The sequence below is a fragment of the Pantoea folii genome, assembly GCF_056678875.1.
On the sequence record NZ_JBWXON010000002.1, the window covers coordinates 1 to 357,623 of the forward strand.

Genomic DNA, 357,623 nt, shown 5'->3' on the forward strand with positions numbered 1-357,623 from the left:
GAGAAGGATTCGAACCTTCGAAGTCGATGACGGCAGATTTACAGTCTGCTCCCTTTGGCCGCTCGGGAATCCCGCCACTGGCCTGAATAATGTGCCTGAAAGCGGGGCGCATGATACCAAATGCGTTCTGACTGTAAAGCGCTGAAAACAAAAATATGAATCGTTTGCCCACTTTTCATCCGTGGCGCTGAAGAGTTGCACAATTCAGCGCCAGGACGCTTACAGAATGATGGTGCGGTTACCGTAAACGAACACGCGCTGACCCAGCACTTTATACAGCGCGCGGCTCAGGACATTCTTCTCGACATCACGACCGGCACGCATCATCTCTTCTGCGGTGTAGCTGTGATCGACGTTGATCACGTCCTGCATGATGATCGGACCTTCATCGAGGTTGTCATTCACGTAGTGCGCGGTAGCACCGATAATTTTTACGCCACGCTCGTAAGCTTGATGGTAAGGGCGCGCGCCGATGAAAGCAGGCAGGAACGAGTGGTGAATATTGATGATCTGATTCGGGTAACGCTGCACAAAAGCCGGCGTCAGCACGCGCATATATTTGGCCAGCACCACGTAATCCGGCTGGTAGCGATCAATTTCATCGCCCATGCGGTTGTCATGCTCTTCACGCGTCAGGCCTTCATGGCTGACCAGCACAAACGGAATATCGAAACGTTCAACCAGCGAGCGCAGCGTTTCATGGTTACCAATGACGGCGGCAATCTCCATATCGAGACCACCAAACGCGCATTTCATTAGCAGATCGCCCAGGCAATGCGCCTCTTTGGTCACCAGAATCACCACACGACGACGACCAGCGCTCTGCAATTCCCGCACCGAACCTACCGGTAACGCGCTGTCGAGATCCGCCAGCAGGGTATTGTCGTTGAAAATCCCTTCCAGCTCTGTGCGCATGAAAAAGCGCCCGGTACGGTGATCGACAAACTCGTTGTTTTGCACAATGTTGAGTTCATGCTTGTAGCAAATGTTGGTGATCTTGGCGATCAGACCTTTCGCATCTGGGCAAATGGTCCGTAAAACTTTTCGTTGCATGTTTTGCGCTTGCATCTCGATCAGAGTCCTGTCAAAGCGATGAATGGTAAAGCCGTTGTGCATCTGTCCAGATTAACCACAACATTTTTTGTATTTTTTATCGGAGCCACAAGGACAGCGATCGTTGCGCCCCAGCTCGGGCACCGTTCCGTCGATATAGTACCAGCGTTGATCCTCACGAAGAAAGCGTGAACATTCATAGATGGCCGAAGTGCGCTCTTTTTCGCGGTAACGCGCAAAAAAGGTCACAAAGGCTTCATTCTCGTGGCTTCCATGATTACAACGGGTTACATTCAAGCCCAGCCACTCAGTGCCGGAAAAACTTTCAGATAATAACGTCTCAAGGTCGGCCACGCGCTTACTGGAGTGCCAGGTCGCAGCCAGATAACCCGCGTTCTTTTCAACATAGGCGGTGTAGCGTGAACGCATTAATTGTTCAGCGCTGGCAGGGAATGCCTGACCGCTCAGAAAGGGCTGGCAACATAAGCTATACTGCTTTCCGCTGCAGCAGGGGCACTTTTCAGACACGTCATCTCCTGTGAGTGATTAAAGTTAATTAAAGTGTGCGCTATGGTAGCCGACTGCTGAGCGGGATGCTACGTACCAGACTAATCACGAGGTGCGATGAGAAAGGTGAGGATCGGGCTGGCCCTGGGTTCAGGCGCCGCCAAAGGTTGGGCGCACATTGGTGTGATTAATGCGCTGGAGCGTGCCGGCATTGAAATTGATGTGGTTGCAGGCTGCTCTGTCGGCGCGCTGGTGGGATCGGCATACGTCAATGGGCGGCTGGGCGTAATGGAAAAGTGGGTGAGCGCATTTCGCTATTGGGACGTGATCCGGCTCATGGATCTGTCGTGGCAGCGTGGTGGTTTGCTGCGCGGTGACCGCGTGTTCAGCCACATCCGTCAGTTGATCCCCAATGAATTGATTGAGGGATGCAATAAACCCTTTGGCGTGGTGGCCTCGAATTTAAGTACCGGCCGTGAGTTGTGGTTAACCGAAGGCGATTTGCATCAGGCAGTACGTGCGTCCTGTAGTATGCCAGGCTTATTACCACCTGTTGGCTACAATGGTTACTGGCTGGTGGATGGTGCCGTGGTCAATCCGGTGCCGATATCTCTGACACGAGCCCTTGGCGCCGACATTGTCATCGCGGTGGACTTACAGCATGACGCGCATTTAATGCAGCAGGATTTATTATCGGTGACACCACAGAGCGGTGAAGAAGAGGCCGCGGCTGAGGCATTAAGCTGGGGCAAAAAATTGCGCCAGCGCATACTGGGTCTGACGCACCGCCGGGCCAATCAAACGCCGGGTGCCATGGAGATCATGTCCACATCCATCCAGATTCTGGAAAACCGCCTTAAACGTAATCGTATGGCGGGCGATCCACCGGATGTGCTGATTCAACCGTTTTGTCCGCAGATATCCACACTGGATTTTCATCGTGCAGAAGAAGCCATTGCGGCAGGTAAAGCCGCCGTCGAGAAAAAAATGGATGAACTATTACCGCTGGTCCGTGGCAGATAATCAGGTTGTTCATTCACAGTCAGTGCGACTTCGGTCAATTCTGAAAGGCGCAACTGCGTTTTATGAACCACTATTGAAATATCTGGTACGCAGGGGGAGAGAATGGAAAAACCACTAATCGGCAAAAAGATACTCATTGTCGAAGATGAGGTCGTTTTCCGTTCGATGTTAGACACTATGTTGGTGGGGCTGGGAGCCAGCACGCTGGAAGCGGGAGATGGCCTCGATGGCTTAACCTTGCTGTCGGCTCAAGCCGTGGATCTGGTGATTTGCGATCTGGAGATGCCGCGCATGGGGGGGCTTCAGTTCGTCGAACGTATTCGCAGCCGCGGTAATAGCGTGCCAATCCTGATCATCTCTGCCACGCAGAACATGGCTGATATTGCGCATGTCCTGCGCCTTGGGGTTCAGGATGTTCTGCTTAAGCCGCTCAGAAACCTCGAACGTTTTCGTGAAGCTGTTTATGAGTGCCTTTATCCTTCGATGTTCACTTCCAAAGTTGAGGAAGATGAACAGCTGTTTCAGGATTGGGATGCACTGGTCCGCGATCCTTTAGCTGCGTCTAAGTTACTGAAGCAGTTGCAACCTCCGGTTCAGCAAACCATCGCCAATTGCCGCATTAACTATCGCCAACTGACCATGGCTGAACAGCCAGGGTTAGTGCTGGATATTGCCGCGTTGTCCGACAAGGATCTGGCCTTCTACTGTCTTGATGTGACCCGAGCAGGCGATAATGGCGTGTTGGCCGCCTTACTGTTGCGCGCGCTGTTTAATGGTCTGTTACAGGAACAACTTTCCGGACAGAAACAGCGCTTGCCGGAGTTAAACGGCCTGCTGCGCCAGGTCAATATGCTGTTACGCCAGGCCAATCTCAGTGGCCAGTTCCCCTTGTTGGTGGGGTACTACCATCGTCAGTTGAAAAACCTGATTCTGGTCTCCGCTGGCCTCAACGCCACATTGCACATTAACACCCATCAGATTCAACTCAGTAATGGCGTACCGCTTGGTACTATGGGCAGTACGCACCTCAATCAGATCAGTCAACGCGCTGATGCCTGGCAGTGCCATGTGTGGGGCGCGGGTGGCAGGCTACGGCTGATGTTATCGGCTGAAGAATAAGCGATTGGATTTATATTTTTTGCGGGCTGGAGACAGGGCCAGGGGTAAGCTTTACACTTGGGTAATAGTCTTAAATTCCGCGGATTAGCTCCATCCAGGATAAATCCGTCTGATAGTAACTGATATACTCATTTCGTTTTTAAACCGACATATCAAGTATTAACTTGAACGGCCTATTAAGAGAGGTATTTAGATGTCTGCCTATAAGTCTAAAGTAAAAAAAGCGGTAATCCCGGTTGCAGGTCTGGGTACGCGTATGCTGCCTGCTACTAAAGCTATTCCAAAAGAGATGTTACCGCTGGTCGATAAGCCGCTGATCCAATATGTCGTGAATGAGTGTATCGCTGCGGGCATTAACGAAATCGTGTTGGTTACGCACTCTTCTAAAAACGCCATCGAAAACCATTTTGATACCAGTTTTGAGCTGGAATCCATGCTGGAAAAACGCGTTAAGCGTCAGTTGTTGGACGAAATCCAGTCTATCTGTCCTCCACACGTGACCATCATGCAGGTGCGTCAGGGTATTGCGAAAGGCCTTGGCCACGCAGTGATGTGTGCACATCCGCTGGTCGGTGATGAGCCGGTTGCCGTGATTCTGCCAGATGTGATCATCGATGAGTACGAATCTGACCCAACCAAAGACAACCTGGCAGAAATGCTGGCGCGTTACGAAGAAAGCGGCCGCAGCCAGATCATGGTAGAGCCGGTTGCTGATGTGACCGCTTACGGTGTCGTTGACTGCAAAGGTGCTGACCTGGCACCAGGCCAGAGCGCGCCAATGGTGGGTGTGGTTGAAAAGCCTAAAGCTTCTGAAGCGCCTTCCAACCTCGCAGTTGTGGGTCGTTACGTGCTGTCTGCTGACATCTGGCCACTGCTGGCGAAAACCCCTCCAGGTGCTGGCGGCGAAGTTCAGCTGACTGACTCCATCGCCATGCTGATGGAAAAAGAGACCGTTGAAGCCTATCACCTGACCGGTGTAAGCCATGACTGCGGTAACAAACTGGGTTATATGCAGGCTTTCGTTGAGTATGGCGTTCGTCATCCAGTACTGGGTAAAGACTTTACTCAATGGCTGGAAGGCGCTGTAGGCAACAAAAAGTAATTCATTAAACACAGGATAATTCAATGAAAGTCACTGTATTTGGTATCGGCTATGTCGGTCTGGTTCAGGCTGCGGTGTTAGCCGAAGTCGGACATGACGTTCTCTGTATTGATGTCGATGAAAAGAAAGTCGAAAACCTGAAAAAAGGCCATATTCCGATTTTCGAACCGGGTTTGACGCCGCTGGTGATGTCTAACTATGAAGCGGGTCGCCTGAAGTTCAGCACCAATGCAGAAGAGGGTGTTAACCACGGTGTCATGCAATTTATTGCTGTGGGTACGCCGCCGGATGAAGACGGTTCTGCCGATCTGAAATATGTGACTGCGGTTGCGCGGACAATTGCAGCGCACATGAACGATCATAAAGTGGTGATCGATAAATCTACCGTCCCTGTCGGAACGGCTGATCGTGTGCGTGCAGTAATGGCCGAGACGCTGCAAAAACGTGATGTGAACATCCCGTTTGATGTGGTTTCTAACCCTGAATTCCTCAAGGAAGGGGCTGCAGTAAACGACTGCATGCGTCCTGAGCGCATCGTGGTGGGCACTGATAACGACGACGTGGTTGAGTTGTTGCGTGAGCTTTATGAGCCATTCAACCGCAATCACGATCGCATGATTCTGATGGATATCCGCAGTGCAGAGCTGACCAAGTACGCAGCGAACTGCATGCTGGCGACCAAAATCAGCTTCATGAACGAAATCTCTAACCTGGCAGAACGTCTGGGAGCCGACGTTGAGAAAGTCCGCCAGGGGATTGGTTCAGATTCTCGCATTGGTTATCACTTCATCTACCCTGGCTGTGGCTACGGTGGTTCGTGCTTCCCGAAAGACGTGCAGGCGCTGATTCGTACTGCTGAGTCGATTGGTTACACACCGCGTCTGTTGCAGGCGGTAGAAGATGTGAATGATTCACAGAAGAACAAATTGCCGAGCTTCATCAAGCGTCATTTTGGTGACGATCTGCGTGGCAAAACCTTTGCTCTCTGGGGCCTTGCGTTCAAACCTAACACCGACGATATGCGTGAAGCCTCCAGCCGTGTGCTGATGGAAACGCTATGGGAAGCGGGTGCGACCATTCAGGCATTTGACCCGGAAGCAATGGAAGAAGCGCAGCGTATTTATGGCCACCGCGACGACCTGAAGCTGACCGGTACCAAAGAAGCGGCGTTGCAAGGTGCTGATGGCCTGGTGATTTGTACTGAATGGCAGAACTTCCGTGCGCCAGATTTCGACGTTATCAAAACCGCGTTAAAACAACCCGTGATTTTTGATGGTCGTAACCTGTATGATCCGGAGCGTATCAGCAAACGCGGCTTTACGTATTACGCTATCGGCCGCGGAGCATCAATTCAAATTGTGTAATAAATGAGGGATGTATGAAGTTTTTGGTTACCGGTGCGGCAGGTTTTATTGGATTTCACGTGAGTCAGCGTTTGCTGGCCGCCGGTCACCAGGTCGTCGGTATCGATAACCTGAATGACTATTACGATGTCAGCCTGAAACAAGCGCGCTTAGACCAGATCCTCCAGCATCCCGAGTTTATCTTCCTGAAAATGGACCTGGCAGATCGCCAGGCCATTTCTTCATTATTCGAACATCATGCATTTGATCGCGTGATCCATCTGGGTGCGCAAGCGGGCGTTCGTTATTCAATTGATAACCCACACGCTTATGCCGATGCCAATCTCATTGGCCACCTCAATATTCTCGAAGGGTGCCGCCATCATAAAGTTGGCCACCTGCTGTATGCGTCATCCAGCTCAGTATATGGGCTTAACCGCAAAATGCCTTTCTCAACGGATGACTCTGTTGATCATCCTATTTCTCTGTATGCGGCCACGAAAAAAGCCAACGAATTGATGTCGCATACTTATTCCCATTTGTACCGGTTGCCCACCACCGGTCTGCGCTTCTTTACTGTTTACGGTCCGTGGGGACGTCCGGATATGGCGTTATTCAAATTCACCCGCGCAATGCTGGCCGGTGAGCAAATCGACGTCTATAACCGTGGGCAAATGACCCGAGATTTTACTTACATTGATGATATTGCTGAAGCTATCGCGCGTATGCAGGATGTGATTCCGCAGGCTGATGAAAACTGGACCGTGGAAGCGGGATCGCCGGCCACCAGCTCTGCGCCATACCGGGTTTACAATATCGGCAACAGCCAGCCGACCAGCCTGATGACCTATATCGAGTCACTGGAAAAAGCGTTGGGCATTGAAGCGAAGAAAAATATGCTGCCGATGCAGCCGGGAGATGTGCTCAATACCAGTGCGGATACCCAGCCATTATATGATGCGATTCAGTTCCGTCCGCAAACCAGGGTTGAGCAGGGCGTGCAGAACTTTGTTGATTGGTATCGTCGCTTTTATCAGCAATAAAGACGCATTAAAAAAGGAAGCCAGCGGCTTCCTTTTTCTTACCCGGTGTAAAGTGAACTCACGTTAGCGCTATTCACAATTCGAAGCACTGGAAAATTACAGCAGGAAATCGTCCAGTTGTTTACCTTGTTCTTCAATCGCTTTTTTAATCACGGCTGGTGTACGACCCTGACCTGTCCAGGTACGGTTTTCACCATTTTCATCAACGTAAGAATACTTGGCAGGACGTGCAGCACGCTTGGTTTTTCCCGGTGCTTTGGTCTCAGAAAGTGCCTGTAACAATTCGTTTGGATCGATACCATCTGCAATCAGCATCTCACGGTATTGTTCAAGTTTGCGGTTACGTTCAGCATTTTCAGCCTGCGCGTGAGTTTCTTCTTCACGACGCTCATTGACGACAACCTCGAGTTTTTCCAGCATCTCTTCCAGTGTTTCCAGAGTGCATTCCCGAGCTTGCGCGCGCAATGTACGGATATTATTAAGAATTTTAAGTGCTTCGCTCATTGTCCTAATCTCAAAATATAATAAATGGGAGTTGTTCTGCCGACTCATAATAGTGGGGCTAAAAAATAACTGCAATAGTCAGATTAAAAAGTAAAACGTTAAGTAAAAACCAGAAATCACATTGTATTACGGTTTACAAATATATTTACCGTTAGCGCTTAGATCTGTAGCCTTGATTATCCGCGTTTGCCACAGTGACGTTGTGCTAATCCTTACACTTTGGCAGTAATAATGCTGAATAAATTCTCAGCATAGATTGTTCTTTGCCAAAAAGTGCTGTTTTAACGTCGATGATGAATCACGTACCTGCCATTGTCGTTAATTTGAGCAAATGATAAAAATAATGCATCGCTACAGGTTTACTTGTTTATGGTAGACTGCGCGCCATCAGATTTGTGCTGCGATGAGATTCTGCATATGGCCCAACTTTATTTTTATTACTCCGCGATGAACGCGGGTAAATCCACTGCTTTGCTTCAGTCCTCCTATAACTATCAGGAGCGCGGCATGCGCACTCTGGTGTATACCGCCGAGATTGATGACCGCTTTGGTGCGGGCAAGGTAAGCTCGCGGATTGGTCTTTCGTCTCCTGCTTTTTTATATAACGCTGCGACACAATTAAATCAGGAAATAGCCAGGGAGCATGCGAAGCAACCGGTTCATTGTGTGCTGGTGGATGAGAGTCAGTTCCTGACACGTGAGCAAGTCAGGGCGTTATCGGATGTGGTCGACAATATGGATATTCCCGTATTGTGTTATGGATTACGCACTGATTTTCGCGGCGAGCTCTTTACCGGTAGTCAATATTTACTGGCATGGGCAGATAAACTGGTTGAGCTTAAAACTATCTGCCATTGCGGTCGTAAAGCCAGCATGGTATTGCGCCTTGATGTCAACGGTAAACCGTTCAGCGAAGGAGAGCAGGTGGTGATTGGCGGCAATGAGCGATATATTTCTGTCTGCCGTAAACACTATAAACAGGCGATTGATGAAGGATCGTTAAAAGCTATCTATGGTGCGCAATCTCCGCACGCTTGATTATTTAGCGATAAAAAAAACCCGCCGCAGCGGGTTTTTTGTTTTTAGCCGGTTAGGCTTTTTTGGTTTTTTTCTCGATTTTCACCGTTTTATCATCGGCGGCTTCAGCCACTGGGCCTTCAGCTTCAGAGAATTCGCGGCCATAGAAGGTATCCAGCATGATTTGCTTCAATTCGGCAATCAGCGGATAACGCGGATTCGCACCGGTACACTGGTCATCAAACGCGTCGTCTGCCAGCTTATCGACTTTCGCCAGGAAATCGGCTTCCTGCACGCCAGCTTCTCGGATTGAGGTTGGGATACCGAGTTGAGTTTTCATCTCTTCCAGCCATGCCAGCAGTTTTTCAATTTTCTGGGCAGTGCGGTCACCCTGTGCACTCAATCCAAGATGGTCGGCAATTTCAGCGTAGCGACGACGTGCCTGTGGGCGATCGTACTGACTGAAAGCTGTCTGCTTGGTTGGGTTGTCATTCGCGTTGTAACGGATGACGTTGCAAATCAGCAGGGCGTTGGCCAAACCGTGCGGAATGTGGAACTCCGAGCCCAGCTTATGCGCCATGGAGTGACACACACCGAGGAAGGCGTTGGCGAACGCGATACCGGCGATTGTGGCCGCATTATGCACACGTTCACGCGCTACTGGATTCTTCGCCCCCTCACGATAGCTGGCCGGCAGGTTCTCTTTCAGCAGTTTCAGCGCCTGCAGCGCCTGGCCATCAGAGTACTCATTTGCAAGTACAGAGACATAGGCTTCCAGCGAGTGAGTTACCGCATCCAGACCACCAAACGCACAGAGTGAGCGCGGCATATCCATCACCAGGTTGGCATCCACAATCGCCATATCAGGCGTCAACGCATAGTCCGCTAACGGATATTTCTGGCCTGTCGCATCGTCAGTGACCACAGCAAACGGTGTAACTTCAGAACCGGTACCGGAAGTGGTGGTGATGGCCACCATGCGCGCTTTCACGCCCATTTTCGGGAACTTGTAGATACGTTTACGGATATCCATGAAACGCAGCGCCAGTTCTTCGAAGTGGGTTTCAGGATGTTCGTACATCACCCACATGATTTTCGCGGCATCCATCGGGGAACCGCCGCCCAGGGCGATAATCACATCGGGTTTGAAGCTGTTCATCTGCTCAGCACCTTTACGTACGATGCTGAGTGTTGGGTCCGCTTCTACCTCAAAGAACACTTCAGTTTCGATGCCGTGCGCTTTTAACACGCGAGTGACTTGATCGGCATAGCCATTGTTAAACAGGAAGCGGTCAGTGACGATAAAGGCGCGCTTAGCACCGTCGGTCGCGACTTCTTCCAGGGCAATCGGCAGTGAACCACGACGGAAGTAGATAGACTTCGGAAGTTTATGCCACAACATATTTTCAGCTCGCTTGGCCACGGTTTTCTTGTTGATCAGGTGTTTAGGTCCGACGTTCTCAGAAATTGAGTTACCGCCCCAGGAACCACAGCCCAGCGTCAACGATGGCGCAAGTTTGAAGTTATAGAGGTCGCCAATACCGCCTTGCGAAGCTGGTGTGTTAATCAGAATACGGGCGGTCTTCATTTTGTCGCCAAAGAAGTGCACGCGCTCGTGTTGGTTATCCTGGTCAGTGTACAGGCAAGAGGTATGGCCGATACCGCCCATAGCCACCAGTTTTTCTGCTTTATCTACCGCGTCGTAATAATCTTTTGCGCGATACATCGCCAGGGTTGGCGACAATTTTTCGTGGGCAAACGGTTCAGACTCATCCACCAGCTTCACTTCACCAATGAGGATTTTAGTGGTCGCAGGGACGCTGATGCCGGCCAGTTCAGCAATTTTTGCCGCAGGTTGGCCGACGATAGCGGCATTCAGTGCACCATTTTTCAGAATGATATCCTGAATGGCTTTCAACTCTTTGCCCTGCAGCAGATAACCGCCATGGCTGGCGAAACGCTCGCGAACCGCATCGTAGACCGAGTCCACCACGATGACAGACTGCTCTGACGCACAAATGACGCCGTTATCGAAGGTTTTCGACATCAGGATAGAAGCGACTGCGCGTTTGATATCGGCGGTTTCATCAATAACGACAGGCGTATTACCGGCACCGACACCAATCGCCGGTTTACCGGAACTGTATGCGGCTTTTACCATACCTGGGCCACCGGTGGCCAGAATCAGGTTGATATCAGGGTGATGCATTAATTGGTTAGACAGTTCTACTGACGGGACATCGATCCAGCCAATAATGTCTTTCGGTGCACCGGCCGCAATGGCGGCTTGCAACACAATGTCGGCTGCTTTGTTGGTGGCATCTTTGGCGCGTGGATGTGGTGAGAAGATGATACCGTTACGGGTTTTAAGGCTGATCAAGGCTTTAAAGATGGCGGTTGAGGTCGGGTTAGTGGTCGGTACGATACCGCAAATCAGGCCAATTGGCTCAGCGATGGTGATAGTACCGAAGGTGTCATCTGTATCCAGCACACCACAGGTTTTCTCATCTTTATAGGCGTTGTAGATATATTCAGAAGCGAAGTGGTTTTTGATCACTTTATCTTCAACGATACCCATGCCCGATTCGGCGACGGCCATTTTGGCGAGGGGGATACGGGCATCAGCAGCGGCGAGTGCAGCAGCGCGGAAAATGGTATCAACTTGTTCCTGACTAAAGTTGGCGTATTCACGCTGTGCCTTTTTAACACGCTCTACCAGTGCATTAAGTTCGGCAACATTTGTAACGGCCATAGTGCTCTCCTGAAGGAAGTTAAACTCTTTTAGTAAGCAAGCCTGAGTCGGAAAGTATAGTCGCGCTATGCTTATACGTTGTTCAGAGTGGCGAGTAGATTGCCGTTGCTTACTAAAAGGGTTTCCAGGATAAAATGCTGACGCCTGTATCAATAGTTTCGATGGGTTAAGATTACCCCTGATGAGGTAGGCAAATTTTGATGTGGATCAATCTGGCGCCAAGCTGACACCTTTCAGCATCGACTTTAGCAACTAAAGTAACTCATTAAGCGGTTTTAGTTGATGGAGATGACATGAGGTGGGCGACGAGCCATTGTTCGCAGAGGAATAAACTGGAAGTAAGGGGAAATAGCAGCATATATTTCCGCTTAACCCACTGGTTTTCCCTCCGGCTTATGCACTACATTAAGCGCGATTTGAAACACTACCTTCGTGGAGCTCACCGTGAACCCCGTGCTACTTGATTTTTCCGGCTACGTTAAGTTTTTTGTCGGCTTATTTGCCCTGGTCAATCCCGTGGGGATCATCCCCGTGTTTATCAGCATGACCAGCTATCAGGCGGTCGCTGAGCGGAATAAAACCAACTTTACGGCAAATCTTGCTGTGGCGATCATACTCTGGACCTCATTGTTCCTGGGGGATGCCATTCTCCATTTGTTTGGTATCTCAATTGATTCATTCCGTATCGCCGGGGGGATTCTGGTGGTAACCATCGCGATGTCGATGATCAGCGGCAAGTTGGGCGAGGATAAGCAAAACAAGCAGGAAAAGTCAGAGACCGCGATTCGTGAAAGTATTGGTGTGGTGCCTCTGGCCTTGCCCTTGATGGCCGGCCCGGGTGCGATCAGTTCGACTATCGTCTGGAGCACGCGTTACCACAGCTGGATAAACCTGCTCGGTTTCACTATCACCATTGCGATTTTCGCGCTCTGCTGTTGGTTATTGTTTAGAGCTGCCCCTTTAATGGTGCGCGTTTTAGGACAAACAGGCATTAACGTGATTACCCGAATCATGGGATTGCTTTTAATGGCACTGGGGATTGAGTTTGTTGTCACCGGGATGAAGGCGATATTTCCGGGTTTGCTGAATTAATTTGTCGGGGTTTTTAGTTAAAAAATAACTTTCGTGATCCATATTGGTGCAATGGGCCATTATTTTGCACCAATAGGGTGAGGTTATTCGCCTGGCTTAATATGATCTGGCTATCATCACTTTTGCTACTACTTTTCCTTCCTGCGCCAGTTCATCAACAAATATATGTGATAATTATCACAGTATATTTCACTGCCATATTCATTTTAATCAGTAACTATTCGGAGGTTTTATCACCTCAAATAACGTTTCATATTGTTAGCTGAGAGTTTGGCAGCGTTAACAGTAAAATAGCGGATTGCAAGGGTTTATTGGCGATAAAATCAGCGGAATATTGACTTATTGCTTATAAAACATCTGGTTGAATAATATTTCAGGATGAAAATTAACACTTCTCCTGTCGCGGTCTACATGATAAAAGAGAATTAGCTAACATTTTTGCTGTTTAGCTTTGGCGTGCGGGCATCGGTTCTGATAATTTTCGGCTCATCACAAATTTTTTCCCTGTTCGCGACAAATGTGTACGCTTCTTGCTTACTCGCTATCAGGTTTTTATTTAAGGTTGATATTTGTTGATGAAGAGCATGGTAGCGAAAAAAGTTGCGCGCACGTCTCTGGTACTTTGTCTGGCAGGTTTTATCTCTCATAGTCAGGCGGCTGACATCCCGGCAGGGACGCAATTATCTGCAACACAGCGCATTGTCATCAATAACGGTAGTGAAGTGTCCTCGCTCGATCCGCAAAAAACGGAAGGGGTTCCCGAATCTAATGTCATCCGCAATTTGTTAGAGGGGCTGGTAGAGACCGATAACAATGGTCAGATTGTGCCTGGCGTTGCAAAGCAGTGGAGCAACCAGCAGGGGCGTATCTGGACCTTCACCCTGCGAGAAGATGCGCGCTGGAGCAACGGTGAACCCGTCACCGCGCAAGATTTCGTTTACAGCTGGCAGCGTCTGGCCGATCCGAAAACAGCTTCACCCTATGCCAGTTATCTGCAAGCTGCCCATATCGCCAACATCGACGCCATTTTGGCGGGCAAAGCCTCGCCGGATTCACTGGGCGTGAAAGCGATTGATGCGCATCACCTCGAAGTGACACTCACTGAGCCTGTTCCCTATTTTGTCGACATGCTGGCCCATACCGCGATGAAGCCGGTGTATCGCGCGGCGATTGAAAAATTCGGCGAGCAGTGGACCCAACCGCAGAACTATGTGGGAAATGGTGCCTACACGCTGGCTGACTGGGTGGTGAATGAAAAGATTGTCCTGAAGCGTAACCCGCAATATTGGGATAACGCGCACAGTGTGATTGATGAGGGCGTTTTTCTGCCGCTCTCTTCCGAGAACAGTGACATCAATCGCTATCGCAGTGGTGGTACGGATATGACCAACAGCGTGGTGCCACCCGATTTGTTCAAAAAGTTGCAGCAGGATTTGGGCGATCAAGTCAAAGTCAGTCCTGTGCTCTGCACTTTCTACTATGAAATGAATAACAAGAAAGCACCGTTTGATGATGCAAGAGTTCGTACAGCGCTGAAGCTGACGCTCGATCGTGACATCATCGCCGACAAGATCATGGGGCAAGGTCAGATCCCCGCCTATGCGCTGACGCCGCCGTTTACGCATGGCATCTCGCCTGAAGCCCCTGCCTGGTCGAAGCAAACTCAGGCCGAACGTAACGCCAGTGCCAAACAACTGCTGGCCGATGCCGGTTTTAATGCTCAGCATCCGCTGCGTTTCACGTTGTTGTATAACACCTCTGAGCAGAATAAACGGCAGGCTATCGCCGCCGCCTCGATGTGGCAAAAGAACCTCGGTGCCGAGGTGACGCTACAAAATCAGGAGTGGAAAACGCTGCTTGAGACGCGTCATCAGGCACAATACGATGTGGTGCGCGCTACCTGGTGCTCGGACTATAACGAGCCCTCAACTTTCCTCAATATGCTGCTGAGTGGTGCCTCGATCAACACCGCGTTCTATCACAGCGATGCCTTCGATAAATTGATGGCGCAAACCCTGACGGTTGCCGATAACACTCAGCGTGCCGCATTGTATCAGCAGGCCGAAGCGCAGCTGGATACGGACTCGCCCATCGTGCCGGTTTACTATCGCGTCAGCGTGCGTCTGGTGAAACCCTGGGTAGGCGGTTTTACCGGCAAAGATCCGCAAGATATGCTGGCATTGAAATACTATTACATAAAGAAACATTGAGTAATGTGTGGAACCGGCGCTACAGTCGGACGGCACATTAACGTGGTAAACCCTGAAGGGTGGTAGTGGTCTCTGTTCAGACAGGCAGAGATCTCCCGGAAACGGGGTACGCCGGGCAGTTCACTGAACCGGTGACGATAATAAAACTGGAGCTAAGTAATGAACAACATCACGAAAAAAAGCCTGATTGCCGCAGGCGTTCTTGCAGCAATCGGCGCACTGGCAGGGAATGCTGCTTTGGCCGCAGTGCCAGCAGGCGTTGAATTGGCAGCAAAACAGGAGCTGGTACGTGGTAATGGCGATGAAGTGCAATCGCTTGACCCGCATAAAATTGAAGGCGTGCCGGAAGACAACATCGCACGCGATCTGTACGAAGGTCTGATCATCAGCGACAGCGATGGCAAACCGATTCCGGGCGTGGCAGAAAGCTGGGAAAACAAAGATTTTAAAGTCTGGACTTTCCATCTGCGTAAAAACGCTAAATGGTCCAATGGCGAGCCAGTCACGGCACAAGATTTCGTCTATAGCTGGGAGCGTTTAGTCGATCCTAAAACCGCTTCTCCTTACGCCAGCTATCCGCAATACGGCCACATCCTGAATGTCGATGACATCATAGCCGGTAAAAAACCGATCACCGATCTGGGTGTGAAAGCCATTGATGACCATACGCTGGAAGTGACCCTCAGCGAGCCGGTTCCTTATTTCTACAAGCTGCTGATCAACTCCGTGATGTCACCTGTGTATAAGCCTGCTATCGATAAGTTTGGCGACCAGTGGACTCAGCCACAAAACTGGGTGGGCAACGGTGCGTTTAAACTGGAATCACACGTCATCAACGAACGTGTCACCATCGTACGTAACCCGGAATATTGGGATAACGCGCACACCGTACTGAACAAAGTGACCTTCCTGCCGATCAACTCAGAAGTCAGTGACGTGAACCGTTACTTCTCTGAGAACGGCAGTGACATCACTTATAACAACATGCCGATCGAGCTGTTCAAAAAACTGCAGCGTGATAACGGCAAAGAGTTGATGGTGAAGCCGTATCTCTGCACCTACTACTATGAAATCAACAACCAGAAAGCGCCATTCACCGATCCGCGCGTGCGTACTGCGCTGAAACTGGGTCTGGATCGCGACATCATGGTGAATAAGGTGCTGGCGCAGGGGCAGTTACCGGCGTACAGCTTTACCCCGCCAGCCACCGACGGCATGGAATTGCTGCCGCCAGACTGGTTCAAATGGGATCAGAACAAGCGTAACGAAGAAGCGAAAAAACTGCTGGCTGAAGCGGGTTACACGGCTGACAAGCCACTGACCTTCAACCTGCTGTACAACACCTCGGATCTGCATAAGAAACTGGCTATCGCCGCGTCTTCGATCTGGAAAAAGAACATTGGCGTGAACATCAAACTGGAGAACCAGGAGTGGAAAACCTTCCTGGATACCCGTCATCAGGGCAACTTTGATGTTTCTCGTGCGGCCTGGTGTGCAGACTATAACGAGCCAACCTCGTTCCTGAACATCATGCTGTCTGACAGCAGCAGTAACACCTCGCACTATAAGAGCGCAGACTTCGATAAAGTGATCCACGATGCGGTGAAAGCGGTAGACGATAAAGCCCGTGTCGCGGATTACCAGAAAGCTGAGCAGATTCTGGATAAAGACAGCACCATTGTCCCGGTTTACTACTACGTCAACGCGCGTCTGGTGAAACCGTACGTGGGTGGTTACACCGGTAATGATCCGCTGGATAAAACTCTCGATAAAAACCTGTATATCATTAAACATTAATAGCACTCAGGCTATCGATAGTGGCGGCGCTGTAGCGCCGCCTTTTTGACTTTGTGAAGCAACAGCCTGGTAGGTACGGCAATGTTAAAATTCATCCTGCGTCGGCTTCTGGAAGCGATCCCGACGCTCTTCATCCTGATCACCATCTCCTTCTTTATGATGCGACTGGCACCCGGCAGTCCGTTTACCGGCGAGCGCACGCTCTCGCCTGAGGTGATGGCGAACATCGAAGCCAAATATCATTTGAACGATCCGATCGGCAAACAGTACGTCAGTTACTTAGTGCAGCTGGCGCACGGCGATTTTGGTCCATCGTTCAAGTACAAAGATTATTCCGTTAACTATCTGGTCGGCCATGCCTTCCCGGTTTCGGCCAAACTCGGCCTCGCCGCCTTCTTCCTTGCAGTGATCCTTGGCGTGACGGCAGGAGTCATTGCCGCGCTCAAACAGAACAGTTTGTGGGATTACGCGGTAATGGGGGTCGCCATGACGGGCGTCGTGATACCCAGCTTTGTCGTCGCACCGCTGCTGGTGCTGATTTTTGCGATTACCTTGCGCTGGCTGCCGGGCGGTGGCTGGAACGGTGGGCAGTGGAATTACATGCTGCTGCCGATGGTGGCGCTGTCTCTGGCCTATATCGCCAGCATCGCGCGTATTACGCGTGGTTCGATGATTGAAGTGATGCACTCCAACTTTATTCGCACCGCGCGCGCCAAAGGGTTGCCGCTGCGCCGTATCGTACTGCGCCATGCATTGAAACCTGCCATGTTACCCGTGCTCTCGTATATGGGGCCGGCATTCGTCGGCATCATCACCGGTTCAATGGTGATCGAATCGATTTACGGTCTGCCGGGTATTGGCCAGCTGTTTGTTAACGGTGCCCTGAACCGTGACTATTCTTTGGTGATGAGTCTGACCATTTTGGTCGGCGTGCTGACCATTCTGTTCAATGCGATCGTGGATGTGCTGTATGCCGTCATCGATCCAAAAATCCGTTACTGATGGTGGAGTTCGCCCATGATGTTAAGTAAGAAAAACAGCGAAGCTCTGGATGCCTTCAGTGAAAAACTGGAAGTCGAAGGGCGCAGCCTGTGGCAGGATGCGCGTCGCCGCTTCATCCATAACCGCGCTGCGCTGATCAGTTTGCTGGTGCTGTTAGCGATTACCCTGTTCGTGATATTAGCGCCGGTGTTGTCGCAGTTTAAATATGATGATACCGACTGGGCCATGATGTCAGCCGCTCCGGATACGGTTTCTGGCCACTGGTTTGGTACCGACTCATCCGGACGTGACCTACTGGTGCGTGTGGCGATTGGCGGTCGTATCTCGTTGATGGTCGGCATTGCCTCCGCGTTGATCGCGGTGCTGGTGGGTACGCTGTATGGTTCACTGGCGGGCTATCTCGGCGGTAAAATCGACTCCGTGATGATGCGTATTCTGGAAATCCTCAACTCCTTCCCGTTCATGTTCTTCGTGATCCTGCTGGTGACCTTCTTTGGTCGTAACATCCTGCTGATCTTTGTGGCGATCGGCATGGTGTCGTGGCTGGATATGGCGCGTATTGTGCGCGGTCAGACGCTGGGCCTGAAGCGCAAAGAGTTTATTGAAGCGGCGCAAGTGGGTGGTGTGTCGACCTTCAATATCGTGCTACGTCACATCGTACCGAACGTGCTGGGTGTGGTGGTGGTCTATGCCTCATTGCTGGTGCCCAGCATGATTCTGTTTGAATCCTTCCTCAGTTTCCTCGGGTTGGGTACGCAAGAGCCACTGAGCAGTTGGGGCGCACTCCTGAGTGACGGCGCCAACTCCATGGAAGTCTCGCCCTGGTTGTTGATGTTCCCGGCGGGTTTCCTCGTGGTCACGCTGTTCTGTTTCAACTTTATCGGCGATGGCCTGCGTGATGCCCTCGACCCGAAAGATCGTTAAGGAGTTTCCCGATGACCATACATGAATTTCAGCCAGCAATGGCTGCACGTGCGGGAAACAGTAGCCTGCTGCTGGACGTTAAAGACCTGCGCGTCACCTTTGGCACCCACGATGGTGATGTCACAGCAGTCAACGATCTTAACTTTTCACTTCGTGCCGGCGAAACCCTGGGTATCGTCGGCGAATCGGGATCGGGCAAGTCGCAAACCGCTTTCGCCCTGATGGGCCTGCTGGCAAAAAACGGTCGCATTGGCGGTTCGGCAAAATTCAACGGTGAAGAGATCCTTAACCTGCCGGAGAACAAACTGAACAAGCTGCGCGCAGAGCAGATTGCGATGATTTTCCAGGACCCGATGACCTCGCTCAATCCGTACATGCGCGTCGGCGAGCAGCTGATGGAAGTGCTGAAGCTGCACAAAGGGATGAGCAGCGCGCAGGCGTTTGAAGAATCCGTGCGTATGCTGGATGCGGTGAAAATGCCGGAAGCGCGCAAGCGCATGAAGATGTTCCCGCATGAATTCTCTGGCGGCATGCGTCAGCGTGTGATGATCGCCATGGCGCTGCTATGTCGTCCTAAATTGCTGATTGCTGATGAACCGACCACGGCACTGGATGTGACGGTGCAGGCGCAGATCATGACGCTGCTGAACGAGCTGAAACGCGAGTTCAATACCGCGATCATCATGATCACCCACGATCTCGGCGTGGTTGCCGGTATCTGCGACAAGGTGCTGGTGATGTACGCCGGTCGTACCATGGAATATGGCCGTGCACGCGATGTGTTTTATCAGCCTGCGCATCCTTACTCCATTGGCCTGCTGAGTGCGGTGCCGCGTCTGGATGCGGAAGAGGGTGAGTCACTCACCACCATTCCTGGCAACCCGCCTAACCTGTTGCGCTTGCCACAGGGCTGTCCGTTCCAGCCACGTTGCGCCTTTGCGATGGACGTTTGTGCCAAGTCACCGCCGCTGGAGCCTTTCGCGGAAGGGCGTCTGCGTGCCTGCTTCAAACCGGTGGAGGAATTAGCATGAGCACCGTCATCGAAGAGAAGAAAGTCTTACTGGAAATCGCCGATCTTAAGGTGCATTTCGATATTAAAGACGGCAAACAGTGGTTCTGGCAGCCGCCAAAAACACTGAAAGCAGTGGATGGCGTCAGCCTGCGCTTGTATGAGGGGGAAACCCTCGGCGTAGTGGGCGAATCGGGCTGTGGTAAATCAACCCTGGCACGCGCCATCATCGGCCTGGTGAAAGCCACCGACGGTCGTGTGGCCTGGCTGGGACGTGATTTATTGGGGCAGAGTCAGGATGAGTGGCGCCAGGCGCGCAGCGATATCCAGATGATTTTCCAGGATCCGCTGGCCTCGCTGAACCCGCGCATGACCATTGGCGACATCATTGCCGAGCCGCTGCGCACCTATTACCCGAAGATGCCAAAGCAGGAAGTGAAGGATAAGGTAAAAAACATGATGATGAAGGTTGGGTTGCTGCCAAACCTCATCAACCGTTATCCACACGAGTTTTCCGGTGGTCAGTGTCAGCGTATTGGCATTGCGCGTGCGCTTATCCTTGAACCCAAGCTGATTATCTGCGATGAGCCCGTTTCGGCGCTGGATGTGTCGATTCAGGCGCAGGTAGTGAATTTGCTACAGCAGCTGCAACGTGAAATGGGATTATCGCTCATTTTCATTGCGCATGACCTTGCGGTGGTGAAGCACATCTCTGATCGTGTACTGGTGATGTATCTCGGTCATGCGGTTGAGTTGGGCACTTATGACTCGGTGTACAACAATCCACAGCATCCTTACACCCGTGCACTGATGTCTGCAGTACCCATTCCGGATCCGGATCTGGAAAAAAACAAACAGATCCAGCTACTGGAGGGTGAACTGCCTTCACCGATCAATCCGCCTTCGGGCTGCGTATTCCGCACTCGCTGTCCGATTGCCGGACCTGAGTGTGCAAAAACGCGTCCGTTGCTGGAGGGCAGTTTCCGCCACGCAGTATCCTGTCTGAAGGTCGACCCCTTATAAGGTCGAAAAGAAAACGCCGGGCAATTGCCCGGCGTTGTTTTATGCGTCAGCGATTATTCACGCCAGAGAATGTGGCACAGCTTGTGGTCTTTCTCGCGGCACAGCAGCACGCGGGCAAACACATCGGTAATCGGCTCGCCGTCCGCTTCACCCAAACCAATCACCACTTCCGCAAAGAAGTCCGGGTTGAGATCGAAATCGACGTGCTCCTGCCAGTCTTCCGACGGGTCAAACAACTCCGCACCGCCGCGCTCTTCAAACTGCAGATTGAACAGAATGATGTCAGCCGGATCGAGGTTATCACCGGCCAGTTCTAGAAAAATGTCGTAGGCCTGTTCCAGCGTTTCATCTTCGGTAAGGCGATTATTTAAATCCATGGTCATTCCTGCTTACTCTGAGGCGGTAATCTTGTCGCTCGTTTTACAGTAAAGGGCTAAAGAAGTAAAACAGTCGTTCAACGATGCGTTGCCACCACGCACGTTTAGCCCAGCGCGCACCATCCAGTAAGCGTGAGCGGGCGATATAGTCATCCTGCACCGTGGCCAAATCGCTGCCAAATCCATCATCATCCACCACCAGCGTGATTTCAAAATTAAGCCACAAGCTGCGCATATCAAGGTTTACGGTACCGACCAGACTCAGCTGTCCATCCACCAGCACGCTTTTGGTATGCAGCAAACCGTCTTCAAATTGATAAATTTTTACGCCTGCTTCCAGCAACTCGGTAAAGAACGCGCGGCTGGCCCAGCCCACCAACAGCGAATCATTGTGGCGTGGCACCACAATGCTGACTTCCACACCGCGTTGCGCAGCGGTGCAGATGGCGTGCAGCAGGTCATCACTGGGGACGAAGTAGGGTGTGGTCATGATCAGTTGTTCGCGTGCGGAATAGACCGCCGTCAACAACGCCTGATGAATCATATCTTCCGGGAAGCCCGGCCCCGAAGCGATCACCTGGATGATATGACCGCTTTCCTGCTCAAAGGGCATGATGTTGGCATCCGGCGCGGGCGGCAGAATGCGTTTACCGGTTTCGATCTCCCAGTCGCAGGCATAAACGATGCCCATGGTGGTCGCGACCGGTCCTTCCATACGCGCCATCAGATCGATCCATTGGCCCACGCCAGCATCCTGCTTGAAGTAGCGGGGATCGACCAGATTCATGCTGCCAGTGTAGGCAATATAGTTATCGATGAGCACCACTTTGCGATGCTGTCGCAAATCCATACGGCGCAGGAACACACGCAGCAGGCTAACCTGTAGCGCCTCGACCACGTCGATGCCGGCATTGCGCATCATATTCGCCCATGGGCTGCGGAAAAATGCCACGCTGCCCGCAGAGTCCAGCATCAGGCGGCAATGTACACCCCGGCGTGAAGCCGCCATCAGTGACTCCGCGACCTCATCCGCCAGGCCGCCCGGATGCCAGATGTAAAACACCATCTCGATGTTGTGACGAGCCAGTTGGATATCACGAATCAACGCGTGCATCACATCATCAGAGTTAGTGAGCAGCTGTAGCTGATTACCTTTGACACCCGCAATGCCCTGACGATGGTGACAGAGTTCAAATAATGGACGTGCCACGTCACTGTGTTCGGTGGCAAAGATATGGCGGCACTGTTTGAGGTCGTTAAGCCACTTGGCGGTGGAGGGCCACATGGTGCGTGCGCGCTCAGCCCGGTGTTTGCCCAGATGAAGTTCACCAAACGACAGATACGCGATAATACCCACCAGTGGCAGAATATAGATGATCAGCAACCAGGCCATGGCGGACGTCACTGCGCGGCGTTTCATCAGGATACGCAGCGTGACACCCGCAATCAGCAACCAGTAGCCAAACAGCAGCAACCAACTGATTAGGGTATAAAATGTAGTCATTAAGTGGACATCCTGTTCGCGCTTTGATGAGGAAAGTTTACGTGCTGAATAGCACTAGTGAAACCTTTAATCGTGAATGACAGTTCAATGAAGCTTTCGATTTGGCATTTTCAATCAGATCTTTATAATGCCTGGCGAGTTTAGCCTGTCTGATGAGGATGTGATGAGACGAAGCAGAAATGAAGTGGCACGCTGGAGAATGTTACGTCAGGTACACCGCCGTCGTGCACGTTGGCTGGAAGGGCAGTCACGTCGCTATAAACGTATCCATGCCATTCGTCATCAGGTCGCGCAGCAGCATCGCCGATCTATCCTGTTCATCACGCAAAATATGTAAGTGGCTTACGCGGCCGTTAAGCGCCGCGTAACACCAGAGAGATATTGACGATCTGTAATGCGGCCGCCAGCACAACGAACATCACGATGTGCTGCCGGGCCTGGCGCCAGCCTTGCTGACGCCAAATCCAGAGTGCTCTGCCAATCAGCGTTAACACCGCTACCAGCAGTAAAACAGACTGCCACATCGATTAAAATACGCGCTTGAACGGTTTGACCGCCACTTTCTCATACACGCCAGCGGCAATGTACGGGTCGTCATTAGCCCAGGATTGTGCGGTTTCCAGCGAGGAAAACTCGGCAATGATCACTGAACCGGTATAGCCTGCCGGACCCGGATCGTTGCTATCGACAGCAGGCATTGGGCCAGCGGCGATCAGTCGACCTTCATCCTGCAGTAACTGCAAGCGCGCGAGATGCGCAGGGCGTACGGAATTGCGTTTTTCCAGTGAATCTGCGGTATCTTCCGCATAAATGACGTAAAGCACGATGGGGTACTCCCGTTAGACTTGCCGAAATTGCGAGACACGTTAAGTGATCGTTAATCAGAGTGCAAATGAAAGATAAATCCACCGTCATATAGCGCAATCTCCGCTAAAAAACGCCTTTCTGCGAGTGGCTTACACATCGCTTATTGAAACTGATTGCTATTTGCATTTAAAATCTGCGCTTCACTCAATGAATATGACTGATATGACGACGTTGACTACGCCTCTTCCTACACGTACCCCCGTAGCTATGATCTTGTCCGTGGTACTCCACGGCTCGCTGATTGCGGGCATTCTCTATGCATCGTTTCATCAGACCATTGAGGTTCCGAAAGCATCCCAGCCAATCAGTGTGACCATGGTGGCACCTGAAGTGCAGCCAGAACCGGCCCCCGCGGTGGTGACGCCGCCGCCAGAGCCCGAACCTGAGCCGGAAGTTGCACCCGAGCCGCCTAAAGTCGAGCCGGTGCCGATTCCGAAACCTGAACCGAAGCCCAAGCCAAAACCTAAGCCAAAGGTAGAGAAAAAGGTCGAGCCGAAGCCGCGTAAGGAAGTGAAGCCGCAGGAGAATCCGGTCAAGCAGGATATCCCGACCACTCAGACGCGTCCGACCACGGCACCGAAGAGTAACCCAGCGCCAACGCAAAACGTCTCTGACGGGCCTAAGGCGATGAACGTGAGCAAACCTGCCTATCCGGCGCGTGCATTTGCGTTACGCGTGGAAGGGCGTGTACGCGTGCAGTTCGATGTGGATAGCGACGGTCGTGTCGATAATGTGGAAGTTCTGTCAGCCGAACCGCGCAACATGTTCGAGCGTGAAGTGAAGCAGGCGATGAAAAAGTGGCGTTATCAGCCGGGTCGTCCTGGCAAAGGCTTGACCATGAACATTGTGTTCCGCATTAACGGCGGTGCTAACATCGAGTAAGCCTGGGTTGAAGGCAAAGAAAAAGCGGTCATTGACCGCTTTTTTTATCGCTGTTAAACGGCAAGATTGGCTTTGCCAGGTGGCAGCGGACGGGATTTCCCGCTGTTATCCACGGCAACGTAAACAAATACCGCTTCAGTGGCGCAATACGTTTGACCGATTGGCTCAGACGAAACCTTCTTGATCCACACTTCTACATTGATGGTCATCGAACTGTTGCCGGTACGTATGCAACGCGCATAGCAGCTCACGACATCGCCCACGGCTACCGGTTTCAGGAACGACATGCCATCAACACGCACGGTGACCACACGACCTTCGGCGATCTCCTTGGCCATGATGGCACCGCCCATATCCATCTGTGACATCAACCAGCCGCCAAAAATATCACCATTGGCGTTGGTATCTGCTGGCATCGCCAGGGTGCGCGACACCATCTCGCCTTGCGGTAATTTATGTTTTTCGTCCATTGCTCAGTTCTTCTGCAGGTGAAGAGAAGCCCGACTGTGCCGGGCGGCGTTGCTTATTTTTGTTCTTGTTGCGGCATCTGTCGCCAGATATACACGCCGCTTAACAGAGTAAACAGTAGGGTCAGGCCGGTCAGACCAAACACTTTAAAGTTAACCCAAAACTCTTGTGATAACCAAAACGCAACATAGATATTTACCAGGCCGCAGACGAAGAAGAAGATGGCCCAGGCAATATTCAATCGACGCCACACAACACCGGGCAACTGCAGCTCTTTACCGAGCATGCGTTGAATCAGCGGCTGTTCCATAAAGAACTGGCTGTAGAGCAGAGCCAACGCGAACAGAGAATAGATCACGGTGACTTTCCATTTGATGAATTCATCGTTATGGAACACCAGCGTCAACGTGCCGAATACCGTCACCAGTGCGAAGGTGAAAAGCGTCATCTTTTCCAGTTTGCGATACAGCACCCAGCTGACCACCAGCGCCAGACCCGTGGCGACAATCAGGGCACCAGAAGCGACAAAGATGTCGTACAGCTTGTAGAAGATGAAGAAAACTACCAGGGGAAGAAAATCGAGTAACTGCTTCATAGCGTTTCCAGTTAGGGCAGGAGCGTTCAATAAAGGCGCTCCGCAGAGCGCCATCGCTGTTAACGTAACAGCATATACAGTCGGTACAAATAGATAATCAGAATCGCTGAGACCAGATTACCCAGCGCGTTCATCACCACCGACGCGATGTTCACCGGTAGCACTGTGAGTGATGAGATGAGGAACATCAGCACAATCTTCGCCAGCAACCACAGCACAATGGCAGGGGCGATAACTTTCATGTTCTTCCATGCCAGTTTCATACTGGCGCGCATCGCGCCAATCACACCCATTTTCTCGCTGACCAGTATCACCGGTGCCAGTGACAGCAGAATCGCCAGAATCACGCCAGGCACCATCAATACCATAAAGCCAATTTGCACCAGCAAGGTAATCAGGAAGGTCTGCAGCAGCAGTTTCGGCAGCAGTGGCGCGGAGGCACCGATTGCTCGCAGGGCACTCACGCGTTGGCCATTGGAGACCAGCGGGATCAGGCACAGCATACCGCCCAGCAGCAGCGTGTTGCCGATCAGCGCGGCAAAGGTGCCGGCTGCGGAAGCGCGCAGCAGGATGCGCTGCTGATCCGGTGACATATTCTGTACCAGCTCAAACAGTGAGGTTGCGCTGTCGTCAGCCTGGCTAAGCAGGGATAACTGGTCTTCGCCTGGGGTTAATGCATGACCGACAATCACCGTAATGAACGACGTCAACAACGCCATCAGCACAATAGTAACCAGCTGATGACGCAGAAAATTTCCTGTGTCACGGTATAACGAGCTTGCCGTGATAGACATGTACTCTCCTTGATGGAACCGGGTTAATTAACCCGGCGATTGTACATGTTCTGTGGGCTGGCGGGCACCCGCAAGACCATAACTTTGTGTCATCTCTGGTAAAGAATGGGGAATTAAAGTTCGTACCCGGTTCATAAAAGCAGCAAAGCCTCTTCATCTGCCCTCAAAACCCCCTCAGCGTTTTTTCTTTCAGGCGCGCAATGCCGAAAATTGATCTGAATCAATTCATTGTTTTTTAAGTGATTAATTTGAATTGATGCAGATGATCTTTTACCAAAAAAGGGTTAGATCTTGTGCCGCAATCCCGATTAAGACCCTACTTTTCTGCAAAGGAGTGATTATGAAACTGGCAAAATGCGCATTGCTACTGGCTCTGGCTATCCCGCAACTGGCACTGGCTCATCAGGCGGGGGATTTTTTCATGCGTGCCGGTAGCGCGACTGTTCGTCCAACCGAAGGCTCTGACAATGTGCTGGGTATGGGCGGCTTTAACGTGAGTAACGACACCCAACTAGGCTTGACCTTCACCTACATGGCGACAGACAACATCGGTGTGGAGCTGCTGGCGGCGACACCGTTCCGTCACAAGGTTGGCCTTGGTGCCACCGGAAATCTGGCTACCGTGCGCCAGCTGCCGCCGACGCTGATGGCACAGTATTATTTCTTCGATAGCCGCAGCCCGGTGCGCCCATATGTTGGCGTAGGTATCAACTACACCACGTTCTACGATGCCAAATTTAATCAAACCGGCCAGGACGCGGGCTTAAGTGATTTAAGCGTCAAAGATTCCTGGGGTGTGGCGGGTCAGGTGGGGATGGATTATCAAATCAACCGCGACTGGATGCTGAACGCATCGCTGTGGTACATGGACATCGATACTGAAGTGAAATTTAAAGCCAACGGTGAACAACAGAATATCAACACGCGCATCGATCCGTGGGTGTTCTTCTTTGGTGTGGGTTACCGTTTCTGAGGCACCCGCTGAAACACAACGGGCGACCCAAAGGCCGCCCGCTGCAGTATCGATACGCTATTACTTAATCTGCATATTGTTAACTACAGATTTGACCCCTGCCACGCTGCGGGTCACCGTCACTGCACGGTTCGCCATCTGCGGTGAGCTGACAAAGCCGCTTAACTGCACTTTTCCTTTAAAGGTTTCGACGTTGATTTCGGTGGATTTCAGCGAGTCGTCATTCAACAACTGTGCCTTAACCTTGGTGGTGATCACCGTATCATCGATATAGCCCCCGGTTCCTTCCTTTGTTGCTGTTGGTGCACAGGCGCTAAGTGTGATCGCCATGACCGCAGCCATTAATAATCCTGCAACGACTTTGAAAAAATTCATTGGTTATCTCCCTGTCTTAGATGGTGTTTCACCGCGACGAGACGGTGCGATTAATTGTGGTATGCGCTTTGCAAATCGGCAAATCGCCTGGGGTGAAAAAGATGGAAATACGCGATTTTTACCACTTATTGATCCAATGACGGCAGCAAGGCAAACGGTAAGCTAAAAAAGCAGGGCAAAACGAATAATAAAACAACAAGACGATAAGCCGACAGGTGCAAATTTAAGCATCAGGCAGGGAAAACAATAATGAAAAAGCGTGCCATTCTGGCGATAGCGACGATTAGCTATCTGTCCTACCTCCAGCTATTTGCTTCACAAATTTTGCCAGTGCCCAGCGCGCAGGCAGAACCGTTGATCAATCCACACCTGGGGACCCTGTGCAAAGCGGCTACCGCGCTGAGCTTTGGTCGCAGCTTCAAAATCATGCAGCTGGATAAGGTGGATGAGCAGGGCGTGGCGTGGGTGCACTATATCCGGCCCTCCGATCAATCACGCTGGGCCGTGCGCTGCCGGGTCCAGGGCGAGAGCGTTATCTTGATGTCAGATAATCCGGATAGCAGTGGTCGCTGGCGCGATGGACCCGAAGACGAGAAGCTGACATGGCAAATCAGAAACGACAAGCTGACGATGAAGCTGACTTATCCTGATGACTCAGGCGATGAGCAAACGTTCAGGCTGGAATAATCAAGAGAAGACCCTATCCGCCATCGCGAACAGGGTCCTGAGGATTTAACGCGTGCCAGCTTTCAGATCGCTGACAAACGCTTTCAATTCCGCTAGCAGCGTGTCGGGATCGTTCTGGTTACGTTCGATGATCTTCACAATAGCTGATCCCGAAATCGCACCCGCCGCGCCTGCCGCGATGGCTTCTCTCACCTGGCTTACTTCTGAGATACCAAATCCCTGCAACGGTGGTGCAGCGTGATATTCGCTCAGCTTCTCAATCAAATGATTCAGCGGCTGGCTGGCGCGATTTTCTGCACCCGTCACGCCCGCGCGCGACAGCAGATAGGTATAACCGCGACCGTGTGAGGCAATCTCCCGCAGCAAATTATCATCCGCATTCGGCGGGCAGATGAAGATGGGTGCAACGTTATGTCGCATCGCAGCCTGACGGAACGGTGCAGACTCTTCAACCGGTACATCCGCCACCAGAACGGAATCAACGCCGACGGCTTCACATTGTGCGTAGAAGTTGTCGATACCTTTGCTGAACACCAGATTAGCGTACATCAACAGCCCAATCGGCAGTTCAGGATACTTCTGGCGCACGGCGGCAAGGATCTCGAAACACTGCGCGACAGTGGTACCCGCCGCGAAGGCACGTAGGGTTGCCCCCTGAATCGTTGGGCCATCCGCCAGCGGATCGGAGAACGGAATGCCCAGCTCTAACGCATCGGCTCCGCCTGCTACCAATGTATCGATGATCTTCAGTGACAGTTCAGGGGTCGGGTCGCCAAGGGTCACGAAAGGAACAAATGCGCCTTCTTTTTTCGCCGACAGACGTTGAAACAGCTGAATATAACGTTCCATCAGATCTCTCCCTTAGCTTTCAAAATATCGTGAACGGTGAAGATGTCTTTGTCGCCGCGACCGGACAGGTTAACCACCAGCAATTGCTCTTTCTCTGGGTTCTCACGGATCATTTTCAGGGCGTGCGCCAGAGCATGAGAGGATTCCAGAGCCGGAATAATGCCTTCTGCACGACACAACTCTTTGAATGCTGACAGCGCTTCATCATCGGTAATCGACACATACTCGGCGCGACCAATGCTGTTGAGATGGGCGTGCTGTGGGCCAACAGAAGGGAAATCGAGGCCGGCTGAGATCGAATAGGATTCTTCGATCTGGCCTTCCTCCGTCTGCATCATTGGCGCTTTCATGCCGAAGTAGATACCGACGCGACCGTGCTTGAGTGGCGCGCCGTGTTCGCCGGTTTCGATGCCGTGACCCGCAGGTTCAACGCCGATCAGACCGACGCTGGTGTCATCAATAAATTCAGCGAACATGCCGATGGCATTTGAACCGCCACCCACACAAGCCAGCACTGCATCCGGCAGACGACCTTCACGCTCCAGAATCTGCGCTTTGGTTTCTTCACCAATCATGCGCTGGAACTCACGCACAATAGTCGGGAAGGGATGCGGACCCGCCGCCGTACCGAGCATATAGTGCGCGGTTTCGTAGCTGCCAGACCAGTCACGCAGCGCCTCGTTACAGGCATCTTTCAGCGTGGCCGAACCACTGTGCACCGGAATCACTTCCGCGCCCATCAAACGCATACGGAACACGTTAGGTGACTGACGTTCGACGTCTTTTGCGCCCATATAAATGCGACACTTCATGCCCAGCAGCGCGCACGCCAGCGCTGAAGCCACGCCATGCTGCCCGGCTCCGGTCTCAGCGATAATTTCATTTTTGCCCATGCGCTTGGCGAGCAGCGCCTGGCCCAACACCTGGTTGGTTTTATGTGCACCGCCGTGCAGCAAATCTTCACGCTTCAGATACAGGCGGGTTTTTGTGCCTTTGGTCAGATTGCTGCAAAGCGTTAATGCGGTGGGACGGCCAGCATAGTTTTTCAACAGATCGGTAAATTCAGCCTGAAATTCAGGATCGCGCTGCGCTTCGACAAAGGCGCTTTCCAACTGGCGCAGAGCGGGCATTAAAATCTGTGGGACATATTGACCGCCAAACTCGCCAAAGTAGGGATTCAATAACGTAGTCATCTTTCATCTTCCTTATGCGGCCCGCACATCGGCGGGCGAGCGAAATTAATAGGCGCGCAGCGTGCGGAATACCGCCGCGACTTTACTGGCATCTTTGATGCCGGGCGCGGATTCAACGCCAGAGTTAAAGTCCAGTCCGGCGCAGCCCAGTTGTGCAGCCTCCACGCAGTTGTCGGCGCTTAATCCGCCGGCCAGCAGCACGTTGCTCAGGTCTTCACCCTGTAGCAGTGACCAGTCAAATCGCTGTCCGCTGCCGCCCTGGCCGTTATCGAACACGTAACGATCTACATGCGGCCAATCGCGGGCTGGAAGGCTGCCGCTGATACTCAGCGCCTTCCAAATTTTCACCTCTTCTGGCAGGGCGCTGCGCAATTCTGCGACGAACGCCTGATCTTCATCGCCATGCAATTGCACAGCAGAAAGTTTGAGTGACGAAGCAATCGTGACAACGTCACTTATGCTGTTATTGCGGAATACGCCCACATACTTCAGTGGTGCAGCCGCTATCACACTTTGAGCTTGTTCAGCGCTGACTTTACGCGGTGAACCTTCGGCGAAAATCACACCGCCATAAATCGCGCCTGCTTCGTGCGCAATGCGCGCATCTTCAGGGCGGGTCAGGCCGCAGACTTTGTTGTCGCCAAGTAAGACGCGACGCACGCCGGCATTGAGATCGGCTTCTTCCATCAGTGCGGAGCCAATCAGGAAACCGTTGGCGAAGTGGCTCAATTCACGCACCTGAGCATAGTTATGAATGCCCGATTCGCTGATGACCGACACACCGTGGCTTAAACGTGGCGCCAACTGGCGGGTACGATTCAGATCAATCGACAGGTCACGCAGGTCGCGGTTATTGATGCCGACCACTTTTGCTTCCAGCGCAATCGCACGCTCCAGCTCTTCTTCATTACTGACTTCGGTCAGTACGCCCATTTTCAGGCTGTGTGCCACCACGGCGAGTTGACGATATTGCTCATCATCCAGCACCGACAGCATCAGCAGAATGGCATCGGCCTGATAGTGGCGCGCCAGGTAGATTTGGTAGGGATCGATAATAAAGTCTTTGCACAGTACCGGTTGAGTAATCGCGGCACTGACGATCGGCAGAAACTCAAAATCACCCTGGAAATACTTCTCGTCAGTTAAGACGGAAACGGCCGAGGCGTGATGACGATAAACGCCAGCGATGGTCGCAGGATCGAAATCTTCGCGGATCAAACCCTTCGACGGTGACGCTTTTTTGCATTCCAGGATGAACACGGTGCGCGTGCCGCGCAGCGCATCGTAAAAGTGGCGTCCTGCAGGCTGCAAGCTGTTCTGGAAGGTCGCCAGCGGCTGCTGTACCTTGCGCGCTTCAACCCAGACGGCTTTATCCTGAACAATTTTCTCTAAAACGGTGCCCTTGATACTCATCTCATCCTCTCGCTGCCAGAGCAACAACGCGCTCGTAAGCCTGACCACTGCGAATTGCGGTGATGGCGCGCTGAGCGTTGTCGCGCAAATCTTCATTTCCGAATACTTTCAGCAACATTGCGACGTTCACCGCAACTGCCTGCTCATGGGCTGGCTGGCCTTTACCCTGGAGCAAACGCGCCAGAATGTCACGGTTTTCTTCCGGCGTGCCGCCCGCCAGGGCTTCTTTATTATGGAAGCCGAAACCGAAGTCTTCAGGCGTCAGCTGATAACTGGTGATTTCACCGTCACGCAACTCAGCGACCTGAGTCGCACTATGAAGCGCCACTTCATCCATACCGCCGCCATGCACCACTGCCGCACGCTGATAGCCAAGCACCTTCAGGGTTTGGGCAATCGGCAGCACCAGTTCCGGACTGTACACGCCGATAACCGCCAGTGGGGGCCGCGCCGGATTGATTAAAGGGCCCAGCACGTTAAACAAGGTGCGGGTTTTTAACTGTTGACGCACTGGCATCGCGTGACGGAATCCGCTGTGATATTGCGGCGCAAACAGGAAGCAGACGTTAAGATCGTCCAGTGCCTTACGCGCTTTTTCAGCGGGCATATCCAGATCGATACCAAAAGCCGCCAGCAGATCGGACGAGCCGGATTTACTCGAGACGCTACGATTGCCGTGCTTGGCCACTTTCAACCCGCAGGTTGCGGCGACAAAGGCGCTGGCGGTGGAGATATTAATGCTGTTGCTGCCGTCACCGCCGGTGCCAACGATATCGGCGAAAGTGTAATCCGGACGCGGGAACGGTTTCGCATCTTCCAGCAGTGCCGTAGCGGCACCCGCGATCTCTTCCGGGCGCTCGCCACGGACTTTCATCGCAATCAGCGCGGCGGCTAGTTGGGTCGGCTCGAGCTGACCTTTAATAATGGCGCTAAACAGCTGATGGCTTTCCGCCTGGCTCAGGGTTTGTGCCTGGTAAAGTTTTTCCAGAATAGTTTGCATCATAATCTCCCTATTATTTCGCCAGCGCCCAGGCCAGCGTTTGCTCTAACAAACGTGCGCCCTGGGTGGTGAGAATGGATTCGGGGTGGAACTGGAAGCCACACACTCGGTCAGCATCGTGTCGGACAGCCATCACCATGCCGTTGTAGCTGGCGTTAACGGTCAATTCGGCAGGCGTATTGCTGCCCACCAGCGAGTGATAACGGGCCACCGGCAGCGGATTGCTCAGGCCGCTAAACATCGCTTGACCGTCGTGATTAATCGAAGAGGCTTTGCCGTGCAGAATCTCACCGGCCTGGCCTACATGACCACCATAAGCCTCAACAATCGCCTGATGACCGAGGCAGATGCCGATAATCGGCAGATGACCACGCAGTGCTTGCAGTAACGCAGGCATGCAGCCGGCATCTTTCGGTGCGCCGGGACCGGGGGACAGCATCAGCACCGGATTTTCCATTTGCTGCAGTCGTTCAATGAGTACGTCAGCCGGCACGTTATTGCGGTAAATCACCACGTTATGGCCAAAGGTACGCAGCTGATCAACGAGGTTGTAGGTAAAGGAGTCGATATTATCGAGCAACAGGATATCGGCCATCAGAAAATCTCCTTGCAATGATGGGCTGTGGCGATGGCACGTAATACCGCGCGCGCTTTATTGCGGCTTTCATCCGCTTCAGCCTGAGGCTGGGAATCCAGTACCACACCGGCACCGGCTTGCACTGTGGCAACGCCATCTTCCACCCAAGCGGAGCGAATCACGATGCAGGTATCCAAATCGCCGTGTGCGGTGAAATAACCTACCGCACCGCCATAGCTGCCGCGACGCGTACCTTCTTTTTCAGCGATTAACTGCATAGCACGCACTTTTGGTGCGCCGCTTAAGGTGCCCATGTTCATGCAGGCGCGATAGGCGTGCAGGACATCAAGATCGTTACGCAGCGTGCCAACCACGCGAGAGACCAGATGCATCACGAAAGAGTAACGGTCGACTTTGGTCAGGTCTGCCACATAGCGGCTACCAGGCACGCAGATGCGAGCCAGATCGTTACGCGCCAGATCCACCAGCATCAGGTGTTCCGCCAGCTCTTTGTGGTCGGTGCGCATTTCCAGTTCGATACGGCTGTCGAGATCGCGGTCCAGTGAACCATCGGCATGTCGGCCACGTGGACGCGTACCGGCAATCGGGTAGATCTCAATCTGACGTGAAGTGGCGTCATACTTGAGTGAGCTTTCTGGTGAAGCGCCAAACAGCGCAAAGTCCTGATCCTGCATAAAGAACATATATGGGCTGGGATTGCTGTGCTTCAGCGTGTCATAAGCGGCCAGCGGAGAAGGGCACGGCAGCGAGAAGCGGCGTGATGGCACCACCTGGAAGATTTCGCCGATGCGAATCGCTTCCTGCATTTCACGCACCACATTGCAATACTCTTCATCGCTCTGGTTGGTGCTCAACGCCATTTGCTCAACGCGCTGAACCGGCAAAGCCGGGGCAGGCTGCGTCATTTGACCACGCAGCTGCTCAACACGGCCCTGCAAGCGCTGGAATTCGCTGGTGGAGGGGCTGAACAGACTGGCCTGCAGGCGAGCGCTGCGCGTCTGGTGATCAATCACCAGCAGGGTTTCTGCCAGGTAGAAGCAGTAATCCGGGCAGCTTTGCTCATTACGCAGCTCGGGTAAATCTTCAAATCCGGCCACCAGGTCATAAGCAAACAGGCCGCCGAGGAACATCGCTTCACGCTCTTCCTCTGGGCTGTTCACCAACTGCGGAATCAGGCGCAGCGCGTCGAAAACAGACAATGCTTTCAGACGTGAATCTTCATCGTGCAACCCCTGAGGCAGCGGGAAATGCAGCACGCGGCCATCCGGGCGCGCTTCAATACTCACATCCTGCGGCAACGCTTCATCCAGCAGCGGCAGAATGGTGCGACCGTTTTCTGACAGCGCCTGTAATGTCACCACGTTGCCCAGTGCGCTGATGCGCAGGGCGCTATCCACAATCAGTAAGCTTTTCAGATTCTTTTTGCTGTCGATGTCGGCAGATTCAAGCAGCAGCGTTGCCGGACGTGCGCCGCAAATTTGATGGAACACTGCGGCCGGATCTTCGCGGTAGGGCGCGGTACCGGTAATCAACTTCAATGTAGGTTTCGCATTAGCCATTATTGTCATCTCTGAATTTCGCTCAAAAAAAAGCCCGCTCGGTGGCGGGCTCAGGTATCTGCACAATGGTTACGCATGTTGTGCACGACGACGTCGCCCGTTTAAAGGATTATCGCGCCACCAACCTTTTGCATGCGTACCAAAATTAGCCATGATGAGATACCCGTTACGTGTGAACTTGTGTACTAGTTAACTGGTTCAGATGAAAAAAGTCAATACCCTTTTTCAGTCAGGGTCAAAATCGTTATGATGCCAGCCGAGTTAAGTTGCTGCTGGAGTTACCTTGTCGGATATTGCCCGTTTTCCCCTTTACGATTTACACAGCCATACCCAGGCGTCTGACGGTTTGCTGACCCCTACCGAGTTGGTGCAACGTGCCGTCGAAATGAAAGTAGGGGTACTGGCGATTACCGATCACGACACCGTTGCTGGCGTGGCAGAAGCGCAATCCGCTGTGCAGCAACAGAATCTACCGATTCGTATTCTGGCCGGATTAGAGGCCTCTACATTGTGGGAAAACCACGAAATTCATATCGTAGGTTTAAATGTGGATTGCCAGCATCCGGCACTGACCTCGTTTCTTGAGCAACAGCATCAATGCCGCGTTGAACGGGCTCAGCTGATTGCAGAGCGTCTCGAACGTGCCCGCATTCCTGATGCGTTGGCTGGGGCGCAACGCCTGGCGCAGGGCGGTGTCATCACCCGCGGTCATTTCGCCCGTTATCTGGTCGAGATGGGTAAAGCCGATAACATGGCGCAAGTGTTCAAGAACTATCTTGCCCGTGGGAAAACCGGCTATGTGCCGCCGCAATGGTGTACAATTAAACAAGCTATTGATGCCATTCATCATTCTGGCGGCGTTGCGGTACTCGCACATCCGGGTCGCTATGGACTGTCTGCAAAGTGGCTTAAGCGATTGATTGCCCATTTCGCCGAGGTCGGTGGTGATGCAATGGAAGTGGCGCAGTGTCAGCAGGCACCCAACGAGCGCACGCAGCTCGCGACTTATGCGCGCGACAATAAGCTGGCGGGATCGCAGGGATCAGATTTTCACCAACCCTGTCCATGGATAGAACTGGGGCGCAAATTATGGTTGCCAGGCGGCGTTGAACCCATCTGGGAGCGTTTTCCTGAGCTAGCGCCCGCCGTAACTCTTGCAGACAGGTGACATGAGGTTTTTATGAGTCAATTTTTTCACATTCATCCAGATAATCCGCAACCGCGTCTGGTCAATCAGGCAGTCGATTATCTCAATAAAGGTGGCATAATCGTCTATCCCACCGATTCGGGTTACGCGCTGGGCTGCAGGTTGGAAGAGAAGAACGCGATGGAGCGTATCTGCCGTATCCGGCAGTTAGATGGCAACCACAATTTTACGTTGATGTGTCGCGATCTGTCTGAGCTTTCGACGTATTCGCAGGTGGACAATACTGCATTTCGTATTCTAAAAAATAATACGCCGGGCAGTTATACCTTCATTCTCAAAGCGACCAAAGAGGTGCCGCGTCGTTTGATGAATGACAAGCGTAAAACTATTGGTTTGCGCGTACCTTCCAATCCGGTGGCGCTGGCGTTACTGGAAAGATTGAATGAGCCGATGATGTCTACTTCGCTGATGTTGCCCGGTAATGACTTCACGGAATCGGATCCGGAAGAGATTCAGCACAGCATCGGTAAGCTGGTGGATCTGATCATTGATGGCGGCACGTTAGGGCAGCAGCCGACGACGGTGATCGATCTCACCAGCGATGTACCGGTTGTGGTTCGTGAAGGGGTCGGCGACACGCGCCCGTTCCTCTAATCACGCGTGGTCAGGCGGCGTTAACGTCGTCTGGCCAATATTCTTTTCCAGCCAATGTTTAAAATCACCGTACGGAATATACAGCGAAACATCTTTCAGAATGACTTGTTTGCTGCGCACATTGGAAATTTCATGGCTGTAGCCCACAATCACTCCGCCAATTGTCTGGTCAGCATTATATACCGCGCCCCCCGACATTCCCTGTACAACGCCAGCATTTGATGCCATTGCCATGCACGGTTTTTTATTCCATTTATTGGTAATAGCGGTGCGCGCTAAATTAACACCACTTGATTCCACGGGCATGGCTGAAATAAAGCTGTAGCCGTACATCTTAATGGGTTCACCGACTTTGCTGGTGCGGAATTTTGCCAGCGTTTCCGGGCTATTCTTATGATAGATAATGGCGACGTCGCAATAAGGATGATAAGCCTTCACACGCTGTACGGCAGTGGTGGCGACGTGCGCAGCTGTCAGGCTGTACTCTGGTGTTAAAGGGATGGTTGTACCGAGGATACCCAGACCCAATACCGTCGGGATGCCTGTCACGCTCATATCCACGTGTTCAAGCGCCGCTCGACTATACTCAGTATGGCCCACGGAACAGCCGCTCAGTGCCAGCGCCGCGAGGGCAGGCCAAAGCAGAGAGGTTTTCATGATAGTCATCTTCTTTTAAGCATGTCAGGAAAATCCCTGGTGAAGACTTTCGACATGCAAATTAAATTCATTCCGTGAATGAATAAACGCGTCAATTCCTGCGTGCGCCGGTTTATATTATCAACAATGCCACAGTGATTTTGTTAGTGGCTTGTTAGAGAAACGAGTGTAAATAGTAAAGGTTACGCTTTTATAAATACGGCACACTCTGTTTCAGGCTTAAATTTTACACAATTTTTTTATCAGAACAATTCATCAAATTTAATCTGAATCAAATAATGCGAAAATACAGACTTAATCCAACCTGCAGTTCCAATTAACTGGTAATTTAAAATTACTGGACTAATGAGCCTTATTTATCCCGGTTAATTAGTTTTTTATCCTGTTTTGCAGTTTGGGTTTAGATTTTATGTTTGGGATTATCCTTAAGCGTGGTGCGCAATCCTAGCAGACCAGTCTTGAAAAGCGCTAATGTATCACGGGTCTAAAGTGGGGGTAATAACCAGGCATATAGAGCCAAGAGTAAATGATAAAAATTCAGTCACTTGGCGCATAAAGAAGAGAAGTGTGGTTGGTGTATCTATAAGCAGCGTAAATGTTTAGGCATATGGCACTAAACGGGTGACGCAGCCTTTGGCCTTTATTATCGGCAGCAAAGGAAAAGGTGTTAACGAAACTTGTGTTAGTGTAAAATCGCGGGCCGCCTGAGATGGCATGCGCTATGCTCAGCGGTAACAGATTCTGATATGGGAACTGGTAATCCCCGTATCGTACCTCTTCTTACCACGACGCCTGGGAAGGCGACAACGAGGCATCTCCATGAGTGAGAAACTACAAAAAGTATTAGCGCGTGCTGGTCACGGTTCACGCCGCGAAATCGAAACGATGATTTCAGCCGGACGCGTCAGCGTCGATGGCAAACTGGCGACGCTGGGCGATCGCATTGAAAATGATAAATCCCTGAAAATTCGTATTGATGGCCATCTGGTTTCGATTGCTGAATCCGCCACTGAAGTCTGCCGCGTGCTGGCGTATTACAAACCAGAAGGCGAACTCTGTACCCGTAACGATCCTGAAGGGCGTCCAACGGTATTCGACCGTCTGCCGCGTCTGCGCGGTTCACGCTGGATCGCTGTGGGTCGTCTGGACGTTAACACCTGTGGTCTGATGTTGTTCACCACCGATGGTGAACTGGCGAACCGTCTGATGCACCCAAGCCGTGAAGTTGAGCGTGAATATGCGGTGCGTGTATTCGGCGAAGTGGATGACGATAAAATTCGTCAGCTCAGTAAAGGTGTGCAGTTAGAAGATGGCCCGGCATCGTTCAAAACCATTAAGTTTGCTGGCGGTGAAGGCATCAACCAGTGGTATAACGTCACCCTGACCGAAGGACGTAACCGTGAAGTCCGCCGTTTGTGGGAAGCCGTAGGTGTGCAGGTTAGCCGCCTGATGCGCGTCCGTTATGGCGATATTCAGTTGCCAAAAGGGTTACCTCGCGGTGGCTGGATGGAGATGGAATTACCGGCGGTTAACTACCTGCGTACGCTGGTGGATATGCCGGAAGAGACGGTGACGAAAGTCGCGGTTGAAAAAGACCGTCGTCGTACTAAAGCCAATCAGATTCGTCGCGCGGTAAAACGTCATAGTAATGTAAGCGGCAGCCCACGTCGCGGCGGCAGCAGTAGCAGCCGCAACAGCAGCACGCGGACCAGTGGAACTAACAAGCGCGGTTCCTGATATGCCCGTGACGCCGCATGCAGCGGCGTCACTGTTTTACCAATCTATTCCCTGCTGAGCCTGAATGCCTGCATCAAATGCATGCTTAACCGGGCGCATCTCGGTCACGGTATCCGCCATCTCGAGCAAGGTTCGATGGCAGCCTCGACCGGTGATAATCACACTTTGTTGAACCGGACGTTGTCCCAGCACGCGCACCAGCTCATCCAGATCCAGATAATCCATACTAACCATGTAGGTGATTTCATCGAGGATCACTAAATCCACATGCTCATCGGCAAGCATACGCTTTGCCGCCTGCCAAACCTGTTGGCAGGCGGCAGTATCGGTCTCCCGATTTTGAGTATCCCAGGTAAAGCCGGTGGCCATCACCTGAAATTCCACGCCATGCTGTTCCAGCAAATTGCGCTCACCATTTGGCCATTCACCTTTAATAAACTGCACGGCGGCAACGTTTTTACCGTGCCCGCAAGCGCGTAAAGCCGTACCAAAGGCGGCGGTGGTTTTGCCTTTGCCGTTGCCGGTGAACACCATCAAAATGCCGCGCGCTTCTGTCGCGGCAGCAATCCGCGCATCAACCTGTTCTTTTAAACGCTGCTGTCGTTGCTGATGACGATCACTCATGCGCTGGCTGGCCCCGGTTTACGTCCCGGCTGGGCATCAAAACTGATCCCGGTTTTGCGACGGCTGTCATCACCCATCAAATAAAGGTAAAGCGGCATCAAATCAGCAGGCGTTTTCAGTAAACTGGCATTTTCTTCCGGGAAAGCACTGGCGCGCATTTTAGTGCGAGTGCCACCAGGATTGATGCAATTTACCCGCAGATGACGATTTTTATACTCATCCGCCAGTACCTGCATCATGCCTTCGGTGGCGAATTTCGACACCGCATAGGCCCCCCAGCCTGCACGGCCGGTACGGCCGACGCTCGACGTGGTAAACACCAGTGAACCGGCGTCTGATTTCAGCAGCAGCGGCAGCAAGGCCTGAGTTAAATAAAAGGTGGCGTCAAGATTGATCTGCATCACCTTGCGCCAGACGGCAGGATCGAGTTCCGCCAGTGGGACGATCTCACCCAGAATCCCGGCATTGTGCAGTACACCATCGAGCCGTGGCACCAGGGAGGCGATCTGATCGGCCACCTCAGCGCAGCTTTCTGGCGTGGCATGCGACAAGTCCAGCAGCAAATGGGATGCGGGCTTCTTATTCAGCTGATTGATGGCGTGTTCAGTCTGCTGCAGCGTTTCGGCGTTGCGGCCCATCAAAATGACGCGTGCGCCATAGCGCGCATAGGTCAGCGCCGCTTCGCGGCCAATGCCGTCAGAAGCGCCGGTGACGAGGATAATGCGATTTTCCAGCAGATCGCTTTTCGGTTGATAATGCACAGCGATGTCCTTTGGCAAGTCAGAGGGTTTTGGGCTTTATGCCTCAATTTGTCGCCAGGTGCAATCACCGCGCCTCGCATTCTGTGCCGCCTGCGGGCATTTCAGGCGACGAAAGTCGTTAAAGCGGGTAAACTCAGCCATTGTTTGTAATTCACTGTTTAATAAGGCGGCAGAATGGATTTACTCTCCAGTTATGGATTATTTCTGGCCAAGGCCGTCACCGTGGTGGTGGCGTTCGCAGCTATTGTTCTGATTGTGCTCAATGCCGCGATGCGTAAACGCCACAGCGGTGGTCAACTGCGCTTTACTCATCTCGACGATGATTATCGTGAAATGAAGGAAGACCTGCAGTTGGCGAAGATGAAGCCACAGGCGCAAAAAGTGTGGCTGAAGCAGCATAAAAAAGAAGAGAAGCAAAAAGCCAAAACCGAGAAGCGCAATGCCAAAGCTGGTGTGAGCGAAGCCGCTAAACCGACACTCTATGTGATGGAGTTTAAAGGCAGTATGGATGCGGGCGAAGTCAGTTCTTTGCGTGAGGAGATCTCCGCGGTGCTGGCGGTGGCTGTGCCGGGTGATGAAGTCTTGCTGCGTCTGGAAAGCCCGGGTGGCGTGGTGCACGGTTATGGCCTGGCCGCTTCTCAGCTGCAGCGTCTGCGTGATGCGGGCCTGCAGTTAACTGCCGTCGTCGATAAAGTGGCGGCGAGCGGGGGTTATATGATGGCTTGTGTCGCGGATCGCATCGTCGCGGCGCCATTCTCTATCATTGGATCAATTGGTGTGGTCGCGCAGATCCCCAACTTCAACCGTCTGCTGAAACGCAATGATATCGACGTTGAACTGCACACCGCGGGTCAATATAAGCGCACGCTGACCTTGTTTGGTGAGAACACCGATGAGGGACGTGAAAAATTCCAGGAAGATCTCAACGAAACCCATCTGCTGTTCAAAGAGTTTGTCCAGCAGATGCGTCCGACACTGGATTTGGAAAAAGTGGCCACCGGTGAACACTGGTATGGACGCCAGGCGCTGGATTTGGGGCTGATTGATGAGATCGGCACCAGCGATGCGCTGATTATCAAGCAGATGGATCGGTTCAATGTGCTGGGCGTGCACTATGCGCGGAAAAAGAAAATGATGGATCGCTTCACCAACAGCGCCAGTCTGGCGGCCGAGCGGTTAATTCTGAAAATATGGCAGCGTGGTGATAAGCCACTGTTGTGAGCAAGCCCGGCAAATGCCGGGCTTTTTTATGCCAGGTGATAGCGTGAGGAGAGCTCAACGGCAAGGGATTTAAACACGTTAAACACAGCGGTGGTTTTCGCGCTCGGCAGGCCTTCTTCATCTAAGAAGTAAGGCCCACGAAACACCAATACCTCGCCCTGCTGAATCACGTCATTCGCTTCCATCCCGGCTAAATAATCGTCGTGCTGTTTGATCATTTGATTGGCTATTTCCAGTAACGCCTGGCGTGAAATGGATTCCGTTTCTACTGACATTGTTGACCTCTTTTTTGACAGCAATCGTTCTCCTTCTATATTACTAGCGAGTTGCGCTGTTCATCAAATCAACGTCCTTCAGCAAAACTGGCGCAAAATTAATCAGAATGCTAATTAAGTTGCGTAACGGATTTTATCAGGTAGAGTGTGGGCGATTCAGCTTTCAGGGAGATCACACCCGGATGTGTGATGCTGTCAGATGGAAAACCCGCTTCTAATCATAAAGTTGCATAAGTCGATGCAATCTGACCTGAGATTATCCCCGCTGCCTTGAAAAGTGAAAAGCTGGCAGCAATATTGAACCCGTTGGGTTTTGGGGCACCGAATCCTCTCCCGTTTATCAGGACGTTTCAATTAGGTAAAGGTACATATGGGTAAAGCACTCGTAATCGTTGAGTCCCCGGCAAAGGCCAAAACAATCAATAAATACCTCGGTAATGACTACGTGGTGAAATCCAGCGTCGGTCATATCCGTGATTTGCCGACCAGCGGTTCAACTGCCCGTAAAACTACCGACGGGGAAAAGGCGAAAACAGGAAAAAAGGTTAAGAAGGATGAGAAGGCCGCATTGGTCAGCCGCATGGGGGTCGATCCCTGGCATGGCTGGGAAGCGGACTATCAGATTCTGCCGGGTAAAGAAAAAGTCGTAGCCGAACTGAAAAGCCTTGCCGCCGATGCTGACCACATCTACCTCGCAACGGACCTTGACCGCGAAGGGGAGGCCATTGCCTGGCACCTGCGGGAAGTGATCGGTGGCGATGACAAGCGGTTTAGCCGCGTGGTGTTCAACGAAATCACCAAAAATGCGATTCGTCAGGCGTTTGAAAAACCGGGCGAACTGAATATTGAACGTGTTAATGCGCAGCAGGCGCGTCGCTTTATGGACCGCGTGGTGGGTTACATGGTTTCCCCGCTGCTGTGGAAGAAGATTGCCCGTGGCTTGTCGGCGGGTCGTGTTCAGTCTGTAGCTGTACGTCTGGTGGTCGAACGCGAGCACGAAATCAAAGCGTTCGTGCCGGAAGAGTACTGGGAAATCGACGCAGATTTCTCTACGCCGAAAGGCGACACGCTGGCGATGCAGGTCACGCATCAGGGCGACAAAGCCTTCCGTCCGGTTAATCGCGAGCAAACTCATGCTGCGGTATCCGTGCTGGAGAAAGCGCGTTACGAAGTGCTGGATCGTGAAGACAAACCGACCAGCAGCAAACCTTCTGCACCTTTTATTACCTCGACGCTGCAGCAAGCGGCGAGTACTCGTCTCGGTTTTGGCGTGAAGAAAACCATGATGATGGCGCAGCGTCTCTACGAAGCGGGTCACATCACCTATATGCGTACTGACTCCACCAACCTGAGTCAGGATGCGGTGGCGATGGCACGCGGCTTTGTGGAGAAGAGTTTTGGTAAGAAGTATCTGCCAGAATCGCCAATCACTTACGCCAGTAAAGAGAACTCGCAGGAAGCTCACGAAGCGATTCGACCTTCGGATGTCAACATCCAGGCAGAACAGCTGAAAGACATGGAAGCTGATGCGCAGAAACTGTACCAGCTGATCTGGCGTCAGTTTGTGGCCTGCCAGATGGTGCCGGCGCAGTATGACTCCACCACCCTGACGGTGGGTGCAGCAGACTTTAAACTGAAAGCGAAAGGCCGCACTTTGCGTTTCGATGGCTGGACAAAAGTGATGCCAGCCCTGCGTAAAAACGATGAAGATTTGACGCTGCCACCGGTCAATGTCGGCGACATGCTTGACCTGAAGGAGCTGATGCCAAGCCAGCACTTCACCAAGCCGCCAGCCCGCTTCAGCGAAGCTTCCTTAGTCCGTGAGTTGGAAAAACGGGGTATTGGCCGTCCATCGACCTATGCCTCAATTATTTCCACCATTCAGGATCGCGGTTACGTGCGGGTAGAAAACCGCCGCTTCTATGCTGAGAAGATGGGTGAAATTGTCACCGATCGCCTGGAACAGAATTTCCGTGAACTGATGAACTATGACTTCACCGCGCGCATGGAAGACAGCCTTGACCAGGTTGCTAATAATGAAGCGCAGTGGAAAGCGGTGCTGGATTCCTTCTTCAGCGATTTCAGTCAGCAGTTAGGTCAGGCCGAGAAAGAGCCAGAAGAGGGCGGCATGCAGCCGAACCAGATGGTGCTAACCTCGATCGACTGCCCGACCTGTAGCCGCCAAATGGGTATCCGTACCGCGAGTACCGGCGTATTCCTCGGCTGCTCGGGTTATGCATTGCCGCCGAAAGAACGCTGCAAACAGACCATCAATCTGATTCCGGAAAATGAAGTGCTCAACATTTTGGAAGGCGATGATGCTGAAACCAATGCGTTGCGCGCCCGTCGTCGTTGTCAGAAGTGTGGCACTGCGATGGACAGCTACCTGATCGACAATCAGCGCAAATTACATGTCTGCGGTAATAACCCGGAATGTGACGGCTACGAAATCGAACAGGGCGAATTCCGCATCAAAGGTTATGACGGCCCGATCGTAGAGTGTGAAAAGTGTGGTTCCGAAATGCACCTGAAAATGGGGCGCTTCGGCAAATACATGGCCTGCACCAACGACGAGTGTAAAAATACGCGTAAGATTCTGCGCAATGGTGAAGTTGCACCACCGAAGGAAGACCCGGTACCGTTGCCTGAGCTGGCGTGTGAAAAATCAGATGCCTACTTTGTATTGCGTGACGGTGCGGCAGGGGTATTCCTGGCGGCCAACACCTTCCCGAAATCGCGTGAAACGCGTGCGCCGCTGGTGGAAGAGCTGCAACGTTTTGCTGACCGTCTGCCGGAGAAGCTGAAATACCTGGCGGAAGCGCCAGCGGCGGATCCGGAAGGCAATAAAACGTTAGTGCGTTTTAGCCGTAAAACTAAGCAGCAGTATGTTTCCTCCGAGAAGGAGGGTAAAGCGACTGGCTGGTCGATGTTCTATATCGACGGTAACTGGCAGGAAGCGAAGAAGTAATTCCCTCAAGGCCAGCATCTGCTGGCCTTTTCATCATCCTTATAGCTAATCGTTCTACATTCTTTCTTTAACTGATATAGTGGTTATAGCTTTTTTCGTTTCGCTGACACGCTTTCCCTCCTCAACCCTTAATCAAGGCGGAAACACGCCTGCAGGGAATGCCCCTCTGTCGCTACCGGGAAGATATAACTATGAAATTGCAGCAGTTGCGTTACATCGTTGAAGTGGTTAATCACAACCTCAACGTCTCCTCTACCGCCGAAGGTCTTTATACCTCGCAACCGGGTATTAGTAAGCAAGTGCGTATGCTGGAAGATGAACTCGGCGTGCAGATTTTTGCGCGTAGCGGGAAACATCTCACTCAGGTCACGCCAGCAGGTGAAGAGATCATCCGGATAGCACGTGAAGTGTTATCGAAGGTCGATGCGATTAAATCTGTCGCGGGTGAGCATACCTGGCCCGACAAAGGCTCGCTGTATGTGGCGACCACGCATACTCAGGCGCGTTATGCCTTGCCTGGCGTGATTAAAGGCTTCATCGAGCGTTACCCACGCGTATCGCTGCATATGCATCAGGGATCGCCAACGCAAATTGCTGAGGCCGTGTCGAAGGGCAATGCTGACTTTGCGATCGCGACCGAAGCGCTGCATCTGTACGACGACCTGATTATGTTGCCGTGCTATCACTGGAACCGCGCCATTGTCGTGACGCCAGACCATCCGTTAGCAGGCAAATCGAATGTGACGATTGAAGAGCTGGCTGATTTCCCGCTCGTGACCTACACCTTTGGCTTCACCGGCCGCTCAGAGTTGGATACCGCCTTCAACCGTGCAGGATTAACGCCACGTATTGTCTTTACGGCCACCGACGCTGATGTCATCAAAACATATGTGCGTTTGGGCTTAGGGGTGGGTGTGATTGCCAGTATGGCGGTGGACCCGGTTTCCGATCCGGACTTAGTGCGTATTGAAGCATCAGAAATTTTTACCAATAGTACAACCAAAATTGGCTTTAGACGCAGCACGTTCCTGCGAAGCTATATGTATGACTTTATTCAACGTTTCGCACCGCATTTGACGCGTGATGTAGTGGATGCTGCGGTCGCATTACGTTCAAATGAAGATATCGAAGCGATGTTCCGCGATATCAAGTTACCTTTCAAATAATCCCCTAACTCATTATTTTCACAAGGTGTCCAGTGGGCATCTTGTGAAACCCTCTCTGGTTAGCGCCACAAGAATCTCAAAAAATTTCATTATTTTTTTGTAAATGAAACATCGATCACATGTTTTTTCATTGTTATATCTTAAATGAGAAACAGTACACAAAATTTACGCTGCTGCTTTGCGGACCGCCAGGAATATTCCCATACTCCAGTTATCAACTGATGACAAAGGCCTTTTAGTCAGGCTCTTTAAATTAAACTCAAATTTAGAATGGTACTAAATTTGTTTTAACCCAAATTTACAATGTTTGTATTAGATAAATAGTTTGATCAGTAATTAAATTTATCTCATCAATTGTTTGGGTTTTGATAAACAGCGTTAATCGTTGTACTCAATAAAAATAACTGGATTTTCGGACTTAACAAGTTTAGGATTCGTCCTAAATCTTAATCGTTATCAACAATCGTTTTATTGAGAGTGATTATCAAAAACTATGAACACTAGACTGACTGTACAACAAGATTTTCGTACTAAAACCGCCAAGGTTGAGCGCTCTGGTAATGTGCGTCGCAAGGCTTGGTTGACCGTCTTCGCTGCTTCAGCACTGTTCTGGGTAGTGGTGGCATTGATGATTTGGCGTATGTGGGGTTAAGCCATGTGGGCAAATACACTCAGCCGTAAGTCTCCGGTTTCTGCGCGTCAGCCGAACACGTCAGCGTGCAAAGCGAAAGAAGTAAAGAGCGTTGAACAGCCTGTGGCGATTCCTGCGTCGTGGGAACTGAGTGAAAACCAGCGTAACTTTATCGAATCGTTCATGGATCCGAAGTCGAAATAACGCAGTCTGCGTTTTGTTCTATATATAGACATCTATACCTCTCTTTACCGGATTATCCGGTGGGCATTTTAAAAGCCCGTCCTTTAACACTCAGCACTAAAAAAACGGTGTCATCAGTACAACGCTGAAGACGGTGGACTTTTTTTGCCCGGAATCCGGGAGGGTGTGACTCGATGAATACAACGACTTTTTCATGGTTCGGCGTTTATGCCTTTTCCTTTGCATTTTGGGCCGCGGCCGTGTGGGCAATGATCTAATCCAATAACTCAAATTGTACTGATTTCTATTAATGCCCTGACAAACGTCGGGGCATTTTTCTTTGTGCCTTTATGTGTCATTTCGTGTTGTTATCAAATCGTTAACGAAATTGTGGTCTATCTTTAAGCTAAACCTTGTGGTTATTGAGGTTTAAAAGAGAGGCCCATATAAGGAGGAGCTATGTCGTTAACGTTACGGGAGCACAGTCAGGATACGCTGGACGTTCGGGCAAAAAAATATCATTACTACAGCCTGCCAAAAGCTGCCCAGCAATTGGGTAATATCGATCGCTTACCTAAATCAATGAAGGTGTTGCTGGAAAACCTCCTGCGCTGGCAGGATGAGGATTCCGTGACAGCTGAAGATATACAGGCGCTGGTTGGCTGGCAGAAAGATGCGCATGCTGACCGGGAAATTGCCTATCGCCCAGCGCGCGTGTTGATGCAGGACTTCACCGGCGTGCCAGCGGTGGTGGATTTAGCGGCGATGCGTGAAGCGGTAAAACGCCTCGGCGGCGATGTGGCCAAAGTTAATCCTTTATCGCCGGTCGATTTGGTTATTGACCACTCGGTGACCGTTGATCATTTTGGGGATGAAGACGCCTTCGAAGAAAACGTGCGTCTGGAGATGGAGCGCAATCACGAACGCTACGTTTTCCTGCGCTGGGGGCAAAAAGCGTTTAATCGTTTCCGCGTAGTGCCGCCCGGCACCGGTATCTGCCATCAGGTTAACCTGGAATATCTGGGGAAATCCGTCTGGCATGAAACGCTAGAAGGCAAAGAGGTCGCTTATCCTGATACCTTAGTCGGCACAGATTCCCATACCACGATGATCAACGCGCTGGGCGTATTGGGCTGGGGTGTTGGCGGTATTGAAGCCGAAGCCGCCATGTTAGGGCAACCCGTGTCTATGTTAATCCCCGACGTTGTCGGTTTCAAACTCACCGGCAAACTGCGTCCTGGCATCACCGCGACCGACTTAGTTTTAACCGTGACGCAAATGCTGCGCAAGCATGGTGTGGTGGGTAAATTCGTTGAATTCTACGGTGATGGCCTTGCCGATTTGCCGCTTGCCGATCGCGCAACTATCGCTAATATGGCACCGGAATATGGTGCCACCTGCGGTTTCTTTCCCATTGATGAAATCACCCTGAGCTACATGACCCTGACCGGGCGTGATGCCGAACAAGTCGATTTAGTCGAAGCTTATGCTAAGCAGCAAGGGATGTGGCGAAATCCGGGCGACGAACCACGGTTTACCAGCTCACTGGCGCTGGATATGGCAGATGTTGAATCCAGTCTTGCCGGTCCGAAACGACCGCAGGATCGCGTCTCTTTAGGTGATGTACCCGCCGCCTTTGATGCCAGCAACGAACTTGAAGTTAATCATGCGCAGAAAGCGCACAAGACCGTCACGTATCGCGACAGCGAGACCGGCGATAGCTATCAGCTGGAAGATGGCGCGGTGGTCATTTCTGCTATTACCTCCTGTACTAATACTTCCAACCCTAGCGTCTTGATGGCCGCGGGCCTGCTGGCGAAAAATGCGGTTGAGCGTGGGTTGATGCGCAAACCCTGGGTGAAAGCCTCGCTGGCACCGGGATCAAAAGTGGTGTCGGATTATCTCGCGGTGGCTCAACTGACACCTTATCTGGATGAATTAGGTTTCAATTTGGTGGGATATGGTTGTACCACCTGCATCGGTAACTCGGGCCCATTGCCAGATGAAATTGAAAGCGCGATTAAAGAGGGCGATCTGACCGTCGGTGCTGTGCTGTCGGGTAACCGAAACTTCGAAGGGCGCATCCATCCGCTGGTGAAAACTAACTGGCTGGCGTCGCCACCGCTGGTGGTGGCTTATGCACTTGCCGGTAACATGAAACTCAACCTGCAGAACGATCCCATCGGGCAGGACCGGCAGGGCAAGGATGTCTTTCTGCAGGATATCTGGCCATCACCAGAAGAGATCGCCGCCGCAGTGCAGAAAGTGACCAGTGATATGTTCCATAAGGAATACGCCGAGGTCTTCGACGGTACGCCTGAGTGGCAGCAAATCAAAGTCAGTGAAGCCGCGACTTATGACTGGGATGAGGGATCGACATACATCCGCCTGTCGCCGTTCTTTGACGATATGGGCAAAACACCGGAGCCTGTCCAGGATATTAAAGGCGCGCGCATTCTGGCAATGCTGGGTGACTCTGTCACCACCGACCATATTTCGCCAGCGGGCAGCATCAAAGCGGAAAGTCCTGCTGGACGCTATTTGCTGTCGCATGGTGTTGAGCGGACCGATTTCAACTCCTACGGTTCGCGTCGTGGTAACCACGAAGTGATGATGCGCGGGACTTTTGCCAACATTCGTATTCGTAATGAAATGGTGCCGGGCGTGGAAGGGGGATACACCAAACACTTCCCCAGCAATGAACAGCTGGCGATCTACGATGCTGCCATGAAGTATCAGTCCGAAGGTGTGCCACTGGCAGTGGTCGCCGGGAAGGAGTATGGCTCAGGTTCCAGCCGCGACTGGGCTGCGAAAGGCCCACGTTTACAAGGTGTGCGCGTGGTTATTTCTGAGTCGTTCGAGCGTATCCATCGCTCTAACCTGATCGGCATGGGGATCCTGCCGCTGGAATTCCCTGCTGGCGTCACGCGCAAAACACTGGGATTAACCGGGGAGGAGTTTATTGATGTCGAAAACCTTTCCCAGTTGAAACCGGGTTGTACTGTGAATGTCACCCTGACGCGCGTCGATGGTAAAAAAGAGACGCTGGAAACCCGGTGTCGTATCGATACCGGCAATGAGCTGACCTATTACCAGAACGACGGCATATTGCATTATGTGATACGTAATATGCTGAACTAAAGAAAAAGCCGGGAGATTTCCCGGCTTTTTGCTTTCTGCGTTACGCTTTTGGCAGCAGATGACCCATTTTTTCTGCCTTGGTATCAAGGTAGTGAGCATTTTTGGGGTTGCGCCCAACCACTAACGGCACGCGCTCGACAATATTAATTCCCGCTTCGCTCAGGATCTCGACTTTGCGTGGATTGTTCGTCAGCAGGCGGACTTCATTGACGCCCAACAGTTTGAACATATCTGCACACAGGGTGAAATCGCGCTCGTCGGCGGCAAAGCCCAACTGATGATTCGCTTCCACGGTGTCGTAACCTTTGTCTTGCAAAGCATAGGCGCGGATCTTGTTCAACAGACCGATATTACGGCCTTCCTGGCGGTGATATAACAGCACGCCGCGTCCTTCTTCAGCGATAGCGGTGAGCGCCGCTTCCAGCTGAAAACCACAGTCGCAGCGCAGGCTGAACAGCGCATCACCGGTTAGACACTCAGAGTGAACGCGCGCCAGCACTGGATTGTGGTCGCTAACATCACCGTAAACCAGCGCGACATGATCCTGGCCGGTTGCCAGTTCTTCAAAACCAACCATCAGGAAATCTCCCCATGGCGTGGGCAGTTTGGCTTCTGCTACCCGTTTAAGCTGCATGTGACTCTCCAGAACCTTCAGAGGATGCGCTATCATCATGATAACGCACGGGCCCGATTGGCCCGACAAAACTGACAATATTGTGCCACAACCTGTATCCGGGCCGTTAATCAGTCAGAGTTATTGTAGTGATAAAGCACAATTATCTAAGCTGCAACGGGTATGTTATTCTTTTTTCAGCTAAAGTTATGCCAGCCACGCGAATATCAGCGGATCTAAAAGGAAACGGATGTTAAAAATTGCGCAGCGCACCACCCTGGGAATGCTTTTGTTATTAATCATGCCTGTTGCTGTCTGGCTCTCTGGCTGGCAATGGCAGCCAGGTGAGAGTAGCGCGTTTTTACGGGTACTCTTTTGGATGACCGAAACCGTCACTAGCCCATGGGGCATTTTGACAAGCCTTCTCCTCAGTGCCTGGGTTTTATGGTGTTTACGCTTCCGACTTAAGCCCGCCATTTTACTGATCCTCTTCATGAACGGCGCAATTCTTGCTGGCCAGTACACCAAATCTTTCATTAAAGAGCAGGTGCAGGAACCCCGTCCCTATGTGGTTTGGCTGGAGAAGAGTTACGGTATTGATGAAGGGGCGTTTTATCAGCAAAACCGTCAGGGGCGCAGTCAGTTGGTGTCGACTTTAGTGGCGAACGACACTCAGCTGCCGCAATGGCTGAAAAACCACTGGGCGTTTGAAACCGGCTTTGCCTTTCCTTCCGGACATACCATGTTTGCCGCCAGTTGGGCGCTGCTGGTGATTGGCCTACTCTGGCCACGGCGCCACATCGTGACCGTGGTCGTGCTGTTTGCCTGGGCTACCATGGTGATGGGCAGCCGTTTGCTGCTGGGCATGCATTGGCCGCGCGATTTAGTGGTGGCCACCCTGATTTCCTGGCTGTTGGTTACGGTTGCCACCTGGCTGGCGCAGCGTTTTTGTGGCCCGCTTACGGTGCCGCGCGAAGAGCAACAGGAGATTGAGCAGCGTGATGATGGATTGTAATTTCTGCGCGCGCCCCCATATGATTGATTGCGCTTGCGGAAAATGCGCTAAGTGATGTGCTGATAAGCAGCATCGACGGCACTTTTTTGGCATACTTCTACTGGATAACCTCACGACAGGACGCATTGTGAAATATTTGCTGATTTTTCTCGTGGTTTTGGTCATTTTTATCATCTCCGTCACGCTTGGAGCGCATAACGACCAAATCGTCACTTTTAACTATCTGCTGGCGCAGGGTGAATTCCGCATCTCCACATTGCTGGCGAGCCTGTTTGGTGCCGGATTCCTGCTTGGATGGGCAATTTGCGGTCTTTTCTGGTTGCGGATACGTGTTTCTCTCGCTCACGCGCAGCGCAAGCTGAAACGCATGCAGGCGCAGAACGAACAATCAACGGCTGTGACAAATTCTTCTACTGCTGGTCGTCGGGATTAAGTTTCGATGCTTGAATTGCTGTTTTTGCTTCTCCCTGTTGCTGCGGCGTATGGCTGGTATATGGGCCGTCGCAGTGCACATCAGGATAAGCAACAGGAAGCCAATCGCCTGTCACGTGAATATGTTGCCGGCGTAAACTTCCTGCTTTCCAATCAACAGGACAAAGCTGTTGATCTCTTTCTGGATATGCTGAAGGAGGACAGCGGCACAGTTGAAGCTCACCTGACGCTCGGCAATCTGTTCCGTTCACGCGGCGAAGTTGATCGCGCCATTCGCATCCACCAATCCCTGATGGAAAGCGCTTCTCTGAGCTATGAACAGCGCCTGTTGGCTATCCAGCAACTGGGTCGCGATTACATGGCCGCCGGGTTTTACGACCGCGCCGAGGACATGTTTAGTCAGCTTATTGATGAAACCGACTTCCGTATCGGTGCGCTGCAACAGCTGATACAGATTCATCAGGCAACCAGTGACTGGCAGAAAGCCATTGAAGTGGCGGAAAGATTGGTCAAGCTCGGCAAAGAGAAGCACAAGGGCGAAATTGCCCATTTCTACTGCGAGCTTGCGCTTCAGGCGCTGAGCAGTGACGATCTTGATCGCGCCATGAGCTTGTTGAAGAAGGGTGAATCGGCCGATCACCAGAGCGCGCGCGTTTCCATTATGATGGGCCGCATCTTTATGGAGCAGGGCGAATACGCTAAAGCAACGGCTCGCCTGCAGCGCGTGCTGGATCAAGATAAAGAGCTGGTGAGCGAAACCTTATCGATGCTCGAAACCTGCTATCAGCGACTGAATCAGCCCGAAGATTGGGCGCAGTTTTTACAGCGCTGCGTTGAAGAGAATACCGGCGCGGCCGCTGAACTTTACCTCTCTGATATCCTCGAACAGCAGCAGGGGCCTGAAGCGGCGCAGTTATACATTAATCGCCAGTTACAGCGCCATCCGACCATGCGCGTGTTCCATCGCTTGATGGATTTCCACCTGCATGAAGCAGAAGACGGTCGTGCCAAAGAGAGCCTGATGGTGCTGCGCGATATGGTGGGCGAACAGATTCGCACCAAACCACGCTATCGCTGCCAAAAGTGCGGATTTACCGCGCATGCGCTTTATTGGCATTGCCCATCCTGCCGCGCATGGTCTTCTGTGAAACCAATCCGCGGACTTGACGGCCAGTAACGGCCGTTTTTTTATTATAACCGCACTATAGTTACAACATACTATAATCTTGAATTCTCAAAGAGAGTTGTGGCACTGTGCAGCCTTCGGTCGATCATCGGTTTAAAGCGCGCTGTGAGATTGTCGGGAAGGGCATGCGCGGGTAGAATGCTTGCCGTTTGTCCATTGCGCCCGCGGGTGCCTGCCTTTGAGGAAACGTTATGCCTGTAACCACTTCACCGATTCTGGTGGCGCTCGACTATCATAATCTCGACAGCGCACTGCAGTTTGTGGACCGCATTGACCCGAGCCAGTGTCGCCTGAAAGTCGGCAAAGAGATGTTTACGCTATTTGGCCCGTCACTGGTGAAAACACTGCAGTCGCGTGGTTTTGACGTTTTTCTCGATCTGAAGTTTCATGATATTCCGAATACCACCGCGCACGCGGTAGCCGCGGCTGCCGATCTCGGTGTGTGGATGGTTAATGTTCACGCCAGTGGCGGGGCGCGGATGATGAATGCGGCTCGTGAAGCGCTGCTGCCTTTTGGCAAAGATGCGCCATTGTTGATTGCGGTAACCGTATTAACCAGCATGGATGAAGACGATCTCAAAGGCCTCGGCATTACGCTTTCACCCGCTCAGCAGGCGGAACGTCTGGCTCGCCTGACGCGCGATTGTGGTCTGGACGGTGTGGTGTGTTCAGCGCAGGAAGCTGCTCACTTTAAGCAGGTAATCGGTCAGGATTTCGCCCTGGTGACACCGGGTATTCGTCCGGCTGGCAGTGATGCCGGCGATCAGCGCCGCATCATGACACCACAACAAGCAAAATTGGCTGGCGTGGATTACATGGTGATTGGGCGTCCGATCACCCAATCCAATGATCCGGCTGAAACACTACGCACCATCCTGCAAAGCTTACAGGAGGTCTAATGGCTCAGGACAACCGACTGGTTTACTCCACTGAAACGGGTCGCATCGCTCAGGAAGAAGAAAAAGCGCCGCGCCCGAAAGGGGACGGTATTGTGCGCATCCAGCGCCAAACCAGCGGCCGAAAAGGCAAGGGCGTATGCCTGATTATCGGTATCGATTTGGATGACGATGCGCTCAACAAGCTGGCAGCAGAACTGAAGAAAAAATGTGGTTGTGGTGGGTCACTCAAAGATGGCGTGATCGAGATTCAGGGCGATAAACGCGATTTATTAAAGACGCTGCTTGAAGCCAAAGGCATGAAGGTGAAATTAGCCGGCGGTTAATAAAAACGGGCCGCACACTGTGCGGCCCGTGATGCTGTAGATGCGCTGCGTAGCCTGAATCTTTATCGTTATTTAGAAACCTGATGGCCGATAATACCGCCAACGGCTGCACCACCCACTGTACCCAGTGCACTTCCGTTAGTCAGGACAGAACCACCGATTGCACCCGCACCCGCCCCGATGGCGGTATTACGGTCGCGTTTTGACCAGTTCGAACAACCACTCAAGGCAACAACCAGGGTGGCAGCTAATACCGCAACGGTCATACGTTTCATTGTTGTCGTCATCTCTTTCTCCTTGATTGTATGTACAGAGGCAACCTTGTAAGTATAGATGTTGCGCAACGAAGTACGTCATCCCTGCGTGTCATTCAATGCTCTCCATTGTGACCATTTGCGGCGGTTAATCCTGTGCAAACCGTACCGTTCCTGACTATAGCCCGATGAACCTCAACTAAATTAGATGAAGATAGAATATTCTTAATTCACGCCACACTTCTTCGGTCTCAGCGACTTTCCGCTGCTTTTACAGCGATTCGCTCCATAACGTTTTCTCCGCCCGTTCAGCACAATTCAGCTATCACAGTTCGCAGGAGGAATAATCATGCTGGAATCGCTCAAGCAGCAGGTGCTGGAAGCCAATCTGGATTTACCGCGCTATAACCTGGTCACCTTTACCTGGGGTAACGTCAGCGCCATCGATCGCGATCGTGGCCTGCTGGTGATCAAGCCATCGGGCGTGAAATACGAGAAAATGCAGCGTGACGATATGGTGGTGGTGGAGTTAGCGAGTGGCAAGGTGGTGGAGGGGACGCTTCGCCCATCATCCGATACGGCCACCCATCGCGCGCTGTATCTCGCCTGGCCGGAGATTGGTGGCATCGTACATACCCATTCACGCCACGCCACAATCTGGGCGCAGGCCGGACGAGACATTTTGGCTCTGGGTACAACACATGCGGATGATTTCTACGGCACCATTCCCTGTACGCGTGCGATGAAGCGTGAAGAGATACAGCAAGAGTATGAATGGAACACCGGACAGGTGATTATCGAAAGCTTTGCGCAACGCCGCATTAAACCCGCCGACATTCCTGCTGCGCTGGTCAACTCGCACGGCCCCTTTGCCTGGGGTAAAGACGCGGATGCAGCTGTGCACAGTGCGGTGGTGCTGGAAGAAGTGGCTTACATGGCACTTCACACGGAACAACTGCGCAGCGAATTGCCTCCGATTTCGCAGAATTTACTCGATCTGCATTATCTGCGTAAGCATGGCAAGAATGCATGGTACGGGCAGAATTGAACATTGAAACTTCATTGAGGCGCCTGAGGGCGCCTTAATTTTTTGCTATTTAGCGCTGGTATGGCGATGCATATCATAAAAAAGAAATGCCAAATCTACAAAAATAAAACACCGTTTCATTAATATCGATTCGATCACTTTTTTCCTGACTGCCAGTGGTTATCTTGCCTGCCATGCCATCCGGCGAACGATAACGCACCTCCTTCTGGCTCAGTAAAGGTGACACAACTATGCATATCAAACGTGCAATCGATAAGATTCCAGGCGGTATGATGTTAATCCCGCTGTTTTTGGGCGCGCTTTGCCACACGTTTTCACCCGGCGCAGGAAAATACTTTGGCTCTTTTACTAACGGCCTGATGACGGGCACTGTGCCGATTCTGGCGGTATGGTTCTTCTGTATGGGGGCATCGATCAAACTCAGCGCAACCGGAACCGTGCTGCGTAAATCCGGCACCCTGGTATTAACCAAAATCGCCGTTGCCTGGGTCGTGGCTGCCGTGGCATCCCGCATGATGCCGGAAAATGGCGTAGAAGTCGGTATGTTTGCCGGTTTATCCACGCTAGCATTGGTTGCTGCGATGGACATGACCAATGGCGGCCTTTATGCCTCCATCATGCAGCAATACGGTTCAAAAGAAGAAGCAGGCGCGTTTGTGCTGATGTCGCTGGAATCGGGTCCGCTGATGACCATGGTGATCCTGGGGACCGCAGGCATTGCTTCGTTTGAGCCACACGTGTTTGTTGGCGCGGTGTTGCCCTTTATTGTCGGCTTCGCGCTTGGCAATCTTGACCCGGAATTGCGCGAGTTCTTCGGCAAAGCCGTACATACTTTGATTCCGTTCTTTGCCTTCGCTTTGGGTAACACCATCGATTTGGCCGTGATCGCACAAACCGGTTTATTGGGCGTATTGCTCGGTGTTGCCGTCATCATCATCACCGGTATCCCACTCATTATTGCCGACCGATTAATTGGTGGTGGTGATGGCACGGCTGGGATCGCAGCATCCAGCACCGCAGGCGCGGCAGTGGCGACGCCGGTGCTGATTGCCGAGATGCTGCCACAGTTTAAACCGGTCGCTCCCGCAGCCACCGCACTGGTGGCAACATCCGTTATTGTGACTTCTGTATTAGTACCCATTATCACCGCCCTCTATTCAAAACGCGTTAAGCGTTCTCATGTGGCGGTAGGACAGCGCGCTGCCATCAAGTAAGCCTGCTTATCTTTCCCCGACCCCATGGTCGGGGATATCTCTGGATTTTACTTTATAAATCAATCTCTCATTTGGTCTGGCCTCACTCTGGATTACGCTGATGTTGCGTTTAACGCATCACATAACTAGAGGATGAGACTATGACAGTAATTAACCAACCAACTTGCAGATTGTTTACCGAAGTCGGACAAACCACCCAGCTGGCGGCCTACTATGAAGAGGGTCGACACACCATGTGGATGCTGCTGCGTGCCCAGCCGCGTCCTAGTTTCAACCACGAATTAATTGAGGAGATCATGAATCTGAGCTATGCCGCTCAGCGTTCGGGTTTGCCGATTGATTTTTGGGTGACGGGTTCGCTGGTACCACAGATGTTCAACGCCGGAGGCGATTTGCGTTTCTTTGTGGAGTGCATTCGTAACAACCGTCGTGAAGCGCTGCGGGCCTATGCGCGTGCCTGCGTGGATTGCATCCATTCGGCAGCGCGGGGTTTTGATACCGGAGCGGTGACGCTGGCGATGATTGAAGGGAGTGCATTGGGTGGTGGCTTTGAAGCCGCGCTGGCCCATCACTTCATTCTGGCGCAGAACTCTGCACGGATGGGGTTCCCGGAGATCGCGTTCAATCTGTTCCCTGGCATGGGCGGCTATTCACTGGTGGCACGGCGTTCCGGCATGAAGCTGGCCGAAGAGCTGATCTGTGAAGGGGAATCGCATAGCGCAGAGTGGTATGAGACGCGCGGTCTGGTAGATAAAGTCTTCCAGCCAGGCGATGCTTATCGTACCACGCGTACCTTTATCGATACTCTACGTCCGAAGCTGAATGGTGTGCGTGCCATGTTGAAAGCGCGCCAGCGCGTACTGCAACTCTCGCGAGCCGAGCTGATGGATATTACGGAAGATTGGGTGGATTACGCCTTTACACTGGAGCCTAAAGACATTGCTTACATGGAACGACTGGTGCAACTACAGAACCGTCATAGCGCATCCCTGCGCAAAGCCGGATAATCGAGAGCAGCGTTAAACGCGGGCAGGATGCTTAGCCAGCCAATGCCCGAGCTGTTCTGCGGGCATTGGTTTTGCATAAAGATAACCCTGACGCCCATCGACACCGTTGGTCATCACAAACTTCTCCTCAGCTTTGGTTTCAATCCCTTCCGCAATGACTTGCAGATCGAGGGTTTTGGCCACGGCGACAATGGCACGGACCAAAGATTGCGCCACCGGTTGTTTGTTGATGTTACGTACGAAACTTTGATCCAGTTTGATTGCATCAATGGGCACGCGAGCCAACTGGGAAAGCGAGGAATAACCTGTACCAAAGTCATCAAGATGAACCTGAGCGCCCAGTTCCTGGAACTGCTTCATCAGCGTGAGTGCACCGGCTTCGTTCTCAATCAGGCAGCTTTCGGTGAGCTCGATATCAATGGGACAATCCGTGAGGCCGGCTTCGCTCAGCGCCTGCTTTAAATCGGTATAAATACTTTGGTCAATCAATTGTTTAGCTGAAACATTAACGGCAACGCGCAGGTAAATTCCCTCGCTGCGCCACTGAATAATTTGTTGCAGAACGTTCAGCATCACCCAGCGGCCGAGCGGCACGATGAGGCCCGATTCTTCAGCATACGAGATAAAGTCGCCAGGCGGCACCAGACCGCGCTCGACGGAATTCCAGCGCACCAATGCTTCTGCGCTGCGCACTTCGCCGTCACGATCTAATTTGGGCTGGTAGTACACCACCAGATGCTCCAGTTCCAGTGCTTTACGCAGGTTAGTATCAAGCCAGAGATATTCGAAAACACGCTGATTCATCTCGTTAGCGAACACGCAGAATTTACCGCGCCCATTCTCTTTGGCGTGATACATCGCGGTATCGGCGTTGCGGATCAGACTTTCCCGATCCTCGCCGTGCAGCGGGGCCAGGGCGATACCAATCGAGCAGCCGCTGTAGACTTCGATCAAACCGACGCGGAACGGTTGACGCAGGCGCTCAAGAATACGTGATGCCATGGCTTCCAGCGCAGCCTGGCTGGTATGTTCTGCCAGTACCACGAACTCATCACCACCAAGACGGGCCAGCGTCTGATCTTTGCCCAGACAGCTGAGAATGGCGAGGGAGACCGCTTGCAGCAGTTGGTCGCCAAACATATGGCCGTAGGCGTCGTTCACCTTCTTAAAATTGTCCAGATCGAGATAAACCACGCCAGTTTGACTGCCATTGGCTAATTCCAGTGCCAGACTAATCTGTTGATGGATGGCATTGCGGTTGGGTAAACCGGTCACCGTATCGGTGTTAGCGAGAACACGTAAGCGTTCCTGAGCGCGTCGCTCTTCTGTGATGTCGGTTCCAGAACAGATGAGGAAAATTTCATTTTTCCCACTACCGCTGTGCACAAACTTATTACGAAACAGAAACAGTCGCTGGCCTTTTTTGGTTTTGATCCAGCGCTCTACTTCATAAGAGTTGCCATCGCGAAAGAAGCCCGAAATGTTGCGTCGCGAAGCCTGCGCTTCCTGCTTAGTCATGAACAGTTGAAACACGTTGCGGCCGATCACTTCCTGCTCTTTGAGCCCGGTGTACTCTTCGCTTAAGCGATTGAATCGCTGAATATTCCCGCGTTGGTCGAGGATCACAATCACCGAGTTTGCTTCGGAAACCACTTGTTCAGCAAAAGACAATCCGAGTGTTAAATCACGCGCCACGGAGGAGGTATCACCCCAGGCGGAAGAGGTACCAGCCCATGTCGATTGGTTGACCTTGCGGCCGACAAAGTGCATAGGCACCGGCGCACCGCGCAGGGAGAGGGTCAGGTTGATACTGGAGGTGATCACCGTCATCGCACGCAGCAAACTGGCCTGCGCGGGGGTTAATGGAACCGCCAAATTGGTATTGGCATTCTCATCTTCGGCAAAATGCAAAGCATCGCTATCTGAAGTTAAACGCCAATGAGGGCTGGTTGTGCCAAACAGGGTGTATAGCAACGTTTGCCCTTGTTCATCGGTCATGGAAACTTCCTCCGGGGAAATGCTGAGCAGGCGGTATCTCATTATTTTAGCAACAGTATTCAACCTCCTGCGTTAGCACAAGATGCAAACCAAATATATTTTTGTTTTCACTAAAGAATGGCACGAAAAAGCCCCGAAAATCGGGGCTTAAAAATGTCAGCAAGGACACTTGCCGAGCTTGCCTGCCTGGCTGGGAAAACGGGCCTCTAGGCAGTAGCGATGAAAGGCTCGCTCATCCATCGGCGTTTGCCCGGGATGGTGCTCACGCATATGCTTCAGATAAGTTTGATAGTCGTGAACGCCAACCATTAAGCGAAAACTTTGCTTCAATCCCTGCCATATTTGTTGCCAGCGATTAAGAGTTTGCCCGGTGGCCTGGGGTGCGATCGGTAAGCAATGCTGAATGTGCCAGACACCAATCGGTTTTTTCCAGCGATGAATGGACTCAGACATTCCGCACCTCCTTACGCAGGGAGATTTCGGATTCATGGGTGGTAGGTACCTGACTGCCCAGGGCACGGCGAATAACAAAGAACGCTGCAATCAACATGGTGACGGCCACCAGCATAAAGAAGCCACACAGGGCCGCGTTAATTTGATTGCTAAATACGATAGTTTGCATGTCCGCCACGGTTTTCGCCGGAGCGATAATCACCCCCTCATCAATTCCTTTACGGAACTTGTTGGCTTGCGCAAGGAAGCCAATGGAGGGCTTCTCGTGGAAAATCTTCTGCCAACCGGCGGTCATGGAGGTCACAAACAGCCAGGCGGTCGGTAAAATCGTCACCCACGCGTAACGCTGTTTCTTCATTTTGAACAGCACCACGGTGCCGAGAATCAACGCCATTGAGGCCAGCATCTGGTTGCCAATGCCAAACAGCGGCCAAAGGGTATTGATGCCGCCCAGCGGATCGACGACACCCTGGTAGACAAAGAAGCCCCATCCGGCTACGGCCACCGTGGTGCCCGCCATATTGCCCAGCCAGGAACGGTTGTTGGCCATGGAAGGCACCACGGTGCCAACCAAATCCTGCACCATAAAGCGACAGGCGCGGGTACCGGCATCGACCGCAGTCAGAATAAACAAGGCTTCAAACAGAATGGCGAAGTGATACCAGAACGCCATCATCACCCGGCTGTTAAATACCTCGGTGATGATGTGCGCCATCCCCACGGCAAAGGTCGGTGCGCCTCCGGCTCGGGAAAGCACGGTACTTTCACCCACATCGCGCGCAATGCCGCTCAACATTTCTGGCGTCACGACAAAGCCCCAGCCGTTAATCACCTGCGAAGCGCTCTCAACGGTGGTACCGATTAGTGCTGCGGGTGAGTTCATCGCAAAATAGACGCCCGGATCGAGCACCGAGGCACAGATCAGCGCCATGATCGCCACGAAGGATTCCATCAGCATCGCACCATAGCCGATGAATCGGATATGACTTTCACGTTCCACCAGTTTTGGCGTGGTGCCACTGGAGACCAGCGCATGGAAACCGGAGATGGCGCCACAGGCGATAGTGATAAACAGGAACGGGAACAGCGCACCCGAGAACACCGGACCGCTACCGTCTATAAATTTGGTCACTGCCGGCATCTTTAGTTCCGGCATTGCAAACACAATGCCAATTGCCAGACCAATGATGACGCCGATCTTCAGGAAAGTTGACAGGTAATCACGCGGAGCCAGCAACAGCCACACCGGCAGCGATGAAGCGACAAAGCCATAGATCACCAGCACCCAGGTCAGTTCGGTGCCTTTCAGTGTGAACAGCGGTCCCCAATAAGGATCGGCAGCCACATCGCCACCGTAAATGATCGCCGCCATCATCAGCACAAAGCCGATAATCGACACTTCAGCGATCTTGCCGGGGCGCAGATAGCGCATATACACGCCCATAAACAGCGCGATTGGAATGGTTGCGGCGATGGTAAACAGTCCCCACGGACTGTTGGCTAACGCTTTCACCACCACCAGCGCCAGCGCTGACAGGATGATGATCATCACGCCAAGCGCACCGAGCATGGTGACCACGCCCGCAAACGAACCCAGCTCCTGACGTGCCATTTCACCCAACGAGCGACCATCACGACGGGTAGAGATGAACAGGATCAAGAAATCCTGCACCGCACCAGCCAGCATCACGCCAACCAAAATCCAGATGGTGCCAGGCAGAAAGCCCATTTGCGCCGCGAGGATTGGGCCAACCAGCGGACCGGCACCAGCAATCGCCGCAAAGTGGTGGCCGAACAGTACCCATTTATTGGTCGGCACATAATCGAGACCATCATTCAGCCGCTCGGCAGGCGTGCGGCGACGGTCATCCAGTTCGAAAATACGTTCAGCGATAAACAGACTGTAGAAGCGATACGCAATGCTATAGCAGGCAACGGACGCAATAACCAGCCAGACGGCGTTGACGTGTTCGCCACGGCTGAGCGCCAGCATGGCAAACGCACCCGCACCAATTAACGCCACCACTAACCAGATCAATCCGGTTTTGACGTTGTTCATGAGTTAACTCCTTGTAGAGACCGGGAAAATAGGCGATCGGATACAACAAGTTAAAAGTAATGTAATGAATTGTTAACGACAGGGAATCGAATCAGAAGTGTGAAGCGGAAGGCAAATTTAACATCAGATAAAACTTAGGGGGAAAAATGCGGGATAACGGCTGTTATCCCGCAGATATTCATGCTCAGGCAGCCGGGCGCGCCACCACGCTACGGGTTTCCATACGCACTTCGGCGATGGTCACGTCGATAATGTCGGTCACGCGATAAGCGACTTCGCCTTTGATCTGCACGGTGCCGCTCTCTTGTGAGCAGACCAGCTCATCACGCACCGCGTGGATGAACGGGGCAGGGATAAAGGCAACGGCGCCGTTCTCCAGCAGACGTACGCGCATACCACCACGAGACACATCGATGATCTCGGCGCTGAATTTGCGATCGGTCCCGGCAGAGGGCGCGAGGAAGCGCGCATACAGCCAGTCACCCACATCACGTTCGGCCATGCGGTTCAGGCGACGACGCTCACTCATAATGGTGGTGAACTCGTCTTTTGGACGCGCAATGCTGTCGCCGCGCACAATCGCTTTCAACAGGCGATGGTTGATCATATCGCCAAATTTACGAATCGGCGATGTCCAGGTTGCATAGGCTTCGAGACCCAGACCAAAGTGCGGACCCGGTTCGGTGCCGACTTCAGCGAAGCTCTGGAAGCGACGAATGCGGCTGTCGAGGTACTGCGTTGGCTGGGCATCCAGTTGACGACGCAGCTGGCGGAAACCTTCCAGCGTGGTGATCGCCTGAGGATCCACGGTAATACCGTGACCGGCCAGCACACCAGCAGCTTGCTCTGCGTTTGCCAGATCGAAGCCGGTGTGCAGGTTATAGATACCGAAGCCCAGCTTCTCCTGCAGCACTTTGGCCGCGCAGACGTTAGCCAGAATCATCGACTCTTCAACGATGCGGTTGGCGATGCGGCGCGGCTCAGAAATGATATCCAGCACTTCACCTTTTTCACCTAGCACAAAGCGGTAATCAGGGCGATCTTTGAACACCAGCGCGTGAGTTTGACGCCACTCGCTGCGCGCCAGACACACACGATGCAACAAGCGAATCTGCCCGGCGATCGCCTCATTCTCTGGCTGCCAGCTACCGGCGTTTTCCAGCCAGTCTGACACTTCGTCATAGACCAGCTTGGCTTTAGATTCGATCCAGGCCGCAAAGAAATGCACTTCACCCGTTACGCTGCCGTCTGCCGTGAGCGTCACGCGACAGGCCAGCGCTGGACGACGCACATTTGGGCGCAGCGAACAGATGTCATCAGACAGTTCGCGCGGCAGCATAGGGATGTTGAAGCCAGGCAAATAGTTGGTGAAGGCGCGCTTTGAAGCCAGCTTATCCAGATCGCTGCCTTCCGCTACGTAAGCGGTCGGATCGGCAATCGCGATGGTTAGCTGCAGATTGCCGTCAGCCTGCTCTTCAACATACAGCGCATCATCCATATCTTCGGTGCTGGCGCTGTCGATGGTGACGAAGTTGAGCGCGGTAAGGTCTTCGCGCTGCAAGTGCTCATCCAGCATTTCGCCGAAGCCAACGTTCGGGGCTTCGCGCTCCAGATTATGGCGCGACAGGGTGACCCACCACGGCGCAAGATGATCGTCCGCAGTGACAATGAATTCGGTCAGTTCAGCATAGAATCCGCGATCGCCTTTCAGCGGATGGCGGCGCATTTCAGCCACGGCCCAGTCGCCATTCTGAAAATCATGGGTGACGTCGCGGGCAGCGCGGCACTGGATCGCCTCTTTCAGCAGTGGATGGTCAGGTACAATCGACAAACGATCGTCCTTCTTCTGCACGCGGCCCACAAAGCGGGTCAGGAACGGCTCAATCAGGGTTTCCGGCTCGGCGCTCTCGCGATCTTTATCAGTGTGGATCACCGCAGAAATACGGTCACCGTGCATCACTTTTTTCATCTGCGGAGGGGGAATGAAGTAGCTTTTTTGGGCATCGACTTCGAGGAAGCCAAAGCCTTTTTCCGTGCCTTTCACAACACCTTCGGCGCGCGGAGTTTGCGCGTGAAGCTTCTCTTTCAGCTGCGCGAGCAGCGGGTTATCCTGGAACATAATGTATTTAGTTTCGTGGCCTAAGAGCGGTGGACAGTTTTACGCGAATCAGGGGCGCGCGGCAAGGCCAAAACAGGCTAAAAAGCCGCATTACGCGGCTTTTTACCTTCTGATAACGCTGACGACTCAGGCGATACGTTGGGTCGGTACAGCGGCGGTTAACGCCAGTTTTACCGGCACCGATTTCGAGGTCGGCGTCCCGCTGCCGTCACCATAGCTGGAGAGCGGCACCAGCGGGTTGGTTTCCGGATAATAGGCCGCGAGATTACCGCGCGGAATGTTATACGGCACCAGCTTAAAGCCACTCACACGGCGCGTCAGGCCATCATTCCACAGCGTTTCGATATCCACCAGCTGGCCTTCGCTGAAGCCGAGTGATGCCATGTCATCCGGGTGGATAAACACCACTTCACGCTGACCATACACGCCACGATAACGGTCATCGAGGCCGTAAATGGTGGTGTTGTACTGGTCATGCGAACGCAGGGTTTGCAACGTGAACGGCACCTCCACTTCGCTGCCCAGCTGTGGGAACAGCGAGGTTGGCAAGGCTGCCGCGCTGAACTCCGCCCGTTTGCTTGGCGTATTGAAACGCAACTCCGCCGCGGCGCTACCCAGGTAGAATCCGCCCGGAATATCACACTTGTTATTAAAGTCGGCAAAGCCAGGAATAGTGGCACCAATGTGATCGCGGATCACGTTGTAATCATCGGCCATGCCCAGCCAGTCAATCTTGTCACTGCCCAGCGTGGCGTGTGCAATACCGGCCACAATCGCGGTTTCGGAGCGCTGGGTATCTGCCAGTGGAATGCCCACACCTTCTGAGGCGTGTACCATGCTGAAAGAGTCTTCAACGGTGATGAACTGGTTACCGCTGGCCTGACGATCGCGCTCAGTACGGCCGAGCGTCGGCAGAATCAAACCTTCGTGGCCCGGCACCAGATGGCTGCGATTGAGTTTGGTGCTGATGTGCACGGTCAGACCGCAATGCTGAAGCGCTTCCTCTGTCACCGGGGAATCGGGTGCGGCAGCCGCAAGGTTGCCGCCCAGGGCGATCAGCACTTTCACTTCATCACGCAGCATCGCGCCAAGCGCTTCAACGGTGTTATGACCGTGTTCACGCGGCGGTTCGAAGCCGAAATGCGCGCCCAAGGCATCAAGGAACGGCTTATTGGGTTTCTCATCGATCCCCATGGTGCGGTTCCCCTGCACGTTACTGTGGCCGCGCACCGGACAAAGGCCAGCGCCTTTTTTACCCAGCTGTCCAAACAGCAGTTGCAGGTTGGTTATCTCACGCACCGTATCAACGGAGTGTTTATGCTGAGTCACGCCCATTGCCCAGGTAATGATGACACGCTCAGCGCTCTGGTAGATCGCGGCCGCTTCCCGAATCTGCGCTTCGCTCAGGCCGGATTGACGCACGATATCGTCCCAGCGAGTGTTATCCACGGCAGCCAGATAGCTCTCAATGCCATGGGTGTTGGCGTCGATAAATTCTTGATCAAAGATGCCTGGTTCACCCGCAGCTAAACGCTCGCGTTGCACTTGCAGCAGAGTTTTCACCATGCCGCGAATCGCTGCCATATCGCCGCCGAGATTGGGCTGATAATAGGCAGAACTAATGGTTCCCGCCATGGAGGTGACGACTTCCAGTGGTTTCTGCGGGTCGGCAAAACGTTCTAACCCACGCTCGCGCAGTGTGTTGAACGTCACAATTTTCGCACCGTGATCGGCTGCGTGGCGCAGGCTGTGCAGCATACGTGGATGGTTAGTGCCCGGATTTTGACCAATAACAAAAATCGCATTGGCGTGGTCAAAATCATCGAGACGAATGGTGCCTTTCCCGACGCCGATGCTGCGCTTCAAGCCGGTGCCGCTGGCTTCGTGGCACATATTGGAACAGTCAGGGAAGTTATTGGTGCCCATCACGCGGCCGAAAAGCTGATAGAGCCATGAGGCTTCGTTACTGGCGCGACCGGAAGTGTAAAGCTCCATCTGGTCGGGATGATCCATCGCCTTAAGATGACGGGCGATCATCGCCAACGCATCGTCCCAGCTGATCGGTTCATAGTGATCGGTGGCGCTGTTATAGCGCATCGGATGCGTCAGGCGTCCCTGATACTCCAGGAAATAGTCGCTCTGTTGATACAGGGTGCTCACGCTGTGTTGAGCGAAAAACTCGGGCTCCACCACACGGCGGGTCGCTTCCCAGGTCACGGCTTTCGCGCCGTTCTCACAGAAGCTGAAGGTGCTCTTGTTGTCATCACCCCATGCACAACCCGGGCAGTCAAAGCCACGTGCTTTGTTCATGCGCATCAAATTGCGCATGTTTTTCAGCGCAGCTTTACTATCAAGGACGAAACGGGTGGTAGCTTCCAAAGAGCCCCAGCCGCCAGCAGCGGCACGATAAGGCTGAATTTTACGTTTAAATTTCATAGTCGTTGCAGGCTTATTGTTTATGAATTGTTATCAGAATATGACTTCTGTTGTGAGGAAGTGTGCGACTGACAGCAAAAGTTGTCTAATTGATTGGTTTAATGGTGCGATAGGCGGCGTTTATCGCGATCAAACAGTCAGAAGCGTGATGTGGTTCAAACTTTACCTGCTGGCAGGACAGCGTCGCGACGTGACAATCCAATAACTGGCTAATAATTGCTCTTTCAATTGATGAAAGGGCGCGCACCATGAAGAATCTTGCCAGCCAAATTCACGCCTTCGGTAAAGCCTTAATGATGCCGATCTCCGTTATTGCCGCCGCCGGGATTTTTCTCGGGCTGGCTGCGGCGATGCAGAACCCCGCCGTCACCGGTGATGCCTTTGCCAATATGCAGGTGCCACAACTGATTATTGGTTTTATCCGCAAAGTGGCGGCGGCCTTATTTGCCAATCTGCCCGTGTTCTTCGCCGTAGCCAGCGCCATTGGTCTGGCGAAAGCGGAGAAGCCTACTGCGGCTTTTGCGGCAGTCATTGGCTATGTCGTGATGAATGTGGGCATCAGTGCTACGCTGGCGGCCAAAGGGCTGACGGCGGCCACCACGACCCCAGAAGCCTTACAGCAAGCAGGCCTGGATCAAACCACGGCGATGATGACTTCGGCAGAGTACATCGAGATGCTGGGCATCTTTACTTACAACATGAGTGTGCTTGGCGGCGTGATTGCCGGGCTAGTCACCGTGGCACTGCATAATCGCTTTTACACGCAACCATTGCCGACGGCGATTAGCTTTTTCGGCGGGCGGCGCTTTGTCCCCATCGTCACCGTTATCGTCTTGCCGCTGATTGGCGTGCTGCTGGCCTTGATCTGGCCCACGATCGGCGAAGGCATTGCCTGGGTCGGCAAGATGATTGGGAAAAGCGGCCAGTACGGCGCGTTTCTGCTGGGAACCGGCGAACGTCTGCTTATCCCGACTGGCTTGCACCATATCCTCAATGAAACAGTGCGTTTCACCCCTATCGGTGGCATGGCGACGGTGGACGGGCAAACCATTGTTGGTGCACTGAATATCTTCAACACTTCGCTCACCAATCCAGGCGCTATACCTGATGAGACGGTGCGCAGTGCCACCCAATTCCTGGCTCAGGGTAAAATCCCGGTGATGATGTTCGGCTTGCCTGCTGCTGCACTGGCGATCTACCACACCGCGCGTCCGGAGCATAAACAGCGGGTTAAAGCGCTGGTGATGGCAGGTGCGTTGACCTCCTTCACCACCGGCATCACTGAACCGCTGGAGTTCTGTTTTATCTTCGTATCACCGGTGCTCTACATCCTGCATGCGGTATTGACCGGACTGTCATTTATGCTGATGTCGATGCTGCATTTAATGATCGGCAACGTGCAGGGCGGCGCCATCGATCTGGTGGTGTTCGGTATTCTCGGCGGCAGTAAAACCCAATGGTGGTGGACGGTAGCGCTGGGGGTGATTTATGCGCCGATCTACTATTACGGCTTCCGTTTTGTCATAACGCGCATGCAAGTGGAAACGCCGGGGCGTGAATCAGATGAGGAGCCGCAAACCGCGCAGGTGACAGCGGATGAACGCACTCAGGTGATCATCAGCGGGTTGGGCGGCGAGGCCAATATAGAGGACGTCGATTGCTGTTTCACACGCCTGCGGGTACGCGTGAAAGAGATGAAAGAGGTGGTGAATCAAACGCTGCTGACTACCGGAGCTAACGGGATTAACCGTGTCAGCGATCACGATGTGCAGGTGATTTACGGTCCGCAGGTGGAGAAAATTGCTAACGAAGTAAAAAGTGCATTAGGCGTGGCGTAACACACTTAGTTATCATGCTAATAATAAAATGAGCAATCAATGTTAAATGCAGTTTGCCCTAATTTGCGAAGATGCATTTGCCCCTTCAAGAGCTAAGCCATTAAGAGTGCCGGAGATAAGCGCCGGGTGGGGCATCAACTTTCCACCGAAGGCTGCCGTTGGGCGGCCTTCGTGCTTTTTGTGCCGTGAACAGGATAAAGCGGTGCGGGTTTGCTACCATAGCGCGATCGTGACTTTAAGGTGGATGCCAAAATCGACATCAAGCAATTGATATATCTCTGTAATTTAGAGCGTGAGCGCCATTTTGGCCGCGCGGCAGAGGCCAGTTTTGTCAGTCAGCCGACCTTATCGATGCGGTTAAAAAACCTTGAGCGCGAACTGGGTTTATCGCTGATTAATCGCAGCAACAACTTCGATGGCTTTACGCCGGAAGGGGAACGGGTGCTGACCTGGGCGCGTGAGATCGTGTCGGTTTACTCGGGACTGAAGCTGGAAGTCGAGTCGCTGAAGCATGGCGTCAACGGCACGCTGCGACTCGGTGTGATGCCACAGTGTAGTGTCGCCTTGCCGGCGTTATTAAAAGCGGTTGAAACACGTTATCCGCAGCTGGATTATCGCGTCTCCGCCATGAGTGCGGACCAACTGCTGGAGGCACTCAATAGCCATACGGTGGACGGCGGGATTGGCTTCTTCGAGCTCACCGCTCTGCGAGAACTACACTTTCAGACCGCGCTGTTAAAAGATCCCGGCGTGGAGGCGATTTTTAATCCTCAGCACTTCCCAGATTTACTTCAACACGACACGGTTTCACTTGCGCAACTGGCGCAGCTTCCGCTGTGCCTTGCGGAACCCACGCGCTATTTCCGTCGTTACGTGGATAGCCAACTGCGCGAAACCGGTTTGCTACCACGAGTGATTGTGGAAAGTGCCTCGATTATGCAGCTATTACAGAGCGCGCAGGTGGGATTAGGCGTGATGGTGTCGCCGCGCGGACATTTACTGCCGGAAATGCTGCAAAATGTGGCGCGGAGGCCGATTGCGATGGCACCCATGGGACGCCAGGCCGCGTTGGTGGTTGCTGAGCCGGGCAGGGCATCGCCGCTGGCTCAACATTTCTTTGACGAAGCGCGGCGCCATCTGCCGGATTAACGCGTTTCACCCAGCGCCATCCCTAACCGATCCTGCCAGCTGGCAAACGCCACTGCTTGCAACAGTGTGAAAATGCGCTCGGTTCCCCATCCCGCATTCAGCAATGGCTGCAGGTGTGCTGCGCTAAACCGCTCTGGTATGCGAACCAGCTGAGCGGTAACGCCAATTAACGGCTGCGCTTCGCCCGCTTTATCCACATCTGCAAGCAAAACTTCGCGCTGACTGCCGGCATGACGTGCGAACTGGCGCTGACAGCCCAGGATGCGCGCACTGGTTGCCAGCGCCAATGCGGTTTCCTCGTCATGATTTTCGCTGATGCGCTGTTGCAGGGTTGCCCAGCCATACAACGCCTGCGCATCATGCACCAGCAACCAAATCGCATCGTCTAAACCTTCTATACCCTGACAAAAGGTCATCGCCGCCAGTTGATCGGCGCTGGCATAGCGCAATTCAACCGGCTTAAGTGCGTGCTGCCATGCAACGTCACGGGCAAAGAACGTGACATCAGCATCCGCTGGCGGTGTTACGCCGGGTATCCAGCGCACCGGCAAGCCCATCAGAGCCTGCAGTGCCGCGACCACTCGCGCCTGATAGCTGACAAATCCCACCAGTTGATTGAGGGTGACAATATCCGGCTCAGTGAGCCCGACGGCATCCAGTGCGCTAATGCTCCCGGCGTTAATCAGTGCCGGTTGCATTGCCAGCTGACGCGCGTACTGGGTGATTTGTGTCAGGCGATTGTTGCTCTCACGCGATGAATCCGGCCCCGGCAGCGGATTGAGTCGTGCAGAGTAGTGATTACACAGACGCTGCACCCCCGCAACCTGCGCCACCGTCAACGCGGTACTGAGACGATCGTAGAGCGTTAAGGTATGGGTTAATGAGTTGCTGAGACTATCCGGCAGCAAAATCTGGCTGAGATCGCGCGCTGCCAGCAACGCCGGCTGGAAGCGAGTGAACAGCGGCTGCAGTGCAGTGGCTTCCTGCTGCAGACCCAATAAAAAACGATCTTCGATGTAAGCGGCTTCGGGCACTAATGGCGCAGTGGCCTGGGTGTGCGGGCGAGTCTGGCTTTCATAAAACCAGTGGTCATGGCCGGGAGAACGGCGTTGTTCCATGGTCATTCCTTGCGCAAAAAACGGTCTGGGTACGCGACGGGCAAATCTGAAAAGCGCATCGCCACCAAAAGGCTAGCTTATCGTCGCTGAAGCACTGGCTGTGGCAAAAGAATGAAGGGGAATAATTAAGATCGAATGAATCTATACGCCTGAAAATTCAAGCGGTAGCTAGCAGGGAGAGGTGAGTTTGCGGGAGAAATCAGTCGAAAGTGAACAGGGCGAAAATCGGCGAAGACAGCCGAGACTTCGCTAAGAAAAAAGGCGAGCACCCGGCTCGCCTTCAGAACTTATTTCAGTTCCAGCTCGTTCATCGCGGCAATGCTGAAGCCGCCATCAACGTGTACCACTTCACCAGTGATACCACCCGCCAGGTCAGAGCACAGGAAGGCCGCAGAGTTACCCACGTCTTCGATGGTGACAGTACGGCGAATTGGAGTAACAGCTTCACAGTGAGCCAGCATCTTACGGAAATCTTTGATGCCTGATGCTGCCAGAGTACGGATTGGACCCGCGGATACGGCGTTAACACGCGTACCTTCAGGACCCATCGCGTTCGCCATATAACGTACGTTGGCTTCCAGAGACGCTTTAGCCAGACCCATCACGTTGTAGTTCGGGATCGCGCGCTCTGCACCCAGGTAAGACAGGGTCAGCAGGGCTGAGTTCGGGTTCAGCATCGCACGGCACTCTTTTGCCATCGCCACGAAGCTGTAGGCAGAGATGTCGTGAGCGATTTTGAAGCCTTCACGGGTCACGGCGTTCACGTAGTCACCATCCAGCTGATCGCCAGGTGCGAAACCGATTGAGTGAACGAAACCGTCAAATTTTGGCCAGGTTTTTGCCAGTTCGGTGAACAGCGCAGTGATGCTCTCGTCTTCTGCCACATCGCACGGCAGAACAATGTCAGAACCCAAATCTTTAGCGAACTCTTCCACACGACTTTTCAATTTGTCGTTCTGGTAGGTGAAAGCCAGTTCTGCGCCCTGTTTGTGCATCGCCTGTGCAATACCGTAGGCAATGGAGAGTTTACTGGCAACGCCAGTAATCAGAATGCGCTTACCGGAAAGAAAACCCATAGCTGTAATCCTTATGGTCATTGTTGTTGGCGGTCGCAATGATTAAATAGTAGGCGACCGACGTTAATCGACGTGCGGATTCTAGCACGTCTCTCTCAAATGCGGTAAATCGCACCGCGTTTTCGCGATGTGATGATCAATTAACGAACTTTTCGCCAGGCTTCGGCGGTTAAGGCTTCGCCAAAGTGGCTGGTGATCAGGCGTTTGGTGAGGTCGTGCAGCGGCGAGGCCAGCACATCTGCTGTGCCGCCACGTTCCACCACTTCGCCCTGATGCATCACCAGCACCTGATCGCTAATGTGCTTCATCATGCCGATATGTTGCGTCACATAAATATAGGCGATGCCGTGCTTCTCCTGCAGTTCCAGCATCAGATTCACCAACTGGGAACGCATGGTCATGTCCAGTGAGGCGAGGGCTTCATCGGCGACAATCACCTTCGGCTGCAGGATGAGTGCGCGAGCCAGCGCCAGACGCTGTTTCTGGCCGGGGGCCAGCATATGCGGATAGTAACCGGCGTGATCGCGCAGCAAACCCACCTGGCGCAGTGTGGCAATAATGCGCTTCTCTCGCGCTTCATCATCCAGTTCGGTATTCAGGCGCAGCGGGAAATCGAGGATCTGACTGACGCGCTGGCGCGGATTAAGCGAGGTCGAAGGATCCTGAAAAATCATGCGAATACGCTGGCTACGATAACCGTAATCGCCATACTCCAGCGGATGATCATCAATCAGCATCTCGCCATCGGTGGGTTCCACCATCCCGCTCAGCATCTTGGCCAGCGTCGATTTACCTGAACCGTTTTCACCTATCACCGCCAGCGTCTGTTTCTCACGCAGGGTGAAACTCACGCCTTTCACCGCCTCAACATGTTGTCGGCGAAACAGACCGGTGCGATAGCGATAGGTTTTACTCAGGTTGCGCACTTCCAGCAGCGTTTCCATGCTCATTGCCCCTCCACATTTAACGGGAAGTGACAGGCAAACAGGTGGGATTTAGTGCCGGTGAGGCGCGGCGTCTCAATGCATTTACGCTGCGCATACGGGCAACGCGGGCCCAGACGACAGCCAATCGGTAAATGCTCCAGTGAGGGAATCGCGCCGGAAAGTGTGTTCAGGCGGCTTTTATGCGGTAGCGCACTGCCAAAGTCGGGCATCGCGCGGATCAGCGCCTGGGTATAGGGATGATGCGGCGTATCCATTAAATCTTCACTCTGCGCGGTTTCAACGGTCTGACCGCAGTACATCACGTTGATGCGATCGGCCCACTGGCTCATGGTGCGCAGATCATGGCTGATCAGCAAAATCGTGGTGTTGTTATTTTGGTTGAGGCGGCTTAGCAAGCGGAATATTTGTGCCTGCGTGGTGGGCTCCATGGCGTTAGTTGGTTCATCGGCGATCAGCAGACGCGGCTGATTGGCCAGTGCGATGGCGATCATCACCTTCTGACATTCACCTTCCGTCAACTCATACGGGAAACTGCGCATGATGTCTTTGTGATCTTTAATGCCCACGCGGTGCAACAGTTCGATGGCGCGCGCTTTGCGCCAGAACCACAAACGCTGATACCAGCGGCCTTTAAAGGTCCAGCGCGGAATAGCCTGCATCAACTGGCGGCCAATACTTTCTGAAGGATCCAGACAGGATTGGGGTTCCTGGAAAATCATCGACACGTTATGGCCGACAATACGACGTCGTTCGCGCGGCGACAGGCGAAGTAAATCGACATCGTCGAACACCATGCGATCGGCGGTGACGCGCCAGTTATCTTTGGTTACACCACAAATCGCCTTGGCAATCAGACTTTTGCCAGAACCAGATTCACCCACCAGCCCACGCACTTCACCTTCACTGAGTGTCAGGTTAATGCGATCAACGGCCTTCACCGGACCTTCTGAGGTCATGAACTCGATAGTGAGATTGCGAATATCCAGTAACGGCATTATTCAGCTCCCGCTTCTACAGCGCGACGGATGCCATCGCCCAGCAGGTTAATGATCAACACACTGACCATCAGCGCGACGCCGGGCAGCATCACGGTCCAGGGCGCGACATAAATCAGCTCCAGCGCATCGCCCAGCATCGCTCCCCATTCCGGTGAGGGCAGTTGCGCCCCTAAATCGAGGAAACCGAGCGCGGCAATGTCGAGAATGGCCATGGATAGCGAACGGGTAAATTCACTTACCAGCAGTGGCAACACGTTTGGCAGCACCGCGTTCCACAGAATATTCAGGTTACGCGCGCCGTCCAGACGCAGCGCCACCACATACTCTTTTTCCATCTCATTATGTACCGCAGTATAGATCTCACGCACCAGACGCGGGATGATCGCCAGCAAAACGGCCAGCATGGCGTGTTCAAGACGCGGGCCTAAAAAGGCCACCACGATAATCGCCAGCAGTAGCGACGGAATGGAGAGCAAAGTATCCAGCACGTGATTCATCACGGCAGAGCGTAAACCATGAGTAATGCCCGCCAGAATGCCGAGAATCAGCGCGCAGATTGCGGCCAACACCGTGACCAGCAGGGCCGAGCCCACGGTCGGAGCCACACCGCTTAGTAGGCGACTGAGCACATCGCGGCCCAAATCGTCGGTGCCGAGGAAGAAGGAGACATCCCCATAGCGCGACCAGGAGGGCGGCAACAGTTGATAACCAAGGAATTGCTGGTCGATGCCGTAAGGCGACAGCAAGCCGCCAAACAGGCACAGGAACAGCAGGGCGCCGAAACCGTACAACCCAATCATGCCACTGGTATCACGATAAAAACGCTGCCAGAACAGACGAAACGGGCTGGGCAGCCGCTTCTCTGCATAGATATCATCGTAAGGCATACCATTCCTTGTGTTTCAACGGATTAAGCGCCGCACCCAGAATATCTGACAGCACGCTGACCAGAATCACCAAACCGCCGACCACCATCACACCGGCAGAGATGGCCGCATAATCCTGCTGACGAATGGCGTTGATCAACCAGCGGCCAATGCCCGGCCAGTTGAACACCACTTCCGTAATCATCGCCAGCGTCAGCATGGTAGAAAACTGCAAACCCAGACGCGGGATGACGGGCGGCAGCGCGTTGTGCAGCACATGGCGGCGAATCACGGTGAAGCGAGATAATCCGCGCGTGGCTGCCGCTTTCACATAGTTTTTATCCATGACATCGCTAGTGCTGCTGCGCAGTAAACGAATGACCTCGGTGGTTGGCGCGACCGCCAGGACCACCACCGGCAAAATCATATGAGTCAGGGCACTCATCAACATCTCATGGCGCCACGGTGAAGGACTCAGCCAGGCATCAATCAGTGCAAAGCCGGTCACGTTTTGTACCGGGTAGAGCAGATCAAAGCGTCCGGAAACCGGCAACCAGCCCAGTGTCAGGGAGAAGAACAGGGTGAACAGCAGTGCCAGCCAGAACACCGGCATCGAGAAACCGAGCAGTGCCAGTGCGCTGATGGCTTTATCCTGCCATTTTTTGCGCATCACACCCGCGCAAATTCCCAGCGGAATACCCACCAGCAGCGCCAGCATGAAGGCCAGAATGCAAAGCTCCAGCGTGGCGGGGAACACCTCGCGCAGTTGCAGGTCGATCAGCTGGCCGTTGGTGCTGGAAACACCGAAGTCAAATTGCAGCAGGCCTTTAAACCAGAACCACCAGGCATCGAACAGTGAGGCACCTTCCAGCGGCGCATTCGGCGTAAAGTAGCTAAGGCTGAAACTCACCAGCGACAATAAAAACAGGGTGATCAGCAGCAACAGCAGGCGACGCAATATATAGATGATCATGCTTATTCCTCGCTGCTCTCATCACGGTAAACCCCGGCAAACGAGGCATTCCCGAACGGACTTAGCACCAGACCTTTAATATCATGGCGATATGCCTGTAAACGCAACGATGACGCCAGCGGCAATACCGGTAATTCCTGCGCCAGAATTTGCTGTGCCTGATCGTAGCTGTCGATGCGCGCCGAAAGTTGTTGCGACAACAGCGCCCGTTGCAATGATTCATCAAAGGCCGGTGAACACCAGTGCGCAAAGTTGGTCTGCGAGCGGATGGCCGCACAGCTCAACAGCGGCCGGAAGAAGCTATCCGGGTCGTTACTGTCTGTTGCCCAGCCGGTCAGCGTCAGATCATGATTCATCGCCATCAACTGCGCTTCCTGGAAACGGCCTTCCACCGGCGCGATGGTGACGCGCACGCCAACCTGAGCCAAATCGGCTTGCAGCAGTTCAGCGGTTTTCAGTGGGCTGGGGTTCCAGGATTGTGAGGTGGTAGGCACCACCAGTCGCAAGTGCAGATCTTCCAGCCCGAGCGCTTTCAGCGCTTCACGAGCTTTCGCCGGATTGTATTCGGTGACCCGCGCATCATTATCATACGCCCAGGAAGCACGCGGTAAAATGGAGGCGGCGGTTTCGGCAGTGCCGTAATAGATCGATTCCATCAGGCGTTCGTTATTGATCGCCAGTGCCAGCGCGTGACGCACTTCCGGGCGATCCAGTGGCGGTTTACGCGTATTGAACGCTAAATAGGCGATGTTCATGCCAGGACGCAGCGTCATGCGCAGTCGCGGGTCATCACGCAAAATGGAGAGCTGGCTGGCCGCCGGATACGCCAGCACATCGCATTCACCTGTGAGCAACTTCGAAAGACGTCCTGTTCCGCCTACGCCAAGATCGATCACCACTTGCTGCAGACGCGGCACACCTTTCCAGTACTGCGGATTGCGCGCCAGGCGCAGATATTGCCCGGTACGGTACTCGCTCAACTGGAACGGACCGGTGCCCACCGGCTCGCGATCAAGGCGCTCCTGCTGGCCTTTCGCCGTCAGCTGGTCGGCATATTCCTGCGACAGGATTGGCGCGTAATGTGTAGCAATGTGCCAGAGGAAAGAGGCATCCGGACTGTTGAGACGGATTTCTACCGTGTCGTTGTCCAGTTTTTTAACACTTTGTACCGAGTCAGAGAACTGCAAACTATCGAAATAGGGATAGCTGCCACCGTTGACGTTATGCCACGGATGCTGGCGATTAAACATGCGCGCAAAGCTGAACACCACGTCATCGGCATTCATTTTTCGCGTGGGTTTAAACCAGTTGGTGTGCTGGAAAGAGACATCTTTGCGCAGATGAAAACGATAAGTGGCACCGTTGTCACGCACTTCCCAGCTCTGTGCCAGGTCAGGAATCAGGCGATAAGTGTAAGGGTCCACATCCAGCAGGCGGTCATAGAGCTGTGCCGCCAGCGTATCCACAACCAGGCCGCTGCTGACCATTTGAGGATTAAAGGTATTGACCGTGCCATTGACGCAATAAACAAAACCGCTATTACGGATGTTATTGGTTGGTGCGGCCAGCGCAGACGCACTCAATACGCTGAGACCGAGCAGCAGCGAGGAGAATAATTTTGGCATAGAACTCAACGATTCTGAGGCAATAGCGTGAGTGTATCGCAAACGTCACGCACTCCCCAAATTCATGATGGTTCTGCGTTGTTTTTCGCCAATCTGGCGAAGGGGTAATCACAATGTTAGTGTGGAAATGAGAAAAATTCTCAATTAGGGCTTTACAGATGATAATAAGAATGATTATTATTCTTCTGCGCTTCGACGGTGGCTCTACCGAAGAAGAGCACGACATTGCTCACATTGCTTCCAGTATTAAGTTGCCCGCATCTAATGCGGGCTTTTTTTTGTGTGTCGTTTTTCCCGTCATCTTTTGCACTGCTGCTGCGTTGGCTGCGCGCACTAACCCCAGTCACATACTGATGTATGCTCCCGGGGATTAGCGCACTTGCCGCCTTGCATCAGCACAAAAGCTATAGGGAAAACCGACCCACACCTGTGCTGTCGTTGAAAAACCTTTCGACCAGTTAAACGATGATGTGGGGATTTCTCCGCTAGCAGCAAAGCCACGATGTACTCCAAAATTATCACCGGGGGCTTTTCATCTTACGTGGCTAACGTTCCCCCCATTGGCTAATCCTCATCCCGCGCCTGGATGCCGTGCTTTTTCATCATGGCGCGTAACTGATGGTAGGTAACGCGCAGTAGCTCGGCGGCGCGGCGTTGGTTGTATTTTGCCTGTTGCAAGCTGGCTTCGACCAGGTCGCGCTCCTGCTGATTTTGCCACTGGCGCAGATCAAGTGGCAGGGAGGGTAAGCCGCTGGTGCTGGGCTCGGGTAGGGTTTCAGGCGGGGCGCTGCGCGGAGCGAACGGATTGATAATGATGTTATCCAGTTCCTCTTCTGCACTGTGATGGCGATACACCGATCGTTCCACCACATTCTTCAATTCACGTACATTACCGGGCCAACTGTGGGTGAGTAGCGTGAGCTGAGCGCGCTCGCTGAAGCCGGGAAACAACGGCAGGCCGAGCTCGCGGCACATCTGGATAGCAAAATGCTCGGCCATCACCAGAATATCGCTGCGGCGTTCGCGTAATGGTGGGAGTTGCACCACATCAAAGGCGAGACGATCGAGTAGATCCGCGCGGAATTTTCCTGCCGCAGCCAGTGCGGGTAAATCCTCATTGGTGGCACACACCAGACGCACATTGACCTGCAAGGACTGATTGCCGCCAACACGCTCTAACTGGCCGTATTCGATGACACGTAGTAGCTTTTCCTGCACCAGCATCGGCGCGGTCGCCAGCTCATCGAGGAATAAGGTGCCGGCATCAGCGCGTTCAAAGCGGCCAAGATGACGTTTTTGCGCGCCGGTAAACGCCCCGGCTTCGTGGCCGAACAGTTCGGAATCGAGCAGGTTTTCATTCAGTGCCGCGCAGTTCAGCGACACAAAAGGCCCTTGCCAGCGATCGGAGAGATAGTGCAGGCGGCTGGCAATCAACTCTTTACCGGTTCCGCGTTCGCCAATGACCAGCACCGGTTTTTCCAGCGGCGCGAGACGGGAAACCTGCTCCAGCACCTCCAGAAAGTTATTCGACTCGCCCAACAGGTTATCGTTACCATTTGCCATGATGAATTTCGCCACTGGTTAATCAATTTCACTACATTAATGGATGCCAGCGCGAATGTAAAATATGCAAACCTCTTAAAATCAATGAATTAAAAGTTGGCACGGCATTTGTATTAAGTAACCGTGCACCGCACAACCACATGACAATCAGAGGAACATCATTATGGGTATTTTTTCTCGTTTCGCCGACATCGTGAACGCTAACATCAATTCCCTGCTGGAACGCGCCGAAGATCCGCAGAAACTGGTACGCCTGATGATTCAGGAAATGGAAGACACGCTGGTGGAAGTTCGCTCCACCTCAGCGCGCGCGCTGGCAGAAAAGAAACAGCTGCTGCGCCGTATCGAGCAGGCCGAAATCCAGCAGGCTGAATGGCAGGAAAAAGCCGAACTGGCCATCAGCAAAGAAAAAGAAGACTTAGCGCGTGCTGCGCTGATTGAAAAACAGAAACTAACCGATCTGATTGCAGCACTCAAACAAGAAGCCATTCAGGTTGAGGAAACACTGGACCGCATGAAAGGCGAGATCGGTGAGCTGGAGAAAAAACTCAGCGAAACCCGTGCACGCCAGCAGGCCCTGACGCTGCGTCATCAGGCGGCATCTTCTTCCCGCGATGTGCGCCGTCAGCTGGACAGCGGCAAGCTGGATGAAGCCATGGCGCGTTTCGAGTCTTTCGAACGCCGTATCGACCACATGGAAGCGGAAGCGGAGAGTCAGCGTTTTGGTAAGCCAAAAGGTCTCGACCAGGAGTTTGCCGAGCTGAAAGCTGACGACGAAATCAGCCAGCAACTGGCCGCGCTGAAAGCCAAAATGAACCGCAGCGAGTAAGGGACGTGGGGCTCGACGCTGAGCCCCTCGACCAGAGTGTTAATGATTAAGGAGAGTCAATGAGCGCACTTTTTCTCGCCATACCCCTGACGATCTTCGTGCTCTTTGTGGCGCCGATCTGGTTATGGCTGCACTACAGCAACAAACGCAACGGTGGCGCGGAACTGTCATCAGGCGATATGCAGCGTCTGCAACAGCTGACGCAAGACGCGCGCCGCATGCGTGAACGTGTGGAAGCACTCGAAGCCATTCTGGATGCGGAGCATCCAAACTGGAGGCAACCATGATGAATGGCCGCAAATTGTGGCGCATCCCGCAGCAAGGCAAAGTGCGCGGCGTCTGTGCCGGTCTGGCGGAGTATCTGGATATTCCGGTGCGCCTGTTACGTGTGATTGTGGTGCTGTCGCTGTTTTTCGGGTTGTTCATGTTTACCGTGGTGGCGTACTTCATCCTGGGCTTTGTGCTGGATGAAAAGCCCGCAGATGCACCCGACCAGCATACGCCAACTGCACGTGATTTACTGGATGAGCTGGAAACATCGTTGAAAAGTGATGAGCGTAACGTGCGAGATATCGAACGCTACGTTACCTCCGAGACCTTCAGTGTGCGTAGCCGCTTCCGTCAAATCTGATTTTTTTCCGCCGGGCCCACTGCGGGTCCGCTTCACCGCATATTCTTAAGGAGTGGAGATGTACAATTCTCGTATGACTGCTCTGCGCCGCCGCGCAACACCTGCGTTGAAGTCGGCGGGGAAATTCATCATCATCAGTGCAGTAACCTATGGGCCCGGCGGGTTAGCTGGCTGGGCAGTGAAATCGGTGGCGCGTCGCCCGTTGCGCCTGCTTCTGGCGGCCGCCCTGGAACCGTTGCTGAGTAAGGCATTCAAACGCCTGTCAGCACGTTTCGTCAGGGAGATGGATGAAAAGACTGCAAAATGAACTGGCGGCGTTGATGAATCGCGGTGTTGACCGCCACTTACGCCTTGCCGTAACGGGGCTGAGCCGCAGCGGCAAAACCGCCTTTATCACCTCGCTGGTGAACCAACTTCTCAATGTACACAGCGGCGCCCGTTTGCCGCTGTTTTCCGTTGTGCGTGAAGAGCGCCTGCTGGGCGTCAAACGTGTGCCGCAGCGTGAGCTGGGGACGCCGCGTTTTACCTATGACGAAGGGCTGGCGCAACTCTATGGTACGCCTCCCATCTGGCCAACGCCGACACGCGGTGTCAGTGAAATGCGTCTGGCGCTGCGCTATCGGCCAGAGCAATCGCTGCTGCGCCACTTCAAAGATACCGCCACGCTCTATCTGGAAATCGTCGATTACCCTGGTGAATGGCTGCTCGATCTGCCGATGCTGGCGCAGGATTATCTCAGCTGGTCGCGACAGATGATGGGGTTGCTGCAGGGCGATCGTCAGCAGTGGGCGGCACACTGGCACAGCTTGTCACAGGATCTCGATCCTTTTGCCGCAGCGGATGAAAATCGTCTGGCGGAGATTGCCGCGGCCTGGACGGATTATCTGCATCAGTGCAAAACCGAGGGGTTGCACTTTATTCAGCCAGGCCGCTTTGTGCTGCCGGGCGATATGGCAGGTGCCCCGGCACTGCAGTTCTTCCCCTGGCCACAGGTGGATGAGATTCACGCCAGCAAGCTGTTGCAGGCTCCCGCAGGCAGTAACTTTGCCGTGCTGCAACAACGCTTTAACTACTACTGCCAGCATGTGGTGAAGGATTTCTACAAAAATTATTTTCTGCGATTTGACCGCCAGATCGTGCTGGTGGATTGTCTGCAACCGTTAAACAGCGGGCCGCAGGCGTTCAATGATATGCGGCTGGCACTGACGCAGTTGATGCAAAGCTTCCATTACGGGCAGCGCACGTTGTTCCGTCGTCTGTTTTCCCCGGTCATCGACAAACTCTTGTTTGCCGCCACCAAAGCCGACCATATCACGGCCGATCAGCACGCCAATATGGTGTCGCTGTTACAACAGCTGGTTCAGGATGCCTGGCAAAACGCGGCGTTTGAAGGGATCAGCATGGATTGTATTGGACTGGCGTCGGTGCAGGCCACCGAAAGTGGGCTGGTGGACCATCGTGGCGAAAAGCTGCCCGCGCTGCGCGGTCATCGTCTTCATGACGGCGAAGCGCTGACCTTCTATCCCGGCGAAGTGCCGCCACGTTTGCCCGGGCATCAGTTCTGGCAGCAGCAGGGATTTCAGTTTGAACAGTTCCGGCCGCAGCAGTTGGATGTTGATCGGCCGCTGCCGCACATTCGCATGGATGCCGCGCTGGAATTTTTACTTGGAGATAAATTGCGATGAGCGACGAAACCCCATTAAAACCGCGCATTGATTTTGCACGACCGCTTGAAGCGGAGGCGCAGCAACCACTACGTGCGGCGCAAACTTTTAGTGAGGAAAGCGAGAGCGCGTTTCTAGCCACTCAAGAGTCAGAGCCGCTGGCAGAGGGCGAAGGTGAAAAAGTGGTTGAGGCCGCGCTGCGCCCCAAACGCAGTCTCTGGCGCAAGCTGGTAGGGGCCGGCCTGGGGATTTTTGGCATCAGCGTGGTCGCACAGGGCGCTCAGTGGATGCACGATGCCTGGATCACGCGTGATTGGTTTTCACTCGGCACCGGCGTGGCTGGAAGCCTGATTGTGATTGCCGGAGCCGGGGCATTAATTGGCGAGTGGCGTCGTCTTTATCGACTGCGCCAGCGAGCCGAAGAGCGGGATATCGGGCGGGAATTACTGCACAGCCAAGGTATCGGCAAAGGCCGCGCTTTTTGCGAAAAGCTGGCCCAGCAGGCGCAGCTCGATCAGGCGCATCCGGCTTTGCAGCGCTGGCACGCGGCGCTGCATGAAACTCATAACGATCGCGAAATTGTGATGCTTTACGCGCAACTGGTGCAACCGGTGCTGGATCGTCAGGCGCATCGCGAGATCAGCCGCCACGCTGCGGAATCGACACTGATGATTGCGGTGAGTCCACTGGCGCTGGTGGACATGGCGTTTATTGCCTGGCGCAACCTGCGGCTGGTCAATCGCATTGCAGCTATTTATGGTATCGAGTTGGGGTATTTCAGCCGTATCCGCCTTTTTCGTTTAGTGTTGCTGAATATGGCCTTTGCCGGTGCTTCCGAGCTGGTGCGTGAAGTGGGGATGGATTGGATGTCGCAGGACATCGCGGCCCGTCTCTCGGCACGCGCTGCTCAGGGTATCGGTGCTGGTTTGCTAACCGCGAGATTAGGCATCAAAGCTATGGAATTATGCCGTCCGCTGCCCTGGCTGGAAGATGATAAGCCGCGTCTCGGAGATTTCCGTCGGGAACTATTGGTTCAGCTAAAAGAATCCCTGTCTAAGAGTGGGGGAAAAGCAGGGCAGACTGCTAAATAATTTCCTGTTGCTCACCTTTCACGCTGTCAATCAGGTGGAAGGTGAAATTATCTTTGTTAAATGTGATATTTGGCGGGATTATTGTGGGTCATTCCGCTACACTTCTTCACGTCACCTGCCTCAAACTGTCAACTTTTCATGACAGCCCCCTTCTGAGGCGCTGCAAGTTAGCGTATTATCACTAAAATCAAAACCTGACTAAGGCTCATCGCAATGCGTTTGGAAGTTTTCTGCCAGGACCGCATCGGTCTGGCGCGCGAGCTACTCGACCTGCTGGTTGCGCGCAACATCGACTTGCGCGGTATTGAAATTGCGCCGCTCGGTCGCATCTATCTCAACTTTTCTGCCCTTGAATTCGAACCCTTCAGCACGCTGATGGCGGAAATCCGTCGTACACCTGGCGTAACAGATGTGCGCACCGTTAGCTACATGCCCTCTGAGCGTGAACATCGCGCGTTAAGTGCATTACTCATTGCTATGCCGGAGCCGGTGTTCTCTATCGACCTTAAATGCAAGGTGGAACTCGCCAACCCGGCAGCGCAAAACCTGTTTAATCTCGATGAACAGAAGCTGCGTAATCAGAACGCCGCGACTCTGATCACCGGTTTCAATTTCCAGCGCTGGATCGAGAATGAGCGTGTGGAAGCCCAGGCACATCACGTTGTTATTCAGGGCCGTGATTTCCTGATGGAAGCCCGACCAATTTATCTGGCGGAAGAAGAGGGGCAGAGCGATCAGCCCGTCGGCGCAATGATCACGCTGAAATCCACCGCCCGTATGGGACGTCAGCTGCAAAATCTCACCGTGACGGATGAGTCGGAATTTGACCACATCGTGGCGGTGACGCCAAAAATGCGTCAGGTGATCGATCAGGCTCGTAAACTGGCGATGCACGACGCGCCACTGCTGATTGTCGGCGATACTGGCACCGGCAAAGATATGCTGGCACGCGCCTGCCATCTGCGCAGCGCACGCGGTAAAAAACCTTTTCTGGCGCTTAACTGTGCGTCTCTGCCGGATGATGTGGCCGAGAGTGAGCTGTTTGGTCACGCGGCGGGCGCTTATCCGAACGCGCTGGAAGGCAAGAAAGGTTTCTTTGAACAGGCCAATGGCGGCTCGGTGCTGCTGGATGAGATTGGTGAGATGTCACCGCGCATGCAGACAAAACTGCTGCGCTTCCTCAACGATGGCACTTTCCGTCGCGTGGGTGAAGAACATGAAGTGCATGTGGATGTGCGCGTCATTTGTGCCACGCAGAAGAACCTGATCGAGCTGGTGCAACGGGGTGAGTTCCGTGAAGACCTGTTTTACCGCCTTAATGTACTGACGCTCAATTTGCCGCCTTTACGTGAGCGCCCGCTGGACATCCTGCCGCTAACAGAGATGTTTGTGGCGCGCTTTGCCGATGAGCAGGGACTGCCGCGTCCGCGTTTGTCACCGCAGTTGGCACCGTTCCTGACGCGCTATAACTGGCCGGGTAATGTGCGGCAGTTGAAAAATGCGCTGTATCGCGCACTGACGCAGCTGGAAGGCTACGAGTTACGTCCTCAGGACATCATTCTGCCTGAGCAGGCGTTAGATGTGACGCTGGGCGAAGAAGCGATGGAAGGTTCGCTGGATGAGATCACCAGCCGTTTCGAACGTTCGGTGCTGACGCGGCTCTACTTGTCTTACCCAAGTACGCGCAAACTGGCAAAACGTCTGGGTGTGTCGCATACCGCGATTGCCAATAAACTGCGTGAATATGGGTTGGGGCAGAAGCGCGGCGAGAGCGAGTAATTTTACAGCGCTTATCTTAATGCAATAAATAAGGGCGCACTTTGTGAAGTGCGCCCTTATCACATCATATTAATGCTTACTTCAGTGCAGCCAGTGCCGCATCATAGTTGGGCTCTTCGGTGATTTCGTTCACCAATTCGCTGTAAATTACTTTGTCGTTTTCATCCAGTACCACTACTGCACGGGCAGTCAGGCCTTTCAGTGGGCCATCAGCAATCGCCACACCGTAATCTTCTTTGAACTCCGCACCGCGCAGCGCAGACAGGGTCACCACGTTGCTCACGTTTTCTGCACCGCAGAAACGAGACTGGGCAAACGGCAGATCGGCAGAGATGCACAGCACTACAGTGTTGCTGGATTCGCCAGAACGTTCGTTGAACTTGCGCACTGATGCCGCGCACACGCCGGTATCAATACTTGGGAAAATGTTCAGAACTTTGCGTTTACCTGCATACTGAGAAAGGGAGACGTCACTCAGGTCCTTTGCGACCAGAGAGAAAGCTTTTGCCTGTTCGCCAGCCTGCGGGAAGTGACCTGCAACCGGGACCGGATTGCCCTGAAAGTGAACATTCTGAGACATACGATTTCCTTTTAGCGATGAAAAAGTCTGGCATTAAGCCTGCCAGAGCAGATATAGCGTTTGTTTATGACATAATTTTGAAGGGTTTACGAGCGCATTTCGTCGCGATAGCAGATGCACATCGCAATTAAGCCACGGATTTAAGGAGAATTAATGAGAACAGTGAAGAGTTATCCAGAGGCCTGGCCGTTACATTCGCCGTTTGTTATTTCACGCGGCAGCAGGACGGAAGCGCATGTTGTGGTGGTCGAGATTGAACAGGACGGCCTGAAAGGGGTAGGTGAAGCGACTCCATACGCACGCTATGGCGAAAGTGAAGACTCGGTGCTGCAACAAATTGCCGCGCAGTTGCCTGCGATACAAAATGGTATGACGCGAGCGGAGTTGCAACAGGCATTAGCGGCCGGTGCCGCGCGGAATGCGCTTGATTGTGCCTTATGGGATCTGGAACGCCAGCAACAGAATAAAAGTTTGCAAGCGCTGTGCGGTGTTGAGTTGGCAGAGGAAATCATTACGGCGCATACGGTGAGTATTGATACACCAGAAGCGATGGCCAGCAGTGCATTAGCGTTGTGGCAACATGGTGCGCGTTTACTGAAGATAAAACTCGATCATCATTTGATCAGTGAACGTCTGGTGGCGATTCGCAGTGCCGTACCGGAAGCGACGTTAATTGTGGATGCCAATGAGTCCTGGCAGGCAGAGGGACTGGCAGCACGCTGTCAGCTACTGGCAGATTTAAACATTGCGATGCTCGAACAACCGCTTCCGTCAGCCGAAGATGCCGCATTGGCGAACTTTGTCCACCCACTTCCTATCTGTGCGGATGAGAGTTGTCACACCCGGGAGAATCTGGCGCAGTTGAAAGGGCGCTATGAGATGGTGAATATCAAGCTGGATAAAACCGGTGGATTGACGGAAGCCCTGGCGCTGGCAAATGAGGCGCGTCAGCAAGGTTTTGCAGTGATGCTCGGCTGTATGCTGTGTACTTCAAGGGCAATCCGCGCGGCGTTACCGCTGACACCGATTGCAAAATTCGCCGATCTTGACGGCCCAACCTGGCTGGCTGCCGATGTTGAGCCGTCGCTGCATTTTTCACACGGCGTGCTTAAGCCTGCGGCTGCCAGCGCAGCAGGTTAATCATCGCATCAAGGTACACATCAGTCGCTTCATCCACTGAAATGGGCGGCATCTCGGCGGTTATGCACAACAAGCCGAGATCGTCGCACCAGCTGCCAAATGATCCCGGCGTGGCATAGCCCACGCTGCTCACCACCGGTAATTGCGTTTGTTCTGCCAGCCACTTCGCAAGGTGACTGTGGTGGGGATCGTCAATGCAGGCCAGAGGCTCATGCCAGGACACCACCCAGCGCGGCTTGATTTGATGGATCAACTGACATAGCGCGCGCGTTTCCGGCTCGGAAGCGGGGCTGCTGCCCGTTGACAGCAACACATCACGTTCGTCCGCTGCGCTGTTCCAGCGATATACCGTGTCGCCATTTTGCCAGTTGGCGGCCGGGAAATTGCGGTTGAGATCGACCCCGTTGGCATTGGCACGCAGGCCCAATTGGCATCCATCCGGATTCACCGCCAGCACCACATGGTGGCGGCGCAGTGACTCCGGCAGCGTGCGCATCGCACCGGATAAGGTCGCGACGGCGGCATTTTCATCACCGTGCGTGCCGGCAATGATCAACCCACTGTCGGCATCGGCCGCCGGGGCCGGGAACCACAGCAACGGTGCGCCGAGCACCGATTGCCCATATTGTTGCCAGACCGCGTCGAGTTTGCCGCGCAGCGGGCGTGGATGATGTGACGACATGACATTCCTCTCTGAAATCGTGCAATGAGCGCATGGATAGCAAGGCGCTTCAGGATTAAAAAATGTGACCGACAATTCAGCCTCAACATAACGGTAAACAGCAGACAGGGAAATAGCTATATATCAATCAGCAATTTACGATAGAGTCACTAAAGACGCTGGCGACGCAGACCTCTTCGCAGTCGCCATTTTTTTGGGTAAAGGAGTGGTGATGACATTAACTTTCCGCAAGACGCTGGCCGCCGTAATGATTGCTGGTGTTTTCTCACCGGTGTTTGCTGCTAATGTGCCAACGGGCGCACAGTTAGCGCCGACTCAGGAAATTGTTCGCCATATCAAAGACGAACCCGCCTCGTTGGATCCCATGAAAGCCGTGGGCCTGCCAGAAATTCAGGTGATGCGCGATTTGTTCGAAGGGCTGACCAATCAGGATGCGCACGGCAAAATCGTGCCGGGCGTGGCAGAAAGCTGGCACAGCAACGACAACAAAACCTGGATCTTCACGCTGCGTAAAGATGCGCGCTGGTCTAACGGCGAACCGGTCACAGCACAGGATTTCGTTTATAGCTGGCAGCGCCTGGTGGAGCCGAAAAACAGTTCTCCCTTTGCGTGGTTTGCCGCGCTGAGTGGCATCGAAAACGCGGATGCCATCACCAAAGGGCAAATGAGTGCCGATAAGTTGGGTGTCACAGCCACCGATGCCAATCATCTCAAGGTGACGTTGTCACGCCCTGTGCCGTGGTTCCCGAGCATGGTAGCCAATGCCGCGATGTATCCGGTATCGCAGAAGGTGATTGAGCAAAATCCTGATAGCTGGACGTCGCCCGGTAAACTGGTGGGCAACGGCGCCTATCAATTGCAGGATCGCGTGGTGAACGAAAAAATAGTGTTAGTACGCAATCAACACTACTGGGATAACAGCCATTCCGTACTCACCAAAGTGACCTTTATCCCTATCAATGAAGAGTCTAGCGCCACCAAACGTTACCGCGCGGGCGATATCGATATCACCGAATCCTTCCCGAAAAATATGTATGCGCTGCTGAAAAAAGAGCTGCCAGGTCAGGTGTATACGCCGGATCAGTTGGGCACCTACTATTACGCCTTTAACACCGAAAAGGGTCCGACCGCCGATGTGCGTGTGCGTAAAGCGCTGTCATGGAGTATCGATCGCCGCATTATTGCCGAGAAAGTGTTGGGTACCGGGGAGAAACCGGCCTGGCACTTTACACCGGATGTCACCGCAGGATTTACACCGCAGCAAAGCTATCTGCAACAGCACAGCCAGCAGGAATTGAATGCACAGGCAAAAGCGCTGCTGACGTCGGCGGGCTACGGTCCCGGCAAGCCGCTGCATTTGACGCTGCTGTATAACACCTCGGAAAGCCATCAGAAGATCGCCATCGCCGTGGCGTCGATGTGGAAAAAGAACCTTGGAGTGGACGTTACGCTGCAAAACCAGGAGTGGAAAACCTACATCGACAGCCGCAACAGCGGTAACTTTGACGTGATTCGTGCGTCATGGGTCGGGGATTACAATGAACCTTCCACTTTCCTGAGTTTGCTGACCTCAACACACACCGGCAATATCGCCCGTTTCCACAGCGCGGATTATGATGCGGTGCTGACCAAAGCCAGCATGGAAGCCAGCGTAACTGCCCGCAATACCGACTACAACAAAGCGGAGCAGATCATTGCCGATCAGGCACCGATCGCCCCGATCTACCAATATACCAACGGGCGACTGATCAAACCGTGGGTCAAAGGTTATCCGATCACCAATCCCGAAGATGTCGCCTACAGCCGCGAACTGTGGATCGAAAAGCACTGATATAACGACGCTAATCAGCAGAGTGGTGTGATTGTGTGCGTCTCCATAACCGTAGCAACGGATTAAGGAGACGCATCCAATGACGATGTCGCCGCTCTCGCTTTCTGCGGATGCTCACCTTTATCTTGTCATCTTTGCTCACAGCCTGATGATTGCAACTCGTCTGCGCCACGCTAGACTGTATCGTATTGATTTTGAAAGTGAGGCGAGTCAGTGAACGTCATTGAAGGAAAAGCGTTAAAAGTTTCGGATGCCATTATCTCCTGCCAGCTCGACGGCAAAGGCGGGGTTATCCCGATTGAAGATAAAGATGTCATCAACTGTGAGCGTCCGTGCTGGCTGCATCTGAACTACACCCAACGGCAAAGTGCCGAGTGGCTGCAAAATACCCCGCTGATCCCCGATTCCGTGCGTGATGCGTTAGCGGGCGACAGCATGCGCCCACGCGTCACGCGCCTGGGCGACGGTTTTATGATAGTGCTGCGCAGTGTCAATCACAACGCCGATTCACGACCGGATCAACTCGTCGCCATGCGCGTGTTTATCAACGACAAAGTGATCGTCTCCACGCGTCGCCGCAAAGTGTATGCCATTGACGAAGTGCTGGCTGATTTGCAAAACGGTAACGGCCCGGTGGATGGCGGTAGCTGGCTGGTGGATGTTTGCGATGCGCTCACCGATCACGCCAGCGAATTTATCGAAGAGATGCACGACAAAATTATCGAGCTGGAAGATGCGTTGATGGATCAGCAGGTTCCGGCACGCGGCGAGTTAGCGCTGCTGCGTAAGCAACTGATCGTGATGCGTCGTTATATGGCGCCGCAACGTGATGTATATGCCCGTCTGGCAAGTGAAAAACTGCCGTGGATGAATGATGACGACCGTCGTCGTATGCAGGACGTTGCTGATCGTCTGGGACGCGGACTGGATGACCTCAATGCAGGCGTAGCGCGTACCGGGATTTTGGCCGATGAAGTCGCGTCTTTACTGGCAGAGTCGATGAACCGCCGCACCTATACCATGTCGCTGATGGCGATGATTTTCCTGCCAGCGACATTCCTGACAGGATTGTTTGGCGTCAACCTTGGCGGTATTCCGGGTGGTAGTTGGCCGCTGGGCTTTACCGCGTTCTGCGTACTACTGCTGGTGATGGTGGTGGGCGTGGCGATATGGCTCAAACGACGCAACTGGTTGTAATGTAAGTCTCAGGTTATAAGCGTTAACCCGCTGTTAAATAAGGTGCTGTAAGCAAAAAAGCGGGAAAAACCTGATCGATATCAATAAGTGGATCGCCTAACAGGGGCAAACTCTCTCTCGCAGGTGAATGCAACGTCAAGCGATGGGCGTTGCGCTCCATATTGTCTTACTTCCTTTTTTAGAATTACTGCATAGCACATTTGATTCGTACAACGCCGGCTAATCCGCCGGCTTTTTTTTGCCCGCTTGGCTTGGCTGTGTTTCCTTTCCTATGCTTAAAGGACATTCAGCGATAAGGAGCAGGGCATGCAAGAACTCATTGCCAGCGATCCCATTCCAACCGATCCGCCACCGATTCCAGAACCGATTCCTCATCCGCAGCCAATTCCGGAACCCGATCCTCCCTACGATCCCGAGTTTCCACCGATCATCGATCCGCCACCTCACCGGTAATAAAAAAGGCGCAGAGCCGAAGCGCTGCGCCTTAATTAGAATCGTCTGCGAATTACTTAATTTCTAACACATCCAGTCGCACGCTCATTTCCGGCGCATCTTCTTCGTCCGGCTGCCAGCCCGCAGGTTTTACCGGCAAGGTTTCGCGATCAAAGCCAATATCGCCGCCGTCGACCACTTCATCGCCGTGCTGAATGCCTTTAAAGTCGAACAAATTAATGTCCGCCATGTGCGAAGGCACAATGTTCTGCATCGCGCTGAACATGGTTTCGATACGGCCCGGATAACGTTTATCCCAGTCACGCAGCATATCGGCAACAACCTGACGCTGCAGGTTAGGCTGTGAACCACACAGGTTGCACGGAATAATCGGATACTGGCGCGCTGCAGCGAAGCGAATGATGTCTTTTTCGCGGCAGTAGGCCAGCGGACGAATGACAATATGTTTGCCATCGTCACTCATCAGTTTCGGTGGCATGCCTTTCATTTTGCCGCCGTAGAACATGTTCAGGAACAGGGTCTGCAGGATATCGTCGCGATGATGGCCCAGCGCAATCTTGGTACAGCCTAATTCGGTAGCGGTGCGGTAAAGGATCCCGCGACGCAGACGTGAACAGAGCGAACAGGTGGTCTTGCCTTCCGGAATCTTCTCTTTAACGATGGAGTAAGTATCTTCGTCAACGATTTTATACTCGACACCCTGTTCTTCCAGATACGCGGGCAGAATATGTGCCGGGAATCCTGGCTGTTTTTGGTCGAGGTTGACCGCCACCAGTGAGAAGTTCACCGGCGCGCTCTTCTGCAAACTGCGCAAAATTTCCAGCATGGTGTAGCTGTCTTTACCGCCAGACAGGCAGACCATGATGCGATCACCTTCTTCAATCATGTTGAAATCAGCAATGGCCTCGCCCACGTTACGACGCAGACGCTTCTGAAGCTTGTTCAGCTTATATTGTTCTTTCTTCGTTACTTCTTGATTTTCTGACATTATTTTCACGCTTGAGAATGAACGCAAGGGTCGTTGGCGGCTGAATAAAGCTTCAGCGGCAATAAACCCTTATGACATGAGTGCGTATGGTACGGATTGCGCAGGCGAATGCCAGTCTGATGTGATCTCTTTTCACGGATTCCTGCGATAAAACCGCACACTTTGCCAGAATAATCTGCCCATTTATTGATCTGGGTAAAGATTGTGCGCATCGCTGCCTGACAGGATGGATGAAGTGTTTTTTTAGTTTCTAAAGGTGAGGAGAGGCAGATGCAAACGTACGACATGGTTTTTGAAGAAGCGTGCCGGCTAGTCGGGCAATGTTATCTCGAGCTGGCGCAGCGCGGATCAGCAACAGAAAAAGAGGTGGTAGCGACAGAATTGCGCAATCTGCAACTGCGCTATCGGGAGTTAACCGGCTCGCCCAATCGCGCGGTAGAGATGGCGATTATTCAGCTTCAGCCCTGTTAAATCATTAAGCCCGGCCAGCGCGCCGGGCTTAGTTCATTTAGTCACTTTTCTCTGCTTTACCGGCCATTTCCGCCAGTCGCTGATAGCGTTGATAGGCGGCTTCGGTTGCTTCCTGCCATAGCTGAGCAGCGGCTTCCGGTTCATGGGTTTGCAACTGGCGGAAACGCTGCTCGTTCATCAACGCCTCTTCCAGCACCGAGGTGGGCGGGCGAGAGTCCAGCGCCAGTGCCGCTTTGCCTTGCTCGGCCCGACGAGGGTCAAAACGATACAGCGGCCAGAATCCGCTGGTGGTCAACAATCGCATCTGCTCATGGCTGTAGGCGAGGTCGTAACCGTGCTCTTCACACGGACTGTAGGCGATGATCAGCGATGGGCCGGGCCAGGCCTCCGCTTCCTGAATAGCTTTCACCGTCTGATTCAACTGCGCGCCCAGCGAAATTTGGGCCACATACACATGCCCATACAGCATGGTGGCAACGCCTAAATCCTTACGTGCTTTGCGCTTCCCTTGCTCGCCAAACTTGGTGACTGCGCCGAGCGGCGTGGCTTTGGAGGCTTGTCCGCCGGTATTGGAATAGCACTGGGTGTCGAGAACCAGCACGTTGACGTTTTCGCTCAGGCTCATCACATGATCAAGACCGCCATAGCCGATGTCATAGGCCCATCCATCGCCTCCAATCAGCCAGACAGATTTCTCCACCAGCGCATCGGCGATAACCCGCAATTCGCCTGCGTGCGCTGATGATGAAGCCGCCAGCTGCTGACGCAGTTCAACGATTTGCTCGCGACGAACAGAGGGCAGGACATTTTCCTCTTTCAATGCTGCCACTAAAGCGTCAGGCAACTGTGGCGCACACTGATCTAACAGACGTAGCGCACGCTGTTGCTGCTGATCAACGCTCAGGCGGAAACCGAGCCCGAATTCAGCATTATCTTCAAACAGGGAATTGGCCCATGCCGGTCCGCGTCCTTCAGCGTTAGTGGTGTAAGGGGTGGAGGGGAGATTACCGCCATATATGGATGAGCAACCGGTGGCGTTGGCAATCAACAGTCGATCGCCATACAGCTGCGTCAGCAACTTGATATACGGCGTCTCCCCACAGCCGGAACAGGCGCCCGAATACTCAAACAGCGGGGTGATCAGTTGTGAGGTGCGAATATCAATGCGTTCCAGCTGTTCCGCCGTGATTTCCGGCAGCGCAAGAAACGCATCGTAATTCACCTTTTCAGTTTCAACATGCTCAAGACGGGATTGCATGTTGATGGCTTTTATCTCCGGATGCTGGCGATCGCTGGCCGGGCACACTTCGACACACAGATTACAGCCAGTGCAATCCTCAGGTGCCACCTGCAACACGTATTTCTGGCCGCGCATATCGCGTGATTTGACGTCGAGAGAAGCGAGTGAATCGGGTGCGGAGTCCATGGCTTCAGGCGCAACAACTTTAGCGCGAATCGCCGCGTGCGGGCAGGCTGCTACGCAGTGATTACACTGCGTACACAGGTCGGGTTGCCAGATGGGGATCGCTTCGGCGATGTTGCGTTTTTCCCACTGTGTGGTGCCAACGGACCAGGTGCCGTCTGGCGGCAGTGCGGACACCGGTAATTTGTCGCCTAATCCTGCCAGCATGGCGGCGGTGACGGTTTTGACAAAATCCGGTGCGTTATCGGATACCACCGGCGGACGGTGCGGGCTGTGCTGATCAACCGCCTGCAGCTGCACCGCTTCCAGCGCCTGTTGAGCCATCGCCAGCGCCTGCCAGTTACGTTGCACCAGCTCCTCGCCTTTACTGCTGTAACTGCGTGCAATGGCGTTTTGCAGTTCGGTTAATGCACTGTCGCCGGGCAAAATCTGCGTCAACTGGAAGAACGCCATTTGCATCACGGTATTGATGCGCGCACCGAGTTGGCATTCACGCGCAATACGCGCCGCATTGATGACATAAAACCGCGCCTGCTTGTCATTGAGCTGGCTCTGCACTTCCTGCGGCAGGCGTGACCAGACTTCATCAGCGGCATAAGGCGTATTCAGCAGAAAAATGCCGCCCGGTTTCAACTGGTCAAGCATCGAATATTTATCAATAAATTGCAGTTGATGACAGCCAATAAAATCAGCCTGTTGCACCAGATACGCCGACTGGATGGGATGTTCACTGACGCGCAGATGGGAAACAGTCAGGCCGCCCGCTTTTTTCGAGTCATAAACAAAATAGCCTTGCACGTGCCACGGCGTGGCATTGCCGATGATCTTCAGGTTGTTTTTGCTGGCGCTCACGCTGCCGTCACTGCCAAGGCCGTAAAACAGCGCTTCCAGTCGCGCCCGGTTCGGCACGATGTTGGCCTCCATCGGCAGCGATAAGTGCGTGACATCATCATAAATACCCACGGTGAAACGCGCAGGCGGTTGTTCACGCTGCAGCGCACGGAACACAGCGAGCACGGCATCAGGGGCAAACTCTTTCGATGACAGACCGTAGCGTCCGCCGATCACTTTCGGCAGCGTCGGGCGTTCACCCCGGCTAAAGGCTTCAGCCAGTGCGGTCATCACATCCAGGAACAGCGGCTCACCCAATGCGCCGGGCTCTTTGGTGCGATCCAGCACCGCCACGCGCTGAACCGAAACGGGCAGCGTTTTGATCAGATGCGCCGCTGAGAACGGACGATAGAGGCGCACTTTCACCAATCCGACCTTTTCGCCGCGCTGCAACAGCACATCAATCGCTTCTTCGGCGGTGCCGCAGCCCGAACCCATCATTACTATCACGCGCTCAGCCTGCGGATGACCATAAAACTCAAACGGCTGATACTGGCGGCCGGTGTTAGCGGCAAACGCGTTCATGGCGGCTTCAACATGGCCGGTACAGGCGTCGTACCAGCGGTTAGTGGCTTCGCGTGACTGGAAATAGGTATCAGGATTGGCGGAGGTGCCGCGAATGGTTGGACGATCCGGCGTCAGTGCGCGTGCACGATGTTCTGCGATCGCTTGTGCTGGCATCAGTGCTTGCAGGGTTTCATCACTGATGGGGACGATCTTGTTGATCTCATGTGAGGTGCGGAAACCGTCGAAGAAGTGGATAAAGGGCACACGGCTATTCAGTGAAGCCATCTGAGAAATCAACGCGAAATCCTGTGCTTCCTGCACGCTGGAAGCACACAGTTGTGCGCAACCGGTCTGGCGCACCGCCATCACATCAGAGTGATCGCCAAATATCGACAGCGCATGCGTGGCAACAGTTCGCGCAGCAACATGCAGGACAAACGGCGTCAGCTGCCCGGCGAGTTTATACAGCGTCGGGATCATCAGCAGCAGGCCCTGCGATGACGTGAACGTGGTGGAAAGGGCGCCGGTTTGTAACGCACCGTGCACGGTAGCAATCGCGCCGCCTTCTGACTGCATCTCCACCACGCGAGGGATATCACCCCAGATATTGCGGCGACCTTCACCAGACCAACTGTCGGCCAGTTCCGCCATGGTGGAGCTGGGCGTGATGGGATAAATGGCCATCACTTCACTGGTGCGGAAAGCGACCGAAGCCACCGCACCGTTGCCGTCGACGGTAATCATAAATCGTCCTTTGCTACGCTGAGAAACCCGAAACTTTACGGGGGTAATGATTCAGTTTAGCAAAGCAATTTGGTCGGACTTTTTCATCTGTGTGGTGGCGACAGGTGAGCGCACTGCCATCTAAGGTTGTTGATTTTTACATCATTTCTAATGATTGAACGCCTTTGATTTCCATCACTTTATCGTAGATGGTGTGAATAGCGTCACTGCGTGACAATGTCACCTCAACGCTGAGTTCACACAGGCCATTCTCCTCATCCCGATTTACCACAGCAATGTGACCGTAACGGATATTCTCGCGTTGCAGCACCAGCAACACCAGCGGCACACTTTTGGGTTTAAGGTGCACCATTAGCGTGTGATGGCGGCCGATCAGCCAATGACTGATGCGACGGAAGGTTTCTAACACCACCAGCGCTAGCACCGTGCCATAAATACCAATTTCATACATGCCGCTACCAATCACCAGGCCAATCGCGGCGGTGACCCACAAACCTGCGGCGGTGGTTAAACCCTTGACCACTTGTTTTTGGATGATGATGGTACCGGCGCCGAGGAAGCCCATCCCACTCACCACCTGTGCGGCAATTCGGCTGGGATCGAGCGCCACGTGATCACTATCAAGCATGTCGGCGAAGCCATACTTCGACACCAGCATAAACATAGCACTGCCAATACCCACCAAAATGTGGGTGCGTAATCCGGCCTCTTTGGCGCGCATCTGACGCTCGAGGCCAATCAATCCACCCAAAATGCCGGCGAGCGCAATACGGATCAACATGTCTGTTAGCATGATTCCTCCTTATGCATTGATAAATAGGATTGTTTCGGTGAAAAAAGGCTGTTCAGGTCCAATCAGGATAATTCTGCTTGCAAAAGGCGATAAAAAAATTTGTAAAAAGCTGTGTCGCCTATCGATCCCTTAACGCACCTGACATATGCTGGGGGCTCTTTTACGCCCAACTCCCCGGAGCCCGACCGATGAAAGCCGCTACCTTACTGCTGGCCGGAGCAGCACTGTTACTTTCTGCCTGCAGCAGCAACAGTGATGACGAACCACCGCAACAGGCTACCGCAGCACACGTTCAACCGCATGTTGTTATGGCATCTATGGCCGAAGTGAATTGCAGTAATGCCGGGGGAACATTGGCGTTTTCACGCCAGCTGGATGGATCGCGTATTGGCATGTGTCAGCTAGCCAATGGCCGTCGTTGTGACGAGCAGGCGCTGATGGGTGGACAGTGCGCCCGCTGAGGCAGGCGCCACATCTTTACGCTTTCACCTGATTCGGGCAGTCTTCGCCACGTTCAAGCTTCTGTAAATTGCTGAGCGTGGTTTCGGAAATCGCCGTCAGGGCTTCGGCAGTCAGGAATGCCTGATGGCCGGTGAACAACACGTTATGGCAGGCTGACAGGCGACGGAACACATCGTCCTGAATCACATCGTTCGATTTATCTTCAAAGAACAGATCGCGCTCATTTTCATACACATCCATACCGAGTGAACCTATCTTTTGCTGCTTCAGCGCATCAATGGCTGCCTGTGAGTCGATCAGGCCACCACGGCTGGTGTTGATGATCATCACCCCATCTTTCATTTGATTAAAGGCTTGTGCATTGAGCAGATGATGATTTTCAGGCGTCATTGGGCAATGCAGCGTAATCACATCGGATGCGGCAAACAGCGTTTTCAGATCGACATACTCGGCACCCAGTTCGAGTGCAGCAGCACTTGGATAAGGATCGAACGCCAGTAAACGCATGCCAAAGCCTTTCAGGATGCGCATGGTCGCCACACCGATTTTACCGGTGCCAATCACACCCGCCGTTTTGCCGTGCATATTGAAACCGGTCAGGCCATCCAGCGAGAAGTTAGCATCACGCGTGCGTTGATAGGCGCGGTGAATGCGGCGATTCAGCGTCATCATCAACCCCACCGCGTGTTCAGCCACCGCTTCCGGCGAATAGGCCGGTACGCGTACCACCTGCAAACCGAGGGCGGCAGCCGCTTCAAGGTCGACGTTATTAAATCCGGCACAGCGCAGCGCGATGGTTTTCACACCCAGTGCCGCCAGCTCCTCCAGCACCCCTTTACTGCCATCATCATTAACGAAAATGCACACCGCATCGCAGCCCGCCGCATTTTTGGCCGTGGTTTCGCTCAGCAGGAAGTCAAAGAACTGCAGCTCAAATCCAAAGCTGGCATTGACGTGTTCAAAGTATTTCTGGTCGTAGTGTTTGGTGCTGTAAACCGCAACTTTCATTATTTCGCTCCTGAAAAATGCAACGTCGGTATCATCACAGAATAACGTTTTCTGCATCATTTTGCTGATCTTCAGCCAGGCTATATAGCTAACACCTTCATTTGCCGGGCATAACATGACATCATCACCGTCAGGATTGCGTAAAGAACAGGATAGTTAACTGCCATGTCGCGGGGCCTCCGTCGAACACTTGCTGCGCTACTGGCGCTGATATTGCTGCTGTTGGGATTGCTGCTGACGCTGACGCAATGGTTGCCGCGTCTGGCGGGCATCTGGCTGCCGGAAAATACCCGCGTTGAGCTCAATGGTTCACCACGCTGGCATAACGGCGGCGTGCACTTTCCGGCGGTAAGCTATCTGGCTGGTGACTGCGAGTTGGCGAATGTCAAAGATGTCGCGCTGGGTTGGCAACATAAACGCTGGCAGCTCAGTGCACAGGCCGTACAGCTCAACAGTGAATGCCTGCAAGCCCTGCCACAGAGCGATTCCAGCGGTGCACCGCGCAGTCTGGCCGAATGGCAACAAATGTTACCGGGTGCCGATATCCATCTTGAGCAACTGAGTATTTTACCCTGGCAGCAATATGCCGGACGTTTTGATCTCAGCCTCGATAAAAGCGTCCAGCAGTTACATTATCAGGGCGATAACCTGCAACTGGATGCACGTTTGCAGGGGCAGCAACTGCAGATCGCACAACTTCAGCTCAGTCATCCTTTGCTGCCGAAACCGCTCGATTTGCACGGTGAGCTGACGCTGCCCACCTTTGCTAACGGTTTGCCGGTGGCGGGTGAACTCAGCGGTGATGTCAATCTGGCGCAGTGGCCGCAGCCGCTGGCGATGACGCTTAACTGGCAGCAGCAGCAAGGCACGCTGGTGATTAATCAGCAGGGTGACGATCAGCCGTTGTTGCAGTTACCGTGGCAGGTCGATGCGCAACAGATACGTATCACTCAGGGACATTGGCGCTGGCCGCAAGCTGACCAACCGCTGTCGGGTGGTTTGGCGCTCACCCTCGACAACTGGCAGCAGGGTCTGGAAAACACCCAGGTCAGCGGGCGGTTCAATCTGCTTACCCAAGGCCGCGGCGGTAAGGGTAACCTGGTGCTGAGTGTCGGGCCGGGCACATTGAGCCTTACCGACAGCGCGTTACCGTTCCAGCTGACCGGCGAAAGTAAGTTTGCCGACCTGCAGTTGTTCGGCAGCATGCCGGGCATATTGCACGGCATGTTGACCGATCCGCAAATCACACTTAAGCAAGGTGCGCTGCTGCGCCTGCGTGGACGCTTGCTTTCGACGCTGGAAGTGGATGAAGCACGCTGGCCGTTAGCGGGCGTGACACTTGCCTCGCGCGGTATCAATGGCAGATTACAAGCAATTCTAAAAGCTCACGATCCCAACTTCGGTCGCTTCACGCTGCATCTTGATGGCCGCGCCAGCGATTTTTGGCCAGACAGCGGACGCTGGAACTGGCGATACTGGGGCGATGGAATGATGCAGCCGCTCAATGCCAAATGGGATGTGAAGGGCACGGGTAGCTGGCAGGATACGTTAATCAGTCTGGACACACTCAATACCGGCTTTGATCAATTAGCCTATGGCATGGTGCAAGTCGACAAACCGCGCCTGACCTTAACCGCACCGGTGCGCTGGCAGCGAGACGTCGCGCATCCGGCTTTCAACGGGGGTTTTACCCTGAAATCCGGTCAGACGCAGTTTAGCTATGGCGGGTGGTTGCCGCCTTCAGAACTGCGCTTTGAGGCCAAAGGCAGCGATCCGAGTCGCTTTATCTGGCGTGGGCAACTTACTGCTGAGGATATCGGCCCGGTGCGGGTTCATGGGCGCTGGGATGGTGAACGTCTGCGTGGTGAGGCCTGGTGGCCAGCACAATCATTGACGGTGTTCCAGCCGTTGCTCAGTAGCGATTTGAAGATGCGCATTCAGTCAGGTGAATTGCGGGCACAAATGGCGTTTTCTGCGGCCATCAAACAGGGCTTTGAAGCCGGTGGTTTCTGGGCAGTGAAAAAGGGCAGCGTGTGGATGCCGGATAGTGAAATCAATGGCATCGACTTCACGCTGCCGTTCCGTCTCAAGGATCACCAATGGCAGTTAGGGCGTCGCGGTCCGGTTTCACTGCGCATCGCTGAGGTCAAAAATCAGTTTGCGTTGCAGAACATCACTGCCGATCTGCAGGGCCACTACCCATGGCAGGAACGCCAGCCGTTGACGCTCAGTAACGTGAATCTCGATCTCTTAGGCGGCCATGTCAGCATGCCAGAGCTGAGGATGCCGCAGCATGAGCCCGCGCGCGTTACACTGCGCGAGATTGACCTTAGCAGGCTGATCACGGCAATCAAACCGAAGCAGTTTGCCATGTCGGGCAAAGTGAATGGTGAGCTACCGCTGTGGGTGAATAATCCGCAATGGCTGATTGAAAAGGGCTGGATTGCCAACAGCGGCCCGCTGACCTTCCGCATGGATAAAGATATGGCGGATGCCATCGTCAGTAATAACTTTGCCGCGGGAGCCGCCATGGACTGGCTGCGTTACATGGAGATTTCCCGTTCATGGGCCACTTTGGACCTCGATAACTTCGGCAATCTCACGATGCAGTCCGAAGTGAAAGGCACCAGTCAGTTTAGTAATCGCCGACAGTCGATTAACCTCAACTATCGGCATCAGGAAAATCTGTTCCAGCTGTGGCGCAGCCTGCGCTTTGGCGATAATTTGCAATCCTGGGTGGAACAAAATGCCACCCTGCCATCGAAGAAGGATCCCCAACCATGAGCCTCAGGGCATTGCTGGTGTTGGCAGCTGGGCTGCCGCTGATCGGTTGCGTGCCGCGCATTGAAGTGGCGGCACCGAAAGAGCCGATCACCATCAATATGAACGTGAAGATCGAACATGAAATCCACATCAAGGTCGATAAAGATGTGGAAGCGTTGCTGAAAAACCAAAGCGGCCTGTTTTGAGGAGCGGCATGATGAAATCGAAAGCGATGGCATTGTTGCTGGCGCTGCTGCTGGTGCCTTCAGCGTGGGCGCTGACGCTGGACGAGGCGCGGCAGCAGGGACGCGTGGGGGAAACACTCAGTGGCTATGTGGCGGCGCGACAACAGGATGATGAAACCCTGGCGCTGGTGAAACGGATTAATGATGGCCGTATGCAACAATATCAGCGCGTCGCGCAGCAGAACAATCTGAGCACCAGTGAAGTGGCACGTATCGCGGGCGAAAAGCTGGTGAGTCGCGCGGGCAGCGGTGAGTATGTGCGCGGTATCAACGGGCAGTGGTTACGTAAGTAAAACCCATCATTATCTGAGTCACAGCCATAAAAAAGCCGGGCACTCAGGCCCGGCAAAGATGGCATCATACCCATTATTCTCGGGTATTCATCACGTTCTTAAGATTACGCAGCAACAATTTGCTTGATGGCGTCTTTCGCGTCGTTAGCCGCTTTGGTCGCCACTTCTGGACCATAAGCAATACCTTCAGCGAACACGAAGTTCACATCGGTGATGCCGATGAAGCCCAGGAACAATTTCACGTATGGGGTCAGCAGATCGGTTGGGGTATCTTTGTGAATACCGCCACGGCTTGACAGGATCACTGCACGTTTACCGGTGACCAGACCTTCCGGGCCTGCTTCGGTGTAACGGAAAGTCACGCCAGCACGCGCAATCAGGTCGAAGTAGTTTTTCAGCTGAGTAGGGATGTTGAAGTTGTACATTGGCGCAGCGATAACCACAGTGTCATGCGCTTGCAGTTCTGCAATCAGCTCATCAGACAGCGCCAGGGCTTCCTGCTGACGTGGAGACATCGGAGCATCAGAAGGACGCAGTGCGCCAACCAACTCGCCATCCAGAACCGGAATGGGCTGAGCAGCCAGATCGCGAACCGTCACTTCATTACCTTTGGCGCGCGCTTCTTCAGCGTAGAAGTCAGCCAGTTGGTTTGACTGAGAGTAACCGGCCAGAATGCTTGATTTCAGAACTAAAACTTTGCTCATGGTATTTTCCTGTGCGTTACGCGGTTGGCTTACCGCTCAATGCGTTACACTCTACGGAGATCCTCCGCGAGGTAAAAGCGCAATATTTCGAGACCTATGTTCGAAATTATTGAATAAGGTCGCACGTCCGGTCAGGTGAGGTTGTCCAGAGTGTGCTATTATGCCGGGCAATAATTGATTGAATCCGCCGGGAAATTTCAGCCGGCATCGAGCGCACTTTGCCAGGCTCGCCGCGACCACAGGTAACACACCACTATGTCATCATCCGTCACTTCCCCTTTGGCCCCACTCTGGACGCGGCTCGATAACCTGATGCTGCGCGACCGCCAGCGCTTGCAGCGCCGTTTGCATGGCGCAGCGAAGGTGAAAAATCCAGCCGCGCAGCAGGGCATTGCAACAGAACTAGAAGCCGAATTTGCTGCCGCTGAACTGCGCATTGCCCAGCGCACGGCGGCCACGCCACGCATCACCTTCCCGGAAAATCTGCCGGTCAGTCAAAAGCAGCAAGAAATAGCCGAGGCGATTCGCGATCATCAGGTGGTGATTGTGGCCGGGGAAACCGGTTCAGGGAAAACTACCCAGCTACCGAAGATTTGTCTGGCGCTCGGGCGTGGTGTCAAAGGGTTGATTGGTCATACGCAGCCGCGCCGTCTGGCGGCACGTACCGTTGCCAACCGTATTGCCGATGAGCTGGAAACCTCGCTCGGCGGCACTATCGGTTATAAGGTGCGCTTTAACGACCAGGTCAGCGACACGACGCAAGTGAAGCTGATGACCGACGGTATTCTGCTGGCGGAAATCCAGCAGGATCGTCAGTTGTTGCAATATGACACCATCATCATCGATGAAGCGCACGAACGCAGTCTGAACATCGATTTTCTGCTGGGATATCTGCGTGAGCTGCTGCCGCGCCGTCCCGATTTGAAAGTGATCATCACCTCGGCGACCATCGATCCGCAGCGTTTCTCTCGCCACTTCCATAATGCGCCGGTGATTGAAGTCTCAGGACGCACCTATCCGGTCGAAGTGCGCTACCGCCCAATGGTGGAAGACGCTGACGATACCGACCGCGATCAGCTGCAGGCGATTTTTGACGCGGTTGATGAGTTAGGTCACGAGAGCCGTGGCGATATCCTGATCTTTATGAGTGGTGAACGCGAAATTCGCGATACCGCCGATGCGCTGATGAAGCGCGATATCCCGCATACCGAAATCTTACCGCTGTATGCGCGGCTGTCGAATGCCGAACAGAACCGGGTGTTCCAGTCACACAGTGGACGCCGCATCGTGCTGGCCACCAACGTGGCCGAGACTTCACTCACCGTACCGGGCATTAAATACGTTATCGATCCCGGTACGGCGCGCATTAGCCGCTACAGCTATCGTACTAAGGTGCAGCGCCTGCCGATCGAGCCGATTTCTCAGGCATCCGCCAATCAACGTAAAGGGCGTTGCGGACGTGTGTCGGAAGGGATCTGTATCCGTCTCTACTCTGAAGACGACTTCCTCAGTCGTCCGGCGTTTACCGATCCGGAAATTCTGCGTACCAACCTGGCGTCGGTTATCTTGCAAATGACGGCGCTCGGCCTGGGCGATATCGGCGCATTTCCGTTTGTCGAAGCACCCGATAAGCGCAATATTCAGGATGGCGTGCGCTTGCTGGAAGAGTTGGGCGCTATCACGCTAAGTGAGGATGAAACCTACAAGCTGACGACGTCTGGCCGCCAGCTGGCGCAATTGCCAGTCGATCCGCGTCTGGCACGCATGGTACTGGAAGCGCAAAAATTTGGCTGTGTGCGTGAAGCGATGATCATCACTGCGGCCTTATCGATTCAGGATCCGCGCGAGCGCCCAAGTGATAAACAGCAGGCATCCGATGAAAAACATCGGCGTTTTGCTGACAAAGAGTCGGATTTCCTCTCATTTGTGAATCTGTGGAATTATCTGCAGGAGCAGCAAAAAGCGCTGTCGGGCAATCACTTCCGTCGTCAGTGTAAAACCGACTTTCTCAACTATTTGCGCGTGCGTGAATGGCAGGATATTTACACGCAGTTGCGTCAGGTGGTACGCGAACAGGGTATGCCGGTTAACAGCGAACCCGCGCCCTATCGTGAAGTGCACTGCGCTTTACTGACCGGATTACTGTCGCATATTGGTCAGAAAGACAATGAGAAGCAGGAATTCACCGGCGCGCGTAATGCCCGCTTCTCCATTTTCCCTGGCTCCAGCCTGTTTAAGAAGCCGCCGAAGTGGACCATGGTCGCGGAACTGGTGGAGACCAGCCGGTTGTGGGGCCGCGTGGCCGCACGTATCGATCCCGAATGGATCGAACCGCTGGCCCAGCATTTGATTAAACGCAGCTACAGCGAACCGCACTGGGAGAAAGCCCAGGGCGCGGTAATGGCGACAGAAAAAGTCACGCTGTATGGCCTGGCAATTGTGCAGGCGCGTAAGGTCAACTACAGCCGCATTGATGCGCCACTCAGTCGTGAGCTGTTTATCCGCCACGCGCTGGTGGAAGGCGACTGGCAGACGCGTCATGCGTTTCTGCGCAACAACCTCAAATTGCGCAGTGAAGTGGAAGATCTGGAACACAAATCACGTCGTCGTGACATTCTGGTCGATGATGAAACGCTGTTTGCTTTCTACGACCGCCGCATTGGCGCTGATGTGGTCTCTGCTCGCCACTTTGACAGCTGGTGGAAACAGGCGAGCAAGGACAATCCTGACCTGCTGAGTTTTGATAAGCAGATGCTGATCAAAGATGGCGCGGATAAAGTCAGCCAGCTCGATTACCCGAATTTCTGGCATCAGGGCAATCTGAAGCTGAAACTGAGCTATCAGTTTGAGCCCGGCGCGGATGCCGATGGTGTTACCGTTCACATTCCGTTGCCGTTGCTGAATCAGGTTGAAGAGGGTGGTTTTGAGTGGCAGATCCCCGGCGTGCGCCGTGAGTTGGTGATTGCACTGATTAAATCGTTACCAAAACCGACGCGCCGTAATCTGGTGCCTGCACCGAACTACGCAGAAGCTTTCCTTGGTCGTGTAAAAGCGATGGAGTTACCGCTGCTGGATGCGCTGGAGCGCGAGTTCCGCCGCATGACCGGGGTGACCATTGATCGTGAAGCCTGGCAGTGGGATCAGGTGCCCGATCACCTGAAAATGACCTTCCGCATTGTGGATGAACACAATCGCAAGCTGCAGGAAGGCAAAGATCTGCATCAATTAAAGCAGGTATTGAAAGGTAAAGTGCAGGAAACGCTGTCGAAAGTCGCAGACGATGGGCTGGAGCAGAGCGGACTGCACATCTGGAGCTTTGGTGATTTGCCGCAAAGTTACGAGCAGAAACGCGGCAGCTATCAGGTTAAAGCCTGGCCCGCACTGGTCGACGAGAAAGACAGTGTCGCCATTCGCCTGTTCGACAACGAGCTTGAGCAGCAAAAGATGATGTGGCGAGGCCAGCGTCGCCTGCTGCTGCTGAACATCCCGTCGCCAATCAAGTATCTGCACGAGAAACTGCCCAACAAAGCTAAACTCGGCTTGTACTTCAATCCTTACGGCAAAGTGCTGGATTTGATTGATGACTGCATCGCTTGTGGTGTCGACAAACTGATGGCGGAAGCGGGCGGTCCGGCATGGCAACAGGAAAATTTCGAGCAACTGCGCGACAAAGTGCGTGCTGAATTGAACGAAACTGTGGTGACTATCGCCAAACAGGTCGAGCAGATTCTGACCAGCGTGTTCAATATTAACAAGTTCCTGAAGGGGCGTGTCGACATGACGCTGGCGCTGGCACTGTCTGATATTAAAGCGCAAATGAGTGGCCTGGTATACCGCGGCTTTGTCACCGGTAATGGCTATCAGCATCTGGGCGATACGTTGCGCTATTTACAGGGCATCGAGCGCCGCCTTGAAAAACTGCCGACTGACCCTTACAGCGATCGTGCGCGCATGCTGAAAGTGCAGGCCACAGAGCAGGCGTGGCAAGCATGGCGCAATAAACTGCCCCCGCAGCGTCAGGATGATGCTGAAGTTCAGGCGATCCGCTGGATGCTTGAGGAGTTACGGATTAGCTATTTTGCTCAGCAGCTGGGCACACCTTATCCTATCTCTGATAAGCGTATTCTGCAGGCGATGGAACAAATTAGCTGAGTCACCCAAAGCACAGAGGCGCTCTTTCTGCGCCTCTGTGAGTGAAATATCGCTGACTGCGCATGAAACACCCTGGCGCGAAGAAGGTGCGCGATTCTGTGGCGAAAATCTTATTTCGCCAGCTCTTCCAGACTGTCTTTAAACGACGTCACCGCGATGGCACGGTTATCAGCGCGATAACGGTCCGCTGGCGCGGGTGCAGAGCTTTGCACGGCAATCAGTTTCCAGCCATCACCACTTTTCAGTAGCAGCGGCGATCCGCTGTCGCCTGGCAACGTATCACATTGATGCGACAACACAGCGCGTTGCGCCCAGCCGGTAATCAGGCAGTCGCTGTGAGAATAGAGCGTGTCGAGGTGATCAGCAGGGTAACCGGCTTGTGTCACTTTGCGTTCGGTGGTTTTCAACGCATCGGTTAAATCGCTACGTGAGCCGTCAAATAAGGGGATGGGTACGATACCCGACGGCGGATTATGCAAAATGACCAGCCCGTAATCGTAAGGTGCCGCGCCTGGTGGCACGATCCAGCCCTCACCATCGGCCTGTAGCCTGCGCGCCAGTGAAGGTTCTACACGCGCATCAATATCATGTATTTCGTAACGCCAGCCTTTAGCACCTGACATAAAACGCAGCGCCACCGGTTTATCAAATTTACCCGGAGGGGCGAGCAGGCAGTGTCCAGCGGTTAATGCCAGATGGGCGGATATCAGGGTGGCCGTGCAGAGGTTGCCACTTTCGGTCTCCAGTTGGCCAATGGCATCCCAGGGAGCGGCACTCACATCCGTAATGGCTTTGCGGTGGTCTTTGCCAAAAAATAGCGTCTTGATGTCTTCCGGGCTTGGCCCATCTTCATCATCGGCATGTGCTGCGAGGTTAAAACTGAAAATTCCAACAAGTAACAGGATAGCCAGGCGCATAGTTCTCTCAATGGCGAGAATAAGAAGAGGTTATTGTCATCACGCTTGAGCGATAACTATAGTCGGAGAGCGGGAAAAAAGGGAGAAATATTGGAGTAATCAGCACGCTACAACGACTAGATAAAAAAGCTGGCTGCAACAATGCCGCACAGGATCATCACAATCAGGATAATTTCGAAGCGATAGCGACGCACCATTTTTCGCTACTCCAGTAAATAAACACCCGGCATAACCGGGTGTTTTCAATCGTTAATGCGGTGTTGGCGCTAAGAGGCCGACTTATTTAGCCGCTTTTTTCACTTTGTGGTGCTTTTTAGCAGCCTGAGCTTTCTGAGCAGCTGGTTTGGTTACTTTTTTGTGGTGCTTTTTAGCAGCCTGAGCTTTCTGTGCAGCTGGCTTGGTTGCTTTTTTGTGGTGCTTTTTAGCAGCCTGGGCTTTCTGTGCAGCTGGCTTGGTTACTTTTTTGTGGTGCTTTTTAGCAGCCTGAGCTTTCTGAGCAGCTGGCGCTTTCTTCGCTACTTTTTTGTGTTTCTTAGCTGCCTGAGCTTTCTGGGCAACTTTCTTATGATGAACTGCTTTGTGCTTAACAGGTGCTGCGGTAGTGGTAGCGGCAGCAGCCGGAGCAGCTGTAGTGGTCTCAGCAGCGAAAGCAACAGAAGACATACCCATAGCAGCGGCGATCACCAGTGCAACTAATTTTTTCATCGCAAAATCCTCGAACTATTTTTTCATGTGTAGCCCACTGCGGGGCCGGTGAAAGAACTATATGAAAAACAATTCGGTCTTTCCGTGAGGCATTGGTATCGGCGTGTAACGGAATGTACAAAGGCGGGTTAAGGAAGCGAAAAGGGGCGGCCGATCGGGCCGCCGCGCAGTTTACTCAGAGAGATAGCGTTGTTCAAGGTGCTGGCGGAAATAGTGCGGATTCAGTGTTTCACCCGTGGCATTCACCAACAGTTGCTGCGTCGGGAAGCGGCTGCCGTGCTGCCAGATGTTCTGCTGTAACCAATCAAACACCGGCTGCAACTCCCCGTTACGGATCAGCTCATCCACTTGCGGGATAGCGCGCTTTACCGCCTGGAACAGCTGGGCGGCGTACATGGCACCCAGCGTGTATGTTGGGAAGTAACCAAAGGCGCCATCGGTCCAGTGAATGTCTTGCATGCAGCCATCACGGTAGTTGCCACGCGTATCCATCCCCAGAGACTGCTGCATTTTCTCATCCCACAGCGCAGGGATGTCATCAACTTCAATCTCGCCTTCAATCAACGCACGTTCGATTTCGTAACGCAGAATCACATGAGCTGGATAGCTCAGTTCATCGGCATCCACGCGGATAAAGCCCGGCTTCACGCGTTGTGTCTGGCGAACAAAGTTATCCAGCGCTAATGCGGGCTGGTTACCCATCAGGGCGACGACCTGCGGATGAATATGCTGCAGGAACGCCTTGCTGCGGCCCAACTGCATCTCCATAAACAGGCTTTGTGATTCATGCATGGCAGTCGAGCGAGCGTGGGCCACCGGTTGTCCACGCCATTGCTTTGGTAGGTTCTGCTCGTAACGTGCATGACCGGTTTCGTGGATCACGCCCATCATGGCACTGAGGAAGTCGCTCTCATTGTAACGCGTGGTAATGCGCACATCTTCCGGCACGCCGCCACAGAAGGGGTGGGCACTGACATCCAGGCGACCATGATTGAAATCAAAGCCCAGCGTTTTCATCACACTTAAGCCGAGCTGTTTCTGCGCTTCAACAGCAAAGGGACCCACCGGCGCCGCGATGGTGGTTTTCTGCTGCTTCTCGACGGCTTTCTGTAGCAGCGAGGGTAGCCAGCTTTTTAATTCGCCAAAGGTATTGTCGAGTTGTGCACTGGTCATACCCGGTTCGAACACATCCAGTAACGCGTCATAACGAGAGACACCCAGCGCTTCGGCGCGTAACTGGGCTTCCTCACGGCTGAGTTTCACCACTTCTTTCAGGTTAGCCGAGAAGCCTTGCCAGTCGTTGGCGGGGCGCTGTTGGCGCCAGGCATGCTCACAACGCGAACCGGCCAGCGATTTGGCTTCAACCAACGAAGCGGGCAGAATCGTTGCCTGCTGCCACGCACGCTGCATCTCGCCCAGGTTAGCTTGCTCTACATCGTTCAACGATTCCTGCTGGGCGGCATCGAATAAGCCGCCAAGGCGTTTATCGGTCAACAGTTCATGCATAAACACACTGAGTTCCGCCATGGCTTCACCGCGCGCCTGGCTGCCGCCGGGTGGCATAGTGGTTTGCATATCGACACCGGCAATAGCCCCAAGATGGCCAAAGCGTGCCAGGCGCTGGAAAGTTTTGCTAAGTTCCTGATAAGCAGAAGTCACAATTAAAGCTCCTTATGACGGTAAACGGGGCGAAATATCTCGCAAGGGTAGATCAACCGGCCAGCAGAAGCGAACGCTGGCACCACCGAGCGGACTGCTCTCAATAGTGACCTGTCCCTGCAGTGCCTGCGCAATAGAGTGGACAATCGCCAGCCCGAGCCCACAGCCGCCGGTCGCGCGATCGCGACTAGGGTCGAGACGCACAAAAGGTTCAAAAACGCGTGCGCGCTCTTCAGGTGGAATACCTGGACCATCATCTTCAACCTGTAAATTACCGATGGCGCCGTCAAACCACAGACTGACGCGCAAACGCTGTTGGGCATAACGCAGCGCATTGTTCACCAGATTATCCAGTACGCGTTCCATCAAACGGGTATCGGCGGAACCCACATTCTCAAGTTGCGGAATATCCAGCGCGATATGCGCTTGAGGATTCATGGTTTGCACATCTTCGATATGCACACGCAACCACTGCGCCAAATCAAACGACTGAAGGTTGAGATCGACGCGTGGGCGGTCGAGGCGCGCATAGGTTAACAGCTCTTCAATCAGGCTCTCCAACTGGCCGACATCGCGGTTCAACGCAGCCGACTCGGCGTCACTGAGGTTATCGCTCATTTCCAGGCGATAGCGCAGTCGAACCAGCGGTGTCCTTAACTCATGGGCGATGCCATCAATCAGCTGCTTTTTGCTGGCAACCAGCGTATTGATATTGTCCGCCATCTGGTTAAACGCCACGCCGAGGCTGTGCAGACTCGATGTACTTTCAAAATGGGTACGCACATCCAACTCACCGCGACCAAAACGTTGCGCGGCTTTTTCCAGCCGCTGCATCTCCTGCCAGTGCGGACGTAGCCAGATAAACACCGGCAGCGCCAACGACATGCCGATAAACGCCAGCAGCGCGATATCCAGAATGCGCATCTGATGCAGATAAAACAGATAAGGGATCGGGCCGACCGACAGCACATAATGGCTGCGCGGTATGTGCTGCAGGAAAGTGTATTGATCGTCGAGTGCGACGATCTCACCGGCGCGCAGGCGGCGCATATCAGGCTCATCCAGCTGATATTTACTCATCGGTTCGATATGCAACTCAAAAGACAAATCGAGATCGAGATTGCGGATGGTTTTATTCCAGTCACGCGGGGGGATCTCACGCAATTCACTGCGCATTAAAAACAGCGAACTCGCCATCAAATCATTCATTGACTGGCGGCCCGCACGCTCAGCGGTGAACTTGTACACCAAGCCCACCAGCAAAGTCATCACCAGAAAGCAGACGAACAGCAGCAGATAGAACTGGATAAAGAGCTTTCTCATGCGGAGCGGGTATCCCAGGCCTGAGGCGCGAACAGGTAACCTTTATTGCGGATGGTTTTGATACGAAACGGCTCGGTGGCACTGTCATACAGTTTTTTGCGCAGGCGGGATATCGCCACATCAATACTGCGATCCATGCCGTCATAGCTTACCCCTCGCAAGGTTTTCAGCAATGCATCACGATTCAGGATCTGGCCTGCATGCGTGGCCAGCTCCCACAGCAGATCAAAATCGGCGGTGGAGAGGGTGATGTTCTCGTCAAACAGCGTGACCTGGCGATTGAGGGAGTCGATGGTCAGCGAACCAAAACGCAAAACCCGCTGTGAACTTTGTATAGCGGGCGCCACTTCAGGCTGAGAACCCTGGGCCTGGCGCAGATGCAGACGCAAGCGTGCCAGCAACACAGCGGGCGGCGTGGTTTTCAGAATGTAGTCGTTGGCGCCCATCTCCAGCGCCAGAATGTGGTTCATGTCACTGTCGAGCGAGGTCAGCAGCACAATCGGCCCTGACCAGTGCGCGCGCAAGTCGCGGCAAACGGTCATGCCATCTTTGCCCGGCAACATAATATCCAGTAGCACCAGATCGGGATCGGCTTCTAAAATAGTCGCTTCAGCACGGTCACCGCGCGTTTCAACAGTCACTTCAATATCGTGGCGGCCAAGATAAGCGGCGATCAATTCACCGACTTCTGGCTCATCTTCCACATAGACAATTTTGTTCATATTTCACGGCAAGTGATGAGAATGACAGCAGCATAACTTTTCCTGGTCCTGAGCTCTACGCTATCGCACGAAATATCCCTGCCTGACTGGTATAATTACGGTGAAATGTGCCATTATTAGCGGCGCGTTGTAGCGCAAGGTTCGGAACCGTAACGAAAACCAGGAGGAGTGCGAGGGTGTCTGATAAAGAGCTGGCTTCAGCCGGATACAGTGACCGCATCTGCTTCAATTACAGCGATTTTCTCTCCGCTTCCTGCAAAAAACGCTGGAGTTTCGTTGACGCCATTTACGGTGTCATGCCGATTTTTGGCATGGTGACGCGTAAATCTGCACACGGCTTAGCGGCAAGCGACGATCATCTGAAAGAATTAGCATTACAAATCATTTCAACGCAGGTCAGCGACGAGATCAATATCGCGCGACTGATTACTCTCGCAGAACAACAGCACATCAGCCGTTTTGACATTCAACTGCCTTATCCGTTGTCAGAAAATCAGCTGGACGCGATTCATGAGGAATACCGTAAAGCGCTCAATCTGACACAGCAGGATGACCTGCTGTGCGTCTCAATCCCGGTTCAACCTCACTAATTACTGCGTAAGCTGCCACATTGCTGGCAGTGCTGCCGCAATCAGTAATCCAATCGCGATGCGCTCAAGTTGTGACAACACTCTGTTACCACGGCCGCCGCGTCGCGCGTAAAGGAACAGCAGTAATCCCGGCGCATAAAGCACCACAGACAACAGCAGGTGCAGCGGGCCAGAAGCATAAAGCAGCCAGAATCCGTAGGCACTGGCACCCAATCCTACCGCCAATGCCAGCGGATTTTTTTGTCCGCCAACCACTTTAATTAAATACAGACCCACCAGCAGATACGGCACCAGAATCATCTCTGACGCGATGGTCAGCAGCGTATTGTAATCCGCGCCAGTGACCGCAATCAGGATCAGACAAACCTGCACGCTGCCGTTTGTGAGCCACAACGAAGCGGCTGGCGAATTGTGACGATTCTGCCGCGCAATGCTGCGGGGAAAAGCCCCTTGCTGTGCCGCCAGAAAAGGGACTTCTGCCGCCATAATTGTCCAGCTTAAATACGCGCCGCACACGGAAATAATCAGACCCACCGCAATCACCGTATTGCCCCAATGCCCTAACAGATGCTGCATCAAGCCGGCCATGGAGGGATTTCGCATTTGCGCCAACTCTGCACGCGGCACCACGCCCAGTGCAAGCAGGGTCACCAGTAAGTAAACCAGCAGTGCCGCGATAACCGCCAGCATGGTGGCGCGTCCCACATCTTTCTTATGACGTGCCCGCGCGGAGACTACCACGGCGCCTTCCACACCAATAAAGACCCACAAAGTAATCAACATGGTCTGCTTGACTTGCTGCCAGAGTGGCTGGCCCAGCGCGGCGCCGCTGAAGTCAAAGTGGAAGCGATCGTAGTTGAATGCGAGTAAAGCCAACACCACAAACAGCAGCAGCGGTACCAGTTTCCCCAGGGTAGCGAGCAGGTTGATGCTGGCAGCCGTTTGCACACCTCGTAACACCAGCCAGTGCACCAGCCATAACAGGACTGACGCACCAAGCATCGCTTGCCAGGTATTGCCATCGCCAAAGACCACGTGGTCAGGCGAATCGGTGAAGAAACTCAGCGCCGAAAAGACAATCACCAGATACGACACGTTGGCGATGACCGCACAGAGCCAGTAGCCCCAGGCAGAACAAAATCCTACCAACTCACCAAATCCGGCGCGCGCATAGGTAAAAATCCCGCCATCCAGTTCGGGTTTTAAGCGTGTCAGCAGCAGCATGGCCAGCGCAAGAAACAGGATGCCCACACCAGTGATCAGCCAGCCAATCAGCAGTGCAGCGGGGCCGGCGACGGCAGCCATATTTTGCGGCAGGCTGAACACGCCCGCGCCGAGCATCGAGCTGAGTACCAGCGCAGTGAGCGCGCTCAAACCTAATTTTTTATCCAAAACACCATTCCTGGGTAGCAGAGTATGCTGGGTAGTGACGATTCCGCTGGAGTGTAACGTGGCAATTGGCCGGATTTAAAACGGAATACCCTGAAAACAGACGAAGGATTTTACGGAGAGCGAAAAGGGAAGGCAATGCAGGATTATGCAGATCTGCGCACAGACTATGCAAATAGATGAGCAGGGCGACAAAAGCCGCCCCGCAGGAGAATTACTTGAACAGATCCGCGGTCACGGTCAGGTTACCACCGCTCTGGCTCGACCACTGACGGGTGATGTGATAGTACTTCGCACCCTTATCTGCTGCGCGTTTAGCCACGGCTTCAGAGACTTCAGTCGGTGTACCAAAGTGATCGGAGAAGGTCACAGTATCAAACGGCTGCATCTGTGCGGCAGTAATCGCATTCACTTCCTGCACGCTACGGCCATCTGCCAGCTTAACGGTATAACGCTGACCGGTTGAACTCTGCGTTTCAAAGAAACGGCCTACGCTACGGCTAGGGCTATCAGACGAGGCAACACCCGGAATGGCCACTTTGCTGGCTGCAGCGCCACCAGCAGCCAGTGCTGCTTTGCCGGCTTCAGAATCGGCAGGAATCGAATCTGAAACATTCTGCACCTTACGTTCTGGTGCATCAGCTTTATAGACATAAGCCGTCACGTACTGGTTGCCGCCGTTGTTGGCATCAACCTGACGCACAATAAAGAAGGATGCCGCGCCTTTGTCTTTCGCCTGTTTGGCAATGGCATCATTCACATCTGGCTGGCTGGCGAAGAAACCGCTAACAGAAACAGTATCGAATGGCTCTAAACGATACGCTTCGGCTTTTGGCAACTCTTTCACACCGCTAAAGGTGCGGTATTGGGTGGTCTCATCCGCTTTTGGCGCATTCGCTTTGTAAAGATCCGCCGTTACGCGCCAGTTGCCGCCGTTGCCATTGGTATCGTTAATGCCCTGCACATAGAAGGAGTCAGCGCCTTTTTCATCGGCTGCTTTGGAGATGGCATCGGTGGCATCGCCAATAGCATTAAAGCGACCGTTGATATTAATACGTTTGAATGGCTTCAACGCGGCCGCTTGTTCTGGCGTCAACTCTTTGGCGGCAAATGCATTTGCTGCCAACAGTGATAACAAGGTGGTCGCCAGAATGGTGTTCTTCAGCTTCATAAAAATGATCCTTCGCCTTACGCAAAATGAGTACGAAAACGTGCTGGACTCTTGATGTATAACAGATTAGCCGCTGATTATTGCATGTAATAATCAACCTGTCTCAGCCAATTTATGCGCATAACATTGACAATCTCCGCAAATTATTCATCGACATGTCATTTGCCTATGCTATGGCCTTTTTTAACCGGCTTACCACTTATTCTGGTAACACATAGTGCCATAATAGTTAATGCATTGTTAAATAAAGGTTTTTTAAAACACTTAATTCGACATGACACGATTCTGCGCAGCAGATTATTTTTTATTACGGCATAAAACTAGTGGCAAAACGTGGCATTCAATCTTTGCATCTGAATATTTGAGTGAATGTCATAAGTGTGCGTTATCGCTGTGGATCACTTTTCACATTTTCAGTAGGTTATAAAGACTTTGTTACATTGCGCATTTTGCTCATAAAAAGCTGAAACGCTGTTTCAGCCTTATGGGCTTGTGCCACTTACAGAACCTCATCCTTTAATTGTTGAAAGGAAACAGTATGTTAATTGGGATACCCAAAGAGCGGTTAGCCAATGAGTCGCGCGTTGCTGCAACGCCAAAGACCGTTGAGCAACTGATCAAGCTGGGATTCAGCGTCACGGTCGAGCAGGGCGCAGGTATTCGCGCAAGTTTTGACGATGAGAGCTTTATCGCCGCTGGTGCCACTGTCAGCACCACCGAAAGTGTCTGGCAGTCTGACATCGTGTTAAAAGTGAATGCGCCAGACGATCAGGAGATCGAACTGACGCGCGCCGGCAGCACGTTAGTGAGCTTTATCTGGCCCGCACAAAATCCGGCACTGCTGGAAAAACTGGCGGCGCGCCAGGTTACCGTCATGGCGATGGATTCTGTGCCACGTATTTCTCGTGCCCAGGCACTGGATGCGCTGAGTTCCATGGCGAACATCGCGGGTTACCGTGCCATTGTTGAAGCGGCGCATGAATTTGGCCGCTTCTTTACCGGGCAAATCACCGCCGCGGGTAAAGTACCACCGGCGAAAGTGATGATTATCGGCGCGGGCGTGGCCGGTCTGGCAGCGATTGGCGCGGCGGGCAGCCTCGGTGCGATCGTGCGTGCGTTTGATACCCGTCCAGAAGTGAAAGAACAGGTGCAGAGTATGGGCGCCGAGTTCCTTGAGCTGGATTTCGAAGAAGAAGCCGGCAGTGGCGATGGCTATGCCAAAGTGATGTCAGAAGCCTTTATTAAGGCAGAGATGGAGCTGTTTGCCGCGCAGGCGAAAGAAGTCGATATCATCGTCACTACCGCTTTAATCCCGGGCAAACCGGCACCGAAGCTGATTACCGCTGAAATGGTTGCCAGCATGAAGCCAGGTAGCGTGATTGTCGATCTGGCGGCAGCAACCGGCGGTAACTGTGATCTCACGGTAGCTGATCAGGTGACTCTAACCAGCAACGGTGTGAAGATCATTGGTTATACCGATCTGCCTAGCCGTCTGCCAACACAGTCCTCTCAGCTTTACGGTACCAATCTGGTCAACCTGCTGAAACTGCTGTGCAAAGAGAAGAACGGCGAAATCACCGTCGACTTCGAAGACGTTGTGGTACGTGGCGTCACTGTGATTCGTGACGGTGAAGTCACCTGGCCAGCACCACCGATTCAGGTATCTGCTGCACCGAAAGCGGCGCAGGCGGCCATTGAGCCAAAAGCAAAAGTGGAAGCCAAACCGGTTTCACCGTGGCGCAAATATCTGCTGCTGGCATTGGCTGTGGTGCTGTTTGCCTGCCTCGCTAACGTGGCACCGCCTGAATTCCTCTCCCACTTTACTGTCTTCGCGCTCTCCTGTGTCGTCGGTTACTACGTGGTGTGGAACGTTAGTCACGCTTTGCATACGCCATTGATGTCCGTCACTAACGCCATTTCCGGCATTATTGTGGTGGGTGCGGTGCTGCAGATGGGACACGGCGGGTGGGTGACTTTCCTTGCCTTCGTCGCAGTACTGATTGCCAGCATCAATATCTTCGGTGGATTCACCGTCACCCAGCGCATGCTGAAAATGTTTCGTAAGAATTAAGGGGTAACAACATGTCTGGCGGATTAGTGACTGCAGCATACATTGTTGCCGCAATTCTGTTTATTTTCAGCCTGGCTGGCCTCTCAAAACACGAGACGTCAAAGCAGGGTAACATCTTTGGTGTCAGCGGCATGGCGATTGCGCTGCTGGCGACCATCTTCGGCCCCAACAGCGGCAACGTGGCGTGGATCCTGCTGGCGATGGTGATCGGGGGTGCAATCGGTGTGCGTCTGGCGAAGAAAGTCGAAATGACTGAAATGCCAGAGCTGGTAGCGATTCTGCACAGCTTTGTCGGTTTGGCTGCGGTGCTGGTGGGTTTCAACAGCTACATCGATCATGCACCAGGACTGGCGCCGGTGATGGAAAATATCCATCTGACGGAAGTGTTCCTCGGCATCTTTATCGGCGCGGTGACCTTCACCGGTTCCATCGTGGCGTTTGGTAAACTGCGCGGCAAGATTTCGTCGAAAGCGCTGATGTTGCCACATCGTCATAAAATGAACCTGGCAGCGCTGGTGGTTTCCTTCTTGCTGATGCTGTGGTTTGTACAGACGAATAGCACCGTTTCACAAGTCGTCGCGCTGTTGTTGATGACGGTGATTGCGCTGGTGTTCGGCTGGCATCTGGTGGCGTCGATTGGCGGTGCGGATATGCCGGTTGTGGTGTCGATGCTCAACTCCTACTCCGGTTGGGCGGCAGCGGCTGCGGGCTTTATGCTCAGCAACGACCTGCTGATCGTCACCGGTGCGCTGGTGGGTTCATCTGGTGCCATCCTGTCCTACATTATGTGTAAGGCGATGAACCGCTCGTTCATTAGCGTGATTGCCGGTGGTTTTGGTACCGATGTGAGTGTCGGTGGCGAGAGCGAAGAAGAGGGTGAACATCGCGAAATCACGGCAGAAGACACGGCGGAATTGCTGAAAGGCTCAACGTCTGTGATCATCACCCCCGGCTACGGCATGGCAGTGGCGCAGGCACAGTACCCGGTGGCGGAAATTACCGAAAAACTGCGTGCGCGTGGCATCAAAGTGCGTTTCGGCATCCACCCGGTTGCTGGCCGTTTGCCTGGCCACATGAACGTGTTACTGGCTGAAGCCAAAGTGCCATATGACGTGGTGCTGGAAATGGACGAGATTAACGATGATTTCAGCGATACCGATACCGTGCTGGTGATCGGTGCCAATGACACCGTTAACCCGGCGGCACAGGAAGATCCGCGCAGCCCAATTGCTGGTATGCCCGTACTGGAAGTGTGGAAAGCGCAGAACGTTATCGTGTTTAAACGTTCAATGAATACCGGTTACGCCGGGGTGCAGAACCCGCTGTTCTTCAAAGACAACACGCAAATGTTGTTTGGTGATGCGAAGGCGAGTGTAGAAGGTATCCTGCGCGCGCTGTAATCTGAAGTGCGATTAAAAAGGCGACCATCTGGTCGCCTTTGTTGTTTTAATCGTCTTCGTCTTCTTCATCGTCATAATCAATCGGCGATTTGAAATCGTCCGGTTTGATTGCCAGCAAATCACAGCGGAGATGATCGATAACCTGCTCAGCGGTATTCCCCAGGAACGCGGCCGAAAGGCCAGTGCGGCCGATGGTGCCGAGTACCACAATTCCCGCCTCCAGATGAGAGGCGATATCCGGTATCACTTCCTCCGGCAAGCCTTTTGCCACATGCGTAAACTCTTCGCCGATGGAGAATTTCTGGCGTAGCGCTTTCATCGCCACCAGATGTTGTCCGCGAATCGCATCGTTATACACGCTGGGGTCAAAGTCGGGGAGTTCAATGGCGATATTGATTGGCGTGATGGGATAAGCACCGACAAGGTGCACTTCGGTGTGATTGACCATATCGGCCAGCAGCACGGTTTCACGAATCAGCTTTTGGTTTAATTCATCGTGATGGGGTTCTTCACTGGCCAGATTGACCGCCACAACGGCTCTGCCACCTTCCGGCCACGGCTGATCTTTCACCATCCACACCGGGCAAGGGCATTTGCGTAGTAGATGCCAGTCTGTCGGGGTAAAAATCACTGCTTCCAGGCGATCGTGCTGATGGGCCATTTTCAACACCAGGTCGTGCTGGTGCGCCATCACTTCCTGAATGATCGCTTCATAAGGGCGGTTATGCCACACCACTTTAATTTCAATATCAACACCGGCCTCAAGATAGGCGTGGGCCTGTTGACGAATCCATTCAGTACGCTGACTGATCACACCTTTACGCATGTTGGATCGCTCATCAGGCGACAACAAGGTGGTCATTTCATAGGAGAAGTCGTAGATAGGCAGGAAAGCTTTGATTTTTCCGCCGATACGTTGATTCAGATACACCGCACGACGCAGCGCGGGTTGATCGTCCTGTTGGGCGTCAATCGCCACCAGAATATTTTGGTACCGGGACATAAGGCAATCTCCTCAAACCAAAGCAAGTTGGATTAAAGATAGCCTAAGTTGGCGCAGGGCAGAAGGGGAAAAGTTGTTGCCGGATCAATAAACTAACATTTATCGACCCGGCATAGAATCACGCAGCTTGTTCAGTCTGACCCGCCAGTTCCGCCAGCAACGCATGGTTCTCGATAGTGATATATTTGCCTTTAACGGCCAGCATGCCACTTTTCTGGAAGCGGCCCAGCAGACGGCTAATGGTTTCTACGGTTAGTCCCAGGTAGTTACCAATGTCACCACGCGTCATGGTCAGGCGGAATTCGCGTTGTGAGAAGCCACGTTGACCAAAGCGGCGTGACAAATTCCAGACAAAGGCCGCCAGACGCTCTTCCGCGTTTTTCTTGGAGAGCAGCAGGATCATATCCTGATCGCCTTTAATCTCACCGCTCATCAGACGCATCATCTGCTGGCGCAGTGCCGGCATTTTACCGGAGAGATCGTCGAGAGTTTCGAAAGGAATTTCACACACCATCGCTGTTTCCAGCGCCTGAGCAAAACTCGGGTGGTGCGCGCCGACAATCGCATCAAAGCCCACTAAATCCCCTGCCAGATGGAAGCCGGTAATCTGCTCGTCACCCTGTTCAGTAATGGTATAGCTTTTGATGGTGCCGGAGCGGATAGCGTAAAGCGATTTCAGTTCATCACCGGCTTTGAACAACGTCTGACCTTTCTGAATCGGCTTTTTGCGCTCAATGATATTGTCCAGCTGATCCAGCTCATGCTCGTTCAGTGTGAAAGGGATACACAACTGGCTGATACTGCAATCCTGACAGTGAATGGCACAACCGCCAGACTGAATACGTCGAATGCTGCGTTTTTCCGGGATCATATAGGTACGCTCGATGATTATTGACTGCCGTCAATTTTAACATTTTTACGCGTTAAGGGAACTCATCCGAGCAGTAATTCCCCTTAAACCCCCACTAACGTAGGGTATACCTGAGTTTGCGCAAGGTTTACCTGACATTATTTTTTGACCTGGAACGTTTTGTTGCCATATTTACATCTGGTCATAACTTGTCTCAGCGCAAAAAGTGACAGATGTGATGCCAAAAATCCTTTGCTACTATTTTGTTTTTGAGCGGCAACTTGCGCTCAGCTAACCACCAGGCGTGAGAAAACACCATGAACCTAGACGATGAAGACCTTTTCCGGGATGCCATGGGCGATGTGACGCCACTGAAAGATTGTGCCAATACCCAATGGTTGCGTTCCCCTTCGACCAAAGCGCCGCGCCCGACGCAAGCCAATGACGAACAGGAAAATTTCCTCACGCGGGGCTTTCTTGACATCATCCCGCTGACGACACCGCTGGAATACAAAACAGAAGGGATTCAACAAGGTGTGTTGGACAAGTTGCGGCTGGGGAAATATCCCCTGGACGCCAGCCTGAACCTGCTGCGTCAGCCGATAGAAACCTGTCGAAAGTCATTGTTCAGTTTCATGCTGCAGGCACGCAAGCAGGGGCTACGCAATCTGCTGATTATCCACGGTAAAGGCCGTGATGATGAAGCCCATGCCAATATCGTACGCAGTTATCTGGCACGCTGGCTGACGCAGTTTGACGAGGTGCAAAGCTTTTGCGTGGCGCAGCCCCAGCACGGAGGTGCCGGGGCACTGTATGTCAGTTTAAGAAAAACGGATCAGGCGCGGCTGGATAATCGTGAGCGCCACGCCAAACGCAGTCGCTAATCAGGTGTGAAATTTGCGAATGGTCGCCAGCAACACTTCGGCACTCAGGCTGAGATGACTGCCGCTGCGGGTGATAATCCCCACCGGCTCTCCCGGCCCAGGGGAGTTAATTGGCAGTGCAATAACGGCATTATGGCTAAGATCTTCCTTGATAGCGCCTGAGGGGACAAACCACACATAGTCATAACGCAGGGCCAACTGACGCGCCAGCGAAGTGGATGAGGTTTCAACACAATTCGCGGGAAGCGCACAACCTTGCTCGTCCAGCATATGTTGAGCGATACGACGCGGGGCGGTGCCCTCCGGCGATATCACCACCGGCCACTGCATCGCGCGCGATAACGTGACGTTGTCACTGAGGAGTGGGTGTTCCGGACGTACCACCAGTTTAAGCGACTCAAGGAATAGCAATTCATAACTCAGACCCGCCATCATTTCACTGTCGGCCATGCGCCCAATGCCAATATCAAACTCACCCGCGCGCAATCCGGCCAGCAGAACATTATTATGTAATGTCGCCACTTGTACCGTGGTGTTCGGTTGTTGCTCGTGAAAGCGATCGAGAATCTGTGGCAGCATACCCATTGCCGCTGTGGTGAGTGCGCCGAGGCGAATCACGACCGGTCGGCCGGGTTGTGGGGTGTTAAAGCTTTGGCCTGCATGGTTAAGCGCATCCAGCACTTTTACCGCATGGACAAGAAATTGCTCGCCGAGCGTCGTTAACTGGGCACCGAGACGACCACGTTCAAACAGACGCGCGCCAGCCAGTTCTTCCAGCTCATTCAGGGTTTTTGAGAGCGCAGGCTGGCTGAGATTGAGTGTCTCTGCCGCGCGCCCCAGCGTGCCTTGCTGCGCGACCGCAACAAAGGTGTGTAAATGGCGCAAGCGAATGCGCTGATTGAAAAGGGAATTTTTGTCCATAGCCTCAAACATAATGACTTTTACCTGATGGCGGCAATGGGAAAACTGGAATTATGTTAACTTCACTGCAAAATTATATTAACAAAATCCCTGGTATTGCTAACCTGATGTTTTAAAAAGAATTAGTAAAAATCAGCGCCAATGCAAAATTATCACCTATTGCAATATCAAGCGCTTAATCTCGCATAATTTGAATAATTCTCACTTACACTTAAAAATCCTGCCCGTTATTGTTAACGATGAGCTATCATTAGCGCCGTTTTTTTTACCAAAACTGATGATTAAACGATGAATGTGCAGGAGTTGATCCGTGACCACCGTTGAAGCCGTAGATGTTCGCCAGCTGATTAATCAGAGTGCGCTTAGCCGTTGGCAAAAACGCCTGATTGCGCTGTGCTTCATCGTTGTTGCGCTGGATGGCATGGACATCGCGCTGATGGGCTTTATCGCTCCTACATTGAAAGCCAGTTGGGGCGTCACTAATCATCTGCTTGGCATGGTGATCAGCGCTGCGCTGATTGGCCTGGCCTTAGGTGCCATGGTGGCAGGGCCATTGGCCGATCGCTACGGGCGGCGTGTGATGATACTGCTCAGCGTGGGTTTTTTTGGCTTGTGGACGCTGGCCACCGCCATGGCGCAAAACATCGATCAAATGATGTTATTCCGTTTTCTCACCGGGCTTGGCCTCGGTGCAGCCATGCCAAACGTTGGAACGCTGGTAGCAGAGTATGCACCAGAGCGTCGACGTTCATTCATTATCACCGTGGTGTTCTGCGGTTTCACCTTTGGTGCCGCATCGGGCGGATTTGCAGCTTCCTGGCTGTTGCCTCGCTATGACTGGCACTCCGTGATGTTGATGGGTGGCGTCTTGCCGCTGATTGTTTTGCCTTTCCTGCTGCGCGGCTTACCGGAATCCGTGCGCTTCCTGATTAGCCGTCGCGCACCTGCTGCACGTATACATGCCATTTTGGATCGCATGCTGCCTGGCGTCGTTGAGCCGAACAGCCATTACCAGTCCACTGAACAGGTTGTCGTGCGGCGTGGCGCAGTGGCGACGGTGGTTTCCCGGCGATATCTCTTCGGCAGCCTGATGTTATGGGGCGGCTACTTTATGGGGCTGTTCCTCGTCTATCTGATTGGCAGCTGGATGCCCTCGCTGATCAACACGCTGGGAATGTCGGTGACGGAAGCCGCCATCGTTACGGCGATGTACCAGGCGGGCGGCACGGTAGGTTCGCTGTTTGCGGGCTGGCTGATGGATCGCATTAATGCCAATATCGCGCTGGCGGTGATCTACTTCTGTGGCGGCATTGCGATTGTCGCGCTCGGCTTCTCCCCGGCGGAAGTGGGATTAATGAGTGCCATCGCCTTCTTTAGCGGCTTCTGCTTTAACGGCGCCAATACCGGCATGAATGCGCTGTCCGCCAGCTATTACCCTACGCACGCGCGTGCGACCGGTTCCAGCTGGATGCACGGTGTGGGTCGTGTCGGTGCGATTATGAGTGCTTTTGTCGGCGCAGAGCTTCTTTCGCTCGGGTGGTCGTTCAGCCAAATCTTCCTGTTGCTGGCGATTCCAGCGGTGCTCACCACGATCATGCTGGCCCTGAAATGTCGCTTTGGTGACCCGTCAGACCGGGCTGAGTGACAGGGCGGTCACAGTTCCACGAAATTCCTCCACGGCGATAAAGGGTTGATCTACATTAGCAACAACCCTTAACGCCGAGGTGATGACCATGGAAAACTTTCTCACCAGCGATGCGATTCGCACGCTGTTCTCACAAGCGATGTCCAGTATGTATCAGCAGGAAGTGCCGCAATATGGCACCCTGACGCAACTGGTCACGGCCGTGAATGAACGTACGCTGGAAGCACAACCCGCTTTAAAAAACCGCCTCGCTGCCGCCGATGAACTGGACCGTCTCAGCGTGGAACGTCACGGTGCGATTCGTGTGGGAACGGCAGAAGAACTCAGCACGCTGCGCCAGATGTTTGCGGTGATGGGGATGGAACCGGTGGGATATTACGATCTCTCCCAGGCGGGCGTGCCGGTTCACTCCACCGCTTTTCGTCCGGTTACGGACAGCGCATTGCGCCGCAATCCGTTCCGCGTGTTTACCTCTCTGTTACGTCTTGAACTGATTGATGATGCCGCGTTGAGAGAGAAAGCCGCCGCGATTTTAGCCGCGCGCGATATTTTCACGCCGGGTTGTCGCGCATTGATCGCGCAACACCAACAGCAGGGCGGTTTAAACGCTGCGGACGCGGCGCTTTTTGTCAAAGAGGCGCTGGAAACCTTCCGCTGGCATGCCCACACCACTGTGGACAGCGTGACCTACCGCGCACTGAGTCAGCAACATCGATTAATCGCCGATGTAGTGTGCTTCCAGGGGTGCCACATCAACCATCTGACCCCACGCACGTTGGATATAGATCGCGTGCAAACCTTAATGCCCACGCGCGGCATCGATCCTAAAACCCTCATCGAGGGCCCCCCCCAACGTCAGGTGCCGATCCTGTTACGTCAAACCAGCTTTAAAGCGCTGGAAGAGGCAGTGCATTTTAATGACGGCACCCCCGGCACACATACTGCGCGCTTTGGTGAGATCGAGCAGCGCGGCGCGGCGCTAACCCCCAAAGGTCGCACACTCTACGACCGTCTGTTGGCGGAAGCGGGCACCGGCAGTGATAACCAGCATCATCAACAGCATCTGAGCGCGGTGTTTCGCGATTTCCCAGATGATGAAGATACCTTGCGCGAACAGGAACTGGCGTGGTTCCGCTATCGTTTGACCGCTAAGGGCACCCAGCATCCTCCGCAAACGGGAGAAACTCTGGTTCAACTGCTTGCTGAAGGGCGCGTGCTGGCAGAACCGATAGTGTATGAAGATTTTCTGCCAGTGAGCGCAGCGGGGATATTTCAGTCTAATTTAGGCGACGAAACGCACGCACGTAGCGCGGGCAATGCCAGCCGGGCGGATTTTGAAGCCGCGTTAGGTGCAGCGGTGCAGGATGAGATGGCGTTGTATCAGCAGATGCAGCAGCGCAGTCTGGCTCGTTGCGGGATACGTTAAGGGCATAAGAAAACCGGTCTGTGAAGTGGCATCAGCACTTCAGCAGACCGGCTTCATTTCTTTTGATTTTTATTGCAAGCGCGAATCACGCACCAGCGTGTACTTCCCGGCACCCAAGAACATGATGGCGAGTGCGCCCAGCAGATAAAGCGCCTCTGTTTCCAGAGACCAGGCGCCAACATCTGTGCGATGCCAGACTGCGCCCATTTTTACCAGCAAGGTCGCAACAACCATGTTCACCGCAATAATGAAAGCCGCAGGGCGCGTCATTAAACCGATGATCACCATGACAGGTGCCACTATTTCCCCGATGTAAGCACCGTAAGCGATGAAACCTGGCATGCCTTTAACGGCCAACATATGAGCGATCCAGTCGACGCCATGCATCACCTTGAATTCGCCATGAAATAACAGCAGGCCGCCAAACGTCAGACGTAACAGCAGTTTACCGAAGTCCGGGTGATCGCTCATCCGATTGAACATCTGGTTGATACCACCAAACATCGCGCTTCTCTGTCTCGCCAGGTTAACTTGTAACCTTAATGCAATTCGCCATGCCAGGGTTAGCCAAATAATTTGATGGAGATGTTCAATGGATCGAAAGCATATTCGGCTTAATCTGCAAATGCTTTCAGAACATGGACATTCGCTCAAGGCCTGCAAATAATGGAACCAAGCTTGATCTGGGAACCCGAGATGAAAAACGAACGACGTCTGAGGATAATGACCGCAGAGGGTGAACTCAGAGGCCTGATTGACGATGATCTTTTTGTCTTCAAGGGAATACCTTACGCCGCGCCACCTGTGGGCGCACTGCGCTGGCGTCCGCCACAGCCGGTTGCACACTGGCAAGAAGTACGTGAAGCCACGCAATGGGGTGATGCCAGCTGGCAAAACCGGGATTATTGCGTGGCAGTGGGTGGCGGCGATCCGGGCCGGTTCAATGAGGATTGTCTGTACCTGAATATCTGGACCCCAGACGTTGAGCCCTCCCGTCCCTTGCCGGTGATGGTGTGGCTGCACGGCGGAGGCTTTACCATCGGCGCGGGTAGTATTGATCCCTATCGTGGCAAAGCCTTAGCCGCGCAGGGCGTCGTCGTGGTCACGCTCAATTATCGTCTTGGCCATTTTGGCTTTTTCGCCCATCCGGCGCTGGATGCTGAATACCCGCAAGAAGCGGTGGTAAATAACTTTGCCTTGCTGGATCAAATCGCTGCGCTGCAATGGGTTCAACGCAATATTCCCGCCTTTGGCGGCGATCGCCACAATATCACACTGTTTGGCGAATCATCGGGGGCGCGCAGCGTGTTGTCTCTGTGCTGTTCTCCGCTGGCTGAAGGGCTGTTCCACAAGGGTATTGTCCAGAGTGCATACAGCTTGCCGGATGTGCCGCGCAGGAGGGCGCAACAGATCGGTAAACAGGTTGCAGCGCATTTTGGCCTGCCGGATCACGCCTCTGCCGAACAGCTTCGTCAGTTACCTGCCGATCAATTCTGGCCGCTGCAACGTCCACTGGGATTAGGTCCGGTGGCAATCAGCGGTGATGCGGTGCTCCCCAAACCGATGCTCGAAACCTTTATGGCCGGTAAACAGCATCGGGTGCCGTTGATGGTGGGAAGTAACAGTGATGAAGCCAGCGTATTGGATTATTTTGGTGTTGATCCTGCAACGGTGTTACAACAAATTCGTCGCAAAAATCGCCTGAGTTATGGCCTGATGAAATGGCTATACGATATTCACGACGATACCTTACTGGGCCGGGCAGTGGCGCGAGACATGGCGTTTACCGTGATCCCGTTGCTGGTGGCGCAGTCTCAACACAGTATTGGCATGCCTGCCTGGCGATACTGGTTCGACTATGTGTCAGAGAACGCCCGCGACCTCTATCCACATGGCACCTGGCACGGCAACGAAATCCCCTATGTATTCAACACGCTGACCTCACTGAAACCGCTGCCTGAGCGGGATTACACTGCCGCAGATAAGCGCTTCGCCGACATGGTCAGTACTTATTGGGTGACCTTCGCCCGGGATGCCAGTGAGTTTAGCTATCGGCTGCAGGGCAAAATCGACTGGCCGGTGTGGCGTCCCCGTGAAGACCTGACATTAGCCCTCGGTGATCAGGGTAAACCGCAAGCGGTGTTGAAGGCGCGTTTTATGCGTGGGCGGCTGCGTTTGTTCCGTCTGATGATGCGCAGCCACGTTAAGCTTTGATGAGCAGGCTAATAGTGAAATTGCGCAAATGAATTTATAAGGCAAATTTTCGGCTAATCCATTGATTATCAGTAATAACATTTCCTATCCGGCTTAAGCAGACAGCAATTAATTAGCTTATTAAACCGTTACATTTTCCCAATCCACTGCCGATAAACGCAATATGCCCGATTTTATCGGGCCTCCTACGCGTTTCACACCAAGGGATTATGTATGGGAATCTTAAAAAACTTCACTATTCGCGCCGTCATGCTGACTATTCTCGGGCTGTTCTGCCTGCTGTGGTGCGGTGTCGGATTATTTAGCGTGCACTCGCTCAATGCCCTCGGCGAAGGGAATGAGATAGACCGTGAGCTGGTTAATCAGATGACGGTACTGAGTAAAGGCAACGATCAATATTTTCGTGTGGTGACGCGTCTATCCCGCGTGATGGAAGGGCGTGCATCGGGCGCGGCAGTGAGCGCGGATGCCTTCGCACCGGTGCAACAGGCGCTGGAGAGTATGAAAGCGCAGCTGGTGCAATTCAAAGCGATGGCACCTGGCCCGATGGACAGTGAAACGGTTAACAGCGTTATCGCCAGCTGGCAGAAATTGCTGGATGAGGGGATCGCGCCGCAGGTGTCGCTGGCACAGCAGAGCACCGTTGAAGCTTATCGCACACAGGCTAATAACGTGACGCCCGCCCTCAGCCGCGCCTTTGGCACCAGCGCGGAGGCGTTTAACAAAGCCGCAGGCATTAAGCTGGATGAAACCCGTGTCACCGTCGATAAGCTCACTAACATTACTAAGGTGATTATTTTGGTTGCTGTGGTGTTCGGTCTGGTGATTTTGCTGTTCACCGACCGTTATCTGGTAGCGATGCTGGTGAAACCACTGGAGCGCGTGCGTAACCATTTTGCTGTGATTGCCCAAGGCGATCTTAGTCAGCCCGTGGAAGATTTCGGCCGCAACTGTGTCGGCAAACTGGTGCCGCTGCTGCGTGCGATGCAGGACAGCCTGCGTGAAGCCGTGAGCGCCATTCGCAGCGGAACCGAGAATATCTATCGCGGCGCGGCAGAAATCTCATCCGGTAACAACGATCTCTCCTCCCGTACCGAAGAGCAAGCGGCCGCGCTGGAGCAAACTGCGGCCAGTATGGAGCAGCTCACGGCAACGGTGAAATTCAACGCCGACAACGCCCGTCAGGCCAGTTCACTGGCAGAAACGGCTACCGGCACCGCGCAGCAGGGCGGCCGTCTGGTAGGGGAAGTGGTCACCACCATGCAGGGCATTTCCGGCAGTTCGAAGAAAATCGCTGAGATTACCAACGTGATCAACAGCATTGCTTTTCAGACCAACATCCTGGCGCTTAACGCCGCCGTTGAAGCCGCGCGTGCGGGCGAACAAGGCCGTGGTTTTGCGGTCGTGGCCAGTGAAGTGCGTAATCTGGCACAGCGCAGTGCCGGGGCGGCGAAAGAGATCGCCACGCTGATTGAAGATTCCGTCCAGCGCGTGGATAAGGGCTCTGCGTTGGTCAGCAGCGCAGGCAGCACCATGAACGATATTCTGAAGTCGGTGCAGGATGTGAATGAGATCATGAAGCACATCGCGGCAGCCTCCGAAGAGCAGAGCAAGGGCATTTCGCAAGTTGGCACCGCCGTCACGGAAATGGACAGCGTGACTCAGCAGAACGCCTCGCTGGTGGAGCAGGTTTCTGCGGCGGCCAGTGCGCTGGAGCGTCAAACGGAAGAGTTGCAGGCTTCTGTCGCGAAATTCCGTCTGTCGGACAGTGCGCCGTTAGGTAAAGCTCAGGCCGCGCCAGCCAGCACCGTTCTGCGCCGTCCGCTGTTAACCAGTACGCCTGTCGCTCAATCGAAGTCGGCCAGCGCCGATGAGTGGGTTTCATTCTGAGGCTGACACAACCACGCCACCAGATCCGGCAGGAACGGTGGCGCATCCTGTTCTGCGCACTGTAAAAGGCTGTACGCTGCCCCGGTGGCCACGCTGTTGGTAAACGGGGCAATCAAGCGACCATTCGCCAAATCATTTTGCACCAGTGTCACATCCGCCACCGTCGCACCAAAGCCCTGAATCGCCGCGCTGATGGCCAGATCCATAGTGGCAAAGTGCTGATTGCGTGCCATCGGCACAGTGGCCGCTTGATCCGCCAGCCACATTTGCCAGTCGCGGGAATCATTGGTGGGATGCAAAAAAGTAAACCTCGCCAAATCGCTGATGCCCACGGGTGGCGTGATGTTGCTGCCCAGGACCGGTGTCAGTCGCTCATCAAATAAACGAATGGAACCGGCAGGCGGCGTGCCAAACACAATCGCCGCATCATAATTTTCCAGCTGTGAAGCGTGGTCCAGCGTAGTGGTCAGTGCCACATGGATTTCCGGCCGCTGTTGCTCCAGCGCCACCAAACGTGGCACCAGCCAGCGCATGGCACAGGTGGGCGCTTTCAGGCGAATTGAGGCATTGCTGCGGCTGGCTTTCTCGGTGGCATTCACCAGCATGGCATAACCTTGTTGCAGTTCGGGCAACAGCGCCGCGCCTTGCTCGGTAAGATGCAGACCACGCGCATGGCGTGCAAACAAGGGAAATCCCAGCCAGCTTTCCAGCGTGGCGATTTTACGGCTCACCGCACCCTGAGTAATGCATAATTCGCTGGCGGCGCGCGTCAGGTTAAGATGGCGTGCGGTGACCAGAAAAGCATGGATGGCATTCAACGGCAGGGCGGAGCGGGACATAACGACCTCAAGCTATGATTTTTAATCATGGCTATTATGACAACAATTCGCTTGTCGACTCAAGCGTCTCACCGTTGAATAGAAATCTACTTTCCTTACGTGGTTATGCAACCTTGTGGAGCAACGATGACCTTGAATAGCAGTGTTAACATCTCTTCCAAACAGCCCGATGTCGGCACGACGATTTTCAGCGTCATCGGCCAGCTGTCAGCACAACATAAAGCCATCAACCTGTCGCAAGGTGCGCCGAACTTCCCGTGCGATCCGCATCTGGTGGAGCTGGTCAGTAAAGCCATGCGCGAAGGTCATAACCAATATGCCTCTCTGACCGGTTTACCGGCGCTACGTGAAGCGCTGGCTGAAAAAGTCGAGACGCTTTATGGCCAGCGCTATGATGCGGGCAGCGAAGTGCTTATCACCGGCAGCGCCAGCCAGGGTATTTACATGGCGATTTCGGCGCTGGTGCATCCTGGTGACGAGGTGATCTTCTTTGAACCGGCGTTCGACAGCTATGCGCCGGTGGTGCGTTTACAGGGCGCAACCCCGATTGGCCTGAAGTTGCAGGTGCCGGATTTTGCGATCAACTGGGATGAACTGCGCGCCACCATCACGCCGCGCACCCGTATGATCATCATCAACACGCCGCACAACCCAAGTGCGCAGGTGCTGACGCCAGCCGATTTGGAGCAGCTGGCGGCCTTAACCCGCAACACGGATATCGTGGTACTGTCCGACGAAGTGTACGAACACATCCTGTTTGATGGCCGAGCCCACTGCGGCATGGCAACCCATCCGGAACTGGCACAGCGCAGCGTGATCGTGTCTTCATTCGGCAAAACCTTCCACGTCACCGGCTGGCGCGTCGGTTATGCGCTGGCACCGGCCGCGTTAATGGAAGAAATTGTGAAGGTGCATCAGTTCATGATGTACGCCGCCGATACGCCAATGCAGGTGGGTTTTGCGCACTATCTGCAGAATCCGCAAAACTATCTGCAGCTGTCACCGTTCTATCAGGAAAAACGCGATCGCCTGCTGTCATTGATGCAAGATTCGCCGTTTAAGTTGCTGCCAAGCGCAGGTTCCTTCTTTATGTTGGCCAGTTACGGACATTTCAGTGACGAAAGCGACAGTGAAATGGTAAAACGTCTCATCGTCGATCACGGTGTGGCCGCCATTCCGTTGTCGGCGTTTTATATGGACGGCACTGACAATAAATTAATTCGCCTGTCATTCGCGAAAGACGACGCAACACTGCAGGCTGGCGCGGAAGCGCTGTGCCGGGTTAAAGGGTAATTAGGGGAAGAATAATGAAAAAGTTAAACGCACTGTTTGTGGCGCTGGGTATGCTGACTTCTGCACACGCACTGGCACAGGAAACCTTACGCTACGGTCTGGAATCACAATATCCGCCGTTTGAAAGCCGCAACGCACAGGGCGAGCTGGAAGGTTTTGATATCGAACTGGGTAAAGCGATTTGCGAAGTTGGCAAATTCGACTGTAAGTGGGTGGAAAGCAGCTTTGATGCGCTGATCCCGGCACTGCAGGCGAAAAAGTTTGATGCGATCAACTCGGCGATGAACATCACCGAAGCGCGTGCCAAAAGCATCGATTTCACCAAGCCCATCTACCGTATTCCGACCATGCTGATCGTGAAAGAGGGCGAGAAAGTCCTGCCAACGGCCGAGTCGCTGAAAGGCAAAAACATTGGCGTGCTGCAGGGTTCAATCCAGGAAACCTACGCTAAGAAGCACTGGGAGCCGCAGGGCGTGACCGTGACCTCTTATCAGGACCAGAACCAGGTTTATAACGACATGGTGGCGGGCCGCCTTGACGGCACGCTGGTGATGTCAGCTGCGGGTCAGTCTGGTTTCCTCGATAAGCCACAGGGCAAAGGTTTCGCCTTTGTTGGCAAGCCGGTTGAAGATGACACCATCCTCGGTTCCGGTATCGGTTTCGGCCTGCGTAAGGGTGATGCCAAGCTGAAAGGTGAACTGGATGCGGCTATCACGAAAGTGCAGGCTGACGGCACCATCACCAAGCTGGCGGCGAAATTCTTCCCTGGCATTGATGTGACCGCAGCGAAATAACATCAAGCGCTACTCTGGCGCGCTGCGCCGTGAAAACCGGATTAAATTAAGGCTGCCATTGTTCATCTATGGCAGCCTTTTTCGTTTACGTCGAAGTGGGTGGCATTACCTCCCAACGGTTGCCGGGCCATCCCTGTGCCTCTGACAGCATTAAGATCTGCCGGTAAATTTCTTGCTTATTTCGCCGCCAGATAACACAGCGCTTCGGCCACCTGATAGGATTTCACAAACGAGGGCACCGGCAAAAACTCGAAGCGTGAATGGAAATTGTGTGCACCGGTAAAGAAGTTCGGTGTCAGCAATCCTTTTGCCGATAAAGCCGCACCGTCTGTGCCGCCGCGCATCGGGATGACTTTCGGCTCCACACTCACTTGTTCGAGCGCCGCAAATATCAAGTCAATCGCACGACGGTCTTCCCCAATCGCATTGCTGATGTTGCTATAGGTATCGTTGATGGTGAGTGAAACATGCCCGGTGGGATAAAGCGCAGCAATCTCATCAGCCACTTCCACCAGCTGCTGTTTTTTCTGATCGAAACCCTGTAAATCAAAGTCGCGAATCGAGGCTTTCAACACCGCACGGCTGGCGTTGGCATTGATATCGTTAAACCAGATATAGCCTTCGCGTCCTTCGGTATGTTCTGGCGTGGCCAGGCGATCGAAACGTGAAATAAAGTCGTGCGCCATCAGGAGCGGATTCACCAGCACGCCTTTACCGGACATCGGATGCGCCGGCACGCCGGTAAACACCAGTTCCGCCGCCGCCGCATTGAAGTTCTCATACACCACTTCGCCCAGCTCACAGCAGTCGATAGTCCAGGCAAAATCAACGTTAAAGCGTGTCTCCAAATCCAGCGCTTTGGCGCCGCGCAATCCAATCTCTTCATCCGGCACAAATGCCACCACGATGTCGCCATGATCGCCTTTGAGGTTTTCCATCAGCGTCATGACCACCGTCACCGCCGCTTTATTATCGGCGCCGAGCACGCTGGTGCCATCGCTAAAAATAATCTCCTGGCCGTGATAGGGAGCGATCTCCGGATGTTCCGCTACGCGCAGCCAAATATCTTGCTGCGCGTTCAGACACAAATCATCGCCGTTAAACGTCAGGGTTTGCGGGTGGATATCCGGTGATAAACCCACGTCAACCGTGTCGATATGGGTAATAAAGCCAATGCGCGGTGCATCAGGCCGATTGCCCGGTTTTACTGCGGTCACCGTGGCATGCTGATCGATGACGATATCCTGCAGCCCAAGCTCACGCAGTTCCTGCGCCAGCAGCTCCGCCATCGCATGTTGTGAAGGGGTGCTGGGCAGCGTGGTGGATTTAGCATCGCTCTGGCTGGAAACCGCCAGATAACGGTAAAAACGTTGGGTCAGTTGGCGCGCGAGTTGGTCTGTCATCACATTTCCTTATTAGCTTTGCGCGATGTGCATTACACACCTCGGATAAATCGTGTTATTTATCAATACATACCGATGCGGGCTCATGGAAGTCAACAAAAACGAGGATCACAATGAAAAAGATGATGGCAAAGTTCACACTCAGCGTGTTGTGTTTAGCGGTAGCAGGCGGGGTATCGGCAAAAACGCTGGTTTACTGTTCTGAAGGTTCGCCTGAGAATTTCAACCCACAGCTGTACACCTCGGGAACCAGTGTGGATGCCAGCGCAGTGCCGATTTTCAATCGCCTGGTAGACTTCAAGCCCGGCACCACAGAACTGGTGCCAAGCCTGGCTGAAAGCTGGGATATTAGCCCGGACGGCACGGTATACACGTTTCACTTACGCAAAGGGGTTAAATTCCAAAGCAACAAACTGTTTAAACCCTCGCGCGACCTGAATGCCGATGATGTGATCTTCTCGTTTATGCGTCAGATGGATCCCAAAAACCCCTACCACAACGTCTCCGGTGGCAACTACAGCAATTTCGATAGCCTGGAACTGGCGAAGCTGATCAAGAATATAGAGAAAGTGGATGACAATACGGTGCGCATCACGCTGGCGCATGCGGAAGCGCCGTTCCTCGCGGATTTGGCCTGGTACTTCGCCTCGATTCACTCTGCGGAGTATGCCGATCAGATGCTGAAAGCGGGCACGCCAGAGAAGGTGGACATGGAGCCGATCGGCACCGGGCCATTTGAGCTGGTGCAATATCAAAAAGACTCCCGCATTCTCTACAAAGCCTTCCCGGATTACTGGCAGGGCAAAGCGAAACTGGATCGCATTGTCTTTTCCATCACCCCAGATGCCTCAGTGCGCTATGCCAAGCTGGAGAAAAACGAGTGCCAGATTATGCCGTTCCCTAATCCGGCCGATCTGGAAAAAATGCGCACCAATCCTGACCTGACGCTGGAACAGAAATCGGGACTCAACACCGGTTTCCTGTCGTTCAACACCACTAAAGCGCCGCTGGATAACGTTAAAGTCCGCCAGGCGCTGGCGATGGCGATTAACAAGCAGGCGATTATTGACGCGATCTTCAAAGGCACCGGCACGGTGGCGAAAAATATTCTGCCGCCGGATGTCTGGAGCGCCGACAAGGATCTGAAAGATTACGATTATGATCCGCAGAAAGCCAAAGCGTTGCTGCAGGAAGCGGGCATCAAACCCGGCACCGAAATCTCACTGTGGGCGATGCCGGTACAGCGTCCTTACAACCCGAATGCGCGACGAATGGCGGAGATGATTCAGGCCGATTGGGCGCAGGTGGGCATCAAAGCCAATATCGTTAGTTATGAGTGGGGTGAATACCTTAAACGCGTGAAAGGCGGCGAGCACCAGGCAGCACTGATGGGCTGGACCACGGCGACTGGCGATCCGGATAACTTCTTCGGCCCGCTCTACAGTTGCACCTCGGCAAATGGCGGTTCCAACTCCTCCAAATGGTGCTATCAGCCGTTCGAGAAGATCATCACCGAAGCGCGTGCTGAGCAAAACCATGACAAGCGCGTCACCCTGTATCGCGAAGCGCAGCAGATGATGCATGACCAGGTGCCTGCCGTGATGATCGCCCATTCGACAATTTTCGAGCCGGTGCGCAAAACGGTGAGCGGATATACCGTCGATCCGTTTGGCAAACACATTTTCTATCCGGTCGATATTAAGAATTGATGATGGCAGCGGGCAATCCAAAGGCGGCCCGCTAGATTGCCAAAATCCTGGCGATTATGGCTTCCAGCGTTGACGCAACGGCTCTTCCAGCGCGTTCATTTGCTGCAGTAAAAACGTCATAAACACATTCAGGGCGGCACTGCGAGGTCGCCCTGATTGCGCCTGTAGCTGCAGGTTGCGCTGACTCAACTGATCAATTCCCACAGAACGTAATATCAAGCCGTGCGTTTCCGCCTCTTGCAGCACGGTAAAGGCGCTGCAAATGGTCAGGGCCAGCGGTGTACGCAGCAAGAAGTGGAACAGCGTTGAGAAGGTATCGCAGGTGATCACCGGTTCAATCAAATTGCCGCTCATATGGCTCGCCAGCTCAAACAGCTGGCGCACCGTGGTGTTTTGTTGCGGCAACGCCAGCGGATAGTGGCTGACATCGTTCAGGGTCACGTGTGTTGCGCTAGCCAGCGGATGGCTCTGATGCATCACCAGCAGCACCGGCGCTGGCCAGGAACCGATCACCTCCACACCGCGTTCAGCGTGCAGGCTAAATTGCAGTGCCAGATCGCATTCACCACTGCGCAATAACTCGGCGACACCTTGCGTACTCGCCACTTTGATATCAAACAGCACGCCGGGATTATCCTCACGGAAGGCGGCAATCATGCGCGGCAGCAGCGTAAAGGCCAGCCCATCGGTACAGGCCACGCGAATCTGCGTGCGTCGAACGGCCTTTAATCCTTTGATTTCTGCCAGCGCGTATTCCATCTCCAGCATATTTTTGCGCACGTGATGGGCGTAAATTTCACCGGCTTCATTCAGCACCATACCGCGCGCATGGCGATCGAACAGTGGTACGCCGACCTGATTTTCCAGTCGCTGGATCTGCCTGCTGATGGCCGACACCGCCACAAACAGCTGTTCACTGGCCGCGCTGAGCGAACCGGTATTGGCGACAGCCAGAAAATAGCGGATCTCGTTGCTTATCATGCGAATGCCTCATGCTGGTGCATGCCTCGAAATCGGGCAGTGGAGCTTTGCCAAAAAAGCAAATCATACTCGATAAATTGATAATTGTGGCAAAGCAAGGTTTCCGCAAAGATGACAAAACCAAAATACCAATAAAAGACATGCAAACATGACAGCTCAAGAAGCGGTACAACAAGCCACCGCCTGGTTTGACAGTGGGGAATTTCAGGAAACATTGGCCCGCCGAGTGGCGCAACGTACTGAAAGCCAGCGCCAGGATCGTGACAACGAATTACAGCGTTATCTGCAGGATGAAATTGGCCCACAGCTGATTGCGCTGGGGTTTACGCTGCACTTTATCGATAACCCTGAAGCCGCCCATCGTCCGTTCCTGGTGGCGGTGCGCATCGAAGATCCGGCACTGCCGACCTTGCTGAGCTACGGCCATGGCGATGTGGTGTTCGGCGATGACGAAAACTGGCGCGAAGGCCTATCGCCGTGGCAGTTGGTGCAAGAAGGCGATCGCTGGTACGCACGCGGCAGCGCGGATAACAAAGGGCAGCACTGTGTGAATCTGGCGGCGCTGGAGCAAGTGTTCAAAGCGCGCGGTGGACGACTTGGATTCAACTGCAAAATGCTGTTTGAGATGGGTGAGGAGATCAGTTCGCCGGGTCTGGCTCAATTGTGCCAGCACCATGCTGAATTGCTGAAAGCCGATCTGTTTATCGCTTCCGACGGCCCGCGTCTGAATGCGGTACGACCCACATTGTTCCTCGGCTCTCGGGGCGCGGTAAATTTCCGTCTCACCGTTACCGCGCGTGACAACGCCTATCACTCCGGTAACTGGGGCGGTTTATTGACTAATCCAGGCACGCAGCTGGCCAACGCCATTGCTTGCCTGGTGAACGCAAAGGGCGTGCTGCAGGTCGAGGCACTGAAACCCAACTCTCTTACTCAACAAGTGCGCGATATCCTCAGCGACATCGAAGTCGGCGGGATGCCGGGCGATCCAGAGATTGATACTACCTGGGGCGAGCCGACCCTCTCTCCGACAGAACGACTTTACGGCTGGAATACGCTGGAAGTGCTGGCGTTCCTGACCGGCAATCCTGCACGTCCGATGAATGCCATTCCCGGTGAAGCCACGGCGGTGTGCCAGCTGCGCTTTGTGGTCGGCACCGATTGGGAAAACCTCGCACAGCATGTTAGCGAGCACCTGGCGCAGCACGGTTTTGGCTACGTCAAAGTGGAGTTTATGCGCGGCTCACCAGCCACGCGTCTCGATCCCACCGATCCGCTGGTGGATTGGGTGCTGGCGAGCATGGCAGAGACCAGCGGCAAAAAACCGGCGCTGCTGCCGAATCTGGGCGGTTCACTGCCCAACGAAGTGTTCTCAGACATTCTCGGCCTGCCAACCTTGTGGGTGCCGCACTCTTATCCGGCCTGCGGTCAGCATGGCGTCAACGAACATATGCTGAAGTCGATTGCGCGTGAAGGTCTGCAAATTATGACCCGCCTGCTGTGGGATCTGGGCGAGCAGGGCAGCGAGCTGGTGGCTAAACATCGCAAGCACGCCGGAGGTGCCGCATGAGTACGCTTAACACGGCTGCCCCATTGAGCAGCACCAAACCGAATCTGCATAAGACGCTGTTTGCTACCTGTATCGGTAATGCACTGGAGTGGTTTGATATTGCGGTGTACGGCTTCTTTGCCAGCTACATTGCGCATGCGTTTTTCCCCACCAGCGATCCATCGGTTTCCATGCTGTTGACGTTTGGCAGTTTCGGCGTCTCCTTCCTGATCCGTCCGTTGGGCGCGATTGTGCTGGGTAACTATGCCGACCGCCACGGGCGTAAAAAGGCGCTGCTGCTGTCGATTAACCTGATGATGCTGGGCGGCGCGGTGATCACCTTTATGCCGAGCTATGGCACTATTGGCCTGATGGCACCGTTGCTGATTTTACTGGCGCGTCTGGTGCAGGGTTTCTCTGCGGGTGGCGAATTCGGTAGTTCTACGGCGTTTCTGGTCGAGCATTTCCCGGAGCGCAGGGCGTTTATCGCCAGCTGGCAGTTTGCCACGCAAGGCGCGAGTACGCTGCTGGCCTCGGCGTTTGGATTGGGGTTGACGCAGATCCTCACGGAGAGTCAGATTCAGGATTGGGGATGGCGTATCCCGTTTGCCTTCGGTCTGCTGATTGGTCCGTTGGGGATCTATATCCGCCGCCATGTGCATGAGCCTGCCAGTTTTGAAGCGCAAGCGCCGGAGGCCGCACCGCTGAAACGTCTGTTTGGTCGTCAAAAAGAGCTGATGCTGCTGGCGATTGGTTTAATGGTGATCTCCACCGCAGTAAACTACATGCTCAACTATGTGCCAACTTACGCCACCAAAAACCTGCATCTGCCAGGTTCCGCCGCGTTCACCGCGACCTTGCTGGCAGGGGTGATCCTGACAGTGGTGACGCCGCTGATGGGCTTACTGGCGGAGCGTGTCGGCCGCGTGCCATTGATGTGGGGCTCGCTGATCCTGTTGATCATCACTATTTATCCGGCGTTTAAGCTGGTGGTGAATCACACCACGCCGACCACCTTGATTATTTTGGTGTGCTGGATGGCGCTGCTGAAATCGATCTATTTCTCGACGGTACCGTCGGTGATGGCCGACTTGTTCCCAATTGGTACTCGCGCCAGTGGGATGGCGATCAGCTATAACGTCGCGGTAACGGTGTTTGGTGGTTTTGCACCGCTGATTTGTACGCTGCTGATCACTGCCACCGGCACCAGCCTGGCACCCGGTTATTACCTGATGGCGATGTCGGTACTGAGTGGATTAGCGTTGCTGCGCAGCCAGAAGCGCATCGCTTAAAGGCGGTTTAGCGGATTAGCTTTGCCCCCTATCTAAAAGCGAAGAGCTTAGACATACCGGAGCTGCGCAATCCATTGCGCAGCCTGAAGAAATGCGCCAGTTATGGCGCGACTTCACCTCATGACGATACCTGGCTGGTAACCTATTCAGCCGGGTATTTCATTCAGGAGAACTGCAAATACGCCACGTGGGTCTGCAGATACTCTTCCAGTCCGTGACGTCCATCCGCACCACCAATACCCGATTTGCGCCAGCCTGCATGGAACCCTTGCATCGCCTCGAAGTTCTCGCGGTTGATGTAGGTCTCACCAAACTTCAACTGACGCAGCGCAATCATCGCCGTGTTCAGATTTTGCGTGTAAATCGAAGAGGTCAGGCCATATTCACAATCGTTAGCCAGCGCGACGGCTTCATCAAGGGTTTTAAAGGTCATCACTGGTAATACCGGACCAAAGATCTCTTCACGCATGATCTCCATCTCCTGACGCACACCGGTAATAATCGTCGGTTCGAAGTAGAACCCTTTATCACCGGCGCGTTTGCCGCCCAGCACTACTTTTCCGCCTTCAGACACTGCTTTGGCGACTTTCTGCTCCACGCGTTCCAGCGCGGCGGCGGTGATCAGCGGGCCCATGTCGATATCGGTTTGTTCGGCCGGATTGCCAAACTTAACCTGCTTCATTGCGGCAGTCAGAGCGGTGATAAAGCGATCATAAATGCCTTCCTGGACATATACGCGTTCCGCACAGTTGCACACCTGTCCGGTGTTGATCACGCGTGAGCTGACAATCGCCTTCACAGCGAGATCCAGGTCCGCATCATCCATGACAATCGCGGGGGCTTTGCCGCCGAGTTCCAGCGACACCTTGGTGACATTTTTCGCTGCGGCTTGCATGGTGGCAATGCCCGCGCCGACGCTGCCGGTCAGGCTCACCAAACCGACTTTCGGGTTCGCCGCCAGCTCCTGACCGACTTCAGGACCATAACCAAACACAAAGTTGATCACGCCCTTCGGCAGGCCAATCTCATGCACAATCTGCGCGAAAATCGCCGCGTTGTTAGGGGTGAGCTCACTGGGTTTGATGGCAATAGTGTTGCCGGTAATCAGCGCCGGAGCGGCTTTACGCGCAATCAGGAAGAAGGGGAAATTCCACGGCAGGATACCGGTGGTGACACCGATGGCTTTCTTAAATACAAAGATATTTTCATTTGGACGATCGCTATTGACGATTTCACCTTCATAACGACGCGCCCATTCGGCCATGTAATCCAGATAATCGGCGGTGAAAAGCACTTCAGTTTGCGCCAGCCCCTGCGTTTTACCGCCTTCCGCCACAATCGTGGCCGTCAATTCGGGTTCACGCTGGCGGATACCGGCGGCAATTTTACGCAACCAGTTGCCGCGTTCTACTGCGGGCAACGCTTCCCAGCCGGGTTGTGCAGTTTCTGCGGCCGCAATTGCCTGTGCTGCATCTTGCTGAGTGCCTTGCGGCACGCGTGACAGCAGCGCTTCAGTCGCCGGATTGATGACCTCAATCCATTTATCGTTCTGATCGTTTACAAACGCGCCATTAATGTAATGTTGATGGTGTGTTGTCATCTGTAGGGTCTCCGCGATCGGTTTCGTTATCAGGGTGTGAATCGAGAGTGAAACAGATCAAGGTGTAGCACCTTTTTGTCAGTGCCAGAGCGGATGACGAGATGGCAGAGAAGGGAAGAACGGTACGACAGACGCAGCATTCCTGATGAAATGCCGCGTATTCAGCGTGTTAGCTAATCATCCTTTTCAGCAAAAATATCAGGAGCCCGGCACCGCCGCGCCGCTGGCGATAAACCAGGCGAGGAAACTGACGCCAGCAATGATGATGGCAATAGGGAAGAGCAGTCCGATTTTCATAATTATCCTGATCGTTAAGCGAGTTGAACAATGGCGCGGTGGGTTTTCATCATACTGAACAGCTGGAATTGGCTGGCGTCATCCACCTCGCGCAGATGTTCGCCTTTCTGATACCGAATGCGGTGAACATGCCCGAGTTGACGCCACACCACGATGGCCGAGGCCAGCAGGGCGCAGTTCTCTTCGCTCTGGATGCAGTCAAGTGTGGCGTAACGCTCTTCATCCAATCCATTAATGAACACGTTTAACGCCTGGGGCGGCACAATGGCGCGGATATCATCCAGCATCACGCGGCTCACCGGCTGCGACAACAGCAGCGTCAACCTTTTGCTATTCATCTCATTCCTTCGTTGCGATGATTTTTCCAACGTTATACGGAATTCGCCACGTGGGGGAAAGCTCATCGGGCGGCTTTGCGTGACTGCCATGTTAAACAGCAGGCTGGCAGTCAGTCAAAAACTGTGTCGATCAACACAACAAAAATAAAAAATATCCCCAATAATAAGTGACTTATAAAAACCAGCCCGATTGATGCCCGCAAATGCAATTTTGTGATCCTCATGTTGAAGACCCGCCGAATTTTGCCAGCAGCGCGCGCTTTCCGGCAGCCATCCAAAGGCTGATGAAAAGCTGCACACCGTAGACTGCTGCTAATCGGGAAACTGTCGGTTTCCTGTGGGCCTCAACCTTACGAAGGAATAACAATGAACAGTGCCATTCTTGCCGGTATTTTATGGCATCTGGTGGGTGCCGCCAGTGCCGCATGTTTTTATGCTCCGTTTAAGCAGGTAAAAAAGTGGTCATGGGAAACAATGTGGTCAGTGGGCGGCGTGATGTCATGGCTGATTCTGCCATGGGCGGTCAGTGCCGTGCTGCTGCCCAACTTCTGGGCGTATTACGGTAGTTTTAGCTTCTCGCAGCTGCTGCCGGTGTTTCTGTTTGGTGCCATGTGGGGCGTCGGTAATATCAACTATGGCCTGACCATGCGTTATCTCGGCATGTCGATGGGCATTGGTATTGCCATCGGTATCACCCTCGTGGTGGGCACCTTGATGACGCCGCTGTTGCAGGGACGCTTTGTAGAGCTGTTCAGCTCGCCGGGCGGACGAATGACGTTGTTAGGTGTACTGGTGGCGTTGGTGGGTGTGGCGATCGTTTCACGTGCCGGTTTGTTGAAAGAGCGTGCACTCGGCATCAATGCCGAAGAGTTTAATCTGAAGAAAGGGCTGGTGCTGGCGGTACTGTGTGGCATCTTCTCCGCCGGGATGTCTTTCGCGATGGATGCGGCGAAACCGATGCATGAAGCGGCAGCCAATCTGGGTATCAATCCGCTGTACGTGGCCTTACCCAGCTATGTGGTGATCATGGGCGGCGGTGCGCTGGTCAATCTGGCTTACTGCTTTGTGCGTCTGGCGATCAAACCGGAACTGTCAGTACGTCGCGATTTCTCAGTGGCAAAACCGATGCTGATGGCCAACGTGGCCTTTGCCGTGCTCGGCGGCACCATGTGGTATCTGCAGTTCTTCTTCTACGCCTGGGGCCACGCGAAAATTCCTGCGCAATATGACTTTGTCAGCTGGATGCTGCACATGAGCCTGTATGTACTGTGCGGCGGTTTAGTCGGCCTGGTGCTGAAAGAGTGGAAAGCGGTGGGGCAGCGCCCGGTTCGCGTGCTGTCGCTGGGTTGCGTGGTGATCATCATTGCCGCCAACATCGTGGGATTGGGCATGGCCAACGGCTAACGAATTGGCCGCTTTAGAACAAGCCTGACACGCGGCAAGGTGCGTCAGGCTTTTATTTTGTCGCTCAGTGAGGCGTGCTGAGGAAGAAAACGCTGGCGCCAGGCACTGGGTGTCAAACCGGTATCCCGCGTAAACACCACCGAGAAGTAATTGCTATCATCAAAGCCGCAGCGCGCGGCCACTTCACTGATTAAACAATCCTGCGTGCGCAACAAATATTTTGCCTGGCACAGCTGTAGCTGCCGCAAATAGTGTCCCACCGTCATGCCGGTTTGCTGACGAAACAGCTGCTTCAGTGCACGCTCATTTAATTCATTTTGCTGGCAAAAATGGGCCAGGTCGAATGGGCGGTGCAGTGCACCCTGTAAGGCAGACATCAGCAAATCAAGCTGTTCACCCTCCGGCAGCGCCCATGGACGGTCGGCGGCATAACCATGGCGACGCAAGATCAGTGCCAGCTGCAGAAACAGGGCTTCAGAGAGCTGGATCGACAACGAATCGCTTTTACGGCTCTCCCGCTCGAGCTGGCTGATCACGCCACGCGCCAGCGCCATGCCGCGCGTGGTTAAGCGCCAGCAGCTGGGTGCATCATCGTCCTGCGGGGGCAGCAGCTGGCTCCAGTCCAGACTCAGACGAAAGCGATCGCGGCAGTAAAGAATGTTATCCAGCGCCAAATCGTTGACGCTGTCATAACTGTGGCAATCATTGTCGCGGATATAGAACACATCGCCGCAGGTAATCAACCACGGGCGATCGTTGAGCACGTGCAAGCCGTTGCCGCGCCAGACGATCACAATTTCACTGAATTCATGACGATGCGGGGGGAAGGAGGGTTGAGGCATGCGTTCGGCCACCGCAATCGGCAGATTGGTGGCCGGGAAATAGTCTTCGCGCGTCAAAATCAGCGACATGGGAACCACTCCAGTTACATCATCTGCTGGCGCTCCGCTCGGGGCGCGCAGCCAAATTCCCGCCGAAACAGCGTGGAGAAATGGTTGCTGTCACCAAATCCACACTGATAGGCGATGTCCGTTATGCGCATATCGCTATGGCGCAGTAAATGCCGGGCCTGCAATAAGCGCAGCCGATTCAGGTAGCGCTGCGGCGTATTGCCGGTTTGCTGCTTCATCTGACGATGTAGGGTGCGCAGCGAAAGCGAGAAGCGATCGGCCAGCGCTTCCCACTCAACATCTTCACTGTAGTGCTCATTGAGCCAGTCAAGCAACCGATGCAGGCGCGCTTCCTGATCCTGCGCCTGATCGTTGTGACCGGCTTCGCGCAACAGCACAAGCAGCTGCAAGAACAGCTGTTCCTGATGCGCCTGACGCTCCAGCGACCAGACCTCCTGCTGTTTCATTTGCGTCACAATCTGCAGCGCCTGCGCCATCACCTTGTGATTGATACGCCAGTGCGACAGATAGTTACCGTTTTCATCGCCGGGCAGCAATGACTGTAAACCAGAGAGAAAACGAAACGCTGCCGGGCTGCGGTACAGCACATTGGTCAGGCACAAATTCTCGGTCTGCTCATACAAATGGCGATCGTGATCGCGCACAAAGCATACGCAGCCGGCACACAGGGTCTGCGGCTGGCCATTAAACACGTGAATACCGGAACCTTGCTCAACCAGCACGATTTCATGGAAATCATGATGATGTTCGGGAAAGGCCTGCTGCGGTACGCGCGGCTCAATAGCAATCGCGTAGTTTCCTTCCGGAAAGAAATCAGCACTGTGCAGAATGGTCATGATGCGCCTCTCGATTAACAATTTTGTAACCGAGTCTACGCAGGCGCTGTGCACCTTACCTTGAAATTTAAACCGCACAGCGCAGGAAAATGGCGAATTATTCAAGATCGGCCAGGTGATTGATGGAATTGCGGTAAAACTCACAACTCTGTTGTTCCCCGGTTCTGTGAGCTTTCTCACGATCATCTTTGCCAGCCTGCCATCGACTATCACGCGCTGGCAGTAAGGGGAAGGTGGCAAGGCGCCTGTATTCATACGCTAAAGCCATCTCATCACAGGAAGAAACGCCATGAGTATGCGTAACATTGTTGCCATTGATTTAGGCGCATCCAGCGGGCGCGTGATGCTCGCACAATGGACCTCTGCTAACCAGCGCATCACCTTGCGTGAAGTGTGTCGTTTTGCCAACCAACGTGTTCGTCGCGCCGGTTACGACTGCTGGGACCTCGACAGTCTGGAGCAGGCGATTCGCGCAGGGCTGGCGCAGTTAGATGATGAGGGCATCGTGCCGGACAGCATCGGCATTGATACCTGGGGCGTGGATCTGGTGCTGCTGGATGCCAACGGCGATCGGGTGGGCGAAACGGTCAGTTATCGTGACTCGCGCACCGATGGATTGATGGCGCAAGCGATCAATGAGCTGGGCAAAGCCGCCATTTACCAGCGCACAGGTATCCAGTTTCTGCCCTTCAATACCCTGTATCAGATGCGTGCCCTGCACCAGCAACAGCCGGACTGGCAGGTACAGGTCAAGCATGCACTGATGATCCCGGATTATCTGCATTATCGTCTGACCGGCAACATGAACTGGGAGTACACCAACGCCACCACTACGCAGATGCTGAACATTGAAACTGGCGAGTGGGATAGCGAGTTGCTGTCGTGGGCAGGGATCGAAGCCGACTGGTTCGGCAAACCGACTGCACCGGGCAACACCGTCGGCAACTGGATCAATGCGAGCGGTAAAAAAATTCCGGTCGTGGCCGTGGCCACGCACGATACCGCCAGCGCGGTGCTGGCCACGCCGCTGATGCAGGAAGATGCCGCTTATCTCAGTTCTGGCACCTGGTCGTTAATGGGCATAGAAAGTCTGCAACCCAGCGTCAACCGCACGGCGCTCGACGCCAACATCACCAACGAAGGTGGCGCGGAAGGCTATCGGGTGTTGAAGAACATCATGGGCCTGTGGCTATTACAGCGCGTATGCAGCGAATTGCACATCTCAGATCTCTGCGCATTGATTGACGAAGCAAAAAATGAATCCGCCTGTCGTGCCCTGATCAACCCTAATCATCCGCGTTTTATTAATCCCGCCAGCATGGTGCAGGAGATTCAGGATGCCTGCGCTGAGCAGCATATGCCGATTCCACAAAGCCCTGCAGCGCTGGCACGCACCATTTTCGACAGCCTGGCGCTGCTGTATCGCCAGGTGATAGGCGAACTGGGCAACCTGCGCGGAACCGCGATTCGCCAGTTACATGTGGTCGGCGGCGGCAGTCAGAACCCATTACTGAACCAGCTATGTGCCGATGCCTGCGAAATGCCCGTATTAGCTGGCCCAATTGAAGCCTCAACGCTGGGTAATGTCGGCTGCCAGCTGATGGCGTTGGGTGAACTGCGTGATGTGGCCGAATTGCGTCGCTGCATCGATAAAAATTTCCCGTTAGAAACGTTTGCACCTCAGAACGCCAGCATCTTCGCTGCCCACCAGGCACGCTTTGCGGCACTGAGCCAACCTGCTAAGGAACTTGCATATGACAAAGCTGATTGAACAAGCCTTTGAATTGGCGAAACAACGCTACGCGGCGTTGGGTATTGATGTGGACAAGGTAATGACCCAACTGGATGGCATCCCGGTGTCGATGCACTGCTGGCAGGGGGATGATGTTCGTGGCTTTGAAAACCCGAATGGCGAACTGACGGGCGGTATTCAGGCCACCGGCAATTATCCGGGACGCGCTCGCAACGCGGATGAGCTGCGTGCTGACATAGAAAAAGCCATGTCGCTGATCCCCGGCACCAAACGCCTCAACCTCCACGCCATTTATCTGGAAAGCGATTCGCCAGTTGAACGCGATGCCATTGAGCCGAAGCACTTTAGCGGCTGGGTAGAGTGGGCGAAATCCTACAAATTAGGACTGGATTTTAACCCCAGCTGCTTCTCACACCCGCTGAGCGCCGACGGCTTTACGCTTTCCCATGCCGATAAAGGGATTCGCCAGTTCTGGATCGACCACTGCAAAGCCAGCCGCCGTATTTCAGCGCACTTTGGTGAACAGCTCGGGACACCATCGGTGATGAACATCTGGGTGCCGGATGGCATGAAAGATCTCACCATCGATCGTCTGGCACCGCGCGAGCGTCTGGCCAGCGCGCTGGATGAGGTGATCAGTGAGAAGCTCGACCCCCGTCATCATATCGATGCGGTGGAAAGCAAACTGTTTGGTATCGGCGCAGAGAGTTACACCGTCGGCTCCAACGAGTTTTGCCTCGGCTATGCCGCCAGCCGTCAAACGGCGCTGACGCTGGACGCCGGACATTTCCATCCTACCGAAGTGATCTCCGACAAGATTTCCACCGCCATGCTGTACGTGCCGCGCCTACTGTTACACGTCAGCCGTCCAGTACGCTGGGATAGCGATCATGTGGTGCTGCTGGATGATGAAACGCAGGCCATCGCCACTGAGATTGCCCGCCACAATCTGTTCGACAAAGTGCATATCGGCCTGGATTTCTTTGACGCCTCGATTAACCGCATCGCAGCCTGGGTGATTGGCACCCGCAACGCCAAAAAAGCGCTGCTGCGCGCACTGCTGGAACCCAGCGATCAGCTGCGAAAATGTGAGCAGGAAGGGGACTACACCGCGCGTCTGGCACTGCTGGAAGAGCAGAAATCTCTGCCATGGCAGGCGGTCTGGGAGGCCTGGTGCCTGCGCCATGATGTGCCCGCCGATGCCAGCTGGCTGAGCGAAGTGCGCCACTATGAACAACAAACATTGCGTCTACGTTAAGGGATCAACTATGCAAAATATTCTCTCTTCGTCCTTTGTTCAGGACATGGTGAAAGCCACCAGCGATATGTGGTTAAAAGGCTGGGATGAGCGCAATGGTGGCAATGTCAGCCTGCGTTTGCTGCCGGAGGAAGCTCAGGCCTGGTCAGCCGATTTTTATGCCGAACCGCGCTGTATTGAGTTAACCAAACCGGCGCCGGCGCTGGCTAACGACTGGTTCCTGGTGACCGGTTCAGGCAAGTTTTTCCGTAATGTTCAGCTTGATCCCGCCGACTGTCTGGCGCTGCTACAGGTGGACGATAAAGGGTTGTCGTACAAAATCCATTGGGGTCTGAGCAACGGCGGGTTGCCAACCTCGGAACTGGCGGCGCATTTCCAGTCGCACAGCGTGCGTAAGCAGGTTTCCAATGGGAATGACCGCGTGATTATGCACTGCCATGCCACCAACTTTATGGCGTTGAGCTACGTGGTGAATCTGGATTCCGCCCGTTTCACGCGTTTACTGTGGGAAGGCAGCACCGAATGTCTGGTGGTGTTCCCGGATGGCGTCGGCATTCTGCCGTGGATGGTGCCTGGCACTGACCAGATTGGGCAGGCCACCGCCGATGCCATGGCATCGCACAGCCTGGTGATGTGGCCGTTCCACGGCATTTTCGGTGCCGGTCCGAATCTGGATGAAACTTTTGGGCTGATCGACACGGCCGAGAAGTCTTCAGAAGTGGTGGTCAAAGCCTTGTCGATGGGCGGGATTCGCCAGAGCATCACCACCGAACAGCTGGTGGCACTTGGAGAACGCTTCAGTGTGCAACCGTGGCAAGCGGCATTGGATGCGGAGCGCAGCGATGTTGCGTAAAGCCTTTGTGATGCAGGTGCATGCGCACTGTCATGATGAATATCTGCGTCGCCATTCACCGATCTGGCCTGAGCTGGAACAGACGTTGAAAACTCACGGTGCGCACAACTATGCGATTTGGCTGGATGCGGAGCGTAATTTGTTATTCGCCAGCGTGGAGATAGAGTCGGAAGCACGTTGGGAGGCGGTGGCGAACACGGAAGTGTGCCAGCGTTGGTGGGCATCGATGAAAGATTTGATGCCATCGAATGCGAACAATAGCCCGATCAGCCAGGTGTTAAAACCGATGTTTTTTATGCCTTAAGGATTTCAAACATTACACTTTGGTGCAAGTCACGGGCGGCCTGGAGGTCGCACCTGACTGCAAAGTGATAAAACATCGTCAGCAGGCTATGACGCGTTCAACGCGCAGTAGCCTGCCAGAGCGGGCCAGATGGCCATCTGCGTATCGACTATTCCATCGAGATCGTCACGGCTTGCGCCTTCACGGGCGCGCACTGACATGCCCTGCAACACGCAGGCCAGATAGCTGGCCAACGTACCGCTGTTGGCACACTGCGGCAATTCGCCACGCTGTTGCCGGACATCCAGAAATTGCTGCAAAGCCCGTTCCTGTGCATGGTGCTGCTTAGCCAGCATCTGTGCAATCTCGTCTGAGCCTGAAGAGAGCGCACTGGAGGTGCAGATAAAGAAACAGCCAGCGGGCTTATCACACTCGGTAAAACAGGCTGCAGTAGCACGAAAATAGGCCTCAATCGCGGCTTTGACATCGATTGTTTCATCCTTAAGCACCTGATTACGCTGCGCGCTGAAGGTATCGATGTAGCGCTGCATTGCTGCGCGGAACAAGCCTTCCTTATTCTCAAACTCCGCGTAAAGCGTCGGCGCTTTCGCCCCCGTCGCGTTCACCAAATCTGACAGCGAGGTGCCTTCATAACCGTGTGCCCAAAACAACATTAATGCTTTATCCAGCGCATCGTTGCGATCAAACACTTTGGGGCGACCACGCGTTTTGCGATTAAGCGTGTCGGTCATTTGCGTCATAGGGACACCTCACTGCATGAAGAACATGTGATTAAATTACCGATCGCTAACTAAATATGCAAGCGCAGCCGACATTCCCTCTCATTCACTTTGCCCGTTTGTGCTTTACCTGCGGCACAACACTCATATCGATAAGTGAAAAAGGGCGCTAAAGCCCATAATCACGCAACTTCTTAATAAAATAATGACCGTTAATAAAATGATTGACGAGATACCCGCTTCGGCGCTAGCATTTAATTAACGGTTGTTAACTTAATTCAGCCGACCCCTTTCATCTGCATAAGAGAGACGATCATGAAAAGCATCAAAATGGTATTAGCCGCAGTCGCACTGTCATCCATCGCGTTTGGTAGCATGGCTGCTGAACTGGTGAACCAGGCTCCATTGAACCAGCAACAAATTGGTGTGGTGAGTGCATCAGGTAGCACTAACCTGACTTCACTGGAGAATCAGCTATCGGAGAAGGCGAGTGCTGCCGGAGCAAAGTCGTTCCGCATCACTTCGACCTCTGGCAACAACAAGCTAAATGGCACAGCGGTAATTTATAACTAATCACCAAAGCGCAAAGAATGGCGCAGGGGCGCACTGATGTGGGCCCCTGGTCGTGAAGCGAATTATCCGTTAGAGCGGAGTTGCGGATACCGACGGAAGATGGTGATACACCAGAACAACGCAACCAGTCCAATTAACCCCCCCACGTTACCCACATCCGACATTTTCATATGCAGGCTGACCTGGTTACCCAACAGGGCACCCGCACCAATCCCGATGTAATAAATACCTGAGAACAATGACATCGCCACATCGGTGGCATCCGGTGCCAGTGACAGCACACGAACCTGCATCGCCAGGCCGATCATCATCATTGCCATGCCCCAGAAAATGCACAGCAGCGAAATGGCTGCAGGGCGCACGGCGGCAAACAGCAACAGCCCCATACTCAACGTGATGATGCCAATCGCGGCGAGTAACATCGCTGAGGGGAATTTGTTGCCCAGCGTACTGAACAGCACGCTGCCGATAATCCCGGCTGAACCGAACAGCAACAGCAGTAAAGTCGTGAAGTTCTCATCCGCATTCGCGACCACCTGCATAAAGGGTTCGATGTAGCTGTATGCGGTGTAGTGCGCGGTGACCACCAGCGTCACCAGAATATACATTGCCACCAGCGCCGGACGGCGGAACAGCATCGGTACGCTACTCAGTGAGCCAGTGTGCTCGCTCGGCAGACGTGGCAGTATCCGCACCAGCAAAATTAGCAGCACCAACGCTGACAAGCCGATCATGCCGAAAGTGGTGCGCCAGCCGAGGTATTGCCCAACGATTCGGCCAATGGGCACGCCCAACACCATCGCCAATGCCGTACCGGTTGCCAGCATACTCAACGCCTGGGTTTTTTTGCCAGCCGGAGCAACACGAATCGCGAGTGAAGCAGTAATCGACCAGAATACCGCGTGCGCCAGTGCGATGCCGATGCGCGAAATCACCAGCGAGGTGAAATCCCATGCCACGGACGAAAGCACATGGCTGGCGATAAACAGAATGAACAACACCGACAGCAGCAGACGGCGTTCTATATTCCGCGTCAGTAGCATTAACGGCAGGGATAACAGCGCAACGACCCATGCATAAATGGTCAGCATAATACCGACATCAGCGGTCTTCATGGCGTAGCTCGCCGCTATATCCGACAACAGGCCAACAGGTACAAATTCAGTGGTATTAAAGACAAAGGCGGCAATCGCCAGCAGCACAACGCGTAGCCAGGCTGTTTTACGTGAGACGGTAGTTGGTTGCATGGGGTTCAAATCGATCTGACAGCGAGTGAGGGGGCGAAACGAGCCCGGTTAAGTGACCTGCATCACAAATTGGGGCTATTGTGGAGCATTAGTGAGCGGATGAAAACCATGAGTACCGTTTTTATTCCTGATTATTTTTTATCGCTAAAGGTCGTGGTAATAGCCTGAGGTTATTATCCATTCTTGCTTTTTGTCTCAGGGAGGCATGGCGGGTAAGAACAACCAGGGCGTAACGCTTTACGATCCAGTGATGACCAAGTCGGCTGTTTCTTTATTAGAACGATGTGACAGCCGTACTTAACATAACCCTGTAAGCGCTACGCCATTGTCAGACCAGCATTATCAGAGTTGCACCATATGTTTTAGAGCCACGCTATGCTGAGTGGTCAGGCTTTTTTTTACCGTCACCGGACAACAATGTTCACATCCAAGGGCACTGGAATAGAATTTACGTGCTTGTTGAATGGCGGCCGTGGCGGTGTAGAAAGTGCCGAGAAAGCGCCGTGCACCATCTGATGGCAGGAACGGGCAGCCTGTTGCATGTACCACATGGTTGTCGTTATAGCCTGCATGCTTATCGACGTAATAATAGAGTTGCATCTAACGTCCTCATTGCTGTGAAAAAAGAAAATCTAACTATTGTTGGAATAAAATGGATTATAGCGACGAATTGTCGTTTTGTTTTAAGTGGGACTATTTGAAAGCGAGATTCTGACGGCTTAAGCGAGAAGCGGGGCGCGGCGGCCCCGTCGTTTAGATGAAAGGTATTACAGTTTTCGGCACTGTAAACGCCAGCCGACGAACAAGGCCAGCAACAGCAGCACACTGATGAACAGCGTTACGCCCGCCCAGCCATAGCTGTGCCAGAACACGCCGCCTAACGTACCCGCCACGCTGGAACCTACGTAATAGCTGAACAGATAGAGTGACGAGGCCTGGCCTTTGGCACGGCGTGCGCGTGGGCCAATCCAACCGCTGGCAACGGAGTGCGCGGCAAAAAAGCCCGCCGTAAACAGCATCATGCCGGGCAGTATCAGCCAGAGTGAATTGAAGGCGGTGAGCAACAATCCAGCCAGCATAATGGCGGTGGCGGCAATCATCACCGGACCACGGCCAAAACGACTGGTCAACGCGCCTGCTTTGGGCGAGCTCCACGAGCCAGTCAGATAAACCACCGACAGCAGTCCCACCACCGCCTGGCTCAACGACCAGGGCGCGCTTAACAAACGGTAGCCGATGTAGTTAAACAGCGTCACAAACGCACCCATCAACAGGAAACCTTCTGCAAACAGGAACGGCAAACCCTTGTCGCGCCAATGCAGGCGGAAGTTGATAAACAGACTACGCGGGCGCAACGAGGCGGGGCGGAAATGGCGTGATGCGGGTAAAATTTTCCAGAACATCAGCGCGCCAGCCAATGAGAAGCAGCCGATCACGCCAACGGCGACACGCCACGAGAAGAAATCGGTCAGCACCCCGGTGAGCAAACGTCCACTCATGCCGCCAATGGAATTACCGCTGATATATAGTCCCATCGAGAAGGCAATCACGCGGGGATGTATCTCTTCACTCAAGTAGGTCATACCGACCGCTGCCACGCCGCTGAGAGACAGCCCGATGAGTGCACGCATCATCAAAATGCCTTGCCAACTGGTCATGGTGGCCGAGATCAACGTGCAAATGGCAGCGAGCATTAAGGCTGTGACCATCACCGATTTACGCCCAATCGCATCGGATAACGGGCCGGTCACCAGCAAGCCTAACGCCATCAACCCCGTTGAGAGTGACAATGAAATACTGCTCTCGGCGGGAGAGACACCAAACTGTTGTGACAGCACGGGCAGAATTGGCTGCACACAATACAGCAGCGCGAAGGTGGCCAATCCAGCGGAGAATAATGCCAGCGTGACGCGCATAAACTGCGGCGATCCACGTTCAATCCATTCGGAGGAGGCTACGGCTGAATCAGGCTTAGCGGACAACTCGTCTTCACGAATTGTCACTGCCTGGGAAGAGCGACTCACGGAATATCCTTAGATGAGAAACGGTCTGAGTACTGTAGGAAAATGGGAATAGGTTGTACAATATATTAATAATCTCAAATGAGACGTTTAAAGTATGAATATTGAGTTGCGCCATCTGCGGTATTTCATCGCCGTTGCGGAAGAGCTGCACTTTAGCCGCGCGGCGCAGCGGCTGAATATCTCCCAACCGCCGCTCAGCCAACAGATTCAGCAGCTGGAGCAGGAGATTGGCGCACAGCTGTTTACCCGCACTAATCGCAGCGTGCAGATCACACCTGCCGGTCAGTTGTTTTTACAGGATGCGCGCGTCATTTTGCTGCAGGTTGAACAAGCCGCCAGTAGGGCAGCGCGTGTGCACAGTGGACAGGAAGGCGAGCTGCGTATTGGTTTCACCTCTTCCGCACCCTTCACCGGTCTGGTCTCGGATGCGCTTTATCAATTTCGTCAGCGTTGGCCGGAAGTGCACATTTCGATGCAGGAAAATAACACGCGTCAGCAGTTAGCACCGCTGCACGAAGGTCGGCTGGATTTGGGGGTGATGCGCAACACGCCGTTACCAAGCGATTTACAGCATCGGGTGCTGTTACGCGAGCCGTTGTGCGCGCTGGTGCACTGGGCACATCCGCTAGCGGATGCCGAATCGATCTCTATTCAGGCACTGGCCAACGAGCCCTTTGTGTTTTTTGATCCACAGGGGGGTACCGCGCTGTACGGAGAAACACTGGCGCTGCTGCACCGTTATCAAATCAAACCCTTTATTACTCAGGAGGTGGGCGAGGCGATGACGATTCTCGGTCTGGTCGCCACCGGATTGGGTGTTTCCATATTGCCGGCCTCATTTCGGCGTGCGCGACTAGCTGATGTGGTGTGGATTCCCCTGCAGGAGCACGATGCCATTTCTGAAGTCTGGCTGGTCTGGTCAGCCACGCGGCAACCCACTGCGCAAATGCACAATATGATGCAATTGATGATGCAAAATGCCGAAATTTAAATCGTCTGATGATCATTGGCCCGATCTTTATGTGCGATAAATCACATTTCTAATCAAATATTTGACGCTGCCTGCCAATCTGCATCACCATAGCTGCTGTTTATTTAGAAGCGCGAAAATATCCGGGAGCAGGGCGTGAATCTGGACAGTCAGCCTGGCCACATTGACCAAATAAAACAGACCAACGCAGGTGTGGTTTACCGACTGATTGACCTTTACGGCCCGATTTCGCGTATTGAGCTTTCTAAACGTGCCCAGCTGGCACCCGCCAGCATCACCAAAATTGTGCGTGAAATGCTCGATGCGCATCTGGTGCAGGAAACCGAGTTCCAGGATCCAGGCAGCCGTGGCCGTCCGGCCATTGGTTTGATTCTTGATACCCTCGCCTGGCACTATCTTGCCATCCGTATTCAACCGGGACAGATCACGTTAACGCTGCGCGATCTGAGCAGCCGTGCGTTGCAGGAAGATCGACTGCCACTGCCTGCCAGCGCCGACCAGCCGCTGCTGCAAACGCTGCAGCAAATGGTTAATGACTTCTTCGTCCGCCATCAGAACAAACTTGAGCGTCTTACCGCGATTGCCATCACCTTACCCGGTTTAATTAACGCGGCATCGGGTGTGGTGCATCGCATGCCGGGCTATGACGTGCAGGAAATGCCGTTAGGTGAAACACTTTCCTCGCTCACGGGTTTACCGGTATTTGTGCAACATGACATCTCCGCCTGGACGCTGGCCGAAGCGCTGTTCGGTGCTTCGCGCGGTGCGCAGGATGTTATTCAAATAGTGATTGATGAAACGGTTGGTGCGGGTGTGATCAGCGGGGGCCAGCTTTTGCACAAACGAGGTCGTGCGCTGGTAGAAATTGGGCATACGCAGATCGATCCTTACGGCCAGCAGTGTTACTGCGGTAATCATGGCTGTCTGGAAACCGTGGCCAGCACAGGCAGTTTATTGCAGCTGGCGGCCCAGCGTTTATCTTCGCAACCCGACAGTTTGCTGCATCGGGAACCGCTAACCATCGCCAGTTTATGCGCAGCCGCGCAGCAGGGCGATCGACTGGCGCGTGATGTGATTGCCGGTGTCGGCCACCACATTGGTCGCATGTTGGCAATGATGGTGAATATCTTCAATCCCCAACAAATCCTGATTGGTTCTCCGCTTAATCAAGCCGCTGAGGTGCTGTTTCCTGCCGTTAGCAGCACCATTCGTCAGCAGGCGTTACCCGCATACAGTCATGAGATCCAACTTGCCCCTACCAGCTTTAGCGATCCGGGCACTTTTGGTGCCGCCGCGCTGATCAAAGACTCACTTTATAGCGGCCATTTGCTGGTAAAACTGTTGCAAGGCTAATCACTGCTCGCCTTAAGTTTGCGCTAACGCAATCTGCCATCCGAGACATTTCCTTAAACTGCCTTCTTCGCAGGTTACACATCGCTTCAACGAAGGAGGAATAAGGTGAAAACAATCTTTGTCACCGGTACCGACACCGCGGTGGGTAAAACCGTCGTGTCACGCGCGCTGCTGCAGTGTTTCGCCAAAGCGGGTCTCTGTGCAGCAGGCTACAAACCTGTTGCTAAAAGTGCACAGCACACGCCAGACGGATTGCGTAATAAAGATGCTTTGCTGCTGCAGCAGGCATCGGGTCTTGAACTGCCTTACCAGGCGGTGAATCCCATCACCCTGGAAGAAGATGAAATCAGCACCAGCGCATCCGTGCGAATGGATTATCCGTTGCTGAGCCGCAGCCTTGAGCAGTTACAAAGCCGCGCCGCGCGGGTGGTGGTGGAGGGAACTGGCGGCTGGCGCAGTCTGATGAATGATCTGCAGCCGTTGTCCAGTTGGGTTCAACAGGAACAACTGCCGGTCGTCATGGTGGTGGGCATTAAAGAAGGTTGCATTAGCCATGCTTTACTGACTGCTAATGCCATCGTAGGTGATGGGCTGCCTTTAGCAGGTTGGGTCGCCAACCGTATTAATCCGGGATTAGCACATTACGCTGAAATCATTGATGTTCTGCGTGAAAAGCTAGGCGCACCGCTGCTGGGTGAGTTGCCTTATCTGCCGCGTGCCGAGCAGCGTGAGCTGAGTGGTTATCTGGACATTTCCCTGCTGGATGAGGCATTAATGCACGTTGATAGTGCACAGCCTGCGGCATGATGAAACGAAGCGATGCAAATGATCGGTGGCTGAATCTAAGGTTTCGGGTTCAGCATCCGAGATCGCTCTGCTTAAATCAGCTTATAATCATGCGGTTATAAATTTTTTCCTCAATGTGAGTGCCAATGGCGTGAATCATGCATCAGCCATGCTGATGAATATTCTGCCGGAGCACACACATGTCGCACTCCCCTAAAGGTTTATTGTATGGGCTTGATGCCCGTATTGGTCCTGTTCCCGCCTTTTTCGCTGCGTTGCAGCACGTCCTTGCCAGCGTGGTAGGGATCATTACGCCGCCACTGATTATTGGCTCAATCCTCGGATTGCAGACTTACATTCCGTATCTGATCAGCATGTCTTTGCTGGTTTCCGGTTTAGGGACATTTCTGCAGGCGCGTCGCTTTATGGGGATTGGGGCGGGCATGATTTGCCTGCAAGGCACCAGCTTTGCTTTTCTCGGCGTCATCTTATCTGGCGGTTTGATGGTGAAAGCGCAGGGCGGTTCACCGGAAGCAATCATGGCGATGATCATGGGCTGTAACTTCGTGGCAGCTTTTATTCCGATGTTGATCAGCCGTTGCGTAGCGCCGTTGCGGAAAGTGCTGACGCCAGTGGTGACCGGCACGGTGATTACCTTGATCGGCATCAGCCTGATAAAAGTGAGCATCACCGATTGGGCAGGCGGCCATAATGCTGCTGACTTTGGTGCGCCAGGAAATCTGGCGCTGGGCGGGCTGACGCTGCTGGTGATCATTGTGCTTAACCGTTCGCAGAATCGCTGGATGCGCCTTCTCGCGGTAGTGGCAGGTATCGTGGTTGGCTGTCTGGCGGCGGCACTGACCGGCCATCTGCCCATCAAACCGATGATGTCCAGTCACTGGCTGGTTTTGCCTTCATTTTTCCGCTTTGGTTTCGATTTTAGCTGGAGCATTTTCGTGCCGATTGCGCTGGTGTCGGTGATTTGCGTGATTGAGGCGGTAGGGGATTTGACGGCGAATTGCCTGATTTCGCAGCAACCCATTGAGGGCGACGGTTTTCAACGTCGTTTGCAGGGCGGCATTTTGGCTGATGGGATTAGCTGTCTGTTCGCCGCGATGTTTTCGGCATTCCCTAATACTACCTTTGCGCAGAATAACGGTGTGATTCAGATGACCGGCGTGGCCAGCCGTTATGTTGGCATGGTGATTGGCGTGATGCTGTTGCTGTTGGGCGTGTTTCCGGTGATCGGCAATGTGCTGCAGCAAATTCCAGCGCCAGTTCTCGGCGGTGCCACTCTGGTGATGTTTGGCAGTGTGGTGGCGGCAGGCATTCGGGTGATGACGCAATCCACGTTGGGACGCCGTGAGATGTTGATCGTCGCGGTGTCCTTTGGTATTGGCTTGGGTGTGGAAGCGGTACCCGAGGTGTTGAAGCAGTTGCCACCGTTAGTGAGTAATTTGTTTGGTCATGCGGTGACCACGGGTGGCATTCTGGCGATGCTGTTGAATATCGTGCTGCCATCGGAGCGGGGAGATGAGCGGGTTGTCGGTGCGGTGGAGGAAAATCACTGATTTTGCGTTAGGAGAGGTGGGGATCTAAACCGCTGTCTGTGAGTTTGTGCGTACGTCGGAAGAGGCGGCAGATCGTAAAGACGCCATAAACCATCCCTGGGGCTCGGCCCGCGCCATCCCTGGCGCAGGACGCTTTACTCCTCTGCCGCCTCTTCCAACGTGTTAGCTGTCGTGCGGTTTGTCTGGACTCGGGCTGCCGTGCACTGTGCCTTAAGATTCAGCCATTGTGCGATTGGTTAAGGATTCAGTCTGCGGCGCGTACGTCCCGAGCTGAGATAGTCCGCGATATAGTCTTGCGAAATCTCACCGCTGTAGCGTCCTTCCTCATCGACGATCGGCATCCAGACGGTGTTGTGTTCATACAGCTTGGAAAGCACCACGCGCAGATTTTCTTCGGCCTTACCCGTCACTTTAAAGGTATGCAGCATCTCCTCGCAGCGTCCGGCGGCATTACGCGCTTCGCGACGTTTCACAAAGCCCAGCGGCTTGCCATCATTATCTACCACGGTGACAGATCGCATGTCGTTGTCATCCATGGTGGCGAACGCCTCCTGCAACGGCGTGCTGCGCTGCACGGTGATGGTTGGCTGCTGATCGGTGACGTCGCCCGCCTGCACCAGCAGCAGGCGTTTCAGCGTACGGTCCTGGCCAACAAATGATCCAACAAAATCATTGGCGGGTTTTGCCAACAGCTCATCGGGACTGGCGCACTGTACGATTTTGCCCTGTCCAAACACCGCGATGCGGTCACCCAGTTTGAGTGCTTCATCGATGTCATGGCTTACCAGCATTACGGTTTTCTTCAACTGGCGCTGCATTTCGAGAAACTCATTCTGAATCACTTCACGGTTGATTGGGTCGACAGCGCCAAAAGGTTCGTCCATCAGCAGTACTGGTGGATCAGCCGCCAGCGCGCGGATCACGCCGATACGCTGCTGCTGACCACCTGACATTTCTCGTGGATAGCGATGCAGGAATTTGCTGGGATCGAGCGCCACCATGCTCATCAACTCGGTAGCACGTTCGCGGCAGCGCTTTTTATCCCAGCCCAGCATGCGCGGCACTACGGTAATGTTCTCTTCAATGGTCATGTTAGGGAACAGACCAATCTGCTGAATCACGTAGCCGATATTGCGGCGCAGCGTCACGGTATCTTGTCCGCTGGTGTCTTCACCGTTGATCAAAATTTTTCCGCTGCTGGCTGGGATCAGACGGTTGATCATTTTCAGCGTGGTGGTCTTGCCACAGCCGGAGGGGCCGAGCAGCACGCACATCTCTCCGGCAGGGACTTCCAGGCTGACGTTATCTACGGCGTTAAAGGCGGTGCCGTTTTTTTGTGTAAAGGTTTTCGTCAGGTTTTCCAGTTTTATCATTATCGAATCCCCTTAGGAGTCAGCGCCGACTGCAAACGGTGCAGTAGCCAATCAAGCACAATCGCTAATAAACAAATCATTAGTGCACCGGCAATCAGCATGCGCACATCACTGCCGCTGATACCATCCAGCAGCTGTAAGCCTAATCCGCCTGCGCCGATGACTGCGGCAATCGCCATCACGCCAACGTTCATGACCACCGCAGTGCGGATACCGCCGAAGATCACTGGCAGCGCCATTGGAATTTCGACCCAGCGCAGGCGCTGCCAGAAAGTCATGCCTATGCCGCGACCGGCTTCACGCAGCCCTGGCGACAGGTTTTCCAGTGCGGTATGGGTGTTACGCACAATCGGCAGCAGGGAGTAAAGGAACACCGCGCAGATAGCAGGCAATGCACCAATACCCTGACCGATCATGGAAAACAGCGGAATCATCAGACCAAACAGCGCGATGGTTGGAATCGTCAGTACGATGGTGGCGATACCGAGCACCGGCGTCGCGAGCCATTTAAAGCGCACAATCAAAATGCCCAGTGGCACGCCAACAATGATGGCGAATCCCACTGCCACCAGCACCAGCCAGGTATGCTGCCAGGTTAAGGCCATCAGGGTGTGCCAGTTACTCATGATGTAATGCAAAGTCTCCATGACGCCTCCTTACAGCATGTTTTTCGATTGCAGGAAATCACGCGCCACCTGCTGCGGTGACTGATGATCGATATCAACACGTTTGTTCATCTCGGTGATCGCTTCGTCGGTGATCAGCGGTGAGAGTTGATTGAGGGCCGCATCCAATCCCGGATGGCTTTTCAACACATCCTGACGTACGACTGGCGTGACGTTGTAACTCGGGAAGAAGTGTTTATCATCTTCCAAAACCTTGAGATCAAAGCCTTTGACTCGCCCATCGGTGGTATAAATCAAGCCCGCATCGACAAAACCATCACGTACCGCGTTGTACACCAATCCCGGATCCATCTGGCGAATCTGCGGGCGATCCAGCGGCATGTCGTAGGCTTTCTGCAACGGCTTCAGGCCATCGGAACGGCCGGAGAACTCTAAGTCGAGCCCGAGTTTCCAGTTGTGGTCGGGGTCGGTTTTGCGCACCTGTTCCAGTTTGGCAACCAGCTGTGACATGGTGCTGATGCCTTCTTTATCGGCGCGTGCACGCTGCATGGCAAATGCATAAGTGTTGTTCATTGGCGCGGGATCGAGCCACACCAGACCCAGTTTGGCATCGAGTTGTTTAACGGTTTTATAAGCCTCTTCAGATGACATCGGTTTGTTGATGTGGTTGAAGATGATCAGCGAGGTACCGGTGTACTCCCAGGTCATATCGATTTGCTTGTTGATCATCGCATTACGACCAATCGTGGTGGCGATATTGGTTTTAGGGACCACCTGAAAACCTTTCTTTTGCAGCCAGAGCACGGTCATGGCAGACAAAATATGCTGTTCGGTAAAGCTCTTGGTTGCCATCACAATCGGCGTGGCCGCAGCGGCGGTTTGGCTGATGGCCAATGTCGCGGCCAGTGCCAGCGCCGTGTGTTTCACCCAGCGCGTTAAGTTATGCGTTTTACCCATCACTTAGCTCCTTGTGTTAAGCCGCAGAGTGCGGGCTGAGGAATCGACCCAATGCTGCCAGCAGCAAATCGAGGATCAACGCAAACAGGGCGGTGGCCACGGCGCCGAGGATCAACGTAGGGAAGTCATTGAGGTAAATGCCGGGGAAAATCAGTTCGCCAAAACTGCTGGCACCAATCAGGAAGGCCAGCGGTGCCGTACCGACATTGATGGCGGTCGCAATGCGCACACCCGCCAGAATCACTGGCAAGGCATTGGGAATTTCTACCTGACGCAGACGTTGGAATTTGGTCATGCCGATGCCGTTGGCGGCTTCAATCAGCGAAGGCGGCACCGCGCTTAATCCGGAATAGGTATTACGCACGATAGGTAGCAATGAGGCGAGGAACAGGGCGATTAAGGCAGGGCGATCGCCAATCCCGACAATGACCATGGCCAGTGCGAGAACAGCCAGCGGCGGCAAGGTATTCCCGACGTTAAAGATCTGCATCACATATTCCGCCCAACGACGAGCAAACGGGCGGCTGAGCAAAACCCCGCTCGGAATGCCAATCAGCAGGGCGAAAAACATTGACCAAAACACTAAAAACAGATGCTGCTGACCCAGATAAATTAAGTCCTCTTGCCGGTCGCGCAGCGTATTCAACCCGATTCCCCAAACCAGCAGGGCAATCACCGCGACGATGGCCAGTAGTGCCAGCCCGGCTCTACTAACGAGCGATGCATTTTGCATGCGAGAGTCTCCCTGATTCGACAAATTGTTCGATCTTGTTATGTCATTTCACGGTTGAGGACGTAGTGGAGAACAAACCACATACGAAAATCCTTCACGCTAATAAATTGCAGATAAAATGACTGTTAGATAGTGCTTTTCCAGTGAATAACTGGAAAGTGCTGTTAAAAGCTATAGCAATGCTTAGCGTATTGCGCCAGTTTTCACGGCAAAATCAGACAGATAGAAGGGCGGGTAAAACCTTCTTAACCCGCATGAAATAAGGCATCATCTAACAATAAAAAAAATTCATCGAATTGTGTGACGTTGTCACACAATGGGCGCACGCAGAGGAAACTCGTCTGATGGAAAATCAGCTAGCCTTGAGAGAAAAAAGGGAGACGTATGACTGAAACTGCAGAATTGAACACGGAACATCGCCACTGGATCCTTATCGCCTGCATGCTCGCCATGTTTATGGCCGCGATTGAAGTCACCATTGTGGCGACCGCGATGCCGACCATTATTGCTGAACTCGGCGGTTTCTCGCAGTTTGGCTGGGTCTTCTCTATCTATTTGCTGACTCAGGCCGTGAGCGTGCCACTCTATGGTCGGCTTGCTGATATGTGGGGGCGTAAACGACTCTTTTTCATTGGCGTCTCGCTGTTCCTGATCGGTTCGGTATTGTGCGGTTTTGCGCATACCATGACGTGGTTAATTCTGTTTCGCGCGTTTCAGGGCCTGGGTGCAGGCGCAATTATGCCGCTCACCAGCACCATTGTGGCCGACATCTACTCCCCGCGCGAACGTGCCAATGTGCAAGGCTGGCTCTCCAGCGTCTGGGGTGTCGCGGCTATTATTGGGCCGCTGAGTGGTGCCTGGCTGGTGCAGCACTTTAACTGGTCGGTGATTTTCTGGGTCAACGTGCCGATTGGTCTGTTTTCCATGCTGCTATTAGCGCGTTTCTTACCGGCGCGTGAACATCACAAAGGGGCAACGCTGAATCTTACCGGCAGCTGCTGGCTGATGATTTGCGTTACGGCGCTGTTAGTGGCGCTGTTGCAGGCGGATGCCCTTGGTTACTGGTTACTGGCATTCCTGTTATTGGCATTGCTGGCGGGCTGGCAATTAAAACAGCATGAACAGCGAGCTGAGGCACCCCTGTTTCCTCTCGCCATCTGGCGCAGCCGGTTAATTCTGGCAGGCAATGCCGGTAATTTGATCATCGGTGCCACCATGATGGGCATCAGCGCGTTTCTGCCAACCTGGACTCAGGGTATTACTGGCGGTACACCGCTGCAGGCGGGGAGTGCGTTGGCGATGATGTCGATTGGCTGGCCGTTAGCCAGCACGCTGAGTGGTCGATTGATGTTAGTCACGTCCTATCGCTTTACCGCGCAGCTGGGAGCCTTATTATTGATTGCGGGTAGCGCGCTACTGCTGCTATTGCGTACCGACAGTTCAATCATGCAAGCCGGGCTGACTGCTTTTGTCATTGGCACGGGTATGGGCATGACCAGCACCACCTTCCTGGTGTCGGTGCAAAACCATGCGCACTACGACATTCGTGGCATTTGCACCGCGTCAATTATGTTTAGCCGCATGCTGGGTTCAGCGATTGGTACTGCGCTGATGGGCGCGGTACTGAACTTCAATCTTGCGCAGCGTCTGCCACAGGCCAGTGATCCGATGCAGCAAATCATGTCACATGAAAGCCGTCAGTCACTGTCCGAAGCGACGTTGCATCACTGGACCGGGCAGATTGCTGCTTCGCTGCATTGGGTGTTTGTGGTGGCGTTTGTGATTGCGATGCTAACGTTGTGGATTGCGTGGTTGATGCCGCGTCAGCGGCCAGAGGCAGAATAGAAAAGGGCGGCCATCAGCCGCCCTTTCAGTATTACTGCGCGGGAGCATCCTGTGAACTGCCTGCGCTAGCCGGGACATTGCTTTCACTGTCTCGGCCGTTTTTCTTATACACGATTTTCTGGCTGTCATTTTCGCAGTGACCCACTACCTGGCCGCCCGCTTGATCGGCCTGATCGTTAGGCACGATATCCAGCGTAAAGTCCGATTCGGCCACGCCGTTACTGACGATCTTCTTACTGATATCCGCTTTAACGGTTTCACAGGAAGCCTGCGCCAGCATCGGCAACGCCAGCATTGCCATCAACATCACTGCATTACGTTTTTTCATCACACTCTCCTTGGTTCTGAATTCCCTAGAAAACTATAGCAGCAACATAGAATTAAGGTGCGACCGTACGGCCGGTACGACGATCAAGGCAGCGCAGGGTGTTCGGTTCCCAATACGCATTGACGTTGTAGCTCTTCTCGCAGCTATCTCGGGTGTCAAAAGCCTTATCGGTTTTATCGAACTCTTTCTCTACGCGCGTATTCACTTTATTGCGTAGGTTTTTCGTGTCGTTCCACTGTTCTTTGCTTTGACGCGCGGCTTCGTTGCTGGAAGCACTGTTGCCGTTCTCAATGATCAGGCGGTCGGTTTGGGCCGATGCCAGCGGAGCGGTCAGCAGCGCACCGGCGGTTAACGCCAAAGTCAGCAGGAGAGAAAACAGGTTTTTCATTGTGATTTCCTTTAGTTAACACCAGCACAGCCAGAAACCCGGCTGTCACAACCATGAGGGCTAGTATATCATCGCTGCAACTTTGCTCACCAGCGGTGAGCCTTTTGTTTAGGCGAGAGAGAGATTTTCTATGCTGGTGAAAACCACTTTACTGTTTTTTTTGACTGCGATTGCCGAAATTGTTGGCTGTTTCCTGCCGTGGCTGTGGCTGAAGAAGGGAATGACCGCGTGGCTTTTACTGCCTGCAGCGGCGAGTCTGGCGTTGTTTGTCTGGTTGCTGACGCTGCATCCGGCAGCGAGCGGTCGTGTGTTCGCGGCTTACGGGGGTGTCTATGTGGTGACGGCGCTGATTTGGCTGCGCGTGGTGGATGGCGTCAAGCTCAGTACATGGGATTGGATTGGCGCGCTTGTAGCGTTTAGCGGCATGTTGATTATTGTCGCCGGTTGGGGCCGGGCGTAAGCGATGGGCGCAACCTGTGCGCCCGTGACAATATTCAGCCTTTATGCACTTTCAGACCCGCAAGCGTCTGGGAGACCGGCATGATTTCCAGCGTATTGATATTGACGTGTTTAGGCAGTGTCGTGACCCAATACACCGCTTCAGTGACATCTTCCGCTGTCAGCGCGGTGGTGCCTTCGTAAACGGCATCCGCACGCCCATCATCGCCTTTGAAGCGCACATTAGAAAACTCGGTGCCACCCACTAAACCCGGCTCGATATCGGTGACGCGCAGCGCGGTACCGTGCAAATCGGTACGCAGATTGAGGCTGAACTGGCGTACGAATGCTTTGGTCGCGCCATAAACGTTGCCGCCCTGATAAGGCCAGCTGCCCGCGATGGAGCCGATGTTTACGATGTGACCGACATTGCGCTCCACCATGGCCGGCAGCACGGCACGCGTCATATACACCAAACCTTTGTTATTGGTGTCGATCATGTTTTCCCAGTCTTCAATATTGGCTTTATGCGCGGGCTCGATCCCTAATGCCAGACCGGCATTATTCACCAGCACGTCGATTTCACGCCACTCTGCGGGCAGCGCAGCGATAGCTTCATCAATAGCGGCGCGATTACGCACATCCAACTGAACGGTATAAAGGTTGGCACCCAACTCCTCTTTCAGCGCTTTCAGACGCTCTGCGCGGCGTCCGCTGGCAATCACTTTATGACCATTAGCGATGAAGCGACGGGTGATGCTTTCACCAAAACCGGCGGTGGCGCCAGTGACAAAAATAATCATCTCACTGTTCCTTAAACAATTGTACGTCAATGTTAACCAATTGATTTTAAATTTAAAAACCAACAATGAAACTCTACGAATTATGGGCGGGGGAAGCGAGATCATTTAGTATGTGCCTGGTTGAGCAAATTTACCCGGCTGTACTCAGCTCTCCAATCCATAAACCGTATACATCATAAACCATCTATGCAGGCTCATGGTCGTTGTGCGTTGCGATAAATGTGGGATTAGCCGCTGTGGAGGGCATTTAACCTGCAGCTTTGAGGAGGGCGGAGGCACGGACACAGCACTGCACGTGGGTCAATCCATGCTAACAGGTTGCATGCTTTGGTTGATTCAAGACATGCTGCTGCTTTTATGACTCACCGAGCCTGACGTGTGCTATCTGGCTGGCGGTGAGAGGTATTCAATTCATAACCGGATTCGGCCTGCTGTTTGCTCAGCGTTGCGAACGAAAGCGAACCTGGCATCGCGGTTTATCACCACGATACCAGGCGCGTGTTTTGGCTCAGTGAATCAGAAAGAACTCCAGTTATCCTCTGGGGAGCTTCCCGCTGTTGCCAGCGCTGTACGCGATTTCAGCGGAGAGAGAACCGGCTTTTTCACGTGGCTTTCAGATTTGGATATCACCGCATCAGCGTTATCCATCAATTTGAACGTGCTGACCAATTCTGCCATTACGGCGGCCTGCTCGGACATGGATTGAGCTGCGCTGGCGGACTCTTCAACCAGCGCCGCATTCTGCTGCGTGGTGGTGTCAATTTGCCCCATCGCGATATTGATTTGACCAATACCATCGCTCTGCTCGCGGCTGGCATGGGCAATCTCTTCAATCAGCTGCGTCATATTGTGGATATCAGACACAATACTGGTCATTCCGTGATCGGCTTTCACAACCAGCTCCCTGCCTGACGTCACGCGTGCAACCGTGTCATCAATCAGTGTTTTGATCTCGCGCGCGGCACCCGCGCTGCGCTGCGCCAGACTACGCACTTCACTGGCAACCACCGCGAAGCCTCTTCCAGATTCTCCCGCTCGCGCAGCTTCAACAGCAGCATTCAGTGCCAGAATATTGGTCTGGAAAGCAATGCCGTCAATCACCTTAATAATTTCGGACATTTTCTGCGAATCGTTCGAGATTTCCTGTATGCGTGTCGAAACATCGTTCATTACGGCACCGTTGTCTCTGACCGCGGAGGCCACGCCACTGACAAACTGGCGCGCCTGCTCAGTATTACTGGCGGTATTGCTCAGCGTTGAAGTCAGCTCTTCTAACGTGGCGGCCGTTTCCTCCAGGCTTGCTGCCTGTTCATCGGTACGAGAGGCCAGATCATTGTTGCCACCGCTGATTTCACTGGAAGCAAGCGCGATGTTGTTGGCACCTTCACGCACGCGCAGCAGCACGCCCGAGAGTTTTTCAACAAAGCGGTTGAATGCCGCTGATATCTGCGCCAGCTCATCTCCGCCGCGCACCTCCAGGCGACGCGTCAGATCACCTTCCCCTGAAGCAACGTCTTCCAGGGCGTCGCGTAAAATGGCGAGGCGACGCAACTGCTGGTTGAACACCAGCCCGGCAATCAGCGCGGTAATAATCAGACTCACCAGGGTGATGAGGATGCTTTCCCGCTGTAATGTCGTCAGAGATGCCGTCACTTCATCACGATCAACGGCAATCACCAGTGACCACGGCGTCCCTTTGACGGGAGAGGCATAAACGAACTGCTGTTCACCGCCGATAGTCAGTTCAGCATGTCCGCCCTGACTGGCCAGATTTTGGATGACTTTGAGGTCGAGTGAAGGTGACAACTCAGTGACCGGCTTGAGAATAAGGTCTGACTTCGGCGCGGCAATCAATTTACCGCTGCTGTCCACCAGGAATGCAAAGCTCTTCTCCAGTGGATGAATCGCATTCACCGTATTGGAGACGGTATCCAGGTGCAGATCGCTGCCGATCACACCCAATGTTTTTCCGTTATCGACAATCGGCTGAGCAAAAGTAATGGTCAGCTTGCCGGTTGACGCATCAACATAAGGGTCCAGCAACACCGGATGGCCAGCTTTAACCGTTTCCAGATACCACGGACGCTGGCTGCCATCATAGGTGGCTGGCATAGGGTGGACGAACACATGGGAATGAGGCTCAGGATAGACGATATAGGCATCATCAAACTCGCCAGCTTCGATCGCCGCACGCAGAAAAGGGACCGCATCGTCATGACGACCAAAAGCCGTTTTGATCGAACCGGTGATCCGTTGTTTCTCTGCCGCCCAGCCAGCCAGTTCCGCCGCATGAACGCGGGAGAGTTGGCCAATGTGCTCATCAATGCTTTCAAGTGTCTTTCCACGCACGGTGGTGTAGGTAAAAGTGGCAAGTGCGATAAGGGATACTGCCGTGATGACCACGCTGATAGCGATTAAACGCGAGCGTATTGTTTTAAACATGTTTGACCTTCCACCCAACTGGATCACATTAGAGGTTTGTTTTTTCCAGAATGCGTCCTGCGTCACTGAAAATACGGAATACGTATTCAGTTATCGGTAACCCCATCTAAAACTGTAGGGAAACGATTGCGCGGTGGAAGAGTATTAAGGCACTAAAAAGGGGAAGGGAGTTAGCGCGCCCGTCATCATGATAATGAGAGACGGGCACACTTTCCTTAACGAAGCGAGCGCTCGAATGCACTCGCTGATACCGCTTAATTTAACGCGACGAGGGACAGCTGATGCGAGTCGGTATAACGGTCAGTGGCCAATGGCATCGCATCCTCATCAACCTGAAACTGCGTCACCGACTGCTGCAAATTCACCACCTGCTGTTGCAGTGAGCTGGCAGCGGTAGCCACTTCAGCCACCAGTGAGGCATTCTGTTGTGTTACGCCATCCATCTGCTGGATAGCGATATTGATCTGCGAGATGCCGCGCGTCTGTTCGCCGGATGCCAGCATCACTTCATCCATGATATCGACCACTTTTTTCACATCGAGCATCACTTCATTCATGGTGACGCCAGCATCTTTAACCAGTCCTGAACCCTGCTCAATGTTGCTGAGCGAGTCATTGATCATCAGGCCAATTTCCTTCGCGGCGGTGGCGCTGCGCTGAGCCAGCACCCGAACTTCCGAAGCGACCACGGCAAAACCGCGTCCTGCTTCACCGGCGCGCGCGGCTTCTACCGCAGCGTTCAGGGCCAGCAGGTTGGTCTGGAAGGCTATGCCGTCAATCACACCGACGATGTCGCCGATTTTTGCCGAGCTTTTCTCAATGGAACTCATGGTGGTGACCACTTCAGACACCACTGTTGCACCACGCGAAGCAGAATCTGAAGCCTTCTGCGACAATGCGTTAGCTTTGCGCGTGTTGTCCTCATTGTTTTTCACTGTCGCCATAATCTGCTCCATACTGGATGCCGTCTCATCCAGCGAGGCCGCCTGTTGCTCAGTACGGCTGGAAAGATCGATATTACCGGTGGCGATCTCTTCTACGCCGGAGCCGATTGCATCGGTGCCACTGCGGACCATCAACACCATGTTCGCCAGGCCATCGCGCATACGCTGGACAGCGGCAAACAGTTGCGCAATTTCATTTTTACCGGAGATGTCGATGCGCGCACGTAAGTCGCCTTCGGCGATGCGATCAAACACGTTGATCACATGATTGAGCGGCTTAACGATAAGATTGGTCATCACCGACCAGGCCAGCGCGGCCAAAACCAGCGCACAGGCGATACAAAAGTACAGCGTAAACGCCATATGCTGAACCCGATCGCTGGAGTCACTGTATGCGACATCAATACTTTTAATTTTAAAGGCCACCAGCGCTTTAGAGGCTTTATCAAAGGCACCGTATAACGCCGTTGATTTCCCTGCACGCTGGCGGTATTCATCCAGTTTGCCTGCTTCGAGCGCGGCAAAAGCCGGATCGATAAACTCTTTCATCAGCGCATCGCGTGTAGTGGCCATTTCAGCCGCAATTGGCTTCTCTGCTGAGGATTGTGGATATTTCAGATATTCCTGCCATTTCGCACTGGCGTTATCTATTTTTCCTCTGGCGCGCTCTAGCGCGACTTTGGCTTTTTCGGCATCGCCACTGCCCACCAGTGATTCATATAAACGCAAATCCAGTCGTCCACGTAATAAAAGTTCTGAGCTTTCATTGAGCGCCACCAGGCCCGGCAAAACTTCGGTATCAACGGTGGCAAAGGATTTATTGCCAGACTGTACGGCAAATAACCCTAAAATACCGACGAACAGCAATAATGCTGTTAATGAAAAAACCATGATGCTGAGGGCGGTGCGGATCTTTATTCTATGAAACATAACTATTCCCTGAGAACGTTTAATTGAAAAAGATGAAGGCGTAGTAACAATGATTTTTTTATTAAAAGGGGAAGTCATGAGTGTGACTTCCCGTCAACAGGCGGATTTAACCCAAATACTAAGGCTTAGCGGTCTCGGCTAAGAAGGTCTGCAGTTTTTTATTATAAAACTTTGCTTGCATCATAGTGCCATGACCGCTGGTTTCAGCACTGGCCGGAATGAGCAGTAACTCCGCTTTCTTTATCTTGGGCAATTCACTCTGCAAAATGCCGGTTTCAACCGGATTACGTTCATCATCTGCTGAATTAATGATCAGCATTGGTGCGGTAATACGGTTCAACCCAGGCATGGCATTATAATTTGCCGACGAACCCCAGATATAAATGAAATCGTTGGCATCCGCGGTGACAGGCGCAGCAAGACGTGCATCCACCAGTTGGTCTGCCAGCGCGCGCGTCGGAGCTTTATGTTGATAAGCGAGCGTACCGCCGGTGGTGGCAATGCTGAACATGATATTGGCGGTTTTAAGCGTAGGGGGTTGCTGTTGATAGTTGCCTTCAGCCCAGGCAGGATCGCCTTTGATCGATTCAATCAGCATGCGGCGAAGCATCCAGTTGCGTCCGGATAACTCATTCGGCTGCGACGCCATCGGGACCAGTGCATCCATCATGCCGGGATATTTTTCACCCCACAGCCACGTCTGCATCCCGCCCATGGAATAGCCCATCACCAGGCGTAAATGCGAAATGCCCAAACCTTCTTTAATCAGCCGATATTGTGCTGTCACCATATCGTCGTAATCGTAATGCGGGAAGGCCATTCTCAAGCCATCAGAAGGTTTGGATGATTTTCCTGAACCAATGCCTTCCGGGATGATAATAAAATACTTGCTGGCATCCAGCGCCTGTCCCGGGCCAAATAACTCCCCGGCAAATCCCGGTGCCAGTAAGGCACTCAGAGGTTGATTGGTTCCGTGCAGTAATAATACCGCTGGTTTATTCTTATCACCTAAAGTAATGTAGTGAATGCGCACATCTTTTAATTTTTCACCGCTATTAAAGCTAAATTCTTTTGCGATCCAGTCAGCTTCTGTCGGCGTGGGTAATGAACTGGCTGCGTGCGTTATGGGTGATACAGTTAACAGAATGGCACTGGCCACTCCTGATATCATGCGATTAAACATAAACGTCGCTCTTAAGTGATGATATTCCCTGGAAGGCTGATATTAGTTTTAATAGAGATAAATCCCAATTAATATCAACGGGATTCAAGGAAAAGCAGACAATAATCTTCTTTTTTGAGTTTTAATAAGATGATTTTTATGCGGTTTTTCTTATGCTGATACATCCGCATGCCATGATGATGTTTAATATTTCTGTATTAATTCTCTTATTTCATCTGTCTCATCGTATTCCCTCTCATTTGTTTTCATTATCAGCGCTTCTTAGCACACCCAAATCCTTCCTCTGCCACACCGGAATCTTCCTGAAGTAAAATCTGTGCACTACAAGCGTGCGGCGCTGCACTTAAATGGCGCGCAGTTCGTGTTGTCATTACGCTTATTTACTCAGACATCTCGTACCTGACACGCTTTTTATCCCCATGCAATCGGTTGCTTATTTTAGCAACCGATTGCGCATTCGATTGCGGTTCCAAAGGGACATGAAATTGAATGCGTGGTGGGTAAGTTGTTGATAGATAGAACTATTTTTATAATTCCTCATTGGCATAGCGTTTGCAATAAACCTTGAAGGCAACTCATTGCACTTTTACTTATCAAGGAACCGTTATGCCTTACGCCTCTGAAACCCTATTGCGCGCCAGCTTTTTTGATTTCACCGCACTGGCTTCTCAGCCCGATGATATCGCTGCGCATGCGCGCTACCTCGAAGACGGCTTGCTGACGCTGCGCGAGGGTAAGGTGGTGTCGCTTGAAAACTGGGAGATTGCAGAAGGGCGCACTGATACCGCCAGGGTAATCGATCTGCGCGGCAAGCTGATCGTGCCGGGCTTTGTGGATACACATACTCATTATCCGCAAACAGAGATGATTGGCGCATTTGGCGAACAGTTGCTGGAGTGGCTAAACCAATATACTTTTCCGGTTGAGGGCCAATATGACTGCCCGGATCACGCGGCACAGATGTCTGCCTTCTTCCTGCAGCAACTGTTATCCAATGGCACCACCACGGCGCTGGTGTTTGGCACGGTGCACAAACAATCGGTCGATGCGTTGTTCCAGGCCGCGCAACAGCTGGATATGCGTCTGATTGCCGGAAAAGTGATGATGGACCGCAACGCCCCCGCGTATCTGACTGAAACACCGGAAGAGAGCTATCAGGACACGCGTGAACTGATTGAACGCTGGCACCAGCGTGGGCGTTTAAGCTATGCCTTGACGCCACGTTTCGCGCCCACCTCCTCGCCAGAACTGCTGGAGAAAGTCCGTCAACTGCGCAGCGAGTTCCCGGATACCTGGCTGCACACCCATCTGAGCGAAAATCAGCAGGAGATCACGTGGGTCAAATCGCTGTTCCCGGAGCGGGACTGTTACCTCGACGTTTATCATCACCATCAGCTCACCGGAAAGCGCAGCGTGTTTGCACACTGCCTGCATCTGGAAGAGAACGAGTGGCAATGCCTGCACGACACCGATTCCTCTATCGCATTTTGTCCGACGTCGAACCTGTTTCTTGGCAGTGGCCTGTTCAATATTAAACGCTGCTGGCAGCAGGGCGTGCGCATGGGCATCGGCACCGATGTCGGCGCAGGCACCACCTTTAATATGCTGCAAACCCTCGGTGAAGCGTACAAGGTTGGGCAGTTACAGCAGTACAAACTCAGCGCCTGCGAAGCCTTTTACCACGCGACGCTGGGCGGCGCGCATGCACTGGATATCGACGATAAAATTGGCAATTTCAATCCCGGCAAAGAAGCGGATTTCGTGGTGATCGACCCGGCGGTTTCGCCGCTGCAAAAGCTGCGTAGCGGTAATAGCAAAGATATCTGGGAACGCTTATTTGTGATGATGACGCTGGGAGACGACCGCAACATTGCGCAAACCTGGGTCAGCGGCAAACCGGTGTGGCAGCGCGATCGAGAAGAGGCAACGGTATGATCCAGTTTCTGCTGAATAATCGGCTGGTCACCGAAACGGCCTTAGACCCGAATCTGACCGTGCTTAACTACCTGCGTAGCCATCAACAGCGGCGGGGAACCAAAGAGGGCTGCGCATCAGGTGACTGCGGTGCCTGTACGGTGACGCTGGGAAAAGTGGTGGCGGGGCGAATGCAGTATCAGGCCATCAACAGTTGCCTGACGCTGGTTAGCAGCCTGCAAGGCAAACAGCTGATCACCGTGGAAGATTTGAAACAGGGCCGTGAACTGCACAGCGTGCAGCAGGCGATGGTGGATTGCCACGGCTCGCAATGCGGCTACTGTACGCCGGGCTTTGTCATGTCGCTGTTCACTTTGCAGAAAAATACACAGGGCTGGAATCCGCAGCAGGCTGAACAAGCGCTGGCAGGCAATCTGTGTCGCTGCACGGGCTACCGGCCAATTATGGCCGCCGCACAGCAAGCTTGTGAGCAATCCGCAGAAGATAATTTTACGGCGGATGAGTCGGCACTGGTTCAGCGCTTACAGGCGTTGAATAACCGGGAAGTACAAATACTGGAAGCCAACGGCAGCCGCTGTTTCGTACCGAAAACACTGGCACAGCTCGCGGCACTGTATCAGCAGTATCCTGAAGCGCAATTGTTGGCCGGCGGCACCGATCTCACATTGAAAATGACTCAGCAGTACCAACGCTTACCGCTGTTAATCGCGTTAGAGCAGGTTGAGGCGTTAAGCGCCTGTTCTGAGGATGAGCAGGATATTCATCTGGGCGCTGCTGCACCGCTTCATTATTGCTACCATTTCCTGGCGGCGAGAATTCCTGCCTTCAGTGCCACACTGGAGCGCTTTGCATCATTACAGATCCGCAATCAGGGTACGCTCGGCGGCAATATCGGCAATGCTTCGCCGATCGGTGATTGTGCGCCCATGTTGCTGGCACTCAATGCGCGATTGGTGTTGCAGCAGGGAGAAAGCCTTCGTGAAGTCCCGCTGGACCAGTTCTTCACTGGCTACAGGCAAACCGTGTTGCAGCCAGGGGAATTCATTCACTCAATAGTGATACCGAAAGTGACGGTGTCACCTGATTTCGTGGCATGGAAAGTGGCAAAACGTCTGGATGATGATATTTCGGCGGTGTTTATCGCCATCAACATTCAGCTTAAAGAAGGCGTGGTGGTGCAGGCACGACTGGCCTTTGGCGGCATGGCCGCAACGCCCAAACGGGCAACCGCAGCCGAGGCCGCCCTTAATGGTCAGCCACTGAATCAAGCTTCCATTGAGCAAGCCTGCGCGGCGCTTAGCCAGGATTTCCAGCCGTTAAGTGATTTCCGCGCCAGCGCCGACTACCGCTTGCAGGTCGCGCGCAATCTGTTACGTCGTTATTACGCGCAAACCTGTGGCGAACTGACCCTTACCGAGGTGGCGCGCTATGTCTCATAACCGACCCGAACTCAGCGAAACGCTTTTAAAAAGCCAGTTTGCCAGCGACATGAAAACCGGTGTGGGCCGCAGTCAGAAGCATGAAAGCGCCGATAAACACGTCACGGGCGAGGCGATCTACATTGATGACCGGCCGGATCTGCCTGGCCTGCTGCATCTTTGCCCGCGTCTGAGTGAACATGCGCATGCACGTATTACACATGTCGATGTACAGCCTTGCTATGCCGTGCCCGGCGTAGTGACCGTTCTGACCTGGCGCGATGTGCCGGGCCTGAATGATGTCGGCCCGTTAGAACCGGGCGATCCGTTACTGGCAATGGATACCGTGGAGTATCTCGGGCAGATTGTGATTGCGGTGGCAGCGGATTCACCCGAAGCCGCGCGCGCCGGTGCTGCCGCCGCCATCATCGAATATCAGCCGCTGCCGGCGATCCTGGATGTGCGCGAAGCCCTGGAGCAGCGTCACTTTGTGCAGCAACCGCACGTGCATCAACGGGGTGATGCTGAAGCGGCGCTGGCGCGTGCGCCGCATCGTATTCAGGGTGAATTTCATATAGGCGGTCAGGAGCACTTCTATCTGGAAACCCAGACCGCGTTAGTGATCCCAGGTGAAGACGACAGCCTGCAGGTTTTCTCATCGACCCAGAACCCGACGGAAGTGCAGAAGCTGGTGGCCGAAGTGATGGATATCACCATGAACAAAGTCACCATTGATATGCGCCGGATGGGCGGCGGGTTTGGCGGTAAAGAGACGCAGGCTGCGGGTGTGGCCTGCTTGTGTGCGATTGCCGCGCGCCAGACGCGGCATCCGGTAAAAATGCGTCTGGCGCGACGTGATGATATGCGTATCACCGGTAAGCGCCATCCCTTCTTTGTGCGTTACGATGTGGGCTTTGATGAGGAAGGTCGTTTCTGTGGTGTCAAAATCGATTTGGCGGGAAACTGCGGTTATTCCCTCGATCTGAGCGGATCGATCGTCGATCGCGCGATGTTTCACGCAGATAATGCCTACTATCTTGGTGATGCGCTGATCACCGGTTATCGCTGCCGTACGCACACCGCGTCTAATACTGCCTATCGCGGTTTTGGCGGGCCTCAGGGCATGGTGGCGATTGAGCAGATCATGGACCATATCGCCCGCGAGCGCGGTTTGGACCCGCTCGAACTGCGTAAGCGCAACTATTACGGCAAGCAGGATCGCAACATCACCCATTACCAGCAGCAGGTGGAAGATAATCTGCTGATGGAGATGACGGAGCAGCTGGAAGCCAGTAGCGATTACGCCACGCGCCGTGCGGACATCAGCGCGTTTAATGCCAGCAACCGTTATATGAAACGCGGTCTGGCCTTAACGCCGGTGAAGTTTGGCATCTCCTTTACCTCCAGCTTCCTCAATCAGGCCGGTGCCTTAATTTTGATCTACACCGATGGCACGGTGCAGCTCAATCACGGTGGCACCGAAATGGGTCAGGGACTGAATACCAAGGTGGCGCAGATTGTCGCGGAAGTGCTGCAAATCGATATCAGCCAGATTCAGGTCACGGCGACCAACACCGGAAAAGTGCCGAACACCTCACCCACGGCGGCCTCCAGCGGGGCCGATCTTAACGGCAAAGCGGCGCAGAATGCCGCGCAGATATTGCGCGATCGCATGACGGAAATGCTGTGTCAGCAGCATCACTGCACGGTCGACGCCATCTCCTTTAGCAATGGCATTGTGCGCGTTGGCGAGTTGCACTTTACTTTTGCGCAGGTGGCGCAGCAGGCGTGGCTGAATCAGGTGCCGTTATCCGCCACCGGATTTTACAAAGTGCCCGGCATCCATTACGACCGCAATGCCGGACGCGGCAAACCCTTTTATTACTTCGCTTATGGCGCGGCGTGCTGCGAAGTGCTGGTGGATACCTTAACCGGTGAATATCGTTTGCTGCGCGCGGATATCCTGCATGACGTTGGCGCCTCGCTCAATCCGGCGCTGGATATTGGGCAAGTGGAGGGCGGTTTCGTGCAGGGCATGGGCTGGTTAACCTGCGAAGAGCTGGTGTGGAACGATCAGGGCAAGCTGCTAACAGACGGCCCGGCGAGTTACAAAATCCCCGCCATCAGCGATGTCCCACATGATTTGCGCGTCACGCTGGTAGAGAACCGTAAAAATCCGCAGGACACGGTATTCCATTCGAAAGCCGTGGGTGAGCCGCCGTTTATGCTGGGCATTGCGGTGTGGTGTGCGTTACAGGATGCCGTAGCCAGCGTGGGTAACTACCGCCGCCATCCGCAACTGGATGCACCCGCCACGCCGGAGCGCGTTTTCTGGGGCGTTCAGCGCCTCTCAGGAGCAGATGATGATTTATCATGACTGGATCGCCGTACTGCACAGTTTACGTGAGAAACGTGAGAGCTGCGTTTTAGTCACCGTGCTGAGCCAGCGCGGATCGGTCCCGCGCGATCGCGGCAGTAAAATGGTGGTCAGCGCCAGCGATACTTATCTCACCATCGGCGGCGGTCATCTGGAATATCAGTGCATTGCGCTGGCGCGCGAGATGCTGGAGCAGCGTTGCCAGCAGCCGCGCAGCGAAGAGTTTGCGCTGGCTGCGCGCCTCGGCCAGTGCTGCGGCGGGCATGCCACGCTGCTGTTTGAACCGCTGATGCAGCAGCAACCTGAAATCCAGCTTTACGGCGCAGGCCACGTCGGTCAGGCGCTGGTAAACCTGCTGGCAACGTTACCCTGTCACATTACCTGGATTGATAGCCGCGCCGCCCAGTTTCGCTATGTGCCACCGGGTGTCACGGTGCGTCAGGTAGAGGACCCGATCGATTGCGTCAAAGAGGCCGCGCCCGACAGCTACTTCATTGTGATGACCCACGACCATCCGCTCGATTTGGCGCTAAGCGAAGCCATTTTGCGGCGCGGTGATTTTCGCTATGCCGGCGTTATTGGTTCGGCTACCAAAGCGCAGCGCTTTCGCTATCGGCTGGAAGGCAAAGGGATCGCTGCGGATGCAGTGGCGCGGCTGCGCTGTCCGCTCGGCCTGCCGGATGTGAAAGGCAAACTGCCAGCGGAAATCGCCGTGGCGGTAGCGGGTGAAGTCATCAGTGTGTATCAGCGCCAGCAGAGCGGTTGTTGAGTGACGTTGAAACTGCCAGGATAGAAGCATCCCGCCGCACCGGTTGCGGCGTTGCTGATTATCAGGAGCGATAATGACTTCACGAGCCAATCCGTTTTTCACCGTCAGTGCATTGCCCTATCAAACTCCGCCTTTTGACCTGATTCAGGAAGCCGATTTTCTTCCGGCGCTTGAAGCGGGTATTGAAGAGAAGCGTCAGGAAATTGCCGCCATCGCCACTAATCCTGAACCGGCTACTTTTGCCAACACCTATGAAGCACTTGAGCGCAGCGGGCAGTTGTTAAACCGCGTCAATCTGGTATTTGGTGCCATGACGTCAGCCAACACCAGTGATGTATTGCAGGAAGTAGACGAGCTAATCACGCCTAAACTCACGGCGCTAAATGATGAAATCCATCTCAACAGCCAGCTGTTTGCCCGTCTCGACAGCGTTTACCAGCATCGCGGCTCTGCCTGTCCGGATGCGGAATCGATGCGTTTGGTGGAAGTGACCTGGCAGCATTTCCAGCTGGCTGGGGCCAGCCTGAGCGACGCAGATAAAGACAAACTGCGTGCTTGCAATCAGGAACTCGCCACGTTGAGTACCCGTTTTGGCAATAAGTTGCTGGCGGCGACTAAAACGGGCGCGTATACGGTAAGCAGCGCGGCGGCGCTGGCGGGATTGAGTGAAGAAGAGCTAGCGCACGCCAAAGCCGCAGCGGAGGCGCGTGGATTGCACGGCGAATGGCTGCTGCCGTTACAGAACACCACGCAACAGCCTGCGTTGCAGTCACTGGAAGTGCGCGCCACGCGTGAAGCGCTGTTTAACCAGGCACTCACGCGTAGCGAACAGGGCGATGACAATGACACGCGCGCAATTGTACTACGTATGGCACAGCTGCGCGCAGAGCAGGCTAAGCTGCTCGGTTTCAATACTTACGCCGAGTGGAGCATGCAGGATCAGATGGCGAAAACGCCGGATGCTGCCTTTGCGTTTATGCGAAATATCGTCCCGGCGGCGCGAGCACGCGCTGAGCGAGAAGCGTCAGACATCCAGCAGATCATTGAACAACAGCACCACACTTTCCCGCTGCGCGCCTGGGACTGGAATTTCTATGCTGAACAAGTGAGAAAAGCTAAATACGCACTGGATGAGAGCCAAATCCGCCCGTACTTTGAGCTGAATAATGTACTGGAAAAGGGCGTGTTCTGGTCCGCCAGCCAGCTGTTTGGCATCCGCTTCCAGCAGCGTCACGATCTGCCGGTGTATCATCCGGACGTTAACGTTTATGAAATCTTCGATGCTGACGATACGCCGCTGGCGCTGTTCTACACCGATTTTTATAAGCGTGATAACAAAAGCGGCGGTGCCTGGATGAGCAACTTCGTTGATCAGACCACGCTGCTGGGCACCAAACCGGTGATCTACAACGTCTGCAACTACACCAAACCGCAGGCTGGGCAACCTGCGTTGCTCAGCTGGGATGAGGTGATCACGCTGTTCCACGAATTCGGTCATGCGCTACACGGTTTGTTTGCCACCCAACGTTATCCAAGCCTGTCCGGTACCGCTACGCCACGTGACTTTGTCGAGTTTCCTTCGCAGATTAACGAGCACTGGGCCAGCGATGAAAAGGTGTTTGCCAACTATGCCCGTCATTATCAGAGTGGCGATGCGATGCCCGTGGAACTGCGTGAAAAGATGGTGCGCGCATCTAAGTTCAACAAGGGCTACGACATGACCGAACTGCTGGCGGCGGCGTTGCTGGATCTGCAATGGCATTCGCTGACCACGCAGGACAATCCGCAGGATGTCAGTCACTTTGAACTACAGGCGCTGGCGGCAGAGCACATCGCGTTAACCACTGTACCGCCGCGTTATCGCTCCACCTATTTCCGTCATATCTGGGGCGGCGGTTACGCGGCTGGTTATTACGCCTATATCTGGACGCAAATTTTAGCCGATGATGGTTATCAGGCTTTCGTTGAACGTGGTGGGTTGAGTCGTGAGAATGGCCAGCAATTCCGCGATCATATTCTTTCACGCGGTAACAGCAGCGATCTGCAACATCTGTGGCTGGCATGGCGTGGAAAAGCACCGGAGATTGGTCCGATGCTGAAGAATCGCGGTTTAGAAGAGGCGTGATAAGCAGGGCGCATGGTGTGCGCCCTGGCATTAACCCAACGGGCCACCTTCAATGGTGTCGCACATGCCGGCCAGCACTCGCTCGCCGGTTTCGTTTTTCAAATCGGCGTACCACGCAGCGGTGATTTCGGCATCTTTGGCATGCGTCACGTCGCAGCGTTTACGTGCTTTCAACACCAAATCTTTAGTGCGTTCCACGCGGCGCGCCTCGTAGCGCTGCAATCCATCTTCGATACCCAGCGAATGTGAGGCCAGCGTCTGCGCCAGCACCACCGCATCTTCCATCGCGGCGCAACCGCCCTGGCCGATATCTGGCGTGGTGCTGTGCGCCGCATCGCCGAGCAAGGCCACGCGACCTTTGACGAAACGGCTAAAGGGTTCAATGTCGTGAATTTCAACCCGATTGGTGGTATCGGGATTGATACTGTCGATCAGGCGCTGCACCGGATCGGCCCAGCCGCTGAAGTAATTCTTCAGATCCTGGCGCAGAGTGGAACGATCCTCGGCTAAGCCCTTGGGCAAAGGCACGTCGAAGAAGAAGTAAAAGCGGTTGCCGCTCACTGGCATCAGGGAGACGCGCTTGCCCTCGCCGACAAAGGTTGTCCACTGATCGGCTGGGGCGATGCTTTCATCTATGGTCACTAAGCCGTTCCAGTTAACGTAGCCAGCGTAGCGTCGTTCTACATGTTCTCCCAACACATAGTGGCGGACCACGGAATGCGTACCGTCAGCGGCGACCAGGAAATCGCCTTCAGCCTGACTACCATCATCAAACCAGGCGGTGACGCCGGTGGTGCTTTGCTCGACGTGGGTCACGCGTTTACCGAACTGAATGCATGAGCGACCATAGGTATCGATCAGCATCGCCTGTAACTCGGCGCGAGCGACCGGATAAGGGTATTCGCCAACTTGCTGCACCAGGGGGGACAGGCTAAAGCGGGTCAGGGTGCTACCACTGTGCGCATCGTTATAGGCCATAAACGCCATATTGCCGCCCAGTGCCTGCAGTTGCTGTTTCATGCCAAGCGCGTTCAGGCACTTTACGCCGTTGGGCCAGATCGAGATCGCCGCACCGACTGGCTTCATCTCTTTGACCGCTTCAAAAACGGCCGTATCGAATCCTGCTTTCTCCAGCGCAATCGCCGCGCTCATGCCGCCAATGCCCGCTCCAATCACAATCGCTTTCATCACTGTCTCCTTTGTCTACCTGATTACCCTTGCAACTTTCGTACCATTCGCTTTTCTTTGCAGTGATTTATTTAATTTATTGATTATTATGGGTTATCAGTAAATGTGCGTTGCGTAAGTTGCACTGATTTCGAGCAACCATTTGCACGGCGATGGGGCGGTAGAACCCGATCATGAATCAAATGTTCCAGCATGGCATTTGGCGGTGGAGAGGCCATACTGTTTAGAACCTTTTCGCGAGGAATTTCCCATGAAGTGGATAATGGTGTTGATGATGCTGTTCAGTGCGGGTGCTATGGCGCAAACCCAGTGGCAACCGGAAAGAAAAGCGCCCGTGGTGCAACTGACGCCGGTGGCGGCCAAATGCGATCTCTCGTCCTGCCAGCAAAACTGTTATGTACAGCAATCGCAATGCAAAAATGACAACGGCGGCGGCTGTGGATCGCTCGCACAAATTTGCGTACAAAACTGTTCGAACGAGTGCCGATAAATGAAATAAATCTGTCATAACAGGGTGCTAGCGTGTTTCCCCGGCAAGGTAATATTCTGATAACAGGGGAAAATAATGAAAACCCGCTATACACTGATTGCAACGGTTTTACTGCTCGCTCAACAGGCCCATGCGACAACACTGCCGCAGGCGGCCGCACTGGCTGCACAAACGTCTACCGGTTCAACCCCAGGCTATACGCAGCTGGAGCAACAGTCGTTGCAGGCTCAGCGCACCTGGCTGCAAGGCGACAGTGCGTCACTGAAACGTGAGCAACTGGAAAAAGCCAAACAGACCAGCACGCAGGCAGACAAAGCCTGGCTGAAAAGCAGTGGCTATGATTTCAACGTGAAGCAAAATCAGCAGGCTGGCATCGCGCTGTTATCAGGTTTCAGCACATTGCCAGACAGCGTATTGACGGCTAACCGCGCCACCGTGACTGATATCAACCTGAATGCCACGCAGAACGTGCGTCATCAGGCGTTGCAGGATGCGGAAGCGATCGGCTCGCTGTATTTCCTGTCTGACGCCATGGGTCCGCGTCTTGGTAAAGCCTTCATCGCGGCTTATGACAAAGGCGAACTCAGCAAAGCCGCTGCGCTGATTAAAGCCAGTGAAGTCAGCACCAGCGCTGCCAAAAAACACTTTAACTATCCGCGCCCGTTCCTGCATGAAGGCAATACCATCCATCTGGTACCCGATGATGTAGTGGTGAAAGACAATGTGCGCTATACCGCGGACGGCGGATCGTTCCCCAGCGGACACACCAATACCGGTTATACCGATGCGCTGCTGATGGCCGAAATGGTGCCGGAACGCTTTGAGGCACTGGTCACCCGTGGTGCGCGTTATGGATATTCGCGTCTGGTGTTAGGCGTGCACTATCCGCTGGACGTGATGGGTTCACGTATGGTGGCAGAGCGCAACGTGGCGACTTACCTCAACGATGCACGCTATCAGGTGCTGTTCAAAGAGGCGCGCGATCAACTGCGTGCCGCGCTGGAGAAGGAGTGTGGTACTTCATTGGCTGAATGCGCACGCACAACCGGCAAGGACGATCCTTACCGCGCGCCGGATATGAAGCAATTCTATCGTTTCACGATGAGCTACAATCTGCCAAAAGCCAATGTGAAAAACACGCCGATTCAGGTGCCGCAGGGCGCGGAGATTCTGCTGAAAACCGCGCTGCCTAAACTTTCTGATGCGCAGATTCGTCAACTGATGGTGAAAACAGCCTTGCCAAACGGTTATCCGCTGTCGGGCAATGCCGAGCAATCCTTCTGGCAGCGCGTCGATCTCACCGCCGCGTACAGCATGGCTAAGTGATCCTGACGCGGGCACTGACGTCGTCAATACGTCGGTGCCCGCAACTCACGGATTTGCGTTCTTGTTATGGAGATCAAACGCAAAGAGCGTAGAAAGGATTAACGCTGACTGCGGCAACAGCGGGATAGTCAGGACAAACGCACATTATCTTTTCAGACTACCGTATTCAGCATGATGATTCGCAGTGTATAGCCACGGCCCGAGAGCTAATCGACGATGAATAGCTTCGCACCGTACGTCGTGGAGGAACGATGTGCTTCGGCATTATCGGCAACCTGATAGCTCACGCCAGGCGTTAGGGTAAAAGTGCGGCCATCTTCCAGTTCGGTGATCATTTCGCCTTCCAGACACAGCAATATATGACCTTTGCTGCACCAGTGATCGGCGAGATAACCCGGCGAATACTCCACCATGCGCACACGAATATCGCCAAAACGCTGAGTGCGCCACAGCGCAAACCCGCTGTCGCCCGGATGTTTTTCGGTCTCGAGGGTGCTCCAGTCGGTAATGCCAAACGGTAGTTGATTGATCTGCACGACGCTATCCTTATTGAATTCGACGAGAACACAACATTACCGCCTGGCAAAAAAATAACCAGTGAATTCAACCGACTTCATGCCACATTTCGCTCATCGCCAACTCCAGCCTTTTGAACACCCGATAACGTGCATCATGAAACGCAAAGCGTTCCGGGCGTGGCTGTAACTCGCCGGGATTAAGGCGTACTGCTTGCTGTGCCGCCGTGGCCAGATCGGGCCAGACACCTACGCCGACGCCCGCACAAAGCGCAGCACCCAGCGCGCCAGTCTCTTTGCACTCAGCCACGCGAATCGGAACGCCCAACACATCAGCAAACATTTGCGGCCAGATGCAGCTGCGCGCCGCGCCACCAGAAAGGGTCGCGTGGGTAAACGGAATCCCTGCTGCGCGCAAGCGATTAATGTGTGCGCGATGGGCAAATGTCACGCCTTCAAACAGCGCAAACAGCATATCTGCGCGCGTATGCCAGCCGCTCAAGCCATAAAACCCCGCTTTTGCGGGTTCAGATTTACGACCGGAATAGAGGTAAGGATGATAGAGCGGCAACTGCGGGTTGGGTTCAACATGGGCCACGGTATCACTGCTGTGAGCCGCGCCGTTGCCAGCGCGCCCATCATCAAACTCACGCAGGAACCAGTCGAGATTAGCGGCCGAGGTGGCGCTGGCTTCAATCGCCATAAAGCGATCATTTTCAATAATTGAATTCATAAACACGGGCCGCTGGTAATCCGGTTTATCGACCACCACCTGATTGATGCTCCAGGTTCCTGCGACGATAGAAGCCTCTCCGGTTTTCACCACGCCAGAACCAATGGCACTGGCCACCACATCAAAAATGCCGGCCACCACCGGAATGCCTGACGGTAACCCGGTGAGTTGCGCGGCGCGCGCGGTCACGTGTCCAACCACCGCACAAGACTCGCGCAGAGGCGGCAGCAGGTTAAGCGCCTCTTCAATGCCATACAGCGCCATCAACTCGTGGCTGTAATTGCGCTGTCGATAATCGATTAATCCGGCTCCGGCGGCATCGGAAACCTCAGCGCTGATAGCCCCGCAGAGGAAATGGGCGATGACATCTTTAGCACACAACAAATGGCCGATCTGCGCCCAGCGATCGGGCTGATGCTGTTTAATCCAGCTGATCAGCACGGGCGTGGCGGCGGGCCAGGGCTTCTGCAGCGAAAGTTGATAGATGGCTTTATCGGTACCGCTGGCTTCCAGGCCCTGCACGGTTTCGATGGCACGATGGTCGATGGATTGAATGCCGAACAACGGCTGCTGCTGCTTATCAAGTGCATACAGACCGTTACCGTGACCCGCCGCGCCCACGGCAATAACCTCATTCGCCGCGCTGCCCGCCTGTTGCAGGCAGCGCGTGACGGCCACGCTGACCCCGTGCCAGATATCTTCTACCGGACGCTCCGCATAACCTTCTTGCGGCTGGAGGGTTTCTCCCGCACATTCGGCAACCGACAGTACGCGGCCACTGAGATCGAACAGTACCGCTTTGATCATGGTGTTTCCGGCATCTATGCCGAGAAGTTGACTCATATCCGACTCCGATTCACAGACGAAGACGGCGCACCGCTTAAGCGCCGGTGCAGGTAATACTCAACCCTGCTGGTAAATGTCTAATGCGTCCGGGCCGCTAGCGCCCTGATGGATAATTGCCATCAGCGCTTTCACCACGCGTGATGGGTTATCGTGTTGGTACACGTTACGGCCATAAACCATGCCGCTGGCGCCTTGCGCCATCAATGCGGCGCTTTTGGCCAGCACCGGTGCCAGTTCGCCTTTGCCGCCACCGCGCACCAGCGTCGGACAGCGCGCCGCTTCCACTACGCGGTGAAAATCTTCCACGTTCTCCGTGGGGTCGGCTTTGATGATGTCGGCGCCGAGTTCACGCGCCAGACGCACCAGCGGCACGATTTTCTCTACATCACCGAGCGAACCGTAAGCCGCGCCTTGTCCTGCCGGCGCCATCACCAGAGGTTCGATCATCAGCGGCATCGCATAGCGATCGCACGCCTGACGCAGGCGGCCGATGTTCTCCACGCACATACGGAAAATGCCGGGCTCATCAGGGATCAGATAGAGATTCACCACCACCGCAGCCGCGTCCATTTGTAACGCGGCGAGGATTGGCTCATCCGGGTTGTGCAACACCGCCCACATTTCGCGATGGCGCGCCGCGTTATAGGCGTTGCCGACATCCGTGCGCATCACCAGCGCCGGTTTTCGTCCCGCGACCTGCTGCAACAGATCGGCCTGGCCGTAATTCACCTGAATGGCATCCGGCTGCGCGGCGATCAGGTTCCCCATCACACCTTCGATGTTCTCTAACCCAATCAGAAAGTCGGGCTCATTCGCAATACCGTGGTCGATAGCCACATCAAGGCACTTACCGTGTTGAAACAGACGATTCATGCGGACTTTATTGCTGACTAACATGGCGTGTTTCCTCCTGGAAAAGAGTGGGGTTGAGATCGGTCAGGCCGTGCTGTCGCGCCAGACTGGCGCAACTGCTTTGCAGATGGTTTTGCAGTTGAGTGGCGTTCCAGCCGCGCAGGTCAGCCATCAGTTGAGCAATTTCGGCCACCAGTGAGGGCGTCAATTCGCCGCAAATCGCCAGCGACGTGCGGCGCACCAGCAGGTCTTCAAGTTGCTGAACCTGCTCATGCTCAATAAGGTAACAAAGTTCCAGCGCGCTATACCCCGCATGATGCTGCAGCGGCTGCTCCCCCTGTTGCTGGATCAATTGCAGGATTGGCAGGGTGCGGCTGCCATAACGGCGGACTAACTGCGATACGCGGGACAAGGGCAGTGAATGCAGATGCGCGAGTTGGGCTAGCCACGCGGTTTGCCCGGAAGGTGCAGGGAAGTCACGTCCACCGCCGATGGGCAGATCGCCGCTCGATATTCGGCGCTTTTCTCCGATCAGACGCAATACCCGATCCGCGGCCTCTTCACCAAACTGACGAAAGGTGGTCCATTTGCCGCCGACCAGGCATAGCAAGCTGTAAGCATGTGCGGCATCAGGCGGCAGCAGCACCAGCGAGTGATTGCGCGAGATTTGCCCGTTAACTTTGGCGTTGCTGGCCGGAAGCGGACGCACACCGCAAAAGGTGTAGAGAATCGACGATTCCGGCACCACGACGTCAGGAAAAACAAAGCGCAGCGACTCAAGAATGTAGGCTTTTTCCTGCTCTTCACACACCACGCTATCGGGATCGTCCACGCGGATATCCGTGGAACCGAGCAGCACTTTGCCAAACCACGGAAACATAATGCAGACGCGGCCTTCCTGGTTTTCGAAATAGACCATTTCCCCATCGAGCATCTGTAACAGTTTGGGGTGATCAATGATCAAATGCGAACCCTTGGTCCCGCCAATCAGTTTGGTGAAATGTTCCGTGGGCGCCAGACGCTGATTGAGCTGATCTATCCACGCGCCGCCGGCATTCACCAATACATGCGGCTGCATTGTAAAATGCTCACCGCTGAGTGCATCCTGTAACGTAACGGATTCGCCATCGGCGCTCACCAGTTGCAAATAATTCAGCGCCAGTGCCTCCGGACAAGCACGCTCGGCATCTTCAATCAATTCATAACCCAGTCGTTCCGGTGCACTGATCCAGGCATCGTAGTAGCTGGCGCTGTATTTCACCCAGGGGGCAAATCCTGGCCAGCGGTCGCGCGTGGCTGCCTCACCGCGCACCTGATGTTTGGGCATCGATCCGTACTGCCTGGTGTAGACATCGTAGAGACTGAGGCCAGTTTTGATCAGCAGAGCGCCGCGGCGTGTGGGTTTGTCGCTCAGACGCAAAAAACGCCGCGTGGCATTGAGCAGTCCGCCGCCGAGGTTGTCGATCGGGACGGTGGTACGCAGCGGAAAAACATAGTGCGCCGCGTTTTTCAGTAGCCGGTCACGCTCCATCACCGACTCTTTGACCAGCGTAAACTCGCCGGTTTCCAGATAGCGCAGTCCGCCGTGGATCATACGAGACAGCGCGCCGCTGGCCGCCTGGCACCAGTCACCTTTTTCCACCAGAACCGCCGGAATACCCTGCAATGCCAGTTCGCGAAAGGTGCTGATGCCGTTGATGCCGCCACCGACAATCAGCACTGGTGTCGTGGTGCGTTGTCGTAAAGCGCTGAGTCGCTGCTCGCGTGTTGCATTATTCTCCATGGATTGCTCCCCGGCTCTTGGCCATTTCGAGTACGCCTGCTGCGGTGGATTCGTCGGTGACCATGCCTTTTAGCCACTGGCCTTGCAGCGCACAGTGGATGGGATCCACTTTGTCGCGTCCGGCCACCACCGCCATAGAAAAGGGAATACGTTGTAGCTCCGATAAGGTCAGCCCAACCAGCCGCAGATTGGCGTCAAACGGCGCGGGCTGGCCTTGTGCATCGAGTAACCAGGCTAGCAGTTCGCTGCGTGCGCCACTGGTTTCGATGCTGGCGGATGCATGACGAGCTGCCAGATTCAAATCGTAGTAGCTGGAACTGTCGCTGTGAATAGAACCAAGACCGACCACTGCCAGCGTAGCGTTACGCGCTTTATCCAGCACCCGGTCTACGGCACTGATTCTCATCAACATGTCACGTTCAGCAGCAGAGTCAGTGAAGAGCGGGGCATGAATCTGCCAGGCATGGCCGCCAAGCCGAGCCGCCATTTCAGAGGCAACATGATTCACGTCGGTATAGTGCTTTCCTTGCACGCAACCCAATGCAGGCACGACCTGAACATCGTATTTGCGCGAAGGATGCAGTGCCTCCACCAGAGCGCTCACGCCTTTGCCACCGGTGAGCGCAATAACGTCGCCATCTTTCAGACGTGATAGCAAATAATCCGCCGCCGCCGCGCCCACCATCTGTAAATTCTGCTCATCACTGCGCGCGACATTGGGTGCCACCACCACCTGTTGCAGTTGACCCCATTGCTGCAGTTCACTTTCGAGTTGGTGGGCCGACAGCCAGGGCGATTTAATAGTGATTTCCACCATGCCGCTCTCTTTGCCCTGACGAATCAGGCGATTCACGCTGGCGACCGACAACCCGGTTTCCACCGCAATCTCCGACTGCTTTTTGCCGTCGAGGTAATACATCACCAATACCTGATAGATCTGGCGTGCACTGTGAAATGCTGGATGTTCGCTGGCGAATTCCATCGATGATGCGTCCTTATGCTGCCCGATATTTATTCAGCAGGTGGTCAATCGACACCGCCGCCAGCAGAATTAAACCTTTGATCAAGTCCTGCCAGTAGACGGAAACATTAATCAGGATCAGTGAGCTGGTCACGATGGAGAGCAGTGCGACACCTAAAACCGCGCCCAGAATCGAGCCAGTGCCGCCTTTCAGGCTTGCGCCGCCTATCACCGCCGCCGCTATCACGTTCAGTTCCATCCCTACGCCAAAGGTCGGGGTAGCTGAGCCTAACCGCGCCATATAAATAATGCCGGCTACACCTGCTAGCGTTGAGGTGAGTACCGTGACCCACAGTTTTATGCGGTTGATGTTGATGCCGGAATAGGCCGCCGCACGCTCATTACTGCCGGTATAAAATACTTTGCGGAACAGCGTGGCTTTGCGCAGCAGGAAATCGAACAGGGCGACCAATATAAAGAACAGCAGGATGACAAACGGAATGCCCCACATGGCACCCTGGCCGATAAATTTGAAACTGACGGGAAGTGTGAACAGCGACAGCGGCGTGCCCTGGGTGATGATCATGCAAAGTCCGCGCACAATCACCATCGCTGCCAGCGAGGCAATAAAATGACTCAGGCCGATTTTGGTCACTGTTAAACCCATCAGCAAGCCCACCAGTGCGGCGGCAGCTATTCCTCCCAGGCTGGCCAGCCAGGGATCCACCCCACTCAGAAACAGTTGTCCCGCGACCACCATAGAAAGGCACACCACCGCGCCGACCGAGAGATCGAGACCGCCGACGATCAACAAGATCGTCATACCGATCACCACAATGCCTTCAATCGAAAACGACAACAGCATCGCTTTCATATTGGCCCACGTCAGGAAGTAGGGTGAGGTAAAACTCATCACGATAAAGATTAACGCGATGATCGCAATCAAGCCGATTTCCCGCTGCTTGTACAGGCCGCCAAACAATGACAGCCGGGATTTGCCTGCTCCGGGCAAGGTCGTATTCATGGTCATAGCGCCTCCACTTCAGGGGGAATGCCAGCAGCCAGTCTCATCAGATTCTCCTCGGTCATTGCATCGCCGGTCACTTCACCGGTGATGTGACCTTCATGAATAACGATAATGCGGTCACATAAACCAATCAGCTCAGGTAACTCTGATGAAATCACCACCAGTCCGACACCGTTATGTGCTAATTGGGCGAGGATCTGGTAGATCTCTGCCTTGGCGCTGACATCGACGCCGCGCGTCGGTTCATCAAGAAAGATGATTTCGGGGTGCACCGACAGCACGCGCGCTAGCGCCACTTTCTGCTGATTGCCGCCAGAAAGCGATGACACCGGGTCGCTCAATTTGCCGCGTTTTAGTTTGACCTGATACGCCAGCGCTTCCGCTTGCACACGCTCGCGACTTGGGCTTAGCGTCAAACCGCGATGGCTAATCGCGCGGACATCCAGCGCCGAGATGTTCCAGTCAATTGGCATTGCTAAAAACAGCCCGGCGTCCTTACGATCTTCGGATAAATAAACCATGTGATGTTGGATACTGGCGGCGTAATTTTTCAGTGTTGCTGGCTGGCCTTTGATACGAACAGTGCCGTGAGTTAACGGCTGCAATGCGCACACGCCCTGAGCGATTTCGCTACGGCCCGCGCCCATCAAGCCACCAATGCCGAGAATTTCGCCGGGATACAGCTCGAAGTTGATATCGTAAAAACGCTGACTATCGCTAAGAGATCGTACCTCCAGCAGCGGTGCGGCACGATGAGAGGGGCGTTTATCGGGATAGAGTTGCGACAATTCGCGACCGACAAGGCGCGTAATGACTTCATCCGGTGTCATGCTGTTCAATGGCGCACTGTGCACCGTCCGGCCATCGCGCAGAATGGTGATGTGCTGACAAAGCGCAAAAATCTCGGCCATACGATGACTGATATACACCACCGTGATGCCCTGATCGCGCAGTTGACGCACGATGGTGAACAGCGTCTGCGCTTCTGGTTCCGTGAGCGCTGCAGTGGGCTCATCCAGAATCAGCAAACGACAATCCAGCGTCAGTGCTTTGGCAATCTCTACGAGTTGCTGTTGTGACAACGACAGTTCGCTAACCTTTTTACTCACTGGAATCGGCGCAAGACGATTCATAACCTGCTGCGCTTTTTCCCTCAAGGTTTTATGCGGTAATAGAAAGCCGCGCTGCTGATGTGCCATCCAGATATTTTCATAGATAGTAATATCCGGGCACAACGCGATCTCCTGATGCACCAGCCCGATGCCTAACCGCTGCGCCTCACGCGGCGAGCGAATGGTTACGGATTGCCCCTCCAACACTATTTCACCGCTGTCGGGGCGCAGAATGCCATCAATGATATTCATCAGAGTAGACTTACCCGCGCCGTTTTCACCGGCCAGCGCATGAATTTCACCGGACCTTAGCGTAAGATCAACGTCCTGTAACGCCTGTACTGCGCCGAAGCGTTTGCTGATGCTGCGTAACTCAAGCAGTGCCGTCATCATCTTCCCCTTACTCGTTGATGCCTTTGGTTCCACGACGTTTCAGGTAACGGTCCCAGCGGAAATCATCGGCATTTTCTTTAGTCACCACGGCATAACCATTGTCGAGGATTGGGAACGAGAAGGGATTCACACCGTTGCGTTTGGCATCATTCATGGGGTCAATCAATTCTGGGTGGGCGGCGAGGAACAGCGTCATAAAGCCCATGTAGCCCTGTATTCCCTGATTGGGGTTGATGGCACCAAACACCTCGCCGCTTTTGATCATATCCAGTACTTTGGCGTTGACGTCCACCGTCATCACTTTCACTTTGCCACCGTTTTCCACCACTGCCTGTGCGGCACCGATTGCGGAACTGGCTTCAGGCATGAAGATGCCTTTCAGGTTTGGATTCGCTTGTAGCATCGACAGCACGGCGTTGTAGGCTTTTGATGGATCCTGATTAGTGGCGGCGCGCGCAACCAGCTTGCTGTCAGGAAACGCGATTTTCATCTCATTGATAAAAGCCGTAACCCGACGGTCATGATTATCCTGCCCTGGATTTTCCAGCACCGCATACTCCGCGCCTTTGCCCATGGCTTTACCAAGTTCATCGGCGGCGGCTTTACCTTCACGGAAGTTATCTGAAGTGATGTAAGCGACACGCTTGCTGTTGGGGGAATCAGCGGCAAAAGTTACCACCGGAATGCCCATCTCTGCCGCACGATTAATTGGCTCGATAAAGGGGTCGGGATTCATCGGATGGAGGAAAATCCCGGCGGGTTTCTGCGCCAGAATCTGTTCGAAACTGGCTAACTGCTGGTTGACGTCATAAGCGGGCGTGCCACCATAAACGGTTTTGCAGCCCAGCTGATGCGCAGCTTGTTTAAACATCTCGTACACCGGAAACCAGTATTCAACACCGGTCACCATGACGTTCATATAGTAAGTTTCGCCAGGTTTGCAACGGAACTGTGGTGATTCATCGGCGGCACGTGCGGTGCTGGAGAGTGTGCCCGCTAACGCAAGGCTGGAAAGAAGGATGGCGATTTTTTTCATGTTTTCCCCGGAGCAGACGCTGAATTTGGAGGCTCAGCCGTGACGACTTAACGCGGAAAAACGAGCCGGGGTACGTTTTGAAAATTATTTCTGATGTGTGAAATAATTTTCATAAGCTATAAAAGCTGGCGGGGAAAAGATCAATTAATGGTTAAAAAAATGTTTCGCGCTTGTGATCGCCTTCACTTTCCCGCGGATAGCAGAATATTTGGTTAGGTGAAACCGTGACGGAATTTTATAATCACGCGCTGAAATTGTGGCTTAACTGAAATAAAAGGAATTTTCATGCGCTTATCTCTTACTGCGCTAGCGCTGCTGGCAAGCACCAGCGCCCTCGCACAAACTTCTTTACCTGACGCCATCATCAAACCGTTGATGCAGCAATATCAAATCCCTGGCATGGCGGTGGCTATTCTGCACGATGGCAAAACCGAGTTTTACAACTACGGTGTCGCGTCCAAAGAGACTCAACAGCCGATTACTGCGCAGACCTTGTTTGAAATCGGGTCACTCAGCAAAACGTTTACCGCTACCTTAGCGAGCTATGCGGCTCAGCAGAAAAAACTGCAGTTTAGTGACAAAGCCAGTACATGGTTGCCCGAACTGAAGGGCAGTGCGTTTGATCAGGTGTCACTGCTTAACCTTGCTACTCACACCACGGGCACGCCGCTGTTTGTGCCGGACGATGTCACCAATCAGCAGCAGTTGATGAACTGGTACAAAAACTGGCAGCCGCCGGCTCAGCCGGGCACTCAGCGTGTCTACTCCAATCTGGGGATTGGTATGCTCGGCATGATTGCCGCCAAAAGCTTGCATCAGCCGTTTATCAGCGCGATGGAGCAGCAACTGTTACCCGCGATGGGCATGAAGCACACTTATATTCAGGTGCCTCAGTCAGAGATGGGCCAATATGCGCAAGGTTACAATAAACAAGACAAGCCGGTACGTGTGACGCCAGGCCCGTTGGATGCTGAGTCGTATGGGTTGAAATCGACATCCGCTGATCTGATTCGCTGGCTGGCTATTCAACTGGATGAACAGAAGGTCGCGACGGAGTGGCAGCAGGCAATCGCCACCACGCATCAGGGCTACTACAAAACCGAGGCGTTTACGCAGGCGATGATGTGGGAATACTATCCGTTGCCTGTCTCATCAAAGCAGTTGGTGGAAGGCAACAGCGGTCAGCGCATCATGAAAGGGATGTCGGCCACGGTGATCACGCCACCGCAGGCTGCGCCACAACAGGCGTGGTATAACAAAACCGGTTCGACCAATGGTTTCTCAACCTACGCGGTGTTTATTCCGTCACAGAAGATTGCAGTGATTATGCTGGCGAATAAATGGTTCCCGAATGACGATCGCGTCATCGCGGCGGACAAAATCATTCAGATGTTGGCTCACTAACGGATTGTTGGGCGCGCCCCGACGCGCCCAATTAAATCGCAACTTACTTTCGTGCATCCAATGCGAGTTTGACGGCCATGCCCGCCAGCACCGTGCCCATCAGCCAGCGCTGCAAACGCTGCCAGCTGGGGCGCGTCAGTAAAAATGTCGACACCTGGCCAGCGGTAGTAATGAAAATCGCATTGACCGTCAGGCTAATCACAATTTGGGTGACGCCCAATATCAGCGACTGCATCAGCACACTACCGTGATGCGGGCTAATAAACTGCGGTAATAGCGACAGAAACATCATGGCGATTTTTGGGTTCGCGAGGTTGGTGAGGAAACCCATGGTGAACAGTTTACGCGGGTTGTCGGCAGGGAGATCGCGCACGGCAAATGGCGAGCGGCCGCCAGGCTTGAGTATCTGCCACGCAAGATACAGCAAATAGAGTGCGCCACTGAAACGCAGCGCATCATAGGCCCATGGAACGGCAAGCAGCCACGCGGTGATACCCAGCGCCGCGCACAGCATATAAAACACAAACCCTAACGCCACGCCGCCGAGGGAAATATAACCCGCCCGCTTGCCCTGACACAGCGAACGCGAAACCAGGTAGATCATATTGGGGCCGGGCGTAAGCACCAATCCCAACGCCACCAATGCAAAGGCTAACCAACTCGACAGTTCTGGCATGCAACACTCCTTGCGTTATTTTCGCGATTATGGCGCGAACCAGGCATATCAGGCAACGCACGTTTTCAGACTGACAACAGGAATAAGCTGCGTTACTTTGGCTCGGCTTATTTCATTTAAAAGGGAGATAAAAATGACTGTTCCTGTTGTGGCATTGCTAACGGCAAAACCGGGTTGCGAAGATAAAGCTGAGCAATTATTTTGTGGTGTGATTGAAGAGACGCTGCAAGAAGAAGGGTGTATTACCTATCAGCTAAACATTGATAGCAAAAATCCGCGCCGCTTTGTCTGGACCGAAGAGTGGGCGAGCCAGGAATTACTGGATAAGCACCTGAATGCCCCGCATATCGTTAAATTGTTCGCGGATCTTGAACCGCTGTTAGAACACGCGGAAGTGGTGGCATTACGCAAAGTCGCGGGTGGCAATGCGTGATAAGGAATAAGCAGACTTCGGTCTGCTTTTTATTTGTTGATATCCAGATGAGATTTCGCGTCAGAATATAAAGGAAACCAAAATGAGAACACAAAAGCGTTGCATGGGTTACGTCGCTATTGTGGTCGATGATTATGACCGCGCGATTGAATACTATACGCAAAAACTGGGATTTCATTTAATCGAAGATACCGCACAGCCAGGCAAGCGCTGGGTGGTGGTCAATCCTAATCCGCAGAGCGATTGTAACTTGCTGCTGGCGCAGGCATCGAATGAGCGCCAGCAAGGGTTTATCGGTAATCAATGCGGCGGCCGGGTGTTCCTGTTTTTACAGACGGACGACTTCTGGCGTGATTACCAGCAAATGAAAGCCAATGGGGTCACTTTCTGTGAAGAACCCCGCGAAGAAGAGTATGGCACGGTTGTGGTTTTCGAGGATTTGTACGGCAACCGTTGGGATCTTTACCAGAACAAATGATCGACCGGTCTGACTCGCCTCAAAATCCAGGTTTCATACACCGGTTAAGCGGCCGATAATGGAAGCCTGAAATGACCTGGTTTCCCACTTTAAACAGGTAGATGCGGGCGGTGAAATTCTCGTCCGCCAGCGGATCAATATATTTCCCGATAGCGGGATCCTGCGTATCAGGACCCGCAATACGAAAAGATTTGCGAGTGGAAACCGTTACGGAATCAGGATGGTAGTCATAATCAAGATTCACGGTGCGATCAACATTAATCCTGCTTTCAAGCCCCTGCGGCGACATAAACGCCAGATAAGCATTTAAATGACCTTCACGACTGCCGCTCAATATATCCCAGTAGCCATGACTGACTACGGTCCGGTCAGGTTCATCATAGATAATATAGGTCTCGGCCCGGCAATCGCCAGAAAATGGCCGTACAAAATAGGGCAGCGAAAACCAACCCAGCAACAATGCCAACAGGCAACATGCCGCGGAAACAGCCATTCTCATGGATGATTTCTCCCGATAACCGCAAATGTCTGGCAAGAGGTTGTCGCCAGTTCAATTTCGCCTTTGCACACAAAAAAATTAATCGCGTTGCCACGATCGGCATTAATGTAGATTTTGCTGTGCGGCGTAATGGAAACCTGCATTTTGTTAAGCCAGTAACTCACGCGTCTTGCCGAGTCATGTTTGTCATTTTCCACGTATTGCGAAAACAGAAAGCTGTGCCCATCAAGCAGAAGTGGTTCGCCATACCGCAATGGGTGGATAAGTTGTTGGCCACGAATCACAGTGCCCACGAAAAAAAACAGGCAGCAAAGCAGCAGCGTAAGTACCCTGAATTTTATCTTTGTCGGTTTATTCTTAAGCGCTGATTTCGATGTATCAGAAATAGAGATCGCTGATGTTTCTTGCTTTTGATTCAAACCATCCTGGCGTTCCGGTAACGAATAATTTTGTGAGTCTGAAACCAGAGTGATGCAACCGGGTTTTAAGCGATATCCCATGTATCCCAGTGTTTCAAGAATTTCGCCTTCTACTTCCAGTGAGGCGAGTGATTTCCGGATGCGAAAAAGGGTTTGTCGTACGGTATTATCGGAGACCACAGCACCATGGTTTCTCCAGCAAGCGTCATGTAATGCTTCTTTGGAAACGATATTACCTTCATGCTCACACAGGTACGTCAGGCATATTTTACTTTGCCTGCTAAGAATAATCTCTTTATCTTCCAGCCTGATCAGACCGGTATCGTTAAAAAAAATAATGGTCACTTCTGCCTGATCCCCACGGCGCATCTTCAACGCACACTTTTCATGCGGCTGATTATAACACGGTCTGACAAAAGGGCATGCTGATGATGACAATCAGGTAGGTAACAGCTTTGTCACAGGGTTATCTATTTGATTAATATGTGAACTATCTCCATACTGGTGACTTTTAAGTGACATTTACGCCAGTATGTTGAAAGCCTTCAATCTAGCCAATAATATCCGCATCGGATTAATCGCATGGCATCGGCTAATATCGTTCAGATGAATCTGTAATAATTGCATATTGGCGTGATCACAATTGAGGAACATCAACAATGCATGGCGTCATTAAAATAACGACAAGCAAAATCAAAAATAAAAATATCGCTATTATGACACCCAGCGCGATCACCTATTATGGTATTCGCGCCATGTTGACAACATTGAATGCTGTGACGGTGACTCACCATCCCATCCAAACCCATGATGAACAGATCAGCATCATTGATAGAGATTTGGATATGATTATTATCGATACTGAGGTTGGCAATGCAGATGTTATTTCTATGCTGATAAAATCTTACTTGCCCACAGCATCAGTCATAATTTTAACCCGAGCATCGGATGTCAGGCTATTACAAAAATATAAAAAATCAGGTGTGCAAGCCATATTAAACAGGAAATGCAATCAGCGCGAGGTTGAAGATGCGGTGACGGCAGTACTTGAACATCGAGTCTGGGGATTTGAAGTCAAACCCACTGCACCGCAAAAGGGTTCATCTTTACGACAGGTATTCTCATCAAGGATGTATGAAGAAGCGATGCTTTCACTCAGTACCACGGAAAGAACGATCATCCGCTCCATCTATCGCGGTCGTACCGTAACGGATATTGCTGTTGCCAAAGACAAAAGTATTAAAACCATTAGCAGCCAAAAACAGTCTGCAATGCGCAAACTCAATGTAAAAAATCTGGCTGAACTCCATCAGCGGTATCACGCCTGGCTGGAATAGTACCTGCCAGGCCATTTCCTTCCCACATACCACCGTCTTTTTCCTCTTGATTTCCCGACATTTTTCCTCATTTCCCGGCACCGGAGAGCCACTCCGGTGCACCTTCGGTTAGACGTTGTTCTTAATTTTTTTGTGATGGGTTTCTTAAAATCGTGCGCTGAAGTTAGGTGAAATGCCGACAGATTGTTATGAATGAAGCTAACTTAAGTTTCATTCGAAAATCGGAGCGACAAAATGAATACATCCTTTACCTCTTTACAACAACCTGAAGATGCAAAGCAGCATATCCGCTTGATGAAACAGGTGCTCAGAGCGCAAATCGGCGATGTTGAGGGCCTGTTTGAGCAGGTCAGAAGTAAAATCCTCAGCGAAATTGCTGTAGCTCGTGAGGAAGAAGCGCGAAACGGCACGGCATGGCCACAGGTACGTTGGGATGACATCGCCGCAGGGCGCATTTCCGATGAAGTGAAGGATCACATTCGTCGTCGCGGCTGTGTGGTGGTGAAACAGACCTTTACGCGCGAGCAGGCGTTGGGCTGGGATGCGTCGATGCTGGAATACCTTGATAAAAATGATTTCGATGAAGTCTATAAAGGGCCGGGTGACAACTTCTTTGGCAGCCTTGATGCCTCACGCCCTGAAATCTATCCGATCTACTGGAGCGAAGCACAGATGTCGGCGCGTCAGAGCGACGCCATGGCACAAACCCAATCCTTCCTGAATCGCCTGTGGACCTTCGAATCCAACGGAACGCGCTGGTTTGACCCTGATGTCAGCATTATCTATCCGGATCGTATTCGCCGTCGTTTACCGGGCACCACATCAAAAGGGCTGGGCGCGCATACGGATTCCGGGGCGCTGGAACGCTGGTTACTGCCAGCTTACCAACAGGTGTTCAGCAAAATCTTTAATAACCAATTTGATCAATATGATCCCTGGGATGCGGCACATCGCACAGAAGTGAATGAATATCAGGCTGGCACCACCACCAAATGTTCGGTATTCCGCACTTTCCAGGGATGGACTGCATTGTCAGATATGCAATTGGGTCAGGGCTTACTGCATGTGGTGCCGGTTCCGGAAGCGATGGCGTATCTGTTGCTGCGTCCGCTGCTGAAAGATGTACCAGGGGATGAACTCTGCGGTGTTGCACCGGGCAAAGTATTGCCCATCTCAGAGCAGTGGCATCCTGAACTCATCGAGGGACTGTGTTCCATTCCAGCAATGGAAGCGGGTGATTCTGTCTGGTGGCACTGTGATGTTATCCATTCGGTTGCACCCGTTGAGGATCAACAGGGTTGGGGCAATGTGATGTACATTCCGGCTGCACCCCTGTGCGAGAAGAATGCCGCTTACGCCACTCAGGTTGCTGAGGCGCTGGCAACCGGTGCCTCACCGGGTGATTTCCCGAAAGAGGACTATGAAGCCAGCTGGCGCGATCGATTCACTTTGGACGCGTTAAACAGCAACGGTCGTCGCAGTCTCGGCTTAGAGTAAGTTTCTGGTAAGCTGGATAAAATTTTAATTAAAGCAGGCACTATGAACGCACGTCATCAGCACATTATCCAACTGGTCAGCGAACGCGGCAGCGTCAGCGTCAGTGAACTGGCGCAAACCACCGGCGTTTCCGAGGTGACGGTGCGTCAGGATCTGAATGTTCTGGAAAAGGGTGGCTTTCTGCGCCGCGTGCACGGGTCAGCCGTGGCGCCAGAAAGCGATGATGTCGGTGCACGCATGCAAACGCGTTTTGCTGTCAAAAAACGTCTGGCGGAGTACGCCGCCTCGCTGGTTAACGCAGGTGAAACGGTGTTTATTGAAGGCGGCAGCACCAACGCTTTGCTGGCACGCGAGCTGAGCGAACGCGGTGATATCACGATTATCACCGTCAGCCATTACATCGCGGGATTACTGCGAGAACAGGGCGGTGATGTGATCATTCTTGGCGGGCTGTTCCAGAAGAGCAGTGAGTCGGTAGTCGGGCCGCTGACGCGATTGTGCATCCAGCACCTCAACTTCCATAAAGCTTTTATCGGTATCGACGGCTGGGATGCCATCACCGGTTTTACCGGTCGTGATATGCTGCGCTGCGATGTGGTCAACGCCATCATGGAAAAGCAGACGCACACTGTGGCGCTCACCGATTCATCAAAGTTTGGTCAGATACATCCCTTCGCTCTGGCACCGAACGTGCCCTTTAAGCAGGTGATTACAGATAGCCAACTGTCGCCGGTGTATCAGGAAATATTGCGCCAGCAGCCAATGGAGTTAACGCTGATTTAGCGGGTAAAGAGGCTAACAGGCGTGACAGGAAGCGCGTACGATCAGTTCCCCCTGCGCGATAAGGTGGAGTGGGCTGGCCTCAGGATTATCCAGACGGTGCATCATCGCCACCACCGCGTTATGTCCAATAGCATTGAATGGCTGTTTCCAGGTGGTTAACGGGATACCCAGCAACGCGGAATATTCATTGTCATCAAAACCCACTACGTTGATTTTGACTCCCTGCTGACTGCAGAGGGATAGCAATTTCATCGCGGTAAAGTCATTGGCACACACCACATCACGCGCGCCACTGGCCAGCAACTGGTGGATAAAATCAGCGTGATTCTGTTCGCCTTCATGCTGCCATTCCGGCAGGGGAGAAATGCCGGCTTCCTGCAACGCCAGTTGATAGCCAAGCATTCGCATGTAAACCGTATTTGCTGAGAAACGTTCACAGAGGAAATCGATGCGACGCGGGCGATCGGCTAGTAAATGCCGTGTCATCACGGCTCCCGCTGCGACGTTATCGATGCCAATTAAATCCCACCGGCTGCGCGCGGGCCACCGCACCACATCACTGTCCAACAGCACCACACTCATGCCGTCGCGTTCCAGTTTACTCAGAATCAGTTGATTGATTTCAGTAGCGAAGGGATGAAATTCAATGGGAATAAAGAACACGCCTTTCACACCGCTACGCTGGTAGCGCTCAATCACACCCTCAATCTTGCTGATGATGGACTGCCACGAAGCTCCCGTGCCCAGCGTCATGACACCGTTCCACACCAGATCAAAGTTAAAGGGCTGAGACAGGGCGGCAATGGATTTAAAGATCTGCTCAAACAGAAATCCACTTTCGTTGGCTTCCATGCGCGGGGAAAGAATACCCAAAGCCATCGCAGGCGGCAGGTGTGTCATCTGGCTGGGTTCAGCATAGGTAATGTAATGGCCTGAACCCTGAGTACTGCTAATCAGTCCCTGTTCACGTAAGCGTGACAATGCGCGAGACAGCGTGGGGCGTGAAACATCCAGTTCAGCACACAGCATCACTTCAGTCGGCAAACGTTCACCGCTGGCATAATCGCCACGATGAATACGTTGAGTTAATTCAAGATACACGCGATCCAACTTGCCTGATTTCGCCATAGTGCGGTTTGCCCGTTGATCAACAGTTTCAGCGATGGAACACATTAAGGGAGTTAATAAGTAAAATCAACCAACTGAAAAACGTGCAAATTTGTAAATTATAAAAAGTGATAGTGAATTCGATTTTTTAAAAACCGCACGACCTCGAAATGAAAAATAGCGCACAAACTGCACGTAAACTTGTGATCGACTCCGCTAAATCGCCTTTACTGCTCGATATGTAATCCATTTGTGTTTGATTTGTGATCAATTCCAAAAGAAAAAGTAAAAATGTTGCGTAAGGTTGTCATCAGTTGTCAGGCATTTAATTTTACAAATTTGTAAATATAAACCCTACATCTGTGCCTTTTAGGGCCAACTGAGGAATGACACATGTCTCAATACGCAGCATTGGTAGAGAAGGTCATTAATGAAAACCGCGACACGCTGTTGGCGGTTGATCCGCAGCAAATCGACCAGCTCATCACAGAAATCCGCCAGGCGAAAACCATCCAGCTTTATGCTATGGGCCGCATGCAACTGTCAGTGCGTGGCTTCGCCATGCGCCTTAAGCACATGGGATTTGACAGTTATGTCGTGTATGACACCACGTCGCCCTATCTTGGCAAAGGTGATTTGCTCATCGTGCATTGTGCCGTCACCAATGTAGAACTGAACATTATCAAACTGGCGAAAGAAGCCGGTGCCCGCATCGTGTTGCTCACCGCCCACCCTGAAAATGAACATGGCCAATATGCGGATCTAGCTGTGCGTGTTCCCGGCCAGATATTTGGCGGCGATCAGGAAATTCCCTCCATTCAGCCAATGTCCACCTTACTAGAACAGTCGCTATTCCTCTTCACCGATATCGTCACCATGATGCTGATCGAGCAGTGCGGTATTCAGATGGATGCGATGAAAGCCAGCCACACCAACCTTGAAGGGTTGCCTCATAAGTTTGCCTGAGCGGAGCGCATGCGATGAAAGACGGTGACATCATTCAGATTGCTCATCTGGTGGAAGATCTTGATGGGGCAATGCAGCACTACTGGGAAGCCTTCAACATGGGTCCGTGGGATGTCTATACCTACGGTCCCCATAACGTAAATCAGTCGATTTACCGTGGCCAGCCGGCAGAACATATCTACAAAATTGCCGTGTGCTGGATCAATGGCGTACAGATGGAATTGATGCAGCCGGTCTCAGGCTACAGCATCTATGACGAGTACATCGAAAAGCACGGGTACGGCTTACACCACCTCAAACTCTATTTTGCCGATTGTGAAAAGGCGCTCGAAACCTACAAGGCACGCGGATATGACGTCGTGCAGAGCGGCAACATTGGTGATGACGTTTTCTATTACCTCGATACCGAGGAGCGTTTTCAGGGTGCCGTGATCGAAATCGGTAACGCTGGCTCCATTCCTGAACCTGAACGGCGCTATCCCGCCTGATAAAGGACACACATCATGATGAAAACGCGTAATGCGCTCACGCTGGCACTGCTGCTGGGCGTAACCTCACTCTGCACATCGCTGCCTGCTCAGGCGGCAGATGAATACACCATGGTCGGTATTCCCAAACTGCGTTCTGCGTGGTTTAACGATTATGAGACCGGCCTGAAAAAAGCCGCCAAAGATTTCAAAATCGATGCCTATCAGCAGGCGCCAGCCTCCGCTGATGAAGCGCAGCAGGTGCGCATTATTGAAGACAGCATCACTCAGGGTGCCAATGCACTGCTGGTGGTGCCGAATAATGCCAGCTCGGTAGAGCCCGTCTTCAATCGTGCGCGAGGCCAGAAGATTGTCGTCATCACCCACGAGTCAGTGAACCAACCGGGCGCTGACTATGACGTTGAGATGATCGAAAACGAAAAATTTGGTCGCTACATGATGGATGAATTAGCCAAACATGCCGGTGGCAAAGGGGAGTTCGCTATTTATGTGGGTTCACTGACGGTACCGGCGCACAACACCTGGGCAGATGCAGCGATCAAACAGATGAAAGAGAAATATCCCGATATGAAGCTGGTCTCCGATCGCTTCCCGGTGAGCGAAGATCGTAACGCCTCACGTCAGAAAACACTGGAGCTACTTTCAACTTATCCCGATATGAAAGGTGTGCTGGCATTCGGCAGTCAGGGTGGGCCGGGTGCCGCACAAGCGCTGCGTGAAAAAGGCCTGGTGGGGAAACTCACTGTTATTGGAACGACGTCCCCGAAAGAGAGTGCCACCTTCCTGAAGGATGGTTCCTTAACCGAATCGATTCTCTGGAGCCCGGGTGAAGCCTCCTATGCCATGGCCTACATTGCCAAAATGGTACTGGATGGCAAGCGGGATCAGATTAAACAAGGTCTGGAAATCCCCACGCTTGGCGTACCGACCATCAATGGTCAAAACATCATCTTTGATAAACCACTGACCGTCACCAAAGACAATTACAGCAAGTACGATTTTTAATCATAAGGGCGGCATTCGTGTCGCCCCAAAGCCTATACGTTTTATTGGTGAGACGTCATCGATGATGCCCGTCCCTTTCACCGCAGAGTGTGCGGAGGTCGTATGCAGTTTTTGTCTGTGGCGAACGTCACGAAAAAATTTGGCGGCGTGACCGCACTCAACGATGTCAGTTTTGATATCAATGAAGGTGAGGTACACGGCCTGGTGGGTGAAAACGGCTGCGGTAAATCCACCTTAATGAAGATCATTGCTGGTGTTGAATCACGCGATCGCGGCAGCCTGACCATCAAAAATCAGTCCATCCAGCGTTTCACCGCAATGGATGCGGTGAAGCAGGGCATTGGCATCATCTACCAGGATCTGTCGCTGTTCCCTAATCTCAGCGTGTTAGAAAACATCTATATCAGCCAGATGCTGAATGACCGTAAAGCGCTGGTGCGCAGTAGCACATACAAAGATAACGTCGTCAAAATCATCAATCAATTGGGCATTCACCTCGATTTAGACGCGACGGTAGACGAACTGCCCATTGCCAAACAGCAGTTGGTGGCGATTGCACGTGCGCTGGTCAATCAATCGAAACTGATCATTCTCGATGAACCTACGACCGCGCTGACACGCAGTGAGATCAATAACCTTTTTGCCATTTTGCGCCAGTTAAAACAACAAGGCATCGCCTTCATTTTTATCAGCCACAAGCTGAATGAATTACTCGAGATCTGCGATCGCGTCACGGTGATGCGCGATAGCAAAGTGATTGACTGCCAGCCCACGGAAAAACTCACCGGTGGGGATATTGAAAATCTGATGCTGGGCTATGCCCTGACTTTTGAAACGCGGGCATCGAGTGCGACAGATGAGGTGCTACTCAGTGTGCGCCATCTTAGCAAACGCAACAGCTTTCAGGACGTCAGTTTTGAATTACGCAAAGGTGAAGTGTTGGGCATTGCCGGTTTACTGGGTGCCGGACGCACCGAACTGGCCATGGCGCTGTTTGGCGTGGAACCGGCACAGAGCGGCGAGATTTATTTGCATGGCCAACCCGTCACCATCAACAGCATCCATGCTGCGGTAAAACACGGTATCGCCTATGTTCCCGAAGATCGCCTGGCACAAGGGCTCATTATGGAGCAGAGCATCGCGGCGAATGCGGCCATTTGCACCCTGGATCACTACCTGACCCCAATGCGACTCCTTAACAGTCAAAAAATGCGCGATACGGTTGAGGAGTTGCTCAAAGGCATGCAGGTGAAATATGGCAGTCAGGACCAACCGATTCGCATGCTTTCCGGTGGCAATCAGCAAAAAGTGGTGCTGGCAAAATGGCTGGCGATGCGACCTCAGGTCTTCATTCTGGACAGCCCAACCGTGGGCATTGATGTGGGTGCCAAAAACTACATCTACCAAACCGTGAAAACGAAAGCGCAGGAAGGCATGGGCATCATTTTTATTTCGGATGAGCTACCAGAGCTGCTGGCCAATTGTGACCGCATCATCATGATGCAACGCGGTCGTCTGGGCAAAAGCTGGCGCAGTGACGAAATCGATAACGAAGCGCTGCAACATGAGATGGAGCGGCAATAACGCCCACAGAAGGAGAGTGTCGTGGATATGATGAAACTGTTCAAAGCGCGTGAGACCCTGCTGCTGGTGCTGATCGTCGTGCTGTCGATTGTGATCACCAGTATCAATCCCAACTTCATTAGCTTTGATAATCTGACCGACCTGCTAAAGTCCTGGACCGTGCTGGGCATCTTTGCATTGGGTGTCTTACTGGTGCTGATTTCCGGTGGGTTTGACGTTTCGTTTACCGCCATTGCCCAGGTAGCGCAATATGTGGTGGTGTTCTGGTTCCTGCAACTCGGGCTCGACAATATCTGGCTGGCGATACTCTGCGCACTGATTCTCGGCGCCTTAATGGGATTGCTGAACGGCATCATCATCTATTACTTCAAAATCACGGCTATTATCGTGACGATTGCCACCAACAGTCTCTTTTACGGCACCCTTTATGTCGTGACGCAAGGTGATTTGATTTACGACTTGCCGCCTTCACTACTCACTCTGGCTGAGATCAAAATCTTCCCGTTACAGGCAGCAAACGGCGCCTGGTATGGCTTGAGCCTGGTGACCTGTTTGTGGTTTGCCCTGGCGATATTCCTGCATCTGTTCCTCAAACACACCGTGCTGGGGCGCAGCATATACGCGGTGGGCGGCAATGCGCTATCTGCAGAACGCGTAGGTTTCAACCTGCGTCGCACGACGTTGTTCATTTATACCTTTGTCGGGGCCATTTCGGGATTTGCCAGCATTATCCAGGTGTCGATTGTGCAGACGGTGATCCCCAATTCAATTGTGGGTTCTGAGTTGCAGGTGATTGCCGCCGTGGTGCTGGGAGGTGCATCGGTCACCGGTGGGCGCGGTAGTGTAGCGGGAACCTTGTTAGGTGTGTTGCTGTTCGCGATCCTCAGCAACAGCCTGACACTGCTAAAAGTCTCGCCTTACTACTACAACGTCTTCACCGGTTTGGTGATTCTGTTTAGCGTGTCACTCAATGCGTTGCAAATTCTGCGGCAGAAAAGGGCGCAGGTGCGTGTGGTGGTGGAACAATGAGGAGCAAAGCCATGAAAACTTACGCGCCCGGGCGCCTGCGTCTCAGTGCCGTTATTGCGGAGAATCTGTCGCTGTATGTGGTGCTGATCGCCGTATTTATCCTGATGTTCGCACTCAATGGCGAGAAGTTTATTCGCACGCAGAACCTGATATCGATGGCTTATCAATTACCGATTGTGGGTTTGCTGGCGATTGGCATGATGATTTCAATGCTGTCCGGCGGAATCAATCTCTCCATCATCTCCACTGCCAACCTTAATGGCATTATCATCGCGCTGGTGCTGCAAGCCCTCTCCTCACAGGGCATGAAACTGGCGGGTGTGGAACTGGTGTTACTCGCCGTACTGCTCGGGTTTGTAGCCTGCCTGCTGGTGGGGGTGATCAACGGCTTGCTGATCTCGATCCTCAAGATCCCCGACATTCTGGTGACACTCGGCACCATGACGCTGATTGCCGGATTGAATGTGGTGCTGACGCGCGGCTATACCCTCTCAGGTTTCCCGGATTCATTGCTGAGCATAGGTAATGGCGTCAGTTTCGGTATTCCTAATGCTCTGATCCTGTTTTTCGTGGCAGCCATTATTGCGTCAGTGGTGCTTAACAAAACCCGATTTGGTTTTAGCCTGTATATGATGGGTTCAAACGCGACGGCGGCGCAGTACGCCAACGTCAATCTGGTTAAAATCACTGTGATGCAATATGTGTTCTCTTCAACGTTCGCGGCGCTGACCTCGCTGGTGATGATGGGACAACTCAACTCGGTCAAAGCCAGCTATGCGGATTCTTATTTGCTGGTGGCGGTACTGGCCGCGTTTCTCGGTAAAGTGAGCCCGTTTGGCGGATTCGGTCGCGTTTCGGGTGTGGTCCTGGCGGTGATTATCCTGCAGATGATATCCAGCGGATTAAACCTGCTGCGTCTCGATCCCTTTATGATCACCGCGACCTGGGGGGCGATAATTATCGCCATTGTGGTGTTCCGGGGCTTGTTCTCTCAGATTAAACTGGGTATGGGTAAATAATTAAAACATCAACATCGCGAATTCAGGATTCAATGTTCCCTAACATCACCTCTAAAAGACTGCACTATCGCCAGTTAGTTGCCGATGACTGGCGATTCTTTCTCTCGCTGCAACAGGATGAGCGTGTGATGCGCTATGTGGCCGATCCGCAGCCTGAAGAAGAGATTCGACGTGACAGGTTCGAGATAAGATTGCCCCACTGGCAGAAAGGCAGCACCCATTGGCTGTGTCTGGTGATGATGGAACAGGGGCAATCAGCGCCGTTAGGTGTCACCGGATTTATCGATCGCGGTGACGGCGTGGTGGAAGTCGGTTTTTTGCTGGCAGCAGAAGCTCAGGGCAAGGGATTTGGTACGGAATCACTTCACGATATTGCACGTTATGCGCTGAATGAACTGGGCTTTCGCAAGCTGATTGCCACTGTGACCGCAGGAAATGAAGCCTCACGCAGGACACTATTAAAAGTGGGATTCCAGCAGGAGGGCACCTTGCGGAAAAGCTATCATCTCGCGGGTGAGTGGCGCGACGATTGGGTATTTGGATTATTCGCGGACGAATGGAGGCCACTCTAACCTGCGATTAACGCCTGTGCCGTTAATTCATCGGTAATTAATCCCGTCACCAACCCGCTGGCCAATACCGCGCGGATCGCGTCGACTTTGCTTAATCCCCCCACCAGCGCCACAATCTCGGCGCGGTGGGCAAGCTCTAAATCCACCGAGAGCGTACGCGCTGTCAGGCTGTTGTGAATCATCTGCCCGCTGGCGTCAAAGAAATGACCGAGCAGCTCACCGACAGCGCCAGAAGCCGAGATATCGTTGATCTCGGCTTCATCAATCATACCGGCTTCAACCAATTGCGCGGCCGGTTCCACAGTTCCGATTCCCACCAGCTTCACCTCGCTCTGTGCGGCCATGGCAAACACTTCGCTGACGCCGCGCTGTTTAAGCAGCACGTCGCGGTCTTCCTGAGTATTAGCGAAGAACGGCACCGGCATCATATACGCCTGCGCACCGGTCTTTTCGGCAATGCGATGCATGACATCGTGGGGATTGAGCGCATAGTTGCGCGTCAAACAGCCCAGCAGCGAAACGAAGCGCATATGCGGGGCGTCAATGCGCGAGAGTTGGTGAATAGCGGCGGAAAGGGTGCGGCCGTGTCCCAGCCCCAGGGTGATCGCAGGCTGCGACGTGAGGAGATTGCGCAGATAATCCGCGCCCGCCATACCCAGCGTTCGCACTGGTAATCCCTCTTCACCAAGGTCAGGCGCAACGTGGCAAAAACGCAGTCCGTGCTTTTCGCACAGCTGATCTTCCAGCGCCACGCACGCCATGATATCGCCATCAATCGACACCTTCACCGCACCCTCCGCGACCATCTTGGCAATCATGCGATGGGTTTTGACCGACGGTAATCCCAGACGTTTGGCGACTTCAGCCTGGGTCAGGCCGCCCACGTAGTGCAGCCAGGCGGCACGCAGGGCTAAAGAGTCATCGCGTTCAGCGGGAGTAGGAGCCGGTTTCATGTTTCATTTCCTGATCAATAGGCTTAGGAAGCCAGATGCAAATCCTGCACGCCCGTATCAATGTGCGATGCCCAAAACGCAACGCTTTCCGCGATATCCGCCACCACCTGGCGGTCAGTGGGTTCACGCTCTTTAAAACTCAGTTCGAGGCAAATTTCGTTATCCTGCGCGCCACCGCGCGCCAGCGCGTCCAGCAGCGGCTGGGGCTGAATACGGCCGCCCGCATTGTACTGCAATGTGAAGGGTCTGTGGCCGCCTTTGTCCATCATGCTTTGTTTTATATGAATAATCGGCGAGTAGCGCGGCACCGCTTCAGCCCACGCGTAAGGGTCGTAATCACGCGGGTCGATTGAAGTGACATCGCCGTGATCGATATCCGCCATCATCCACATCGGCAGGGCAAAGGACTCACTGCTCAAACGCTGCTGCAGTGCGAGGCAAGCCGGAATGGTCTCACCAAACTCGCGTCCGATGCTCATCGGTTCCCAAAACAGGTATTTCAATCCGGCGGATTGCGCATGCTCCGCCACCTCGGCCCAGCAATCAATCGCGATATCGATCAGCGCTTCCCGCCGCACTGCATCGTTGAAATCCTGCTGGGTGAAAATGGCGAACTGCGATCCAACCGCCTCGCCACCCAGTTCTGCGGTGATATCGGCGAAGGTTTTAAACCAGTCAACGTAGTAGCGTCGCACGTCAACGTCCGGATGACCAAAATGATTGAGGCGGCCATAGGGGCCGGTCATACCCGATGTCACACGCACCCCGGTTTCCCGCAACGCCTTCTGCATCTGGCGCGACATGCGGTTGATGGTGGCGGCTGGCCAGCCAGGATTGATAAATTCATGGGTTAACTGCAGATCGCGGATACGGATCTGTTGTGCCACGGTGTGAATCAGATCCTGCGGATCGGCAAAACGATTCACTAGCGGATTGGTATTCAGCGAGAGCGTTAAGGGCATGATTACGCCTCCTTACGCAGCGGCACGGCTGTAGCAAAGGTCGCGTCAAACCATTGGGTAAAGGCCTGCTGCTGAACTTCGGTCAGATGCAACTTGTGCTTAGTGCGACGCCACAGCACATCTTCCGCCTGCTGCGCCCACTCATTTTCTACCAGGTAGCGCACTTCAGCTTCATACAACTGCGCGCCGAAATGGCGGCCCAGATCGTTGAGCTCACGGGCGTGACCCAGCACTTTCTCAATGCGCGTGCCATAAAGGCGCGCATAGTGTTTGCGCAGCGGCGCCGGTAACCATGGCCAGCGTGTTTTCACTTGCTCAAGGAAGCTCTCGAAATCGCCATTTGCCATATCACCGCCCGGCAAAGTGGCATCGCGTGTCCAGTCTTCACCCATATCAGGGAAGAAGGGCGCAAGCTTCTGGATAGCGTGTTCTGCCAGCTTGCGGAAAGTGGTGATTTTGCCACCAAACACATGCAGCAGCGGGGCGTTTTGCTGATCGTCGAGATCGAACACGTAGTCACGCGTCACGGCAGAAGGGTTACCTTTGCCATCGTCAAACAGCGGACGCACACCCGAGAATCGGGTAATCACATCGCTGGCGCGCAGTTTTACTTTGAAGTAGCGATTGACCACATCAATAAGGTACTGCTGCTCGCTGTCATCGGCGGTCACTGCTTCCGCTTTGCCCTGCCACGGAATATCGGTGGTGCCGATCAGGGCTTTATCGCCTTCATAAGGGTTGATGAAAATGACGCGTTTATCAGTATTTTGCACCAGATACGCCTGCTGGCCTTCCCAGAATTTCGGCACGATGATGTGTGAACCTTTAACCAGCCGCACGCTGCGGTTTCTTTTGGTCTGGGTGACCTGATTTACGATATCCAGTACCCACGGGCCGGCCGCATTCACCAGCACTTTGGCATAAACCGTGCGCTGAGTACCGCTGGCCTCATCCTGAATCGTGACTTCCCACTTGCCGCTGATACGTTTGGCCGACACACAGCGGGTACGCGGCAGAATCGTGGCGCCGCGTTCCGCAGCATCCACGGCATTCAGTGCGACCAGGCGTGCATCATCGACCCAGCAATCGGAGTACTCGAAGCCTTTGCTGTAGCTATCGAGGATTGGGGCGCCTTCGGGATCGCGCATCAGATCAAGCGATCGCGTGCCGGGCAGCTTTTTGCGCCCGCCTAAATTGTCATAGAGGAACAGCCCCAAACGCACCAGCCACGCCGGACGATCGGTCGGGCTATGCGGCAACACAAAGCGCATCGGCCAGATAATATGCGGTGCGGCATTCAGCAACACTTCTCGCTCGATCAGCGCCTCGCGTACCAGTCGGAATTCATAATATTCTAGATAGCGCAGCCCGCCGTGCACCAGTTTGCCCGAGCGCGAGGAGGTACCCTGTGCCAGGTCATCTTTTTCACACATCATCACGGACAAGCCACGCCCAGCCGCATCACGTGCGATGCCCGCGCCATTAATGCCACCGCCAATGACAAACAGATCCAGCGTATTTTCACTCATGGTGTACTCCTTAAAACTTATTCAGTGCATGCCAGGCGGCAGGGAGATCGCTGCGGATCTGCTGATAATGGGGAAACAGTTGGTTATAGCGCTGCGACAGTTCAGCGGAAGGCGGTTCAGGCGTATCCAGCAACGGGCGCACCCAGGTTTCCACGCACTGCGCCATGGAGGGATAGGCGCCAATCGCCACCGCTGCCATCATCGCGGCGCCCGCTGCACCGGCTTCATCACGCTGGCTGATACGCACTGGTGCGCCAATGCAGGCAGAGAGGATCTGCCGCAACGGCTGAGAACGCACCGCGCCGCCGGTAAGACGAATTTCACCCGGCAAAGTACTGCCCATCGCCTGATAACAATCGCGCGCGGCCATGCCGATGCCTTCAATCACGCCGCGCACCAGGTCGGCAAAGTTGTGCTGATAGTTAAGTCCGGTGAAGCTGGCGCGCGCATCGGCGTTGACGAACGGCCCGCGTTCACCGGCAATTGAGATGTAGGGATGGAACAGCAGGGTGCCGGGTTCGGCTTTGTTGAGCCACTGGTCGATATGCGCCACCAAACGCGCATGATCGATTTCACAACCGAATCCGCTCAGCAATTCACTGGCCACATTCAATAGCCAGTCGAGATTGAGGGTAGACGCCATATTGGTTTGCACCTGCGTCACATAGCCCGGCCAGGGCAGCGGAATCACATAGCCAGTTTGCGCTGGATTCAACCACACCTCATCAATGGTCACGCTGCGCAGATGCACCCCGGTTGAGCCGACAATCGAGCAGGCGGTATGGGCTTCGCCGGTGTGCACGCCCGCGCCCAGTGCGGTCATCGCCATATCCACGTAACCCAGCGAAATTGGTGTGCCGGTGCGCAAACCGGTGAGCGCAGCGGCCTCAGCGGTTAACGGATGGGTGATTTGCGTGCCATCAATAATTTCCGGCAGCAGATAGCGGCGATGTTCCAGCCCCAGCGCCGCGATAACGGTATCGTCATAACGCTGGGTGCGGAAGTTACCAAAGGTGAAGCTGGCCTCGGAAGGATCGGTGGCACGTACGCCCGTTAGATTGAGGTAAAGCCAGTCTTTGCAATGCAGCGCCACTTCGCTCTTCGCCAGCAACTCGGGAAAGTGCTGGTCCATATGCGCCATCTGCGAACCCTGTTGGCAGGTGTTCAGCCCGGTACCGGTGGTTTTAAAACGCTCGGCCGCCAGGGCGTGCTGGTTCAAAGCATCCACGGTATGCGCCGCACGCGCATCCAGCCAGATCCAGGCATCCTCTACCGGCTGATTGTTGGCGCCCACCAGCCAGGTGCCATCCCCTTGTGCGGTGACGGCCACGGCCACCACGCGGGAAGAGAGATTTTCCACACGCTCGCCCAGTTTCCGTATCGCGTCCACGGCATCTTGCCAGGTCTGCGACATGGATTGCTGCGCGGCACCACCTTCGCTGCGGTAATAGCGGTTACGCACGGAGGCGCACGCCAGCTGTGTGCCTTCCAGATCAAACGCCACCGCTTTCACCACGGAGGTGCCGGAATCCAGACCCAGAATGATATCGCTGTTACCCACGTACACCTCCGAAGGGAAGAAAAGTTGACCCATCACGTCGTGTTAATTCCCTGTGATGAATTTGCTAAATAATGTCTTACACCACTTCCCATGGAGATAACATATCTCATGTATTATTTTTCGATAAAACGAATAAATTTCACTTCAGTTAGCGAGTTTGATCACGAAAATGGCGGTTGTACACGACAATATGAAATGAGATATCACATGAAGAAGGCTTGTATGGCGGGCTTTTATTAGCGATGAAGGCGTTAAGGTGTGAATTTAGCGATCCAGATCGCGCTCCTGAAAAATTCGTGAACCCCCTGTTGACAATTTAGTCACATCAGCACAATCCTCATCACAAGAGTTATCACATTTATAACATTTAATGCGGCGATTATCGCAGCAGATAACAGTGAGAGGTCACGTTATGTCCGATGTCTCAATGCTGGCACAGCAGCTCTCCCGCAAGCGCATCCGCCGCTACAGCATCATCGGTGTTGTGGTGGTTGCGGTGATTGCCGCCATGGCCATCGACACCAAAGTGGTGAAAATCGGTTCCGAGCAAGATGTGCAAGAGCAAGGTTTCTCGCCGGATAGCTACGGGGAGAAGACCTTCCCCGGTATTCAGCAGGATGTGGAAGCGCGTGCGGTGGATGCCAAAACCCTCGCCGATGCGCTGAAAGCCAATCAACAGGAAGCGGTACAGAAATACGGTGTGGGTTCGCCGCTCCCGGTGATCCCCGTCAAGCTGGAAGGCGTGGTGCAGCCTGGTCAAATGGGCATCTTCCCGCTGAAAGTGGCCGGCTTACCGGAAGGAAATGTGATTCGCCTGCAAACGGGCCCCGCCATCACCGGCACCGACTTGCGTGACGCCAGCGGAAAAATCCAGTTCGGCGATTTTACCAACCAGATTGAGTATCAAAATGCCGGTTCGGCGATCAATCGCGCCATGAAAGCCAAAGTGCTGGATCAGTTGGATCGCGATGCGCTGCTCGGTAAAACCGTGCAGGTGATCGGGGTGTTCCGTTTGCTCGCGCCGAATAACTGGATGGTGACGCCAGTCAGTCTGGAGGTGAAATGAAACCATTCAACGTTAACCCGGCGCTACTAAAAGGCGAAGTGATCCTTGAAGCGCGCAACATCAGCAAGATCTATGGATCGACCCATGCACTTAAAGGCGTGAATTTTGAGATCCGTCGCGGTGAAGTCACCACGTTGTTTGGTGAAAACGGCGCAGGTAAATCTACGCTAATGAAAATTTTGTCGGGCGTCATTACGCCAACATCCGGGGAAATTCTCTATAACGGCGAAGAGAAAGTGTTTCGCTCCGCCACTGAAGCACGCGATTGCGGCATCTCGATTATCCATCAGGAGCTGAATCTCGCTCCCAACATGAACGTGCGCGACAACATCTTTATGGGGCGCGAAATCATGAAGCCGGGTGGGGTGGACTACGCGGAAGAAGCCCGCATAACTGCCCATCTGATGGCGGCGCTGGAGGAGGAAATTGACCCGCTGACGCCGGTGGAAAACCTGCGTCTGGGCCAACAACAGATTGTCGAAATCGCCCGTGCATTGTCGGTGAATTCACAGATTCTGATCATGGATGAACCGACATCGGCGCTCAGTGCTGCGGAAGTCGCGGTGCTGTTCCAGGTGATCCGCGATCTCACCAGTCAGGGTGTAGCCATTGTATACATCTCACATCATCTCGAAGAGGCACTGGAGATCACCGATCGCGCCGTGGTGCTGCGTGATGGCGTAATGACCGCGTACGCGAAACGCGATGAGATCGATCTCGAATGGATCGTGCGCAATATGGTAGGCGATCACTTTGACCTGGGGTCGCCGCCGCAAGGTTATGAGTTTGGTGACCAGGCGTTGACCGTGCAAGACCTGACGGTGAAAAGCAAAACCGGGATTCGGCTGGTGGATAACCTCTCGCTGTCAGTGAAAGCCGGTGAAATTGTCTGCATCTATGGCCTGATGGGCGCGGGGCGCACCGAACTGCTGGAGTGTATCGCCGGGCGTATTCATCAAAGCCAGGGCCGCGTTCTGCTGCAGGATACCGATGTCAGCGGCTTAACCATTCAACAGCGCATTCAAATCGGCCTTGCGTTGGTGCCTGAAGATCGGCAACGCGACGGTCTGGTGCAAACCATGTCAGTGGGCGAAAACCTGTCGCTCGCCAGTATCAGCGAATTTGTGCGTGGACTGGTGCTGTCACCGCGACGTGAAAAGCAGCTGGTGACGGACAGTATTCGCAACGTCACGGTGAAAACCGCTGGCGGCGAGGCGGCCATCGGATCGCTCTCCGGTGGCAATCAACAAAAAGTGGTGATCGGCAAAATGCTGGCCACCCGTCCCAAAGTGATTCTGCTGGATGAACCCAGCCGCGGCATTGATATCGGTGCCAAAGCGGAAGTGTTTCGTCTGCTGGCGGAAAACGCCAAAAAGGGGCTGGCGGTGGTGTATACCACCTCGGAAGTGGGCGAATGCCTGAGTATTGCGCATCGCATTGTGGTGATGAGCAAAGGGCGCATTAACGCCATTTTCGATTCCAGCGTGAGTAAAGAACGCATTATGGCCGCTTCAGGCGAGTCTCTGGTGGCATGACATGAAAAACGGAGCAAACGGTATGACAGACAGAACACACACGCTGGATTCGCCACCCGTCGCGAGTAAAAAGAAGACCGATAAAAGTCTCAATCTGGCGCGATTGCTGCTGGAAGGGCGCGCGTTTATTGCGTTGCTGGTGATTATTATCACCTTTTCCTTGCTCTCGCCTAACTACTTTACCGGCGCCAATTTCCTGACCATGGCTTCGCATGTGGCGATTTTTGGCTTACCCGCCATTGGCATGTTGCTGGTGATCCTCAATGGCGGTATTGACTTATCCGTTGGTTCAACGCTGGGTCTGGCTGGCGTGATGGCCGGCTTTATGATGCAGGGGATTAACCTTGAAGCGCTGGGCGTGGTGCTGTATTTGCCGGTGTGGGCGGTGGCGATATTAACGCTGGTGATTGGCGCGCTGGTAGGATTGGTCAATGGCGTGCTGATCGCCTGGTTCCGCGTTCCGGCATTTGTCGCCACGCTCGGCACCATGTATGTAGCGCGCGGTATTGCCCTGCTGATCACTAACGGACTGACCTACAACAAACTCTCTGGCACTGAAGCGCTGGGCAACACTGGCTTTGACTGGCTCGGCTTCAATCGCATCTTCAACATCCCGGTGGGTGTGCTGGTGTTGGGCGTGGTGGCGCTGGCCTGTGGTTTTCTGCTGAGCCGTTCGGCGTTTGGCCGTTGGCTGTATGCCTCGGGTGGTAACGAGCGCGCCGCCGATCTCTCCGGCGTACCGGTGAAACGTATCAAAATCAGCGTTTATGTGTTGTCGGGTATCTGTGCCGCGATGGCAGGGCTGGTGCTCTCTTCCCAGCTCACCTCCGCTGGCCCAACGGCAGGTACCACCTATGAACTGACCGCGATTGCTGCGGTGGTGATTGGCGGAGCGGCCCTCACCGGTGGTCGCGGTAATGTGCGCGGCACGCTGCTGGGTGCTTTTGTAATCGGTTTTCTCTCTGATGGCTTAGTGATTATCGGCGTTTCTGCCTACTGGCAGACGGTGTTCACTGGCGCCGTGATTGTGCTGGCGGTATTGCTCAACACCCTGCAATACGGCAAACGCAGTCGCTAACTCACGCGCGCTGTCTGGCAGCGCGCGGTTATCCGTAAAACCTGTACCCTAAATAATAACGGAGCACCTATGTTCACAAAACGTCTGTTTATTGCTGCCGCCGCTATGGCGATCACCACCTTCGCTGCACCGACCTGGGCGGATAACGGGTTGATGACCATCATCGTCAACGATCCATCCAACCCTTACTGGCTGACAGAAGGTCAGGTCGCGCAAAAAGCCGCTGAAAAACTTGGCTACAGCGCAAAAGTCAGCGCGCACAAAGGTGATACCAACACCGAAAGCCAGCTGATTGATACGGCGATCACCAACAAATCCAAGGCGATTATTCTTGATCCGGCTAACGCCGATGGTTCTGTCGGTTCAGTGAAAAAAGCCATCGCGGCGAATATCCCGGTGTTTATCATTAACGCTGAGCTGAATCAGAGCGGATTGGCTAAAGCGCAGTTGGTTTCTAACAATGCGCAGGGCGCGGCGGTGGGCGCGATGGAGTGGGTGAAACAGGTGGGTGATACCGCCAACTATGTTGAATTAGTGGGCCCGCCATCCGATAACAACGCGGCAACGCGTGCCAATGGTTTTGATACCGTGTTGTCACAGTACCCGACGCTGAAGAAAGTGGGTCAGGAAGTCGCCAACTGGGACCGTACCCAGGGCTTCAACAAGATGCAGTCACTGCTGCAGGCTAATCCAAACATCAAAGGCGTGATCAGCGGCAACGATGAAATGGCGCTGGGGGCGATTGCCGCACTGAAAGAAGCCGGCAAGCTGAACCAAATCAAAGTCGGTGGTTTTGATGGCTCTCCGGATGCCGTTGATGCCGTAAAAGCCGGTACGCTGGCGTATACCGTGATGCAGCCGGTGGCGCAGTTCGCGCAGAAAGCGGTAGAGCAGGCTGACAGCTTCCTGAAAACCGGTAAAACCGGCGCAGCATCGGAAAAACAGCTGTTTGACTGCATTTTGATCACCAAAGAGAACGCGGGCAATTTCGTATCACCGTTTGTATTGAAGCAGTAATGCATGACGTGCGGCTTGCGGGCCGCATACTGCTCAGCGGACGCACTCCGGTGCGTCGCTGTAACCCTTCTCGTGAGTCCAAACACCACACCATTTGCAAAAGGCGCGTTTCCGCGTTGTAATCACCTGGAACCCGCATTTCTGCATCACTTTCTGGACGAAATATGGCGCACAACCCGCAGGACTCTTCTCTCAACGTCTTCATGGCCGAACCCTTACCCAGCGACAGCCGTCAGGCGCGGCAGTTGGCGCGACGCCAGTTGATCGCGGAAGCCGTGATGGCAGAAGGCGCTATTCGCATTGAAGATATTACCGACCGTTTCGGCATCAGCCTGATGACCGCGCACCGTGATATTGATGAGATGGTCGAACGCGGATTGCTGCATAAATCGCGTGGGGTGGTCTCCGCCACGCCAACAAGCCTGGTCGAGTCCAGCGATATCTACCGCGCGACGCGTCAACTGGAAGAGAAGCAAGCCATCGCTGAAGTGGCGGCCACTTACCTGGAGCCAGGACAGGCGATCTTCCTCGATGATTCCACCACGGTATTGCAGATGGCGCGCTTGTTACACGCGCGCGCCCCGTTAACGGTGATCACCAACTCACTGACGCTGATGAATGAGTTACGCAACGGGCGCGATATCACGCTGATGGGATTAGGCGGTCAGTTTTATCACTGGTGCAATGCGTTTATGGGCCGCATGACGCGAGAAGAAATTGCCAGTCTGCGCGCCGATGTGTTCTTCGTCAGTATGTCAGCGATCATTGATGACACGGTCTTTCATCAGTCAGCGGAAACCGTCGAAACCAAACGAGCGATGTTTGATGCTGCACAGAAACGTATTTTGATGATGGATAACACTAAATTTGAACGCCGGGCGCTGCATCGTTTTGCCCATCTCAGCGAGTTCGATGTGGTGATTGTCAACCAGGGTACGCCTGTGCCCGTGCTGCGACGGATGCAGGATCTGGGTGTGAACGTCGTGGTTGCGCCCATGAAGACCCACGCTGGATCGCGCGAAGAAGCCTGATTCCCCTGCAAATTCATTCCTTCAGATGACCTAAGGCGCGCACTGTCGGCCGCGGCAGTGGTGCATCGGCCTGTTCAAATGCGTTTGACAATGTAATCTACCTACTAGTAGATTGATAGCTCCGCCACCGTGAACGAAGACGGTGCAATTGATTGCCACGCGCTAATCATTCAGCTCGGGTAACTGCCTTGTCTTAATTTATGCCATGTTGAGCGAACCTATGAACAAGCCTTCTCTTACGACCGGCCAGACACTCACCCGTCTGGCCGCTATTGCAGTGGTACCATTGATAGTCATCGCGTTATTTCTCTGGGCTGGCGGCTGGTTAACACCGGATAAGTTGACCTCCGATAAACTCATTACCGTGCTACAAAAATCAGGCGGGGAGCATCCCGGTTATCGCCGCAATCATGCCAAAGGTGTCTGCATCAACGGCAGCTTTGCCGCTAACGGCAATGCCAGCGTACTGTCGCGTGCCGGGCTGTTTGCACCGGGCAAAACCCCGGTGATTGGGCGCTTTGCTATTGCCGGTGGTAATCCGAACGCTCCGGATTATGCCGTGCCGGTGCGCAGCATGGCGTTGGCGTTTTATCAAAAAGATGGTCAGCAATGGCGCACCGGGATGAATGCCATGCCAATATTTCCGGTGAACAGCGTGGAAGGGTTTTACGACCTGCAAATTGCCACGCTGCCGGATGCGAAAACAGGTCAGCCCGACCCCGCGAAAATTCAGGCCTTTGTAGAAAAACATCCCGAAATTAAGCCGTTCTTCGGCTGGGCGCAACAGTATGTTCCTTCCTCTAGCTGGGCCAGCGATCGCTACAATAGCCTTAACGCCTTCAACTTTGTTGATTCGGCCGGCAAGAGCCATGTGGTGCGCTGGAGTATGGTGCCGCACACCGATTATCAGCCGATCAATGCCGCCGATAAAAATGACAGCAACTTCCTGCAAAGCGATCTGCAACAGCGTCTTGCCAAAGGGCCGCTGCAGTGGGACCTGATCATCACTGTCGCAGACGCGCAGGACAAAAGCAGCGATGCCTCAATTTCCTGGCCAGCGGACCGACAGACCATCAATGCAGGAACCCTGACTATCAACCAAACCACGCAGCAGCAGCAGGGGGCCTGTAACGATATCAATTACGATCCGCTGATTCTGCCCGAGGGCATCACCGCCTCGGATGATCCGATTCTCAATGCACGTTCATCGGCTTATGCCAAATCCTATAACGCCCGTACCCGTGAACAGGCAGGAGCACACTGATGAAACACACAGAGACTTTCCATCCGGCGTTGCGCGCGATTCACTGGCTGATGGCTGCCGCTATTATGACCATGCTGTTTATCGGCGTGGCCATGGTCGCCACCGTCTCGTCACTGCACAGCTTGCTCGTGGCGATCCATAAGCCGTTGGGCTTAATGATATTGCTGCTGGTGGTGGTGCGATTGTGGCTACGTTTTACCACCGCCAAACCGGCCTTGCCGGAGACGTTATCAAACGGGCAAAAAGCGCTGGCACACCTTTCGCATTGGGCGTTGTACGCCATGATGCTTGCGCAACCTCTTATCGGCTGGGCGATGCTGTCGGCGGCAGGCTATCCGATCAGTCTGGGAGGCAGTCTGGTGCTGCCCCCCATCACGCCAATCAGTAATGATCTGTATGCCTGGTTGCGTCCGCTGCATACCTGGGTTGCTTTAGCCTTGTTCGTTACGGTGATGCTGCATCTTGCCGCCGCGTTGTTCCATGCGCTGATTCTGCGTGATGGCGTCTTCAGAAGTATGACCGGTCGCCGTAAGCGTCCTGAAGCGCCTTGACATCACCGCTGCAGGTCAGTAGGTTCAGTGCCAATTTACTGATTTGCAGCCATTTCATCTTTGCTGCCGGAGCCCTGCATGACCGTTGAACGTTCGCCTAAAGCCACTGAAATCATTAACCACACCCGAGCGCTGCTCACAGCTGGTGGTTATAAAAGTTTCAGCTATGCCGATTTGGCAGAACGCGTACAAATTCGTAAAGCCAGTATTCATCATCATTTTCCGGGCAAAGCCGACCTGGTGCTGGCCGTGGTCAATGATTATCGTGAGGAGGCGCGAGCCGGTATGGCCGCGACCAGTGAGCATTTCAGTGATGATCCGCTGGCTGAACTGAACGGATATGTGAACTTCTGGGCAACCTGCATTAAGGAAAACAGCTCACCGTTCTGTATTTGCGTAATGCTGGCAGTGGAGTTGCCGACCTTACCGGAAGAGGTGGCGGCTGAAGTGACCGGACATTTCGCCGATCTGTCCGCGTGGCTGGCCGGTGTGTTGCAGAAGGGGGAAAAGCGCGGGGTGTTTATTCTGCGTGAAGGGGCGGAAATGGAGGCCAAATCGCTGATGGCGACGGTGCATGGTGCGATGATTGCCGCGCGCGCGTTTAATAACCCCGAACTGTTCTTACCCATGATAAAACCGGTGCTTAACAGTCTGGTTATTTCCGTTTAATGGCTTTGCGGCCATTTATCTTCGCGACTCTTTCATCATCAACAGAATCACTTTATCCACCAGATAAGGTGCCTGCTTATTTAATTCAGGATCGTTGCGTAATTGCGCAGCAATGTTCAACGCAAATTCGCGAACATTCTGTTTATCCGCTTGCGTTGATTCACAATCTGAAGGACGGCAGTCAGGATATTGGTTAGGAAAATGAATCACACTCACAATGCCCCCTGAAATCGTTGCTAAGGTCAGCCGAATAAATATTAATCTACTAGTTGGTAGGCTGGCAGTCAAGGGAGGAATTTGCAGTAAAGCACAGCAGGTTTAAACCTCCGTGAGAGCCCGGGTAGGGGCGTTTCGCGCGCTTTCTCACCGCTTCGCCAGTACCGCCTGAAAATAGGAATTTTTACCTTTCGTTGTTTCACAAATCCTCTTAAATTAGCGCCGACGAGCAGTGCAAGTCGCCAACGATTTGGTGTCTTAACAACAATCAAATTAAAAACAATTGCATTCCATTTTTTAATGGTAATGAGGATTTCGATGCTTTTAAAACGCAGCTGCAGTATCGCCATTGTCGCTTTAGTCTGTTTATCAGTTACCGCCTGTGGCATGTCGCATCGTGGTCGTAATACGGCAATTGGTGCGGGTGTAGGTGCTGTGGGTGGCGCGGTATTAACCGGCGGCAGTACCTTTGGTACGCTGGGTGGTGCCGCCATCGGTGGCTTGATTGGTCATGAAGTGAGTCGTTGATTCATCCTGCTGAACTATTTCGTCGCGCACTCAATGCGCGACGAAATAATAACTTTTATACCTTCGTTTTATTCCCCGATTAGATTTTCTTTAACTGGCCAAATACCTGTTTGCCGTTATGGAAGGTTGCTATCACAGGTGCAACATGCGCCACCGCTTCAGCAGAACAACTCGCCGCCACTAACATCATCGTTGCGCTATCCTGCGCCTTCGGCCACTGTTGTTCACCCTGGCTATTCAGCGGCAGCACTTCATGGGTGGCGATACCCAATGCACGACTCAATGAGAACTCATCCGGGCCACGATACAACTGCGCATAGACGTTGGCTTTTTCCAGCATGCTGCCGCTGCCAAAAGGTTGCCAGTGGTCGGCAATGGTATCGGTGCCGGACCATACCGGGACGCCCGCCGCACGCAGTTGCGGCAATGGCATGATCACGCGCCCAATCGGCACGGTGGTGGCGATGCTGAACTGCTGCGCTTTGAGTTCCCCGATCATCGCATCCAGCTCTTTTCCTGATAACGTGCCCAGTGCAAACGCATGGCTGATGGTCACTTTGCCTTTTAACTGCGGATTCTCACGCACCGTTTTCAGCATGTAGCGTATCGCGGCCACACCGTGCGGCTCGGTTTCGTGCAGGTGGATATCCACCGGCGCAGCAAAATCGAGTGCAATGCTGAACATCGTATCCAGCGATTTCTCCATCGCACCATCAACGTTGGTCGGATCCAGGCCGCCGACAAAAATGGCGCCCATGTTCATCGCTTCACGCATCATGCCTTCGACCCTGGACCGCAACAGTCCATGCTGCGGGAAGGCGACAATCTTCGCGGTAAAGTCCTGACGGTGGTTAGCAATCGCCTGTTGCAAGTGCGCCAACCCGTCCAGTTTGCTAATCGGGTCGATGTTGCAGTGGCTGCGCGCTTCGGTGCTGCCTTTCGATTGCAGCAAACCAATCAGCTTTTCGGCACGCATTTCGGAGGTCGGCACAATCTCAGGAAGAATCTGCTCCTCCTGATGAATCATATCGATAACGCTTTTACGCGGCAGCGGGGCGCGCCAGCCATCGCCATAAAAGGTTTTATCAAGGTGGATATGCATGTCGCGCGTTGCAGGCAGCAGAATATGGCCCGCCGCATCCCAGGCGGGAAGGGTGCTGCTGAAACCTGCCGCGTGGATACCCGCGATATTTGCGCCGTTGATTTCGATATCGTACAACCCGGTGCGTGTCGCGGTGATCACGTCGTGATGACGTACAAAGGCTTCTTCCAGCCGCACATTGCGCAGCAGATAGTGGCTAACGTCGATCTGCATCAGGTTTTCAGGGGGACAGGCAGTGGCCGCAGCGTTACGGCTACTTAATCCGGCACCGAGCAGCGTACCTGCCGCCGTGAGTTTGATGCCAGCAGAAAGAAAGTCCCGGCGGTTGCCGGAAGTCATGAGGCTCATCGATTATGTTCTCCTTGTAGGGGAGATTTACCCTAGAGGAGCGATAAGCGCGGTGCTGTGATTTTTTCCACTGATAACTATGGAGAAAAGTAATGACGCATCGGACAGCATCGCTATCCGATGTTCTGTAGAAGGGTTAATGATTTTGCGGTTTGGGCATCGGCGGTGTGCCATGAGTATGGAACGTCTCAATGGTTTTCAGGCCCCACGCCTGGCCTTTCTTACGTTCGCTTTCCGTCCAGACTACCGTCTGCCAGTCTGGCGCGAGTATCAGTCGGGCCCCGGAATTGGCCAGCTCGACGCGATTCCCCGCCGGTTCCCAGACATACAGGAAAAACGTGCCCTGGATGGCATGCTTGTGTGGGCCGGTTTCAATATGCACGCCATTTTCCAGGAAGATGTCGGCCGCGCGCAGTATGTCTTCTCGCGTATCGGTGGCGTAGGTCACATGGTGCAAACGTCCATTGCCGCCACCGTGCTCTTCAGTACAGGCCAAATCATAGGTTTTATTATTGACGGTGAACCAGCAGCCACCAATCCGCCCATTATCCAGCTGAATCATCTCTGTGACGCGGGAGCCTAAGCAGGTTTCCATAAAGCGCTTGAATTCACTGACATCTGCAGCCAACAGATTGAGGTGATCCAGACGACGCGGACAGGCGCCACGCGCATGGTAACGCTGAGACAGGTTTTTCAGCGACGGGCGTTGGTCATCGGGTGCCTGATAACGGACCGTGTCGTAATAAATCTCAAAAATGTGGCCAAAGGGATCGGTAAAGCGAAATGCCTGTCCGTGACCCTGATCGTCGTTGACCCAACCAAGCACTTCATAGGGGCTGGCTTCAATCGCCGCAACACGCCGTTCCAGCGCAGCCTGTGAAGCGGCGCGATAGGCAATGTGCCCCACGCCGGTCGTGTGATGACGCGTAAGCTTCAGGCTGTGAAACTCATAATCATCCCAGGCGCGCAGCCAGGCGTGATCGTCGTCCTGCGCGGTGATCGTTAAGCCATAAACATTGACAAAGAAGTTGAGGCTCTCTTCAAACTTGTCGGTGTAAAGCTCCACGTGAGCCAGATGCGCAATATCGAAGCAGGGTTCAGAAAGTTGAGATGTCATGATGCCATTCCTATTTATTGAGGGTTTGTGACAGCGCCGGAAGGTCATCCAGTGCTGCGCCCTTTATTTTCAGAGACAGAGAAACATTGCGATGAAGCACAATGCTGATCGCAGCCAGTAGCGCGGGTAGCGCGAGAATAAAGAAAATCGCCGACTGCGCCGGGAACGCACCCATCAGCAAGCCGCCAATCGAAGAACTGAGAATCGCACCGGTACGGCCTATGCCGTGCATCCAGCTCACGCCGGTGGCGCGCATTTCGGTAGGGTAATAAGCAGGGGAATACACCTGTAGACCATTCTGTGCGCCATTAATACACATGCCGATAATGAAAATGAATACGCCCAGCGCCACCCCGGAAAACGCGAAGATGCCTTGTGCTAGCAAGCAGAGACAACCCAGCAGATAGACCACGCCAATCACTACTCTGGCGTTGCATTTATCCATCAATGCACCGACCAGAATACCGCCCAGCGGACCACCAAGCTGGAATAACCCCGCCAGAATCGCCGCTTGTTCGAGGGAAATACCGCCCGAGCGCATAATGGTCGGCAGCCAGCCGTTAAGCAGGTAAATCACAAACAGCCCCATAAAGTACGTCACCCACAGAATGATCGTGCCGCGGGCAAAACCGTGGTGGAAGAGCTGGGAAATGGTGCTGTTGCGATGGATCCGGGGAGAGTTAAGCACGAACGCCGTATCCTGCTGAAACTGGCCGCCCATGCGATTAAGCAGCGCAGCAATCTGCGCGCGAGGTGCCCGGCGCACCACCAAATTTAACGCGGATTCAGGTAGCAGATAACCTAATAAGGGCAGCATAAGCAGCGGCAATGCACCGCCGAAAATCAACACTGCATTCCAGTGATAGTGCGCCAGTAACGCGGCCGCGATAAAGCCCCCCAGACCGGAGCCGATATTAAAGCCGCTGAACATCAGGGTAATCATCACGCCCTTACGACGCTCAGGCATATATTCTGCCAGCAGCGTGACGCAATTGGGCATGACTGCGCCCAGCCCGAGCCCGGCAATGAATCGCATCATCGCCATTTGCAGCGGCGTGGTGGCGAAGGCGCAAATCAGACTGAAAGCGGAGAAGATCAGTACTGCCAGCAGGATGATTTTTTTACGGCCAAATCGATCGGATAAGGGACCCGCGATCAATGCGCCAATCGCCACGCCAAACATCGCCGCACCAAGGATCGGCCCCATCGCGGCGCGTGAGATATGCCACTGCTCAATCAGCGCAGGCGCAATAAATCCCATCACGGCAGCATCGTAACCGTCGAACATAATGATGATCAGGCAGAGGAATAACACGCGCCACTGAAAGGCGGAAATGGGTCGCGAATCAATCCAGGCTTTGATGTCGACCAGCTTATTTGTATTCATACGTTCGCTCTCTCTTCGGGCACGCAAAGTCTATTGAATGACAAGTCATGATTAACTCTTCCAGCTCCACGGTAAGCACCGTGTGGCAGGCTGTCTGTCAAAAAAGGCTTTTAGCGGTATGAGTTACGTTTATATTGTGAGCGAGTTGTCATAATCCGCGGTGTCAATATGGGTTTGTGGTGCCCGATGGAAAAGCCTTAAGCGCAAACGGCATACAATCTTTGTATGAATTTCGTTTAGGTCGCTGTCGTATTAGCTTCGGCGTTGATGCACTTAATCAGTGCCAGTGTGGCCGGGGAATGCAGCGCACCCGCGCGCAACGTGATGCCGATATCACGACGCGTATCGGGCAGGGTGAAGGACAGAGGTTGGAGCACACCTGACTTCAATTCGTACTCCAGCTGGTGCCATGACACCGCCGCCACCATATCGGAGTCCATTAATAAGCCGCGCACGATGGCGAGGTCACCGCTCTCAACCACCGGTTTGGGTGCCGGGATATCCAGCGTCGCAAAGGCGTGTTCTAGCAGATGGCGGGCCGGACTGTTTTCTCGCGGAAAAATCCACTGTGTGTCGGCGAGATCGGCAGCGCTTAACGTTCGACCGGCTAACGGATGTTGTGGCCTGGCGAGCAGCACAAGTTCTTCGCTGAACAGCCGTCGATTATCGATATCAGTAACGTTGCTGTCATGACGCAAAGCCCCGACAATCAGATCAACGTCGCCGGCCCGGAGTTCGGTAATCAGCGTGCTAAAGGCACTTTCATTGGTCACGACTTTGATCGCCGGATGTGCCGTCACCAGACGGGCAATCGCGCGTGGCAATAACACACTACGACACAATGGCAGGGCGCCAATATGAACAGTGCCCTGCAGAACACCTTGCTGGGCGGCAAGATCTTCCGGGATATGGCGAATTTCATTCAGGGCGCGGCTGATGTGTGGCGCCATTTCACGCGCGGCGGCTGTCGGCTGCATGCCCCGCGGCGAGCGCTGGAACAGCACGATATTCGCCCCTTTCTCCAGCACCTTGAGCGCTGCACTGACGGCGGGCTGGCTGATGCTCAGCGAACTGGCCACGCTTTGCGTATGCTGCAAATGAAACAGCCTTAAAAATATTTGCAGGCGCCTGACGTTGAACAACCAAATCGGTTCGGCGTCATCCCGCATGGACTCGCGCAGTTTAAATCGAGCGAGAAGTGCAGGTATCTGTTTGAGTTCCTGGAGGGCACGCTGTGCGCGGGGCAGTACACATTTACCATTCTCGGTGAGCAGCATCCCGCTGGCATGACGTTCAAACAAAGGCGTGGCGAGAGTGTGTTCCAGATCACGTATCGATCGCGTCACCGCCGATTGCGTGCGAAATAAATCTTCCGCAGCCTCCGAGACGGTTCCCCGTTCTGCAATCATACAAAGTGACCTTAGCTGCATGATTTTAATGTGATTAGTGTCTTCCTGTTCCTGCATGCCCTCTGCCCCTGAACCTCTGATAATGATCACAACATAAATAAAAATCATAGCTCGCACAATGAAAGGCATTATTCGGTCACGGTGGTGCGTGTCAGGATGAAAAAAACGCAATAGCAGGGGAACATAATGGAAAACGCAGTGAAAAAGAGTGCCTTGGTGGTCAGTGCCCATTCCGCTGACTTTGTCTGGCGCGCAGGCGGGGCCATCGCGTTGCACAGTGCGAGCGGCTATGACGTGCACGTCGTCTGCCTCTCTTACGGGGAGCGCGGTGAGTCGGCAAAACTGTGGCGCAAAGGCAATATGACCGAGCAGACCGTCAAGCAGCATCGTCAGGCCGAGGCCGAACGGGCCGCGGATGTGTTAGGTGCCAGCATTGAGTTCTTCGATCTCGGCGATTATCCCCTTCGCGCGGATAAGGAAACGCTGTTTCGCCTCGCCGATGTGTTTCGCCGCGTACAGCCTCACTTTGTGCTGACGCATTCGATTGCTGATCCTTATAACTACGATCATCCGCTGGCGGCCAATCTCACCCAGGAAGCACGCATCATTGCGCAGGCAGAAGGATATCGTCCGGGAGAACCGATTATCGGTGCACCGCCGGTTTACTGTTTTGAACCGCATCAGCCTGAACAATGCCTGTGGAAACCGGATGTGCTGCTGGATATCACCTCGGTTTGGGACAAGAAATATCAGGCGATTCAGTGCATGGCCGGGCAGGAACACCTGTGGGAATACTACACGCGCGTGGCGCTCCAGCGCGGTGTGCAGGCCAAACGCAACACAGGGATTACATCCACGCGCGTCATCACCCACGGCGAAGGCTATCAGAGTCTGTTCCCACGGGTGACGGAGGATCTCTCATGATTGCGGTCAATCAGAAAGGCATCGTTGTTAAGCAGATTGAGCGGGCCGATTCGGCTCTGATTGCACAATTTGCCCGTGCCGGAGTGGCGACCGTCCACGAAGCGCAACAGCGGCAAGGTCTGCTCAATGTGCGGATACGACCAATCCAGCAGGGTGTCGCGATAGCCGGCAGTGCGGTCACGGTGCTGGTTTCTCCCGGTGATAACTGGATGTTTCATGTTGCAGTCGAACAGTGTCAGCCGGGCGATGTGTTGCTGGTGTCACCGACCTCGGATTGCCATGACGGCTTCTTCGGTGATCTGCTGGCCACTTCATTAAAGGCGCGTGGCGTAGTGGCGCTGGTGGGCGATATCGGTATCCGTGACAGCCAGACCCTGCGTGAGATGGGTTTCCCGGTCTGGTCACGTGCGGTATTCGCGCAGGGAACGGTAAAAGCTACGCTGGGATCGGTGAACGTGCCGATTATCTGTGCAGGCCAGCTGATCTATCCCGGCGATATAGTGGTTGCCGATGACGACGGCGTGGTGATTGTGCCGCGAGCGGATGCGAACACCGTTGCCGAGGCAACCCAGCAGCGGGTCACCAATGAGGAGAGTAAACGAGTAAGACTGGCTGCCGGGGAACTCGGGCTGGATATTTATCAGATGCGTGGCGCGTTAGCGGAGAAGGGATTGCGCTACGTGGAGTCTCTGGATGCCCTGCAAAAGAGTTCGCTATGAAACAGACGCTGATACCCTGTGTGTTAATGCGAGGCGGCACCTCCAAAGCCGCCTGTTTCCTGGCCAGCGATCTGCCAGAAGCGGGGCCGCAACGAGACCGCGTGTTGCTGGCCGTCATGGGTTCACCCGATCCCCGTCAAATTGATGGCATCGGTGGGGCTGATCCGCTGACCAGTAAAGTGGCGATAATTTCTCCCTCCACGCGGCCTGATGCAGATATCGATTATCTTTTTGCGCAGGTTAACGTGCATCAAGCGGTGGTCGATTATGGACAGAACTGCGGTAACATCCTCGCCGCCGTGGCGCCTTTTGCCATTGAGAAGGGCCTGATAAGGGCACAGGGCGACATCACGCGCGTGCGCATCTTTATGATCAACACCGGGCAAATCGCAGTGGCGCAATTTGCCACGCCCGATGGCACGGTGGAATATCAGGGCGAGACCCAGATAGACGGCGTGCCCGGTTTTGGCGCAGAGCAAATTTTGCAATTCGAGGATATTGCAGGATCCAGCTGCGGATCGCTGTTACCGACCGGTGAGGCGCGTAATCGGTTTGACGGGATTGAGGTGACCTGCATCGATAACGGTATGCCCGTGGTGATCCTGCGTGCTGAGGATGTGGGATGCACTGGACAGGAGACCCGCGAACAGCTGGAGAGTAATGCTGAGTTAAAAGCACGCCTGGAATCCATCCGCTTACAAGCGGGTCCGCTGATGAATCTCGGGGATGTGACGAAACGAACCGTGCCGAAAATGACCCTGATTGCTCCGCCCGCTAATGGCGGTGCGCTATCCACGCGAACATTTATTCCCCATCGCTGTCATGCTTCTATTGGCGTACTGGGCGCGGTGAGTGTCGCCACAGCCTGCCTGATCCCCGGTTCCGTGACGCAGGGCATCGCGCAGATTACCGATACCAGGCAGCAGCGTCTGGCGGTAGAGCATCCCAGCGGCGAGTTTAGCGTGATGCTGACCCGTGATGAGGCAGGGAAGGTGACGCAAAGCGGCCTGATACGCACGGCACGCTTGTTATTCGACGGGCGGGTCGCCATTCCAGGCTCACTCTAAAACACGAATTACCCTGCACGCTGACGTTCTCCGTTGCTGACAACCTTATGGGTTGTCGGCATTCTTCATTCGATTGCCAAAATCTTCGTTTCCACGCGTGACTGCGTGCTCCCACTCACACTGCCTGACCAGACTCCTTATCTGCCTTAATAAATGTCGCCTGATTCATTATTAATGTGACAAGTGTGCGCACGGTGTGTCTTTAATGTTACGAGTCGGTATATTTAATACAGAAGTTTTTAAAGATTTAATGGCGCAGAAATTAAGTGTTCTGAAAGTGATAATTGTATTTGGTTTGTTAAATTAAATCATTCCGGCTGTTATTAAAATACAATAACTCAATGCTTGTTAAAATTACGTATTATTGATGTTGAGCTTATGTCTACGGTAATTGTAACCCTGCTAAATAATAAGATAATCGCATCATTACGGGCTGTACACCGATTCTTTCACTCTTCAGCGCATCATAATTAACGCTCAAAAACACGCTAAAACCTTGAATTAAGTTGATTAAAATCAAAGATTCCTCATAAGTTAACGCTCTCATTACATTTAATTCACATGAAAATCATTCATTTATACAGCGAATTTTTTCTTTTTGTTACAAGTTACCCCTTTAATTTGGATGCCTTTGTGTAAACGAAAATATAGAATAATTTACAGAAAAATTCTTATTACGAGCCGTGTCGATACCTACGCCTGCAAGTGTTATCGACAGACATTTCGTTAACAATCATGATTTATTTTCCCGTTCTTTCTCCGGAACGAACGCCGAAGTGAATATCCTATTTCCCAGACGTCACCTGTCTGGAAATTAAACTGTGGTTGTTGCTCGTGGTTAAGAGAAAGACGACAGTGCGGCACCGATTTCAACTTGTTATGCACGAGCTTGCTTCATCTCACTTCATAACATGTGAAACGGCGCTGGATTGCCGTTAACTAATTCGGTCACTCAAAAAAAGAAGATAGTCATGCTAAGTAACGATCTTACATCGCTGATCACGCGTATTGACTTCGCGCTAATTTCATCCATTCACATCATTTTTCCCCCGCTAACCATTGGACTGGCTGCACTGTTGTTCATCTCTGAACTGATGTGGGTCAGGAAGCAAGATGAGCAGTGGTATCGCCTGTGTCGCTTCTTTGAAAAGCTGTTTATCGTTAACTTCGGTGCTGGCGTGGCAACCGGTGTCACCATGGAAATGGCCTTTGGCATTCTTTATGGTCGCTTCTCGCAGGCTGCCGGGCCGTTCTTTGGTCAGGTGCTCGGCTATGAGACCATCACCGCCTTTATGTACGAAGCCGGCTTTATCGGACTGATGATTTTTGGCTGGGGCAAGATCAGCAAAGGGATGCACCTGTTTGCGACCTTTAACGTGGCGCTCTCTTCTACGCTTTCTGCGATGTGGATCCTGGTGGCTAACTCCTGGATGCAAACGCCAACCGGTGTTGAACTGCATAACGGTATTTTCATCGTAACTGACTGGCTGGCCGCGCTGTTTAATCCGAATGCGCGCAGTGCTTTCCCGCACATGCTGCTGGCAAGCTTCGAGCTCTCGCTGTGCTTCGTGGTGGCGACCTGCGCCTGGTATGTTCTGAAACAGCGTCATGTTGATCTGTTCCTGAAGCCGCTGAAATATTCACTTATGGCGCTGGCCGTGGTCGCCGCCGTTCAGATCTATATGGGTGACGTGCTGGGTGAAGCCACGCTTGAACATAAACCTGCCGCACTGGCAGCAATGGAAGGGCACTACGATACCTATGATTCAGCGGGTAACGTCAACAGTGCCTGGCACATCCTGGGTTGGCCAAACAAAGAAGGCACGGGCCTCGCATGGTCTATCGATATCCCGCACGGTTTAAGCCTGATTGAAACCAAAACCTGGAACGGTACGGTAACGGGCCTGAACAGCTTCCCGAAAGATCAGCAACCGCCTGTGGTATTGCCATTCTACGCCTTCCGCGCCATGTCAGGTGCTGCGGGTGCCATGTTGCTGGTGAGCCTCTGGGGCGTCTGGCTGATTGCACGTCGTCGCATGACCGCTGAGCTGGCTCCGCGTAATAAGCTGTTCCTGGCGCTGGCCGTTATCATGGTAGTCCTGCCTTATATCGCAGTGATTGCGGGCTGGTGGACGCGCGAAATTGGCCGTCAGCCGTGGATCGTTTATGGCCTGATGCGCACCGAAGACGGTATGAGTCCAATGACCCTGGGTCTGGCAATCTTCTGGCTGGTGGGCTTTGCCATCTTTGAAACGGCTGTGGTCGCGGGCACCATATGGTTCCTGGCGAAAGTGGTGCGTATTGGTCCTGATTTGACCAGCAAAATACCGGGCGAGGGGCATGAGCATTTGGGTCACCTTGAAATGCCTGCCAGTGGTCATGCTGACCATCCTGAATATATCCGTCCGGTTTGATGGGAGAATAAATCCGTGGACATGCTTAATTCGACTCAGCACTTCCTGATCATCGCCTGGTGGTTAGCATTTGGTATCAGTGTTCTTTTATATATCGCGCTGGATGGCGCCGACCTGGGGGCGGGGATCTTCTCGCTCTTCGTCCGCGACCATGATGAACGTGGCGCGATCATGTCGGCAATGGCCGGCACCTGGGATGCCAACGAAACCTGGCTGATCGTCGCCGGTGGTATTATGTTCGGCACCTTCCCGTTTGTGTACGGTTCGGCATTTAGCTACCTGATGGTGCCAATGGCGCTGGTGTTGTGGGGCATTATGTCCCGCGCGGTGGCACTGGAGTTTCGTCATCTGGCCTCGCCATTCTGGCAGAAGTTTTCTGACGGCATCTTCGGTGTCGCCAGTCTCGCGGTGACTTTCTTTGGTGGGATGAGCGTTGGTGCGTTGCTGCAAGGTTTCCAGATGGATTCGCCTGCACAGGGTGTACCAACTTACGTGGGTGGCGCATTTAACTTTATTTCAGCTTTCTCCATCTGGACCGGCGTGGCTTCCTGCGTGGCAATGACGCTGGCAGGCGTGCTGTTCGTACGTGCTCGCTTCGAGAAAAATGAACCGATTCGTCAGGATGCAGCACGTTGGACGGCGGTGATCTTCTGGTTAGCTATCGCTGCCGTGGTGATTACCTGGGTGTGGAGTGCGGTGATCTTCGACTGGGCACGTGCGAAATGGTTTGGTCCGCATTTCTGGATCTGGGGCCTGTTTGGCTTAATCGCTCTGGTCTGTATTGATCAGGTGCGTCGTGACACCCTGAAGGACAAAGATTTTGCAGCGGTGATGTGGTTCAATGGCGCGGCATTTATTCTGGGCTTCGGTATGTTACTCACCATGTTCCCATGGATCGTGCCAGGCACCTGGACCATCTGGGCGGGCGCCAGTCCACAGGTTTCGCTGATTACCTTCACCATGACCATGGGCGGTTTTGTTCCGGTAATGCTGATGTACAACTGGTATCAGATCTGGGTATTCCGCGGCCGTATCTCCAAGCTGGTTGGTCACGGGGGACACTAAGACATCATGTCTGCTAGTTCCCCTCCAAGTGGAATGGCAGCCCGCCTGGCGGAACGTTGGCTTTCGAGCCTGCGCCGCCAGGCAGGCGGTTTATTTTCACTGTCCATCAGTATGGCGGCGCTCAATGCCATACTGATGATTGCACAGTGTTGGCTGTTAGCCTGGCTAATCAGCAACGCCGTCCTCGGTGGTAAAACCTTCACCGCGCTATTGCCTTATCTCTTATTGCTGCCGGTTGTGATGTTGCTGCGCGCGGGTATCGATATCCTGCGCCAGGGTTTTGCGTTTGAAGCCTCAGCACGTATCCGTCAGGGATTGCGCGGGATGTTGTTAGACCGCATCGCCACACTGGGTCCCGCCTGGAGCCAGCATCAACGTACGGGCAGTATCGCCAGCTCACTTGGCGAAGGCGTCGAAGCTATCGAAGCTTACTTTTCCGGTTTTCTTCCGCAAAAAATCATCATCGGCATTGTGCCGCTTGCCATTCTGGTTGCGCTTTTTCCTTTTGACTGGGTTTCTGGCTTGATCATGTTGATCACCGCGCCACTGGTGCCGTTGTTCATGATCGTGGTAGGAAAGGGCGCGGAGAAAATGAGCCTGAAGCAGTGGCACAAACTCAGCCTGATGAGTGCGCACTTCTTTGATGTGATTGCTGGCCTGACAACGTTACGCCAGACTCATGCTGCACGCCGACAAGCGAACATCATCGCAGCGATCTCGGACAGCTATCGTCAGACCACCATGAAGGTGTTGCGGCTGGCATTCCTTTCATCATTGGTGCTGGAATTTTTTGCCACCATCAGCACCGCGATGGTGGCGGTGTATGTTGGATTCCGTCTGTTCTATGGCGAAATGGGCTTCCTGCCGGGGCTGTTTGCCTTGTTGCTGGCACCGGAATTTTTCCGCCCGCTGCGCGATTTGGGCACGCACTATCATGCCCGAATGGATGCGATTGGCGCGACGGAAGGTCTACTGGCGATCCTCAATGCTGAAGCGCCGGAATCGTCACAGGGTAATGACGCGCTCCCGGTGAAACCGCGTGAAATCAGTCTTGAAGGGGTGAGCTATCAGTATGCGGAGGGCGGCGGCGTTACCGATGTTTCCTTTACTTTACGCAGCGGGGAAACACTGGCGATCGTCGGCACCAGCGGTGCCGGTAAAACCACCTTATCGCGAATGCTACTGGGCTTTATCGCGCCGAACTCAGGACGCATCGTCATTGATGGCAAGGATCTTTCTTCATTAGATCTTCCTGCATGGCAGCAACAGATTGGTTGGCTCCCGCAGCGACCCACTATATTTGCCGGTTCGATTGCGGAAAATATTCTGTTGTCGCGTTCGGGTATCAGCCAGGCAGAGGTTGAAGCAGCGGCACAGCTGGCTCAGGCTGACACTTTTATCCATTCGTTGCCGGCGCAATATGATTACCGCCTGGGTGATGGTGGAAAAGGGCTGTCCGGTGGGCAGATTCAGCGTATTGCAATGGCCCGCGCCGTATTGATTTCGCCACCGGTGGTGATACTTGATGAACCTACGGTCGCGCTGGATCGCCAGACGGCACAGAATATGATTGCCTCCTTGAGTGACTCATTACCGAACAGTGCACGCTTAATCATCACCCACGATACGGAAATCGCTGCCACAGCTGACCGAATCATCGTGCTGGAAAAAGGGCGGGTGGTTGAATCGGGGACGCCGCAAGCATTGCGCGATCAGGCTGGCGTCTTCGCTGAACTCGAGCGTCTGCAAACAGGAGACCTCGCATGAAGGATCTTTGCCATCTCTTGCGCATGGCGCGTCCATGGCGTTTCCGCATGGCGGTGGGAATATTGCTCTCTGTGGTTGTGATTCTCTCCAACGTGGCGCTGCTCGCCTTATCAGGCTGGTTCATTACGTCCATGGCGCTGGCGGGCGTAGGCTCACTGGCACTGGAGTTTTTCACTCCGGCTGCAGCGATTCGTGGGCTCGCGGTATTGCGTACCTTCGCGCGTTATCTGGAAAGATTGGTGACGCACGATGCAACTTTGCGCTTGTTGTCGGTTTTACGTGTCTGGTTCTATCAGCAGTTAGCCCATCTTGCGCCTGCGCGACTGCAGGATTTTCGCGATGGGGATGTGCTGGCGCGTTTTCGCGCTGATATAGATAGCCTCGACAATTTCTATCTGCGTATTCTGACGCCGGCCATTGCAGGGCTGATCTCGTCGCTCATCATTTTGGCAGGAATTTGCTGGTTCTCACCTTCAGTGGCCTTGATTGATGCGGTGGTGCTGATACTTGCGGGCGTGGTCGTGCCGTGGATTGTGGCCTCGCTGACGCAAGCCAGTGGCAACCAGATCGCTACCGTGCGCTCATCCGTTCAGGCCGCATCCACCGATTTGGTGCGTGGATTAGCAGAGTTACAGATGGTTGGCGCTGTTAGTCATCAAACCGATCATCTGCGCCAGCTTTCTCAGCAACTGATCAGCGCACAGCGTCGGCAAGCCTGGATCAGCGCCAGCGGCGGGGCGATCTGCGCCTTAATGGGACAGCTCGGGTTATTTTTCGCCTTTATCCTGCTCTTCAACACTGGGCACGCAACCGGTATTACTGCCAGTGAAATCGTGATGTTGCTGTTCACCATCCTGGCGAGTACTGAAGCGGTGGCTGGGTTGCCCGCGGCCTTTGCTGCCCTTGGCACTACGCGCGCAGCGGCACGCCGTCTGTTCTCCATGACGGAGCTGACACCGGCGATTGTCCTGCCTGAAACCAGCCCGATGCCGGAGAGCAGCGAATTGTCATTTTCGGCCGTGACAATGCGTTACACGCCTGATGCGCCTAATGTACTGGACAAGCTGAGCTTTACCGTGCCGGTCGGCCATTGTCTGGCGATTTTAGGTCCCAGCGGAGCAGGAAAAACCACCGTACTGAATCTGGTGCAAGGATTCTGGGAAACGACAGCAGGGGATGTGTCTATCGGCGGTCGTCCGGTCAGGGCGCTTTCTGAAGATACACTGCGTCAGATGATCTCGGTGGTTGGCCAGAAAACCTATCTCTTCAACGCATCGATTCGAGACAACCTGCGCCTGGTTGCACCGGATGCGGATGACGAGGCTTTATGGGAAGCACTGGCGCGCGCCGCTTTAGACGGCGAAGTCCGCGCATTTCCTCTGGGGCTCGACACCCTGGTGGGAGAGTTAGGAGGGCGTCTGTCTGGTGGTCAGGCCCGCAGGATTGGGATTGCTCGCGCGTTTCTTTCCCATGCGCCGATCGTGTTGCTGGACGAGCCCACTGAAGGGCTAGACGCAGTAAATACCGAATTAGTACTTAACTGCTTGAAAGAACTCATTAAGGGTAAAACCACGCTGCTGGTGACCCATCAGATCCAGCCACTTTCCCTCGCGGACAGTCGGTTACTGCTCGATAAACAATAACAAGAGCAGGGATCTGTTTTTTGGTTTATTTACATCTGCTTAGGGGCAATCTGAGCAGATGCTTAATCAATACAAAAATAAACTTGTGAGACAACTGACCAGGGATCACCATGGATAAAATGACAAACTCCAAAACCCGACGAAAACATATTCGTTTCCCACATCTGCTGATTGATCAAATCGAAGAGAGTATGAAGAGCGAAAACATTCAAAACTTCTCAGCCTGGGTTGTCGAAGCCTGTCGTCTGAAAGCGCGGGAAGCCGGCAACGGAAAGAAGTAATTCATCATTTCCCGTCGGTGGCAGGTCATCATCGCTGACGTGTTGCGGACGGGAAACTGACTCTTCAAATTTTCATTTCAGGCCTGTGGCCGATGCCAGAAACCGTCGCATTAATGGAACGCTATAGAGCACATCCAGCGCAACAAAACGCACGCATTTCCCAGGCGGTCACCTTAACTTAGACAGATCATAAAAGTACGGATAATGTATATTATGTTAAATAAGGTATCAAATTGCGCACTCCAGACTCCGCTGGGCTATCTCCTACTGATATTTGATTGCGTTGCTGTGAATGGCCAGCGCCCCATGCTGACGTAAACGACTTACGTTTCTCATTTGTCATCGAACCCTCCACTCTGCTCAGCCATTCACATCGTAAATGGCTCAACATGGGCCGTGCCGCTTAACTCATGAAAACTGCTCGCTCGTATGAGACAAGTCCACATGAAGGCACCCTATATGTGGTCTTCAATGTAGAGTTATCTTCACTCTCATCCTGATAGGCGTGGCTAAGTTATCAATACCCCCTTCATTAATCGTTTAAAATGCCGCCAAATTAAGGCGTCGCTACGCCAATCTTTGGCAATAATCCCTCAAATAAAATCTCAGAATTCACGTAGCGACGTCAGAGAATGCAGCGTTCAGCCAGTGTCCTAAACCGACAATCATTCAAATCCCGATATGATTCTTAACCGCTATCTCAGGCGTTTTTCCTGCCATCAACTACAGTTAACTGATTCAAACCCCAGCAAAAAAAACATCATGCCCTTTTCGCTCACCACACATCTGTTCGCGCGGCTACGTCTGTTGATATCGATTGTTGCCGGGGTCGTCTGCTATTTCTTACTGCCTGCAAAACTGGGAGAACTGCAACGCGTGCTGATTGGCTGGAATGTGCTGGCGTGGCTTTATCTGTGGTTTATCTGGTTTCGCATGCTGCGTACCGATGCTGGCGAGATCAAACGTATCGCTCAGATGCAAGATCAGAGCGCTGCGTTAGTTTTGGGTATGGTCATTGTGGCCTGCATGATCAGCATCGTGGCAATCATGAGCGAACTGCCGGCGCTCAAACATCTCACCGGCACGCCACGCGTGTTACATCTGCTGCTGACGGCCATGACATTGATTGTCTCATGGGCATTACTGCCAAGTTCGTTTGCCATGCATTATGCGCATCAACACTATTTGCATCGCAGTCAAAATGTCACGCCCATGATATTCCCGGAAAAACCGGACGAACCGGCATACTGGGATTTTCTCTATTTCTCATTCACCATCGCGGTTGCATCACAGACCGCTGATGTGGCAACGGGCACCACCGAAATGCGCAAGCTGGCGCTGCTGCAATCGGTGATCTCGTTTATTTTCAATCTGGCCATTCTGGGATTGTCGGTGAATGTGGGGGCCGGATTGCTGAGTTAACGCTTAACGACGTCCTTTATTAATTGAGGCAGACCAGTTGAAGTCACTGACTTCGCTGGCAGATTGCGCTTCAGGTTTCTTGCGGCGCGCAGGTGTTTTCTTTGCTTTGTCCGCTTTGGCTTTTTCTTTGGCTAGCTTGCTGGTCATGACTTGCTGACGCGCATCTGCGGTATATTCTTTCTCTTTTTTCGCATCAGGCTCTTTACCACTGCGGTGGCGATGTTTTTCCATTAACCCTTTGAAGATTTCATCCACTTCACTTCGCTCAGCTTCATTGAACTGGTCGATTGAAATCATTTTCTTATCGCTCATCGCGTTATTTCCTCAGTAAATGGCTAAGCTCAAGTCTACACCATTGCTGCTGGCACGGCTTTCTTGTAATCTTGCCCGCCAATCATCCGCCTGCAAATTAGGACGTAATATGACCTCTCACTCTTCTAAAGATCCCATGCACGGCGTGACGCTGGAAATGATTGTTAATGCGTTAGTGGTGCGTTATGGCTGGGTTGAACTCAGTAAACTCATCAATATTAACTGCTTTAAAAACGATCCCAGCGTAAAATCCAGCCTCAAATTCCTGCGTCGCACTCCATGGGCGCGTGCTGAAGTGGAAGCGCTGTACCTGGATTCTCTGGATGAACCCGACAAACTAGATTCAGCTGACAGCGATTTTAATCCCTGGACCCAGAGCCACTAATAATCACAGCGGCTTACTCTCTCTTCCCCCTTTCCTTTTGATGACAACCTTGCCAGCGTCATCACATTTTCCAATGACAGGCTGCCTTGTAACTTCTTTTCTCGCGTGACAATATCGATACATGTATATACATGTATCGCCTATTGCAAACACAACTGATAAACAAAAATAACATAACGCACTGCGTTCATTGTTTCAGCGAGGAAACTATGTCAGCCGAATCACCTGCAGCCGATTATTCAGGCAGAGAAAACCAGCGCCTGTCTGAAACCCGCTCCATCGATTACATTCCGCTCCGCGAACGCCATGGCCACCCTTTTAGCCAGTTCACACTCTGGTTCGGCGGTAATCTGCAAATCACCGCCATTGTCACCGGTGCGCTCGCCGTGGTGCTGGGCGGCGATGTGGTGTGGTCGCTTGTGGGCCTGTTAGTGGGCCAGATTATTGGTGCCGCCATCATGTCGTTGCATGCCATTCAGGGCCCACGTCTTGGCTTACCGCAGATGATCACCAGTCGCATGCAGTTTGGCGTGTTTGGTGCGGTGATCCCGCTGCTGCTGGTATGCATTATGTATGTTGGATTTTCGGCAAGTGGCACCGTGCTGGCCGGTCAGGCACTGGCAAAGCTGATTAATGTGAGCAACGCGACGGGTATGATCCTGTTCAGCGCCATCATTGTGGTGATTGCGGTGCTCGGTTATCGGGTGATTCACAAGCTGGGTAAAGTGGCGAGTGTGATCGGTGTGCTGGCCTTCGCTTATCTGTTCATCACCCTGCTTTCCACGCATAATTTGTCGGCCGTGTGGCAAAATCAGCACTTCACGATTGCCAACTTCCTGCTGGCCGTTTCACTCTCATCCTCCTGGCAGATAGCCTTTTGCCCGTATGTGTCTGATTACTCACGCTACCTGCCGGCTAACGTCTCGGCGAAAAAGCTGTTCAGTTCGGTGTTTTTCGGCACCGTTTTAGGCACCCAAGCCTCAATGACGTTGGGCGTGATTGTGGCGGCGATTGCCGGAAAAGCGTTTTCCGGTAATGAAGTGGGATATATCGTGGGTCTGGGCAGTAGCGCGACCATGGCAATGGTGATCTACTTTGCTATCTGTTTTGGCAAGATTACCTTCACTACTCTGAATGCTTACGGCAGCTTTATGTCACTCACCACCATCGTGTCAGGCTTCCGGCAGCAAACGTCCCTCAGCCGTGGCGGTCGGGTTCTGTTTGTGGTGTTGATGGTCACGATCGCCTGCATCATCGCCCTGATCAGTGAACCGGCCTTCCTCAAGTCGTTTACCCATTTCCTGTTGTTCCTGCTGGCCTTCTTTGTTCCGTGGAGCGCAATCAGCCTTACCGATTTTTATCTCATCACCAAAGGGCGCGTGGATATTCCGGCACTTTCACAGCCTGATGGTCGTTATGGGCGCTGGAACTGGGCAGGGATTGTGGTCTATTTCCTGGGTGTGATGGTGCAACTGCCGTTTATTGATAATCCGCTGCACCATGGCTCATTGACCTGGATATTTGCAGGCAATGATGTGTCGTGGATTATTGGCTGGTTTGTCACCGCATTGCTGTGGTTAGCCGCACGCCGACTGGATCGTCGGGGCGCGTTGGCAGAGTCTATCTATCCTGTAGAGTGACGTTGTCACGGCCGCCAGTTCAGGCGGCCGTATGACTTACTTATCGTTGGTAAACCGTACCACAATGGTGGCAGCCCCCAAGGTATGGCCTTTCAATTTGGCGATCAACTCATCATGTGTTAGTCCGCCAGGTAATTGATTTACCGGCAAATCTGTTGCCACCATCACGAAGTTATAATGATGTATGCCACTTCCCACTGGTGGGCATGGACCGTAATAACTTGTGGTGCCCGGCGAATTCTTACCTCCAGTGTATCCTTCGCCTTTACTTAATTCGCCCTGCGCAAACTGCGTGCGATCCGCCGCGATGTTATAGGCCACCATATGTGTCACGCCTAAGCCTTTTCCTCCTACGGGATCGGTCAGCATCAGCGCAAAGCTACGGGTGCCGGCCGGTGCATTTGACCAGCTTAGAGCGGGAGATACATTGTCGCCGGTGCATGACGGGTTACTTTTGTTGTTGCCTGCAAAGGTTTTATCCAGCATGGCACTGTCGTTAAAATCCGATGATTGCAGCGTAAATATCGGGGCAGCCAGCACGGTTCCCGGAAGCAACGCCAATAATAGTGCGCGTTTGAACATCATCATTTCTCACTCCTGTTGATGAAAAAATCAGCCAAAACATCAAGTATATAACCTGCTCACAATCATGCTGCAGGCTACACTGCTGAAAGTCCTCTTTGAAACCCCAGGAGCATCGGATGCCAGCCTCTTCACTCGCGTTGTTTACCGCCGCCACGCAGCAATGGTTTCGCGACACCTTTAAAGCGGCGACGCCCGCACAACAGGAAGCCTGGCGAGCCATTTCGAGCGGCAAAAACTGTCTGGTGATTGCACCTACTGGCTCTGGTAAAACGCTGGCGGCATTTCTCTATGCGATTGATGCCCTGTTTCGTGAACGCAGCGCCGAAGATCTCCCCGAACGAAGTCACAGAACACGCATTCTTTACCTCTCTCCGGTGAAAGCGCTGGCGGCGGATGTTCAGCGCAATCTGCAACGGCCTTTAGCGGGGGTGGCTGAAGAGCGGCGCAAACGCGGTGAAGCCGAGATCACCCTGGAGGTGGGCATGCGATCGGGCGATACGCTCAGCAGCGAGCGGGCAAAATTACAGCGTCGCCCACCGGATATTTTGATCACCACGCCCGAATCTTTATTTCTGATGCTGACATCAAAAGCCCGCGACACACTGCGTGGCATCTCTACGGTGATTGTTGATGAAGTACATGCCATCGCGGGCAGCAAACGCGGCGCGCATCTGGCGCTCAGCCTTGAACGGCTGGATACGCTGCTAACGCACCCTGCGCAGCGTATCGGCCTCTCCGCCACGGTAAAACCGCCTGAGGCCGTAGCACAGTTTCTAGGGGGGAGTCGCGAAACGCTGATCGTGAATCCGGCCGCACAGCGTCCATTGCAGCTCACCATCCGCGTGCCTGTTGAAGATATGACGGATATTCAGCAGCGCCCCGATAGCCGTTCAGTGCAGGATGCCACACTGTCCGCGGGATCCATCTGGCCACACATTGAAGCCGGGATTCTGGATGAGGTATTACGCCATCGCGCCACTTTGGTGTTCACCAATTCCCGTGGGTTGGCTGAAAAACTTACCGCGAGGCTGAATGAGCTCTACACGCGTCGCCTCGGAGAAAAGCCCACTGCGCCAGAAGAATCCTTTGCCTATGGTTCCTTTACCGGCGGTACAGAGAAACGCACCGTCACACCGAATGACTTATTGGCCCGATCCCACCACGGTTCTGTTTCTAAAGAACAACGGCTTGAAATTGAAAACGCGCTAAAAGCGGGCGAGCTGCGTTGCGTGGTCGCCACATCAAGTCTGGAGCTGGGTATTGATATGGGCGATATCGATCTGGTGATTCAGGTGGGTGCGCCCCCTTCGGTTGCCAGTGCACTCCAGCGCGTCGGGCGCGCGGGTCATCAGGTCGGCGGTACGCCAAAAGGCATCATCTGGCCGCGCACCCGACGCGATTTGGTGGATGCGGCTGTCATTGTTGAGTCGATGTTGGCGGGTGAACTCGATGCGATTACCCTGCCACACAATCCGCTGGACCTGCTGGCTCAGCACACGGTCGCCGCAGCCTCAATGGACACGCTGGAAATCGACAGCTGGTTTGAGCTGGTACGGCGTGCAGAACCGTTTAAAACGTTACCACGTCACGTATTTGAAGCGGTGCTAAACATGTTAGCCGGGCGCTATCCTTCCGATGAGTTCGCCAACCTGCGACCCCGCCTAATTTGGGACCGACAGAATAATACCCTGACTGGACGGCCTGGCGCGCAGCACCTGGCTGTCACCAGCGGTGGCACCATCCCGGATCGCGGGATGTTCAGCGTTATGCTGCCCGAAGGTGAAGAACAGACGGGCGCACGACGCGTCGGGGAACTGGATGAAGAGATGGTTTATGAGTCGCGGATTAACGACATCATTACCCTTGGCGCAACATCATGGCGTATTCAGCAAATCACCCATGACCAGGTTGTGGTGGTGCCTGCGCCGGGCCGTTCAGCGCGTCTGCCATTCTGGCACGGCGACAGTCTCGGCCGTTCAGCGACACTGGGTGAAGCGATTGGTGGTTATTTACGACAGGCCCATAGTGAAACGTCACTGCCCGGTGACAGTCTTGACGCCAATGCCCGACACAATATTAACAGCCTTATCGCCGAACAAATTCAGGCAACAGGCGAATTGCCTACCGACCGCAGCTTGTTGATTGAGCGTTGTCGGGATGAAACCGGCGACTGGCGCGTGATCCTGCACTCCCCTTATGGTCAACGCGTGCACGCGCCCTGGGCGCTGGCGGTGGCAGAACGCATTGGCCGCATCATGGGGATCGATCCGGCTGTGGTCGCCAGCGACGACGGTATCGTGGCACGCTTCCCCGATAGTGACGGTCGGGTGCCGGGTGCCGAGCTCTTTTTATTCGAACCTGATGAACTACAACGTATCGTCATGGCATCAGTCGGGCATTCTGCGCTGTTCGCCGCACGTTTTCGCGAATGTGCTGCCCGCGCCCTGCTATTGCCACGCCGCAATCCCGGCAAACGTTCTCCTCTCTGGCAACAACGTTTACGCGCGAGCCAGTTGCTGGAAGTGGCGCGTCAGTTTACAGACTTCCCGATCCTGATTGAGACGGCACGCGAATGTTTGCAGGATGTATACGACCTACCCGCGCTGCATCACCTGATGGCGCGGTTACATCAGGGTGATGTGCGGTTGACAGAAGTCACCACCGAAACGCCCTCGCCGTTTGCCGCACCGCTGCTGTTTGGCTACGTCGCCGAGTTCATGTATGCCAGTGATGCACCGCAGGCTGAACGACGCGCTTCAATGCTGGCGCTCGACAGCAATCTGCTGAGTGATCTCCTGGGTCAGGCGGAGATGCGTGAGTTACTGGAACCCGCCGTGATTGCACGGGTTGAACAGGAGTTACAGCGCTGCGTGGCAGAGTATCAGGCGCGCACTATTGAGGCTCTGGTGGATATGCTGCGCGAACTGGGTCCGTTATCAACCGAAGAACTTGTTGCACGCTTCAATGGCGATGAGCCCCTTGAGCCCGGCTTACACGCGCTGCAACAGGCGCAGCGGATCGTCAGTGTGAAAATCGCGGGTATCGCACGCTGGGCAGTGGCTGAAGATGCGGTACGTCTGCACGATGCGCTGGGTTGCGTGTTGCCGACAGGCCTCCCGGCTGCACTGCTCGAACCGGTCGTCCGACCATTGCAGGATCTATTAGGGCGCTACGCCCGCACCCACGCCGTGTTTACCAGTTTGCAGGTGGCTCAACGCTTTGGCCTCGGTCGCGCCGTTGTGGATGAAGCTTTGGATCAGCTTCGCCAGCAAAATAAATTACTTAAAGGCGATTTTCTCGCTTCAGGATCTGATGAGTCCACGCAGTGGGCAGCAGAAAGCGTCTTTCGCCGCTTACGTGTGCGATCGTTACAGTCCGCGCGCGACGCCACTCAACCCGTTGCACCGGCCGCCTATGTGACGTTTCTGCTTGAGCGTCAGGGGCTGTTGAGTGATGCAAACGCGCGACAGCCACAAGGCGCTTTCTCCGGTCTGAATGGCGTAATGAGAGTCGTTGAACAACTGGCAGGCGTGGTGCTGCCGGTATCACTGTGGGAATCGCAAATCTTCCCTGCACGCATTCGGGATTATCAGCCAGCCATGCTGGATGAATTGCTCTCATCGGGAGAGGTCATTTGGGTCGGTCATATTTCATCAAATGTGCAAGACGGTCTGGTTTCCCTGCATTTAAGTGAATTCGCCAGCGAAACCTTGCCTGCCCCGGACCATTCAGTGACATTGTCACCTATTGAAAATAAGTTAGTGACGCTGATGCAGGATGGCGCGGGTTGGTTCGTCAGACAACTGATGCCGCGCATCACTGATACTGAGGATAGCGATGAACTGATTGAGTCGACAGACGTGTATCAGGCTCTTTGGCAACTTATCTGGCGCGGCGTCCTCACTATCGATACCTGGTCGGCACTGCGTAATCTCAGCCAGATTGCCAGCACGCCCAAACCGCGCCTTGTTCGTGCACGTCACGGACGGCACAGTCGATCCAGTTTTAGCGCCAGTCGCCCGGTCGAATCACGACTCTCACTTCACGCTATGGCTGGTCGCTGGTCGTTGATCCCCCGCCAGCCGATTGCTGACACCGAACGTGCGCTGGCACTGGCAGAAAATATGCTGGATCGATTTGGTGTCATCACGCGTGGTGCCGCAATCGCCGAACAGATTCCCGGCGGCTTTCCGGCGCTGCAACCGGTGTTGCGCGGGATGGAAGATGCCGGGCGACTGTTGCGTGGGCGTTTTATTGCAGGCATGGGCGCGGCACAGTTTGCCGATAACCCTGCTATCGATCGTCTGCGTCAACTCGACGCTGGCAAGTCAGTGCGACATCCCCCTGTCGTATTATCCGCAGTTGACCCCGCGAACCCCTTCGGTTTAACACTACCATGGCCGCTCAGCCTCACAGGAGCCAAACCCACGCGCCGTGCGGGTGCTTTTACGGTCATCGCCAGTGGTCGTGTCCTGCTTTACCTTCCCCCTGGAGGTAAAGAGCTGATGACCTTTGATGCGCAGGATGGCGACGAAGATCTTCATGCCGCACTGGTTGCGCTGGGCCAGGCGTTAAGCCGCGAAAAGCATCTTAATTTCACGCTGGAACGGGTTAACGATCGACCCGTCGGACAATCCAACCTGCTCGCAGCGTTGAAAGAGGCGGGTTTCTCACGTGTCCCCAAAGGTTACAGTTGGTACGGTTAATAAGCGCGCTGACGATAATCCTGCAGTTGCATTCTTTCCAACTGGCGCGGCGTGGCAATGGGCCACGCTTGCTCAGGAAACAGGTAAAGACGAATGCTAAACAGATGAAACAGCGGTGTGAGTAACCCGTCATCCTGCTTTGCCAGCCGCTCCAGCAGCAGCAACAGCCAGTCGAGTTCGTCCAGCAAATCCTGGTGTGGTCGTGTTTGCAGCGATTTCAGACGCCGTTTCAGAAACAAGGCAAGCTCGTGAAACATCTGTCCACTGTCCAGCTGATGTTTTGCCAGCAGATCTTTGTGTCGCGCGTAGTAATCAAAGCTGTTAACGCCCAGCCACACCTCCGTTAACAACATCCCGGCGGTCGACATATCCGGCTGTGGATCGAGTCGTAAACGTGGTAACACCACGTTGACCTTATCCAGCATCAAACTGATGAAACGCTGTCTGCCCAGCAGCGATGAACCGGTACGTTCAAGTTCCTTGATAAAGCGTAATAGCTCACGTAACCCCTGACGAACCGCACGACGCGCCGTCCATGAAGGCCGTTTATTACGCATCAATACAGTCATAATGACGGCAAATAGCACGCCAGCCAACGAAGCAATCGCGTTGTTAATCAACAACACCAGATCGGGCTTAAGATGATGGCCTAAACCAATAAAGCCGGGAATCTGGATAGCCACGCTGATGCCAATCATATTGGTTGAGGGGCGTGCAATCATCAGGCCGAGTATCAGCAAGCCCGGCACCAGACAAATAATCAACGCTTCAAATGAGGTGGCCTGCGGTAACAGCAACGCCACATAAATCACGCTGATGAAGATGGCCACAATTACACCGCGCACAAACAATTTCATTGAGGTCAGTGGCGTATCCATACTGGCAAAGAGCGAGCTCAGGATGGCAGCCATTACGGGTGCTGAGGCACCGTCGTGCCAACCCGTGCCAATCCACAGTAAACAGGAACCAAAAATCGCGCAAAAGGCGGTTAAGGCCGACAGCCTGATCAACCCTTTGTCATAGAAACGATGGGTACGTTTGCCGCGTGCGGGTGTGGTGTCACCCGAGAGATCGCTGACCAACCCGCCGACGCTTTGATAAGCGCCCGCAATGCGGACAAAGTCCGCCACGCGCTCCAGCAAACCGGTAAACAGCAGGCAGTGTTCAATCGGTAGCTCCCCGCTACGCCAGGCCTGGTTGATATCACTCTGACAACGGCTTAATTCCAGCTGGATACCGCTGGTTTCGCCCACGGCTTCGCCATCGTTGAGCCAATGCAAAAACAGGCGGAATGCTACCGCGACGTTGTCCGGGAAGGTAATCTGCAATGCCGATAATCGCTGCAGGCGTAGTTCAATCGCAGTGAGCGTGGGGATTAAATAAGAGAGATGTTGATACTGCACGCTGACCAGACGAATCAAACGGCGCGCGGCATCACCCTCGTAAACACAGTGCGTGATCAAAATTTCCACTTGCTGCGGATTGGTCGCCATACGCGTCAGTATTTCATCGCGTTCGGGGGACTTATCCCCCGGAATACCGGACAGCAAATCGTGGCAAAGTTTGCGCGCATTCAAATACCACTGGCTGACACTCTGTTCCAGCAAACTACGCATCGAGACCGGAAACAATAGCGCATGTACCAGGCTGCTACACACAGTGCCAACAGCGATCTCTTCAATGCGGGATAACACGGTATTGGTGATAGACAGCGGCGTCATCACCTCAGGAAATCCCATGATGGCAGCGCTGTAACCTGCCAGCATGAATACATAGCTTTTTGGCGTGCGATCGTGCAGGGAAAGGTACAGGCACACACTCACCCACAGTGAGATAATGAAGCTAAAAAGTAAGGGGTGTTCAACAGTGACGGGAAAAACAAAGAAGATAAACACGCCGCCTAACAAGGTGCCGAGCATGCGAAACAGTGATTTCGAAATGGTGGACGCAGAGTAAAGCTGAGAGGCAATGAAAACCGTGGTAATGGCCCAGGCGGGTTTATCCAGGTTGAGTTCCAGTGAGAAGTACAATGCCAAAATGGCAGCCAGACAGGTTTTTACAGCAAAAAAAACGGCGTTTTTTGAAAACCACTGCATGACAGTATTGAGACCAGACGGCACTAAGTGCGGCGTATCCTGCCAGAATATTCAATCTACTCACGGCGATAAATATGTCAGGTTGTTACAGCATCAAAATTGGTGATATTGGCAGGCAATCAATATCAGGGTAATTATTAAGGGTTACTAATGGACTAGATGCAAATTCAGCTTCTATTTACAGAATCTCTCTGATTTATAAGCCTATTGCTTCACAACCTGTCATCAGTCGTATAAATGTGTCCTGGATCACACTTTTCTAAACAACCTCAATGATTACAACGGCTCCATAAAAACATTTCGCGCAATCTGGCGCAGAGCATTGCGCCAGATCATCGCAAGGGGGACTCAGTCACTTAGTACCGTTACCCAGTTCGCATCTTTACCAGCAGGCGCTTCACCCACACGCTTTAACGAACCACTTTTGGCATCAATGGCGTAGCTGCCTGTCACTGCGCTTTTTTCACCGCTGGCGATCAGCCATTTGCCGTCCGGTGTTATGGCAATACTGCGCGGCTGCTTTTCTACCGGCCAACTACCTATCAGCGTCAGTTTGCCACTGTGTTGATCAACGCGGTATCCGCTCACCGTGCTGCTGGTGCGTTCGGTCACAAACAGGAAATGACCGTTTGGCGTCAGATGAATATCGGCTGACCAGATGCGTGGCGTGGTATCGCTGTAACCTGCCGGTCGCTCACGTCCATGTTGCAACTTATACTCTGTGGCTACGGCGTTGGGGGTTTCGCTGACTTTGACCAGTTCGCCACTCGGCTCGCGACGGAACTGGGTGATGATGCCGCCCATCTCACCGACGTTATACAGATAGCGCTGATCCGGTGATAACACCGAATGACGCGGGCCATTTTCGTCGGCGGTTTTGACATAACCGTTGCCCAGCGCGCTGAGTTCCCCCTCCTCGCTCAGCTTCAACTGCAATACGCGGTCAGTACCGAGATTGCCGACGTAGGCGGTTTCACCGGCATTATCAACAATCACCGAATGTGCCGCATGGCCCGTCTTGTAGCTGCCCACCGGCGGTGCTATCACCTTGCCATCTTTGGCTAGCCGATAGACATGCACCACATCGCCATCATAGGAGGCGCCCAGCAGGAATCGCCCCTGTTTATCGGTGCTGATATAAGGATAACTGGCCGTGGCAGGCACTGCAATCCTCTGATTAAGGTCGCCCGTCGTGCGATCGATCTGCCAGCTCACCAGTTGCAGTGGTTTACTGCGAATGGCCGCGTATAAATGCTGGTGGTCAGCACTCAACGCCAGCGGCATCACTTTTCCGCCTGCCTGAGTGCGCCCCATCAACTGCAATACGCCGGTTTGTTCGTTCAGCGTGTAGCGGGCGATGGTGCCATCATCCGCTTCTGATACGTAGACAAAAGTTTTTGCCAGCAATGGTGCGCTGAGCGCCATCGCCGTAAGTAATGTGGCTATCTGAAAGGTTTTCTTCATTTAATGTCCTCAGCGAACCAGGGCCGGACGTTTGGCGTCAAAACGCCAGTTATCAATCAAAAACTGCATGCCCAATGCATCGTTGCGGTTCTTATCGGGCAGTGCGTTATAGAGCGCATGCGCCTGCTCGACGCGTTCCATATTCAGTTCAATGCCCAAACCTGGCCCCGGCGGCAGCTCCAGATAACCATCACGAATTTGCGGTGGCTGGTGGCTGAGTGGCTGGCCATCCTGCCATATCCAGTGCGTATCGAAGGCGGTTTGACGATCGCCGGGCGCTGCGGCACCAAGATGGGCCACCATCGCCAGTGAAACATCAAAGTGATTATTGGAGTGGCAACCGGTAGTAAGGCCCCATTCGTTACACAGCTGCGCGACAACGTTGGCGTTGCGCATTGTCCAGAAATGGGGATCGGCGAGCGGGATGTCGATGGCGTTGAGCTGCAGAGCGTGCTGCAGCTGCCGCCAGTCATTGGCGATCATATTAGTGGCCACCGGCACGCCAGTGGCGCGACGGAATTCGGCCAGGGTCTCGCGCCCGGAATATCCCTGCTCTGCGCCACAAGGATCTTCCAGGTATGGCACCTTACCTGCCAGCTGTTTACCAAAGCGAATCGCTTCATCCAGCGACCAACTGGCATTCGGATCCACGGTGACGCGAGATTGTGGAAACCGCGACAGCAAGGCTTCCACGGTTTCGACTTCCTGCTCGCCATGCAAGACGCCGCCTTTTAGCTTGAAGTCCCGAAAACCGTATTGTTCTACTGCGGCTTCTGCGAGCCGTACCACTGCTGCACTGTCCATTGCCGGTTGATGACGTAACCGGAACCAGCCATCCGCTTCGTCATCACCCGAACGGTAGTGCATGTTCGTGCGTTGACGATCGGCGATATAAAACAGATAGCCCAACACCGGAATACGCTCTCGTTGCTTACCACTGGCGAGCAGATCCGCTACCGGTAAATCGAGGAATTTACCCTGCAAATCGAGCAACGCAGCCTCAATAGCCGCCGCCGCGTTGTAAAACTTCTCTGGATTCATTTGCGGAATATGAATGTCATTGGTGTGCAAGGTGTGTTGCTGCCGCGCGTCGCTGGCGAACAGTTGGCTCAACGTGGCGTTAGCACGCATCAGTGAGCTACCGATAATCAGCGGGCGAAAATGTTCCAGCAGTTGCAACGTTGAAGCGTGGCACGGCGTTTCCCCCACGCCGCTGTTGCCTGCTGAATCGGTAAGGATCACCAGAATGCGCGTGAAATAGCAGTTATGCGCCCCGCCGATGTTCAGCAGCATGCTGTCGTATCCGGCAACCGGAACGATACGCATCGATTTAATGACTGGTGTGTCGGACATGGTTTCTCTCCGTGTGACCGAATGCAGGGGGAACAGGTTTGCGTCGCAGCAGCAGCCAGACACCGGTGATAACCGACACGCTGGTCAGCGCATACAGCCCGCCGGTGGTGCTGCCGGTATGAAGTTCAAGATAGCCAAACACGGTGGGTGCAAAGAACCCGCCGAGGTTACCGATGGAGTTGATCAGGGCAATACCAGGCGCGGCGATTGAAGCAGGTAATTCGCTTTGCGGCATTGGCCAGAAGAATGCCGCGCTGACTTTCGAGCCAATGCAAGCGACGATCATCGCGACAAAGCCAAACCAGGGTGTGCCGGTGGTGGCCATAAAGGTGCCGCACGCGGCAATCAGCATCGCAAGACCCAGCCCTTTATCCAGCTTATCGCGGTAGCGGTCGGTGGTTTTACCCAGCAGGAACAAGGCAACAATGGCACATAACCACGGAACGGCGGTCAGCAAACCTATTTCAAAGCTGTTGTAACCCTGAATACGCTGGATGATTTGCGGCAGCCAGAAGACCAGGGTGTAACCGGTCATGGTCATGGTGAAAAAAATCAGACAATAGAACAGTAAGCTGCGATCGCGCAATAAACCCCAGCGGCCGTGCTCTTTAGCATGTACGTCACGAGCTGCATCCTCTAACGCTAACTGTGCTTGCAACGCACGTTGTTCTGCTGGGGTAAGCCATTTGGCATCCTGCGGTTTAGAGACCAGCACTAGCGCGGCCAGCAAACCAATCACAATCGATCCGCCCCCTTCCAGGAACATCACCCATTTCCACCCGGCTAGCCCGTTCACCTCATGCAGCATCAGAATGGCGCCAGTTAAGGGGCCGGAAAACAGAAAGGCGCTGGCGGTGGCACTCAGCACCATCGCGGTGGCACGACCGCGCCATGCGTTCGGCACCCATTGGCGAAAGTAGAATAAGACGCCAGGGAAAAATCCCGCCTCTGCCACACCCAACAAGAAGCGCAGGACATAGAAATGCAGCGGCGTGCTAACAAAACCGGTTAACACCACCACGATGCCCCAGGTAATCATGATGCGCGTCAGCCACACGCGTGCCCCGAGTTTTTTCAGCATCATATTGCTGGGCACTTCGAACAGCGCATAACCAATAAAGAACAATCCTGCGCCCAGACCAAAGGCTGCGGCACTGATCCCCGCATCCGTCTGTAATTCGGCTTTGACGAATCCAATGTTGGCTCGGTCAATCTGGTTAACAATCAGCATCAGCGCCAGCATCGGGATGATGCGACGGAAAAACTTAGCGATTGCGGAGGCGATATGCGTGTCGTGATCTGCTGCTAAATCATAAGATTGTTGAACCGTCATGCGTCACCTATTGGGTTAATTGCACCGCTATAGGTATACGCAGTCGATTAAAGAGCAGTTATGTGAGAATGCCCGAGACCGTTTGTGCAGATGTTGAAGGGGCTTTTATGTTCAATGCGTTAGCGGTTTTCCCAGCGTAAAGTTTTGTGTGGGTTTGTGCGCTGGCTCACTGGGAAGATAGATACCTCCCAGCGCTATTAGAGCAATGAGTCAGTTTTTCGTTTTTTAGGTCGTTTGACGTCAGTGGTTAAAAATACATTGTTAGTCGCCACGCTGCGAGTCAGAGACTGGGCGATTGATTCCTTAAGCGCAGGGAAATCATCGAAAATCGGGTTGTTATTTATTTGGTCACTTATGATATCTGCGAATTGCTCAATGATATCAGCAGGCTTGATGATTTTAAGCTCACGCGCAAACTTCAGCAGATTATCTCGATTGGGGAATAGTTTGCTTTTATTTAATTTAAGCGCCAACTCTTTATCAGTAGTTGGATAAATGTCTGTATTGACCACGTCATAGAGTGGGGATAACTTGGGTGATCCATTATTTTCACTTGCATACAGTAATGAAAAATTCTTCAAATGCGCGTCACCGTTGCCTACCATGCAGCTAAAAAGAACATAGCGCCAATACAACTCAACCTGGGACTGATCGCGCGTAAATAAACTCACAATTTTCCCACCGGTTTCATAAGAACCACTGTATTTATGGTCTGATGTTTTCCCTGATAGCACACAGAAGTCCTCCATTGCCAGACGTCTATTATGCTGAATATCAAAGCGTTCCATAATAAAAAGTTCTTTATTATCAGAAAGCCAAAAATCGGCAACTGGCAAGCCACAAAGCTTCGCCAGGGACATACAGATAAATTCATTTTCCGCTAATCGTGGGTACTCTTCATCACCCGTTTTCGCTATAAGATTTGGGTACAACACGGTACCACGATTCTCAGTGCTGATCATTACCTTAGGCTGCACACCCGAAATGGAGGTTTGTAGCAGGTATTTATTTAGCAAATATTGAAAAGCGCTTTCTTTATGATCCCAGCGAAGCAAATCATCCAGTTTTTCCGGTGAAGGCCGCGGAAAATCGATCTCACTTTTATACGATAATGCGCCTATTCCAGTGTCCTGCTGTAATGCGAGGAAAAGCATATCACTCACGTTCCCCACATAACGGCGTAAACGTTCAGCGATGTGGTAGCGAACATAGCCTTCAGGTATGTTCATCTCAAAAATATTAAATAATCGACTACCGTTATAACTGATCCGATTTTCCGTCAACATGGTAAGCGATACGGGGCGTGCCATTTCAGAGAAATAACTGAAATTGTAACTCCCCCGTTCATGCAACAATCTTCCGCTGTACTCACCCCCGCTAAACACGTCAATGTAACGCAGTGGCTTTGCCAATTGGTTGAAATCAGTCATCGTTAAACAATTCCTCCAGTTCATCCAGTTGCGGTATGCCCGCAGACTGCACGGAAAGTTTTAGTTCGAGCGTATTGAGATACAACGTCAATACTTTGAGTGACCCAGAATAAAGGCCGTTCTCAATCTGCGAGATCACGGTGCGGTGAACACCCGAATGCAAGGCTGCTTTGGCTTGCGTCCACCTTTTCGCTTTACGTTTTTCCTGGCACTTTCTGCCAATATCTTGCATGCCTGGCAGCATACGCCTCCAAATGTTGTTATATAGCAACATATATGTAAAAAACACCTAATTGTTATTATATAGCAACATTTCAAGATTGCGACAAACTCTTAAATAGGTTTCTACTACACTTGCCTGATTCAAATGAGTAAAGAGGTTTACATGACGCAATCCCCTGACAGCAATCAAGCCTGGCTATTGGCATCGCGCCCCGATGGCGAACCGGTTAAAGAGAATTTCCGGCTTGTTGAACAACCTATTCCCTCCATCAAAACAGGTGAAATGCTGCTCCGCACGGTTTACCTCTCACTGGATCCTTATATGCGCGGGCGCATGGATGACAGTAAATCCTATGCGCCTCCGGCACAACTTGATCAGCCAATGGTCGGCGGTACAGTTTCACAGGTGGTTGAATCGCAGCATCCCGATTATAAAACCGGTGACTGGGTACTGGCAGGCAGCGGATGGCAACGTTATGCCGTCTCGGATGGCACTGGCGTAGCGAAAATCGGCGATCTGCCCCACCCATCCTGGGCGCTGGGCATTCTGGGGATGCCCGGCTTCACCGCTTACATGGGCCTGATGGACATTGGGCAGCCAAAAGCAGGCGAAACCCTGGTGGTCGCCGCCGCGACGGGCCCGGTGGGAGCCACCGTCGGGCAACTGGGTAAGCTCAAAGGCTGTCATGTGGTTGGCGTTGCCGGTGGTGAAGAGAAATGCCGCTACGCGATTGAAAAACTCGGGTTCTCAGCCTGTCTCGATCACCATCGCGAGGATTTTGCTGAACAGTTGGCGAACGCCTGCCCGGACGGGATCGATATCTATTTCGAGAACGTTGGTGGCAAAGTGTTTGATGCCGTGTTCCCGCTGTTGAACACCGCCGCTCGCGTACCGGTTTGTGGACTGGTCTCAACCTATAACAGTGGCAAAACCCTATCCGCTGGTCCTGACCGTACGCCACAAATCCTGAGTGGGATATTGAAGCGCCGAATCCGTATGCAGGGATTTATTATTTTCCAGGATTACGGTGATCGATATCCGGAATTTCTGCAGGCGATGACGCCATTGGTTGAACAGCAGAAAATTCACTATCGTGAACACATGATCGATGGATTAGAAAATGCACCACAGGCGTTCTTCGATATGTTGAAGGGTAATAACTTTGGTAAAACCGTGGTCAAAGTGGCTGAAGAAGAGTGATAAGGGCCGGTTATTCTTAACATTAAATAACCGGCTAAATAGCAGCGTTATCTCTGTTTGGCCTGCGGCAGCAAGAGTTCCGTCAAAATTTTATTACGCTGGTTTTTGGTCAGCCAAAACATGCGTGGAACCCACGCCGGACGCGGCTGCGCGGCATAGAAATGCTGCATTTCATCTAACCAGGTTGCGTTGTTCATTGTTCCCTCCTTTGTTAAAAAAAGTATGAAGGGAAAAAACCGGAACAAATAGTGAGAGGATTATAAAATTTGTTCCGGGTTTAAACAGTCATGGCAAATCCAGGGAAAATTTAACGCCCTTTCTTTTTACGACCAGGTTGAGCAAAGCGCTGACGCCCTGCTGGTTTGGCCGCAGCTTTCTCTGGAATCTTTGCACCGTTCGATGCGACTTTTTTCGCCGCTGCTGCCGGTTTCTTTTTCGCCTGGCTTTGCTGCGTTTTTTTGTCTTCGGATGAAGAATCCTCGATCAAGTTAAACAACTCAATCAATTCGTCATCAGTAAAATCACGCCATTCGCCCAGCGGGATGCCTTTCAGACTGACATTCATGATACGCGTACGTTCAAGCTTGGTGACTTCGAAGCCAAAATGCTTGGTCATTCGGCGAATCTGGCGGTTAAGACCCTGAACCAGGATGATACGAAACACAAAGGTCGACTCTTTCTTCACTTTGCATTTTTTGGTCACAGTACCCAGCATCGGCACACCCGCCGCCATCCCGGCAATAAACTCGTCGGTGATGGGCTTATCTACGGTCACCACGTACTCTTTCTCGTGGTTGTTACCGGCGCGCAGGATCTTATTGACCAGGTCACCGTGGTTGGTGAGGAAAATCAGACCCTGTGAGTCTTTATCCAGACGGCCGATCGGGAACACGCGTTTACTGTGGTTAACAAAATCACCGATGTTATCGCGTTCACCCTCTTCCATAGTGGTAATAATGCCCACCGGCTTGTTGAGCGCAATCAGCACTAAATCTTCTTCGTTACGCGGCTCGATCAACTGCCCATTCACTTTCACTTCATCCCCGGCAAATACCTGTGCGCCAACGGTCGCGCGCTTGCCGTTAATAAAAACGTTGCCTTGCTCTATGTAACGATCGGCATCACGTCGTGAGCAGATTCCGCTCTCGCTAATGTATTTGTTCAGGCGCGTGGATGAGTTGGGCAGCATGGTTCCTCCGAAAAAAAACGGACTATACAACAACCTTAGACGTTGTGTAAGACACGGTTAAACATCATTGTTCCAGCTTGTAACCTCATCACCGTTTGGTAACAGCACACTAACATTGTGGTTGTTCCTCAGGAATCGATCAGCGACAATCGCCATCCATCGCGTTTTCTTATGACAGAGTATGACCTTCATGACACACCTGCGTCGCGCCAGCTGGATAACATCGCTGCGGACTTTCCTTGCCCGTCTTTGGCCGCATCCGTTACCGGTCGCCAAAAAACAGAGAGTCATGGCCAGCATCGGTGCGGGCCTCGGCCTGATGATCACCAGCCTGACCAGCCATTGGCTGCTTGGTGAGGTCAACTTATGGTTTGTGGCACCGATGGGGGCGTCTGCAGTGCTGCTTTTCGGCTTACCGAATAGTCCGTTGGCGCAACCCTGGTCGATTGTTGGCGGGAATCTGGTCGCAGGCGTGATAGGCGTGACAACCGCGATGTATGTGCCCTATCCCGCAGTCGCTTGCGGCATTGCGGCTTGTCTCGCCATTGCCGTGATGTTTCAGCTGCGCTGCTTGCATCCTCCCAGTGGGGCGGTGGCGCTGACAGCGATTCTGGGCGGCAGTGGCGTTCAGCAATTGGGATATCAGTTTATTCTCTCTCCCGTGCTGCTAAATTCCGTGTGTCTCGCTGTACTGGCAATCATTTTTAATAATCTTGCGGGTCGCCGTTACCCGCATCCGCTGGCTGCTAACGAACCTAAAACGAATTCAGTGGCGCTTGAAGTGCCAATTACTCGCGATGATCTGCATCAGGCACTGGAGAACGGTCAGCTTCTCGATATTGACGAGGATGATTTGCAGCAGCTGTTACAGCGTGCTGAAGAGATTGCGCGTCGTCGGCAACAGTTACCGCCACAGCCCCTGAAGCGCGCCGGTTAAATTGCAGGCGATATGAGCCCCGTCGGCTGACCGCATTAACACAAACCTCGGCTTATCTCCCCGCCGAAGCCGTGAATCCTTACACCATTATCATCCACTTCGACCACCGCAAAGGGTATTTCGCTTGGACCATCGAGCATGCCCTTCATGGTATAAAACCCTGTCTGACCGATGTATGCAGCGTTGCTGCGGTGGTCATGTCCTGAGAAGCAAAAATGTATGTTGTAACTAGAAAGGAGATCCACCAGCACACTGGCGTTCATCAGTATATGCGTGGTGTGAGGCGCCAGCGGGTAATGACCAAACACCCCCACTTTTTCCCCCCGTTGCTGAGCTTCAATCAATTGCTGTTCAATCCAGTTCAGCTGCTGCTGACCGACGGCACCGTTCCATGGCTGAGCCTGCGGCTGTCGCTGCGCCTTTAATTCCGCTAACAGGTTCTCAGCCTGGTAATAGTCATCACCATTCAGTGCATTGCAGTACAAACTGACATCGTTACCGTCATAAACAATAAACCGCCACCCCGCTAAGCGAAACGAGTAATAACTTTTGGGGAGTGCCGCACGATTATTCAGATGCTGAGCAAGGGTTTGCGCATCATGATTCCCCAACACTACCGCATGCGGATGCACCAACTGGTCATAGAGCGGCAGAATGGCGGCATAGCTTGCCCAGTCCCGGTCAACCAAATCGCCCAGCGTCACCACAAAATCCAATGGCTGCTGATTCAGGGCTTCAATTGCCTGCGGTAACTTATCAAGTGCATGACGGTAGTAGAGGTTATTGGCGATATCAGCTTCGACATCGGCATACTGCGGATCAGCAATCACACCGAAACGCAGCACGTTATCCATCATTGCAGGACGTAAATCAGGTAAAGCATAAAACTCGGCCACATCGCCGAGGAGTTCGCGCTGCAAGGATGTCAATGGATGCGGATGAGTCACGAAAAACACTCCTTAGCGAATACCAGCACGCATGAACGACTGAATAAACTGGCGCTGGAAAATCAGGAACAGCACCAGCAACGGCAAGGTGGTCATCAAGGTAGCGGCACCAATGAGCGCCCACTGTACGCCCTGCTCTGGCGCCGAGAACAATTGCAATCCGACGGTGAGCGGTCTTACGTTGACGGAATCGGTAATCACCAGCGGCCACAGGAAATCATTCCAGTGGAAACTGATCGAGACCAGGGCAAAAGCGATGTAGATCGGTTTCGCCAATGGAATGTAGATTTTGCGCAAGATATAAAACCGACTGGCTCCCTCCACAATCGCCGCCTCTTCCAGCACCAGTGGGATACTTTTGAACGTCTGACGCAGCAGGAAAATGGCAAAAGCAGAGGCGAAATACGGCAATGCTATTCCCGTTAAAGTATCGCGCAGCCCAAACGCACCGATGGTTTTGTAATTGTTCAAAATCAAAACGTCCGGACTAATCATCAACTGCAGCAGGATCAGCGCGAAAATAACCCCTGAGAATTTCATTTTGAAACGCACCAGCGCATAGGCCGCCATGGTCGCCAAAATTAACTGCACCACCACAATCATCAGCACCAGCAAGGTGGTATTGAGGAAGTAGCGGGCAAACGGCGCGGCATGCCAGGCTTTGATAAAGTTATCGAAGGTCAGCGGCGAGAACAGCGAAAAACTGGCCTGATCCGATGCAGGATGGATTGCTACCCACAGGGCGACCAGAATCGGCAACAGCCACAGCAGCGCGGCCAGCCAAATGATGAGGTTCAGACACCAGCCACCCAACGCGTTCGTCTTCTTCATTGATAATGGGCTCGCTTGTCCAGCAGCGTAAATTTAATCAGCGCAATCGCCGCGAGGATCACCAGCAATACCACGGTCATCGCCGCGGCAGCAGGCATATCCCAGAAACTGAATGCGGTGCGATAGATATAGAACAGCAGCAGACTACTGCTGTTGTTGGGGCCCCCGTTGGTCATGGCAATCACCTGATCGACAATGCGGAAGGCGTTCATCGAAGCATTGATCAACACAAATAGCGTCGTTGGCATCAACAGCGGCCATTGCACGCGACGGAAAAAGTAACCGCGTGAAGCCCCTTCAATCGCTGCCGCTTCATTGAGGCGGGGATCGATCTGCTGTAAGGCAGCAAGATAGAAGATCATAAAGAAGCCCGCTTCACGCCAGACAGAAACCGCCATCAGACAATAAAGGGACGTGCCCGGCTCACCGAGCCAGTTCACGGCAGGCAGTGAGAACAGCGCCAGCAACTTATTCAACAGCCCCAGCTGCGGAGTGTAGAAAAACAGCCATAGGTTGGCGATGGCAATCATTGGGAGCAATGATGGAATAAAAAACGCCGCGCGGACCAGCGAATTTGCCGCCAATCGTCGATTCACAGCCAGCGCCATCATTAACGCCAGCGCGACGGCCAGCGGAATGGTGATCAGTGCATACAACAAGTTGTTCCAGAGCGACTGGATGAAGATATCGTCATCCAGCAAGGCCATGTAATTATCCAGCCCAACGAAGTGGGCCGGATGATTATTACGGGAAGCGCTGAACAGACTCTCCCAGATCGTCGCCACCGCGGGATAATGCGTAAACAGCAGCAAAAAACTCAGTGCTGGCAAAATCAGCAGGTAACCATAAAGCTGCGTCGACCAGAATGCGGGACGACGCTGCGCCGTACTGGCATTTATCGTGCTCATCGCGCTTCCATTACTGGTAGGACTTCAACAGGCGATCCGCTTGCTTCTGCGCACCTTCAAGCGCTTCTGCCGGGGTTTTTGCCTGGGTCACCGCCGCTTCGACAGCATGGTTCAACGCATCCTGAATCTGTACGCTGTTGTAGGTCGAGAGTTCTGGCTGCGCATACTTCAACTGCTCACGCGCGACCAGCGCCTGAGGGACCTCTTTCACGTAGTCTTTCATCACCGTGGTGTCCCATGCCGCTGGAGATGTCGCCACATAGCCTGTCGCGATACTCCAGCGCGCAGCTTGCTCCGGTGAAGTCACCCAGCGGATAAACTCCATCGCGGCTTTTTGCTGCTCGGGTGAGGCATTCTTAAAGACGTAAAGGTTACCGCCGCCGGTTGGGCTGCCACGCTGTGTTTTCTCTGGCAGCATCGCCACACCAAACGGGAATTTGGCGTTATCGCGCACGTTGGTCAGGTTACCGGTGGTGGTGACCATCATGGCGGTTTTACCGCTGATAAAGTCCTGTGGTGTGGTACCCCAGGCGATGGCGCCTTTCGGTGACACTTCTTCTTTTTGCCCGAGGTCGGTCAGCCATTGCAGTGTTTCAACGTTACCAGGGGTGTTGAAATGTACGGCCGTGCCTTTTCCGTTATCCAGACGACCGCCATTGGTGGCAGAGAGTCCCTGGAAGTTCCAGTAACCGTTTGGCGTGGACGGAATTTCGATGCCCCACTGGCTCACGCCGTTAGCATCTTTGATGGTCAGTTTTTTACTGAATTCCACCACCTGCTGCCAGTTGGCCGGCGGTGTGTCGCCATTCAAGCCAGCTTTCTCGAAGGCCTGTTTATTCCAGTACATCACCACGGTAGAACGCTGGAATGGCACGCCCCACACTTTGCCATCAATGTGACGCAGGAACGCTGGATAGAATCCATCGATCCATTTTTTACCTTCATCACCGGTCGCCAGATCGCTGGCGGCGACAATCGCGCCCGCATCAATCAGGGAATAAGCCTCAATGTCACCAATGACCGCCAGCTGCGGAGCATTGCCACCCCGAAACGCGGTCAGCGCTTTGGTGACGGTTGTCGCATAGTCACCGGTGTAAACCGGCTGAATGCTCACTTCCGGATGCACTTTTTCGAAATCAGCCACCAGCGCGTCAACGGTGTGGCTGACTTTGCCACCGACCGCGATCGGATAGTACATCTGCAATTTAACCGGATCGGCGGCAAAAGCGGAAACCGTAGTACAGAGCAGTAAAGCAGAGGCCAGGCGTGAGTAACGAATCGCAGACATGATTATCCCTTGGGCGAAAACAACGGTTAAACAGCGTATTTTTTCTGTGAAACAAACATCTGTTGCTCGGCAGACGCACAGCGTTTGCCAGTCGTGGTGGAAAACAAATATTGGCGAGCTGCAGACCACTGCAATCCGACCTGGCTATCCTCGACAAAATGCTGCATGCCGGGCACTTTCACGGTGATGGCATCGGACAGACCCGCGAGTTGGCACACCAGCAAGGTATCAGCACCCATGTATTCGTAGCTGATGACTCTGGCTTTTAGCGCCGCGTGTTCAGGTGAGATCAGCTGAATATCTTCCGCTCGTAAACCGAGACTCAATGCCACCTCATCGCAATGCTCAACCACCTGGGCCGGTAAGTGGCTCAGGTAATGACGGTTTTCTTTGTTGTGCAACGGCAGGATATTCATGGGTGGTGCGCCGATAAACTGCGCGGCAAAAACCGTGGCGGGATTGTTATAGAGATCGTTCGGTGTGCCTTGCTGCTCGATGTGGCCGTCATTCAGCAGAATAATACTGTCCGCCATGCTCATCGCTTCGGTCTGGTCGTGCGTGACATACAGCATGGTGAGCCCCAGCTTCTTCTGTAAGGCACGAATCTCACGGCGCATGCTCTGCCGCAGCTTGGCATCGAGGTTAGACAGTGGCTCATCCATCAGACACAGGTTGTTATTCGCGATAACCGCCCTTCCCAACGCCACACGTTGCTGTTGACCCCCAGACAGTTGCGACGGCAGGCGATCAAGCAACTTATCCAGTTCCATCAGCTTGCTGACGTCATCCAGTCGGGCCGTAAAAGTCTGCTTATCTTCACCGCGTGCCTTTAAACCAAACAGCAGGTTCTCACGAACATTCAGATGCGGAAACAGCGCATAGGATTGAAACACCATCGATAGCTTGCGCTGCGATGGGGGCAAATGAGTGATTTCAGCGTGTTTAAAGTGGATCTCGCCGCGGTCGGCGGTTTCCAGCCCGGCAATGGTGCGCAGCAGTGTGGATTTCCCACAACCGGAGGGCCCAAGCAGCGCAACAAAGCTCCCTTCTGCGGCATCAAAGGTGATGTCATTGAGGGCAATTTTGTCGCCCCAGGCTTTAGTGATGTGATGTAGCGAAAGGTGGCTCATGCATCCGCAGTCCTGAAAACAGAATGGCGGTAAGCTAGCTCAGGTAAATGAAGGATTTATGTTACTGGGGTGACGGTTGGGTGACTGGAACAGGCTACCCTGCTGTTATAAGGGAGTGAAACAACCTGCCGTGCAGTTTATATAAAGTCAAAAGGGCGGCGATAATTGCCGTGCAACTCAAACACAACAAACCATAACTTCCATCTGGTTTGCTTAATTTGAAATTAACGGCGATAATTGCCGTCATATGACCATTATGCAAACCAAAAGCAATGTTGAACGCTGAAAGTCGTCAAAGGCTGAAACAGATACTTCCTGTGGGATTACTCGCCACTAAACCCTGGTTGGTGACACAGGGTTTAAATCCGCACTTCATTGATAACGCGGTCAAAAGCCAAACCTTGCTGACACTGACCCCTGGGGTGTACGTCCGCGAAACATCGCAGGTTAACTGGAAAGGCGTTGTCACCTCATTGCAAAGAATGAGTCTCTTCCCCGTCCATGTCGGCGGATTGAGCGCACTCGATCTGGAAGGACTCGCACATTATCAATCACGTAGCAAACATATCCACATCGAGCTATACGCAGAAACGGCTTTGCCTGCATGGCTGAATAAAATTGACAGCAACATTCATTTTGCATGGCACAGCACCCGCCGGTTATGGCCAGCTTCACTGATGCAGGAAATACGCTATCTTCGTGCAGATAACTGGCGAGAGTCACTTCCGCCCTTGCTCTACTCTACACCCGAAAAAGCGATTCTTGAGGCGCTGGCCGGGGTTCCAACAGCAATGAGCTTTGAACATGCAGATCAACTGATGCAGAGCTTGCCTACTCTATCGCCCAAAAAAGTGGATGCGCTTTTGCGTGCCAGCTCCAGCATCAAGAGCAAACGATTATTTTTATGGCTGTCTCAGCAGCATAATCATGCCTGGTTCAAATACCTTAAGCCGGAAGAATATGATTTAGGTGTGGGTAAACGTGAAATAGCACGTGGCGGCAGATTGGATAAAACATGGAATATTACCGTCCCCAGGGAGTCGAATTAATGGACCGCCAAAGTGTTTATTGGTGGAATTACATAATTTATTGAATATGCAGCCATCTAAACACACTGAGGCGCTGGCGAAACTCAAAGAGGTATTGCTAATAACCACTTAGCTAAGCCATGCAGCATGGCTTAGCCACGGAATAGGATTTACTGCGACATACTCAAAATCGTCCGAATATTTTGCGCCGTGGTCGCCACAATATCGATTGCTCCAGTACGCAGTGCGCCGAGCAGTGCCATCGCTTTGGTATTCTCGGAGGCAATAGCAATCACGCAGGGAATTTTACGTAATTCCTCGATGCTAAGACCAATCACCCGGTCATTCATCACCGTATCCACATGCTGTCCCTGGGCGTTGAAGAAGTCATAACCCGCAACATCCCCGGTGACGCCCTGATTCACATGCGCATCAATAATCTCATGCGGCGTAAACCAACCGAGTTTCACCATGTAGCTGTTTTCATTCATATCACCGATACCCACCAGCGCCACATCCGCTTTACGTGCGCGGTCGAGCGTCTCTTTGATGGTGCCATTCTGCATAAAGGCATCGCGCAGTGCGCGGTTCTCGACATAGGCAGGTGCGTACAGGGTTTCACTGATACCACCAAACTTCTTGGCGAGTCGACGGCTGATGTGATCGGCGTTAATCGCATCACCGGGACGATGAGTCCCACCAATGCCGCTGATAAACAGGCAGTTACGTGTCGGCACCTGGCCGGGATAATCGGCGACAGCGGCGACGTTACGCCCTTGTCCGACAGCGACAATCGCATTGTCTTTTAATGATTGTGCCAGATGGGCTGAGACTAACGCCGCTACCTGACGACGCTGTTCTTCATCGTCCGGCGAATCCAGTGCGATGAGAGCACGTTGCAGTTGAGGGAAACGGTTTTGCAGCTGTTGTTCAAGGCGCGTACTGAACACCGGATGGTAGCGCACATTAATTTCGACGATGCCCTCTTCGCGTGCGCGTTTAAGCAGTCGGCCAACCTTAATGCGGGATATCCCAAACTTACGCGCAATCTCCTCCTGGGTGATTTCGTCCTGATAATAGGCCACCGCAATTTCTGTCAGCAGCTCGGAGTCCTGAGAAAGCGAGTTTTTTTCCATCCGTTACCTGTCTTGTATCGTGACACCTGATTTAGGGAAGGAGTTATATCATTGATACGACTCACTTCGCCAGACAGCAGCGAGGCGAGTCGCAGGTTGCGTCACGCTTAACGCTTGATGGCGTCGATTTTCAGCATGCGAGCAATCACGATATCCAGCTCTTTCTGATCGAAGATCTGTTTCCAGTCTGGCTTCACAATCTTCTCGCGACCGTATTCCATGGCAATCATGCAGGCATCAGAGAACGGGTTGGTGGCGCGGAAGGCTACTGCCAGTGCGATCTGAATATGGCCATACAGCATCGCTTTGGCCGCTTCTTCCGGCACGCCGCTGTGCTTAACGGTCTCATCCAACGCTTCTTTCATAAAAGCGCCCACCATGCAGGCTACGGTTTCTACCAGCGTCGGCTCAAGGTAAGCCAATTGCGTGACGGTAACCCAATGCACTTCTTCAACCGGGCCGTACATCACGCTGATCACTTTGCTCAGCTCAGCTTTCTGCGCATCGGAGCCGGTTTCATACGAAGCCGCTACGTGCTGTACCGCAGCGATACCACCGAAGGCATCCGCGTGCTCTTCTTTGGTGTAGCGCTCGAGGAATACGGATGGATGGCAAGGGTGCGCCACCGCATATTCGATGCCATCACGATGGGCGATCAGGTTTGCGTAAGCCGCAGCCGGGTCCAGCGTCAGCAGGATCGCACCGGCCTTCATCTGTGGCACCACGCCCTCAGACACTTTGCCCAGCACGATATCCGGTACCGCCAGAATCACCACGTCACTGACCGGCACAACGGAAGCGGCATCAGACAACTCACGACCTTGCGCCGTCACTTGCTCCTGCGCCTTCGGTGAGTTCTCGACGTAAAACACCTGGTAGTCGCTTTTCTGGAAGTTAGCAGAAATGCGCATACCCATTTTGCCGCCTGCGCCAATTACGGTGATGGTTTTCAATGCATTGCTCATTGGTATAACTCCTGATCTTGTTTACTACGTAAGAATTCAACGGTACGGCGCGTCCATTCGGCTTCGCGCTCGCAGGTCAACGCAGCATCGTCCTGCCACGGCAACCAGTGTTCGACAATTTGGTTAATCTCTCTTTCGGCCGGACGCACGCTGGCGATCATCCGGTCATAATCCAGCAAGCCTTCGCCCATCAGGCAGCCAGCATAGGTAAAGCCGACCCAGCCATCACGACGCGTAAAGGCAAAGTCTTTAATGTGCAGATTGCCGACGCGTGCGGCGGTGTTGGCGATCACCTGTTCGGGCAATTCCAGGCCAGCCACGCAGTTAGCGGGATCGAGACACACGCACAACCACGGCGACAGAAACTTGTTAATGACCGACATCATCGCGCCGCTGTTGACCTGCTCATAGGTCTCCAGGCACAGACGCACCTGCTGACGCGCGAAATCAGGCAACACCGCACCAATCAACTCTGCCGCTTCATCCAGTGACGGACGGTGATCGGCGGTGTAGAACATGGAGCGCACCACATGGGCATCAAGAATGTTCGCCATATGCAGATAGCGACGCAGATGCGCAGTGCCTAAACCGCGTGTGCCCAGCTCCAGCGTGATACCCAGCTTATCGGCCAGTTGGCGAAGGTCCTGCAACTGCGCATCAGACCAACTTTCAATCGCCGGATAATCACAAATCTGGAATACCGACACATCCATCTCGGCGGTCTGCTGCAGCATCTGCTCCAGCGTCAGCGGATTGGGCACTTTGCTGGACATGCGCCAGAAAAAGGCATACGTACTGAGTCCGATACGGCTCATTAACGGATCTCCTTCGCCAGCACGCTGGCCTCTTCAATGATTTGCGCCAGTGCATTTGGGTCGTGGGCAAAACGGCCCAGGAACAGACCATGAACGTCAGTCCCCAGACGCTGAATCAGCCCCGGCCCGGCGCTGCCGCCGTAAATAATTTTTAAGCTAATTCCATCCGGTGTTTTCAGCTGTTGCAGGCCCGAACACACTGCGCGGATATAGCTATCCGGTGCAGGTTGTGGCGCACCAATCGCCCACTGCGGCTCATAGGCAAAGAACACTTCGCCGCGTAAACCTTGTTGCACCGCATCGGCCAATGCTTCCTCCAGCTGCAGCTCGCATAGCGCGATGGCCTGCTCCGGCTCAGCCTGCTGTTCTTCGCCGATGCACAATACCGGCGTTAACCCGTGACGCAGTGACATGGCGACTTTCGCGGCGATCTGCGCTTTGTCTTCATGAAAGTGGCGACGACGTTCGGCGTGACCGATTTCTGCCAGTGAGCAGCCCAGCTCCTGCAACATGCTGGCGCTGACTTCACCGGTCCAGGCGCCGTTTTCAGCCTGACACACATCCTGACCGCCAAAGCGAACCGGTGTTTTTGCGAAAATGTCAGCCACAGCGGGAATAGCCGGATAAGCGGGCAGCACAAACAACCCGACATCACCGTTTTTCACCGCCGGCAACTGAGCCAATCCGGCGACTTTGCGGCACCAGTCCAGTGTCTGCTGGTAACCGAAATACATTTTCAGGCTGACGCCGAGCCAGATTTTGGGCTGAGACATCATTACGCTCCTTACTGAGAGGCTTTATGTTCTTTAAGCAGTTCGCCAACAGTATTGACGATCATCGCCAGAGAAATCGCACCCGCATCTGGGGTACCGACACTTTTCTCGGCTAACGGACGCGCGCGACCCATTTTCGGCACCAACTGTGCGGTGTCTTGTGCGGCCTTATCGGCTACCTGCGCCGCCACTAACCAGGCGTCGGTCAAGGACGCGCCTTCTGCAACGGCTGCATTCAGGCTATCGCTAAACGGCACCAATACGTCGACCATGGTTTTATCGCCCACCTTCGCTTTGCCAAAGTGCATAATGCCCTCTTTGGCTTCGCGTACGCCGGTTGCAACGCGTTGCGCATTCGGTGACTGCTGATCGCCGACCGCCGTACCCAGCGCAGTCAATGCCACCCCCCACAGTGCACCCGAGGTGCCGCCGGCTTTATCGGCCCAGGCATCAGCAGCACGGCACAACAGGCTGCCGGCACCTGCACCACGCGCAGCCACTTCACGTGCCTTCTCCACCGCGCCCAGCACGCCACGTTCCATACCGATACCGTGGTCACCGTCACCGGCCACTGCATCGATATCACCTAATTTTTTCGCGTTACGCTGTAACAAGTCTGCCACTAATTCCAGGATATGTAACACGCGCTGTGCGCTCTGCTGTGACTCAGCTGAAGCCTGCGGCAATGCTTCTTCCGTGCTCTCTTCACGCTCTTCCGCACTAAGCGGTTCCGCGATCAGCACGCTTCCTTTGCGATAGGCTGGTGCATTTGCCGGCGCACACCACAGTGTCTCCAGCTCATCGTCCAACCACATCAGCGTCAGCGATGCGCCCGCCATGTTGAAGCTGGTAACAAACTCACCGACATCGGGCTGAACCACTTTAAGTCCTGCAGCGTCCAGCAGTTGTGCCACGCGGCGATACACCACGAATAACTCTTCATACTTCACTGAACCCAAACCGTTGAGGATCACCGCTACGCGATGACCTTCAATCTGTTTGACGTCGGCAGGTACTTCGCCTAGCAGACGTTCAACAAACAACTCGGCCAACTCATCGGCACTGGGCACATCAGTCTCACTGATACCCGGCTCACCGTGGATGCCCAGACCGAGCGCCATGCGCCCTTTCTCGACTTCAAATAAGGGATGCGTGGCACCCGGCAAGGTACATCCGCCAAATGCCACACCGAAAGTCCGCGTACGATCGTTAGCATGCTGCGACTTCTTAAGTACGGAGGCTAAATCATCGCCCGCTTCCGCTGCTGCACACGCCGCCTTAAACACGCACAAATCCCCGGCCACACCACGGCGCTTCACCCGTTCGTCTTTACTGGCGCTGGAAATATCGTCCGTTACCGCCAGAATTTCACAGGCAATACCTTCGGCACGCAGGCGTTCGCAAGCCTGGCCGAAGTGCAGCACATCGCCCGCATAGTTTCCGAACATCAGCAACACGCCCGCGCCGTTATGTGCCGCTCTTGCCACGTTGTAGATCTGCTGAGCAGACGGCGAAGCAAACAGGTTCCCCATGGCTGCGCCGTGTGCCAGACCTTGTCCAACCAACCCGGCGAAGGCCGGATAATGACCGGAACCGCCGCCCACAATCACCGCAACCGTATTCGGTTGGCTGCGCGTGCTGCGCACCACTCCACCGGTGACCTGACGAACTTTATCGGCGTTGGCGGCGACAAAGCCTTCAATGAGTTCAGCAGCAAAGGCTGAAGGTTGGTTAAACAGGTACGTCATTTTAGTGCTCCTGTGCGATAGAGGTCGGCTGAGACTGCGGGCGCTGGCGATTCAATAACAGCATAAGGACGGCTGACAGCAGCATGAAGCCACCGACCACGAACATCGGTAACACATAGCTGTTGGTGGCGTCGTGCAGTGCGCCAGTGATGTAGCCCGCGGAGAAGCCCGCCACGTTTCCTAAGGTGTTGATAAGTGCGATAGCCGCTGCGGCTGACGCGCCGGTCAGGAACTGCGTTGGCAGCGTCCAGAAGTTAGGCAAGGCAGCAAAGATGGAACTGGCAGTAATCGCAATCACCATGATGGTGGTGAACGGTGAATCCATATACAGCGCCAGTGGCACGCTGATACCACCGGCCAGCGCTGGAATCGCGATGTGCCAGGTTTTGCAACCACGACGGGTGGCATCTTTTGACCAGAAGTACATCACCACAGCCGCAATCAGGTATGGCACGCCGGTGATCAATCCCTTCTGCATCACGTTAAAGGTAGTGCCGAACTGCTGCTGGAAGCCGCCGATAATGGTTGGCAGGAAGAAGGCCAGCGCATACAGGCCATAGATAAAGCCGAAGTAGATCAGGCACAGCGTCCACACACGGCCGTTGCCCATTACGGAGCGCAGGCTATGTTTCTTATGTCCCTGCTTCTGTTGATGCTCCGCTTCCAGCTCGTTGGTCAGCCAGGTCTTCTCATCTGCGGTTAACCATTTCGCCTGACGCGGTGAATCCACCAGCCAGAACAGCGCCACAATACCGATCAGAATCGCTGGGATGGAAACACCCAGGAACATCACGCGCCAGCCATCCAGACCAAACAGACCGTGTTGCTCAATCAAACCTGCCGCCAGGGGCGCACCGAATACGACGGTCAGCGGCTGTGCCAGATAGAACAAGGACAGGATTTTGCTGCGATGACGTCCCGGTACCCACATGCTCAGATAAAGAATCGCACCCGGGAAGAAGCCCGCTTCAGCAATACCCAGCAGCAGGCGCAGCGTATACAGGCCTTCGACACTGCTCACCCAGGTGAACAGCAGCGAGACGATACCCCAGCTGATCATGATGCGTGCCAGCCAGCGACGTGCGCCGAACTTATGCAACGCCAGGTTGCTCGGCACTTCCAGCAGGATATAACCGATAAAGAAGATGCCGGATGCCAGACCAAACTGCACGCCTGTCAGACCGAGGTCCTGCGTCATGCCATTAGGGCCAGCAAAAGAAATTGCGGTGCGGTCAAGGAAGTTAATAAAGAACATCAGTGCCACGAAAGGCACCAGACGCCAGGAGATTTTGCTGATAGCGGATTTCTCAACCGCCGTCATGTTTTGCTGACTCATAACGCACCTCCGTGACGTGCGTGGTTAGAACTGTTGTTTGGTGTTGACCAGACGCGAAATGAGCGCTGGCTGCAGGTGTACTGAGAGGTACGGTGTAAATGACACATGTTCGAGTCCTCAAGGGGTCTTCTTGTACATTGGTATCGTTATGCGAACAAATGAACACTACACGTATAAATGTACATCTCTCAACTGCAATGCTTGAAAATGTGAGCCTGCTCATGAGATTTGATTTTGGCCCTGAATCGGAAAAATACGCAGAAATGCAGCGCAATCCGCGCGGTATCAGCACCCTTCGCGCTTTGCATCACTAAATCAGCACGTAAGACACATGAACAACCATTGAACATATGATTGGATTTGTGGCAGGCTATCGATGAACATCTTCTCGCCTGCATAACAAACGTTCAGGCGTCAGAACTAAACCCTGCTGGAGAATGACGATGAAAACTATCGCAATTGGCGCCGATGATGCGGCTATCGAATTGAAAAACATCATTAAAAAACTGCTTGAAGAGAAAGACTTTCAAGTGACGGACTACACCAATGACGCACAAAATGACCGTCCGATGTACCCGGATGTGGCATTTGCGCTGGCAACCGCTATCCAGAAGAATGAATTTGAGCGCGGCATCCTGCTGTGCGGCACCGGTATCGGCGTGGCAATCGTGGCCAACAAAGTGGAAGGCGTGCGTGCGGCACAGTGCCATGACACCTTCTCTGCTGAACGTGCCCGTAAAAGCAACAATGCTCAGATCATGACCATGGGCGCACGCGTTATCGGACCTGAACTGGCGAAGAACATCGTCAATGCCTGGCTGGCCTCAGAGTTTGAAGGTGGTGGCTCCACCGCCAAAGTCGAGAAGATCGGTTACTACGAACAAGTTTCACATACTAAATAATCACCGACTTCTTACCTCTGGAGAACCTTATGTCAACACGCCGGGAAAGAGCCAACGCCATCCGTGCTTTAAGCATGGATGGCGTACAACAAGCCAAGTCAGGTCATCCGGGTGCCCCGATGGGCATGGCGGACATCGCCGAAGTTTTATGGCTCGATTTTTTACAGCACAATCCAAACAATCCTAAGTGGGCTAACCGCGACCGCTTCGTCCTGTCGAATGGCCACGGTTCGATGCTGATTTACAGCCTGCTGCACCTGAGCGGTTATGATCTGCCACTCAGCGAACTGAAGAATTTCCGTCAACTGCATTCAAAAACGCCGGGTCATCCGGAATACGGTTATACGCCAGGCGTTGAAACCACCACCGGCCCGCTGGGTCAGGGGATCGCCAATGCCGTCGGCTTCGCGATCGCCGAACGTACGCTGGCGGCGCAGTTTAACCGTCCTGGCCACGACATCGTTGATCACCATACCTATGTGTTTATGGGCGATGGCTGCATGATGGAGGGCATTTCACACGAAGTCTGCTCCATCGCCGGGACGCTGAAGCTGGGGAAACTGGTGGCCTTCTATGATGACAACGGCATCTCTATTGATGGTCACGTTGATGGCTGGTTCACCGACGATACCGCCGCCCGTTTCGAAGCGTACGGCTGGCACGTGGTGCGTGACGTAGACGGTCATGACGGCGACGCGATTAAGAAAGCGGTTGAAGCAGCCAAAGCGGTCCCGGACAAGCCTTCTCTGCTGATGTGCAAAACCGTGATTGGTTTTGGCTCACCGAATAAAGCGGGTACTCACGATGTGCATGGCGCGCCGCTGGGCGACGACGAAATTGCACAGACCCGCCAACAGCTGGGCTGGAACCACGCGCCGTTCGAAGTCCCTTCAGAACTTTATGCACAGTGGGATGCCAGAGAAGCCGGTCAGGCAAAAGAGTCCGCGTGGGATGCCAAAATCGCGGGCTATGCCGAGGCTTACCCGGAACTGGCGGCGGAGTTTACACGCCGCGTGAACAACGAGTTGCCTGCCAACTGGGAAAGTGAATCACAAGCCTTTATCGAACAGTTGCAGGCCACTCCGGCGAAAATCGCCAGCCGTAAAGCGTCGCAAAATGCGATTGAAGCCTTTGGCAAGATTCTGCCGGAATACCTTGGGGGTTCTGCTGACCTGGCACCCAGCAACCTGACGATGTGGTCGGGCTCTAAGCCGATCAATGAAGATCCCGCTGGGAATTACATTCATTACGGCGTGCGTGAATTCGGTATGACCGCGATCGCCAACGGTATCGCGCTGCACGGTGGTTTCCTGCCTTACACCGCTACCTTCCTGATGTTTGTCGAGTACGCGCGCAATGCGGCACGTATGGCGGCGTTGATGAAAGTGCGTCAGATCATGGTCTACACCCATGACTCCATCGGCTTAGGCGAAGATGGCCCCACCCACCAGCCGGTTGAGCAGATGGCCAGTTTGCGCGTGACGCCGAACATGAGCTTATGGCGTCCGTGTGATCAGGTTGAGTCTGCGGTGGCATGGAAATACGCGATTGAGCGCGTCAACGGCCCTACTGCCTTAATCTTCTCGCGTCAGAATCTGGCGCAGCAAGATCGTACTGCTGAACAGTTGGCTAACGTGGTGCGCGGCGGTTATGTGTTGAAAGACAGTGAAGGGGTTCCAGAGCTGATCCTCATCGCCACCGGTTCAGAAGTTGAGCTGGCGGTTGCTGCGTATGAGCAATTGACGGGCGAGGGCCGTAAGGTGCGCGTAGTTTCGATGCCTTCAACCGACGCCTTCGACAAGCAGGACGCGGCTTACCGTGAATCTGTGCTCCCTAAAGCGGTGGCCGCGCGTGTGGCGATCGAAGCCGGTATCGCCGATTACTGGTTCAAGTACACCGGTCTGCACGGCGCGATTGTCGGCATGACCACTTTCGGCGAATCCGCGCCAGCGGAACTGCTGTTCAAAGAGTTTGGCTTCACCGTGGAAAACGTGGTTCAAACGGCGAAATCGATTCTGTAAATAGCCAGCGCCAAAAATGGCTTGCGGTTAGCCAGATAAGACGTGAGATGCACCGAGGGGCGGCAGGAATGCCGCCCTTTTTCAGCCATTTCAACACAGCACTGATTTCCCGCTCGGCGTGACATCATCAATGGCGTCCTCTGGTTGCAGGATGCGTACCTGACTCAACACGAAAATCACTCCGCTTATCTTTGCATCCGAATCAGCGTATTCTGTCCTCCGCTTGCCCTTTTCTCACGGAACTGGAGGAAACATGTCCACCTTACGTTTGCTGATCTCTGATTCACACGATCCCTGGTTTAACCTCGCGGTGGAAGAGTGCATATTCCGTCAGATGCCTACCACGCAGCGCGTATTGTTCTTATGGCAGAACGCTGAAACGGTGGTGATTGGCCGCGCGCAAAACCCGTGGAAAGAGTGCAACACGCGTCGGATGGCGGAAGATGGCATCAAACTGGCGCGACGCAGCAGCGGCGGCGGTGCAGTGTTTCATGATTTGGGCAACGCCTGTTTCACCTTTATGGCCGGTAAACCGGAGTATGACAAAACCGTCTCGACGGCGATTATTTTGCAGGCGCTTGAGAAGCTGGGTATGCGCGCCGAAGCCTCCGGTCGCAATGACATCGTGGTCAATGTGAATGGCGATATGCGTAAGATTTCCGGTTCCGCCTATCGTGAAACGCCGGATCGCGGTTTTCACCACGGCACTTTCCTGATGAGCGCCGATCTGTCGCGCCTTGCCGATTACCTCAACCCGGACATCAAAAAGCTTCAGGCCAAAGGGATCACCTCGGTGCGTTCCCGCGTGGCGAACATCGCGGATTTTATTCCTGATATCCGGTTTGCAGACATCCGTCGTGAGGTGATTGCGGCTTACTTCGCGCATTACCATGAAACCTGCGAGCCCGAGTTTATTTCACCGGAAGCCCTGCCTGACCTTCCCGGCTTTAAGGCGCAGTTCGCCCGCCAGAGCAGCTGGGAGTGGAATTTTGGTCAGGCGCCTGATTTCTCACATCTGCTGCAGGAACGTTTTGTCTGGGGTGGCGTTGAGATTCACTTTGACGTTGAGCGTGGCACCATTACCCGCAGTCAAATTTTCACCGATAGCCTCAATCCCGCACCGCTAGAAACGCTGGCGATGCAGTTGCACGGTGTGGCGTATCGACCGGAGTCACTGCAGGCTGAAATGCAGAAACTGATTGCGGCGTTTCCGGAACAGCAGAAGGAACTCACCGAACTAACAAACTGGCTGGTGAACAGCATCAGATAAGGTGGCGCTGCACCAGCGCCTCAATCAGTCCCTGCAATTCTTTTACGCCATCCAGTTGTCGGATATCGCCGCACACTACAGCGTTTGAGAGGGCGTCTGCCGCGCCCAGTAAGCCCCACAGGCTGGATTGCGGCAGCTTCGCCTCAGTAAACCACAGACGAAGCTTTGCCATAAAATCGAGTTGGTATTTGCGCTTTACTTCAGCCAGTTCAGGCGAGCTATTGAGTGCTGACAGCACATCGGGAATTTCGCGCCCTTGTGTCAGTACGCAGTTTACGTAGCAAGCCGCCACCGTGCTGGCGCGTTCTGCCAGATCGTCTCCCGCTTTTGCCATCGCCGCGTCAATAACAGCGTTTTGCCGCATATCGAAGTCTTCATACAGCGCAGCGAGCAAACCGTGGCGGGTGCCAAAATGCTCATACACCACAGGCTTGCTGACACCCGCTTCAATGGCCACTCGCCCAAGCGTAAGGGCATCGCTGCCGTGCTCTCGCACCAGATTCCACGCTGTGTTAATCAGCTGCTCGCGGCGGGCGTCAAAGGTCATACGCTGGCGCGTGGGTGAGTTCATGCAGGTTCCTTCAAAGTGAAAAGTCGCTGCCCAAGCTGCCGGGCAAGCGCGTAATGCGCATCAGGATAACCCTCATCGGACGGCAACAACAGTTCGCTGGTGATCACCGGCGCGCCGCAATAACCAAATATTCCCTCATCAATCTGAGTTCGCATGCTGCTGAAATAGCCACGTCGCAGATAAGTGCGCGTATTCGCCGCACCCAGTGCCAGCAGATGCACCTGCAAATGACCCAACTTTTTGATGACCTTTTCGCCGGTGTCGTCATACGCCCAGCCCTGAGTAAACACGCGGTCAATCCACCCTTTTAATTGTGCCGGGAAAGACCACCAGTAAATCGGATACACCAATACCAGCGCATCGGCACGATTCAGACGCTGCTGTTCGGCCAATACATCCTGAGGCGAAGGGGTTCCCGATTTAAACTGATCGACATCCGCCTGATTGAAGCGTGGATCAAAGTGCTCAGCCGCTAAATCGGCGATTTCAACACTGTGTTGGCCGCTCGCTGAAATGCCTTTAACCAGCTGTTCAACCACAGCATGGGTGTGTGAATGGTGGTCAGGATGGGCCGTAACGATAAGCGTGTGCATGGGGTTAAACTCCGACAATGATTGACCTACTATTGGTAACTTACTAGTGGTAGACTGTCAATTATTCGTTTGCTGTTGGACTTGAGCGTGTGATGCCTTTGGTTGGTATGACGGGTGATGACAGCGTTTTGGGATTGGCTGGTGGTGGAGTGATTGGAGGCAGAGGCGATAATAAAGTCTGAGGTTGATTGGCCAGGTTGCTGAGTGTCGAAGGTGTTGGCTGTAATTGTCTGGGTGCGCAGGTGATGACGCATGCTGGAGTCGCTTAGGGTCTGGCTTTCTCGTTTGATTCAATGCGTGTTGTTGAAAGAATTAAATCTGGTGGATTGAATCAAGGCATCCTCTCAAATTGACCTAAGTCTGCTCGGCACCTTCAGTGGGTTTTATCAAAACGGGCACCATATGAATGGCGGTAGCGCCTCTGATGCTGCAAGGGCTATCCGCAGCGCTGAGGCTTTTAAGTAGGGCCAGGAGATCCACGCAGGGATGCGTGGATCAGTTCGGGGCCGACCAGGGATGGTCGATCCCCGAACGGTCCGTCGGCACGACGTGGAAGCCGAGGGCACCGCGTCAGCGGCGCGAGGACTGCCCGGCAGCAGCAGAGGTGCTACGGCCCGCACCACCGCACACAAAAAGCTGCCATTGATTTAACAATGGCAGCCTGCACTCACACAAACGTGACACCGTCACTCACCAAAAAAGCAATCACTATCGCGTCACGCTCGCCTCGCAAGACAGGTAATGCGCCCTGCTCACTGATAGAATCCCCCTGCAACAGCCGCTCCTCGCCAACAGTCACAATGCCATCCAGCAAGGTCAGCCATGTTGAGTAACCGGCAAGGTGTGGCACCTCAACCTGTGCGCCCCGCTCCACTTTCAGATCATAAATAAACACCGCCTGACCCAACGGCAGCGGTGCGTCGCTAGTTTCGGGGCCCGCCAGCAATGTCCAGGCGTTGAGCGGCACCCCATCAGCGCGAGTAAAATCCAGGGTGCGTGGTGCACCGCCGCTTTTGGCCGGACGGATATAAGCCTGCAACATCTCGGTTTCGACAAAAGGCGCAGACTCTTCATAACGCACGCCACTTCCTGCACTCACCACCATAGCGCGTTTGGCATTCAGCGCGGTTTTGTCGCCATTTTCAGCAAGGTGCTGCGCCGAACCACGCCAGACGTAGCTGAAAATCTCTTCGTCCTGACGGCTGTGCATCGGAATACGCGCATCCATTTTCAACGACATCTGATCAATAACCGTCAGCGGTCCAAGAGCCTCGCCAGGCCGTTGCCGGCGGATGGTAAAGGGACCGTATTCAAACAGTTGGTCACGCTGGGCACGCATTACGTTCATAATTTGCTCCTCAAAATGTGGCTATGCTCATCATGATAGCGACAAGAAAATCCCTGAACAGGTGTGCAATTTGCTCACTTAAGTCAAAATTTTTGAATATTGATAACTAACAGCAATAATAAGAAAAAGAAACAATCTAAAGAACGCGACTATTTAGCATTCAGGATTAGTCAGGCTGATTGTTTTTGCGTAAAATACGCTTTTCCGTGATGAGTAAATAACATGAATCGCAGCGAACAGATTCTTGATGCAGCTGAACAGTGCATGCGCCTAAAAGGGTTTCATCAAACGTCTATTCAGAATATTGCCAGCCAGGCAAATGTTAGCATTGGTTTAATTTATAAATATTATAAAAACAAAGATGCCATTATCGAAGCGCTGGTGACCAATGTGGTGCAACGCATGATCGCATTATTAAACGCTGATTTTGAACGAATTGCCCATGCGGGAGGCGTCACGCATTCGGTGCAGGACATTGTGCCGCCCGAAGTTGAGCACAGTATTGTCTTGTTGATGGAAGTCTCATCTGAAGCCACACGTAACGAGCGTATTCGTCAGATAATGAATGATGCGTGGTTGGTATTAAAAAACAACTTTATTGCTCAGGAGCAGACGCTCAATCCGGCGCTGAAAGCCGACGTCATCAACACCCGACTGCATATCATCTCTCTGGTGATTGATGGGATGATCATTCGCCGTTGCATGAAACAACGTGACGTGCCCGACGGATTTATGCCCTTTTTTGATGCCATCACGCGTGACATCAATCAGCATGATATGGCCTGAAATCAGCCAAACAAATGATGTGTGAGAATGCCATTGATCCTGCCCTGTTCGTGATGATCCAGGTTCTTATCACCAAATGCGCGGCAGGCAACACCGTCTACCAACATTAACAAAAATTGGATACGCTCATTACGCTGCTGTGGACTCACTTGAGCATACTGGCGGCTAAACGCTTTTTCCAAATCAGCAATCAATAGCTGTTCTTCTTGTGCCAAAACTTCCCGCACAGATTGATTACGCGACGCTTCCGAATACATCTCCAGTAATAAGCAGCGGTCCTGATAGGGCCAGTCCTGCCAAAATGGCGATTCCGCATCAATAATATCGCGGGTGCTGCTTTGCTTCGGCAGATTATCTTGTAAAAAAACACGCCAACTCGTGGCTATACTTTTAATCGTTTCACTGACGATGAATTCTTTGCTCTCGAAATAACGATATATCTGCCCTGCACCCAAACCTGATTCCCGGCTTATATCAGCCATGCTCGCCCCGTGAAAACCGGAGCGACTAAAACATATTTTTGCAGCGGCAATAATTATTTGCTGTCGCTGTCGCACGAAGGCGTCATTCTCTGATTTGCTCAACATAACTCCTAAAAGTGGCCGGCGCGTTATTATTGTTTTTTCCTATCATACGCGAAGGGATTTATAGCCGATATGCTGGCTATAAATCCGGTTACATTTTTCCCCAGGTCGCTAACGCATCGACCCGGGGCGATCATCACAGTTTCAGTTCAGATTCTTTCAACGCCGTACCACCACCCATCACTTTGTAGAAAGTATTGAGGTTCTGGTAGTAAGCCTGCTCAACACTCACCAGGCTGGTGCGTGCTGTATACAGCGTGCGCTGTGCAGTTAACGCATTCAGATAGGTATCCACACCATTTTGATAGCGCAGATCTGCCAGGTGGTAATAGGTTTGCGAAGCAGCAACATTATTACGCTGACTGGTCAGCTGATCGTTGATGGTGCCGCGTCGTGCCAACGCATCGGCCACTTCTGAGAACGCCGTTTGGACCGCCTTCTCATACACCGCCACGTAATACTCTTTCTGCGCTTTGGTGTAGTTGAGGTAGGAAACGTTGTAGCCGCCTTTGAAAATCGGCAGCGAGATACTTGGGGCAAACGACCAGATTCCCGCACCGTTCTTGAACAGCGAAGACAAATCTGAACTGCCCACCCCACCGCTGGCGGTGAGGGAGATGCTTGGGAAGAAGTTAGCGCGTGCCGCCCCGATATTGGCATTAGCGGCTTTTAAGTTGTGCTCTGCCTGCAACACGTCCGGGCGATTATTCAGTGCATCCGATGACACGCCAGCAGGTACGGCTTTCAATGCATCGCCAATGGACTCAATGCTTTCAGGCAACAAATTATCTGGCACGCTTTTGCCTACCACCAGATCCAGCGCGTTTTTATCCTGCGCCACGCTGGTGGTGTAACTGGCCACATCCGCCTGAGCAGATTGATAAGTGGTCTCTGCTGACGCGACATCCACCATCGAATCCACACCGTTCTCCAGACGCTTGCGCGTCACTTCCAGTGACTGACGCGCACTCTCTGCCGTCTCTTTAGCGATCGCCAGATTGCTGCGATCGGCGGCCAGCTGCAGCCAGTAATCCACGGTGTTATACAGCACCGTCAGGCGCGTACTGCGGGCGCCCTCCAGCGTGCCGAGATAAGTTTCATACTGCTGGCGCGACAGACTCTGGTTCTTGCCAAACAGATCCAATTCAAACGAGCTGACGCTGCCCTCGGCTGAATAGGTATTGCTGAGCGCAGTTTGATTTCCCTCCCCGGTTAGCGCGCGTGAACGTGTGCCGCTCACGCCAGCGCTCAGGCTGGGGAACAAATCGGCACGCTGCTCACCATACTGAGCATGAGCCGATTTCACACTGGCGACCGCTTCACGTAGATCGCGGCTGCTGTCCAGCGCCATCGTCACCACCTGGCGCAGCTTCGCATCCAGCACATAATCCTGCCAGCTGATATCACGATAGTTAGCCGGTGTGCCTTGTAACGTCCGATAGGCATCGCCGGTGGGCGCGGTGGTATTCACCGCATCCTTTGGCCGATCGTAATGCGGATCGAGAGATACGCAACCCGCAAGGAAACACGGCAAAAACACCATTAAAAGTTTTGCAGACATATTACTCCTCCGCCTTCACAGCAGATTCGGTTGACTGTGCATCGTCATGCGGAATCGCCGGGAAAACGCGACGGACCAGAACAAAGAACAGCGGTACAAAGAAGATGGCCAGCAAGGTCGCGGTCAGGGTGCCGCCGATAATTCCGGTGCCGATAGCGATACGGCTGTTCGCCCCCGCACCGGTGGAAATCGCCAATGGCAGTACCCCAGCGGTAAACGCCAGCGAAGTCATGATGATCGGACGCAAACGCATAGTGGCGGCATGCACCGCGGCTTTCACCAGGTTCTCACCCTTGCGATAGTTCTCCTCAGCGAATTCCACGATCAAAATCGCGTTCTTGGCCGAGAGTCCAATGATGGTCAATAGCGCGACCTGGAAATAGACGTCGTTTTCCAGACCGCGTAGCGTAATGGCCAGCAAGGAACCGATGACGCCCAACGGCACCACCATCATCACCGAGAACGGGACTGACCAACTTTCATACAGCGCGGCCAGACACAGGAACACCACAATCAGGGAGATGCCATACAACGACATCGCCTGGTTGCCGGAGAGTTTTTCCTGATAAGAGAGGCCGCTCCATGCATAGGTGGTACCGGTTGGCAGTTTGGCCGCCAGTTTTTCCATAGCGGTGATGGCATCGCCCGAACTCTTGCCCGATGCTGACGATCCTTCAATCTCATAGGAAGCCAGGCCGTTATAACGTGACAGCACATCTGGACCGTACGCCCATTTTGAGGAGGCGAACGACGAGAACGGCACCATGGTGGTGTTGCTGCTGCTATCCGTTCCGCGCACGTACCATTGATCGATATCTTCAGGCTTACTGCGGAACTGCTGATCGCCCTGCATGTAAACCTTCTTCACGCGACCACGATCGGTGAAGTCGTTGACGTAACTGCCGCCAATCGCTGCACTCAAGGTGGTGTTGATGTCACTGATGGTCAGGCCCAGTGACTGCGCTTTGGCATCATCAATACTCACATCCAGCTGAGGCAAATCGGGTAACGAGTTGGCACGCACCGCGCTCAACACCGGATCCTGATTGGCTTCAGCGATCAGCTGGTTACGCATCTTCAGCAGTTGGTCACGATCGGTTGAGCCGCGTGCTTGCAGTTCAAAAGTAAAGCCGTTGGACTGGCCCAATCCCGAGACTGAAGGCGGTGACAACACGAAAATCTGTGCATCACGAATACTGGATAGCGCAGCCATGGCGCGTCCTGCTATCGCATCGGCGCTGTTCTCTGAGCCTTTACGCTCACTCCAGTTTTTCAGCGAGATAAAACCAATACCGGCGTTCTGTCCGCTGCCCGCAAAGCTGAAGCCGTTCACCAGCATGCTGACGTTAACGTTATCTTTCTCTTTGGTCGCGAAGTACTGCTGAACCTGCTGACGGACTTCACTGGTGCGGTTTTCCGTGGCACCCGGTGCCAGCTGATACTGCACCATGATATAGCCCTGATCTTCGGTCGGCAGGAAGCCGGTCGGCAGGCGCAGATACAGCACCGCACATCCGATCAACAATACGCCGTACAGCAGCAGATAACGCACTGAACTGTGCACCACATGGCCGACGCCGTTTTGATAGCGCCCCTGTACTTTTTCATAGCTACGGTTAAACCAGCCAAAGAAGCCTTTGGTGCCGCTTTCATGGTTATGTGGTTTCAGCAAGGTGGCACAGAGTGCCGGCGTCAGCGTCAGCGCGACAATCACCGACAGCACCATCGACGACACAATGGTGATCGAAAACTGGCGATAGATCACACCGGTTGAACCACTGAAGAAGGTCATCGGCAGGAACACCGCCGACAGCACTAAGGCAATACCGATCAGCGCCCCTGTGATCTCTTTCATCGATTTTTCGGTGGCCTGACGCGGTGGTAATCCCTCTTCGCGCATCACGCGCTCGACGTTTTCCACGACGACAATCGCATCATCGACCAGCAAGCCGATGGCGAGCACCATACCGAACATGGTTAAGGTGTTAATCGAATAACCAAACAGCGACAGCACACCAAAGGTGCCCAGTAACACGACCGGCACGGCAATCGCCGGGATCAGTGTGGTACGAATGTTCTGCAGGAACACGAACATCACGATGACCACCAAAATCACCGCTTCGATCAGCGTTTTCACCACTTCTTCAATCGAGATTTTTACAAAGTCGGTACTGTCGAGCGGATAAGCGATCTCATAACCCGCAGGCATACTGCTGCGGAACTCATTGATGGTGGATTTCACCTGTTCGGCGGTGGAAAGCGCATTGGCACCCGACGCCAGCTGAACCGCGATACCCGAAGCGGGATGGCCGTTCGCCAGCACGTTGGCACTGTAATCCTCATCACCCATCTCGACGCGCGCCACATCACTCAGGCGCACCACGGAACCGTCAGACTGGCTTTTCAGCACAATATTACGGAACTGTTCTGGCGTTTGCAGACGTGAACGCGAACGCACCGTTGCCACCAGTTGCTGCTCTTTACTGGCAGGCTGCGCGCCCAACTGACCGGAAGAGACCTGGGTATTTTGGCTCTCCAGCGCGGTGGTGACATCCGACGGCATCAGCGAATAGGAGGCGAGCTTGCTCGGATCTAACCAGATACGCATCGCGTATTCGGCACCAAATACCTGCACGCTCCCGACGCCGCTGACACGCGCCAGCGTATCTTCCATATTACTGACCATATAGTCAGCCACATCGGAAGAACTGCTTTTATTGGTTTTATCGTACACCGCAAGGATCAGCAGGAAGTCGCTCTGCGCTTTTTCCACGGTGACACCCTGTGTGGTCACGGCGGTAGGCAGACGGCTTTCTGCCTGCTGAACCTTGTTTTGTACCTGTACCTGAGCGATATCCGGATCGGTGCCTTGCTGGAAGGTCACATTAATTTTTACCTGACCGGTTGACGCCGTGCTGGTGGAGTTGAAATAGAGTAAACCATCCAACCCGGTCAACTGCTGCTCAATCACCTGGGTGACACTGCTCTCCAGCGTTTCCGCCGAGGCACCAGTGTAGGTGGCTTGAATGCTGATCTGTGGCGGCGCCACATCGGGATATTGCGCCACGGGCAGGCTGTTAATACTGAGTAAACCGAACATCATAATGCAGATGGCGATAACCCAGGCAAACACCGGCCGACGAATAAAGAACTGAGCCAACATATCAGTTGCCCTCGCTGGTCGCGGCTTTATCGTTTGGCGTCACTTCTACGGCTTTAACGCTCATGCCCGCCTGCACTTTACCGGTACCTTCAACAATCAGTTTCTCGCCGCTGTTGAGACCAGAGGTAATCAGCCACTTATTGCCGATCACGCGATCGGCCACTACTTCACGGCTCTCGACTTTGTTCTCTTTATCGACCACCAGCGCGGTGGCATTGCCTTTGGCGTCACGCGTAATACCCTGCTGCGGCGCGAGGATCGCATCGGTTTTAACGCCGTTGGTCACATTGGCGCGCACATACATGCCCGGCAGCAGTTCATGTTGTGGGTTAGGGAAAATCGCGCGCAGCGTCACGGTGCCCGTCGCTTCATCAACCGACACTTCCGTCAGTTCCAGCTTGCCCGGATGGTCATAGGCACTGCCATCTTCCAGTTTCACCGTCACCGGCACGGCATCCGTGCTCTGCTGCAAGGAAGCCTGCTGACGTTTCAGTTTGAGCAGCTGAACGCTGGATTGGGTGAGATCGACATAAATAGGATCGAGTGCGCGAATGGTCGCCAGCGCGGTGGTCTGGCTGGCAGTCACCAGCGCACCTGGCGTCACGGAGGAAATGCCAATGCGTCCACTGATTGGGGCTTTGATCTGCGTGTAATTAAGATTGATGCGAGCGCTTTCAACCGCAGCACGATACTGATCCACGGATGCGATATTTTGTTGGTAAGTGGCTAACGCGTCATCTGCATCCTGACGCGACACGCCGTTCTCTTTCACCAGTGCTGCATAGCGCTCCGCTTTGAGTTTGCTGCTTTTCACCAATGCCTGAGCATTCTTTAATTGTGCCAAAGCCTGATCGTAACTGGCCTGATAGCTGGCCGGATCGATTTGATACAGCACCTGACCGGCTTTCACTTCATCCCCTTCGGTAAACAGGCGCTTCAAAATAATCCCTTCAACCTGGGGGCGCACTTCTGAGGTCATACTGCCCGTCACGCGGCCCGCGAGCTGGCTGTCCAGCGCCACTGACTCGCTTTGCAAGGTTTTAACACCCACTTCGGTGATCGGAGTGGCGGCTTGTTGACTGCTGTTTTGATCGCAGGCGGCGACTAACATCACCAGCCCGGCGATCACACTGCGCTGAAAATTCTTCATGAATTACCCTGTAGTGAACGTTCATTCTCAGCATGCAGTCTAACAAATCATCCTGAGATCGACTGTCAGGAAAATGAAAAGAGAGCGATTGTGGTGGGTTCTTACGATGCGGACTAATCGCTTCCCTGTCATTTAATCTGATTCACGGTGCAATCAGCGGCGTTACTGCGGGGATATTCTGGGGGAGCATGCTGGTTTATTTCATTCCCTGGTATCGCCAGCGTAAGAGATTATCCCTATAGCGGGCCAAAGAGGGAGGACGCCACCCGCGGACGTCCCCTTAGCGACATTAACGCTTTGCCATTACCGCGGCTAATGCCAGTTGCGGAATCGTCAACGGACGCTCGCTCTCCGGCAGGCTGTTTGCCGCCGCCGCCATCGATACCTGCGCCAGTGCTACGTGTTGTGCGCCCTGCTCGCGTCCCTGTGTTACCGCGTCGGCAATGAGCGCGTGGTAGCGTTGATGATCGCCCGCTTTAAATGCGGCCCAGGCATCAGGGATCAGCGCGACCTGCGGCTGTTTCTCCGCTGGCAGCGTGGGTGGACAGAACAACAGGTGTGTGGCGGCTAACGTTGACTCAGCCGCGCAGAGCACCAGCGCAGGCCCTGCCATTTGATGCAGGTGATCTGCCAGCATTCGGTCTGCGCGATAGACCGGGCAGCCCGTGTTTTTCGGCTGGAAGGTGTCGGCCACTGGCCCCAGCGTTGAACAGGTAATGACTATCGCATCAAACCACGGTCCCATACTGTGCAACAGCTGAGCCAAACGTTGCTGTTGCTCCTGCGTCATACCGCCACTTTGCTCGGCTTCAGCCAGCAGGTGCGGCATCACAATATGGCTCAGTGTGTGGGGAGGTAATTCAAGGGCGTGTGCCGCGTGATCGAACAGCGCGATATTACTGGCGGCGGTATGCAGGCAAGCGATGGTCATGGTCATCCTTATTGTTGTGCTATTTATAGGTCCGCTGAGTCCTGGCGGCGTGATTGCAGTGGTAGATTATTGCTTCACCGTCTAATAATATTCAAAATTATTTAACATTCCTTAGCCGTTACCCTCATGAACCTGCACCTGCTGGCCTTTATCATTGCGATCTTACCGGTAGCCTTGTCGCCCGGGGCGAGTTTCACCCTCGCGATGAATAACACGTTGGTGGCAGGCACGCGCGGGCTGGCGGCGATCATTCTCGGCACGGCTCTGGGTATTTATACCCATGCGCTGCTGATTGGCCTGGGCATCAGCGCCCTGCTGGTGCGTTCCCCCATTATCTTTAATCTGTTAAGCGTGGCGGGTGCTGCTTATCTGCTGTGGCTCGGCGTGCAGTTGTTGCGTCGAGGTCGTCATATTTCCCAACCCGTCGCCTCTTACCGTAGCGCCCGCATGGGGATTAAAGATGCCTGGCTAGCCAATGTGCTTAATCCAAAAGCGGTGATGTTGTATCTCACCGTGGTATCGCAATTCGCCGGGCGCGATCATGCCTTGCTGCATTATCTGCTGCTGGCCTCCATACACGTTGCCATTATGGCCCTGTGGCTGGTGATCATCTGTTTTACGCTGCTGACTTCAGCACGAGTGATCAACATTCGTAAGCTGTCCATCGCCATCAACATTGGCGGCGGGCTGATACTGGTGTTTTTTGCTATCAGCAATTTGGTTCAGCTTTTTATGACATTAAAAGGATTTTCATCATGATGGCATTAAGCGACTTCGGCCCACGCATCTGCATTTTGGGGCCTTCAAACAGCGGTAAATCGACGCTGGCTCAGGCCATCGCCAGCAAGACAGCGCGTCCTGTCATCCACCTGGATCAGCTTTATCACCTCCCCAACACGCACTGGCAAGCCCGCGCTGAAGCAGATTTTCGGCAACTGCATCTCGACGCTATCGCAGGGGAAAGCTGGGTCATGGACGGCAATTATGTGCGCACGCTACCGGACCGCTTAACGCGTGCCAGCGGTATCATTCTGCTTGACCTGCCACCGGCTCAATGTTTCTTTCGTTATCTGCGTCGTACGCTGTTTGATGCCCAGCGCATTGGCGGTGTTGTCCCCTCACATCAGCGCGAGAAGTTGACCTGGGAAATGACGCGTTATCTGCTTATCACCTCTCGGCGCCATCGCCCGCGTAACCAACGCATGTATGCGGAATGGACCTTGCCCAAGCTGTTGCTTAGCTCCCCTTATGAGGTTAACCAACTCTGCCGAGAATGGGGCTTGCTCACGGACAAAATCTAATCCACGCGTCAAGCCTTGGTGGCAATAATTTAATCATGGATTTGATTGAATTCAGAAGATAACCGGCATCCTGACAACGTTAATATTTACCGCTTCGCATGCAATCCCTTCAGGGCCGGCTATAATAAATAAGTTTTTATTACGCCCTGTGATAAGACCTGCTCTCATTGGAAATGTTTGGTACAGGATTGTACAAGCCCGGTTGCCACCACTCCCGGGCTTTATTTTTGTAGCGATGAGAATTTTTTGGTGAAATGTGAAGTCGAGGACGTGAAGAACATCATTATTTATTGCTGACATCAAACACGTTACTGTTAATTTTTACTCGCTCTCCTAACGACCAGCCTTTTTTTCCCAGGATACGGTCTGGCGTGCCGTCCGGCACATTGAAATAATACGCCCCTGATGGCGTACCTGAAGAGCTATTCTCCTGAAAAATGTCGTCTGAGTGTAGCCCCATCTCCTTGACTTCGTCTTCCGTCAGACCCAATTCATTTGCAAGTGAAGAATAATCCATTGTTTATCCCCTTAATGCTATAAAAATCAATGATTACGCACTTTTAATGCGCGACTCACGCTACTTATCCTTGAAAGGATCGTGCTTGTGATCCTGGCTATCATCACGCGTGCGAGGGATCTCGCCATGTTCATCAGGATTATCTGTAGCGGGATGATCATCCTCTTCGTACGCATTGCCGGCATTGGGCGCGGCCTCCGGAAGGCCTTTTTTGACATCGCCTTCTTTCTTTCGCTGTTCGTTCGTATTATGTGCTTTCATAATTAACTCCTTAGGAAGGAATGTTTTAGGTTAGGCTATATTTTAAAAGTTCGCTTTCATGACTTAGCGTTTTAATTATTTAATCGCATGTATCCGGACATCAATAATTTCCCGCTTGGCTTTTATCACTGTGTAAAAACACTGACAATGTTCTGACCTTCACTTGCCCGAGATTGAACCATTTATACGGCTTCGTTTATTTTCGTTCGAACAAATAACCACCTGCTAATATTTTTTCTTCTCCTATATTTAATGGGGTCATTAAATCAGTCACAGGAGAATAGCAATGTCGAGCGAAACCGATAAGAAAAAGCTGACTCAGCGAGCCCCGACGAAAGGGCCAGAATCATCACAACCTGGATTAGGGTCGCTGGCACCCAAAGACGGTTCACACCAACCTCCCGCTGAACCAACTCCACCCGGAAAGCAGCCTACGGCACCGGGCAGCCTTAAAGCTCCTGATACACAGAGCACCAAGCTTGAGCAACTTGCTGCGCATCGTAAAAACGGCACCGAGCAGCCTCTAACGACGAATCAGGGCACGCGGATTGCGAACGATCAAAACTCATTGCGCGCGGGCACGCGTGGCCCTACCTTGCTTGAAGATTTCATCATGCGTGAAAAAATCACGCACTTTGACCATGAACGCATCCCTGAACGCATCGTTCACGCCCGAGGATCCGCTGCACACGGCTACTTCCAGCCATACCACTCGTTAAAAGCGCTGACTAAAGCGCACTTCCTTTCTGATCCGGAACGAGTCACGCCGGTGTTTGTCCGTTTTTCCACCGTCCAGGGCGGTGCCGGATCGGCTGACACCGTGCGCGATATTCGCGGGTTTGCCACTAAGTTTTATACCGATGAAGGGGTTTTTGATTTAGTGGGTAACAATACCCCGGTATTTTTCATTCAGGATGCTCATAAGTTCCCGGATTTTGTGCACGCCGTGAAGCCTGAGCCGCACAATGAAATCCCTCAGGGTCAAAGTGCACATGACACCTTCTGGGATTACGTTTCCCTGCAGCCTGAGACCTTGCATAACGTTATCTGGGCGATGTCCGACCGCGGGATTCCTCGCAGCTACCGCACCATGGAAGGCTTTGGTATCCATACTTTCCGACTGATCAATGCGGAAGGCAAAGCGACCTTTGTGCGCTTCCACTGGAAGCCTGTTGCAGGTAAAGCCTCTTTGCTCTGGGATGAGTCGCAGAAACTGACCGGACGCGACCCTGATTTCCACCGACGCGATTTGTGGGAAGCCATTGAAGCCGGAGACTTCCCGGAATATGAATTAGGCCTACAACTGATCCCCGAAGAGGACGAGTTTAAGTTCGATTTCGATATCCTGGATGCCACCAAATTGATTCCGGAAGAGCTGGTGCCAGTAGAAATCGTTGGCAAGATGGTATTAAACCGCAATCCCGATAACTTCTTTGCTGAAACGGAACAGGTTGCTTTCCATCCAGGACATATTGTTCCGGGGCTGGATTTTTCAAACGATCCCCTGCTACAAGGCAGATTGTTCTCCTATACCGATACGCAGATTAGCCGCCTGGGTGGCCCTAATTTCCATGAGATCCCTATTAATCGTCCGGTTTGCCCTTACCATAATTTCCAACGGCAGGGCATGCACCGTCAGGACATTGATACTAATCCAGCGAATTATGAACCCAATTCGATTAATGATAATTGGCCACGTGAAACACCGCCGGCAGCGGAAGGTGGCGGCTTTGACAGTTATCAGGAGCGCATGGAGGGGCATAAAGTGCGCGAGCGTAGCCCGTCCTTTGGCGAATATTACTCTCAGCCGAGATTATTCTGGTTAAGCCAAACGCCTGTCGAGCAACAGCACATCATCGATGCCTATTCATTTGAGTTAAGCAAAGTCGCCCGACCGTACATTCGTGAGCGAGTGGTCGATCATCTGTTGAATATTGATATTGCCTTAGCGCAAGGGGTTGCTGATAACCTCGGGATTGCCTTGACGGCTGATCAATTGAAGACGCCGCCAGCACCCGATGTTAATGGCCTGCAGAAAGACAGTAGTCTGAGTTTGTATGCTGTTCCCGACGGTGATATCAAAGGCCGCCAGGTTGCCCTGCTGTTGAACGATGGCGTGAAATCAGCAGATGTACTGGCTGTATTACAGTCACTTAAAGCGGCTGGCGTACATACAAAATTATTGGCGGCTCACATGGGACAGGTTCGTGCCGACGATGGTTCAGTCTTACCCATTGATGCGACCTTTGCTGGGCTCCCTTCACTGACCTTTGACGCGGTGTTTGTACCCGATGGCAACATTGATGCGCTGTTGCTGAGTGGTGACAGTCGTTATTTCTTGCTGGAGGCTTATAAACATCTGAAGGTGATCGGCCTGAGCGGTGAAGCACGCCGCTTTAAAGCCCAGTTTGCGCTGCAGGAGAGCGAAAAAGAAGAGGGAATTATTGAAGGTGACAGTTCAGATGATGCTTTGCTGAGTGCTTTTATAGATGCAATGAAAGCACACCGTGTCTGGTCACGTAGCCAGAAAGCCCTTTCCGTTCCTGCCTGATGTTACGCATCGTCCAGAGGAATATTCCTCTGGACGACTTGGCTGTTATTTCACATTACTTCAAACGGAACGCCACTACGCTGTCACCCGCCTGGGTGCCCAGCGAACCGTGACCGCCTGCCGCAATCACCACGTACTGCTTACCGTCTTTACCCATAAAGGTCGACGGTGTGGCTTGTGCGCCCGCGCTCAGCTCAGTCTGCCACAGCAACTCACCGGTGGTGCTGTCGTAAGCGCGGAAGAAGTTATCCGCGGTTGCGCCATGGAACACCAGGTCACCCGCTGTCAGCAATGGACCACCGTGTGCCACCATGCCCATCGGGAAACCGATTGGGAAGCGGCCCGGCAGGAAGCTGGTTTTCAGGTTTTTGGTGACACCCACACGGCGCAACCACTCGGTTTTCCCGGTTTTCAGGTCTACGCCCACCATACGACCCCACGGCGGCGCGATACACGGAATGCCGAGGCCAGAGGCCAGCTGCTGAATGTGAATCGCGTAGTCACCCTGGAAGTTTTCGTTCCAGTATGGCTGGCCATCTTTGGTGAACAGACGCTGCGTTTCGGTCTGCGGCGTTCGCTTGATCAGGTTGTATTTGTAAGCCAGGCGCACAGGCGCGGCAATCAGCATCTGACGCTGCGGATCAACCGCCACAGAACCCCAGTTGAACACGCCAATGTTACCCGGGAAGATCAGCGAACCGGCTTCGGTGGCTGGCGTCCATGGGTTGCCATCGTAACGCAGTGAACGGAAGTCCATGCGGCATGACATCTGGTCAAACGGCGTGATGCCCCACATTGATTTTTCGGTCAACGGGTCTGGAATAAAGTTCAGGCTTGATACCGGCTGTGTCGCGGCAAACTTCTCACCCGGCACACCGCCTTCAGTGGAAACCTTTACCTGATTAACCGGATACACGGGCTGACCGGTCAGGCGATTCAAGACAAAAAGGTTGCCGGTTTTAGTTGGCAGGATCACCACAGGCTGTTTCTGGCCCTGATAATCGATATCCAGCAATGACGGCTGTGATGGGTTATCGCGGTCCCAGAGATCGTGGTTCGAACTCTGATAACGCCATTTGAACGCGCCGGTTTGCAGATCCAGCGCCACTAACGCATCGCGGAACTTCTCGGTGTTGCTGTTGGCATCACGTTCGATACCCACTTCATCCGGTGACGCGTTACCAAACGGCACATACACCAGACCATTTTTCAAATCGGCGCTCAGCGTGCCCCAGGCAACGGGCGTATCCTGCGGATAGTTTTGTCCCGCAGCGATCGGCGCCGTATTTTCTGGATTCGATGGCTCAAAGTTCCACACCAGACGACCGGTTTCAGCGTCATAAGCACGAATCACACCTGATGGGTTACCACTGTTGAAGCCGTTGTCCATCACGGAACCACCGACAATCACCAGCTTGCCGGCCACCAGCGGTGCGGCGGTTTGCATCAACGCATGTGGACGCACTTCACCCATGTTAGCATGCAGGTCCACTACGCCATTGGTACCGAAATCAGCACAAGGTTTGCCGGTATCGGCATCCAGTGCAATCAGCTGTGCATCGGTAGTGGCGTTGAAGATGCGCTTACGGCAGATAGCCGGGGCGGCTGCTGAATCCTGCGCGGCAACCGGGCTTTGCTCGTAATAGCTCACGCCACGACAGGTCTGGTGCTGCTGCAGGTAAGAACGATCTTTATTCGGCGTATATTTCCATTTCACCGCGCCGGTTTCCGGATCGAGTGCATGCACTTCGTTATGCGGCGTACAGAAATACAGCATGCCATTGGCTTTCACCGGCGTCGCTTCAAAGGTGTATTCGCTGGCATCCGCATCCTGACGCAGGTCACCAGTGTGGTAAGTCCAGGCCACTTCGAGGTTTTGCACGTTCTCTTTGGTGATTTGATTCAGTGAAGAGAAACGCTGGCCATCAGTGGTGCCGCCGTACGCGGTCCAGTCGTTAGCGGCGCCCTGCTCGCTAGCTTGTTCACGCGCATTGCTAATCGTGCCCGCCTGCGGTAACGGATCGTAGAAGCACAGACCGATCACCACCACAATCATCACGATCACCGTGCCACCCAGGAAGGTGTGGAAGCGGCGTTCGCCCTGATACAGCGGTTTCACAACCCACGGCATCGCCAGCCACAGGCCAATCACGCCGAACAGGTCGCCGCGTGGGATCCACTGCCATTTATCAAAGCCCACTTCCCAGATAATCCAGGCCAGGGTAATCCACATCAGAACCGCATACAGCGCCAGCGCACTACGCTGGTTTCTGAACAGTAAAATGGCGGTGATCAGTAAGCCCACCGCCATCAATGCATAGAACGCGCTGCCGCCCAGCATCAGCAACTTTCCACCCATATAGAGCAGCGCTAATGCCAGAATCGCCAGCACGATACTGGTTAGTTTGTTAACCATGCCAATCCCTCAACGTTTTTCATCAAATACCACCCAAAATAAACCTACATAAACTCAACAGAATTTTAACTTACGTTATCGAACAGTAAAAACCCGTTGCTGAGTGTGTCGTTAGCTCCGCTTATGAATGTAGCCGGGCTAATGACTGATGAATCCCGCCGAGCTCAATGTGTGACTGAAATCACGTTTCACTTATCGTCGTGAGAATTAATCATTAGTGAGGATAAATCGCATTTTTTGATAACGGCAGTTGCGCAATCTTTCGCCCTTCGTGGCTTTTGCGCTCATTGCATATCGTTGCGCGGATTTGTTACTACGCCTGCTGTAGCGGAAAACTTACGCTGTTTTCTTTTTTCTCAGGGAAACATCATGAAACTCACGTTTATCGCCAGCGCATTGTTGGCCGCCACCTTCACCACTTATGCCGCCAATACTGAACTCGTGGTCGGCGACCAAAAGGGGAACGCCCGCGCCGTGATGTCAGCAGCCGGTGAACTCACCAATGTGCCTTATGAAATCAAATGGTACGAATTCCCTAACGCCGCGCCGCTGCTGGAATCACTCAACTCACAGCATCTGGATGCCGGATTAGTCGGTGATGGTCCGCTGGCTTTTGCCGTGGCGGCTGGGGCTAAAATCCGCGCTATTCAGGCCTCACAATATTTGGGTAACGGGCTGCTGGTTAAAAAGGATAGCGCCGTCCATACCATTGCCGACCTCAAAGGCAAAAAGGTGGCCACGGTGAAAGGTTCATCGGGTCAGAACATGGTGCTCAACGCGCTGCACCAGGCCGGTTTGCCTGATGACAGCGTTAACTTTGTTTTCACCACGCCTGCTGAGGCGACATTGGCATTGGATAACGGTGCCGTGGATGCGGTGGCGACATGGGAACCGTATGTCTCTTTTGCGGTGGCTCAGTCAGGTGATCGCATCGCCATTGACGGCAAGGAGGCACCGGTCTCCAACTATCTGGTGGCGACCGATAGCGCTATCAGTAATAAACGTGCAGAGCTGGCTGATTTCCGACAGCGTCTGATTCGCGCTCGCGCCTGGGGCGTGGATCATCCGCAGGAGTATGCCAATGGCATCGCGTCTTTACTGCGTCTGCCAGATGCCGTCGCCTTGAGTAAGGTTCAGCGTGAAAACAACGCTCCGGTGGAAGACTACACGCTGGTGGCGCAACGCCAGCAGGCTGCGATTGATACCTTCGCACGCAGCGGGTTAATCAAACCCGGCTTGCAGGCGAGCAGCCTGGTCGATGCGTCATTTTTTGCCAAAGCAGGAGCCACTAAACCATGATGAACCTGGCGCTGTACCTCGACTCAGGCATTCATCAGGGTGGCTGGCGTCATCCGCAAGCCGCCACGACCGGTGGCCGCAACTGGCCGCTGTACCGCAAAATTGCCCAACGCGCTGAAGCGGCAAAACTCGATATGATCTTTGTTGCGGATAAGCTGGCGATTGATGATGTGTATGGCGGACATCTGGCGCACACCGTGCAGCATCGCCAGGTGGGCTGGTCTGAGCCGCTCACCTTGCTGGCCGCGCTGGCGGCGGTCACCGATCGTATTGGCTTAGGCGGCACCGTCTCATCCTCCTATTCCGAGCCCTATACCACCGCGCGACAGCTGGCCAACATCGATCACATCAGCGATGGGCGTGCCGCGTGGAATGTGGTGACTTCATTAACCCATGCCGAAGCACGTAATTTCGGCCGCAGCCAGCACTTCAGCCATCAGGATCGCTATCGCCGCGCAGCAGAGTTCATCGACGTGATGAAAGCGCTCTGGGACAGCTTCGAAGAGGATGCATTGGTGGTGGAAAAATGCAGCGCACGCTTTGCCGATCCGGCACGTTTCCACCGCTTCGACCATCAGGGCGAGTCATTCGAGGTACAAGGACCGTTGAACCTGCCCCGGCCACCGCAAGGGCATCCGGTAGTGATTCAGGCTGGTGTTTCTGAGGCATTTATTGACCTGGCGGCCCAACACGCGGAGATGCTGTTTGTCGTGCAACCTAACCGGGAACGCGCTCAGCAGTTCTACCAAACGATCAAGGAGCGTGCGCAGCACTATCAGCGACAGCCTGATCAGCTGCGAATCCTGCCGGGATTAGTGCCGATTGTCGGCCACAGCGAGCAGGATGCACGCGACCGCGCTGAATACCTCAAATCACTGATCACCGTGGAATCCGGGCTCAGTTTTGTTTCTGCCAGCATGAACATCGATCTGTCACAGTATCCGGTGGATGGACCGGTGCCCGACTTGCGCGAGCAGATTACCGGCAGTAAAGGACGTTTTCAGTATGTGATTGCCAACGCCATAGAGCAGAAACTCACTCTGGGGGAGATGGCCAAACGCTATGCGGAGAGCTTGTCGTTCCCTTCACCGACCGGCACGGCGGATCAAATCGCGCAACAGATGATTGACTGGTATCAACATCAAGCCTGCGATGGGTTTGTGATTCTCCCCACCTACATTGATGAAAATGAAGATCTGTTCCTCAGCCAGGTGGTACCCCGTTTGCAGGATGCGCGCGTGTTTCATCAGGATTATGCTGCGGGCACGCTACGCGAACGTTTAGGCCTCGTGAAACCAGCTAATCGCTTTCATTGATTAATTTTGATCATCGCAAGCAATCTCAAAAGACATGATTTTTGAGATTACTTGCGATTACTCAGTGTTTTTTTAGCCACTTTTTCAGTTTCCATAAGGAGACTGGCGCCTGATACACCGTGCCCTTTCCCTCCTTAATCGGTCTTAACAATCCAAGATCGGCCAGATTTTTCAGCCGACTGCGTGCGGTATTATCGGCGACACCCAGTCTTAATTTCACCCCTGCTGCGCTCAATAGCGAACCCGGCGCATGTAGCGCAATCGCCATGATGTCCAGCTCACCTTTCGCCAACGACATATTTTCCTCTACCCAATGCACCAGACGCGCCCGTTCCTGACGCAGCGTAGTGATTTGCTCTGTGAAGGCATTCACCGCACGCATCACAATTTCACACTGGAATTGGACAAAATAGGTTAGATCGAGCTCATCCGTTTCGCTGTAAAGGTATGACATACCGTATTTAATGGAGGCCGCCTTGAGGAGTTTGCTGATCGAAATGTATCGGAAGGCGTGATAACCACGACGAATCAAATGATGATAGAACAAGCCCCGTGCGGTGCGGCCATTGCCATCATTGAAGGGATGAATATAACCAATGGCAAAGTGCAAAACACAGGCCACCAGCAATGGGTGTGTTCCCTGCTGTTCCAGGAATTCGACTTCAGCGCACAACTCATCCAGCATGCCATTCAATGCGGAGTGATCGGGCGGCTGATGGATGATTTCGCCATCACGACCTGCCACAAAAACATCATTGTTGCCGCGCACCTCACCGGGCCGATATTTTTCGTCATTGATGCCTGCACACGCGATGTGATGCATGTGCAGGATATCGGCACGCGTTAGCGGTCCATCGCCCATGGCGGCAATATGCTGCATCAGCCGCCAATTGCCCATGATCATGCTCTCATCTTCGTTGCGGGGTTCCCGCCCCACCGCCAACAGTTCCATCGCCACACGCGAGGTCGTTGCTGCGCCTTCGAGTTGACTGGAGGAGATCGCTTCTTCCATGATCAATTGTGACATCAGATAGGAGGCCGCGTCCTCATCAGTGGGCTCACCATTGCGCGCAAAGGTCATGCGATCCACCAGGGAAATAGCCGCGTTGATTTTGGCGGTAAAGTTGCAACTGACGTCTTGTGACGCAATGACAAAATGTTGAGCCGTACTGCGCCGTTTAAATTTTAACGCGCTCCACACCGCCAACCGTTCATCCGCATCCCGGATTCGACGACTAAGTTCGTCAAAATGCAGATAGCGCAAATCCCACTCAGTATATCGGCTCAGCATCTCAGCACTTTCAGCGCTCGTCTGGGTATCAAGCAGTTGTTTGGGCGGGCGGCGTAATCTCATCGCGAGAAATCTCAAAAATGACGTATTTTGAGTTTACTTGAGATATAAGTATGAGGCAAACGTAAACAATCAATGGTTAATTTATTGATTTTACTAATTAACTAACATCAAAACTAAATAAAACACAAGGCAGATAACCATGCATTAAAGACGTTTAATTCGTAATTTTTCATGTCTGAATAGCTTATTCCAGCGGCGATCACAGAATCAGGATAAGTGTGAGACAGATAAAAGTGCTTTGTCTTTTTTGCCAGAAAAGCGTGTGGCTTTAATGAAAATTCCATGCAAATGACCGAGGCGCAACGCCACTTTTGTCGTCAGACTTGAATGTCAGGAAAAGTAAATAACCCCCGATAAGAGGTTGCCCTGCGATGTCTGAAAGTCACATCCTAATCAAAAATGCTGAAGTTATTGATCCCGCCAGGAATATCCAGGAGCGCCAGGATATTCATATCCTCGATGATTTGATTGCCTCTCCCGATACCCCCGTTAGCGCCCGTACCGAGATCGTTGATGCTAAGGATTGCTACCTGTTTCCAGGACTGATTGATTATCATGCGCATGTCTTTTATGGCGGAACGCACAGTAGCGTCCCGCCCGATCTCGCCTCATTACCTTTCGGCGTGACCACGATTGTTGATGCCGGCTCCGCAGGCTCTGCGAATGTTGAAAGTTTTTTACGTGACCAGATTCCCCGCAGCCTGGTGCGTATCAAAGCGTTTGTGACGGCTTATCCCGGCGGACAACTTTGGCAAGAGGAAAACCATAACCCGGACTATTTTGATTTCCCCCGTCTGCAGCAACTGTTCCGCCGTTATCCCGAAACGCTGCTGGGGCTGAAGCTGAAACAGGAGCGTGCAGTCGTGGGCGAGCTGGGTTCCCAGCCCTTTCTTCGCGCGGTAGAGATGGCCACGCAGCTCGACTGCCGTGTGGCTGTTCACATGACCGATCCGGTGCATACCACCGAACAACTGCTGGAAATATTCCGCAGCGGAGACGTCTTCGCGCATTGCTTCCATGGCAAGGGTGACACCCTGCTCGACGACAATGGCCGGGTCAAAGCTGCGGCTCGACAAGCTCGCGCAAGAGGCGTGATCTTTGATTGCGCACACGGACGCAATAATTTCTCTCAACGCGTCGCACAGCTGGCCGTCGCCGATGACTTCTTACCCGACATCATTAGCAGCGACCTCTCCGCTCTGACGCTCAATCGCCCGCCGGTGTTTGGCCTCCCCTGGGTGATGTCTAAATTCCTTGCCATGGGCATGTCACTGTTTGATGTGGTGGAGCGCTGTACTGCACGCCCGGCTGCATTGCTGGGCATGTCTCAACAAATAGGCACTCTGCAGCCTGGCAGTTGTGCCGATGTGGCACTGTTCCGACTCGAAAAACGCGATGTCACCTTCACCGATGTCCATCAGCATACCCTGACGGGTAGCCAGTTGCTGGTGCCTCAACTCACTCTGAAATCCGGCATGCCACTGTGGCGCGCCAATTTTGGCCTTCACTGAGGTATTCCTTATGCGATCTCCCTGGCTTCGTATCGGCGGTACGCTGATGTTAGGTATGTTTATCTCCTACATCGACCGTACTAACCTTTCCGTCACATTAAAAGAGGTGGCGAGTGATCTTGGCTTCAGTGGCGCAGATTTTGCCACCACCTCAAGCCTGGTATTAACCGCCTTCCTGATTGGCTATATTGTGGCCAACATTTCGGGTGGCATTTTCACCACCCGCTACGATCCAAAAACCATCGCTATCGGCATGATGGCGCTGTGGTCTGTCGCGACACTGGCTACCGGCTTTGCCAGTACCGTCATGCTGTTAGTTGCCTGCCGATTTGTTCTGGGTGTGGCGGAAGGCATCTATTGGCCACAACAATCCCGTTTTGTACGCTTATGGTTTACTCCTTCGGAACTGACGCGCGCTAACAGCCTGATTCACTATTACGGGCAGTTTCTGGCGCTGGGCCTTGGCTTTATCATTTTAACGCCACTGCATGACCTGATGGGTTGGCGCAATCTGTTCTTCCTGTGTGGGGGCATTGGTTTACTGATCATGGTGCCATTGTATGCACGCGCATTATTAAACACGCGCGATGCACCGGTTCAACAGGAAAAGGTCGCCCCACGTCAGTCGCGCCTCACACGTGCAGATTTCGGCGGACTGTCATTTGTATTGCTGATCGTTACCTATCTCACACAGGGCATGTTGTTCTGGGGGATTACGTTATGGATTCCAATGGCGGTAAGTTCTCTGGGCTTCAGTGGCTGGAGTGCAGCCATCGCGAGTTCGCTGCCTTATCTTCTCGCCGTGGTGCTGGCCATACCGATGTCCTGGCTCAGCGATAAAACCGGCAAACGTATTCTTATCGCTTCGCTTGGGTTGCTAATCCCCGGCGCCATGTTACTGGTGCTGCCACTGGTACAGAGCGGCGTGATAAAAATGACGCTGATAACGCTCGCTATGGGTTATTACGCCAGCAGTTTCACGCCAAACATCTGGTCGATTATCCAGTCCAGCGTGCGTCCTCACGCGGTAGGCGCGGCAGCCGGGATCGTTAATGGCCTGGGTGCGGGAGGTGGTGGCACACTGGCGGGCTTTATGGTTGCGATTTTGTATGCCCGAACCGGAAGCTATACCTCAGGATTCGCCCTGCTCGGTGCACTGGTGATTGTTGGCGGCCTTTCATTGTTGGCATTTGGCTGGTGGCGTAATCGCCACCCGATGGCTCAGGTACAATCCGCCGCACTATAAAAGAACGCTTATGTGATCATGCTGGTGCAGACAGACATACAATGGGCGTCCTGATGGTCGCCCTTGCTACAGAAAGGCCTTACCTTGTATATCCGCGCTAATTGTTAGCAGCCTTACCATTCTGGCATCAGCTTTGCTTAATGAATCCTGTGTTCTACTTCAGGAGTCGCGCTATGCAAGCATCCTCTACTCGCTACACTATTTTTTCACTGCTGTTTCTCATCGCGCTGATCAACTACGTTGATCGCGGCGCACTCTCGTTTGCTGCTAACGCTATCTCTCAGGAATTTCACTTCACCAAAGTTCAACTGGGTGCGGTATTGGGCTATTTCGGTTTTGGCTACCTGTTCGGCTCGCTGTGTGGCGGTTTTCTCGCTGATAGATTGGGCACCAAAAAAGTGTGGTTGATGGCGGGGATTCTTTGGTCCTTGCTGGAAATTGGCACCGCATGGGCCGGTGAAGTCGGCATGGCGCTGTTTGGTGGTTCAGCCATTATGGGATTTGCTGCATTGCGTATCCTGTTTGGTTTTTCCGAAGGCCCGGCCTATGCGTTGATGAACAAAACCATTGCCCACTGGGCCCCGGATAATGAACGCGGTTTTGCGCTGAGCATCGGCTTGCTCAGTACTCAGGTGGGTTCACTGCTGACCGCACCCATTGCCGTGGGCTTGCTGCTGTTAACCGACGACTGGCGCATGATGTTTATCCTGCTCGGTGCCTTCTCACTGCTGGCGATGTTGCTGTTTGCACGCAACTTTACCGACACACCGCTGCTGCACCCACGCGCCAATGCGGCCGAACGTCAGCTGATCATCAATGGACAAAAGCCTGAAAGCCAACATGAGGGCGCACTGCCGTGGTGGCGTTTCTTTACCAGTCGCACGCTGGTGTGCAACGCACTTGGCTACTTCAGCTTCCTCTATATCACCTTCACGCTGGTCACCTGGTTGCCCAAATATCTGCAGGATAACTTCCACTACGATCTACATTCGTTATGGTACGTGGCGATGATTCCGTGGAGCGGTGCCTGTTTCACCGTGTTGCTCGGCGGACGTATAGCTGATCGTCTGCTGGCACGCTTTAACAACCTTCGCCTGGCAAGGAACGTCTTCGCAGCCGTCACGCTGTGCGCGACCGCCTGCTGTTTTATGGCGATTCCGTGGGTGAGTTCAGCGGCAGGGATCATCGCTCTGATGACGCTAGGTAACGCGCTCAATGCGCTGGTGAATAACGTGTATTGGTCGGTGGTGATTGATGTGACGCCAAAAGCTTCGGTAGGTGCTTACAGTGGCATGACGCTGGCGATAGCCAACCTTGCCTCCATCATCTCCCCGATGCTGTGCGGTTGGCTGGCGGAATATTACGGTTATAACGCCATGTTCACCGTTACCGCCTGCATTGCGTTTGGCAGCATGCTGGCGATGACGCTATTACAACCTGAGAAACGCCTGCAGGCTGATGCACCCACAGTGGCAGCACAGCAGGCGATGTAATTTTACACGGCGTGCCGCTGGCAGAAGGCAGCAATGTCTGGCGATTGAAAATCCGCCAGATGCGTCATCAGCTTCTCCAGCGGCCAGTTCCACCACGCAATCGCCTGCAACTGCGCCGCGATTTCTGGCGTGAAGCGGACACGAATGGGTTTCGCAGGGACACCGCCCACAATGGTGTAAGGGGCCACATCTTTGGTCACAACCGCGCCAGCCGCCAATACCGCGCCGTCACCAACGGTCACGCCCGGCAGCACAATGACGCCATGACCAATCCACACATCATTACCGATGATCACGCGGTCCTCTCGACGGTTGGCAAAGAACCCGGCATCACGCTGCGCCTGCGTATCATAATATTCCGGGCAGTAGGTAAAACGATGTTGGGAAGCACGATCCATCGGATGATTTGGCGCACCAATACGCACCTGATTGGCTATCGCGGTAAAGCGACCAATCTGCGCATCAGCGACACAACAGTGCTCGCCGAGGTAAGAAAAATCGCCCAACTCGCTATATTCAAGATAACTTTCGGCGAGGATCTCACATTGCTGACCAATGTGGGTTTCGCGCATACGCACGCTAGGATCGATGACGGTGTGTTGCAGTTTAGCCGGTTGGACAGCGGCAAGGGCCATAGCAAGCTCCAATGTGGTCAGAGGTCTGGATACCGGGTTGTAATAGGTCAAGCGCGAAGCACAACACTAAAGCGGCAAGATGACAGAAATGCTATCGTAGCGGCTTCGTTTGAGGCCATTTAAGGAAAGGGAATGAGAACACCGTGGTCACTGTTAGCTCTATTGTGGTCTTCTGGCCAGGCGTCAGCGGCACTGCCCGCTGATATCAAAGCAGGTGATATCGTGCAGGTGCAGTTATCACAATTGCATCCCACGCAAGCCGCGATTGGTTATCGCCAGTTGGATTACAAACTGCACCGTTACCAGGCCGATCCCAAAAAGCTGTTCGATGATTTTTGTGAAAGCATGGGGCAGAAAGGCGTAGACAAGTTCAACAGCAAATCACGCATCTCCGATCCTGACAGCTTCACCTGTAAAGCCCCGGTGGGTGCGCAGCCAGGACCGATGAAAACTGCCGTCATCGCCCCGGATAATGCGCTCTATCTCACTGATGGGCATCACACCTTCAGTAATTTCGCTGATGTTGGTGGTTTGAAAACGCGCGTACAGGTGCGCATCACCAATGATTTCCGCAGTCTGAAAACGATGAATGCGTTCTGGCAGCAAATGGAAGCCGCCCATCTGGTCTGGCTGGATACGCCTAAAGGCAAAATCACCCCGCATGACCTGCCGAAAGAGTTGGGCCGTAAACATATGCAGGATGATGAATATCGTTCGCTGGTCTATTTCGTGCGCGATATCGGCTTTGAGAAAGAGGACAATCCGCCGCCGTTCCTTGAATTCTATTGGGGTAAATGGCTTGAGACTGAACTGCCACTGAAATCATTCGACCTGCATGACCGCAAAGGCTATGGCGCTGCAGTTACCGCCATTGCTGAAAAAATCACCGAAGTGCCCAAAGACACGGTCATTGCCCAGAGCGATGCCGGGCCGCTCACCGCTGAAAAGCTGGGGGCGATGAAAAAGGTCAACGAGAAGAAACTCGATAAAATAATTTCTGCGGATGGAAAATTGGGTTGGGCATTTAAAGAATAATAGTCAGTACGGGGACATGTCGTGCCCCCGTACTGATCTCCATCTTCCGATGCGATTAACCCCTTACGCCAGCTCGCAATCCTTAACATCCGCGGAAGGGGCTAAGAGATTTTTATCAAACTCACGCAAGGGTGCTGCATCACGGATACGCATCGGCCAGTCGGGGTTGGCCAGCGCGCTTTTACCCAACGCGACATAATCAGCGCCCTGCTCCAGCGCCTGAGACGCGCTGCCGCTGTCTGACAGCGAACCATTCGCCACAATAGTCAGGCTTGGTGCCGCCTCTCGCGCTATCTGTACCAGCGAAAGCGCATTGTCCGCAAAAGCGGGCTGAAGTGCGTTGTATTCGGTGAGATGCAGGTAATCAATGCCTGACTCAGCCAATAAGCGAAACACCTGTTTTGCCCCCGCTTCCCCTTCCTGCCACTTATGATGGAAATCATTCACTTTGCCTTGTGAAATACGCACACCTAAAGTGACATCGTGGCCTATACGCTGGCGTACCGCGCGGATCACCGCCAGGGTCAGTGAAAGGCGGGCAGCGATATCACCGCCCCAACGATCACCACGCTGATTGGTGTAATCCGTAAAGAATTGATCGAGCAGGTAGCCATTGGCACCGTGAATTTCAATGCCATCAAATCCCGCTACGCCAATGGCGCGCGCAGCGGTCTCGGCAAAACTGTCAATCGCCTGCTGAATCTGATCTTCGCTCATTTCTCCTGGCAACGCATAGTCGCCATGACCATGATAAAAGCCCAGCTGTTCTCCACGCGGTTGCACGACGGAGGGAGCCAGGGTATCGCGTCGGTAAATATTGCCCTGGGAAATCGCGCCGGCATGCATCAGCTGCGCAATGATCTTGCCACCATGCTGATGCACACCATCAGTAATGGCACGCCAGCCTGCGACCTGGCGGCTATTAACCAGCCCCGCTTGAAACGCATACGTCTGCGACCAGGCTTCGTCGATATACAGCCCTTCGGTGATGATGGTGCCAAAACCCCCCCGCGCGAAACGTTCGTAATAGTGCTTCATGCGGTCGCCCGGTACGCCATCTACCGTGGCGGAGATGCGCGTCATGGGTGCCACCATGATGCGGTTTTTCAGCGCGAGTCGATTTAATGTCCCGCTCTGAAATAAGTGTTTATCGGCCATTTGCTACATCGTGTTCCCTGATTATCGTCAGAGCGCATTGTAGTGTGTCGCTTTAGCGGCAAAAATGACCGAAGATGATACGTCTGTATAACGGAAATCGTTACAATGAACTCCAAAGATATTGAGGTTTTCCTGATGGTGTCGCAAACGCGCAGCCTGACGCAGGCGGCACGGCGGCTGAATACTACGCCGATGACGGTGTCGCGTCGGCTGGCCTCGCTGGAGGACGATCTCGGCGTGCGGCTGATGCACCGCACGACTCGCGCCATCGCGCTGACTGTGGAGGGCGAAGAGTTTCTGCCCTATGCGAAATCGCTGGCGGAAACCGAACAGAGTGCACGCAATCTGTTTTCACCACACCAGCAAGGTGCGACTGGTCAGTTGCGAATTACGGCGCCTTCTGGCTTTGGTCGTCGCACCATCATTCCGCTGTTGCCAGCCTTGATGGAGGCCAACCCGGAACTGCGCATAGAATTTCAGCTGAGCGATGACGTCACCGACCTGGTAGGGTTGGGCTACGATGTCGCTATCCGCATTGCGCCGCTGCGTGACTCCCGTTTAGTGGCTCACCGTCTCGCTAACAACCCGCGTATGCTGTGTGCTTCACCCGATTATCTCCAACGCTTCGGCACGCCTCAGACATTAAACGACTTACATCATCACAACTGCCTGCGACTCTCAGGCGTGGTGCAGTGGAGCTTCATCATTGATGGGCATATTTCGAGCTTAAGCGTGGAAGGCCGTTTCAGTGGCAGTAACGTGGAAGGGGTGCGTACTCTGTGCGTGGCGGGAAGCGGCATTGCTCAGTTATCTGAGTGGGACATCCGTGAAGAGCTCGCTTCAGGCGAGTTAATCGCCATTGAATTACAGGATGCTCAACCGCAGATGCTCGGTGTCTGGGCATTGTTCCCCACAACTCGCCAGTTGCCAGCACGGGTGACGGTATTTCTTCATGCTTTAAAACAAGCGATGGAAAAAACAGATAAGTTACCTGTCACGGCACCCCGTTTATAGGCTTAAATCGTTGACTCACTGATTCACTTCATGGAGGCCCCTTTTGAAACCAGAAATTCAAACCCTCACATCGACAGAGATCTATCGTAACCGCTGGATGACGTTAAAAGAGGACAAAATTCAGCGTGCCGATGGCAGCGAAGGTCTCTATTCGGTGATCGAAAAAAACGATTTTGTCGTCATCCTTCCGGTGGAGCAGGACAGCATTTTTGTGGTTGAGCAGTATCGTTATCCGATAAGTGAACGCACCATTGAGTTGCCGCAAGGCAGCTGGGAGTTGGACCCCGGTGCGACACCAGAAGCACTGGCGGCGGGCGAACTGCAGGAAGAGACGGGATTGATTGCCAATCGTTGGCAGAACGTGGGCTATCAAAAACTGGCGCAGGGATACTCCGCGCAGGGTTATCACATCTATCTTGCCAGCGAATTACGCTATGAAGGGCAGAATCTGGATGCCGAGGAAGTCGGACTCACTGCACGCAAAATGAAAATCAGCGAGTTTCTGCAGCTCGTGCTGGAAGGTAAAGTGACCGATGCCACTTCAGTGACCGCGTTTTTACTGGCGCGGGCCAAAGGGTTGCTTGATTAAGCCGGGTAACGCACAGGGCCACATTGATGTCAGGTCGCTGTGCGTTTGAAGAGTGCGCATTGCTGCGCACTCTTCCCTGAACAATGACGCTTAGTGACTCGCTATCTCCGCCAGCACTGCTTGCGCATCTGCCGCAGCAACCGCGACACCATCAATGTAAAGCTGGCGCCGTTCTCCGGCTGGCAAAGCAATTTGCAGCGTTTTCCATGCTGGCTGATAATCGCCTTTGCGTGTGAAGCTCAGGTGGATTGCCTCGGCATCGCTGCGCATTTCCCAGCTTAACCACAGCGCATTACCCTGCTGATAACCCCAGGACTCACCGTCATCTTCGAACACCTGGCCATTGCTCACGCCTTTACCCTGTATTGGATAAAGCTGTAGCGTCCGGCGGTCATCTGCTTGTGCATCAACGTGACGCAGACGCTGGCTCAGTGGCAAGGCCGCACCGGCGCGAACCAGCATCGGCTGGGTTTCCAGCGGTGCTGGCAAGGTGATCCACTGACCGCCGCTGTACCACTGTTGCGTTGCGAAGTCATACCAGCCAGTTTGGTTATCTGGCAGCCACAAACTGCGTTCACGCTGTCCTGCTTCCACCACGCTGGCCACCAGTAAATCGCGGCCCAGCATAAACTCATCGCACTCGGCGAAGGTCTGTTCATCATGCTCATGATCGAGGAAGGTTGGGCGCAGCATCGGTTCATCGTCCGCGTGGGCCTGCCACAAAAGCGTATAGAGATACGGCAGCAGGCGATAGCGCAGTTCGACCGCAGCACGAATCGTAGGCGTGACCGACGGATACATCCACGGCTCATTCACCGTGTGATCGTCATTCCACGAGTGAATGGTGAAACGCGGGTGCATCACGCCGTTTTGCACCCAACGCACAAACAATTCTGCATCCGGCTTATCACCCGAGAAACCGCCGACATCGTGCCCGACGTTATACAGACCCGACAAGCTCATCCCCAGGCCCATACGGATGTTGTAACGCAGTGACGTCCAGTTAGTACGGTTATCGCCGCTCCATGTCTGCACGTAGCGTTGCATACCGGCACAGCCAGAACGCGAGATCAGGAAAGGACGCTTCTCTGGCGCGAAACGCTGCTGCGCTTCCATCGACGCACGCATCATCAACAACGGCATCACCGGGCGAATATGCTTGATGGCGATGGGCGTACCAAAGCCGTGGCAACGCGCTTCGCCGTCCCAAACTTCATATTCGTTGTTGTCATTCCAGGTCGAATCGATGCCCTTCGCCAGCAGCTGTTGGGTGACGTTCTCCTGCCACCACGCCACCGCCTGGGGATGGGTGAAGTCAAGGTGTGAACCCTCGTCATCCCAGAACACTGAACGCTCTGGCGCATCTTCTTCTGAATCGCGAATAAACAAGCCCTGCGCCGCGACTTCTTCGTAGCGCGGATGGTCCTGCAACAGGCAAGGTTTGATGTTGGCAGCCAGACGCAAACCGGCATCGTGGAACGCCTGGCTCATCACTTCCGGCTGTGGCACTTTGTCGTAGTTCCAGTTGAACACATAGCGCTTGTTATTGATCGAGGTATAACCCGATGACAATTGGAAAGAGTCGCACGGAATATCATGCTGTTCGCACAGGCGAATGAAGTTCATCAGCTGATTTTGTGCATCCGGTGCATCGGTGTAGTGCATGGTTGAGCCGCTGTAACCGAGGCTCCATTTTGGGCCAAACAGCGTTTTACCGGTCAGGCGCACAAAGGCCTTGGTGACATCCAACACTTTGTTGCCAACAAACAGGTAATAATCAATATCCCCGCTTTCCGCCTGCCAGCGGCGATAAGGCTGATGGTAGTTATCCAGCTCGTTACCGAGATCAAACCAGCTGCTGCTGAGGTTATCGTAGTAAAGACCGAAACTCACATCGCTGCGGCGCGTAATGGTAAACGGCACGTGTTTGTACAGCGGATCGGTTGACGAGGCGTTGTAGCCCATCGCATCGAGGTTACGCATCTCATAACGTTTGCCATTGCGTTGAAGGTCACCGGTTTTCTCGCCCAGACCGTAATAGGCATCGTCATTCATACGGCGCTGGTAGTGCGCCACACCATCACCGTGCGCGTTAATCAGGTAGGCACTGGTTGGGCGGTCGCAGGTCAGCAGTTGCCAGGCGCCAGCGCTATCACGATGTTGCCACTCCAGCGCCAGTGGCTGATGGACAATCACGCGCAGCACATCGGTGGAAACCACCAGCGTGTCGCCCTCTTCTTCCAGCGTGAACCCTGGCAGGGTAAAGCCCGCCAGGCTGTCACGTGGACGCCCTTCCCACTGCACATCGCTGTCTGGCGCTATGCTCCAGGTGCGGTCCAGTGCATAGCCGCTCTGACGTTTAATCGAAACACGGAACATGCCTGATTCCAGCACGAATAGGTTCAGCTGGTACTTCCCATCGACGGTTAACGCAACATGGTGTTGATCAGAATGCGTGAGTGACCAATTCTTTAAGGTTTTCATTGTTACCTACTTTAATCAGGCGCGCTGGGCGCGACGTTCAGCAATAAATGCAATCAGGAAGACCGCGCCAATCAGGTCGAAGAAGCCCATGGCGACAAATAACGGGTTAAAGCCAATCTTGTCGGCGGTGACACCAATTACCAGTGAGAACAGGAAGCTGGATATCCACGCGAAGGAACCGCGCATGCCATTGACGGTGGCCATCTGGCCTTTATCAAACTTCTCCACCACCAGCGCGCTGAGCATGCAGGAGATGATCTGGTGACCAAAACCGCCAATCGAGATCAGTGCAATCGCGACGTAGGGATCTTTGGTCATTGCCACCAATGCGAGGGAGAGCATCAGGAAAGCGCCGGTGACCGAACTGGCAACCACGGAGTTGACCAGTCTGAAACCAAACAGGCGGGTATAGAGGCGCGTCAGATAGCCACTGGCGACGCTACCGAGATCCGCCGCGAGGAATGGCATCCAGGCGAACATGGCGATCTGTTTGAGATCCATGCCGAGATCTTTCGCCAGGTAGAGCGGCACCCAAAAACTCAGCACGCCCCACGCCGGTTCGGCCATAAAAGCGGGAATGGCGATACCGTAAAAACGTTTATTCTTTGAGACACTTTTCAGGGCTTTAAAGAACGGTAATTTGACGGCAGGCGGTTCATTATCCTGACGAATAAATTCCAGTTCCGATGCAGACAGATTGGGATGAATTTCCGGATCGCGATACAGCAACCACCAGAGCACCACCCACGCCAGTGCCAGGCAACCCGTAAACAGGAAAGCGCCCTGCCAGCCGAAAGAAGCGTGCGCGAAGTAGATGATGGGCGGCGCCAGCATAGCGCCAATTGAGAAGCCCACGCCGGCCCAACCCGCTGCAACCGGACGCTCTTTTTTCGGGAACCATTCCCCTATCACTTTGGCGTTGGCTGGCGTGGCTGCGGCTTCCGCTCCGCCCATGACAAAACGCAGAATGGCAAGATGTACCCAGCTCGCCGCGCCGGCATGGAACAGACAGGCGACCGCCCAGACCGAGGCACAAATCAGGAAGCCGACTTTCAGGCCGATGACATCAATCAGCCAGCCGCAAATTGGTTGAAAGAAGGTGTACGCCAGCTGAAACGCACCGACGATCCATGAATATTGTTCAGTGGTGATGCCCAGGCTGGTTTTCAGCTCAGGTGCCAGAATGCCTAATGAGTTACGCGTGATGTAGTTGACGGTAACGCCCGCTAAGAACAACACCAATACCCACCAGCGCAAATTGCGGAAGGTGCGTTTGCTGCCAGCAGCAGCGATCCCTGGATTCAAACTGCGGTTCATCTGGTTCTCCAATCTTTATTAACATCATGAGCTTACAAATCCTGTGGTGAATGCGCGGGCAAGCGATAAACCGGAAATATCGCTGGCTGCCGCCCAGGAATTGCTGCTTGTTGTTGAGGAGCGACTTCAGTGAGTCATCTCTAACCATCCGCCAGGAGTGAACCACAGATGCGGAACCTGGTCGCCACTCAGATGCCGCATTTGTGATCTGGTTAACCAAAATGGCTTGCGAGGTTGACATCAGACGTTAAAGAGCCGAATTTTAGGCTCTGAGAGCGCAATCCACGCCATAAGGGGTGCGCTAACCGATAAATAGGTCAACCAATATAAGAATTGTCCTGGGTTTCATTTTCAGGACCTAAAAGAGGTAACAACATGAAGCAGACCTGGCGCTGGTATGGCCCAAATGATCCCGTTTCTCTTGCCGATGCACGACAGGCTGGCGCGACCGGCATCGTCACCGCCCTGCACCACATCCCTAACGGCGAAGTGTGGTCGGTAGACGAAATTATGCAGCGTAAAGCCATCGTGGAAGCCGCTGGGCTGGTGTGGTCAGTGGTGGAAAGCGTGCCGATTCACGAAGAGATCAAAACCGGCAGCGGTGAGTGTCAGAAGTGGATCCGTCATTACCAGCAGTCTTTGCGAAATCTGGCGCAGTGCGGTATTAAAACCGTCTGCTACAACTTCATGCCGATTATCGACTGGACGCGCACAGACCTTGAATATCTGTTACCCGATGGCGCGAAAGCGCTGCGTTTCGATCAGATCGAATTTGCCGTATTTGAGCTGCACATTTTGCAACGTCCCGGTGCGGAGAAGGATTACAGCGCCACGGAAATAGCGCAGGCAGCTGAGCGTTTCGCCAACATGAGCGAAGCACATAAAACCCGCCTGACGCGCAATATCATCGCTGGTTTACCGGGTGCAGAAGAAGGTTACACGCTGGACCAGTTCCGTGCTCAATTAGCCCGTTATGACGGCATCGGCAAAGCTGAGTTACGTGAAAACTTCGCGACCTTCCTGCGCGCGATTATTCCAGTGGCGGAAGAGGCCGGTGTTCGGATGGCAGTGCATCCGGATGATCCCCCGCGTCCGATTCTGGGTTTACCACGCATCGTCTCTAACGCAGAAGATTTGCAGTGGATGATCGATACCGTACCCAGCCCGGCGAATGGCTTCACCATGTGCACCGGCTCTTACGGCGTGTTGGCAGATAACGATCTCGCCGGCATGGTGAAACGTTTTGGCCCACGCATTTACTTCGCACACCTGCGGTCAACCAAACGCGAAGAGAACCCGAACACCTTCCACGAGGCAGCGCATTTAGGCGGCGATGTTGACATGTTCGCCGTCATTAAGGCGATTGCTGAAGAAGAACATCGTCGTAAAGCGGCCGGTCAGGAGGATTTGATTCCGATGCGCCCGGATCATGGTCACCAGATGCTCGACGACTTGAGAAAGAAAACCAACCCCGGCTATTCGGCGATTGGTCGTCTGAAAGGGTTGGCGGAAATTCGCGGTGTGGAGCTGGCGATTCATCGCGCTTATTTCTGATGGCATTCGTTGCTGCCGGGTGCCATTGATGGCGCACCCGGCTAGATGGAGTTTACATGAAACCTAACCTCGCCAATGGCGAACTGAACGTGACCCGCCCCGCCTGGAACCATCAGCGGCTGGTGCCGCGTATTGTGCATATCGGCTGTGGCGCCTTTCATCGCGCGCATCAGGCGTTGTATCTGCATCACCTGCTTGAAATCAGTGACACTGACTGGGGCATCTGTGAGGTCAACCTGATGTCGGCGAGCGGCAAACTGTTGGTCGAACAACTGCGCCAGCAAGATCTGCTCTACAGCGTGACGGAAAAAGGTGCCGGGCAGAACGACGTTCACCTCGTTGCGGCCATCAAAGAAGCCTTGCATCCTGCACTGGATGGACACGACGGCATTATCGAAGCGCTGGCTCGTCCGGAAACCGCTATCGTTTCATTGACGGTGACGGAAAAAGGCTATTGCACTCAGGGTGCCAACGGTGAATTGGATGCGGATAATGCACTTATTCAACATGATGTTGCGCACCCTGGCACGCCGAAATCCGCCATTGGTTTTATTGTCGAAGCATTACGTGTGCGTCGTGAGCGTGGTTTAGGGCCGTTTACTGTGCTCTCCTGCGACAACCTGCGTGATAACGGCCATGTCGCGCGCGCCGCTGTGATAGGCCTGGCGCGGTTGCACGATGCGGCACTGGCGCATTGGATTGATGAGAACGTTACCTTCCCCAGCAGCATGGTTGACCGCATCGTTCCCGCAGTGACCGACGAAACACATCAGGAGATTCGCGACTTGCTGGGCGTACCCGATCCCTGCGGCGTGGCCTGTGAGCCGTTTCGCCAATGGGTGATCGAAGATAACTTTGTCAACGGCCGTCCTGACTGGGATCGCGTGGGCGCGCAGTTTGTGGCAGACGTTGCCCCTTTTGAAATGATGAAACTGCGTATGCTCAACGGCAGTCACTCATTTCTTGCCTACTTCGGGTATTTGGGTGGCTGTGAAACCATCGCTGACACAATGCAACTCCCGGCCTATCGCCAGGCGGCATTGGCATTGATGATGCAGGAACAGGCACCTACGCTCTCAATGCCAGAGGGTATCGATCTGCAGGCCTATGCTAATCAGTTGATCGAACGTTTTAGCAACCCTTCCCTGCGCCACCGGACGCAACAGATTGCGATGGATGGCAGTCAGAAGCTGCCACAGCGCTGGCTCGATTCCGTGCGCTATCACCTGAAGCACGGCAGTGACTATCGCCACTTGATGCTGGGAATTGCCGGCTGGATGCGTTACGTGCTTGGGCAGGATGAGCGTGGTGAGCCTTATGATGTGGTTGACCCATTACTTGCCACGTTGCACGACATCAACCAGCACACGCCAGAAGGCGATGGGCGCGTTAGCGCCCTGCTTGCCGTGAGAACCATTTTTGGAGACGATTTGCCCGCCAATCCGCGCTTCGTCAGCCATCTTCAACAGGTTTACGCGCAGCTTTGCCAGCATGGTGCCCGCGCCGCCGTTGCATCCCTGAATCAGGAGCCGAAATGAAGCACTTTATGGATGACGATTTCCTGCTGCAAAGCGACGTTGCGCGTCGTTTGTACCATGACTATGCGGCTGACATGCCGATTTATGACTACCACTGCCACCTCAATCCGCAAGAGATCGCCGAGGATCGTCAGTTCGCCAACCTCGGACAAATTTGGCTGGAAGGTGACCATTACAAATGGCGCGCCTTGCGTGCTGCGGGCGTGGATGAATCGCTGATCACCGGTAAATCTACGAGCGATTACGATAAATACCTCGCGTGGGCCCACACCGTGCCCAAAACGCTGGGCAATCCGCTCTACCACTGGACTCATCTGGAGCTGCGTCGCCCGTTCGGCATCACCAATACGTTATTTGGGCCGGACACCGCACAACGCATATGGGACGAATGCGCCGAGAAACTGGCAACCCCGGCATTTTCTGCACGCGGCATTATGCGTCAAATGAATGTACGTATGGTTGGCACCACCGATGATCCGGTTGATTCGCTGCAATATCATCGTCAGATTGCTGAAGACAGCAGCTTTGATATTGATGTCGCCCCAAGCTGGCGCCCTGATAAGGTGTTCAAGATTGAGCTTGAAGGCTTTGTTGAATACCTGGGACGGCTTGAGGCAGCAGCGGATGTGGCGATCACCGACTTTGATGCGTTGCGCACCGCGCTGTTGCGCCGGTTAGATCACTTCTCTGCCCATGGCTGTCGCGCAGCGGATCACGGGATTGAAGTGCTGCGCTTTGCACCTGTTCCCGACGATAGCGTGTTGGACGCCATTCTGGCGAAACGTCGCAATGGCGACACGCTAAGCGAGCTGGAAATCGCGCAGTTTAGCAGCGCGGTGCTGGTCTGGTTGGGTTCCGAGTATGCACGACGTGATTGGGTGATGCAGTTACACATCGGTGCCATTCGCAACAACAGCACTCGCTTGTTCCGTTTGCTGGGTGCCGACAGCGGTTTTGACTCGATTGGCGATAACAATATTGCTTTGCCGCTCTCGCGCCTGCTGGATGCGATGGATGTTAACGACCAACTGCCAAAGACCATTCTGTACTGCCTCAATCCGCGTGACAACGAAGTGCTGGCGACGATGGCAGGTAACTTCCAGGGTGCGGGCATCGCCGGTAAAGTGCAGTTTGGTTCCGGCTGGTGGTTCAACGATCAGCGCGATGGCATGCTGCGCCAGTTGGAGCAACTGTCGCAAATCGGTTTGCTCAGCCAGTTTGTCGGGATGCTGACCGATTCACGCAGCTTCCTCTCTTACACACGCCACGAATACTTCCGCCGTATTCTGTGCAACCTGCTCGGTCAATGGGTGCAGGATGGCATTGTGCCGCACGATGAAGCGGTACTCGGCAACATGCTGCAGGATATCTGTTTCAATAACGCACAGCGCTACTTTACCCTCAATCCACGTTGAGAATTCCGCCCTGTGCTATAGTGCAGGGCGCCATTGATGGCAGCGTCAGTGGTCGTCAACTTCTTAATCAGCAGAAAAGAGCTCATGAAAACACAAGCATCAGCGCAGCGCCCTTATCAGGAAGTGGGGGAAATGTTGCGTAACATGATTATGCAAAAGCAGTATGCCGTGGGCGAACGCTTGCCGCCTGAGCGTGAACTGGCTGCGCTGCTGGATGTCACACGTACGCTGGTGCGTGAAGCACTGATCATGCTGGAGCTGGAAGGCTTGATTGAAGTGCGTCGTGGTGCCGGGATCTACGTGGTAAACGACAGTCCTGCACCGCGTGCAACGGCACAAGCCGCCTGTAACGATGCCGGCCCGTTTGAGATGCTGCAGGCGCGTCAATTGCTGGAGAGTAATATCGCGGAGTTTGCCGCCCTTCAGGCCACGCGTGAAGACATCATAAAGATGCGTCAGGCGCTGGAACTGGAAGAGAGAGAACTGGCATCCGGCGCCGTGAATGAGAGCGAGAACGGCGATCGTAACTTCCATTTAGCGATTGCCGAAGCGACCCATAACAGCATGCTGGTCGAGTTGTTCAAACAATCCTGGCAGTGGCGTGAAGATAATGTGATGTGGAGTCAGTTACATCGTCATCTGGTGAACACTCATTATCGTAAGCAGTGGCTCGACGATCACAAGAAGATCCTCGCCACATTGATCAAGAAAGATGCACGCGCCGCCAAGCAAGCCATGTGGCAGCATCTGGAAAATGTGAAACAGCGACTGCTGGAATTTTCAGATGTCGATGACATCGATTTTGATGGTTATCTGTTTGAATCCTGGCCGCTGGACAGTGCCAACGGCTAGAACAAGCCCTTGTTACCAAGGGCTTTCAGGCGATTACTGCGGTAATGAAGCTTTCAAACGCTGTGCTGCTACGGCCAGATTGGTTTCCGATACTGAGGCATACGAAATACGCAGCGTTGAAGTATCTGGATTATCACAGTAGAAAAACTCGCCCGGGACATACACCACACCCTTGCTCAGCGTGGTTTTCAGCCATTCGGTGGTGTTGAAAGCTTCCCTGAACGTTGCCCACAGGAACATGCCACCCAGCGGGCGATAGAAGTGTAGCTTATCCCCCAACTCCGTCTCCAGCGCTGCACATAATGCATCGCACTTCTGCTTATAGGCCGCGCGGATCAAGCGAATCTGCTCCGGCAAACGACCGGTTTCCAGATAATGACGCGTCAGGGATTGTGACAAGGCACTGGTGTGCAGATCCGTTGCCTGCTTCAGGTTCACCACTGATGACTTCAACCAGCCCGGCATGGTGATCCAGCCAACGCGCGCGCCCGGTGCCAGGATTTTGGAGAAGGTCGAGGTATAAATCACATTCTCGCTGGCCCCCATCGCTTGCGCATGGGATTTTAATGGGCGGAATGTCTGATTGGTGAAGTTGATCTCGCTGTAGGGATCGTCTTCAAAAATCAGGAAATCATACTGCTTCGCCAGCACGACTAACTGCTGACGACGCGCATCAGATAAGGTGACGCCGCTTGGATTGCCAAAGGTCGGAACGATATACACGGCTTTGATTGGTGTCTGTTTGACTAGCTCTTCCAGCTCATCAACAATCATGCCTTCGCCGTCAGTGCCAACAGATTTGAACTGCGCTTCAGCCAACTGGAAAACCTGCAATGCGGCGAGATAAGTTGGACGTTCCACCACCACCACATCACCGGGGTTGATCAACGCGCGGGCGAGAATATCCAGTGACTGCTGGGAGCCAGAAGTGATCACCACGTCGTCTGGCGTGCAATCAATACCGCGGTCGGCTGAAATGCGGCAGATCGCTTCACGTAACAGCGGATCACCTTCACTCAAGCCATATTGAAATGCGTTGTGACCATCCTGCGACAAGGCGCGATCCATGGCGATCTGCAGGCCTTCGGTATCAAACAGGTCGGGATTTGGGATGCCACCACCCAGAGAAATCACCCCTTCCATTTTGCTGTGTTTCAATAAATCACGAATGGCAGATGAATGAATGCGTTGAACGCTTTTGGACAATTTTTGCGACGACATAAAACCTTTACCTGATTATTTTTTTCTAAGACTAAATTCATAACATAAGTTAGCTAAGCTGATAATCACATTTTCACTGTCTGGCAAAGAGAATTTAGTGCCGGAAGGTAACTACAGGCATTGAGAAAAAATCACCCGGTGAAACTAACGAAAAAAGGCGGAGGGGTGAGCTCCGCCTTGCTTCAAGTTCCGGTCAATGTGCCTGACCGGTCAGTTGCAAAAGGGCAACGATGATTTGCAGGACGACCCGGACCAGGTCCAGGAGCAATCGAACAAGTTCCATCACTTTCCTTCTCCTCTGACAGGAGCGCGTCTTTCGGCTACCGGGGCTTTGACTCCACCCGCCGATGGCCTAAGCACAATTGTGAGGAGTGCTAAGCGCCACTCATTGTGGAAGCCACAGGCCAGCACCACCTGAAACCTGCCGGGATTTGACAATCCGCGCCCCTGGGAGTCATCAGAAAACAATGAGACTGCGCTCGTCACTCATCACCTGTATAACCATACAGTACTTTTGCGAAACTTGAAATATTCCCCCGCACATTTTATGATTTGCTTTGTGAGGAGTGCTGAGCACCCCGTTCGCAACGCGGTTACCAGCCGGTTAGCGAACATAAAAAAAGGATTTGGCTTGATAGCCAAATCCTTTTTTATTGCCTGCAGAAATCAGTTGGCGGAGCTGACACGCCAAATGGCATTACCCGCATCATCCGCGATCAGCACACCGCCCTGCTGATCTGACGCCAGTCCGACCGGTAAGCCCCGTACCTGTTTTTGGTCATCGGTCAGGAATCCGCTCACCACCGGCTGTGGCTGACCAACCGGTTTCCCGTTTTCGAATTTCACCCACACCACCTGATAGCCATTCAACGGCGTGCGGTTCCAGCTGCCGTGCTCACTGATAAATGCCCCTCCGCGATACTGCGGCATGTTATCTGCGCCATAGAACAGCAAGCCAAGCGGTGCCACGTGTGAACTGAGCGCGTAATCTGGCTTGATGGCTTTTTCTACTAAGTCAGGCCGCTGAGGCTGCGCCCGCACATCGACATGTTGGCCATAATAGCTGTATGGCCAGCCGTAAAAGCCTTTGTCCTGCACCGAGGTCATATAATCCGGCACCAGATCCGAGCCAATCTCGTCGCGTTCATTAACAATCGCCCACAGCTTGCCCGTTTGCGGCTCCCATTGCAGACCGGTGGGGTTGCGCAGCCCACTGGCATAGATACGGCTGGCACCGCTCGCCGCATCGACTTCGAGTACCGCCGCTCGACGATATTCGGCACCAATGCCATTTTCCGTAATGTTACTGTTCGATCCGACCCCGACATACAGCTTGCTGCCGTCGGGGCTGGCCAGCAGTGACTTAGTCCAGTGATGGTTAATCGGCCCGCCGGGCAGTTCAGTCACCACCACCGGCGGCGTACGAATCTCAGTTTGTCCGGTTTCATACGGGAATTTCACCAGGCTATCGGCGTTGGCAACATACAACGTATTGCCCACCAACTGCATGCCAAACGGCGCGGTCAGGTTATCGATAAATCTATGCTGCTCCCACTTGCCGTTCACATTACGCAACAGCGTAATGCGATTGCCACCGGCCCCGCCTTTGCCCGAAGCATTTTTTACGATGCCGGTAATGAGATCTTTCGGCGCGGTTGTCGGTTTCGGTGTGCCGTTGGATTCGGCCACCAGCACATCATTGTTCGGCAGCACCAGCACCTGACGTGGATGCTGTAAGTTATCAGCGATCTTTTCAATCTTCAGCCCCTCCGCCACTTTTGGCATTTCACCGGCTTTCCAGGAAATACCCTCCGGCACCTGCATCGGCGGTACAAAGAAGTTTTGCGCCTGGGGGAGTTCAGGATTGGGGCCAATCTGTTTTTGCGGATCGATAAGTGCGCCATCATCACAGGCGCTGAGAAGCATGGCGAGGGTCACAGCACTCAGAATCTGTTTCATGCGCGACCTCCTGCTGTGGTGCGTCCACGCAGCGCTAACTGCACGTTGGCGAGCAACAGCAGTGCCACCACCAGAGTCGATAGCGTTACCCCTAGCGGTACCACGGCATACGCATCACGACTGTGAATAAAGGCATTTGCGATAGCCACGACGATGGCCAGCAGTGACAGCCAGAAATGGGTCTTTTCACTGGGATAAGATCCGCGGAATAAGTAAACAAGACTGATTAATCTTGGCAGGATGGCGAGCACCAGACCGATAGCAATCAACCAACTGGCTGATTTGGTCCACATGATGACGAAGGTTTGCAGATAGATGATATCGAACAGCCAGGCCGCAACAAAAAAGCCCAGCGGTAGCGGTTCCAGCAGAGCGTAAAGCCCCACCGCAAACGCGGAACGTCCCGAGGTATACAACATTTCACTCTCCCTATTACGTTTATTATTCAGGCGACGGCTGCGTTTCGCTTCCCCGAAATCGCAGCCAACCGCCTGTAAAATATTAGTAAAGATGAAGAGTAATGCGCGCGATTACCGCAAAAAGCCTAAAGGTTATGACTTATCAGCAGGCAGCGTCACCCAGTAGCCCGGCTGATAAGGCAGTGGCAGAAACTTCTCATGGAACTCACGGAAGGTGGCGTCAGGATCGAGATCTTTGAACAGATCCGGATGCAGCCACTTGGCCATCGCCTGAATCGCGACAAACTGATATGGGCTATCGTAGAACTGGTGCCAGATGGCGTGTGCATTGCCGTTGTGGGCAACCGGCAAGGTTTTAAACGCATCGCGCATCATCAGCAATTTCAGACGTGCCGTGGCTTCTTTGGTGTCTGCGCCAGGGCCAACGCCCACCCATTTGCCCACGGTGTTGTAGTTCTTCCAGTTGGCACCGGTCACTACCACCACATCCGGACGGCTGGCAATGATTTGCTCTGGATTTAGCGTACCGAAGGTGCCAGGGATCAGATCTTTAGCGATATTGCTCCCGCCGGAGATTTCGACCATCTGACCAAAGTTCTCATTACCAAACGACATACAGCATTCATCGGTGTAGCCGCCTGCACGGTCAATCATCACTTTAGGACGTGTACCGCTGAATTTTTTCAGGCGATCGGTCACCTTTTCGATCTGCGCGCGGCGGAAAGCCACAATCTCTTCAGCACGCTGCGGGTTGTTGACCAGTTCGCCCATGATGCGGATGCTTTTCTCGGCGTGCTCCATCGGCTTCTCGCGGAAGTCGATAAACACCACCGGAACGCCAACCGCCTGCAACTTCTCAATCAACTTGCCTTCATCCGTCGCCGCTTTGGATTCCAGATTCATCAGCACCAGATCCGGTTTTAACGTCAGGGCTTGCTCAACGTTGAAGGTGCCGTCTTTTGCGCCACCGAAGGTCGGCAGCTTTTTAATTTCCGGATACTTTTTCTCATAAGCCATATAACCGTCATAGTCGGCCTTATGGAAATCATCACGCCAGCCCACTACGCGATGGAAAGGTGCGGCGGTATCGAATGCCGCCAGCAGATACATCTGACGCCCTTCACCCAGAATGATACGTTTGGATTCTTCTTTGACTTCAACCTGACGCCCTGCGATGTCAGTGATGATTTTTGCCGAAGCAGAACCCGTTACAGCCAGTAACCCCAGTGCTAACAGCCATTTTTTCATTATGTCTACCCATACAAATGATAATGATTATTATTAAAATTTCGCGGCGTCACTATTACCTGGCAGAGGCGAAATGAAAAGCCCCTGAGACACATTTTTTTACATCCCCTTGCCGTTTTTCTTACTGTGTAGCCGCTCACAAAACGACCTTCTTTCGTGAAAGTGCTCACAGCACCCCATGCAACTGCCCAGGTAATGACCTTCTCTTCCCGCACTTCACCTAATGCGTAAACAAATTGTGAACGCTAAATTACGAATTGAAACGCTGTTTTATTTTTAATTTAACGCTCGCCCTGAGCATGTAAATCCTGTCTGGAGGTCTTACCGTGAAGATCAGCGCCATTGATGTCACTCTCTTTACCTACCCTACGCGCCGCGTATCAGATAGCGCGGGCCACTCGCACCCTGGTGCAGAAACCGATGCGCAAATGGCGCTGCTCACGCTGACCAGCGAAGACGGCGATTGCGGATATGCTTTCGCACCAGCCGAAGTCATACGGCCGCATGTGGTCAACGCCTTCTTCCGTAAGGTGCTGATCGGGCAAAACGCCTTTGATCGTGAACGCTTGTGGCAGGATTTGGTGCACTGGCAGCGTGGCAGCGCGCACCAACTCACTGAGCGCGCACTCTCCGCTGTCGAACAGGCGATGTGGGATCTCATTGGCCGCAAACTCAAGCAACCGGTGCACAAACTGCTGGGCGGCTATCGTGAAAAAATTCCCGCCTACGGCAGCACCATGTGTGGCGACGAACTGGAAGGCGGCCTCTCAACGCCGGATGAGTATGCACAGTTTGCTGAAAAGCTGGTGGCGCGTGGTTATAAGGCGATCAAGTTACATACCTGGATGCCGCCGGTCTCCTTTGCACCCAGCACCACGATGGACATCAAGGCCTGCGCGGCGGTGCGTGAAGCGGTGGGCCCGGATATCGCCCTGATGCTGGATGGCTACCACTGGTATAGCCGCAGTGAGGCGCTCACCATCGGCAAAGCGCTGGAAAAGCTTAACTTCGTCTGGTTTGAAGAGCCGATGGAAGAGGAGAGTATGGCCTCTTACGCCTGGCTGGCGGAGAACCTCAGCATTGACGTACTCGGCCCGGAAAGCCTCGGCGGCAAACACCACAGTCGCGCTGATTGGGTGCGTGCAGGTGCCTGTGACATCCTGCGTGCCGGAGCCAACGGCGTCGGCGGAATTTCTGCCACCATGAAAGTGGCCAGCCTGGCAGAAGCCTTCGGCATGGATTGTGAAGTCCATGGCAATGGCGCGGCCAGCATTGCGGTGGTGGGTGCGATTCGTAACTGCCGCTGGTATGAACGGGGGTTGTTGCACCCTTTCCTCGATTATGAACAGCCAGCGGCCTATCTCAACAGTCTGGTCGATCCGATGGACGATCAGGGCTTTGTGCACCTGCCTACCCGGCCTGGACTCGGGGAGGACATTAATTTCAGCTGGATTGAAACCCATACGCTCAATCGCTGGTAAGCGTCGAACACAAGCAGTACGGCAAACAACTACAAACCTCTGACCTGCTGGACTTTGCTTATGAACATCTCTCGTTATTGCAGAGCGTGGTGCGCCGCGCTGCTGCTGCTCACGGGTAGCCCGTCGCTGCTGGCCGCCACGCCAGACGACCAGCTGATCGTGGGCATGAACATGAACAACCTGTTGACGCTTGACCCCGCCGCGATGACCGGCAATGAAGTGGTAGGCATTGTGGTCAATCTCTATGATGGGCTCGTCGAGTTAGATCCGCGCCAGCTCACCCACGTGCGCCCTGCTCTGGCGGAACGCTGGGAGATCAGCGCCGATCATCGCCAACTCACTTTCCATCTGCGCGACGGCGTGCATTTCCATTCCGGTAATCCGCTCACCAGCGAAGACGTGATTTGGTCGATGCGCCGGGTGTTGCACCTTAATCTGGCGCAAGCCTCCGTGTGGAAATCCTACGGCTTCACTAAAGACAACGTGGATCAGATGATCACTGCACCGGATGCCCGCACGGTGGTGATCCAGCTGCCTAAGCCTAACGATCCGCAACTGGTGATCTACTCCCTGGCAGCACTCGGCAGCATGGTGGTGCTAGACAGTAAAACTGTACAGGCCAACGCGGTGAACGATGACTGGGGCAACCGCTGGTTGACCACGCACGAAGCCGGTTCCGGCCCGTTCCATCTTGATGTCTGGCAGGCCAAAGATGTATTGCGCATGAGCAGGGATGAAAATTACTGGCGTGGCACTCCCAGGTTAACCCGCGTGGTTTTCCGCCATTTGCAAGAGTCACAAACCCTGCGCTTGATGATGGAGAAAGGCGATATCGACATTGCCAGTAACATGGCGATCCCCGATGTGCAGGCGCTGCGCCACGATCCGGATCTCACCATTGATGCGGTGCAGAAAGGCACCCTTTACTACCTGGCGATGAGCATGAAGGATGACCATTTCGCCAATCCGCAGGTGCGCGAAGCCGTGCGCTACTTAGTCGATTATCAGGGCATCAATAAAACCCTGATGGCCGGTTATGGCACCTTGCATCAGCGTCCAATCCAGTCTGGTATGCCTGAAACACTGCCCGATCCCGGTTATCGCCTCGATGTGCCGCGAGCCAAAGCGTTGCTGGCCGCAGCGGGCTACCCTAATGGCTTCGACACCACCTTGCGTGTGCTGGCTGATCAGCCGTTCCTCAATATCGCCATCGCCATTCAATCCACGCTGATGCAGGCAGGCATTCGCGCCAAAATCATCACCGGCACTGGCAACCAGATTTACGGTGCGATGCGTGAACGTCAGTTCAATCTGCTGGTGGGCCGTGGCGGCAGTGGTGTGGAGCCGCATCCGCACTCCAGCCTGCGTTCGCTGGTGTATAACCCCAACAATGCTGACAGCGCCCGACTCACCAACTTCCAGGGCTGGCGCACCGGCTTCTACGATGCTCAGCTTAATCAGATGATCGATAAGGCGCTGCTGGAACGAGACAGCACCAAACAGCAGCAGGATTACGTCGCCATCCAACAGCGCTATGACCAGCTTATCCCCGCACTGATGCCGATTTCGCAGATGACCGATTCCGTGGTAGTGAATAATCGCGTGCAGGATTACGTGCCGCATCCTTCTGCCACCACCTTCCTGCGTGATGTATGGAAAACGCCAGACAGCCTGGCCGGAGGTGTCCAATGACCTTAACCAAACGTCACTGGCGGCGGGTGCGTAGCCGCGCATTGCAGGTCGCCATCACGCTGTTCGGTCTGTTGCTGCTGACCTTCTTTATTGGCCGCGTGATGCCGCTCGACCCGGTACTGGCCATTGTCGGGCCAGACGCCGACCACGCCACTTACCAGCAGGTTTATCACCAGTTAGGCTTTGATAAACCGCTGTGGATGCAGTTCTGGATCTACCTGCAAGGCTTGCTGCACGGCAACCTGGGCCTGGCGCTGCTCACCGGGCAGCCGGTGATCAACGATATCCTGCGTGTGTTCCCGGCCACCCTGGAACTCGCCACGCTGGCGATTGTACTTGGCACCGGACTCGGCGTACCGCTGGGCGTCTGGGCTGCGGCACGCCGCAACAGCCTGGTGGATTATCTGGTGCGCATTATCAGTCTGGCCGGTTACTCCACGCCAATCTTCTGGGTTGGCATGATCGGTTTACTGCTGTTCTACGCGCATTTGGGTTGGGTTGGCGGTGCCGGTCGGGTTGATTTCAGTCTGGATGGCATTGTGCCGCGCCGCACTGGCCTGCTGCTGGTGGATGCGCTGCTGGCGGGCAATATCACGGTGTTTAACAACGCGCTCAATCATCTGATCCTGCCCGCTTCGCTGTTGGGTTTCCACTCGCTAGCCTACATCAGCCGCATGACGCGCAGCTTTATGCTGGCGCAGCTGTCACAAGAGTTCATCCTGACCGCGCGGGTGAAAGGACTGACCGAGTGGCAAGTGATTTGGCAACACGCTTTCCGCAATATTCTGGTGCAACTGCTGACGGTGGTGGCGCTGGCATATGGATCCCTGCTTGAAGGGGCAGTGTTGATTGAAACCGTGTTCTCATGGCCCGGCTTTGGCTCTTATCTCACGGGCAGTTTGATGCTCGGCGATATGAATGCGGTGATGGGTTGCGTATTGGTCGTCGGCCTGATTTTCGTGCTGCTTAACCTGCTCTCTGACCTGCTTTATCAGGTATTCGATCCGAGGACCAAAGTATGACTGCCTCTCTCGATCTGCTTCATGCCAGCAGCACGCGCGAACGTGTGGCGCGCTATCGTCGTACGCTTTCGCGAATCGGCCATTTCCTGTGGCAAATGGCTTGTAACCCTCTCACGGCCATCGGCGGCGGCATCATTTTACTGCTGCTGATCGTGGCGCTGTTTGCGCCGTGGATCGCCCCCTACCATCCATTGATTCAGGATTTAAATAACGCACTCACGCCGCCGAACGCGCAGCACTGGTTTGGCACCGATGAGTTTGGACGCGACATCTTCAGCCGCTTAGTGTGGGGCGCGCGCATTACCTTGTATATCGTCATGCTGGTGTCGATCACCGTCGGGCCATTAGGCCTGCTGTTGGGCGTCACTGCAGGCTACTTCGGCGGCAAAGTGGACAGCGTATTAATGCGCGTCACCGATATCTTCATCTCGTTCCCGAGTCTGGTGCTGGCGTTGGCGTTTGTCGCGGCGCTGGGTCCCGGCCTGGAACATGTGGTGATGGCGATTACCCTCACTGCCTGGCCGCCGATTGCCCGTCTGGCACGCGCGGAAGCGTTGTCGCTGCGGCAGGCAGATTTCGTTTCTGCCGTGCGCTTACAGGGCGCGTCTTCCCTGCGCATTCTGTGGAAGCACATTGTACCGCTGTGTCTGCCTTCGGTGATTATCCGCATCACCATGAATATGGCGGGCATCATTTTGACCGCGGCAGGTCTGGGTTTCCTCGGTTTAGGCGCGCAGCCACCCGACCCGGAATGGGGCGCGATGATCGCCAGTGGCCGCACGTATATGCTGGAGTGCTGGTGGGTGGTCACCGTGCCGGGGTTAGCGATTCTGATCAACAGTCTGGCGTTTAACTTCTTAGGAGATGGCTTACGTGACATCCTCGATCCTCGCAGCGAATAGCGCTGCTCCCCTGCTCGACGTGCAGGATCTTCAGGTTAATTTCGTTAACGGACGCCAGATTACCCCAGCAGTGCGCGGCATCTCTTTTCAGTTGGGCAAGGAGAAGCTGGCGATTGTCGGTGAATCGGGCTCGGGCAAATCCACGGTGGGCCGCGCACTGTTGCAACTGCATCCGCGCAGCGCGCAGGTTACCGCCCAGCGCATGCAGTTTGCTGATGTCGATCTGCTGCGGGCTTCTCCTGCACAAATGCGTGCCGTGCGCGGCAAACGTATTTCGATGATCATGCAGGACCCCAAATACTCGCTGAATCCGGTTGTGCGTGTTGGCGAGCAAATTGCCGAAGCCTGGCGCAGCCATCATCCGGGGCAGCGTGACATTGCACGTCAGCGAGCAATGGAGATGCTCGAAGTGGTGCAGATTCGCGATCCCCAGCGCGTTTATCAGTGTTATCCGCATGAGATTTCAGGCGGTCAGGGACAGCGCGTGATGATCGCCATGATGCTGATTACCGACCCGGAACTGCTGATCGCCGATGAACCGACCTCAGCGCTGGATGTTTCCGTGCGCTTGCAGGTATTGACGCTGCTGGATGGACTGGTGCAACAGCGCGGACTGGGTCTGATCTTCATCAGTCATGACCTCAATCTGGTGCGGCGCTTTTGCGATCGGGTGTTAGTGATGTATGCCGGACGCGTAGTCGAGTCGCTGGCCGCCGATCAACTCGATCACGCCCAGCATCCTTACACCCAGGGATTACTGGCCGCGCTGCCGGATATGGATGCGCGCCGTTCTCGGTTGCCAGTGCTACAGCGCCAGGCCAGCTGGTTACAACCTTAAGGAGAGAGCATGAGCGAGATGATCCGTATAAGTCACCTTAACCTGAGCTTCGGCGACGATGAACAGCGCAATCAGGTGCTGTATGACGTTAATTTGTCGGTGCGTGAAGGGGAAATTTTTGGCCTGGTCGGCGAGTCCGGATCGGGGAAAACCACGGTGCTGAAATGCCTTGCCGGGCTGTTTACCCATTGGGATGGTGAGCTAGCGATTGCCGGAGAAAAACTGGAGCATCGCATTGCCCGCGCACGCTGCCGCGAGGTGCAGATGGTGTTCCAGGATCCTTATGGCTCGTTGCATCCGCGCCATACTATTGGCGACATTCTTGAAGAGCCGCTGCATATTCACGGTATCGGACAACGTTCCCAGCGCGTGATGACCATGCTGGAAAAAGTGGGCTTGAACCGCGCCTGGCAAACTCGTTATCCGCATCAGCTTTCGGGCGGTCAGCGTCAGCGTGTGGCGATTGCACGTGCGTTAATCCTCGAACCGCGCGTGCTGTTACTGGATGAGCCGACCTCGGCGCTGGATGTTTCGGTACAGGCGGAGATCCTGAACCTGTTGAGTGATTTACAGCAGCAGGAGAATCTCACTTATTTAATGGTGACACACGATCTCGGTGTGGTGGCGCATCTGTGCCATCGGGTTGCCGTCATGCAGCACGGGAAAATGCTGGAGACGCTGGATGTCGATGCATTGGTGGGGAATCGCGCGCAGGTGGCGTATACACAGATGTTGGTGGAGTCGAGTCGGGCTTAAACGGTACGGGTTGCCATTAACGGGGATGGCGCTGAGGTGAGTTCTGGTCAGGTGCGCAAGGGTGCGCACCTGATTTGAGTAGCAAGATCCGCTTAACAGCAGCGCATTACAGCAATTCACGCACGTATCGCACGATATCCTGATTCTGTCCGTGTTCGAACAGGCACTCCTGCAAACGCGCCCCGCTCACTGCGGTTTTTACCAACTCAGGGTCCAGCGCGCGCAGTGAATCGAGGTAATTGTCTTTCATCAGCGCGGCTTTGACTTCATTGAGAATGCCCGCATTGCGCACCTGCGGCTCTTTGCGCTCTGGCGGATAGCCCAGGCCTTTCTCGCCGGTGAAGGCTTTCTCGAAGATAAAGCGCAGATTTAGCTCGGCACCCCAGCCAAAACCTTTGGCGAACGGCAGCGAAAGCGCATTGCCATTATTAATTTGGGCAAACAGATAGGCATCAGCAGGATCGATACAGTAGCCACACACCACGCCAGGATGCAGGTTGAGCGATACCAAGGCGCCCTGTCCGGTGCCACAACCGGCGACCACAAAGTCCACCGCTTTGCTGTTCAGCAGCACGCTGGCCATGATGCCGAGGTGAATATAAGTCAGATGGTGATCCTGCTCGTCGCTCATGCCGACGTTAAATACCTGATGGCCGAGCGGTTGCGCGACGTTTTGCAGTTCTTTCCATACGGTTGCGTTCTTAGCGGCCTGGCTATTTTCCATCATCAAAGCGATTTTCATGATCCATCCTCAAATTAAATTGAAACACTGTTTCATTTTAATCAAGATGCGCTAAAATGCAGCCCTGAAATGTCCCTTTTGGTGTGAGTTACTTCACACATTAATGAAGTCACTGGTGAGGAGAACCCATGTTTATTTATAAAAGCGCAACCACTCAGGAAGACCTCGGTAACGGCGTGAAGAGGCGAGTCATGGCCCACGGGGGACGGATGATGGCAGTCGAAGTGACCTTTGAGAAGGATGCGGTTGGACCGTTGCATCATCATCCACATGAACAACTGACCTACGTGTTGTCGGGCCGTTTCGCTTTTACGATTGATGGGCTTACGCAGGAGGTCGGCGCTGGAGATACGTTGTATAAAGCGCCCAATGTGGTGCACGGCTGCGTTTGTCTGGAAGCGGGTACCCTGCTCGATACCTTTACACCGCAGCGTGAGGATTTTCTCGGAGCGCGGTAGATAGCGGATACACATGCAGTTGCATCTCTGGATAGTGCATGAGTTCCTGCTGGATTACCGCTTGTCTGTTAAACGACCAGCGTGAACGCAGTCTGGGGCCCCTTTGGGGCTGGCGGTCCTCGCACCGCTAACGCGGTGCCTTCACGTCATTCGTTTGCCTTAGCACGAAAAAAGCTGCCACTCCGAGAAGTGACAGCCTGGCTAAGCAGTAATCCTATCTGTCAGTCAATACGCTGTTTAGCGCGATCTGACATTCACTTACGCGCTAGCTAAATTTTTCCGCCCACCAGAGCCGCAATTTCAGTCCCCAACTGCTGCTCCAGCCGGTGGTGGTGCTCACCACTTTGCCCTGCTGCAATACGATAAAGGTCGGTGTCACGCTGATGTCCCAGCGTTGACTCACTGCATCGTTCACCGCCGGACCGCGCAGACCTTTCTTCTCCAGCCAGGTCGCGACACGCGGGTCATCACCCGATCGCAGCGCCACAGTCACCACCTGCGTACCGTTCTGGCTCAGTGCAGCCACCGTTGGCGTGGTAAGTTTGCACACCCCACACCAGGTGGCCCACACATACACCAGCACCGGCTTGTCCTGGCTTAATGTGGCCAGATTGACTTCGCCTTGCAGCGTCGTTAGCGGCTTTTGTGCCAGATCGGCTGGCAGCTGCGGCGCGCGCAGCCAATCCATGCCCCAGATTATCGCCGCGGCGATCAGCACCAGCACTGCTGCTTCACGCAGCCAGCGCTTGAGACGCATCATGGCTTCGCCTGCAACGCGCCTTTCACTGCCGCTTCCAGTTGCGCATAAGGCACCGCGCCGCTGATCAGCTCATTGCCCACCAGCGTAGCAGGCGTGCCCTGAACACCTAACTGCTGCGCCAGCGTCAGATTCTCATTGATGGTGTCGAGGCTGGCTTTGCTGGGTTCTTTCAGCTTGATACCGGTTTTATCCAGCGCCGCAGCAATGCTCGCCTCATCGTGGTTACCCTTTTTCGCCATCAACCGCTCGTGGAGTTTCAGGAAGTTTTTAGGTTGCTGTTCCCAAACCGTCAATGCCAGACGCGCGGATGTCAATGATGTCTCGGCACGATAAGGCAGCGGTTTTAATACGACCGCCACCTGTGGATAGGTTTTCAGCAGCTTCTCAATATCCGCATCGAATTTCTTACAGAACACGCAGTTGTAGTCAGTGAAGTACACCAGCGTCAGCGCGGGTTTTTCAGCGCCGATGCGTGGTGAACCCGCATCGTTGAACAAGGCATCGTGTTTTTTCTTCACCATCTGCGCGACAACGCTCTGCTGCTGTTTCGCCGCTTCTTTATCAAAGGCATCCGCTGCTTCGGCCAGAATCGCCGGATTCTGCACCAGCGTTTCTCGAATCAGCTGTTTGATGCGTGCCTCTTGTTCAGGGGTAAAGGGTGCCGCCGCCAGCGCAGGCAGAGTCAGAAACATCAGGGACAGTAACAGGGATTTTTTCATCATTTTTTGGCCTCAGAGAGAGTAGAAATCACCGCTTCACGACTCAGCAACGGTGACAAAATGTGGCCATGCGGCAGTGCCGGGCCATAAATTTGGTTAAAAGGGATGGCGACACGGTCGCGTTTACGCAGGAATTCACCGATCGCCGGATCGGGCTGGGTCCAGTCACCGCGCAGCAGCACCACATCGTCGGCTTTCAGCGCGGCGCGCACGTCAGGTTGATTCAGCACGCGGGATTTATTCACCTTGCAGGTAATGCACCAGTCGGCGGTGACATCGACAAACACGCGCTTATCTTGCTCCAGCGCCTGATTGATTGCCGCTTCGGTCAGCGGCTGCCAGTAGAGCGTTTCCTCCTCTGGCTCAATGCGCGTCATCAGGAATACCGCCCCCACCAACGTCAGAGTGATAAATACCACACCGGCTTGTTGCAGCGCCCGACGCTGAATTAACCAGCCACAGAGCACCAGCAGCAATACGCCAACCAGTACCGTGGCAACGGTGCTACCCCAATGCGGGATCAACAGCGTGACCAGCCAGAAGGTGGCGAGCAGCATTAACAGACCAAGCAGAGTACGCAGATGAATCATCCAGCGCCCCGGACGCGGCAGACAGCGCGCCAAACCTGGCAATGCCGCCACTAGCAGCCATGGCAGGCTCATGCCAATACCCAATGCAGCAAACAGCAGCCACAGCTGCGGCAAGGGTGCGGTAAGCGCATAGGCCACTGCGGTTCCGAGAAACGGCGCGCTGCATGGCGTCGCCAGTAACGTAGCAAAAGCCCCCTGACCAAAATGCCCCAGCAGCCCGCTACCGCCCTGCGTTGCCAGTCGAGTATTAAGGCCTGAAGGTAAACGGAAATGCAGTAAATCGAACAGACTGGCGGTGAACAGGAACATCACCAGTACCATCAATAGCAGGAAACCACTGCTCTGGAACTGGATGCCCCAGCCCAGCGCCTGCCCGCTTAGCCGCAGGCCGGTCATCAACGCCGCGAGCAGCAGGAACGAAAACAGGATCCCAGCGCTGGAGGCAAGAAACTGCTGCCTGGTCTGACGCCGCGATTGGCCTTGTTGCTGCACCAGACCGCTGAGTTTTATGGCCAGCACCGGCAGCACACATGGCATCAGATTGAGGATCAATCCGCCCAACAGCGCCAGCAATATCACCGACCATAGGGTCTGTGATGTGCTGTCGGAGACAAGGGGCTGAGCGCCGATGATCACCGAACTTTGCTGGGCAATACCCGCGTCAACAACCACCAGCGATAAGGTTTTACCGCGCAAATCGGGTGCTGCTTCGCCCCACTCATCGGTGATCGCGACCCGAGCGCTGAGTATGTCGCCCTTCACCGTGATCTGCGGTGCAGCCAGCATGCTCCCTTGTGGATAGTCGAAGAACAGCTCAGGTTTAGTCCATCCACCCTGACGCTGAGCGCGGATTTGGAGTTCGCTATTGACGTTGCTGACGTCCAGTTGATCGGTCAAACCGCTTTCAGCGGGGATCTGCCCCATCGCCCGGGCGTAATCGCGGGCAAAATCGGGGTCAGCCTGCTGGTCGAGATCCAGCGTGAAAGGGAAATCGGTCAGAATGCAGACATCGCTACAGGTCGACAGCGTGAGCGTGCCGGCGAGGTGTTTATTTGACACCTTCGCCAACGCTATCGGCAGCGTGATATCGCCTTTATAGCCTTGGGTGGTGAGTCCGCTCACGTCAAAACGAGCAGGTGCTGGCCAATACCACGTGGCATTGACATCGGGGGTTTGCCAGCGAATTTCAGGGGCCACGCCGCCTTCCCCCGGCGACCGCCAGTAGGTTTTCCAACCCTTTTCCAGGCGGATATCCAGCATTATTTGCGCATCAGCGCCATCATTTGCGCTGCGTAAGCGCACTTCTGCATGGCTGTTTTGTGCATTACGCAGCCAGCCTGTGTCGGCAGCGTGCACAATACTCGTGCAACTGACCAACAGGAGCAGCAGGCTCCTGATAAAGAGATTCATGAATTTTTCTCCGGTGAATAACAAGGTTTACGCGATGGACAGCGTGGTGTTATTCCCGGAAGACACAGAAGGTCAGATGCCGCCGCTGTATCGGCGGAAAGAGGGGTTCGCGACGATAGGCGCTAACCGCATTAGAAGTGCATAGCGTGGTAAACAGAGCCACGACCATCAATAAAAACGGCATGACGCTGTCAATAATCGGGGCAGCCGCGTGCAGTGATTTTCCGCTGATGGAGCAGAGTTTTTCGCCACCGAACGTTTCATGATCGCTGAACGACGAGGCGCTGATCTGCGCCTGAGGGGCACTTGGCAGATTAAAGCTACGCTGGGCGAGACAGAACGCCAGCACCAGACAAAGCAGTGCCAGAATCCATTTTGCGCGTTGTGCTGATTTGGTCATGCCATCGCCCCAGAGTAAAGTGCGGGCATTTTATTCACTTGCAGCAGAAACACCAAGCTTTGCTGTGTAAACTTTTGTCTTGGTGTTTTGCATATCGATAGCGTAGCAGCGCAATACTTTCTGGCAGCTTGATTGCTGTCAGAAGGCGCGATAAATCTCGCCGCTACGGTTTTGTGCTTACCATCAATGGTTAAACAATATCATCCACCACACCGCCATCGACGCGCAATGCCGCGCCGGAGGTAGCTGATGCCTGTTGTGAACAGACGTATACCACCATATTGGCAACTTCATCGACCGTTGCCGCGCGCTGAATCACCGAGCTCGGCCGCTGTGCCATCACAAACTCTTTTGCCAGCACCTCTAACGATTTTCCGGTACGTTTTACCTCGTCTTCCATCATCGCGGCAAAGCCATCGGAGATCGTAGGGCCAGGCAGCACACTGTTTACCGTCACGCCGCTCCCTGCCGCGACTTTCGCCAGCCCACGCGCCAGGGAGAGTTGCGCGGTTTTGGTCACACCGTAATGCACCATATCCGCGGGGATATTGCGCGCCGATTCAGAAGAGATAAACACCACACGCCCCCAACCGCGTTTCACCATCTCCGGCAACAAAGCGCGAGACAGACGTACGCCCGACATCACATTGGTCTGCCAGTACGCTTCCCAGGTTTCATCATCGGTGGCGTAAAAGTCCTGCGGACCATAAATCCCCGCATTGTTGACCAGAATATCGATGGGAGGTAACCCGTTAAGCAACTGCTTCACGCCTTGCGCGCTACCCAGATCGGCAATAAAAGTATGAATTTTGGCCCCCGCCACCAATCCATTCAGCTTCTCACGCGCACGGCTTACCGAGGCTTCACTGCGCCCGTTAAGCACCACTTCGGCCCCACTCTCAGCCAATCCCTGAGCGATGGCGAAGCCAATGCCGCCCGTTGAGGCAGTGACTAATGCGGTTTTACCGTGCAAATCAATTTTCATACAGATCTCCTTGATGGATGCGCAATATCATGCAGAACATCCATCAAGTCTGGTTGAGCATATGAAATATGCCTTATCAAATCATGCGGTTATTATCACGATCCGGGATGACCATAAGCGTTTGCGGCCCGTTTTCTTCCCCGCCAAATCGTCCACAGCGCCACCGTCAGCAGTAATAAAAGTGCCGGGGCAAAACCGCTGACGCCGACGCTATGCAATAACGTACCCCCGAGGATTCCGCCGCCGGCAATCGCCAGATTCCAAACCGTGACCAGCATCGATTGCGCAACATCCACCGCATTACCGGCATGCTCCACCATCGCGGTTTGGAACAGTGTGGCCGCTCCGCCAAACGCCAATCCCCACAACATGACCGCTAACCCGATTGCCATTGCCGAGGTGGAAAACAGTTGCAGCAGCAGCGCGGCAGCCATAAACAACAGAATGCTGATCAACAATATCGGCTGTAAGTAGCGGTCCACCCACCAGCCTGTGATAACAATGCTGATCAGCGAACTGATACCAAACATCAGCAATATCGCGTCAGCGCAGGGGGCCAGCCCGGCAGGTTGTAAAAATGGCACGATAAAGGTGTAGAGGATGTTGTGCGCCAGCACGACACAGAGCACCAGCATCAGCACTCTGGCCACACCGGGTAGTATTAACACCTTGCGCAAAGGCAAACGCTGCTGCGCCGGGTCTGCTGGCTGCTGTGGCGCAGTCAGCCGCAATATCAGCATCAGCAGCAGCGATAAACCACTCAGTGCGGCAAAACTCAGGCGCCAGCCAATTACGTTGCCCACCAGGGTTCCCAGCGGCACGCCAAACGCCAGCGCCAGGGGCGTGCCGGCCATCGCCATGGCGATGGCTTTGCCCTTCTGCTCAGGCGGTACCATGGCGGCGGCGTAACCCGCCAATAGCGCCCACAGCAGACCCGCTGCCATACCGGCCAGAATCCGAGCCACTAGCATCAATGAATAGTGGCTCACTAGCGCGGTTGCCGCGTTGGCGGCGGTGAATCCTGCCAGCGCAAAGAGCAGCAGGCGACGTCGTGGTATGCCCTGCAACAAGGCCATCAGCGGTATGGCAGCCAGGAGGGAACCTATCGCAAAAGTCGACACACTCTGGCCCGCAGCAGCCACTGATACCTGTAAATCTTGAGCCATGGGTACCAGTAATCCGGCGGGCAAGGCTTCGGTAACGATGGTGACAAACGCCGCCAGACTGAGTGTGAACAGAGGCACTAACGGTAAACGTGCGCTCATTCGGCCCCCTGTAATGCCTGGTAAACAGCATCGCGCAGGTCATTAACAAATTGTCCGGACATGCCTTCATAAAGCGTGTTGGTAAAGGCCACCACACTCAAAGCCTGTTGTGGATCGACAAACCATGCATGACCGTAAGCGCCACCCCAGCGCCAGGTGCCAATAGATTCAGGTGAGTCTGCCAGCAGCGGAGCGCGCAATACCGAGAAGCCCAGTCCAAACCCGACCCCGGGCATATCCGGCAAGACGTGCTCGCTGACTTGATCCCGGGCCATCTCTGCAATCCACTCTGGCGACAGTAGAGTACCGCCTCCGCTGCGCAGCATTTCCAGCAGCGTCATGAGATCACTGACCGTTCCGACCATGCCTGCGCCGCCAGACGGAAACGCCTGTGGATCGTATACACGAGCAGGGCTATACGGGATCCCCACCGTCCCTTCAAACGGGGCAACCACCTCTCCTTCGCTCAGGATATGTGGACGCGGCGTGTCGCTGACATAAGCGGTTGCAACAGATTGGTCGGCTGACAGTGAGAAGCCCGTCTGTTTCATCCCCAGTAACCCGGTGACCAGAGAACGTATGGCCTCAGGCAATCGCTGCTGCTGGACCTGTTCAATGATCGCCCCCACAACATCCATAGCCAGTGAATAGCACCACGCTGTTCCCGGAGTGAACAGCAAGGGAACCGTACTCAGTCTCTGAAGGTTCTCCTGCAGGGATAATGGGGTCGCATCCATACCGTCCGAGACCCCTGCCCGCGCATAGGGTCCATCGGGTGTGGCTTCAAGGAAGCGATAGCTAAGACCGGCGCTGTGGCTTAGTAGTTGACGCAACGTGATCAGCGCCCGGCTGCCGTCAGGCTGCAGCGGTTTAAACGTTGGCAGCCAGCGCGTGATATCGCTATCCAGTGACAGCCTTCCCGCTGCGACCAGCATCACCGCCGCAGTACTGACTATTGGCTTGCTGACGGAGGCGAGGCGAAAACGCTCACCCACGCTCATCAGTCGTTGGCTTTCGCGATCGGCATAGCCCGCTGCCTGATGGAACAGGGTTTCGCCATCGCGCTTCACCATGACCTCCATCCCCACCAGACGCTGTTCATCCAGTGCCGTTTGCATCACCTGCTTAAGGATCTTTTGCATCGTTCTCGCTCCTGAGTCATAAGTCCGATTAAGGTAGCCACTTCCCGATTACGGAAAAAGTAGGGTACATTTCATGACTCACAGGACATTTTTGTCCTGAATAAGGGGTCAAGATGGACAGCCTCAATGGATTTATGGTGTTCGTTCAGGTGGCGGAAACACGCAGTTTTGTGGCGGCGGGACGACATCTGGGGGTTACGGCGTCGGCGGTCGGGAAGAGTATCGCCCGTCTGGAGGACCGGTTGGGTGTAAGGCTGTTTCACCGCAGCACGCGTAGCATCACCCTCACCGCTGAAGGCACGCTGTTTCTGGAGCATAGCAGGCGTATTCTTGCCGAGATAGAAGCAGCCGAAAGCGAATTATCGCAGGCCGCACAGCGTCCGACCGGGCGATTAAAACTCAGCCTGCCAATCGTTAGCTCACTGATTTTGCCGGCGCTGGGTGATTTTATGGCGGCCTATCCTGATATTCAGCTGGATCTCGATTTTAGCGATCGCCTGGTGGATGTGATTGCCGAAGGCTATGACGCGGTCATGCGTGGCGGCCCGCCGACGGATTCTCGTCTTTCGGCGCGCAAGTTGGGTTATGCCTGCTCGCTTGCCGTCGCGTCACCCGATTACCTGGCGCGTCACGGCACGCCGCAGATGCCGGAAGATTTGCAACATCATGCCTGCCTGCATTATCGCTTCAACACCACCGGCAAGCTGGAACGCTGGGTACTACGCGGTTATGAAGATGAACATGAGCTGGCTTTGCCTTGCAGCATGGTGTGCAACAACATCGAGACGCGAGTCTGTTTTGCGAAGCGAGGTTTAGGGATTGCTATGCTGCCTGATTTCTCAGTGCGGGAAGCCCTCGCGCAAGGCACACTGGTCGAAATCCTTAGCGATTACGCCTGTCACCGCAATGTGTTTCATCTGCTGTGGCCCGCCAGTAAACATCCTTCACCCAAAGTCCGCGCGTTAATTGATTTTCTCAGCACGCGCGTCTTTTCGCCGGGTTAACGGTTGTATTTGCTTGCACTTCCCTGCACACGATCCTTTTAGCACGTTCCATACTGAGAAGTTAATGCCTGAAGGAGTTATCGTGATGACAACCATTGCTATCGCCGCACCCGGCGCTATGGGCGCGGCCATCGGGGCTGTGCTTGCCCAGCACGGGGCGCGGGTGATTACCCCGCTAAGCCAACGCTCCGCCCAATCTCAACAGCGTGCACAACAGGCAAATATTGTCGACTGCAGCGCAGAGGCACTGTGTGAGGCCGATATTATCCTGTCGATCCTGCCGCCCGAATCGGCACTCAGTTGGGCGCAGCAGATGGCCCCGCTTCTGCAAGCTGCCGTACATAAGCCGCTGTATGTAGATTGCAACGCCATCAGTCCGGAGACGCTAAAGCAGGTGGCTCAGGTGATCGAAAGCACCGGCACACCCTTTGCTGATGCAGCGATTATTGGCTTGCCGCCGGGCGAGCAAAATCCCACCGGACCACGCTTCTGGTTTGCAGGGCCCCATGCCGGGAAACTGGCGCAGTTAAGTGATTATGGATTGCGGATACGGGTGATGAACGCTGAAAACGGCGCCGCCTCAGCATTGAAGATGGCGTACGCCGGTATCAACAAAGGCATCACTCTGATGACCTCAGCAATGCTGATTAATGCCAGCCGCGTGGGTGCTGCGGATGCGTTACGTGAAGAGATGCAGGAGAGCCAGCAGGCGTTACTGAAACGAATGGAAAAAGCCGCCCCGGATATGCTGCCAAAAGCCTGGCGCTGGGCGGCGGAGATGGATGAGATTGCCACGCTCAATCACGGCGAACTCGCCACCGATCAGCTTTATCGGGCTTTAGGGGAAATTTGCCGCCAGCTGGCTGACGATCGTCAACACGATCAACAGTTCAGCACTTTGCTGGCGGACTTCTTTCAACCGGATGCAGATAAAGCAGGCTGAGCACTCACCGGCAGCCGCAGCTGGCGCTGCAACCAGGCAATCGCGGCCGCTTCATCCGGATCGGAGGCATCAAGTTGCAGCACCGGTCCGAGCGCCATCGGCTGCGCCGTTTCCGCCAGCTTTCGCAGTTCCGGCAGATATTCGGCACCTGGATGGCCCGGCATGCGATCGGTCAGTCGTGACTGATAGCGCGCGACCGCTTCGTCCGGTGTGATGGAAAGCCACAGCTCCAGTACCCGGGTAATACCCGCCTGCTGCAATCCTTGCTGCAGCACTTCTTTGGGCTGGAAACCAAACCAGGCGTCAATCAGGTAAACGCAGCAGTTGGGAGCCTGTCCGACCACCTTCCAGATCGCCTGATAGGCCGCGCACCCCAACTGCCGGTTACGCAGTCGGTCCACCGGCGCGAAACTGGCCATAAACGGTTCTTTCAGGCTGTCCAGCGTCAGCACTGGAAAACCAAACTGCTCCGCCATGGCGCGTGTCAGGGTGCTTTTCCCCGAGGCTGGAATACCGTTGACCAGCACCACCACCTTTTCTGCAGTGTGAGAAGTCATAGGATTTCTATCACCTCCGCCACACTGCTGGCCTGGCGTAACCGCACCAGCGTCTCTTCATCTTCCAATAATGAGACAATTGCGCGAATGCCCTCTTCGATGTGCGCATTGCTGTCGCGCGCGCCGAACATGATCACGATATCGGCTTTGTCACTCCCTTCAAAAGAGATCGGCTCATCCAGCACAATCATGCTGAAGCAATCTTTCAGCACGCCCGTTTCCGGACGCGCATGCGGAATAGCTATCCCTTCCTCAAACACATAATAAGCGCCGTGCGTCAGGGTATTGGCTATCACCGCCTCCGGATACGAATCCTTCACATATCCACCGCTTACCAACGGTTGTGCGGCCAGCGCGATCACTTCGCGCCAGTCCGTGGCGCTGATCCCCACCTGAATCGCATTCGCTTCTTGCAGCAGTCGCTTAATACTCATACTGCCTCCTTAAATTGATTTGCGGATGGTATTACGCAGTTCATCAATTTTAACGAACAGCGGATCAATTTCCTGACGAAAACGGCGGCTTTTCGCAAAGATATTTAATGCACGATTATATTCCAGCATTAATTGTTTCTGCGTATCAACTGCCTGCGGATTAACAGCGAGCTGTTGTTCCAGCTCGCTAATTTTTCCACTGATGGTTTCTGCCTGAAGATCTATTTCTTGTGAATCCTGGCTCTTATTTTCTGAGCCCTTTTTCAAGAATCCAAACATAGCGTCTCCTGCCCCGAATGGCGCCAGGGCACCTCAGGTTTATTACGTCATGAGTGAGTCGTACTTAACGGAACAGTGAAATCTTTTCTACCAGCACATTGGTAACGGCATCATTTGCGGGCACCAGGAAGTTGCGTACGCTGTCATTCACTTTACCTTTTTCAAACGTCTGCTTGCAGTTTGCCACCCACTGCACATTCATTTCCGTGCCGACGTTCACTTTTTCGATACCGCTGCGCACGGCCAGGCGCATGTCTTCATCACTCACGCCCGTACCGCCGTGCAACACCAACGGGGTTTTAGTCGCTTCAGTAATATCGGCCAGACGCTGATGCTGAATATGCGCTTTACCGGTATACAGTCCATGTACAGTACCGATGGAGATGGCCAGCATATCAACGCCTGTTTCATCCACGAAACGCTTAGCATCATCTACGGTGGTAAAGGACGCATCGTTCATTTCGACTTCTTTACCGTCTTCTGAACCACCGATAGCACCCAGTTCGGCTTCAACCGATACCTGCAATGGACGCGCCATATCAATCACGCGACGCGTATTGGCAATATTCTCTTCAATCGATAAATGCGAGCCGTCGTACATAATGGAGCTGAATCCGGCGTCCAGTGCCGTTTGAATCGCATCGAGATCTGAACAGTGATCCAAATGCAGGCACGTCGGTACATTACGGCTTTCAGATAATGAGCGAATCGCATCCACTAATAATTTGTGTCCGAGATATTTCGCCGTACCGGTTGAGATCTGAATCATTAATGGACTGTTGGTTTTCTCTGCTGCTTTAAAAAAGGCCGGTAACATTTCCAGGCAGTGCAAATTAAAGGAACCTAGCGCTTTAAATTCACGTTGTTTAGCCACCTGTAACAGATCGGTAAAGTTATAAAGTTTCATGAAGCTTTTCCTCGTGGGATTTAGGGGATTTTCCGTTAACAAACCAGGCGATCAGAGTGATAAAGACAATAAAGAGTGCGACGAACAACCAGTTGCCCTGGAACGCATGACCCAATACCAGTCCGGTACTGATGACGTCAGAGTCACTGAAGGTCACTCCGGTGAAGCCGTAGCTTTCGAGCATCGGTACCAGAATGGCCGGCAGGAAGGTGATAAACAGACCGTGTACAAAGCCGCCAATCATCGCTCCGCGACGTCCACCCAGCGCGTTACCAAACACGCCAGCGGTGCCACCGGCAAAGAAGTTAGTGAGCAGGCCAGGCAGAATCATCGCCAGACCGAACATCGGGAACACCAGCATACCGACCACGGAACCCAGCGTTGTCGCCAGGAAGCCGACGATCACGGCATTTGGTGCGTAAGGGAACATCACCGGGCAATCGAGTGCCGGTTTGGCATCCGGCACCAGGCGCATAGCGATACCACGGAAGGCTGGCACCAGTTCGTTCAGCAGTAAACGCACACCGCTGTACAATACGAATACACCCGCAACAAACTGAATCGACTGCATGAAGGCATACATCAGGTAGTTCATGCCATTGCTGTACTGACCGATAAATTCTGGGCCTGCTGCCACTGCCGGGATCAGGTACATCGGTACCATCACCACTGCCATCGACAGATAGGTGTCCTGCAGGAACTTGAAGTTGTCTGGCAGCTTGAGATCTTCCGTTGAGCGCGAGCCTTTACCGACCACCTTCGCCACTGCCGCTGTCAGCAGGTAGCCAATGGTGCAGAAGTGCCCCAGTGCAACATCATCGGAATCCGTGATTCGGCGCACCACCGGCTGAGCCAGCGCTGGCATCACGACCGCCATAATGCCGCCGAAGATGCCGCCCGTCAGGATCAGCGGTAAACCTGTCAGCCCGGCTTTGTAGCCAATCACCGCGCCGATGGTTGCCATCCACAGCAGCGCCTGGCCGGTGAGGAAGATGTATTTGAACGGCGTCAGACGCGCGATGATGATGTTGACGATAAAGATCACCAACAATGTCAGCGCCACTTCTGATCCCAATTCGCGGCTGGCTAATCCGGCAATGGCGGCCACATCGGTGATATAGCCCTTCATGCCAAAACCGTGGGTGAAGATGGTATTCAGGAAGGTCAGCGTACCGACAATAATGTTGATACCCGCCATCATAATTAAGAAACCCAGCAGCGTTTTAAAGGTGCCTTCCACCACCTTACCTGCGGATTTTTTCTGCAGTAGCAGACCAATCAGGGCAATAAAGGCGATCAGAATCGATGCCTGCCCTAATAAGTCTTTTACCAGGAAGTTGATCACACTATTCATGGTTAGCAACCTTCAGATTACGTTCTTTCATAAACGCCACGATTTTTTCTTCAATTTCTGCCTTGTCGGTCAGCTTATTGAGAATAATCACCCGTTTGATTTGCTCGGGGCTGGCATCGGCATTCAGGACATCCGCAAAGGCTTTTTGGGTTAGAATCATGTCGGATTTAAAAGCATTGGCTTCTGAAATCGTGGTGTGATCAATATCCGCTTCAATTTCGAGTTTCTTTAATACGGATTTGGCACTCATTTCGATAGCGAAACTGGAGCCCAGACCACATCCACAGACACATAATATTTTCAGCATGGCGTTTTCCTCACAGAATATGCAGTTGTTTAGCGAGTTTGTAATGATGCCCTTCGGTATCAACCAGGCGTTTTTTCATGCTTATAAGATCAATCGGTATCGGTCGATTACTGCCATTAATAATCACCGCTTTGTTGCGCATCCCCGACTGAATACAGCGCGCAACTTCACTGGCCATAATGGTGCCTTGATAAATCTCTTCACAGGTCGGGTCACCACTACGCAAGCCGTAACCAATAATAGTTTTACGAATTCGTACCCCTATTAGCGGCTCAATCTGTTTAATTAAGGTATCAATCGCGCCCTGAAAGCCCGGCGAGTATTCGCGGGTGTAGCCTTCAGAGCAGAGGATTACCACACTGTTTTGTGCAGCAAGTCGTTGCGTGATGCGCTCTGCCAACTCTTGTGTTGGGATTTGGCACTCCGGAATCAGCGCAAAATCAGCATTGGATTTGATCGCTGACTGCAGCGTCAATTCACCACAATAACCGCCGAGCAACTCCACCATGAATACGCGACCGGTTAATGCACGGCCGGTATTTCTTAACTTCGAAACTTCTTTTAAGACTTGCTCACAAGCGGTAGAGAAACCAATGGTGTAGTCACTGCCAAAAACATCATTATCAATGGTCATACCTACACCAAAGCAATTCACGCCGAATTCACTTAATGTATGTAAAAACTGTAATGAGCCATCCCCCCCGGCCATAATTAATACATCAATGCGCAGCGATTTGAGTTGTTTGGCGATCATCTCATACTCAGGGCGAATTAATTTTCGCGTGGTTCGTCCTGATTGCATCACGGGAATGGAAGTGATGGCATAGTCCACCAGATCGCGCTGTGACATTTCCTGATGGCGATTTTCTAATAAACCGGGAATGCCGCCATTAAATAACACCATATCCGCCTGCGTCATACGTGATATCTGAAACACAAAGTTATTTATTCCGGTAACATCGCCACCGCTTATCACTATGCCAATTCTCATTGTCATCACTCCGTATGCTGCGCGTCTGACATTCATTCTTCCGGTGAACGACTTTTCTATTTGCAACAGAGATCACATTTTTGCCATGTATTTCATTCCATCTGACGTTGACAAGGATTAATAGTCACTGTTTTTTGTGATGATTATCACATTGCAATTTTCACCCATCATTTAACAAAACCAATAAAATCATCCGGTTATATTTATTTCATGGTGTGAAACGCATTTAGCCTGCCATCACGTTTTTGCCTGAGTTTCTTTCGATCTGAATTGTGATTGCCCGCGCATTTTTATCGGTACGCCGACTTTTCCCCACGAAAGATAAAGGGATAATGATTCAGTGCGTTATTTGTTGATCAGTGCCGATGAATGATTGACGTCACGTTTATCTGGCTGTCCAATATCGCAGCAAATAAATGACGAAGAAGAGAAAACATGACCAACTCGCAGGAGATGTTGCGTCAGCTCGCTGGCATAGTGGGCGACAAACAGGTATTGATCCATGCTGATGATAAAGCCTGGTACAACAAAGGATTTCGTGTCGGTCGCGGTGAGGCACTGGCAGTGATATTGCCGCAAAACTTGCTACAACTTTGGCAAAGTCTACAGGTATGCGTGGCACAGGACGCCATTATCCTGATGCAAGCCTCGAATACCGGTGTGACCGGCGGCTCAACGCCGGATGGCAATGATTATGACCGCGAAGTGGTGATCATCAGTACCCGACAGCTCAAGGGCGTGCAGGTGATCGATCAGGCGCGTCAGATCATCGCCTTCCCCGGCACCACCCTGACCGAACTAGAGCACACGCTGCAACCGCTGGGACGCGAACCGCACTCGGTGATTGGTTCCAGCTGCATTGGCGCTTCTGTCGTGGGCGGTATCTGCAACAACTCGGGCGGTTCGCTGATTCGCCGGGGCCCCGCCTTTACTGAAAAATCACTGTTTGCCCGTATTCATGATGATGGGCGCTTAGAAATGGTCAATCATCTGGGTATCGATTTGGGTGAAACGCCGGAAGCAATGCTGAAGAGTCTGACTGAGCAACAGTATCAGACCGGCGACCAGGCAGACTGGGACGGCAAAATCTGGGCCGATGATTACGCCGATCGCCTACGCGATGTCAACGCTGACTCCCCTGCGCGTTTTAATGGTGACCTGCGCTATCTGCACGACAGTTCTGGCAGCGCGGGTAAAGTGGTGGTGTTTGCGGTGCGCTTGCCCACCTTTGAGGCCAGCGCGGGTAGCGATACCTTCTACATTGGCACAAACGATGAACGCGAGTTGGTGGCACTGCGTCGTTTTCTCCTCACCGAGATGAGCGAACTGCCGCTGCAGGCAGAATACATTCATCGCAACGCCTTCGACTTAACCGTGCGGTACGCCAAGCATATGTATCTGGCGATCCGTAAACTCGGCCCGCAGGCTATTCCTAAAATGATGAGCAATAAAGCGAAGTGGGACGTGCGTGTCAGCCATCTGCCCTTCCTGCCGCGTAATTTTATTGATCGGGTGCTGCAATGCTTTAACCAGCTCACGCCGAGCTTTATTGCCCCGCGCATCATGGCTTATCGCGATGAATATCAACATCATCTGATGATTAAAGTCGATGCCCAGCAGACCCCTGAATTGCAGACGTTATTGCAGCAGTTCTTTGCCGGGCACAGCGGCGGCTTTTTCCATTGTGATGCCCGGGAAGGCGCAGATGCCTTCCTGGTGCGCTTTGGCGTGGGCGGTTGCACCATCTCTTATTGTGATGCGCTGAGTTATAACCCGAATGAAAGGCTGGTGGCCTTCGACGTGGCGCTACGCCGTAATGATGAGGACTGGCGTTTAATCTTACCCGATCACTTAGCAGCACAGGTGCAGGTTGATTCCTGCTGCGGGCACTTTTTCTGTTATGTGAATCATCAGGATTATGTGTTGAAAGAAGGGGTCGATGCGAAGGCGTTTAAGGAGGCGGTGAAAGTCTATCTGGCTGAGCGTGGTGCAAAGTATCCGGCTGAGCATAATGTGGGGCATCTCTATCAGGCATCGTGCGAGCATGTGGATCACTGGAAGCAGTTGGATCCGACTAATAGCTGCAACCCTGGCGTGGGTAAAACCAGTAAGAAGAAGTATTGGGCGTAAAGGCATAACCTGGCACCATCCTATCTTCCCAGCCGTTACGCATCCTGATCCCTGTCCCGAAACAGGATGCGTAACCTTACTTTACTGACACGCCGTGTGAATTACTTCGCGTACGCTTCGGTAGACAAGGTCAGCGTCACATCATCGCTTACCGCTGGCACATATTTATCCAGTTTGAAATCCGAACGTTTGATCACGCCTGTAGCATCAAAACCAATCGCCTGCTTCTTCACCATCGGGTGCATGCCCTGTTGATTCAACGTCGCGTGCAGCGTGACCGGCTTAGTGATGCCTTTCAACGTCAGATTGCCTTCCACATCAAACTTATTGTCACCCTTCGCCACCACTTTGGTGCTGTGGAACACAGCTGAAGGGTATTTAGCCGTATTGAAATATTCCGTACCGAGGAACTCTTTGGTCAGCGCGGGCACATGCGTATCAATCTGTGAAACCGGCAGCGTAACGTCGACGCGCGACTGCTCTGGATGATCCTTATCAAACACCAGCGTACCTTTGCTGTTGGGGATGTCAGCTGTTGGATGGGAAAAACCGAAGTGCGTCCAGGTCACAATAACCGAGGTATGCGCGGGGTCGAGGTCATAATGCATCGCCGCAGCCTGAGAAACAGGTGCATACAAAGCAGCGGCTGCCAACATTGGCAGGATTAAACGGGTAACGTTTTTCACTCAGCGTTCCTTTTAGATCGGGAGAATCTATTGAGTGTCTTCAAATCGGAGGCTGAGGAATAGTGAAGAGATTTGCCCGTGACTTTCAAATATATTCAAAAATATCAGTGGGTAATGGTTTAGTGTGGTGAAGGTTTCATAACTTTTCGGTCGCAACAAGTATTCGCCAGCGGCGGCGTTCGCGCATTAAGCGAGTATGAAGTTGCTGAATAAGGGGCAACGTCAGGGATGCAATCGCATCACGCGTGAGGGTCGGCAATCCCTGCTGTTGTCGTAATCCCTGTAGTGCGGCTTCCGCGTTATCGCTGCTATCGCACTGTTCGCGCAGTGTGGCTTGCCAGGCCGCTAAGGTTTGCGGCGTGATAGCATCTAGCTCTGCCACGATTTCGCGTAAAACGCGTTTGCAGTGTCCAAGCAGCGTTTGCCATGGAATCTGTGGCGACTGCAGTGCCAGCATTAGCCCATCGACATCCGCCACGCGCTGGTAGCGTGCTGACACCACATAGCCAATTTGCTGATCAACCCGTAATCGCTGGAAAAAGCGCGGTTCCAGCAACAACGACAGCGCGCGCAATGCGGCTAATTGCCTGTCATCAGCTAGCGGCAGCGGAATAAACAGCAGCAGTGCCTGATCACCTCCGTTACATGGAACCGGCTTAATGCCCCGCTGCAAGCGCGGCGGCTGTGCACCGCTTACTAAATCAGGCGTGAAGTCGCTGAGCAGATGCGATACTCGCTGATGCAATGACGTGTGCTTACCGCACCATGCTACCAGCCATCGAGTGTCACTGGCCGGGGCAATCAATTGAGCGGGCAAGGCGGCAAGAAGCTGCCGAATCACAATCGTTTGGGCATGCGGCAGCGGTTTTGGCTGGGGCGTCAGGTTCAGTGCCTCAAGTGCATGATGCACAGCCAGCAAAGCGTGTGACTCACAGACAGGCAGATTCAGCACCAACTGCCAGACCCCCTGCTTCTGCTGCCAACTGCCACTTCCTCCAGCATGCCGCAACGCCGCCAGCACTGGACGCAGCCGGATTTGCCGTGCCTGCGCTTCGGCATCACTCATCGTGTAATAAAAAGCGGGTCGCAACAGCAAGGTTTCAACCTGTTGCCGGGGCGCAAAACGCGGCAGCGGCATTGCTATCGGTGATAACAGTGGCAATACGGCCGGTTGCGCAGTGGGATAGAAAAAGAATGCAGGCGTTGAAAATGTGCTCGGACTTTGCGGCAGCCCTTTTTTGCGCAAGAGCGTGAAACCTTGCGTCTGGACGAATTCTGGCGAATCCAGTTGCTGCTGTGTGAGCAAACGTGAGCAAGGCACCTGCGCCAATGCGGCTATAAAAGCACTGAACCCCTGCGGCACATAATCGGCAGGCGCAAAGCCCAGCGCCCGGCCACGCAACTGCTCCAGTGGCGATAAGCAGGCAAAATCGTGCCGCGCCAGCTGCGCATAATGTTGCTGTTGCTCCGAAGAGCAGAGTTTGATGGCGTCTAAATGCTGCCAGAAGCAGTGTTCAATGTGATGAGCCTGCTCCGCACTGATTTTAGGCCCGCTGAAGCGCAGTGCTAGCCAACCGTGCTGCGCATCCTGCCACAGCCATTGTCCCTGCAGCGTATCGCATAATTCAGCTTCTCTGAGCGCGCTCAGCAGGCTGCCTGGCGCCTCATCTTGCCAGAACACACTGAACAAGGTGACATTGTCACGTAAAGTCCGTTCATCACCGGATAACATCAACGTCAGCCAGAAGCTTTCATCACCTGCCAGCTGCAACATCACGTCGCCTGGAGGCTGTGTGAGTGTGAGATTTGAAGGTAAGATTTTTGCCGAGCTGATCGAAGAAAAATGCAGCGCCAGTTCCGCCAGCTCATCTAACGATTGCGGTCCCTGCAACCACAACTCCATGGCATTCGCGTGATAAAAGCGCTGATGGAAGTCGCGCAACGCAACTTGCAATGAAGTGACATTGTCACCAAAAACCTGCTGATTGCCGACGCGAAAACGTTGAAATGCCCCGCCCAACCTATCCACCAGCGCCGTTTCACAAAGCGTGTCGGCATGCTGTTGCAGAAGTTGACATTCCGCATCAATCACCGCCACTTCCTGCTCAATAGCCTGCTGACTCAACAGTGGTGCGGCGATCATATCGCTCAACCGCTGCACACCCTCAGACAGGTGCGCCGCGGGAAGCTGGAAAAAAAAGGCGCTGTGGCTAAGTTGCGTGGTGGCGTTGACCTGCCCGCCGCGCTGTTGCACCCTCGGCATCAGGCGCTCAACGTCTTTAAAACGCTCGCTGCCGCAGAACAACAGGTGCTCCAGCAAGTGCGCCAGCCCCGGCCAGCGGTCGGGTTCATCCAGACTGCCAGCCTGCACGCGAATCAGGGCTGCAGCGTCGCGAGCATCGGCCTGATGATGCAGGTGGCAACGCAGGCCATTGGCTAACACCAGCTGGCGAGAGGTCATCAGGTGACTCGCTGCTTGAAGATCAGTTCAGAGTTGGAGCGATTGCGGAACTGAAGCTGAGCGATTTTGATGTCGCTGCAGGTAGCTTCGCGGCGCGCTTCAAGGATCTTGCCGTGATGGGGTGACTTACTGCATACCGGATCGGTGTTATCCGCATTGCCGGTCAGCATGTAGGCCTGGCAACGGCAACCACCGAAGTCTTTCTCTTTCTCATCACAGGAGCGGCACGGCTCCGGCATCCAGTCATAGCCGCGATAACGGTTAAACCCAAACGAGTTGTACCAGATGTCTTCCAGACTGTGCTCAAGCACTGATGGGAACTCAACCGGTAACTGGCGTGCGCTGTGGCAAGGTAACGCCGTACCTTCCGGTGTCACACTGAGGAAAATTGAACCCCAACCGCCCATACAAGGCTTTGGTCGCTCTTCGTAATAATCCGGCGTGACGAACAGCAGATTCGTGAGGTTGCCGGTTTCGCTCATACGCTCACGGTACTCCGCCACTACTGATTCGGCATGGGCAATCTGTTCCCTCGTCGGCAATAAGCCCTGGCGGTTAAGATGCGCCCAACCATAGAATTGGCAGGTCGCCAGTTCCACGTCGTCCGCTTCCAGCTCAATGCACAGGTCGATGATTTTATCGATCTGGTCGATATTATGGCGATGCAGCACGAAGTTCAGCACCATTGGATAGCCGTGTGCTTTTACCGCTTTCGCCATTTCCAGCTTCTGCTGGAAGGCTTTTTTCGAACCGGCCAGCGCGGCATTGAGGGTTTCATCACTTGCCTGGAAGCTAATCTGAATATGATCCAGACCCGCATCCGCGAAAGCGTCGAGTTTTTTCGCCGTCAGACCGATACCGGAAGTAATCAGGTTGGTGTAGAAACCGAGATCGCGCGCTGCCTTGATCAACTCGGGCAGATCTTTCCGCGTCAGCGGTTCGCCGCCCGAAAATCCCATCTGCACACTGCCCATGGCACGCGCCTGACGGAACACCTCGATCCACTGCTCAGTCGTCAGCTCTTTCTCCTGTTGCGAGAAGTCGAGCGGATTCGAGCAGTATGGGCACTGCAGCGGGCAGCGATAAGTCAGCTCAGCCAGCAGCCACAGCGGCGGCGTGGCGGTTTTATTCAGGTTCACGACACTGGATCCATTTCTGTTCTACGGCGGATTGCAGGAATTCCTTCACGTCATCATCCACGCCGCCCGCTTCCGGGAAACGGCTGTTGAGAATGGCGATGATGGCGGCCACATCCTGTTTGCCGGTGACCAGTTCAAGGATCGCCGTCGCGGTTTCATTCAGCTTCGCCATGCCTTCGGGATACAGCACCACATGGCTATCCTGCGCCGCTTCCCACTGCATGCGATAGCCACGACGGAAGGCCGGAATCAGATTATCTTTTATCATGTTACACCAGTCTTGTGCTGTGCCAGGACACCTGATCGGTGACCGTGTGATAAGGCGGGCGTTGCAAAGAATACGCCATGGTCATGGCATCCAGCAGCGTCCAGAGAATATCGAGTTTGAACTGCAGAATTTCCAGCATGCGGTTCTGCTGCTCAGCAGTGGTGAACACTTCCAGCGCCAGCGCCAACCCGTGCTCCACATCGCGGTTTGCCTGGCTCAGGCGGCTGCGGAAATAGAAGTAACCCTCTTCTTTGATCCACGGATAGTGCTGCGGCCAGCTGTCGAGGCGCGACTGGTGGATTTGCGGTGCAAACAACTCAGTTAATGAGCTACAGGCCGCTTCCTGCCAGTTGGCGCGACGGGCGAAGTTAACGTAGGCATCCACAGCAAAACGCACGCCCGGCAGCACCAATTTTTCGGACAGCAGGACTTCACGATCCAATCCCACCGCTTCACCGAGTTGCAGCCAGGCTTCAATACCGCCTTCCTGGCCGTTGCTGCCGTCATGATCGAGGATGCGCTGCACCCACTTACGGCGGGTTGCGGGATCCGGACAGTTCGCCATAATCGCCGCGTCTTTCAGGGGAATATTGGTCTGGTAATAGAAGCGGTTCGCGACCCAGCCCTGAATCTGTTCACGCGTCGCTTCACCATTATGCATCGCGATATGGTATGGATGATGAATGTGGTAAAACGCGCCTTTGGCACGCAGCGCCTGCTCAAACTCTTGAGGCGATAAGGCTTCGGTGATGATCACGATGCGCTCTCCTGCAGATGAATCGCCATCCCGTCCCAGCTCACTTCAATGCCCTGCTGCGTCAGATACTGACGCTGCGGCGACTGCTCGTTGAGGATCGGATTGGTGTTATTAATGTGAATCAGAATTTTGCGTGGTGCAGGCAGTGACGCCAGCAGCGCCATCAGGCCATGCTCTTCCGCGAGGGCCAGATGCCCCATCGCTTTGCCGGTGTTTTTACCGACGCCAGTGGCGAGCAACTCATCGTCTTGCCAGACGGTGCCGTCAATTAACAGGCAATCGGCTTTCTCCAGCCACGGCATGATCACCGCATCGGGCTCGCCCAGACCTGGCGCATACAGCAGCGTCTGCCCATTGGCGGTATTTTCAATAAACAACGCGACGTTATGACCCGGTAACGGGCGGTCGCGATACGGTGAGTATGGCGGCGCGTTGCTGAGAATCGGAATCGCGGTGAACTGCAGGTTACGACAGACATCGACGCGGAACGGTTCGAGTGGCGTAAGACCATGATGCTGCAGCCCGCCATTCCAGTGCTGCAACATGGTGAAAATCGGGAAACCGCTGGTGAGATCGGCATGCACCTCGGGCGTACACCACACCTGATGCGGGCAACCTTCGCGCAGACTGAGTAAACCGGTGGTGTGATCGATCTGACTGTCGGTAAGGATGATGCTGCCAATCGCCGTGCCGCGCAGCACCCCTTTTTTATTCAGTTCGGGTGTGTGGGCGATCTGCTGGCTGATATCTGGCGATGCGTTACACAGCACCCAATCTTCGCCGTTGTCACTGACAATGATCGAGGATTGCGTCCGCGCCTGAGCCTGAATCGTACCGTTGCGCAGGCCGCTGCAATTGGCGCAGTTACAGTTCCACTGCGGAAAGCCGCCGCCTGCCGCTGAACCGAGCACTTTAATAAACATGAGAGATAACCAGAATGAAAAATAAAATGCCCGCACGAACGGCGGGCAGAAAGTCTTAGCGGTTGGAGATGTACAGAGTCACTTCCAGGCCCAGACGCAGGTCAACAAATTCAGGTTTTTTCCACATAACTTTCTTCCTCAAAACAAATAACGCAGAGCAGGCTCTGCTGGAAATGCTTGCACCAGTAAACGAATTTTCTGGCAGCAAGGCACGACGCGGGCTGATGTTGCGCCAATGTAGCGGACAGATCAACCCTGATTCGGTAAGGGAATTGTGCTAATCCTGCCAAATCTGTTGCAGGACGCGCAGCCAGTTCCCCCAGGCAAACTGCTCAATCATAACTTGATCATAGCCGAGCGACGTCAGCAGCGCATAGAGATGCGGTAGCCCTGAAACATCTTTCAACGCATCGGGCACGCTAATGCCGTCGAAATCCGAACCAAATGCTACGTTTTCTGGCCCCATTATTTCAACTAAATGATCCAGATGTTTAACAATTTCGATCAATGGCGTATCACTATCACGCTTGCCATCCGGTCGTAAGAAAGCGTTACCAAAATTAATCCCTACCACTCCGCCGCTGTCGCGAATGGCACGCAGTTGCTGGTCGGTAAGATTGCGCGGCTGGGCGCAAAGCGCGTGCACGTTAGAGTGGCTAGCCACCAGCGGTGCCGTTGACAGCCGTCCTGTGTCCCAAAACGCTTTCTCATTCATATGCGACACGTCAATCATCATGCGATGGCGATTGGCAGCAAGGATTAACTGCTCACCGGCGGGGGTCAGGCCCGGTCCGGTGTCTGGCGAATGCGGGAAAGCACCGTTTACTCCCTCACCAAATCGGTTAGGTAAGTTCCAGAAAGGCCCGATGCTGCGCACGCCTGCCTGATAAAAGGCATGCAGATCTTCGCCATCGGCATCGAATCCATCCGCCCCTTCAATATGCGCGACCATCGCCAGCACGCCATCGTGGCGACAGCTGGCAATATCCGCCGCCGTCAGGCATAGACGGGCGCGCCCGCCGGACTGCGCTGCCAGCGTTTTGAGGATATCGAGTTGTTGCCAGAGAATATCGAGCGGCTGCCACTGCTCGTTTGCACGTTGCGGCGCGACCTCATTGATGTAACGCTGCGGCGGGACAAACAGTGCAAAGAGCCCACCGGCAAAACCACCCTGCTGCATACGAGGAAAATCCAGATGCCCTTTCTCAATGCCAGAAAAAAAGGCGCCAGCGGGATCGTCACGATGATGCAGCCACAGATTAAGCAGCAGGTCGTTATGACCATCGAAGGTTTTAAATAACATAGGGGATCACACAGCGAGACAACGTAGGCGCTATGCTACTCGCGCCCGGTTGATTCGCCAAACAAAGGGGCACAAAGCGTTAGTTTTGTGCAACCTTTAGGCCATGATAAAAGGTGGGTTTGACGTCGAGATGCTGCTTAATCAGGCCCTGTTTTTGATAAAAATCGGCGGTGTCCTGCTGTTGTGCGATGGTGGCGTCATCAATGGCTTGCCAATGCGACTGGCGGCGTGCAAAGGACTTCGCCGCGGCTTCTTTCGGGAAGCCGATGATTTTCGCCAGCGTGGTGGAGTACGCATCAACATGGCTGTTCGCCCAGCGATCCGCCGCCGCAAGGCGATTAACGTAATCCTGCAGCGCTGCACGTTTGGCCTCGTCATTGATTGCCGCATCGGTCGCCGCGAGGAAGCTGTTGCCGCTGGAGAGGCCAACGCCATTGATCAGCACACGTCCAGTATGCGTGACTTCCGCCAGCGCGGTATAAGGATCCCAGGTTGACCAGGCATCGACTGAACCGTTGGCTAATGCGATGCGTGCATCGGCGGGCGTCAGGAAGCGAAAGTTGACGTCTTTATCCGTTAAACCGGCCTTTTCCAGTGCTTTCAGCGCTTCAAAATGGCCAATGGATCCACGCCCGGTGGCAATATTTTTCCCTTTGAGATCGGCCACGGTTTTAATTTTTGAATCCGGGCTAACCAATACCGCTAAGCCTTCAGGCACAGATTTACTTACCGCCACCGCTTTCACCTGCGAACCCGCCGCCAGCGAGAACAGCAGCGGCGCATCACCAATAATACCCGCATCGACGGCGCCCGCATTCAGTGCCTCCGCCAGCGGTGCCGCTGCCGGGAACTCCGCCCATTCGATTTTATAATTGAGATTATTGAGCTGCTGCGCCGCTTCCATCTCGGCATGCATATTGCCTTTCTGGTCGGCAATGCGCAGTGTGACGGTTTCCGCCGCAGCGGTTCCACTGGCAAGCATCACTAACAGGGCTAAAGCTTTTCTTTTCATTCTATTTTCTCTTATAGCGCAAAATCCCAGACTACCCTGTTGTGCTAAAAGCCCAGATGCCGATTTCGTCTGAGGAAAATCATCCTGCGCATAAGCAGTACAACGCTTTTGGCCGTCGATTCTCATCATCCCACATTTGTTGTGAACGGTTGGGATAGCGAGGGTTCACAGAATGTGGGCCCGGCTGCTGCGGCAACTTCGCAACGAAATGTCAGTTACGCAATGTAGCTTGTCAGTTATGCGTGAGCAGCGTGCGGCGATGTGGTCCAGACTGAGTACAGACCCATAAGGAGAACCTCATGCTGAACCACCCTGCTGAAAAATATCGCCCCTTCCCGGTGATCGATTTACCCGACCGTCAGTGGCCATCGCGCCAGCTCACCCAGGCACCGCGCTGGCTTTCTACCGATCTGCGCGACGGCAACCAGGCGCTGGCTACGCCCATGGACAGCGCCCGCAAGCTCGAGTTTTGGCAGCTATTGCTGCGCTGCGGCTTCAAAGAGATTGAAGTGGCGTTTCCTGCCGCCTCACAAACTGATTTCGACTTTGTACGCCTGCTGATTGAGCAGAACCATATTCCGCAAGGCGTTGCGATTCAGGTACTGACGCAAGCACGCAGCGATCTGATTGATCGCACCTTTGAAGCCCTGCGCGGCGCACCGCAGGCGATTATTCATATGTACAACGCCACGGCACCGTTGTTCCGCGAACGCGTATTCCGCCAGAGCAAAGCAGAGATCATTGAGCTGGCCTGCGCTGGGGCACGGCAAATCCGCGCCCAATGTGAAGCACAAAACGACACCGCCTGGACCTTCCAGTATTCACCTGAAACGTTCTGCTTTACCGAACCAGAATTCGCGCTGGAGATTTGTGAAGCAGTCGCATCGATCTGGCAGCCGGGGCCTGAACGCCCGATGATTATTAACCTGCCCGCCACGGTGGAAGTGAATACTCCGAACGTCTATGCGGATCAGATCGAGTATTTCTGCCGACATTTTAGCCAGCGATCGCAGGTGGCGATTTGCGTGCATCCGCACAACGATCGCGGCACCGGCGTGGCCTGTGCCGAGCTGGCGATACTGGCCGGAGCCGATCGCGTTGAAGGCTGCTTGTTCGGTAATGGTGAGCGCACCGGCAATGTCGATATCGTAACGCTGGCGCTCAATTTGTATACTCAGGGCGTGGCACCGGAACTCGATTTCAGCGATATCCAGCAGGTGCTGGAAGTGGTGACCCGTTGTAACCAGTTGCCGGTGCATCCGCGCCATCCGTACGCTGGTGAGCTGGTGTTTACCGCGTTTTCGGGTTCGCATCAGGATGCGATTCGTAAGGGCTTTGCCGAACGCAATGAGCGTCAGGAGGCGATCTGGCAAATGCCGTATCTGCCACTTGATCCGATCGATATCGGTTGCAGCTACGAAGCGGTGATTCGCGTCAACAGTCAGTCCGGTAAAGGCGGTGCCGCCTGGCTGCTGGAGCAAAACCATGGCCTGCAGTTACCGCGCGGGTTGCAGCAGGAGTTCAGCCGCATTGTGCAGCAGCAAACCGATGCTCACGGACAGGAGATGACGCATCACGCACTGTGGCAACTGTTCTGCCAGCATTACGGCTTAACGCAGCCTGCACGCCGCTTGCTGGACGCGGAAAACCATAGCGATGAGAAAGGTGAAACACGATTTAAAGCGCGCCTGCAGGATGGCGGACAAACGCTGACGCTGGAAGGCAAAGGCAACGGACTGCTGTCGGCGGCGGTCGCGGCACTGCGTCAGCGCTATGATCTGGCAATCAGCATTGAGGATTACCACGAGCATACGCTGGGTAAACGCAGTGACAGCCGCTCTGTTACCTATATTAGCTGTACCAATGCACGCGGCGAACGTGCCTGGGGTGTGGGCATCGATAATGATGTGACACGCGCCTCATTACAGGCGCTACTCAACGCAGCCCACGCTTTTCTGCCGCAGGAAAGTAGTTCGCCGGTGTAACGCCGAGCACGCGGCGGAACATCGCACTGAAGGCGCTCGGGCTGTCATAACCGAGTTCGAGCGCCACCGTTAACACCGTTTCGCCCTGCGCCAGCCGCGCCAGCGCCACGCTGAGGCGTGCGCGGCGCACCCAATCGCTGAACTGCAAGCCCGTTTCGCGGTTAAAATGACGCGCCAGCGTGCGTTCAGCGACACAGAGTTCGCTGGCCGCTCTCGCGAGTGTCCAGATCTCGCCCGGTTGCTGATGAATTTGCTGGCACAGTGCACGCATCCTCTCACTTTCCGGCCACGGCAGGCCGAAGGGCAGCACATCCATTACGCGAATTTCATCGAGAATCAATTCATAAATGCGTTCTGCACGACTGCCAGAAGCGTATTGATCCGGCAATGCCAGAGCACTGACGATCAGCTCTCGCAGTAGCGGGGAAATCTGCACCACCTGACAACTGGCAGGCAGATCCGCTCGTGCGAGCGGATCGACAAACAGCGTGCGTGCCGCCACGGCACCCACAATCTGCAGTGCATGCCCGGTGCCCGCCGGTAACCACACGCCACGACTCGGCGGCACAATCCAGCAGCCCTGTCGGGTTTCGACTTTCACTACGCCGCTTAAGGTATGGATCAACTGTGCACAATCGTGGTGATGCCATGACTCAGCATCACCGTGCACATAATCGTGCGCATAAGGCACCAGCGGACGAAAGCTGAAATCGAAGTTGAGCCGCTGACTCATTTAGCGTTTCAGGTATTGGTAGACCGCCGCCAGGTCCTGCTCGCCGTAACCGGCATCGACCGCTTGCTGCCAGACGTCAACGATGTTCTCCAGCGCGGGCAGTTTGGTCTCACCCGCAGCATCCAGTGCCAGTCTTGCATCTTTCAAGGCCCACACCAGATGCATCTGCGGGGTGAAATCACCACTGGCGATCATACCCAGTTTCATTTTGGCGTACGGGGCTGCCAGCGGGCCGCCATCCAGCACTTTCCACAGATCGTCGGTGCTGAAACCAAACTGCTCCGCCAGGCGTGTACTCTCCGCCAGACTTTGCATCAGGCCAATCAGCCAGCTGTTGACCACCAGTTTCATACGCGAGCTGGCACCCGCCTCACCCAGCCACTGTGTGCCTTTTCCAATTGCAGCAAACACCTGCTCAGCGGCCTGCGCTTTGCTTTGATCGCCGCTGGCCATCACCAGAATCTGCGCATTTTCGGCAGGCGCTTTGGTACCGGAAACCGGCGCATCGATAAAGAGCACATCCGGACGTGCCTGTTGCAGGTCGGCAATCAGCGCATCAGTCGCTTCCACGCCAATAGTCCCCATCTGGCAGACGGTCGCGCCCTGCTTCAATGCACGGCTTGCTTCGGTCAGGGTCTGACGCGTGGTGTCGCCGTCAGACAGCATGGCGATCACCACGTCTGCGCCTTCAACGGCCTGCGCTGCGCTGTCAGCCAGTTGCAAACCGGCATCCAGCAGATCTTCACCCTTCGCACGTGTGCGGTTCCAGCCACGCACCACGAATCCTTTTTTCAGTAAGTTGGCGGCAAATGCATGCCCCATTGCGCCTAAACCTAATACCGCGACAACCGGTTGCTGACTCATTTTCACTCCCTTTTGTGCTTGCAGACAAAACCGCCAGACTGACAGAAAATCGTGCTGACAGCCAGGCGAGAGGTGCGGGGAAAATCGAATTCACCTTATATAAACGCGATTCGATTATTTTATTCCGTTCACCTATAATCAATTGGAAATATTCACTACACAAATCATTATCGATGGCATCAGAAAATCAAACCACAAAAGTGACACGCGAGCGTGGCAGACCAAGAGTCTTTGTCATGGATGAAGTCCTGGATAAGGCAATGATTGTCTTCCGGAAAAAAGGATACCACGCATCATCCATCGCTGACCTTGGCGAAGCCATGGGCCTGACAGCGGGAAGCATCTACAAGGCTTTTATCGATAAACGTACGCTGTTTCTGCGCGTTTTTGAACGCTACATTGCCATACGCAATGCGGACTTGCGTCAACGCCTGCAGCATTTTCCGAATGGCAGAGCGCGCATTGAAGAGTTGCTCCAGTTCTATCTGGATTCCGCTGTTGAGATTGAAGGCCGCAGAGGATGCCTGGTGGTCGGAAGCACCGTTGAACTTCAGACGCTCGATGAAGAGTTGTCCGAGCTTGTTCGGCAAGCCGTGATGCGCAACCAAAATTTTCTGATTTCGCTTGTCGCGGATGGCCAAAAAGATGGCTCTATTTCATCTCATGTTGATGCTGAAACAGCAGCAGGGCTACTATTGTGCGTGGCATTTGGCATGCGCGTGGTGGGTAAAGTACAAGATGTGACTAACGGAAAAAAAACCATTAGTATGGTCATGAAGGTTTTGGATTAATTCATTTGCCCTATTAGGAAATATGCATTTCCTAATTAAACCGGGTTATTCACCCTGATGGATTGTTGTCGAACAGGCTTAAGCGAGCCGTAAATGGCAAGACATGCGCAGCCCGATGTTTTTAACTTTTGCGATTAGCCTTAGGGAAATTAATATGTGCACCAATGATGCAGCAGATTCAAAAAAGCCTTTTACCGGGGATGAAGCAGAAAATCGCTCAGAAATTTCTGAAGAGGAAGCGCTGGGAAAACTCGTGGCCGAAATTTTAAGTTCAGGTAAAACGTTGAGCAGAAAAACGCTTTGCTTTGAGTTATTGAAACAACTTGACGTCTGCGAAGAGGCATCTGCAAAACAACACTATGCAAATATATTCAAGAAATTACTCTCCTGTTAAGGACAGCACGAATAAGCCAACCGTTGGATGACTGCTTTTCAGTTGCCCAGAAAATAGACACTTTCTGCGCACTGCTTTCAGGTGTTTTCACAGGGAACATAGCAATGCGATTTTACGCCTCGGTTATATTACTGCTTAGATGCCAGATTATTAGCAAACTGAATGATTTCACCCCAACACCGAGACATTGAAGTAACACTGACTCTCATCGGCGTTGAGGGTAATCCACTGTTATGCCACTACCCTCTCTATTTAAAATGCGATGCTCGCTTTGATATTCAACCTGCTACCTGATACGGACCCCGACCAGAGAGCCAGAATGCTGGCAAACGCATAGGGCAATAAACCCGCTACGCTTTAGGATTAAATCGCTCTCTTCCATGAATCAAAGTACTACGCCTGCTTTTTATACGGAACCGGGCATGATTAATAACAGTTCTCCAGAGCGGATCTGCGGTACTGCTTTGAAAACTTTCGAGTTTATTGAGAAGTTCCGTCCACTTAACCACCTGATAATCCTTATCTTTATCTAATGAATCTTTCATGTCTTGTATGATCTTATCGACACCTTCTTTTGCGTGCTTTAGGCTAGCGCCTGACTGGTGCTCAGCTGCGTGCTTTTTTATCAGGCGTGCAAAAACATCAACATCATTTTCATATGCGTCCAAGCGCACCTCTACAATGTTAGAAACTGCATATATCAATAGTGGGTTCCAGTGATTAATAAAGCGAAGCGGAATTACTAAACTTAAGATGCATATTAAATATATTTATTAGCCTTACTGTAATTTACCTTCAGTCAGATGAAAACGCATGGGTGACTTTGAATAAAATTGTACGGAATTTGACTAAATTTTGCTTTCTTTTATTAATCGTAGATTCATACACTATTTTTGAACAACTTCACAGGAAAAACTCACGATCAGCACTCCAGACATTCATAACTGTGAGTTTTATTTCATTTATTTTGAATGAATATAAAGATATAAATAATATACATGTCAGACCACACGAATTGATCATGAGCTTATTGTACAAGTTTTTAATATTTGTATAAATTTGATTGCCTGAGCAAGCCTTGTTGTGGATACCGAGCCGTGATGGCCAGGAAGATCGCTTCTCTTTTCAAAATTGTAGTTTTAAGATAACCCAATCTTGCTGGATCCTGCAATAACGCTAACGGATACACATAACTTCTACCCTTACTTTAATTGAGGCTTTTATGCAAGAATCGACTACCGCTAAGTCTCGATTACTCGACTATTTCCAGACGACTGGCGAGCAAGATTTAAGCGAACGCGTGATTATTTCTGAAATCCGCATGGAACTGCTGGCTAAAAAACACCGCATTACCAATAAGGATATCATTCTTGCACTGATATTAAGGCTTGAGTGCGAAAGTGACATTATTAAGCAGGATATTTACCGAAACGCACTGGAAATAGTTGTCCAGCGCACCCCGGATGACATTTCATAAACAAAGATTTAAGTGGAACCCGCGTTGTGATGAGCAAGGATGCCTAATCAATGTATACAATGCACACCCCGCGGTTTAACTGCTTACATTCACCATGCATATTTTCAGCCCAAAGATGCCCCAGATTCGTCCCCTCTCTCTGTCGATGCCATCAAATACGTTGTCTTATCCCCATTAAAAACAGGCCCAATGGCCTAATGCCAGTCAGTTAAGCCTGACTGGCATTTTTTCTTCTGGCTGTCGGATATTTATAGGGTCTCTCTTTCACCACCCTTGGGAACGAGCGCTCCCGTCGTCCCGGTAGTCTGACCATCTCTGCTATCGAACTTACGTCCTTTACCAGTTCCGGGATACGCCCAGGCGATGCGCCTTCAAGTGTCCAGAGCAGTTTCATCACCCACGCTGTCGATTCCCTGAAGCTGAGCTGGTTAGGCCAGTATCCCTTCAGCGTTGAGGCCATTCTTATCATCTGATATCTCACCAGATTGTAGGCCAGCAGCACGCCCCACAGCTCCTGTCTTATCATCTCCGGCTTCCTGCTGCGAAGCGTGAGCCTGCTGTCCTGGAGACCCTGCTTTATTTCACGATATCCCAGCTCTATCTCCCAGCGATGACTGTAGAGATCCGCTATTTCTTTACCCGGGTAACGCATCGCATCCGTCATCGACGTCAGGAACCGCCACGTCCGGCCTTTTATTTCCCGGCTTATCATCCTCATCTCTGTGTGCGCCGCCAGATGTGGCCATTTCTTCCGTGAATGAGCGGAGGTTTTTACCCGGATAAGTATGTCTCCCTTCCCCAGACGACGTACCTCTTC

The 357,623-nt window shown here is 53.6% G+C and carries 324 protein-coding genes, 1 pseudogene and 1 other annotated feature; of the genes and pseudogenes, 157 read left to right on the forward strand and 168 right to left on the reverse strand.

The genetic code is table 11. The features are described 5' to 3' along the window. Window positions 1-219: 219 nt before the first annotated feature. Both purU and AC1MDE_RS03520 read right to left on the reverse strand, forming a co-directional pair. The gene (purU, locus tag AC1MDE_RS03515) at window positions 220-1,068 is read right to left on the reverse strand and encodes a formyltetrahydrofolate deformylase (protein ID WP_479398682.1); all 849 of its coding nucleotides are present in this window, start codon (window positions 1,066-1,068) and stop codon (window positions 220-222) included. A 57-nt stretch (window positions 1,069-1,125) separates the two neighbouring features. Beyond that, window positions 1,126-1,581 carry a YchJ family protein gene (locus tag AC1MDE_RS03520; RefSeq protein ID WP_034828811.1) on the reverse strand — a complete coding sequence of 152 codons (456 nt, stop codon included), beginning with the start codon at window positions 1,579-1,581 and terminating at the stop codon, window positions 1,126-1,128. A gap of 96 nt (window positions 1,582-1,677) precedes the next feature. Here AC1MDE_RS03520 and rssA point away from each other — a divergent pair, with 96 nt between their 5' ends. The 5 genes from rssA to AC1MDE_RS03545 all read left to right on the forward strand — a co-directional run bounded on the left by rssA (window position 1,678) and on the right by AC1MDE_RS03545 (window position 7,190). Continuing rightward, a complete protein-coding gene (rssA, locus tag AC1MDE_RS03525; RefSeq protein ID WP_058959825.1) occupies window positions 1,678-2,583 on the forward strand; it encodes a patatin-like phospholipase RssA in 906 nt (301 codons plus the stop codon). 102 nt (window positions 2,584-2,685) lie between these two features. After that, a complete protein-coding gene (rssB, locus tag AC1MDE_RS03530; protein ID WP_034828815.1) occupies window positions 2,686-3,702 on the forward strand; it encodes a two-component system response regulator RssB in 1,017 nt (338 codons plus the stop codon). A gap of 193 nt (window positions 3,703-3,895) precedes the next feature. After that, on the forward strand, window positions 3,896-4,804 hold the full coding sequence (galU, locus tag AC1MDE_RS03535) for a UTP--glucose-1-phosphate uridylyltransferase GalU (protein WP_034828817.1): 909 nt from the start codon (window positions 3,896-3,898) through the stop codon (window positions 4,802-4,804). Between the two features lie 23 nt (window positions 4,805-4,827). Next, on the forward strand, window positions 4,828-6,168 hold the full coding sequence (locus AC1MDE_RS03540) for a UDP-glucose dehydrogenase family protein (RefSeq protein ID WP_034828819.1): 1,341 nt from the start codon (window positions 4,828-4,830) through the stop codon (window positions 6,166-6,168). Between the two features lie 14 nt (window positions 6,169-6,182). Next, window positions 6,183-7,190, forward strand: coding sequence for an NAD-dependent epimerase (locus tag AC1MDE_RS03545; RefSeq protein ID WP_479400796.1), 1,008 nt, complete (start codon window positions 6,183-6,185; stop codon window positions 7,188-7,190). Between the two features lie 96 nt (window positions 7,191-7,286). On the opposite strand, the gene hns is transcribed toward AC1MDE_RS03545, so the two are convergent. Beyond that, window positions 7,287-7,694: a histone-like nucleoid-structuring protein H-NS gene (hns, locus tag AC1MDE_RS03550; RefSeq protein ID WP_034828823.1), complete on the reverse strand. Its 408-nt coding sequence runs from the start codon at window positions 7,692-7,694 to the stop codon at window positions 7,287-7,289. Window positions 7,695-8,111: 417 nt separating this feature from the next. Here hns and tdk point away from each other — a divergent pair, with 417 nt between their 5' ends. After that, window positions 8,112-8,732 (forward strand): thymidine kinase, encoded by a 621-nt coding sequence (gene tdk / locus AC1MDE_RS03555; protein WP_058959850.1) that lies wholly within the window; start codon window positions 8,112-8,114, stop codon window positions 8,730-8,732. 52 nt (window positions 8,733-8,784) lie between these two features. Here the strand turns inward: tdk and adhE are convergent, their stop codons facing one another. Beyond that, complete coding sequence (gene adhE / locus AC1MDE_RS03560; RefSeq protein WP_034828825.1) at window positions 8,785-11,463, reverse strand: bifunctional acetaldehyde-CoA/alcohol dehydrogenase; 2,679 nt, start codon at window positions 11,461-11,463, stop codon at window positions 8,785-8,787. Window positions 11,464-11,907: 444 nt separating this feature from the next. Between adhE and AC1MDE_RS03565 the strand changes: the two genes are divergently transcribed. The 7 genes from AC1MDE_RS03565 (at window position 11,908) to oppF (ending at window position 20,520) form a co-directional block, all read left to right on the forward strand. Then, window positions 11,908-12,555: a YchE family NAAT transporter gene (locus AC1MDE_RS03565; protein WP_480344295.1), complete on the forward strand. Its 648-nt coding sequence runs from the start codon at window positions 11,908-11,910 to the stop codon at window positions 12,553-12,555. A gap of 575 nt (window positions 12,556-13,130) precedes the next feature. After that, window positions 13,131-14,765 (forward strand): ABC transporter substrate-binding protein, encoded by a 1,635-nt coding sequence (locus tag AC1MDE_RS03570; protein WP_479402596.1) that lies wholly within the window; start codon window positions 13,131-13,133, stop codon window positions 14,763-14,765. 159 nt (window positions 14,766-14,924) lie between these two features. After that, window positions 14,925-16,562, forward strand: coding sequence for an oligopeptide ABC transporter substrate-binding protein OppA (gene oppA / locus AC1MDE_RS03575; RefSeq protein ID WP_034828830.1), 1,638 nt, complete (start codon window positions 14,925-14,927; stop codon window positions 16,560-16,562). A gap of 81 nt (window positions 16,563-16,643) precedes the next feature. Further along, window positions 16,644-17,564 (forward strand): oligopeptide ABC transporter permease OppB, encoded by a 921-nt coding sequence (gene oppB / locus AC1MDE_RS03580; protein ID WP_034828832.1) that lies wholly within the window; start codon window positions 16,644-16,646, stop codon window positions 17,562-17,564. Between the two features lie 15 nt (window positions 17,565-17,579). Then, the gene (gene oppC, locus AC1MDE_RS03585; RefSeq protein WP_034828835.1) at window positions 17,580-18,488 is read left to right on the forward strand and encodes an oligopeptide ABC transporter permease OppC; all 909 of its coding nucleotides are present in this window, start codon (window positions 17,580-17,582) and stop codon (window positions 18,486-18,488) included. A gap of 11 nt (window positions 18,489-18,499) precedes the next feature. After that, the gene (gene oppD, locus AC1MDE_RS03590) at window positions 18,500-19,519 is read left to right on the forward strand and encodes an ABC transporter ATP-binding protein (protein ID WP_058959820.1); all 1,020 of its coding nucleotides are present in this window, start codon (window positions 18,500-18,502) and stop codon (window positions 19,517-19,519) included. Next, window positions 19,516-20,520, forward strand: a complete 1,005-nt coding sequence (gene oppF, locus AC1MDE_RS03595; RefSeq protein WP_034828839.1) for a murein tripeptide/oligopeptide ABC transporter ATP binding protein OppF — start codon at window positions 19,516-19,518, stop codon at window positions 20,518-20,520. Before oppD ends, oppF begins: the two co-directional genes overlap by 4 nt. 53 nt (window positions 20,521-20,573) lie before the next feature. On the opposite strand, the gene AC1MDE_RS03600 is transcribed toward oppF, so the two are convergent. Beyond that, window positions 20,574-20,903 (reverse strand): HI1450 family dsDNA-mimic protein, encoded by a 330-nt coding sequence (locus tag AC1MDE_RS03600; protein WP_196250121.1) that lies wholly within the window; start codon window positions 20,901-20,903, stop codon window positions 20,574-20,576. A 37-nt stretch (window positions 20,904-20,940) separates the two neighbouring features. Continuing rightward, window positions 20,941-22,401 (reverse strand): cardiolipin synthase, encoded by a 1,461-nt coding sequence (gene cls, locus AC1MDE_RS03605; protein ID WP_058959819.1) that lies wholly within the window; start codon window positions 22,399-22,401, stop codon window positions 20,941-20,943. 163 nt (window positions 22,402-22,564) lie between these two features. On the opposite strand from cls, the gene AC1MDE_RS03610 reads away from it, so the two are divergent. Next, entirely contained in the window at window positions 22,565-22,738 is a 174-nt protein-coding gene (locus AC1MDE_RS03610) for a YciY family protein (RefSeq protein WP_097117257.1), read from the forward strand. Window positions 22,739-22,754: 16 nt separating this feature from the next. Here AC1MDE_RS03610 and AC1MDE_RS03615 read toward each other — a convergent pair whose 3' ends face one another. Continuing rightward, window positions 22,755-22,925: a hypothetical protein gene (locus tag AC1MDE_RS03615; protein ID WP_167347099.1), complete on the reverse strand. Its 171-nt coding sequence runs from the start codon at window positions 22,923-22,925 to the stop codon at window positions 22,755-22,757. 3 nt (window positions 22,926-22,928) lie between these two features. Further along, window positions 22,929-23,225, reverse strand: coding sequence for a YciI family protein (locus AC1MDE_RS03620; RefSeq protein WP_058959818.1), 297 nt, complete (start codon window positions 23,223-23,225; stop codon window positions 22,929-22,931). Window positions 23,226-23,430: 205 nt separating this feature from the next. Here AC1MDE_RS03620 and tonB point away from each other — a divergent pair, with 205 nt between their 5' ends. Next, window positions 23,431-24,150, forward strand: coding sequence for a TonB system transport protein TonB (gene tonB / locus AC1MDE_RS03625; RefSeq protein ID WP_201785666.1), 720 nt, complete (start codon window positions 23,431-23,433; stop codon window positions 24,148-24,150). A 53-nt stretch (window positions 24,151-24,203) separates the two neighbouring features. On the opposite strand, the gene yciA is transcribed toward tonB, so the two are convergent. From yciA to AC1MDE_RS03640, 3 genes are read right to left on the reverse strand one after another with little or no spacing between them, the layout of a single operon-like run. After that, the gene (gene yciA / locus AC1MDE_RS03630) at window positions 24,204-24,620 is read right to left on the reverse strand and encodes an acyl-CoA thioester hydrolase YciA (RefSeq protein WP_097116990.1); all 417 of its coding nucleotides are present in this window, start codon (window positions 24,618-24,620) and stop codon (window positions 24,204-24,206) included. A gap of 53 nt (window positions 24,621-24,673) precedes the next feature. Then, complete coding sequence (locus AC1MDE_RS03635; RefSeq protein WP_034828850.1) at window positions 24,674-25,213, reverse strand: septation protein A; 540 nt, start codon at window positions 25,211-25,213, stop codon at window positions 24,674-24,676. Window positions 25,214-25,272: 59 nt separating this feature from the next. Then, window positions 25,273-26,007, reverse strand: a complete 735-nt coding sequence (locus AC1MDE_RS03640; RefSeq protein WP_058959816.1) for a YciC family protein — start codon at window positions 26,005-26,007, stop codon at window positions 25,273-25,275. A gap of 340 nt (window positions 26,008-26,347) precedes the next feature. Between AC1MDE_RS03640 and ompW the strand changes: the two genes are divergently transcribed. Further along, the gene (gene ompW, locus AC1MDE_RS03645) at window positions 26,348-26,980 is read left to right on the forward strand and encodes an outer membrane protein OmpW (protein WP_034828854.1); all 633 of its coding nucleotides are present in this window, start codon (window positions 26,348-26,350) and stop codon (window positions 26,978-26,980) included. 60 nt (window positions 26,981-27,040) lie between these two features. On the opposite strand, the gene AC1MDE_RS03650 is transcribed toward ompW, so the two are convergent. Continuing rightward, window positions 27,041-27,355, reverse strand: coding sequence for a BON domain-containing protein (locus tag AC1MDE_RS03650; protein WP_034828856.1), 315 nt, complete (start codon window positions 27,353-27,355; stop codon window positions 27,041-27,043). On the opposite strand from AC1MDE_RS03650, the gene AC1MDE_RS03655 reads away from it, so the two are divergent. Both AC1MDE_RS03655 and AC1MDE_RS03660 read left to right on the forward strand, forming a co-directional pair. Further along, on the forward strand, window positions 27,309-27,521 hold the full coding sequence (locus AC1MDE_RS03655) for a hypothetical protein (RefSeq protein WP_167347097.1): 213 nt from the start codon (window positions 27,309-27,311) through the stop codon (window positions 27,519-27,521). The two genes, AC1MDE_RS03650 and AC1MDE_RS03655, sit on opposite strands and share 47 nt — an antisense overlap. 83 nt (window positions 27,522-27,604) lie before the next feature. Next, window positions 27,605-28,042: a hypothetical protein gene (locus AC1MDE_RS03660; protein WP_479398665.1), complete on the forward strand. Its 438-nt coding sequence runs from the start codon at window positions 27,605-27,607 to the stop codon at window positions 28,040-28,042. Window positions 28,043-28,087: 45 nt separating this feature from the next. On the opposite strand, the gene trpA is transcribed toward AC1MDE_RS03660, so the two are convergent. From trpA to AC1MDE_RS03685, 5 genes and pseudogenes are all read right to left on the reverse strand, one after another. Continuing rightward, on the reverse strand, window positions 28,088-28,891 hold the full coding sequence (gene trpA, locus AC1MDE_RS03665) for a tryptophan synthase subunit alpha (RefSeq protein ID WP_479398663.1): 804 nt from the start codon (window positions 28,889-28,891) through the stop codon (window positions 28,088-28,090). Beyond that, a complete protein-coding gene (trpB, locus tag AC1MDE_RS03670) occupies window positions 28,891-30,084 on the reverse strand; it encodes a tryptophan synthase subunit beta (protein WP_479400801.1) in 1,194 nt (397 codons plus the stop codon). Before trpB ends, trpA begins: the two co-directional genes overlap by 1 nt. 45 nt (window positions 30,085-30,129) lie before the next feature. Further along, window positions 30,130-31,497, reverse strand: coding sequence for a bifunctional indole-3-glycerol-phosphate synthase TrpC/phosphoribosylanthranilate isomerase TrpF (trpCF, locus tag AC1MDE_RS03675; protein WP_479398659.1), 1,368 nt, complete (start codon window positions 31,495-31,497; stop codon window positions 30,130-30,132). Window position 31,498: 1 nt separating this feature from the next. Further along, a pseudogene (gene trpD, locus AC1MDE_RS03680) lies at window positions 31,499-33,092 on the reverse strand (bifunctional anthranilate synthase glutamate amidotransferase component TrpG/anthranilate phosphoribosyltransferase TrpD). Continuing rightward, window positions 33,092-34,654 carry an anthranilate synthase component 1 gene (locus AC1MDE_RS03685; RefSeq protein ID WP_058959809.1) on the reverse strand — a complete coding sequence of 521 codons (1,563 nt, stop codon included), beginning with the start codon at window positions 34,652-34,654 and terminating at the stop codon, window positions 33,092-33,094. Before AC1MDE_RS03685 ends, trpD begins: the two are co-directional and overlap by 1 nt. 24 nt (window positions 34,655-34,678) lie before the next feature. Continuing rightward, window positions 34,679-34,783, reverse strand: a sequence feature (Trp leader region). Window positions 34,784-34,937: 154 nt separating this feature from the next. Here AC1MDE_RS03685 and rnm point away from each other — a divergent pair. Beyond that, window positions 34,938-35,822, forward strand: a complete 885-nt coding sequence (gene rnm / locus AC1MDE_RS03690; protein ID WP_058959808.1) for an RNase RNM — start codon at window positions 34,938-34,940, stop codon at window positions 35,820-35,822. A 12-nt stretch (window positions 35,823-35,834) separates the two neighbouring features. Then, a complete protein-coding gene (locus tag AC1MDE_RS03695; protein ID WP_480344301.1) occupies window positions 35,835-36,455 on the forward strand; it encodes an L-threonylcarbamoyladenylate synthase in 621 nt (206 codons plus the stop codon). Here the strand turns inward: AC1MDE_RS03695 and AC1MDE_RS03700 are convergent, their stop codons facing one another. Beyond that, window positions 36,456-37,112 carry a serine protease gene (locus tag AC1MDE_RS03700; RefSeq protein WP_034821503.1) on the reverse strand — a complete coding sequence of 219 codons (657 nt, stop codon included), beginning with the start codon at window positions 37,110-37,112 and terminating at the stop codon, window positions 36,456-36,458. 819 nt (window positions 37,113-37,931) lie between these two features. Here AC1MDE_RS03700 and rluB point away from each other — a divergent pair. After that, a complete protein-coding gene (rluB, locus tag AC1MDE_RS03705) occupies window positions 37,932-38,849 on the forward strand; it encodes a 23S rRNA pseudouridine(2605) synthase RluB (RefSeq protein WP_034821500.1) in 918 nt (305 codons plus the stop codon). Between the two features lie 36 nt (window positions 38,850-38,885). On the opposite strand, the gene cobO is transcribed toward rluB, so the two are convergent. Further along, entirely contained in the window at window positions 38,886-39,473 is a 588-nt protein-coding gene (gene cobO / locus AC1MDE_RS03710) for a cob(I)yrinic acid a,c-diamide adenosyltransferase (protein ID WP_058959807.1), read from the reverse strand. Next, window positions 39,470-40,234, reverse strand: a complete 765-nt coding sequence (locus AC1MDE_RS03715) for a YciK family oxidoreductase (protein ID WP_058959806.1) — start codon at window positions 40,232-40,234, stop codon at window positions 39,470-39,472. Before AC1MDE_RS03715 ends, cobO begins: the two co-directional genes overlap by 4 nt. A gap of 174 nt (window positions 40,235-40,408) precedes the next feature. Between AC1MDE_RS03715 and sohB the strand changes: the two genes are divergently transcribed. After that, the gene (sohB, locus tag AC1MDE_RS03720) at window positions 40,409-41,455 is read left to right on the forward strand and encodes a protease SohB (RefSeq protein ID WP_479398655.1); all 1,047 of its coding nucleotides are present in this window, start codon (window positions 40,409-40,411) and stop codon (window positions 41,453-41,455) included. A 26-nt stretch (window positions 41,456-41,481) separates the two neighbouring features. On the opposite strand, the gene AC1MDE_RS03725 is transcribed toward sohB, so the two are convergent. Beyond that, window positions 41,482-41,730 (reverse strand): YciN family protein, encoded by a 249-nt coding sequence (locus tag AC1MDE_RS03725; RefSeq protein ID WP_058959804.1) that lies wholly within the window; start codon window positions 41,728-41,730, stop codon window positions 41,482-41,484. Window positions 41,731-42,100: 370 nt separating this feature from the next. Here AC1MDE_RS03725 and topA point away from each other — a divergent pair, with 370 nt between their 5' ends. The 5 genes from topA (at window position 42,101) to acnA (ending at window position 49,819) form a co-directional block, all read left to right on the forward strand. Continuing rightward, a complete protein-coding gene (topA, locus tag AC1MDE_RS03730; RefSeq protein WP_479398653.1) occupies window positions 42,101-44,698 on the forward strand; it encodes a type I DNA topoisomerase in 2,598 nt (865 codons plus the stop codon). A 191-nt stretch (window positions 44,699-44,889) separates the two neighbouring features. After that, a complete protein-coding gene (gene cysB / locus AC1MDE_RS03735) occupies window positions 44,890-45,864 on the forward strand; it encodes an HTH-type transcriptional regulator CysB (protein WP_034821485.1) in 975 nt (324 codons plus the stop codon). Between the two features lie 493 nt (window positions 45,865-46,357). After that, window positions 46,358-46,516 (forward strand): YmiA family putative membrane protein, encoded by a 159-nt coding sequence (locus AC1MDE_RS03740; RefSeq protein WP_071845610.1) that lies wholly within the window; start codon window positions 46,358-46,360, stop codon window positions 46,514-46,516. Window positions 46,517-46,519: 3 nt separating this feature from the next. Further along, a complete protein-coding gene (locus tag AC1MDE_RS03745) occupies window positions 46,520-46,699 on the forward strand; it encodes a hypothetical protein (RefSeq protein ID WP_034821480.1) in 180 nt (59 codons plus the stop codon). Window positions 46,700-47,137: 438 nt separating this feature from the next. Then, window positions 47,138-49,819, forward strand: coding sequence for an aconitate hydratase AcnA (gene acnA, locus AC1MDE_RS03750; protein WP_058959802.1), 2,682 nt, complete (start codon window positions 47,138-47,140; stop codon window positions 49,817-49,819). A 40-nt stretch (window positions 49,820-49,859) separates the two neighbouring features. On the opposite strand, the gene ribA is transcribed toward acnA, so the two are convergent. Continuing rightward, entirely contained in the window at window positions 49,860-50,453 is a 594-nt protein-coding gene (gene ribA / locus AC1MDE_RS03755) for a GTP cyclohydrolase II (RefSeq protein WP_034821474.1), read from the reverse strand. A 229-nt stretch (window positions 50,454-50,682) separates the two neighbouring features. Here ribA and pgpB point away from each other — a divergent pair, with 229 nt between their 5' ends. The 5 genes from pgpB to yciH all read left to right on the forward strand — a co-directional run bounded on the left by pgpB (window position 50,683) and on the right by yciH (window position 54,287). Further along, a complete protein-coding gene (gene pgpB, locus AC1MDE_RS03760; RefSeq protein WP_058959801.1) occupies window positions 50,683-51,447 on the forward strand; it encodes a phosphatidylglycerophosphatase B in 765 nt (254 codons plus the stop codon). A gap of 127 nt (window positions 51,448-51,574) precedes the next feature. Further along, complete coding sequence (locus AC1MDE_RS03765; protein WP_038646699.1) at window positions 51,575-51,880, forward strand: LapA family protein; 306 nt, start codon at window positions 51,575-51,577, stop codon at window positions 51,878-51,880. A gap of 6 nt (window positions 51,881-51,886) precedes the next feature. After that, window positions 51,887-53,056 (forward strand): lipopolysaccharide assembly protein LapB, encoded by a 1,170-nt coding sequence (gene lapB / locus AC1MDE_RS03770; protein ID WP_058959800.1) that lies wholly within the window; start codon window positions 51,887-51,889, stop codon window positions 53,054-53,056. 200 nt (window positions 53,057-53,256) lie between these two features. Further along, complete coding sequence (gene pyrF, locus AC1MDE_RS03775; protein ID WP_058959799.1) at window positions 53,257-53,964, forward strand: orotidine-5'-phosphate decarboxylase; 708 nt, start codon at window positions 53,257-53,259, stop codon at window positions 53,962-53,964. Continuing rightward, window positions 53,964-54,287, forward strand: coding sequence for a stress response translation initiation inhibitor YciH (gene yciH / locus AC1MDE_RS03780; protein ID WP_058959798.1), 324 nt, complete (start codon window positions 53,964-53,966; stop codon window positions 54,285-54,287). Before pyrF ends, yciH begins: the two co-directional genes overlap by 1 nt. Window positions 54,288-54,355: 68 nt before the next feature. Here the strand turns inward: yciH and osmB are convergent, their stop codons facing one another. After that, entirely contained in the window at window positions 54,356-54,574 is a 219-nt protein-coding gene (gene osmB, locus AC1MDE_RS03785) for an osmotically-inducible lipoprotein OsmB (RefSeq protein ID WP_034821457.1), read from the reverse strand. A 316-nt stretch (window positions 54,575-54,890) separates the two neighbouring features. Here osmB and araD point away from each other — a divergent pair, with 316 nt between their 5' ends. The 3 genes from araD to AC1MDE_RS03800 all read left to right on the forward strand — a co-directional run bounded on the left by araD (window position 54,891) and on the right by AC1MDE_RS03800 (window position 57,810). Beyond that, window positions 54,891-55,589 carry an L-ribulose-5-phosphate 4-epimerase gene (gene araD, locus AC1MDE_RS03790; RefSeq protein ID WP_058959797.1) on the forward strand — a complete coding sequence of 233 codons (699 nt, stop codon included), beginning with the start codon at window positions 54,891-54,893 and terminating at the stop codon, window positions 55,587-55,589. A 230-nt stretch (window positions 55,590-55,819) separates the two neighbouring features. Beyond that, entirely contained in the window at window positions 55,820-56,803 is a 984-nt protein-coding gene (gene kdgT / locus AC1MDE_RS03795) for a 2-keto-3-deoxygluconate transporter (RefSeq protein WP_058959796.1), read from the forward strand. A 140-nt stretch (window positions 56,804-56,943) separates the two neighbouring features. Further along, window positions 56,944-57,810, forward strand: a complete 867-nt coding sequence (locus AC1MDE_RS03800) for a crotonase/enoyl-CoA hydratase family protein (RefSeq protein WP_058959795.1) — start codon at window positions 56,944-56,946, stop codon at window positions 57,808-57,810. Window positions 57,811-57,822: 12 nt separating this feature from the next. Here AC1MDE_RS03800 and pdeR read toward each other — a convergent pair whose 3' ends face one another. The 5 genes from pdeR to AC1MDE_RS03825 form a co-directional block, all read right to left on the reverse strand. Then, entirely contained in the window at window positions 57,823-59,808 is a 1,986-nt protein-coding gene (gene pdeR, locus AC1MDE_RS03805; RefSeq protein ID WP_034821445.1) for a cyclic di-GMP phosphodiesterase, read from the reverse strand. 156 nt (window positions 59,809-59,964) lie between these two features. Beyond that, window positions 59,965-60,261: a YbdD/YjiX family protein gene (locus AC1MDE_RS03810; protein WP_058959794.1), complete on the reverse strand. Its 297-nt coding sequence runs from the start codon at window positions 60,259-60,261 to the stop codon at window positions 59,965-59,967. Further along, window positions 60,254-62,320, reverse strand: coding sequence for a carbon starvation CstA family protein (locus AC1MDE_RS03815; RefSeq protein WP_480344309.1), 2,067 nt, complete (start codon window positions 62,318-62,320; stop codon window positions 60,254-60,256). Before AC1MDE_RS03815 ends, AC1MDE_RS03810 begins: the two co-directional genes overlap by 8 nt. Window positions 62,321-62,504: 184 nt before the next feature. Continuing rightward, window positions 62,505-64,439 carry an exoribonuclease II gene (locus AC1MDE_RS03820; RefSeq protein WP_058959792.1) on the reverse strand — a complete coding sequence of 645 codons (1,935 nt, stop codon included), beginning with the start codon at window positions 64,437-64,439 and terminating at the stop codon, window positions 62,505-62,507. Between the two features lie 126 nt (window positions 64,440-64,565). After that, window positions 64,566-66,875, reverse strand: a complete 2,310-nt coding sequence (locus tag AC1MDE_RS03825; protein ID WP_058959791.1) for an FdhF/YdeP family oxidoreductase — start codon at window positions 66,873-66,875, stop codon at window positions 64,566-64,568. A gap of 248 nt (window positions 66,876-67,123) precedes the next feature. Here AC1MDE_RS03825 and AC1MDE_RS03830 point away from each other — a divergent pair, with 248 nt between their 5' ends. Both AC1MDE_RS03830 and AC1MDE_RS03835 read left to right on the forward strand, forming a co-directional pair. Continuing rightward, the gene (locus AC1MDE_RS03830) at window positions 67,124-68,713 is read left to right on the forward strand and encodes a PTS transporter subunit EIIC (RefSeq protein WP_480344312.1); all 1,590 of its coding nucleotides are present in this window, start codon (window positions 67,124-67,126) and stop codon (window positions 68,711-68,713) included. A 252-nt stretch (window positions 68,714-68,965) separates the two neighbouring features. Next, window positions 68,966-69,862 carry a LysR family transcriptional regulator gene (locus AC1MDE_RS03835; protein ID WP_058959849.1) on the forward strand — a complete coding sequence of 299 codons (897 nt, stop codon included), beginning with the start codon at window positions 68,966-68,968 and terminating at the stop codon, window positions 69,860-69,862. Here the strand turns inward: AC1MDE_RS03835 and AC1MDE_RS03840 are convergent. From AC1MDE_RS03840 to pspF, 8 genes are all read right to left on the reverse strand, one after another. Continuing rightward, window positions 69,859-70,980 carry a CMD domain-containing protein gene (locus AC1MDE_RS03840; RefSeq protein WP_058959789.1) on the reverse strand — a complete coding sequence of 374 codons (1,122 nt, stop codon included), beginning with the start codon at window positions 70,978-70,980 and terminating at the stop codon, window positions 69,859-69,861. The genes AC1MDE_RS03835 and AC1MDE_RS03840 overlap by 4 nt on opposite strands. A gap of 287 nt (window positions 70,981-71,267) precedes the next feature. Further along, window positions 71,268-72,056: an enoyl-ACP reductase FabI gene (gene fabI / locus AC1MDE_RS03845; protein ID WP_007892455.1), complete on the reverse strand. Its 789-nt coding sequence runs from the start codon at window positions 72,054-72,056 to the stop codon at window positions 71,268-71,270. Between the two features lie 140 nt (window positions 72,057-72,196). Continuing rightward, window positions 72,197-73,000: a putrescine export ABC transporter ATP-binding protein SapF gene (gene sapF / locus AC1MDE_RS03850; RefSeq protein ID WP_058959848.1), complete on the reverse strand. Its 804-nt coding sequence runs from the start codon at window positions 72,998-73,000 to the stop codon at window positions 72,197-72,199. A 2-nt stretch (window positions 73,001-73,002) separates the two neighbouring features. Further along, window positions 73,003-73,998, reverse strand: coding sequence for a putrescine export ABC transporter ATP-binding protein SapD (gene sapD / locus AC1MDE_RS03855; RefSeq protein WP_058959788.1), 996 nt, complete (start codon window positions 73,996-73,998; stop codon window positions 73,003-73,005). After that, window positions 73,998-74,888: a putrescine export ABC transporter permease SapC gene (sapC, locus tag AC1MDE_RS03860; RefSeq protein ID WP_058959787.1), complete on the reverse strand. Its 891-nt coding sequence runs from the start codon at window positions 74,886-74,888 to the stop codon at window positions 73,998-74,000. Before sapC ends, sapD begins: the two co-directional genes overlap by 1 nt. Beyond that, on the reverse strand, window positions 74,875-75,840 hold the full coding sequence (gene sapB, locus AC1MDE_RS03865; protein ID WP_034821411.1) for a putrescine export ABC transporter permease SapB: 966 nt from the start codon (window positions 75,838-75,840) through the stop codon (window positions 74,875-74,877). Before sapB ends, sapC begins: the two co-directional genes overlap by 14 nt. Window positions 75,841-75,842: 2 nt before the next feature. Next, window positions 75,843-77,465 (reverse strand): ABC transporter substrate-binding protein SapA, encoded by a 1,623-nt coding sequence (sapA, locus tag AC1MDE_RS03870; RefSeq protein WP_166934988.1) that lies wholly within the window; start codon window positions 77,463-77,465, stop codon window positions 75,843-75,845. A gap of 564 nt (window positions 77,466-78,029) precedes the next feature. After that, entirely contained in the window at window positions 78,030-79,028 is a 999-nt protein-coding gene (gene pspF, locus AC1MDE_RS03875; RefSeq protein WP_058959847.1) for a phage shock protein operon transcriptional activator, read from the reverse strand. A 163-nt stretch (window positions 79,029-79,191) separates the two neighbouring features. Between pspF and pspA the strand changes: the two genes are divergently transcribed. The 7 genes from pspA to tyrR all read left to right on the forward strand — a co-directional run bounded on the left by pspA (window position 79,192) and on the right by tyrR (window position 85,022). After that, entirely contained in the window at window positions 79,192-79,857 is a 666-nt protein-coding gene (gene pspA, locus AC1MDE_RS03880) for a phage shock protein PspA (RefSeq protein ID WP_034821385.1), read from the forward strand. A gap of 59 nt (window positions 79,858-79,916) precedes the next feature. Then, on the forward strand, window positions 79,917-80,144 hold the full coding sequence (gene pspB / locus AC1MDE_RS03885; protein ID WP_034821383.1) for an envelope stress response membrane protein PspB: 228 nt from the start codon (window positions 79,917-79,919) through the stop codon (window positions 80,142-80,144). Beyond that, entirely contained in the window at window positions 80,141-80,488 is a 348-nt protein-coding gene (gene pspC / locus AC1MDE_RS03890) for an envelope stress response membrane protein PspC (protein ID WP_034821381.1), read from the forward strand. The genes pspB and pspC overlap by 4 nt, the downstream gene beginning before the upstream one ends. Window positions 80,489-80,546: 58 nt before the next feature. After that, the gene (pspD, locus tag AC1MDE_RS03895) at window positions 80,547-80,795 is read left to right on the forward strand and encodes a phage shock protein PspD (protein WP_034821379.1); all 249 of its coding nucleotides are present in this window, start codon (window positions 80,547-80,549) and stop codon (window positions 80,793-80,795) included. Next, the gene (locus AC1MDE_RS03900) at window positions 80,776-82,173 is read left to right on the forward strand and encodes a YcjX family GTP-binding protein (RefSeq protein ID WP_058959784.1); all 1,398 of its coding nucleotides are present in this window, start codon (window positions 80,776-80,778) and stop codon (window positions 82,171-82,173) included. The genes pspD and AC1MDE_RS03900 overlap by 20 nt, the downstream gene beginning before the upstream one ends. Beyond that, complete coding sequence (locus AC1MDE_RS03905) at window positions 82,170-83,243, forward strand: YcjF family protein (protein WP_479398633.1); 1,074 nt, start codon at window positions 82,170-82,172, stop codon at window positions 83,241-83,243. Before AC1MDE_RS03900 ends, AC1MDE_RS03905 begins: the two co-directional genes overlap by 4 nt. A gap of 213 nt (window positions 83,244-83,456) precedes the next feature. Next, window positions 83,457-85,022: a transcriptional regulator TyrR gene (tyrR, locus tag AC1MDE_RS03910; RefSeq protein WP_034821366.1), complete on the forward strand. Its 1,566-nt coding sequence runs from the start codon at window positions 83,457-83,459 to the stop codon at window positions 85,020-85,022. 76 nt (window positions 85,023-85,098) lie between these two features. On the opposite strand, the gene tpx is transcribed toward tyrR, so the two are convergent. Then, window positions 85,099-85,602 (reverse strand): thiol peroxidase, encoded by a 504-nt coding sequence (gene tpx / locus AC1MDE_RS03915; RefSeq protein ID WP_034821364.1) that lies wholly within the window; start codon window positions 85,600-85,602, stop codon window positions 85,099-85,101. Window positions 85,603-85,755: 153 nt separating this feature from the next. Here tpx and ycjG point away from each other — a divergent pair, with 153 nt between their 5' ends. After that, window positions 85,756-86,742, forward strand: a complete 987-nt coding sequence (gene ycjG, locus AC1MDE_RS03920) for an L-Ala-D/L-Glu epimerase (protein ID WP_479398632.1) — start codon at window positions 85,756-85,758, stop codon at window positions 86,740-86,742. On the opposite strand, the gene mpaA is transcribed toward ycjG, so the two are convergent. Then, entirely contained in the window at window positions 86,711-87,424 is a 714-nt protein-coding gene (gene mpaA, locus AC1MDE_RS03925; RefSeq protein WP_479402605.1) for a murein tripeptide amidase MpaA, read from the reverse strand. The genes ycjG and mpaA overlap by 32 nt on opposite strands. 211 nt (window positions 87,425-87,635) lie before the next feature. Between mpaA and AC1MDE_RS03930 the strand changes: the two genes are divergently transcribed. The 4 genes from AC1MDE_RS03930 (at window position 87,636) to AC1MDE_RS03945 (ending at window position 90,905) form a co-directional block, all read left to right on the forward strand. Continuing rightward, window positions 87,636-89,255 carry a peptide ABC transporter substrate-binding protein gene (locus AC1MDE_RS03930; protein ID WP_480344314.1) on the forward strand — a complete coding sequence of 540 codons (1,620 nt, stop codon included), beginning with the start codon at window positions 87,636-87,638 and terminating at the stop codon, window positions 89,253-89,255. 79 nt (window positions 89,256-89,334) lie between these two features. Beyond that, window positions 89,335-89,472, forward strand: coding sequence for a hypothetical protein (locus AC1MDE_RS03935; RefSeq protein WP_176505718.1), 138 nt, complete (start codon window positions 89,335-89,337; stop codon window positions 89,470-89,472). Then, the gene (gene zntB / locus AC1MDE_RS03940; RefSeq protein WP_034821343.1) at window positions 89,469-90,452 is read left to right on the forward strand and encodes a zinc transporter ZntB; all 984 of its coding nucleotides are present in this window, start codon (window positions 89,469-89,471) and stop codon (window positions 90,450-90,452) included. Before AC1MDE_RS03935 ends, zntB begins: the two co-directional genes overlap by 4 nt. Before the next feature lie 306 nt (window positions 90,453-90,758). Beyond that, on the forward strand, window positions 90,759-90,905 hold the full coding sequence (locus AC1MDE_RS03945; protein WP_167347098.1) for a hypothetical protein: 147 nt from the start codon (window positions 90,759-90,761) through the stop codon (window positions 90,903-90,905). Window positions 90,906-90,957: 52 nt separating this feature from the next. On the opposite strand, the gene ttcA is transcribed toward AC1MDE_RS03945, so the two are convergent. After that, entirely contained in the window at window positions 90,958-91,893 is a 936-nt protein-coding gene (ttcA, locus tag AC1MDE_RS03950) for a tRNA 2-thiocytidine(32) synthetase TtcA (protein WP_058959779.1), read from the reverse strand. 270 nt (window positions 91,894-92,163) lie between these two features. On the opposite strand from ttcA, the gene AC1MDE_RS03955 reads away from it, so the two are divergent. Next, entirely contained in the window at window positions 92,164-92,364 is a 201-nt protein-coding gene (locus tag AC1MDE_RS03955; protein WP_034821329.1) for a DUF2767 family protein, read from the forward strand. Window positions 92,365-92,401: 37 nt separating this feature from the next. Here AC1MDE_RS03955 and nifJ read toward each other — a convergent pair whose 3' ends face one another. Both nifJ and AC1MDE_RS03965 read right to left on the reverse strand, forming a co-directional pair. Next, complete coding sequence (gene nifJ, locus AC1MDE_RS03960; RefSeq protein ID WP_479402607.1) at window positions 92,402-95,929, reverse strand: pyruvate:ferredoxin (flavodoxin) oxidoreductase; 3,528 nt, start codon at window positions 95,927-95,929, stop codon at window positions 92,402-92,404. 136 nt (window positions 95,930-96,065) lie between these two features. Next, a complete protein-coding gene (locus AC1MDE_RS03965) occupies window positions 96,066-96,722 on the reverse strand; it encodes an MgtC/SapB family protein (RefSeq protein ID WP_479398623.1) in 657 nt (218 codons plus the stop codon). A 188-nt stretch (window positions 96,723-96,910) separates the two neighbouring features. Here AC1MDE_RS03965 and AC1MDE_RS03970 point away from each other — a divergent pair, with 188 nt between their 5' ends. Then, window positions 96,911-97,183 (forward strand): putative hemolysin, encoded by a 273-nt coding sequence (locus AC1MDE_RS03970; RefSeq protein ID WP_034821326.1) that lies wholly within the window; start codon window positions 96,911-96,913, stop codon window positions 97,181-97,183. A gap of 16 nt (window positions 97,184-97,199) precedes the next feature. On the opposite strand, the gene AC1MDE_RS03975 is transcribed toward AC1MDE_RS03970, so the two are convergent. Further along, on the reverse strand, window positions 97,200-98,192 hold the full coding sequence (locus AC1MDE_RS03975; RefSeq protein WP_058959846.1) for a 2-hydroxyacid dehydrogenase: 993 nt from the start codon (window positions 98,190-98,192) through the stop codon (window positions 97,200-97,202). Window positions 98,193-98,357: 165 nt separating this feature from the next. Here AC1MDE_RS03975 and AC1MDE_RS03980 point away from each other — a divergent pair, with 165 nt between their 5' ends. Genes AC1MDE_RS03980 through AC1MDE_RS03990 form a run of 3 tightly spaced genes read left to right on the forward strand, consistent with a single transcriptional unit; the run spans window position 98,358 to window position 101,493 of the window. Then, on the forward strand, window positions 98,358-100,976 hold the full coding sequence (locus AC1MDE_RS03980) for a YdbH family protein (RefSeq protein WP_479398621.1): 2,619 nt from the start codon (window positions 98,358-98,360) through the stop codon (window positions 100,974-100,976). Next, window positions 100,973-101,161, forward strand: coding sequence for a YnbE family lipoprotein (locus tag AC1MDE_RS03985; RefSeq protein ID WP_013509194.1), 189 nt, complete (start codon window positions 100,973-100,975; stop codon window positions 101,159-101,161). The genes AC1MDE_RS03980 and AC1MDE_RS03985 overlap by 4 nt, the downstream gene beginning before the upstream one ends. 11 nt (window positions 101,162-101,172) lie before the next feature. After that, complete coding sequence (locus tag AC1MDE_RS03990; RefSeq protein ID WP_034821318.1) at window positions 101,173-101,493, forward strand: YdbL family probable chaperone protein; 321 nt, start codon at window positions 101,173-101,175, stop codon at window positions 101,491-101,493. Between the two features lie 104 nt (window positions 101,494-101,597). On the opposite strand, the gene azoR is transcribed toward AC1MDE_RS03990, so the two are convergent. Next, the gene (azoR, locus tag AC1MDE_RS03995) at window positions 101,598-102,197 is read right to left on the reverse strand and encodes an FMN-dependent NADH-azoreductase (protein ID WP_480344315.1); all 600 of its coding nucleotides are present in this window, start codon (window positions 102,195-102,197) and stop codon (window positions 101,598-101,600) included. Window positions 102,198-102,452: 255 nt separating this feature from the next. On the opposite strand from azoR, the gene hrpA reads away from it, so the two are divergent. Then, the gene (hrpA, locus tag AC1MDE_RS04000; RefSeq protein ID WP_480344316.1) at window positions 102,453-106,349 is read left to right on the forward strand and encodes an ATP-dependent RNA helicase HrpA; all 3,897 of its coding nucleotides are present in this window, start codon (window positions 102,453-102,455) and stop codon (window positions 106,347-106,349) included. Between the two features lie 110 nt (window positions 106,350-106,459). On the opposite strand, the gene AC1MDE_RS04005 is transcribed toward hrpA, so the two are convergent. The 6 genes from AC1MDE_RS04005 to rstA all read right to left on the reverse strand — a co-directional run bounded on the left by AC1MDE_RS04005 (window position 106,460) and on the right by rstA (window position 111,675). Further along, window positions 106,460-107,266, reverse strand: coding sequence for a trypsin-like serine peptidase (locus tag AC1MDE_RS04005; RefSeq protein ID WP_034821307.1), 807 nt, complete (start codon window positions 107,264-107,266; stop codon window positions 106,460-106,462). Between the two features lie 116 nt (window positions 107,267-107,382). Beyond that, window positions 107,383-107,463, reverse strand: a complete 81-nt coding sequence (gene ydgU, locus AC1MDE_RS04010) for a small membrane protein YdgU (RefSeq protein ID WP_455843913.1) — start codon at window positions 107,461-107,463, stop codon at window positions 107,383-107,385. An 82-nt stretch (window positions 107,464-107,545) separates the two neighbouring features. Further along, window positions 107,546-107,971, reverse strand: a complete 426-nt coding sequence (gene asr, locus AC1MDE_RS04015) for an acid resistance repetitive basic protein Asr (protein ID WP_480344317.1) — start codon at window positions 107,969-107,971, stop codon at window positions 107,546-107,548. A gap of 171 nt (window positions 107,972-108,142) precedes the next feature. Then, complete coding sequence (locus AC1MDE_RS04020; protein ID WP_479414514.1) at window positions 108,143-109,630, reverse strand: carboxypeptidase M32; 1,488 nt, start codon at window positions 109,628-109,630, stop codon at window positions 108,143-108,145. 12 nt (window positions 109,631-109,642) lie between these two features. Further along, window positions 109,643-110,953 carry a two-component system sensor histidine kinase RstB gene (gene rstB / locus AC1MDE_RS04025; RefSeq protein ID WP_058962094.1) on the reverse strand — a complete coding sequence of 437 codons (1,311 nt, stop codon included), beginning with the start codon at window positions 110,951-110,953 and terminating at the stop codon, window positions 109,643-109,645. After that, the gene (gene rstA, locus AC1MDE_RS04030; protein ID WP_034830927.1) at window positions 110,950-111,675 is read right to left on the reverse strand and encodes a two-component system response regulator RstA; all 726 of its coding nucleotides are present in this window, start codon (window positions 111,673-111,675) and stop codon (window positions 110,950-110,952) included. The genes rstB and rstA overlap by 4 nt, the downstream gene beginning before the upstream one ends. Window positions 111,676-111,851: 176 nt before the next feature. Between rstA and AC1MDE_RS04035 the strand changes: the two genes are divergently transcribed. Further along, the gene (locus tag AC1MDE_RS04035; protein ID WP_058962093.1) at window positions 111,852-112,265 is read left to right on the forward strand and encodes a hypothetical protein; all 414 of its coding nucleotides are present in this window, start codon (window positions 111,852-111,854) and stop codon (window positions 112,263-112,265) included. On the opposite strand, the gene AC1MDE_RS04040 is transcribed toward AC1MDE_RS04035, so the two are convergent. Then, window positions 112,266-113,657, reverse strand: a complete 1,392-nt coding sequence (locus AC1MDE_RS04040; protein ID WP_479400862.1) for a basic amino acid/polyamine antiporter — start codon at window positions 113,655-113,657, stop codon at window positions 112,266-112,268. 211 nt (window positions 113,658-113,868) lie between these two features. After that, window positions 113,869-114,825 (reverse strand): DUF1471 family protein YdgH, encoded by a 957-nt coding sequence (gene ydgH / locus AC1MDE_RS04045; protein ID WP_058962091.1) that lies wholly within the window; start codon window positions 114,823-114,825, stop codon window positions 113,869-113,871. 538 nt (window positions 114,826-115,363) lie between these two features. On the opposite strand from ydgH, the gene pntA reads away from it, so the two are divergent. Both pntA and pntB read left to right on the forward strand, forming a co-directional pair. Continuing rightward, a complete protein-coding gene (gene pntA, locus AC1MDE_RS04050; protein WP_034830919.1) occupies window positions 115,364-116,896 on the forward strand; it encodes a Re/Si-specific NAD(P)(+) transhydrogenase subunit alpha in 1,533 nt (510 codons plus the stop codon). Window positions 116,897-116,907: 11 nt separating this feature from the next. Further along, a complete protein-coding gene (pntB, locus tag AC1MDE_RS04055; protein ID WP_479398607.1) occupies window positions 116,908-118,296 on the forward strand; it encodes a Re/Si-specific NAD(P)(+) transhydrogenase subunit beta in 1,389 nt (462 codons plus the stop codon). 46 nt (window positions 118,297-118,342) lie between these two features. Here pntB and uspE read toward each other — a convergent pair whose 3' ends face one another. Both uspE and AC1MDE_RS04065 read right to left on the reverse strand, forming a co-directional pair. After that, on the reverse strand, window positions 118,343-119,299 hold the full coding sequence (uspE, locus tag AC1MDE_RS04060) for a universal stress protein UspE (RefSeq protein WP_034830915.1): 957 nt from the start codon (window positions 119,297-119,299) through the stop codon (window positions 118,343-118,345). Between the two features lie 118 nt (window positions 119,300-119,417). Further along, entirely contained in the window at window positions 119,418-120,170 is a 753-nt protein-coding gene (locus AC1MDE_RS04065) for an FNR family transcription factor (protein ID WP_034830913.1), read from the reverse strand. 296 nt (window positions 120,171-120,466) lie between these two features. On the opposite strand from AC1MDE_RS04065, the gene smrA reads away from it, so the two are divergent. Then, window positions 120,467-121,033, forward strand: a complete 567-nt coding sequence (gene smrA, locus AC1MDE_RS04070; protein ID WP_058962089.1) for a DNA endonuclease SmrA — start codon at window positions 120,467-120,469, stop codon at window positions 121,031-121,033. Here the strand turns inward: smrA and AC1MDE_RS04075 are convergent, their stop codons facing one another. Next, window positions 121,034-121,954, reverse strand: a complete 921-nt coding sequence (locus AC1MDE_RS04075) for a LysR substrate-binding domain-containing protein (protein ID WP_038650097.1) — start codon at window positions 121,952-121,954, stop codon at window positions 121,034-121,036. Between the two features lie 310 nt (window positions 121,955-122,264). Here AC1MDE_RS04075 and AC1MDE_RS04080 point away from each other — a divergent pair, with 310 nt between their 5' ends. Both AC1MDE_RS04080 and hglS read left to right on the forward strand, forming a co-directional pair. Further along, window positions 122,265-123,599: an MFS transporter gene (locus AC1MDE_RS04080; protein ID WP_479400864.1), complete on the forward strand. Its 1,335-nt coding sequence runs from the start codon at window positions 122,265-122,267 to the stop codon at window positions 123,597-123,599. Between the two features lie 88 nt (window positions 123,600-123,687). After that, window positions 123,688-125,025 (forward strand): 2-oxoadipate dioxygenase/decarboxylase HglS, encoded by a 1,338-nt coding sequence (hglS, locus tag AC1MDE_RS04085; protein WP_479398604.1) that lies wholly within the window; start codon window positions 123,688-123,690, stop codon window positions 125,023-125,025. A 69-nt stretch (window positions 125,026-125,094) separates the two neighbouring features. On the opposite strand, the gene AC1MDE_RS04090 is transcribed toward hglS, so the two are convergent. Beyond that, a complete protein-coding gene (locus AC1MDE_RS04090) occupies window positions 125,095-125,529 on the reverse strand; it encodes a DoxX family protein (RefSeq protein WP_034830906.1) in 435 nt (144 codons plus the stop codon). A 192-nt stretch (window positions 125,530-125,721) separates the two neighbouring features. Between AC1MDE_RS04090 and AC1MDE_RS04095 the strand changes: the two genes are divergently transcribed. Continuing rightward, the gene (locus AC1MDE_RS04095; protein WP_480344318.1) at window positions 125,722-127,239 is read left to right on the forward strand and encodes a carboxylesterase/lipase family protein; all 1,518 of its coding nucleotides are present in this window, start codon (window positions 125,722-125,724) and stop codon (window positions 127,237-127,239) included. Between the two features lie 213 nt (window positions 127,240-127,452). Then, complete coding sequence (locus AC1MDE_RS04100; RefSeq protein WP_034830905.1) at window positions 127,453-129,129, forward strand: methyl-accepting chemotaxis protein; 1,677 nt, start codon at window positions 127,453-127,455, stop codon at window positions 129,127-129,129. On the opposite strand, the gene AC1MDE_RS04105 is transcribed toward AC1MDE_RS04100, so the two are convergent. Then, window positions 129,087-129,968, reverse strand: coding sequence for a LysR substrate-binding domain-containing protein (locus AC1MDE_RS04105; RefSeq protein ID WP_479398601.1), 882 nt, complete (start codon window positions 129,966-129,968; stop codon window positions 129,087-129,089). The genes AC1MDE_RS04100 and AC1MDE_RS04105 overlap by 43 nt on opposite strands. A 126-nt stretch (window positions 129,969-130,094) precedes the next feature. Between AC1MDE_RS04105 and AC1MDE_RS04110 the strand changes: the two genes are divergently transcribed. After that, on the forward strand, window positions 130,095-131,261 hold the full coding sequence (locus tag AC1MDE_RS04110) for a methionine aminotransferase (RefSeq protein ID WP_480344319.1): 1,167 nt from the start codon (window positions 130,095-130,097) through the stop codon (window positions 131,259-131,261). A 14-nt stretch (window positions 131,262-131,275) separates the two neighbouring features. Continuing rightward, window positions 131,276-132,055, forward strand: a complete 780-nt coding sequence (locus AC1MDE_RS04115) for a transporter substrate-binding domain-containing protein (RefSeq protein ID WP_058962084.1) — start codon at window positions 131,276-131,278, stop codon at window positions 132,053-132,055. Window positions 132,056-132,231: 176 nt separating this feature from the next. On the opposite strand, the gene pepT is transcribed toward AC1MDE_RS04115, so the two are convergent. Next, window positions 132,232-133,458 carry a peptidase T gene (pepT, locus tag AC1MDE_RS04120; protein ID WP_058962083.1) on the reverse strand — a complete coding sequence of 409 codons (1,227 nt, stop codon included), beginning with the start codon at window positions 133,456-133,458 and terminating at the stop codon, window positions 132,232-132,234. Between the two features lie 113 nt (window positions 133,459-133,571). Here pepT and AC1MDE_RS04125 point away from each other — a divergent pair, with 113 nt between their 5' ends. Continuing rightward, entirely contained in the window at window positions 133,572-135,167 is a 1,596-nt protein-coding gene (locus tag AC1MDE_RS04125; protein WP_058962082.1) for an ABC transporter substrate-binding protein, read from the forward strand. A gap of 54 nt (window positions 135,168-135,221) precedes the next feature. Here AC1MDE_RS04125 and AC1MDE_RS04130 read toward each other — a convergent pair whose 3' ends face one another. Next, window positions 135,222-136,148, reverse strand: coding sequence for a LysR family transcriptional regulator (locus AC1MDE_RS04130; protein ID WP_480344320.1), 927 nt, complete (start codon window positions 136,146-136,148; stop codon window positions 135,222-135,224). 148 nt (window positions 136,149-136,296) lie between these two features. Between AC1MDE_RS04130 and AC1MDE_RS04135 the strand changes: the two genes are divergently transcribed. Both AC1MDE_RS04135 and AC1MDE_RS04140 read left to right on the forward strand, forming a co-directional pair. After that, the gene (locus AC1MDE_RS04135; RefSeq protein ID WP_480344321.1) at window positions 136,297-137,718 is read left to right on the forward strand and encodes a M20 family metallopeptidase; all 1,422 of its coding nucleotides are present in this window, start codon (window positions 136,297-136,299) and stop codon (window positions 137,716-137,718) included. Beyond that, window positions 137,715-138,989, forward strand: a complete 1,275-nt coding sequence (locus tag AC1MDE_RS04140; protein WP_480344322.1) for an MFS transporter — start codon at window positions 137,715-137,717, stop codon at window positions 138,987-138,989. Before AC1MDE_RS04135 ends, AC1MDE_RS04140 begins: the two co-directional genes overlap by 4 nt. A gap of 163 nt (window positions 138,990-139,152) precedes the next feature. Here the strand turns inward: AC1MDE_RS04140 and aldA are convergent, their stop codons facing one another. The 3 genes from aldA to AC1MDE_RS04155 all read right to left on the reverse strand — a co-directional run bounded on the left by aldA (window position 139,153) and on the right by AC1MDE_RS04155 (window position 141,224). Beyond that, window positions 139,153-140,589 (reverse strand): aldehyde dehydrogenase, encoded by a 1,437-nt coding sequence (aldA, locus tag AC1MDE_RS04145; protein ID WP_058962078.1) that lies wholly within the window; start codon window positions 140,587-140,589, stop codon window positions 139,153-139,155. A gap of 198 nt (window positions 140,590-140,787) precedes the next feature. Then, window positions 140,788-140,886 (reverse strand): YoaK family small membrane protein, encoded by a 99-nt coding sequence (locus AC1MDE_RS04150; protein WP_141399000.1) that lies wholly within the window; start codon window positions 140,884-140,886, stop codon window positions 140,788-140,790. A gap of 14 nt (window positions 140,887-140,900) precedes the next feature. Continuing rightward, entirely contained in the window at window positions 140,901-141,224 is a 324-nt protein-coding gene (locus AC1MDE_RS04155) for a hypothetical protein (RefSeq protein ID WP_034831195.1), read from the reverse strand. A gap of 366 nt (window positions 141,225-141,590) precedes the next feature. Between AC1MDE_RS04155 and rhaT the strand changes: the two genes are divergently transcribed. Next, the gene (rhaT, locus tag AC1MDE_RS04160) at window positions 141,591-142,628 is read left to right on the forward strand and encodes an L-rhamnose/proton symporter RhaT (RefSeq protein WP_479398592.1); all 1,038 of its coding nucleotides are present in this window, start codon (window positions 141,591-141,593) and stop codon (window positions 142,626-142,628) included. 44 nt (window positions 142,629-142,672) lie between these two features. Here rhaT and rhaR read toward each other — a convergent pair whose 3' ends face one another. Both rhaR and rhaS read right to left on the reverse strand, forming a co-directional pair. Then, window positions 142,673-143,539: an HTH-type transcriptional activator RhaR gene (gene rhaR / locus AC1MDE_RS04165; RefSeq protein ID WP_058962076.1), complete on the reverse strand. Its 867-nt coding sequence runs from the start codon at window positions 143,537-143,539 to the stop codon at window positions 142,673-142,675. A gap of 14 nt (window positions 143,540-143,553) precedes the next feature. Then, a complete protein-coding gene (gene rhaS, locus AC1MDE_RS04170) occupies window positions 143,554-144,375 on the reverse strand; it encodes an HTH-type transcriptional activator RhaS (protein WP_058962075.1) in 822 nt (273 codons plus the stop codon). A gap of 289 nt (window positions 144,376-144,664) precedes the next feature. Between rhaS and rhaB the strand changes: the two genes are divergently transcribed. Genes rhaB through rhaM form a run of 4 tightly spaced genes read left to right on the forward strand, consistent with a single transcriptional unit; the run spans window position 144,665 to window position 148,543 of the window. Next, window positions 144,665-146,146 (forward strand): rhamnulokinase, encoded by a 1,482-nt coding sequence (gene rhaB, locus AC1MDE_RS04175; RefSeq protein WP_479400871.1) that lies wholly within the window; start codon window positions 144,665-144,667, stop codon window positions 146,144-146,146. Next, window positions 146,130-147,386, forward strand: coding sequence for an L-rhamnose isomerase (locus tag AC1MDE_RS04180; RefSeq protein WP_479398588.1), 1,257 nt, complete (start codon window positions 146,130-146,132; stop codon window positions 147,384-147,386). The genes rhaB and AC1MDE_RS04180 overlap by 17 nt, the downstream gene beginning before the upstream one ends. 10 nt (window positions 147,387-147,396) lie before the next feature. After that, window positions 147,397-148,239: a rhamnulose-1-phosphate aldolase gene (rhaD, locus tag AC1MDE_RS04185; RefSeq protein ID WP_479398586.1), complete on the forward strand. Its 843-nt coding sequence runs from the start codon at window positions 147,397-147,399 to the stop codon at window positions 148,237-148,239. Then, window positions 148,229-148,543 (forward strand): L-rhamnose mutarotase, encoded by a 315-nt coding sequence (rhaM, locus tag AC1MDE_RS04190; RefSeq protein ID WP_097117086.1) that lies wholly within the window; start codon window positions 148,229-148,231, stop codon window positions 148,541-148,543. The genes rhaD and rhaM overlap by 11 nt, the downstream gene beginning before the upstream one ends. A gap of 86 nt (window positions 148,544-148,629) precedes the next feature. Here the strand turns inward: rhaM and AC1MDE_RS04195 are convergent, their stop codons facing one another. Beyond that, complete coding sequence (locus AC1MDE_RS04195) at window positions 148,630-149,283, reverse strand: TetR/AcrR family transcriptional regulator (RefSeq protein ID WP_479402612.1); 654 nt, start codon at window positions 149,281-149,283, stop codon at window positions 148,630-148,632. 294 nt (window positions 149,284-149,577) lie between these two features. On the opposite strand from AC1MDE_RS04195, the gene bhsA reads away from it, so the two are divergent. After that, window positions 149,578-149,835: a multiple stress resistance protein BhsA gene (gene bhsA / locus AC1MDE_RS04200; RefSeq protein ID WP_034831180.1), complete on the forward strand. Its 258-nt coding sequence runs from the start codon at window positions 149,578-149,580 to the stop codon at window positions 149,833-149,835. 62 nt (window positions 149,836-149,897) lie between these two features. Here the strand turns inward: bhsA and AC1MDE_RS04205 are convergent, their stop codons facing one another. The 3 genes from AC1MDE_RS04205 to AC1MDE_RS04215 all read right to left on the reverse strand — a co-directional run bounded on the left by AC1MDE_RS04205 (window position 149,898) and on the right by AC1MDE_RS04215 (window position 153,106). After that, window positions 149,898-151,082 carry a sugar transporter gene (locus AC1MDE_RS04205; protein ID WP_480344323.1) on the reverse strand — a complete coding sequence of 395 codons (1,185 nt, stop codon included), beginning with the start codon at window positions 151,080-151,082 and terminating at the stop codon, window positions 149,898-149,900. A gap of 342 nt (window positions 151,083-151,424) precedes the next feature. Further along, a complete protein-coding gene (locus AC1MDE_RS04210) occupies window positions 151,425-151,682 on the reverse strand; it encodes a hypothetical protein (RefSeq protein ID WP_058960485.1) in 258 nt (85 codons plus the stop codon). Window positions 151,683-151,849: 167 nt separating this feature from the next. Next, window positions 151,850-153,106: an MFS transporter gene (locus AC1MDE_RS04215; RefSeq protein WP_479402613.1), complete on the reverse strand. Its 1,257-nt coding sequence runs from the start codon at window positions 153,104-153,106 to the stop codon at window positions 151,850-151,852. Window positions 153,107-153,200: 94 nt separating this feature from the next. On the opposite strand from AC1MDE_RS04215, the gene AC1MDE_RS04220 reads away from it, so the two are divergent. From AC1MDE_RS04220 to AC1MDE_RS04235, 4 genes are all read left to right on the forward strand, one after another. Then, entirely contained in the window at window positions 153,201-154,097 is an 897-nt protein-coding gene (locus AC1MDE_RS04220) for a LysR family transcriptional regulator (RefSeq protein ID WP_479402614.1), read from the forward strand. A gap of 135 nt (window positions 154,098-154,232) precedes the next feature. Next, complete coding sequence (gene mlc, locus AC1MDE_RS04225; RefSeq protein ID WP_058960488.1) at window positions 154,233-155,450, forward strand: sugar metabolism global transcriptional regulator Mlc; 1,218 nt, start codon at window positions 154,233-154,235, stop codon at window positions 155,448-155,450. A gap of 105 nt (window positions 155,451-155,555) precedes the next feature. Next, a complete protein-coding gene (bioD, locus tag AC1MDE_RS04230) occupies window positions 155,556-156,257 on the forward strand; it encodes a dethiobiotin synthase (protein ID WP_058960489.1) in 702 nt (233 codons plus the stop codon). 179 nt (window positions 156,258-156,436) lie between these two features. Further along, on the forward strand, window positions 156,437-157,807 hold the full coding sequence (locus AC1MDE_RS04235; RefSeq protein WP_058960490.1) for a nucleobase:cation symporter-2 family protein: 1,371 nt from the start codon (window positions 156,437-156,439) through the stop codon (window positions 157,805-157,807). Between the two features lie 236 nt (window positions 157,808-158,043). Here the strand turns inward: AC1MDE_RS04235 and osmV are convergent, their stop codons facing one another. The 4 genes from osmV to osmY are packed head-to-tail and all read right to left on the reverse strand — an operon-like array spanning window position 158,044 to window position 161,496. Continuing rightward, complete coding sequence (osmV, locus tag AC1MDE_RS04240; protein WP_034823431.1) at window positions 158,044-159,180, reverse strand: osmoprotectant ABC transporter ATP-binding protein OsmV; 1,137 nt, start codon at window positions 159,178-159,180, stop codon at window positions 158,044-158,046. Continuing rightward, window positions 159,180-159,827 (reverse strand): osmoprotectant ABC transporter permease OsmW, encoded by a 648-nt coding sequence (gene osmW / locus AC1MDE_RS04245; RefSeq protein ID WP_034823432.1) that lies wholly within the window; start codon window positions 159,825-159,827, stop codon window positions 159,180-159,182. The genes osmV and osmW overlap by 1 nt, the downstream gene beginning before the upstream one ends. 9 nt (window positions 159,828-159,836) lie before the next feature. After that, on the reverse strand, window positions 159,837-160,763 hold the full coding sequence (locus AC1MDE_RS04250; RefSeq protein ID WP_058960491.1) for a glycine betaine ABC transporter substrate-binding protein: 927 nt from the start codon (window positions 160,761-160,763) through the stop codon (window positions 159,837-159,839). A 16-nt stretch (window positions 160,764-160,779) separates the two neighbouring features. Beyond that, window positions 160,780-161,496 (reverse strand): osmoprotectant ABC transporter permease OsmY, encoded by a 717-nt coding sequence (gene osmY, locus AC1MDE_RS04255; RefSeq protein WP_034823434.1) that lies wholly within the window; start codon window positions 161,494-161,496, stop codon window positions 160,780-160,782. 384 nt (window positions 161,497-161,880) lie between these two features. Between osmY and AC1MDE_RS04260 the strand changes: the two genes are divergently transcribed. Further along, complete coding sequence (locus AC1MDE_RS04260; RefSeq protein WP_480344324.1) at window positions 161,881-163,341, forward strand: MDR family MFS transporter; 1,461 nt, start codon at window positions 161,881-161,883, stop codon at window positions 163,339-163,341. 31 nt (window positions 163,342-163,372) lie between these two features. Here the strand turns inward: AC1MDE_RS04260 and AC1MDE_RS04265 are convergent, their stop codons facing one another. Both AC1MDE_RS04265 and AC1MDE_RS04270 read right to left on the reverse strand, forming a co-directional pair. Beyond that, window positions 163,373-163,669 (reverse strand): DUF1161 domain-containing protein, encoded by a 297-nt coding sequence (locus AC1MDE_RS04265; protein WP_034823436.1) that lies wholly within the window; start codon window positions 163,667-163,669, stop codon window positions 163,373-163,375. A gap of 52 nt (window positions 163,670-163,721) precedes the next feature. Next, entirely contained in the window at window positions 163,722-164,057 is a 336-nt protein-coding gene (locus AC1MDE_RS04270) for a DUF1283 family protein (RefSeq protein WP_058960493.1), read from the reverse strand. 130 nt (window positions 164,058-164,187) lie between these two features. Between AC1MDE_RS04270 and AC1MDE_RS04275 the strand changes: the two genes are divergently transcribed. Beyond that, window positions 164,188-164,517 carry a YnfA family protein gene (locus tag AC1MDE_RS04275; protein ID WP_072226535.1) on the forward strand — a complete coding sequence of 110 codons (330 nt, stop codon included), beginning with the start codon at window positions 164,188-164,190 and terminating at the stop codon, window positions 164,515-164,517. Between the two features lie 34 nt (window positions 164,518-164,551). Here AC1MDE_RS04275 and ydfG read toward each other — a convergent pair whose 3' ends face one another. The 4 genes from ydfG to AC1MDE_RS04295 form a co-directional block, all read right to left on the reverse strand. Then, window positions 164,552-165,298, reverse strand: coding sequence for a bifunctional NADP-dependent 3-hydroxy acid dehydrogenase/3-hydroxypropionate dehydrogenase YdfG (gene ydfG / locus AC1MDE_RS04280; protein ID WP_058960494.1), 747 nt, complete (start codon window positions 165,296-165,298; stop codon window positions 164,552-164,554). A gap of 516 nt (window positions 165,299-165,814) precedes the next feature. Continuing rightward, complete coding sequence (locus AC1MDE_RS04285; protein ID WP_064511340.1) at window positions 165,815-167,740, reverse strand: methyl-accepting chemotaxis protein; 1,926 nt, start codon at window positions 167,738-167,740, stop codon at window positions 165,815-165,817. A 254-nt stretch (window positions 167,741-167,994) separates the two neighbouring features. After that, window positions 167,995-169,614, reverse strand: a complete 1,620-nt coding sequence (locus tag AC1MDE_RS04290; protein WP_058960495.1) for a methyl-accepting chemotaxis protein — start codon at window positions 169,612-169,614, stop codon at window positions 167,995-167,997. Between the two features lie 118 nt (window positions 169,615-169,732). Next, window positions 169,733-170,797, reverse strand: a complete 1,065-nt coding sequence (locus tag AC1MDE_RS04295) for an alpha/beta fold hydrolase (protein ID WP_058960496.1) — start codon at window positions 170,795-170,797, stop codon at window positions 169,733-169,735. 606 nt (window positions 170,798-171,403) lie between these two features. Between AC1MDE_RS04295 and guaD the strand changes: the two genes are divergently transcribed. From guaD to dcp, 5 genes are all read left to right on the forward strand, one after another. Next, complete coding sequence (gene guaD / locus AC1MDE_RS04300) at window positions 171,404-172,732, forward strand: guanine deaminase (protein ID WP_480344325.1); 1,329 nt, start codon at window positions 171,404-171,406, stop codon at window positions 172,730-172,732. After that, window positions 172,729-174,171: a xanthine dehydrogenase small subunit gene (xdhA, locus tag AC1MDE_RS04305; RefSeq protein WP_479414528.1), complete on the forward strand. Its 1,443-nt coding sequence runs from the start codon at window positions 172,729-172,731 to the stop codon at window positions 174,169-174,171. The genes guaD and xdhA overlap by 4 nt, the downstream gene beginning before the upstream one ends. Next, window positions 174,161-176,527: a xanthine dehydrogenase molybdopterin binding subunit gene (gene xdhB, locus AC1MDE_RS04310; protein WP_480344326.1), complete on the forward strand. Its 2,367-nt coding sequence runs from the start codon at window positions 174,161-174,163 to the stop codon at window positions 176,525-176,527. The genes xdhA and xdhB overlap by 11 nt, the downstream gene beginning before the upstream one ends. After that, complete coding sequence (gene xdhC / locus AC1MDE_RS04315) at window positions 176,514-177,296, forward strand: xanthine dehydrogenase accessory protein XdhC (RefSeq protein WP_480344351.1); 783 nt, start codon at window positions 176,514-176,516, stop codon at window positions 177,294-177,296. Before xdhB ends, xdhC begins: the two co-directional genes overlap by 14 nt. 73 nt (window positions 177,297-177,369) lie before the next feature. Next, the gene (gene dcp / locus AC1MDE_RS04320) at window positions 177,370-179,421 is read left to right on the forward strand and encodes a peptidyl-dipeptidase Dcp (RefSeq protein ID WP_480344327.1); all 2,052 of its coding nucleotides are present in this window, start codon (window positions 177,370-177,372) and stop codon (window positions 179,419-179,421) included. A gap of 30 nt (window positions 179,422-179,451) precedes the next feature. Here the strand turns inward: dcp and hpxO are convergent, their stop codons facing one another. After that, the gene (hpxO, locus tag AC1MDE_RS04325; RefSeq protein ID WP_058960502.1) at window positions 179,452-180,609 is read right to left on the reverse strand and encodes an FAD-dependent urate hydroxylase HpxO; all 1,158 of its coding nucleotides are present in this window, start codon (window positions 180,607-180,609) and stop codon (window positions 179,452-179,454) included. A gap of 250 nt (window positions 180,610-180,859) precedes the next feature. On the opposite strand from hpxO, the gene AC1MDE_RS04330 reads away from it, so the two are divergent. Beyond that, the gene (locus AC1MDE_RS04330; RefSeq protein WP_058960503.1) at window positions 180,860-181,099 is read left to right on the forward strand and encodes a hypothetical protein; all 240 of its coding nucleotides are present in this window, start codon (window positions 180,860-180,862) and stop codon (window positions 181,097-181,099) included. A 75-nt stretch (window positions 181,100-181,174) separates the two neighbouring features. Beyond that, entirely contained in the window at window positions 181,175-182,425 is a 1,251-nt protein-coding gene (locus AC1MDE_RS04335) for an acid phosphatase (protein WP_058960504.1), read from the forward strand. Between the two features lie 206 nt (window positions 182,426-182,631). Here AC1MDE_RS04335 and AC1MDE_RS04340 read toward each other — a convergent pair whose 3' ends face one another. The 8 genes from AC1MDE_RS04340 to AC1MDE_RS04375 all read right to left on the reverse strand — a co-directional run bounded on the left by AC1MDE_RS04340 (window position 182,632) and on the right by AC1MDE_RS04375 (window position 191,683). Beyond that, window positions 182,632-182,961, reverse strand: a complete 330-nt coding sequence (locus AC1MDE_RS04340) for a DHCW motif cupin fold protein (RefSeq protein WP_058960505.1) — start codon at window positions 182,959-182,961, stop codon at window positions 182,632-182,634. A gap of 67 nt (window positions 182,962-183,028) precedes the next feature. Further along, complete coding sequence (locus AC1MDE_RS04345; protein ID WP_058960506.1) at window positions 183,029-184,516, reverse strand: FGGY-family carbohydrate kinase; 1,488 nt, start codon at window positions 184,514-184,516, stop codon at window positions 183,029-183,031. Between the two features lie 60 nt (window positions 184,517-184,576). Next, a complete protein-coding gene (locus AC1MDE_RS04350) occupies window positions 184,577-185,416 on the reverse strand; it encodes a class I fructose-bisphosphate aldolase (protein WP_480344328.1) in 840 nt (279 codons plus the stop codon). After that, window positions 185,400-187,154: a glycerol-3-phosphate dehydrogenase/oxidase gene (locus AC1MDE_RS04355; protein ID WP_058960508.1), complete on the reverse strand. Its 1,755-nt coding sequence runs from the start codon at window positions 187,152-187,154 to the stop codon at window positions 185,400-185,402. Before AC1MDE_RS04355 ends, AC1MDE_RS04350 begins: the two co-directional genes overlap by 17 nt. Then, window positions 187,144-188,136, reverse strand: coding sequence for a sugar-binding transcriptional regulator (locus tag AC1MDE_RS04360; protein ID WP_480344329.1), 993 nt, complete (start codon window positions 188,134-188,136; stop codon window positions 187,144-187,146). The genes AC1MDE_RS04355 and AC1MDE_RS04360 overlap by 11 nt, the downstream gene beginning before the upstream one ends. Before the next feature lie 13 nt (window positions 188,137-188,149). Then, window positions 188,150-189,145, reverse strand: coding sequence for an ABC transporter permease (locus AC1MDE_RS04365; RefSeq protein WP_479402623.1), 996 nt, complete (start codon window positions 189,143-189,145; stop codon window positions 188,150-188,152). Further along, the gene (locus AC1MDE_RS04370; protein ID WP_479402624.1) at window positions 189,142-190,644 is read right to left on the reverse strand and encodes a sugar ABC transporter ATP-binding protein; all 1,503 of its coding nucleotides are present in this window, start codon (window positions 190,642-190,644) and stop codon (window positions 189,142-189,144) included. The genes AC1MDE_RS04365 and AC1MDE_RS04370 overlap by 4 nt, the downstream gene beginning before the upstream one ends. A 10-nt stretch (window positions 190,645-190,654) precedes the next feature. Further along, window positions 190,655-191,683, reverse strand: coding sequence for a substrate-binding domain-containing protein (locus tag AC1MDE_RS04375; RefSeq protein ID WP_058960512.1), 1,029 nt, complete (start codon window positions 191,681-191,683; stop codon window positions 190,655-190,657). A gap of 285 nt (window positions 191,684-191,968) precedes the next feature. Here AC1MDE_RS04375 and ampC point away from each other — a divergent pair, with 285 nt between their 5' ends. Beyond that, a complete protein-coding gene (gene ampC, locus AC1MDE_RS04380; RefSeq protein ID WP_058960513.1) occupies window positions 191,969-193,087 on the forward strand; it encodes a class C beta-lactamase in 1,119 nt (372 codons plus the stop codon). A gap of 43 nt (window positions 193,088-193,130) precedes the next feature. On the opposite strand, the gene AC1MDE_RS04385 is transcribed toward ampC, so the two are convergent. Next, a complete protein-coding gene (locus tag AC1MDE_RS04385) occupies window positions 193,131-193,763 on the reverse strand; it encodes a LysE family translocator (RefSeq protein WP_058960514.1) in 633 nt (210 codons plus the stop codon). A 133-nt stretch (window positions 193,764-193,896) separates the two neighbouring features. Here AC1MDE_RS04385 and AC1MDE_RS04390 point away from each other — a divergent pair, with 133 nt between their 5' ends. Next, entirely contained in the window at window positions 193,897-194,196 is a 300-nt protein-coding gene (locus AC1MDE_RS04390) for a putative quinol monooxygenase (RefSeq protein ID WP_058960515.1), read from the forward strand. Window positions 194,197-194,278: 82 nt separating this feature from the next. Next, complete coding sequence (locus AC1MDE_RS04395) at window positions 194,279-194,674, forward strand: VOC family protein (RefSeq protein WP_058960516.1); 396 nt, start codon at window positions 194,279-194,281, stop codon at window positions 194,672-194,674. Between the two features lie 19 nt (window positions 194,675-194,693). On the opposite strand, the gene AC1MDE_RS04400 is transcribed toward AC1MDE_RS04395, so the two are convergent. Both AC1MDE_RS04400 and AC1MDE_RS04405 read right to left on the reverse strand, forming a co-directional pair. Beyond that, the gene (locus AC1MDE_RS04400) at window positions 194,694-195,173 is read right to left on the reverse strand and encodes a hypothetical protein (RefSeq protein ID WP_064511341.1); all 480 of its coding nucleotides are present in this window, start codon (window positions 195,171-195,173) and stop codon (window positions 194,694-194,696) included. After that, window positions 195,170-195,961 carry a winged helix-turn-helix domain-containing protein gene (locus AC1MDE_RS04405; RefSeq protein WP_479401620.1) on the reverse strand — a complete coding sequence of 264 codons (792 nt, stop codon included), beginning with the start codon at window positions 195,959-195,961 and terminating at the stop codon, window positions 195,170-195,172. Before AC1MDE_RS04405 ends, AC1MDE_RS04400 begins: the two co-directional genes overlap by 4 nt. Before the next feature lie 290 nt (window positions 195,962-196,251). Between AC1MDE_RS04405 and AC1MDE_RS04410 the strand changes: the two genes are divergently transcribed. The 3 genes from AC1MDE_RS04410 (at window position 196,252) to AC1MDE_RS04420 (ending at window position 199,209) form a co-directional block, all read left to right on the forward strand. Continuing rightward, on the forward strand, window positions 196,252-196,929 hold the full coding sequence (locus tag AC1MDE_RS04410; RefSeq protein ID WP_479398539.1) for a LuxR C-terminal-related transcriptional regulator: 678 nt from the start codon (window positions 196,252-196,254) through the stop codon (window positions 196,927-196,929). 234 nt (window positions 196,930-197,163) lie between these two features. Then, on the forward strand, window positions 197,164-198,426 hold the full coding sequence (locus AC1MDE_RS04415; RefSeq protein WP_480344330.1) for a DUF1479 domain-containing protein: 1,263 nt from the start codon (window positions 197,164-197,166) through the stop codon (window positions 198,424-198,426). 42 nt (window positions 198,427-198,468) lie between these two features. After that, window positions 198,469-199,209, forward strand: a complete 741-nt coding sequence (locus AC1MDE_RS04420; RefSeq protein WP_058960521.1) for a DeoR/GlpR family DNA-binding transcription regulator — start codon at window positions 198,469-198,471, stop codon at window positions 199,207-199,209. Between the two features lie 12 nt (window positions 199,210-199,221). Here AC1MDE_RS04420 and AC1MDE_RS04425 read toward each other — a convergent pair whose 3' ends face one another. Continuing rightward, window positions 199,222-200,337 carry a GntR family transcriptional regulator gene (locus AC1MDE_RS04425; RefSeq protein ID WP_480344331.1) on the reverse strand — a complete coding sequence of 372 codons (1,116 nt, stop codon included), beginning with the start codon at window positions 200,335-200,337 and terminating at the stop codon, window positions 199,222-199,224. A 372-nt stretch (window positions 200,338-200,709) separates the two neighbouring features. Between AC1MDE_RS04425 and AC1MDE_RS04430 the strand changes: the two genes are divergently transcribed. The 7 genes from AC1MDE_RS04430 to AC1MDE_RS04460 all read left to right on the forward strand — a co-directional run bounded on the left by AC1MDE_RS04430 (window position 200,710) and on the right by AC1MDE_RS04460 (window position 206,979). Continuing rightward, the gene (locus tag AC1MDE_RS04430; protein ID WP_058960523.1) at window positions 200,710-201,282 is read left to right on the forward strand and encodes an SIS domain-containing protein; all 573 of its coding nucleotides are present in this window, start codon (window positions 200,710-200,712) and stop codon (window positions 201,280-201,282) included. 14 nt (window positions 201,283-201,296) lie between these two features. Beyond that, window positions 201,297-201,770 carry a VOC family protein gene (locus tag AC1MDE_RS04435; protein WP_058960524.1) on the forward strand — a complete coding sequence of 158 codons (474 nt, stop codon included), beginning with the start codon at window positions 201,297-201,299 and terminating at the stop codon, window positions 201,768-201,770. A gap of 15 nt (window positions 201,771-201,785) precedes the next feature. Continuing rightward, window positions 201,786-202,775, forward strand: a complete 990-nt coding sequence (locus tag AC1MDE_RS04440) for an autoinducer 2 ABC transporter substrate-binding protein (protein ID WP_236699738.1) — start codon at window positions 201,786-201,788, stop codon at window positions 202,773-202,775. Window positions 202,776-202,877: 102 nt separating this feature from the next. Continuing rightward, entirely contained in the window at window positions 202,878-204,359 is a 1,482-nt protein-coding gene (locus tag AC1MDE_RS04445; RefSeq protein ID WP_479400885.1) for a sugar ABC transporter ATP-binding protein, read from the forward strand. 27 nt (window positions 204,360-204,386) lie between these two features. Continuing rightward, a complete protein-coding gene (locus tag AC1MDE_RS04450) occupies window positions 204,387-205,388 on the forward strand; it encodes an ABC transporter permease (RefSeq protein ID WP_479399816.1) in 1,002 nt (333 codons plus the stop codon). An 11-nt stretch (window positions 205,389-205,399) separates the two neighbouring features. Further along, a complete protein-coding gene (locus AC1MDE_RS04455) occupies window positions 205,400-206,407 on the forward strand; it encodes an ABC transporter permease (RefSeq protein WP_479398530.1) in 1,008 nt (335 codons plus the stop codon). Window positions 206,408-206,439: 32 nt separating this feature from the next. After that, complete coding sequence (locus AC1MDE_RS04460) at window positions 206,440-206,979, forward strand: GNAT family N-acetyltransferase (protein ID WP_058960527.1); 540 nt, start codon at window positions 206,440-206,442, stop codon at window positions 206,977-206,979. Here AC1MDE_RS04460 and AC1MDE_RS04465 read toward each other — a convergent pair. The 4 genes from AC1MDE_RS04465 to AC1MDE_RS04480 are packed head-to-tail and all read right to left on the reverse strand — an operon-like array spanning window position 206,976 to window position 212,017. Beyond that, window positions 206,976-207,932, reverse strand: coding sequence for a sugar-binding transcriptional regulator (locus tag AC1MDE_RS04465; protein ID WP_058960528.1), 957 nt, complete (start codon window positions 207,930-207,932; stop codon window positions 206,976-206,978). The genes AC1MDE_RS04460 and AC1MDE_RS04465 overlap by 4 nt on opposite strands. A gap of 23 nt (window positions 207,933-207,955) precedes the next feature. Then, window positions 207,956-208,894, reverse strand: coding sequence for a sugar phosphate isomerase/epimerase family protein (locus AC1MDE_RS04470; protein ID WP_058960529.1), 939 nt, complete (start codon window positions 208,892-208,894; stop codon window positions 207,956-207,958). A 2-nt stretch (window positions 208,895-208,896) separates the two neighbouring features. After that, a complete protein-coding gene (locus AC1MDE_RS04475; RefSeq protein WP_480344332.1) occupies window positions 208,897-210,423 on the reverse strand; it encodes a glycerol-3-phosphate dehydrogenase in 1,527 nt (508 codons plus the stop codon). 10 nt (window positions 210,424-210,433) lie between these two features. Continuing rightward, entirely contained in the window at window positions 210,434-212,017 is a 1,584-nt protein-coding gene (locus tag AC1MDE_RS04480) for an FGGY family carbohydrate kinase (protein WP_480344352.1), read from the reverse strand. 379 nt (window positions 212,018-212,396) lie between these two features. Between AC1MDE_RS04480 and AC1MDE_RS04485 the strand changes: the two genes are divergently transcribed. From AC1MDE_RS04485 to AC1MDE_RS04520, 8 genes are all read left to right on the forward strand, one after another. Further along, window positions 212,397-213,050: a DUF2291 domain-containing protein gene (locus AC1MDE_RS04485; protein ID WP_058960531.1), complete on the forward strand. Its 654-nt coding sequence runs from the start codon at window positions 212,397-212,399 to the stop codon at window positions 213,048-213,050. Further along, window positions 213,047-214,585, forward strand: coding sequence for a sugar ABC transporter ATP-binding protein (locus AC1MDE_RS04490; protein WP_058960532.1), 1,539 nt, complete (start codon window positions 213,047-213,049; stop codon window positions 214,583-214,585). The genes AC1MDE_RS04485 and AC1MDE_RS04490 overlap by 4 nt, the downstream gene beginning before the upstream one ends. Window positions 214,586-214,607: 22 nt before the next feature. Continuing rightward, entirely contained in the window at window positions 214,608-215,663 is a 1,056-nt protein-coding gene (locus AC1MDE_RS04495) for an ABC transporter permease (RefSeq protein ID WP_058960565.1), read from the forward strand. 69 nt (window positions 215,664-215,732) lie between these two features. Continuing rightward, window positions 215,733-216,680 (forward strand): D-ribose ABC transporter substrate-binding protein, encoded by a 948-nt coding sequence (locus tag AC1MDE_RS04500; protein ID WP_034823484.1) that lies wholly within the window; start codon window positions 215,733-215,735, stop codon window positions 216,678-216,680. 164 nt (window positions 216,681-216,844) lie between these two features. Beyond that, entirely contained in the window at window positions 216,845-217,711 is an 867-nt protein-coding gene (locus tag AC1MDE_RS04505; RefSeq protein ID WP_058960533.1) for a DeoR/GlpR family DNA-binding transcription regulator, read from the forward strand. Window positions 217,712-217,931: 220 nt separating this feature from the next. Beyond that, window positions 217,932-218,975: a catalase family peroxidase gene (locus AC1MDE_RS04510; protein WP_479398523.1), complete on the forward strand. Its 1,044-nt coding sequence runs from the start codon at window positions 217,932-217,934 to the stop codon at window positions 218,973-218,975. Continuing rightward, on the forward strand, window positions 218,975-219,526 hold the full coding sequence (locus AC1MDE_RS04515; RefSeq protein ID WP_058960535.1) for a cytochrome b: 552 nt from the start codon (window positions 218,975-218,977) through the stop codon (window positions 219,524-219,526). Before AC1MDE_RS04510 ends, AC1MDE_RS04515 begins: the two co-directional genes overlap by 1 nt. Before the next feature lie 78 nt (window positions 219,527-219,604). Further along, window positions 219,605-220,195: a TetR/AcrR family transcriptional regulator gene (locus AC1MDE_RS04520; RefSeq protein ID WP_058960536.1), complete on the forward strand. Its 591-nt coding sequence runs from the start codon at window positions 219,605-219,607 to the stop codon at window positions 220,193-220,195. Window positions 220,196-220,210: 15 nt separating this feature from the next. Here the strand turns inward: AC1MDE_RS04520 and AC1MDE_RS04525 are convergent, their stop codons facing one another. Next, the gene (locus AC1MDE_RS04525) at window positions 220,211-220,411 is read right to left on the reverse strand and encodes a hypothetical protein (RefSeq protein WP_480344333.1); all 201 of its coding nucleotides are present in this window, start codon (window positions 220,409-220,411) and stop codon (window positions 220,211-220,213) included. Between the two features lie 318 nt (window positions 220,412-220,729). Here AC1MDE_RS04525 and AC1MDE_RS04530 point away from each other — a divergent pair, with 318 nt between their 5' ends. Beyond that, window positions 220,730-220,939, forward strand: coding sequence for a glycine zipper 2TM domain-containing protein (locus tag AC1MDE_RS04530; protein WP_034823502.1), 210 nt, complete (start codon window positions 220,730-220,732; stop codon window positions 220,937-220,939). 79 nt (window positions 220,940-221,018) lie between these two features. Here AC1MDE_RS04530 and AC1MDE_RS04535 read toward each other — a convergent pair whose 3' ends face one another. From AC1MDE_RS04535 to AC1MDE_RS04550, 4 genes are all read right to left on the reverse strand, one after another. After that, window positions 221,019-222,389 carry an amidohydrolase gene (locus AC1MDE_RS04535; protein WP_479398519.1) on the reverse strand — a complete coding sequence of 457 codons (1,371 nt, stop codon included), beginning with the start codon at window positions 222,387-222,389 and terminating at the stop codon, window positions 221,019-221,021. A gap of 136 nt (window positions 222,390-222,525) precedes the next feature. Continuing rightward, the gene (locus AC1MDE_RS04540) at window positions 222,526-223,506 is read right to left on the reverse strand and encodes a VOC family protein (RefSeq protein WP_479398517.1); all 981 of its coding nucleotides are present in this window, start codon (window positions 223,504-223,506) and stop codon (window positions 222,526-222,528) included. Window positions 223,507-223,516: 10 nt separating this feature from the next. After that, on the reverse strand, window positions 223,517-224,893 hold the full coding sequence (locus AC1MDE_RS04545) for an MFS transporter (RefSeq protein WP_479402634.1): 1,377 nt from the start codon (window positions 224,891-224,893) through the stop codon (window positions 223,517-223,519). Window positions 224,894-225,129: 236 nt separating this feature from the next. Further along, the gene (locus AC1MDE_RS04550) at window positions 225,130-226,359 is read right to left on the reverse strand and encodes a LysR family transcriptional regulator (protein WP_058960566.1); all 1,230 of its coding nucleotides are present in this window, start codon (window positions 226,357-226,359) and stop codon (window positions 225,130-225,132) included. A gap of 129 nt (window positions 226,360-226,488) precedes the next feature. On the opposite strand from AC1MDE_RS04550, the gene AC1MDE_RS04555 reads away from it, so the two are divergent. From AC1MDE_RS04555 to AC1MDE_RS04595, 9 genes are all read left to right on the forward strand, one after another. Beyond that, on the forward strand, window positions 226,489-227,226 hold the full coding sequence (locus AC1MDE_RS04555; RefSeq protein WP_479400891.1) for a PIG-L deacetylase family protein: 738 nt from the start codon (window positions 226,489-226,491) through the stop codon (window positions 227,224-227,226). Beyond that, window positions 227,223-227,945: a 4-carboxy-4-hydroxy-2-oxoadipate aldolase/oxaloacetate decarboxylase gene (locus tag AC1MDE_RS04560; protein ID WP_479400892.1), complete on the forward strand. Its 723-nt coding sequence runs from the start codon at window positions 227,223-227,225 to the stop codon at window positions 227,943-227,945. The genes AC1MDE_RS04555 and AC1MDE_RS04560 overlap by 4 nt, the downstream gene beginning before the upstream one ends. After that, complete coding sequence (locus tag AC1MDE_RS04565) at window positions 227,942-229,012, forward strand: 4-oxalomesaconate tautomerase (RefSeq protein WP_058960543.1); 1,071 nt, start codon at window positions 227,942-227,944, stop codon at window positions 229,010-229,012. Before AC1MDE_RS04560 ends, AC1MDE_RS04565 begins: the two co-directional genes overlap by 4 nt. 971 nt (window positions 229,013-229,983) lie before the next feature. Beyond that, window positions 229,984-231,426, forward strand: coding sequence for a cytochrome ubiquinol oxidase subunit I (locus AC1MDE_RS04570; protein ID WP_058960544.1), 1,443 nt, complete (start codon window positions 229,984-229,986; stop codon window positions 231,424-231,426). A gap of 21 nt (window positions 231,427-231,447) precedes the next feature. Then, window positions 231,448-232,491 carry a cytochrome d ubiquinol oxidase subunit II gene (locus AC1MDE_RS04575; protein ID WP_064511344.1) on the forward strand — a complete coding sequence of 348 codons (1,044 nt, stop codon included), beginning with the start codon at window positions 231,448-231,450 and terminating at the stop codon, window positions 232,489-232,491. A gap of 6 nt (window positions 232,492-232,497) precedes the next feature. Continuing rightward, complete coding sequence (cydD, locus tag AC1MDE_RS04580; RefSeq protein ID WP_480344334.1) at window positions 232,498-234,258, forward strand: thiol reductant ABC exporter subunit CydD; 1,761 nt, start codon at window positions 232,498-232,500, stop codon at window positions 234,256-234,258. Then, the gene (cydC, locus tag AC1MDE_RS04585; RefSeq protein WP_480344335.1) at window positions 234,255-235,901 is read left to right on the forward strand and encodes a thiol reductant ABC exporter subunit CydC; all 1,647 of its coding nucleotides are present in this window, start codon (window positions 234,255-234,257) and stop codon (window positions 235,899-235,901) included. The genes cydD and cydC overlap by 4 nt, the downstream gene beginning before the upstream one ends. Window positions 235,902-236,011: 110 nt before the next feature. Next, window positions 236,012-236,182: a YlcI/YnfO family protein gene (locus AC1MDE_RS04590; RefSeq protein ID WP_072050617.1), complete on the forward strand. Its 171-nt coding sequence runs from the start codon at window positions 236,012-236,014 to the stop codon at window positions 236,180-236,182. A 762-nt stretch (window positions 236,183-236,944) separates the two neighbouring features. Then, entirely contained in the window at window positions 236,945-237,604 is a 660-nt protein-coding gene (locus AC1MDE_RS04595) for a DUF1345 domain-containing protein (protein WP_034823528.1), read from the forward strand. 3 nt (window positions 237,605-237,607) lie between these two features. On the opposite strand, the gene AC1MDE_RS04600 is transcribed toward AC1MDE_RS04595, so the two are convergent. Then, on the reverse strand, window positions 237,608-237,916 hold the full coding sequence (locus AC1MDE_RS04600) for a hypothetical protein (protein WP_479400895.1): 309 nt from the start codon (window positions 237,914-237,916) through the stop codon (window positions 237,608-237,610). A 109-nt stretch (window positions 237,917-238,025) separates the two neighbouring features. Here AC1MDE_RS04600 and AC1MDE_RS04605 point away from each other — a divergent pair, with 109 nt between their 5' ends. Then, window positions 238,026-238,301, forward strand: a complete 276-nt coding sequence (locus AC1MDE_RS04605) for a VF530 family protein (RefSeq protein ID WP_479400896.1) — start codon at window positions 238,026-238,028, stop codon at window positions 238,299-238,301. Window positions 238,302-238,510: 209 nt separating this feature from the next. Then, window positions 238,511-239,941 (forward strand): purine-cytosine permease family protein, encoded by a 1,431-nt coding sequence (locus tag AC1MDE_RS04610; RefSeq protein WP_479414543.1) that lies wholly within the window; start codon window positions 238,511-238,513, stop codon window positions 239,939-239,941. Between the two features lie 36 nt (window positions 239,942-239,977). On the opposite strand, the gene AC1MDE_RS04615 is transcribed toward AC1MDE_RS04610, so the two are convergent. Further along, window positions 239,978-240,529, reverse strand: coding sequence for a YbhB/YbcL family Raf kinase inhibitor-like protein (locus tag AC1MDE_RS04615; RefSeq protein ID WP_479400898.1), 552 nt, complete (start codon window positions 240,527-240,529; stop codon window positions 239,978-239,980). Between the two features lie 113 nt (window positions 240,530-240,642). On the opposite strand from AC1MDE_RS04615, the gene AC1MDE_RS04620 reads away from it, so the two are divergent. Further along, window positions 240,643-245,232 carry an ATP-dependent helicase gene (locus AC1MDE_RS04620; protein WP_480344336.1) on the forward strand — a complete coding sequence of 1,530 codons (4,590 nt, stop codon included), beginning with the start codon at window positions 240,643-240,645 and terminating at the stop codon, window positions 245,230-245,232. On the opposite strand, the gene AC1MDE_RS04625 is transcribed toward AC1MDE_RS04620, so the two are convergent. The 6 genes from AC1MDE_RS04625 to AC1MDE_RS04650 all read right to left on the reverse strand — a co-directional run bounded on the left by AC1MDE_RS04625 (window position 245,229) and on the right by AC1MDE_RS04650 (window position 253,140). Beyond that, a complete protein-coding gene (locus AC1MDE_RS04625) occupies window positions 245,229-247,328 on the reverse strand; it encodes an FUSC family protein (protein WP_480344337.1) in 2,100 nt (699 codons plus the stop codon). The genes AC1MDE_RS04620 and AC1MDE_RS04625 overlap by 4 nt on opposite strands. Before the next feature lie 348 nt (window positions 247,329-247,676). After that, on the reverse strand, window positions 247,677-248,792 hold the full coding sequence (locus tag AC1MDE_RS04630; RefSeq protein WP_480344338.1) for a lactonase family protein: 1,116 nt from the start codon (window positions 248,790-248,792) through the stop codon (window positions 247,677-247,679). A 9-nt stretch (window positions 248,793-248,801) separates the two neighbouring features. Continuing rightward, window positions 248,802-250,145, reverse strand: coding sequence for an enolase C-terminal domain-like protein (locus AC1MDE_RS04635; RefSeq protein WP_480344339.1), 1,344 nt, complete (start codon window positions 250,143-250,145; stop codon window positions 248,802-248,804). Next, a complete protein-coding gene (locus tag AC1MDE_RS04640; RefSeq protein WP_058960554.1) occupies window positions 250,123-251,478 on the reverse strand; it encodes an MFS transporter in 1,356 nt (451 codons plus the stop codon). The genes AC1MDE_RS04635 and AC1MDE_RS04640 overlap by 23 nt, the downstream gene beginning before the upstream one ends. 197 nt (window positions 251,479-251,675) lie before the next feature. Then, the gene (locus tag AC1MDE_RS04645; RefSeq protein ID WP_058960555.1) at window positions 251,676-252,908 is read right to left on the reverse strand and encodes a type II toxin-antitoxin system HipA family toxin; all 1,233 of its coding nucleotides are present in this window, start codon (window positions 252,906-252,908) and stop codon (window positions 251,676-251,678) included. Continuing rightward, window positions 252,901-253,140: a helix-turn-helix domain-containing protein gene (locus AC1MDE_RS04650; protein ID WP_234473204.1), complete on the reverse strand. Its 240-nt coding sequence runs from the start codon at window positions 253,138-253,140 to the stop codon at window positions 252,901-252,903. Before AC1MDE_RS04650 ends, AC1MDE_RS04645 begins: the two co-directional genes overlap by 8 nt. A gap of 153 nt (window positions 253,141-253,293) precedes the next feature. Here AC1MDE_RS04650 and AC1MDE_RS04655 point away from each other — a divergent pair, with 153 nt between their 5' ends. Further along, window positions 253,294-254,331 carry an NADP-dependent oxidoreductase gene (locus AC1MDE_RS04655; protein WP_480344340.1) on the forward strand — a complete coding sequence of 346 codons (1,038 nt, stop codon included), beginning with the start codon at window positions 253,294-253,296 and terminating at the stop codon, window positions 254,329-254,331. 47 nt (window positions 254,332-254,378) lie between these two features. Here AC1MDE_RS04655 and AC1MDE_RS04660 read toward each other — a convergent pair whose 3' ends face one another. Continuing rightward, window positions 254,379-254,528: a hypothetical protein gene (locus AC1MDE_RS04660; RefSeq protein ID WP_167347113.1), complete on the reverse strand. Its 150-nt coding sequence runs from the start codon at window positions 254,526-254,528 to the stop codon at window positions 254,379-254,381. Window positions 254,529-254,638: 110 nt separating this feature from the next. Next, window positions 254,639-255,520, reverse strand: coding sequence for a 23S rRNA pseudouridine(2604) synthase RluF (gene rluF / locus AC1MDE_RS04665; protein ID WP_034823556.1), 882 nt, complete (start codon window positions 255,518-255,520; stop codon window positions 254,639-254,641). Between the two features lie 190 nt (window positions 255,521-255,710). Here rluF and AC1MDE_RS04670 point away from each other — a divergent pair, with 190 nt between their 5' ends. Further along, a complete protein-coding gene (locus AC1MDE_RS04670) occupies window positions 255,711-256,457 on the forward strand; it encodes an HPP family protein (protein WP_058960568.1) in 747 nt (248 codons plus the stop codon). A 35-nt stretch (window positions 256,458-256,492) separates the two neighbouring features. Here the strand turns inward: AC1MDE_RS04670 and AC1MDE_RS04675 are convergent, their stop codons facing one another. The 5 genes from AC1MDE_RS04675 to AC1MDE_RS04695 are packed head-to-tail and all read right to left on the reverse strand — an operon-like array spanning window position 256,493 to window position 261,561. Next, window positions 256,493-257,404 (reverse strand): metallophosphoesterase, encoded by a 912-nt coding sequence (locus tag AC1MDE_RS04675; protein WP_480344341.1) that lies wholly within the window; start codon window positions 257,402-257,404, stop codon window positions 256,493-256,495. A 12-nt stretch (window positions 257,405-257,416) separates the two neighbouring features. Then, window positions 257,417-258,235: a carbohydrate ABC transporter permease gene (locus AC1MDE_RS04680; protein WP_058960559.1), complete on the reverse strand. Its 819-nt coding sequence runs from the start codon at window positions 258,233-258,235 to the stop codon at window positions 257,417-257,419. After that, window positions 258,232-259,143 (reverse strand): carbohydrate ABC transporter permease, encoded by a 912-nt coding sequence (locus tag AC1MDE_RS04685; protein ID WP_058960560.1) that lies wholly within the window; start codon window positions 259,141-259,143, stop codon window positions 258,232-258,234. Before AC1MDE_RS04685 ends, AC1MDE_RS04680 begins: the two co-directional genes overlap by 4 nt. Before the next feature lie 10 nt (window positions 259,144-259,153). Next, window positions 259,154-260,431 carry an ABC transporter substrate-binding protein gene (locus AC1MDE_RS04690; RefSeq protein WP_034823562.1) on the reverse strand — a complete coding sequence of 426 codons (1,278 nt, stop codon included), beginning with the start codon at window positions 260,429-260,431 and terminating at the stop codon, window positions 259,154-259,156. A gap of 26 nt (window positions 260,432-260,457) precedes the next feature. Further along, entirely contained in the window at window positions 260,458-261,561 is a 1,104-nt protein-coding gene (locus AC1MDE_RS04695; RefSeq protein ID WP_479398487.1) for an ABC transporter ATP-binding protein, read from the reverse strand. Window positions 261,562-261,833: 272 nt separating this feature from the next. Here AC1MDE_RS04695 and AC1MDE_RS04700 point away from each other — a divergent pair, with 272 nt between their 5' ends. Then, on the forward strand, window positions 261,834-262,610 hold the full coding sequence (locus AC1MDE_RS04700; protein WP_480344342.1) for a type IV toxin-antitoxin system AbiEi family antitoxin domain-containing protein: 777 nt from the start codon (window positions 261,834-261,836) through the stop codon (window positions 262,608-262,610). A 149-nt stretch (window positions 262,611-262,759) separates the two neighbouring features. Here the strand turns inward: AC1MDE_RS04700 and AC1MDE_RS04705 are convergent, their stop codons facing one another. The 6 genes from AC1MDE_RS04705 to AC1MDE_RS04730 form a co-directional block, all read right to left on the reverse strand. Next, window positions 262,760-263,725 carry a sugar-binding transcriptional regulator gene (locus AC1MDE_RS04705; RefSeq protein ID WP_200577141.1) on the reverse strand — a complete coding sequence of 322 codons (966 nt, stop codon included), beginning with the start codon at window positions 263,723-263,725 and terminating at the stop codon, window positions 262,760-262,762. 107 nt (window positions 263,726-263,832) lie between these two features. Further along, window positions 263,833-264,690 (reverse strand): phosphogluconate dehydrogenase C-terminal domain-containing protein, encoded by an 858-nt coding sequence (locus tag AC1MDE_RS04710; RefSeq protein ID WP_034823572.1) that lies wholly within the window; start codon window positions 264,688-264,690, stop codon window positions 263,833-263,835. Further along, on the reverse strand, window positions 264,687-265,505 hold the full coding sequence (locus AC1MDE_RS04715) for a sugar phosphate isomerase/epimerase family protein (protein WP_034823574.1): 819 nt from the start codon (window positions 265,503-265,505) through the stop codon (window positions 264,687-264,689). The genes AC1MDE_RS04710 and AC1MDE_RS04715 overlap by 4 nt, the downstream gene beginning before the upstream one ends. Beyond that, a complete protein-coding gene (locus AC1MDE_RS04720) occupies window positions 265,505-266,278 on the reverse strand; it encodes a triose-phosphate isomerase family protein (protein ID WP_479399814.1) in 774 nt (257 codons plus the stop codon). Before AC1MDE_RS04720 ends, AC1MDE_RS04715 begins: the two co-directional genes overlap by 1 nt. An 11-nt stretch (window positions 266,279-266,289) precedes the next feature. Beyond that, window positions 266,290-268,026 carry a dihydroxyacetone kinase family protein gene (locus AC1MDE_RS04725; protein WP_480344343.1) on the reverse strand — a complete coding sequence of 579 codons (1,737 nt, stop codon included), beginning with the start codon at window positions 268,024-268,026 and terminating at the stop codon, window positions 266,290-266,292. 1 nt (window position 268,027) lies between these two features. Beyond that, window positions 268,028-269,362, reverse strand: a complete 1,335-nt coding sequence (locus AC1MDE_RS04730) for an MFS transporter (protein WP_034823583.1) — start codon at window positions 269,360-269,362, stop codon at window positions 268,028-268,030. A 443-nt stretch (window positions 269,363-269,805) separates the two neighbouring features. Between AC1MDE_RS04730 and AC1MDE_RS04735 the strand changes: the two genes are divergently transcribed. The 3 genes from AC1MDE_RS04735 to lplA all read left to right on the forward strand — a co-directional run bounded on the left by AC1MDE_RS04735 (window position 269,806) and on the right by lplA (window position 273,555). Beyond that, window positions 269,806-270,264, forward strand: coding sequence for an RpiB/LacA/LacB family sugar-phosphate isomerase (locus tag AC1MDE_RS04735; RefSeq protein WP_039328632.1), 459 nt, complete (start codon window positions 269,806-269,808; stop codon window positions 270,262-270,264). 29 nt (window positions 270,265-270,293) lie between these two features. After that, window positions 270,294-272,285 carry a transketolase gene (gene tkt / locus AC1MDE_RS04740; RefSeq protein ID WP_058959935.1) on the forward strand — a complete coding sequence of 664 codons (1,992 nt, stop codon included), beginning with the start codon at window positions 270,294-270,296 and terminating at the stop codon, window positions 272,283-272,285. A gap of 253 nt (window positions 272,286-272,538) precedes the next feature. Further along, entirely contained in the window at window positions 272,539-273,555 is a 1,017-nt protein-coding gene (lplA, locus tag AC1MDE_RS04745; RefSeq protein ID WP_058959936.1) for a lipoate--protein ligase, read from the forward strand. Here lplA and AC1MDE_RS04750 read toward each other — a convergent pair. From AC1MDE_RS04750 to AC1MDE_RS04760, 3 genes are all read right to left on the reverse strand, one after another. Next, window positions 273,548-274,126, reverse strand: a complete 579-nt coding sequence (locus AC1MDE_RS04750) for a TetR/AcrR family transcriptional regulator (RefSeq protein WP_058959937.1) — start codon at window positions 274,124-274,126, stop codon at window positions 273,548-273,550. The two genes, lplA and AC1MDE_RS04750, sit on opposite strands and share 8 nt — an antisense overlap. Beyond that, window positions 274,123-274,719, reverse strand: a complete 597-nt coding sequence (locus AC1MDE_RS04755; protein WP_479402648.1) for an NAD(P)H-dependent oxidoreductase — start codon at window positions 274,717-274,719, stop codon at window positions 274,123-274,125. The genes AC1MDE_RS04750 and AC1MDE_RS04755 overlap by 4 nt, the downstream gene beginning before the upstream one ends. Window positions 274,720-275,386: 667 nt before the next feature. Further along, the gene (locus AC1MDE_RS04760; protein ID WP_058959939.1) at window positions 275,387-276,067 is read right to left on the reverse strand and encodes a pirin family protein; all 681 of its coding nucleotides are present in this window, start codon (window positions 276,065-276,067) and stop codon (window positions 275,387-275,389) included. A 222-nt stretch (window positions 276,068-276,289) separates the two neighbouring features. Here AC1MDE_RS04760 and AC1MDE_RS04765 point away from each other — a divergent pair, with 222 nt between their 5' ends. Continuing rightward, a complete protein-coding gene (locus AC1MDE_RS04765) occupies window positions 276,290-276,853 on the forward strand; it encodes a TetR/AcrR family transcriptional regulator (protein WP_058959940.1) in 564 nt (187 codons plus the stop codon). Window positions 276,854-276,855: 2 nt separating this feature from the next. On the opposite strand, the gene AC1MDE_RS04770 is transcribed toward AC1MDE_RS04765, so the two are convergent. From AC1MDE_RS04770 to AC1MDE_RS04790, 5 genes are all read right to left on the reverse strand, one after another. Then, window positions 276,856-277,440, reverse strand: a complete 585-nt coding sequence (locus AC1MDE_RS04770; RefSeq protein WP_237448745.1) for a TetR/AcrR family transcriptional regulator — start codon at window positions 277,438-277,440, stop codon at window positions 276,856-276,858. Window positions 277,441-277,573: 133 nt separating this feature from the next. Then, on the reverse strand, window positions 277,574-278,998 hold the full coding sequence (locus AC1MDE_RS04775) for an efflux transporter outer membrane subunit (RefSeq protein ID WP_283215179.1): 1,425 nt from the start codon (window positions 278,996-278,998) through the stop codon (window positions 277,574-277,576). A 1-nt stretch (window position 278,999) separates the two neighbouring features. Beyond that, on the reverse strand, window positions 279,000-282,161 hold the full coding sequence (locus AC1MDE_RS04780) for an efflux RND transporter permease subunit (protein ID WP_058959941.1): 3,162 nt from the start codon (window positions 282,159-282,161) through the stop codon (window positions 279,000-279,002). A 1-nt stretch (window position 282,162) separates the two neighbouring features. After that, entirely contained in the window at window positions 282,163-283,311 is a 1,149-nt protein-coding gene (locus AC1MDE_RS04785) for an efflux RND transporter periplasmic adaptor subunit (RefSeq protein ID WP_479402651.1), read from the reverse strand. A gap of 289 nt (window positions 283,312-283,600) precedes the next feature. Beyond that, window positions 283,601-284,242, reverse strand: a complete 642-nt coding sequence (locus tag AC1MDE_RS04790) for a hypothetical protein (RefSeq protein WP_058959943.1) — start codon at window positions 284,240-284,242, stop codon at window positions 283,601-283,603. Between the two features lie 126 nt (window positions 284,243-284,368). Here AC1MDE_RS04790 and AC1MDE_RS04795 point away from each other — a divergent pair, with 126 nt between their 5' ends. Next, a complete protein-coding gene (locus AC1MDE_RS04795; protein WP_058959944.1) occupies window positions 284,369-285,001 on the forward strand; it encodes a LysE family translocator in 633 nt (210 codons plus the stop codon). After that, window positions 284,998-285,543, forward strand: a complete 546-nt coding sequence (locus tag AC1MDE_RS04800) for a P-loop NTPase family protein (RefSeq protein WP_236699729.1) — start codon at window positions 284,998-285,000, stop codon at window positions 285,541-285,543. The genes AC1MDE_RS04795 and AC1MDE_RS04800 overlap by 4 nt, the downstream gene beginning before the upstream one ends. Window positions 285,544-285,826: 283 nt before the next feature. Here the strand turns inward: AC1MDE_RS04800 and AC1MDE_RS04805 are convergent, their stop codons facing one another. Next, the gene (locus AC1MDE_RS04805) at window positions 285,827-286,060 is read right to left on the reverse strand and encodes a hypothetical protein (RefSeq protein ID WP_058959945.1); all 234 of its coding nucleotides are present in this window, start codon (window positions 286,058-286,060) and stop codon (window positions 285,827-285,829) included. A 60-nt stretch (window positions 286,061-286,120) separates the two neighbouring features. Continuing rightward, window positions 286,121-286,321, reverse strand: a complete 201-nt coding sequence (locus tag AC1MDE_RS04810) for a hypothetical protein (protein WP_058959946.1) — start codon at window positions 286,319-286,321, stop codon at window positions 286,121-286,123. Window positions 286,322-286,607: 286 nt separating this feature from the next. On the opposite strand from AC1MDE_RS04810, the gene katE reads away from it, so the two are divergent. After that, on the forward strand, window positions 286,608-288,872 hold the full coding sequence (katE, locus tag AC1MDE_RS04815) for a catalase HPII (RefSeq protein ID WP_058959947.1): 2,265 nt from the start codon (window positions 286,608-286,610) through the stop codon (window positions 288,870-288,872). Window positions 288,873-288,927: 55 nt separating this feature from the next. Here katE and AC1MDE_RS04820 read toward each other — a convergent pair whose 3' ends face one another. After that, on the reverse strand, window positions 288,928-291,288 hold the full coding sequence (locus AC1MDE_RS04820; protein WP_479398476.1) for a membrane-bound PQQ-dependent dehydrogenase, glucose/quinate/shikimate family: 2,361 nt from the start codon (window positions 291,286-291,288) through the stop codon (window positions 288,928-288,930). Between the two features lie 369 nt (window positions 291,289-291,657). On the opposite strand from AC1MDE_RS04820, the gene AC1MDE_RS04825 reads away from it, so the two are divergent. Both AC1MDE_RS04825 and AC1MDE_RS04830 read left to right on the forward strand, forming a co-directional pair. Continuing rightward, window positions 291,658-292,587, forward strand: a complete 930-nt coding sequence (locus AC1MDE_RS04825) for an aliphatic sulfonate ABC transporter substrate-binding protein (protein WP_058959949.1) — start codon at window positions 291,658-291,660, stop codon at window positions 292,585-292,587. Continuing rightward, the gene (locus AC1MDE_RS04830) at window positions 292,584-293,903 is read left to right on the forward strand and encodes an NtaA/DmoA family FMN-dependent monooxygenase (RefSeq protein ID WP_082678105.1); all 1,320 of its coding nucleotides are present in this window, start codon (window positions 292,584-292,586) and stop codon (window positions 293,901-293,903) included. Before AC1MDE_RS04825 ends, AC1MDE_RS04830 begins: the two co-directional genes overlap by 4 nt. A gap of 61 nt (window positions 293,904-293,964) precedes the next feature. Here the strand turns inward: AC1MDE_RS04830 and AC1MDE_RS04835 are convergent, their stop codons facing one another. Next, window positions 293,965-295,194: a Fic family protein gene (locus tag AC1MDE_RS04835; RefSeq protein WP_480344344.1), complete on the reverse strand. Its 1,230-nt coding sequence runs from the start codon at window positions 295,192-295,194 to the stop codon at window positions 293,965-293,967. 434 nt (window positions 295,195-295,628) lie between these two features. Here AC1MDE_RS04835 and AC1MDE_RS04840 point away from each other — a divergent pair, with 434 nt between their 5' ends. From AC1MDE_RS04840 to AC1MDE_RS04850, 3 genes are all read left to right on the forward strand, one after another. Beyond that, on the forward strand, window positions 295,629-296,768 hold the full coding sequence (locus AC1MDE_RS04840) for a metallo-dependent hydrolase (RefSeq protein ID WP_058959951.1): 1,140 nt from the start codon (window positions 295,629-295,631) through the stop codon (window positions 296,766-296,768). Between the two features lie 10 nt (window positions 296,769-296,778). Further along, entirely contained in the window at window positions 296,779-298,014 is a 1,236-nt protein-coding gene (locus AC1MDE_RS04845; RefSeq protein WP_479398473.1) for an MFS transporter, read from the forward strand. Between the two features lie 173 nt (window positions 298,015-298,187). Beyond that, window positions 298,188-299,507, forward strand: a complete 1,320-nt coding sequence (locus tag AC1MDE_RS04850) for an MFS transporter (RefSeq protein WP_058959953.1) — start codon at window positions 298,188-298,190, stop codon at window positions 299,505-299,507. A 2-nt stretch (window positions 299,508-299,509) separates the two neighbouring features. Here AC1MDE_RS04850 and AC1MDE_RS04855 read toward each other — a convergent pair whose 3' ends face one another. Next, a complete protein-coding gene (locus AC1MDE_RS04855) occupies window positions 299,510-300,142 on the reverse strand; it encodes a DapH/DapD/GlmU-related protein (protein WP_058959954.1) in 633 nt (210 codons plus the stop codon). Between the two features lie 132 nt (window positions 300,143-300,274). Between AC1MDE_RS04855 and AC1MDE_RS04860 the strand changes: the two genes are divergently transcribed. Continuing rightward, window positions 300,275-301,177, forward strand: coding sequence for a ParB/Srx family N-terminal domain-containing protein (locus tag AC1MDE_RS04860; protein ID WP_058959955.1), 903 nt, complete (start codon window positions 300,275-300,277; stop codon window positions 301,175-301,177). Between the two features lie 63 nt (window positions 301,178-301,240). Here AC1MDE_RS04860 and AC1MDE_RS04865 read toward each other — a convergent pair whose 3' ends face one another. Beyond that, a complete protein-coding gene (locus AC1MDE_RS04865; RefSeq protein WP_058959956.1) occupies window positions 301,241-302,335 on the reverse strand; it encodes an oxidoreductase in 1,095 nt (364 codons plus the stop codon). Window positions 302,336-302,440: 105 nt separating this feature from the next. Here AC1MDE_RS04865 and AC1MDE_RS04870 point away from each other — a divergent pair, with 105 nt between their 5' ends. Further along, on the forward strand, window positions 302,441-303,349 hold the full coding sequence (locus AC1MDE_RS04870) for a LysR family transcriptional regulator (protein WP_034827224.1): 909 nt from the start codon (window positions 302,441-302,443) through the stop codon (window positions 303,347-303,349). A gap of 43 nt (window positions 303,350-303,392) precedes the next feature. After that, window positions 303,393-303,938: an NUDIX domain-containing protein gene (locus tag AC1MDE_RS04875; protein WP_479400915.1), complete on the forward strand. Its 546-nt coding sequence runs from the start codon at window positions 303,393-303,395 to the stop codon at window positions 303,936-303,938. A 90-nt stretch (window positions 303,939-304,028) separates the two neighbouring features. Here AC1MDE_RS04875 and AC1MDE_RS04880 read toward each other — a convergent pair whose 3' ends face one another. Further along, window positions 304,029-306,422 (reverse strand): glycoside hydrolase family 31 protein, encoded by a 2,394-nt coding sequence (locus AC1MDE_RS04880; RefSeq protein WP_480344345.1) that lies wholly within the window; start codon window positions 306,420-306,422, stop codon window positions 304,029-304,031. Window positions 306,423-306,437: 15 nt separating this feature from the next. After that, entirely contained in the window at window positions 306,438-307,739 is a 1,302-nt protein-coding gene (locus tag AC1MDE_RS04885; protein ID WP_034827231.1) for an MFS transporter, read from the reverse strand. Window positions 307,740-308,114: 375 nt separating this feature from the next. On the opposite strand from AC1MDE_RS04885, the gene uxuA reads away from it, so the two are divergent. The 4 genes from uxuA to uxuR all read left to right on the forward strand — a co-directional run bounded on the left by uxuA (window position 308,115) and on the right by uxuR (window position 313,098). Continuing rightward, window positions 308,115-309,293 carry a mannonate dehydratase gene (uxuA, locus tag AC1MDE_RS04890; RefSeq protein ID WP_479398470.1) on the forward strand — a complete coding sequence of 393 codons (1,179 nt, stop codon included), beginning with the start codon at window positions 308,115-308,117 and terminating at the stop codon, window positions 309,291-309,293. 56 nt (window positions 309,294-309,349) lie between these two features. Next, window positions 309,350-310,831 carry a fructuronate reductase gene (locus AC1MDE_RS04895; protein WP_480344346.1) on the forward strand — a complete coding sequence of 494 codons (1,482 nt, stop codon included), beginning with the start codon at window positions 309,350-309,352 and terminating at the stop codon, window positions 310,829-310,831. Further along, complete coding sequence (gene uxaC / locus AC1MDE_RS04900; protein WP_058959960.1) at window positions 310,828-312,246, forward strand: glucuronate isomerase; 1,419 nt, start codon at window positions 310,828-310,830, stop codon at window positions 312,244-312,246. Before AC1MDE_RS04895 ends, uxaC begins: the two co-directional genes overlap by 4 nt. 84 nt (window positions 312,247-312,330) lie before the next feature. Continuing rightward, window positions 312,331-313,098, forward strand: coding sequence for a Uxu operon transcriptional regulator (gene uxuR / locus AC1MDE_RS04905; RefSeq protein ID WP_058960025.1), 768 nt, complete (start codon window positions 312,331-312,333; stop codon window positions 313,096-313,098). Window positions 313,099-313,131: 33 nt separating this feature from the next. Here uxuR and AC1MDE_RS04910 read toward each other — a convergent pair whose 3' ends face one another. The 4 genes from AC1MDE_RS04910 to AC1MDE_RS04925 all read right to left on the reverse strand — a co-directional run bounded on the left by AC1MDE_RS04910 (window position 313,132) and on the right by AC1MDE_RS04925 (window position 317,945). Beyond that, the gene (locus AC1MDE_RS04910) at window positions 313,132-314,319 is read right to left on the reverse strand and encodes an aminotransferase-like domain-containing protein (RefSeq protein ID WP_058959961.1); all 1,188 of its coding nucleotides are present in this window, start codon (window positions 314,317-314,319) and stop codon (window positions 313,132-313,134) included. A gap of 666 nt (window positions 314,320-314,985) precedes the next feature. Beyond that, complete coding sequence (locus AC1MDE_RS04915) at window positions 314,986-316,278, reverse strand: PQQ-dependent sugar dehydrogenase (protein WP_479398466.1); 1,293 nt, start codon at window positions 316,276-316,278, stop codon at window positions 314,986-314,988. Continuing rightward, window positions 316,275-316,697, reverse strand: coding sequence for a DUF2231 domain-containing protein (locus AC1MDE_RS04920; protein WP_058959963.1), 423 nt, complete (start codon window positions 316,695-316,697; stop codon window positions 316,275-316,277). Before AC1MDE_RS04920 ends, AC1MDE_RS04915 begins: the two co-directional genes overlap by 4 nt. Window positions 316,698-316,829: 132 nt before the next feature. Then, window positions 316,830-317,945: an ABC transporter substrate-binding protein gene (locus AC1MDE_RS04925; protein WP_058959964.1), complete on the reverse strand. Its 1,116-nt coding sequence runs from the start codon at window positions 317,943-317,945 to the stop codon at window positions 316,830-316,832. A gap of 326 nt (window positions 317,946-318,271) precedes the next feature. Here AC1MDE_RS04925 and AC1MDE_RS04930 point away from each other — a divergent pair, with 326 nt between their 5' ends. The 6 genes from AC1MDE_RS04930 to AC1MDE_RS04955 are packed head-to-tail and all read left to right on the forward strand — an operon-like array spanning window position 318,272 to window position 324,636. Continuing rightward, on the forward strand, window positions 318,272-319,426 hold the full coding sequence (locus AC1MDE_RS04930; RefSeq protein ID WP_058959965.1) for a mandelate racemase family protein: 1,155 nt from the start codon (window positions 318,272-318,274) through the stop codon (window positions 319,424-319,426). 60 nt (window positions 319,427-319,486) lie between these two features. After that, window positions 319,487-321,118 carry an ABC transporter substrate-binding protein gene (locus AC1MDE_RS04935; protein WP_058959966.1) on the forward strand — a complete coding sequence of 544 codons (1,632 nt, stop codon included), beginning with the start codon at window positions 319,487-319,489 and terminating at the stop codon, window positions 321,116-321,118. Then, window positions 321,115-322,140, forward strand: a complete 1,026-nt coding sequence (locus tag AC1MDE_RS04940) for an ABC transporter permease (RefSeq protein WP_034827253.1) — start codon at window positions 321,115-321,117, stop codon at window positions 322,138-322,140. The genes AC1MDE_RS04935 and AC1MDE_RS04940 overlap by 4 nt, the downstream gene beginning before the upstream one ends. Beyond that, on the forward strand, window positions 322,137-323,042 hold the full coding sequence (locus AC1MDE_RS04945) for an ABC transporter permease (protein WP_058959967.1): 906 nt from the start codon (window positions 322,137-322,139) through the stop codon (window positions 323,040-323,042). The genes AC1MDE_RS04940 and AC1MDE_RS04945 overlap by 4 nt, the downstream gene beginning before the upstream one ends. Continuing rightward, window positions 323,014-323,880 (forward strand): ABC transporter ATP-binding protein, encoded by an 867-nt coding sequence (locus AC1MDE_RS04950; protein ID WP_058960026.1) that lies wholly within the window; start codon window positions 323,014-323,016, stop codon window positions 323,878-323,880. Before AC1MDE_RS04945 ends, AC1MDE_RS04950 begins: the two co-directional genes overlap by 29 nt. Before the next feature lie 18 nt (window positions 323,881-323,898). Next, window positions 323,899-324,636 carry an ABC transporter ATP-binding protein gene (locus AC1MDE_RS04955; RefSeq protein ID WP_479401621.1) on the forward strand — a complete coding sequence of 246 codons (738 nt, stop codon included), beginning with the start codon at window positions 323,899-323,901 and terminating at the stop codon, window positions 324,634-324,636. A 106-nt stretch (window positions 324,637-324,742) separates the two neighbouring features. Here the strand turns inward: AC1MDE_RS04955 and AC1MDE_RS04960 are convergent, their stop codons facing one another. After that, the gene (locus AC1MDE_RS04960; protein ID WP_058959968.1) at window positions 324,743-325,378 is read right to left on the reverse strand and encodes an RpiB/LacA/LacB family sugar-phosphate isomerase; all 636 of its coding nucleotides are present in this window, start codon (window positions 325,376-325,378) and stop codon (window positions 324,743-324,745) included. A gap of 128 nt (window positions 325,379-325,506) precedes the next feature. Here AC1MDE_RS04960 and AC1MDE_RS04965 point away from each other — a divergent pair, with 128 nt between their 5' ends. Next, entirely contained in the window at window positions 325,507-325,836 is a 330-nt protein-coding gene (locus AC1MDE_RS04965) for a cupin domain-containing protein (RefSeq protein WP_034827258.1), read from the forward strand. Window positions 325,837-326,101: 265 nt separating this feature from the next. Here the strand turns inward: AC1MDE_RS04965 and AC1MDE_RS04970 are convergent, their stop codons facing one another. From AC1MDE_RS04970 to AC1MDE_RS05000, 7 genes are all read right to left on the reverse strand, one after another. Then, on the reverse strand, window positions 326,102-326,596 hold the full coding sequence (locus AC1MDE_RS04970; RefSeq protein ID WP_479400919.1) for a protein disulfide oxidoreductase: 495 nt from the start codon (window positions 326,594-326,596) through the stop codon (window positions 326,102-326,104). Continuing rightward, a complete protein-coding gene (locus AC1MDE_RS04975; protein WP_480344353.1) occupies window positions 326,593-327,315 on the reverse strand; it encodes a DsbA family protein in 723 nt (240 codons plus the stop codon). The genes AC1MDE_RS04970 and AC1MDE_RS04975 overlap by 4 nt, the downstream gene beginning before the upstream one ends. Then, entirely contained in the window at window positions 327,315-329,315 is a 2,001-nt protein-coding gene (locus AC1MDE_RS04980; protein WP_480344347.1) for a protein-disulfide reductase DsbD family protein, read from the reverse strand. Before AC1MDE_RS04980 ends, AC1MDE_RS04975 begins: the two co-directional genes overlap by 1 nt. Window positions 329,316-329,364: 49 nt before the next feature. After that, window positions 329,365-329,715, reverse strand: coding sequence for a hypothetical protein (locus tag AC1MDE_RS04985; protein ID WP_058959971.1), 351 nt, complete (start codon window positions 329,713-329,715; stop codon window positions 329,365-329,367). A gap of 190 nt (window positions 329,716-329,905) precedes the next feature. Next, entirely contained in the window at window positions 329,906-330,700 is a 795-nt protein-coding gene (locus tag AC1MDE_RS04990; RefSeq protein WP_034827267.1) for an SDR family NAD(P)-dependent oxidoreductase, read from the reverse strand. Between the two features lie 95 nt (window positions 330,701-330,795). Next, the gene (locus tag AC1MDE_RS04995) at window positions 330,796-331,965 is read right to left on the reverse strand and encodes an MFS transporter (RefSeq protein WP_480344348.1); all 1,170 of its coding nucleotides are present in this window, start codon (window positions 331,963-331,965) and stop codon (window positions 330,796-330,798) included. Beyond that, entirely contained in the window at window positions 331,962-333,107 is a 1,146-nt protein-coding gene (locus tag AC1MDE_RS05000) for a serine hydrolase domain-containing protein (RefSeq protein WP_058959973.1), read from the reverse strand. The genes AC1MDE_RS04995 and AC1MDE_RS05000 overlap by 4 nt, the downstream gene beginning before the upstream one ends. Before the next feature lie 113 nt (window positions 333,108-333,220). On the opposite strand from AC1MDE_RS05000, the gene AC1MDE_RS05005 reads away from it, so the two are divergent. Beyond that, window positions 333,221-334,111, forward strand: coding sequence for a LysR family transcriptional regulator (locus AC1MDE_RS05005; RefSeq protein WP_479414558.1), 891 nt, complete (start codon window positions 333,221-333,223; stop codon window positions 334,109-334,111). 85 nt (window positions 334,112-334,196) lie between these two features. Further along, window positions 334,197-335,054: an NAD(P)-dependent oxidoreductase gene (locus AC1MDE_RS05010; protein ID WP_058959975.1), complete on the forward strand. Its 858-nt coding sequence runs from the start codon at window positions 334,197-334,199 to the stop codon at window positions 335,052-335,054. Here the strand turns inward: AC1MDE_RS05010 and AC1MDE_RS05015 are convergent. The 7 genes from AC1MDE_RS05015 to AC1MDE_RS05045 form a co-directional block, all read right to left on the reverse strand. Then, complete coding sequence (locus tag AC1MDE_RS05015; protein ID WP_058959976.1) at window positions 335,027-335,611, reverse strand: P-loop nucleotide/nucleoside kinase family protein; 585 nt, start codon at window positions 335,609-335,611, stop codon at window positions 335,027-335,029. The two genes, AC1MDE_RS05010 and AC1MDE_RS05015, sit on opposite strands and share 28 nt — an antisense overlap. Beyond that, window positions 335,608-336,045 (reverse strand): PTS sugar transporter subunit IIA, encoded by a 438-nt coding sequence (locus tag AC1MDE_RS05020; RefSeq protein ID WP_038647128.1) that lies wholly within the window; start codon window positions 336,043-336,045, stop codon window positions 335,608-335,610. The genes AC1MDE_RS05015 and AC1MDE_RS05020 overlap by 4 nt, the downstream gene beginning before the upstream one ends. Window positions 336,046-336,054: 9 nt before the next feature. Further along, window positions 336,055-336,324, reverse strand: coding sequence for a hypothetical protein (locus AC1MDE_RS05025; RefSeq protein WP_034827286.1), 270 nt, complete (start codon window positions 336,322-336,324; stop codon window positions 336,055-336,057). A 64-nt stretch (window positions 336,325-336,388) separates the two neighbouring features. Next, entirely contained in the window at window positions 336,389-337,231 is an 843-nt protein-coding gene (locus tag AC1MDE_RS05030) for a class II fructose-bisphosphate aldolase (protein ID WP_045814340.1), read from the reverse strand. After that, window positions 337,218-338,585, reverse strand: a complete 1,368-nt coding sequence (locus AC1MDE_RS05035) for a PTS sugar transporter subunit IIC (RefSeq protein ID WP_034827290.1) — start codon at window positions 338,583-338,585, stop codon at window positions 337,218-337,220. Before AC1MDE_RS05035 ends, AC1MDE_RS05030 begins: the two co-directional genes overlap by 14 nt. After that, entirely contained in the window at window positions 338,578-338,892 is a 315-nt protein-coding gene (locus tag AC1MDE_RS05040; protein WP_034827292.1) for a PTS sugar transporter subunit IIB, read from the reverse strand. Before AC1MDE_RS05040 ends, AC1MDE_RS05035 begins: the two co-directional genes overlap by 8 nt. 10 nt (window positions 338,893-338,902) lie before the next feature. Beyond that, complete coding sequence (locus AC1MDE_RS05045; RefSeq protein ID WP_034827295.1) at window positions 338,903-339,883, reverse strand: 6-phosphofructokinase; 981 nt, start codon at window positions 339,881-339,883, stop codon at window positions 338,903-338,905. 435 nt (window positions 339,884-340,318) lie between these two features. Here AC1MDE_RS05045 and dld point away from each other — a divergent pair, with 435 nt between their 5' ends. Further along, window positions 340,319-342,013 (forward strand): D-lactate dehydrogenase, encoded by a 1,695-nt coding sequence (gene dld / locus AC1MDE_RS05050; RefSeq protein ID WP_479398460.1) that lies wholly within the window; start codon window positions 340,319-340,321, stop codon window positions 342,011-342,013. 101 nt (window positions 342,014-342,114) lie between these two features. Here dld and AC1MDE_RS05055 read toward each other — a convergent pair whose 3' ends face one another. From AC1MDE_RS05055 to AC1MDE_RS05095, 9 genes are all read right to left on the reverse strand, one after another. Next, window positions 342,115-342,669 (reverse strand): YceI family protein, encoded by a 555-nt coding sequence (locus AC1MDE_RS05055; protein WP_202403396.1) that lies wholly within the window; start codon window positions 342,667-342,669, stop codon window positions 342,115-342,117. 166 nt (window positions 342,670-342,835) lie between these two features. Further along, a complete protein-coding gene (pqqF, locus tag AC1MDE_RS05060) occupies window positions 342,836-345,160 on the reverse strand; it encodes a pyrroloquinoline quinone biosynthesis protein PqqF (RefSeq protein WP_480344349.1) in 2,325 nt (774 codons plus the stop codon). Then, entirely contained in the window at window positions 345,160-346,299 is a 1,140-nt protein-coding gene (gene pqqE / locus AC1MDE_RS05065) for a pyrroloquinoline quinone biosynthesis protein PqqE (RefSeq protein WP_160867239.1), read from the reverse strand. Before pqqE ends, pqqF begins: the two co-directional genes overlap by 1 nt. Further along, entirely contained in the window at window positions 346,286-346,567 is a 282-nt protein-coding gene (pqqD, locus tag AC1MDE_RS05070; RefSeq protein WP_064511334.1) for a pyrroloquinoline quinone biosynthesis peptide chaperone PqqD, read from the reverse strand. Before pqqD ends, pqqE begins: the two co-directional genes overlap by 14 nt. 1 nt (window position 346,568) lies before the next feature. Next, on the reverse strand, window positions 346,569-347,324 hold the full coding sequence (gene pqqC, locus AC1MDE_RS05075) for a pyrroloquinoline-quinone synthase PqqC (protein ID WP_038647148.1): 756 nt from the start codon (window positions 347,322-347,324) through the stop codon (window positions 346,569-346,571). Beyond that, on the reverse strand, window positions 347,321-348,247 hold the full coding sequence (gene pqqB / locus AC1MDE_RS05080; RefSeq protein WP_058959982.1) for a pyrroloquinoline quinone biosynthesis protein PqqB: 927 nt from the start codon (window positions 348,245-348,247) through the stop codon (window positions 347,321-347,323). Before pqqB ends, pqqC begins: the two co-directional genes overlap by 4 nt. A gap of 55 nt (window positions 348,248-348,302) precedes the next feature. Beyond that, entirely contained in the window at window positions 348,303-348,374 is a 72-nt protein-coding gene (pqqA, locus tag AC1MDE_RS05085; RefSeq protein ID WP_010617686.1) for a pyrroloquinoline quinone precursor peptide PqqA, read from the reverse strand. A gap of 150 nt (window positions 348,375-348,524) precedes the next feature. Then, window positions 348,525-349,550 carry a dipeptidase gene (locus AC1MDE_RS05090; RefSeq protein ID WP_479400927.1) on the reverse strand — a complete coding sequence of 342 codons (1,026 nt, stop codon included), beginning with the start codon at window positions 349,548-349,550 and terminating at the stop codon, window positions 348,525-348,527. 79 nt (window positions 349,551-349,629) lie between these two features. Then, window positions 349,630-350,562 carry an ABC transporter substrate-binding protein gene (locus AC1MDE_RS05095; RefSeq protein ID WP_479402667.1) on the reverse strand — a complete coding sequence of 311 codons (933 nt, stop codon included), beginning with the start codon at window positions 350,560-350,562 and terminating at the stop codon, window positions 349,630-349,632. A gap of 299 nt (window positions 350,563-350,861) precedes the next feature. On the opposite strand from AC1MDE_RS05095, the gene leuA reads away from it, so the two are divergent. Next, window positions 350,862-352,547: a 2-isopropylmalate synthase gene (gene leuA / locus AC1MDE_RS05100; RefSeq protein ID WP_479402668.1), complete on the forward strand. Its 1,686-nt coding sequence runs from the start codon at window positions 350,862-350,864 to the stop codon at window positions 352,545-352,547. Here the strand turns inward: leuA and AC1MDE_RS05105 are convergent. Together AC1MDE_RS05105 and AC1MDE_RS05110 are read right to left on the reverse strand one after the other, a co-directional pair. Further along, window positions 352,498-353,280, reverse strand: coding sequence for an AraC family transcriptional regulator (locus AC1MDE_RS05105; RefSeq protein WP_479400930.1), 783 nt, complete (start codon window positions 353,278-353,280; stop codon window positions 352,498-352,500). The two genes, leuA and AC1MDE_RS05105, sit on opposite strands and share 50 nt — an antisense overlap. After that, on the reverse strand, window positions 353,281-354,144 hold the full coding sequence (locus tag AC1MDE_RS05110) for an NAD(P)-dependent oxidoreductase (protein WP_479400931.1): 864 nt from the start codon (window positions 354,142-354,144) through the stop codon (window positions 353,281-353,283). A 173-nt stretch (window positions 354,145-354,317) separates the two neighbouring features. Here AC1MDE_RS05110 and AC1MDE_RS05115 point away from each other — a divergent pair, with 173 nt between their 5' ends. Together AC1MDE_RS05115 and AC1MDE_RS05120 are read left to right on the forward strand one after the other, a co-directional pair. Continuing rightward, entirely contained in the window at window positions 354,318-354,935 is a 618-nt protein-coding gene (locus AC1MDE_RS05115) for a TetR/AcrR family transcriptional regulator (protein ID WP_479400932.1), read from the forward strand. 154 nt (window positions 354,936-355,089) lie between these two features. Beyond that, window positions 355,090-355,329 carry a hypothetical protein gene (locus AC1MDE_RS05120; RefSeq protein WP_479398456.1) on the forward strand — a complete coding sequence of 80 codons (240 nt, stop codon included), beginning with the start codon at window positions 355,090-355,092 and terminating at the stop codon, window positions 355,327-355,329. A 350-nt stretch (window positions 355,330-355,679) separates the two neighbouring features. Here AC1MDE_RS05120 and AC1MDE_RS05125 read toward each other — a convergent pair whose 3' ends face one another. Next, the gene (locus tag AC1MDE_RS05125; protein ID WP_153012280.1) at window positions 355,680-355,997 is read right to left on the reverse strand and encodes a hypothetical protein; all 318 of its coding nucleotides are present in this window, start codon (window positions 355,995-355,997) and stop codon (window positions 355,680-355,682) included. Window positions 355,998-356,551: 554 nt separating this feature from the next. Here AC1MDE_RS05125 and AC1MDE_RS05130 point away from each other — a divergent pair. Next, window positions 356,552-356,806, forward strand: a complete 255-nt coding sequence (locus AC1MDE_RS05130; RefSeq protein ID WP_479414561.1) for a biofilm development regulator YmgB/AriR family protein — start codon at window positions 356,552-356,554, stop codon at window positions 356,804-356,806. Between the two features lie 208 nt (window positions 356,807-357,014). On the opposite strand, the gene AC1MDE_RS05135 is transcribed toward AC1MDE_RS05130, so the two are convergent. Next, window positions 357,015-357,623 (reverse strand): transposase (locus tag AC1MDE_RS05135; RefSeq protein ID WP_480344350.1); only part of this gene is annotated, 609 nt, incomplete at its 5' end.

Excerpts from the sequence above, each read along its gene's own strand:
- purU (WP_479398682.1), bottom strand. The coding sequence starts at position 1,068 with ATGCAAGCGCAAAACATGCAACGAAAAGTTTTACGGACCATTTGCCCA.
- rssA (WP_058959825.1), top strand. The coding sequence starts at position 1,678 with ATGAGAAAGGTGAGGATCGGGCTGGCCCTGGGTTCAGGCGCCGCCAAA.
- rssB (WP_034828815.1), top strand. The coding sequence starts at position 2,686 with ATGGAAAAACCACTAATCGGCAAAAAGATACTCATTGTCGAAGATGAG.
- galU (WP_034828817.1), top strand. The coding sequence starts at position 3,896 with ATGTCTGCCTATAAGTCTAAAGTAAAAAAAGCGGTAATCCCGGTTGCA.
- AC1MDE_RS03540 (WP_034828819.1), top strand. The coding sequence starts at position 4,828 with ATGAAAGTCACTGTATTTGGTATCGGCTATGTCGGTCTGGTTCAGGCT.
- AC1MDE_RS03545 (WP_479400796.1), top strand. The coding sequence starts at position 6,183 with ATGAAGTTTTTGGTTACCGGTGCGGCAGGTTTTATTGGATTTCACGTG.
- hns (WP_034828823.1), bottom strand. The coding sequence starts at position 7,694 with ATGAGCGAAGCACTTAAAATTCTTAATAATATCCGTACATTGCGCGCG.
- tdk (WP_058959850.1), top strand. The coding sequence starts at position 8,112 with ATGGCCCAACTTTATTTTTATTACTCCGCGATGAACGCGGGTAAATCC.
- adhE (WP_034828825.1), bottom strand. The coding sequence starts at position 11,463 with ATGGCCGTTACAAATGTTGCCGAACTTAATGCACTGGTAGAGCGTGTT.
- AC1MDE_RS03570 (WP_479402596.1), top strand. The coding sequence starts at position 13,131 with ATGAAGAGCATGGTAGCGAAAAAAGTTGCGCGCACGTCTCTGGTACTT.
- oppA (WP_034828830.1), top strand. The coding sequence starts at position 14,925 with ATGAACAACATCACGAAAAAAAGCCTGATTGCCGCAGGCGTTCTTGCA.
- oppB (WP_034828832.1), top strand. The coding sequence starts at position 16,644 with ATGTTAAAATTCATCCTGCGTCGGCTTCTGGAAGCGATCCCGACGCTC.
- oppC (WP_034828835.1), top strand. The coding sequence starts at position 17,580 with ATGATGTTAAGTAAGAAAAACAGCGAAGCTCTGGATGCCTTCAGTGAA.
- oppD (WP_058959820.1), top strand. The coding sequence starts at position 18,500 with ATGACCATACATGAATTTCAGCCAGCAATGGCTGCACGTGCGGGAAAC.
- oppF (WP_034828839.1), top strand. The coding sequence starts at position 19,516 with ATGAGCACCGTCATCGAAGAGAAGAAAGTCTTACTGGAAATCGCCGAT.
- AC1MDE_RS03600 (WP_196250121.1), bottom strand. The coding sequence starts at position 20,903 with ATGACCATGGATTTAAATAATCGCCTTACCGAAGATGAAACGCTGGAA.
- cls (WP_058959819.1), bottom strand. The coding sequence starts at position 22,401 with ATGACTACATTTTATACCCTAATCAGTTGGTTGCTGCTGTTTGGCTAC.
- AC1MDE_RS03610 (WP_097117257.1), top strand. The coding sequence starts at position 22,565 with ATGAGACGAAGCAGAAATGAAGTGGCACGCTGGAGAATGTTACGTCAG.
- AC1MDE_RS03615 (WP_167347099.1), bottom strand. The coding sequence starts at position 22,925 with ATGTGGCAGTCTGTTTTACTGCTGGTAGCGGTGTTAACGCTGATTGGC.
- tonB (WP_201785666.1), top strand. The coding sequence starts at position 23,431 with ATGACGACGTTGACTACGCCTCTTCCTACACGTACCCCCGTAGCTATG.
- yciA (WP_097116990.1), bottom strand. The coding sequence starts at position 24,620 with ATGGACGAAAAACATAAATTACCGCAAGGCGAGATGGTGTCGCGCACC.
- AC1MDE_RS03635 (WP_034828850.1), bottom strand. The coding sequence starts at position 25,213 with ATGAAGCAGTTACTCGATTTTCTTCCCCTGGTAGTTTTCTTCATCTTC.
- AC1MDE_RS03640 (WP_058959816.1), bottom strand. The coding sequence starts at position 26,007 with ATGTCTATCACGGCAAGCTCGTTATACCGTGACACAGGAAATTTTCTG.
- ompW (WP_034828854.1), top strand. The coding sequence starts at position 26,348 with ATGAAACTGGCAAAATGCGCATTGCTACTGGCTCTGGCTATCCCGCAA.
- AC1MDE_RS03655 (WP_167347097.1), top strand. The coding sequence starts at position 27,309 with ATGACCGCAGCCATTAATAATCCTGCAACGACTTTGAAAAAATTCATT.
- AC1MDE_RS03650 (WP_034828856.1), bottom strand. The coding sequence starts at position 27,355 with ATGAATTTTTTCAAAGTCGTTGCAGGATTATTAATGGCTGCGGTCATG.
- AC1MDE_RS03660 (WP_479398665.1), top strand. The coding sequence starts at position 27,605 with ATGAAAAAGCGTGCCATTCTGGCGATAGCGACGATTAGCTATCTGTCC.
- trpA (WP_479398663.1), bottom strand. The coding sequence starts at position 28,891 with ATGGAACGTTATATTCAGCTGTTTCAACGTCTGTCGGCGAAAAAAGAA.
- trpB (WP_479400801.1), bottom strand. The coding sequence starts at position 30,084 with ATGACTACGTTATTGAATCCCTACTTTGGCGAGTTTGGCGGTCAATAT.
- trpCF (WP_479398659.1), bottom strand. The coding sequence starts at position 31,497 with ATGAGTATCAAGGGCACCGTTTTAGAGAAAATTGTTCAGGATAAAGCC.
- AC1MDE_RS03685 (WP_058959809.1), bottom strand. The coding sequence starts at position 34,654 with ATGGCTAATGCGAAACCTACATTGAAGTTGATTACCGGTACCGCGCCC.
- AC1MDE_RS03695 (WP_480344301.1), top strand. The coding sequence starts at position 35,835 with ATGAGTCAATTTTTTCACATTCATCCAGATAATCCGCAACCGCGTCTG.
- AC1MDE_RS03700 (WP_034821503.1), bottom strand. The coding sequence starts at position 37,112 with ATGAAAACCTCTCTGCTTTGGCCTGCCCTCGCGGCGCTGGCACTGAGC.
- rluB (WP_034821500.1), top strand. The coding sequence starts at position 37,932 with ATGAGTGAGAAACTACAAAAAGTATTAGCGCGTGCTGGTCACGGTTCA.
- cobO (WP_058959807.1), bottom strand. The coding sequence starts at position 39,473 with ATGAGTGATCGTCATCAGCAACGACAGCAGCGTTTAAAAGAACAGGTT.
- sohB (WP_479398655.1), top strand. The coding sequence starts at position 40,409 with ATGGATTTACTCTCCAGTTATGGATTATTTCTGGCCAAGGCCGTCACC.
- AC1MDE_RS03725 (WP_058959804.1), bottom strand. The coding sequence starts at position 41,730 with ATGTCAGTAGAAACGGAATCCATTTCACGCCAGGCGTTACTGGAAATA.
- topA (WP_479398653.1), top strand. The coding sequence starts at position 42,101 with ATGGGTAAAGCACTCGTAATCGTTGAGTCCCCGGCAAAGGCCAAAACA.
- cysB (WP_034821485.1), top strand. The coding sequence starts at position 44,890 with ATGAAATTGCAGCAGTTGCGTTACATCGTTGAAGTGGTTAATCACAAC.
- AC1MDE_RS03740 (WP_071845610.1), top strand. The coding sequence starts at position 46,358 with ATGAACACTAGACTGACTGTACAACAAGATTTTCGTACTAAAACCGCC.
- AC1MDE_RS03745 (WP_034821480.1), top strand. The coding sequence starts at position 46,520 with ATGTGGGCAAATACACTCAGCCGTAAGTCTCCGGTTTCTGCGCGTCAG.
- acnA (WP_058959802.1), top strand. The coding sequence starts at position 47,138 with ATGTCGTTAACGTTACGGGAGCACAGTCAGGATACGCTGGACGTTCGG.
- ribA (WP_034821474.1), bottom strand. The coding sequence starts at position 50,453 with ATGCAGCTTAAACGGGTAGCAGAAGCCAAACTGCCCACGCCATGGGGA.
- pgpB (WP_058959801.1), top strand. The coding sequence starts at position 50,683 with ATGTTAAAAATTGCGCAGCGCACCACCCTGGGAATGCTTTTGTTATTA.
- lapB (WP_058959800.1), top strand. The coding sequence starts at position 51,887 with ATGCTTGAATTGCTGTTTTTGCTTCTCCCTGTTGCTGCGGCGTATGGC.
- pyrF (WP_058959799.1), top strand. The coding sequence starts at position 53,257 with ATGCCTGTAACCACTTCACCGATTCTGGTGGCGCTCGACTATCATAAT.
- yciH (WP_058959798.1), top strand. The coding sequence starts at position 53,964 with ATGGCTCAGGACAACCGACTGGTTTACTCCACTGAAACGGGTCGCATC.
- osmB (WP_034821457.1), bottom strand. The coding sequence starts at position 54,574 with ATGACGACAACAATGAAACGTATGACCGTTGCGGTATTAGCTGCCACC.
- araD (WP_058959797.1), top strand. The coding sequence starts at position 54,891 with ATGCTGGAATCGCTCAAGCAGCAGGTGCTGGAAGCCAATCTGGATTTA.
- kdgT (WP_058959796.1), top strand. The coding sequence starts at position 55,820 with ATGCATATCAAACGTGCAATCGATAAGATTCCAGGCGGTATGATGTTA.
- AC1MDE_RS03800 (WP_058959795.1), top strand. The coding sequence starts at position 56,944 with ATGACAGTAATTAACCAACCAACTTGCAGATTGTTTACCGAAGTCGGA.
- pdeR (WP_034821445.1), bottom strand. The coding sequence starts at position 59,808 with ATGACCGATGAACAAGGGCAAACGTTGCTATACACCCTGTTTGGCACA.
- AC1MDE_RS03810 (WP_058959794.1), bottom strand. The coding sequence starts at position 60,261 with ATGTCTGAGTCCATTCATCGCTGGAAAAAACCGATTGGTGTCTGGCAC.
- AC1MDE_RS03815 (WP_480344309.1), bottom strand. The coding sequence starts at position 62,320 with ATGAACAACGTCAAAACCGGATTGATCTGGTTAGTGGTGGCGTTAATT.
- AC1MDE_RS03820 (WP_058959792.1), bottom strand. The coding sequence starts at position 64,439 with ATGTTCCAGGATAACCCGCTGCTCGCGCAGCTGAAAGAGAAGCTTCAC.
- AC1MDE_RS03825 (WP_058959791.1), bottom strand. The coding sequence starts at position 66,875 with ATGAAATTTAAACGTAAAATTCAGCCTTATCGTGCCGCTGCTGGCGGC.
- AC1MDE_RS03830 (WP_480344312.1), top strand. The coding sequence starts at position 67,124 with ATGAAGAATCTTGCCAGCCAAATTCACGCCTTCGGTAAAGCCTTAATG.
- AC1MDE_RS03840 (WP_058959789.1), bottom strand. The coding sequence starts at position 70,980 with ATGGAACAACGCCGTTCTCCCGGCCATGACCACTGGTTTTATGAAAGC.
- fabI (WP_007892455.1), bottom strand. The coding sequence starts at position 72,056 with ATGGGTTTTCTTTCCGGTAAGCGCATTCTGATTACTGGCGTTGCCAGT.
- sapF (WP_058959848.1), bottom strand. The coding sequence starts at position 73,000 with ATGGAAACGCTGCTGGAAGTGCGCAACCTGAGTAAAACCTATCGCTAT.
- sapD (WP_058959788.1), bottom strand. The coding sequence starts at position 73,998 with ATGCCGTTACTGGATATTCGCAATCTCACTATCGAGTTCATGACCTCA.
- sapC (WP_058959787.1), bottom strand. The coding sequence starts at position 74,888 with ATGCCTTACGATGATATCTATGCAGAGAAGCGGCTGCCCAGCCCGTTT.
- sapB (WP_034821411.1), bottom strand. The coding sequence starts at position 75,840 with ATGATCATCTATATATTGCGTCGCCTGCTGTTGCTGCTGATCACCCTG.
- sapA (WP_166934988.1), bottom strand. The coding sequence starts at position 77,465 with ATGCCAAAATTATTCTCCTCGCTGCTGCTCGGTCTCAGCGTATTGAGT.
- pspF (WP_058959847.1), bottom strand. The coding sequence starts at position 79,028 with ATGGCAAATGGTAACGATAACCTGTTGGGCGAGTCGAATAACTTTCTG.
- pspA (WP_034821385.1), top strand. The coding sequence starts at position 79,192 with ATGGGTATTTTTTCTCGTTTCGCCGACATCGTGAACGCTAACATCAAT.
- pspB (WP_034821383.1), top strand. The coding sequence starts at position 79,917 with ATGAGCGCACTTTTTCTCGCCATACCCCTGACGATCTTCGTGCTCTTT.
- pspC (WP_034821381.1), top strand. The coding sequence starts at position 80,141 with ATGATGAATGGCCGCAAATTGTGGCGCATCCCGCAGCAAGGCAAAGTG.
- pspD (WP_034821379.1), top strand. The coding sequence starts at position 80,547 with ATGTACAATTCTCGTATGACTGCTCTGCGCCGCCGCGCAACACCTGCG.
- AC1MDE_RS03900 (WP_058959784.1), top strand. The coding sequence starts at position 80,776 with ATGAAAAGACTGCAAAATGAACTGGCGGCGTTGATGAATCGCGGTGTT.
- AC1MDE_RS03905 (WP_479398633.1), top strand. The coding sequence starts at position 82,170 with ATGAGCGACGAAACCCCATTAAAACCGCGCATTGATTTTGCACGACCG.
- tyrR (WP_034821366.1), top strand. The coding sequence starts at position 83,457 with ATGCGTTTGGAAGTTTTCTGCCAGGACCGCATCGGTCTGGCGCGCGAG.
- tpx (WP_034821364.1), bottom strand. The coding sequence starts at position 85,602 with ATGTCTCAGAATGTTCACTTTCAGGGCAATCCGGTCCCGGTTGCAGGT.
- ycjG (WP_479398632.1), top strand. The coding sequence starts at position 85,756 with ATGAGAACAGTGAAGAGTTATCCAGAGGCCTGGCCGTTACATTCGCCG.
- mpaA (WP_479402605.1), bottom strand. The coding sequence starts at position 87,424 with ATGTCGTCACATCATCCACGCCCGCTGCGCGGCAAACTCGACGCGGTC.
- AC1MDE_RS03930 (WP_480344314.1), top strand. The coding sequence starts at position 87,636 with ATGACATTAACTTTCCGCAAGACGCTGGCCGCCGTAATGATTGCTGGT.
- AC1MDE_RS03935 (WP_176505718.1), top strand. The coding sequence starts at position 89,335 with ATGACGATGTCGCCGCTCTCGCTTTCTGCGGATGCTCACCTTTATCTT.
- AC1MDE_RS03945 (WP_167347098.1), top strand. The coding sequence starts at position 90,759 with ATGCAAGAACTCATTGCCAGCGATCCCATTCCAACCGATCCGCCACCG.
- ttcA (WP_058959779.1), bottom strand. The coding sequence starts at position 91,893 with ATGTCAGAAAATCAAGAAGTAACGAAGAAAGAACAATATAAGCTGAAC.
- AC1MDE_RS03955 (WP_034821329.1), top strand. The coding sequence starts at position 92,164 with ATGCAAACGTACGACATGGTTTTTGAAGAAGCGTGCCGGCTAGTCGGG.
- nifJ (WP_479402607.1), bottom strand. The coding sequence starts at position 95,929 with ATGATTACCGTCGACGGCAACGGTGCGGTGGCTTCGGTCGCTTTCCGC.
- AC1MDE_RS03965 (WP_479398623.1), bottom strand. The coding sequence starts at position 96,722 with ATGCTAACAGACATGTTGATCCGTATTGCGCTCGCCGGCATTTTGGGT.
- AC1MDE_RS03970 (WP_034821326.1), top strand. The coding sequence starts at position 96,911 with ATGAAAGCCGCTACCTTACTGCTGGCCGGAGCAGCACTGTTACTTTCT.
- AC1MDE_RS03975 (WP_058959846.1), bottom strand. The coding sequence starts at position 98,192 with ATGAAAGTTGCGGTTTACAGCACCAAACACTACGACCAGAAATACTTT.
- AC1MDE_RS03980 (WP_479398621.1), top strand. The coding sequence starts at position 98,358 with ATGTCGCGGGGCCTCCGTCGAACACTTGCTGCGCTACTGGCGCTGATA.
- AC1MDE_RS03985 (WP_013509194.1), top strand. The coding sequence starts at position 100,973 with ATGAGCCTCAGGGCATTGCTGGTGTTGGCAGCTGGGCTGCCGCTGATC.
- AC1MDE_RS03990 (WP_034821318.1), top strand. The coding sequence starts at position 101,173 with ATGAAATCGAAAGCGATGGCATTGTTGCTGGCGCTGCTGCTGGTGCCT.
- azoR (WP_480344315.1), bottom strand. The coding sequence starts at position 102,197 with ATGAGCAAAGTTTTAGTTCTGAAATCAAGCATTCTGGCCGGTTACTCT.
- hrpA (WP_480344316.1), top strand. The coding sequence starts at position 102,453 with ATGTCATCATCCGTCACTTCCCCTTTGGCCCCACTCTGGACGCGGCTC.
- AC1MDE_RS04005 (WP_034821307.1), bottom strand. The coding sequence starts at position 107,266 with ATGCGCCTGGCTATCCTGTTACTTGTTGGAATTTTCAGTTTTAACCTC.
- ydgU (WP_455843913.1), bottom strand. The coding sequence starts at position 107,463 with ATGGTGCGTCGCTATCGCTTCGAAATTATCCTGATTGTGATGATCCTG.
- asr (WP_480344317.1), bottom strand. The coding sequence starts at position 107,971 with ATGAAAAAATTAGTTGCACTGGTGATCGCCGCTGCTATGGGTATGTCT.
- rstB (WP_058962094.1), bottom strand. The coding sequence starts at position 110,953 with ATGAGAAAGCTCTTTATCCAGTTCTATCTGCTGCTGTTCGTCTGCTTT.
- rstA (WP_034830927.1), bottom strand. The coding sequence starts at position 111,675 with ATGAACAAAATTGTCTATGTGGAAGATGAGCCAGAAGTCGGTGAATTG.
- ydgH (WP_058962091.1), bottom strand. The coding sequence starts at position 114,825 with ATGAAGCTGAAGAACACCATTCTGGCGACCACCTTGTTATCACTGTTG.
- pntA (WP_034830919.1), top strand. The coding sequence starts at position 115,364 with ATGTTAATTGGGATACCCAAAGAGCGGTTAGCCAATGAGTCGCGCGTT.
- pntB (WP_479398607.1), top strand. The coding sequence starts at position 116,908 with ATGTCTGGCGGATTAGTGACTGCAGCATACATTGTTGCCGCAATTCTG.
- uspE (WP_034830915.1), bottom strand. The coding sequence starts at position 119,299 with ATGTCCCGGTACCAAAATATTCTGGTGGCGATTGACGCCCAACAGGAC.
- AC1MDE_RS04065 (WP_034830913.1), bottom strand. The coding sequence starts at position 120,170 with ATGATCCCGGAAAAACGCAGCATTCGACGTATTCAGTCTGGCGGTTGT.
- smrA (WP_058962089.1), top strand. The coding sequence starts at position 120,467 with ATGAACCTAGACGATGAAGACCTTTTCCGGGATGCCATGGGCGATGTG.
- AC1MDE_RS04075 (WP_038650097.1), bottom strand. The coding sequence starts at position 121,954 with ATGGACAAAAATTCCCTTTTCAATCAGCGCATTCGCTTGCGCCATTTA.
- hglS (WP_479398604.1), top strand. The coding sequence starts at position 123,688 with ATGGAAAACTTTCTCACCAGCGATGCGATTCGCACGCTGTTCTCACAA.
- AC1MDE_RS04090 (WP_034830906.1), bottom strand. The coding sequence starts at position 125,529 with ATGTTTGGTGGTATCAACCAGATGTTCAATCGGATGAGCGATCACCCG.
- AC1MDE_RS04095 (WP_480344318.1), top strand. The coding sequence starts at position 125,722 with ATGAAAAACGAACGACGTCTGAGGATAATGACCGCAGAGGGTGAACTC.
- AC1MDE_RS04100 (WP_034830905.1), top strand. The coding sequence starts at position 127,453 with ATGGGAATCTTAAAAAACTTCACTATTCGCGCCGTCATGCTGACTATT.
- AC1MDE_RS04105 (WP_479398601.1), bottom strand. The coding sequence starts at position 129,968 with ATGTCCCGCTCCGCCCTGCCGTTGAATGCCATCCATGCTTTTCTGGTC.
- AC1MDE_RS04110 (WP_480344319.1), top strand. The coding sequence starts at position 130,095 with ATGACCTTGAATAGCAGTGTTAACATCTCTTCCAAACAGCCCGATGTC.
- AC1MDE_RS04115 (WP_058962084.1), top strand. The coding sequence starts at position 131,276 with ATGAAAAAGTTAAACGCACTGTTTGTGGCGCTGGGTATGCTGACTTCT.
- pepT (WP_058962083.1), bottom strand. The coding sequence starts at position 133,458 with ATGACAGACCAACTCGCGCGCCAACTGACCCAACGTTTTTACCGTTAT.
- AC1MDE_RS04125 (WP_058962082.1), top strand. The coding sequence starts at position 133,572 with ATGAAAAAGATGATGGCAAAGTTCACACTCAGCGTGTTGTGTTTAGCG.
- AC1MDE_RS04130 (WP_480344320.1), bottom strand. The coding sequence starts at position 136,148 with ATGATAAGCAACGAGATCCGCTATTTTCTGGCTGTCGCCAATACCGGT.
- AC1MDE_RS04135 (WP_480344321.1), top strand. The coding sequence starts at position 136,297 with ATGACAGCTCAAGAAGCGGTACAACAAGCCACCGCCTGGTTTGACAGT.
- AC1MDE_RS04140 (WP_480344322.1), top strand. The coding sequence starts at position 137,715 with ATGAGTACGCTTAACACGGCTGCCCCATTGAGCAGCACCAAACCGAAT.
- aldA (WP_058962078.1), bottom strand. The coding sequence starts at position 140,589 with ATGACAACACACCATCAACATTACATTAATGGCGCGTTTGTAAACGAT.
- AC1MDE_RS04150 (WP_141399000.1), bottom strand. The coding sequence starts at position 140,886 with ATGAAAATCGGACTGCTCTTCCCTATTGCCATCATCATTGCTGGCGTC.
- AC1MDE_RS04155 (WP_034831195.1), bottom strand. The coding sequence starts at position 141,224 with ATGAATAGCAAAAGGTTGACGCTGCTGTTGTCGCAGCCGGTGAGCCGC.
- rhaT (WP_479398592.1), top strand. The coding sequence starts at position 141,591 with ATGAACAGTGCCATTCTTGCCGGTATTTTATGGCATCTGGTGGGTGCC.
- rhaR (WP_058962076.1), bottom strand. The coding sequence starts at position 143,539 with ATGTCGCTGATTTTGACGCGCGAAGACTATTTCCCGGCCACCAATCTG.
- rhaS (WP_058962075.1), bottom strand. The coding sequence starts at position 144,375 with ATGACCATTCTGCACAGTGCTGATTTCTTTCCGGAAGGAAACTACGCG.
- rhaB (WP_479400871.1), top strand. The coding sequence starts at position 144,665 with ATGAGTATGCGTAACATTGTTGCCATTGATTTAGGCGCATCCAGCGGG.
- AC1MDE_RS04180 (WP_479398588.1), top strand. The coding sequence starts at position 146,130 with ATGACAAAGCTGATTGAACAAGCCTTTGAATTGGCGAAACAACGCTAC.
- rhaD (WP_479398586.1), top strand. The coding sequence starts at position 147,397 with ATGCAAAATATTCTCTCTTCGTCCTTTGTTCAGGACATGGTGAAAGCC.
- rhaM (WP_097117086.1), top strand. The coding sequence starts at position 148,229 with ATGTTGCGTAAAGCCTTTGTGATGCAGGTGCATGCGCACTGTCATGAT.
- AC1MDE_RS04195 (WP_479402612.1), bottom strand. The coding sequence starts at position 149,283 with ATGACGCAAATGACCGACACGCTTAATCGCAAAACGCGTGGTCGCCCC.
- bhsA (WP_034831180.1), top strand. The coding sequence starts at position 149,578 with ATGAAAAGCATCAAAATGGTATTAGCCGCAGTCGCACTGTCATCCATC.
- AC1MDE_RS04205 (WP_480344323.1), bottom strand. The coding sequence starts at position 151,082 with ATGCAACCAACTACCGTCTCACGTAAAACAGCCTGGCTACGCGTTGTG.
- AC1MDE_RS04210 (WP_058960485.1), bottom strand. The coding sequence starts at position 151,682 with ATGCAACTCTATTATTACGTCGATAAGCATGCAGGCTATAACGACAAC.
- AC1MDE_RS04220 (WP_479402614.1), top strand. The coding sequence starts at position 153,201 with ATGAATATTGAGTTGCGCCATCTGCGGTATTTCATCGCCGTTGCGGAA.
- AC1MDE_RS04235 (WP_058960490.1), top strand. The coding sequence starts at position 156,437 with ATGTCGCACTCCCCTAAAGGTTTATTGTATGGGCTTGATGCCCGTATT.
- osmV (WP_034823431.1), bottom strand. The coding sequence starts at position 159,180 with ATGATAAAACTGGAAAACCTGACGAAAACCTTTACACAAAAAAACGGC.
- osmW (WP_034823432.1), bottom strand. The coding sequence starts at position 159,827 with ATGGAGACTTTGCATTACATCATGAGTAACTGGCACACCCTGATGGCC.
- AC1MDE_RS04250 (WP_058960491.1), bottom strand. The coding sequence starts at position 160,763 with ATGGGTAAAACGCATAACTTAACGCGCTGGGTGAAACACACGGCGCTG.
- osmY (WP_034823434.1), bottom strand. The coding sequence starts at position 161,496 with ATGCAAAATGCATCGCTCGTTAGTAGAGCCGGGCTGGCACTACTGGCC.
- AC1MDE_RS04260 (WP_480344324.1), top strand. The coding sequence starts at position 161,881 with ATGACTGAAACTGCAGAATTGAACACGGAACATCGCCACTGGATCCTT.
- AC1MDE_RS04265 (WP_034823436.1), bottom strand. The coding sequence starts at position 163,669 with ATGAAAAAACGTAATGCAGTGATGTTGATGGCAATGCTGGCGTTGCCG.
- AC1MDE_RS04270 (WP_058960493.1), bottom strand. The coding sequence starts at position 164,057 with ATGAAAAACCTGTTTTCTCTCCTGCTGACTTTGGCGTTAACCGCCGGT.
- AC1MDE_RS04275 (WP_072226535.1), top strand. The coding sequence starts at position 164,188 with ATGCTGGTGAAAACCACTTTACTGTTTTTTTTGACTGCGATTGCCGAA.
- ydfG (WP_058960494.1), bottom strand. The coding sequence starts at position 165,298 with ATGATTATTTTTGTCACTGGCGCCACCGCCGGTTTTGGTGAAAGCATC.
- AC1MDE_RS04285 (WP_064511340.1), bottom strand. The coding sequence starts at position 167,740 with ATGTTTAAAACAATACGCTCGCGTTTAATCGCTATCAGCGTGGTCATC.
- AC1MDE_RS04290 (WP_058960495.1), bottom strand. The coding sequence starts at position 169,614 with ATGTTTCATAGAATAAAGATCCGCACCGCCCTCAGCATCATGGTTTTT.
- AC1MDE_RS04295 (WP_058960496.1), bottom strand. The coding sequence starts at position 170,797 with ATGTTTAATCGCATGATATCAGGAGTGGCCAGTGCCATTCTGTTAACT.
- guaD (WP_480344325.1), top strand. The coding sequence starts at position 171,404 with ATGCCTTACGCCTCTGAAACCCTATTGCGCGCCAGCTTTTTTGATTTC.
- xdhA (WP_479414528.1), top strand. The coding sequence starts at position 172,729 with ATGATCCAGTTTCTGCTGAATAATCGGCTGGTCACCGAAACGGCCTTA.
- xdhB (WP_480344326.1), top strand. The coding sequence starts at position 174,161 with ATGTCTCATAACCGACCCGAACTCAGCGAAACGCTTTTAAAAAGCCAG.
- xdhC (WP_480344351.1), top strand. The coding sequence starts at position 176,514 with ATGATTTATCATGACTGGATCGCCGTACTGCACAGTTTACGTGAGAAA.
- dcp (WP_480344327.1), top strand. The coding sequence starts at position 177,370 with ATGACTTCACGAGCCAATCCGTTTTTCACCGTCAGTGCATTGCCCTAT.
- hpxO (WP_058960502.1), bottom strand. The coding sequence starts at position 180,609 with ATGAAAGCGATTGTGATTGGAGCGGGCATTGGCGGCATGAGCGCGGCG.
- AC1MDE_RS04330 (WP_058960503.1), top strand. The coding sequence starts at position 180,860 with ATGAAGTGGATAATGGTGTTGATGATGCTGTTCAGTGCGGGTGCTATG.
- AC1MDE_RS04335 (WP_058960504.1), top strand. The coding sequence starts at position 181,175 with ATGAAAACCCGCTATACACTGATTGCAACGGTTTTACTGCTCGCTCAA.
- AC1MDE_RS04345 (WP_058960506.1), bottom strand. The coding sequence starts at position 184,516 with ATGAGTCAACTTCTCGGCATAGATGCCGGAAACACCATGATCAAAGCG.
- AC1MDE_RS04350 (WP_480344328.1), bottom strand. The coding sequence starts at position 185,416 with ATGTTAGTCAGCAATAAAGTCCGCATGAATCGTCTGTTTCAACACGGT.
- AC1MDE_RS04355 (WP_058960508.1), bottom strand. The coding sequence starts at position 187,154 with ATGGAGAATAATGCAACACGCGAGCAGCGACTCAGCGCTTTACGACAA.
- AC1MDE_RS04360 (WP_480344329.1), bottom strand. The coding sequence starts at position 188,136 with ATGGAATTCGCCAGCGAACATCCAGCATTTCACAGTGCACGCCAGATC.
- AC1MDE_RS04365 (WP_479402623.1), bottom strand. The coding sequence starts at position 189,145 with ATGACCATGAATACGACCTTGCCCGGAGCAGGCAAATCCCGGCTGTCA.
- AC1MDE_RS04370 (WP_479402624.1), bottom strand. The coding sequence starts at position 190,644 with ATGACGGCACTGCTTGAGTTACGCAGCATCAGCAAACGCTTCGGCGCA.
- AC1MDE_RS04375 (WP_058960512.1), bottom strand. The coding sequence starts at position 191,683 with ATGAAAAAAATCGCCATCCTTCTTTCCAGCCTTGCGTTAGCGGGCACA.
- ampC (WP_058960513.1), top strand. The coding sequence starts at position 191,969 with ATGCGCTTATCTCTTACTGCGCTAGCGCTGCTGGCAAGCACCAGCGCC.
- AC1MDE_RS04385 (WP_058960514.1), bottom strand. The coding sequence starts at position 193,763 with ATGCCAGAACTGTCGAGTTGGTTAGCCTTTGCATTGGTGGCGTTGGGA.
- AC1MDE_RS04390 (WP_058960515.1), top strand. The coding sequence starts at position 193,897 with ATGACTGTTCCTGTTGTGGCATTGCTAACGGCAAAACCGGGTTGCGAA.
- AC1MDE_RS04395 (WP_058960516.1), top strand. The coding sequence starts at position 194,279 with ATGAGAACACAAAAGCGTTGCATGGGTTACGTCGCTATTGTGGTCGAT.
- AC1MDE_RS04400 (WP_064511341.1), bottom strand. The coding sequence starts at position 195,173 with ATGAGAATGGCTGTTTCCGCGGCATGTTGCCTGTTGGCATTGTTGCTG.
- AC1MDE_RS04405 (WP_479401620.1), bottom strand. The coding sequence starts at position 195,961 with ATGCGCCGTGGGGATCAGGCAGAAGTGACCATTATTTTTTTTAACGAT.
- AC1MDE_RS04410 (WP_479398539.1), top strand. The coding sequence starts at position 196,252 with ATGCATGGCGTCATTAAAATAACGACAAGCAAAATCAAAAATAAAAAT.
- AC1MDE_RS04415 (WP_480344330.1), top strand. The coding sequence starts at position 197,164 with ATGAATACATCCTTTACCTCTTTACAACAACCTGAAGATGCAAAGCAG.
- AC1MDE_RS04420 (WP_058960521.1), top strand. The coding sequence starts at position 198,469 with ATGAACGCACGTCATCAGCACATTATCCAACTGGTCAGCGAACGCGGC.
- AC1MDE_RS04425 (WP_480344331.1), bottom strand. The coding sequence starts at position 200,337 with ATGGCGAAATCAGGCAAGTTGGATCGCGTGTATCTTGAATTAACTCAA.
- AC1MDE_RS04430 (WP_058960523.1), top strand. The coding sequence starts at position 200,710 with ATGTCTCAATACGCAGCATTGGTAGAGAAGGTCATTAATGAAAACCGC.
- AC1MDE_RS04435 (WP_058960524.1), top strand. The coding sequence starts at position 201,297 with ATGAAAGACGGTGACATCATTCAGATTGCTCATCTGGTGGAAGATCTT.
- AC1MDE_RS04440 (WP_236699738.1), top strand. The coding sequence starts at position 201,786 with ATGATGAAAACGCGTAATGCGCTCACGCTGGCACTGCTGCTGGGCGTA.
- AC1MDE_RS04445 (WP_479400885.1), top strand. The coding sequence starts at position 202,878 with ATGCAGTTTTTGTCTGTGGCGAACGTCACGAAAAAATTTGGCGGCGTG.
- AC1MDE_RS04450 (WP_479399816.1), top strand. The coding sequence starts at position 204,387 with ATGATGAAACTGTTCAAAGCGCGTGAGACCCTGCTGCTGGTGCTGATC.
- AC1MDE_RS04455 (WP_479398530.1), top strand. The coding sequence starts at position 205,400 with ATGAAAACTTACGCGCCCGGGCGCCTGCGTCTCAGTGCCGTTATTGCG.
- AC1MDE_RS04460 (WP_058960527.1), top strand. The coding sequence starts at position 206,440 with ATGTTCCCTAACATCACCTCTAAAAGACTGCACTATCGCCAGTTAGTT.
- AC1MDE_RS04465 (WP_058960528.1), bottom strand. The coding sequence starts at position 207,932 with ATGAAACCGGCTCCTACTCCCGCTGAACGCGATGACTCTTTAGCCCTG.
- AC1MDE_RS04470 (WP_058960529.1), bottom strand. The coding sequence starts at position 208,894 with ATGCCCTTAACGCTCTCGCTGAATACCAATCCGCTAGTGAATCGTTTT.
- AC1MDE_RS04475 (WP_480344332.1), bottom strand. The coding sequence starts at position 210,423 with ATGAGTGAAAATACGCTGGATCTGTTTGTCATTGGCGGTGGCATTAAT.
- AC1MDE_RS04480 (WP_480344352.1), bottom strand. The coding sequence starts at position 212,017 with ATGGGTCAACTTTTCTTCCCTTCGGAGGTGTACGTGGGTAACAGCGAT.
- AC1MDE_RS04485 (WP_058960531.1), top strand. The coding sequence starts at position 212,397 with ATGTCCGATGTCTCAATGCTGGCACAGCAGCTCTCCCGCAAGCGCATC.
- AC1MDE_RS04490 (WP_058960532.1), top strand. The coding sequence starts at position 213,047 with ATGAAACCATTCAACGTTAACCCGGCGCTACTAAAAGGCGAAGTGATC.
- AC1MDE_RS04495 (WP_058960565.1), top strand. The coding sequence starts at position 214,608 with ATGACAGACAGAACACACACGCTGGATTCGCCACCCGTCGCGAGTAAA.
- AC1MDE_RS04500 (WP_034823484.1), top strand. The coding sequence starts at position 215,733 with ATGTTCACAAAACGTCTGTTTATTGCTGCCGCCGCTATGGCGATCACC.
- AC1MDE_RS04505 (WP_058960533.1), top strand. The coding sequence starts at position 216,845 with ATGGCGCACAACCCGCAGGACTCTTCTCTCAACGTCTTCATGGCCGAA.
- AC1MDE_RS04510 (WP_479398523.1), top strand. The coding sequence starts at position 217,932 with ATGAACAAGCCTTCTCTTACGACCGGCCAGACACTCACCCGTCTGGCC.
- AC1MDE_RS04515 (WP_058960535.1), top strand. The coding sequence starts at position 218,975 with ATGAAACACACAGAGACTTTCCATCCGGCGTTGCGCGCGATTCACTGG.
- AC1MDE_RS04520 (WP_058960536.1), top strand. The coding sequence starts at position 219,605 with ATGACCGTTGAACGTTCGCCTAAAGCCACTGAAATCATTAACCACACC.
- AC1MDE_RS04530 (WP_034823502.1), top strand. The coding sequence starts at position 220,730 with ATGCTTTTAAAACGCAGCTGCAGTATCGCCATTGTCGCTTTAGTCTGT.
- AC1MDE_RS04535 (WP_479398519.1), bottom strand. The coding sequence starts at position 222,389 with ATGAGCCTCATGACTTCCGGCAACCGCCGGGACTTTCTTTCTGCTGGC.
- AC1MDE_RS04540 (WP_479398517.1), bottom strand. The coding sequence starts at position 223,506 with ATGACATCTCAACTTTCTGAACCCTGCTTCGATATTGCGCATCTGGCT.
- AC1MDE_RS04545 (WP_479402634.1), bottom strand. The coding sequence starts at position 224,893 with ATGAATACAAATAAGCTGGTCGACATCAAAGCCTGGATTGATTCGCGA.
- AC1MDE_RS04550 (WP_058960566.1), bottom strand. The coding sequence starts at position 226,359 with ATGCAGGAACAGGAAGACACTAATCACATTAAAATCATGCAGCTAAGG.
- AC1MDE_RS04555 (WP_479400891.1), top strand. The coding sequence starts at position 226,489 with ATGGAAAACGCAGTGAAAAAGAGTGCCTTGGTGGTCAGTGCCCATTCC.
- AC1MDE_RS04560 (WP_479400892.1), top strand. The coding sequence starts at position 227,223 with ATGATTGCGGTCAATCAGAAAGGCATCGTTGTTAAGCAGATTGAGCGG.
- AC1MDE_RS04565 (WP_058960543.1), top strand. The coding sequence starts at position 227,942 with ATGAAACAGACGCTGATACCCTGTGTGTTAATGCGAGGCGGCACCTCC.
- AC1MDE_RS04570 (WP_058960544.1), top strand. The coding sequence starts at position 229,984 with ATGCTAAGTAACGATCTTACATCGCTGATCACGCGTATTGACTTCGCG.
- AC1MDE_RS04575 (WP_064511344.1), top strand. The coding sequence starts at position 231,448 with ATGCTTAATTCGACTCAGCACTTCCTGATCATCGCCTGGTGGTTAGCA.
- cydD (WP_480344334.1), top strand. The coding sequence starts at position 232,498 with ATGTCTGCTAGTTCCCCTCCAAGTGGAATGGCAGCCCGCCTGGCGGAA.
- cydC (WP_480344335.1), top strand. The coding sequence starts at position 234,255 with ATGAAGGATCTTTGCCATCTCTTGCGCATGGCGCGTCCATGGCGTTTC.
- AC1MDE_RS04590 (WP_072050617.1), top strand. The coding sequence starts at position 236,012 with ATGGATAAAATGACAAACTCCAAAACCCGACGAAAACATATTCGTTTC.
- AC1MDE_RS04595 (WP_034823528.1), top strand. The coding sequence starts at position 236,945 with ATGCCCTTTTCGCTCACCACACATCTGTTCGCGCGGCTACGTCTGTTG.
- AC1MDE_RS04600 (WP_479400895.1), bottom strand. The coding sequence starts at position 237,916 with ATGAGCGATAAGAAAATGATTTCAATCGACCAGTTCAATGAAGCTGAG.
- AC1MDE_RS04605 (WP_479400896.1), top strand. The coding sequence starts at position 238,026 with ATGACCTCTCACTCTTCTAAAGATCCCATGCACGGCGTGACGCTGGAA.
- AC1MDE_RS04610 (WP_479414543.1), top strand. The coding sequence starts at position 238,511 with ATGTCAGCCGAATCACCTGCAGCCGATTATTCAGGCAGAGAAAACCAG.
- AC1MDE_RS04615 (WP_479400898.1), bottom strand. The coding sequence starts at position 240,529 with ATGATGATGTTCAAACGCGCACTATTATTGGCGTTGCTTCCGGGAACC.
- AC1MDE_RS04620 (WP_480344336.1), top strand. The coding sequence starts at position 240,643 with ATGCCAGCCTCTTCACTCGCGTTGTTTACCGCCGCCACGCAGCAATGG.
- AC1MDE_RS04625 (WP_480344337.1), bottom strand. The coding sequence starts at position 247,328 with ATGCAGTGGTTTTCAAAAAACGCCGTTTTTTTTGCTGTAAAAACCTGT.
- AC1MDE_RS04630 (WP_480344338.1), bottom strand. The coding sequence starts at position 248,792 with ATGAAGAAAACCTTTCAGATAGCCACATTACTTACGGCGATGGCGCTC.
- AC1MDE_RS04635 (WP_480344339.1), bottom strand. The coding sequence starts at position 250,145 with ATGTCCGACACACCAGTCATTAAATCGATGCGTATCGTTCCGGTTGCC.
- AC1MDE_RS04640 (WP_058960554.1), bottom strand. The coding sequence starts at position 251,478 with ATGACGGTTCAACAATCTTATGATTTAGCAGCAGATCACGACACGCAT.
- AC1MDE_RS04645 (WP_058960555.1), bottom strand. The coding sequence starts at position 252,908 with ATGACTGATTTCAACCAATTGGCAAAGCCACTGCGTTACATTGACGTG.
- AC1MDE_RS04650 (WP_234473204.1), bottom strand. The coding sequence starts at position 253,140 with ATGCAAGATATTGGCAGAAAGTGCCAGGAAAAACGTAAAGCGAAAAGG.
- AC1MDE_RS04655 (WP_480344340.1), top strand. The coding sequence starts at position 253,294 with ATGACGCAATCCCCTGACAGCAATCAAGCCTGGCTATTGGCATCGCGC.
- AC1MDE_RS04660 (WP_167347113.1), bottom strand. The coding sequence starts at position 254,528 with ATGAACAACGCAACCTGGTTAGATGAAATGCAGCATTTCTATGCCGCG.
- rluF (WP_034823556.1), bottom strand. The coding sequence starts at position 255,520 with ATGCTGCCCAACTCATCCACGCGCCTGAACAAATACATTAGCGAGAGC.
- AC1MDE_RS04670 (WP_058960568.1), top strand. The coding sequence starts at position 255,711 with ATGACACACCTGCGTCGCGCCAGCTGGATAACATCGCTGCGGACTTTC.
- AC1MDE_RS04680 (WP_058960559.1), bottom strand. The coding sequence starts at position 258,235 with ATGAAGAAGACGAACGCGTTGGGTGGCTGGTGTCTGAACCTCATCATT.
- AC1MDE_RS04685 (WP_058960560.1), bottom strand. The coding sequence starts at position 259,143 with ATGAGCACGATAAATGCCAGTACGGCGCAGCGTCGTCCCGCATTCTGG.
- AC1MDE_RS04690 (WP_034823562.1), bottom strand. The coding sequence starts at position 260,431 with ATGTCTGCGATTCGTTACTCACGCCTGGCCTCTGCTTTACTGCTCTGT.
- AC1MDE_RS04695 (WP_479398487.1), bottom strand. The coding sequence starts at position 261,561 with ATGAGCCACCTTTCGCTACATCACATCACTAAAGCCTGGGGCGACAAA.
- AC1MDE_RS04700 (WP_480344342.1), top strand. The coding sequence starts at position 261,834 with ATGTTGAACGCTGAAAGTCGTCAAAGGCTGAAACAGATACTTCCTGTG.
- AC1MDE_RS04705 (WP_200577141.1), bottom strand. The coding sequence starts at position 263,725 with ATGGAAAAAAACTCGCTTTCTCAGGACTCCGAGCTGCTGACAGAAATT.
- AC1MDE_RS04710 (WP_034823572.1), bottom strand. The coding sequence starts at position 264,690 with ATGAGCAATGCATTGAAAACCATCACCGTAATTGGCGCAGGCGGCAAA.
- AC1MDE_RS04715 (WP_034823574.1), bottom strand. The coding sequence starts at position 265,505 with ATGAGCCGTATCGGACTCAGTACGTATGCCTTTTTCTGGCGCATGTCC.
- AC1MDE_RS04720 (WP_479399814.1), bottom strand. The coding sequence starts at position 266,278 with ATGTCTCAGCCCAAAATCTGGCTCGGCGTCAGCCTGAAAATGTATTTC.
- AC1MDE_RS04725 (WP_480344343.1), bottom strand. The coding sequence starts at position 268,026 with ATGACGTACCTGTTTAACCAACCTTCAGCCTTTGCTGCTGAACTCATT.
- AC1MDE_RS04730 (WP_034823583.1), bottom strand. The coding sequence starts at position 269,362 with ATGAGTCAGCAAAACATGACGGCGGTTGAGAAATCCGCTATCAGCAAA.
- AC1MDE_RS04735 (WP_039328632.1), top strand. The coding sequence starts at position 269,806 with ATGAAAACTATCGCAATTGGCGCCGATGATGCGGCTATCGAATTGAAA.
- tkt (WP_058959935.1), top strand. The coding sequence starts at position 270,294 with ATGTCAACACGCCGGGAAAGAGCCAACGCCATCCGTGCTTTAAGCATG.
- lplA (WP_058959936.1), top strand. The coding sequence starts at position 272,539 with ATGTCCACCTTACGTTTGCTGATCTCTGATTCACACGATCCCTGGTTT.
- AC1MDE_RS04750 (WP_058959937.1), bottom strand. The coding sequence starts at position 274,126 with ATGAACTCACCCACGCGCCAGCGTATGACCTTTGACGCCCGCCGCGAG.
- AC1MDE_RS04755 (WP_479402648.1), bottom strand. The coding sequence starts at position 274,719 with ATGCACACGCTTATCGTTACGGCCCATCCTGACCACCATTCACACACC.
- AC1MDE_RS04760 (WP_058959939.1), bottom strand. The coding sequence starts at position 276,067 with ATGAACGTAATGCGTGCCCAGCGTGACCAACTGTTTGAATACGGTCCC.
- AC1MDE_RS04765 (WP_058959940.1), top strand. The coding sequence starts at position 276,290 with ATGAATCGCAGCGAACAGATTCTTGATGCAGCTGAACAGTGCATGCGC.
- AC1MDE_RS04770 (WP_237448745.1), bottom strand. The coding sequence starts at position 277,440 with ATGTTGAGCAAATCAGAGAATGACGCCTTCGTGCGACAGCGACAGCAA.
- AC1MDE_RS04775 (WP_283215179.1), bottom strand. The coding sequence starts at position 278,998 with ATGTCTGCAAAACTTTTAATGGTGTTTTTGCCGTGTTTCCTTGCGGGT.
- AC1MDE_RS04780 (WP_058959941.1), bottom strand. The coding sequence starts at position 282,161 with ATGTTGGCTCAGTTCTTTATTCGTCGGCCGGTGTTTGCCTGGGTTATC.
- AC1MDE_RS04785 (WP_479402651.1), bottom strand. The coding sequence starts at position 283,311 with ATGAAGAATTTTCAGCGCAGTGTGATCGCCGGGCTGGTGATGTTAGTC.
- AC1MDE_RS04790 (WP_058959943.1), bottom strand. The coding sequence starts at position 284,242 with ATGACCATCGCTTGCCTGCATACCGCCGCCAGTAATATCGCGCTGTTC.
- AC1MDE_RS04795 (WP_058959944.1), top strand. The coding sequence starts at position 284,369 with ATGAACCTGCACCTGCTGGCCTTTATCATTGCGATCTTACCGGTAGCC.
- AC1MDE_RS04800 (WP_236699729.1), top strand. The coding sequence starts at position 284,998 with ATGATGGCATTAAGCGACTTCGGCCCACGCATCTGCATTTTGGGGCCT.
- AC1MDE_RS04805 (WP_058959945.1), bottom strand. The coding sequence starts at position 286,060 with ATGGATTATTCTTCACTTGCAAATGAATTGGGTCTGACGGAAGACGAA.
- AC1MDE_RS04810 (WP_058959946.1), bottom strand. The coding sequence starts at position 286,321 with ATGAAAGCACATAATACGAACGAACAGCGAAAGAAAGAAGGCGATGTC.
- katE (WP_058959947.1), top strand. The coding sequence starts at position 286,608 with ATGTCGAGCGAAACCGATAAGAAAAAGCTGACTCAGCGAGCCCCGACG.
- AC1MDE_RS04820 (WP_479398476.1), bottom strand. The coding sequence starts at position 291,288 with ATGGTTAACAAACTAACCAGTATCGTGCTGGCGATTCTGGCATTAGCG.
- AC1MDE_RS04825 (WP_058959949.1), top strand. The coding sequence starts at position 291,658 with ATGAAACTCACGTTTATCGCCAGCGCATTGTTGGCCGCCACCTTCACC.
- AC1MDE_RS04830 (WP_082678105.1), top strand. The coding sequence starts at position 292,584 with ATGATGAACCTGGCGCTGTACCTCGACTCAGGCATTCATCAGGGTGGC.
- AC1MDE_RS04835 (WP_480344344.1), bottom strand. The coding sequence starts at position 295,194 with ATGCTGAGCCGATATACTGAGTGGGATTTGCGCTATCTGCATTTTGAC.
- AC1MDE_RS04840 (WP_058959951.1), top strand. The coding sequence starts at position 295,629 with ATGTCTGAAAGTCACATCCTAATCAAAAATGCTGAAGTTATTGATCCC.
- AC1MDE_RS04845 (WP_479398473.1), top strand. The coding sequence starts at position 296,779 with ATGCGATCTCCCTGGCTTCGTATCGGCGGTACGCTGATGTTAGGTATG.
- AC1MDE_RS04850 (WP_058959953.1), top strand. The coding sequence starts at position 298,188 with ATGCAAGCATCCTCTACTCGCTACACTATTTTTTCACTGCTGTTTCTC.
- AC1MDE_RS04855 (WP_058959954.1), bottom strand. The coding sequence starts at position 300,142 with ATGGCCCTTGCCGCTGTCCAACCGGCTAAACTGCAACACACCGTCATC.
- AC1MDE_RS04860 (WP_058959955.1), top strand. The coding sequence starts at position 300,275 with ATGAGAACACCGTGGTCACTGTTAGCTCTATTGTGGTCTTCTGGCCAG.
- AC1MDE_RS04865 (WP_058959956.1), bottom strand. The coding sequence starts at position 302,335 with ATGGCCGATAAACACTTATTTCAGAGCGGGACATTAAATCGACTCGCG.
- AC1MDE_RS04870 (WP_034827224.1), top strand. The coding sequence starts at position 302,441 with ATGAACTCCAAAGATATTGAGGTTTTCCTGATGGTGTCGCAAACGCGC.
- AC1MDE_RS04880 (WP_480344345.1), bottom strand. The coding sequence starts at position 306,422 with ATGAAAACCTTAAAGAATTGGTCACTCACGCATTCTGATCAACACCAT.
- AC1MDE_RS04885 (WP_034827231.1), bottom strand. The coding sequence starts at position 307,739 with ATGAACCGCAGTTTGAATCCAGGGATCGCTGCTGCTGGCAGCAAACGC.
- uxuA (WP_479398470.1), top strand. The coding sequence starts at position 308,115 with ATGAAGCAGACCTGGCGCTGGTATGGCCCAAATGATCCCGTTTCTCTT.
- AC1MDE_RS04895 (WP_480344346.1), top strand. The coding sequence starts at position 309,350 with ATGAAACCTAACCTCGCCAATGGCGAACTGAACGTGACCCGCCCCGCC.
- uxaC (WP_058959960.1), top strand. The coding sequence starts at position 310,828 with ATGAAGCACTTTATGGATGACGATTTCCTGCTGCAAAGCGACGTTGCG.
- uxuR (WP_058960025.1), top strand. The coding sequence starts at position 312,331 with ATGAAAACACAAGCATCAGCGCAGCGCCCTTATCAGGAAGTGGGGGAA.
- AC1MDE_RS04910 (WP_058959961.1), bottom strand. The coding sequence starts at position 314,319 with ATGTCGTCGCAAAAATTGTCCAAAAGCGTTCAACGCATTCATTCATCT.
- AC1MDE_RS04915 (WP_479398466.1), bottom strand. The coding sequence starts at position 316,278 with ATGAAACAGATTCTGAGTGCTGTGACCCTCGCCATGCTTCTCAGCGCC.
- AC1MDE_RS04920 (WP_058959963.1), bottom strand. The coding sequence starts at position 316,697 with ATGTTGTATACCTCGGGACGTTCCGCGTTTGCGGTGGGGCTTTACGCT.
- AC1MDE_RS04925 (WP_058959964.1), bottom strand. The coding sequence starts at position 317,945 with ATGAAAAAATGGCTGTTAGCACTGGGGTTACTGGCTGTAACGGGTTCT.
- AC1MDE_RS04935 (WP_058959966.1), top strand. The coding sequence starts at position 319,487 with ATGAACATCTCTCGTTATTGCAGAGCGTGGTGCGCCGCGCTGCTGCTG.
- AC1MDE_RS04940 (WP_034827253.1), top strand. The coding sequence starts at position 321,115 with ATGACCTTAACCAAACGTCACTGGCGGCGGGTGCGTAGCCGCGCATTG.
- AC1MDE_RS04945 (WP_058959967.1), top strand. The coding sequence starts at position 322,137 with ATGACTGCCTCTCTCGATCTGCTTCATGCCAGCAGCACGCGCGAACGT.
- AC1MDE_RS04955 (WP_479401621.1), top strand. The coding sequence starts at position 323,899 with ATGATCCGTATAAGTCACCTTAACCTGAGCTTCGGCGACGATGAACAG.
- AC1MDE_RS04960 (WP_058959968.1), bottom strand. The coding sequence starts at position 325,378 with ATGAAAATCGCTTTGATGATGGAAAATAGCCAGGCCGCTAAGAACGCA.
- AC1MDE_RS04965 (WP_034827258.1), top strand. The coding sequence starts at position 325,507 with ATGTTTATTTATAAAAGCGCAACCACTCAGGAAGACCTCGGTAACGGC.
- AC1MDE_RS04970 (WP_479400919.1), bottom strand. The coding sequence starts at position 326,596 with ATGATGCGTCTCAAGCGCTGGCTGCGTGAAGCAGCAGTGCTGGTGCTG.
- AC1MDE_RS04975 (WP_480344353.1), bottom strand. The coding sequence starts at position 327,315 with ATGAAAAAATCCCTGTTACTGTCCCTGATGTTTCTGACTCTGCCTGCG.
- AC1MDE_RS04980 (WP_480344347.1), bottom strand. The coding sequence starts at position 329,315 with ATGAATCTCTTTATCAGGAGCCTGCTGCTCCTGTTGGTCAGTTGCACG.
- AC1MDE_RS04985 (WP_058959971.1), bottom strand. The coding sequence starts at position 329,715 with ATGACCAAATCAGCACAACGCGCAAAATGGATTCTGGCACTGCTTTGT.
- AC1MDE_RS04990 (WP_034827267.1), bottom strand. The coding sequence starts at position 330,700 with ATGAAAATTGATTTGCACGGTAAAACCGCATTAGTCACTGCCTCAACG.
- AC1MDE_RS04995 (WP_480344348.1), bottom strand. The coding sequence starts at position 331,965 with ATGAGCGCACGTTTACCGTTAGTGCCTCTGTTCACACTCAGTCTGGCG.
- AC1MDE_RS05000 (WP_058959973.1), bottom strand. The coding sequence starts at position 333,107 with ATGCAAAAGATCCTTAAGCAGGTGATGCAAACGGCACTGGATGAACAG.
- AC1MDE_RS05005 (WP_479414558.1), top strand. The coding sequence starts at position 333,221 with ATGGACAGCCTCAATGGATTTATGGTGTTCGTTCAGGTGGCGGAAACA.
- AC1MDE_RS05010 (WP_058959975.1), top strand. The coding sequence starts at position 334,197 with ATGACAACCATTGCTATCGCCGCACCCGGCGCTATGGGCGCGGCCATC.
- AC1MDE_RS05015 (WP_058959976.1), bottom strand. The coding sequence starts at position 335,611 with ATGACTTCTCACACTGCAGAAAAGGTGGTGGTGCTGGTCAACGGTATT.
- AC1MDE_RS05020 (WP_038647128.1), bottom strand. The coding sequence starts at position 336,045 with ATGAGTATTAAGCGACTGCTGCAAGAAGCGAATGCGATTCAGGTGGGG.
- AC1MDE_RS05025 (WP_034827286.1), bottom strand. The coding sequence starts at position 336,324 with ATGTTTGGATTCTTGAAAAAGGGCTCAGAAAATAAGAGCCAGGATTCA.
- AC1MDE_RS05030 (WP_045814340.1), bottom strand. The coding sequence starts at position 337,231 with ATGAAACTTTATAACTTTACCGATCTGTTACAGGTGGCTAAACAACGT.
- AC1MDE_RS05035 (WP_034827290.1), bottom strand. The coding sequence starts at position 338,585 with ATGAATAGTGTGATCAACTTCCTGGTAAAAGACTTATTAGGGCAGGCA.
- AC1MDE_RS05040 (WP_034827292.1), bottom strand. The coding sequence starts at position 338,892 with ATGCTGAAAATATTATGTGTCTGTGGATGTGGTCTGGGCTCCAGTTTC.
- AC1MDE_RS05045 (WP_034827295.1), bottom strand. The coding sequence starts at position 339,883 with ATGAGAATTGGCATAGTGATAAGCGGTGGCGATGTTACCGGAATAAAT.
- dld (WP_479398460.1), top strand. The coding sequence starts at position 340,319 with ATGACCAACTCGCAGGAGATGTTGCGTCAGCTCGCTGGCATAGTGGGC.
- AC1MDE_RS05055 (WP_202403396.1), bottom strand. The coding sequence starts at position 342,669 with ATGTTGGCAGCCGCTGCTTTGTATGCACCTGTTTCTCAGGCTGCGGCG.
- pqqF (WP_480344349.1), bottom strand. The coding sequence starts at position 345,160 with ATGACCTCTCGCCAGCTGGTGTTAGCCAATGGCCTGCGTTGCCACCTG.
- pqqD (WP_064511334.1), bottom strand. The coding sequence starts at position 346,567 with ATGATAAAAGATAATCTGATTCCGGCCTTCCGTCGTGGCTATCGCATG.
- pqqB (WP_058959982.1), bottom strand. The coding sequence starts at position 348,247 with ATGTTTATTAAAGTGCTCGGTTCAGCGGCAGGCGGCGGCTTTCCGCAG.
- AC1MDE_RS05090 (WP_479400927.1), bottom strand. The coding sequence starts at position 349,550 with ATGTTATTTAAAACCTTCGATGGTCATAACGACCTGCTGCTTAATCTG.
- AC1MDE_RS05095 (WP_479402667.1), bottom strand. The coding sequence starts at position 350,562 with ATGAAAAGAAAAGCTTTAGCCCTGTTAGTGATGCTTGCCAGTGGAACC.
- leuA (WP_479402668.1), top strand. The coding sequence starts at position 350,862 with ATGCTGAACCACCCTGCTGAAAAATATCGCCCCTTCCCGGTGATCGAT.
- AC1MDE_RS05105 (WP_479400930.1), bottom strand. The coding sequence starts at position 353,280 with ATGAGTCAGCGGCTCAACTTCGATTTCAGCTTTCGTCCGCTGGTGCCT.
- AC1MDE_RS05110 (WP_479400931.1), bottom strand. The coding sequence starts at position 354,144 with ATGAGTCAGCAACCGGTTGTCGCGGTATTAGGTTTAGGCGCAATGGGG.
- AC1MDE_RS05115 (WP_479400932.1), top strand. The coding sequence starts at position 354,318 with ATGGCATCAGAAAATCAAACCACAAAAGTGACACGCGAGCGTGGCAGA.
- AC1MDE_RS05120 (WP_479398456.1), top strand. The coding sequence starts at position 355,090 with ATGTGCACCAATGATGCAGCAGATTCAAAAAAGCCTTTTACCGGGGAT.
- AC1MDE_RS05130 (WP_479414561.1), top strand. The coding sequence starts at position 356,552 with ATGCAAGAATCGACTACCGCTAAGTCTCGATTACTCGACTATTTCCAG.